The sequence below is a fragment of the Caulobacter sp. FWC2 genome (assembly GCF_002742625.1).
GTDB lineage: Bacteria > Pseudomonadota > Alphaproteobacteria > Caulobacterales > Caulobacteraceae > Caulobacter.
On record NZ_PEBF01000001.1, the window covers coordinates 1,173,725 to 1,617,968 of the forward strand.

Genomic DNA, 444,244 nt, shown 5'->3' on the forward strand with positions numbered 1-444,244 from the left:
GCTTGTCTCGTTGCCAAGGGGCATGCCGGTCGAGAGCACCGCCCGTTCACGGATTTTCGGCGCGTAGGTCTGGATATGCTCAGGTGTGTCGAAGGTCGCGCCCAACGGGGGCGCCGAAAAGCCCGCGTGCGTCGGCGAGGCGCTGTGGCACATGACGCAGTGCTTCTGGACGATCGCCTGGGCGGTGGCGAACGGGACCGGGGTGGTGATCTCGACCTTGTCCTTCGGCTTCATGCTGGCAACGACCGTGGCGGCGAACACCAGCATCGCGCCGTAGAAGAGGAAGTCGTGGCGAATCTTGCCGTGGTGCTTGAGCAGGAAGAACTGCCGGATCGAGATCCCGCCGGCGCTGATCATGGCCAGCAGCAGCCAACTCAACGGATGGCCGGTGACCATCGGATAGTGGTTGCTGATCATGATGAAGATGACCGGCAGGGTCATGTAGGTGTTGTGCACCGATCGCTGCTTGCCCATCGCGCCCAAGCGCGGATCGACCGGACGACCGGCCAGCATGTCGGCGACGATCTTGCGCTGGTTGGGGATGATGACCAGGAAGACGTTGGCGACCATGGCCGTGCCGATGATCGCGCCGACGTGGATGAAGGCGCCGCGGTCGCTGAACAGCTTGGACAGGGCATAGGCGGCCGCCGTCAGGGCGCCGAACCAGACGATCCCGAACCACAGGCCCCGCTGGCCCAGCGGCGAGCGGCAAAGGGCCTCATAGGCGGCCAGCCCGCCGAAGATGAAGGCCAGGCCCGCGCCGATCGCCGCCGGCTGGCTGAAGGCGTGCTTGGCGGTGTCGATCAGATAGACCGGCGCCTGCCAGTAGTAGAGCACGATCAGCAGGGCGAAGCCCGAAAGCCAGGTGGTGTAGGCCTCCCATTTGAACCAGTGCAGGTGGTCGGGCATGTGCGCCGGAGCCACCATGTACTTCTGCGAGTGGTAGAAGCCGCCGCCGTGCACGGCCCACAGCTCGCCCTTGACGCCGTCCTTCTCAGGGACGGGCGCGCGCAGATTGTTGTCCAGCCAGACGAAGTAGAACGAGGCCCCGATCCAGGCGACGCCGGCGATCACGTGAAGCCAGCGCAGGCAAAGGTTCAGCCAGCCGGGAAGGTCGTAGTCCATCTTATTGCGTCACCGCGTCGAGCAGTCGGAGTTTGGAGATCAGGCCGATCTGCAGAATCGCCTCGGCGATCTCCTCGGCCTCGTCATTGGCGAGGCGCGCCTGTATGGCGGCCAGGATCGCGGTCTTGTCGTTCAGCCGCACGGCGATGATGAAGGGGAAGCCGAAGCGCTGGCCGTAGGCGGCATTGAGCGCGTGGAAGCGCGCGAACTCGTCCGGCGTCAACTTGTCGAGACCGGCGCTGGCCTGTTCGGCGTTGCTCTCGGCGGTCAGCTGCTTGGCGATCGCGGCCTTGCCGGCCAGTTCCGGGTGGGCGCGGATCAAGGCGAGCTTGTCGGCGGTGGTCGCTGCGTCGAGGACGGCCATCATCGCGCCGTGCAGGGCCTCGACGCTGGCGAAGGGCCGCTCATTGAAGGCGCGCTCGACGACCCAGGGGGACAGCTCGAAGGCGAAGCCCAGGGCGGTGGTGAAGCCGGTCTGGTTCATGCTGTTCAGCCGAGCCAGGGTCAGGGGCGGTGCGCCGCTCATGCCGTTTCTCCGGCGTAAGGGTGGGTCGCGATCCAGTGGCGAGCGATGTCGATGCGCTTGGCCACCCAGACGCGGTCGTGACGGGTGATGTGCTCCAGGAACCGCCGCAGGGCGCCGATGCGGCCCGGCTTGCCGACCACGCGGCAGTGCAGGCCGACGCTCATCATCTTCGGCGCGGTCTCGCCTTCTAGATAGAGGGCGTCGAAGGCGTCGCGGAGGTAGGTGAAGAACTGCTCGCCGGTGTTGAAGCCTTGCGCGGCCGTGAAGCGCATGTCGTTGGCTTCCAGGGTGTAGGGCACGATCAGCTGGGCGCGGCCGTGCTGGTCGTCCCAATAGGGCAGGTCGTCGGCATAGCTATCGGCGTCGTAGACGAAGCCGCCTTCCTCGGCGACCAATCGCGCGGTGTTGGGGCTGGTGCGGCCCTGGTACCAGCCCAGCGGGCGCTCCCCGGTCAGGCGCTTCTGGATCTCGATGGCCCGCTGGATATGTTCCAGTTCCTGCTCGGGCGTGAAGTGCTGGTAGTCGATCCAGCGATAGCCGTGGCTGGCGATCTCCCAGCCGGACGTCATCATCGCCTCGACGGCGTCGGGGTGGCGCTCCATGGCCTGGGCGACGCCGAACACGGTCAGCGGCAGGCCGAAGTCCTCGAACAATCGCCGGATACGCCAGAAGCCGGCGCGCGAGCCGTATTCGTAAAGGCTCTCCATCGACATGTTGCGCATGCCCTGGATGGGCTGGGCGCCGACCATTTCCGACAGGAAGAACTCGCTGACCGGATCGCCGTGCAGGATCGACCGCTCGGCGCCCTCTTCGTAGTTCAGCACGAACTGCACAGCCACGCGGGCGCCGTCCGGCCAGTGGGCCTGGGGCGGGTGTTCACCATAGCCGATGAGGTCTCTCGGATAGCTCATGCGAAGATCTTCGCCGCCGCATCGACGCCCGCGCCAGCCGGGGCCTTGAAGCCCTCCCAGCGCAAGACCGCTTCCAGCGCCGCCAGGGTCTGCAGCACCGCGTGCTTGCGGGCGTTCACGCCCATGGTCCCGATACGCCAGATCTTGCCGGTCAGCGGCCCGAAGGCCGAGCCGATCTCGATCTCGAAATCGGTCCGCATCCGCGCCTTGACCCGGTCGTAGTCGACGCCGGCCGGGACCCAGATGCCGGTCACATTGCTCATCTTGTGGGCCTGATCGCCATAGAGGGAGAGGCCCATGGCCGCGAGGCCGGAGGCCATGGCGGCGCCGGCCTGGGCGTGGCGGGCGACGCGCGCCTCCAGCCCTTCTTCCAGCACCAGACGGGCGCATTCGCGGGCCGCGAACAGCATCGGCGCGCATTCTGTGTGGTGGTTCAGGCGCTTGTCGGACCAGTAATCCATGATCATCGCCAGGTCGAAATAGTTGGAGGCGATGCGGCGGCCGTTGCCGGTCACGGCGCTTGCCCCGGCCAAGCCTTTCTCGACGTGCCGGCGCGAGAAGATGTGTTCGGCGGCCTGGTCGCTGATGGTGATCGGGGCCGAGCCCGAGGGACCCGCCAGGCACTTCTGCAGGCCGGCCGTGACAATGTCCGCGCCCCAGGCGTCTACGGGGACATCCATGCCCGACAGGGTGGCGGTGGCGTCGACATACATCAACGCCCCGTGGGCGCGGCAGATCGCGCCGATCTCGGCGAGCGGCTGGGCCATGGTGGTCGAGGTGTCGCCGTGCACGCAGGCCACCAGGCGAGGCTTCACGCGCTTGAGCGCATCCTCGACCGCCTGCGGATCGACCACGGTTCCCCACGGGGCCTCGACGAAGGTGACCTTGGCGTCGCAGCGCTCGGCGATCTCGGCCAGCAGGAGGCCAAAGCGCCCGGCGTTGACGACCACGACGTCGTCGCCCGGCGAAAGCGTCGAGACCAAAGCCGCCTCGATGCCGGCGCGCGAGGTGCCGTCGATCAGGAAGGTCCACTGGTTCTTGGTCTGGAAGACGCCGCGATACAGCGCCATGACCTCGTTCATGTAGCCGGTGAATTCGGGGTCGAACTGGCCCAGCAGCTGCACCGACATGGCCCGCAACACGCGCGGGTGCACGTTGATCGGGCCAGGCCCCATCAGCAGGCGGGCGGGGTGGTCGAGTTCTTTGAAAGTGCCGGTGGCGTCTTGGGTCATGCGCGTTCGCGTCGTTCTAGCTTGTCGATGAAAAGGAGCATGGCCTGGGCCGCCAAGGCGCAGTCGGCCTCGGTGACGGCTTCGGCCGGGTTGTGGCTGATCCCGCCCTCGCAGCGGATGAACAGCATGGCGACCGGACAGAGCTCGGCCATCACCATGGCGTCGTGACCCGCGCCCGAGGGCAGCCGGCGGGCGGGCAGGGAGAGGTCGGCGAGGGCTTCGTCCAGCAGTCCCATCAGCGACGGATCGCACGGGCTCTCGGCCAGGGCCTGCATCAGGGTTACGGTCGCCGAAAGGCCGCGCCTGGCGGCGATGGCGTGGATCTCGGCGCTGATGGTGATCACCGCCTCGTCGCGCGTCGCGGAGGTCTCGGCGCGGATGTCCATCGAGAACTCGATCGCGCCGGGGATAACGTTGAACGCGCCGGGCAGGGCGGTCATGCGGCCGACCGTGCCGACCAGGCCATCGGTCCCGGCGCGGCAGATCCGCTCCAGGGCCAGGATCGCCTCGGCGGCGGCTGGACCGGGATCCTTGCGCAGGTTCATCGGCGTGGTGCCGGCGTGGCCGGCGGTCCCCTCGATGCGGACCATAAGCCGCTTCTGCGCGGCGATGGCGGTGACGACGCCCAAGGCTAGGCCCTCGGCTTCCAGCACGGGGCCCTGCTCGATGTGGACTTCGAGGAAGGCCAGCACCTGCTCTGGCTTGCGCGCCGCGCTAGCGATACCCGCCGGATCGCCGCCGAACGCGGTCAAGGCCTCGGCCACCGACACGCCGTCGGCGTCCTTCATCTCCAGAGCGCTGGCGTCCAGCGTCCCGGCGATCGCCCGGCTGCAGCTCATCGAGGCGGGAAAGCGCGAGCCTTCCTCGTCGCCGAAGGCTGTGACCTCGATCGCGAACGGCAGGCGGCGCCCGGCGCGGGCCAGCGCCTCGACCACGTCGATGCCCAGCATGATCCCCAGCGGTCCGTCATAGCGGCCGCCGTTGCGGACGCTGTCGATGTGCGAGCCGATGATCAGGGCCTTCGCGCCGGTGCGCTCGCCCTCGTAGCGGCCGATCAGATTGGCGGCGGCGTCGCGGCGCATGCTCATGCCGGCGTCCAGCATCCAGCCGCTGACGGCGCTCAGGGCGGCCTCGTGCGCCGGGGTCAGGAACCGTCGCGTCAGCTGGCCCTCGACCTCGCTGTAGGGCGGCGCGCCCAGCAGGTCGCAACGCGCCTTGGCTCTCGCGCCAATGTCGATTGCTTCCGCCACGCCCGATTCGACCCCGCTCTGCTCGCCGTCGAGACGCCAGCGATAGCAGGAGAGACCCTCGAAGCCTCGTTCCGCAACCGTCCCCGCGTGCTCATCACGCGCGGGCGCCTCGACACGCGCCATCCGTCGAGGGGCGGCGCCTGTTGCTAAGTCATAAATGACTTACTTAGCGACGGCGAGAGTGGCTATTCCGTCTGGGCCACGAACTTACCCGCCGCGCGGACCTGGCCGGTGGCGACACCGGTGGGCGCGCCGCCCGGCGGTTCGTCGGTGATGGCCAACAGGGCGGTGTAGGTCCCCGCGCCGGTCAGACCGGCGGGCAACGGGATGGCCTTGGGCGCGTCGCTGGGGAGGACGCCGAGGGAGACGGCCTTCTGGCCTTCGGGGATGATCCACAGCTCGGGTTCGCGGCCGGCCGGCATCTTCATCGCGACGGGCGTCAGGATCAGCTTGCCGGCGGCGTGGTCGAGGGTCGCGACCAGGGCGGGCTGCTTGGTGGTCGGATCGGCGATCAGCGCCACCTCGGCGGCGGGCGGCGGCTTGGCTGGAGCGACGACGGGCGGCTGGGCCGGGCGCGGCGTCACGACCAGGGCGACGACGCTGGCCGCAGCAAGCGCCAGGGCGCCAGCGGACGCGCCACGCCACAGGCGGACATTGTTCCAGGCCGAGGGCTTCTGCGTCGCGGCGGCGCCAACCAGGTTGGCGATACGCGGCCACACCGTAGCCGGCGGCTCGACGGGCGGAATGTGTTCGGCCAGATGCGCCAGGCGGCCTTCCCACCATTCGACGGCGCGGGCGAAGGCCGGTTCGGCGGCGATGCGGCGTTGGGCGTCGGCGCGCTCGTCGGCGTCGAGAACGCCCAGGGCGTACTCGCCGGCCAGAGGACGGTCTTCACCTTCGGGAGGCAGGGCGTCGGTCATGCTTCGAGGCACGCGCGCAGGCTGATCAGGCTGCGCCGGATCCAGCTCTTCATGGTGCCCAAGGGCATGCCCAGCATCTTGGCCAGCGCCTCGTAGGTGACGCCCTCGAAGAAGGCCGTGCGCACTGCGCTGGCGTGCTTGGGATCCAGCTGGTTCAGGCAGCCTTCGAGGCGGCGGCGGTCGTCTTCGTCCTCGACGAGGGTCGAGGCCAGCGGCGCGCGGTCGGGCAGGGCCTCGGCTTCCTCGACGCCGGCGGTTACGCGGCCGCCTCTGGCGCGAATACGGTCGATCGAGCGGTTGCGGGCCAGGCTGACCAGCCAGGTGATCGGGCTGGCGCGCTCCGGATCGAACCGGTCGGCCTTGTTCCAGACGGTGAGGTACACATCCTGAAGCACGTCTTCCGCCTCCTCGCGGTCGTTCAAGATACGGAGGCAGACGCCAAACAGTTTCGCGGAGGTATGGCGATAGACGTATTTCAGCGCGTCGGAATCGCGGTTGGCCACCCGCGCCATGGCGCGCGACAGCAAGGCCCGGCTGGTGTCGGCGTCCATCAAGCGTCCCCGCGAGACCCCAAGGGGCGGGGCGCTCGTATGGTCAATTCCGGCTGACAACGGGACTATTTCCCCATCCAGCGCATCACCGCGTAACCGGCCGAGGCGGCGGCGGTGGTGACCAGGGTTCCCCAGACCATGTCGACGACGGTGATGGTCGTCGACCAGGTCTTCAGCGTCGCCTGATTGGTCAGGTCGTAGGTCGCGTAGGCGACGAGGCCGAAGACGACCGCATGGATCAGCAGGCGTCGCCAGCCGCCCTCACGCAGGGCCGGCTGGACGGCCAGCACGACAATGGCGGTGACGTACAGAAAGTAGAAGACGACGGCCGGCGCCAGCGACGGCTTGTCGGCCAGCAGCTCGCCGATGCGTGGCTTGTAGAGGCGGGGCGTGGCCAGGGTCAGCCAGAAACCGTCGAGGACCAGCATGGTCAGGGCGGCGGACGCGTAGCCGGCGGCGAGGCGGATCATCGGACGGTCTCCTGGACAGGACGCATGCGGTAGTGGCTGACGCCCCATTCCTCGCCGCCCCGATGGCCAAACAGGCCTGCCGTGGCCAGGAAGAACAGTCGCCAGCGGCGCCGCCAGACGGCGGCGTCCTTGCCGTAGACCTCGGCCAGCACCGGATCGAGCTTGGCGCGGTTGGCGTCCATATTGGCCAGCCACTGGCGGGCGGTGCGGGCGTAGTGATCGCCACTCCAGCGCCAGTCGGCCTCGACGGTGAACAGGTCGGGGAACTGCCGCGCCAGGTCGTGACTGGGCATAACGCCGCCAGCGAAGAAGTATTGGGCGATCCAGTCGGCGGAGTCGTTGGTATCGAACCGGTAGGGCGTCGTGCGGTGGGTGAAGACGTGCAGGAACAGCAGGCCGTCGGGCTTGAGCCAGCCGCGCACCCGTCCCAGCAGGGCGCGCCAGTTGGACATGTGCTCGAACATCTCGACCGAGACCACGCGGTCGAAGCGGCGGTCGGTGCTGAAGTCGTTCATGTCGGCGGTGACGACGGTCAGGTTGGCGAGGCCGCGTTCGGCCGCCCGGCCCTCGATGAAGGCGCGCTGGGAGGCCGAGTTGGAGACGCTGACGATCCGCGAGTTCGGATAGCGCTGGGCCATCCACAGCGACAGCGAGCCCCAGCCGCAGCCCAGCTCCAGCACGTCCTGGCCGTCGTGAAGGTCGGCGTGGGCGGCGGTCTCGCGGAGGGCCTCGGCCTCGGCGTGCTCCAGCTTGGTCGCGCCCGGCGGATAGAGGCCGCTGGAATACTTCAGGTTCGGGCCCAGCACGGTTTCGAAGAAGGCGGCCGGCAGTTCGTAGTGCTGGGCATTGGCGTCTTCGGTGTGGGTGGCGATCGGATGGTGGTCCATGTCGCGGGCGAAGAGAGCGGTGGCGTCGGCCGGGGCGTAGGCCAGACGGCGGCGTACGTCGCCCACCAGCATGTCGATCGCCGTGCGCGACACCAGGTCAGGCACCGGCGCGTCCTCGAAAGCGTGGATCGCCGCCTTCATCAAGCTCATGGGCCGTCCTCTTGCCTGTTCCCGGGGATAGTTACGCGCAGAGGGGCGGATCGGATGCGTCCGTTTGTCTCGATGACCCGTAGCTGTTCCCGAGGCGTCGCTCCGGCGCTGTTGGGAGACCGCCTTGGCCACCGTCGCACCTCGCCTGTCTGTCGCCGTGATCGGCGCCGGGATTTCGGGACTTTCCGCCGCCTGGCTTCTGTCGCGCGGCCACGACGTGACGCTGTATGAAGCCGACAACCGGCTCGGCGGTCACGCCCACACGGTGCGCGTGGACGGGACGGCGATCGACACCGGCTTCATCGTCTATAACGAGCCGAACTATCCGAACCTGACGGCGCTGTTTCAGCACCTGGGCGTCGAGACGGCGGCGACCGACATGTCCTTCGGCGTGTCGCTGGACAACGGCGCGCTGGAATATTCCAGCACCAACATCCTGGCCCAGAAGCGCAACGCCCTGAACCCGCGTTTCCTGAAGATGCTGCTGGACGTCATGCGGTTCTATCGCGAGGGCCGCCGGATCCCGCCGGATCTGGAGAGCGGCGGTCTGTGCCGGCTCGACGAATATCTGCGCCAGCAGGGTTTCGGGCGAGCGTTCCAGGAAGATCATCTGCTGCCCCAGGCGGCGGCGATCTGGTCGACCTCGATGAGCGATATCCGCGAGTTTCCGGCCGCCGCCCTGCTGCGGTTCTTCGACAATCACGGGCTGATGCTGCCGGTCGACAAGCGGCCGATCTGGCGCACCGTGGCCGGCGGCAGCGCCCGCTATGTCGAGAAGCTGGCCGCCGGGATCTCGGGCGACATCCTCCCGGGCCGGCCGGTGAAGGCGATCCATCGTCAGCCGGACAGGGTCTCGATCGAGGATGCGGCCGGCCAGACCCGGACCTACGACCAGGTGGTCATCGCCTCCCACGCCGACCAGGCGCTGCGGATGCTGGCGTCCCCCACGGCCGAGGAGCGCGAGCTGCTGGGCGCCTTCCGCTACAGCCGCAACCGCGCGGTGCTTCACACCGACGTCGCCCAGATGCCGCGCCGCCGTTCCGCCTGGGCAAGCTGGAACCACGTCGGCCGGCGCGGCGAGGATGGCGGGGTGACCTACTGGATGAACCGCCTGCAGCCGATCGGCGAGGCGCCGATCTTCCTGTCGCTGAATCCTGAAGAGACGCCGGGCGGGCTGCTGCACGATCAGGTCTACGAACATCCGCTGTTCGACAGTCCCGCCATGCTGGCCCAGCGTCGGCTGTGGTCGCTGCAAGGTCGCCGTCGGACGTGGTTCTGCGGCGCCTATTTCGGCTCGGGCTTCCATGAGGACGGCCTGCAGGCGGGCCTCGCCGTCGCCGAGCAGCTGGGCGGCGTGGATCGTCCCTGGCAGACGCCGGATCCGTCGGGCCGCATCTTCCTGAAGTCGCCGGCGATCGAGGCGGAGCGGGAGCTGGTTGCATGACCGTCCGCTCGGCGCTTTACAGCGGCCATGTCCTGCATGAGCGCATGCGGCCCAAGCGCCATCGGCTGCAATATCGGGTGTTCATGCTGCTGCTGGATCTCGACGAGATCGACGCGCTGGACCGGTCGCTGAAGCGGTTCTCGCGCGGGCGCTGGAACCTGATCGGCTTCCACGATCGCGACCACCTCGACGAGTCCGAGACGTCGCTGAAGGACACCGTGCTGGCCAAGCTGGCGGCGCGGGGCCTGGCGCCGGAGGGCGCGCGGATCAGCGTGCTGGCCATGCCGCGCATCCTGGGCAAGGGCTTCAATCCGCTGACCGTTTTCTTTTGCCACGATGCGGAGGGCAAGCCGGTCGCCACGGTCCACGCCGTGCGCAACACCTTCGGCCAGCGCCACGACTATGTGCTGCCGGCCCGCCGGACGGTGGGTGGCTGGATCGAGCAGGACGCCCGCAAGGCGTTCTATGTCTCGCCCTTCCTGCCGATGGACCTGCGCTACGGTTTCGAGATCGCGCCGCCCGGCAAGACCGTCCACGTCGGCGTCGACGTGCTGGACGAGGAAGGCCTGGTGCTGGCCGCGACCTTCTCGGGCGAGCGACGCGACCTGACCGACGACGCGATCCTGAAGGCGCTCGCCAGCCATCCCTGGCAGGTCGCCGGGATCCTGGCGGCGATCCATTGGGAAGCGGTGAAGCTGGTTCTGAAGGGCTTCAGGATCTTCCCGCGGGATCGCGCTACGCGCGGCCTCAGGCGACCGGCTTCGACGCCTCCGACCACGCGTCCAGATCCTTCAGCGCCCGCAGGCTCATCAGCCGCTTCTTGGCCCGGCCGCGCTCCTTGAGCGGGATCTTCTTGCCGTCCTCATCGACCTTCGGAGCTTCGAGCGGCGGCAGCAGGCCGTAGTTGATGTTCATCGGCTGGAAGCTGCCGGGGCCATTGCCGGCCTCCAGGTGGCCGCCGGTGATGTGCTCGACCAGAGCGCCCAAAGCCGTCGTCGGCGGCGGGGCGTCGATCGGCGCGCCCTTGCGGTCGGCGGCGGCGAAGCGGCCGGTCAGCAGGCCCATGGCGGCGCTCTCGACATAACCCTCCACGCCCGTGACCTGGCCGGCGAAGCGCAGGCGCGGCTGGACCTTCAGGCGCAGCGACTTGTCCAGCAGCTTGGGCGAATTGATGAAGGTGTTGCGGTGCAGGCCGCCCAGGCGGGCGAACTGGGCGTTCTCCAGGCCCGGGATCATCCGGAAGGTCTCGGCCTGAACGCCGTGCTTCAGCTTGGTCTGGAAGCCCACCATGTTCCACAGCGTGCCCAGGGCGTTGTCCTGGCGCAGCTGGACGATGGCGTAGGACTTGACCGTCGGGTCGCGAGGATTGGTCAGGCCGACGGGTTTCATCGGGCCGTGGCGCAAGGTCTCGCGGCCCCGTTCGGCCATCACCTCGATCGGCAGGCAGCCGTCGAAATAGGGGACGTTCTCCCACTCCTTGAACTCGGACTTCGGACCGGCCAGCAGGGCGTCGATGAAGGCCTCGTACTGCTCCTTGTTCATGGGCAGGTTGATGTAGGCGGTCGCGTCGCCGCCCGGGCCTTCCTTGTCGTAACGGGACTGGCGCCAGGCGACGTCCATGTTGATGGACTCGAAGTGGATGATCGGCGCGATGGCGTCGAAGAAGCTCAGCTGGCCTTCGCCCGACAGCTCCAGGATAGCCTCGGCCAGCGCCTGCGAGGTCAGCGGGCCGGTGGCGATGATGACATTGTCCCACTCTTCGGGCGGCAGGCCGGCGATCTCTTCACGGACGATGGTGACGAGCGGGTGGGCCTCCAGGCGGCGGGTGACCTCGGCCGAGAAATTGTCGCGGTCGACGGCCAGGGCGCCGCCGGCCGGCACCTGGTGCTGATCGGCGCAGGACATGATCAGGCTGTCCAGCTTGCGCATCTCGGCGTGCAGCAGGCCCACGGCGTTGAACTGCCAGTCGTCCGAGCGGAACGAGTTGGAGCAGACCATCTCGGCCAGGCCGTCGGTGTTGTGGGCGTCGGTGATGACTTTGCCTGTGGCGTCATCCTTGCGCATCTCATGCAGGACAACGGGAACGCCGCTCTGGGCGATCTGCCAGGCGGCTTCGGAGCCGGCGAGGCCGCCGCCGATGACGTGGACGGGCTGATGAGGAGAATTCGTGGTCATGGGGCGGGCCTATACCCCCGGCTGTCGCTCGGCGAAACCTGCTGTTAGAGCCTGTCCGTTTCTGATGGAAACATCAGAAGCGGATAAGCAGGCTCTATCTCAAGCATTTAGGGCGTGGCAGGCGCCGAAACCGCTCACACTTTTGGCTGCCACGCTCTAGGGTCGCGTGACTGGGCGGGGCCCTTCGCGCCTGGCGAGCATGGGTGGGAACATGGCGAGCTTTTCCGTGGGCGAGGCCGCGACGGCCGGCTTCGGCGTGATCGGGCGCAAGCCCTTGGCGGTGCTGGCCTGGGGGCTGGCCATGGCCGTGGCGCTGGCCGCGCCGGTCTACCTGCTAACCTGGGTGATGGCGCCTGACCTGGCCAGCATGATGGCGATGGGCGAACGGGGCGGCGAGCCCAGCGATCCCCAGTTCTTCGCTCAGGTCATGCGGATCCAGTCCAGCATGATGCTGTTCCAGCTACTGATCTGGCTGTGGTCGACAGCGTTGCGGGCGGTGTTCTGCTCGGCGGTATTCCGAGTGGTGCTGGAGCCTAAGGAGTCGCGCTGGGCCTATCTGCGCCTTGGTCCGCAAGAGGGCTGGCTGACTCTGCTGTTCCTGGTCGAATACGTGCTGGCCTACATCGCGTGTTTCGTCATCGTGCTGCTGGGGGTCATTGTGGTGGCGATCGTTTCGGTCGGCGCCGGCGGACAGGCGACGCCGACCACGGTCGGGACCGCCATCGTCGTCGGCTTGGCGGCGCTGGTTCTGATCCTGTGGGTGGCGATCAAGCTTTCGATGGCCGCGCCCATGACCTTCGCCCATCGACAGTTCCGACTGTTCGAGTCGTGGAACTTCACGCGGGGCCATGTCGGCAAGCTGGTGGGTGTGGGCCTGCTGCTGGTGATCTTCCTGATCGGCATCGAGGTGTTGTTCGGCGCCTTGGCGCTCGGCGGAGTGTTCGCGCTGGGCGGCTCGATGAGCTGGCTGTTCCAGCCGGGCGCTCTCCAAGACCTGGTGCGCGAACCGCCGATGGAGATCGTCCGCAAACTGGGACCGGCCATCACCGTCGTGGGCACGCTGATGATCGTCTTCTCGACGATCGTCACCACGGTGTTCTGCGCGCCATGGGCCGTGGCGTACAAGGGCCTGCGCGGGGAGGCCGAGGCGCTGGCGTAGCGGCGACGCTACGGCTCCCAGAAATCCGCTCAAGGCCGCGCGGCGCCATCGCCAGAACCGTGACGAGGCCATAGATTGCGCGGATCACGGCGACTCGCCGCGCGAGAGGGACTTGATCGGATGACGGACGGATCGGCGGCGATCGGCGCGACCTTGCGCGCGGGGCTTTCCGATGTGACCAGCGCCGTGCGCGACTGCTGGGCGGCCCTGGCCGTCGCTGCGGTGGTCAGTATCGCAGCCGATTTCCTGCCGCCGGGCCTGAAGATCATCGGCGCCCTGTTGCCCATCGTCATCGCCCAGGGCGCGCTGTTCCGGCGCGCGTTCGGCCGCGAGGCGGGCCTGAAAGGCCTGCGCTGGGGTCGCGACGAGTGGCGGTTGCTGGCCGCTCAGCTGATGATCCTGGCCCTGCTGTGCCTGATCGGCGCGATCCTGATGATCATCGTCGGCAGCGTCGCCATGGGCGTGGCCCGCACCGCGGCGCCGAACTTCGATCCCGGCACGATCGCGGGCTGGCAAGGCGCCTTCGCCACCGCCGGCCCGGCCGGCTTCATCCTCATCTTGGCCCCGCTGGGTAGCCTTGCGATTCTGATCTGGCTGAGCCTGCGCTTGTCGCTCTCTGCGCCGGCCACGGTTCAGCAGTCGGGCGTGCGGGTGTTGAGCGCGTTTCCGCTGACCAAGGGTCGCGTGCCGCTGCTGTTCGTCGTCGGCCTGGCGATCGCCATCCCGCTGTTCGTACTCGCCGCGCTGCTCAAGCTCGCGCCTGGCCAGGGCCTGATCGTGGCTGTGATCTCTGCAGCGGCTTCCTATTTCTACGCCATGCCGGCCTGGGTCGGTTCGCTGGCCCATTTCTACCGCGCGAGCGCGGTCACGCAGGACGCCTAGATGTCTGTTCGCCCCGTCGACGCCGCGCTTGAAGGCCTCCAGACCATGCGGCGCAAGCCGCTGGCGGTGCTGGCCTGGGCGACCTTCTCCCTGGTCATGCTGCCGATCCTGGGGCTGTTCGCCAAGATCGTGCTGGGCGAGGAAGGCCGCGCGGCCCTGGCCGGGCGCGCCGGCTCCGCCGACCCGCGCGAGATCCTGGACCTGGTCACCCACCTGGGCGGCGTGATGGTGATCCTGATCGCCGTGGCCCTGTTCCTGGCCTCGGTGCTGCAGGCGGCGATCATCCGCTCGGTGGTCGACCCCAGGAACGATCGCTTCGCCTATCTGCGCCTGGGCAAGGAAGAGCTGCAGTTGCTCGTCGTCTCGCTGATCACCTGGGCCGCGGCGCTGGGTGTGACGGTGATCCCGTCGGGCGCGGTGGTGCTGGGGGCTTCGCTGCTGTCGGGCGCGGCGGCGGGCTGGTTCGCTACCCTGGGCGCCCTGGCGGTGATCGGCCTGTCGCTATGGGTGGCCGTGCGCCTGTCGCTGCTGGGGCCGCACGCCTTCTCGCATCACCACATCGACATCCGCGAAGCCTGGGTCCAGACCCACGGTCAGTTCCTCCGCCTGCTGGGCATGTACGTTCTGGCCATCCTCCTGTCGGCCTTGGTCTCGATCATCGGGGCGACGATCTCCAGCATCATTGGCAATGTCGTCGGCGGCGGCGTGGATCCCTTGAGCGGCGGCGACGTGGTGGCCAGCCATCCGCGCCTGATCCTGGTGCTGCTGGCCAACCTGCTGCTGGCGCCGGTCTTCCTGACCCTGCAGACCGTGATCCTGGTCGCTGCGCCGGCCCGCGCCTTCGCCCAGCTGAACCAGGACGAGATCGACGCGGGCCTGCACGACTAAGCGCCCGCGCTGGGCCTCGCCGCCATCCGCTCGCGCCAGGCGATCACGTGCTTGGCCTCGGCCGGGGTGTGCAGCCCGGTGAAGTCCGCGAAGTCCAGCGTCGTCTGCCCCGCGATGTCGGCGATCGTATAGGTGTCCCCGGCCAGGTATGGACGACCGTCGGCCAGCTCGCGGTCCACCCACAGCTGGGCCTTTTCAACGACCTCGCGGTTCGACTCGCCGAACTCGACGTTCTGCTTCAGCAGCCGCGCCGTCAGCGGATGGGCGTGGCGCCAGAACAGGCCGACGGGCACCATGACGCGAAACTCGATCCGCCGCGTCCACATCTCGACCATCGCCTGTTCCAGGGCCGAGGCCCCGAACAGCGGCGGCTCTGGATGCAGCACCTCGAAATAGCGGCAGATGGCGACGGTCTCGCTGATCGTGGTCCCGTCGTCGAGCTCCAGCACCGGCACCTGGCCCAGGCTGTTGCGCGCCAGATGTTCCGGCGATCGGTGGCCGCCCTGGCGCATGCCGATCTGGATTTCCGGAACCTCGACGCCCTTCTCGGCCAGGAAGATCCGCACGCGGCGCGGATTGGGCGCGGGCATGGCTTCGCCATAGAGCTTCATGATGTTCTCCCCCTATTCAAACGAATGTTTGACGCGTCCGGCGTCGCGCCGCAAGGGCGCGCGAATTAAAGCCGGTCTCGGCCCTGTCGAAGCGGCGCGAACCTGTTTAGCCTTAGGGCGTCCATTCTTCGAAGAGCACGACATGTCCAAGTTCTCCGCCTCCGACGCGGCCTTCTCCGGTTTTCGGCTCGTGCGGGAGAACCTGAAGACCGTCGCCATCTGGACGCTGGGCATGACGGTGCTGTCTCTGATCTCCAACGTGCTGGCGATCCGCTTCTTCGGCGTGCAGATGCAGGCCTTCGCGGATTACCTGGCCGACACCAGCACGCCGGACCCGGAAACCTTCGCCCGCCACTTGGCGAGCTTGGCGCCGCTGACGCTTTGGTCGCTGCCTTACAGCCTGATCCTGAACGGGGTGGTCTTCGCGGCCTTGAACCGTCTGGTGCTGCGTCACAACGACAGCGGGACGGCCTATGTTCGCCTGGGCGCACAGGAACTGCGGCAGGGCGCGGTGTGGCTGCTGCTGAGCCTGGTTATTATGGGCGTGATGTTCTTCGGCTCGCTGCTCGCCGGCTTCCTCGGCGCGATGGGCGGCCCCACGGGCGCGTTCCTGGGCCTGCTGACCTTCGTCGGTGCTTTCTGCGCCATGGTCTATCTCGCGGTGCGCCTGTCGTTTGCCTCATCGGTCACCTTCGACACCGGCAAGATCACCCTGTTCCAGTCGCTGCCGGAGACCAAGGGTCTCTTCTGGCAGCTGCTGGGCGCCTATCTGCTGGCGGCGGTGATGAGCGTGATCGTGGTGCTGCTGATCTGGACCATCGTCTCGGCTGTCGGCCTGATCGCCTCGGGTGACCTGGCCGCCACCGGCAAGATGCTGCGCGCCGACACGACCTCGCTGAAGGCCTACTTCACCCCAGCAGGGATCGTCCAGACGCTGTTCGCAGGTCTGATCACCGTCCTGACGACCCTGATCGTGTTCGGTCCCGCGCCGAGCGTCTATCGCGAACTCAAGGATCGCCGGAACGGCGCAGACGCCAACGGCGGCTGGTAAGATAAAGGCCCCGGAGATCGCTCTCCGGGGCCTTCGTCTTTCTTGGGCATCGGCTCTATCCGAAAACCGGTCCCACTTTTCGGGCCGCTGCGCCGTCTAGAGCATTTTCCGATCCAATTGGATCGATGAAATGCTCTAGGTTCTTGTTTTGACGCATTTTCTGACGACGAACCGGTATCCACTTCGTCGGAAAATGCTTTACGCCCGCTTGGCCTTCTTCAGCTCCGCCACCCGCGCCTTGCGGCGGTCCTCGTGGCGATCCAGCAGCTCCTTCAGGTAGCGGCCGGTCCAGCTGGCTTCCACCTTGGCCACGTCCTGAGGCGAGCCCACGGCGACGATCTCGCCGCCGCCATCGCCGCCCTCGGGGCCGAAGTCCAGCAGCCAGTCGGCGGTCTTCACCACGTCCAGATTATGCTCGATGACGACCACCGTGTTGCCCTGGTCGACCAGCTCGTGCAGCACCTCGAGCAGCTTCTTGGTGTCCTCGAAGTGCAGGCCGGTGGTCGGCTCGTCGAGGATGTACAGCGTCCGGCCGGTGGCCCGGCGCGACAGCTCCTTGGACAGCTTCACGCGTTGCGCCTCGCCGCCCGACAGGGTCGTGGCCTGCTGGCCGACCTTGATGTAGCTGAGGCCGACGCGCTTGAGCGTCTCCATCTTGTCGCGGATCGGCGGCACGGCCTTGAAGAAGTCGGCAGCCTCCTCGACGGTCATGTCCAGGACGTCGGCGATCGTCTTGCCCTTGAACAGCACGTCCAGGGTTTCGCGGTTGTAGCGCTTACCCTTGCAGATATCGCAGGTGACGTAGACGTCGGGCAGGAAGTGCATCTCGATCTTGATGACGCCGTCGCCCTGGCAGGCCTCGCAGCGGCCGCCCTTGACGTTGAAGCTGAAGCGACCCGGGCCGTAGCCGCGCGCCTTGCTCTCCGGCAGTTGGGCGAACCAGTCGCGGATCGGGCCGAAGGCGCCGGTATAGGTGGCCGGGTTCGAGCGCGGGGTGCGGCCGATCGGGCTCTGATCGATGTCGATGACCTTGTCGAACTGCTCCAGGCCCTCGATCCGCTCGTGCGGGGCGGGGGCGTCGCTGGCGTTGTTCAGGCGGCGCGCGGCGGCCTTGTACAGGGTCTCGATCGTGAAGGTCGACTTGCCGCCGCCCGACACGCCGGTGATGCAGGTGAAGGTCCCGACCGGGATCTCGCCCGTGACGTTCTTGAGGTTGTTGCCGGTCGCGCCAATGACCTTCAGCACCTTCTTCTTGTTGATCGGTCGGCGCTGTTCGGGGACCTCGATCTCGCGCACGCCGGTCAGGTACTGGCCGGTGATGCTGGCGGGATTGGCCATGATGTCGGCCGGCTTGCCCTCGGCGATGATCTGGCCGCCGTGGACGCCGGCGGCCGGACCCATGTCGATCACGTAGTCGGCGGTGAGGATGGCCTCCTCGTCGTGCTCGACCACCAGCACCGAATTGCCCAGGTCCCGGAGGCCCTGCAGCGAGGTCAGCAGGCGCGTGTTGTCGCGCTGATGCAGGCCGATCGACGGCTCGTCCAGCACGTAGAGAACCCCCGTCAGGCCCGAGCCGATCTGGCTGGCCAGGCGGATGCGCTGGCTCTCGCCGCCCGACAGGGTGCCCGAGCCGCGCGACAGGTTCAGGTAGTCGAGGCCGACATCGACCAGGAACCGCAGGCGGTCGTTGATCTCCTTCAGGATCCGCCGGGCGATCTCCATTTTCTTGTCGGAAAGCTTGGCTTCCAGGCTCGCGAACCAGTCACGCGCCGGACGGATGGCCAGCATCGAGACGTCGGCGATGTCCATGGCGTCGATCTTGACGGCCAGGGCTTCGGGCTTCAGGCGCTTGCCGTGACAGGTCTCGCACGGGGTGTCGGACTGGTAGCGGCCCAGTTCCTCGCGGACCCAGCTCGAGTCCGTCTCGCGCCAGCGGCGCTCGAGGTTGGGCAGCACGCCTTCGAAGGGCTTCTCGACCTCGTACTTGCGGGCGTTGTCGTCGTAGATGAACTTGATCTTGGTCCCCTTGGACCCGTTCAGCACCACCTCGCGCGCGTCGGGCGACAGCTTGTACCAGGCCTCGTCCATCGAGAAGCCGTAGTGCCGCGCCAGGGCCTGCAGGGTCTGGGTGTAGAGCGGCGAGGGACCCTTGGCCCACGGGGCGACCGCGCCCTTGTGCAGGCTCTTGTCCTTGTCGGGGATCACCAGGTCGGCGTCGAAGGCCAGTTTCGCGCCCAGGCCGTCGCAGACCGGGCAGGCGCCGGCCGGATTGTTGAACGAGAACAGGCGCGGCTCGATCTCGGCGATCGTGAAGCCGCTGACCGGACAGGCGAAGCGTTCCGAGAACAGGATCCGGCGCGGCTCCTTCTCGCCTTCCTCGATGGTGGCGAACTCGGCGACCGCCAGACCGTCGGCCAGGCGCAGGGCCTGCTCGATGGAGTCGGCCAGACGCTGCTCCATGTCGGGCTTGGTCACCACGCGGTCCACAACCACGTCGATGTCGTGCTTGAACTTCTTGTCGAGCGCCGGGGCGTCCTCGATCGGATAATATTCGCCGTCGATCTTCAGCCGCTGGAAGCCGGCCTTCTGCCACTCGGCGATCTCTTTCTTGTACTCGCCCTTGCGGTCGCGAACGACCGGGGCCAGCAGATAGAGACGCGTGCCTTCGGGCAGGGCGGTGATCTTGTCGACCATCTGGCTGATGGTCTGGCTCTCGATGGGCAGGCCCGTGGCCGGCGAGTAGGGCACCCCGACCCGCGCCCACAGCAGGCGCATGTAGTCGTGGATCTCGGTCACCGTACCGACGGTCGAGCGCGGATTGCGCGACGTGGTCTTCTGCTCGATCGAGATCGCCGGCGACAGGCCCTCGATCAAGTCGACGTCGGGCTTGCTCATCAGCTCCAAGAACTGACGCGCATAGGCCGACAGGCTCTCCACGTAGCGGCGCTGACCCTCGGCATAGATCGTGTCGAAGGCCAGGGACGACTTGCCCGAGCCCGACAAGCCGGTCAGCACGACCAGCTCGCCGCGCGGGATGTCGACGCTGACGTTCTTCAGATTGTGCTCACGCGCGCCGCGAACGCGGATGAAGTTCAGTTGCTCAGCCATGTTTCCCGGAACGTTGGGCCGCGACATTGGTCGCAGCGCAGCGGCTATATGTAGGGCTCGACGCGCGAATTAACACAAGAACAACATGCGAACAAATGTCGCGCACGCGAGGCGGCGCTCCTGCTGACAGAGGATGTCAGCAGTGAGCGGCGGGAGAGGCGCTGAAGCCGCAACCTCTCCTCAACCCTGTTTGGAAGCGGGTTCTTCAGTTCACGCATGATCTAAAGCCCAGGTTCGGGCTGAAGCTCGACCTTACGAAGGAACGAGCCATGGCCAAGAAAGAGGCCGGGAACGCCAAACAGGACGCCAAGCAGGAGGCGTTCGACGCGCTGAAGGCGCCCAAGCCCCGCTCGATCATCATCGACATGATGGTCTTCTGCGGCGGGATCGGCTCGCTCATCTGGGTTCTGCGCGAGATGGCGCCAACCTAGACACCCCGCTCACGCTTGCCGCCCTGGGCGCGCACGCGTAGTAACTCGGCTCCCAATCGATGGAGGCTCCCATGATCAGCAAGACGGAAGACCGCTTCGTCCTTCCCGTTTCCCTGACCGTGGGTTCGCATGTCCTTCGTCACTCTGGATGCCGTCTCCGCCGCCACGCCTGACGGCCGGCGCCTCTTCGAAAATCTGAATCTCGCGATCGGGGCCGAGCGTATCGGCCTCGTGGGACGCAACGGCGTGGGCAAGAGCACCTTGCTTGCGTTGATCGGCGGATCCCGTTCGCCGTTGGCTGGAACGGTCACGCGGGCGGGAACCGTCGCGACTCTGGATCAGACGCCGGACGTTTTGGAAGGCGCCCGGCTGGCCGACCTCTTGGGTGTCGGCGCGGCCTGGGACCGCCTGGCGCGCATCGAGCGCGGGGAAGGCGACGCGCTCGACCTGTCCGAAGCCGACTGGGACCTGCCGGCGCGGCTGGATCAGGCGCTGGCTGATGTCGGCCTGACTGGCTTCGATCCAGAGCGGCCGGCGGCGGCGCTGTCGGGCGGTCAGGCGACGCGCGCCGGCCTCGCGCGGCTGTTGATCGCCCGGCCCGACGTCCTGCTGCTGGACGAGCCGACCAACAATCTCGACGCCGAGGCCAGGGGGATCGTCGGCAAGGTGCTGGCCCGCTGGCGCGGCGGGGCGGTGGTGGTCAGCCACGACCGGAGCCTCTTGCGCGGCATGGACCGTATCGTCGAGCTGTCGTCGCTGGGCGCGCGATCCTACGGCGGTGGTTGGGACCTCTATGTCGAGCGCAAGGCCGGCGAGGTCGACGCCGCCCAGCGCGACCTCGACCACGCCGAGAAGGAGGTCCGCCGCGTCGCCCGCGAGGCCCAGGTCGCCCGCGAGCGCAAGGAGCGCCGCGACGCCGCCGGCCGCAGGTTCGCCGACCGGGGCGGGACACCGAAAATCGTCCTGGGCATGATGGCCGAGCGGGCCGAGGTGAGCGGCGCGCGCGAGGGTAAGCTCGCCGACAAGCTGGCGGCCGAGGCGGCCCAGGCCAAGGTCTCGGCCGTGGCCCGCGTCGAGCGCGCCCGGACTCTGGGCTCCGACCTGCCGTCGTCGGGCCTGCCGGAAGGACGTGGCGTGCTGGCCTTCGAGGACGTGACCTTCGCCTGGCCGGACGGCCCGCCGGTGATCGAGGGCCTGTCGTTCCGCATCGCCGGGCCCGAGCGGGTGGCGATCTCCGGACCGAACGGGACCGGCAAGACGACTCTGATCCGCCTGGCCACCGGCGCCTTGGCGCCGACAGTGGGTGAGGTGAAGCTGTCCGTCCCCTTCGCCCTGCTCGATCAGCGGGCGGCGCTGCTGGCCGACGACGAGACTATCCTGGAGAACTTCCGCCGCCTGAACTCGGCCGCCAGCCAGAACGACGCCCACGCGGCGCTGGCGCGGTTCCTGTTCCGCAACACCGCCGCCCACCAGGTCGCGGGGACCTTGAGCGGCGGCGAGCGCCTGCGGGCGGCCCTGGCCTGCGTTTTGAGCGCGGCCGCGCCGCCACAACTGCTGATCCTGGACGAGCCGACCAACCACCTCGACCTGGCCTCGATCGAAGCCGTCGAGGCGGCGCTGTCGGGCTATGACGGGGCGCTGCTGGTGGTCAGCCACGACGCCGATTTCCTGGATGCGATCGGCGTCGAGAGAACGATAAGCTTGGGCGGCAAGCCATGACTACCGATCTCGAAGTCTTCATCCTGGACCGTCTGCCGCTGGAAGCCGTCCCCGGCGTCCCGGAAATCCGCCTGCATCGCGCCGGACCCCGCAGCGGCCTTATGCGCCTGGCCGAGGCCGATCCGGACTTCGGCTCGCCCTACTGGGCGCGGCCGTGGGGCGGCGGCCTGGCCCTGGCCCGGCACGTCCTAGACCATCCGGAGATCGTCGTCGGCAAGCGCGTGCTGGACCTCGGCGCGGGCTCGGGCCTGGTGGCTATCGCCGCCGCCCTGGCGGGCGCGGGCGCGGTGAGGGCGGTCGACATCGATCCCTACGCCGCGACCGCCACGCGCCTGAACGCCGTCGCCAACGGCGTGGTGGTCGAGGTCATGCAGTCCGACCTCACCGGTGGCGATCCGCCGGAGGTCGACCTGATGCTGGTGGGAGACCTGTTCTACGACCCTGACCTGGCCGAGCGGGTCGAGGGCTTCCTGCGGCGCTGCCTGGCGGCGGGGATCGTGGTGCTGATCGGCGACCCGTTCCGGGCCTTCCTGCCGACCGAGCGCTTGCGCGTCGTGGCCGAGTATCCGGTCGCCGACTATGGCGACCCGGATGGCGCCGCCCGGGCCGCGGCGGTGTTCGAGTTCTCTTAGGCCTTGCGGTTCAACGTGATCGCCGCGCCGTGCTGCGGGCGATCGGTGACCATGCCGCCGGCGCCGTAGGTGGCGGGGGCGGCGGCGCGCTGGCTGGCGATTTCCTGGGCCACGGCGTGAACCAGGCCCTCGGTGACGGTCTTGGCGGCGTTCACGGCGCGCGCCTGGCGGGCCAGGACGGCGTCGAAGGCTTCGGTGGCGCGGATCAGGCGCTGGCGCAGCTCTGGGCGGGCGCTTTCGAGCAGGGCGGGGTTGTGGCGCACCCGCATCGATTCGTGCCGGTAGACATTGGCCAGCTTGGCCGTCTCTTCGACGTACTGCGCCGCCTCGTGCGGGCGGTGGCTTTCGAATGCCGAGGCCTCCCGTGCGATTAAGTCGGTCAGGCGTTCGGTCAGCAGGGTCAGCTGATGGACGCGATCGTCGGCGTCGACGGCGGCGATGGCCATGGGGTTACTCCTTCAGACCTTGCATCTTCAGCATTTCGCGCTGGATCGTGGACGCCAGGCCGATGCCGCCGGCCTTGGTCACTTCCTTGGACATCGCGTCGGTCAGGACCGACTTGAACATCGCCTCGCCGTTGCCGCCGCCAAACGGTTCGGAGGTTTTCACGCCCTCGAACATCTGCTGCATCATCACGGACATGAACGAGGACTCGAAGGTCTTGGCCGTGTCGGCGATCCTGGCGCGCTGCTTGGCTTCCTTGGCCGCGCTGGCGGTGTCCTCGACGGCGCCCTGAACGGTGGTCGCGGCGGACTTCACCGCCTGGGCGGCCGTCTTGATCGTGGCGGCGGTCGCGCCGAACGACGGGACATAGGTCGAGATGGTCGAGAGGGCGCTCATCACATCACCTCGATGTCGGCTTGCAGGGCGCCTGCGGCCTTCACGGCCTGCAGGATCGAGATCATGTCGCGGGGCGTGACGCCCAGGGCGTTGAGGCCGCCGACCAGGCTCTTGAGCGACGGCGAGCCGCCCAGGGTCAGCAGTTGCTTGCCCTTCTCCTCATCGACGCTGACGGTCGACTGCGGCACGACCTTGGTCTGGCCCTGGCTGAAGGGCGCCGGTTGGCTGACGGCGGGGTTTTCCTGGACGGAGATGGTCAGGTTGCCCTGGGCGATGGCCACCTTGCTGATGCGGACGTCGTCGCCCATCACGATGACGCCGGCGACTTCGTCGATCACCACCTTGGCAGGGCCGTCGGGCTCGACCATCAGGTTTTCGATGTTGGTCATGAAGCTGATCATGTCCATGCCGGCCGGGGCGCGGGTGGCGATCACCGTGGGGTTCTGGGCCTGGGCGCAGCCGGGGAACTTGGCGTTGATGGCGTCCGCGACGCGGCGAGCGGTGGTGAAGTCCGGATTGCGCAGCGTCAGGCGCATGATGTCCATATTGACCATCTGGAAGCCGGTCTCACGCTCGATGATGCCGCCGCTGGCGATGCGGCCGGCGGTCGGAACGCCCTTGGTGACCGAACTGCCCGAGGCGCCGCCGGCCGAGACCGAGCCGGTCTGCACGGTGCCCTGCGCCACGGCATAGGTCTGGCCGTCCGCGCCTTGCAGGCTGGTGACCAGCAGGGTGCCGCCCAGCAGGCTCTTGGCGTCGCCCAGGGTCGAGACGGTGACGTCGACCTTCGAGCCGGCGGCCGAGAAGGGGGGCAGGGCGGCCGTGACCATGACGGCGGCGGTGTTCTTGGTGTTGAGATTGCCGTCGCGAACGTTGACGCCCTGGCGCTCCAGCATCGCCTCGAGGCTCTGCTTGGTCATCGGCGCGTTACGCAGGCTGTCGCCGGTGCCGTTCAGGCCGACGACGATGCCGTAGCCGATCAGCTGGTTCTCGCGAACGCCTTCGAAGGCGACGATGTCCTTGATCCGCGACTTGGCGAACGCCGGCGCGGAGACCAGCGCCGAAGCGGCGACCACGGCGGTCAGCAGGATGCGAAAGAATGAACGCGGCATGGCAATCTCGTCGTGGGGAACCGTCCCCGCGCCGCTCCATGCCAGAAGCGGGCCAGTTTTCTGATGGTGCTCAAGGCCTTGTGGCTCAAGGGATTCTGGATTTGGCGGCCGTCCGCCAGGCGCCTCGCGGCAGAATCTGCCCGGCATTAACCATACTTCAAGCGCGCCGATGGATATTGAAGACGCTGCGGGATAAGTGACTCGCGCGCACAGGCTTTTGGAGCTGTCGGATGAAGGTTTCCAGCACGGGGGGCGTGGGGTCGACTGGCGCGTCGCGGGCCAGGCCGTCCGGCGGGTCGACGGGCTTTTCGCTGCCGTCCGTGAACGCCGCCAGCGGCGCGGCGAGCACCGCGTCGGTCGGCGGTCTGTCCGGCGTAGGCTCGGTCGACGCCCTGCTGGCTCTGCAGGCGATGGGCGAAGTCGGCAATCCGCTGGAGCGCAAACGTCGCGCCGTGCGTCGCGGCGAGCAGATCCTGGACTTGCTGGGCGATGTCCGAATCGGGCTGATCGACGGGGACATCTCGTCCGACACCCTGGACCGCCTGACCCGGGCCATCCGCGAGCAGCGGGAAAATACCGACGATCCCAACCTCGAGGGGATCCTCAACGAGATCGAGACGCGCGCCGCCGTCGAGCTGGCCAAGCTTCAGGCGCCTAGCTGACATGGCCAGGGCGGGGATCGAAAACTCGGCTTTTCCCTGCCACGCTTGTCTTTCTCGCGCGTTTTGTATCTGTCGTCGCCGTGTTCACGGCCCTTTTGCGGGAGGCGCGCGACCTGAACGCGCCGCTCACGCGAGGTTCATTGAACCCGGCTCACCTTTTGCTATAAGCACGCAGCCCTTAAGGGCTGAGTTCATTGGGGCGTGAGGCGTTGATGCAAACGGCCACTGTTCTTGTAGAGAAGTCTGGCTATCGTCCTTCCGACGACGAGCCTTTCATGAATGAACGGCAGCTTGAGTATTTCAAGGACAAGCTGCTGGCCTGGAAAGAGGAGATCCTTCGCGAATCTCGCGAAACGGTCGCCCATCTCCAGAAAGAAACCGAGAATCACGCCGATCTGGCTGATCGCGCGTCCTCGGAAACCGACCGGGCTCTCGAGCTCCGTACCCGCGATCGTCAACGGAAGCTGATCTCCAAGATCGACCAGGCCCTGCGCCGCGTCGAGGATGGCTCCTACGGCTATTGCGAGGAGACGGGCGAGCCCATCGGCCTGGCTCGACTGGATGCTCGCCCCACGGCGACCATGAGCGTCGAGGCCCAGGAACGCCACGAGCGCCGCGAACGCGTCCACCGCGACGACTAAGCGCTGCTCGCCAAGGAAACTTGGGGCGACTGATGTGTTTCAAGCGGCCTTGGGTGGGGAGCCCAGGGCCGCTTTTGTTTGGGCCGCTTTCGTTTTGGGACCGGGCGCGTAAGGTCGTGCGCCGCCCCGGAGACACCGCGCTTGAGCTTTTTCGAGAGCCTGCTCGTCCTGCTGGCCGCCGCCGTCCTGCTGCTGCAGGTCTCGCGCCGGTTGAAGGCGCCGTATCCGGCCCTGCTGGCCGCTGCCGGCGTGTGCTTCGCCCTCGTCCCGGGTCTGCCGAAGATATCCATGGAGCCGCACACGGCCCTGGCCCTGTTCCTCGCCCCGGTGCTGGTCGACGCGGCCTTCGACTTCCCGGTCGCCGATGTGCGCAAGATGTGGCGGCCGTTGTTCGCCCTGGCCATCGTGGCGGTGATCCTGAGCGCCGCCGCCGTGGCTTGGCTGGGCGTGGCCATGGTCGGCCTTCCCATCGCCGCCGCCTTGGCCCTGGGCGCGATCGTCGCCCCGCCCGACGCCGCCGCAGCCACCGCCATCCTCACCAGCGTGCGTTTGCCGCGCGGTTCGGTCGCCGTGCTGAAGGGCGAGAGCCTGCTGAACGACGCCTCGGCACTGCTGCTGTTTTCGGCGGCCCTGGCTTTTCAGGCTCGCGGCGGCATCGACGCCGCCCTGGCCGTTAAGCTGACCCTGGCCGCCCCCGGCGGGGTGATCCTGGGGATCGTCCTGGCCCGGGTGCTGCGCTTCGTGAACCCGTTCGTGACTGGCACGCTGGGCGGCAACATGGCCGAGTTCGTCGCGTGCTTCGGGGCCTGGATCATCGCCGAGCGCCTCGGCCTGTCGGCGGTGCTGTGCCTGGTGGCGTTCGCCATGACGATCGCCCGCACGGCCGGTCTGCGCACGCCGCCCCGGATGCGCATCCACAGTTTCGCCGTCTGGACCTCGTCGGTGTTCCTGCTGAACGTCCTGGCCTTCCTGCTGATGGGTTTGCAGGCGCGGACGATCGTGGCGGACATGCCGCGCGACCGGCTGATGGAGGCGGCGGTCTTCGCCGCGGCGGTGGTTGGCTGCCTGGTCGTGGTGCGGATGGTCTGGGTGCTGACCTATATCCGGCTGTCCCAGATCTTCCCGCGCTTGCGGGGCGACGCCTATCCGACGCCTAGCCTGCGCCACGGCGTGCTGGTCGGCTGGTGCGGCATGCGCGGCCTCGTCACCTTGGCGACCGCCTTCGCCCTGCCGGCCGACTTCCCGCAGCGCGACCTGATCGTGCTGACCGCCTTCGCCGTCGTTCTGGCCACGCTGGTGCTGCAGGGCCTGACCCTGTCACCACTGGTCCATCTGCTGGGCCTGGACGGCGAGAACGGCCTCGACGAGGAACTGGCCCGCACACGCGCCGACATGGCCGGCGCCGCCCTCAAGGCGCTGGAGGGCAAGACGGGCGCGGCCGCCGACCACTGGCGCTACCGCTTCGCTGCCGTCCCGACCACGATCCCGACGAGGGCCGGCGAACTGGAAGCGCGGCGAACCCTGGGCCTGAAGGCCCTCCGCCGCCAGCGTGAGCGGCTGGAAGAACTGCGCGACAGCCAGGCCGTCGGCGCCGACGCCTTTCTGGTCCTGCAGGAGGAGCTGGATTTCGAGGAGGTCTCGATAAGCCGCGAGGACGAACGGCAGATCGAGGAAAACTGAGCGTCACCACATCGTCTTCGCGGCGCGATCCGGCCATTCACGGTCGTAGGTCTCGCCCCCGACCTCGCCGGCCGTGACCGCCGCCAGCATGGCGCCGGGCGTGGGCAGGGACCTCGGGTCGACCTGGCTTTCCGGCTTCCAGAGGCCCGAGCGGACGATGGCGCGGGCGCACTGGAAATAGGCTTCCACGACCGTGACCACCATGACCGTGCGCGGCGCCTTGCCGTCGACGGCGAAGCTTTCCAGCAGATCGGGATCGACGCTCAGCACCGCCCGGCCATTGACGCGGAAGGTCGTGCCCGAGCCCGGGATCAGGAACAGCAGCGCCACGCGCGGATCGCGCACGACGTTGCGCAAGGAATCGATGCGGTTGTTGCCGCGCCGGTCGGGCAGCATCAGCGTCCTGGGATCGGCGATGCGGACGAAGCCGGGCAGGTCGCCGCGCGGGCTGCAGTCCAGGCCTTCGGGCCCGACGGTGGCCAGGGCCACGAATGGCGAGGCCTGGATCAAGGCCGCGTAGTGCGGGGTGATGTGGTCGGTGACCTTGACGGTCGAGGCGGGCGCGGGCTGTGGCTGATACAGCGTCTCAAGCGCCTCAACGGTAGTGATCTCGTACATCGCGTCCTCCCGTCACCAGAGCCTAGGGCCTTGGCGGACGGCGGACAATCTCAGGATAGGGCGGCGCGGGCGCAGGCCTCGCGCAGGCGGCGGGCCGAGATCGGCTTGTCGACGATGGGGGTGAGGCGACCCTGCAACTGGTCGGCGTTGCCGGTGACATAGACGACGGGGATCCGGCCCAGCTGGCGTTGGATCGCCTCGACGGCCTCCTCGCCGGTGCCGCCGACGATACGATAGTCGGCCGTTATCAGATCTGGCGGATTGGCCATGGCCAAGGCCAAGGCGTCCGACAGGCTGTCGGCAATATCGAAACTCGTGAAGCCCTGCTCCGCCAGGAGGGCTTCGACCTCGAACGCGACGAGGATTTCATCCTCGATAATCAACACGTGTCGGGCCTTCCCACGCTCGGTCATTCGCCGCAGCCTTCGTGATCGTCCCTGTCTCCAGTCAATGTCGCCACGCGTCGCCACGCCAGTCGCGTTTTCGTGATCTCCCTGAACGCAAAGGTTGTATTGGCCTGTTCGGCTGCGCTGCGTGGGAAAGCAGGCTATGGAAGGAAAAAATCAGAATTCGCAGGAGCGCCACCCTTGTCCCTGATCCTTACCGAGAAGCGCGGCCACGTCGCCATCCTCACCCTGAACCGCCCTGAGGCGATGAACGCCCTGGGCGCGCCGGGCGACGGCGACCAGGTGGCCGCCGCGTGCGAGGCGATCAATGACGACCAGGACATCCGCTGCGTGATCCTGACGGGCGCGGGCAAGGCCTTCTCGGCCGGCGGCGACGTCAAGGCGATGAAGGCGCGCGAGGGCGCGTTCGGCGGCAACGGCGTGGCCGTGCGCGACGGCTATCGCAAGAACATCCACCGCGTCGTGCGGGCCATCTATGGCCTGGAGGTTCCGTCTATCGCGGCGGTGAACGGCGCGGCGATCGGCCTGGGCTGCGACGTGGCCTGCATGACCGACATCCGCATCGCCGCCGACACCGCCAAGTTCGGCGTGACCTTCCTCAAGCTTGGCTTGATCCCCGGCGACGGCGGCGCCTGGCTGATGCCGCGCACCATCGGCATGAGCCGCGCGGCGGAACTGCTGTTCACCGGCGACGTCATCGACGCGGCCAAGGCCGCCGACTGGGGCCTGATCAGCAAGGCCGTGCCGGCCGACCAACTGATGGACGAGGCCCTGACGCTGGCCAATCGCATCGCCCAGCAGCCGCCGCACGCCCTGCGCATGGCCAAGAGCCTGCTCAAGCACGGCCAGACGGCCAGCTACGACACCCTGATGGAGATGAGCGCGGCCGCCCAAGCCATCGCCCACCACACCGAGGACCACATGGAAGGCGTCGACGCGATCCTCGAAAAGCGCGCGCCCGTGTTCAAGGGCGCTTGAGGTCATGGGTAAGGAAGCGAGCGGCGTCTGGGGTCAGCTGTCGGACGGCGACAGCGAGGGCAAGCTGCTGTGGGAGCCGCCGAAGCTGATCTTCCGCGGGGCCTATCGCGGGATCTATCAGGGCCACGCCCTGAAGAACCTGCGAACGGAAGGCGATGACCTGGTGCTCAGCGACGGCACGCGCTTCACGCTGGCGCCCGGCCAGGCCGACAAGTGGCTGCACGCCATCCAGAACCCGCCCTCGCGCCTGGACAAGCTGGGCGTCAAACCGGGCATGACCGTGGTGGTCGACGGCGTCGAGGACGAGGACTTCCTGGCCGAGCTGTCCACCCGCGTCGAGCCCGTCGACGCCGACGAGGCCGATGGCGTCGACATCCTGTTCCTGGCGGCCGACGACCTGGCCGATCTCGATCGGCTGGAGGACCTGATGTGGACCCTGGGCGAGAAGGGCGCGATCTGGATCGTCTCCCAGAAGGGCAAGGGCGCGCCGCTCAAGGATACCGACGTGCTGACTGCCGCGCGCGGCTTTGGCCTGTCCGACACCAAGGTCTGCGCCTTCTCCAAAAGCCACACGGCGCTGCGCTTCGTCAGGCGCAAGAGCGCCTAGAGCGGAGCGGGGCGATGTTCGAGGTCCGCAGCCTTCGTCCATCGCCCCGTCTTTCGGCCTATGTCCGGGCATTCGAAGCCAGGACTCAACGCCTGGACGCCCAGGTCGTCCTGCGGCCCCTGCCGGCGCGGCCCGAACAGTTTCTCGAATTCTATCTGGCCGACCGCTATCGCGTCCGTGACGCAGCCACGGGCGCGGTCGATACGACTCCGGCGGCGGTGCTGGTCGGACCGCAGACCTTCCGGCGGGTCGACGTGCTGCTGGCCGGCGACCTTGATCTGTTCACGATCCAATTCACCCCGACGGGTTTCCACGCCCTGTTCGGCCATCCCGCGACCCTGCTCACCGATCAGGCCCACGCCGCCGACGCCGTGCTGGGGCGAGAGATCGCCGAGATTGGAGAGCGTCTGCAGGAAGCGGGAAGTCTCTCGCGCCGCGCCCTGATCGCCGAGGCCTGGCTCAACCGACGTCTCGACACGTGCGCGCCGGACCCGATCGCCTGGGCGGCCCGGCGGATGGAGGCCTTTCATGGCGGGGTTCGGGTCGCGGATCTGGCAGCCGCCGCGGACTTGGGCGAGCGGCAGTTCGAGCGGCGGTTCACCACCGCCGTCGGTGTCTCGCCCAAGCGCTATGCGCGCATCCTGCGGTTCCGCTCGGCCTTGCGGCTCAAGGGCGAGGAGGCCGAGAGCGGGTGGGCCGCCATCGCCCAGGCCGCCGGCTATGTCGACCAGGCTCACATGATCCACGAGTTCCGGGCCCTGTCCGGCGAGACGCCACAGCAGCTCATGCGCGCACTGGCCCCGGCGCGGGAGCGTCATTCGCCGGAGGTCGGAAATCTACAATCGACCGGTTCACCCGTCGCCTAGCGTCAATCGGCGGCGCGGGAGGCGGGCATGATGGACAGGCGGACGATCCTGGCGATGGGAGGCTTGACGATGGCGGCGGAGATCTTGGGGATGACGACGAGCGCGGCTGCGGGGACGCCGGAGATCGAGGGCCTGATCAAGGCCTATTTCGACGCCTGGAACGCCAACGCGCCCGAGCGGTTCGCGGACATCTTCTGGCCCGATGGTTCGTGGGTCAATGTCGTGGGCATGCACTGGCGGGGGCGCGACCAGGTCGTGTTCGCGCACGTCGCCTTCCTCAAGACCATCTTCAAGGACTGCAAGCAGACCCTGGTTTCGACCGAGTCGCGCCTGGTGGCGCCGGGCGTGGCCCTGGCGGTGGTCACCCTGATCCAGGACGCCTATGTCACGCCCGATGGCCATTCGATGCCGCGCGCCCACGACCGCCTGACGCTGATGGCGGTGGAGCGCGAAGGGGCCTGGCGGTTCATCCATGGCCACAACACGATCGTCAACGATCAGGCCGCCAACAACGACCCCGTCTTGCGGATGAAGGTGGGCTAGCGGATCAGGCCGGTTCCATCGCCTTCACAGGCTTGGCTTTCGCCTCGGCCTTACGGCCGAACTGCATGACCCCGTCCTCGACCTTGCCCAGGCGCAGCGCGGCCAAGTCCAGGGCGTAGTTCTGGTGGACCTTCCACGGCTTGCGCAGCCCCTGCTTGGGGAACTGGCCGATGGAGCGGGTGACGTAGCCTGACGAGAAGTCGAGCCACGGCGCAACCTCCATCTCGCCGTCGACGCGGGGCACGCAGAAGTCGGTGCGCGTGCGGGTCATGTGGTTCAGCAGGCGGCAGACATATTCGCTGGTCAGGTCGGCCTTCAGCGTCCAGCTGGCGTTTGTGTAGCCGAACGCCGAGGCCAGGTTCGGCACGTCGCTGAACATCATGCCCTTGTAGCTCATCGACTGGGACAGATCGGCGACCTTGCCGTCGACCACGACCTCCATGCCGCTCAGTAGCTGCATCTGCAGGCCCGTGGCCGTGACGATGACGTCGGCGTCGAGGGTCTTGCCGGACCTCAGCTGGATCCCGGTTTCAGTGAAGGTCTCGATGTGGTCGGTGACGACAGAGCTGGCGCCCGACTTGATCGAGTCGAACAGGTCGGCGTCCGGCACCAGGCACAGGCGCTGGTCCCATGGATTATAGCGCGGCGTGAAGTGCGTGCCGATGTCGTAGTCGGGCCCCAGGTGGTCGCGGACCATGCCCAGCAGCCGTTCCTTGACCTTTTCCGGCTTCTTGCGGGCCATGTTGAAGAACAGCATCTGGAAGAGGACGTTCTTCCAGCGGGTGAGGCCGTAGGCGGTCATGGCCGGCAGCTTGGAGCGCAGCCAGTTGGCGACGCCGTCCTCGGCCGGACGCGAGACCACATAGGTCGGCGAGCGCTGCAGCATAACGACGTGGCTGGCCGTCTTGGCCATCTCGGGCACCAGGGTCACGGCGGTGGCGCCGCTGCCGATCACCACGACCTTCTTGCCGGCGTAGTCCAGGCCTTCCGGCCAGAGCTGCGGGTGGACGATCTTTCCCTGGAAGCGATCCACGCCCGGGAAGTCGGGCGTATAGCCGGACGAATAGCGGTAGTAGCCAGAGCACATGTAGAGGAAGCCGCACGTGAACTGGACGATCTGACCGTCGTGCTCGGCCTCTACGGTCCAGGTCGCGGTCTGCGTCGACCAGCTGGCCCGCTTGACCATGTGCTTGAAGTGGATATGGCGGTCGACGTCGTGCTCGCGGGCGGTTTCGCGCACGTAGCCCAGAATTGACGGCCCGTCGGCGATGGCCTTGGCGGCCTTCCACGGCTTGAAGCTGTAGCCCAGGGTGTACATGTCGCTGTCGGAGCGGATGCCGGGATAGCGGAACAGGTCCCAGGTGCCGCCGATCGCCTCGCGTCCTTCCAGGATCGCATAGGTCTTGCCGGGGCAGTGCTTCTTCAGGTGATAGGCCGCGCCGATCCCTGAAAGCCCCGCGCCCACGATCAGGACGTCGACATGTTCGATGGTCATCCGCTTCCGCCCATTTGCTCCGCCCGCCGGTTGACCCGGCGTGGTCGTATGTGAACAGTGTTCACCAACAAACGACCGTTTTGACCGAACGTCAACCGCGGCCTATCGGATAGTTCATGTCTCTTCGCGACTTCGGCCTGCTGGTCCTGATCTGCCTGGTCTGGGCCAGCAACAACATCATCTCCAAGATCGTGGTCGCCCACTGGGGCGTGCCGCCGCTGTTCTATGCGGCCGTGCGCTTCTCCCTGGTGGCGCTGGCGACCTTGCCCTGGCTGCTGCCCGCGCCGAAGCCGACCTGGCGGATCGTGGTGGTGGCGCTGCTGATGGGGGCGGGGAACTTCGCCCTGCTGTTCATGGGCTTCAAGACCGCCTCGCCCTCGGCCGCCTCGGTGGTGATCCAGCTGGGCGTGCCGTTCACAACCCTGCTGTCGATGCTGATGCTGGGCGAGACCATCCGCTGGCGGCGCGGTCTCGGCATCGCCCTGACCCTGGCCGGCGCGGTGACGGTGATGTGGAGCCCGCACGGCTTCGTGCTGTCGCCCGGTCTCTGGCTGATCGTCGCGGCGGCCTTCGCCGGTTCGCTGGGCGCGGTGATGATGAAGCAGGTCGAGGGCGTGCGACCCCTGCAGTTCCAGGCCTGGGTTGGCTTCTCGTCGATCTGGCCGCTGGCGGCGATGAGCGCGGCGATCGAGCCCGGGCAGGTCGCGGCGGGGATCGCGGCCGGCTGGCCGTTCGTGGCGGCGGTGGTGTTCTCGGCCCTGGTTGTTTCGGTCGTGGCCCATACGGCCTATTACGGGCTGATCCAGCGCTACGAGGCCAATCTCATCGCTCCGCTCACCCTGCTGACGCCGCTCTTCACCATCCTGCTGGGCGTGCTGGTCACCCACGATCACTTCGACCTGCGGATGGGCGTGGGAGCGGGCCTGGCCCTGACCGGCGTCTTGATCATCGCGCTTCGGCGGAATCAGGTCATGCCGTTGCTGATGTCGATCCGGAACCGCGCCCAATGAGTCTGAGCCTTATCGAGGCCCCGTCGCCGAACTTCGACGCCCGCAAGGCGGCGCCCGATACGATCGTCCTGCACTATACGGGCATGGAGACCGGCGAGGCGGCGGTCGAGCGCTTGCGCGACCCCGAGGCCAAGGTCTCGGCCCACTATTGCGTCGAGGAAGACGGCCGCATCTACCGTTTGGTGCCGGAGGAGCGCCGCGCCTGGCACGCCGGGGCCGCCTTTTGGAAGGGCGTCAAGGACATCAACTCGGCCTCGATCGGCATCGAGATCGTCAATCCCGGCCACGAGTTCGGCTATCGCCCGTTCCCCGAGGCCCAGATCGCTTCGGTGATCAACCTGCTGGCCGACGTGCGCTCGCGCTGGATGATTTCCGACAGCCGGATCCTCGGCCACTCCGACATCGCCCCGGCCCGCAAGATCGATCCCGGCGAACTCTTCCCGTGGAAGCGCCTGGCCGAGAGCGGCCACGGTCTCTGGATCGAACCACCCCCATCGCCCGGCGCGCCGCTGGGGCCGGGCGAGGAGGGGACCGGCGTGTTCGCGCTGCAGGCGGGCCTGACCCGCCTGGGCTTCGACTGCGCTCCGACCGGCAAGTACGACGATTGGACCATGACGGTGATCTCGGCCTTCCAGCGTCACTGGCTGCAGAGTCGCTTCGACGGTATCGCCGACGGCGAGACCCGGGCGCGTCTGGTGGGGCTGCTGCGCGCGGCGGCCGACTGATGCACCCGGACGGCCGCTTTCGCGTCGAGGATCGCGCGGTCCTGCTCGACTTCATCGCCGCGCATCCGTTCGTGACGATCGCCGCCGCGGTCGGCGGTCGGCCGTTCGTGGCCCAGTCGCCAGTGGTGATCCGGGACCTGGACGGTGAGATCGCCCTCGACTTCCACCTGTCGCGCGGCAACGTCCTGACGCCGCACTTGACCCAGGGTTTCCGGGCGGTGGTGCTGGCCACGGGGCTGGACGCCTATATCAGCCCCGACTGGTATGAGAGCGCCGACCAGGTTCCGACCTGGAACTACCAGTCCGTCGAGGCCGAGGGCTCGGTTGCGCCGCTGAATGAGGCCGAGCTGATCGCGCTGCTCGACGACCTTTCGGCCCAGGAAGAGGCGCGGCTGCTGCCCAAGAAACCTTGGACCCGCGACAAGATGAAGCCCGGCAAGTTCGAGTCCCTGCTGCGCGGCATCCAAGGCGGACGCCTGTTCGTCGAGCGGCTGGACGGGACGTTCAAGCTCTCGCAGAACAAGGGCGACACTGATCGGCTAGGCGCGGCCAAGGGGCTGGGCGAGCATCCGATCGCTGAGCTGATGCGAGACGTCTGACGCTCAAGCGTTGACGTTTGGGCTCCGCACCGTCAAACACCGTCCCGGACCAGATGATCGGGCGGTCGCGTCGTCTTCGGACGCCGAGGAAAGTCCGGGCTCCACGGTGACAAGGCGGTGGGTAACGCCCACCGGGAGCGATCCCAGGGATAGCGCCACAGAAAGCAAACCTCCTCCCTACGGGGCGGGAAGGGTGAAAGGGTGGGGTAAGAGCCCACCGCGGACCTGGCGACAGGGACGGCATGGCAAGCCCCGCCTGGAGCAAGACCGAATAGGGACCCCGCGCCGACCTCGCGTCGGATAGGCCGTCACTGGCTGAGAGGGTCCGGGTAGGTCGCGAGAGCCGTCCAGCAATGGCCGGCCTAGAGGAATGATCGTCGCCGTCGCTTTCGAGCGGCGGAACAGAACCCGGCTTACAGATCATCTGGTCCGCAACCTCCCCGTTTTGGCGGGGAGGCGACAGAGAGCGTTCCTCCGAAGCGCTCCGGAGTCTTCCGCCAGCTTGGGGAAGGCGACAGAACTCGAAATTCACATCCGATGGGACGAACTGGGGCGGGCCAAGGCGTTGCTCTATCTAGTTCTGTGTATGTTCTGTGGATTAACTTCCGCGCCCAGTGAAGAAGGGGTGCGACACCTTTGAATTGTCGATGAAATGGCAGTCGGTGTCATTGTTTCCCAGTTCATCCCATGTTAACCCAATTTGCGTCGGGGCGAGGTGTTGCAGCTCGCCGACCGGCTTGGGCTTGGGCGGGGTTGGCTTCAGTGTTTCTCTCGACGTTCGAGAAACAGCTCGACAGCAAGCGGCGCATCGTTGTGCCGCAGGAATTCCGCGCGGCCGTCTCCGGCATGTTCGACGGCATCTTCTGCTTCCCCTCGATCGAGGCCGATTGCCTGGAAGCTGGCGGAAAAGCCTTGTTCGATCGTTACTTGGCGGTGATCGAGGAGATGCCGTTCGGCGATCCGACCCGGACGGCGCTGGAAACCAGCGTCCTGGGCGGCATGGCCAAGCTTTCCTTTGATACAGCTGGTCGCATTACGCTCCCCGATCACCTGTGCGACATGTGCGGCCTCACGGATTGGGTCGCTGTCGTCGGTATGGGTGAGCGTTTTCAGATCTGGTCTCGCGAGGCCTTCCAGGCTCATCGCGCGGCGCAGCGTGACTTGGCGCGCGAAGGCCTGGCGGCCCTGCGCGCCCAGCAGCGCGTGGCCAAGTTCGGGGCCGCGTCGTGAGCGAAGCTCCGCACATCTCCGTCCTGTTGAACGAGGTGGTCGAGGCCCTGGGCGCCCAGCCCGGCGAGACCGTAATCGACGGCACCTTCGGGGCGGGCGGCTATACCCGCGCGATCCTGGCCACCGGCGCGACCGTCGTCGGTTTCGACCGCGACCCGACCGTCCAGAAGTTCACCGAAGGCCTGCCGGCGGACCGCTTCCGCCTGATCCAGGACCGCTTCTCGCAGATGGCCGAGCATTTCGAGCCGCAGTCGGTCGACGGCGTGGTGCTGGATATCGGCGTGTCGTCCATGCAGCTGGACGAGGCCGAGCGCGGCTTTTCGTTCATGCGCGACGGTCCGCTGGACATGCGGATGAGCGACACGGGGCCGACCGCCGCCGACCTCGTCAATGAGCTGGACCACACCGAGCTGGCCCGCATCCTCTATGTCTATGGCGAGGAGCACGCCTCGCGCCGCATCGCCAGCTTCATCGTCAAGCGCCGTGAGGAGCGTCCGTTCGAGCGAACCCTGGATCTGGCGCACGTGATCGAGCGCGCCCTGGGTGGCCGCAAGGGCGCCAAGGTGCACCCGGCCACGCGCTCGTTCCAAGGCCTGCGCATCGCGGTGAACGAAGAGCTGGCCGAGCTTGAAGCCGGCCTTGTCGCCGCCGAGCGGATCCTGAAGCCGGGCGGTCGGCTGGCGGTGGTGACGTTCCACTCGCTGGAAGACCGTATCGTCAAGAATTACCTGGCCGAGCGGGCCGGGCGCACGCCGGGCGGCTCGCGCCACCTGCCGCAGGCGCCGACTGGCGCGCCGGCCAGCTTCCAGCTGATCGCCAACAAGGCCATCGCGCCGGGCGAGGCCGAGCTCGCCGTCAATCCGCGCGCGCGCTCGTCCAAGCTGCGCGCCGCCGTGCGCACGACGGCGCCCGTGTGGGAGGCCGGCGCATGACCAGCGTCGGCCTGTTCGATCGTCGCATCCGGGGCTTCCGCATCGTCGAGGTCGCGGGGATGGGCGTGCTGCTGACCCTGGTGACCAGCGTCTATCTGGCCAAGACCTTCGCGGGTCGCGAGCGCCAGGAGATCAGCCGCATCGAACAGGAGATCGGCGACGAGGGCGTCCGCAAGCGCCTGCTGGAAGCCGAGGTCGCCCACCTGGAGCAGCCGCGTCGCATCGAGCAGCTGGCGCAGATGATGCAGCTGAAGCCGATCGCGCCGGACCACGAAATCTCCGAGGACGCCTTGATCGACGTCGCGCGCCGTCGCGAGCTGCCGCGCGCGCCGATCTCGGCGGCGCCGGTCGCGCCCGAGGCCCTGGCCGCCGATGCGCCGGAAGCCGTGCCCGACGACCTCCCGCCGCCGCCGCAAGCCGAAGGGGCTCAGCGATGAGCCTCTCGAATCTTGGTCCCGGCGGCTTCCAGTCGCCGCTGTGGCGGTGGCTGATCGAGCGGGTCTGGCGGCTGGAGCACGCCTTCGAGCGGTCGCGCGCTGCAGCCAAGCCCGAAGACGACACGCGTATCCGCATCTTCCTGGTCATGGGCTTCTTCAGCCTGTGCTTCGTCGGTGTCGGCCTGGGCGCTGGCTGGGCGGCGCTGTTCTCGGACGCCGGGCGTGGCAACGGCTACGCCCAGGGTGCGGAAGGCGCGCGCGGCGATGTGGTCGACCGCAATGGCAAGCTGCTTGCCGTCGACCTGGCCCACTACGCGCTCTATGTCGACCCGCGCGAGGTCTGGGACGCCCGGGAAGTGCGCCGCGCCCTGGGCAAGGCCCTGCCGCAGGTTCCGGCCAAGCGCCTGGACAAGGCCGTGTTCGGCGATCACCGCGCCTTCGTCCTGGGCGGCCTGACGCCCGACGAAAAGGACGCCATCTTCAATCTGGGCCTGCCCGGCATCTCGTTCGAGGAGCAGGAGCGTCGGATGTACCCCATGGGCCCGACGGCCGCGCACCTCGTCGGCTTCGTCGACAGCGGCGGCAGGGGGCTGGCCGGCGCCGAGCGCGCCCTGGACGATCCGATCCGCAAGGCCGCGAGCGGCGAGGGCGGCCCGACTCAGCTGTCGATCGACGTGCGCGTGCAGGCGGCCCTGGAGGACGAACTGCGCAAGAGCGTCGCCGAGTTCACGCCGAAGGGCGCGGTGGGCCTAGTCACCAATGTCCACACCGGCGAGATCCTGGGTCTGGCCAGCTGGCCCGACTACGACGCCAACAAGGCCGGCGACGCCACCGACGAGCAGAAGCTGAACCGCGCCGCCGCCTCGGTCTACGAGATGGGCTCGACCTTCAAGGCCTTCACGGTGGCGATCGGTCTGGACACCGGGGTGGCAACCCCGTCCTCGACGTTCGACGCGCGCGAGCCCTTCAAGCTGGGCTATCGCACGATCCACGACTATCACGCCGCAAAGGCCATCCTGACCCTGGTCGAGGTGTTCAAGCACTCGTCGAACATCGGCACCGCCATGCTGGCGGAGCGGATCGGCGGCGAACGGCTGAGCCAGTACTTCTCCAATCTGGGCCTGACCAAGCCGGCCAAGGTCGAACTGCCGGAATCGGCGCGTCCCCTGACCCCGCGCAAATGGGACATGGATGCGGTGGCCTCCACCTCGTTCGGCCACGGCATGAACGTCAGCCCCCTGGCCCTGGCCCAGGCGATGAACACCCTGGTGAACGGCGGGGTCTTCCGGCCCCTGACCATCCGCAAGCTGCCTGACGGCGTGCGCCCCGAAGGCCGCCGCGTGATCTCGGAAAGCACCTCGGCCGAAATGCTGAAGATCATGCGGGCCAACGTCATCCCGGGCGAGGGCGGCAGCGGCGGCAAGGCCGACGTGCCGGGCCTGTCCGTCGGCGGCAAGACCGGCACCGGCGAGAAGTACGACCCCTCGATCCGCGGCTACAACCACCAGCGCCAGGTCTCGTCGTTCGCGGCGGTGTTCCCGACCGATGGCCCGCTGGAAGCGGACCGCTACTTCGTGCTGATCCTGATGGACGAGCCGCACGGCACCGCCAAGTCGTTCGGCTTTTCGACCGGCGGCTGGGTCGGGGCGCCGCCCGCTGGCAAGGTGATCGAGCGCATCGCGCCGTTCCTGGGCGTGAAACGCAAGACCGAGCTGGTAACTATCGCCAGTCAACCCAAGAGCGCCGTACCGGGGGCAGGGCTATGACAAGACATCTGTCGGAACTGTTCAACCGCCCCTTCGCCAACGATCCGGTGATCGCCGGCGTCACCGCCGACAGCCGCAAGGTCACGGCCGGCTGGCTGTTCGCCGCCCTGCCAGGAACCAAGGTCGACGGCCGCGACTTCGCGCCGGGCGCGGTGTCCAAGGGCGCCGCGGCGATCCTGGCGCCCGAGGGCGGGCTGGAGGGCCTGGGCGTTCCGGTGGTCCGCTCCGAGGACGCGCGCCGCGCCTACGCCCTGGCCTCGTCCGCCTTCTGGGCCAAGCAACCGGCCATGTGCGTGGCCGTCACCGGCACCAACGGCAAGACCTCGGTCGCCGGCTTCTGCCGCCAGATCTTCGCCAAGCTGGGCCACAAGGCCGCCAGCATGGGCACCCTGGGCGTGGTGGTGAGCGAAGCTGGCCAACCGGATCAGCAACTGACCCCGCCGGGCCTGACCACGCCGGACGCCGGCGACGTCGCCGAAATGGTCGCGCGCCTGGCCGAGATGGGCGTCACCCACCTGGCCCTGGAGGCCAGCTCGCACGGCGTCGACCAGCGCCGCGTCGACGGCGTCAAGCTGCGCGCCGCCGGCTTCACCAACTTTACCCAGGACCACCTCGACTATCACGGCTCGATGGAGGCCTATCGCGCCGCCAAGCTGCGCCTGTTCGACACGCTGACCCCCGGCGGGGCCATGGCGGTGCTGAACGCCGACAGCGAGGCCTTCCCGAACTTCGCCGCCGCCGCCATCACCTCGGGCCAGAGCGTGTTCTCGGTGGGCGAGGACGGCCAGGGCCTGCGCCTGATCTCGCGCACCCCGACCCCGGCCGGTCAGGACCTGGTCATCGAGGCCGACGACGTCGTCCACCACATCAAGCTGCCGCTGGCCGGCGCCTTCCAGGCTTCGAACGTGCTGGTCGCGGCCGGCCTGTGCGTCGCCGCGGGCGAGGACGTCGCCAAGGTGCTGAAGGCGCTGGAGAGCCTGGAAGGCGCCGCCGGGCGCCTGCAGCGCGTCGGTCGCGGCCCCAAGGGTGGCGAGGCCTATGTCGACTACGCCCACACGCCGGACGGTCTGCAGACCGTGCTCGAAGCTCTCCGTCCGCACACGCGCGGCAAGCTGATCGCCGTGTTCGGGGCCGGCGGCGATCGCGATCGCGGCAAGCGTCCGCTGATGGGCGCGATCGGCGCCACGCTGGCCGACATCGCCATCGTCACCGACGACAATCCGCGCTCGGAAGACCCGGCCTCGATCCGCGCCGCCATCCTGGAAGCCGCACCGGGCGCCCGCGAGATCGGCGACCGCCGCGCCGCAATCCGCGCCGCCGTCGACCTGATGGGCGATGGCGACGTGCTGGTCATCGCCGGCAAGGGCCACGAGCAGGGCCAGATCGTCGCCGGCGTCGTCCACCCGTTCGACGACGTGGCCGAAGCCCTGGAAGCGCTGGAGGGCGTGGATGCCTGAAGCACTTTGGACCGCTGACGAGATCGCCAAAGCCGTCGGCGGCAAGGTCGTCGGCGACTTCGCCGTGACCGGCGTTTCGATCGACACCCGAACCGTTGAGGCTGGCGACCTGTTCGTGCCGCTGGTCGGCGTGCGCGACGGTCATGACTTCGTCCCGCAAGCGGTCGCCAATGGCGCGACCGGCGTCTTGGCCGCCAAGGCGGTCGACGCTCCGGCGGTGATGGTCGAGGACACCTTCAAGGCGCTGGAACGCTTGGGCGTCGCCGCTCGTGAGCGCGCGCCGCAATGCAAGCGCGGGGCGGTGACCGGATCGGTCGGCAAGACCAGCGTCACCCGCGCCGTCGAGGCCGGCCTGCGCCTGGCGGGCAAGGCCCACGCCTCGGTGAAGAGCTACAACAATCACATCGGCGTGCCGCTGACCCTGGCCCGGATGCCGCGCGACACCGAGCGCGCCGTGTTCGAGATCGGCATGAACCACGCCGACGAGATCACGCCGCTGTCGGGCTTCGTCCAGCCGCACGCGGTGGCGATCACCACTGTGGGTCCGGTCCACCTGGAGAACTTCCCCGACGGCGAGCAGGGCGTGGCCCGCGCCAAGGCCGAGATCTTCGCCGGCCTGCGGCCTGGCGGCATCGCCGTGCTGAACGCCGACAACCGCTGGTTCGAGTTCCTCAAGGCCGAGGCCGAGAAGGCCGGCGCCACCGTCTGGAGCTTCGGCGAGGCCCCGGGCGCGACCGCGCGTCTGACCGGTTTCTCGGTCGAAGGTGAGGGCGCCACGGTCTCGATCGATCTGCGTGGCGAGGCCTTGAGCTTTCCGATCCGTCAGACCGGCGTCCACTGGGGTCCCAACAGCCTGTGCGTCCTGCTGATGCTGGAGGCTCTGGACGTGCCGCGCGAGACGGCGCTGGCCGCCCTTGCCGCTTTCGCTCCGATCGAAGGGCGCGGCGCCGAGAAGACCGTCCGTATCGACGGCGGGGCCTTCACGCTGGTGGACGAGAGCTACAACGCCAATCCGGTCTCGATGCAGGCCGCCCTGAAGACCCTGGGCGCGCGCAAGGTCGCCGGTCGCCGGGTCGTGGCCCTGACCGACATGCTCGAACTGGGCGAGGACAGCGACCGGTTTCACGCCGAGCTTGCAGGCCCGATCGACCATGCAAACGTTGACGTCGTTTTTGTCGCAGGCGTCCACATGAAATCGCTGTGGGAGGCGCTTCCGCCGACTCGGCGAGGCGGCTACGCGGAAGTTACTGAAAAGTTAACGGCGCAGCTGGCGGGGGCTATCCGGCCTGGCGACGTGGTGATGGTGAAGGGGTCGAACGGCTCCAAGGCCGGGGTTCTCGCCCGGGCCCTGGCGGCGCTCGACCTTGGGGAACAGGGCTGATGCTGTACTTCCTGTACGAATGGCTGGCGCGCTCGCAAGAGCATGTTCCGGCGCTGAACCTGTTGAAATACCTGACCTTCCGGTCCGGCATGGCGATGCTGACCGCCTATATCGTCGCCGTGGCCATGGGCTCGCGCTTCATTCGTTGGATGAAGGCCAAGCAGGGCAAAGGCCAGCCGATCCGCACCGACGGCATCGCCCGTCACGTCACCGAGAAGGCCGGCACGCCCACGATGGGCGGCTTCATGATCCTGGCCGGCCTGTTCGTCGGATCGCTGCTCTGGGCCGATCTGCGCAACATCCACGTCTGGGTCGTGCTGCTGATCACCGGCAGCTACGGCCTGCTGGGCTTCATGGATGACTACGCCAAGGTCACCAAGCAGACCACGGCCGGCCTTTCCAGCGTCCAGAAGCTGGTCGCCCAGTTCGCCGTGGCCATCGTCGCCGCCGTGATCCTGATCCTTTGGGCGCCCAAGTCGCCGATGACGCCGGGCATGGAGACCAGCGTGGTCTTCCCGATCTTCAAGGCGCTGGTGATCAATCTGGGCTGGTTCTACGTGGTGTTCGCCGCCGTGACGATCGCCGGCTTCTCCAACGCCGTGAACCTGACCGACGGCCTGGACGGCCTGGCCATCGTGCCGGTGATGTTCGCCGCCTCGACCTTCGGCCTGATCGCCTACCTGGTCGGCAACTACAAGTTCGCGGACTATCTGAACCTGCACTTCGCGCCGGGCGTCGGCGAGCTGGCGGTGCTGTGCGGCGCGATCATCGGCGGCGGCATGGGCTTCCTCTGGTACAACGCCCCGCCGGCCAAGATCTTCATGGGCGACACCGGTTCGCTGGCCCTGGGCGGCGCGCTGGGCGCGATCGCCGTCTGCGCCAAGCACGAGCTGGTCCTGGGCATCGTCGGCGGCCTGTTCGTGGCCGAGGCGCTGAGCGTCATGATCCAGGTCGCCTACTTCAAGAAGACCGGCAAGCGGGTCTTCCTGATGGCGCCGATCCACCACCATTTCGAGAAGCTGGGCTGGGCTGAATCTACCGTCGTGATCCGGTTCTGGATCGTGGCGATGATGCTGTCCTTCGTCGGCCTCGCCACGCTGAAGCTGCGTTAGGGAGCCCGAGTATGATCCCCGTCCGCGGATTCGAGGACAAGACCGTCGCAGTGTTCGGCCTGGGCCGAACCGGGCTGACGGCCGCGCGCGCCTTGATCGCGGGTGGGGCGAAGGTCGCCCTCTGGGACGAGAAACCCGAGAGCCGCGAGGCCGCGGCTGCCGAGGGGTTCCCGGTCGTCGACCTTCAGGCCGCCGACTGGAGCCAGTTCGCCGCCCTGATGCTGTCGCCGGGCGTGCCGCTGACCCACCCCAAGCCGCACTGGACCGTCGGCAAGGCCAAGGCCGCCGGCGTCGAGATCCTGGGCGACGTCGAGCTGTTCGCCCGCACGGTCAACGCCGCGCCGGCGCACAAGCGCCCGAAGATCATCGCCATCACCGGCACCAACGGCAAGTCGACCACCACCGCCCTGATCGGCCACCTCTGCGCCTCGGCTGGCCGCGACACGCGGGTCGGCGGCAATATCGGCCTGGGCGTCCTTGGCCTGGAAGACATGCACGGCGGCGCGGTCTACGTGCTGGAGCTGTCGTCCTACCAGCTGGACCTGACCTCGAGCCTGAAGCCCGACGCGGTCGTGCTGCTGAACATCTCGCCCGACCACCTGGATCGGCACGGCGGCATGGACGGCTATATCGCCGCCAAGCGCCGGATCTTCCTGAACCAGGGCAAGGGCGACACCGCGATCATCGGCGTCGACGATCCCTGGTGCCAGCAGATCTGCACCGAGATCACGGCCGCCAACCGTCGCACCATCTGGCCGATCAGCGCGGGCAAGGCGATGGGCAGGGGCGTCTATGCCCTGCAGGGCGTGCTCTATGACGCCACGGGCGAGCGGGTGGTCGAGATGGCCGACCTGCTGCGCGCCCGCAGCTTGCCTGGCCGCCACAACTGGCAGAACGCCGCGGCCGCCTACGCCGCCGCCCGCGCCATCGGCATCCCCGCCCACGACGCGATCGAGGGTCTGATGACCTTCCCGGGCCTGGCGCACCGGATGGAAACCGTCGGCAAGATCGGCAGGGTCCGCTTCGTCAACGACAGCAAGGCCACCAACGCCGACGCCGCCCGCCAGGCGATGTCCAGCTATCCCAAGTTCTACTGGATCGCCGGCGGCGTCGCCAAGGCCGGCGGCATCGACGACCTGAAGGACCTCTTTCCGCGCATAGCCAAGGCCTATCTGATCGGTGAGGCGGCCAACGTCTTCGCCGTGACCCTGGCCGGCAAGGCCGACGCGAAGATGAGCGGCACGCTGGAAAAGGCCGTTCAGCAGGCCTATGCCGACGCCGCCGCCAGCGGCGAGGACGCCGTCGTCCTGCTCTCGCCCGCCTGCGCCTCGTTCGACCAGTTCAGCGACTTCGAGGCCCGGGGCGAAGCCTTCCGCGCCGCGGTCAACGGACTGACGGTCAGCGGCGGCAAGTCGGCCGTGGCCTGAAGGCCGTATCACCCAAAGACTCCGCCGCCGTCCGCGTATCGGGCGCGGCGCGCTGAACTTAGCCTTGGCTTCGGCGTTCAACCGTCATGCGCCGCTGAGGGGGCTGGCGCGTCGTCCACGGAGCGAACATGTCTGAAGCCAGGGTCGAGACGGAAGGCGCCCGCGTCAGCACAGGGGTGCCAGGGCTTGACGACATCCTGGGCGGCGGCTTGACGCGCGACCGCATCTACCTGGTCGAGGGTACGCCCGGTTCGGGCAAGACCACCCTGGCGCTGCAGTTCCTGCTGAAGGGGCGCGAGCTGGGGGAGAGCGGGCTCTACATCACGCTTTCCGAAACCGAGCATGAACTCAAGGCGGCCGCCGCCAGCCACGGCTGGTCGCTGGACGGTATCGACCTGTTCGAGCTGGTCAGCGAAGAGGGTCTGGACCCCGACAGCGAGCAGTCAGTGCTGCACCCGTCAGATGTCGAGCTGGGCGAGACCACGCGCGGCGTGATGAGACAGGTCGAGCAGACTAGGCCGCTCCGCGTGGTCTTCGACAGCCTCTCGGAGATGCGGCTGCTGGCCCAGAACCCGCTGCGCCACCGCCGCCAGATCCTCGCGTTGAAGCACTTCTTCGCCACCCGCCGGTGCACGGTACTGCTGCTGGACGACCAGACCGCCGAGGATGGCGACCTGCAGCTGCACAGTATCGCCCACGGGGTGATCAGCCTCCGACGGATGACCCAGGAATATGGCGCGCAGCGCCGCCAGCTGGAGGTCGTCAAGATGCGGGGGATCAAGTTCCGCGGCGGCTTCCACGACTTCTCGCTCGACACCGGCGGCATTCAGGTCTTCGAGCGTCTGGTGGCGGCCGACCATCCGGCCACCTTCGTTCAGGAGAGGGTGTCCACGGGCTCGCCGGGCCTTGACTCGCTCATGGGCGGCGGGCTGACGCGCGGCACCAACACCTTGATCAGCGGCCCTTCGGGTGTTGGCAAGACCACCACGTCGGTGCGCTGCGCCCTGACCGCCCTCGAGCGCGGCGAGACGGTGGCCTACTACCTGTTCGACGAGGGCCTGACGACCTTGCTGGCGCGCTCCAAGGCGCTGAGCATGGACCTGAAACCCTATATCGACAGCGGCCAACTGGCGGTCCGCGCCATCGACCCGGCCGAGCTGTCGCCGGGCGAGTTCGCCTTCCTCGTCCGCGACGCGGTGGAGAGGCTGGGCGCGCGGACGGTCGTCATCGACAGTCTCAACGCCTACCTCCAGGCCATGCCGGGGCAGAAGTTCCTGCTGCTGCAGATGCACGAGCTGCTGACCTATCTCAACCAGCAGGGCGTGGTGACCCTTCTGATCCTGGGCCAGCACGGGTTCATCGGCGAGGTCCGCAGCGATATCGACCTCAGCTATCTCAGCGACGGCATCCTGCTGTTCCGGTTCTTCGAAGCCGCCGGTTCGGTGCTGACGGCGGTTTCGGCGGTCAAGAGCCGCACGGCCGAGCACGAAAAGACCATCCGCGAAATCCGCCTGACGGAAAACGGCATCCAAGTTGGCGAGGCGCTGACCGACTTCCAGGGCGTGATGTCCGGCCTGCCGTCGTACCAGGGCAATATCGTCATGCTGGGCGGGGAGAAAAGTCGGCCGGCGGATGCCTAAGCCCATCCTCATCCTGGCGCCGCGAGGGCGCGATGCGGCGGTCATCGCCGAGACCCTGGCCCATGTCGGTCACGCCTGTCAGATCTGCGCCGACCTTGAGACGCTCACTCGGGCGCTGGGCGACGAGGCTGGCGCGGCGATCCTGACGGAGGAGGCGCTGGCCCAGGGCGCGACCAACGCCCTGACGGACTGGCTGGACCATCAGCCCAGTTGGTCGGACTTTCCGTTCATCGTGCTGGTCACCAAACAGGCCGGCAAGCGGGCCCAGGCTGACGCCGAACGTCTCAAAGGCATCGGCAACATCGTGCTGCTGGAGCGGCCGATCAACGCCGAGACCCTGGTCAGCGCGGCCCATTCGGCGATCCGCGCCCGTCATCGCCAGTACCTCGCCCGTGACCATCTGCACGCCCAGACCAAGGCCGAGGAGCAACTGCGCTTCGCTCTGGAAGCCGGCAAGCTCGGCGCCTGGGACCTGGATCTCGACAGCGGGGCCCTGACCACCTCGGCGGCGACGCGCGCGCACTTCGGCCACGCGGCCGAGCAACCGCTGACGCTGGCCGCCATCGAGGCGGCCGTTCATCCGGAGGACGAGGCGTTGCGCGCCACCGCGCTGGCCGCCTCGATCACACGGGCCGAGGACTACGACGTCGAGTACCGGATTTTCTGGCCGGACGGTTCTCTGCACTGGGTGCAGGTGCGGGGACGCCTCAACCTGACCCTGCCTGGCGAGCCGCGGCGGATGTCGGGAATCAGCCTCGACATCACCGCCCGCAAGACGGCCGAGGCGGAGCTGCGGCTGCTCAACGAGACGCTCGAACAGCGCATCGCCGACAGCATCGGCGAACTGCGGCGCGCCAACGAACGCCTGCTGGCCGAGATCAGCGAGCGCGAGCAGGCCCAGGCCGCCCTGGTTCAGGCCCAGAAGATGGACGCCATCGGCCAGCTGACCGGCGGTATCGCCCACGACTTCAACAACCTGCTGACCGCCATCGTCGGCAATATCGACATGATCGAGCGGCGCAGCGACGACGAGCGCGTCAAGCGCATGGCCGCCAACGCCCGCGAAGGCGTCGAGCGCGCCACCAAGCTGACCGCGCAGCTCCTGGCCTTCTCGCGCAGCCAGCAACTGGACCTGCAACCCGTGGAGGTCGACGCGCTGATCGCCGGCATGGACGACCTGCTGACCCGGACCCTGGGGCACACGGTCGAGGTCCGCATGGCGCTGGCGGCCGGACCGGCGCGGGCCAATGCGGACGCCAACCAACTGGAGCTGGCGGTACTGAACCTGGCCATCAACGCCCGCGACGCCATGGGCGAGGGCGGAACGGTGACCATCTCCAGCCGGATCTCCGACGAGTGGCACGAGGGCCTGCAGCCTGTCGGCCACGTCGTGATCGCGGTCGGCGACACCGGCCACGGCATCCCCGAGGCGCTGCTGCAAAAGGTGTTCGATCCCTTCTTCACGACCAAGAGCGTGGGCAAGGGGACCGGGCTTGGCCTCAGCCAGGTCTATGGCATCGCCACCCAGTCGGGCGGCACGGTGCGGATCGACAGCACCGTCGGGGTCGGCACGACGATCGAGATCTGGCTGCCGGTCACCGAGGCCGGTGATCGCGTCCGGCCCAGCGACATTCCGCCGAACGAGACCCCGCTCAGCGAGGGCGAGCGCGTCCTGGTGATCGACGACGACCCCAGCGTCCGCCGGTTTCTGGTCCAGTGCCTGCGCTCCCTGGGCTACCGCGTCACCGAGGCTGCGGGCGGGCAGGAAGGGCTGGCGCGGCTGGTGGAGGACCGGCCGGACCTGATGGTCGTCGACTTCGCCATGCCGGGCATGGACGGCGCCCAGGTGGCCAAGCGCGCGCGGCAGGTCATTCCCAAGCTCGGGATGCTGCTGATCACCGGCTACGCGGACGCCGGCGCCATCCGGGAGCTGGTCAATTCCGAAGCGGTCCTGCGCAAGCCGTTCAAGGTCAGCGATCTGGCTGTCGCTGTCCGCAAGGCGTTGGGCGAGCGCGCCGCGGTGGTCAGCTAGGTCGCGAAAGCCGTCAGCCCAGCGGCATGAACGCGTCGACCTTATCCAGCGCTGCCAGCGGCGAGCGGATCGAGCACCTCAAGCCCTCCGAGCGGTAGTCCACCGCCACCGCGCCGCCCAACTCGTTAGGAAGGGCGGTCTGGACGATGCGCGTGCCAAACCCACGCCGCTCGGGCGGGCGCACGGTTGGCCCGCCCCGTTCAGCCCATTCAATGACCAACTGGTCGTCGGGATCGATCGACCAGTGGACGTCCACATGGCCGTCGGGGGCTGAGAGGGCGCCATACTTCAGGGCGTTGATCGCCAGTTCGTGGAAGGCCAGGGCCATGACCACGGCGGGCTTGGGCGAGACCTGCAGGTCCTTGCCGGTGATGGTCAGCTGGCGGGGGTGGGTGCTGTAGGGCGCGACCGAACCGTCGACGATCTGGCGCAGGCTGGCCGCAGACCAGTTCTGGTCGGTCAGCACGTTGTGGGTGGCGGCGATGGCCATCAGCCGGCCTTCCAGGGCGTCGCGCACCGACGGTTCCACCCCGGCGTTGCGCAGCGATTGGTTGGCGATCGACTGGATGGTCGCCAAGGTGTTCTTGACCCGGTGATTGAGCTCGTTGACCAGCAGCTGCCGGTGCGCCTCGGCTGTGCGCTCGCCGGAGACGTCGCGCGAGGTGGCCAGCACCCGGATCACACGGCCGTTCTCCAGAATCGGCGAGACGGTGGTCTCCCACCAGCGCGGCGCGCCACGCGCCGTGGGGCAGAAGGCGCGGAACGCGACGGCGTTGCCGCTGAGCGCGGCGCGCAGAGCCTGCTCGACGGTTTCGCGGCTCTCGGACGGCCACATATCGGGCCAGTAGCGCAGGCGGTTACGGCCGTCGAAGTCGTCGATCTCGAGCAGCGACTGGCCCTGGGCGTTGATGTACTCGACGTGGCCGGCGGCGCTGATCACGCGGATGCAGTCCTGGCTGGCCTCGACGATGCTGAGGAAATAAGCCCCCGCACCCTCCAGAACGGCCTTGTCTGATCCTTCGTCGGCCACACCGCGCCCCTGCCACACAGCCCATGATCACCGGCTGGCGCGGGAATTCAAGCAAAGCCTGTGCGACATGGGGCGCCTTCGCGCGTCTTGCGCTGGTCCGGGCGTCAAACCATCTGAATTCGCTTGGCGCCTTGGTGGAACGGCGCGCTTTCGCGGCTGTTTCGCAAGTCAGGGCTTGAAGGAGTTTCGATGTCCCAGGTCGTCTGTGTCGCCTGCGGGGCGGGCAATCGCCTGCCGGAGGATCGCGATCCGCTGTCGGCCAAGTGCGGCCGTTGCAAGTCGCTGCTGTTCACCGGCGGACCGACGGCCGTGACCGGCGCGGACCTTGACCGTCACCGTCGCCTGACAAAGGGAACGGCGCTGCTGCTGGATGTCTGGGCGCCGTGGTGCGGGCCCTGCGTGAGTATGGCGCCGGCCTTCGCGGCGGCCGCCCGTCAGCTGGAGCCGACGATGCGCTTGTTGAAGCTTGATTCTGAGGCCGAGCCGGCCGCGGCGGGCGCGCTGAACGTCAGCAGCATCCCGACCTTGGTGCTCTATCGCGATGGCCAGATCGTCGCGCGCCAGACCGGGGCCATGACCGCGCCGCAGATCGTCGACTGGGCGCGGCGCGCTCTCGTTTAGCCGTCGTTCGACGGAGACGGGTCATCCGAAGCGGGACGCTTGGCGGCGGCTTTCTCGGCGGCCTTGGCCGCCTTCTGGCGCTCGCGTTCCTTGCGCTCGAAATCGTAGTTAGGTTTGCGAGCCACCGGTCTAGTTCCGGGCCTTGCGGGCGGCGTATTTGGCGTCGCGCTTGGCTTTGGCTTCAGAGGCTGAGAGCGCCTTGCGTTCCTTACGCTCACCGCGCTTGGCGGACAGGGCGTCGGCGTCCAGAGCGGCTTGCGCCTCGATCTGTGCGGCTTCGGCGTCGGCGGCGGCCTGCTTGATGGCGGCCTTGGCGTCGGCGCGGACCTTGCGGACCTCGACCAGCTCCTGGGCGCGCAGCGAGGCGCGCTCGGCGAAGAGCGGATCGATGCTGGCGACGCGCGGCTTGAACTTGGCCAGCAGGGCGGCCTTGGCGTCAGCGGCGGTCTTCAGGCGGTCCGAATGGCGGATGTCTAGTGGGTTCATGGTCGCTTTCGTATCCGGACGCGAGATCGCGGACCGGCGGGAAGGTAAACGAACGCCCGGCCCGGATGATCCATCCGGGCCGGGCTAATTCCTAGGCGGCGGTCAGCTGACCGGCCGACATCTTGCCGCTGCGCTGGTCGCGTTCGAGTTCGAAGTTGATCTTCTGGCCTTCATCGAGCGAGCCGAGGCCCGAACGTTCAACGGCCGTGATGTGCACGAACACGTCGGCGCCGCCGTCGTTGGGTTGAATGAAGCCAAAGCCCTTGGTGGAGTTGAACCACTTCACGGTGCCGGTAGCCATGGATGTATTCCTTGCATGACATGAAACGCGCGGCCCGAATACGAGCCGCGTGATCAAATTTTCGGAGAGGATTTGGAGAGGCTCGGGGCTCGATCCGAAGAGCAAGCGTGGAGAGCGGCCGAACCAGTTCGATATTCGATGAAATATACCATGCGCCGGAAGATGGAAATCCGCAAGCAATTTCTGAAGATTATTCTACATGCGGCGATTTGGTTCTGTAATAATGCGGCATGCTTTTCAATTTCGTGTCTCGTATTCGATGCCAGTAGCCAAGGTTCAGAAGCTTCCCCGCACCGGAGACGGCGTGCTGACGGTCGCCCGCCAGGATAGCGCCGTGGCCTTCTCCCTGCTCCTCGCCAGCGGCCCCGCAGGGCGCAAGAGCGGCAAGGGCAGCGTCACGGGCGACCCTGACATCCTGCGGCAGGCCTTCCGGGCCGGCGAGTGCCGGCTGACGCTGGATGACAGCGAGGCGATCAACATCGCCGTGGTCGCCCATACCGAGGGCGGAGAGGTGGCCTATTTCGAATTGCGCTGATCGCGGCGGCTTGCCCGCGCTTTTTGACGCATGTCCACTGACGTAGAACGGCGCGGCAAGATTTGATTAACCCTGCGGTCCGACTCTCCGGCCATGGCCTCTAACGCGACACACGCCTTCGCCCGCACCGACCGCACCGCGCTCGGCATCTGGTGGTGGACGACCGACAGATGGCTGCTGGGCGCGACGGCCCTGCTGGCCACGCTGGGCATGTTGCTGTCGTTCGCGTCCAGCCCGGCCGCGGCGCAGCGGATCGGCATTGACGACCAGTTCCATTTCGCGATCCGCATGTGCTTCTTCGCCAGCGCCTCGTCGGTGCTGATGCTGATCGTGTCGATGCTGTCGCCCAAGGGGATCCGCCGCACGGCCTTCTTCATCTATATCGGGGCGATCGCGATCATGATCGCCTTGCCGTTCATCGGCCACAACGCCAAGGGCGCGACCCGCTGGCTGCAGTTCGGCGGCTTCACCCTGCAACCCTCCGAGTTCATGAAGCCGGCCCTGATCGTGCTGGTCTCGTGGATGTTCGCCGAGGGCCAGAAGGGCGAGGGGGTGCCGGGCGTCTCGATCGCCTTCCTGCTCTATTTTATCGCCGTCGCCCTGCTGCTGATCCAGCCGGACGTGGGCCAGACCGTGCTGATCACCATCGCCTTCGGGGCGGCCTTCTGGATGGCCGGGGTGCCGATCTCTTGGATCATGGGCCTGGGCGCGGTGGCGCTGGCGGGCCTGGCCTCGACCTACTTCCTGTTCGACCACGTGCACGCCCGGGTGCAGAAGTTCCTCAGCCCCGACCAGGCCGACACCCACCAGATCACCCGCGCCGCCGAGGCCATTCGCGCCGGCGGCTTCTTCGGTCGCGGTCCGGGCGAGGGCGTCATGAAGCGCCACGTGCCCGACCTGCACACCGATTTCATCTATTCGGTGGCGGCCGAGGAATACGGCCTGATCTTCTCGTGGGCCCTGATCGCCATCTTCGCCTTCCTGGTGGTGCGCGGGCTGTACAAGGCCATGAAGCTGAACGACCCGTTCGAGCAGGTCGCGGCCGCCGGTTTGTTCGTGCTGGTGGGGCAACAGGCCATCATCAATATCGCCGTGAACTTGAACATGATCCCGACCAAGGGCATGACGCTTCCGTTCATCAGTTACGGGGGCTCCTCGATGCTCGCGATGGGTTTGACTTTGGGCATGGCCCTGGCCTTGGTGCGCAAGCGCCCCGGCGCCTATGGGGCGAGCGGCGAGTTCGGCCACGACGGCGCTTTCGCCTGAGATGAGCAAGCTGGCTGTCGTCGCCGCCGGAGGAACCGGCGGCCACATGTTCCCCGCCCAGGCGCTCTCTGAAGCCCTGTCGGCGCGCGGCTGGCGTATCGTGCTGGCCACGGACGATCGCGGCGCGCTGTACGCCGACAAGTTCCCCGCCGAAGAGCGGCTGGCGCTGTCGGCCGCCACGGCCAAGTCCAACGATCCGCTGGGTATGATCCGGGCCGGCTTCACGGTCATGCAGGGCGTGCTGGAGGCCCGCGCGGCCTTCAAGCGCCTGGACCCGGCCGTCGTCGTCGGCTTCGGGGGCTATCCCGCCCTGCCGGCCTTGCTGGGCGCGCTGAGCCAGAAGCGCCCGACGGTGATCCACGAGCAGAACGCGGTCCTGGGTCGCGTGAACCGCTTCCTGGCCCCGCGTGTCGACGAGGTCGCCTGCGCCTTTCCGACGCTGCAGATGGCCAAGCCGGCCGTTAACGCACGCGCCCACGTCGTCGGCAATCCTGTGCGCCCGCCGGTGCGCGCGCTCTACGATGTGCCCTATATCGCGCCGGAAGTGCAGCTGCGGATCCTCGTCACCGGCGGCAGCCAGGGGGCGCGCCTGCTGTCCGAACTGATCCCCGAGGCGGTGGCCAAGCTGCCCGAGGATATCCGTGGCCGCCTCAAGGTCTTCCAGCAGGCCCGCGCCGAGAGCATGGAAAGCGCCCGCAAGATCTATCGCAACGCCATGGTCGACTGCGAGGTCGCGCCGTTCTTCCGCGATATGGCGGGCTATCTGCGCCAGGCGCACCTGGTCGTCGGCCGCTCGGGCGCCTCGACCTGCACCGAGCTGGCCGTCGCCGGCCGGCCGTCGATCCTGGTGCCGCTGAAGATCGCCGCCGACGACCACCAGCGCTTCAACGCGCTGCTCTTGGAAGAGGCCGGAGGCGCTGCCGTCTGTCTCGAGGACGAGCTGACCGTCGACGCCATGGCCGGGGCCCTGAACGCCCTGCTCAAGAACCCCGAACGCCTGGCCAAGATGGCGGCCGGCGCCCGCTCGGTGGCCACGCCGAACGCGGCGGAGGAACTGGCGGATCTGGTGGAGCGGACAGCGCGCTAAGCGCGGGCGCCGCAAGCACGCCCGCGCCGCGCTAGAGTGCTACTGGCGCGAGAAGGCCAGCATGTCCTCGGGCTTGATGGCCGTCGGGGCCTTCTTGCCGCTCAGGCCTTCCCACCAGGGGCAGCCGAGGGTCGAGTAGTAGTCGAAGCACTCGCCCCATTCCGGCGTGTTGCGCGGGAACTCCGGGTCACAGTTGTGCCAGGCCCATTCCACGCAGATCGGCGGCCGGGCGGCGGCCGGCGTGACCAGGATCACGCCGTTGGCCAGGGCGGCCGAGGCGACCGCGGCGCAGATGGATTTCCAACGAAGGCTAGACTTCATCTGATGTCCTCCTTCCTCACCATGAGGATGGCGGGAGCATCCGCCCGCGTCGCGTGGCGATTCAATCTCAAGATGTGAAATGGATATTTCTATCCAAGGTTAAGCTTAACATCGCTTCGGCGTTAAGGTGAATCCTGAAATTGTAATGCGTAAAATGCCCTCAAAGATTGATTTGAGCGGCGATGTGGCGGACGGTCGGACCGCGCGCTTTTCGCGCGCTCAAGATGGGAGAGTTTCGATGACCATCCGCATTCGAGCTGTTCTGGCCGGCGCCGCCGCCTTCATCGCCCTGGGCGCTCCGGTCGCCATGGCCGAGGATCCGCTGACCGCCTACACCTACACCTACTACGCCGACGCGGAGAAAACGGTGTACCTGGGAGAGGTCAGCGACCGGGGCTGCGGCCAATCGGGCAGCTACATCTATGTCCTCCGCGCCCAGGTGCCGTCGCCGTATTACGACGCGACGCCGATCTATGTCTGCACGGGCGGTGGCCCTTACCTTCCGCCGGAGTGGTAGGTTCAAAAGGGTCCGGCGCGGAACTCAGGGCTCCGCGCCGGTCTCGATCAGCGGGCGCGCGAGCTTGACGGCCTCCTCGACGCTGCTCGCCACGGGAACCTTCGCGAAGGGCTTCCAGCCGTCGCAGACGACCTTCAGCACGGCCTCGTCGGTTCCCCCGCTGGCGGGGACCCCAGCCGGGCGGCGGTCGCCCATCACCGGACCCTCGCGGCCGGTGGCGCGCAGGCTGGAAAAGCCGGCGTGAGCCAGGGTGCGGGCCGGGCAGTCGATGACCTCGTTACGCCAGCCGCCCCAATAGGCCTCGCCGGCCACTTGGAAGTCGGCCTCGGCCACCTGCAGCACACGGACGTGTACGGCCGAGCCTTCAGGCTGGCGGCTGGTCATGTCCACGAAGCTGGCGAAACGGCCAACATCGGCCAGGCGCAGCTCAAGCGGGGCGGGAGAGGGCGCCTGGGCCAGAACGGGCGCTGTCCACACCATGAGGGCCAGGAGGGCGTTTCCCACCGCGCGGAATTGGTCTAATCGGCTTTTCATGATCCAGCGTCGACGCCCCGTCCCCTTCGAACTCGGCCCCGTGCACTTCATCGGCATCGGCGGCATTGGCATGTCCGGCATCGCCGAGATCATGCTGCGTATCGGCTACACCGTTCAGGGCAGCGACGCCAAGGCCAGCGCCAACACGGAGCGGCTGGAAAAGCTGGGCGCGCGCATTTTCGTCGGCCATGACGCGGCCCACGTCGAGGGCGCCTCGGCCATCGTCTATTCCACGGCGGTCAAGGCGGATAATCCCGAGATGGTCGCCGGCCGCGACAAGCGCCTGCCGCTGGTCCGTCGCGCCGAGATGCTGGCCGAGCTGATGCGCCTGCAGTTCTCGGTCGCCGTCGGCGGCACGCACGGCAAGACGACGACGACCTCGATGGTCGCGGCGCTGCTGGACGCCGGCGGCCTTGATCCCACCGTGGTCAACGGCGGCATCATCAACGCCTACGGCACCAACGCCAAGGTCGGCGAGGGCGACTGGATCGTCGTCGAGGCCGACGAGAGCGACGGCTCGTTCCTGCGCCTGAAGTCGACGGTGGCCATCGTCACCAATATCGACGCCGAGCACCTGGACCACTGGGGCGACTTCGACGCAGTCAAGAAGGGCTTCCAGGACTTCATCCAGAACATCCCGTTCTACGGCTTCGCGGCGGTCTGCATCGACCACCCGGAAGTCCAGGCCCTGACCTCGCGGATCGAGAACCGCCGCCTTGTCACCTACGGGACCAATCCGCAGGCCGAGGTGCGGGTCTCCAACATCGAGATGGGTCCGGAAGGCAGCAAGTTCGACATCCTGATCTCGCCTCTGTCGGGTGACCTGGTCCTCTACGAGGGCCTGAAAATGCCGATGGCCGGCCACCACAACGTGCTGAACGCCACCGCAGCCGTAGCTGTGGCCCGCGAACTCAGCGTGGACGCGGAGTCGATCCGCAAGGGTCTGGCGGGCTTCGGCGGGGTCAAGCGCCGCTTCACCACCACGGGCGTGGCCAACGGCATCCGCGTTGTGGACGACTACGGCCACCACCCGGTCGAGATCGCCGCCGTGCTGAAGGCCGCCCGCGCGGTCTCGACGGGCAAGGTCATCGCCGTGGTCCAACCGCACCGCTACACCCGCCTGCGTGACCTGATGACCGAGTTCAGCAGCTGCTTCAACGACGCCGATACGGTGATCGTCGCCGATGTCTACACGGCCGGCGAGCAGCCGATCGAGGGCGTCGACCGCGACCATCTGGTCGAGGGCCTCAAGAAGTTCGGCCACCGGCGCGCCCTGCCGCTGGAGAGCCCGGCGGCCCTGCCGGCCTTGATCGCGGCCGAGGCGACCAGCGGCGATCTCGTCGTCCTGCTCGGTGCGGGCGACATCACTTCGTGGTCCTACGCCCTGCCGGGGCAGCTGGAAGCGCTGGCCAAGTGAGGATCAACCGCTGGATCGCGACCAAGGCCGCGATTGTCGTCGCGGTGATCGCTTACCTGGCCGGAAGCTGGTGGTTCACCAAGCTGCTGACGACGGAGCGCCCCAAGGCGCCCGACGGTCCGTTCGTCGTGGCGCTGAAGCAGCCCGGCGGCGTCACCTATGTCACGCCCTTCGAGCACGGGGCGCACGTCGGCCTGATCGTCGTCGGCATCCTGCTGGTCTTGGCCTGGTGGATGGTCGAGCACTTTGAGAAACGGTCCAGGACGCGCTAGAGGCTCTCGCATGAGCTGGAAAACCAATCTCCCGACCGTCCGCGGCAAGCTGCTGATCAATGAGCCCCTGGCGCCGTTCACCTGGTTCCGCGTGGGCGGCCCGGCTGACGTGGTGTTCCTGCCGGCCGACGAGCAGGATCTGTCGGACTTCCTGAAGGCCCTGGACCCGGCCGTACCGGTCTTGGCCATCGGCGTGGGCTCGAACCTGTTGGTCCGCGACGGCGGTGTCGAGGGTGTGATCATCCGGCTGGGCAAGGGCTTCAACGGCGTCGAGCCGTTGGGCGACAATCGCATCAAGGCCGGCTCGGCCGTGCCGGACGCCATCCTGGCCCGCAAGGCGGCCGAGGCGGGCATAGCGGGGCTGGAGTTCTACGCCGGAATCCCCGGCACGATTGGCGGCGCGGTGATCATGAACGCCGGCTGCTACGGCTCCGAGACCGTCAATGTCATCAAGTCCGCGCGGGTGATAAACCGCCAGGGCGAGGTCAGCGAAATCTCAGGTGAGGGCTTCGGCTATACCTATCGCCACAGCGACCTGATGGGGGCGGACCTGATCGTGCTGGACGCGATCTACGAAGGGACCGCCGACGAGCCAGAGGCGATCAAGGCCCGCATGGCCGAGATCACCAGCCGCCGCGAGACCACCCAGCCGATCCGCGAGAAGACCGGCGGCTCGACCTTCAAGAACCCGCCGGGCCACTCGTCCTGGAAGCTGGTCGACGAGGCCGGTTGGCGCGGTAAGCCCTTTGGTGGCGCGATGTTCTCGCCGCTGCACAGCAACTTCCTGATCAACACCGGCGAGGCGACCGCCGCCGACCTGGAAGGCCTGGGCGAGGCCGTTCGCGCCGACGTCAAGGAGAAGACCGGCGTGCAGCTGGACTGGGAGATCAAGCGGATCGGGCGCCCGTCCTAGAACCCTTTAGCTTTAGATGGAAACATCTAAAGCGTTCAGAAGGGCTCTAAATGTTTGAATCTAGAGCCTGTTTATCCGGTTTAGATGGTCCCATCTAAACCGGACAGGCTCTAGCGGCGCCCCTCGCCTGTATGACAGTTCGGCGCAATGCTGACTCCCCCTGGCGTGGAGCGGTGCTATGACTCCCGCGCCATTGGGGAGAATCCTTGCTCATGTACCGTCGCTTACTGGCCGCCACCGCAGCGCTCGCCCTGCTTTCGGGCGCCGCCCACGCTGAATCTTCCAAGTCGGCCAAGGCTGCGACCGTCGCGCCGAAGCCCGTCGATCCCGTCGCCACGGCCGAGGCCCTGCGCGACAAGGCCCTGCTGGACCGCACCGCCTGGGACGTCACCGAAGACCTGACCACCACTATCGGTCCGCGCCTCGTCGGCTCGCCAGCCATGGAGCGCGCCAAGGACTGGGGCGTGGCCAAGCTGAAGGCCCTGGGCTTCACCGACGTGAAGGTCGAGCAGTTCGCCAAGTCGTCGTGGACGCGCGGTGAAGAAAGCGCCGAGCTGGTCGGCCCGTATCCGATGAAGCTGTCGATCGTCGGCCTGGGCCGCACGGTCCCGACCCCGCCCGAGGGCATCGAGGCCGACGTCGCCCTGTTCCGCACCTTCGCCGAGCTGATGGCCGCGCCGGAAAGCGCCGTGAAGGGCAAGATCGTCGTCATCACTCAGCCGATGGTCCGCACGCAGGACGCCTCGGGTTACGGCGTGGCCGGCATTTCGCGCCGCGCCGGCCCGACCGAAGCCGCCAAGCGCGGCGCCGTGGCCGTGCTGATCCGCTCGATCTCGACCTCGGACTCGACCGTGCCGCACACCGGCGTCACCGCGTTCGGCGACGGCGTCTCTACCGTGCCGTCCGCCGCCCTGGGCGTGCCGGAGGCCGAGCAGCTGGAGCGCCTGGCCAAGAAAGGCCCGCTGCGCATCAAGCTTAAGCTGGCCTCGACCGTCGATCCTAACGACGTCGCCTGGAACATCTCGGGCGAGATCAAGGGCTCGGAGAAGCCGGACGAAGTCATCGTCATCGGCGGCCACCTGGACAGCTGGGACGTCGGCACGGGCGCTCTGGACGACGCCACGGGCATCGGCATCACCACGGCCGTCGGCAAGCTGATCGGCGACCTGCCCAAGCATCCCAAGCGCACCATCCGCGTCGTGATGTGGGGCTCGGAAGAGAGCGGCGGTTCGTCGGAAGCCTATCTGGCCGCGCATAAGGACGAGGTCGCCAAGATCGTCCTGGCCGGCGAGAGCGACGAGGGCGCGGACAATATCTTCTCGCTGAAGCTGCCGGCCGGCGCTCAGGGCACGCCGTTCGCGACCACGGTCGCCAACGTGCTGATGCCGCTGAAGATCATTGTGGCGCGCGAAGCGGCCCGTGGCGGCGGCGCCGACATCTCGGGCCTGGAGGCCGCCGGCGTGCCGTCGGTCGAGATGCGCCAGGACGCCAACCGCTACTTCGACTACCACCACACCATGGACGACACCCTCAACAAGGTGCGTCCGAACGAGCTGGCGCAGAACGTCGCCGCCTGGGTCAGCCTGATCTACCTGGTGGCCGAGACGGACGTGGACTTCCGCGCCCTGAAGGCCGCTGCGCCTGCCGCGCCGGCGGGGCGGTAAGCGACTGACTCCGCTCTTCCTTCCCCCTTGATGGGGGAAGGGTAGGGATGGGGGTGTTGGCAGGGCCTTTCCGCCTCTCTAGGAAGGGCTTCCAAGGCGTCCGACGCGGCGCCGCACCCCCACCCAACCCTCCCCCATCGAGGGGGAGGGCTCATCGAGCGCCTCCATGACCCAGCCGACTTCCAACGCCCCTTTGGCCGGCCGCCATATCGCCGTCCTGCTCGGCGGCCCTTCTTCGGAACGGCAGGTCAGCCTGGTGTCGGGCCGCGAATGCGCCGATGCGCTGGAGCGGCTGGGCGCCAAGGTCTCGCGGATCGACCCGGGCGCCGACGTCGCCCAGGTGCTGACCGCCACAAAGCCCGACATGGTCTTCAACGCCCTGCATGGCGAATGGGGCGAGGACGGCTGCGTCCAGGGCGTGCTGGAAACCCTGAAGCTGCCCTACACCCACTCGGGCGTGCTGGCCTCCGCTCTGGCGATGGACAAGGCCAAGGCCAAGGCTGTGCTGGCGGCCGCCGGGGTGATCGTTCCGGGTGGCGGCCTCTACAACCGACACGATGTCGCGCGCGACCATGTGTTGCAGCCCCCCTATGTCGTGAAGCCCAATGCCGAGGGTTCGTCGGTCGGCGTCTTCCTGGTGTTCGAGGGCGCGAACCGTCCGCCGGTAGAACTTTCCGCGCCGACCTGGAGTTTCGGCGAGGAAGTGATGGTCGAACCGTACATCCGGGGATTGGAATTGGCCGTCGCGGTGTTGGGCGAGTCAAAAGGTCCCAGGGCGCTGGCGGTAACAGATATCCGTGCATCCACAGGTTTCTACGACTACGAAGCCAAGTACTCCGAGGGCGGTTCAATCCACGTTCTACCGGCCCCAATCCCTGATGGCGTAAGGGATCGCGCCATGCGGATGGCCGAGCTGGCCCATACCGCTCTTGGTTGCCAAGGGGTGACTCGGTCGGACTTCCGTTATGACGACATTAACGACCTTCTGGTCCTTCTAGAGGTCAACACGCAGCCCGGCATGACGCCGACCTCGCTCGCTCCCGAGCAGGCCGCCCACGTCGGGATCCCGTTTGACCAGTTAGTTCTATGGATCGTGGAGGACGCTTATGCCCGCTGTAGTGCGGGGGGGACCGCCTAAGCCTAGGCGACCCCGGGCCGAAGCGCCCGCAAGTCCGAGCAAAGGCAAGCCGGCGCCCCGGGGGGCGCAGCCGGCCGCGAAGTTGCATGCCGCAAAGGGCGTGGGTTTGTCGCCCACGGTGGCCCTGAGCGTGGCGGGCGCGGCCTTGGGTCTCGGTCTTGTAATCATGCTGGCGACCGGCCATCGGGCCGAGCGCATCGGCGTGTCCATGGTTCATGGCGTCGACAACAGCTTCGCCTCGGCGGGCTTCAAGCTGAAGACGGTTCACATCCGCGGCGCCTCGGCGACCGCGCAAGGCGATATTCTGGCGGCCTCTGGCCTCTACCTGAACCAGCCGACGCTGGGCATGGACCTGAACGATGTCCGCGCGCGGGTGCAGGGCGTCGGTTGGGTCAAGGACGCCAAGGTCGTGCGCATGCTGCCCGACACCGTGCTGATCGCGGTGGAAGAGCGGCCGGCGCTCGCCGTCTGGCAGAACCAGGGCCGGATGAAGGTGATCGACGGCGAAGGCCGGGTAATCAGCGAGGCTGATCCGGCCCGCTTCCCCGGCTTGCCGCTGGTGGTGGGGCAGGGCGCTGACCAGGCGGCCGGCCTGATCCTGCCGGCCGTGGCCTCGCGGCCGCGCCTGCGGGATCGTCTCGAAGCGCTCGTGCGCGTCGACGATCGCCGCTGGGACTTGAGACTGAAGGACGGTTCGCTAATCCAGCTGCCGGCCATTGACGAAGAATCCGCGCTGATTCAATTGGATCAGCTCGACCAACGACAGCGAATCCTCGACATGGGTTTTGCGCGGATCGATCTGCGCGACCCCGAAATGGTGGCTGTGAGACCTCGCGACGCGGCGCTGCCTGGGCAGCCCGTGGCCGGCGGGGCATAACGAGTTTTGACTGAGGTGACGATAGCGATGTCGCGATTGGAGGAACGGAAGCAAGCTCGCGAGGGCCTGAAGGCCACGCTCGTGCGCCAGCCCGCCATCGCGGCCGTCGACCTGGGCGCGTCCAAGGTCACGTGCTTCATCATGAAGGCCGACGGCGTTCACCGCGACAACCGCACCCTGACGACCGCCGGTGTCGGCTACGTCCAGTCGCGCGGCGTGCGCGGCGGTGCGATCGTCAATCTGGACGAGGCCGCCCAGGCCATCGCCCAGGCCGTCGAGCGTGCGGAGACGGTGGCCGGCGTCAACGTCCAGGGCGTGTCGGTCTGCACAGCCGGCGGCCAGCTGGCGTCCAACCGCGTCCACACCCAGGTTTCGCTGGGCGCCCGTCCGATCGGCGACGGCGACCTGTCGCGCGCCATTTCCGCGGCCCTGGCCCAGGTCCGAATTCCGGGTCGCAAGCCGATCCACCTGCTGCCGATCGCCTGGTCGGTCGACGGTCAACGCGGCATCCGCGATCCGCGCGCCATGTTCGGCCGCTCGCTGGGCCTGGAGCTGCTAGTGGTCTCGGTCAACGAGAACATCTTCCACACCCTGGCCCACTGCGTCGAACGCGCTCACCTGTCCTTCGAAGGCGTGGTCGCCGCGCCGTTCGCCTCGGCCCTGGCGGCCCTGGAAGAGGACGAGATGGATCTGGGCGCGGTCTGCATCGACATGGGCGGCGGCTCGACCTCGGTCGCCGTGTTCAACAATGGCGCGCTCTGCCACGTCGACAGCCTGGCTGTCGGCGGCGCGCACGTCACCCAGGACATCGCGCGCGGCCTGCAGACCTCGGTGGTCGGCGCCGAGCGCATCAAGACCCTGCACGGATCGGCGATCGCCTCGGCCAACGAAGACCGCGAGATGATCGAGGCCCCGCCGCGCGGCGACGATCCGGGCGCCGGTCCGGTGATCGCGCCGCGTTCGCTGCTCAAGGGCATCATCCAGCCGCGCGTCGAAGAGACGCTGGAACTGCTGCGCGAGCGCTTGAAGGCCTCGGGCGCGCCGGTCGAGCCGGGCGCGGGCATCGTCCTGACGGGCGGCGCCAGCCAACTGGCCGGCGTCCGCGAAGTCGCCGTGCGCGTGTTCGATCGTCCGGTTCGCCTGGGCCGCCCGCGCCGGGTGCCGCACCTGGCCGACGCCGCCTCGGGCCCCGCCTTCTGCGCCGCCGCCGGCACCTTGCACCGCACCGCCTTCGGCCCGCGCGAAGCGGTTTCTAGCAAGGCCTTGGCCGGCAACGTGTCGCGCAAGCGTCCTCTGGATCCGAACGCCAGCCCGATGGCCAAGGCCGCCGCCTGGCTGAGGGACAACCTCTAAAACGCCGCCCGTTCGGCGCTCGAAGTTAAAGCGTGAGTAACTCTACAGTTTAACACCTTGGGCCCGGTCGATTGTCTCGACCGGGCCTTTTGCTGCCCGAGTCAGCCTATAGTCACCGGAATTGGCGTTCAGCGGCGTTCGGTCGCACGCGCCTGTGGATCCCCAGCGGAACCCTTGGTTCGCCAGGAGATTCTGTTGATAGACCACAATTTATCCCACGGTCGCGCTCGACCAGATCACGACTCAGATTATGCAGTTAACTGCCGATTAACGATGGTGGTTGTTCTGTTAACACGATCGTCGAGGCAATCCTGGGCGATCGGGTGTCGCCGAGGTCTAGTTCGACGATTTCGGCGTTAAGGACGCGAGGGTCCCATGGCTATTTCTCTTTCCGCGCCGCGTACGACTGAGCTGAAGCCACGTATCGTGGTGTTCGGCGTCGGCGGCGCTGGCGGCAACGCTGTGAACAACATGATCGAGGCTGGCCTCGAAGGTGTTGAATTCGTGGTGGCCAACACCGACGCGCAGCAGCTGCAGTTCGCCAAAACGGACCGCCGCATCCAGCTGGGCGTGCAGATCACGCAGGGCCTTGGCGCTGGCGCACATCCTGAAGTCGGCATGAGCGCCGCTGAAGAGAGCTTCCCGGAAATCGGCGAGCACCTCGACGGCGCCCACATGGTCTTCATCACTGCCGGCATGGGCGGCGGCACCGGCACCGGCGCGGCCCCGATCATCGCCAAGTGCGCCCGTGAGCGCGGCATCCTGACCGTTGGCGTCGTGACCAAGCCCTTCCACTTCGAAGGTCGTCACCGCATGCGCCTGGCCGACAGCGGCATCCAGGAGCTGCAGCGCTACGTCGATACCCTGATCGTCATTCCGAACCAGAACCTGTTCCGCGTCGCCAACGAGCGCACGACCTTCGCCGAAGCCTTCGGCATGGCCGACCAGGTTCTGCACTCCGGCGTCCGCTCGATCACCGACCTGATGGTGCTGCCGGGCCTGATCAACCTCGACTTCGCCGACGTCCGCACGGTCATGACCGAGATGGGCAAGGCGATGATGGGCACCGGCGAGGGCGCCGGCGAAGACCGCGCCCTGATGGCCGCTCAGAACGCCATCGCCAACCCGCTGCTGGACGAAGTCTCGCTGAAGGGCGCCAAGGCCGTGCTGGTCAACGTGACCGGCGGCATGGACATGACTCTGCTGGAAGTCGATGAGGCCGCCAACGCGATCTCGGACCAGGTCGATCCGGAAGCCAACATCATCTTCGGCGCGGCCTTCGATCCGTCGCTGGAAGGCGTGATCCGCGTGTCGGTGGTCGCCACCGGCATGGACGGCGCCTCGATCGCCCAGATTGAGCCCAAGCCCGTCACCCGCAACACCACGACCCAGCCGCTGATCGCCGACACTGCGCGCGCCCCGGCGCCGCAACCGGAACCGGCCCGTCCGACCGCCCGCTACGAAGCTGCTCGCCCGGTCGAGCGCCCATCGTCTGCCTTCGCGCCCGAGCCCGCCCAGGAGCCCGAGGTCGTCATGTCCGCGCCTCAGGAAGCGGAAGCCGAGCTCTATTACGACGAACCCCGTGTAGCTGAAGAACCGCGTATTTCCGCGCCTGCGGCCCGGGTGACCCGCATCGTTGACCCGATGGTCGATGAGGTCGCCGAAGAGCCGCTGTTCCCGGAGAGCAACTACTACGAAGAACGTCGCCCCCAGAAGCAGGGCGGCGGGTTCTTCTCGATGTTCGGCGGTGGCCGTCAGCGCTACGAGCAGCAGGCTTCGTCGGCTCCGCAGCCGCAGGCCCGCTCGGCCCAGAGCGCCCGTCCGCAGCTGCAGCCGATCGAGGCCCCGCAGACCGACGACGGCGAGGATCTGGAAATTCCGTCGTTCCTGCGTCGCCTGGCCAACTGAAAGGAAGACCCCAAGCGGGATCCTTCCAAACGGCCCAAGTGACCTGAAACGCACTCGAAACGCCCTGGGAGAAATCCCGGGGCGTTTTGCTTTGCGGGCTTGCTTGCGACTCCAGGTCCGCTTGGCCAGAGTGCCGCCTTCGATCGCGACGTTCGCGACGGGGGAGAGCGCATGCGGAAGTTCCTTTACGGCCTGTCGGGCCTGGCGTTGTTGGCGGCCTCGGCTTCGGCCGCTCCGGCGGCGGACAAGGATCCGGGCGCCAATGCGCCGGTGCAGTACGAGGTCTCGTTCGAGAACGCCCGCCACCACGAGGCCCAGGTCGTCGCCACCTTCCGCAACGTGCCCAAAGGCCCGCTGAAAGTGCGCATGTCGCGCTCGTCGCCGGGCCGCTACGCTATCCACGAGTTCGCCAAGAACGTCTACCAGGTCAGCGCCGTCGACGGCGCGGGCAAGCCGCTGAAGCTTGAACGCAGCGAGCCCTACGGCTGGACCGTGGCCGGTCACGACGGCACGGTTAAGGTGACCTATACGCTCTATGCTGACCGCGGCGACGGCACCTATTCACAGGTCGACACGACCCATGCGCACCTGAACATGCCCGCCACCTTCCTGTGGGCCCAGGGCTATGACGACAAGGCGATCCGCGTGCGTTTCAAGCGCGCCGATCCTAACTGGAAGATCGCCACCCAGCTGCCCGCCGTCGCCGGTGAAGCTGATGCGTTCTGGGCCCCGAGCCTGCAGTACTTCATGGACAGCCCGACCGAGATCAGCGCCCTGACGGTGCGCGAGTGGCAGGTGACCGACAGCGGCCGCACCTACACCTTCCGCCTGGCGCTGCATAATCCGGGCACGGACGAGGACGCCGACAAGTTCGTCGAGAAGCTGAGGGCCATCGTGCCCCAGCACATCAAGGTGTTCGGCGAACTGCCGAAATTCGACCACGGCGAGTACACCTTCATCGCCGACTACATGCCGCAGATCACTGGCGACGGCATGGAGCACCGCAACTCGACCTTCATCAGCCAGCCGCGCTCGCTGTTCCGGGGCAATTTCAGCCAACTGGGCACGGCCAGCCACGAGTTCTTCCACGCCTGGAATGTTGAGCGCATCCGCCCGGCCGAGCTGGAGCCGTTCGACTTCACCAGGGCCAACCCGACCCCGTCGCTGTGGCTGGCCGAGGGCTTCACCCAGTACTACGGCCCGCTGCTGATCCGCCGCGCCGGCCAGTCGACGGTGGACGAGTTCCTCACCGGCCTGTCGGGCACGTTGAATGGCGTGGTTACGGGTCCGGGACGCCTCTACGGTTCGCCGCAGGAGATGAGCCTGCGCGCGCCGTTCGTCGACGCCGCCGCCGCGCTGGACCCGACCAACCCGAACATCTTCACCTCGTACTATCCGTACGGGGCGGTGATCGGCCTGGCGCTTGATCTGCAACTGCGCGGGCGCGAAAAGCCACTCAGCCTGGACGACTTCATGAAGCAGATGTGGCGCACGCACGGCGTCACCGAGAAGGCCTACAAGCCCGCCGACGCCCGCGCGGCCCTGGCCAGGACGACCGGCGACGAGGCCTTCGCCGACGGGTTCTTCAAGGCCAGCATCGAGGGCTCGGCCCTGCCGGATTTCGCCCCATTGCTGGATCAAGCCGGCCTGAAACTTCGCCCGAAATCGCCGAAGAAGGCCTGGCTGGGCGCGTCGCGCGTCAAGGTCAGCGGGAGCGACGTGATCCTCGACGCCCCGCCGGCGCCGAACAGCCCGCTCTACGCCGCCGGCGTCGAGGTCGGCGATCGGATCGTCAGCATTGGCCGCTTCGAGTTCGCCAATGAAGGCGACTGGACCGACGCCCTGGACCGCCTGAAGCCCGACGAGGCTGCCACGGTGAAGTTCATTCAGCGCGGCCAGACCCGTGAGGCCTCGCTCAAGGTCGCCGCTGACCCGACCCTGGAAGTCGTCCGCTACGAAAAGGCCGACCTGAAGCCGACAGAGGCGCAGCTGGCCTTCCGCAAGGCGTGGCTGGGCGAGGATACGCCCAGCGCCAAATAGGAACCAAAGCCTAAGCTCACACGCTCGCCTCCAGGAACAATCCTGGAGGCGGCCATGAGCTTTGTGATGCGTGCGACAACGGTCCTGATGCTGACTGTCGCGGTCAGCGGCTGCGCGATGGGCGGCCGGATGGCCAGCGGCGGACCCAGCAGCGACGAGCGGATGTTCGCCACCACCTTCGCCTCGTGCCGCGATCAGGTGCGGGCCGGCAAGACCGACAACTTCAAGATCTCGTCGGCTTCGCCCGCCGCCCAGGCCACGCCCGGCGGCGACACTGGCCTTCGCTTGAAGGCGCCCTATGACCGCGCCAAGGGCAAATATCGCCACGGCCGAAACGCCGCGATCGAGGCGGCGACCGACCGCTGCCTGGCGGCGAATGGCTACAAAATCTAGTCGATCTTCACGAACGGCGTCGAGCCGCCGGTGACCTTCGGCAGCTCGCCGTTCCACTTCTCGATGGCCAGCTGCTGCAGGACCTGCGGGTTGGCGCGCAGGGCTTCGCCCTTGATACGGATCGACTCGGCCTCGCCGCGCGCGCGGGCGATGGCGGCGTTGGCCAGGGCGGTTTCCTTGGCTTCCAGCGCCTTGGCGGCCAAGGCTTCCTGCTCCAGCTGGGTCTTGGCCTGCATCTGCTGGATGATGGCGGCCGGGTAGCGGATGGAGCCGATCCAGTCGAGCTGCGAGACCGTCACGCCATGCCGCGCCCACTTGGTGGCCACGCGGGCATAGGCGCGCTGGATCACCTGTTGGCGACCGCCGCTGTACAGCGTCTCGACCCCGACCTTCTCGGCCTCGGCGGCGACGGCCGAGCGGACATCATTGCGGATCGGCCCATCCAGCAACTGGTCGAACGACAGGCGGTAGGTCTGATAGAGGTTCGGGGCCGAGGCAGGATTGACCTGCAAGGTCACCGAGATGTCGGCCGTCATCGGCAGGCCGGTATTGTCCGAGAAGGTGATCTCCTCGTTCTCGTTGCCGCGCTCGTCCTTCTCGCGGGTGTAGCTGTAGGTGCGCTGGATCACCGGGTACTGGATGATCCGCTCGCCGATCCCGCGGAAATACCAGCGGGCGGGCAGGGGCTCGGGCGCGACGCCAGCCGACGAGCCCAGGGTGCGGATCTTCACCCCGACATTGCCCGGCTCGACCGTCGTGCTGTGCGACAGCACGCTGCACGAGCCCAGCAGCAGGATCAGCACCGCGACGACGCCAAGCAGGATCATCTGACCCTGCTTTTGGAACGGCGCCTTCAGCTTGCGCGAGGGCGAGGCGAACGGACTGTCGGTCATTCGGGATCCTTGGGCGATGTCGTCATGGTCTTGGAAAGGTCGCGGAGCAGAAGCCGGGCCAGCCAGCCCAGCGCCAGGACGCCCATGGCGAAGGCGGCTGGCGCGGCGATCAGACCAAGGTCCGTGCCGGAGCCCCACAGCGGTCCGACGACCACCCGCATCAGCACGATGGCCAGGAACATCCAGCCGACCAGATAGGCGGCGGCCTTGGCGTAGATCACGGCGGCCCTCCCTCGGCGATCTTCGTCTCGCCCCATGGTAGAGCCTCAACCGGCGCCGCTGGCAAGGCTCGTCTCCTCTCGGACCGGAAAGCGCGCTAGACTGTCACGATCTGCCAACGCCTAGCCTGAACCGGTCACGATGAAGCTCACCCGCGCCGATCGGAAGATTCTCCAGATCCTGCAGGAGGACGGCAAGATCTCGAACGTCGACCTGGCCGAGCGAGTGGGGCTGTCGCCCAGCCCGTGCCTGCGCCGGGTCAAGCAACTGGAGGCGTCGGGCCTGATCAGCGGCTATGTCGCCCTGTTGGACCGGCGCAAGGCCAAGCTGGACGTCCTGGCCTATGTCGAGGTGCAGGTGAACCACGTCGAGGGCGCGGCCGAGGCGTTCCAGCAGGCCGTGCTGCGCCAGCCAGAGGTGGTCAGTTGCCACGTGATGACCGGCAGCTTCGACTACCTGCTCAAGGTGGCCGTGCCCAACCTCGACGCCTATGCCGACTTCACCATGAAGCGCCTGCTGAAGATGCCCTCGGTCAAGGACATCCGCTCGTCGTTCGTGCTGGATACGATCAAGGATTCCACCGCCCTGCCGCTGGACTATCTTGAGTGATCATAATCGGCCGCGTTTGATCCAGATTATTGGCATGATGTGACCATAGCGGTACTTATGATGGTCATCATTGCCACGTTCTGACTTCAGGTTCGCGATAAACTGCCTTCCGACATCCATCCGGAATGCGCCATGACCTCCTCCGTGTTCACCGGCCTGACGCCCCAGGCGCCGGACTCCCTGCTGTCGCTGATCGGCCTTTATCGCCGCGATCCGCGCCCTGGGAAGATCGACCTCGGCGTGGGCGTGTTCCGCGATGACCACGGCGCAACGCCGGTGCTGGAGGCCGTCAAGGCCGCTGAGCAGATCCTGCTGAACACGCAGACCACCAAGTCGTATCTCGGTCCGGAGGGCGACATCGGCTTCCTGGATCTACTGAAGCCGATCATCTTCGGCGACGCGGTTTCCCACGAGATGTTCGGCGTCCAGACGCCCGGCGGCACCGGCGCGGTCCGCCTGGCCTGCGAGCTGCTGAAGGCCGCCAAGCCGGACATCCGGATGTTCATCGGCGCGGCGACCTGGCCCAACCACACCCAGATCCTGGACCAGCTGGGCATCGAGACCGTCACCTTCCGCCACTACGACCAGCGCGCCCAGCGCATCGGCTTCGACGACATGATGGCGGCGCTGGAGACGGCGCGGGCCGGCGACGCGGTGCTGCTGCACGCCTGCTGCCACAACCCGTCGGGCGCCGACTACAGCCTGGAGCAATGGGCGGCGATCGCCGACGTGGTAGCGCGCAAGGGGATCGTTCCGCTGATCGACCTGGCCTATCAGGGCCTGGGCCTGGGGCTTGAGGAAGACGCGGCGGGCATGCGCCTGGTGCTGGCGGCGGCCGAGGACGGCCTGCTGGCCTATTCCTGCGACAAGAATTTCGGCCTCTACCGCGAGCGGGTCGGGGCGCTCTACACCCTTACCCGCGATGCGGCGACGCTCGATCTGGCCGCCAGCAATATCCGGGCCCTGGCGCGCACCAACTGGTCCATGCCGCCGGATCACGGCGCGGCCGTGGTGCGTATCATCCTGGAATCCGAAGCGCTCACGACGCTCTGGAAGTCCGAACTGGATGCCATGCGCTTGCGCGTGGCCGACCTGCGTCAGCGCCTGGCGACGGCGGTTCCGCTGCTGGCGCCGCTGGCCGGACAGCACGGCCTGTTCGCGCTGCTGCCGCTTTCGCCGACCCAGGTCACGACACTGCGCGACGACCACGCAATCTACATGGCAGGCTCCGGCCGCATCAATCTGGCCGGCCTGACCGTTGACACCATCGACACATTCGCGCGGGCGCTGAACGCCTGCCTGCAGGGAGAGCCGGCATGACCCAAGTCACTCAAGAGAACCCCCTGGGCCTCGACGGCTTCGTCTTCGTCGAGTTCACCAGCCCCGAACCCGCCGCCATGAAGGCTCTGTTCGAGCAGATGGGCTTCGTCGCCGCTTCGACCCATCCGACCAAGGCCGTGACCCGCTACAAGCAAGGTAGAATAAGCCTGCTGGTCAATGACGAGGCGACCGGCCAGGTGGCCGAGTTCCGCGCCGCCCACGGCCCCTCGGCCAACGGCATGGCGTTTGGCGTCGCCGACGTCGAGCAGGCCTATGCCGAGGCCCTGAAGCGCGGCGCCGTGGCGGCCGACGCCTCGGCCACCGTGCTGGGCGAGGGGGCGCGGGTGCTGGAAGGCATCGGCGGCTCGATGCTGTATCTGGTGGAGGGCGCGGACGCGGTGTTCGCCAGCTGGACCCCGGTGGCCGGCGCGGCCGAGGCCGAGGCGGCCAACAATGTCGGCCTCGACCTGCTCGACCACCTGACCCACAACGTCAAGCGCGGCCAGATGCGCACCTGGTCGACCTTCTATCGCGACGTCTTCGGCTTCGAGGAGCAGAAGTATTTCGACATCAAGGGCCAGGCCACGGGCCTGTTCAGCCAGGCGATGATCGCGCCCGACAAGGCCATTCGCATCCCGCTGAACGAGAGCCAGGACGACAAGAGCCAGATCGAGGAATTCATCCGCCAGTACAACGGCGAAGGCATCCAGCACCTGGCCCTGACCACGGTCAATATCTACGACACCGTCGAGCGCCTGCGCGCCCGGGGCGTGAAGCTGCAGGACACCATCGAGACCTACTACGAGCTGGTCGACAAGCGCGTCCCGGGTCACGGCGAGGACCTGGAGCGCTTGAAGAAGAACCGCATCTTGCTGGACGGCAATGTTGGCGAGGAAGGCCTGCTGCTGCAGATCTTTACCGAGAACCTGTTCGGCCCGATCTTCTTCGAGATCATCCAGCGCAAGGGCAACCAGGGCTTCGGCAACGGCAACTTCCAGGCCCTGTTCGAGAGCATCGAGCTGGACCAGATCCGCCGGGGGGTGATCACGGTCGAGGCTTGAGGGGCCACACCTCGTCCTTCGACAAGCTCAGGATGAGGTGTTTACTGCCAACGTTGAAGTCACCCTCACCCTGAGCTTGTCGAAGGGCGAGGGCGGTCCCTCTCACGTCGAACGATCCAGGATCCAACCATGGACCTCCGTTACCAAACCGGCTTTGGCGCCCACTTCGCCACCGAGGCCGTGGCCGGCGCACTGCCGGTGGGCCAGAATTCTCCGCAGCGCGTGCCATTCGGCCTCTATGCCGAGCAACTGTCCGGCACGGCCTTCACCGCGCCGCGCCACGAGAACAGGCGCAGCTGGCTCTACCGCCTGCGCCCCAGCGCCGGGCACGGCCCGTACCAGCCCTACACCCAAGACAAGCTGGTCTCGGCGTTCCACGGCCCGGTGACGCCCAACCGCCTGCGCTGGAACCCGCTGGAGATCCCGGCCACGCCGAGCGACTTCGTCGACGGCCTCGTCAGCCTGGCGGGCAACGCCGACGCGGCGACGCTCAATGGGATCGGGGTGCACCTCTATCTCGCCAATACGTCGATGAAGAACCGCGTGTTCTACGACGCCGACGCTGAACTGCTGCTCGTGCCGCAGCAGGGCGTGCTGACCCTGGTCACCGAGCTGGGCGTGCTGACGGTGGGACCGGGCCATATCGCGGTGATCCCGCGCGGCGTGCGGTTCCGGGTCGAGGTCGACGGCCCCTCGCGCGGCTATGTCTGCGAGAACTACGGCGCGGCCTTCAAGCTGCCGGACCTGGGGCCGATCGGCTCCAACGGCCTGGCCAATCCGCGCGACTTCGAGACGCCCGTGGCGGCCTTCGAGGACGTGGACGAGCCCACCCTGGTGATCCAGAAGTTCCAGGGATCGCTGTGGGCCGCCGAGTGGGACCACAGTCCGCTGGACGTCGTGGCCTGGCACGGCAATCTCGCGCCCTACCGCTACGACCTGTCGCGCTTCAACACGATCAACACGGTCAGCTTCGACCATCCCGATCCGTCGATCTTCACGGTCCTGACCTCGCCCAGCGATACGCCGGGGACGGCCAATTGCGACTTCGTGATCTTCCCGCCGCGCTGGATGGTGGCCGAGCACACCTTCCGCCCGCCGTGGTTCCACCGCAACGTGATGAGCGAGTTCATGGGCCTGGTCCACGGCGCCTATGACGCCAAGGAGGGGGGCTTCTCGCCTGGCGGTTCGTCCTTGCACAACTGCATGAGCGATCACGGTCCCGACGTCGCCAGCCACCGCAAGGCGACAGAGGCCGAGCTGGGTCCCCACAAGATCGACGGGACCATGGCCTTCATGTTCGAAAGCCGCTGGGTGATCCGGCCGACGAAGTTCGCTCTGGAGACTTCCGCGCTTCAGGGTGACTATGACGCGTGCTGGACGGGCTTTCCCAAAGCTCGCCTGCCTTAACAAGAACGAGAATAGAGGAAGCGCCCATGAAGCTCGCGTCTCTCAAGGGCGGCCGTGACGGCCGGCTTGTGGTGGTCTCCAACGACCTGGCCTGGTTCACGGACGCCGGGACCATCGCGCCGACCCTGCAGGCCGCGCTGGACGACTGGGAGCGCTGCGGGCCGATGTTGCAGGGGCTGGCCGACAGCCTCGAGCACGGTTCGGTGCCGAAGGAACGATTCCACGAGCACGACGCGCTGAGCCCGCTGCCGCGCGCGTTCCAGTGGGTCGACGGCTCGGCCTATGTGAACCACGTGCAACTGGTGCGGCAGGCCCGCGGCGCGGAGATGCCCGAGACCTTCTGGACCGACCCCCTGATGTATCAGGGCGCGTCGGACGGTTTCCTGGCCCCGCGCGACACGATCCCGCTGGCCGACGCCTCCTGGGGCTGCGACCTGGAGGGCGAGATCGCGGTGATCGTCGATGACGTGCCGCTGGGCGCGACCCGCGAGGAGGCCCTGGCGGCCATTCGCCTTGTCATGCTCTGCAACGATGTCTCTCTGCGCAACCTGATCCCGGGCGAGCTGGCCAAGGGCTTCGGCTTCGTGCAGTCCAAGCCCGCCAGCGCCTTTTCGCCGGTGGCGGTGACGCCGGCCCTGCTGGGCGACGCGTGGAAGGATGGCAAGCTGCACGGCGCCCTGCTGGTGTCGCTGAACGGTGAAGACTTCGGAGCGGCCGACGTCGGCGTCGACATGACCTTCGACTTCGGGACCTTGGTCGCCCACGCGGCCAAGACCCGGTCCTTGAGCGCCGGCACCATCGTCGGCTCGGGCACGGTCTCCAACCGTGGCGAGGACGGCGGCCCCGGCAAGCCGATCAGCGAAGGTGGCGTCGGCTATTCCTGCCTGGCCGAACTGCGCACGGTCGAGACCATCCTGACCGGCGCGGCCAAGACGCCGTTCCTGCTGGGCGACGACACCATCCGCATCGAGATGAAGGACGCCAAGGGTCACTCGATCTTCGGCGCCATCGAGCAGACGGTGGAGCGGGTTTGAGTCCAGAACTACCCGAAGAAGACGTCGCCACTTTAGGCCGGATCTGGGAAACGCGGGCCGGGATCAATCTCGGCCCGCTGGACCTGATCGCCGATGGCAAGGCGCGAAACTACGTTCTCCAGATCGGCGCGGCGCGCTTCCACGGCTTCGTGGTGCGCCGGGGCGAGGCGGTGTTCGGCTATGTCGACCGCTGCCCGCACGCCGGCCTGCCGCTGGCCCAGGAACTGGACCGCTACCTGACCCCGGACGGCGACCTGATCCTGTGCTCCTGGCACGGGGCGATGTTTACGGTCGAAGAGGGGGCCTGCGTCGGCGGACCCTGCGTCGGGGCGAAGCTTACGCCCTGGCCAGTCGAGGCGAGGGATGGCCGGATCATCACGGCCTGAGGGTTAACTCTGTTTGGTCAGGTCCGCTTAGCACTTGCCGACCAGATTGCCGTCGATCCACAGAGGAACGCGCCGTGCAGATTTCCGCCGCCAACGCCGCCCCGTACACGCCACGTCCGGCCGCTTCGAACCAGGCCGCCGCGCCGATCGTCGACCTGACGCAGCTGGCGGTGGCGCAGACCAACGCCAAGGCGACGGCCTCGGCGGGCGCTGCTCTCAGCCAGGCCACGGGCGAGCTGACGGGCGTGTTGGTCAACATCTCGGCCTGAGCCGAGCCCCAGACAAAAGAACGGCCGCCCTCCAGGAGAAGAAGGCGGCCGAGTCATTGGGAGGAAACGCCCGAAAGGGCTGATTTCCATATAGCTGTTTGAATCGCGCTTGACAACGTTGTCACGAAATTAATTTCGCGTAACGGTGAAATTGAAGCGCCGGGGCTGGCCCTACTTCTTCTTGGCCGCCTGGACCTCGATCTCGACCAGCATGCCGTCCTGCACCAGCGAGGTGATCTGGCTGGTGATACGCGAGGGCTTGTTGGGCTGGGTCGCGGTGCCGAAGTAGGTCTTGTAGCCTTCCATCATGCCCATGAAGTCCATCTTGCCCTCCTTAGCCGGGTCGCCGACCAGCAGGACGCGCATCATCACGACGTCGGCCATGGTCGCGCCCTGCGTCTTCAGAGCGGCCTCGATGCGGCCCAGCACGCCCAGGGTCTGGGTCTTGGTGTCGCCGAACTTGGCCACGCCGGTGGCCTTCTCGTCGATGACCGGCGGGGTCATGCCGCTGACATAGATGGTGTCGTAGCCGGCCGGGACGGTGACGACGCTGGCGATGGCCGACTTGGGATCTCCGCCACGGACGATTTCCTGGGCGTGGGCGGCCCCGGCGAGGGCGGCGAGGCCGACGGCGACGGCGATGAGGCGTTTCATGAGGTCTTCTCCCTGTGGAATTCAAACATTGGCGCGTGACGGGCGCCGAAACCGGTATCCACTTTCGGCTGCCACGCTTCGGTTAGTGGGCCTGCAGGCCGCGCGCCTTGGCGGCGGCCTTGGCGGCGTTGCGAGCGGCCACGACGTCGGCAGGCTTGATGGCCGAGGCCTTGTTGCCCCACGAACCGCGGACATAGGTCAGGATGGCCGCCAAGTCAGCGTCCGTCAGGTCATCCTTGAACGCCGGCATGCCCGCGCGGCCATTCAGCACCGTGGTGATGACGATCTTCGGATCGCCCTGCACCAGCGGCGAGCCGGCCAGGGCCGGGAAGGCGCCCTTGACGCCCTTGCCGGTCGCCTGGTGGCAGGCCGAGCAGTTGTCCAGGAACTGAGATTGCGGCGTGGCCGCCGAGGCAAGCGCGGGAACGGCGAGCGCCGCAAGGAGGGCGGCGAGGTGGATAGCTTTGCTCATCATCTTTTCTGGTCTCAGGCTTGCGACACGCGGGCGTGGATCTTACCGATCTGCTGCCAGGCGGACTCGATGGCCCCGGCCTGCCAGCCACCCAGATAGCTGAGGTGCTCGCCGGCCAGGTAAAGGCGCCCGTCCGGTTCGCAGAGCGTCGGATAGCTGTTCTTGCGGCCGCCTTCGCCCCATTCGGCCCAGCCGCCGAGATTGTACTCGGCCAGGTGCCAGCTGAAGGAGAAGGCGTTGTCGAAGTTCTCGGCGTATTCCGGGAAGATCTTCTGGCCCGCCGCCACGGCGAAGGCGGCGCGCTCGGCGGGAGTCTTGGCGCTGATCCGCGCGGCCTCGCCCCCGAAGGCGTAGTAGCCCAGGAGCACGCCCTTCTGTCCCTGCCAGCCGTAGGAGGGCAGGGTGATCGTGTTGATCCCCGGGATGTCGTTGTAGATGTGGCCGCCGTAGATGTGGTGGTTGTCCTCCCAGAAGCGGCTCTTCATCTGCAGGCCGATCTTGTTGACCGGGGCGTAGGCCACGCCCTCCATCGCCGCCTTGAAGGGGGCCGAGGCGTCCAGGTCGATCTGCTTCAACACGCTGAGCGGGATGGTGCACAGGCAGTAGTCGGCGGTGACCTCGGCCTTCTTGCCGTCGGCGCCCTTGTACGAGACCGTGACGCCGGTGGGCGACTGCTTGATCTTCTCGACAACCGCTCCGTAGCGGATCATCGACCCGACCTGCTTCTCGAAGGCCTTGGCGATCTGGTCCATGCCGCCGATCGGCTGCAGCATGGTGCGCTGCTGCTCGTAGCCGGTGACCGAGCTCAGCACCCGCCAGGCGTTGCTGTCGAGCACGTCCTTGAAGGCGAAGGGCGGCAATTCCTTGCCGGGGCCGGGATTGACGCCCGCTCCGGGATGGACGGAGAAGCCGCGCCCTTCGGTGCCCTTGTAGGCAAGGTCCTTGGACAGCCGGCCTTCGGTGACGAGGTAGGAGACGAACTTCTCACGATCGACGCCCGTCAGCGGCGCGTCTAGCTGGCCCTGGCTGGCGGCCTTGGCGACCAGTTCGGCGGTGTAGCCTCGGATGTCGGCGGCGATCTCACCCTTGCGCACCGGCTTACCGGCCAGAGGCCCCGACGCCTTCTCGAAATAGACATAGGACGCGTCGTTGTCGTTGACGAAGCTCTCCAGCGGCACGCCGAACTTCTTGGTGTAGTGCAGGGTTGAACGGTGGTGATACGGGATCCGCCACGGGCCGTGGTTGATATACTGGCCCTCGTCGAACTCGCAGGTCTGCTCATGGCCGATCAGGTCGGTGTGCTTGAAGCCCTTGCGCGCGGTCTGGCAGCGGCCACCGGCGAAGGAGCGCGCCTCAAGCACCTGCACCTGATAGCCGGCCTTGCTCAATTCATAGGCGGCGGTCATGCCGGCCAGGCCCGCGCCCAGGATGACGACCTTGGTGTTCTTGGCGCCGCCCGTCATCTCGGGCGGCAGCTCGGTGGCCGAGGCCATGCCGTAGCCGAGGGCTTCCATGCCCGATAGCACCAGCGACATGCCGCCGACCGCGGCCAGGCTTTCGAAGAACCGACGGCGTGTGAGAACTCCACCCGCTAAAGACGCGTCCAATCCACTCATTACCATCCCCGCCCGTCTGTTATCGCCGGCGCCTGAAGGCGTCGGGCTCTAGGCCGGCGGACCCTGCCGCGCCGGAACGCCGCCATCTCGAAATCATGGCCCCGCTGAAGCAATCCGTTTTCAGTCGAGACGCGGACTGACATGTTAGACGCCTTGCCATTGGGCGCCTGAGGCGGTCAGTGAACGATCGGTGAGCGGGGGCGGAACATTGTCCGACGTCACGCCGAATCCCTGTTTTCTCTAGCCCCGTCACGCCGCGATGGAGTCGCTATGAATTCGTCCGAACACGACGCCAAGAGCGACCTGACCCTACGTTTCGCGGTCCAGGAGGACATGCCCGCCCTGTCGGCCCTCATGGACCGCGCGATCGGTGAACTGCTTGGCGCGTTCCTGCCGCCGGAGGGCGTGAAGGCCTCGTTCGAGATCATGGGTCTGGACACCCAGCTGATCGCCGACGGCACCTATTTCGTGGTCGAGGATTCCGGGGAGATCGCCGGATGCGGCGGCTGGAGCCGGCGGGCCACTCTGTTCGGCGGCGATCACTCGGCTGGGCGCGATGCGGCGCTGCTGGATCCGCAGGTCGACGCGGCGCGGGTGCGGGCGATGTACACCCACCCGGACCATACCCGCAAAGGCGTCGGCCGGCTCGTCCTGGACGCCTGCGAGGCCGCCGCCCGCGCCGAAGGCTTCAGCCGAGTGGAGATGGCCGCCACCATGGGCGGCGTCCCGTTGTATCGCGCCTGCGGCTACCACGACATCGAGCCGTTCGAAGCGGTGACCTCGACCGGCTATCGCGTACCGCTGATCCGGATGGGCAAGGCGCTCTAGGGGCTAAAGTAGGCCGCGTTGCCTACTGAGCTTCACCCAGGCGATCACCAGGCGCTCATAGTCGGGATACTGAATCCGCCCTGGATCTAATCTCGCATCACGAGCCAGTTCTGGCAGGGCCGCAACGAAATGGTCGTAGCAGTCGAGAACGGCCTGTGTGCCGGGTATTGAAGCCCGTCTTGATGCGGTCATGAGCCAATTCCGGGCGCATTCCACCATCCTGCGGGGATCAGATTCATGCGCAACGGGGTCTATTCCGCCCAGATCGGAAATGAACTTCTGAAACCTGTACGCTTCACGGTCCATGACCAATGCGGACTTCTTCTTCTGCAGCGGCCCGCCGAAACGTTTTGCGCCGAGGAAGATTCCTAATTCCAGGGGCATGTTGAACCGAGGAAGGCGGTTTACGTCGTCCAACTCGGTCCGGGAGATATCGTGGATGCCGTATCGGCACTGCTCGACAATTCGATAGATCTTATCGATTCGGTTCTCGGCTGCATCCGCGGCTTCGCGTGCGCACCTAGCTCTGAATCCGCATGCGATGACGGAGAAGACAAGGGCCTGAAACCCTTGAGCGAACTCCGGGTCGAACGGGCAATTAATGAAGACGTCGCGAGTGGAGCTTTCAGTCACTTGCGAGGCGGGGTCGGCCTAGTGGGTGGCGCTGGATGCGTCGAGCCTTTGGGGTCGCGGCTTCCAAAGTAGGAGCCCACAACCTTTGTCGCCTCAGTCAGGGTGATCTGTCCGCCCTTCGAGACAGGGCTGCCCCATGCCCCTGTCGGAGAATGCGATGGACTGGAGCTAGCGCGCTTGGTCATGGCTAATCTTATCAAGCCGTGCGGTGAACAACCATGATTTTCGTTCCCACGAAAAGGGGCGGACCTCGCGGCCCGCCCCTTCGTGTTTCAGTCTGAGTCCAAGCCTTAGAAGGCGTAGGTCAGTCGGCCGTAGTAGTAGCCGCCGTTGATGCCGTACGGCGAGAAGCCGGGGTACTGGGTCACGCAGCCGCCGCCCGAAGCGATACAAGCGGTCTGGAACGCGGCCGTGAACTTGTCCGGATACTTGTTGAACAGGTTGTTGGCCCCGATCGCGGCGGTGACGCCGACCGGGAACTTGTACGAGATCTCGGCGTCGGTGATCGCCGCGCTGCTGGCCACGGTGTCCAGCAGCGGACCGGTGCCCGGGTCGGACAGGGCCGAGGCCTTGCCGTAGAAGGTCTCGGTCAGCGACAGCGACAGCTTGCCGAAGGTGTAGAGGCCGTTGACGCCGATCTTGTACTTCGGCGCGGCCTTCTCGAGCAGCGAGGCGGCGTTGCCGGCGAACAGGACCTGGCCCGACGGGAAGGCCGTGCTGGTGGTCGCCAGGGCGGTCGGCGCGGTCTTGACCTTGGTGATCTTGGTCTTGTTGAAGTTGCCCGACAGCGTCCAGTCGATGCGGCCCATGTCGCCCAGGTCGGTCGGATAGGCGACCACGAAGTCCAGGCCGCGGGTGCGGGTGTCCAGGCCGTTCGAGAAGATGTTGATGCCGGTGCTGGCCACCGTGCTGTCCAGCACGTTGCCGTTGGCGGCGATCGCGGCGTTGACGTTGCTGTTGACGACGACGCCGTTACGCAGGCCGTAGACCGAGCTGGAACCGAAGATGCGGTTCTTCAGGTTGATCTGGTAGGCGTCGATCGTCGCCGTCATCTTCGGGATCGGATGGGCCACGACGCCGAGGCTGTAGTTCTTCGACTTCTCGGGTTTCAGCGCGTCGATGCCCAGCAGGCGGGCTGCGGCGGAGTTCGGGGCCAGCTGCACGAAGGCGCTGGTCGGCGAGACGTTGGTGGCCGAGTAGTAGGACTCCGCCAGGGTCGGGGCGCGGAAGCCGGTCGAGGCCGTGCCGCGGAGGGCGAACATCTCGTTGAAGTCGTAGCGGCTGGTCAGCTTGACGACGGTGGTGTCGCCGAAGTCGCTGAACTTCTCGTAGCGGACGGCCGCGTCGATCTTCCACTCCGGAACCGGGGTGGCGGCGACGTCGCCATACAGCGCCCAGCTGGTGCGGGCGTGGCCGCCGGCGTCGGTGCTCTGGAAGCCCGGATAGGACTGCGAGCCTTCCTTGTAGGTCGAGGCGGCGTCGCCTTGGCCGATGCGGTAGGTGTCGCGACGCTGTTCGTAGCCGAGGGCGACGTCTACCGGCGCCGACAGGCCGACGTCGAAACCGCGACGCAGGTCGATATTGTTGGTCCACTGGGTGGTGCGCCAGCTGCCGGCATGGAACGAGGTCGGGGTGAAGCCCTTGGTCGTCAGGGTCGAGGTGTCGGCATAGAGGCTGGCGTTGGCCGAATCCTCGACGCGAACCTCGATGTCGTCCTTGCCGTAGGTCGACGAGACGTCCAGATCCCAGCCGACCAGCTTGCCCGAGACGCCCAAGGTCAGGGCGTAGTCGTCCTCGATGATCCGTTCACGCGGGCTAAAGCCCAGCGGGAAGGGCCTGTCGGCCGCGCCCTGCTTGCCCTGGATGCGGTTGTAGCGGCGGTAGTTTTCGTAGGCCGAGGCGTCCTTGTGGCCCAGGGTGCCGAACGAATAGACCTCGAAGTCGGCCGGCAGTTCGACGCCGGCGTTGAAAGCCAGGTTGTTCAGGCGATACTCGGCGTCGCCGGAGATCAGGTTCAGGTTCGGATAGCCTGGAATCTTGCTTTCGACGGCGTTGTTGGCGGCAGAATAGCTGGGGCTGGCCGGGTTGGCGACGCGCTGGTCGGCCAGGCCGCGGTTCGAGAAGCCGTGGTATTTGCTCTCGACCGTCAGGTTCAGATAGCTGTTCTCGGTCGGCGCCATGCCGATGTTGATCGAGCCGCCGGCCGTCTTGCCGCCGCCGTCGAAATATTCGCCGCCCGTGGCCGAGATCGAACCGCCCGATGGGTTCTTCTTCAGGATGATGTTGACGACGCCGGCGATGGCGTCGGTACCGTACTGGGCGGCGGCGCCGTCCGTCAGCACTTCGATGCGGCCTATGCCGGCCATCGGGATGAAGCCCAGGTCGGCCGCCGCGGCGCCCTGATAGACGCCCGAGAGGACGGCGAGGTTGCCGGTGGTGTGGCGGCGCTTGCCGTTGACCAGCACCAGGGCCTGGTTGGGCGAGAGGCCGCGCAGGCGGGCCGAAAGGGTCAGGTTGGCGGTGTCACCGCCGAACGCCTGGGCGTTGAACGACGGGACCAGGTTGGCCAGGCCAAGGCGCAGGTCGACCGCGCCCGTGCGTTCCAGCGTGCTGGTGTCGACGACCTGGACCGGGGCGGGGCTGTCGATCACGCGCAGACCCGTCTGGCGCGTGCCGGTGACGATGATGGTGTCGACTTCAGTCTGATCCGGCGCCTTGTCAGGCGCGCCAGCAGCATAGGCGGCCGCTGAGTATCCCAAAGTAACCGATAGCGCAGAAATACCCGCCAACAAGGCAGGTTTGAAACGCTGAGTCATTATTAGCCCCCTCTTTGTATTTATGGACGCGCGATGATTCCCTTCTCCATGACGTTTTTCTCCCCGTTTTTTTATTTTTGACGCGGGTACTAAAAATATATCGGGTACTGACCGATCTATTCATGGGGATCGAAGTTGCGATTTTGGGCAATGGGGCATTGAAATAAATCCGCAACACAAAGTTCGGCGCCCAGCGGGCGCCGCTTTGCGCGGCGGCTGATCTCGTATTTTGAGCAGATGGGCGCGTTTTTCCGCACGCGGAGGCGGTAGGGGCGTACTCGGCGCGGTCAGGTTCAGGCGACGAGGCGCATCGGCTCGGCCAGCTCGTCGGTCTCTTCGGTCTCGAACAGGTCGAAAGCGTCTTCCCAGGCGGCCATCCGGGAATCACGCAGTTCGGCGTCGTCGGTGATGCGGACGATCTGGTCTTCGCGATCGTTCCAGACCAGGCCGATGTCGGTGACCCGCCCGGCGTCGCGTCCCAGCAGCAGGAAGATGTCGGCCCGCGCCGCCCGCTCGTGGCTGATGCGGCGCAAGGTGCGGCCGCCGCCCAGGTCGCGATGGATGTCGGCGAAGTCCAGCACGGCCGAGATCATGGCCGAGTTCACGGGCGCGGTGGCCCAGGGGCTGCAGGCAAAGCGCGACATACAAGGCTCCTCTGGGGCTTCTCCAGTCTCGACATCCGCAGAATGTGCGGGCATTGCGACAGAAACGGTCGTAAGCTGCGGGTCTGTTTGGGGAACGCATGAGACACGAGAAAGCAACCCGCCTGCTGGACCTGGCCCGGATGTTGGCCGGCTCCGCCGAGGGCCTGACCCTGGACGAGATGGCCCAGGCGCTGGACGTCGGCCGTCGCACCGCCGAGCGGATGCGCGACGCCGTGTGGGCCGCCTTTCCGCAGATGGAGGCGATCGACGACCCGCCGACCAAGCGCTTCCGCATCCCGTCGGGCCTGGACAGCCTGTTCCAGACCCCGACCGCCGAGGAGCTGGCGGCTCTGCGCACGGCGGCGGACTCGCTACGCGCGTCGGGCGCAGAGAGCCGGGCGGCCTCGCTCCATGCCCTCGAGGCCAAGCTGCTGTCGGCCCTGCGCGGTTCGGCCCGCCGACGGGTGGCCCCGGACGTCGAGGCCCTGGTCCAGGCCGAGATGATCGCCGTCCACGCCGGCCCGCGTCCCTTCGAGGAAGAGTCGGTGCTGGCCACCATCCGCACGGCGATCAAAGGCCTGTCGGCCCTCTCGTTCCGCTACGAGGGCGGCAGCACGCCAGGGCGGACCCGCGAAGTCACGCCTCTGGGCGTCCTGTTCGGCCGCAGCAACTACCTGGTGGCGCTGGAGGGCAAGGGCGGCAAGCCTCGCTCATGGCGCCTGGACCGGATGACCGACCTGAAGGCGCTCGATAAACCGGCGCCTCCACCGGAGGGATTCTCGCTGCAGGCCTTCGCCGATGAGAGCTTCGGCATCTATCACGACGAGATCCAAGACGTAGTCCTGCGCATCAAGCCCAAGGGGGCCGAGGACGCCCTGCGTTGGCGCTTCCACCCGACGCAGAAGGTGACGCAGGAAGCGGACGGCTCGGTGACGGTGACCTTCCGCGCCGGCGGCATGCGTGAGCTGGCCTGGCACCTCTTCACCTGGGGCGACTCCGTCGAGATCGTCGCGCCGCAGGTGCTGAAGGATAAGATGGTCGAGGAGCTGCGCGAGGCTGGCCGGGCGCACGGGGCGTGGTAGGAGCGGTCGCATGAATTACCGCCACGCCTTCCACGCCGGCAACTTCGCCGACCTGCACAAGCACGCGATCCTGCTGGCCATGCTGTCGGCCTTGCAGGACCAGAGCGAGTCGCTGTCGGTGATCGACACCCATGCGGGGGCGGGCGGCTATGACCTGTCCGGCGAGATGGCCCGCCGCTCGGGCGAAGCCCAGGCGGGGATCTTCCGGCTGACGGCGGCGCGCGATGCGCCGACGGTGTTTGGTCCGCTGCTGAAGGCCGTGGCCGACATGAATGGCGGCAGGGAAGGCGACCTCTATCCCGGCTCGCCGCTGCTGATGGCGCGCGCGCTGCGCAAGGGCGACCGCTATGCTGGCTGCGAACTGCGGCCCGACGATGTGGCGCTGCTGCGCAAGAGCCTGGCGCCGTACGCCAGCGCCCAGGCCCTGGAGGCCGACGGCTACGTCGCCGCCGTCAACCAGGCCGGCAAGGGCGGCCGCCCCTTCATCGTCATCGATCCGCCGTTCGAGCGGCCGGACGACTACCAGCGGATCGTGACGACGACACGCGACGTCCAGGCCCGCGCTCGCGACGCGGCCCTGGCCATCTGGCTGCCGATCAAGGACCTGGAGACCTTCGACGCCTTCCTGCGCGGGATGGAAACCGTCACGGATAGGCTGCTAGTCGCTGAGCTTCGTCTCCGCCCCCTGACGGATCCCATGAAGATGAACGGCTGCGCGATGGTTATGATCGGCGCGCCGGCCTCGGTCGACGAGGCGTCGGCGCAAGCGGGCGACTGGATCGCCGCGCGCCTGGGCGAGACCGGCGGCCGTTCGCGCGTCTGGCGGACGTGACTCGCGGCCCGCCCAGCTTCGCAGAGGCCGTCCGCGTCTGGCTGAAGGTCGGGCTGCTGGGCTTCGGCGGTCCCGCCGGCCAGATCGCGCTCCTGCATAGAGAAGTCGTCGAGACCCGCGACTGGCTAGACGGCGACGAGTTCGCGCGGGCCCTGAGCTTCTGCATGCTGCTGCCGGGCCCCGAAGCCCAGCAGTTGGCCACCTGGCTGGGTTGGCGGCTCCACGGCATCCGGGGCGGCGTCGCGGCGGGCCTGCTGTTCGTGCTGCCGGGCCTGGCGGTCATGCTGGGCCTCTCGGCGCTCTACGTCGTCCATGGCCGATCGGACTGGGCAGGACCGGTTCTGCTGGGCCTGAAGGCGGCGGTGGTCGCCCTTGTCCTGCAGGCGTTGCTGAAGATTGGCCAGCGCACGATCAAGGACCGCGCGGCCGCCGCCGTCGCCGGCGCGGCCTTCGCGATGATGGCTTTCACGACCCTGCCGTTTCCGCTGGTGATCATCTGCGCCGGCGCCGTGGGCTGGCTGACGGCCAAGGGCGGGCAGGGCGAGGCTGTTCCACCCGCGCCGCCGCTGAAGGGGCAGGCGAGAACCGCGTTCATTTGTCTTGCGCTGTGGCTGGCGCCGATCGCCCTGGCCTGGCTGGTCGCGCCCAACTCCGTCCTGGCCTGGATGGGCCTGACCTTCGGCAGTCTCGCGGCCATCAGCTTTGGCGGCGCCTATGCGGCCCTGGCCTATGTCGGACAGTCGGCCTCGGCGCTGGGCTGGCTGTCCGCGCCGCAGATGCTGGATGGCCTGGGTCTGGCCGAAACCACGCCCGGCCCGTTGATCCTCGTCTTCGTGTTCGTCGGCTTCGTCGGCGCCTTCCAGACCGCGCCGGTCGAGTGGGCCTGGGGCTTGGCCGTGCTGGGCGGGTTGATGGCGGCCTGGACGACCTTCGCGCCGTCCTTTCTGTGGATCTTCGCCGGCGGGCCGCTGTTCGAGCGCTGGGGGCGTCGGCCCAAGCCCGCCCGCGCGCTCGCCATGATCTCGGCCGCCGCTGTCGGCGTGATCGGTCAGTTGGCCCTGTGGTTCGCCATCCACCTGCTGTTCCGCAGTGGGCAGACGATGGAGGTGGCGGGTCTGCTCAGCGTGATGCTGCCTGATCTCGGAAGCTTGAACGTGGCGGCCCTAGGCCTGACCTTACTGGCCCTGGCGCTGACCTTCGCCACGCGTCTGCCGATGCTGGCGATGATCGGTGTGATGGTCGCGGCGGGCGTGCTGTTGAAGGTCGTTGGAGCAAGTTGACCTAAGGTCAAATTTTTGCGCTTGCGAACGAATTTTCCGTGTTATGCTGCATTGCAATAGATCGCGATTGCCAGCCCAACGGAGCGCGCCATGGTTTCGATCTTCTCCTTCCTTCCCACCTACAAGACCGACAAGGTCGAGCCCGAGACCGCGCCTCACGTGGTGATCGGCGCCGCCTCGCCGCTGTGGTTCATGTTCGGCGGCGCGGCCGCGGCCGGCGCCACCTACTGGTGGTGGGCCAATCGTTGGCGCGAGGCGGTCAATCTCGAGTCGCTGATGGCCCTGGCGCCCGAGCCCGTCGCCCCGCCGGTCGAGTCCTTGGCTGTGCTGGACGCGCAGCCGGAGCCTGTGCTTGAGGCCGTGACCGAACCGGTCGTCGAAGCCGTCACCCTGGTCGCCGAGACCACCGAGACGGTCCTCGATGCGACCCAGGAGACCGTCGAGGCCGCCGCCGACTCGATTGTCGAGACCGTGGTCGCCGCCAACGAGGACGTGGCCGAGGCGGTGGTCGAGCCTGTCGTCGCGGCTGAACCGGTCGTGGCTGAAGCCGCCGACACCGTCGCCGAGGCCGTCGAGGCGGCGCCCGCCGCTGTCGAAGCCGCGCTCGACGACCTAACCAAGCTGGTCGGCGTCGGCCCCAAGCTGGCCGCCTCCCTGGCCGAGCTGGGCGTGACCAAGTTCAGCCAGATCGCGGCCTGGACACCGGACGAGCTGGATTCATATGACCAGCTTCTGAACCTGAAGGGCCGCGCCGTGCGCGAGGCCTGGATCGCTCAAGCCCAGCGGTTCGCGGCGCCCGCCGAGGGTTAAAGAACGACGGCCGTCCCGGACACCGAGACCATCATCATCTGGGCGTTCGGGCCGACGGTGTTATAGTCGAGGTCGACGGCCAGGATGGCGTTGGCGCCGAGCTTCTCGGCTTCCTTGACCAACGCCTTCATGGCGTCCTCGCGAGCGCGGGCCAGCACCCGCTCGTAGGACTTGGAGTGGCCGCCGATGAAATCGCGGATGGCCGCCATCAGGTCGAGCACGACATTCGCGCCCAGGATCGACTGGGCGTAGATCGCGCCCTTGTACTCCTGGACCGGGTGTCCCTCGATGAACGGCGTGGTGGTGATCAGCATCCGGGATTCCTGGCGCGTCCTATGGTTAACTTAGGCGCAAACGTCGGCGTCCGCGAGGGGCTCCCCCGAAAAGCGAGCCTTTCGATCACGACGTTCGCTCAAAAGGGGAATCTGGCGGTGAGCCCTTCCTGCGCGGCCGTGCTTGGGGCAGATTGCCCGCGTTTACCGCGTCCGGAGCCGCCTGGTGATCTTCGCGAAATCGCACGTCGAACTGCACAACATCCGCAACAACGTGGAGCGGGTGAAGAAGCTGTCCGACAATGTCGTGGGCGTCGGACCCCTGGGCATCGGCCTGGACGGCCTGTTGACCTGGATCCCGGGGGCGGGCGAGCTCTACAGCCTGGGTGCGGGCGGCCTTATCGTGTTCGACGCCGTGCGGGCTCGCGCCGCGCCGATGATCGTTATCCAGATCTGCGCCATCATCCTGATCGATACGGTCGCCGGCTCTGTCCCTGTGGCCGGCAAGGCGCTGGACGTGCTGTTCACGGGTCACAAGTGGTCGGCCGACATGCTGACCAAGCACATGGATGACACGATCTATTTCGAGGGCTCGCGCAAGGACGTGCAGGGGACCCAGGAGTATCGCGACCTGCTGGCCCGTATCCAGGCGGGCAAGGAAAAGCGCCGCGTGGTTTTCCTGGGTTAGGCAACTTCACAACCAACTTGCGGGCGGAGCGTTCAGGGAAACATGACCGACGACATCTCCGCCTCATCCGCCTATGCGGACAGCCACGCGGGCCGTCGCGCCAAGGCCCATCGCGCCTGGCGATCGGCTGAGACGATCAAGCGCATCTCCGACCGACTGATCGGCATTGGCCCCATTGGCCTGGGCCTTGACGGCGTGCTGGCCTGGGTGCCGGGCGCGGGCCTGGTCTACGGCTTGGGCGCGGGCGGCCTGTTGATGTTCCACGCCGTCCAGGGCGGCGCGTCGGCGGGGACCTTGCTGCGCATGGGCGCCTATCTGGCGATCGACAACGTCTCGGACACCGTGCCCGGCCTGGGCTGGGCGATCGACACCCTGTTCCCCGGCCACCTGATGGCCGCCAAGGCGCTGCAGAAGGACATCGAAGCCCGCCACGGCCTGCCCGAGGAGATCGCCTTCGAGCGCTCCCAGAAGAAGCGCGGCCTGTTCGGTCGCAAGAAGGCGGGCTAGCACGCTTCCGAGTCAGCGGATCGGCGGAAGGTTCGCCAGGCAGAGTTCGATGTTGGGCAGGAGCAGCGCGGTGACGGTGTCTTGCGCCGAATACCGTACAATATCGCGATAGACGCCATCGACCGGGTCGCGGTGGACGATCAACGTGTCGGTGTTGACGTCCACGACCCAATAGTCCCGAACGCCGTGTTGCGCGTAGAGTTCGACCTTGAAGGCCAGATCGTACCTGACGGTCGAGTGGGAGACCTCGATGACGAGGCCGACATTGGTTCCGTTGACGGAAGCCAGCGGGAGGTCGGCGTCGTAAACGTAGAGATCGGGATCCGGTGCGTTAGTCGGCGAAAGCCGCAACGTCGAGTCGACCACGACGATCGCGCTACCCATGCCCTTGGCGATGAAAGCGTAGGCGATCTGCATCTTTACGCGCGTGTGCGGTGCGCCTTCGGGGGCCATTTCTAGCAGCGCTCCGTCGATCAACTCGATGCGGGCGCCCTCCTGGAGGATCCCGGCTTCCTGCATCCGCAGCACGTCATCCAGCGTGAAGCGGTGCTGTTGCGACGTTTCCAGCGCTCGGACGAGGGCGTTCATGGCTTCAGGATAACACGAGCCCGCTGGATCGCTACGCCGCCGTTTCCTGGCTGTAGCCGAGTTGGATGTTCAGCTTCTCCAGTACCTCAATGGCGGCTTCGGCGATGACCGTGCCGGGGGGGAAGATGCTGGCGGCGCCGGCGTCGAGCAGGGCCTGGAAGTCCTGCGGTGGGATGACGCCGCCCACCACGACGACGATGTCGGAGCGGTCGCGCTTGGCCAGCTCGGCCTTCAGTTCCGGCACCAAGGTCAGGTGACCCGCGGCCAGCGACGAGGCGCCGACCACGTGGACGCCGGCCTTGATCGCCTCGTCGGCGGCCTCGGCGGGGGTCTGGAAAAGCGGGCCGATCTCGACCTGGAAGCCGAGGTCGCTGAAGGCGCTGGAGATCACCTTCTGGCCCCGGTCGTGGCCGTCCTGGCCCATCTTGGCGACCATGATGCGCGGCGGGCCGCCGTGGGCCTCGCGAAAGGCGGCGACCATGGCGCGGGCGCGGGCGGCCTTGGGGTCGGCGCCGGCCTCCTTGCCGTAGACGCCCTCGATGGCCTGGATCACGGCGCGGTGGCGACCGAAGACCTTCTCCAGCGCGTAGCTGATCTCGCCGACCGTGGCGTGGGCGCGTGCCGCGTCGACGGCCAGGGCCAGCAGGTTGCCGGTTCCTCGGGCGCCGTCCTCCAGCGCCTTCAGCGCCGCCTCGGTAGAGGCCGGATCGCGCTCGGCCTTGAGCCGGGCGAGCTTTTCCAGTTGCTGGGCGCGGACCGAGCCGTTGTCGACCTTGAGCATCGGGATCACGTCCTCGACCTCGGGCTTGTAGCGGTTGACGCCGACCACGCTCTGGCGATTGGCGTCGATGCGGGCCTGGGTCTTGGCGGCGGCTTCCTCGATGCGCAGCTTGGGGATGCCGCGCTCGATGGCCTTGGCCATGCCGCCGGCCGCCTCGACCTCTTCGATGTGCGCTAGCGCCTTTTGAGCCAGATCGTGGGTCAGGCGCTCGACATAGTAGCTGCCGCCCCAGGGGTCGGCGACGCGGGTCGTGCCGCTCTCCATCTGCAGGAACAGCTGGGTGTTGCGGGCGATGCGAGCCGAAAAATCGGTCGGCAGGGCCAGGGCCTCGTCCAGGGCGTTGGTGTGCAGGCTCTGGGTCTGGCCGTTTACGGCCGCCATGGCCTCGACGCAGGTGCGCGAGACGTTGTTGAACACGTCCTGCGCCGCCAGCGACCAACCGCTGGTCTGGCTGTGCGTGCGCAGAGACAGCGATCGGTCGTCCTTGGGCTCGAACTCGCGCTTCATCAGCCGCGCCCACAGCAGGCGGGCCGCGCGCATCTTCGCGACCTCCATGAAGTAGTTCATGCCGATCGCCCAGAAGAAGCTCAGGCGCGGGGCGAAGACGTCGATGCTCATGCCGGCCGCGACGCCGGCCCGAGCGTATTCGATGCCGTCGGCCAGGGTATAGGCCAGCTCCAGGTCGGCCGTCGCGCCGGCCTCCTGCATGTGATAGCCGCTGATCGAGATCGAGTTGAACTTGGGCATGTTCGCCGAGGTGAAGGCGAAGATGTCCGAGATGATCCGCATCGAGGGCGCGGGCGGATAGATGTAGGTGTTCCGCACCATGAACTCTTTGAGGATGTCGTTCTGGATCGTCCCCGACAGCTTGTCGGGCGATACGCCCTGTTCCTCGGCCGCGACGATGTAGAGCGCCAGGATCGGCAGCACCGCGCCATTCATGGTCATCGACACGCTCATCTTGTCGAGCGGGATGCCGCTGAAGAGTGTGCGCATGTCGAGGATCGAGTCGATGGCCACACCGGCCATGCCGACATCGCCCTTCACCCGTTCGTGGTCGCTGTCATAGCCCCGGTGGGTGGCCAGATCGAAGGCGACCGACAGGCCCATTTGGCCGGCCGCGAGATTGCGGCGATAGAAGGCGTTTGAGTCCTCGGCCGTCGAGAAGCCCGCGTACTGCCGCACCGTCCAGGGGTTGGTCACGTACATGGTCGGGTAGGGGCCGCGCACATAGGGCGCGACGCCGGGATAGCCGCCGGTGAAGTCCAGGCCTGCCACATCCTCGGCGTCGAAGGCCGGGGCGACGGCGACGCCCTCGGGCGTGTTCCAGGCCTCGCCTTCCGGCGCGGGCGCTGACGCCACTTCGGCGAAGTCGACGATGGTGAAGTCTGGGAACTTGCTCATGGCTTACGCACCCTCGAACGCGGCGGCGAAGCGCACCGGCGTCAGGGCCGGGCAGTGACTGTCGGGACCGGGCAGGCGGACGTCGGGACCGGCGACCGCGAAAGCCGCCGCGTCGGGCGTCTCGACCTCCGGCGTCTTGTCGTCGGCGTTGAGGAAGACCGTGACGCCCAGGATCTTGCGGCTCTTGTCGGCGAAGTCGGCTTGCTGCGCATCGCAGGTCTTGGCCACGGCGTCGGCGATCAGGCCGCTCTCCAGCGCCTTGACGATGCCGCCTGCGCCTTCGATGGCCTGGAAGCCGTCCCAGGCGGCGCGGGCCATCTGGTCGGTCAGGCTGTCCAAGTACCAGGCCCCGCCGGCTGGATCGGCGACACGGCCCAGGTTGCTCTCTTCCATCAGGACGAGCTGCGTATTGCGGGCCTGGCGCCGCGCGAAGGCGGTGGGCAGGCCGATGGCGTCGGTGAAGGCGTCCAGCAGGATGACGTCCGCCCCGCCGACTGCGCCGGCGAACCCGGCCGAGGTCAGGCGCAACAGGTTCGTCCAGGCGTCGGCCTTGGCCAGCATACGCCGTGAGGAGCGGGCTTCGATGGTCGGGGGAACGGTGACGCCACAGGCTTGCGCCAGCCGCGCCCAGATCGCCTTGGCCGCGCGGACCTTGGCGACGCCGGTGAAATATTCGCCGTCAAGGCTGACGCCCAGCACGATGCGACCGAAGGCGTCTTCCATCGAGAGGCCTTGGCGCACCAGAGCCTTGGCGTAGGCGAGGGCGGACGCGGCCATCATCGCCAGTTCCTCGGTGTTCGAGCCGCCAGCTTCGTAGGCGGCGCGGCCGGTGGCCAGGAACAGGCTGGCCCTGACGTAGGTCTGGGCCAGGCGCGAGCCGACGGTGGCGGCGCTGAAGACGTGGCTCTCGATCGGGCCGGGGCTGGCGCCCGACTGAGCGAAGGCGGTCAGGGGATCCAGGTGAAACGCCAGCGGCGCATTCGGCGCGGCCTTGGCAAGAGCGCCCAGCCAGTCGGCGGCCTTCGGGCCCAAATAGCCCGCGTCCAGGGCGACGGGGGCCAGGTCCAGCATCACGCCCGACAGGGCATTGGAAAGATCGTCCGCCGAGCCGACGGCGACACCGTTCACGCCGGCCGGATCGATCTGCAGCAACACCGAGGCGGCGCCGTTCTCGAGATCGGTCAGGACGTCCTTGGCCGTGTGCAGCGGATCCGGATGGGCGGCGCGTGTGCGCAGGTCCCAGGGGCGGTCGGGATCGCGGGCGCGCAGGTCACGGGCCACGGCGACGCCGTCTTCAGCAGTGTAGAGCGGCTGGATCGTCAGGCCGTCGGGCGTCTTGACCGTCAGGGCGTCGTCGAAGCTCTGGCCCTTCAAGGTCTTCTCGACCAGGGCCATCCAGCGGGCGCGGGTCGCCGCGTCGCCTTGGGCGCCGAAGTCCTCGGCCAGGGGCGTCGTCGCCACGGTCAAAGCGTCTCTCTCCTGCGGTGCAGCATTTTTATCTTTTGAACGGTGATGCGCTCCTGCCCTTACGGCCGTCAAGCCTCGCAACCGGTCTTCTCTCGTCTTGCATCCGAGCCAAACGAGCGTTTAATCTGATCGGTGATCACATATTCGGCGCCTCAAGCCGATCTCCAAAGGGGAACTTGTCCATGGCTCTGCCGCCGATCCTGCGCGACCGCCTGCGCCTTCCGGTCATCGCCTCGCCGCTATTCATCATCAGCAATCCGGACCTGGTCATCGCCCAGTGCAAGGCCGGCATCGTCGGGTCGTTCCCGTCGCTGAACGCCCGTCCGATCTCGCAGCTGGACGAATGGCTGCACCGCATCACCGAGGAACTGGCCGCCCACGACAAGGCTCATCCCGAGGCGCCCAGCGCGCCGTTCGCGGTCAACCAGATCGTCCACAAGACCAACAACCGGCTCGAAGAAGACATCGAGCTGTGCGTCAAGCATAAGGTTCCGGTGGTCATCACCTCGCTGGGCGCTCGCGAGGATCTGAACCAGGCGATCCACTCGTACGGCGGCATCACCCTGCACGATGTCATCACCGACCGCTTCGCCCGCAAGGCCATCGAGAAGGGCGCTGACGGCCTGATCCCGGTCGCGGCCGGCGCGGGCGGCCACGCCGGCACCCTGTCGCCGTTCGCCCTGATCCAGGAGATCCGCCAGTGGTTCGACGGGCCGGTGGCGCTATCGGGCTCGATCGCCTCGGGCCGCTCGATCCTGGCCGCCCAGGCCATGGGCGCGGACCTGGCCTATATCGGCTCGGCCTTCATCGCGACCCAGGAGGCCAATGCGGTGCAGGGTTACAAGGACATGATCGTCGACAGCAAGGCCGACGACATCCTGTATTCGAACCTCTTCACCGGTGTGCACGGCAATTATCTGCGGCCGTCGGTGATCAAGGCCGGGCTCGACCCTGAGAACCTGCCCGTCAGCGACCCGTCGAAAATGAACTTCGGCTCGGGCGGTAATCAGGACGCCAAGGCTTGGCGCGACATCTGGGGCTGCGGCCAAGGCATCGGCGCGATCGAAAACGTGCTGACGGCGGGCGAACTCGTCGCCAAGTTCGCGGCGGAGTACGAGCAGGCCAAGGCCGAACTGGCGGCCAAGACGGCGCTGACCTCCGGAAATCACTTGGCTTTCGCCGCCGAATAGGCGGGTGAAGCACGGGGACGGAGCAGGCTTCGTCCCCGGCCTTCGCGGCGACGTGATGCTGGGAGCGACCTTAACCGCTCCCGGAGCCGCACATGCCCGATCCTGTTTTCAGCGACATCACGCCCCGCCTCGGCCTGCCCTATGTGGTGGCCGCACAGGCGCAGAAACACATTCCGATCAACGAGAGCCTCGCCCGGCTGGATGGCCTGGTGCAACTGGCCGTCGAGAGCTGTTCGGTCTCAGCGCAGCCGGCCGGTCCGCAGAATGGCGGCGTCTGGATTCTGCCGTCTGGCGCGACAGGGGCGGCCTGGGCCAGCCAGCCTGCCGGCGTTCTGATGCGCTTCGAAGCCGGCGCCTGGGAGGCGCTGGCTCCGGCGGAGGGCGTGCTGGCCTGGGTCAAGGACGAGAACCAGATGGTCGCTTTCGACGGCGCGGTTTGGACGCCGCTGTCGGCCACCTTCCGAAGCCTCACCGCCGCTGCCTCGCCGGGCTTGGCCAACACTCGGCTGGAAATCCTGGAGCAGGAGGTGACGCTGTCGGGCGCCTCGACGGCGACCAGCATCGCCATACCAAACCGCGCCATCGTGCTGGCGGTCTCGACCCGGACCACGGCCGCGATCACCGGCGCGGCCTCGTACAACTGCGGCGTCTCGGGCGAGGCGAGCAAGTTCGGTGGCGCGCTGGGCGTGGCCAAGAATTCCAGCAACATCGGGGTGGTCGGGCCGACGGCGTACTACGCCGATACGCCGGTGCTTCTGACTGCCGTTGGCGGCAGTTTCGTTACCGGCAAGGTGCGGGTGGCGATCCACCTTCTGAGGTTCGACACGCCGGCCGCGGTGGCTTGACGCGTTGACGGCGGGGGACTGAGCGGCTACACGCGCCTCACCTTTGGGGAGTAGCCGCCCGCACCTATCAGCGGGCCCCGCCGTCAACACACTTGCTTCCTCGGAAGCATGGCGCGGGGAATGGAAGCGAATTTGAGCTTCCTTGGCGAGACCAATGGCGCCGATTTTCATCCGGGCCGGGTGGACGTCGACGCTATTGGCATGCGCCCGGCCCGGAGGATTATTTCAGTGGAAGCCCTGCTCGTCTCGACCCTGGTCGTGGCCATCGCCGAAATCGGCGACAAGACCCAATTGCTGGCCATCATCCTGGCCACGCGGTTCAAGAAGCCCGTCCCGATCATTCTGGGCATCCTGGTCGCCACCCTGGCCAACCACGCCCTGGCCGCCACCGCCGGTTACTGGGTGTCGGACTTCCTGAGCGGCGCCTGGTTCAAATGGGCCATCGCCATCTCGTTCATCGCCATGGCCGCCTGGGCGCTGATCCCCGACAAGGCGGATGATGAAGAGGGCCAGAGCGCGGGCCGCTACGGCGTCTTCGTGACCACGGCCATCGCCTTCTTCCTGGTCGAGATGGGCGACAAGACCCAGATCGCCACCGTCGCCCTGGGCGCCAAGTTCCACTCGATCTTCTGGGTCGCCGCCGGCACGACGCTAGGCATGATGCTGGCCAATGTGCCCGCCGTGTACCTGGGCGAGGCCGCGACCAAGATCGTGCCGCTGAAGTACGTCCGAATGGGCGCGGCGCTGATCTTCCTGTTGCTGGGGATCTGGCAGGTGGCCGAGCTTACGGGGCTGTTGAAGTAGGCTTCTCAGCCGCTATGAGGGGACGGAGCCAAGGAGTTCCGTCCCCTCATGACCGCCAACCCTGATGTTCCGCGCGGCTGGGAATTCTGGATCGACCGGGGCGGCACGTTCACGGACATCGTCGCGCGGCGGCCGGACGGGTCGCTGGTCACCCACAAGCTGCTGTCGGAAAATCCCGAGCACTATGCCGACGCCGCCGTGGCGGGCGTCCGGGCGCTGCTGCCGGATGGCGCGACCATCGACGCGGTGAAGATGGGCACCACGGTCGCCACCAACGCCCTGCTTGAGCGCAAAGGTGAACCGACCGTGCTGGCGATCACGGCGGGTCACGCCGACGCGCTGCGCATCGGCTACCAGGCGCGGCCCAAGCTGTTCGAGCGCCATATCGTCAAGCCGGAGGCCCTCTACGACCGCGTCGTCGAGATCGACGAGCGGATGAGCGTCGAGGGTCAGGTGCTGCGTCCGCTGGACGAGGGCGCTGCGCGGACCGGTCTGCAGGCGGCGTTTGATGAAGGCTTTCGGGCCATCGCCATCGTGCTGCTGCACGGCTTCCGCTTCACCGACCATGAGGCGCGGGTCGCCGCGATCGCGCGCGACATCGGCTTCAGCCAGGTCTCGGTCAGTCACGAGGTTAGCCCGCTGATGAAGCTGGTCGGGCGCGGCGACACCACCGTGGTCGACGCCTACCTCTCTCCGATCCTGCGTCGTTACGTGGATCAGGTCGCCGGGGCGCTGGGCCACGACACCCGGCTCCTCTTCATGCAGTCCAATGGCGGCCTGACCGATGCGCGGGCCTTCCGGGGCAAGGACGCCATCCTGTCCGGCCCGGCCGGCGGCGTGGTCGGCATGGCGCGGACGGCGGGAGAGGCCGGGTTCGAGCGGGTCATCGGCTTCGACATGGGTGGCACCTCGACCGACGTCTGCCACTATGCCGGCCAGTACGAGCGGGCCTTCGAGACGGTGGTGGCCGGCGTGCGGATGCGCGCGCCGATGATGAACATCCATACGGTGGCGGCCGGCGGCGGCTCGATCTGTTCGTTCGACGGGGCGCGGCTGCGCGTGGGTCCGGCCTCGGCCGGCGCGGTCCCAGGACCGGCGGCCTACCGCCGGGGCGGGCCGCTGACGGTCACCGACTGCAACGTCATGCTGGGCAAGCTGCGGCCGGAGTTCTTCCCCAAGGTGTTCGGCCCCAACGCCGACCAGCCGCTGGACGCCGAGGCCGTCACGCGCGGCTTCGAGGCCGTGAGCGCCGAGATCGAAGCGGAGACCGGCAGGGCCATGACACCTCGGGAGGTGGCCGAGGGCTTCGTCACCATCGCGGTCGAGAACATGGCCAAGGCCGTGCGGCAGATCTCGATCCAGCGCGGCTACGACGTCACCCGCTACGTCCTGGCCTGCTTTGGCGGCGCGGGCGGTCAGCACGCCTGCCTGGTGGCCGACGCCCTGGGCATGACCAAGGTGATGATCCATCCCTTCGCGGGGGTCCTGAGCGCCTACGGCATGGGCCTGGCGGACCTGCGCCTGATCCGCGAGGAGACGGTCGAGCGGCCGCTTGACCAGGCGGGCGACCTGGCCGACCGAGCGAAGGTGCTAGCTGCCGAGGCGGAGGCGGCTCTGCTGGCCCAAGACGTGCCGATGGCCTCGGTCGAGACCGTCGCCAGCCTGCGGGTGAAGTACGCCGGCACGGACACGCCGCTGGTTGTGCCGTTCGGGGATACTGTGCGTGAGGACTTCGAGGCGCTGCACCAACGCCGCTTCGGCTTCACCTCGCCGTCGACGCCCCTGGTGGTCGAGACCCTATCGGTCGAGGCGATCGGACATTCGGACGCCGGTGCGGAACCGGAGTTCGCGTCCGGCGCGTCAACGGGCGAGCCCGCGCCCCTGGCCACCGTCCAAACGCGGATGGCCGGCGCCAGCCATACGACGCCGGTTTTCGACCGCGAGGCCCTGGCCATCGGCGCCGAGATCCTCGGCCCGGCCATCATCCGCGAAACCACCGGCACGACGGTCGTCGAGCCCGGCTGGCGCGCGACCGTTGACGCTCATCTGAACCTGATCCTCGACCGCGTCGTCGCCCTGCCGACCCGCAAGGCCATCGGGACCGAGGCCGATCCCGTCATGCTGGAGGTGTTCAACAACCTGTTCATGGCTGTGGCCGAGGAGATGGGTTTCGCCCTCCAAAACACCGCCTATTCGGTCAATATCAAGGAGCGGCTGGACTTCTCCTGCGCGCTGTTCAGCCGTGACGGCGACCTGATCGCCAACGCCCCGCACATGCCGGTGCACCTGGGCTCGATGGGCGACAGCGTGCGGGCCATCCGCGATGCGCGCGAGCATGACGGGCGCGGGATGAAGTCCGGCGACGTCTACATGCTCAATGCCCCCTATAACGGCGGCACCCACCTGCCGGACGTGACGGTGGTCATGCCGGTGTTCGACGCGGCGGGAACCCTGCTGTTCTACGTCGCCGCGCGGGGGCACCAGGGCGATATCGGCGGGATCACGCCGGGCTCGATGCCGCCGACCAGCAAGACGGTCGAGGAGGAGGGCGTCCTGATCGAGAACTTCCTGCTGGTCGAAGCAGGGCGGTTTCTGGAGGCCGAGACGCGGGCTCTGCTGGCCTCGGGCAAGTGGCCGGCGCGCAATCCCGACCAGAACATCGGCGACCTCAAGGCCCAGATCGCGGCCTGCGCGCGCGGCGCCGAGGCCCTGACCGGCATGGTCGCCGAGTTCGGCCAGGACGTCGTTGAGGCCTACATGGCCCACGTCCAGGACAATGCCGAAGAGGCCGTCCGCCGCGTGTTGGCTACGATGCAAGGCGGATCTTTCGCCTATGAGTTGGATGACGGGGCGGTGGTCCGCGTGGCCATCACGGTCGACCGCCAGGCGCGCACCGCGCGCGTGGACTTCACCGGCACCAGCGATCAGGTCCCGACTAACTTCAACGCCCCAGCCTCGATCTGCCGGGCGGCGGCGCTGTACGTCTTCCGCACCCTGGTCGATGACGAGATTCCCATGAACGACGGCTGCCTGCGGCCGGTCGAGCTGGTCATTCCTGAGGGCTCAATGCTGCGGCCGCGCTATCCGGCCGCCGTGGTGGCCGGCAATGTCGAGACCAGCCAGGTCGTCGTAGACGCCCTCTATGGCGCACTCTCCGTCATGGCCGGCGCGCAGGGGACGATGAACAACTTCACCTTCGGCGACGAGCGGCGCCAGTACTACGAGACCATCTGCGGCGGTTCCGGCGCGGGGCCGGACTTCGACGGGACCGACGCGGTCCAGACCCACATGACCAACAGTCGCCTGACTGATCCCGAGGTGCTGGAGACCCGCTATCCAGTGCTGGTCGAGGCGTTCTCGATCCGGCGCGGGTCGGGCGGGCAGGGCGTCTATCGCGGCGGCGACGGCGTGGTGCGCAGGATCGGCTTCCGCGAGCCGATGACCGCGACCTTGCTGTCCAACCGCCGCCGCGTGCCGCCGTTCGGTCTTCGCGGCGGCGGGCCGGGCGCGGTCGGAACAGCGCGGATCGAACGCGCCGACGGTCGCGTTCAGGCCATGGCCGCCACTGACCTCGTCGAGGTCGCGGTCGGTGACGCCATTGTCATCGAGACGCCAGGCGGCGGCGGTTGGGGAGAAGCGTGATGGCCAAGGCGTCCGTACTGTTCGTCTGCATGGGCAATATCTGTCGCTCGCCCCTGGCCGAGGGGGCGTTCCGGGCGGAAGCCGAGCGGCTGGGCCTGGAGGTCACGGTCGACAGCGCTGGCACCGGCGGCTGGCACAAGGGCGACCCGCCAGATCCGCGCGCCATCGCCGTGGCGCGGCGTAACGGCGTCGACATCAGCGGCCTGAAGGCGCGCCAGGTGAAGCCCGACGACTTCCGGATCTTCACCCACATCTACGCCCTCGACCATGACAACCTGCGGGGCCTGCTGCAGGTCGCCCCCTCTGACGCGACCGCCGAGGTCGGCCTGTTGCTGGATCTGGTCGAGGGGCATCGGGGCCGGGCCGTGGCCGATCCGTACTATGGGGACGACGCAGGGTTCGACGTGACCTGGAGCGATGTGGTCCTGGCGGCGCAAGCCCTGGCGCGGCGACTGGCAGATGAGGGCTGGGCCAGGGTCTGACCCTTATCCGTTCATTGCCGCGCCGCAGGGAAGGGCGGCTTGGGATTTAAGGCCTAGGTGGCCGGGTGGCTCTTCGCCCAGCCCTCATAGGCCTTGATCGCCTTGGCCGGCGCCGTGCCGAACCAGGAATAGCCGTTGCGGCGCTCCAGCGAGAGCTCGTTGGCGTTGTCGCGCAGGGTCTTGTCGCGTTCGCCAAAGACCGGCTGGCCAGCGGTGTCGTAGTAGCGCGACCAAAGCGGACCCGCGCCCGGCTGGTCGACCAGCCGGCGGCCTTCGGGGTCGCCTTTCCCGCCGGTCCAGGCCTTGCCCATGATCGCAGCGCCCTTCAGCCAGGCTACGCCCGCATGGACGGCGGCCACTTCCGCTGGGGTCGGGTCGGGCAGGCTCATCAGATAGACCAGCAGGTCGGCGCTCTCGCCCGTCGAGAGGGCCGGCGGCTCGAAGTTGCGACCGGCGACCGGGGCCAGGGTGAAGGGGTCGGCCTGCTGGCCCCAGATCGTCAGCTTGCCGCCGACGCGGATCTGCGAGGCGACGATGACCTCGCGACCCTTCCGGGCGGCGACGCCGGCCTTGGCGCGCAGGTCGGCGGGCACGAAGGCGAAGTCGGCCTTGGCTTCGAAGACCTCGGTCAGCAGATCGGCGGCTTCCGAAACGGCGTTGTCATTGAAGGTGACCGCATCATGGTAGCCCCCTTCCAGCGGCCAGACCTGCGGCCAGCCGCCGTTCGGAAACTGCGCGGCCAGCAGGTAGCGCACACCCTTCAGGAAGCTCGTCCGATAGGCCTCGCCCTCCTTGCCCGGGAGCTGGCCTGCGACTTTGGCGAGAAAGCGCATCTCGGTGATGGTCGCGTTGTTGTCCAGCGTGCCGACATAACCCCAGGCGGGGTCGCGGGCGGCGTCGAAATCGGCCTCGCTGAGGTGCTTGGAATTGTTGTCGGCGTGCCAGGGTTGGCCCGGCAGGCGCAGGGCTCCGGTGCGGTCCTCGTTCTTGCTCCAGCCGCCGGACGGCGTCTGGAAGCTGACGATAACGTCGGCGATGTGGCGCGCCTCGGGCGAGGCGTACCAGGCCGCATCCCTGTCCAAGGCCATGCCGTTGTCGCCATGACCGGTCGGCGGCGACGGCGGCGCGGCCTGGTCTGGCTCCAGCTCGGCGGCCAGGGCGGCGCGGTCGGCCTTTTCCTGGGCGGTCGATCGCTCGAGATAGGCCTTCCACGCCGGCTGCTGGGCGGCCGGCAGCTGGGCGATCCGCTCGGCGGTGATCGGCTGGGCCGGGACGTTGGTCCCGATCACGCTGGCGGACCCCGGCGCGGCCAGCAGGCTGGCGGACAACAGAAGGCCGATCATGGCGGTGCGGTGGGTCATCTGGACGTCTCTCCCCGGCAGGCGTCGTTGTCGTTGACCGCCTCGTCTCACGGGAATGATACCGGTTTCCTACCGCTATGAAACGGGTTGAAATCAGCCCTCGATGATGTGCGGGATGAACCGCGAGCGGTCCCGAGTCACTTGGCCGCGATCCTCGCGCACGCCGATGCCGGCGGCTTGGTCGCCGATCACCCAGGAGCCGACCACCGGATAGTTCACGCCGAACTTGGGCGGCGGCTTCAGTTCCTGCCGGATCCAGCCTTCCTGGCCATAGCCCAGGTCGAGCACCCGGCCCCGGCGGCCGTCCTTCCAGAGCTCGACATTGGCGCCCTCGCGGCTGAACAGCGGCTTGCGGGCGTAGCTGTTGCCCAACCGCTCGACCTTGGGATCGTCGTCAAAATAGGTCTCGAGCAGGTTCGGATGGCCCGGGTGGCGCTCCCACAGCAGCGGCAGCAGCGCCTTGTTCGACAGCACCGCCTTCCACGGCGGCTCGAGGAACAGGGTCTTGGAGCCGGCGATATTGGCCGCGTACGGCTCGCGCAGCATGTCCTCCCAGGGGTACAGCTTGAACATCGCCCCGACGATGTAGTTGTCCTGGTCAACGAAACGGCCGTCGGCGTCGAGGCCGATCGCCGTCATCGGCACGAACTTCGGCTCCAGCCCCGCCAGCCGCGCCATGTCCTCCAGGAACCGCACGGTCTGGCGGTCCTCGACGAAGTCCGGATCGCTGGCGAAGTGGACGAAGCCGCCGTTCGGGAAGATCGCCTTGAAGCGATCGGACAACTGGTCGTGCAGGCTGTTGAACTGGTCCGTGCTGTCCGGCAGCAGGTCTTGCTGGATCAGGTCCTCCAGCCACAGCCACTGGAAGACGCCAGCCTCATAGATGCTGGTCGGCGTGTCGGCGTTGTACTCATAGAGCTTGGGCGGGCCCGCCCCGTCGTAGAAGAAGTCGAAGCGGCCGTAGAGCGAGGGATCGCGCGCCGCCCACGAGGCGGCGACCAGATCGCGGGAGGCCTCGGGAATTCGCAGACGCGCCATCACGGCGTCGCTCTTCACCGCGTCGTCGACGAGGTCGAGACACAGCTGGTGCAGCGTCTCGGTCGCGGGCTCCAGATGGCCCTCGACCTCCTCCAGCGTGAAGGCGTAAGCGGCCCGTTCGTCCCAATAGCGACGGCCGTCAGCGTGGTGCCAGGTGAAGCCGACCGCCTCGGCCTTGGACTTCCAGTCGGGCCGAGGCGTCAGGGTGAGACGGCGCATCAGGCGTCCGAGCCGTCCTTGTGGACCTTCTGCTTGTCCTCGATGGCCAGCATCGGGGCGGGCAGAGCCTCGTCCTTCGGGGCCATCAGGCGGGCCAACACGTCCTCGGCGCCGCCACCGCCCGGCAGGATGCCGGCGGCCGCCAGCTTGGCGTCGAGATCCGCGCCGGTCTTGCGGTCTTCCGACTCGCTGTGCAGGCGGAACTGCTCCTCGCGGACCGACTGGCGCTCCTTGATGCGCTTGAGGCTGTCGGCGGCCGAGCCGACGACGCCGCTGGCCGAGCCCGAACGCGAGATGACCGCAGCCTGGGCCTTCTGGACGCTCTCGTTGACCTTCACGATCTCGATTTCGCGGCGCAGGGCTTCGACCTTGGTGTCGGTCTGGGCGATGATCGTGCGCAGCTTGTCCTCGGCCGTGCGCAGTTCGGTCATCTGCGTGGCCTTCTGGCCCGCGTCCTTCTCGAGGTCGGCGATGCGCTGGGCCACTTCCAGGGCCAGGGCCTGGTCGCCCTTGTTCATCGCCGCGCGGGCCGAGGACTCGTACTTGCGCGACTGGTCGGTGAGCTGGGCGACCTCGGTCTCCAGGCTGCGGCGGCGGGCGACCAGCTTGGCCAGCTCGTCCCGGGCCTTGCCCTGGGCGTTGTCGGCGTCGCGGATTTCCTGGTCCAGGATCCTCAGGGCGTTGGCGTCCACGATGGTTTGCGCGCCGTCATGCGCGGTCCCACGGAACAGGGCCGAGAGCTTGCTCCAGATCGACATCAGTAAGTCTCCAGGTCCGGTTCTTTAAGCGGCCGACGCGCGGCTTTTTTCGAAGGTGTCGCGCAGGTCGCTGGCGGCGGCGATGGCGTTGTCGGCCAGGGTGCGCAGCTCGATGATCAGCGTCTGCAAGGTGGTCTTGGACGAGATCTCGCCCATCAGCTCGTAATAGTCACGGCCGTCGACGCTGGTGATGCCGAAATTCGACAGCGGCACGATCTTCTGGGCCTTGAGCAGGAATTCGTTGAAGGCCGCGCGGTCGTTCTGCTCGTCGCAGGGCCACAGCAGGGTCGAGACGACCAACTGCAGCGCGCCGCCGCTGACATAGATCGGCAGGTCGCCGAATTCATTCATCACGACCTGCAGCACGGGCTCGACGCCCTCGACGACGGTGACGGTCATCTCGTCCGGGCGCACGAGGGCGCTTTCCACCAGCGCGTCGCGCAGGCTGTGGATCGTCCAGGCGGTGTCGATAACGGAGTCCATGTGTCTGACGCCCTTGGGGGGATGGGGGTTGGTTGCCAGGGTCGGCCCGCGGACCGACTCGACGACGATCGCTTGAACGGCCGAAAGGATGTCGGGCTTGCATGCCGCCGGCGCCCAGACTTCGATCTTGACGAAGCCGGCGTTCCGGCGGGCTTCACGCCACGCTCGGGTTCTTTCAGCGGCCTGGGCGCTTCGGGTCGATTTGGCAGGCATGCGTTACATGTACGCATAACATGTACGCTTGACAAGGCGTGGTTCGGCGTCATCCTGCGACCGACTTCACCCGAGGGCAAGTAGCGTTCGGGCGCTTTTGGCGTCGCACCACAAATAGGCGATGCGACCAGGATTTTGAGGGCTCGCGCACCGCGATGTTCGGAAAGCTTTTCGGCAACAAAGGCGGCGAGACCAGGTCCGCTCTGCCCGTGATCCGCAATGTCACGCTCGGTCGGACCGTGGTGCTGGATCCGCTGGCCTGGCGTCGGTTCGGGGCGGAAACCAAGTTCGCCCTCGACCGCGACACGCTGGAGATCACCGCCCAGGGGCTGATCCAGCTGAACGACGGCGCGTTCGTGCACCGCTTCTATACGGACGACGAAATCCTGTTCCAGGTCGTCTCGGACGACCGCGAGGGCCAGAAGGCGAACGACTTCACCGTCTTCATGCCTTGGGCCAGCGAGTATCCGGCCGACCGCGCCGATCGCGACCTGTGGGCCCAGCGCCTACGCGCTCGCACCTTTCAGCCCGAGGGCCTGCCCGCCTATACCCGCCTATGGTTCGGCGAGGAGGCCGGCGAGCAGGATCCCGTGACCCTATGGGAAGACGTCTACTACAACCGCGACGCCGAGCGGCCCGACCGCCGCCTCTTTCAGACCACCATGCTGTTCAACCGCGACCTCGCCGGCGGCGACGGGCGCGAGCTGCTCCTGGCCCTGACCTTGGAGCCCGAGGACAGCAAGGATGTCAGCCACGAAATGATGATCGGCCTGCCGCTTTCGGTGGGCGAATTCCGAGCCTAGGTAGGGGGCAAGCCAGATGTTCGACTTCACCGGATTCCAGGAAGGCGCGACCGCGTTCCTGCTGGCCTTCGTCGTGGCCGGCCTGTTCACGATCGCCTTCAAGTACATCTACCAGTGGGTCACGCCCTACAACGAGAAAGCCCTGATCCGCGCGGGCAACAACACCGCGGCCCTTGCCCTGGCTGGCGCGCTGATCGGCTACGCCCTGCCTCTGGCCTCGGCTCTGAGCCATACCGTCAGCCTGCCGGAGCTCGCCGCCTGGGCGACCCTGGCGGGGATCATCCAGATCGCCGCCTTCACAGGCGTGCGCCTGGTCGCCTTGCCCGACGTCAAGGCGCGGGTCGAGGCCAACGAGGTCTCGATCGGCATCTATCTGGCCGGCATCTCGATCGCGGTCGGCCTGCTGAACGCCGCCTGCATGACCGTCTGAGGATCAGAGCGATGACCATGCGCAAGCGCTCGAACTCCCTGAAGCTGACCACCATGCTGGCCGGCGCCACGGCCCTGACCCTGTCCGGTTGCGACGACCCCGGCGGCCAGGCCAGTTGGGATCCCAACAAGGGCGAGCAGGTCGAGGCCTTCAGCTACAAGACCCTGGAGGAGTGCAAGGCGGCCAACGAGGTCTCCGACGCCCAGTGCGACACCTCCTACGCCGCCGCCCAGAAGGACGACGCCAAGGACGCCCCGAAGTACGAGGCCCGCGCCTCGTGCGAGGACGTCTATGGCGTCGGCAACTGCGTGCCGCGCAGCCAGGCAAACGGCGGCGGCAGCTTCTTCACGCCGCTGCTGGCCGGCTTCGTGATCGGCCAGATGCTGGACGGCGGCTATCGCGGCACCGGCCTGTATCGCCGCGACGACCGCTATGGCGGCGGCTACTACTCGACCTGGGGCGGACACCTGGGCCGCGACTACAGCACCGGCCGCACGGTCATCAGCCGCGAGAGCATCGACCCGCCGGACGCGATCCGCAACGCTCCGCCCAAGGTCCAGACCCGCACCTCCGTCGTCTCGCGCGGCGGCTTCGGCGGCGGCCGCAGCTATGCCCATAGCGGCAGCTACAAGGGCGGTTTCGGCGGCTAGATCGGATCGATGCGTTTTTGCAATTGACTCGCAACTAGACATCCCATCTAGTTGCGATGTGTTCGCAAGAACGCGTCGGGCCGCTCACCGAGATCGGTTCGCCACGGCGGGTGTCGGCCCCCTGCTTGGCGAGGAGATTTCCGGCGTGCGGCCCGACCCTTTCTCAGAGAACCACCTGAACCATTGCGGCCCGGTCGGCCTGGCCGACGGCGAGCGGATCCTGCTCTGGATGCTCCGCCAATGGGTCACCGCCCGCGTGCTGGGCGAAGAACCCGGCCAACGGCTGTCGAAGAAGGCCGGCGCCCTCGTCTCGGCCCGCGTTGCCACCGCCTTCATCCTGATGATGAGCGCCATAGAGGGCCAGGTGCGCCGTCCGCTCTGCGTCTCCGCGCCCTGCTGCAAGGGCTATGCGGACGACGAGCAGCGCCTGATCACCGCTTGCGGCGTCTGCCCCGCCTCGCCCGAGATCGCCGGCCGCTTGATCGAGGGCCTGGTGATCACGCCCGAGAGCGTGACGGTGATGGCGCGGTTTCTCAATGCGGCCCTGGCCAATGACGGGATGGCGCTGCCGATGCGGTTCGATGAGCCGGAGGTTTCAGCATCTCAGACACGCCCGCCGACCCTGCAATGAACACCGGCTAGAGCGCTCTGAGAATCCGCGCCGCTTCAGCCACCGCCGCCTCATCCGTATCCCGCAGCTCCGGCGGCACGAAGCCCATCTCGTTCAGCTTCGACCCGGGCTCGGCGCCCGGGATCGGCCTGCCAAACGAGCCGTGCACCTCGCGCACGCCGGTCCGCTTCACCAGTTCGGCCACGTTCGAGGGCCGCACGCCGGCGCCGGCCAGGATCGCGATCCGGCCGTCGGCCTGCTGGACCAGCTCGGCGAGCTGTTCCGCGCCCGCCTGAGCCGTTAGGGCGCCGCCCGAGGTCAGGACCCGCTCAAAGCCCAGGGCGATCGCCGCCTCCAGCGCCACCGCCATGTCGGGAACCAGATCGAACGCGCGGTGCAGGGTCATGCCCAGCCCTCGGCTGTGCTCGACCAGCACCTCCAGCGCGGCGAGATCCAACTGTCCGTCGGGCAGGTTCGCCCCGATCGTCACGCCCGCGAGCCCGTATCGCCGCACGGCGTCGATGTCGCGCCGGATGTGGTCCAGGTCGCCGGCGTCGTAGCAGAAGTCGCCATTGCGAGGCCGGATCATCGGATAGATCGGGATCGGCGCCTCCGCCGCCAGGGCCATCAGCCCGGGGGCGGGGGTCAGGCCCTGCAGCGCCAAGGCCGAGCACAATTCGATGCGATCCGCGCCACCGGCGATCGCCGCCGCCAATCCAGCAGGCGTGTCGACACAGACTTCCAGAAGAATACGGTCGACGCTCATGGTCTGGCTCCAGGTCGTGCTAGGGATTCGGCGCGGTCTTCTTGGAGCATATGGATGTTGAATCGTAGAGGCCTGATCGGCGCTTCCCTGGTCGGATCGGCGATGCTGGGCGCCAAGGCGTCCGCCGCGGAGACCGTTACCAAGCTGGACGGCCCGTGCGTCATTTCCACCTGGGACTTCGGCGTCGCCGCCAACCAGGCGGCTTGGGCCGTGTTGTCCAAGGGCGGCCGGGCGCTGGACGCGGTCGAGGCCGGGGCGCGGGTGCCCGAGCAGGACCTCAAGAACCACAGCGTCGGCCGCGCCGGCTATCCGGATCGCGACGGCCACGTCTCGTTGGACGCCTGCATCATGGACGAGCTGGGCAACTGCGGCGCGGTCGCGGCCTTGGAGCACATCGCCCACCCGATCTCGGTCGCTCGCAAGGTCATGGAGAAGACCCCGCACGTGATGCTGGTCGGGGCTGGCGCCCTGCAGTTCGCGCTGGAGCAGGGTTTCCCTCGCGAGGAGCTGCTGACGCCTGAGTCCAAGATCGCCTGGGAGGCCTGGAAAAAGGACGCCAAGTACCAGCCCACGGCCAACAGCGAGAACGCCGACTACGGCAAGACCTCCGGTCAGCTGGGCACGCCGGGCGGGGCCAACAATCACGACACCATCGGCATGCTGGCCATCGACGCCAAGGGCGACATTTCCGGCGCCTGCACCACCAGCGGCATGGCCTGGAAGATGCGCGGCCGGGTGGGCGACAGCCCGATCATCGGCGCGGGCCTCTATGTCGACAACGAGGTCGGCGGCGCCACCTCGACCGGCGTCGGCGAGGAGGTGATCCGCAATGTCGGCAGCTTCCTGGTCGTGGAGCTGATGCGCCAGGGCCGCTCGCCCGAGGCCGCCTGCCGCGAAGCCGTCGAGCGCATCCTGAAGAAGAAGCCGAGCGCCAAGGCATTCCAGGTCGGCTTCCTGGCGGTCAACAAGAAGGGCGAGGTCGGAGCCTGGGCCATCCAGAGTGGCTTCAGCTACGCCCTGTGCGATGGCAAGAAGCAGGACCTGCTGCTGCCCGGAAAGGCGACCTATCAGCTGACCTCGTAAAGAGGACTGCTTGGAAAGAGGGTAGGCGGCCGGCGAGCGTGGTTATAGCGTGCCGGCCCAACCACTCGGAGGAGACCGCCATGTGCGATGACGACATCCACCCAGGCCTCGTGCACGATCCCCGCCTTTCGCGTCGCGCCTTCGGCCTGCTGACGGTCGCGGCCACCGGCGTCGCCACGGTCGCCCGCGCCGACGACACGGTCGAGGAGAAGGACGTCGAGGTGAAGACGCCGGATGGCGTGGCCGACGCGGCGCTGTTCTATCCGAAGGCCAAGGGCAAATGCCCGGCGGTGCTGCTGTGGCCCGACGTCATGAGCCTGCGCCCGGTGTTCCGCGACATGGGCCGCCGCCTGGCCTCGGCCGGCTATGTCGTGCTGGTCCCGAACCTCTATTACCGGATGAAGAAGGCGCCGGTGATCGAGGGGACGTTCAACTTCGCCAACCCCGACGACCGCGCCAAGCTGACGCCGCTGCGCGCCTCGGTGACGACGGAAGGCACGTTCAAGGACGCGGCGGCTTACATCGCCTTCCTGGACGCGCAAGCCAAGACCAACAAGGCCAAGAAGGCCGGCGTGCAGGGCTACTGCATGGGCGGTCCGCTGTCGTTCCGCACGGCCGCCGCGGTCCCGGCCAGGATCGGCGCGGTCGCCAGCTTCCACGGCGGCGGTCTGGTCACCGACAAGGAGGACAGCCCGCACCTGCTGATCCCCAAGACCCAGGCCGCGTACCTGATCGAGATCGCCGACAACGACGACAAGCAGGACCCCACCGCCAAGGACAAGCTGAAGGCCGCCTTCGAGGCCGCCAAGCGGCCGGCCCAGACCGAGGTCTTCGCCGGCGCCGCCCACGGTTGGACGGTGAAAGGCAGCCAGGTCTACAACGAGGCCGCCGCCGAGACGGCCTGGAGCAACCTGCTGGCGCTGTACAAGAAGGCGCTGGGCTAGGAACGTCGCGGCGCGCCTCTCTCGCCGGACGGGGGAGGCGCGCCGAACAGCCTCGAAATCGCGCAGAGAACAGGCAGGACCTGTCCTGGCGACTGGAACGCCGCCGCCACGTCGTCGTGGACGTTGACGCCTCCGGACGATGCACCGATAGCGTCGAGCCATGACTGACACCGCTGCCCGACAGGACATCCAGATCGCCGGAGCCAAGGCGTGAGGCTGCTGGCCGCCGTTCTCGCCGCGCTCGTCCTCACGGGCGGCGCCAAGGCGCAGGTTCCCGCCCCCGCCACTGCCCCGATCAAGGTCAAGGTCTTCGTCGCCGCCATGTTCGAGATCGGCGAGAACACCGGCGATCGCGCCGGCGAGTTCCAGCCCTGGTACGAGCGCTATTGGCGCCAGAGCCCGCCCAAGATCGTCAAGGGCGCTCTGAAGCCCGTCTACTGCAATCCCGAGGGGGTCTGCGGCTCGACCCTGGGCATGGGCAAGGTCAATGCATCGGCCTCGATGCAGGCCATTCTGCTGGATCCGGCCTACGACTTTTCACAGACCTATTTCGTCCTCAGCGGCGTCGGCGGGACGCCGCCTTCGCGCGGGACGATCGGCGACGTCTCCTGGGCGACCTGGCTGGTCGACTATGACCTCGGCCATCGCTGGGCCCCCGAAGAGAACACGCCCGGCGCGTCGACCTTCATGCCGCGCGCCGGCTACGAAGAGTACCGCCGCTTCAAGCTCGACCCGACCCTGGTCGGCTGGGCCGTGCGATGGTCCAAGGGCGCTCCCATGCAGGACAGCGACGACGCCCGCCGCTATCGCATGCGTTATGCCGACGCCCGGGCGCGCGCGGCGCCCTCCGTCATGGTCGGTACGCACATGACCGGCGACACCTTCTTCCACGGCCCCGGCCTGTCGAAGGAGGCGCAATCCATCGCCAAGCTTTACGGCGCCGACGACTATGTGATCACCGAGATGGAGGCCGCCGCCCTAGCCCTGGTGATCAAGCGCCAGTGGGGAACCGGGCGCATCCTGAGCCTGCGCGGGGCGGTCAACTTCGACCAGGGCGCGCCGGGTGAAACAACCCTGCAGCACCTCGACCCGGCGCCGGGCCAGACGGCCGGCGGCTTCGCCGAGACCGTCGCCAATATCGGCGTGGTTGGATCGCGCGTCGTGGACCACATCGTCGCCGAATGGCCGCGCTGGCGGGACGGCCCGCCGCCTCCCCATGAGGGGTGCAAGACTTGAGCGGCGTGCCCTTGCGACGAGATAGGTAGGATGCTATCTAATTTAGATAGGAAGCTACCTATTTAATCGATCGTTGTTCCATGACCTCTATTCGCACCCTCGACGAACGCGCCTTCGCCCAAGGCCTGCTGCGCCTGGCGCGGATCTATCGGCGCGAGGTGAACCGCGCCCTGGCCGCACATGGCATCTCGGACGCCAAGGCCATGCCGGTGCTGCACATCGCCCGCGCGGGTGGCGGCATGCGGCAGGGTATGCTGGCCGAGGAGATCGGGGTGGAGGGGCCATCGCTGGTCCGGATCCTCGATCAACTGAGCCAGGCGGGCCTGGTCGAGCGGCGCGATGATCCTTCGGACAAGCGCGCCAAGACCCTGCACCTGACGACCGACGGCCAGGCGCTGGCTGCGGTGGTCGAGGACGCCGTCCAGGTGGTGCGGGCTCAGCTGCTGGCCGACGTTGGCGACGCCGATCTCGCCGCCGCCGTTCGCACGTTCGCGGCCTTCGAGGCCGCCCTGGACGCCGCGGCCGGGCAGGGAGCCTAGAGCGCTTCCACCATGCTTCCCAAGTTCGATCGGCACACGCTGCTGTTCTCGGCGAACAGCTTCGCGGCGGCGATGCTCGCCCTCTATATCGGCTTCGCCCTGGGTCTGCCTCGCCCGTACTGGGCGATGACCACCGCCTACATCGTCAGCCAGCCGCTGGCCGGGGCCGTGCGGTCCAAGGCCGTCTATCGCGTGCTCGGCACCCTGCTGGGCGCGGCGGCCGCCGTCGCCTTCGTGCCCGCCCTGGTCAATGCGCCGGTGTTGCTGAGCCTGGTCCTGGCCCTGTGGGTCGGCGGCTGTCTGACCGTCTCGCTGCTGGACCGCACGCCGCGCAGCTATCTGCTGATGCTGGCCGGCTATACCGCCGCGATCATCGGCTTTCCCAGCGTCAACCAGCCTGGGGCGATCTTCGACATCGCCGTCTGGCGGGTGGTCGAGATCGGCCTGGGCATCGTCTGCGCGACCCTGACCCACAGCCTGATTTTCCCGCGTCCGGTCGGCGCCGTTCTCAAGGCGCGCCTGACGACCTGGCTGGGCGAGGCTGATCATTGGGCCTTGGATGTTCTGAAGGGCCAGGACGCCAAGGCCATCGCCCGCGATCGTCGCCACCTGGCCGCCGCCGCCAGCGAGATCCGGATGCTGGCTGTCCACCTGCCGTTCGACACCTCGCGTCTGCGCGAGACGACCGGCGTCGTCCGCGCCCTGCACGAGCGCATGCTACTGCTGATCCCGCTGCTGTCGGGCCTCGCCGACCGCATGGAGGCCCTGCGCGAGGTGCGCGACGCGCGCGTCCGCGCGGCCTTGAACACGGTGGTCGCCTGGATCGAGGCGGGCTCGCCCCGAGAACAAGGCCTGGATCTGATCGAGCGCCTGAATGACCTCGCCGCCCATCGGCGCGGCGCGAGCTGGTCGAACCTGCTGATCGAGAGCCTGCTGGTGCGTCTGTCGGAAACCGTTCGCGCCCTGGCCGAGGGCCACGCCTTGATGGCGCGTCTCGACAATCCCGACGCGCCGCTGTCGCCGGGGCTGGATGCTTCCACGCGCGCCAAGGGGATGCGCCCGATGCACGCCGACCTGCCCCTGGCCTTGCTGTCGGGTGGGGCGGCGGTGATCGCCATCCTGCTGTCCAGCGCCACCTGGATACTGTCCGGCTGGGGCGACGGCGCCTCGGCCCCGGTCATGGCGGCGGTGTTCTGCTGCTTCTTCGCGGCGATGGACGATCCGGTGCCGGCCATCAAGAGCTTTGGCCTGTTCACCCTGGCCTCGCTGCCGCTGTCGGCGCTCTACATGTTCGCCATCCTGCCGGCGATCGACGGCTTCCCGATGCTGCTGATGGTGATGGCCCCGCCGCTGCTGTTCCTCGGCCTCTATATTCCTGACCCGAAGCGCATGGGCGCGGCCCTGGCCATGCTGATCGGCTTCTGCAACGCCCTGACCCTGCAGGAGACCTTCAGCGCCGACTTCGCCAGCTTCCTGAACGGCAATCTGGCCCAGTTCGTCGGCCTGCTGTTCGCGATCATCGTCACCGCCGGCCTGCGCTCGATGGGCGTGGACGCCAGCGCGAGGCGGCTGCTGGTCCGCACCTGGCGCGGCCTGTCCCGCCTGGCGCGCGCTCGCCAGGCCCCGGAGCCAGCCGCGTTCGCCGCCATCCTGGTCGATCGGCTCGGCATGCTGACGCCCAAGCTGGCGGAGGCGGGCGCTCACCAGGACTTCGTCGGCGTCGACGCGCTGCGCGACCTGCGAGTGGGCATGAACCTGGTCGCCGTCCAGACCGCTCGCCCGGATCTGCCGCCCCAAAGCCGGGACCAGCTGGACGCCGCCCTCGACGGTGTCGGCGACCACTTCGCCGCCCTGGCCGCCGGCGAGGCCCGCAAGCCCAGCGCGGACCTTTTGACGCGCATCGACGCCGCTCTGCTCGGCCTGTCGATCGCCCCCGGCGCCTCGGCCGTCCAGGGCCTGTCGGGCCTCGTCGGCCTGCGCCGCAACCTGTTCCCGGAGGCCCCGGCCTTCCTTCCGGAGATCGCCCGATGATCGGCGAATTCGCCATCGACGGGGTCTTCCTGTCGTCCGTCCTGGTCTCGGCGGTGATCGCCCTGGCCGCCTCGTTCGTCCTGCGGCGCGCGCTGTCCAGGGTCGGAGCCTACCGCTTCGTCTGGCACCCGGCGCTGTTCGACACCGCCCTGTTCGTCATCCTCTGGGCCGTCGTCGTGACGGTCCCATCCCCGCTGAAACCGTGATCATGCCCCCGCTGAAGACCCTTCCGCCGACTATCGCCCGCGTCGCCGTCACCGGCGCCGTCGTCATCGCCGCCCTGGTCGGCGGCAAGGCGCTGTGGACCCACTACCAGGTCGATCCCTGGACCCGCGACGGCCGCGTCCGCGCCGATGTGGTGCAGGTGACGCCCGACGTCTCGGGCCTGGTCACCCGCGTCGACGCCGTCAACGACCAGGCGGTCAAGGCCGGTCAGGCGCTGTTCTATGTCGACCGCGATCGCTACGCCCTGGCTTTGCGTCAGGCCGATGCTGCAGTGGAAGTCCAGCGCGTGACCTTGGCCCAAGCCCGCCGCGAGCTGGCGCGCAACCGCGCGCTCGGCGAGCTGGTCGCCGGCGAGGTCACCGAGCAGAGCCTGTCCAAGGTCGAGCAGTCGCAAGCCGCCTTGTCCCAGGCCGTGGCGACGCGCGACGTAGCGGCGCTGAACCTGCAACGAACAGTCGTGACCGCCCCGACGGACGGTTTCCTGTCGGACCTGACCTTGCGCACCGGCGACTACGTCACCGCCGGCAAGCCGGTGCTGGCCCTGATCGACAGCCGCTCGTTCCGGGTCGAGGGCTATTTCGAGGAGACCAAGCTGTCGTCCTTGCGCATTGGTCAGCCGGTCACCGTCAAGGTGATGGGCGACGGCCGACCGCTGAAGGGCCACATCCAGTCGATCGCCGTCGGCATCGAGGACCGCGACCGCGCCGCCAGCGGCAATCTTCTGCCCAACGTCAACCCGACCTTCAGCTGGGTGCGCCTGGCCCAGCGGGTCCCGGTGCGGGTCGCCTTGGACCAGACGCCGCGTGACCTGCGCCTGATCGCCGGCCGCACCGCCACCGTTGCTGTGGTGGGAGCCGGTCGATGAGCCCGCTCAAGGCCTTGGCGGTCGCCAGTTCGCTGCTGGCCTTGACCGCCTGCACGACGGTCGGACCAAATTACAAGCTGCCGGAAGACGCCAAGATCAAAGCCCCGACCGCGCAAGGCGCGTTCATGGGCGCGGCGTCGAAGGCCGTCAGCCAGGACCCGGTCCCGGCCGGCTGGTGGAAGCTCTATGACGACCCGGTCCTGAACGGCCTGGTCGAGGAGGCGCTGAAGGCCAATACCGACCTGCGCGTCGCGGCCGCCAACCTTGCGCGGGCTCGCGCCATCGCCGGCGAGGCCGACCATGCGGGCGGCTTCAAGGTCGGCGCCTCGGCGGCCGCCATGCACAGCCGAGAGTCCGGCGAGCAGTTCCTGAAGGCCGAGCAACTGCCGGTCGAGAACCTGGCCGATGTCGGGGTGAAGGTCTCGTATCAGGTCGATCTGGTGGGCCGCATCAAGCGCGTCGCCGAGGCCGCCCATGCCGACGCCGAGGCTTCGCAAGCGGCTCTGGATCTGGCCCGCGTCAGCGTCGCCGCCGATGTCGCCCGCGCCTATGTCGAGGCCTGCGCCAATGGCCACGAGCGGGCCGTCGCCCAGAGGACCTTGGATCTTCAGAGCCGTAGTCTGGCGGTCACGCAGAAGTTGGTGAAGGCCGGTCGCGGCACTGCGGTCGATGTCACCCGCGCCCAGGCCCAATTGGACCTGTCGCGCGCCAGCCTGCCGGCCTTCCAGAGCCGCCGCCGTGCGGCGCTCTATCGCCTGGCGACCCTGACCGGCAAGCCGCCGGCCGAGTTCCCCAAGGCGGTCGAGGCCTGCGTGGCGCCGCCGATCTTGGCCAAGCCGATCCCAGTCGGCGATGGCGCCGCCCTGCTGAAGCGTCGCCCCGACGTGCGCCAGGCCGAGCGGGCCCTGGCCGGCGCCACCGCTCGGATAGGCGTCGCCACCGCCGCCCTCTATCCGAACATCACCCTGGGCCTGGGCGCCGGCTCGACGGGCCTGCTGGCCGACATCGGCCAGGCGCCCGCCAACCGCTGGGGCCTAAGCTCACTGATCAGCTGGACACTGCCGGGCGAGGGCGAGCGAGCCCTCATCCGCCAGGCCGAAGCCGGGGCCGACGGCGCTCTGGCCCGGTTCGACGGTGTGGTGCTAACGGCCCTGCGCGAGACCGAGACCAGCCTTGACGCCTACGCTCATGACCTGCAGCGCCAGGCTGCCTTGAGGGCGGCCCGGGATCAGGCCGCCTTGGCCGAGACCCAGGCCCAGACCCTGTACCGCGCCGGTCGCAGCCCGTACCTGATCGGCCTCGACGCCCAGCGCACTTTGGTTCAGTCCGAGGCGGCCCTGGCGGCGACCGACAGCCAGGTGGCGATCGACCAGGTGAACCTGTTCCTCGCCCTGGGCGGTGGCTGGGAACGATAGCGGCGCGGTGCGGCTTTGGGCTAAGCATAGCCCTTCGCCACAGTAGAGTTCGCCCGTGCCGCTTGACGCCCCGCCGCCCTCTGTTTCCACGGTCGTCGTCGAGGCGCCGCGGCTGCTGCCGCTGGCCGGGCAGGAAGCCTTCTCCACCGCCTACTATGACGCCGCAGAGCTGGGCGCCCGGGCGCGGCTGGACGACGTGCTGAAGACCACGCCCGGCGTCTCGCTGTTCCGCCGCACAGGCAGCGACGGCGCCAACCCGACCATCCAGGGGCTTTCGCTGCGCTCCGTCGCGCCCTCGGGAGCGGGCCGGGCGCTGGTCACCCTGGACGGCGCGCCGCAGAACGATCCGTTCGGCGGCTGGGTGATCTGGACCGCGCTGCCGGGCGAGGGTCTTTCCGGCGCGACGATCGTGCGCGGCGCGGGGGCGGGCCCCTATGGCGCCGGCGCCCTGACCGGCGTCGTGGCCCTGCGCGAGCGGGCGGCCGGCGGCGGCCTGACCAGCTTCACGGCCGAGGCCCGCGAGCGCGACGGCTGGCGCGCGGCGGGGACGTTCGGTACCGAGCATCTGCTGCTGACCGCCAGCGGTTCGCGCACCGACGGCTATCGGCCTGTGCGGGGGGCGGCGGCTGGGGCGGCCGATACGCCTACAACCTTGGAGGACGGTTCGATCGCGGCCAGGGTCCAGGGCGACCTCGGCGAGGTGCGATGGGCGCTCCGCGCCGGGGCCTACCAGGAAAAGCGCGACGCCGGCCTGGTCGGCGCTCAATCGAACGCCACCGGCGCTTCGCTGGCCGCGACCGTGGCGACCGACACCTGGCGGGTGCAGGCCTGGGTTCGCCGCAGCGATCTCGAAAACACCTCCGCCGCCGTCGCCGCCGGCCGGGCCGGCACGACCCCGGCCAACGACCAGTACTCGACCCCGGCCAGCGGCTACGGCCTCAACGCCGCCTGGCAGGGCGCGCTGGGGGAGTGGACGTGGGAACTGGGCGGCGACGCCCGCATGACCGAGGGCAGAACCCACGAGCTCTTCCGCTATATGGCCGGCAGCTTCACCCGCCAGCGTACGGCTGGCGGCCGGACCCTGGTGGGCGGGGTCTACGCCGAGACCGCCTGGAACCGACCGGACTTCTCCCTGGTCGCCGGGGCGCGGCTGGACGGTTGGCGCTCCTATAGCGGCGTCCGGCGCGAGCGGGACACGACCACCGGCGCCCTGACTCTGGACTCTCCGCCGGCCAACGCCGCGGGCGCGACGCCTACGGGGCGCATCGGCGTGCGTCAGCGGCTGTCGGGCGAGACCTGGGCGCGGGCGGCGGCCTATGCCGGCTTCCGACCGCCGACGCTCAACGAGCTGCACCGCCCGTTTCGCGTGGGCAACGATGTCACCGAGGCCAACGCCGCCCTGAAGCCCGAGACCCTCTACGGGATCGAGACCGGTCTTTCGGGTAATGGCGTCGCCCGGTGGAACCTCGGGGTCTTCTACAATCAGGTCCGGGATCCGATCACCAACGTCACGATCGGCACAGGCCCGGGGACCTTCCCGGTCGCGGGCTTCATCCCGGCTGGCGGCGTGCTGCGCCAGCGCCAGAACGCCGGACAGATCAACGCCTATGGCCTGGAAGGCGACATCGCCGCCGACCTCTCGCCGGCCTGGACGGTGCGCGCGGCCTTCTCCGCGACCCATGCCCGCGTCGATGGCGGTGCGGCGGCCGCCCAGCTGACCGACAAGCGTCCGGCCCAGGCGCCGGCCCTGACGGTCACCGCCGGCGCGCGCTGGCGGCCGCTGGAGCGCCTCAGCCTCGATGCGGACCTGCGCTACGAGAGCAAGCGGTTCGAGGACGACCTGAACCAGCGCGCGCTGAAGGCCGGGACCAGCGTCGACTTGCGCGCGGGCTGGAAGCTCTCGCCCGCGGCCGAGGTCTACCTCGCCGCCGATAATGCGCTCGACGCCAACCTGGCGGTTGGTCAGACGGCGGACGGTGTCACCAGCTATTCTGCCCCGCGCACGGTCTATGTGGGCTTCGCGCTCAGGCGATAGCCCGAGGCGCTAGAGCTCGCCGCCGATCCGCTCGATCTCTGCGGCAAGGGCCGGCAGGTCGAGGACATGCAGGGTGCGGCCGGTCTGTCTGACGATCTCCAGGCTGGCCAGGCGATTGAGCTCGCGCGTCACCGGCTCGCGCTGGCTGCCCAGCAGGGCGGCGAGTTCGGCGTGGGTGGGGCAGGGGTGGATGACGCCGGTCTGGCCGTCGTCGCTGCTGGCCGTGGCCAGGCGCAGGATCTCGATATCGACCCGGCAGGCCACCGAGACGGCGGTGAGTTCGAACAATCGGTCCGTCAGAGCGCGGGTCAGCCCGGCCATGTCCTCCAGCAGCGCCCGCATGAAGCGCGGCGAGTTCTCGAATAGGCGGCGGACCAGGCTCTGGGGCAGGCGGGCGAGCCGGGAGTCCTCGACGGCCACGATATTGGCCGAGCGCGGCAGGCCATCGATGGCCGAGATCTCGCCGAAGTAGCCGCCGGGGGTGATCCGGCGATAGCCGACCTCCCGCCCTGATTTGGCGTACTGATTGGCCAGCAGCACGCCGTCGAGCAGCAGATAGATGCCGCCGTCCTGGTCTCGACGCTGCAGGATCATCTCGCCCTTGCCGTAGGACCGATGCTCGATCGACGGCGCCAGGGCCTCGATCTCCTCGCGCGACATGTGCCGGAAGATCTTGTTGGCGCGATAGTCTTTGGACGGTTGCTCGAACATCGTATGGCTGACGGTGCGTGGGGGCGATGATGGAATCACGGTCATCGGGTACGCTCCTACCGTCGACGGGGCGACGCATGAACAGCCGACAGCGGTACAAGGCCTTTATCAGCTATAGTCATCGCGACCGCAAAGTGGCCGAGTGGCTACATCGGGCGCTGGAGACCTATCGCGCGCCGCGCGCTCTGGCGAGCGCCGGTGGCGGTCTGCGGCCGATATTCCGTGATCGGGACGAACTGAGCGCTTCGGCCGACCTCAACCAGGTCATTCGCGACGCGCTGGACCTGTCCGACGCGTTGATCGTGCTGTGTTCGTCCGCCTCGAGCGCCTCGCGCTGGGTGGACCAGGAGGTGGCGCATTTCCTGACGGGGCGAGGACTCGAACGTATCGTCTGCGTGATCACGCCGGACACACCATCGACGACAGCATTGGCCGACATCCTGCCGCCCGCGTTGCGCGCGGCGTTGCCGGAGGGCGTGGAGCCCCTGGCCGTGGACCTGCGCCCCGACGCGGACGGCAGGCGCCTGGCCCGGCTGAAGATCGCCGCCCGTCTCCTGGGCGTCAGCCTGGACCGGCTTGTCCAGCGTGACGCCCGCCGGCGGCTGCAGGTGATGGCCGCCTTCACCAGCCTGGCCATGGTGGTAACCCTGGGGATGGGGGCGATGACCGTCGTGACCCTGAAGTCCCGCCAGATCGCCCGGGAGCAGCGCGACGAGACCGAAGCCCTGGTCGCCTACATGCTGGGCGACCTGCGTGAGCAGCTGGAGCCCGTCGGGCGCCTGGACGTGCTGGATGGAGTCAGCGCCAGGGTTCTGGCCTATTACGGCAAGGCGCGCAGCGACCGGCTAGACGACAAGGCCCTGGCCCAGCGCGCCAAGGCCCAGACCCTGCTGGGCACGATCCGCGAGCAACGCGCCGACCTGGCCGGCGCCCAGGACGCCTTCGGCCAGGCGGCGGCCACCACCCACGCCCTGGTGGCGCGTGACCCCAGGAACGGTGAGCGTATCTTCGACGAGGCCCAGAACGTCTTTTGGCTGGCCTACATGAAATGGCGGCGCGGCGACTTCGTCGGGGCCGAGCAAGGGCTGAAGCGCTACGACGCACTGGCCCAGCAATTGGTGAAACTGGACCCGAACCGCGCCGAGTGGCGGGTCGAGGTCGCCTATGCCCGCAGCAATCTCGGCACGCTGCAGTTCGAGCAGGGGCGGCCGGCGGATGCTTTGGCGGCCTTCCGCGGCGCCTCCAGCGTGTTCGAAGCAGAGCTGGCCCGCACGCCCAAGGACAAGACCCGGATCAAGGACGCGGCCAACAATCACGCCTGGATCGCCGACTCTCTGCTGCGGCTGGGCCGGACGCGCGAAGCCTTCGTCGAGCGCGAGCGGGCTTCGAACCTGCTGGCCCGCGCCGCGGCGGACGATCCCAGCGACAAGCGCCTGGCGGCCAAGGACGTGGCGACCCAGCTCGCTCTCGCGCGGCTTGAAGTCGACTTGGGCCACATGGCCCAGGCTCGTGCTCGCTCGGAGGCCAACCTGCGCCGCCTGCATACGCTGGCGGCCCTGGATCCGACCAACGCCCGGTGGCGGGAATATCTGGTGGTCGGGCAGCTGGACGCGGTCGAGATCGCTTGCTGGTCGGACCGCCTTGCCGAGGCTCGGACGGCGCACGCCGACGCGGCGGCGGGTCTCGCCCGGCTGAACGCCGGCGAGAAGGACAAGGTCTGGCGGGCGGACCTGGAGGGGCGCTTGGCGAAACAGGGAGTCATCCTGGCTCAGCGGAACGGCGATGAGGGCGGAGCGCGCAAGCTGGCCTTGGCGCTCCTGCAAGCGCTGAAGGCCAGCAAGCCGGACGAGACCGCGGAGCTGGAAGGCTTCGCGCGACTGGCGGCGGGACAGCCGTCCGAGGCTGTGGCGGTGCTGACGCCGAAGCTCGGCTCGATGTCACCCGGCAGCCGGGATGTGCTGGCGCGCGCCTACCTGGCGACGGGGCGTCGCAACCAGGCCGAGAACATCGTGCTGGAACTCAAAAAGGAAGGCTACGCGCATCCCGCCATGCTTGCCTTTTGGCGAGATTCACCTGCAGGTCGAAATTCAACGTCGGAGGGAAACTGATGTCTGATATTACGCCTAAAACGATCATCGAGTTCGTCATCGGGTTGGACGCCAACTTCAATTTCGTTAACGTCGTGGACCCCGCAAACCCGGTTCCGCTGCGTACGCGGCTGACCGAGCGCAGCTTGCTGGTGTTCACGCTGAGCGACCAACTGATCAAGGCGGGCTGGGCGTTCCAGAGCCGTCCGATCGAGGTCGATCGCGATTTCGGGGTCAATTTCTCAAGCTTCGTCTGGGTGCAGCACACCTATGACGACAAGCTCGCCGTGCACTCCAGCTTCAAGCTGGTCTACGAGTGCGCTCGCATGGGCGAATATACCTACAGCCTGTTCATGCAGGACGCGCACGAGCAGAAGATCACGCTTGATCCGGTCTTCGACAACGGCACGGGTCACGTTCCCTGATCGCGAAGGCGGTGTTCGACCGGGAGCAAGTCGCCGCGCTGATCCGGCGCGGCGAGATCCTGGCCGCCTACGACATCGCCCACGCCGCCCTTGAGGCGGGGGAGGGGGCGCATGAGATCGCCTATACGGCCGTGCTCTGTCTGGCCCGCGCCGGGGCTGTCGATTTCGCGCGCGCCGAATATGTCCGTCTCGGCCTGGCCGAGGCTGAGGATCAAGCGGACGCCGTCGCCCTGGGCGCGCGCCTTCTCAAGGACGTGGCCCTGGCGGCGCGCGGACCGCGCCGCGTCGCTTTCGCAAGGGCCTCGCTGCGCCGATACGAGGCGCTCTCTCGCCGCTTCGGGGGACTCTACGGCGCCATCAACGCGGCGACCCTGACCCTGATGGCCGGCGATCGCGCCGGAGCCGCCGCCCGGGCCGCCGCCGTGCTGGCGACGCCGCCGACGCCGGGCCTGGAAGGCGAGGGCGCCTACTACGAAACCGCCAGCCGCGCCGAAGCCTGGTTCCTGACCGGCGACCAGGGCGCCGCGTGCGAGACCCTGGCGACCGCCATGGCGTCCGCGCCCCGCGCCTACGCCGCCCATGCCTCAACTCTGCGACAGCTGGAGATGCTGTGCCGCGAGACCGGCGCAGAGTCCGGCTGGCTGGCGCCCTTCCGGCCGCCGGTCTGCGCGCACTTCACGGGCCACATCACCAACGTGCCCGAAGAGGCCTTGCGCCAGCGGATCGACCAGGTGCTGCGCGAGCAGCGCGTCGGCTTCGCCTACGGCGGCCTGGCGGCGGGCGCGGACATTATCTTCGCCGAGGCGCTGCTGGACGCCGGGGGCGAGCTGCACGTCGTCCTGCCTGTGAACCGGGCCGCGTTCGTCGAGGTGTCGGTGGCCCCGTTCGGCGAGGACTGGGTCCCGCGCTTCGAGCGCTGCCTCGCGCTCGCCACCTCGATCCGCTACGCCTCGCAGGACCCCTATCTCGGCGATGAGCAGGTCTTCGCCTATTCCAGCCAGTTCGCCATGGGTTGCGCGGTGCTGCGCGCCGAGACCCTGTCGACCGAGGCGATACAGCTGGCCGCCTGGGACGGTTACGACGCGCCTGGACCCGCTGGCGTCTCCGCCGACATGGCCTATTGGGCGGGCAGCGAGCGGCGGCTCGCGGTCATCGAAGTCCAGCGTCCGCCGCCCTGTCCGTCGCGCTGGACGTCGCCGTCGGCGGGGGCGGAGCGGCGAGCCATGAAGGCGATGCTGTTCGCCGACGTCAAAGGCTTCGGCGCCCTGCGCGACGATCAGATCCCGGCCTTCATCGAAGGCGTGATGGGCCGCATGGCCGAGACGGTCGAGAGCCTGGCCGAGCGGCCTTGTCATATTGAGACGTGGGGCGACGGCGTGTTCCTGGTCTTCGAGCAGCCGATCGACGCGGCGTTGGCGGCGCTGGCGCTGTTGGAAGCCCATCGGGCGCTGGACCTCAAGGCCCTGGGCCTGCCGCGTGGCCTTGGCCTGCGCATCGGCGGGCACTATGGCCCTGTCCATCTGAGGACCAATCCGCTGACCAAGGCTCCCGCGGTGATCGGGGCCCACGTTGTGGTGGCCGCGCGCATCGAACCGGACGTCGCACCGGGCTCGGCCTATGTCAGCGAGGCGCTGGCTGGAGCGCTGGCCACCTTCCACGGTGATCGCGTCCGCTGCGGCTATGTCGGCCGCACCCAAGGGCGCAAGGGCTTCCCCGCCACGCCGATCTTCAGCCTCGCGCGCGCGCTTTAGAGGCCGCCAGGTCGCGCCTGGAGCGCGCTGGATCCGATCGTAAACTTTCCCGAGAGAAACGGTAATTTTTTCCGATGTGCATATCCGCACATCCAGATCGCCCCCTCACCGAACATGGTTCGGCTGTCGACCGCGATAGGCTGCAACCCATTCTCTGGATCAAGCCTTTCGCCGGCCGCGTGAACCGACTGGGGACCCGGCCACCCGCCGGTCGGGTCCTCTTTTTCGAAGCCTTACCCTGGTCGGAGACCCGACCTCAGAACAGGAGCCGCGCCGTGCACTTCGACGACATCTTCTCCGACGCTTCGTCCTCCCCGGAAACTGGCAAGACCTTCCTCCGCCACGCCCTACGCGTCTGGGCTCGCGAGAACGGCGTGGCCGACGACCAACTGCCCGGCGTGGTCCACAACATCCTGGACTTCGCGGTTGGCTCGTTGCGCGGCCAGCCCCAGCAAGGCCTCAACGCCTGACCTTCCGCCTGTTTGGCGGCGCGACCTTGTCGTCCCGGTGTGGGGCATTGGGGACGGCAGGCAGACGGAAGCCCGTCGTGCGGACCACAGGGCTTCTGTCGCGAAGGACCTGAGCGGTTGAACCGCTCGGGTCCTTCTCAACGTTCGATACTGAAACGCACCGGAGCCAAGACATGATGGCCTTGCTGAGCCTCTTCGACAGCCCGATCTTTCGTCTGCTGGCGGAGATTCTCGCGGTGGCGCTGCTGCCGACGGTGGCGTTCCTGGTGGTGCGCCTGCTGGACGCCGAGGTCCGTCTGGCGCGGTCCCGGCAGGTCGCCGGCGACCTCTCCGCCGAGCGCGATCGAATCCTGGCCGAGCTGGCTCTTACCCGCGAGCGCCTGGCCGAGGCTCGCCAGGCGGCGGGGCGAGCCCAGGCCGAAGCCGCCGAGCGCGAAGTGCGGCTAAAGGCGCTGGCCAACGGCCAACGCGAGCTGAGCGAGCGCCCGATGATCGTCGCCAGCTTCCGCGACCACGGCGTCTGACGGGACGCCAACCCAACGTTAACGCCGCCGGGCGTTATCTATCCCTGCGTGGAGTGGACCGCGCGGGGGCGGCGCTTGAACTGTCTTTGGAGCCTGGAACGGGACGGCCGCATTCAGCATATGAATGACGGCGCGGAAATTTGCTCCGGCGCCGCCCTGGTCGAGTCGCGCGGCAAGCCCTGGCGAGACTATTGGCCCGAGCAGAATCGTTTCTCAGTCGACCGCGCCGTGGCCTCCGCCGCCGGTGGACGGGTCGCCCGCTTCCGCACCTTCGATGCTCGCAGCGGCGCGGCGCGCACCTATCAGGACACCACGGTCACCCCGGTCTGCGACGCAGACGGGACGGTGACCGCGCTGGTGGCCGTCTCGCACGATGTAACGGCCGAGGTCGAGGCCGAGGCGCTGATGCGCTCGGTCGTCCAGTCGCTGCCGTCGCCGCTGACGGTGACCTCGGCGCGGAGCCGCCGCTACGTCCTGTGGAACCGCGCGGCCGAAACCCTTTTCCGGGTCGACGCCGACGACGCCCTGGGGCGCACGCCCGAAGAGCTGTTCGATCCCGACTTGGCCAAGGCGATCGTGGTCGATGATCCCGAGGCCCTGCGGACGGGCGAGACCCACATCGCTGCGGGCGTCGCCATGCCGCCGGCTTTGGGCGGCGGTGTGTTCGACATCAAGTCGCTGGCCACCTTCGACGACCATGGACCGCGCCACGTCATCTGCCTGGGCGAGGAGATCACGGAGCGGCTGGAGCAGGCCAAGGCCTTGCGCGCGGCGCTCGACGCCGCCGAGCGAGCCAGTCAGGCCAAGAGCGCCTTCCTGGCCAATATGAGCCACGAGGTCCGCACGCCGTTGCACGGGATCGTGGCCGGAGCCGACATACTGGCGCGCGCGGCCCTCGACCCGAAGGCGCGCGAGCTGGTCGATATGATTCGCGGCTCTGGCCGGACGCTGGAGCGCCTGCTCGACGACCTGCTGGACGTCGTGCAGATCGAGGGCGATCGCGTCCGCATCGTCGATGGACCCTTCCATCTGGGCGAGCTGCTGCGGTCGATCGGAGCCATGGCGCGGTTGAGCCTGGGGGAGGGCGACGTCAGCTTCTCGGCCGTGCTGCCGCCGGAGCTGGACGGCGAGCTGATCGGCGACGGCGTGCGTCTGGGCCAGGTGATCGGAAACCTGGTGCGCAACGCGGTCAAGTTCACTGAGCGTGGCGCGATCACGCTGACGGCGACTCCTGGGACGGGCGATCGCGTCCGCTTCGAGGTCGCTGACACCGGTATTGGCTTCGACGCGGCCGACAAGGCGCGGCTCTTCGAGCGTTTCCAGCAGGCCGACGCCTCGATCACCCGCCAATTCGGCGGCATGGGTCTGGGTTTGTCGATCTCTAGCGACCTGGTTTCGCTGATGGGCGGGGTTCTGGACTGCGAGAGCACGCCAGGCCAGGGCGCGCGGTTCTGGTTCGAGCTTTCGCTGCCGTCCGCCGTGGCCAGCGGCGTGTGCGGATCTGCGCCGGCGGTCCCGGAGCGGGCGCTGAGGGTGCTGGTCGCCGATGACCATCCGGCCAATCGCCGTATCGTCGAGCTGATGCTGGCCGAGGCCGCAGAGGTCACTTGTGTCGAGAACGGCCTCGAGGCCGTGCGCGCCTACCTCACCGAGCGGCCCGACGTGGTGCTGATGGACATGCAGATGCCGGTCATGGATGGCCTCTCGGCGGTCACTGAGATTCGCCGCCTGGAAGCGGTCGGCGGCCAGGAACGTCGGCCGATCTTCATGCTGACAGCCAATGCCGGCGACGAGCACGTCCGGGCCAGCCTGGCGGCCGGAGCGGATCGCCACCTGCAGAAGCCGATCACCGCCGCCAGCCTGTTCGGCGCCCTGCAGGCCGTACTGTAGGCGAGCATCGTCACGCGCGCGGGAAACCTCTCGTTGTGGACACAATGTCGCAGCGCTTCGGGTTGCCTAGTTTACCCTAATTTAAGTCTGGCCGTCGCACTCTAGATTGTAGGTATAGATCCGTTCTGCCAACGGACTATATTTGCGCGTAGGGGTGAATATGTCAGGCGAACTCGAGAGTTCAGTTATCCAATTTTCGGATAACGTGACTATTTCAAATATTTCGGACGCGCGCGATATTTTGCTCGACGCTTTCGAGAGCAACAATTCAATCACGATTGAAATCGCCGGCCTCGAAGAGGCGGATCTGACCTTCATTCAACTGATCGAGTCCGCTCGGCGCTCCGCCGCGGAAAGCAACCGTTCGATCCAGTTGCGAGAACCCGCTCAAGGCGCGGTTCTGCAGGTCCTGCAGCGAGGCGGTTTCCTGGATCCCGACGACCGGGATCGGATGAACTTCTGGCTTCAAGGGGCGACTGAACAATGACCGCGATCCTCACTGTCGATGACTCGGCCTCCATTCGCGCGGCGATCAAGATCGCCCTGACTGGCGAAGGCTACGGCGTCACCGAGGCGGCGCACGGCGCCGAGGGGCTGGACAAGGCCTCGGCCGGCGGTTTCGACCTGATCGTCACCGACCTGAACATGCCGGTCATGGACGGCCTAACGATGATCCGCGAGCTGCGCCAGCGCCCCGCGGGCGCGGGCGTGCCGATCCTGTTCCTGACCACGGAATCCGACGCCGACGTCAAGGCCCAGGCCAAGGCGGCCGGCGCCACCGGTTGGCTGACCAAGCCCTTCGATCCAGAGCAGTTGGTCCGCGTCGTCAAGAAGGTCCTCGCCAAATGAGCGGCCTGGATCCCATCGAGACGTTCCGCCAAGAGGCCCAGGAACTGCTGGAGCAGATCGAGCAGGGTCTGCTCGATCTGGCGCGTCGTCCGGGGGATCGCGCGCTCATCGACACTATCTTCCGGGGTCTGCACACCCTGAAGGGCTCGGGCGCCATGTTCGGCTTTGACGCCCTGGCCGCCTTCACCCACCACTGCGAAACCGCCTTCGACCGCGTCCGCAAGGGCGAGGTCCCGGCCTCGCCCAGCCTGGTCTCGGCGGTCCTGGCTGCCCAGGACCACATGCGGGCGCTCGCCGAAGGATCCCCGGTCGTCGAGGGCGCTGGCGAGGCCTTGCTGGCCGACCTGCAGGCCGCCATCGACGGCGGCGAGGCCGCCCCGGTCGCCGCACCGGCCGAACCCGGCATGAACACCTTCCGAATCCGCTTCAGCCTGCCCGCCGACGCCCTGATCAATGGCGCGCGCCCGTTGCCGCTGCTGGACGAACTGCGCGACCTGGGCGATGCCCGCGTGCGGGTTATCACCGACGACGTCCCGCCGCTGGCCCAGCTGATCCCCGCCGAGTGCCGCCTGGCCTGGGAAGTCCTGCTGACCACCAAGCACGAACGGGACGCCATCGATGACGTCTTCATCTTCGTGATCGACGAGATGACGCTTGAGGTCGAGGATCTCACGGCGGTCGCCGTCGAACCGGAAGTCGACGCGCCGGCCGCCGCGGCCGCCGCCGTTCACGAAGACGTCCCGGTCGCCGCCAACGCTCCGGCCGAGGCCGGCCGCGCTGCTTCAAAATCCGGGGACACGGTCCGCGTTCCCGCTGAGCGCCTTGACGAGATGATGGACCGCGTCGGCGAACTGGTCATCGCCCAGTCGCGCCTGAAGCAACTGGCCGCCTCGTCGTCTGACGTCGCCCTGCGCGCCGTGGCCGAGGAAATCGAGCGCCTGGCCGGCGAGATGCGCGACACCATGATGGTCGTGCGCATGGTGCCGATCGCCCAGCTGTTCGGCCGCTTCCGTCGCCTGATCCACGATCTGGAGCGCGACACCGGCAAGCAGATCGAGCTGTCGACCGAAGGCGAGACCACCGAGCTGGACAAGACGGTGATCGAGCGCCTGGCCGACCCGCTGATCCACCTGATCCGCAACTCGGCCGACCACGGTCTGGAAGGCGCCGAGCAGCGCGCCGCCGCCGGCAAGCCGACCGTCGGCAAGATCATGCTGGCCGCCCGCCAGTCGGGCGCCGAGGTGGTGATCACCATCACCGACGACGGCCGGGGCGTCGACCGCGACCGCGTCCGCGCCAAGGCCGAGGAGAACGGCCTGATCCAGCCGGGTCAGGTGCTGAACGACAACGAGCTGCTGCAGCTGATCTTCGCGCCCGGCTTCTCGACCGCGGCGGCGATCACCAACCTGTCGGGCCGCGGGGTCGGCATGGACGTGGTCAAGAAGACCATCGAAGGCCTGCGCGGTTCGATCGAGATCAGCAGCACGCCCGGCGAAGGCTCGGTGGTGTCGCTGCGCATTCCGCTGACCCTGGCCATCATCGACGGCCTGCTGATCCGCGTCGGCTCGGGCCGCTACGTGATCCCGCTGTCCACCGTCGAGGAATGCGTCGAGCTGACCCCGGTGCAGGACCTGCGCTCCACGGGGCGCAGCCTGATCACGCTTCGCGACGAGCTGGTGCCGTTCATCCGCCTGCGCGAGCAGTTCATGACCGGTACCCAGCCCGACCCGCACCAGAAGATCGTCGTGGTCGCGACCGGCCAGGACCGCGTGGGTCTGGTCGTCGACCAGATCCTCGGCGACCACCAGACCGTCATCAAGCCGATGTCGGCCTTCCATCAGGACGTCGGCGCCTTCTCGGGCGCGACGATCATGGGCGATGGCGGCGTGGCCTTGATCCTGGACATCGCCGCCCTGGTCAGCCTGGGCCAACGCCACGACGCGCAAATACGCGCGGCCGGGTGAGGGGAAAGACGATGACTCACGAAACCATCGAGGCCCTGACCTTCGACCTGCAGGGCGAGACCTTCGCCCTCGAGGCCGGCTATGTGCGCGAGGTCCTGGACCTGCTGCCCGAGACGCCGGTCCCCGGCGCCCCGCCGTTCGTCGGCGCCGTGATCAACTTTCGCGGCCGGGTGATCCCGCTCGTCGATCTTCGCATGGCCTTCGGCATGACCGTCGGCGAGACCACGATCGACAACCGCATCGTCGTCATCGAGCACCCGTTGGACGGGGAACCGACCTTGATCGGACTGCGTGCGGACAAGGTTCACGAGGTGACCTCGATCACCGCCGACACCACCGAGGAGGTTCCGCGCGTCGGGATGCGCTGGCGGGCTGACTTCATCCGCCGCCTGGTCCGCCGCAACAGCGACGTGATCGTGCTGCCGGACCTGGACCAGATTTTCGCCACCCGGGGCCAATCGGCGCCCGTCACCGCCCTCCACACTGCTCAACGTTGATCGCCCGGAGCTCACCATGCGACTGACCATCAAACTTCAGCTCGGCCTGGCCTTCGGGTTCGTGATCGCCCTGCTGCTCATCGGCAACGTCTTTGGCGTCACCAATCTGTCCAAGACGAACGCGGCTCTCAACGACATGGTCGACGGACCGGCCCAGCGCCTGGAGATCGCCCAGCAGCTGAACATCCACCTGCTGAACGCGGTGCGCGCCGAGAAGAACATGATCCTCGTCGGCTCGCCCGAGGAGGTGAACAAGCTGGAGGCCTCTATCGAAAAGGAGCGCCAGGCGTTCGACACCCTGCTGACCAAGGCCGAAGGTCTGGCCACGGCCGAGGGCAAGCCGAAGTGGCAGGCCCTGGGCGGCGCCTTCGATCAGATGATGGACATCCACGGCCGCGTGCTGTCGCTGGCCCTGGCCGATAACGACGCCGCCGCCACCGTCCTGTCGATGGGCGACGGTCGCAAGGCCGTCGTCGAGGCCGGCGCCCGCGTGGAGGAACTGGTCGAGCTGTCGAAGGCCCAACTGGAAACCGCGACCGCCAAGGCCGACGCCGATTTCGCCACCACTCGCAACATGCTGATCGGTCTGTCGGTCATCTCGCTGCTCGGCGCGGTCGGCGCGGCGCTCTACATCTCAATGGCGGTCAGCAAGGGCCTGAACCGCGCCTCGGAGGCCGTGAGGATGGTGGCCGATGGCGACCTGACCAACTCGGTCGAGATCACCACCCGCGACGAGATCGGCGACTTGCTGGGCCACGTGAACATCATGATCGAGCGCCTGCGCGGCGTGGTGTCGGACGCGATCTCGGCCTCGGAGAACGTGTCGGCCGGCAGCCAGGAGCTTTCGGCGACCTCGGAGCAGATGAGCCAGGGCGCCACCGAGCAGGCTTCCGCCGCCGAACAGGCCTCGGCCTCGATGGAAGAGATGGCCGCCAACATCAAGCAGAACGCCGACAACGCCACCCAGACCGAGAAGATCGCTCGCCAGTCGGCGATCGACGCGGAGACCTCGGGCGCCGCCGTCAGCAAGGCCGTCGACGCCATGCAGACGATCGCCGAGAAGATTACCATCGTGCAGGAGATCGCCCGCCAGACCGACCTGCTGGCCCTGAACGCGGCGGTGGAAGCGGCTCGCGCCGGCGAACATGGTCGCGGCTTCGCGGTCGTCGCCTCGGAAGTGCGCAAGCTGGCCGAGCGGTCGCAAACCGCCGCCTCTGAGATCAGCGCGGTGTCGTCCGACACCGTCAAGGCCGCCCAATCGGCCGGCGAGATGCTGACCAGCCTGGTGCCGAACATCCGCAAGACCGCCGAACTGGTCGCTGAGATCAGCGCCGCCTGCCGCGAGCAGGACATCGGCTCCTCGCAGATCAACGAAGCCATCCAGCAACTGGACAAGGTCACGCAACAGAACGCCAGCGCCTCGGAAGAGATGTCGGCCACCTCTGAGGAACTCGCCGCCCAGGCCGAGGAGCTACAGGCCTCGATCTCCTACTTCCGCACGGACGCGCACGGCGGCCATCGCGCGCCGGTCCGCAAGGCCGCTCCGGTCAAGCGTCCGGCCTCGACGGGCGCGGTCCGCAAGGCCCCGGCCAAGCCCGCCACCCGTCCGGTCGCCGCCCAGCAGGCCCGCGCGGCCGGCTTTGCGCTGGACCTGACCAATGGTGGTCCGGACGCCGACGACGCCGACTTCAAGCAATACGCCTGATCCGTTCCTGAACTCACGGACCGGCGGCTTACTGAGCCGGTCCCGCCTTTCCACCCAGACCCAGTACCCAGCGTAGGCAATCTCCACCAAACCTAGCGGACCGCGGCCAGTCCTCGGGACCGTCATATCGATCTCATCTTTCAATCCTGAGCCGAAGCGGGGGCTTCTCCATGCGTGCAACTATCAAGGTTAAACTGGCTGGCGCCTTCGCCACCGTCTTGTTGATCTTGGCGCTCATGGGCGTCGTCGGCATCATGAAGATGAGCTCGATAAACGAGCAGTCGACGGTTATTTCCGAAAACTGGATGCCGAGTATAGATGCGATCCACAGCATCAATACCGCGACTTCCGACCTGCGAGTCCTGCAATATGTCCACGTCGCAACGACTGATCCGGCGGCAATGGTCAATGTCGACAAGGAGATCAGCGCAACGCTTGAAATGATCAAGAAAGACCGCGCGCGCTACGAAAAGCTGATTTCTTCCGACAAAGAGCGGGAAATTTATGATCGCTTTTCCGGAAAGTACGCAAAGTATATTTTAGACTCGGATCGCATGCTCGTTCTGTCGCGAGGCAATCAGAATGTCGCTGCTGTTCAAGCCTTGGGTGACACTAAGGCGCTGTATGACGACCTGTCAGCGGACCTTCTCACTCTGGTCAAACTGAACATCGATGGTGGCGCGGCCGCCAGCGCTGAGGGCGACAAGGTTTTCGCCGATGCACGGGCCTTGTTCATCGGACTGGTTGTCCTGGCGCTGGCCATCGGTTCGATCGCGGCCCTGTGGATTTCCAGGACCGTCACGATGGGCCTGCGCAAGGTCAGCGTGGCCATAGACGCGGTGGCGATCGGCGACCTGGAAAAGGACGTCGTGGTGACGACCAACGATGAGATCAAGGATCTGGTCGATACGGTCAACCGGATGACCGCGAACCTGCGCGAGACCGCGTCTCTGGCGGACAAGGTCGCCGACGGCGACCTGACCGTTCGCCCCAAGCCCTTGTCGGACAAGGACACCCTGGGCCTGGCGCTGGAGCGCATGGTGGAGCGCCTGCGCGGCGTCGTCGCCGACGCAGTCGCGGCTTCCGAGAACGTCTCGTCCGGCAGCCAGGAGCTTTCGGCGACCTCGGAGCAGATGAGCCAGGGCGCCACCGAACAGGCGACGGCCGCCGAACAGGCCTCGGCCTCGATGGAAGAGATGTCGGCCAACATCAAGCAGAACGCCGACAATGCCGCCCAGACCGAAAAGATCGCCCGCCAGTCGGCCGTCGACGCCGAGACCTCGGGCATGGCCGTGAGCAAGGCCGTCGACGCCATGCAGACGATCGCCGAGAAGATCACCATCGTGCAGGAGATTGCTCGCCAGACCGACCTGTTGGCCCTGAACGCCGCCGTCGAAGCCGCCCGCGCGGGGGAACATGGCCGTGGCTTCGCGGTCGTGGCCTCGGAAGTGCGCAAGCTGGCCGAGCGCTCGCAAACCGCCGCCTCCGAGATCAGCGCGGTGTCGTCCGACACCGTCAAGGCCGCCCAATCGGCCGGCGAGATGCTGACCAGCCTGGTGCCGAACATCCGCAAGACTGCCGAACTGGTCGCTGAGATCAGCGCCGCCTGCCGCGAGCAGGACATCGGCTCCTCGCAGATCAACGAAGCCATCCAGCAACTGGACAAGGTGACCCAGCAGAACGCCAGCGCCTCGGAAGAGATGTCGGCCACCTCTGAGGAACTCGCGGCCCAGGCCGAGGAGCTGCAGGCCTCGATCTCCTACTTCCGCACGGAAACCGCCGACCGTTCGGGCCAACGTCGACCCGTCCCGCGCCCCGTCGCCGCCAAGCGTTCGGCAGCGCCTGCCGCGCGCAAGCCGACGCGGAATGCGGTGGCCGGCCAACAGGCCCGCGTCGCCGGCTTCGCCCTCGACCTCACCAACGGCGGTCCCGACGACGCCGACGCCGATTTCAAGGAATATGCCTGATGAGCGGCTCGACCGAACAGTTCGTCACCCTGGGCCTGGGGGCCGAGGTCTTCGCGGTTCCCGTGGCCTATGTCCGCGAGATCCTCGACTACGCCAAGCCGTTCGGGATCCCCGACGGCCCGGCCTATCTGCTGGGCCTGACCGACGTGCGCGGTCGCGGCGCGCCGACCCTGGACCTGCGCCTGAAGCTGGGCCTGCCCGCCGTGCCGCCCGACGGCGCGACGCGGATCCTAGTGGTTGATGTGCCTGTCGGGGATCGCACCCTGTCGCTGGGCCTAGTCGCCGACCGGGTGATCGAGGTGATCTCGTTCGCCGAAAGCCAGATCGAGGCCTCGCCGGACATCGGCGTGCCGTGGCGCTCGGACTACATCCGCGGCGTCGTGCGCCGCGACGCCGCCGCGGGGAAGGGGGGCTTCGTGGTCATCTTCGATCTCGCCCGTCTGCTGACCAGCCAGGACGCTGCCTACATCGCTCAAGCCGCCTGATCGGATCCCTTAGTGTCGCAAGCTGCGCTCGCCCTCCAACCCGTCACGACCAGCGAACCGCTCAGCGCCCGTAACTTCACGCGGCTGGCCGAGTTCATCCACGGCTACAGCGGCATCAAGATGCCGTCGAACAAGAAGACCATGCTGGAAGGGCGTCTGCGCCGCCGGATGCGAGTCAATCGCTTCGACAACGTCAACGACTATTGCCGCTTCCTGTTCGAGGACGACGGCCTGGAAACCGAGACGATCCACCTGATCGACGCGGTGACGACCAACAAGACCGAGTTCTTCCGCGAGCCGGTGCACTTCGATTTCATGGAAAAGACGGTCCTGCCGCAGTTGGCCAAGACCCGTCAGCACTTCCGTGTCTGGAGCGCGGCGGCCTCGACCGGGGCGGAGCCCTACACCCTGGCCATGGTGCTGGACGAGTTCTGTTCCGCGCGGCGCGGCCTGGACTATTCCATCCTGGGCACGGACATCTGCACCGAGGTGCTGCAGCAGGCGATCGCCGGCCGCTTCGTGGAGTCGATGATCCAGCCCGTCTCGATGTCCCGTCGCCAGCGCTACGTAATGCGGGCCAAGGACGCCTCGCGCGGCGAGGTGCGGATCGTTCCCGAACTGCGCAGCAAGGTTGCGTACGGCCGTCTGAACCTGATGGACGAGCACTATCCCGTCGAACAGCAGATGGACATCATCTTCTGCCGTAACATCCTGATCTATTTCGATAAGCCGACCCAGGCCAAGGTGCTGGGGCGGCTCTGCCGCCACCTGGCGCCCGACGGTTACCTCTTCCTGGGGCACTCCGAATCCATCGTGGGGCTGGACCTGCCGCTGCGGCAGATCGCCAACACCGTCTTCCAGAGGGGCTAGGCCTTGGCCCGCAAGATCCGCGTTCTGATCATCGACGATTCCGCCACCGTCCGGCAGACCCTGTCGGCCGTGCTGGAGTCCGACCCGCAGATCGAGGTGATCGGCGTCGCCTCCGACCCATTCGTGGCCGCCAAGCGGATCCGCGACGATATCCCCGACGTCATCACCCTGGACGTCGAGATGCCGCGCATGGACGGCATCACCTTCCTGCGCAAGCTGATGAGCCAGCATCCGATCCCGGTGGTCATGTGCTCGTCGCTGATCGAGGCCGGCTCGGAGACCCTGCTGCAGGCCTTGGAGGCCGGCGCGGTCGACATCGTGTTGAAGCCGAAGATCGGCGTGGCCGATGCCCTGATGGAGTCGCGGATCCGCATCTGCGACGCGGTTAAGGCGGCCGCCAGCGCCCGCGTCGCCGGCGCGCGACGCCCTCCAGTCTCCGTGCCGCGTCCGATCCACGAGCCCGAGAAGAAGCTGACCGCCGACGCCATGCTGCCCCCGCCCTCGGGGAGAGCCATGGCCAAGACGACCGAGGCCATCGTCTGCATCGGGGCCTCGACCGGCGGCACCGAAGCCCTGCGCGCGGTGCTGGAAAGCCTGCCGCCGGATTCGCCCGGCATCGTCATCGTTCAGCACATGCCCGAAAAGTTCACCGCCTCCTTCGCCAAGCGGCTGGACAGCTTGTGCGCGGTCTCCGTCAAGGAGGCCGAGGACGGCGACACGGTGCTGCGCGGCCGGGTGCTGATCGCGCCGGGCAACAAGCACACGATCCTCGAGCGCAGCGGCGCCCGCTACTATGTGACGGTCAAGGACGGTCCGTTGGTCACTCGCCACAGGCCGTCCGTGGACGTGCTGTTCCGCTCGGCGGCGCGCTCGGCCGGCTCCAACGCCGTGGGCGTGATCATGACCGGCATGGGCGACGACGGCGCGCGCGGCATGAACGAGATGAAGCAGGCCGGCGCCTACACGATCGCCCAGGACGAGGCCACCTCGGTGGTCTTCGGCATGCCCAAGGAAGCCATCGCGCTGGGCTGCGTCGACCGCGTCGCGCCGCTGCAGGCGCTGGCCAAGGAAATCCTGAAGGCTTCGAACCGGTAGGGGCGCCTACGATCTGATCGTCCAGAACTGTGTCATCCCGGCCGCTGCGAAGCGAAGAGCCGGGATCCAGGGCAAACTTCCGCGCCAGCTCCTGGGTCCCGGACAGCGCTAACGCTTCCGGCATGACAAGTGTTGGTGGCCTTCGCGAAGTGTAAGCTGGCGCCCTAGAACAGCAGGTCGTCGTCCTCGACGGCTTCAGCTTCGGCCGGCTCCTCGATCCCCGCCATGTCCAGGCCTTCCGTCAGCGCGGCGTGAACCTCGCGTTCCTGGGCCATGGTGTAGCTGCGCGCCAAGTCGGTCAGCAGGGGCGACAACGCGCTCATCAGGTCGTCGACGGGAACGTCGTCGGACAGGCTTTCCAGTTCGGCGACGGCCTGGTCGAGGTGGACGCCGACCTGACGCTGGAAGTCGAAACGGGCGGCGGCGCGGCGGAGCATCTCCACGACGTCGGCGCCCTGGCGGGCCGCGTCGACAAGGTCGCCTTCGACGGCGTCGCCTGTCTTGCGGATGCGACCGACGGCTTCACGCAGGGACTTTGCCGCGCCGGCCGCGCCATCCTGGCCGTCGGCGCAGGGCTGTGCGTCGGCCGACTCCGAGAGGGATTTCAGCGCCGTCAGGGTGCGGGCGGCCGAGGTTTCCAGATGGCCGGCATGGGCGCGCAGCTCGACCGCGATGACGCCCAGCGGCTTGCCGGTCTCGCCGATGCGCGAGCACTTCAGCGTGGTGTTCAGCGCCATCATCTGCACGTCAGCGCGCATGTTCTGGATGGCTTCGATCTGGGCGGCGAGGTCGCGGGCCGAGCTGGCGGCCGAGCGGCTGACCGTCTCGGCCTGCCGGGCGCCGGCGTCGATGTCGTCGACCAGGGCAAAGGCTTCGCCGACGCTGGATTCCAGGCCGCGCAGGAAGCTGCCGTCCTTCTCGGAGCCCCCTTGGGCGTGTTCACGCAGGCGCAGGATCTCGCTGGCGTCGCCGGCGATGGCGGCGACGCTCTGGCTGATACGCGAGACGTCACGGTGGAAGTCGTCGATCGTGGCTTTCAGCTGGGCGGCCAGCAGACGGTGCACGAAGGCGTCCAGCCGCTCGCGCGCCTCGACGGAGAAGGCGCGGGCCGGGGCCGAGGTCCGCAGCAGCATCAGGCCGTGCTGGACGTGCTCGATGCGCTGGCGGGTGATGTCGCCGATCTGCAGGGCGGCGAGGGCCGAGCCGATCTTCTTGCGGACGTCGCGGACCAGCTCGCCGACGCGGGTGGTGATCTGAGCGATCTTGGCCTGATGGTCGGCGATGGCGGCGGTCTGGCCGACCAGGGCGTCGGGCACCGCCGGCAGCAGGCCGTCGCAGCGGCGGCGCAGCTCGTCCTCGTGGCCGAGGGCCGCGCGCAGGGCGCCGTCCATGCTGGAGAGGTCGCTGCGAAAGGTGTCCAGCTGAGTGCGGCCCAGCTCGATGCAGTCGCAGATCTCCTGGGCGAAGATCGCGAACTCCGGACCGGCGGCGGCGATGCCGCCCGAGGTGATCTTGATGTTGACGCCGAAGACCCGGAGGTAGGCCAGGTGCTGGCGCATGTCCTCGATGCAGGTGGTCAGGGCGTCGCCGGCGCTGACCAACGCGCCCAGGCGGTCGCGGCGCGCGTGCAGGGTCGTGGGCAATTCCCGCAGCTGGTTGGAGGCTTCGCCCAACTGGCGGGTTGCGGCGGCGACTTCCTGGCCTTCCAGGCCCTCGCGCATCCGGTCCAGGGCGGTGATCAGGGCGCTGGTTCCGTCCACGACCTGCGAAAGGACGTCGCCGACCTCGACGAAGCGGCCTTCGATCGCGCCACGCGCGGTTTCGAGGCGTGCGTGAGCCCCGCCGTCACCCGCATGGGAAGCCGAAAACGCCAGGGATGAGAGGGCCATGAGCTCGCCGTGTGAACCGTGACCCACAGCATCGGCCATAATGTGCGAATTTGGCGTAAAGGCCCGCCATGGTGGCAATTTCCCGTCCCCAAAAGAAGGACGGCGGACGGCCAGAAGCCGCCCGCCGCGAGAGGTGGGAACAGGGAAGCGCCTTACCTAGAAGGCCTTCTTGACGCCCAGTTCGATGGTCCGGCCCAACGGGTTGCCGGTCCATGGGTCGTAGCCGAACTCTTCCTGGGCCGGCGGCGGATCGCGGTCGAAAATGTTGGCGACCGTCGCGGTCAGGGCCATGTCGTCGCCTAGTTGCAGGCGATAGGTGAAGTCGGTCGTCACCCAGGCCTTGCCGTTTTCGCCATACTGGACGCCGGCCCGCTCATCGACGACCGCCGAGACGTAGTTGACGCCCAGGCGGAAGTTCTGGCGGCCGAGGCCATAGTTGACGCCGAGGTTGGCGCGCAGCTTGGGAGCGGCCTGGGCGAAGGTGGCGAAGTTCAGCGTCCCCAGGCGGTCGTCCCCGGTCGAGATGGTCACGCCGTCCAGGGGCGTCGGGCCGGTCTTCAGCTCTGTGACGCGGGTGGCGGTGAGGTTGACGTCGAGATCGCCCGGGCCGATTGGCAGACCGTAGTTGGCCTGGATATCGAAGCCCTTGGTCGTCTGGCCCGGGCCGTTGCCGTAGCGGGTCGAGACGGCCGAGAAGGTCCCGACGCCGCTCATGCCGACCGCGCAGCCGGTGTTGAAGGTGATACGGGCCAGCAGGGGCTGCTTGGCGACATCGCAGGTGGTGATCGTGCCGCCGGCGCCGTTGAAGACCAGGCTGGCGATCTGGTTGGGGTCGGCGACCTGGCCGATCTGATCCTTCGTCCTGATATCGAAGTGGTCGACGATCAGGCGGAACTTGTGATCGTCGCGGAAGCCTCGGCTTGCCCAGATCGCGCCGATATTGGCGGTCTTGGCGGTCTCGGGCTTGAGGTTGGCGTCGGTGACGAACTGGGCCGCCAGCCAGTTGCTGGCCGCTACGGTGTAGGTGCGCGCGGCCACCGTGATGGCGCCGGGCGTCACGCCCAAGGGCGGGGTCTGGTAGTTGGTGCCGTAAGAGCCGCGCAGGGTCAGCGGACCCAAGACCTTCCACTTGCCCGACACCTTGTAGACGGTGGCGCCGAGGTCGTTGGAGAACTTCTCCTTGCGGGCGGCCAGCTGGATGTCGACGGTCGAGAACAGCGGGATCTGCAGCTCGCCGAACAGCGAGTACTGGCTCTGGTCGGCCTGGGCCGGCAGGGTCGGCGCGAACAGGACGAACGGGCCTGGCGCGTCCGGCGTGCAACCGCGGAAGTTCGGGTCGTTGGTCGGCAGCGGATTGGCCGGAAGGTTCGGCGAGCCCGGGCCATTGGCGCTGGTCGTGCCGGCCGGCCACTCGCACTGGACTGTCCCATTGTTGAACGGGCTGGAGACGATCTGGCGGCTCTCGAACGAGCGGTACTGGGCGCCCAAGGCCCAACCCACTTCGCCGCCGGGCAGCTTCAGGCCCGACAGGCCGTTGAACACCAGGTCGGCGGTGAAGTTGTTTGACTTGGTCTCGACGGCGCGCGGATCGAACATCCAGAGGGACAGGTCCTCGGGGTTCTCGTGGCCGGCGATGTAGTTGGGGTTGGCCAGGCCGCGCACCGGCTGGCCCTTGAACGAACTGGAGAAGGGGTTCCAGTACTGGCAGCCGTTCTTGCCGGCGGCGGCGGCGTTCTGGGTGCCGAAGCGGGTCGGGTCCAGGTCGACGGCGTGGCAGTTCGAGCCGCCGAAGCCGTTGAGGGCTTCCTGCAGGCGATAGCCGATGGTGTCGGCGTGGGTGTTGTAGTTGTAGGCGTCGTTATAGGTCAGGGCGAAGTCGTAGCCCACCGCCTTGGCGAACGGCGCGAGGTCTCCGAGGTCGCCGGTGATCCCGGCCGAGACGCGCCAGACCTTGTTGTCGATCTTGTCGGCCACGCCGAAGCCGTCGCCGCCGGAGTAGTAGGGGTTTCCGCCGTGGCCGAAGAGCCGGTAGGTGATCGGGGTGAAGCCCGAGGCGCCGACGATGCCGTTCTTGGCGGCGAACTCGGCCGCGAACGGGTTGCTGATCGGCACGTAGAACTGGTTGACGGCGCCGGTCGTCAACGCCGGGCCTCGCGACACCGGCTGGGCCGGCGAACCCATCACCTGCGGCAAGGTCACGCGCCCGTACGAGGCGTCCATGTGGAACTTCATGCTGTCGGTGATCTGCGCCTTCAGCTGGGCGTAGAGCCGATAGGTGTCCTGGTTTTCCACCAGCCGGTAGTACGGGATGTAGTTGTAGGCGCAGGTATAGGCGTTATCCATGCGGCCGCCGACGGCGGCGCAGCTGGCGGGCGTGAAGTCGGAGACGATGCCGCCCAGGTTCGCGCCCCACTCGCCGGTGTCCGTGGCGGTGGGAACGGCGGGCAGGGGGCCGCGCGGCTGCCAGCCCGTCAGGTTGGTCAGGGTCGACCAGGGCGCGGGGTTGTAGCCGGCGCCCGGCGTCAGCGAGGCCTTGGTGAAGTCGCGTTCCAGCGTGTTCAGACGCGAGCGGTGCTCGTACTCGGCCGAAACCAGCAGGTTGACGCGGTCCTCGCCGATCCCGCCCATCACGCCGACCGAATGGTCGCCTTTCGAGCCCCGGATCTGCTTGTACTGGGCCTGGGCCTCCATGCCGACGAACTTGTCGCGGGTGATGAAGTTGACGACGCCTCCGGTGGCGTCGGCGCCGTAGATCACCGCCGCGCCGTCCTTCAGGATCTCAGTGCGAGCCAGGGCGATAGAGGGGACATTGGCGGTGTTCTGGTTCATTCGCCGGCCGTTCAGCAGGACCAGCGTCTTGTCGGCCCCCAGGCCCCGCAGATTGTAGTTCACCGAGCCAACCAGGGCCGGGCCGCCGAAATAGTAGGACTCGCCCGTCGTCGGGCCCGAGATGGTCAGGCTCTTGGCGAATTCGAGCGCCGTCGGCGAGCCCTGCTTTTCCAACTGCTCCTGGGAATAGACCTCCACGGGGAGGGCGGCGTCCAGCGCCGAGCCCCGGATGTTGGAGCCGGTGACGATGACTTCCTCGACCTGGGTGGAGGGATCGTTGGTCGTCTTTTGCTGACCCGCCAATCCCTGACTTTGGGCTGGGGCGCCGAGGCCCGCGATCCCGATTAGCAGCGCGACGCCCGACGCGCTTGTAAGCCCAATTCTCATGTGGCGATCCCTCCCGTGGAACGAGTCTCTAATGCTCATTCTCACAAGAGTGAGTATTGTGGCGCCGCTTCGATCTCGTCAATGATCATTGTTCGCTGACTTCGAGGCGCAGGCTCAGACACGACGATTGCCGTTATGGGAACGATTGACAGGGGCGCGCTGCGCCGACTACGCGGCGAACGGTAGGACCAGGAGGACGGTTTGGCAGGAGCCACCGCGGAAGAGGCCAGGGAGCGCCCGCGCACCAAGGCCGAGCAGCGCGCCCAGATGCTGGAGCAGATTCTGGACGCGGCCGAGTACCTGTTCTCGCAGAACGGACTCTATGGCGTGACCCTGCGCGACGTCGCCGTGCGGGTGGGCATACACACGACGCTGCTGAACTACTACTACAAGGACAAGGCCCACCTGTTCGAAGCGGTGTTCGCGCGGCGGGCCGGCGTCACATCCGGACGGCGAATGATCGCCCTGGACCAGTATGAGCAGGCGGTCGGCGACAAGCCCACGGTCGAGGGCGCGCTGCACGCCTTCCTCGATACCGATCTCGATCTCTACTACCAGGGCGGCGAGCACTGGATGAACTACGGGGCCTTCTGCGCCCGGGTCAGCAACACGCCCGAGGGCGCGGCGCTGATGGACGAGCACTTCGACCCCGTCGTCCTGAGGCTGGTCGGCATCCTCAAGCGCGCCCTGCCGGACTATGCCGACGAGGAGATCTTCTGGGGCTACCACTTCGTGTCGGGCGCGCTGATGAACACCCTGGCGCGGACGGGGCGGATCGATCGGCTGTCGAGCGGCCTCTGCCACTCCGACGACTTTCCGGCGATCAAGAAGCGGATCGCGAGGTTCATGGCGGCGGGCTTCATCGCCCTCAAGGAATGAAGCCCGCGCGCGGTTGTTAAGCCTGCTCGGCCCTTCGGAAGATCCGGGCCAGCCACAGGAACAGCCCGATCGCGATCACGTAGAAAGGGACCAAGGTGTAGAGCGCCATCTGCAGCGAGTTGTGCGGGTGGCTGGCTTTGAAGAAATCGCTGGCCGCGCCGACATAGGTGGGCCCCAGGCCCAGCCCGATGAAGTTCATGACCAGCAGCAGCAAGGCGCCGGACATCACCCGCTGGTCGGGCCTGACCTCTTCCTGGACCAGCGCCACCGAGGACGACAGGTAGAAGTAGTTGAGGAAGGTCGGGCCGATCAGCAGGGCCAGGGCCAGCGGCCAGGTCGGGGCCCAGACGAAGCCAATATAGAACGGGATCGCCAGGCTCAGGGAAACGACCGGGGCCATGGCGTAGACGACCTTGGACTTCTTGCGGAAGCGATCGATCACCCGGCCCGAGACGAAGATGCCGGCGCTCATGCCGATGCCGACGACGAGGGCGTACCAGACTGCCACTTCGCCGAGCGCCATGCCCTTCTCGCGCATCAGGAACAGGGTGGTGAAGTTGCCCAGGCCATAGGTGACGAACTGGGTCGCGCCGCTGCCCAGCGCGGCCAGCACCAGGGTCGGGCGCGAGAAGAACATCCTCAGCGTCGACCAGAAGCCAGCCCTGGCGACCTTGATCTCGGTCCCGTCCAGGCCGCCGCGCGGAGGCTCTTTGACCAGCAGCGGCAGCACCACGGCGGCGACCAGGCCGACGACGCCCAGGATCACGAAGGCGTAGCGCCAGTTGAACGCCGCCGCGATCGCCGCGCCGAACGCGATGCCCAGCGCCGCGCCGACGGGCGGGCCGAGGTTGTAGATCCCCAGCGCCGTGCCGCGTCGGCTGGCCGGGAAGTAGTCGGAGATGATCGCGTAGGAGGGCGGCACCCCGCCGGCCTCGCCGAAGCCGACCGTCATCCGCGCGACGGCGAACTCACCATAGCCGCGTGACAGGCCGCAGGCGACGGTCGCCGCGCTCCAGACGCCGCAGGCCAGGGACAGCACCGCCACGCGGTTGGTGCGGTCGGCCAGCCAACCGACCGGAATGGCGATAAAGCAGTAGAACATCGCGAAATAGAGGCCGCCGATCAGGCCCAGCTGGCTGTCGCTGACATGCAGTGTGTCCTGGATCGGCTTGGCCAGGATCGACATCAACTGGCGGTCAAGGAAGTTCAGTACATAGACGAACCACAACATGCCCAGCACCAGCCAGGCGCGGCCGCCGACGGGGGCGTGGGTCGCGTTCGACGAGAGAGCGGGGGCGTTCATCGAGCGGCCGTCCGGGCGTGCGGACAGGGCCGCGGCGTCATCGCGCGCGTGGTCTTCAAGGCATCCTCCCAGCGGCCGTTCTTGAGCTTGGCCTGTTTCGGAGCATGCGCCCAACTTCGAAGCCTCGTCAATGTTCACGCTCGAGAGAGTGAATATTGACAGCGGCCCGGATCTCGCTCACCGTGCGCCCATAAACGTCGACGCAAAAACGATCGACGCTCGTTCGGGGAGGAACGACATGAAGGCTTGTCTGCTGGCGTCGGCATGCGCCGTCGCGCTCGTATCATTCGCCACACAGGCCGCAGCCCAGGCGGCCGCTGACAATCAGGGGAGGGGCGACGCCGCATTGGTCGGAGAAGTCATCGTCACCTCGACCCGCCGTCCCGAAAAGCTACAGGACGTGCCGCTCAGCGTCACCGCCTTCGACCAGAAGGAGCTGACCGCCAAGGGCATTGTCGGCTTCGAAGGCCTGGCTCGCCAGACGCCGGGCGTGGTGCTGAACCGCGCCACTGCCAACTTCAACAACTTCACCGCCCGGGGCATCGCCACCAACGGCTACGGCGCCAACCTGCAGAGCACGGTCGCCGTCTATGTGGATGAGCTGCCGATCTCGACGATCGGCAACACCACGGTGCTGGATCCCAACCTGTTCGACGTCGAGCGGGTCGAGTTCCTGCGCGGTCCCCAGGGCACGCTGTTCGGCTCGGGTTCGCTGTCGGGCGCGCTGCGCATCCTGACCAAGGCGCCGAACCTGTCGAGCCGCGAGGGCGCGGCCCTGGTTGATTTCGGCCTGACCGGCTCTGACTCGCTGCGCCAGCGCTACAACGGCATGCTCAACATGCCGATCATCCAGGACAAGCTGGCCCTGCGCGTGGTCGGCTTCTACCGGCACGAGGAAGGCTATCTCGATAACCTCGGCACCGGCGTCCACAACTCCAATACCCTGGTCGACTGGGGCGGTCGCGCGACGCTGCTGTGGAAGCCCAACGACCGCCTGTCGGTGAAGGCGCTGTTCTCCTACGAGGACAGCAACCCCAAGGACTCGTCGATGGTCAATCCGGCCCTGGGTCGGAACAAGCGGATCTCGGACCGGCCGGACCAGTTCGTCGGCGAGATGCGCAGCCACAATGTCACGATCGACTACCAGTTCGACGGCGCGCACTTCACCAGTTCGTCGACCTATTCGAAGTTCGACCAGAAATTCTATGTCGACCTGGCCGGCACGTTCAAACAGGCGATCGCCTTCGCCCTGGACGCCGGGGGCTTCCAGAAGACCTTCGTCGAGGAGGCGCGGCTGGCGTCGGATCCGGGCGGCAAGCTCGACTGGGTAATCGGCGGCTTCTATCTCGATCGCCGCCTGGACGTGGACTACTTCTACCGCTCCAGCCCGGCCTTTCTGGCCTCGCACGGCATTACCGGCCTGCCGGACGAGTACTACCAGCGCCAGTACACCCACATAAATTCGCAGGAAAAGGCCGCCTTCGGCCAGCTGACCTACCACTTCAACGACAAGGTCTGGCTGACCGGCGGGATGCGTTACGGTCGGGTCGAGGCCCAGGGCTTCACCGAGGCCGGCGGCTACAGCAGCGCCTATCTGACCAACGCCCTGTTCGGCATCCGCGGGCCGTTGACCCTGACCCCGTTCGCGGCGGCCAGCGGCGTCAAGGCGACCGGCAGCAAGCCCTCGTTCAAGGTTAGCCTGTCGTACAAGCCGTCGCCCACCCTGACGACCTACGCCACGGTGTCGACCGGTTTCCGCACCCCGGTGGTCAACGCCTTCGCCGGGCGGCCCAGCCTGGTCAATTCCAGCGACCTGATCATCCCGAACGGCGCTTCGTCGGACGACCTGACCAACTACGAGGTCGGGGCCAAGGGCCGGTTCCTGAACGGTCTGGTCTCGGCCAATCTCGCCGTCTACCTGATCGACTGGAGCAACATCCAGGTCCAGGCCAATCGCGTCTCCGACAGCGTCCAGTTCGCCACCAACATCGGCGCGGCGCGCAGCAAGGGGATCGAGCTGGAGCTGCTGGCCTTCCCGGCCAAGGGCCTGACCATCGGCCTGAACGGCTCGTTGAACGACGCCAAGGTCACCGAGCTGACCCCGGCCGAGGCGGCGATCTCCGGCGCGGTGGTCGGCGCGCGCCTGGCCTCGCCCAAGGTGCAGGGCTCGCTGTTCGTCAACTATGGCTGGGACGTGACTCCGAAGGCCAAGGCCAACCTGTCGGTCGTGCTGCAGCACGTCGGCTCGTATCCGGGCTCGTTCCAGCACGTGCCGGGCCAGCCCAGCGTGACCAGCGCGACCTACGGCTTCACGGAAGCGTATCAGAACGTCAACGCCACCTTCGCCGTGGCCATGGGCGACACCACGATTGGGGCCTATGTCGAGAACCTCTTCGACGACCACTCGATCACCTACGTCCACCCCGAGGCCTTCATCGCCAGCCGGTTCGCCACCATGCGGCCGCGCACGGCCGGCGTGCGGCTGGGCTATGCGTTCTAGGGGATGGCGATGAGCAGCTTGCGCAAGCGTCTTCTCATGTCGGCCCTTGCGGCCCTGGCGATGGCTCCGGCCGTCGCCAGGGCCGAGGCTCCTGTCGTCAAGGCGCCCATAGTCAAGGTTGGGGCCGGCGCCGTTCGAGGCGCCGCCCAGGATGGCCTTGCGGTGTTCAAGGGCATCCCCTACGCCGCGCCGCCGGTCGGCGCGCTGCGCTGGAAGCCGCCCGTCGCGCCGGCGACCTGGAGCGGCGTCCGCGACGCTCTCGACTTCGGCCCGTCCTGCCTTCAGCCCAAGCCGCGCCCGGGCAGCATCTACGCCTCGCCCTTGAAGAGCTTCAGCGAGGACTGCCTGTCGCTGAACGTCTGGACGCCCACGAAGGCGAAGAAGGCGCCGGTGCTGGTCTGGATCCACGGCGGCTCGCTGATCGGCGGCTCCAGCGCCGAGGGCATGTATGACGGCGCGGCCCTGGCCAGGCGCGGGATCGTGGTCGTCTCGATCAACTACCGCCTCGGCGTGCTGGGCTACTTGGCCCATCCCGAGCTCAGCGCGGAATCGCCCGACCATGTGTCCGGCAACTACGGCCTGTTGGACCAGATCGCGGCGCTCAAGTGGGTGCGGACCAACATCGCCGCCTTCGGGGGCGATCCGGCCAATGTCACCATCGCGGGCGAGTCCGCGGGAGGCTTGAGCGTCATGTACCTGATGGCCTCGCCGCCGGCCCGGGGGCTGTTCAACAAGGCCATCGCCCAGAGCGCCTACATGGTCTCGACGCCGGACCTGCGCGAGCCCAAGTACGGCCACATCCCGGCCGAGACCATGGGCGCGGCCACCGCCGCCAAGCTGGGCGCCAAGTCCCTCGCCGACCTGCGGGCCATGGACGCCGAGACCCTGACCACCGGCGCCCTGATGGCCGGCTTCCAGACCTTCGGGGCGGTGGACGGCAAGCTGCTGCCCAGGCAACTGGTCGACACCTTCGACGCGGGCGAGCAGGCCCATGTGCCGATCCTGGCCGGCTTCAACAGCGGAGAGATCCGCTCGCTGCGCATCCTGGCCCCGCCGCCTCCGGCCGATGCGGCGGCCTATGAGACGGAAATCCGGGCGCGCTACGGCGACCTGGCGGACGATTTCCTCAAGCTCTATCCGTCCAGCGATGTCCCGGAGAGCGTGCTGCTGACCACCCGCGACGCGCTCTATGGCTGGACCGCCGAGCGTCTCGTGGCCAAGCAGACCGCCGCCGGGCAAGCGGGCTATTTCTACCTGTTCGACCACGGCTATCCGGCCGCGGAGACGGCGGGTCTGCACGGCTTCCACGCCAGCGAGCTGCCCTATGTCTTCGACACCGCCAAGGGCACGCCGCCGGCCTGGCCGAAGAACCCGGAAACCCCCGAGGAAGCCAGGTTGACGGCTGCCATGGGCGACTACTGGGCCTCGTTCGCCAAGGACGGCGGGCCCAAGGCCGCCGGCCAGCCAGATTGGAAGGCGTACGGGGCCGAGCGCGCCTACATGGCCTTCGTCGCGGGACCCCAGCCGGGCGTGCATCTGCGCCCCGGCATGTACGAACTGAACGAGGCGGTGATGTGCCGCCGACGCGCCCGGGGCGACACGCCCTGGAACTGGAATGTCGGCGTCGTCGCGCCGCCGCTTCCGCCTGGAGTGCCTCAGTGTCGATAGTTGACGGCGAGATGCAGGCGTTCGCCCTGACGCTCGACAAGTTCCTGGACCACGCCGCCAAATGGTGTCCCGACGGCCAGGTGGTGACCGCGCGCGAGGGCGGACGGATCGACCGGGTTGGCTATGCGGATCTGCGCGACCGCAGCCTGCGGGTGTCGTCGGTGCTGGCGGGGCTCGGCTTGGGCAAGGGCGACCGCGTCGCCACCCTGGCCTGGAATACACAGGACCATGTCGAGGTCTGGTATGCGATCATGGGCATGGGCGCGGTCTGCCACACTCTGAACCCGCGCCTGACCGCCGAGCAACTGGGGTCGATGATCGTCCAGTCCGAAGCCCGCGTGCTGATCGCCTCGTCCGACCTCGCGCCCTTGGCCCGCGAGATCATGGACGCCGCGCCGGGCGTCGAGCGCCTGCTGATCATCGACGGCGAGGCCGCCGAGGGTGAAGCCTTGGCGCCACTGGTCGCCGCCGCCAAGCCGGACGTGGTCTGGGGCCAGTTCGAGGAGACCGCGCCCAGCGGCCTGTGCTTCACCTCCGGCACGACGGGCGCGCCCAAGGGCGTGACCTACACCCACCGCTCCAGCTATCTGCACACCCTGCGGGCCCTGCAGGTGGACGTGATGGCGATCTCGGGCGCTGACGCGGTGTTGGCGGTGGTGCCGATGTTCCACGCCAACGCCTGGGGCCTGCCGTTCGCGGCCCCGGCGGCCGGGGCCAAGCTGGTCCTGCCGGGCCGCAACGCCGACGGCGCCAGTCTCGCCCGCCTCATCGCCGCCGAGGAGGTCTCGGTCGGGGTCGGTGTGCCAACCGTCTGGCTGGGTCTGGTCGAGCACCTGGAAGCCACCGGCGAGCGCCTGCCGTCGCTGAAGCGCATCATGGTCGGCGGCGCGCCGATGCCGCCGGCGCTGATGGAGCGGATCGAGCAGGGCCTGTGCGTCACGGTCCAGACCAGCTGGGGCATGACCGAGCTGTCGCCCTCTGGCACCGTCGCCCCGCTGCACGCGCCGCCGCGCGCGGCGCTTTCCGGTCGACCGGCTGTCGGTGTGGACCTGCTGCTGACCGACGCGGACGGCGTGGCCTTGCCAGAGCAGCGCGGCGCCGAGGGCCATCTGCGGGTGCGCGGCGCTGCCGTGGTCGAGCGCTATTTCGGCCATGAGACCTCGGCCACCGACGCCGACGGCTGGTTCCCGACCGGCGATCTGGCGCGCATCGACGCGGCGGGCAATCTGATGATCACCGGCCGCGCCAAGGACCTGATCAAGTCCGGCGGCGAATGGATCAATCCCGCCGAGATCGAGGCGGTGGTCGCCTCGCTGCCCGAGGTGTCGCTGGCCGCCGTCATCGGTCGCTCCGATCCCAAGTGGGGCGAGCGACCGATCCTGCTGGTCGAGACCCAGGGCGAGGTCACGGACGAGGCCTTGCTGGATTCGCTGAGAGGGCGGGTGGCGACTTGGTGGATCCCCGATGCCGTCTACCGCCTGCCGCGCATGCCCCTGGCGTCGACCGGCAAGATCGACAAGATAAGGCTGCGAACGGAATACGGCGGCGGTTGACGCCTCATTCGTCCACGCCTCTCGCCCCAACGCCAGAAAGTCCCGCTCAGTGTCCGAAGCCGCCCCGACCCGTCGACGCACCACCAAGGCCGAACAGCGCGCCGAGAAGATGGAGCAGATCCTCGACGCGGCCGAGGCGCTGTTTTCGAAACACGGGCTTTATGGCGTCACCCTGAAGGACGTGGCCAAGCAGGTCGGCGTGCACCACACGCTGATGAACTACTATTTCGACGACAAGAAAGCCCTGTTCGACGCGGTCTTCGCGCGCCGGGCTGTGGTGACCAGCGAGCGCCGGATGCGGGCGCTGGAGGCCTATGAAGCGGCCTCGGCCGGCAAGCCGACGGTGGAGGGCGCTCTCCGTGCGTTCCTGGACACCGACCTTGATCTTTACATCGAGGGTGGGGAGGGCTGGAAGAACTACGCCGCCCTCGGCGCCCAGGTCGCCAACACGCCCGCATGGGGCGCGGACCTGATGGACGAGCATTTCGACCCTGTGGTGCTGCGCCTGATCGACCTGCTGAAGAAGGCCCTGCCGGACTGTCCGGAGGCCGACATCTTCTGGGGCTACCATTTCGTGACGGGGGCCCTGATGCTGACCCTGGCCCGCACGGGCCGGATCGACAAGCTTTCGGGCGGGGTCTGCAAGTCCGACGACTTCCACGCCGTGAAGGAACGGATGGCCGCGTTCATGGCCGCTGGCTTCATCGCGGCCTGCGAACGGCGCAAACCGCAGACCTAGTGGCCGCCGTCATCCGGGATCAATCCGTCAAAGAAATTCACTAATAGTCTAGTGAGCAAGGGGGTTCTATGATGCTGCAAGGACGCGTCGCGATCGTCACGGGCGCTGGCGGGGGCCTGGGCCGCACCCACGCGCTGTATCTGGCCGGGCACGGCGCCAAGGTGGTCGTCAACGACCTGGGCCAGGAGGCCGCCGACCGCGTGGCCGCCGAGATCGTCGCCCAGGGCGGCGAGGCCTTCGGCGTCGCCGCCTCGGTCACCGATGAGGCCGCCGTCAACGCCATGGTCGAGCTGGTTGTGGCCCGCTGGGGGCGGATCGACATCCTGATCAGCAACGCCGGCATCCTGCGCGACAAGACCTTCGCCAAGATGAGCCTCGACGACTTCCGCCTGGTGGTCGACGTCCACCTGATGGGCGCGGCGGTCTGCGCAAAGGCCGTGTGGGGCCTCATGCGCGAGCAGGGCCATGGCCGTATCGTCATGACCACCTCGTCGTCGGGTCTCTACGGCAATTTCGGCCAAGCCAACTACGGCGCGGCCAAGATGGCGCTGGTCGGGCTGATGCAGACCCTGGCCATCGAGGGCGAGAAGTACAATGTCCGGGTCAACTGCCTGGCCCCGACGGCGGCCACGGGCATGACCGAGGGCGTGCTGTCGGCCGAGAGCCTAGCCTTGCTCGATCCCGCCTTCGTCAGCCCGGGCCTGCTGGCCCTGGTCCAGGACGACGCCCCGACCCGCACGATCCTGTGCGCCGGCGCCGGCCACTTCGCCACCGCCAACATCACCCTGACCAACGGCCGCTACATAGGCGGCGGCGCGGACGCCAGCGAGCAGGTGATCCGCCAGTGGGACGGCGTCAGCGACCGCGCGGGCGAGATCGTCCCGGCCTACGGCTTCACCCAGGCCGAACGCGAGGTCGCCAGCGCGGGCCTGATGGCCAAGGTCGCTGGAGGTCGCGCGTGACGCGCCAGGCCGTCCTCGCCCTTCGACACGCTCAGGGTGAGGACTATTGCCAGCGTCTGAGTAAAAACCTCATCCTGAGCTTGTCGAAGGACGAGGTTTCGCCCCCTCAGTCCTTGGTCCCGAACGCCGCCAGGAACGTCGCGACCGCCGCGCCGACCTCGGCGTCCACTTCGGCGGCGCTGGGTTCCCCGACATAGTTGACCAGCCGGGCCTTCAGCAGGCGGTTCTGACAGAGGCCGATGAACTGGTGGGCCGCGGCCAGCGGGTCCTCGGCGTGGATGCGGCCGTCGGCCTTGGCCCGCGCCAGAAAGTCGCCCAGGATCTGCGCGCCGCGCATCGGCCCGGCCTCATAGAAGGCGCGGCCCAGGTCCGGCGTGCGCTCAGCGGCGGCGGTGATCAGCCGGAAGTGGCGCATGTTGCGGTCGGACAGCACGTTGGTCAGGTAGCGCCGGCCGACCTGAGTGAGCGTGGTTTTCAGGTCGCCGCCGTCGTCCAGCAAACTGAACATCGCCCCGCTCTGCCAGGTGCAATAGCGCTCGATATGAGCCTGGAAGATCTCTTCCTTGCTCTTGAAGTAGTTGTAGAGCGTGCTCTTGGAGCCGCCGACCTTCGACGCGATGGTCGACATCGAGGCGGAGTCGTAACCCTCGGCCAGAAACACCTCGGCGGCGATGTCGAGGATCGCCTCGCGGCGGGCGTCACGGTCCAGGCGGGGCTTGGTCTCGGGCAGCATATCTTTTTCCGACCGTACCGTACGGTCGCCTTGACTATAGCGCAGCTGACGCCTAATTGCACGGCACCATATGACTATACCGTACGGTCACATCAAGGCGCCTGTCCATGACGACCCTCTCTCCCTGCCGTAGCGTCCCTTTCTTCGCCGCCGCCAGCGCCTTGGTGCTGACCGCCTGTGCAAGCCTGCCGCCGGCGCAGCCCGCTCGGATCGCAAAGGCTCCGCAAGCCTACGAGACCGCCCAGACCCTGGCGGCCCCGACTGCCGACTGGCCGGCCGACGCTTGGTGGACCGCCTACGGCGACACCCAGCTGAACGCCCTTGAAGACGAGGCCCTGAAGGGTTCGCCGACCCTGGCCGCCGCTGAAGCCCGCCTCCGCCGCGCCCAGTCGCTGGTCGCCCAGGTCAAGTCCGTCGACCTTCCGCAGGTTTCGCTGGGCGCGTCGGCCGCCGAGAGCAAGCAGAGCTACAACGCCGGCATCCCGCCGGACTTCGTGCCCCATGGCTATAACGACATCGGCCGCCTGGCCCTCGACTTCAGCTGGGAGCTGGACTTCTGGGGCAAGAACCGCGCGGCCGTCGCCGCCGCGACCTCGGAAGCCAAGGCGGCACAGGCCGATGCCGCCCAGGCCCGCCTGACCCTGTCGACCGCGATCGCCTCGACCTATGCCGAGCTGTCGCGCCTCTACGCCCAGCGCGACGTCGCCGCCCAGGCCGTCAGCCTACGCCAGCAGACTTCAGATCTGGTGTCGAAGCGCGTCGCCAACGGCCTCGACACCAAGGCCGAGAGCGAGCAGGCGGCGGCCGGGCCGCCGGCCTCGAAGGCTGAACTGTCGGCCATCGATGAGCAGATCGCCTTGACCCGCAACGCCTTGGCCGCCCTGGTCGGCGCCGGTCCTGATCGCGGCCTGGCCATCGCCCGTCCAGCCAACGTGTCGATCAAGCCGTTCGGCTTGCCCACGAACCTGCCCGCCAATCTGATCGGCCGTCGTCCCGACGTGGTCGCCGCCAAGTGGCGGGCCGAGGCCGCGACCTCGCGGACCAAGCAGGCCAAGGCCGCCTTCTATCCGGACATCAACCTGACCGGCTTCATCGGCGCCCAGTCGCTGTATCTCGACAAGCTGTTCTCCAGCGGCTCGGACATCGGCCAGGTTGGCCCGGCCCTGCGCCTGCCGATCTTCGAGGGCGGCCGCCTACGGGCTGGCCTGCGCGGCGCCGAGGCCGATCGCGACGCCGCCGTGGCCAGCTATGACGGCGCCCTGACCCAGGCCCTGCGCGAAGTGGCCGATGTCACCGCCAGCGAGAAGGCGCTCACCAGCCGTCTGGCGGACGCCCGCGCGGCCCTGAACGCCAACGAGAACGCCTATCGCATCGCCCGCCTGCGTTACGAAGGGCAGCTGTCGACTTATCAGACCGTGCTGCTGGCCGAGCAGTCGGTCCTGGCCCAGCGCCGGGTCGTCGCCGACCTGGAAAGCCGCGCCTTCGCCCTCGACATCGCCCTGATCCGCGCCCTCGGCGGCGGTTTCATCGGCGCCTGAACCCCAATTCTCAAAGCATCCGCTCGCTAGGACTTGCACCTATGTCCGATCAACAACCCGCTGCCTCCCAAGCCGCCGCCAACGCCAAGCGCCGCCGCAAACTGACCCTGCTGGGCGGCGCCGTCGCCATCGGCGTCATCGCCTATGGCGCCTGGTGGCTGGCCTTCGACAGCCACTTTGTCGAGACCGACGACGCCTATGTCGGGGCCGAGACCGCTCAGGTCACCGCCCTGTCGCCCGGCCCGGTCGCTAAGATCTTCGTGGTCGAGACCCAGGCCGTGAAGGCCGGCGACCCGCTGGTCATCATCGATGACGCCGACGCCCGCATCGCGGTCGCACAAGCCGAAGCCGCCCTTGGCCAGGCCGAGCGCAAGGTGAAGGGCTATTTCGCCAGCGACACGGCCCTGGCCGGCCAGTTCGACGCCCGCCAGGCCGACGTGCAGCGCGCCGATGCGCAGATCACGGCCGCCAAGGCCGACGTCGACCGGGCGCGTCTCGACCTCTCGCGCCGCCAGGCCCTGGTGGGGCAGGGCGCTGTCTCGGGCGATGAGCTGACCAGCGCCCAGAACCGCTTCGCCAACGCTCAGGCCGCCCTGACCGCCGCCCAGGCCGTCCGCGCCCAGGCCCTGGCCAGCCGCGCAGCCGCTATCGGCACGCGCGAGGTCAACACGGTGCTGATCTCCGGCGTCTCGGTCACCGAGAACCCGGAAGTGAAGGCCGCCCAAGCCCGGCTCGACGCCGCCCGCCTGGCCCTGGCCCGCACCGTGGTCCGCGCCCCGACCGACGGCATCGTCGCCCGCAAGTCGGTGCAGGTCGGCCAGCAGGTCGCCATGGGCACGCCGATGATGGCCGTGGTCCCGACGGCCCAGGCCTATGTCGACGCCAACTTCAAGGAAGTGCAACTGGACAAGGTGGTCCCCGGCCAGCCGGTGGTCCTGACCTCCGACCTCTACGGCGGCGGTGTGAAGTTCCACGGCAAGGTCCGCGGCCTGGCTGGCGGCACCGGTTCGGCTTTCTCGTTGATCCCGGCCCAGAACGCTTCGGGCAACTGGATCAAGGTCGTCCAGCGCGTGCCGGTGCGCATCACGCTCGATCCCGCCGAACTGGCCAAGCACCCGCTGCGCGTGGGCCTTTCGATGAAGGTCAAGATCGACGTCGCCAAGGGCGCGAAGTAGTCCGTTACTAGGAGCCGCCCCATGGCGTCCGAACAAGCACAAGCGGCAGGCCCGCCGCCGATGACCGGGATGCTCCTGGCCGTCACCGCGATCGCCCTGGCGCTGGGCACCTTCATGCAGGTGCTGGACGGCACCATCGCCAACGTCTCGATCCCGACCATCGCCGGCAATCTCGGCGTCAGCTCCAGCCAGGGCACGTGGGTGATCACCGCCTTCGCCGTCGCCAACGGCGTCTCGGTGCCGCTGACCGGCTGGCTGATGGGCCGCTACGGCGTGGTGAAGACCTTCGTCGCCTCGGTGATCCTGTTCACGATCGCCTCGCTGCTGTGCGGCCTGTCCTGGAACCTCGAGTCGCTGATCCTGTTCCGGATCCTGCAAGGTGCGGTCTCCGGGCCGATGATCCCGGGCTCGCAAGCTCTGCTGATCATGATCTTCCCGGCTAACAAGCGGGGCACGGCCCTGGCCATCTGGTCGATGACCACCCTGGTGGCCCCGATCTGCGGGCCGATCCTGGGCGGCTATATCTCCGACAACTTCTCCTGGCCGTGGATATTCCTGATCAACATCCCCGTGGGCATCGTGTGCGGCGTCATCTGCTGGCGCAACATGGCCAGCCGCGAGACGCCGACCCGCAAGCTGCCGATCGATCGCACCGGCTTTATGCTGCTGCTGGTCTGGGTCGGCGCGCTGCAGGTGATGCTGGACACGGGCAAGGAGGCCGACTGGTTCGCCTCGCCCGCCATCGTGGTCGAACTGTGCATCGCCATCGTCGGCTTCATCGCCTGGGTGATCTGGGAGCTGAACGAGAAGCACCCGATCGTCGACCTGTCGCTGTTCAAGTCCAGCAACTTCGTCATCGGCACGATCGTCTTCTGCCTGGCCTATGCGGTGTTCTTCGGCAACAACCTGCTGCTGCCGCTGTGGCTTCAGACCCGGATGGGCTACATCGCCACGTGGGCTGGCCTGGTGGCCGCGCCGAGCGGCGTGGTGGCTGTATTCCTGACCCCGTTCATGGCCCGGTTGATGAACAAGGTCGACGCCCGCTGGATGGCGACCCTGTCGCTGGCCGCCTTCGGCCTGTCGTTCTGGATGCGCTCGGGCTACACGCCCGACGCCAACTTCTGGGCGCTGGTCATGCCGATGCTGGTGCAGGGCGTGGCGATGAGCACCTTCTTCATCTCGATGGTGACGATCTCGCTGAACGGCATCCCGCCGAACCAGACGCCGCAGGCCTCGGGCCTGTCCAACTTCTCGCGGATCACCGCGGGCAGCTTCGCCGCCTCGCTGGCCACGACGATCTGGGACCGCGGCGAGGCCGTACACCAGACCCGGCTGTCCGAAGTCATGAGCTCGGGGAGTCCGGCCTGGATCGACGCGGTGAACAAGCTTCAGGCCACGGGCATGAGCCACCTGCAGGCGGTCGGGGCGGTCACCCAGCTGGTGATCAACCAGGCCTATACGCAGGCGGCGCTGGATTTCTTCCGGGTCTCGGCCTGGCTGTGCGTGATCCTGATCCCGCTGATCTGGCTGACCAAGAAGGCCAAGGCCAGCGGCGCGGCCCACGCGGCGGCCGACTAAAAAGGAGGGGCGCTAGCCGAGCCGGCTAGCGCCCCTTTTTCGGTTCAGGCCTGAGCCTCTTTCGTCAGTTCAGGTCGAGGCGGTCGGCGTTCATAACCTTGGTCCAGGCCGCCACGAAGTCCTTCACGAACTTTTCCTGCGAGTCCGAGCAGGCATAGACCTCCGCGAAGGCCCGCAGCTCGGCGTGGGAGCCGAAGATCAGGTCGACGCGGCTTGCGGTCCAGCGGGCTTCGCTGCTCTTGCGGTCATGGCCGGCGAAGGCGTTGACCGCCGTCGGGGACCAGGTCGTGCCCATGCTCAAGAGGTTGACGAAGAAGTCGTTGGTCAGCGCGCCGACGCGGTGGGTGAACACCCCGTCCTTGCTGCCGCCGGCATTGGCGCCCAGCACCCGCAGGCCGCCGACCAGCACCGTCATTTCCGGCGCCGAGAGGCCCAGCAGGTGGGCGCGGTCGACCAAAGCCTCTTCCGGCGCCATGAACTGCGTGCCGCTCTTGCGATAGTTGCGGAAGCCGTCCGACATCGGCTCCAGCGGCTCGAATGACTCCGCGTCGGTCTGCTCAGCCGAGGCGTCCATGCGGCCCGGGGCGAACGGGACCTCGATGGCCGTGCCGGCGTCGGCGGCGGCCTTCTCGACGGCGGCGTTGCCCGCCAGAACGATCAGGTCGGCCAGCGAGACCTTCTTTCCAAAGCCCTGCTGGATGCCTTCCAGGGTGGCCAGCACCTTGGCCAGGACCGGCGGATCATTGACCTCCCAGTCCTTCTGCGGGGCCAGGCGCACGCGGGCGCCGTTGGCGCCGCCGCGCTTGTCCGACTTGCGGTAGGTCGAGGCGGAGGCCCAGGCGGTCGAGACCAGTTCGGCGACCGACAGACCCGAGGCCAGGATCCTGTCCTTCAGCGCCTTGGCGTCGGCGGCGTCGATCAGCGGATGGTCGACGGCCGGGATCGGGTCCTGCCAGATCAAGGTTTCCTTCGGCACGAGCGGGCCGAGGTAGCGGCTGATCGGCCCCATGTCGCGGTGTGTCAGCTTGAACCAGGCGCGGGCGAAGGCGTCGGCGAACTGGTCGGGGTTCTCGTAGAACCGGCGCGAGATCTTCTCGTAGGCTGGGTCCACGCGCAGGGCCAGGTCGGAGGTCAGCATCCTCGGGCGCTGGGTCTTGGACGCATCGAAGGCGTGCGGGATATCGGCCGGCGCATCTTTGGCTTCCCACTGGTGGGCGCCGCCAGGGCTCTTGGTCAGCTCCCACTCGAACTTGAAGAGGTTGTCGAAGTAGTGGTTGCTCCAGCGCGTCGGTGTCTGGGTCCAGGTGACTTCCAGGCCCGAGGTGATCGCGTCGGCGCCGAGGCCCGTGCCGTGCTTGCTGCGCCAGCCCAGGCCGCCGTCCTCGATCTGGCCGCCTTCCGGCTCGGGACCGACGAACGAGGGATCGCCCGCGCCGTGGGTCTTGCCGAAGGTGTGGCCGCCTGCGATCAGGGCGACGGTCTCCTCGTCGTTCATCGCCATGCGGGCGAAGGTGGCGCGGATGTCGTGGGCCGAGGCGAGGGGATCGGGATTGGCGTTCGGGCCTTCCGGATTGACGTAGATCAGGCCCATCTGCACCGCGCCCAGGGCCGGATGCAGCTCGCGCTCGCCGCTGTAGCGCTCGTCGCCCAGCCAGGAGCCTTCCGGACCCCAGTAGAGCTCCTCGGGCTCCCACTGGTCGGCGCGGCCGCCAGCGAAGCCGAACGTCTTGAAGCCCATAGACTCCAGGGCAACGTTGCCGACCAGCACATAGAGGTCGGCCCAGGAGATCTTGCGGCCGTACTTCTGCTTGATCGGCCAGAGCAGGCGGCGCGCCTTGTCCAGGTTGGCGTTGTCCGGCCAGCTGTTCAGAGGGGCGAACCGTTGCTGCCCGCCGCCCGCGCCGCCGCGACCGTCCGACGTGCGATAGGTGCCGGCGCTGTGCCAGGCCAGACGGATGAACAGACCGCCATAGTGGCCAAAGTCGGCCGGCCACCAGTCCTGAGAGTCTGTCATCAACGCGTGCAGGTCGCTGATGACCGCATTGAGGTCGAGGGTCTTGAACTCCTCGGCGTAATTGAACGCCTCGCCCATCGGATTGGAGCGGGGCGAATGTTGGTTGAGGCTCTCAAGGCGGAGATTCTCCGGCCACCAGTCGCGGTTGCCTCTGCCTCCGCGCCCCTTGCCCATCGGGCACTGACCTTGCACGCTGTCGTCGACCTTGGCGTCCATTGTGGTTTCCTCCGCGCTGCATGCGCCTGGCTGTCGTTTCCCCCGACCGCGCCTTAGGAGCCGCCGTTTCTCGCCATTGGTAAAATTGATTGTTCCTATCGTTGCGATAGGTTGAATCTTTGCCGTGCCGTATCCGGAGGAATGACGGGCTTCGAGCCGCGCCCCGCGATCGCATCCGGCGATGTATTTCATTGAGGACGATCCTGGGACGCGCGTCGTAAGAAAAAGCGCTGTCTCGATGGACGGCCCGCATAGCAGCCGAAGAGCCGCGAAGGGGAGGTCGGTATGTTTCGGCGCGTCGTCCGCGCTCGTCGTTCAAGTCGTCTGGGCGTCTTGCTGGGGCTCGCCATGCTGGCTCCCGCGACGGCGATGGCTGGTAGCGCTCCCTCCCGCTTCGACCAGGACGCCTCCAGCCTCAGCCTGGCCCTGCAGCGCTTCGGCCAGGCCACGGGCGCCCAGCTGCTCTACGCGCCGGAGCTGACGGCCGACCAGCGCGCCCCTGCCCTGCGCGGCCGCATGAGCCCCGACCGCGCGCTCAGCACGCTGCTGGCCCGCACGGATCTGGCGTTCCGCAAGACTGCCTCGGGCGTCATCGTCCTCTATCGCGTCAAGCCGGCCGCGCGTTCGGAGCGCGAGCTTTCGCCGGTGACCCGCCACGTGGAGGAGATCGAACCGGTGGTGGGGCTGGAGGCTGTGGTCGTCACCTCGGGCAAGCGGATCGAGACCCTTGGGCTGTCCGACGCCTCGGTGCAGGCCCTGTCCAGCCAGATGATGGACCGCGCCGGCGTGCGAGACTTCGACGACCTGACCCGGCTGACCCCGACCGTGACGATCTCGAAGACGACCCAGCCCGGCAACAACAGCATCAATGTGCGGGGCGTTGGCACCTATTCCTATTCGATCGGCACCGAGCCCAGCGTTGTGGTGGTCATCGACGACGTGCCACAGGCCTTCCAGGCCATGGCCTTCACGGCCCTGGCCGACGTCCGTCAGGTCGAGATCCTGCGCGGGCCTCAAAGCACCCTGTTCGGCAAGTCGGCCTCGGCGGGTGTCATCTACATCACCACCAATCCGGCCAGCGACGTCTTCGCCGCACGAGCCGAGACCCTGCTGACCGACGATCACGAACGGCGGCTGCAGGCCAGCGTCACCGGACCGGTGAGCCAGGACCTGAACTTCCGGGTTTCCGCCGCCTACAGTCGGTATCGCGGCAATGTCTTCAACCTGGCGACCCGGCAGTGGCTGAACGGCCAGTCGGACGTCAACCTGCGGGGCAAGCTGGTCTGGACGCCAGGCGACAACTGGACAGTCGCGCTCAGCCCTTACTACACCCGCTCGCTGTCCTCGTGCTGCGTCGGCGCCGACACCTACATATCGCCTCAGGCGACGTTGAGCCGGGCTGAGCTGCCGCGCGAGACAGTGCTGCGCGGCATCGCGCCCGGGCCCGACAACCACTTCGCCCGTTACGACATCAACGCCCGCGGTAACGCCAGCGACAAGGGCGTCAACCTGCGCGTGGCCGGGGCCGTTGGCTCCTGGCGGCTGACCGCGATTTCGTCTGTGGATCGCTACTACCTCTACGACCGGCAGGACACCGACGCCACCGACCTCGATTACAGTCTGTTCGCTCCCCAGGCCCCGCGCGGCGGCTCCGCCAATGGCGGCTATTTCCGCATCCGCGCCGAGAGCCAGGAGGTGCGGCTGAACAGTCCCACGGGCGGACGCTGGGACTATGTCGCCGGCGTCTATGTCGGGCGGACGCGGTCGGAGCGCTACTTCGTGCGCGGCTCCAATACCTTGAGCGACTACAACGGCCTGGCGTCCCTGCCGACCACCAACAGCACGGCCTATTCGCGCTACAGGGCGCGGACCTTCAGCCGGACGATCGCCGCGTTCGGGCAGGGCGCCTACGCCGTCAACAGCCGGGTCTCGATCCTGTCCGGACTGCGGCTCAGCCACGAGAACATCGGCTACCGCTTCGACGACCTGGGCAACGGCGTCACCTACGGCGCGCCGCGCTGTTCGCGGTCCAGCCCGACCCTGCCGGTCGACACCTGCCATAGCGACACGGCGCTGAGCGGGCGCGTCGGTCTGCAGGGCAAGGTCACGCGGGACGTCACAGCCTATGCCAGCTATTCGACCGGCTACAAGGGACGCGCCTACGACCTGACCAGCAGCCTGACCACGCGCACCCGCCTGACTTCCGGACCCTATGCCGGCCTGCCCATCGCCGACGCCATCGCCGCCCAGCAGCCGGTCGACTCCGAGACGGTCGGCAGCTACGAGGTCGGCCTGCGGGCCGTCTCGCCAGACCGTCATCTCAGCCTGAACCTGACGGCCTATCAGGAGCGGTTCTCGGGCTTTCAGGCCCAGAGCCGCGACGACGCCACGGGGCTCAACGTTCTCAACAGCATCGGCAGCATGCAAGCCGAGGGGATCGAAAGCGAGTTCAGCGCCCGCCTCGACAATCGCCTGACCCTCGGCGGCGCGGTCGCCTATAGCCACGCGATCATGACCGACTTCGACAGCGCCGCTTGCTATTTCGGCCAGACTGCGGCGCAAGGCTGCGTTGGCGGACGCCAGGACCTCTCCGGCAAGACCCTGTTCAACGCGCCGCGCTGGTCGCTGACCCTAAGCACCCTCTATCGCAAGCCGCTGGCCGGCGACCGTCTGCTGGAGCTCAACGTCGGCTACCGCTGGCGGTCGAGCGTGTTCTACAGCCTGCTGCAGGATCCGGCCTCGATCGAGCCGGCCTATGGCGTACTCGACGTGTCGGCGGGCCTGAGCGGAGAGGGCTGGCGCGTGACCGGCTTCGTCGACAACCTGCTGGACCAGCGCTTTGGCGTGACGCGGGGCCGGGACACGCAGTGGAACCTCGTGGGGGCCGACGGTCAGCCGGCCATGGCCACCCACTGGAAGCCGGCGCGCGACAGCGGCCGCCACCTGGGCCTGCGCCTGGCCGTCGACTACTGAGAATGAGCATGCGCGCCTTGAGGAGTTCGTCGGCTGGCGCGTCGGAACCCAACGGGCGCGGCGAAGATCCGTGCTCCCAAAAAATGCGGATCAGGGAGGACTTGTCGTAGGGATGGCCGCGCAGCCGAAACTCGATCCGCGCGAACAGGCCTTCCTCCGGCGCCTGTCGGAGGCCTATCGCGGGCCTCTGACCGCCTATTTCGAGCGGCGTGTGCGGTCGCGCGACGAAGCCGAGGACCTGGTGCAGGAGGTATTTCTGCGCCTGGTTCGACGTCCTGACGGCGCGGACATCGACAACCCGGAGGCCTTCGTCTTCCGGACGGCGGTCAATCTGCTGCGCGACCGGTCGCGACGTCAGAAGACGTTTCGCAGCCACCTCGACGAGACCGAACTTCGTCAGGACCGTTTTGAGGGTATTTCGCCCGAGCGCGTCTTAGGAGACAGGCAGGCCTTGCGGGCGGCGATGCGGCGGTTGTCCGAACTGGACGAGCGCACGCGCGACGCCTTCCTCCTGCACCGGCTGGAAGGCTGGAAACATGCCGAGATCGCCAAGGCGTTCGGCGTTTCCGTCAGTTCGGTCGAGAAGTACATCATCAAGGCCCTGGCGCACCTGATGCGCGGGGCCGATCCGTTCCAGAGCTGAGTCCCGTGTCCAACGCGCCGCGACAGACCCTGATCGACGAGACCGCCGCGGCCTGGGCCGCGCGTCGGCTGGGCGGCGCTGTGTCCGACGAGGTCGGCTTCGCGCGATGGCTGGCGGAGGACGCCGCGAATGAGGAAGCCTATGCCAGGGCCGAGGGGGTCTGGCGTTTGATGGGCGAGGCCGCCGGGACCGACGGCCTGCTGGGCCTGCGCCGCGAAGCCCTGCAACGCGCCCGGGCGAGGCGTCCGCGCCCGACGGGATGGGACCGCCGGGCGGTTGCCGCCGGGATCGTCGCCGCCATCGCCGCGCCGGTCTGCGGCCTCTGGTGGATGCGTCATCGCGCGGAGCAGGGGGACATGTTCCAGACCGCTCTCGGCGAGCAGCGCACCCTGACCCTGTCCGACGGCAGTCGCGTCACGATGGATGCCCTGACCGTCATGCGGGTTCGCTACACGGCCGGCGTGCGGTCGATCGATCTCGCACAGGGCCGCGCCTATTTCGAGGTCGCGCACGACGCCAACCGGCCGCTGCGTGTCCACGCCGGCCCGCGCACGGTGACGGCGGTCGGCACGGCCTTCTCGGTCCGCCGTGAACCGCGCGAGACCACCGTCGTGCTGGCCGAGGGCAAGGTCGCGGTCAGCGATCACGAGAGCCCTGTGACCTTGGCGGTCATGCGTCCGGGGCAGTCCATGCTGCTGGTCGATGGGGTGCGTGCGGGTGGACCCATGGACGCCGACCTCGGCCGCGCCCTGGCCTGGCGCCAGGGGCAGGTGTTCTTCGACAACGTCGCCCTGGCCGACGCGGCGGCCGAGATGAACCGCTACTCGACCCTGCAGGTCGTCGTCGCCGACCCAAGTCTTCGCAAGCTGCGGATCAGCGGCGCGTTCAATGCGGGCCAGAGCCGGGCCTTCGTCGAGGCGATCCAGTCCTACTTCCCCGTGCGGGCCACGAGCACCGCCACGACGGTCGAGCTGCGCGCGGCTCAATAAGAGCCCAGGCGAAGTGTGAGCGGTTCGCCGCCCGACGCGCTCGCAAGCAAAAAGTCTCAGAAACTTTCGATTTCGATTGAGGACGTCGCGGGCGAGCGCGTCGGAACGGTCAAGAGCAAGGTCGAAACGACCACTCGGGGAGGACCGTGGACTTGTATCTGACACCGGTTACCAACGTCGCGCGCGGCGTTTCGATCGCGACCTTGATCCTGCTGGGCTCGGGCCTAGCCGCCCGAGCGGCCGAAGCGCCCGGCGCCGCCATTCCGGCTTACGACGTCACGGTCCGCGATCGCATTCAGCCCCAGACCGAGCAACTGCTGCTGAAACTGGTCAAGGACGGCCGCAAGCTGGAGCTGGACGGCACGCCGGTCTTCAACGGCAGCGACAAGTTCCTGCCGGGCAAGATCGCGATGGGCCTGGTCGACTTCCTGATCACCCTGCCGGACAACGATCCGCGCCTGCCGGCCTACCTCGCCGACTTCCGCAAGATCGCCAAGCTGACGGTCGACGACGCCAACGACAGCTGGGGCGCCTACTACTACCTGTCGTCGCTGAACAAGCTGCGCGAGGCGGGCCGCCTGAAGGACGCGGTCGACCCGCTGACCCTGGCCAAGCTGCGCGTGCGGCTGGACTGGCGGATGTTCGTCGACGTCGACACCTACGCGCTGATCGATCACCCCAACAACTACTACTGCGTAGCCTTCGCCATCGCCCGCCTGCGCGCGCGCATGGGCTGGGAAGACGGCGCGCCGGCCGAGAAGCTCTACGCCAAGATCGCCGAGCACTACGATCTCTACTCCGGCCAGTACGGCTTCGCCGACGAGACCGATGGGGAAGGGCGCTTCGACCGTTACAGCGTGCTGCTGGCCGGCGAGATCGCCCAGCGCTTCATCGAGACCGGGGGCAAGCCGCCGCAGCAGGTCCTGACCTGGCTGCGCAAGTCCGCCGACGTGATGCTGATGCGCCTGGACGCCGGAGGGCAGGGCTTCGAATACGGCCGCAGCATCGGTCCTTATGGCGAGACGGCGATCATCGAGGTGCTGACCGCCGCCGCCGTACTGGATCTGCTGACCCCGCGGGAAAAGGACCTCGCCTACGCCTATTCCGCCCGCGCGGCCCAGCGCTACGCGGAGTTCTGGCAGGATCCCAAGACCGGCTCGGTGAACCTGTGGGACGGCGGCCGCCGCACCGACGACTATCGCGGCAAGTTCCGGATCCTGGGCGAGAACCTCTCCCTGGCCCACCAGTACGCCTACACCAGCGCCCACTGGTCGCGGATGGGCTATGGCGGCAAGGCACCCGCCGCCGACTGGGCCAAGGGTCTGGCCAGCCTGCCTCGGCGACAGGTCACCTGGTTCCAGCGCGGCGACTATGACCGCCTGCTGGTCTCGGTCCGTGACGGCGCGCGGCTGATCAGCCTGCCGGTGATCAACGGCGGCGAAAGCCAGCACATGCACAATCCGTATTTCCCGATCCCGTTCTCGCCTGGAATGCTGGCGGGCTCGCCGGACGGCGTCGCGCCGTTCCTGACGCCCCGGCTGACCCTGGACGACGGCTCTGCCCTGATGCCGCTGGCCTATTTCAAGGACGCCAAGGTCGAGGCCAAGGGCGCCGAGACTACCGTCTCCTGGCGCCAAGACGAGCTGGACCGCATGGGCGAGCGCGCCCCGGTCGCCGACAAGCGCGTCTCGGTCAGGACGACCTACGTCCTCGAGCCCGGCCGCATCACCCGCACCGACGTCTTCACCCCGGCCGCCGGCGTGAAGGTCAAGGATATCGAGCTGCAGCTGGGCTCGTTCTCGGGCGGCGCCAAGCAGGTCGGTGGGACCACCACCTTCGCGGACGGCGTCGTGCGCCGGTTCGCCGTCGAGGGCCTGAGCGCCTGCCAGACCGGTCCGGTGGGCCAGGACAAGGAATACCGAACCGCGACCGGCGCCATGACGACCAAGGTCGTCTGCCATGGCGCGCCGACCGACGCAGCGGCGCCTTTCAAGATCACCTGGCGTCTCGACTACCGCTGAGGGGAGGACCTCGGCGCGACAAACAAGAAAATGGAAGGGGAAACCTATGAAATCAACGTTCTATCGTAGCCTGCTGCTGAGCGCGGCGATCATCCTGCCGGCCCAGGCCCTGGCTCAGACCGCCCCGGCGAATCCGCCGGCTGACGACACCATCGACGCGATCGTCGTCACCTCGGCCCGCGCCACCCAGCGCAGCTCGATCGAGACCAAGCGCACCGCCAGCGTCATCGTCGACGGCATCGTCAATGACGAGATCGGCGCCCTGCCGGACAACTCGGTGGGCGACACGCTGGAGCGCATCACCGGCGTCACCGCCGACCGCTTCAAGGGCAACGCCAACGAACTCAGCGTCCGGGGCCTGGGTCCGGCGCTCAGCTTCTCGACCTTCAACGGCCGCGAGGTCTCGACCGCCGGTCCCGACCGTTCGGTGGCCTTCCAGCAGTTCCCGTCAGAGCTGGTCAATGGCGTGCTGGTCTACAAGAGCCAGCAGGCCGACTTCCTGGACGGCGGCATCGCCGGGGTGATCGAGCTGAAGTCGATCCGCCCGATCGACTACGGCAAGCGCCGCATCCAGATGGAAGTGCGCGGCGCCTACCTGCCCAAGGATGACGATATCCGCGGCCACAACGGCCTGGGTTATCGTGGCAACGTCTCCTACACCGACAGCTTCGACACCAAGTTCGGCGCGATGGGCGTCAGCCTGGGCTATCAGCGCCTGGATCAGGCCACGCCCGAGGATTACTACATCACCAACTCGGCCTTCGTGCCGTGCACTACCTATGCTGCGGCGCCGGGGACTTCGACAGCCAACTGCTCGAACGCCACGACCGCGCCGACCGGCTCGACGGTCGGTCCGCGCTACTTCGCCACCAGTTCGCGCACCTTCCAGTCCAAGGTCACGGACGAGAAGCGCGAAGCGCTGATGGGCACCTTCCAGTGGAAGCCGACCTCCAACCTCGACATCAGCCTGGACGGCCAGTACTCGACCCGCAAGAGCGGCGAGTACCGCAACCAGCTGTCCATTACCGAAGGCCTGCGCGGCATCCAGCCGCTGATCGTCGGCGGCCAGTCCAATGACTTCAGCGACGGCGCGCTGATGAAGTACAGCGGCAACTCCAACCTGGAGATCCAGGTCGAGGATCGCCAGCGCAACGAAAAGTATATCGGCGGCGGCGGCAATGTGACCTGGACGCCGACCGATCGCCTGACCATCAGCGGCGACCTGTCATACTCGCAGTCGCACCGCACCGAACTGCAGAAGGCCACCAACATGCGCTCCAAGGCGCGCGTGGCCTATACGCTGGACGCTACGACCGACGAGGTCCCCTCGGTCGCCTTCACGGGCTTCGACATCGCCGATCCGAGCAACTTCCTGTTCGGAACGCCCGTCAGCAACAGCAACTACGCTCGCTATCGCCAGGTCACCGACCGCTTCGACAAGATCGGCGCGGTGCGCGGCGACGTGACCTATGAGCTGGAAGGGAGCTTCTTCCAGAGCATCAAGTTCGGCGGCCGCCTGTCGGATCACCGCCGCACCCAGGACGCCAACAACAACAGCGACCTGGCCATCCCGGTCGCCTATGACGGCCGCACCCCGACCCAGTTGGTCGCCGACGCCAACGCCAACTGCCGCGTTCCGTTCTCGACGTCCAATTTCATGGACGGCAAGACCAATGTGAAATCGTGGGCGCTGTTCGACAACGACTGCCTGTTCAAGACCTACACGGGCAAGGACAGCTTCGCCCTGCCAACCAACGCGCCGGGGCCGGAGGACTCCAACATCCGTGAGCGGATCAGCACCGCCTATGTGATGACGAACTTCCGCACCCAGCTGGGCGACACGCCCGTCTCGGGCAACGCCGGCGTCCGCTACGTGCGCACCCGGGTGCTGTCGAAGGGCTTCCGCGGCGAGGTCACCGTGACGCCGTCGATCGGCGGCGCGGCCGCGACCGTGGTCCGCACGCCGGGCACGCCGCTGCAGGAGATCGAGGGCACGGGCGGGTACGAATACTTCCTGCCCAGCGCCAACGTCGCCTTCGACCTGACCGACGTCGTCAAGCTGCGCCTGGCCGCCTACAAGGCCCTGTCGCGCTCGGGCATCGAGGACTTCAACGTCGGCATCACCCCGGTCGCCGACACCACCGCCACGACGGTGCAGGGCGTGCTGGCCAACAGCACCACGGGCAACCCGAACCTCAAGCCGATCCGCGGCTGGAATCTGGACGCCTCGCTGGAGTTCTACGTCAACCGCGACACCTCGTTCGCGATCGCCACCTACTACAAGTGGCTGAAAGGCGCGTCGTTCGACGCCCAGGAGCCGCGCGAGACCAGCATCGTGGCCAATGGCGGCCTGGTGACCTTCAACGCCGTCGCGCCGGCCAATGACCCGGAAACCCGCGAGCTGTACGGCGTCGAGTTCTCGGGCAACCACGCCTTCACCTACCTGCCGGGCTTCCTCAGCGGGTTCGGCGTGCAGGGCAGCTTCGCGATCACCGAGGCCAATTTCGAGATCCCGGACCCATCGACCGTCAGCCCCTACACGGACGCGGCCAACCTGAACGGGCTGTCGAAATATACCGGCAGCGGTTCGGTCTACTGGGAGAACGACAAGCTCTCGCTGCGCGCCTCGTACCGCTACCGTTCGAGCTACTTCAAGCCCAACAGCAGCACCAATCGCAACGCCAAGGGCTCGGGTTATCTGAACCTGTCGGCGTCCTATGACCTGACCAAGCAGGTGCAGTTGAAGCTCCAGGCCTTGAACGTCACCAGCACGCGCGACGTGATGTACAAGACTGGCGAGGACTCGATCACCGAGGTCTCGGACAACGGTCCGCAGATCTACTTCGGCGTCCGCCTGCGCTTCTGATCCTCATCGGTCCGGCGGGTCCTTCACCAAATCCCCCGCCGGATCGACCACTGTCCCGCCGCCTCGTCGCGGTCCGTTGGTCGCCAGGATTCCCCCTTCGCCTCCCAAGCGCGGAGCTCCTGACCGACAGATGATCCCCCGGCAAGGCGCCGCGGGGACGCGGGACCCTTTTATCCGTCGCGCACGCCCTCGTTCGGAGCCCATCCATGAACCGACGCGACTTCTTCCTCGGGACAGCCCTGGCGCTGACGGCGTTCGGGCGCGCGCGGGCGGCTCCGCTCGACATCGCGGTCATCGACCGGGCCCGGATCGTCAAGGCCGCCGAACGCTATCTGGGCGAAGCGCCGCTGACGATCACCGCCTTCGCCGCCCCGCGCAGCCCCGGCGGTCGGCACGACTACTATTCCGAGGCCGACTACTGGTGGCCCGACCCGGCCCATCCGAACGGGCCGTACATCCGCAAGGACGGCTACTCCAATCCCGACAAGTTCACCGCCCACCGCGACGCGGTGATCCGGCTGGGCGTCCAGCTGCCGGCCTTGGCGGCGGCCTATAAGGTGACCAAGGACCCCCGCTACGCCGCGCATGCCGAGAAGCATCTGCGGGCATGGTTTGTCACGCCCGAAACCCGGATGAACCCGAACCTGGAACACGCCCAGGCGATCATCGGCGTGAATACGGGCAGGGGCATCGGCGTCATCGACACGCTGCATCTCGTCGAGGTCGCGCGGGCGGTCTCGGTGCTTATGGCCGCGCGGCCCAAAGTGAGCGTCTACGCCCCGACCGTCGCCTGGTTCGACGCCTACCTCAGTTGGATGGCTAGTTCGGCCAATGGCGTCGACGAGCGCAACCAGAAGAACAATCACGGCACCTGCTGGGCGCTGCAGGCGGCCGTGTTCGCGCAACTGACAGGCCGTGAGGCCGAACTGGACGTGGCGCGGGGCCGGATCAAGGCGTTGGTCCCTGGCCAGATCGCCGCCGACGGCGCCCAGCCGCTGGAGCTCGCCCGCACCAAGCCCTACGGTTACTGCCTGTTCAACCTGGATGTCCTGGCCGCCTGCGCCTGGGTGATGTCGACGCCGGGCGACAACTTCTGGACCTTCAAGGGTGAGACCGGCGGCTCGATCGCCGATGCTCTGGCCTACATGGCCCCATTCATCGCCGACAAGACGACTTGGCCAAAGCCACCGGATGTCGAGGCCTGGGACGGCTGGCCGGTCCGCCAGCCCAGCCTGCTGTTCGGCGGCCTCGCCTTGAAGCGTCAGGACTACCTCGACCTCTGGAAACGGCTTGATCCGGATCCGACGGAAGCCGAGATCATCCGCAACTATCCGCTTCGTCAGCCGGTGCTCTGGGTCGATGCCTGATCTCGCTAAGCGTATAGGCCGCACGGGCGCGGCGACGGCGCTGATCGCGATGCTCGTGATCGCCGGCGCGGCCCACGCCGCCGAGGTCCGTCGCATGCCTTTCGGCAAGACCCGGGACGGCGTCGCCATCGTCAAGACGGTGCTGCGCAACGACCTGGGCATGAGCGTCGCGGCGATCGACTTTGGCGCCACCTTGACCGCGATCGAGACGCCCGACCGGGAGGGCAAGTTCGTCAATGTCGTGCTGAACCGTACCGACATCGGCGCCTACGAGACCAATCAGCGCCGCTACGGCGCGGTGATCGGCCGTTATGCCGGGCGTATCACCGACGCGCGCTTCACGCTGGACGGCGAGACCCACGCCCTTGAGGCGGGCCGCAACAACATGACCCTGCACGGCGGCTCGCATGGCTATGACAAGCGGGCGTTGTCCAGCGCGCCGATCTCGGATCGACAGTCCGTCGGTGTCCGCTACCTCCTGCTGAGCCCCGCCGGCGACCAGGGCTTTCCTGGCGCGTTGCGGCTGACGGTGACCTATCGCCTGATGCGCAAGTCCAACGAACTGCGTATCGAATACCTCGCCGAGACCACCGCGCCGACGGTCATCAACCTCACAATCACGCCTTCTTCAACCTGGCCGGAGCCGGGGCGGGAACTATCGCGGATCATCGCGTCCAGATCGACGCCGACCGCTACGCCGAGGTCGACGCGCGCAAGGCGCCGACTGGCAAGCTGCCGTCAGTGGCGGGCACGGTGCTGGACTTTCGCACACCCAAGCGGCTGGGCGACGTCCTGCGGCTGGACGATCCCTTGCTGGCCTCGTCGAACGGTCTAGATCACAGCCTCGTCGTGCGCGACGCCGTGACCGCCAAGCCGACCCCCGTCGGCTGGATCGATGATCCCGCCAGCGGTCGGCGCATGATGGTGCTGACCACCGAGCCGTCGGTGCAGCTCAACAGCGGCAACGGTTTCGACGGCAGCGAAACGGGTTCGGAAGGCGTGGCCTATCCTCGCTATGCGGGCCTGGCCTTCGAGACCCAGCACCTGCCCGACAGTCCCAACCAGACGGCCTTCCCGTCAACGGTCCTGCGGCCTGGGACCCCGTTCCGATCGGCGACCATCCTGCGCTTCTCGCGCCAGGGTTGGGCGGGGGCGCTGCATTAAAGATCGGACAGGATCGCGCAATATCCCGGGAGTCCCCTGGCATCGCGCGATAATGCTTGTCAGAAATGTGTCTGACTCGGCTGGGCGAGCAGTAACATTACAATTATTTCATGATAGCGGCGAGCAAGACGCGGTGGGTGCAAGTGCTCATCGGCGAGAACCACTGGAAGGATGCTGTTATCTCACAACTTGAGACCGGCGACGTCTTCCGTTTGGCCGAGCCTAATGGAACGCTCGCTCATGGCGGAAAGATCTACGTGGTTAGACAAGCGCCCCAAGTCATCGCCCAGGAATGGCCGGCGGAAGGCGATGCGGCCGTGGTCGCGTTCGGCGCGAACGCCGAACCGCGAAAGGCGGAATAGGCGCGGAGCGACCTTGGCCGTCCGGCGTTTTAAGGCCGTACAGTCAGGGGACCGTGATGAACGCCCGAAGCCCAAGCTCAGTCGTTTCCGGCCCGGTCGCGCCCGGTCGACGTGTCTATCTCATTGATGGCGCGCGGACGCCGTTCCTGAAGGCCCGGGGCGCGCCGGGGCCGTTCACGCCCGTCGACCTCGCCGTCCAGTGCGGACGGCCACTGCTGCTGCGCCAACCGTTCGCGCCGGACGCCTTCGACCAGGTGATCCTCGGCTGCGTCAACGTCATCGCCGACGAGCAGAACCCTGCGCGGGTGGCCGCCCTGCGCCTGGGCTGCGGACCCGAAATGACCGCCTTCACCGTGGCCATCAACTGCGGCTCTGGCATGCAGTCGATCGACACCGCCTATCGCTACATCCGCGAGGGCTCGTCCGACCTGATCCTGGCCGGCGGCGCCGAAGCGCTCAGCCACGCGCCGCTGGTCTTGAAACAATCGGCGGTCGAGTGGTTGTCGAGCCTGCAGGGCGCCAAGGCTCCGATCGATAAGGTCAAGGCCATGGCCGGCTTCCGACCCGACATGTTGCAGCCCGTCGTTGGACTGGAGCGCGGCCTGACCGACCCGATCACCGACCTCGACATGGGCCAGACCGCCGAGGTGCTGGCGCACTATTTCGACCTCAGCCGCGAGGCCGCCGACGCCTATGCCGTCGAGAGCCACCAGCGCTTGGCCAAGGCCCAGAGCGCCGGCTGGCTGTCGGGCGAGGTCGAACCCGCCTTCGCCCGCGACGGGACAATCTACGACCACGACGACGGCGTACGCCCTGATAGCAGCGTCGAGACGCTCGCGACTCTGAAGCCGGCCTTTGAGCGCCCCTTCGGCAAGGTGACGCCTGGCAACAGCTCGCAGATCACCGACGGCGCGTCCTGGGTGATCCTGGCGTCCGAAGAGGCGGTGCGGAAGCATGGTCTGAAGCCGCGCGCCGTGATCCTCGACAGCGAATGGGCAGCGTTGGATCCCTCGATCATGGGCCTGGGGCCGGTGCTGGCTTCGACGCCGCTCCTTCAGCGCGCGGGGCTCCAATTGCAGGACATCGAGCTCTGGGAGCTGAACGAGGCCTTCGCCGTGCAGGTGCTGGCCTGCCTGGCTGCGTGGGAGGACGAGGGCTTCTGCCGGGAGGTGCTGGGCCTGCCAGGCGCGGCCGGGGCGATCGACCGCGACCGCCTGAACGTCGATGGCGGCGCCGTCAGTCTGGGTCACCCGGTCGGGGCCAGCGGCAACCGCATCGTGCTGCACCTGATCAACACCCTGGAGCGCCTGGACCTGAAGCGCGGCATCGCCACCGAGTGCATCGGCGGCGGCCAGGGCGGCGCCATGCTGATCGAGCGGGTCTAGAGGAAATCGTCATGCAAGACCGCGCCCTGACCCTCTTGAAGCCCCGCGACCTCGACCTGGGGCCGGCGGCGATGAACGACTATGGCCTGACGCACTGGCGAATGGCGCGAGACTCGGACGGCGTCGCCTGGGCGGTGCTAGACAAGGCCGAGGTCAGCGCCAACACGCTGGACGACGCGGTGTTAGGCGAGTTGGATCAGATCCTGGACCTGATGCAGGCCGACCGCCCCGTCGCCCTGGTGATCCGTTCGGCCAAGCCGTCGGGCTTCATCGCGGGCGCCGACGTTAGCCAGTTCCGCGGCGCCAATGACGTCGGCGAGGTCGAGCAGCGCATGGCCCGCGCCCACGCCATCGTGGATCGCCTTGATGGCCAGCCCTACCAGACCATCGCGGTGGTCCACGGCTACGCCCTGGGCGGCGGTCTGGAGGTGGCGCTGGCCTGCAAGGTCCGCATTGCCGTCGACGGCGCCAGGTTCGGCTTTCCGGAGATCCAGCTGGGCTTGCATCCAGGCCTGGGCGGCACGGCGCGGTTCACGCGGCTGATCGATCCGCTGCAGGCCATGAGCTTCATGCTGACCGGCAAGACCATCGCGGCCAAGAAGGCCAAGGCCCTGGGCCTGGTGGACGCCGTCGTGCCCGAGCGCCACGTCCGCGCGGCGGTTAACGCGGCCATTCGCGGCGATCTGCGCGGTGACGGCCAGAGCCTGATCGCCCGGCTCAAGGACAGCGCCCCGGCCCGTCGCCTGGCCGCTGGCCGCATGCGCGACGAAGCCAGGAAGCAGGCGCGGCCCGAGCACTATCCGGCCCCCAGCGCCCTGATCGACCTCTGGGAGCGCCACGGCGGCGACTTCGAGACCATGAAGGCCGCCGAGATCGGCTCGTTCGCTCGGCTGATAGTCTCGGAGACGGCCCAGAACCTGATCCGCGTCTTCTTCCTGCGCGAGACTCTGAAAGGCTTGGCGGGGGAGGGCGGGCAGATCTCCCGCGTCCACGTGATCGGGGCGGGGGCCATGGGCGGCGACATCGCCGCCTGGTGCGCCTGGAGCGGTCTGACCGTCACCCTGACCGACGTGAAGCCGGAGCCGATCGGCGGGGCGATCAAGCGCGCCGCCGAGCTGTACGGCAAGGTCGGGCATGATGATCACCTGAAGGTCCGCGACGCGCTGGACCGCCTGATCCCCGATCTGAAGGGCGAGGGCGCGCGCTCGGCCGATGTGGTCATCGAGGCCGCGCCGGAGAAGGTCGACCTCAAGAAGAGCCTGTACGCCAAGATCGAGCCGCTGATGAAGCCGGGCGCGATCCTGGCCACCAACACCTCGTCCATCCCGCTGGAGACCCTGCGCGAGGGCCTGCAACGCCCCGAGCGGCTGGTCGGCCTGCACTTCTTCAACCCGGTCTCGCGCATGCAACTGGTCGAGGTGGTGCGCCACGATGGTCTCGACGCTGAGGTGGAGAAGGCGGCCCGGGCCTTCGCCGGGTCGATCGATCGCCTGCCGGCCCCCGCCAGGAGCGCGCCGGGCTTCATCGTCAACCGCGCCCTGACGCCCTACCTGGTCGAGGCCATGGCCATGCTGGACGAAGGCGTGGCCAAGGAGACGATCGACAAGGCCGCCGAGCGGTTCGGCATGCCGATGGGGCCGATCGAGCTGGCTGATCAGGTCGGTCTCGATATCTGCCTGGCCGTGGCCGACATGCTGAAGCGCGAGCTGAAGTGGGACATGCCCGACGCCCCGCAATGGCTGCGTGACAAGGTCGAGCACAAGCAGCTCGGCAAGAAGACGGGCGAGGGGCTCTATGTCTGGTCGGGCGGCCATCCGGTCAAGGCGCCCAACGCCGCCGAGCACGATCCGGACATGGCCGACCGCTTGATCCTGCCCCTGCTCAACACCTGCGCGGCCTTGCTGGGCGACGGCGTCTCGGAGGATCCGGACGTGATCGACGCGGCGATGATCTTCGGGGCCGGCTTCGCGCCGTTCCGAGGCGGTCCGCTGCGCTATGCGCGCCAGCGCGGCGTCGCCGAGGTCAAGGCGAGGCTGGAGGATCTCGCCCGTAAGTACGGCGAACGCTTCCGGCCGGCGGAAGGCTGGTCCAAGCTGGAGGCATGACGGACCGCTTCACCGACCCGGAAGTCCTGGCCGACGCCATCATCGCCAAGGTGGGCCGACGCATCGTGCTGGGCCTGCCGCTGGGCCTGGGCAAGGCCAACCACGTGGTCAACGTCCTGTTCGCCCGGGCTATGGCCGATCGGTCGCTGCACCTGCACATCTTCACCGCCCTGACCCTGGAACCGCCGCGCCCCAAGTCGGAACTCGAGGCGGCCTTCCTTGGACCGGTGATCGCGCGGACCCTGGGCGGCTATCCGGCCCTGGCCTATGCCGAGGTCCAGCGCCGCGACGCCCTGCCGGACAATATCCAGGTCGACGAGTTCTTCTTCCAGGCGGGCACACGGCTGGGCGTCGAGAGCGCCCAGCGCAGCTACATCTCGGCCAACTATACCCACGCGGCGCGCTATCTTCTGGATCGGGGGGTCAATGTCGTGGCCCAACTGGTGGCCAAGGACGGCGATCGTTTCAGCCTGTCCTGCAACACCGACATCACCTTGGACCTGCTGGCCGCGCGCCAGGCGGGCAAGGCCGACTTCCTGCTGGTCGGCCAGGTCAATGACGCGCTGCCATTCATGCCGGGCGACGGCGACCTGCCGGCCTCGGCGTTCAGCCACCTGCTGGACGGGCCGGCCGTGCAGTTCCCGCTGTTCGCCCCGCCCAAGGAGCCGATCACCGACGCCCACTACGCGATCGGTTTCCACGCGGCGGGCCTGATCCCGGACGGCGGCACGATCCAGATGGGCATCGGCTCGATCAGCGATGCCGTGGTGCAAGGGCTGATCGTTCGTCATCGCGACCCTGACGGCTTTCGCGACACCCTCAAGCGCCTGTCACCCGCCGCCGCGCCACCGCAGCACGGCGAACCGTTCGAGCGGGGGCTGTACGCCGCCACGGAGATGTTCGTCGACTGCCTTCTCGACCTCTGGAAGGCTGGCGTGCTGAAGCGCGAGGTCGACGGGGCGGTGCTGCACGGCGGCTTCTTCCTGGGTCCGCGCGCCTTCTACGAGGCCCTGCGCGTGATGCCGGCGGCGGATCGCGCCAAGTTCCAGATGCAGGCGATCTCCGGAATCAACGAACTCTATGGCGACGAGGCCGCCAAGCGCATCGCCCGCGTCGACGCCCGCTTCATCAACACCGCCATGATGGTCACCCTGCTGGGCGCGGTGGTCTCGGACGGCCTGGAGGACGGCCGCGTCGTCAGCGGGGTGGGCGGACAGTACAACTTCGTGGCCCAGGCCTTCGCGCTGGAGGACGCGCGCTCGGTCATCACCCTGGACGCCGTACGCGGCGCAGGGAAGGCGGCTCGCTCGAATGTCCTGTGGTCATACGGCCACGGCACCATCCCGCGCCACCTGCGCGACATCGTCATCACCGAATACGGCGTCGCCGACCTGCGCGGGCTGACCGACCGCGACGTGATCGTCGCCCTGTTGAAGGTGGCCGACAGCCGCTTCCAGTCCGCGTTGCTTGAAAAGGCCAAGGCCGCCGGCAAGCTGGAACGCGGTTACGTCCTGCCAGCCGAGGTCCGCGACAACTCGCCCGAGCGCATCGCCGAGGCGCTGGCGCCGGCCAAGGCGGCGGGCCTTGCGCCGCTGCTCCCGTTCGGCTCCGATTTCAATCCGCTCGAGGAGAGCCTGCTTCCGACGCTAGGCCGGCTAAAGGCGGCGCAGACCGAGCCGAACGCCCTGCTCGGCCTGGTTCTGGAAGGCCTGCGGGCCAAGGGCGACGATGGGGCGGCCTTGAAGCGCCTTGGCCTGGACAGGCCCAGAGGTCTCCGCCAGCGCCTGACCGCACTCGCCTTGCGCGGCGCGCTGCGTCGCTAGGGCGTGTCGAGCAACGAGCTTCGTCCAGCCGTCATACGTTTCACGCGTCGGCTTCGAACGGTTTGAAATTTCAGGGAATGGTGGGGATCCAAGCTATGCTTGGATCCCCATGGTGCCACGACAGGGACTCGAACCCTGGACCTCAGCCTTACCAATGTTGAGCGCCAATCTCGCGAAACCTTATAGCATAAGGCGTTGCGTGTGGTCTAAAAATCGACCTCCCTCAGACCTCCCAAATCTCCTCAACGCCGGCCATTGCGCGGAGTGATCTCCCAGCCCGCCCGCTTGACCGCCTGCGCCAGGTCCGGGCTCGCGGTGTGGGCGTAACGCATGACCATGGCCACAGACTTCCACCCACCCTGCGACATAAGCAGGGTCAGGTCGCGGGTCACGGCATAGGCCCAGGTTGCCCAGGTGTGGCGGAAGAGGTGGCAATGCACCGGACGGAAGGTCGGCCCGTCGTAGTTGGCGCGCTCCTTGAACGGGATGAACTCGCCGTTCGGCTTTCGCCTGGAGCAGTGCTTCTTGAGGGTCGTGTTGACGGAGTCGTAGGCCGACCACGGCTCGCCGTCGCTGTTGAGCCAGACAAAGCCCTCGCCGCTCTCCGGCCGCTTCGGCAGTGCGGCGCGCGCCCGGCGTTGGAGGTCGACGCCGCGCGCGTAACCACCCTTCGTCTCCCAGAACACGACGCGCTGGCCGTCCGGCGACACGTCCCGCCATTCGAGGTTCAGGGCTTCCGTCGCTCGGCAACCGGTCGCGATGTAGAAGGTCACTAGATCCCGAAGGTGCGGCGGCAGGAAGCCGAGCATGATCTCGACCTCAGCCGGAGACATCTGGTCGACGCGAGCGCCGGCCCCCTTCGGCTTGGCGAACTTCACCGGGTCACAGAGCTTGGGCGCCACGAAGTTCATGACGGCTGAAATCGGCGTATAGATCTGCCGAATAAGGGTGGCCGGTGCCGCGCCTGGCTTCATCCGCTTGGCTAGGCGATCGACGAAGTTCTGGTCGATGTCGGAGAGCTTCGTCAGGCCGATCTCGGAAATCAGGGCAGCGAGGTGATCTGTGGGACGCCCGGCCTCCATGTAGACCGTCGCCGCCTCAGCGAAGGTCGCTACCGACTTGTCGCCATAGACCGCGCGCTTGAAGAGGTCCGCCTCGAGCTGCGCCCTGATAGCTTCGGCTTCGGAGCGGATGCGAGTGCGAGCGCTCTCGTCAACACGTCTCCCCTGGACGGTGCCCCGGATGTGGTAGATGCCGTTCGGCCTTTCGTAGAGCTTGAGCGGCATATCGGGGTAAGAACCTCTTGAAGTGCTTGGAACTGGGTCGGCGTTAGGCGCCGGCGGCGGCCGGCCCGCAGGCACAGTCCGTTTTTGTCGATGGCGGCGCGGATCGTCCGCAGCGGGAAGCCCAGACGCTCGGCGGCCTCGTGGTCGCTGATCGTCGAGAGCGTGAAGGTCTCAGCCCCCATGTCCGCTCTCCTTGGTCTGAAGGGCGCGGAGAAGGACAGCGCAGGCCGCCGACAGGGTGGCGTGGCTTTCGATGCGCGCCGTCTCCTTGGCGCCCAGCTTCTCGCCCTTGACGATCCGGTGGCCGACTTCCCAGCGAGCGCCAGTCAGGCCCCGCGCCCCCACTTCCACCACCTCATCGCTTAGAAGCGCGTCTCGGAGGGTGGCGATGATGGCGTCGGCGTCTTTGAGGTAGTGCTTCCAAAGCGGAACGCGAATGCCTCCCGCCATGACGATGATGCGTTCAAGGTTATGGTGGCCCTTAAGCACCGCCAGCTGTCGCGCCACCTTCTCTCTCAGCTCAGCGTGCATCGGGCGTCTCCTGGGTAAGAGCGGCGCGGCCGGCGGGCAGGCCCCGGGCTTCAAAGGTTCCGAACTCGGACCTTTCTCCGGTGATTTTGATCAGCCCGCGCGCCTCAAGCGACTTGGCAGTCCGCCATTCATGGCGGTGGCACTCGACAAACGGATAATCGGCATCCTCGAACAAGTCGGCGAGAAAGCCCTTCTGGATTTTTGTCAGGCTCACGGCTTCACCCTGCATCAGCATCCCCGCATCGCTGCGGTTTTGGTAGTTGTCGGTCATGCCGCAACTCCTTTGGTTGACGCTTCAGCGGGCCGCCTACGCGCACCCTCCACGTCCAGACACGCCGTGCTTCGGCGCAGGATCTCCTTCGCCGCCCCCACATCCGCGTGTTCACCGTGGCCGCATGCGACGCACCTGAAGACCGCTTGGCTTTCGCGGCTCCTGGCGTCTACGACCCCGCACGCGGAGCAGGTTTGGGAGGTGTAAGCGGGGTTCACGTAGACCAGCAGGCCGCCGCGTTCCTCGACCTTGTATTCGAGCTGACGGGCGAAGATGCCCCAGGCTTGCTCAAGGATCGCCCGGTTCAATCCGCGCTTCTGCGCTACGTTACGGCCTGGCTGTTCGACCGTGCCCTTAGCGCTCGCCGTCATGGCTGTCACGCGCAGGGCCTCCAGGGCAACGTGGTTGAAGCTGGTCGAGATCTTGCGGGTCTGGCGGTGCAGCCAGTCATTGCGGACTGCCGCGATGCGGCCGGCAAGCGCGCGGACGCGCTCGCGCTGGCGGGCATAGCGCTTCGATCTCCGCACCTTGCGGGAGAGTGCCTTCTGCGCACGCTTCCTGCGCTCGACTAGGCGCGGAATCTCTCCCGGTAATTGGGCAAGTTCGCCGGTAGACAGCGCCAGAGTATTGGCGACGCCCCTATCGATGCCGATCGCGGCCTTAGGCGCGGACGGCTTGCTCGCCGTCTCACAGGCGATGCACAGGCGCCATTGGTCACCACTTCTTGAGACAGTGACACTCTTGGCGACTTCGATCATCCTGGTGCAGCGAAATTTCACCCATCCAATTTTGGGCAGACGGATCTCAGACCACTTTGCATTCAGCGCCCTGATCGGCGTCTCGCGCCCTCGCACGCGGAATGAGACGGTCTTCTCTTTGCTTCGAAACGCCGGGTAACCTTTCTTCCCCGACATAAAGGCGGCAAACGCAAGATGAAGATCACGAAGGGCTGCTGAGGTGACGTCCGTTGGTACTGCCGCGACCCAGTCTATCTCAGCGCGCAGTTGGGTGACTTCCTTGTCCTGCGTAACGTAGCTGATATGCGTGCCGGTGCTTCTGAGGTATTGGCGCCAGAAATTAGTCCTCTGCTCTAAGGCAAGATTGTAGACCAACCGCGCGACGCCAGCGAACTGTTCGAACTTTTCGGCCTGTCCATCGGTGGGGTGCAGAGAAAATGACCGGCTTCTAACAAGCCCGCTGGGCAGCGATCGCTTGGGCATCACAGAGCTCCAGTCTCGGAGAACAGCGCCAAGATGTCGTCGGCGCGCTCCAGCGCGACCTCGCGGACGAGATCCGGGTAGATGAAAGAACCGTCCGGTGCTCTGGCGAATGCCTCGGGCTCTACCTTCTTCGCCACAGCTTCCAGCCCCGGCCGCTCGGCTGAGACAGCGGGGGCGCGGCGGTTCCAGGCGATAGCCGCCTCGTCTTGGTCGCCGAGGCTACGAACGAACGGTCCATTCGTCCCACAGTCGACGCACGTGACGTTTTGACCGACGCGCGCCGTTTCGGAAATCTTCAGATTCGTGCCGCCACAGAACGGGCAAGGCTTCAGTTGGTCTTCGGCCATTGGTCAGCCCTCCTCGTGTTCATAGATGAGCCGGCAGCGGTCGCGGATGACGCTGGCCTCGTCGGTCTCGCCGTAATCGCTATCGCCGCACTTCTCGCAGACGTGGACCGGGACCGAACACGAGCACGTGTCGTTGCAGCCCGCGTTCTTGCCGCCCACGAACTTCCAGGCGTGGCCCGCCTCGATGCACGGGCCTTGCGTGATCTGGAGCTTGAGGCGCTCGACGGTGGCTTCGGCATCGTCGAGTTGGCGCTGAAGGGTGGTCGCCATTGGTCAGCCTCCGGTCTTGGGGTTGGTGAGGGCAGATGGAGGCTTGGCGCTGCGGATCTCGTAGAGCCGATCCTTGGTCACGTACTCGGTGAAGACGCCTGGACAGGCGTTGCAGTGCCAGTTGATGAAGTCGAACCCTGCGCTATGGCCCGCGCCCCAGTCGAAGAGCGTTCCACCACAAGCGCATGGCTGATTGGCCCGATGGCCATGGACATCAGCATTATTGCGCTCGACGCTGTAGTTGATGGGGCGGCCGCCGGGCGTGGGATCGTGCCGGATCAGCTTGCCCATTTCGGGGTCTGGCATCTTGCCGGCCAGGGCGTCGGCGATGATCGGCAAGCATCTGTGGGGATATTTAGACCACCAATCCCAGACGTCGTGAGCTGCGCGTTGGGTCAGGCCGTTCCGGACCATCACCGCCACGGCCCACTCTTTGGCGTAGTGCCATGCGTAGCGGACGCCAGTCGAATTGCCGCCCCGTCCGACCTTGAACACCTCGCCGCAGACCGCGAGTTGTCGACGCGGACCGAATGTCGGAACAAAACGGCCGTTCTCGTGGGCAGCGCATATCCGCGCTCCAGCCTCGACGATGGCCTTTGAAATCCTGCTCCAGGTGGGTCCTCGGAAGGGGTTTGCGAAGGGAGCCTGGATCGCCGCCTCCAGTTCGGCGGCTGTCATTGCCGACGCCATCCCGGCCAAGTAGTCGGTGAGTTTCATCGAAGCCGCCATCTACCCCTCCCTATCGGTCTGTTCGGCCACAGCAGGGGGAGGGGCGGAAACCGGATAGGCCGAAGATGCGAGATCTGCCTGACGGTTGCCTTCAGGGAACGTCACTTTGGCCATGCCGCGCGCCTCCAACTGGAAGACCTTCAGCGCGTGCCGGAAGATCGTTCGCGGCGTCATGTCCTTGGCGCTGGCGATCTCTTCCAGCGCCGCCATCTCCTCGTCCGTCAGGGTGAGGGTCATGGTCTTCTTGGCCGACGTGGAGCACTTGGCATGAACTCGGCCTTCGTCGCAGTTCGCCAAACACTCGGCCGACCCGCAGGCCACCACGTCGGCCGGCAGGGAGGGCGCAGCCGGTTGACCGGAGAGCAGGCGTTGGGCGCAGTAGAGCGCCGCCGCCACGTCCGACGAGCTGTCCATGCTGTACCGACGGTCGAAGTCGGCCATGTGCTCTGTATGGCGCCGTCGCTCCCCCTCCAGTTCCTTGATCCGCTCTGCCTGGGTGGCGATAACTGCTGAAGCGGTCTCGTCGTGCGAGAGGTTGGCGGCAAAGGCGAGGGCCGTCTTCTCATAGGCTGATTGGCTCGCAGGCGTGAGCGCGCCCCAGGACATACGGTAGGGCCGCGATGCTTCGCACAGCTTCTCGCCGAGGGATTTCTGCTCTACGGCGGCCTGGGTGGTGTCAGAAACGGCGCTTTTGATCGCAGTAGACAGCGCCTTGGTGACGGGGCTGTCGGGGCCGTGGACAATGAACGTCATGGCTCTAGGCCTCCTTCTTGGCGTTGAGATCCGACAGGGCGCGTTTGGCGATCACGCGAGCGCGGTCCAGGGCCGACCAGATGTTGTCGACGGACTTGTTCACGCGTACGGCGTCGATGGCCTTCAGCGCCTCTTCCGCCATCCTGGCGCGGGCCTCAGCGGCTTGGGCGCGCTCCAGCAGGGAGAGGACGAAGGCGGGGTTGAAGGTGGCGATGAAGTCGTCATGCCAAACCGTGCATGGCTCGGATTTCTTCGCCGCCTTCGCGATAGCCAGCAGTTCTTCAAGGGTGGGTTCAGTAGTCATGGGAGGGTCCGATTTGTTTGCAGCCCGGAGAGGCGATTGATCGACGGCTTCGCCGCGACCCGCCGACCTGGTAGCGTCATGGAGGGGGCTCATGCGGCGGCCCTCATGGTTTCGAGCATGGCTTCAACGGCAGCGATGCGCTGGCCGATCCAGGTCATGACAGGAACGGCCATGCTATTGCCGAGCGCTTTGCCGCGCGCGCCATCGCTGGCCTTCCGGCCGTTCCAAATGATGTTGGTGTACTGGTCCGGAAATCCTTGAAGACGCTCCTTTTCCAAGGGTGTCAGGCGCCGGATCGCCCACCAGAGCTTGGTGAAAAAGGCCAGATAACTGCTGCTGCTTCCGCCAGTCGCCGCTCGAATGTTGGCGCTGTCGTGCGGACCTTCCAGTTGCGCTCCACCTTCCCGGCCGCGCCGGTCGAAGGCCTGCACGATGAAAGTTTCGCTGTCGAAATCCAGCCGTCCGTGTGGTCCGCCGTGGGCGGTCACGGCGGTCGCGACGTCGATAGGCCCGGCCGTGTTGTTACCGCCAAAGGCAACGGGGATCAGGTTGAAGTCGTCTTCCTGGCGTCGGCCGGCATATCCGCCTTTCCCACTGCTCTCAGCACCTCGCGTAAGAGTGTGGGCAACCCGCGATCCCTCGTCTCGCGACGGCGCAAAACACCGCGACAGGCTTTCGCGCTCAAAAAGTACTGCGGCGGCAGGTCGCCAGTCTCCAAGATGTCCGACAACGAAGATGCGACGGCGGCGCTGTGGAACTCCGGCAAACTGAGCGTCAAGCACTCGCCACGCCACCCCGTAGGCGCCATCGACAGGCCCGGAAGCGAGAACTCCAGAGTTCTTGAAGCTGCCTTCTGGGACTTGGACGGACCATCGGACGAGGGTCGAGAGAAAAGCTGCAAAGTCTTCGCCGGGGATGGCGTCGTCATCTTCGTCGTCCCGGGTTGTGAATGCACCGGGCACGTTCTCCCACGCCAGCCAGCGGGGCCGCAGGCGGTCAGCCAGGAGAGAATATTCGAGGGCCAGGACAGAGCGGTCATCTCGAAGGCCCCCGCGTCGTCCAGCGACGGACAGGCCTTGGCAAGGTGTTCCTCCGACCAGAAGGTCGATTGGGTCGTAGTCGCCGTCTTGGATCGTCGTGAAGTCGCCATGGAGGGGAACGTCCGGATAGTGGTGGGCGAGGACCGCGCGCGGAAAGGCGTCGATCTCGGAGAAGAAGGCGGGTTTCCAGCCGAGCGGATGCCAGGCGACCGTTGCCGCCTCGATGCCGCTGCACACGCTGCCGTAGGTGAAGGTCTTCTCCCCCATGGCTCTACCCAACCTCCGCCGGGCCGCTTGGGGTCTCCGCCCCTCCTGCCGTCTCAGGGGTAGGGGTGGGACCTTTGAGGACGGGCCGATCGTCATGGTATCGGCCGTCGAGGTCGCGCGTGGCGCCGCCCTTGTTCTGCTTGTGCTGATAGGGGACGCGCGCCGCCGCGCACTGGTCGCGGACAGCCTGGAAGGCTCCGACCGGCGTGTCGCGGGCCTTGTGCTTGCCCTGGTCGGTCTCGCCGCCCGTGATCGCCCAGAAGCGATCGCCCAGCGCCAGCAGCCCGGCCGCTACCATGATGCTCTCAAGCAGCGGCTCGCCGGACCAGAAAAGGAAGGCCGGGCGAAGCGCAGCGAAGGCGGCCAGCGCATGGCGGCTGTCCCGGTCCATTTCCGCCTGGGTCACGGCGGTGAAGCCGATCGCGGCGTTGCGGGGCCACATGTCAGGCAAGTACCACTCGCCCTCTTCGTCGTCAGGACCATAAGCAGGCGGCAACGTCGCCGTGAACAGCTTGACGATCATGCTGGGACGCTTGGTCAGCAGCAGGAACGTCAGGCTCTCGCATTCGCGGATGAGAGCGAAGAGGTCGCGCCGCCACTCGGTCGGCACGGCGTTGTCAAACACGTCGGCCAGCGAAGCGCAGAACACGAAGCGGGCGGGCGTGGCCGGATCGGAAGCCAGGGCGGCTCGCTGCTCACGGTTCCACTTCCTGACCTTGGCCCAGGTGCTCGGCGCCGTGCGGTCGCGCGTGCCTTCGCCCTGGCCCGGCGCACCCCACTGGACGCGAGCCGGACCGAAGCGCCCGGGCATCCCCATGAGCGCTTCGGCATAGCAGCCGTCGCAGGCCGGGGAGACCTTCGTGCAGCCGATCCACGGATTGAACGTGTCGTCCGTCCAACTGATCTTCGAGTTCTCAGCCATCTAAGCCACCCCTCTAGAAGAGGGAGTAGGGGCAGCGACACGGGCCTTGGGCCGGCGGTGTTCTTCGACGAGCCGGGCGGCCTCCTCGGGCGTCTTGCCTCGGAAGATGTACCAAGCCTCCAGGTCACCGAACGCGATGGAGGCCGAGAACTCGGCTTCGCCTTCCTCAAGGCACCAGCAGCCGCCGTACTTCCCGCCCGGAAAGTCGAATTGGATGCGGACCTGCTTGGCTGCATAGAGGCCGCCGACGCGCTGAACGTAGGCGTGCAGGCAGAAACTATCGGGGCGAGTGCGGATCGTGACCTCGGGATAGCGGGCCATCAGGTCGGCGGCGGCGATGGCCGTGCACCACTGCTCGGCAACACGGCGCTCCATACGGTCCTTCACGTCGGCGTCGTGGCAGTCCTGCGAGCACCAGATGCCCTGGCCAATTTCCACGGGCGCCGTCTCGTGCTCATCCCGGTCGCCATGGTCGTCGTGGACGTAACCGCCCTCGATCCGGCGCTCGCAGCCGTGGCAAGTCATCCACCAGCCATTGTCGAGCAATGCCAGCTTCGGCACGGGGCCGGGCGCGTAGCTGTCGAACTCCTTGGCGCGGCAGCAGGAAACCTCGCCCCACTCGCAGTCGATCTCGTTCGCGCCTTCGCGACGGGCGATGCGATTCTGGGTGGCGAACACGACCGTCGCCTTCTCGTCCTCATCGGTGACGTAGAACGCCTTCAGGGCCTCACCCATGGGAGTTGTCCTCCTGCTGGAGGGCGGCGACCTTAGCCACGATGTCAGACAGGACGACGAATTCCTGGCACTCGTCGCCTTCCAGGCCGGTCTTTTCCGTCATCTCGTCAAGACGCTCGTCGACTAGGGCTCCGATAGCCAAGATGCGCTCGTGCTCCGGGTCGGGCCTCTTGAACCTCATCCCCAGCGCATTGCGGCGGCCTTTGTGCACCTTGTTGGCGTGCGTCTGGGGTTGGAACTGAAAGTCCACCGGCAGGCCAGTAAGTTTCGACAGCCGTTCGGAAATCGCCACGGTAAGCAGGATCCACTTAGGATCGAACTCCCATGTGCCGTTCTTCATCGTATGAGGAAATTCGGCGTCGAACTCTTCGTCGTCCATAATCAGGCGCACGTCGACGTCGCGCCAATCGGGGCGCTCCAGAGCCGATCCGACAAGGTAGCAACCGAAGCCGCCGAAAGCCCGGTTGATGTCCTGGCAAGCCGACTCCAGCGCAAAGCAGGCGGGCGCGCCGATGTAGGTCGCCTTGGCTCGCTTCGGGGTGAGCGCCGCCGTCGCTTCCACGCTGGCGAAATCCCGCGAACCGCTGCCCACGGGTCCACCGTTCCGGGAGGCCACACCCTCTTCTCGGATCTCTTCCATTTAGCGTTCACTCCTGGGGATGGGGGATTGAGCCTGGAAGCCTCGGCTCTGGATCTTGCGGGGCGTGGCGGGCTTCTCGAACCCGCTCGACTGGATCGGCCGCGAGCCTGACTGCATCTTCCGCTTGGGGATCTTCGCCTTGGGCCGGGTCTCGATGACCGGCGGCGGCGTGGGAACGGGGCTGACGATGAAGTGGCCGCTCTCGACGAGGTACCGCATGGTGGCGCGGTGACCGGCCTCCCAGAAGGCGACCGCCTCGTCCTGGTCCTTGCGCCCAGCGTCAACGGCGTGATGGCAGGCTGCGCAGAAATAGGCGATGGCCGCGTCCGAAGCCTTTATGCTCGCGCCCTTGCCATCACGGCCCTGGTTGGAGTGGGCAGCAACGACGTCGCCCTCGTTGGATTTTCCGCAGCCGAAGCAGTGCGGAGCCTTGGCGGCGAGGCGGAGGAGGAGAGGGTGGCGGAAGGTCATGCCGCCACCTGCACGCGCGCCAGCACCGCCGGCGCCACGTCGAGCAGCTTGGCGACCCACTCGATGATCGCCGTCTTACTGGCCTGGAAGTCGCCCTTGTCCATGGCGCGGCGCGATTGGCTCTTGGCCTTGAAGACCCGCACGACGGTGCGTTCGATTTGAACGATCGCGTACTCGTCCACCTCCTTGCGAAGGAACGCCGCCCAGCGCATGGCCTCGGCACGCGAGCCGCACGGATAGTCCGTCACGGTGCACCAGCCTGTGGCGATCAGGGCTCTCTTTCGGAGGTGCTCCGGCGACGGATAGTCGCTCGCGATGCTCTCCGGCAGGGACAGCCACGCTTCCTTCAGCCAGCCGAATTCGTGGTTGTGGCTGACCTCCGAGCGCTCCTCCTGCTCAACGAGCCGGTAGGATTGGCCGATGACGAAGTGCTTGGCGGCCTCGGCATGGTGGCGCCGATGCAGCAGCATCGAGAGGCCGTCCCAGCGGAAAAGCATCGGAGCGGCCATGGCTACGCCGCCTTCCGGTCGTTGATGATCACCACGCCGGGGAGCGTGCGCTTGCCCTGCAAGACATCCTGGCGAGCTAGTTCAAGCGCGGCGGCGACGAGGGCGGGCTTGTTGACCGTCCAGTAGTGGCGGAGGAGCGCGGTTTCGCCCTCGACCACCCCGCCGGTTTCCTGGCCGTTGGCATCCATGACCGGGACGGGCACGAAGCCGGTGATCACCCAGTTGTCGCGCAGGCTCATCGCCCGGCCATAGCCGCGCGCCTGAGGTCGGGCGTTCTCGACACGAGTAGCATTGCGGTCGAGCGCCTTGGCCTCAACAATCGCAACTTCGGCCTGCTCACGGGTGGCGAGGTCGCCGGTATCACGCGCCTCATTAATAAGGGCCTGGGCGTCGGCGATGGCCTTTGCGGCTATGTCGCGTTGGCGTTGAGCCTCAGCCTCGCGCTCCGCGTCGAGTTTCTTCAGCCAGTCTGTTCCGACCTTGCGCAGCGCCTCTATGGCCAGGACGGCGACGCCCTTGCGCGACTTATTGTCGGCGATCAGCGGGGCGTACTTGTCCTGGACGGCCTTCGCGGCTTCATCGTGTGGGCGCTTTTCCTCGTCGCGCGACTTGTCGGCGGCGTTGTACGCCTCCTGCGTTTTCCGCAGCAGCTCCTGTACCTTGTCGGCCTGCTCTTGGCTCTCGATCGGCGTTCCATCGACCCAGTTCTTGGCCTCAAGGAACAGGTCTTCGATGTTGGCCTTGTGGGCGTCGAAGGGCGTGATGACCGGAGTTTCTTCCGGCGGGTTGTTGGCGCCGATGGCGTGGCGCTCGTCGAGGGCGGTGTCGGTCACGCGAACACCTCCTCGGCCGGGGTGTCTTGACGGGCGACGGTAGAGCCCTTGGCAGCTTTCGCGGCCTTGGCGATCTTCGCCCAGTGGACCTCGTAGTGGTCCTTGACCTGCCCAAACAGGTCGTCGGGCAGCATGTCAATGTCGCGCTGATTGTCGGGCCACCACGCGCGGATGCCTTCTTCATCCGAGACGTCGCTGATCGAGCCCATCAGGCGCATAGCCTCAGCCTGGAAGCGCTCGCGAGCCGATTGCCCGTCGTGCTGCTGCTGGCCGTCCCGTTGCGGCGTGACGTTGCGCGGCTCGCTATGGAAATCGTCGCTGAAGCCGCCGTAGGGCACTTCTTCTGCCGGCGTGGTTGAAAGGTTGCTGTCGATCAGCACCACGACATGGGCGAAGGCCGATCGGCAGGCGCGGCTAATCGCGCGGGTTTGGGCCATGGCGCGGATAGCGTAGTCGGCGCGCTTGGGGAGAACGGTCTGAATGACCTTGCCGGTCTTGCGGCGGTTGCCCTTAGGGCCGGTCCACTCGTCCTTCTCGACGATGCCGCCGTACCACGTCGGCTCGTCTTCTCCAACGAAGCCCTCGGCCTGGGCGATCAGGGCGCCGTCAGACATACGGCGGATTTCACCGATGGCGCGGACGCCGCCGGGAACCTGCTCCACGTCGCGCGCCGAGCCAGTGCAGCCGTGGGCGATGGCGATAGCCTGCCAGCCCTCGACCTTGACGTACTTGCGGTTCTGGATCTCCATTGCGGTCTGCATCACGATCTCGCGGCAAAGGCTCGCGGCGTCGGTGCTGGCGCGGTAGAGATCAGCGTTCGTGAGCGGCTGGGCGACCAAGGCGTTCATTGGAACACCTCGGCGCTCTCGGCGGCCTTGGCAGCTCCCGCCTCGGCAAAGGCCTCGTTGTTGGCGGCGATCTGGCGCGCCATGGCCTGGCGCTCGGGTTCGCGCTCCGGGTCGGCTTCGCGGACGAGTTTGTCGTAGGCGTTCGACAGATAGCTGTGCGGCATGGAGGCGATCTCCATGTCACCGCGCGAGCCGCGATAGTGGGTCGGCAAATCAGTCACTTCGATCTCCCTTCAGTTGGAGGAGCCGCCGCGCAAAGACAGCGCGAGCAGCGGCGTAGGTTGGCGGGTCGAGACCCTGGAAAGCGGAGGCGTTGACCGCTCCGAAGGCCTGGAGGTCGGCTTCAGTCCGAGCGAGGTCGCAGGCCATTTCGATGAGAGCGACGGCGCGGGCATCAGGAAGGGCGGGCTCATCGGCCATGCCCCTGCCATGGGTCTCGACCTTGGAAGGCGAGCCAGATCATCGCGGCCAGCAGCAGCCCAAGGGCGGCGAGGTAGGCGGTGACGGCCAGGGCGACGGCGAGACCGGCGCTCACGACAGCACACCGGCCAGTTGCAGGCCGTAGACGGCGAGCGTTGAGAGGAAGCCCAGCAGAACAAAGCCGCCGACCACGAGGAAGCCTTCGCCGATCGAGAACGGCTTGAGGTCCCGGCCGAGGGGCTGGCGCGACGCAGCCTCCTCAGCAGTTGCCGTAGTCGTCGCGCGGCGGGGGTTGGTGGGGGCCATGGCTAGGCGGCCTCAGGCATGGGCAGGGCGTCCAGCTCAAGCGGCGGCGCGTCAGGGTCGATACCCATCGAAGCGCACCAGTCCAAGGTCCACTCCAGCGCCATGCGCGCCGCGTAGCCGCCTCCCGTCTCCTTGCCGTCTTCGCCGGTCAGGCCAGCCTTGTCACCGACCTTGATCATCATGAACCAGCGCTCGGCGGGGCGGGTGCTGTCGTGGTCCAGGGCGTTGCCACTGACGCCACGCGCCCCGCCGATCGTTCCGACCAGGCAGGCGCAACGGTTTCCGCCGTGGTCGCCGTAGGTCGAACCATTGACCTCGCCAGCGCGCAACTTTTGCACCAGGTGGACCGCTTCAAGCGGACCGGCGCGAAGTTCTGAAAGCGTGAGGAAGAGGTCTGCCTTGAAAGGGCGAAGGGCGCTTTCCGACAGGTTGGCCTCCGACAGGTAGGCCCCCGACAGGTTGGCCCGCGACAGGTTGGCCTCCGACAGGTTGGCCCCCGACAGGTTGGCCCCCGACAGGTCGGCCCCCGACAGGTAGGCCCCCGACAGGTTGGCCCCCGACAGGTCGGCCCCCGACAGGTAGGCCCCCGACAGGTTGGCCCCCGACAGGTCGGCCCCCGACAGGTAGGCCCCCGACAGGTTGGCCCCCGACAGGTTGGCCCCCGACAGGTCGGCCCCCGACAGGTAGGCCCCCGACAGGTTGGCCCGCGACAGGTTGGCCCCCGACAGGTTGGCCCCCGACAGGTCGGCCCCCGACAGGTAGGCCCCCGACAGGTTGGCCCGCGACAGGTTGGCCCCCGATTTCACCGCCCAGCGGATCGCCAAGCCCAGCTTGAAGCTGAAGGTGGCGTCGGGGCTGCAAGTGATTTCAGCCGTGACCTGAACCGCGTCGGTGTAGCGGTTTCGGATTTCGAACTTCTCGATGGATTTGGACATGTCTCTCGCCCCTCAGGAAGCCGCGCGTTAAGGCGTCGGCGTGGTTGTTTCCGCTCTAGGCGGCGTGGTTGCGGGATTGGTCGACCGGCTTGGCCAGGACGGCCTCAAGCTCTTCGGTCGGGGTGTTGCGGATGGCCTCGTCGAGGTCGCGAAGGCGGTCGAACTCGTCGAAGTCCTTGCGATCCCAGGCGGCGTTGGCTTGGCGAGCGAGGGTCATTGGTCCGCACCTGCCGCTCGCGACAGGACAACGCGAGCGACCCTGAACGGCCCGGGCAGATTGTGTCGGTCGATCCCTGTGGCGTCGGCCATGCAGACGAACACGTCTTCAGCCTCGGTCAGCAGCGCCTCAAGCGCGTCGCGCATCTCAGGCGCTAACGCGATCAGCCGAGCGTTCGCCTCGTGTACATCGCCGGGCAAGCGATGGCGCTTTGCAACGATGGCAAAGTCATCATGAGTGCGGACCAAGGCGTTGACGCCGGAGCCTTCCACGAACCACGGTCCAGGCGTGCCTTTGAAATCGGTCATCAGATCCCCCACAAGAAGGCGCTGAACGACCCGATGAAGGTCACGGCCAGGGTGAATTGGAGAAGGCGGAGGGCGCGCATCAGGCGGAAGCCTTGGCGAGCGTGTCGGCCAGCATCTGCTTAGCCTTGCTGCCCCAGAACCACGCCTGCATGGTCGGCTTTCCGATGCCGAACTCGCCGACCGTATCGTAGTAGGCGCCGCCGACGAAGGCGATGCGCGGGCCATCCATGCCGGTCGTGATTTCCAAAACCAGCGGGCGCATCTGCGCTTCGTGGTTGGGGGTGATGGTGGCCATTGGCTTAGGCCTCCGCGGCGACGTTGACGGCGACGGCGGTGAAGTGCCTGTCGCTCCGTCCGCGCTCGACCGTCATCGGGTCGAAGCCGAGCCGGCCACCGAGTTCGGCCCAAGCGTCGTTCGCGACTTCCTGAAGCGACCGAACGGGGCCGCACTGAAGCATGATCAGCGGCGCGGAGCGGGCCGCATTGATCTTAGCCATGATGCCGTCGAGGTCGGCTTGGCTCATCTCGAATTCTTGACGGGCCATGGTCCTACTCCGCCGCAATAGCGAAGGAGGGGGCCGAAGCCGGGGCGCTGCGCTCGCGGTCGACGCGGACGGCGACCTGGGCCACCGTGGCGACCTTCTCGACCTTGCGGACGACAACCGGAGCGACCGGCGCGACGCCAGCGGTGAACACCTTCACGCCACGGGTGAAGTGGCCCTTGCTGTTGCGGCCCTGGACGGTCTGGCCAGCACGGGCGCGGGCGTCGAGGTCAGCACGGGCAGCGGCGTACTCTGCTTGCGTCGTATGCAGCTTGCGAGCGACCGGCGCGTGCGAGGCAGTCGCTTCGGCCATCGCGGCTTCTAGGGCGGAGGTGGTGGCCATGTCGGCGCTTCCTTCAGCGAGACGCTTGCGCGCGCTGGCGCTTGTGATGTTCACGGTGATGAGTGGTGCATAGCCACCGGACACTCAGCGGCCTGGAGTAGTCGTCATGGTGAGCCTCGACGTCGGAGGCGCCACAGACCTCGCAGGCTTGACGAACGAGGTGGCCAGACCGGATCGCGCGGCGCGTCTGCGCCCTGACAGCTAGCTTTCGCTGGAAATCATCGTCCCGCACACGCCGGGCTGCGCGGTAGACGGCTCGCTTGGCCTTCGACTCAGGAGTCGCGTCGTAGGCGGCTTGGTAAGCAGCCTGCCGCTCGGGATTCCTTGAGACGCGGCGATCAGGCTTACGCGAGTAGCGAAGCTTGGCTGCCGCGTCGCGGGCGTTGGTGCAGATGCGGCAGGTGTGATCGCTCTTGGCGATCTGCCACGGCCTGGGCGAGAACACCTGTCCGCATTTCCGGCATTTACGTTCGGCGGTTTCCATTGACCTGCTCAAGAAGCTGTCGATGGAGAATATGTCACACAGACATAACCGATGGTCAAATGGAAAATGCCACTGGGACATATTTTAGGGGCGCGCTATATTCCACGCACGAAAAAGCCCGCCGATGTGGCGGGCTGAATGTCCGATTATGGCGTAGCTGGCGGGGAGCGTGTGGCCATGACCCTCGCCATCACTCTCACAGCCCTATCCTGGATCCGTCCGCCCTGGCTGAAGAGGATATGAAAAAGCCCCACCGGTTAGGGTGGGGTCGCTAGGGTCAGACACGTCGAACGACAATCAGCTCCGATCGCGTTTGTACGTACGTGCTTTAAAGTGCCGCATGTACGGTGCCTGTAACGCTTGTTCATTTGTGAGTAGGGAACGAGTGTGTATATACGATGTTTATCCAGGTGGCCCGAAAGGGTGCCGGGGTGGGCATAAGGGAGACAGTATGCGCACGACCGTAGCCAAGTGGGGCAACAGCCTTGGCATCAGGTTGCCTCGACAAATGATCGAAACCGTGAGGATGGCCGAAGGCCAAACCGTAGACCTTGAAATCCAAGACGATGCTATCGTGATCCGCAACGCGCGTAAGCGCTTCAAACTGGCCGACCTGCTGGCCGAGATGAAACCTGAACAACGCCACGAGGAGCAAGACTTTGGCGCTCCGGTTGGCAAAGAGGAATGGTGATTGAATGAGGGGGGCGGTCTATCAGCCGGAACGCGGCGACTTTATCCAGATTAACTGCACCCCTCATGCAGGAACCGAACAGGGCGGGCATCGGCCCGCCCTGGTGCTATCGCCCCGCGACTTCAACATCGCCACTGGACTGATCTTCGCCTGCCCCGTCACCAATCAGGTCAAGGGAAGTCCGTTCGAGGTCAAGATCCCCGCTGGGGCAAAGGTGACCGGGGTGATCCTGGCCAGCCACGCGCGCACCTTCGATTGGATCGAGCGCGGCGCCACCTTCCACAGCAAGTGCGATGAAGACACCATGTGTGAGGTGCTTGGTCGCATCGAGGCGATCCTCTCTATCGAGTGCTGATCTGGAAGTTGCTTCCGACCTTCAGCCTCCAGGTAAAAGTATGGGCGGCTAGGCCTCGGTGTCAGGCGATGTCCCGGTAGCAGCGCCGGCACACCTTCGCCGCAGCCGGGATCATCGAGGCGCAGTACGGGCAGTTCTTGCGGGCGAGGGCCTTCAGCGGCTTCAGAGAGTCCCGCATCAGCCGTCCGGCGATGAAACCGACGTCGGCCACCAGCGGCTCGGCCCGTTCGCTCGTGGTGGCTAGCGGCTTTTGCTCTAGCGGCACCAATGATGTTCGAGGGGCGAGGGGGTCGTCTTCAGGCATTGAGCATCCAGGTAAAGTAAGGGGCGGCTCACCCCTCCTAGGGGTAAGGGGAGGGGCTAGAGATAGCGTTTCTTGCCGCCGGCGCTGACGCAGTAGTGGCCGCCTCGCGGACCGACACAGTAGTTGTGGCCGGCGCAGCCGCAGCTGTTCGGCGTCTCGACCCGATGCGAGCGCGGCGTGAACCCACGGAGGCGCTTCTTCCGGGCGCCGGCGTTGGCAGGTGCGGTCATTGCTACCGCCAAGACCAGGCCGAGAATCAGGGCTCGCTTCATTCGCCCCTCCTAGGGGGATAAGGGGAGTGGCGGCCTCCAAGAGCGTCAGGGAGGCTAGTCTTTAGACCTGAGCGCGATCAGCGCCTTGATGACGCGGTCAGCCTGCCCCTCAACAGACCAAATAATCCAGAACGCCAGGGTCAGGGCGGTGAAAAACCAATGCCATGGAGAATGCGGACCAGTGGCGAAAACCGCAGTTGCGACGATGGGGAATGCCATCGAGGCCGCGAAGTCGTTGCGTGACATTCCACCCGCCTTCCAGCCGCTATGCGGCGCTAGCTGACCTTGAGTAGGGCCTTGGCGATCTCGACGACCTGAGCCTTCTGTGTGCTGCTCATCTTGTCGTAGAAGTCCCAGATCTCTTCCGAGGCCTGGGCTTTCGGATCGACCTTCAGAAGGTCAGCCGGTTCGCAACCGAGCGCGTCGGCGGCGCGCTCCAGGAATTCTTGATCGTACTTCCGGGTGCCCTTCTCGATCCTAGACAGGTTGCCCTGGTTGATCTGGACACGCTCGGCGAGCTGGACCTGCGACAGGCCGCGGTGCTTCCGCCATTCGCGAATGAAGTGAGATTGTCCCATGGGCATATTGTGCCCGTGGCGACGTTCTGCCCCGATATCTCGGCTGACATATTCCGCTTGCATCAAAATATGTCCATGTGACATATTCCGAGTATGACGCTCGACCAGCATATGACCGACCACAAGCTCACCGATGCGAAGCTGGCCGAAATGGTCGGCGTGACCCAGCCGCACATCTGGCGCATCCGAAAGCGTAAGGCCAGGCCGTCGCCCGACGTAGCCAAGCGCATCGAGGGCGTCACGGGAATTCCTGCGTCCGAACTCGTGTTCGTCGACGTGGCGCGGTGAAGGCAAGCTAGATGCCCCTGCACCCCCCACAAGCCTCGCAGGCCCGTTCCAACTCCTTGATCGCCATGATCGGTGAGGGCGCTCCCTCGCGGGGTCGTAGCGCCTTCAAGCTGGCGACGGCCCGCCGCATGTTCACGCCGCAACGCGCGGTGTCGAGCTGCGTTGGCCGGTTGGTGGCCAGGATCGACGCCAGCGCCAGCCGCACGGCGGGCGCTTCGGATCGGTCGGAGGGGAACTTTAGAACGGTCGCGGCGGGTTCTGACATGTCCCAGACTCGCGGCTCTGGTTGCGCCAATTCCGGACGTGACGGCGTTAACGAATTCACTCGTTTTGGGTTCGCTGGGGCCTTGGTCCTGACAGGCACGATGTCGAATACGCTGACGCGCGGCATTGCTTCCCCCAACCCGAAGGCGAGCGAGCAACAGACCAGTCGCAACCAATACGGTCAAGCCTTCGCGGTTTCGGCCAGCTTCGTGAAGAAGGCCTGGAGCACGTCCTTCACTTCGGAATGGGTTTCGGAGGCGGTGTTGGCCTTCTCGCGGGCCTCGATGTCGAGGACGTGGCCTTTGACGTTCATCGCCGCGACGGCCTGCCGCGATTTCGGCAGTGCGCGGATGATGGAGTCGGCCAGCGCCGTCACGACGCCTAGCGCGATCTCGTCTCTCTCGGGTTCTTCGGTCATGGCGCCGCTTATTGGCGCGAGCATTGCCGAAAACAACGCACCTGACGTGGCCGTTCATAGTGAACGACAACCCACCGTCGAAAATGGCCGTTTCGCCGCACCTTCGCGTCCCGAGATCGGGGCCTGACGATGGGCAGGGGGCAATCACACAACCAGATCGACCGGAAAGCCGCTCCCCCGGCTGGCTGCGTCGCGGCGCGCGGGGGCTTGGCCTTACCCGCTGGGAATGGACCCCGCGCGTCTTCACCCTCCAACACCTTTGCCGGCGTCGCCTTCCCTCTGACGACGGCAATTGCGCGCGGCCCGATTGGTCCCTCCCGCCGCGTCCGGGTCGCGCGCACCCACTTCAAAGGCGGCTCCCATCAGCCGGCTAGCCATGACGCGGCCCGCATGGGCGCGAGCGGCCAGCTCGTCGGAGCGTCGCTGATCCTCGGCCGCCTGGGTCGCGTATCCGATGACCCTCAGCCAGTCCCCACCACTCATCACCATCCCGCCCACACCGCGCGGCCCGCCTGCCGCGACGGGGGGACAATCCCCCTTTTGAGTTTCCGCGTCGCGTTCGAACAAAAACCCAAAATGAACAGGCTCGCCTAGATGACGAAAATCCGCGAACCGCTGTCGGTCGCCGATGCGATCACCGAGATTGCTAAGACGGTCGGCTGGGAAGAATCCGCCGCCATCGTCGGCCTCACCGTCCGTACGATCGCCTACTGGTCGGACCCGGAAGATCCGCGTGAGCCGAAGCTTTCGCAGGCCCTGGCGCTAGACGCTGCCTATCGCGCCAAGACCAAGAGCGACTATGCGCCCGTCCAGGCCGCGTACGCCTATCAGCTCGACGTGCTGCAGGCGCCAGTCGGCAATCGTGAGCAGCTTCGCCAGATCGTCGGCGAGTTGGTCAAGGAGGCTGGGGAGGCCGTGTGCGCGGTGCTCCACGCCAGCGACAACCCCGATCCGAAGGCTGAGCGCGAGGCCATTCGCGAACTCGATGAAGCCGCCGAAGTCATCGGCCGCGCCCGCGCCGCCATCGTGCCGTTCCCGAAGGCCGCTGCGTCATGACCCCGGTAGCCGTCACCGTCACCCGCCACGCCAAGAAGCGCGTGCATCAGCGGTTGGGCCTGCCGAGCCGCGCCGTGGTTCGCGCCGCCGCCCGCGCCCTCCGCGCCGGCCTCTCCAGCCGTGAAGTCGGCAAGGAGCTTCGGATCACCTCGACGCCAAGGCTGGCCAGAACGCTGAGATTTTCCGGGTCTACAGGGGCGCTGTCTTCGCGTTTGCCGTCGTCGGCGACACCGCATCGCTCATCACCGCTTGGCCCCTGAGCAAGGAGCTTCAGCCGTGAGCCGCATCCGCTGGTCCCGCATAGCCGCGATCGCCGCCGCCATCGGCCTCTGGATCCTCATCGTCATCGCCGTCCGACACTTCGTCTAGCGGCCAGGCCCAAGCGCTCGGGGGCCTTCAAGACCGACGCACAAGGAGAGGGGCTTTCTCTCATGTCTGACGACACTACCCCGCACGCCGACGTTCTCGGCCAAACCGCCCAGGCGCAAATCAAGTCCATCATCGACCGCGTCGAGCGTCTGGCCGCCGAAGAGGCCGAAATCCGCGAACAGAAGAAGGAGGTCTACGCGGAGGCCAAGGGTAACGGATTCAACGTCCAGATCCTGAAGGCCGTGGTCCGCCTTCGCAAGGTCGATCCGGCCAAGCGTCAAGAGGCTGACGCCATCCTCGACCTTTATCTCAGCGCCATCGGGGAGATCTAGGTCATGACCACGATCGCATACCGCGACGGCGTCCTGGCGGCGGACACTCAATCCACCTGCGGCAACCATCGTCAGCCTGGAGAGGCAATAAAGGTGGCCGTCGGGCCGATGGGCCTCGGCACCGCCTGCGGTAGCGCCGCCTTCTGTGAGACTTGGCTGGCCTGGGTTCGTGGCGATGAGCCTGAGCGCCCGGTTCCGGAACGCGCCGATGAGCACGGCGGTGACTGCGGCATCCTAATCCATCGGGACGGACGACTTCAGCTGTTCGAGCACAACGGCGCGCATTTTCCGGCGGGTGCCTACTTCGCCGAAGGCACGGGCATGGGGCCTGCCCTCGGCGCGCTCTACCATGGGGCCACCGCAGAGCAGGCGATCGAGGCGGCTATCGCGCTGGACGTCTTCTCCGGCGGTCGGGTCATGGCTGTTCGCCTAGCCGATATTCCGGCCACCCAGGCGGAGGCCGCATAGATGTCCGCCGCCGTCCACACCACTCCCAAGGCCGCCGTCGGCGTGGACGGCGCACAGCAGCGTTCATGGCTTTCGGCGGTCGGGGAGGAGCTTCGCCTTCTCTTTGGTCGCCGGACTCCGACGCCGCACGAGGCGGCTCAAGTTCTGGGCCGAGCCGCCGCTGCAAAGCGCCAGCGCGACAACCTCACGCTTGAGGAGCGTAAGGCCGACAAGATCGCCCAGCTTCGCGCCGAATGCGACGCGGGCTTGGTCTGTGGACGGCCGCGCCAATGATCACCTTCAGCCTGCCGTTTCCGCCCGGCGTCAACAACCTCTATCCACAGGTCAAGACCAAGACCGGCTTTCGGCGGATCACGTCCAAGGAATACGCGGTCTGGCAGAAGGCGGCCGGCTTGATGGTTCCTCGCCAAGCGAAGGGCGCAGCGCCGCAGTGGTTCCGCGTCGCGCTGTCCTTCGACCGGCCCGACAAGGGCAACCGCGTAGACCTGGACGGCAGGATCAAGGTTGTCCTCGACCTTCTGAAGAAGACCGGCGTCATCGCCGACGACCGCTGGAACGACGGAATGACCGTCGCGTGGTCCTCGCCCTGCACGGCGCCCGTCTATCCCACCCAACCCATGGTCCAGGTGACCATTGAGCCCCTGGAGGCCGCATGAGCCCCGAACTTCGCAGCTTCATGTACCAGAAGCGCGGCGCGGGTGTGCCGTGGCATCACATCGCCGTCATGGCCGGAAAGCCGCTTTCGCTCTTCGCACCGTACATCGCCCTAGAGCGCGGCTACGCGGCCACGAAGGCAAAGCGCGATGCTGAGACCGAGGAGGCCAAGGCTAAGAAGCGGACTAAGGCTCCGGTCCCCGGCGAGATCTTCGTTCCGCCGCCCATCATGCCTGCACTCGCTGAGGAAATCGCGGGCCTCTACGGCGTCACCGTGAGCGACATCATGGGGATTAAGCGCGTGCGAGGCATATCCCTCGCCCGCCAACACCTCATGTGGGTCCTGACCCAAGACGCGAAGTTCTCGACGTCCAAGGTTGGGCAATTCCTCGCCGGCCGCGACCATTCCACCGTCCTGTATGGCGCCAAGAAGCACGCCGAACGCTTGGCTGGCCTTGGCAAGGGGAGGGCTGCGGCTTGAAGTCCGTCACCATCCACCACGGCGACAGCCGCGACGTCCTGAAGGGCCTCGCCGACAACTCGATCGACAGCGTCGTGACGGATCCGCCGTACGCCCTGGTTTCGATCGTGAAGCGCTTCGGCGGCAAGAACGCTTCGGCCGCCAAGAGCGAGGGGGCCAGTGGCGTCTACAAGCGCGCGTCTGCTGGCTTCATGGGCCAGACCTGGGACACGGGCGAGACCGCCTTTGATCCCGAGTTCTGGGTCGAGGTGATGCGCGTGCTCAAGCCGGGCGGCCACCTGATCGCGGCCAGTGCGACGCGCACCTATCACCGCCTGGCCGTGGCGATCGAGGACGCCGGGTTCGAGATCCGCGATATGATCAGCTGGCTGTACGGCTCGGGCTTTCCCAAGTCCCACGACGTCAGCAAGGGCATCGACAAGGCGAATGGTGACGCCCGCCCGGTGACCGGCTCAAGGCTATCGGAGGGCGGTCGCGGCGGCTCTACAGCATCGGTCGGCCAGTCGCTTATTGACGCCGGCCGCGTGATTGAGATCACGGCGGCGGCCTCGGCGGCCTCGGCGGCCTCGGCGGCTTGGGAAGGCTGGGGCACCGCCCTCAAGCCCGCCTGCGAGCCTTGGGTTCTAGCCCGCAAGCCGCTGGGCGGTACGGTCGCGGCCAACGTGCTCGAGCACGGAACCGGCGCGCTCAACATCGACGCGTGCAGGGTCGAAGCGCCGCAAGGCCTGACGGGCGGTGGAAGTCGTCACGGATCTCCGCTCCACATGGACCGCGCGGCTGGCATCAATCGGGTTAACGAGCGCTCTGAAGCGCACGTCGCCGGGCGCTGGCCTGCCAACGTAATCCACGACGGCAGCGACGAGGTGGTTGACGCCTTCCCGGACGCTCCTGGTCAACAAGGCGATCTAAACCCCACCGGCCGCGCGCGGCCAACGAAGACCTGCCTTGGCGATATGGCGCCCCCGCTGGCGTCCGCCGCGCGCGGCGACAGCGGGTCTGCAGCCCGCTTCTTCTACAGCGCCAAGGCCGATGCAGACGACCGCCTGGGCTCCAAGCACCCGACAGTCAAGCCGATCGACCTGATGCGCTACCTCTGCCGGCTGGTGACGCCGCCCGGCGGTGTCGTGCTGGATCCGTTTGCGGGTTCGGGCTCAACCGGCGTCGCCGCAATGCTGGAGGGCTTCGAGTCCATCCTGATCGAACGCGAGGCGGCGTACGTCGCCGACATCGAGCGCAAGGTCGCCTTCTACCGGGGCGAGGGCCGGCTGGCCGCCCAGGAGAAGGGAAGGGTTGGATCCGAGTCCGCCGATGCGCTCCCTCTCTTCGCTAATGGGACAGGAGAAGCGGCATGATCGTCTACCTGTCGCTCTGGCGCGGGAAGGTGTCCCTAAAGCGCTCCATGCGAGACATCGCTCACCAAGTGTCCGCTGCCTACGGCTTCACGCTCGATGAGCTGCGGGCCGACACCCAGCGGCGAGAAATCGTCCACGCACGTCAGGAGGCCATGGCTTCCATGGCCCAGCAGCCGGGGGCCAACAAGTCGGCGATCGGCCGTTTCTTCGGACGCACTAGTTGGACGGTGCTGCATGCCATCCGCGCTCACAAGGCCCGCATGGGCGAGCTGGAGGCTGCGTGAGCGCTCCGCCCTACATGAAGCTCTATGTCGCCGACTACCTGGGCGACACACACCACCTCGGCGCCCTGGAGCACGGGGCTTACCTGCTGCTGCTCATGGGCATGTGGCGGGCTGGCGGCTCACTCCCAGCGGCCGACGCCAACCTGTCGCGCCTGGCCCGCTGCACCCCTGCCGAATGGGATGCGATCAAGGGCGTGATCCTGCCGTTCTTCACCCGGTCACGCGGCAAGCTGACCCATGGGCGGCTGGCGGCGGAAATCGCCAAGTACGAAAGCACTTCCGGTAAGCGCTCGGAGGCGGGAAAACAGGGTGCATCCAAAAAGTCCAATAAGAACAACGCGCAGTCCCAAGCAATTGCTTCCGAAGATGAAGGCAATTGCCGACATAACCAGAACCAGAACCAGAACCAAAACCAGATAGAAGTTGTTGCTGTAGTAGAGGCGCGGGCGCCGCTCGACGTTTCGGTCGACGATTGGCCGAAGGGCGACGCCAGTGCGCTGGCCGGCGACCTGAAGGCGCTTGACCGCAACATCGACCCCGATCGGAAGCAAGGCCTGATCCTCACGGTCGGCGAGATCTCCCGCTGGAGGTCGCTCGGCTATTCCTGGTTCCTCGACGTGATCCCCGCTGTCCAGGCCCATGGGGCAAGGGCGGGTCCAGACCCCGTGAGCACGTGGAAATTCTTCACGCCTGCCATCGAGCGAAACCACGCCAACCGAACCCGCCCCATCGACCCCGTTCAGCAGAGCCGACCCCATGAACGCCATGACGCCAGTTCAGCAAAGTTCGCCGCCAAACAGCGAAATCTCGCTGTCGCCGCAACTGTCGAGCCTGCTCGACGGGAGCGGTTCATCGGATGAGGCTGTCGCGGCGATCGCGGCAAACCCGGTGCTGCTGACGGAGGCGGCAAGGGCGCTTCCGGCGCTGAAGGCCAGGGCGACCGATCCGGCAGGCTACCATGGCGTCAAGCGTGTCATCGGACGGCGGTTCGCGCTGTTCCCGCAGCCGGAGCGCTCGGACGGCGAGTGGGCGGAGTTCTGGGCGGACTATACCGACGTGCTGGGCGACCTGACCGAGGGTGCAGTTGAGGCGGCGATGGCGGCATGGGTTCGTCGGCCGGATGCTGAATTTCTGCCCAAGCCAGGCAAACTGCTGGAACTGGCCAGGACCACGCCAAACCGCGCCGTTCGGTCGTACGAGCGCGCCAAGGCGGCGATGGACTACAAGCCGCCGCGCCGGCCGCACCCTGCGGACTCGGATCCGAACTACATCGACCCGTCCATACGCCCGCTGCTTCAGACCTCAACCGGCCGCGTAGAGCCCACGGCGGAGGATAAGGCCCGCGTCCGCGCCCAGCTCGCGCATTATCTCGCCAAGGACGACGAGCGCCGAACCCGGTCCAAGTCGGTCCAGGCTCCTCGCCCTGACGTGTCTGGACGTGTCGACGAGAGCGGCATCACTCCGCAGCTTCGCTCCCTTCTCGAACGCCAAGCCCAAGCCTGACCTCAAGACACCCGGGGAATCCACTATGACCAACATCACGAAGACTGAGGTCGATGACCTGACCCACAAGTTGAGCGACGATGGCCTGATGGCCCGCCCCGCGCTCGGCATGGGCTGGTACGCGATCAAGGCCAAGCCGACCCGCGAGGCCAGCTTTCTCGCCGGGCTGAAACGCCTGAAGCTGGACACCTATCGTCCCGTCTCGACCCATTTCGTCCGCAAGCGGTCGGGCAAGGTGACGATCAAGCGGCCGATCTTCCCCGGATACGTGTTCGTCTGCTGCTCGATCGCCGACCACTATGAGCCGATCCGCGATCTAGACGGCTTTGGGCGCTTCGTTCATCGCGCTGGCACGGTCAATCCGTTCCGCTTCCCTGACATGAAGATCGGTGACCTCATGATGCGCCAGCGCTTCGGCGAGTTCGACGACCCGACTCCGAAGGAGGGGAAGTATCGTCCCCAGAAGGGCGACCGCGTCCTAGTCGTGGCGGGCAAATGGTACGGCTATTTTGCCGAGGTGCTGGGCTTGGTCACCAAGAAGAACCGGGCCAAGCTGCAGTTCGACCTGGGCGGCGCGCCGCAAGAGGTCGAGTTCACCCAGATGACGCCCGAGGCCGTCTGATGCGCGCGCTGATCATCGCTGCCGGCCTGGCGCTCACCGCTGGCGCCGCCCATGCCGACCCGTGCGAGGCCCCGGTGAGCGGCTATCGCGCCGGCCAGGTCATCGCTGGGCCGGTGATCTACGCTGGCGATGGGGATTCGCTTTGCGTCGCCTTGGGCCGCGACCGGGCGCAATGGGTCGAGATCCGCGAGGCCCGTTGGTTCGCCCCGGAGCTGCACGAACCCGGCGGTCGGGAGGCGAAGCGCGTCATGGATCGCCTCGTCGGCCGGCGTGCCGTCTGCATCGTCGAGCGCGGCCAGAACGGCCGGACATCCAGCTACGACCGAGTCATTGCCGCCTGCAGTGTTGACGGCAGGCCTATCGCCGAGCACATGAGACGCGACGGTATCGCCGAGGGCGGGCGAGGGCGCTGAACACCACCCCTTGCGCCAAGCCGCGAACCAGGGCACAACATAGGCAATGGCCTTCGCTTCGGCGTGGTCCTGGACGAGGGCTGAGGGCCTAGGCCCGATAAGACGGTAGCTCGCTAGACGGGCAGGCCCCCCAGACGGAAAGCCGGTTAGGCCTGATGGCCGTCCGCGCTTTTCATATCTCAGAAAATGCGCCCCGGCGCCCGTATTTCCCGCCCTTCCTCATCCCCTCATCTTGTGAAGCCCCCACGACGAGCCGGGGAGGGGCGGGAATTCACCTTCGCGCCGCCGCAACAACGCCACCCCATGCCCGGTAGACCGAGGCCTCAGCAAAGAGGCGGCAGGCGCGAAACCCATAGGAGGCCGGCATGAGCTTGATCGCCATCTTAGGCCTGCTCGCCGCCGGTCTCGTCATCGGCGCCTTCCTGGTACTCTTCCTGGTTTGCGCCACGGCCAAGCACGTCATGGGAAAAGCCCTTGGCTGGTAAGTCCGACGCCGACCATATCGTATGGATCGAGCGTGGATGGCAGCCAGTCAGCATCGGCTTCTGCCCTAGCAAGAAGGCCTGGCGCCGCGAAATGCGCCGCATTGGCCAGAGCGAGCCGTACCCGAACACCGCCGGCCGGGCGAGCTTCTATCGCCACAAGGGCAGCGCAGGCGCCATCGTCACCCTCGGAGACCATCTTGAGGAGGCTCACAGTCGCATCGAGATCGCTGGTGTCTTGGCTCACGAGGCCACGCACGTCTGGCAACATGTCCGCGAGGAGATCGGCGAAGAGAAGCCGTCGCCTGAGTTCGAAGCCTACGCCGTGCAAGCGATTTTCCAGCAGCTCTATCAGGCATGGCTCGACACCCGCGCGCCCGACGAGATGAAGGCCGCCTGCGCCAAGCGTATGAAGGCCAAGAAGTAAATCCCGACCGCCAAAAATCCCGCATGTGTCTGGAGCTACGGCCAGGGCCAGCGTTGGGATGGCGGAAAGGCCTAGGAGATCCGAGACATGTCCGACTACGTGACCCAGGCCCTTCAGCTTCGCCTCGCCGACCTTGAAGGTAAGCTCAAGGCCAGAAAGGGCCAAGCCGGCTTTGCCGAGAACGTCGAGGAGCTGAAGGCCGCTATCGCCGCGCTGAAGGCCGAAATCGCGAGCCGCGAGGGCTAAGACGTGGGGCGGCCATCAGACTACACGCCGGAGATAGCAGAGGAACTCTGTAACCGCCTTGCCAAGGGTGAAAGCCTTCGCGCCATCTGCCAGGGCGACCGCCAGACCGATGTCGGGTTCCTTCCGTCTGAGACGACGGTTCGACGATGGCTCGCCGGTAATGAGGAATGGAACGAGGACTTCCGGCGGCAATACGCGCAGGCGCGCGAGGCCCAGGCGGACTTTCAGTTTGATCGAGCCATGACCATCGCGGATGGGGCGACAGTCGATAGCGTTCCTGTCGCTCGGCTTCAAATCGACACCATCAAGTGGCAGACCGCTAAGTTGGCTCCCAAGAAGTACGGCGAGCGCGTCGTCGCCGAGATTGGCGGAATCGACGGGCGGCCCATAGAGACAAACGACAGCTTGGTCGCCGCGAAACTTGCGGCAATCCTTGCTGTTGCTGAGGCCAGAAAGCGCAAAGCGGAAGATGGGGCTGATGCGGGCGACTGATATCGCCGATCTACTTCCCTACATGACCGACGATGAGCGTGCCGAGGTCGGCAAGCTCCTTTCGACAGACAAGGCGCTCTGGCGCCCTCAGCCGGGACCGCAAACCGACGCCTACTTCTCAGAGGCGGACATTACTGGCTACGGCGGCGCAGCGGGCGGCGGCAAAACCGATTTGATGTGCGGAACGATGCTGACGCAGCACGAGCGCGGCATCATCTTCCGTCGGGAAGCCACTCAGCTTGTCGGGATCATCGACAGGCTCGCCGAGCTGCTCGGCTCGCGCCATGGCTACAACGGCCAGGACAAGATCTGGCGCATCCCGGGAAAGCAGGTCGAGTTCGGCTCGTTCCCGCATGCCGGCGATGAGGCGAAATACCAAGGCAGGCCGCACGATTTTATCGGGTTCGATGAGGCGACGAACCTCTTGGAGAGCCAAGTCAGGTTCCTGCTGGGGTGGTTGCGGACCACGACTCCTGGCCAGCGATGCAGGGCTCTACTGACGTTCAATCCGCCCACGACTTCGGACGGCCGCTGGGTCATCGACTTCTTCGGCCCTTGGTTGAACGCCCAGCATCCCAACCCGGCCAAGCCAGGAGAGTTGCGCTGGTTTGCCACCATCGCCGGAGCAGATGTCGAGGTCGAGGACGGCCGCGAGTTCGTGATCGCCGATGGTGAGCCCCGATACGAATTTGATCGAAAGCGGTATCGGCGCGAGGAGATCATCAAGCCCTTGTCGCGGACCTTCATTCCGTCGCGAGTGACAGACAATCCGTTCCTGACCGGTACTGGCTACATCGCTCAGCTTCAGGGCCTGCCTGAGCCGCTTCGCTCACAGATGCTCCGCGGCGACTTCATGGCCGGCGTCGAGGATGACCGATGGCAGGTCATCCCGACGGCTTGGGTCGAGGCAGCGCAAGCGCGCTGGACCCCGAAGGATGCCAAGGGGCCGATGGATAGCCTTGGTGTGGACGTGTCGCGTGGTGGGCGAGATGAGACGATCATAAGCCCGCGCCACGGCGCTTGGTATGACGAACTCACCGTCATGCCTGGTACGGCGTCGCCTGACGGCCCAACTGTCGGCGGCCAGGTTCTGATGAAGCGTCGCGACAAGGCGCCTGTCCACATCGACATCGTAGGTTGGGGCTCAAGCCCTTACGACTGGCTGGTCGGGCAGGAAATCCAAACCATCGGCGTCAACGGCGCTGAGGGTACCGACGAGCGGACAAAGGATGACACGCTCGGCTTCTACAATGTCCGCGCCCGAGATTGGTGGCGCCTTCGCGAAGATCTGGACCCGGAAAACCCCGACCCGATCGCACTTCCGCCCGACCCAAAACTGAAGGCCGATCTCTGCGCGCCTCGTTGGAGGCCCACGCCGCGCGGGATCCTGATCGAAAGCAAAGAGGAAATCCTAAAGCGCCTGCGCCGCAGCCCTGACCGGGGCGACGCGGTCGTGCTCGCGCGTCGGATGACTGCCAAGCGCGCCCTGGAGCGCCGCGTAAGACCGCAGCGCAGCGGATCAACCTGGATGGGAGCATAGACATGGCTGAAGACGCCAACGCCTATACCATCCCGGATGGCTTCGAGGACGAAGACGCTTTCTGCCAGTGGGTGCGTGAGGAATTTCAGGCTGACCTTGACGCCGATCGCCTGAACCGCGACGCGACACTTGAAGACATGGAATTTCACGTCGGCAAACACTGGACCGACGCCGACCTGGCCGCTCGCAAGGGCAAGCCCTGCCTGACGATCAACGACCTCCCGCAGAAGGTGGCGCAGGTCACGGGCGACATCCGTATCAACCGCCCGGCTATCAAGATCTCGCCGGCCGAAGAGAACGACAAGGCAGAGGCCGATATCCGCGAGGGCCTGGTCCGCCAGATCGAGCGCGAGTGCGATGCTCAAGGCATTTACGTCGGCGCAGGCGAAACCCAGGCCATCGGCGGCGTCGGAGCGTTTGAGGTCGACATCGATTTCGCCGACCCACGCAGCTTTAACCGCGTCATCCGCCTCAAGAGCATCCCGAACCCGCTCAGCGTGGTCTGGGATCGCATGAGCGTGGAGAAGACCGGCCGCGACGCTGGGCATGTCTGGGTCAGCGACGTCATGACCCGCAAGGCCTTCGACAAGGCCTATCCGGACAAGGTTCCGTCCGACCTGACCTCCGACATGGCGCAGGCCGATTGGTGCACGACGGACACCGTCCGCGTCACCCGCCTGTGCATGATGAAGGAGACCAAGGTCGAGATCGCCCTTCTGGAGGACGGCTCGGTCGTTGACGCGGACAAAGTACCGGAGGGCGCAACGGTTCTTCGCAAGCGCGAGACGGTGCGAAAGTCCTGCTGCATCTACCTGACCAACGGTCACAGCATCCTGGCCGAACCGGTCGAGTGGCCCATCGACCGCGTTCCGGTGATCAAGGTGACGGCCAACGAATTGTGGGTCGGTGATCGCCGTGTACGCTGGGGTCTCGTGCGCTTCGCCAAGGACCCGGCGCGCCTCAAGAACTACTGGCGTTCGGTCTCGGCAGAATCCCTCGCCCTGGCCCCGAAGGCGCAGTGGCTTATGCCGCAGACCGCCGCCTCGCCCAACGACGACTTCCGCGACGCAGCGGAGAACGGCGACACCGTCCTTCCGTACGACGCCAACAATAGGCCCGAGCGCGTCAACCCGCCGCCGATCTCCGCCGCCGTCCTGAACGAAGCCGCCATGGCTTCACAGGACATGAAGGACGTCACGGGCATACATGACGCCAGTCTGGGCATCCGCTCGAACGAGACTAGCGGCAAGGCGATCCTGGCCCGCCAACGCGAAGGCGACGTTGCGACCTACGTCTATGGCGATAACCTCCGTGCTTCCATCAGGGCAGGTGGCGACGTCATCAACCAGCTTCTGCCGATCACCTATGACACCAAGCGGATCATTACGATCCTGGGTAAGGATGAGGTGGCCAAGGCCGTCAACCTGAACGACCCGAACGATCCGCAGTCGATCAAGTTTGGTGACAGCAAATACGACGTGGTGATTGACACCGGTCCTTCGTACACCACTCAGCGCGTCGAAGCCGCTGAGACCCTGACCAGCCTGGCGCAGTCCATGCCGATCCTTGGCCAGGTCGCGCCGGACCTCATCATCAAGTCGCACGACATTCCGCTGGGCAACGAGATCGCTGAGCGCCTTCACAAGAGCCTGCCGCCTCAGCTCACTGCGGATCCAAACCAGCCGCAACAGCCGCCTCCGCCGAACCCCGCCCAAGAGCAGGCGCAGAACATGGCGCTCCAGAAGGCGCAGCTTGACCTGCGCGAACAGAACGCCAAGGCGCGCAAAGCGGAGGCTGACGCCGACAAGGCCGAGGCCGATGCTGCTGTCGCCATCGCCCAGGCTTCGATGACCGGCGTCAACCCGCACGAGCACGCTCCGCTCTCGGCTCCGCTGGAAATGCCCGGTGCGCCGCCGCAGGACCAATTCGCTCCGGCGCCGCCGATGAGCGCGCCCATGTCATCGCTGGCGACCCAGCCTGCGCCGACTTTCGAGCAGGGACCGGCCAGCCCTGAACAACTCGCCCCCGGCCAAGGCTTCCAGGCGGCCTAAGCCCTGAACCCGCCGTAAGGCGCAAACCCCACCATGACCGACACGACCAACGGAGCGGACCTGTCCGCCTCTGACGACTTCGCCGCGTTCGAAGCCTCGATCGACAACCCTGCGACCGAAGTTCCGGCCGAGGAGCCCAAAGCCGCCGATGCCGAACCGGAGCCCGCTCCGTCGGCAGAGGGAGACGGGGACAAGCCTTCGGATCCTGCTGAAGGCGATGAACCCCAACCCGAACCGGAAGCCGCCGCCAAGCCGAAGAAGACGGCGCAGCAGCGCATCGACGAGCTCACCTGGAAGGCCGCTGAGGCCGAACGCCGCGAGCAAGCCATCCAGAAGCGGCTGGAAGAGGCTCTTGCCGGCAAGGCCCCTCCGACCGATCAGCGCCAGGCCCAGACCGACGGCGCGCCCGACCCGAACGACTACGAATTCGGTGACGAAGACGCCGCCTACATCCGCGACCACGCCCGCTTCGAAGTCCGGCAGGAGATGCGCCGCGAATTCGACGCGGAGCGCCAGCGCGAACAAGCCGACCAAGCCCTCGCCAAGTCCCGCGAGGCCTTCTCTCAACGCAAGGCCGAGGCGTTCCCCGACGGCGATCCTGACGGCTTCACCGCCTTCTGCGCCCTACCGGAAGTGCCCACCGGCCTGAACGACATCATCATGGTGTCCGAAGTCGGACCGCAGCTCGCGGACTACTACGGCGCCAACAAGAACGAACTCGAACGCCTGTCAGCCTTGCCGCTGCACCTTCAGGTCTACGAGATCGCCAAGGTCGAGGGCCGTCTGGCCGCCACGACCGCCGCACCGGCTCAAGCCGAGACCACGCCCCCACCGAAACCCAAGATCGCGACCGATGCGCCTTCTCCGGCGCCGCAAGTCCGTGGATCCGGCGGCCAGTTCAAGGTCTCGCCCGACACCGACGACTTTTCGGCGTTCGAAAAGGCCTACTAGCGGCTTCGCGGTCCTTCCCTGACAGCGCCGGTGCGCCGGCAAGCAAGGACCATCTCACATGGCCAATGGCTTTCTCTCCCCCAAGGTCTTCGCCAACGCGGGCCTTAAGTTCCTCAAGAACAACCTCGTTCTCGCCAAGCTGGTCGACAACGAGGGCGTCGACAAGACGTTCGATCCGGGCTCCGGAACGGGCCTGACGGTCTACGTCAAGCGTCCGCCGGAGTTCATCGTCCGCGATGGTCGCACCGCTTCGCCGCAAGACGTGATCGAAGGCGAAATCGCCGTGAACCTCGACAAGCAGAAGGGCGTGGACGTGCAGTTCACCTCGGTCGAGGAGACGCTGAACGTCAACAAGCTGCTGAAGTCGCGGGTCCTGAACTCGGCGATGGGCCAGCTCGCCACTCAGATCGACCTCGACCTGATGGACCAGACGCTGGAGTTCCCCAACTGGGTCGGCACGCCGGGCAACACCCTGTCGAGCCCGACGCAGTTCTTCGCCGCTCCGCAGCGCCTGGACGAGCTGGCCATCCCGGCCACCGATCGCTATGCGGTCATGACCCCGGGTGACGGCTATGGCGTCGCCGGCTCGCTGCTGGCCAACGCGGCCATGTCCGACAACGACATCGCCACGAGCGCCCTCAAGAAGGCCAAGATCCCGATCATCGGGAACACCGAGCCTTACATGAGCCAGACGGTCCGCACACTGACCACCGGCACGCGCAACGCCACCGGCACGGTCAACGGCGCCTCGCAGAACGTCACGTTCCTGTCGGTGCGCTCGGGCTACCAGCAAACCCTGATCGTCGCGGGCCTGGGTAACGCCGGCACGGTCAAGCGCGGCGAAATCTTCACCATCGCTGGCGTCTTCGCCTGCAACCCGCGCACCAAGGACACGCTGCCCTACCTGGCGCAGTTCGTGAACCTGGCCGACGTCACCGCCGACGGTTCGGGCAACGCCACCCTGACGATCGCCAATCCGATCATCACGAGCGGCGCCTACCAAAACGTCTCGGCCGCCCCCGCCAACGGTGCGACCATCACCTGGCGCGGCACGGCGAGCACGTCGTACGCCCAGAACACGGCGTTCCACGCGACTGCCCTGAAGCTGGTCAGCGCCAAGATGATCATGCCCTACACCGGCGAGGCGTCTTACGCGACCGACCCGGATACCGGCCTGACCATCCGCTACTGGCGCTATTCGGACGGCGCCAGCGACACCCACAATCACCGTTTCGACGTGATCTACGGCGTCAAGAACATCGATCGCCGCCTGGGCACCCGCTTCAGCGGCGCGTGATCGACCTGGGCGGCCTTCGGGTCGCCCACCCCCATCCCCCAAGCACGAAAGGACTCCCCATGGAGTTCATCGAATACCCGAAGATGCTCGTGCGTGAAGGCGTGGAGCGCATCGTCGAAACTGCTGAGCAAGATGCCGCCGCCGTCGCCGAAGGTTTCAAGTTCGTCGGGGCAGGCAAGCTTCCCGAGGGGACGCCCGCCAGTTCCGCAGATGCCGTCTCGCCGCCCAAGGCCTTCGAAGAGTACCCGAAAATGCTCTTCAAGGGCGAACAGCACATCATCGTCGCTGGCGAAGACGAGGAGCTGACCGCCCTGGAGGCTGGCTACGCCGGCCACGATCAAGACCCGCTCGACCACGATGGCGACGGCAAGAAGGGCGGCTCTCGTGGCCGCAAACCGAAGACCGAAACGACCGAGGCCTGATCCCCACCTCGGCCCAGCGTCCGGCCCTTGATCAGATCTCACGGCGCCGGACGCGCCCCTTTCTCCGGGAGGTGACCGCATGTCGACTTGTCGCGACATCCTGACCGACGCCTACCGCGAGATTGGCTCCTATGCCAACGAAGCGATGAGCGCTGCTGACGAGCGCAACGGCATGCGCCGGTTCAACGCCCTGATGGACGACTTGGCGGGCCTTGGGGTCGGCGAGAAGCTGCGAGACGTCGATCTTGCGCTCTACCCCGAGATCGACGCGGCCTGCATGCCCAACAACCTGCGCCTCCTGGCTTCGACGGGCGGCATAAACCTCTCGTTTCCGGTGGCGCCAGAGAACGGCAGCCGCTTTTCGGTCGTGGATGTCAACGGCATGTTCGCGGCCTCGCCGGTCACGATCAGCCGCAACGGTCGTAAGGTTGAGGGGGCGGTGGCGGACCTTACCGCTAACACCGCCGGATTCAATCGCACTTGGATGTACCGTGCTGACCTGGCCGACTGGCGCCGCGTCACCGAGCTGTCCAGCAACGACGAATTCCCGCTCGCTCGGGACTGCGAAGACGCCTTCACTGTCATGCTGGCGATGCGCCTTGCGCCGACGGATGGCGCATCGGTCCAGGGTGAGACGACCGTCGCCTTTCAGCGCGCTCAAGGCGCTCTGCGAGCCCGTCACCGTCAGGTCCGCAACGTCTACGTCGATCCGGTGCTTACGCGCCGTGGCTATCAGGCCTTTCCGCAGGGGCTCAATCCTTGGCCGCGATAGCGCTTGCCAAGGGGCGATATGTCAGGTCGGAGAACATTCCGGCCCGGCCGCTGAACATGATCTTCGAGGCTGACCCGACGAACGTTGACGATCAGGTGTCAATGATCAGCCGGCCAGGCCTTAGCTACCTGGGCAATGCGGGCGGTGGCTTCATCGCCGGTCTCATCCGCCGCGAGAATGCCAACGACGACGTTTTCGGTGTCTCGGGTGAGTTCTATTTCGCGGTCTCGTCAAGCGGCGCGGTCTCGGTCGGCAGTGGCGGGATTTCTGGATCAAGCCGCGTCCGCATGGCCACCGACGGCGCAAACACGATGATCGTCCGCAGCGGTACGCTCTACTGCAAGCCTGGAAGCGGCCCCCTGGACGTTGTGGCACTACCTGACACCTCGCAAGCGTCGGATGTCGTGTACCTTGCCGGCCGGTTCTGGGTTTCGATCAAGAGCACCGGCCGGGTATACTTTACCAATCCTGGCGAAACGACGATTGACCCGCTGAACTATTTCACGGCCGAGTCCTCTCCGGACGCCATCCAGGGCCTTGGCGTCGATGACGACCAACTGATGATCCTCGGTCGCTCCTCAATTGAGTGGTGGACGCCGACCGGTGACCCCGACCTTCCGGCGCAGCGCGTGGTGGGGCGCCATTCTCCGGCTGGCCTCGCTAGCGTCTTCAGCCTGGCCACGACAGACGCGGGTTTGGCCTGGGTAGGAGATGACGGGATCATCTATCGGTCGGGCGGCATTCCGACGCCGATCAGCCAGCCGGACATAGCCGAAGCGATAGCGCGCGGCCGATTGATTGCTAACGACAACGACCCAGCCACCACGCTCAATGGCTGGTCCTTTACCCTGGAGCAGCACGTCTATTATGTGCTCGATGTGCCGGGTGAGGGGACGCTGGCATACGATTTCACGACGGGTCAGTGGTCGGACTTCGGCACGAACGGCAAGAGCCTGTTCATGGCCGGCTGCGGGGCCAAACTGGCCAAGGGCAAGTGGATCACCGGCGGATCCTTCGACAGCAAAATCCGCCAGATCACGCCCACGGCCCTGACAGATGACGGCACGCCGCTGGTGCGCGAGTTCTTCGGGCTGACCCGATCGCGCACCACCCTACGGTTTTCAAACGTCTTCACCGAGTGCTCGGTTGGCGGCGCAGGCTTGGCCTATCCCAGCGACGATCCAAAGCTGGCGATGCGATACAGCGACAACGAGGGCAAGACCTGGTCGGAATGGCAGTACGCCTCGCTTGGTCGCCAAGGTCAGTACAACCGCAAGCCCACCTTCAAAAACCCGACGAAGATGCGCTTTGGCACTCGCATCTGGTGTTGGCGAATGTCTGACCCTGTACCGTTCACGGTGCACACCGCCGGCTACAACGAGAAGCTCACCTGATGGCGGCAACCTTCAAATTCCCCGCCTTGGAGCTATCGCGCGCCATCGTCCAGCGTGACGGCACGCCGACGCCTGGCTTCCAAATCTTCTGGCAGAACCTGGGCAAGGCCATCGAGACCCAGGAGGGTGCTCAGGATGACCTGCTAACCATGCTGCAGGCGGCCATTGCCGACATTGCGGCGCTACAGACCAGCCAGAGCGATCAGATCGACTACCTGAACGCGTTCGCTGAGTGGATGACGGACTTCGTCAACGCCACCACCTCGCGCACCGCCTACCTGCAAATCTGCGTCGCGGTTCTCGCTACAGCGACCAGCACGACCCTCCCGCCGCCCGATCCGCCACTTCCGGACTATCCAGGGCCGGCGCCAACGCCGCCAACGCCATGATCGAACGCACGAGCAGCGCAGACTTTCTCAATGACGTCGCCAATCACCCCGATGTTCGCTCCGCGCTCGGTGGCCATGGGATCATAGACCTCTCGGAACTTCTGCGAGACGAGAGCAACATTGCCCTTGTCGCTCCGGAAGGGGGGTTCGTCTACGTGCACCTTGGCGGGCACGTCTACGAGGTGCACAGCATGTTCTTGCCTGGCGCGAAAACTGCTGTCGCTGCCGCAAGGGCAAGTCTGGCCTACATGTTCACCCAGACCGAGTGCCTGGAGGTCGTGACCCGCGTTCCCGCCCCGAACCTGTCGGCTCTTGGCCTCGTCAGAGCGTGCGGTTTTGACAAACTATTCACGCGGCGCGGCGGCTGGACGGACGGGACTGACTTCACGGTCTACGGCCTGACGCTCGATCGCTGGGTTCAGCGCTCGGACGTTTGTCGGCGCGAGGGCGAGGCTTTCCATGAGCTGATCGAAGCAGCGCTTGGGCATGAGAACCATCCCGAGGACGAGGCGCACGACCGGGCGGCGGGTGCGACGGCTTTGATGTTCAAGGCCGGCAAGGCGCTGAAGGCGGCCTGGACTTACAATAAGTGGGCGTTGATCGCGGGCTACGGCCTGATCACCCCCATAGGCGCGGACCAGATGGACATCGGGAACGCTGTGATTGGCTTGCGCGGAGACGTGCTGGAGGTTGTGAAATGCCAGTAGGCGGTGCAATTCTGGGTTCAGCCGTTGTTGGCGCGGGCGCGAGCGCGTACGCGTCAAGCAAGGCGGCCAAAGCCTCACAGAGCGCGACCGACGCGACGCTTCAAGCCAATCGCGAGGCCCTGGCGACGCAACAGGCCAATACCGCCGTAGCGCGTGCTCAGGGTGATGCTGCCCTCGGCCAACTCGGTGACCGCCTCGGTGTCAATGCTCCCGCCGGCCCCAAGGCGGGCGACCAGAACTGGACTGCCTATCTCGCCGCGCATCCAGACGTCGCGGCGGCGGTAAAAGATCCGAACGGCGGCTTCAATGGCGCGACCGAAGCCGAGCGCGCCGCCGACCACTTCAGCCGCTATGGCCAAGCCGCCGGCTACAGCGTGCCGGCCTATACCGCCGAAGAGGCCGCATCGGCGGCGCCCAAGACCGACGTTCAGCTTTCGGACGCGGCGAAGGTCGGAACCTACACGCGTCCGGCCGATCAAGCCGCTCCAGCCGCCTACACGCCGGACACCTACACCGGCCAGGAGTACAAGGCCCCGACCTATGCCGCGACTTCATACGCGGCTGGCGACTACACCCGCCCGGACTACAATCCCAAGCTTGACGTGTCGCTGGAGGCCTTCAAGAGCTCGCCCGAATACCAGGCGGCCCTCTACGACATCAACAGGCAGTCCGGAGCCGCTGCTTCGGCGCTGGCGGCGACTGGCGGCCTGCAATCCGGAGCGGCTTTGAAGCGCCTCCAGGAGATCGGCCAGGACAACACCGTCAAGTACTACGGCGACTATCGTGACTTCACGACCGGCCAGTACAATACGGACCGCAATCGGTCGGACTCGAACTTCAACTACGACACCGGTCTGAAGTCGTCGAACGCGCTGAACTACGACCAACTGAACGCTCAACAGCGTCAAGCCTACGACCAGTTGAACAGCGGCAACGCGCTGAACTATGCGCAGCTCAACAGCGGCAACAAGCTCAACTACGACCAGTTGAACTCCGGCAACAAGCAGAACGCCGCGACCATGGCAAGGTCCGATTACCAGTACGGCCAGGGCCGCGCCGATCAGAATTTCAACACCGACCGCGCCTACGGCACCGATCTGGCGCTGAACAATCGCACCTATGAGACCGGTCGATACGACGTTGGCACCAACAACCTCTTCAACCTCGCCAACATCGGCCAGGGCGCGGCGGCGCAAACCAACACCGCCGTCCAGAACGGGGTGAACACGACTTCGAACGCGCTGTTCTCGAACGCCGCCAACCAAGGCAACGCCGCGCTGTCCAGCGCCAGCAACCTCAACGGCCTGCTGAGCACCGGCGTCAATGCCTTGAGCTACTACAACGGCCTGAAGGCCCCCGCCGCCGCCCGCACGGGCGCCTACGGCCCCAGCGTCTAGGAGATCGACATGGCTGGACAGATCGACTTCGGGATGTTGACGACGCCGAATTTCCTCGGTGATGCCGTTCGCTATCAGAAGGCGGGCCAGGAGCGCCGCGACGAGGAGGCCCTGCGCCTCGCCCGCGCGAACGGCGACATGGCCACGCTGCGACGCCTTGCACCGGATGAGGCCTCGGTCCTGGAGCGCACCCAGCGCGACGCCACCGACCGCGCCGCCAAGGTCTCCGGCGCCCAGGCCTTCGCCAAGGGCGACTATCAGGCCGCCAAGTCCGCGTATGCCGACATCGGCGACGTCGCAGCGGTCGGCACAGTTGACGAAGCCCACGACGCGCAGACGAAGAAGATCGCGACCGAGGCGGCCTATCTCCAAGGTATCCTGAAGGACCAAGGGCCTGACGCAGCGATCGCCGCTTACGACCAGCGCGCGGCGACCTATGGCAGCAACCCGGAGCAGATTGCGCAAATCCGAACCGCCCTGGTCGCCGATCCCGCCAACACTCTTAGCCGCCTGGCCGGCGCGACCACCTACAAGTACCAGCGCGACCCCAACACCGGCGCCATCATTGGCATCAACGAGGCCACTGGCGAGGCGAAGGAAATCTATAAGGGCACGCCCCGCGCCGCGAGCGGCTACGCCTACGACGAAGACGGCAACATGACCTATGTCCGGGGCGGCCCCCGAGATCCCGAAGTGATCGCGCGAGAGGCCGGCATTCGTCGGGATGCTGTCGTGTCACGGCCTGCGAAGAAAAGCGCAGGCAGGGCCATTTCATCGATCCCCGCGCCGCCGCAAGGCTGGTCGAAGGCTGGAGGCTGATCATGGCGCAGCAAGGCTACGAAGTCCGCGGCCCGAACGGTGAGCGCGGATGGTGGGACGGAAAGAAAATCACCGTCCTGGGAAGCAACGGCGCGCCGCAGAAAGCCCTTCGCCAAGGCGATCAGACGGCTGAGACGGGCGATATCGAAGCCATGCAGAGCGCCAATGCGCTGAGCGAGCAGCTGGCCGGCTATCACGAGAAGATCGATGGCGGAAAGCTGAGGCTCAGCCCTGTCGCGAACGCGGTGAATACCGTGCGCAACGCCGTCGGAGCCAGCACTGACGAAAGCCGGAACTATGGGTCGTTCAAAGCCGGCCTTGAGAAGATGCGCAACGACAGCCTGCGCCTGAATAAGGGCGTCCAGACGGAAGGCGACGCTCAGCGCGCCTGGAACGAACTGATCGCCAACACCGGCGACCAAGAGTTCGTGAAGCAGCGCCTCGCTGAGATCCAGGCGATCGATGACCAGGCCGTTCGGCTTCGCGGACAGACCATCAACGCGCGCCGCTCGGCCCAAGGTGTCGACCCCCTCGACACGCGCCAGTTCACCCAAGGGTCCATCCGAAAGCCGTTTGACCTGAGTGGCGGTCAGCCTCGCTCGACGATCCCTTTCGGCGCCCACTACATCGACCCGCAAGGAAACCTCCGCCGTAACGACAATGGCGACGCGGGCAATCCGGTTGTGCGCCCGGCCAAGAACCTTGGAGAGCCGGTCAAGCGCACCGGTGGCCAGGCCAAGACGTCCTCCAACCGCCCTTCGCTCGACAGCATTTTCGGGAACTGATCAATGGCCGACAAAGTCGCGCCGTACGGCGTTTCAGGCATGATCGCGCAGGGCGTCGTTGCTGCCCCCAAGGCCGCGTCGTCGGACGTCGGCGCTAAGATCGCCAAGGCCAAACAGGCCGGATACAGTGACCAGGAGATTGCGGATTTCCTTGGACGAGACGCCGCTATCGGCCCCAAGGTCGCCGCTGCTCGTTCCGCCGGCTATGGTGCAGCCGAGATCGTCCTTCACCTTGCTGGCCAACCGTCCAGCGGCAAGGCAAAGGCCCTCGCTGAACAGCGTGAGAACTACCGCCGCATCCGCGACATTCCCGTGCTCGGTGGGTTCGCGGAGGGCCAGCTTGCGCAGGGCAGGGGAGCGCTGTTCGGCTGGGGTGACGAGATCCAGGGCGGTGTCGCCGCCGCTGCGACCATGGCTCGGAACGCGCTCGCCCCGATCACCGGCAAGCCAGCCGGCTACACCGCTAAGGATGCCTACGACGCCGCTCGTCAGGCCTCCCTAGAGCAGGAGAAGGACTTTGCCGCGCGGAAGCCGGTGACGAACGCCGTTCAGCAACTGGCGGGCGGGGCATGGGTACCCGGCGGCAAGTATGTGGAAGGTGCTAAAACTCTAGGTGGCGCGGCATTGCGGGCTGCTCAGGTGGGAGCTGCAGCCGGCGCGATAACTGGATCCGGATCGGCAGACGAGGGCAAGCGCGTTCCCGGAGCCGCGCAGGGCGCTCTTGTGGGTGGCGTAGTAGGTGGCGCTGCGCCGGTCCTCGCCAAGGGTGGGATGGCAGTCGCCAAGCGCGCATGGTCTGCGGCGCGCGAGGCTGGTGACCGCGTTGTGACCGGCCTTGGTCGCGACCTGCCTGAACCGACTGCCAAGCAAGTCGCCAAGGGCGCCGAGAAGGGCCAGGAGTACGTCGGTAACATCGTCAGCCGATCAAAGCGGGCGCTCTCGGGCAATGAGGTTGAATCGGTGGGCAAGCCGATCACCGCTGCCGAGGCCCTTGGTCGTACTGGCATATCGCAGCTCGCCGCGACGGCGCGACGTTCTGGCGCTACCGGCGACAATCTTGAAGCCCTTCTGACCGCGCGCAAGGAGGCGGCGGGTGAGCGCCTGCTGAACGATCTATCCGAGGTGACGGGCCTCTCTCCCGATGCGGCTTTGGGTGACATCGAACATATTGTGAAGGTGGGTCAACAAGAAGCCGCTCCGCTGTTCCGCGCCGCTTTTGATGCGGCGCCAGGCCCGCTCCAGACTGAAGGGCTAGCCCAGCTATCGCGCCGTCCGGTGATCAAAAAGGCGCTATCGACCGTGGCCGCCGATATGCTCAACACTGGACAAGATCCACAGGCGGCGGGTTTTGTGGTAAAGGGAATGACCGAGGGCGGTTTGCCGGATGTTGTGGAGGTCCGAGGCGCGACGGCGGAGACGTGGGACGCGGTGCGCAAGGCGATTGGTCGCCAGGTCGAGCGGCATCCCATTTCCAATAAGCCGCTGCCCGATGCTCAGTCCCAGGGGAACTATGGTATCGGCGTGGCAACGCGAGACCTCACCACTGAGCTGAAGCAGGCCATTCCTGGCTATTCGGAAGCCCTAGATAGGTCTTCGGACTATCTCAAAGCCGACACGGCCTTCAAGAATGCCAAGAAGCTCATGAACCCGTCTGTTCCTGTTCCCATGTTCCGCGAGCGCTACGCTAGCCTCTCGGATGCGGAAAAGCAGGCTCACTTGGCCGGCTTCGTGAACGATACGCTGGAGAAGGCCGCCAATGGTCGCCTGAACCTGAAGGCCCTGCGGACGCCGGCAACGATGCAGAAGTTGGCCACGATGGTTGGCCCCGCCAAGGCCCGCCTCCTCGCAAATCGGTTCGCCCAAGAGGCAGAGATAGCTAAGACCGGCTCGCGCATGATGCCTGGCGCCGGTTCCGCGACGATGGAGCTCTCGGCGGCAGATGCGGAGCAGAAGGCGGCGATGGGCAGCCTCAAGGGGGCCGCTCGCACTCTGGCCGAAGGGCGTCCAATTCGTGCGGCTATCCAAGCCATGACGTCGCCGTTGGTTGGCGCATATCGCGGCGCCCAAGTACCGATCGACCAAGCTACCCGCGATGAAGTCGGGCGTCTTCTGCAACTCTCGCCGAGCGAGCTGGACGCGGTTCTGAAGGCGGCTGCTGCTCGGCCGAGGTCGCCCGCTGTTGGTCGCTCTACGGCGACGACTGCGAATGCGCTAGCGCGAGGAGCGGCGGGCCTCGCAGCGCAGAACTAACCGTGGCGGGTGCCGAAAGCTGTAGTCTTTGCCCAGAACGCTAGCGCTAGGAGGGCTGACATCCACGCGGCGGTGAAAATCGCCCACACTAACTGTGCATACCAAGGCGACTCGAAAATCTCTTCATCAGCACCCGCAGCCCTGGCGAGTAACCACCAGTAGTGAAACAGTCGCGCCTTCAGGCTCGGATACGGCGGGATCGGCTTCCCAGGCTCAACCTGCCAGGCCTCAAGCTTGCCCGTCGAGCGATCGGGGCCGTGAAGAACCTCGAACTCGGCATCGACGATGCGAGGTGCATCATTCATCGCCTGCTCCGTCGCAAGGCCACTTCTCCGACATAGCTACAACGTAGGCCGCAACTCCAAGCTCCATCTGCCTAGGCGTAAGGGCACCGGCGTTCCGCTCGAAGTATGATATGTAAGCGTTTGCCATTGCCATGGCCGTGCTGGCCCTGAGTTCGGATGAAAGGGGCAAGCAAAACCGGAATTGATCTCCATTCTTCTTTACGGTATTGGCGTCGACGGCGACTATACTCATTGCTTCACAGGTTTCAGGGTAAATCGAATTGTTATTCTTGCCGTCATTGCGGACGAAAAGATAACAACTGACGTACATGTCGCTAGCACTGGGGGGCTTGCGCGCAAGCTCGGCATCTTGGGGGATGGTCGACAAGAGCAGAGCTGCGGTAAGTGCGGAAAGCATCTAGTTGCAGATCCGCCCGTAGCCCGAGCCTGTGCAGACCTGTCCGGTCCCGTAGTTCATGTAGGTCTTGGTCTGGGGGTTATAGCGCCACTGGTTGCCGTCAGCGTCGGTCCCGCGTTGTTGACCGTCGGGCTGGATCGTAGTCCGCCATTGAGTGCCGTTCTGATAGTTGTTGCCCCGAACGGTGGCTGTTCCATCGGGCGCCGTCGTCGTCGTGTAGTTGTTACCGCTGCGCCAGTCATAGGTGCTCGTCGTGGACGGCTGCTGGGGCTGATAGGGCTTGAAGGTCTGATACTGCGCCAGAGCGACCGAAGCGGTCATGGCGATCGAAATTCCAAGGATCAACGCACGCATAGGGTTCCCCTCCTGGGCGGTGCAAGCTGCGGACTATCCCACAACTCCTTCGACAGGCCTAGCCGTCACCACAGCCCGCCATGCGCGGGCCTTTCCGCGAGGTCCCTATGGCCGCTGGCCTTCTCATTTTCCCAGGCTCGACCCCGGCTTTGGGCCAGAACGGCGAGCGGATTGCCGCTAAGCTCTGGTACTTCGTGAACAACGCGCCGGGCACGCCGAAGACCGTCTATGCAGACGCCGGCCTGACGACGCCTCTGGCGCAGCCGATCGAGAGCGACGCGCTGGGAAACTTCCCGGAGATTTGGGCGAACACTGCCGACACCTATACCGGCCTGTTCGTTACGGCTGATGGGTTCAGCGACACCCTGGACGACATGAGCGCGTCTACGGCGGCGAACCAGGGCATCTACGACGCTACGGTTGGGATCTACGACGACACTGTCGTGATCAAGGGCGAGACCCAGGACATCTACGACGATGCGGTGGCGCTGTACGGTAGCCTGACGGCGATCAACACGGCTGTCACCGCTGCTCAGACGTCGGCGACCAATGCCGCCAACTCGGCCACGGCGTCGGCGAACTCGGCAACCAGCGCGGCCAATCAGGTCACGCTTGCGGCGGCGCAAGTTACCCTGGCTACGACCCAGGCCGGTAACGCGGCGACCTCAGCGACGAACTCTGCCAACAGCGCCACGGCGGCGGCGGGCTCGGCGACCGCTGCGGCGACCTCAGTGAATCAGGCCAAGGCCGCGACCGCCGCTGTCCTGATGACGTTCTCGACCACCACGACCGACGCCGATCCCGGCGCGGGCAACATGCGCCTGAACAACGCCACTCCGGCGTCGGTCACCTTCATCTACGTCGATGACCTCGACCAAGATGGCAACAGCCAAGGCGTGTTCTGGGACAGCCTCGACGACAGCACCAGCGCAATCAAGGGCCGCGTCACCCTTCGCGAAGGCGTGACGGGCAAGCTGGCGATCTACAACGTCAATGGCGCCGTCGTGAACGGAACCGGCTATCGCAAGATCCCCGTCGCCTATGTCTCCGGTACCGGCACGGCCTTCACCAACGCCGCCACAATCGGTTTCAACTTCTCTGCGACCGGAGACACCGCCAGCACGGCGAGCGTGGGGTACCTAGCCAAGACCGGCGCCTACACGGTCATCGCAGGCGACTGGGGAAAGGTGATTGAGGCTACGTCGGGCACCTGGGCTCTGACCTTGCCGACTGCTGCGTCCGTGGGCGCGGGCTTCAATTTCACATCGAAGAACTCTGGCGCCGGCCTGATCACCTACACCCGTAGCGGCTCGGACCTTCTCGACGGCCTGACCAGCTACGTCGGCTATCCTGGCGAGGAGCGACGGTGGGTCTCGGACGGCTCGACCTGGCACTCGTTCGTCGTCAACCCCTTCAGCTACACCTATACGGCCTCGGGAAGCTTCATCTGGCCGCCGGGCTACAAGGTGATCGGCGGCGAAGCCATCGGCACGGGCGGCGGCGGCGGCGGCGGCCAGAACAACGGCACGGGCGAGCATGGTGGCGGCGGCGCTTCTGGCATCTCGCAGCCGTTTAATATCGCCTCGACCCAATACACGGCTGGCGCCACGGCGACGGTGACAATCGGCGCGGGCGGAACGGGCGGCGCTGGATCACCGAGCGCCGTGACTGTCGGCAGCGATGGTGGAAGCACCTCTCTGGCCTCTCTGGTCGTCATTCCCGGCGGCAAGGGCGCATCGACCAGTACCAGTTCTGGCGCCACGAACGGCACGCAGAACGCGGTGATCAGCGCGAACGGAGCTGCGGCGCGGACAAGCGCGACGACGGCGGTCTCCGGAAGCCCCTCGACGCTTGGGCCTGGCGGTGGTGCATCCGGCGGCGGCACCCCGGCCTCTGGCGGAACCTCGGCGCGCTTCGGCGCGGGCGGCGCCAGCAATTCCAACGGCGCGGATCCTGGCGGCGGCGGCGGCGGCGGAACCGGTACCAGTACCCCCAACGCGATCAATACAGGCGGAACCGGCGGTCGCGGGGAAATTCGGCTTTGGGGCGTGGCCTGATGAGCGAGATCGAACCCACCTACGCCCGCATCGAAGCAGGGAAGGTCGTCAACCTGGAAGTCTGGGCGGAGCCGCCGACGATCTCCGGCGTCACCTTCGTGAAGTCGGCCGCCGCGCGCATCGGCGACCACTACAGCGCCGGGGCCTTCTCGCCCGAAGAGGTTGCTCCGACCGCGCCTGCTGAAGTCGCCATGCACCGGATCAAGAAGGCCGCTTTCCTGACCCCCTGGAGTGACGGAAACCTGAAGGACGCGATTGAGGCGGCTCTGGCTTCGCTCCCGGCCCCGAAGGACGAACTCGGCCTGATCGAGTGGAACACCGCGCCGAACCTCCAGCGCGACGGCCTCACCACCCAGGCCGTCATGACCATCCTCGGTATGACCGAGCAGCAGCGCGACGATCTCCTGATCTTCGCCTCAAGCCTCCCGTAGAAGGAACACATCCATGGGCGCAGAAGTCTCGGCGGGCAAGCCGTCGTTCATCGACATCATCATCCCGGCCGGCGCGTCGATCAGCGATGGCCACCGCATCAATGGTAAGATGGTCGGCCTCGCCATGCCGGCCGCCTGGACCACGGCGGCGATCACCTTCCAGGGCGGCCACGAAACGGCAAGCGCTCTCGACATCTATGACGATGGAGTCGAAAGGACCATCCCGAGCGCCCAAGCCGTGGTCAATCGCGCCCTCTCACTGGACCTGAATGACTGGTTGCCTTTCAGCGTCATCAGGATCCGCTCCGGCACATCGGCCGCGCCGGTGAACCAAGTCGCCGAAGCAAAAATCCGCGTTTTTCTGGCAGGCTGACGGATGTCCCTAACCATCGCAACCCGTCGGGCTCTCCTCTCCCCTGGAAAGGGTGGGGGGGCTTGGTGCAATGATCCGCGCTACCTCGCCGACGGCCAACGTCCCGCAGCGATCGCGAACTTCCGAGATTGGCGGTTCGCCATCACCACTGTAGCAGCAGGATCTATACCTTCAGCTACGGCCATGGATCTTGGCGTCATGCGCGAAGCGACCTTTGCCGAGTGGTTTTCTCTGACGGCCGGCGGATACAACTATATCGCCCAGGACGGGTCTGAGCAGACGGCGGCTCCGAATATCCCTCGCCAGGATTGGACCAACGGCGTCCGTCAGTTCAAGCTTAATGGTTCAACGACCAACCTGCTTCTGAACTCCGCGACGCTAGCAACACAGTCTGTCTCGACGTCCGGCAACATCATGACGCTGTCGTTCTACGGCACGGGGACCGTGACCTTGAGCGGGGCTGTCACAGCTGCCGTAACCGGGACTAGCGCGACCTCTAGAACCACTTACTCAATGGCCACGCCTGGTGGCAGCTCCATTACATTCACGCCTTCAGGAACAGTGACTAGGGCCCAATTCGAGGCTCAGGCCTTCGCGTCACCGTATGTCGGGACGGGCGGGGGTGTCGTAGCGCGACCAGCGGAAGTCGCGCAAATGGCGACTGTCCCGACAGCTCTACTTAACCGCACGACTGTGACAGCCGTGGCGAGGATGCGCCCGCAATTCACGGTCCCCGAATTTCCCTACCGCGCCCTCATTGGGACGGCCGGCACCTACCAGAGGATCGGCACGTCCGGCGCAAACAACTCCCTAGCCCAAGCGTATGACGGCAAGGCTGACTTGACCGCGACCCTAGGCTCGGGAGGAGCCTGGATGGCTGGCGTCGGTGTGGCTTGTGCCTGGGACGCCGCTGGCAAGTCGCTTTGCGGAAACGGAGGAACGGTCACCAGCGACACGGCGATCCCTCATGCCTGGGCAACTAGTTGGTATCTGGGAACTGGCACCGCCGCGAATACCGCCGACGGTTGGTACGATGAGGTAGTGATTTACCCCTTCAGGGCCTCCGACGCCGCCCTTGCTCAGATCGCGAGTAAATACCCATGACTCCGACTTATCTTCGCTTCGGCAGCCGAGCCGATGCACTGGAGGCTTTCCGGCAGCTCCTTGGTCTTGCGGTAGTGCCCGACGCCATCCCGCCGATCGTCCTGAGCGGCGCGGACCAAGTGCAGGTCGATGTGCTCTTCGGATCGGGTGTTGTGTACAAGGATGGCGCTCCGGTTCCCGGCTTTCACGTCAACCTTCTCACGACCGGCGGCATCGCGCTCCCGAGCGTGCTCGAGGCCGCTAGAATTACACCCAAAAGCCCAACTTGCGGCTGGGCATTCTAGATCCGTCCTCGCCACGCCCCCGCATCATCTGAGGCCGGCCTAGCCGCCTAACCACCATCCCAACATCGGAGGTCCGCATGGAGCCTGTCCGCCTCAAGAAGGTCGGCCGGACGGGCGGCCTCTTCGGTGAGGTCTTCACCCGGCCGCTTTACCGGACGCTAGACCCCTTCGAGGTTGACGGGGTCATGGTAGAGCCTGGGTATCTGACCGACCTGGTGAGCGCGCCGTGGTGGGTCCGGCCATTCATGCCTCTCCGCCACCTTCGAGAGCCAGCCCTGAAGCATGATTGGCGCCGCAGAAGCCGCGCCGATCTGTCGCTCGTAGCGATTGACGACCTCTTCGCCGCCGACATGCGCGCCGCCGGCGTCGCCCAGCCCTGGCGCTTCCTCTGCCGATGGGCCGTCGGGACGAACACTAACCGCTAAGAGCGGCCTCTTCAGATTTCAGTTTCAGGAGCCTGCCAATGGCGGATGGGGTGACGGTCGCCTGGGTGGCCGGTGGATGCACGCTCGCGGGCGGGGTTCTGGTCAAGATCCTCGACATGATCGCGACGGGACGAACCGCGAGCGCAAAGGCTCCGGCCGACATGACGCACGCCCTGGCTGATTTTCAAACGGCCCTGGGAACCCAGACCGACCTCTTCATCAAGGCCCTGCAGTCCGAGCGCCAGATGCTCCAAGGGGAGATCGCAGACCTTCGCCACCGGGTTAGCGAGCTTGAGGCCGAAAACCAGCAGTGCCGCGGCGATACCGCCCAGATGCGCCAGCACATCGAGAGCCTCGAAGAACACCTCCGCCGAAAGGGGATCGACATCCCAAAGGGCGCCCGTCCGCGCGGCCTAACCGTGCTCTCCGAGGGTCTGACAACCGTCTTCACACTGGACGATCCCGCGAAGACGCCGCGCCCGCGCCGCAGGAAGGCCGCCACATGACCCGAGACTACCGCACCCTCGATGCCATCGTCGTCATAGGCGTGAACTGCCGTGTCGAGGGCTGAACCCATGCTTAGCATCAGCAGCAGCGCGGGCGGCGATCGCCTCCTCAAGTGTATCGAAGCGGCCAAGAGCGATGCTCCGCCCTTCGGATTTGATCCGAACCTGCCACTTCTTTCGCGCCTTCTCGTAGTGGATGCCGTTCACGCCGCTCGTGTTGCGCGGGGAAATGATCTTGTTGCGATGGTTCTCGAACCCAGAGACGTCGCGGAGATTAACCCAGCGGTTGTCGTCGCGGGCGCCATTGATGTGATCAATGTCGTTTGCCGGCCACTCACCGGTCTGGATAAGCCAGATGATGCGGTGGGCGCGATAGTCGCGCCCGTTGATCACTCCCTTCCTGTAGCCCCAGCAGCTACTAGTAAAGGTCTCCCTGCCAGCATATTGCGTGTTCCAGCGCTTCCATTCTCGATCCGACGAGCACAGTTCGCGCGGCCGCAAAAGCCAGAACAATCGACCTGTCTCAGGCTCGTATCTAAGCAGCGACCTGACGTAGTCGGCAGTCAGGTCGGTTTTAGGCCAAGGTCTAGCCACTTCTGTACTTCCAAGATCGTTTCAGGTCAGGCAGATCGCGGTAGCAACAACGCGCAAGCCGTTCGCATTTGTAGCAAAAATGCTGGGCACTCTCAAACGAGACCGGCATGATTGGCCGCATCTGGAAGGCCATGCTCGCCGCCGGATCCATCCGCCAGTGGTCGATGATCCTCGGCGCCATCCCCATGACAGTCATCGTCGGGGTTGTCATCCGCGTGGTGTCGGACAAGTCGTGGGGTCAGCCGGTCCTACAGCTGAACATCCTGGCGAACCTCGGCTACGGGCCGCTGATCATCATCGCCATCATCTTCGTCGCACTGACCGGTACGTCGATCGCCGCGAGCGTCGGCAAGGGCGGCGCGAACATCTCCCTCCATTCCGACGACGAGCTAGAGGCCTTCACCGCGAAGGTCGAGGGCGACGTCGTCATCACTCCGGAGACCAAGCCATGAAACCCAGCCCGCGCTGCATCGCCTTCATCAAAGGCTACGAGAAGTGCCGCCTGACCTCCTACATGCCGACCGCGAAGGATCGTCCGACGATCGGTTGGGGCTCGACCGGTCCCGACATCAAGATGGGCATGACTTGGACCCAGGCGCAGGCCGACGCCCGCTTCGACCGTGACCTCGCCATGTTCGCCGCCGGCGTCGAGCACCTGCTGGCAGGCGCGCCGACGACCCAGGCGCAGTTCGATGCGATGGTCTCGTTCGCCTACAATGTCGGCCTGGACGATGACGCCGACGCGATCGCCGAGGGCTTCGGCGACTCCACCTTGCTGAAGAAGCACAAAGCGGGCGACTTCGCCGGCGCGGCCGAGCAGTTCAAGTTCTGGAACAAGCAGAAAGGGACCGTCTTGGCGGGCCTGACGCGCCGTCGCGGCGAGGAGGCGGCGATGTACCGGAGCGCGTCATGATCGCAGCCGCCGGCATCGCCCTGAAGGAATGGGGCCTTGCCCTGTGGTCCTTCGCCAAGTCGCCGCTCGGCCGCCGGGTCGCCGTCGCCCTGGCCGTTGCCCTGGCGCTCTGGGGCATTCACCACGCTGGCTACTCGGCTGGCGTGAAGCACGAGCAAGCCCAATACGCCAAGGCCCTCGCCAAGGCCGAAAAGAAGGCCGCTGAGACCAAGAAGAAGTCCGACGCGATCACCGCGAAGGTCTCGACCGATCTGGCCACAGCGAACGCCCGCATCGCCACCCTCTCAACCCAGCTGAAATCGGAGATCCCCCGATATGTCACGCCTCAGGCTGATCGCCGCTGTATCGTCAGCACTGGCTATGTCGAGCTGCGCAACGCAGCGGGTGTCGGTCGTCCCGCCGTTCCCGAAGGCGCCGGTCGATCTCTCGACGCCGATTCCGGTCTGGTCCTCTCTGACCTTGCCGAAAACGACATCACGAACGCCACCGCCTTCAACTCCGCCGTTGCGGAAATAAAGGCCTGGCGCGACTGGTACACGCGTCAGGCCGATCTCTGGAAACAGAACTACGGGGCTTCCACGCCCTGACGGCTCGCCTCACGGCTTGAGCCTACATCAAGGCCCGGTTCGCTTCGGCGGCCGGGCCTTAAACTGTTCTGAGGAGCAGCGCAGCACGCCCCTCGTTCGTAACTACGTATTTCGTTGAGCGATGGTCGATCGACACCAACTTCAGCCAGCCCCGGCTATAGGCCTCCATAACTGCACCGGCATACGTTCCGGGTATGCAGTTCATGTACGAGCTGGTGGTCGCGCCGCCCTCTCGCAAGACATCAAGCACGTTCTCCGCATGAAGACGCGCGATCTCTTTGCGCCACGTCTCTGCACTTGGCTCCTCGCGCAAGGGTGCCAGCGGGTCGGACTTGCCGGTAAACAAAGCGCCGAGCGCGGCGAGCCACTTCATCCCCTCTCTCCTACTCCTGCCCTTCAGGGCTTCACGGCTGGCGCGCCGGGCCTTTCGCGTTCTAGCGCCAATGCGTCGGCGTGTAGTAGACGTACATGTCGCCAGCCCACCAGAGATTGCCGCGACGCTTGAGGCGCTGAACATTGCGCTCGCCATCGGCGTCGTCAATCTTGGTATCGACCTCGCGGCCCTCGGGCGGAAGGTGATCAGTCGTTCTAGTCCAGGGTCTCATGGTCTCTCGCTCTCCTTCAGGGGCTCACCCGCCAAGATCCGCCGTACCTCCGCCGTTGCCTCTGCATCTGTAGGCTCTCGACCCAGGCGCGCGGCGAGGCGATTCCAGATCGTGTCCGGGTTGTCGTTGCGCCATGTGGTGGTGATGTGGATCACGCGTTGCCCTTCACCGCCGACCAGATCTTGTCCTCGGCATGGTCCTGCGCCCAGAGCTTGGCGCCCAGCTTCTGGAGCGCGGCGACGGCGTGGCCCCGGCGCTCCCACGTCAGGCTCTCCACGACCTGACTGAGCATCCACCCAACCTCGCGAGCGCACTCCGCAAGGTCTCCGTCCGTTTCGACCGGAGCCGCAAAGGCCGCGCCGCGCATGAAGCACGCGCCAACGCGGTAGGAGAGGGCGGCATTCTCCATGCCGATCAGGCCTAGGGCCGTCTCGACCTCATCGGGCGTCGCAACGCCGTAGTCGACCACGGACCAGTTCTCGCGCACGTCTTCAGCCATTATCGTTATCTCCCTGTTGGGCTAGGCGAAACGATCGGCGGCTTCGCGGAATTCGGCGCGCAGGGCGCGAAGCTCTTCGAAGTCGTCACCGACCATGACCCCTTGAATTTCATCCACGGCAAGCTCAACAAGGCGATCGACCTTGTCTAAGATCGCTAGGAGGTCGGTCGCGCCTGACGCCTTCAGGACGCCTTCAACGATCGCGACGGAGGCAGTCTCATCGGGCTTTATGCGGGCGCGGACGTCGGTTCCACCAATAGTGAACGAGTCGTCCCACCAAATTTCCTTGGCGGCTTCAGCAACTTCAAAACGGGCCATCTTCGGTCTCCCTGTTGAGCTAGGTGGTCGCCTGCGGATACAGCGGGCGCACGATCAGGGCGTTGGTTTCCGCCCGCGATTTGGCGCCGCCCCAGAAGTATTCGCCGCTGTCAGCGCAGTAGGCGTCCGGGTTGTTTCCGACAGTCCAGCGCACTTCGGGGCCAGAAATGTTCGTCGGCCCGACCGTTTCCATGGCGCCGTACTCGGACTTGAAGCCGACGTTGCCGTTGAAGAGGAAAAGCCCAGGCTCGCATTCGGCCAGGGTAACGGGCTCGCCGATGTCGTAGCTTAGGGTCAGGGTCTCGCTCATCTGTTCCTCGTCTAGTACGGCTAGAGGTGGGGGTGGTGGAGGTTAGGCGGCGGCTCGTGCGATGGCGTCGGCCAGCGCCGCACCCTCCGCGTTGGACAAATTCGATGCGGCCTGCAAACGGCCGAGTAACCCTTGCAGCACTTCCGCTTGCTCGCGCCGCTCCTGGGCGGCGATCTCGGCTTGTCGCTGAGCACGAGCGGAGGCGTCGGCTTTTGCTGAGGCCTCGCGCGCCCACCGAGCCTTCTTCTCCGCCTCTTCCTTGTCCTCCCGGGCCTGCCAAGCGATGACAGCGTCGGCCTGCTGAGACTTGGTCATGACCTTGCCGGACGCGGCCCACTCAGGGATGCTCTCGGCAATGGCGGTGAAGCTCTCGACGGTGAGCGGCGAGAGTGATCGGACCTGCGTCGGCGACGGCCACGACCGGTTGACGTTCATGCGCGTCCAGCCGATCCCGTTCGTCATGAGGTAGTGCCCGGCACGAACCCCGCGCTCGTATTCAATCCAGGCCACCTCGGCCCCATTCAAGAACACTCGATAGATGGGGTACTTGCTCCCACGCCAACCGCCGCGCTCGTAGACAAACGGCGCGAAAACAACCACGTCGTCACCAACCTTGATCTCTCGGCGACGCTTGGTTGGGACGCTCATCTGGTCGTTCTCCATATCGGCAGATGCCGCGATAGGGGTGGGGTTAGGGGCGCCAAGCTTCGCAGACTTGGCTAGGAAGGGTGACGCCGGCCGATCCATTCGACAGGTCGCCGTCGAGGCGGTCGCCCGACCAGCACTCGCCACCCTTCCAATCGGCGCAGGTGCCGCAGCGCTCGGGGACGATCTTGCAAAGCGTCTTGTCGATGGTGACGGGGCCAAGGGCGCCAGCGAGGCGCAGGCTCTTGGTGTTGACCTTCTCGACGCGCCGGACGCCATAGATGCAGTCGACGTACATGCCAGGCTCGATGATGCTGTCCAGGGCGGCGCGATAGGCCGTCTTGCGTGCCTCGGCGTCGCCAGCGTTGGTCGAGGCCATGCGACGCAGCTCGGCGGCCTTCTCGCGGTGAGCCTTGGCCTTCGCCTGCAGTTCCCAGGCGCGGACCTCGCGGTCGTTCAGGCGGGCGCGAGCCTTAGCAACGCCCCGGCTGCTCCGAGCGGGCTGCGTCTGGAAGGCCGGGTCGCGGGCATAGGCGGGCTGGCTGGCGAAGATGGCGCTTGCGGCGGCGTCAGCCTTGGCGGCCCAAGCTTCCAGGCGCTCAGCTTTCGCGGCCCATGCCTCTTTCGCACCCATTGTCATCTCCCAGCGGCCCGATGCCGCCCTTATGTGTCTCACTATAATTCCGTGAGAAACCTACGCAAGCACTTTCTCGCTTTCACTCACGATATTTTCGTGAGAAACAGGCTCATGGTGTATGAGAAGTCCGATAGCCGCTGGCGCGCATGGTTGACCGAGGAGGAGGCCGCTCGCGTGGCCGAGATCGACGCGGCTGAGGAGGCGTTGAAGCCGCTACGGATCGAGCGCCAGATGATCGCCAACCGCGCGGTCCAGCGCGCGCGGTATCACGAGAAGAAGGGCGCGAAATGATCGCCAGCGTCCTGCTGCCAGGGGAAAAGCGCCTCGCCTTCATCCGCGAGGCCATCGACCGAGAGATCAAGCGCCGCGAGCGCTCCAAGCCCAAGGCTGGCCAATGAGCGAGTGGATCGCCTACGACGGCAGTGGCCCGCCGGTCGGCCCCCAGGTCAAGGTGAAGGCCGAATACAACTGCGGCGTCGTCACCAAGTGGCTGGCCGCCAAGTTCATCCCGTGGAACTGGCGCACCGACGCGCCGGGCTACAACGTGCGGCGCTACCTGATCCATCAGCGCCAGAAGCCCAAGCCCTAACGCCAGGGATTCCCTTCCCCTATGGCTGTGGTAGATTAGCGGGGCTGTAGAGCGTATGAGGGTCCGACCACGGAACCACGCGCATCGGGGACGCCCGGCCCGCAGCATCAGTAAGCGTACAGCCCCCAGGAAACTCATCGCGCGGCGTGCCAAGCGATCAAGGGGCGACAAAGTGGTCTGACCCGGCTTGAAATGCCGACGTAGGACTGCACCGGGCGGCCGATGGGATTCACTCGTCGGCCACTCCCTTCCACCGCCAAATCGCCTCGCTCACCATATGCGCTGAGACCGAGATAAACCCGGCCGGCGCTCCGCAGCGAGAGCACTTGAACGCCCCGGCCTCGGCTAGATCCTGAAGCGTCCGCTCGCGCCACGGTCCAGGCCGTGAGCAATCCAGATCACGCCCATGACACCGACCTACGCACCAGATGGTCACGCTATGGCCTAGGCGGGCGCACGCGGCGGGGGTGAGGGCGTCAGGCCCGGACAAACGGCAGCACGTTGGCGTTCGGCGGCATGGTGGCGAATTGCTCCCACGCCTCCATGAGGGCGCGGCGCTTGACCAGGGCTATGCTGCCGAGGCCAGCATGGAGGCCTGGGCTCCCTTGCACCAAGCCATCAAATCCGGTTGTCGGATCAATCGTGGCGCGCCACGTCCACGACGACCCGTTCGCGTGACGAATGGTAGGCTTCCATCCTTCAGGGCGGCCCAAAAACGAGGCGATGGCACGCTGTACTCCGCCACGACCAGAAGGGCTTCGGTGGTGGTGTAGATGAGGTGGCTGAGATCGGGTTCGGGCTGAAGGACAATCGTCTGGTGAATTACCTTCTCAGCCTTCGTCTTTCCCGATCGGTTTTGCGCCGGCTGCATGGCCTCAATGAGAGACTGCTCAACCCAGCCCATGTCATGCTCTGGGCACGGCATCACTGTCGCGTAGTCAAAGACGCGACCCTTCGTACGGTGCTCGTCGATGCGGGCGTAGACGCTTCGGCTTTTCCCTACGTAGACGAGCTTGTGGTCTTTGAAGAGGCAATAGACGCCAGAAACGACGGGGTGAAGCATCCCACAAATCTCCCAGAACGAACGCGTTCGAGCGTGAACGAAACGCGAAAGAATGACAATTCGGAGATTGGAGCTTTTGGATGGACGGGGCTCCAAATCCCTTACGGAATAAGGAGCCCCGATGGTGCCACGACAGGGACTCGAACCCTGGACCTCAGCCTTACCAAGGATGCGCTCTACCACTGAGCTACCGCGGCGAAGAGGAGGGGCGTATAGCGAGGTGAATCGCGAACGCCAAGCCCAAAATCGTCTTGACCGCCGATCTTTGTCGCCGCACCCCCGACGCATGGCGATCAGCGACGACAAATCCACCCGCGAGGCCAAGCTGGCCGAAGCCCTCCGGACCAACCTCCGCAAGCGCAAAGCCGCCGCCCGTGGGCGTTCTGACGATTTCGATCCCGCGATCGCGACGGCCGAGGCCGCGCCGCGGCCCTATAACGTCGTTCGAAAACTGCTGGGGATAACTCATCGCGACGGCGAGAGGGTCGCGCTTGCGATCGAGATGTCCGCGCCGTTTCCGAATCCTGACGGGCAGGGCTGGGCGGTCGCCGTGCGGCTGACGGGCGACGGCGGCCAGTTCGACACCGAGGTGGGAAAGGCCGCTCTGGGGCGCGACGGACTGGCGGCGACCCGCAAGGCGATCGAGCTGGCCCAGGTGGCTCTTGACCTCGCCAGCACGACCCACGACCTGCGCTGGCCGGACGATGAGCGTCCCTACGATCTTTCGGCTTCAATTTAGAGGCGCGGCCCTTGCAAGCCCCCTTGCAACGGATAGAACCCGCCCCTCACATGTTGAACCGCGCGGCGACCCCCACCCCCGCGCGTTCGAGGGACTTGAATGGATCGCATCGCCATCACCGGCGGCGCGCGGCTGAACGGATCGATCCCGGTCAGCGGCGCCAAGAACTCTGCCATCAAGCTGATGGCGGCCAGCCTGCTCACGGATGAGCCGCTGCGCCTGACGAACATGCCGCGCCTGGCGGATACGCGCTTCCTGGGCAAGCTGCTGTCGCGCCTGGGCGTCGAGGTCACCGAGAGCGATGGTCCCGACGGCCAGCAGACCCTGCTGCACGCCGCCGAGATCACCAGCGGCTTCGCGCCCTACGATCTGGTCCGCCAGATGCGCGCCTCGTTCAACGTGCTGGGGCCGCTGGTCGCCCGTTCGGGCCAGGCCAAGGTCTCGCTGCCCGGCGGCTGCACCATCGGCGCGCGTCCGGTCGACCTGCACCTGCAGGCCCTCGAGGCTCTGGGCGCCAAGATCGATCTGCACGAAGGCTATGTCTACGCCCAGGCCCCGCGCGGCCTGAAGGGCGCGGAGATCGTCTTCCCGATGGTCTCGGTCGGCGCCACCGAGCACGCCATGCTGGCGGCCGTCCTGGCCGACGGCGTCAGCGTGATCCAGAACGCCGCATGCGAGCCGGAACTGGTCGACCTGCAAGAGTGCCTGAACGCCATGGGCGCGAAGGTCGAAGGCGCGGGCACTTCCACCATCACGATCACCGGCGTTGCTCGCCTGAACGGCGCGACCCATGCGGTGATCCCTGATCGTATCGAGATGGGCACCTACGCCGTCGCCGCCGCCATGGCCGGTGGTGAAGTCCGCCTGACCAACGCGCGTCCCGGCCTGATCGACAACCTGCTGCTCAAGCTGGAAGAGGCCGGCGCCGGCGTCGAGCACACCAACGACGGCTGCATCATCCGCCGCAACGGCGCGCGCCTGAACGCCGTCGACATCGAGACCGCGCCGTTCCCCGGCTTCGCCACCGACCTGCAGGCGCAGTTCATGGCCCTGATGACCACCGCCAACGGCGAGAGCCGCATCCGCGAGACCATCTTCGAGAACCGCTTCATGCACGCCCCCGAGCTGATGCGCCTGGGCGCGGACATCTCGGTCTCCGGCGGCGAGGCCCGGGTGCGCGGCGTCGAGCAGTTGGAGGGCGCCGAGGTCATGGCCACTGACCTGCGGGCCTCGGTCAGCCTGGTGATCGCCGGCCTGGTGGCGCGCGGCGAGACCACGGTCAGCCGCATCTATCACCTTGATCGTGGCTTCGAGCGCTTGGAAGAGAAGCTGGGCGCCTGCGGGGCCCAGGTCCGTCGCATCAAGGGCGACGGCGAGCCGGAGCTCTGAAGATGGCCGAAACCGCCAAGCCGCTCCGCCTGTTGGCCCACGACGCCGACGACCTCGGCGTGCTGTCGGCCGCCTTGCAGGACGCCGTGGCCAAGATCGGCGACATCCGCTGGGACGCTCAAGGCCGTACCCTGACGATCGCCTGCAACCGCTTCCGCTGGGAGGCGGCTAAAGGCAAGCAAGGCGAGCGCGTGCGTTCGGCCCTGCAGTTCGGGGACGTCACCGGCGTGCAGGGGCGCAACCTGCGTCGCGACGCCAAGGGCGCTGTGGTCGAGTTGCTGTCCATCGGCTTCACGCCGGCCGAGGAAGCCCCGGCCGGCGTCGTCACCCTGACCTTCGCCGGTGGCGGCGACCTGCGGGTCTCGGTGGACTGTCTGGACGTGGCCCTGGCCGACGTTTCCGATCCCTGGACCACGCCGCGGACACCCGGGCACGCCGACTGAAGCGCTACCGATCAAAGCGACAGAATTAGGCGTCTGCTCAATTCCTGAGCGGCGCCTTTTTTCTGATCTGATGGCGGGCAGGCAGTCAGCCCGGGAATCGTCCCACGCGGTAGTGATCGGCCGGCCAATTCTCCTGAGGCGCGAGCGGGAGTAGGTTACTCCCATGCGTCCGACAGAGGCGCGCTCGTCAGGGAGGCCCGAAGATGGCCCGGAAGTCGTCCTATGCGGCTGGGGAAGCCCAGCCGGTTTTCTTCCGCTCATGTGACATCACCAAGCCCGAGCCGCCGGTGCTGCGTCACGGCGGGCCGTGCTTCGACTGGGGCCGAGCGACCCTGGTGGCGCTGTGTGTTGTGTTCTTCGCGGGGCTGGCGACCCTGGCCTACGCGGCGATGGGCTGAGCCGCCGAACGCTGTTCCGCTGATTGCCTCGGGCTGACAAGCGCGCCTAAGCTTTGGCGCATGAGCACGCCCGACCGCGACCTGTGGAACGAGGACCTGGCCCCGACCAGCCAGGCCCAGCGCACCTGGCGATGGTGGCACTTTGCGGGCCTGTGGCTGGGCATGGTCATCTGCGTGCCCGCCTACATGCTGGCCTCGGGCCTGATCGAGCAGGGGATGTCGGCGGGGCAGGCGGTGCTGACCGTGCTGCTGGGTAACCTGGTCGTGCTGGTCCCGATGCTGCTGATCGGCCACGCTGGCGCGCGCTGGGGCGTGCCCTATGCGGTGCTGGCGCGGGCCTCGTTCGGCTGGAAGGGCGCGCGGGTCCCGGCCGTTGCAAGAGCGATTGTCGCCTGCGGCTGGTACGGCATCCAGACCTGGATCGGCGGCGGGGCGCTGCTGACCCTGCTGGGCGTCATCGTCGGGCGGAAGCTGGAGGGCGCGCCGCTGCCCGTGCTGGGAATCGGCCTGGGCCAGCTGCTGGCCTTCTTCGCCTTCTGGGCCATCCAGCTGTTGTTCGTCACCAAGGGCCTGACGGCAGTGCGCAAGCTGGAGACCTGGACCGCGCCGATCAAGGTTGCGATCTGCGGCCTGATGGTCTGGTGGGCGGTCAGCAAGGCCGGCGGCCTGGGACCAATCTTTCACCAGCCTTCGGCCTTCGTCGAAGGCGGCCCCAAGGCCGGCCAGTTCTGGAGCGTTTTCGCGCCGGCCCTGACGGCCATGGTCGGCTTCTGGGCGACCTTGGCGCTGAACATCCCCGACTTCACCCGGTTCGCCCGCACGCAAGGCGACCAGATCCTCGGCCAAGCCGTGGGCCTGCCCGCGCCGATGGGCCTGTTGGCCCTGGTCAGCGTGGTGACCACCTCGGCCACGGTCCTGGTCTTCGGCAAGGCGGTCTGGGACCCGGTGCAGCTGGCCGGCGACGTCGGCGGGATCGCGGTGGTCGTGGGCCTGCTGATCATCAGCCTCGACACCGTCTGCTGCAACATCGCCGCCAATCTCGTCGGGCCGGCCTATGACTTCTCGGCCCTATGGCCCAGCAAGATCAGCTATCGCACGGGCGGCTGGATCACGGCCGGCATCGGCGTCGTCATCATGCCCTGGAAGCTGCTGGAGACGACCCAGGGCTACATCTTCACCTGGCTGGTCGGCTACGGTGCGTTGCTGGGGCCGATCGCCGGCATCCTGATCGTCGACTACTGGATCGTTCGGAAGGCGGCCCTGGCCATCGACGATCTCTATGTCCGCGATGGGGCCTATGCCTACAGAGGCGGCTGGAACCCGGCGGCGATCATCGCCCTGGTCCTGGGCGTGCTGCCGAACCTGCCGGGCTTCCTGGCGGCCGCCGCGCCGCACCTGTTCAGCGACGTTGGCGCGTTCTGGACCGGGCTCTACACCTACGCCTGGTTCGTGGGCCTGGGGATCGCGGCGATCGTCTATGGGCTGATGATGCGCGGCAGGACGGTTTAGGCTCCGTCGTCGCCCTCCTCATCGCGAGGGGCTACGGGGCTGAAAGCCCTTGCCTACCGGCGCAAAAGCCGCATTTAGACCCCATGCGCCGTTTCTCCTTTACCGACCCCAGTTTCCCGGCCGCCTTCAAGGCCTTTCTCGATGAGCGCCGCGGCTCGCCGGCCGATGTCGACGCCGCCGTCGCTGAAGTGCTGGAGGCCGTGCGCACCAAGGGGCTCGAGGCGCTGCTCGACTACGCCCGTAAGTTCGACAAGGTCGAGCTGACCGCCGAGACGATCCGCGTCACGGCCGAGGAGATCGAGCAGGGCGCGGCCGACACCCCCGCCGACGTGCGCGAGGCCATCGCCTTCGCCGCCGCCCGCATCCGCGCCTATCACAGCCGCCAGCGCCCCGCCGACCAGGCCTGGACCGACGAGGCCGGCGTGGAACTGGGCTGGCGCTGGACGCCGTTGGAGGCCGTGGGCGTCTATGTCCCCGGCGGCCGCGCGGCCTATCCCTCGACCGTGCTGATGAACGCCGTGCCCGCCCAGGTGGCCGGCGTCGACCGCATCGCCATGGTCACGCCGCCCGGCAAGCTGCAACCGGCCGTGCTCGCCGCCGCCAAGGAAGCGGGCGTCACCGAGATCTGGCGCGTGGGCGGGGCTCAGGCCGTCGCCGCGCTGGCCTATGGCGCGGGTCCCATCCAGCCGGTCGACAAGATCGTCGGCCCCGGCAACGCCTATGTCACCGCCGCCAAGCGCCGGCTGTACGGGGTTGTTGGGATCGACGCCCTCGCAGGCCCGTCCGAGATCGTCGTGGTGGCGGACAACCAGAACAATCCGGACTGGATCGCCGCCGACCTGCTCAGCCAGGCCGAACACGACCCGGCCGCCCAATCTATCCTGATCACCGACGACGAGGTCTTCGCCGCCAGGGTGGAGGAAGCGGTCGCCGTCCGTCTGACGACCCTGGCCACCGGCGAGGACGCCGCCGCCTCGTGGCGCGACCACGGCGCGGTGATCATCGCGCCGCTGGACGAGAGCCCGGCTCTGGTGGACGCCATCGCCCCAGAGCACGTCGAGTTCGCGCTGGACAATCCCGAGCGGCTGTCCGACCGCGTCCGACACGCCGGCGCGATCTTCCTGGGCCGCGTCACGCCAGAAGCCATCGGCGACTACGTGGCCGGCTCCAACCACGTGCTGCCGACCAGCCGCGCGGCGCGCTTCCAGTCGGGCCTGTCGATCTACGACTTCATCAAACGCACCTCGATCGTGAAGTGCGACGCCGCGTCGTTCGGCATACTGGGTCCGCACACCGTGGCTCTCGCCAAGGCCGAGGGTCTGCCGGCCCACGCCTTGTCGGCGTCCATAAGGTTGCCTTCGGGCGACTGACGCGCGAACGTCCGCGACAGATGAGCACCGCCGACTCCGCCCGCCACAAGATCAAGTCGATCGAGATCGACGAGGACAGCCTCGCGGCCGCCTCGCGCGACCAAGAGCAAGAACGCCAGGTCGCGATCTTCGACCTCCTGGACGACAACTATTTCGAGCCCGCCGAGGCGTCGGGCGGGCCATACGACATCAAGCTGTCGCTGATCGAGAACCGCCTGGCCTTCGACATCGTCGGCCAAGGGCCTGAAGGGACGCGCTACGCCAAGCGCCATCTGTTGTCGCTGTCGCCCTTCCGGGGGGTGATCAAGGACTATTTCATGATCTGCGACAGCTACTATTCGGCGATCCGCAGCTCGACGCCGCAGCAGATCGAGGCCTTGGACATGGGGCGGCGCGGCTTGCACAACGAGGGTTCGAACCTTCTGCGCGAGCGCCTGGAGGGCAAGGTCAAGACCGACCTCGACACCGCCCGACGCCTGTTCACGCTAATCTGCGCGCTGCACTGGCGAGGTTAGGGGGCGCGTTCCGTGAAAGTGGCCCCGGTTTCGCGATGAGAACGCGCCCCAGCTTTAAGTTGGTAAAGCCTCCTTATCCCGATCGGACGAAGTCCGCTCGGGGGAGGCTTTAGCGTGGGTGGCCTCCCGGACGCGGTGTTGTTCACCTGCAACTACAACCGCGTGCGCTCGCCGATGGCCGAGGGCCTGTTCAAGCGATTCTACGGCACGCGCGCGTTCGTCGATTCCTGCGGACTGAAGCCGGACCCGGCCGGGGAGGGGATCGATCCCTTCGTCGTGGCGGTGATGGATGAGCTGGGCCTGGACGTCTCTGGCCACAAGCCCAAGACCTTCGCCCAGCTGGAAGACGACAGCTTCGACGTCGTCGTCTCGCTGACGCCGGAAGCCCAGCATCGCGCGGTCGAGCTGTCACGCGATCGCGCGGTCGAGATCGAATACTGGCCCACCCACGATCCCACTCTGTCGGATGGCTCGCGCGAAGCCCGGCTGGAGGCCTATCGCCTGGTCCGCGACGCCCTGGCCGAGCAAATTAAACGACGTTTCGGGGCGCCATCGACGTTTGGGGGGTGAATGCGTTATAGAGGCGCCTCGCCGCGAAGGGCCTCGTGCTGACTCACTGGTCAGCGCGCCCTCGTGGCTATTCGATTCGCTCTATTTGAGAGGCCTGATGGCTAAGGAAGAACTGCTCGAGTTTCCCGGTACGGTCAGCGAACTGCTGCCGAACGCCACCTTCCGGGTGACGCTTGAGAACGCACACGAGATCATCGCCCACACCGCCGGCAAGATGCGCAAGAACCGCATCCGCGTGCTGGCCGGCGACAAGGTTCTGGTCGAGATGACCCCCTACGACCTGACCAAGGGCCGTATCACCTACCGCTTCAAGTAGGACGCCCGTGGCTCCTGAGATGGCCGTCCAGCCGTCGCTGGTCCTGGCCAGCGCGAGCCCGCGGCGCCTCGACCTGCTGGCCCAGGTCGGCGTTACGCCCGACCGGGTCGACCCCGCCGACATCGACGAAAGTCCGCTGCGCGACGAGACTCCGCGCCGCCACGCCTTGCGCCTGGCGCAGGAGAAGGCGCGCGCCGTCGCCGCGCGCGCGCCTGGCGACTTCGTCCTGGCCGCCGACACGGTGGTGGCCGTCGGCCGGCGCATCCTGCCCAAGGCCGAAACCGAGGCCGATGTCCTCTATTGCCTCAAGCTGCTGTCCGGTCGGAACCATAAGGTGCTGACCGGCGTGGCCCTGATCGCACCCGACGGCCGCATGGGCTCGCGCCTTGTCGAGACCAGGGTCGGATTCAAGCGCCTGTCCGACGCCGAGCGCGACGCCTACGTCGCCAGCGGTGAATGGAAGGGCAAGGCGGGCGGCTACGGCGTCCAGGGCCTGGCGGGCGGCTTTATCACCGAGCTGCAGGGGTCTTACCCCAGCGTCGTCGGCCTGCCGCTGTACGAGACCCTCAACCTGCTCAGCGGCCTGGGCTATCGCGCATGACCGGCAAGCCCCACGCCAAGCCCGCCGGCGCCAAACCCCCCAGTGAGCGGCGCGCCTATCTCTACAAGGGCGTCGGCGAGACCGTGGGGGTCGTGACCCTCGACGGCCGCCCCGAGCGCCTGTTCGTCGCTTGGCCCTCCGACGACCCGCTGGACGCCGAGGGCGTGCGGGGCGTGGCGCGCATCAAGACGATCGAGAAGACCTTCAACGCGGCCTTCGTGGCCCTGCCGGGCGGCCAGGACGTGATTCTGCCGCTGCGGCCCGACATGCCCAAGCTGGTCGAGGGCGGGCTCGTCGAGATCGAGATCAAGACCGCCTCGCGCGCCGACAAGGCCGCCGTCGCCCGCTTTGTCGCCGAAGGGCAGGGCGAGCCGCGCGTGCTGGAGGCCGCGCCGACCGTCGAGGAGCGCCTGCGCCAGGCCGTGAAGGCCGGATCGCCCACGACGGGTGACAAGGCCCTCCTGGCCGTCGAGGAGGCCGAGGCCGACGCCCTGACCACCGTCTTCGCCCTGCCGGGCGGCGGCGACATCGCCGTGGAGCCCACGCGAGCCCTGACGGCGGTCGACGTCGACCTGGGCGGTCGCGAATCCGGCGATTCGAAGCGCGCCGCCCGTCAGGCCAACATGGCCGCCCTCAGCGTCGGGGCGCGTGTGCTGAGGCTGAAGGGGCTGGGCGGCATCGTCGTCTTTGACCTGGTCGGGCGCGGCCATGATGGCCAGGCTCTGACCACCGCCGCTCGCAACGCCTTCGCGTCGGACAATCCGGGCGTGGGAATCGGGGCGATCAGCAAGTTCGGCACGCTGGAGATGATCGTCCCGCGCCGCGCGCCGCCGATTCTCGACCGCCTGCTGACCCGGAATGGGGCTGCGAATCCCCGCTACGTCGCCCGTCGCCTTGCGCGGGCCCTCGAGCGCGAGGGCAGGGCCGATCCTGGCGGCCGCCTGACCGCTCGCTGCGCGGCCGCCGTGGCCGAAGCGTTCGCGGCCGAGCTGGACGCCGGCGTCGCCGAGCGTCTGGGGCGTCGCTTCGTCATCGAATCCCGATCGGACTGGCCGGTCGACCGCCTTGAGGTGTCCGCAACATGAACACGGGGTGCCCCATCTGCGGCAAGCCGGTCGAAACCGCCTTCCGCCCGTTCTGCTCCAAGCGCTGCTCGGACGTCGACCTGCAGCGCTGGCTGAGCGACCGTTACGTCGTCGCCGGCGGCGAGTACGACGACGAAAACCCGCCTGGAAACCTTCCGTCAGAAGACATCCACAACGAATGAAAAAGGGCTATGGACTTCCCGTTCGGCCTCACTTATAGACCCGGCTCCTCGCTGCACAGCGAGGTCGCCGAAGCGGTTTCGACCGCCGAACGCAAGATGCCTGAGTAGCTCAGTTGGTAGAGCAGCGGATTGAAAATCCGCGTGTCACTGGTTCGAATCCGGTCTCAGGCACCACTTCCCCCTCGGAAGCCAGAGCATATCCGGGCCGCCTGAAACATGGCCGGCCGCGTTGTCGTTTTCCCGTCATGATGGCGGTTGCGCCGCCGCTCCGCCGCTCCATCTGCCGCGAGGGCAGGCGCCTTCCTTCATCGACCGGCGTTTTATTGTTATGCTGCAGTGCAGCATGGTTTTTCTCGTTGCCAGGGAAAAACCGCCCCTTTTTCCGGAAAACCCTTTTGTGCGCTGCGGTGAGCCTGGGGGGCAGGGGGTGTCGGCGATGAATTTGTGCCCAAATGATCCCCTTGACGGTGCGAAAAGGGGTTGCCAAAGGACCACAGCCGCAATTCTAACATTGCGGTAAGACCGGAGCCCCAAAAGGGCGTCGGTTGCCCGCGCTTCGAAACGATCCTTCTGGAGGGCTTGGTCCTCGTGAGGGGCGTAACGGGTCGAGCGCAGCGAAGCGGGTCCGCCAGGTTGGAAGAGAAATCGACCTCCAGGTGGGCTATTCAGAGTTAGGGTGGAGACGCTCTCGCGCGACGACCCTCGGTCCAAACGTGCTAGACCAATCAGGAACTGGCGACAGATGCTCGACATTAAACGGAAGACCCCCCTCATCGCTCTCGTCGGCGCCATGGCGCTGATGGCGAGCGCCCCGGCTTTTGCCCAGGACGCTGCCGCTCCGGCCGCCGCCTCCTCCACGCAAGCCGCTCCCGCCGACGCCGCCGCCGCTCCGGCCGCGACCCCGGCTCCTGAAGCTCCGCCGGCTGACGCCGCCGAAGCCGAAGGCGAAAAGAAGGGCGGCCACTCGCTGACGCCCGTCGGCATGTTCCTCGCCGCTGGCGCCGTCGTTAAGGTCGTCATGATCGGCCTGCTGCTGGCCTCGGTCTTCTCGTGGGTGCTGCTGCTCACCAAGATTTTCGAGTTCGCTGGCCTGAACAAGCAATCGGACAAGTTCCTGGAAGCCTTCCGCGGCGCTCGCTCGATCGCCGACATCGCGCGCATCAGCTCGTCGGAAGAATTCGAAGGCAACCCGATGGCCGACATGGCCGCCGCCGCCTCGCAGGAAGTTGAGCTGTCGCGTCAAGCTGGCCTGGCCGTCGGTGGCGAACACCGCGACTCGACCATCGCTCGCGCCACCTACGCCATCAACGCGGTGCAAGCCTCGCTGGTTAAGCGTCTGTCGGGCGGCATGGTGTTCCTGGCCTCGGTCGGTTCGGCCGGTCCGTTCATCGGTCTGTTCGGTACGGTGTACGGCATCATGACGTCGTTCATCGGCATCGCGAACACCAACACGACCAACCTCGCCGTCGTCGCGCCGGGTATCGCTGAAGCCCTGCTCGCCACCGGTATCGGTCTGTTCGCCGCTATCCCGGCCGTTATCTTCTACAACTACTTCCAGACCCGCATCTCGGGTTACGGCACCCGCTCGGAAGGTTTCGTTGCTGAACTGATGAACGCCATCTCGCGTCAGCTCGACAAGGGGGCGTAACACCCATGGCCGCCAAACTCTCAGGCGGTGGGGGCGACAGGTTCAACGTCGAACAGAACAGCGAGATCAACGTTACGCCCTTCGTGGACGTCATGCTGGTTCTCCTGATCATCTTCATGGTGGCGGCTCCGCTGGCCTCCGTGTCGATCGAAGTGAACCTGCCCGCGGCGGTGGCGAAAGCAACTCCCAACCCGCCGAAGCCGGTCTATATCTCGATCAAGTCGACGGGGCAGCTCTACATCGGTGACAACCAGACCTCCATCGACGAGATGGGTCAGGATATCGTCAAAGGTATGGGCCGACGTGACCCGTCTAAGGAGCGCATCTTCATCCGGGCCGACGAAAAGGTTCGCTACGGGGCTTTCATGGAGGTTATGAACACCCTCCAGGATAACGGCTTCTACAGCGTCGCTCTCGTTGGCCGGGATGATAGCTAAGGTAGGGGTGCTGCATGGCTGAACAACAAACGCCCGAGCATCGCCACTACGATCCGCTCACCTCGGAAGGTCCGCGTCGCAAGAAGGGTATGGGGCCGTTTGGCGTCGCTCTTGTCGTCGTCTGCGGTCTGCACGGACTGCTCTTCGCTTACCTGGCGAAGCAGAAGTTCGAAGCGGTGATGCAGCAGTACTCGGACGAGGCCGTGGATGTGGAGCTGCCTCCGCCGCCGCCGCCGCCGCCTCCGCCGCCGCCGCCGCCGCCGCCGACCAACGAACCGCCGCCGCCTCCGGCAGTGGTGCAACCGCGTCCCCCGGTGGCTCCGCCCCCGGACGTCGCGCCGCCGCCGCCGCTGCCGATCCCGCCCGTTGAAAAGCGGGTCGAGACCACGGCTCCGCCGGTGATCTCCGCGGTTCCTCCGGTGCCGACGGCTCCGCCGGCTCGCGCTTCGGTCGTGACCCGTCCTGACTGGGCCCGCAAGCCCAGCGCGGACGACATGGCCCGCTACTTCCCCGACCGCGCTCAGCGGATGGAAGTTAGCGGCAAGGCCACGATCTCGTGCACCGTCACGGCGAAAGGCACTCTCGAGAGCTGCTCGATCGTTTCGGAAACGCCTGCGGACATGGGCTTCGGCGATGCGGCTATCCGCTTGTCGCGCCTGTTCCGAATGAAGCCGAAAACCCTCGACGGCGCGCCCGTCGATGGTGGACAGGTGACCGTCCCGCTGGTGTTCCAAGTCCCGCAATAGGGCCTGGATCCAAGCGACACCAAAAGAAGCGCCCCGGAGTTTCGGCTCCGGGGCGTTTTCTTTGAAAAACGCCAAAAACGAGGGTGAGCGGGTTTTCCTTGGAAAAACGCGTCGCCAATGAACGTGCGCTTTCTTGTGAAAAGAGCGTGTTTCGGCGCTTGATCCGGGGAGCCTGTCCGACTAAAGACACTCCCTCGCGATGCGCCGCCTTAGCTCAGTTGGTTAGAGCGCTGGTTTGTGGAACCAGAGGTCCTCAGTTCAAGCCTGAGAGGCGGTACCATCGCAGACATGAAAGCCCGGGCTTCGCCCCGGGCTTTTTGCTTATCTACCCCCTGCGCTGAAAGGCCTCACGGGCCTGCCTCCAAAATGTCATGGGGATGGGATCGAAACGGTCGTGCTTCGCGTTCAAACCGCCGAGGGGGACTGGCGTATGGTCTTGGGCTTCCCGCCGTGCGCCCCGGGGCTGACCCCTGGATGGCGCTATTTGCCGTTGCGCCTGATCGCGACGGTAGGCGTACTGTGCGCCATGGCTGGCGTGGCCGGGGCGGCCGAGCCTCTCCCGGCTCCCCAGGTCGAGAGGGCTCGTTCGACGCCGAAGGCGGAAGGCCGCCAGGCGCCGCCGATAACCGAAGGCCGTAACGCCAACTATGCCCTGAAGGCCGGCTATCTCTACAAGTTCACGCCCTTCGTCGACTGGCCCGCGACCGCGTTCGAGGCTCCCTCCAGCCCCTTCCGCCTATGCATCGCCGGTCATGATCCGTTTGGCGGCGTGGTCGATCACGCCGCGCGCGGCGCGCGGGTCGGCGAGCATCCGGTCATCGTGGTCCGCCTGCCGGCTGTCGCCAGGAGCCCGGACTGTCACATGTTGTTCCTCGCCGCCTCCCGGGGGCAGACCCCGCAGCAGGTGATGGCCATGGTCGCCGGCCAGCCGGTATTGACGGTGGCCGACGAGGGGTTGGAGGCGCCCGGCGCCGTGATCCAGTTCGTCATGATCGACAGCCGTCTCCGCTTCGAAATCCGGGCGGACGCCGCCCAGGCCGCCGGGCTGACCGTAAGTTCCAAGCTGCTGGCCCTGGCCGCGCAGCCCAAGGAGAGCGGCAGATGAAGACCGCGAGCGGCCGTGTGACTTGGCGCCCGGTCCTGACCGTTTCGATGGCGGTCGGGCTGGCGATCGCCATCGTCGCGGCCGCCTTCGCCCTGGCCGTCTACAACGAGCGCCTGGGCCAGCAGGAGCGTTTCCGGCAGGCGGAGGTGCAACTGCGAATCCTGGCGGGCAGCATGGCCGCGCCGCTGGCCTTCGACGACCGCTCAGCGGCGCGCGAATATGTCGGCGCCCAGAGTTCCAATCCCGATGTCGAGGCGGTGGCCGCCTACGACATGCAGGGCCAGCTGGCGGCCAGTTACGTACGGACCGGGGCCCCGCCGCCGCCGACCCGCAACGTCCTGGGACAGCCCCGCAACGATGGCGCGCGCCTGGTCCTCACCTCGCGGGTCAAGGAGGGCGAGACGGTGCTGGGCTCGGTCTATCTCCGCACAGTGCTGGAATCGCCTGGCCGCCGGGCCATGCGCTATGCCGGTTTCGCGCTGCTGATCGTCATGGCGGCGCTGCTCGTCGCCGTGTTGGGCGCGGCCAGCGCGCGTGAGGCCGAGGCCTATCGCCGCCTGAGCCGCGAGACCCGCGAGCGCCAGAAGGCCGAGGAGGCCCTGCGCCAGTCGCAGAAGATGGAGGCCATGGGCCAGCTGACCGGCGGCGTGGCGCACGACTTCAACAACCTGCTGATGGTCGCCTCCAGCGGCATGGACCTGCTGGAGCGGACCACCGATCCCACCCGCCGCGAGCGCCTGCGCCAGGGCATCCGCCAGGCCATCGATCGCGGCGCCAGCCTGACCCAGCAACTCCTGGCCTTCTCGCGCCGCGCGCCGTTGAAGCCCGAGGTGGTCGACATCGGAAAATGCCTGAACGGCATGCACACCTTGCTGGATCGCTCCCTGCGCGAGGACATCAAGGTCGAGATCCGGCTGGCCCACGACCTGTGGCGGGTGGAGGTTGACGCCTCGCAGCTGGAGGTGGCGGTGCTGAACATCGCCATCAACGCCCGCGACGCCATGCCGGACGGCGGCGCGATCACCATCGAGGGCCGCAATGAGCCGTCCGGCCAGCCCGACGGGGTGGGCGACATGGTACGGCTATCGATCCGCGATACTGGCGTCGGCGTGGCGCCCGAGGTGCTGAGCCGCCTGTTCGAGCCGTTTTTCACCACCAAGCCTGTCGGCAAGGGCACGGGGCTGGGCCTGTCTCAGGTCTACGGCTTCGCGCGCTCGTCCGGCGGCGAGGCGGGGATCGAGAGCGTCCTGGGCGAGGGGACGACGATCTGGATGCGGATACCGCGCTCGACCAAGGCCATGGCGCAAGACGCGGCGCCCGTCGCCTTGCGTAAGGTCGGTCCGGAGGCGCGGCGCATCCTGATGGTCGAGGACGATGACAGCGTCGCCCAACTGGTCGAGGAGATGTTGCGCGAGCTAGGCTACGACGTGGTCCGGGCCAGCGACGCCCTGTCGGCCCTGGAGATCCTGCGCCAGGATATCGCCTTCGATCTGGTGTTCAGCGACATGGTCATGCCGGGCGACATGGGCGGGCTGGACCTGGCGCGCGACATTTCGCGGCTTTGGCCCGACCTGCCGGTCGTCCTGACCACCGGCTACAGCGCCGCAGCGGCCGCCGCGACCAACGAGGGCCGGCGGGTGCTGATTAAGCCCTACCGGATCGAGCTGCTGAGCACGGAGCTCGACGCGGTGTTCTCCAGCGTGAAGCGAGCGAGCTAAGTCAAATTAGTCCGGCCAGTCGCCCCGCCAGCCGCAGATCGTCCACGAAGTCCGCATAGGCCCGCGTCATGGCGTCTTCGTCCGGCACGCGCAGCAGGAACGACGGGTGATAGGTGACGACGCCCTTGGCCTGGTCCGGCAACGGCAACGCCTTGCCCCGATTGGCCGCGATCGGCGTCGGCTTTCCGACCACGCCCAGCGCCGCCGTGGCGCCCAGCATGACGACGACCCGCGGCTTCACCAGCCGCCGCTCGGCGTCCAGCCACCATCGACAGGCTGTGACCTCGCCGCGATCGGGAGTCTTATGAATGCGCCGCTTGCCGCGAAGCTCGTGCTTGAAGTGCTTCACGGCGTTGGTGACATAGGTCCGGTCACGCGCCACGCCGGCTTCCGCCAGGGCCTGGTCGAACACCTGGCCCGCCGGTCCGACGAACGGGCGGCCGGCCAGATCCTCCTGGTCGCCCGGCTGTTCGCCGACGAACATCAACAGCGCATGCGCCGCGCCTTCGCCCGGTACGCCTTGCGTGGCGTCGCGCCAGAGATCGCAGCGGCGGCACACCTCGATCCCGGCGGCGATGTCGTCCAAGGCGGTGGGCATAGACTCGTCGTACGACGCGTCCCGAGCGTGGCGCAGGGCGGCCTTCAGCTTCCGCTCTGGCGGTTTGGATGTCGGGGCGGCGACCATGGTGGCGGCGCGTTCCTGGGCTGTTTCGATCAGTTCCGGAATGAGCGCCGCTTCGGGCAAGTTCCGCCAGTAGCGCTTGGGCATCTCCTGACGCATCTGCCTGGGGTTCAGGCGGGCCGGATTGAAGATCGAGGCGTAGTAGGTGCGCCAGAGTTCCTCCTGAGCGTCCTCGGACGGCGCGTCGGCTGGATCGGCGCCTTCGGACACCATCAGCCGCTCGCGATCCCAGGCCACGCAGGCGTCGGGCGTCAGGATGGTCCAGTCCATGTTGGTGAAGCGGCGGACGAAGAACGGGGCGGTGGCTTCGGTCACCCGATGGGCGGGCTCGAACCAGGCGGCATAGGTCTCGGTGGCCGCGCCCTCGATCAGGCGAAAGCGGACGAAGGCCTTCATCTTGTGCGCCGCGCGGCTGACGGCCTTGGCCATGTCGCGCGCGCGGGCCATGTCGGGATCGGCCGGGTTGTCGATCAGCCTAGGCTCTCGCTCCAGCCGCCAGAGGATGCGGTAGAGCAGGGCGAAACGGTCGGCGCTGCGGTTCTGGATCACCTGTTCGGCCAGTTCGACGAAGGTGGCGGGAACGGTGAAGTTGGCTGGCTTGTCGGCCGGTGCTGGCGCGGCGTCGAGGCCAAACAGCTCCCGCTCCACGGTCCAAACCACCGCCTGCGGCTCGACACCCTCGGCCCTCAGTGTCCGTGCGGCCGTGCGCCAGCCGGCGAAGTCGATCTCGGACGCCAGCCGCACGACCCGCATCAGAACAGGCTCAACTGCTGGGGCTTCACCAGGGCGGCCTTCAGGTTCTCACCATCGGTCAAGGCCCCGGGTGTCCAGTCGGCAGTGACCACGAAGGCCCTGGCGCGCTTCAGGACAGCGCCGATCCGCTTGAGGTCATCCAGGGTCAGGCGCGTCACCCTGCGGGCCGTCAGGATGCGTCCCACGGCCTTGGCTCCCAGGCCAGGGACGCGCAGCAGCGTCTCCCTGTCGGCGGTTTGGACGTGGACCGGGAAAGAGGCCCGGTTGCGCAGCGCCCAACTGGTCTTGGGATCGACGGTGAGGTCCAGGTCCTCGCCCTCGGCGACGATCTCTGGCCGCTCGAAGCCGTAGAACCGCATCAGCCAGTCGGCCTGGTACAGGCGATGCTCGCGCAGCAGCGGCGGCCGGGCCAGGGGCAGGCGGTGGCTGGCGTCGGGGATCGGACTGAAGGCGGAGTAGTAGACCCGGCTCAGGCGGTAGGCGCCGTAAAGGTTGGCGCTGCGGGCCAGGATGTCCCCGTCCTTGGCCGCGTCGGCTCCGACGATCAGCTGGGTCGACTGGCTACGCGCGAAAGTGCGTCGGCCGGCCTTCTTCGCGGGTTCGGCGTGGTCGTCGATTGCCAGGCGCATGCGGCCCATGGCGCGCTTGATGCCGGTGGGGCTCTTTTCGGGCGCGAGCTTGGCCAAATCGTCGTCGCGCGGCAGCTCGATATTGATCGACACCCGGTCGGCATAGAGCCCGGCCTCGGCCGCCAGCTCCGGCGAGGCTTCGGGGATCAGCTTCAGGTGGATATAGCCGCGGAAGTCGTGATCCAGCCGCAGCGACTTGGCCACCCGGACCATCTCCTCCATCGTGTAGTCGCCCGTGCGGATGACCCCCGACGACAGGAAAAGCCCCTCGATATAATTGCGCTTGTAGAAGTTCAGGGTGAGGTCGACGACCTCCTTCACCGTGAACCGCGCCCGGGGCGTGTTCGACGACACGCGGTTGATGCAGTAGGCGCAGTCGTAGATGCAGAAGTTGGTCAGCAGGATCTTCAGCAGGCTGATGCAGCGACCGTCGGGGGCGTAGGCGTGGCAGATGCCCATGCCCTCGGTCGAGCCGATCCCTTGGCCGCCTACGGAGTTCCGTTTCGCGGCCCCGGACGAGGCGCAGGACGCGTCGTACTTGGCGGCGTCGGAGAGGATAGCGAGCTTACGTCTGAGATCGAGAACGGCCATGCGAAGCACGTTATCGTTCTTATTTTGTTCTAGATAGTCTTCACGCGCGACAAGGGCATGAGGCTCAACGTCGCGCGTGAATAGAAGCGTCGGGGAGCAGACTTTGCGGCCCGCTCCCCGCTGAAAGCTTAGCCGTTGACGGCGTCCTTCAGTTGCTTGGCCGGCGTGAAGGCGACCTTCTTGCTGGCGGCGATTTCGATGGTCGCGCCCGTGGCCGGGTTGCGGCCGGTGCGGGCCGGCTTGGCCTGGACCTTGAACTTGCCGAAGCCCGGGATCGAGACTTCTTCGCCCTTCACGGCGGCGTCGGAGATCGACTTGAAGACGCCGTCGATGATGGCCTTGGCTTGGGTCTTGGTCAGCTTGTCGTCAGCGGCGACAGCGGCGTCGACCAGATCGGAAACGTTCGTCATCTCTAAGCTCATTCCTGTGAATCAGGGAAATGCGAGCCTGACGAGACCGATCGCGTTTGTCACCCGTTAGGGAAGGTTAAAACGCCGATTCATGGGGGCAAAACGCCCGTGCGACGGGGATTTTTTCGGAATCGTCGCCTCCGGAACGGTCAAGTTTGGGGCAAAAGGCTTAATGGTGGTCTCGGAAGTGGACCATGTGGCGACTCGCGTAGTCGGTGATTCTGCACGGGAATCGGGGCGATCTGCGCCCTGAGGCATGAGCGCTCATCCTTCTCCCCGTTCGGGAAAAGGGGATCTGTTGCGCGTCCGGAACGCCGCCCGTCTCCAACCATTTCTCCTTCAGGCACAGGAGAGACCGCCATGACCGACATCGACAACGGCTACGACGAACAGGACGGCGCGGAGGCCATGGACGATGATGTCATCGGCAAGGACGGCGAGTTCCGCACCTTCGAGGAGCTGCCCGACGTGCTGGACGTCACCCAGGCCGAGGGCGACGAGGATGACGACGACGCCTTGATCGGCGAAGATCTCGACGACGACGAGATCATCGACCTCGAGGAAGAAGCCGACGCTGGCGATGGCGTCGACGAGGATGACGTGCGCCCGCAAGTCTTCGACGGCGAATAACCGCCATGCCCGCGCCCAAGCTGGCCGCCTATCAGGCCAAACGCGACTTCCAGCTCACGGCCGAGCCCTCGGGTGAAGCCGAGGTCGCGGCTTCGGCGCGGGCGCGGTTCGTCATCCAGAAGCACGACGCCACCCGGCTGCACTACGACCTGCGGCTGGAGCACGAGGGCGTCTTTCTCTCATGGGCGGTGACTCGCGGACCGTCGCGCGATCCGCACGACAAGCGCCTAGCCGTCCATGTTGAGGACCACCCGCTGGCCTATGGTGACTTTGAGGGCACGATCCCGGCGGGCCAGTATGGCGGCGGCACGGTGATGCTGTGGGACCGAGGCTGGTGGGCGCCGGAGCCGGGCTTCGACCTGGAGAAGGGGTTGAAGAAGGGCGAGATCAAGCTGGTCTTCGCCGGCGAGCGGATGAAGGGCGGCTGGGTCCTGGTCAGGATCAACAACGACAAGTTCGCCAAGGGGAAGTCGGGGGGCGGCAAGCGCGAGAACTGGCTGCTGATCAAGCACCGCGACGCCTTCGCCATCGAAGGCGACCTCGACTTCCTCGAAGACACGTCCTTCTCAATCGCCTCGGGGCGCAAGATGGAAGACATCGCGGCCGGCAAGGGGAAGGCCCCGACCCCGTTCATGACCAAGGCTGGTCCGACACCGGACGCGGTCTGGAGCAGCACGAATTCGCCTGAAGCCAGCGCCGAGAAGGCGGCTGAAGAGACTGGCGCGCTGAAGGCCAAGCCTGCCAAGGCCAAGTCGAGCGCGAAGCCGACGAAGTTAGCGGCGCCCAAGGCGGCCATACCGGACTTTGTCCCGCCGCAGCTGTGCAAGCTGGTTGATCGGCCGCCCAGTGGCGATGGCTGGGTGCACGAGATCAAGTTCGACGGCTACCGGATGCAGCTGCGCGTCGAGGGCGGCAAGGCGACCCTGCGCACCCGGACGGGCCTCGACTGGAGCCAGCGCTTCCCGCGACTGATCAAGGACGCCAAGGCCCTGCCCGACGCTCTGATCGACGGTGAGGTCGTCGCCCTGGATGAGGCCGGTTCGCCCAGCTTCGCGGGTCTGCAGGCGGCGTTGTCGGAGGAGAAGACCGACGACCTGATCTTCTTCGCCTTCGACCTGCTGCACGCCGACGGCCAGGACCTGACGGGCCTGCCGCTGTCGGACCGCAAGACCCGGCTGAAGACGCTGCTTCCAGTGGATGGCGAGCGCATCCGCTATGTCGAGCACTTCACCAACGGCGGACAGGCTGTGCTGCAATCGGCCTGCCGCATGTCGTTGGAAGGCGTGGTTTCCAAGGCGCTCGACGGGCCGTACCGCTCGGGCAAGGGCGCGACCTGGACCAAGGCCAAGTGCCGCGCTGGCCACGAGGTGGTGATCGGCGGCTGGACCACGACGGGCGACGCCTTTCGCTCGTTGATCGTCGGCATCTACAACGACGAGGGTCAGCTGGCCCATGTCGGCCGGGTCGGCACAGGCTATGGCCGCGACAAGGTCGCCAAGCTGATGCCGGCCTTGAAAAAGCTGGCGCGCAAGACCTCGCCGTTCGGCGGCAAGGGCGCCCCGCGCGGCGGCGCTGGCATCCACTGGGTGGCACCAGAGCTTGTCGCCGAGATAGAGTTCGCCGGCTTCACGGGAGACGGCTCGGTGCGCCAGGCGTCGTTCAAGGGACTACGCGAGGACAAGCCCGCCAAGGCCGTCGCGGCCGAGGCGCCGGCGCCGGTAGAGAGCGTGGAACTGGCCCAGCCGCAGAACGCCTCCAAGACGGCGGCCGCGCCGAAGCGCGTCGGCGGCAAGGCCTCGGTGTCGGGCGTGGCGATCTCCAATCCCGACAAGCCGCTGTGGCCCGACGCCGGCGACGGGACGCCGGGGACCAAGCTGGATCTGGCCGAGTATTTCGAGGCCGTCGGACCCCGGATGCTTGAGCACGTCAAGGGCCGGCCCTGCTCGGTGATCCGCATGCCGGACGGCATCGGCCACGAGACCTTCTTCCAGCGCCATTCGGGCAAGGGCGTGTCGGCCCTGATCGACGAGGTCACGGTCAGTGGCGACCGCAAGCCGTATCTGGTGTTCAACACCGTCGAGAGCCTGGTCGCCGCCGCCCAGTGGGGCGCGACCGAGCTGCATCCCTGGAACTGTCGGGAGGGCGCGCCGGAGGTCCCAGGACGTCTGGTCTTCGACCTCGACCCGGCCCCGGACGTCCCGTTCGACGTCGTGGTCGAAGGGGCGCGCGAGATCCGCGACCGGCTGGAGGCGCTGGGCCTCGTGCCGTTCTGCAAGACCACCGGCGGCAAGGGCCTGCACGTGGTCACGCCGCTGAAGGGGACAAAGGTGGACTGGCCCACCGCCAAAGCCTTCGCCCGCGAGGTCTGCGCTCGCATGGTCGCCGACAGCCCAGACCAGTACCTGATCTCGATGGCCAAGAAGGACCGGGGCGGGAAGATCTTCCTAGACTACCTGCGCAATGACCGGATGAGCACGGCGGTGGCGCCGCTGTCGCCGCGCGGTCGGCCGGGCGCGCCGGTGTCGTGGCCGGTGGCGTGGACTCAGGTGAGGAAGGGGCTAGATCCAGCGCGGTTCAATATCCGGACAGTTCCGGGGATGGTGAAGGACTTGGACGCCTGGGACGCCTATGGCGAGAGCGAGCGGGACCTGGCGGCGGCGATCAAGAAGCTAGGTTCAGCCAAAGCCAAATGAAACTCGACCACGTCATCCCGCACTTTATGCGCGGGACCCATGGTTCAGCTTTTACATCAGTATTCCATTCCGCTCCGCCCTTGCGGCGGACAAATGGGTCCCGCGCATAAAGCGCGGGATGACGTGGAAGAAATGAAGCTAACCCGCCTTCTTCCTCGGCGCGGCCTTTTGCGCCGCCGGCTTCTTGGCCGACGCCCCAGCCTCCGCCGGGGCCTTGCCCAGGCTGCTCCGCAGGGCCTCCATCAGGTCCACCACATTGGTGTCCTCCGGCTCCGTCGGCGCGGAGACCTTGCGGCCCTTGCCCTTCTGCTTTTCCTTGATCAGCGCCCGCAGGGCGTCCTCGTAGCGGTCGTTGAACTGCTCGGGATCGAAGGGGCCTTCCTTCTGCTCGATGATCTTTTGGGCGATCTGGATCATCGCCGCGTCGGGCTTCTTGTCGGGGATGGCGTCGAAATAACTCGCCGCTTCTCGAACCTCCCGACGGTTGCGCAAGCTCCAGGCGACCATGCCGTTGTCGCGGGGCTCGATGGCCAGCAGGCGTTCGCGCTGGTGCATAACCACGCGGCCCAGGGCGACCTGGCCCTCCTTCGTCATGGCCTCCCGGATCACGCCATAGGCCTCGGCGGCCAGCTTGCCGTCGGGGACCAGGAAGTAGGGATTGTCCCAGTAGAGCCGGTCGATGTCGGCCGCCGGAACGAAGGTTTCGATGTCGATGGTGCGGGTGCTTTCCAGCCGCACGCTGTCGATCTCGTCCTGGGTGATGACGACGTATTCGCCCTTCTCGTACTCGTAGCCCTTGACGATGTCTGCGCGCTCGATCGGCCCCAGGTCCGGGTCGGTCGGGATCATCCGAATCCGGTTGTGGGTCTTCTTGTGAAGCATGTTGAAGTGCACGTCGCTGCGCGCATCGGTGGCGGTGTACATCGCGACGGGGCAGGTCACGAGCGACAGGCGCAGGTGGCCCTGCCAGGTGGGACGGCCGGCGGCCATGGGCGTTTCTCCGTTCGAGCCGACTCAACGACGCTCGGCGCGGGGGCGTTCCGCTAAGCTTCGGCGCACGAGGCCTGGGCGGCTTCCAGAAAGCGGATGGTGGCCAGTTCGAAGGCGCGTTCCGACCGGCCGGGCTTCAGCGGCAGGACGCCTTGCTGATAGGATTCCAGCACCAGCGGGTGGATGTACGATCCCCGGCAGACCGCGGCGGTGTTGCCCAGCAGGCCGGCCACCGCCTTCACGCAGGTGTTGACGTTGCGCTTGGCCTCGGTGGCGCTGGCCGCCTTGGGGGTCAGGCACAGGGCGCGCGCCGCAGCCAGGGTGCCTGCCCAGGTGCGGAAGTCCTTGGCCGAGAAGTCCTCCCCCATCGCCGCGCGGATATAGGCGTTGACGTCGGCGCTCTCGACCGAGCGCCGCTGGCCGTCGTCGTCGAGATATTGAAAGAGCCGCTGACCCGGAACGTCCTGGCAGGCCTTGACGATGCGGGCCAGGCGCCGATCGCGAAAGCCGGTCGTGTGGACCACGCCGCTCTTGCCCTTGAACTGGAATGTGCCGCCGACGCTGGACAGCTTGGCGTGCCGGTCGCGCAGGGTCGTCAGGCCGAAGGTCTTGTTCTCCTGTGCGTAGGCTTCATTGCCGATCCTGATCAGGGTCAGCTCCATCAGCCGCACCACCGCGGCGATCACCTTGTTGCGGGGCAGGCCCCGCAGGACGAGGTCCTTCTCGACCTTGGCGCGCAGCTTGGGCAGGGCGCGGCCGAAAGCGATCATGCGGCCGAACTTCAGTCCGTCACGGTCGCGCCGCCAGCCGTCGTGATAGCGATACTGCTTGCGGCCCCGCTGGTCGCGGCCGGTGGCCTGGATGTGGCCGCGCGGCGAGGGACAGATCCAGACCTCGGTCCAGGCCGGCGGGATGGCCAGGGCGCGGATGCGATCGAGGGTTCCTGCGTCGTCGACCCGGGCGCCGTCTGGATCGCGATAATCGAAGCCCGCGCCGCTCTTGATCCGCCGCAAGCCGGGATCGTCGTCGTTGACATAGAGAAGGCCGGGTGAGACCGGCTGAAGCTCGACCGTGTCGCGTGGCATGTCCTTGGCCCCTTCACCGCTCCGTCGCCGGATCAACGGCGGGCGAGAGGGGGCGGTTCCAGACGCGAAAAGGCCCGCGATTCACACGTCGCGGGCCTTTCGAAAGCGGTACTGAGCGGCGGCGGTCTAGGGCGCGTCGTCGTCCACCATGGCGCGGACCAGATCGACGACCCGGCGGCGCAGGCGGCGGTCCGACAGGCGAGGGAAGAGGCTGGCCAACTCAAGGCCCTCGGGCGTGGAGACGAACTCGGTCATGCGCTGGGCGAAACCGTCGTCGATGCCGCCGTCGGTGTCCTCGAGGCCCTCGAAGAAGTAGGAGACAGGCGCTTGCAGCAACTTGGCGGCATCATAGAGCTTGCTGGCGCTGATTCGGTTGGCGCCACGCTCGTACTTCTGGATCTGCTGAAAGGTGATGCCCAGAGCGTCTGCGACTTGGGTCTGGGAAAGTCCCATCATCTTGCGGCGAATTCTCAGCCGGGCGCCCACATAGAGATCAACGGGGTGGGCTGGTTCGACTGCGGGTCGATCGTTCATCCGCCTCTATTCCATCTGCGCCGCTCGGCGGCCTTCATGCCAATGTTAACGGGTATAGACACAGCTTGGCTGCATCGTCACGTCCGGACGTGCACGGAACGGGTCTTCGCGCCAAAGTGTCGCGCTCGATTTACTATCGTTAATGATGAATAGATCGAGTAACCAACATGGTCGTTCCGGACTTGACGTTCACGCGTCTGGAAGGTGTTTGCGCGCCATGAAACTTCATTCTGGCGCGCGTGTCGCCGTGGCCGGGGCCGGCGCCTTGGGAACCGCCGTGGCGCTGCGCCTGGCGCGGGCCTGCTTCAAGGTCACAGTCTTCGATCCGGCCGCGCCGGGCGACAATGCTTCGGGCGTGGCCGCCGGCATGCTGGCGCCGGTCAGCGAGGCGCTGTTCGACCCCGCCTCGCGCGGACACCTGGCGATCATGCGCCGGGCGCGCGATCTTTGGGCGACGTTTGCTCTGGAGCTGAACATCCCCCTGGCTCGCGCCGGCGTGCGCTTCGAGGGATCAGAGGCCTGGCGCGGCGAGGTCGGCGCGCGACTCGCAGCGCTCGGTCTGCCCGATACCGACGTGACGACCGAGGACTGGCGCCTCGAGGCGCAACCCGCCCTGGCGGCGATGCGCGTGGCGGCGGAGGCGGCGGGTGCGCGGTTCGAGACGGGAGTCGTCGAGGCCTTCGCGCCGGGCGCCCTGACGCTGGCCGACGGCCGCACCGAGGCGTTCGACGTCCTGGTTCTGGCGACCGGCCCCGGCCTGCGCGACGGCCACCTGGCGCCTGAGACCAAGGTCCTGGCGCCGATCAAGGGCCAGATTTTGAGAGTCTCCGGCGAAGTCGGTAACGTGGTGGTCCGGGGCGAGGGCGTTTATCTGGCGCCGGGCGAGGATCTGGCCATCGGCGCCACCATGGAGGTTGGCCGCGACGACCTCGCGCCCGACGCCTCCGCGACTCGAGGGTTGCGCGCGGCGGCCTGGGGGTTGCGCCCGGACCTGGATCTCGACGCCGCCAAGGTCGAGGTCGGCGTCCGCGTCACCACGCCTGACGGCCTGCCGCTGGTGGGCTGGAGCCGGACCCCCGGCGTCATGCTGGCCGTCGGCGCGCGGCGCAACGGCTGGCTGTTCGCGCCGCTTGTGGCCGACATGGTCGCGGCGTATCTGAATGGTGATAACCTGGATCCGGACGCCATCGCGATGGACGCGCGTCGTTTCGAGAAGTCCGAGGCCTAGAACAACAAAACACGCAGGGGAGGAGCACCGGATGTCCGGATTCTGGTTGACCGAAGAGCAGGAAGCCATCCGCGAGGGCGTCGCCAAGGTGTGCGCCGCGTTCGACGACGAATACTGGCGCCGCACGGACGAGACCGGCGTCTTCCCCGAGGACTTTGTCGCCGCCATTGCTCAAGGGGGATGGCTGGGCGTGGCCATGCCGGAAAGCGTCGGCGGCGCGGGCCTGGGCCTGACCGAGGCCGCCGTGATGATGCAGACCGTGGCCCAGTCGGGCGCGGGCTTTTCGGGCGCCTCGGCCATCCACCTGAACATCTTCGGCCCGATGCCTCTGGTGAAGTTCGGCACCGACGAACAGCGCGAGCGCCTGCTGCCGCGGATCATCTCGGGCGAGGACAAGATGTGCTTCGCGGTGACCGAGCCGAACTCGGGCCTCGATACGTCCAGCCTGGAGACCCGCGCCGAGAAGGTCGACGGCGGCTATCGGCTGAACGGCCGCAAGATCTGGACCACCGGCGCCCAGCGCGCCAACAAGATCCTGATCATCGCCCGCACCACGCCCAAGGATCAGTGCGCCAAGCCGCACCAGGGTCTGTCCCTGTTCTACACCGACGCCGACAAGATCGAGGCCAAGCCGATCCCGAAGATGGGCCGCAAGGCCGTCGAATGTAACATGCTCTTCATCGAGGACCTGTTCGTCCCGGCCGAGGATCTGGTCGGTGAGGAGGGCAAGGGCTTCGCCTATCTGCTGCACGGCCTCAACCCCGAGCGGGTGCTGTTCGCTGTCGAGGCCATCGGCCTTGGGCGCGCGGCTCTGGCCAAGGCCACCACCTACGCCAATGAGCGGATCGTGTTCGGCCGACCGATCGGCAAGAACCAGGGCGTGGCCCATCCGCTGGCCAAGTCGTGGGCCGAGCTGGAGGCGGCCAACCTCTTGGCCTTCAAGGCCGCCGCCCTCTACGACCAGGGCAAGGACTGCGGGGCCGAGGCCAACGCCGCCAAGTACCTGGGCGCCGAGGCCGGCTTCCACGCCTGCGAGAACGCCGTCCTCGCTCATGGCGGCATGGGCTACGCCAAGGAATACGACGTCGAGCGCTACTTCCGCGAGGCGATGATCGCCCGGATCGCGCCCGTCAGCCGCGAGATGATCCTGAACTTCATCGCCGAGCGCGTGCTGGGACTGCCGAAGAGCTACTAGGCAAGCAGAGAAAAGGCCGGGTCGCGGAAGGCTGGCGACCCGGCCGCCGGTTCAGCGCCGGGGGGGGGCTTCAAGCGCCCGCGCTGAACCGGATCGGGATGCGGACGGTGGCGCCGTCCACGGCCTGGCCGTCCTCCATCTGCGGCTTCATCCTGAAGAAGCGGGAAACCTTGATGGCTGCATTGCCAAAGCCCTCGTCGGCCGGGGTTTCCGACAGGACCGAGCAGTCGCGGACCGCGCCGTTGATCGCCACTACGCAGTTCAGGGTGGCCGAACCCGACAGGCCGCGCCGCTGAGCGCTTTCTGGATAGTAGCGGGCCATGTCGTCGGCCGAAGGCAATTTTAGCCAGTTGGGACGGCTGATCATCTTTGCCTGCGGAGCGGGTGGAGCCGAAGGCGCGGGCGGAGTCGGCGCCAGGGTGGTGATCGGGCCGGTGGCCGGCGGTGCTTCGACGGTCGGATCGGCCTGTAGAGGCGGGGGCGTTTCGAACGGTGTCTGCAGCGGGATGTGCAGCCTTGGAGCGCTGGCCTGCGGCGGCGGCTGGTCCGTCGGCGGGGGAGGGGGCGGCGGCTTCGGCGGCGTATAGGGCAGCTCCAGCCTGAAGCCGGGGTCCTCCTGCGCCATCGGCAGCGGCGTGACGTACTTGGTGTAGGCCAGGTAGCCGATCAGGGCGAGGTGCGCGGCGGCCGAGACCGCGATGCCGATGACCAGCACCTTCGAGGGCTTGCGCGGGGTGTCGTCCAGGCCGGGAATGCCGGAGCCGTTGGGATGGAGAGCCAGGTTCATGTCGATCTCCTACGCTGAATTACAGTTGTAGGATCAGGTCAGCACGAACCTGTGGGGCTGTAAATTGACAATCGTAATCCGAAGGGCGATTTATCTTACGCTTGTAAGAATGGGTGCGGCATGTCGTCATCCGGGGACGGCTGGGTAACGTGGTTAATCGCGAATTAACCATAGTCGCCGACTCCTGAGGCCCATGCCCGCCGTCAGTTCCATCCGCAGCGTCGTCGAGTCGGCGATCCAGCGCGCGTCCAGCGCGACGGGGGTCGACTTCACGTTCCTGATGGGCACGGCCAAGCGCGAAAGCGGCTTCAACCCGGCGGCCAGGGCCCGAACCTCTTCGGCGTCGGGCCTCTTCCAGTTCGTCGACCAGACCTGGTTGTCTACGCTGAAGAAGCACGGCTCCAAATATGGCTACGCCCGCTATGCCGATCTGATCTCGCAGGGACCCGACGGCCGCTATCGGGTCGACGGCGACGAGGCCCGCAAGGCCGTGCTGGGCCTCAAGGCCGATCCGCACGCCGCCTCGCTGATGGCCGGTGAACTGACCTCGGACCACGCTTCGTATCTGCGGGGACGGGTGGGGCGCGACCCGACCGCCGGAGAGCTCTACGCCGCCCACTTCCTGGGCCCGGCGGGTTCGGCCCGGCTGATCCAGGCCGCCACCGCTTCGCCTGGCGCCAGCGCCGCCGCCATGTTCCCGGACGCGGCCCAGGCCAACAAGTCGATCTTCTACAAGGACGGCCGCGCCGCCACGGTGGGCGAGGTCTACGCCAACCTGACCAGGACCGGCGGCGCGACCCGCGTCACCGAGCAGCCGGGCACAGTGCGTCTGCCCGAGGGGGACCAAGGCTTCACGCAATATGCCGGTGGTCGCCGTCTGGAGCGGATCCGCCAGCAGGAGGCGATGGTCGACCTGATCCTGCGCGGTTCACAGGACGTCGGCAATCCGTTCGGCGGCTCGGACAATTCGAGTATGGGCGGCGGTCAGCGCCTGGCCAGCTCGATGTTCTCAGCCGAGATGTTGCGTGTGCTGGCCGAGGCCAACGACAAAATCAAGCAGCGCTGATTTTGGTCAGCTCGGTGATCCGATCGTCTGACCACCCTAATTCCCTGAATACAGCCTCGGTGTCCGCGCCCAGCTTCGGCGCGGGTCCGCGCGGGCCGTCTTGCGCGCCTGGGAAGCGAGCCGGCGCGGCGGGCGCCTTGAACGTGCCGCCCGCGCCGTCGGGTGTGTCGACGAAGCAGCCGGCGGCTTCGGCCTGCGCATCCACGGCCAGCTCGCGCGGCGTCTGGTAGGGCGCCCAGGTGATGTCGCCGGCGTCCAGGGCCTCGGCGGCGTCGCCATAGGCCATGGCGCCGAAGGCCTCGTCCAGGATATCGACCAGCGCCTGGCCGTTCTCGCGGCGGGCCTTGGCGTTGGCGAAGCGCGGATCCTCGACCAGCTCGGGTCGTCCGGCGGCGGCGGCGATGCGCGGCCAGTCGACCGAGCCCTGGCGAGGAAGCAGGCAGATCCAGCGGCCGTCGGCGGTCTTGTAGAAATTGGCCAGCGGCTGCAGCGCCTCGCGTCGTCCGCGCGTGGAGGCCAGCTTCCCGAACCGCAGCTGGATCGCCATGTCCGAGCCGATGGCATAGACACCGGTGCGCAGCAGCGAGGTCTCGACTAGCCGGCCGACGCCGGTGTTCGTGCGCTCGTGCACGGCCGCCAGGATCGCCGACACCGTGGCCAGCGAGGTGACGTGGTCGCCCATGCCCGTGCGGATCGGGAACGGCTCTGTCCCCTTCGGCGCGGTGATCGATCCGACCCCGGCGCGCGACCAGAAGGCCGCCACGTCCATGCCGGGCTTGTCGCGGTCCGGACCCGTCAGGCCGTAGCCCGTCAGGCTGCAATAGATCAGGCGCGGATTGATCGCCTTCAGCGTCTCGTAGTCGACGCCGGCGCGCGCCAGGGCGGCGGGGCGGACATTGGTCAGGAAGATGTCGGCGGTGGCCGCCAGGGCCTTTAGGGCGTCGCGGCCCAGGTCGGAGCGGATGTCCAGCACCACGGCCTTCTTGCCGCGGTTATCGAGTTCGAAGATCGGGTTGGCGTCCTGGTCCGAGCCGATGGTGTCGAAGAACCGCCGCATCGGGTCGCCTTCAGGCGACTCGACCTTGATCACCTCGGCGCCCCAGTCGGCCATGATCCCGGCCGCGCCGGGGGCGGCGATATAGGTCGCCAGCTCGACGACCCGCAGTCCCTCCAGCATCGCTCTCTCCCTTTTTCTCGTTGGGAGGAGCATGGGCGAGGGCGGGGGCTGGGGGAAGGCTTACCTTGGGGTAGACGGCCGTCAGGCGGCGGCGCGATCGGCGCGGCGGTCCAGCGCCGAGGCGTCGGCCAGGGCGCGGGCGACGCCGGCCACGGTGACCGGCTTACGCAGCATGATGTCGGCTCCGGCCTCCAGGAAACCGGTGGTCTCCTCGCCATCGCCGTCGATGATGGCGACGATCGGGGCGTGGCGGTTGGGGCCTTCGCCCTCGCGCAGGCTGGCGGTGGCGGCGGGGCCGTCCATGACCGGCATGCGGTGGTCGAACATCAGCAGGTCGAATTCGGCGATCTTGGCCAGATCGGCGGCGCGGCGGCCGTTCTGAGCGTGAACCACCTGGTGGCCCAGCTGCTCGAGGATAGCGCGCAGCATGGCCGCGTTCAGGGCGTCGTCCTCGGCGATCAGGATGCGCAGGGCGCGCGGCGCGCCGGAGGTGTCGGCGACGGCGGCCTCCATCTCCCCGGCGTCGAGCGCGCACTGGGCGTCTGGGTCGAACGGAAGGGTCAAGGTGAAGCAACTGCCGACGCCCACGGCGCTGCGCGCCTCAAGCGCGCCGCCCATCAGACGGGCCAGCTGACGCGACAGCGACAGGCCCAGTCCGGCGCCGTTGACGCCGGCGCCGGTGCGCTCGATGCGGCGGAAGGGCTCGAAGGCTTGCTCCATCTCCTCGGCAGACAGGCCAGGGCCGGTGTCGGCGATCTCGATGGCGATCTGGCCTTCGCGCAGCTCCAGGCGAACCTCGATGCGGCCACGCACGGTATATTTGACCGCGTTGCCCAGCAGGTTGGTGATGATCTGGCGGGTGCGCAGGGCGTCGGCGACGATCGCGCCCTTGTCGCGCAGGCGCAGCAGGGGATCGATGTGGACGGCCAGTTCCAGGCCCTTGATCGCGGCGTTGGGCTTGTCCAGCAGGGCCAGGTCCTGGACCAGGCGCACCGGATCGAAAGGCTGGGCCTCCACGCTGAGGCGGCCGGATTCGGCGGTCTCGGAATCAAGCGTGGCGTTCAGCACGGCGATCAGGTCCTGGGCCGCGTCGAGGGCGGCGTTCAGTTGCTCGCGTGACGGTGCGGCGCGGCCGCCCTTGCCGGCGGCGGCGGCCAGAACGTGGGTGACGCCGGTCAGGCCATTGCGGATCTCGTGGCTCAAGGTGGCGACGATATCGGACTTGGAGCGGGCGGTGCGCTCTGCGGCCTCCAGCACCCGCAGGCGCTCGTCGACCAGGTGCTCGTGCTGGACGGCCAGGTCGTGCTGACGGCGGAACATGCGGTTCAGGATCAGGGCCAGGGTCAGCGCCAGGGCTGTCGCGCCCCAGGTCAGCTCGCCCAGCTGGCGGTCGCCGGAGAAGGACGCGACCAGCGGACCGGCCGCCGCGATCGGCGCAACGATCAGCAGGCCCACCAGATAGGGCGCGGCGAAGAAGGCGCACAGCACCGCGCCGGCCGTGGCCAACAGCAGCAGGGGCTCGCGCGCCGGTCCCGCGCCCAGGGCGAACATGGAGACCTGCACCGAGGCCAGAGCCCAGAGCACGCCGCCCATCACCTGGACTCGGGCCCTACGGTTAAGATCTTGCGACGCTTGGTCGCGCAACCAGTTCACCACCGCGTAGAAGGCGCCCCAGTTGATCGCGAACACCGCGAAGCTGGCGGTCATCCACACGCGGTTGGCGGCGAACGATCCGATCCACACGAAAAGCGGCAGGCTGACCGCGAAAACCCCAAGTGCGTAAGGCAATAGCGCGGCCTGGGCGTCCAGCGCCTTGGCGAGGTGCGCGCCGTCCGTCGAGATATCTTTAGGGCGGCGCTCGGCGAGCAAGATCGCACTCCTCGTAATTGAGGGCGCACCTTAGGGCGGCGTGGTTTGTACCCGGTTACGGGGTATCGTTAATCCACAGGTACGATATTCAAACAATCATTAAGCCTAACCGTCGAGGATAGGGCTCCAAGCACCAGGTCCCGGCAAGCGAACATGGCCACCACACGCGCCGCACTCACCGATTCCGACATCCGCATGCTCGTGAAGGGCGCGACGCCTGACGAGCGCGCGCTGGCGGCGCACAAGCTCTGCCGCAGCATCGACCGTGGCGCGCTGAGCGACGAGGACCGCCAGGTCGCGCACGAAATCCTGCGGGTGATGGCCGCCGACGCCGCCGAGCTGGTCCGCCGGGCCATGGCGGTGACCCTGAAGAACTCCACGGCCCTCCCGCCGGACGTCGCCAACCGCCTGGCCCGCGACGTCGAGAGCGTCAGCCTGCCGATCATCAGCTTCTCGCCGGTGTTCACCGACACCGACCTGGCCGAGATCGTCCGCGTGGGCGGTTCGGTGCGTCAGAAGGCGGTGGCCAAGCGCCCCAAGCTCTCCAGCCGCATCACCACCCTGCTGGTCGAGCAGGGCGACGAGGACGTGGTCGCTACGGCCTGCGCGAACGACAACGCCCGTTTTTCGGAAGTCGCGCTGCAGAAGGTCCTGGACCGCTTCGCCAAGTCCGAAAGCGTGCTGCAGGCTGTCGCCTATCGCACGGCCCTGCCGCTCTCTGTCAGCGAACGCCTGATCGACATGGTCGGCGAGCAGCTGCGCGATCATATCCTTGCCAGCCACGCCCTGTCGGCCGAGCGCACGATGGAGCTCATCCTGGGCGCCAAGGAGCGCGCCACGATCGACCTGGTCGACCAGGCCGGCCGCGCCGCTGATCCCAAGGCCTTCGTAGCGCACCTCAGCAAGGTCGGCCGCCTGTCGCCGTCGCTGCTGCTGCGGGCCCTTGCCCACGGGCACATGACCTTCTTCGAGTGGGCCGTGGCCGAGTTGGCCGGAATTCCGCACCACCGGACCTGGCTGATGATCCATGACGCTGGTCCGCTGGGGCTTAAGGCGATCTGCGAGCGGGCCGGCCTGCCGCCGCGCCTCTATTCGGCCTTCCGCGCGGGCGTCGACGCCTTTCACGGCCTGGAGTTCGACGGCGGCGCCCATGATCGCGAGCGCTTCCAGGAGAATATGATCCAGCGCTTCCTGACCTCGTCGCACACGGTCTCGCGCGAGGACAGCGAGTACCTGATGGAGCGCATGGATCGCAGCAGCGGCCGCCGCCGCTCCGATCGCGCCAGGGACCAGGGCGCGGCCTAGCCGAACGATTGTTCGAAAGGGGTCTGGGCAAGGGCGCGAGCCTGCGCCAGACTTCGCGCCATGTCTGACTCTCCGCCGGGCGAGACCCGTCTCGCCGCCACCGTACTGCTGCTTCGAGACGCGCCTTCATTCGAGGTGCTGATGGTCAAGCGGCATCATCAGATCGACTTCGCCGCCGGGGCCTTGGTGTTCCCGGGCGGCAAGAGCCACCAGGGCGACAGCGACCCGCGCTGGCGCGAACTGGCCATCGGCTTCGACGAGGTTGGCCAGGATGGCGTGGCCCTGCGCATCGCCGCGATCCGCGAGGCCTATGAAGAGGCCGGCATATTGCTGGCCCGCGACGGGGATGGGGCCTTCTACGCCGGAGAGGCGGCCAAGGACGTCCGGGCGGCGGTGGCCGAGGACAAGGTGGCCTTTCTGGACGTGGTCCAGGACCTGGGCCTGAAGCTGGATCTCTCGGCCCTGACGGTGTTCGCCCGCTGGATCACGCCCAAGCTGATGCCCAAGCGCTTCGACACCTGGTTCTACGTCGCCCACGCGCCGTTGGCCCAGCAGGCGATCTGCGACGGCCACGAGGCGGTCGACGCCGAGTGGATCGCCCCAGGCCTGGCGTTGGACCTGGCGGCCTCAGGGCAGCGCAAGGTGATCTTCCCCACGCGCATGAACCTGCAGATGCTGGCCGAGAGCGCCAGCCCAGCCGACGCCGTGGCGCGAGCTGTCGGGCGCGAGCTGGTCACCGTCGAGCCCTGGGTCGACGGCAGGGTGCTGCGGATCCAGGAGAACGCCGGCTATGGGCCGGTGACGGAACCCCTGGACGCGCTTTGAGCAGGCCCTCTAGTTCTTGGGTCCCGGCCCAGCCGCGTTAACCCAGGCCACCACGTCGCTCAGCACCTTGGCGTTGGCCTGGTCGAACGCCGGCACGATGGCCGAGACGCGGTTGTCGGCGGCCTTGACCTTGGCCTCGAAAGTCTGATCGCCGACCAGGGTGCGATCGCTATTGCGATTCAGGACGCCGCGGACGCGGACCACCACCTCGGGCGCGGACTTGGGACCGTTGACATAGTCGGCCTCGAAGGTCCGCACCTCAAGGCGCAGCACGAGGTCGGCCTTCGCCACCTCGCCCCTACCGATCAGGCGAGCGCGGCCCGGATCGTTCTCGAACGCGCGGGCGACGGCTTCCTCGAACAGGATGAAGGCCGGGGACACCCAGCGCGCGTCGGCGATATAGGCGACCTCGCCATTGGTCACGGTCAGGATGCGGTCGCCCGCCGCGGCGCGGGTGAAGGCCGACGGGGCCTTCTGCACGCCGAACATCGCGCCTGTCGGGGCCTTGGTGACGCTGACGTCGGCGTCGCCGAAGCGATACATCGTCGCCGGCTTGGTCTTCGGAAAGACGCTGATGCAGCCGGAAAGGGCCACGGCCAGGGTCGCGACGGTCAGGCCTCGGGCAAGGTTGCGCATCATCGGGCTCACGGCTTGACCTCCACTTCCTTGGCAGGGGCCTTGCTGACCACGCCACGGGGGTTCTGTTCGACGTCGCCGACCAGGCGATCCAGGGACTCGGCGGCCGACTGCAGGGTGACGATGGCCGCTGACAGCTGCGGCAGGCCGGTGCTGGCGAAGTCGCTGGTCGGACCTTCCAGCTTCGAGATCATCGAGCGCGCGTCCTTGGCGGCGGCCTTCAGTTCGGCGGCGGCGTCGCCGGCCTCCTTCAGGGTGCGCTTGGCGTCGCCCTCGACCAGCCCATTGGCGTTGTTGGTCAGATTGGTGATCGACTGGGCGGTCGCATCGATGCTCTGCAGCGCCTTCTGGGCGTCGGCGATGATCTCCTTGCGCTCGCGCAGTTCGGCGGTGACCGCCTGGACGTCGCTGAGCGAGGCGCTGAAGGTCTTGATGTTCTGGTCGGACAGGACACGGTTGACGCGGTCCAGCGCCTCAATGGTGCGGGTCAGCACGGTGCCGCCGCCTTCCAGCAGGTCGGAAAGGGCGCTGCGCTGGCTGCGCAGGACGGGGACCTTGCCGTTCTTGACGGTGTCCTTCAGCAGCTCCTTGTTCGGCGAACCGGCGGTGATCTGCACGTAGTTGACGCCCGTGATGCCCTGCGGCTCCAGCGTCGCGTAGCTGTCGACCTTGACCGGCACGTCCGAGGTCATGCGGACGCGGGCGATGACGCGGTTCGGGTCGCTCTTGTCCAGCTCGATACGGGCGACCTCGCCGACCTTGATGCCGTTGAAGTGGACTTCGCCCCCCGTCGACAGACCGCGCACGGGGCCGATGAACAGGATATCGTAGAGGTCGTAGTCCTTGTTGAAGCTGACCTTGGCCAGCCAGACGACGAAGATCACCAGCCCCATGAACAGGGCGAGGGATATGGCCCCGACCAGGGCGTAGTTGGCGTTTCTTTCCATCAGAAGTCCGTCCTTGCCTCGGCCGGATCCTCGGCGGTCGCGGCGGCGCGACCCCGGGGGCCCAGGAAGTATTGCTTGATCCAGGGATGATCCGAACGCTCGAGTTCGCGAACGGGCGCCACCGCGACGACCTTTTTGTCGGCCAGGACGGCGACACGGTCGGTGATGGCGTACAGGCTGTCCAGGTCGTGTGTGATCATGAACACCGTCAGGTCCAGGCTGTCCGACAGGTCCTTGATCAGGGCGTCGAAGGCCTCGGCCGCGATCGGGTCGAGACCGGCGGTGGGCTCGTCCAGGAACAGCAGTTCGGGGTCCATGGCCAGGGCCCGGGCGAGGCCGGCGCGCTTGCGCATCCCGCCCGACAGCTCGGCCGGCTTCAAGAGCGCGGCGCGGGCGGGCAGGCCGACCATGGCGATCTTCAGATCGGCGATCTCGTCGATCTCGCGGCGCGGCAGCCTGGTGTGTTCGTGCAGCGGCGCGGCGACGTTCTCGCGCACCGTCAGGTTCGAAAACAGGGCGCCTTGCTGGAAGAGAACGCCCCAGCGGCGCTCGACCGACGACCAGCGCCGGCGCGAGGCCACGCGCATGTCGCCGCCAAACAGCCGCACCTGGCCGCCGTCGGGCGTCTTCAGGCCGATGATGGTGTTCAGCAGCACCGACTTGCCGGTGCCCGAACCGCCGACCACGCCCAGGACCTCGCCGCGCTCGACCTTCAGGTCCAGGCCGTCATGGATGATGTTGTCGCCGAAACTGGAGACCAGGCCCCGGACATCGATCGGATGCTTCTCGGCCTCGGCGTTGTCCTCGGCCGGCAAGGGCGCGACCTCAAGCTCATGTTGCTTCTTGGTCGTCGGAGCGCGGGTCAAATGTCCAGCTCCATGTAGACCAGGGCGAAGACCGCATCGATCAGGATGATGGCGAAGATGGCGTGGACCACCGACGCCGTCACGCGACGGCCCAGGGACTCGACGTCGTTGCCGACCTCCATGCCCTGGCGACAGCCGATCGCGGCGATGACCGCGGCCATGACGGGCGCCTTGGACATGCCGATCCAGAAGTGGGTGGCGCCGACGAAGTCGATGATCCGCTGCAGGAAGAAGGTCGGCGACAGGTCCAGCACGACCCAGACCACCAGCATGCCGCCCGCCAGGCCCGCGATCGTCGCCACGAAGACCAGCAGCGGGATGGTGAACAGCAGGGCGGCGAAGCGGGGCAGAACCAGCGCCTCGTAGGGATCCACGCCCATGACCTGCATGGCGTCGATCTCCTGGTTCATCTTCATCGAGCCGATCTCGGCCGCGAAGCTGGAGGCCGAACGGCCGGCCAGCAGAATAGCCGTGATCAGGATGTTGAACTCGCGCATCACCGAGATGCCGATCAACTCGACCGAATAGACCTGGGCGCCGAACTCCGTAAGCATGTTGGCGCCCAGCAGGGCCACCACCGCCCCGATGAAGAAGGTCGTGGTCGCCACGATCGGCAGGGCGTCCAGGCCGGCGCGCTCGCACAGGGCCACGACCGGCGCCCAGCGGATGCGGCGCGGATCGGCGACGCATCGGGCCACGGCGACCAGCAGGTGGCCCAGAAAGACCAGGGTGCCGTAGGCGTCCTGGAACAGGCCAAAGACGCCTCGGCCGATCCGCTCCAGCAGGGCGTGGAAGCCGCCGGGACGAATCTCCGGCTCAGGCTCGACCTGGATGGCGGCGCGCACCAGTTCCAGCAAGCGCAGCACTTCGCGGCGCGCCTGGACGTTCCCCGGCTCGAGGTTCTCGCCGCCCGCCCGCAGAATCGCATAGGCGCCGGCGGTGTCGCAGCGATTGATCCCGGTCAGGTCCATATCGAGCGCGCGTTTGCCGGAGAGGTCAGCGTCCAGGCGCAGGCCCGCGTCGAACAGCCCCCGCGCGGTCCAGTCCCCCGTCAGCACGGCCGTCGTGCGGCCGTCCTGATCGTTTAAGGTGAAGTCCGCCGGTAAAGCCATGAAGTCCTGGGGGCTCGTTTCCTGGTTATATCCAAGCCCCGCCATGGGCCTGACAAGCCCAAAACGCGCCAAGGCGCAGCTTGTTGCCGAATAACGTTCCGCGCCTTGAAAACCCGCGCAACGAGGCGCCTCGACATTGTAGTGCGGCGGGTGCGCGCAGGCGTCCAAATTTCAGTCTTGGTTAACGGATTCCCGTCACGAACATGGTCAACGAAATCTTATCGTCATGACCGGAGCCCCAACGCATGAGCGCGCACGCCAAGCTTGATCAGCGGATGGCCTTCATGCGTTTCGACGAGCGCTCGCGCACGGCGCTGCGCGCCCTCAAACCCTTGATCGACTCTGAGATCAAGGGCGCGCTGAACAAGTTCTACAGCCAGGTCCGCACGTTCCCCGAGACGCGCGTCAAGTTTGGCGACGACGCCCACATGGCTGGCGCCGAGCGCGCTCAGGCGGCCCACTGGAGCCGGATCGTCCAGGCCGACTACAGCGACACCTATGTCCGCGACGTCGAGCGGATCGGTCGCGCCCACGTCCACGCCGATATCCAGCCGCAGTGGTACATCGGCGGCTACGCCCTAGTGGCCGAGGAGTTGATCCGCGCCGTCGTCGCCAAGCGCGCCAAGGGCCTGTTCAACAACGCCGCCAAGTCGGACGCCGATCTGGCCGACGGCCTCTCCGCCCTGACCAAGGCCGTGTTCCTAGACATGGATCTGGCCATCTCAAGCTATCTCTCGGTAATGCAGGAAGAGCGCGAAGCGGTTGAAGCCGAACGCCGGGTCGCCGAGCAGCGCCAGGCCCAGGCCGTGAAGGCCGTCGGCGAGGCTCTGTCCCGGCTGGCCGCCGGCGATCTGTCGACCCGCGTCGAGGGCGATCTGGCGCCCGAATTCCACAGCCTGAAGGTCGACTTCGAGCAAGCCGTAAGCGCCCTGGCCGAAGCCATGCGTTCGGTCGAGCACTCTGCCGGCGGCATCCGCTCGGGCGTCGACGAGATCGCCCGCAGCGCCGAGGACCTGTCGCAGCGCACCGAACAGCAGGCCGCCACGCTGGAGCAGACGGCCGCCGCCGTCGAGCAACTGACCAGTGCAGTCGGCAAGACCGCAAAGAGCGCCCGCGAGGTCTCCTCGCGTGTCAGCGAAGCCTCGACCGAGGCCGAACGCTCGGGCGACATCGTCACCCGCGCCGCCGAGGCCATGACCAAGATCGAGGCGCAATCCTCGCAGGTGAACCAGATCCTGGGCATGATCGACGAGATCGCCTTCCAGACCAACCTGCTGGCCTTGAACGCAGGCGTCGAAGCCGCCCGCGCAGGCGATAGCGGCAAGGGCTTCGCCGTCGTGGCGCAGGAAGTGCGGGCCCTCGCCCAGCGCTCGTCTAGCGCGGCCAGCGAGATCAAGTCGCTAATCACGGAATCGAGCCGCCAGGTCAGCGAAGGCGTCGACCTCGTCGGCCAGACGGGCGAGGCGTTGCGCGGCATCCACGAGAAGGTCGGCGGCATCGACGAGCTGGTGAACGCCATCGCCGCCTCGGCCAGCGAGCAGGCGACGGCCCTGGGCCAGGTCAATTCGGCCGTGACCCAGCTCGATCAGGTGACTCAGCGCAACGCCGCCATGGTCTCGCGGTCGACCGAAGCCACCCACGCCCTGCGCGTCGAGGCCGCCGATCTCTCGAACCGCGTCGGCGCGTTCCGCCTGGGCGGGCGTGCGCAAGGCTTCCAGCCGACCGAGCGCGAGCAGCCGGCCGAGAACCTCGTCCACGCCGCCCGCGCCCGTGTCGCCGCCTTCGCCCGTCCGGGCCGGTAAGGCTTATCTCGGCGGCGGGGCCGTCGAGGCGCGGTGGATCAGGGCGAACGGTAGAAGCTCATCCACCGGTCGTTCGGGCGGATCGTTGCTCTTGGCCTGGGCGATCAGCAACTTGGCCGCCACCGAGGACATCTCCGCGACCGGCTGGCGCACGGTCGTGAGCTGCGGGCGACTGAAGCGTGAGCTGGGGCTGTCGTCGAAGCCCGCCACCGACACGTCGCCGGGCGTCATCAGTCCGGCCTCGGCGATCGCCGCGATGCAGCCCAGGGCCATGTCGTCATTGCTGGCGAAGATCGCCGTCGGGCGATCGGGCAGGGCCAATAGCGCCTTGGCCTGCTCCAGGCCGGACTGGAAGGTGAAGTCGCCCTGGCGCACCCAGTCGCCGACGACGGACAGGCCGCGCGCCTTCATGGCCTCCAGATAGCCCTGACGCCGCGCCTGGCTGGCGCCGTAGCGCGGCTCGCCGACGATGAAGCCAATGCGCTTGTGACCAAGCTCGGCCAGGTGTTCGGTCATCTCGCGCGCGGCGGCGACATCATCCATGTGCACGCGAGAGCCCGGGCCGTCCGCCCGCTCGGGTCCGACGGGGACATAGGGCGTGGCGGTCTTGTCCAGAATCTCCAGCACACCGGGATTGTCGGAGGAGGGGGGCGTCAAGATCACGCCGTCCGGCTTCAGCGCGGCGATGAAGGCGGCCACGTCCTGGCGCACATTCGGGCCGTCATTGTCGATCAGCTCGATCAGCAGGTGATAGCCGGCCTCGCGGCACACCAGGGTCGCGCCCAACTGAATGCGGCTGAGATAGTCGGCGCCGCGCTCGCTCTGCCAGTGGTCGATGGTCAGGGCCGCGTCGACGAAGACGGCGATCACGAACGAGCGTGAGCCGGCCAGGCTACGCGCCGACAGGTTCGGACTGTAGCCCAGGTCGCCGGCCGCCTCGAGCACGCGATCGCGCATGGCGGGCCGAACGTTCGGCTCCTTGTTCATCACCCGCGAAACGGTCTTGATCGAGACGCCGGCCCGCGCGGCGACATCGTAGATCGTCACCGAGGCCATCAGATCGTCCCGACGCTGTTCTGACTCATGTTCATCGAGCCAACCTAGAGCGTCCGCGAGGGATAGGGAAACTCCCCCTTGTCTCGCAAGGAAGGCGCGGCCACTGTCGCCCTTCGACGCGGCGTAAGATCGCGGCGAGTCCGTTTCGTGAAACGGGCTCAATCTAAAAGTCTTAGAGCGGGGCGCTGGCCATGCTCTTGGGGGAGGTGAGTAGAGTGCGGCCTGACGACGGAGCGCGGCCCAAGGAGCCGGTGCGCGCGAACTTCATCGCCGCCTATACCCTGGCCCAGGTCGGGGCCTTCGTCTCGTTCCAACCGCTTTTGCAAGTCCTGCTGCCGTTGAAGGCCGAGTCGATCGACGCGGCCTCCAAGGCGGTGGTGCTGAGCCAGGTCGCCTTCTATGGCGCCATCGCGGCCAGCATCGCCAACCTGCTGGCCGGGGCGATCAGCGACCGCACCACCTCGCGCTTCGGCCGCCGGCGACCCTGGATGGTGGTCGGCGCGCTGGGGGCGTCGCTGGCCTATCTCGCCATCATGCACGCCAAGACCCCGCTGGCCCTGATCGGCGGGGTGATCCTGTTCCAGCTGACCTTCAACCTGTGCTTCTCGGCCCTGGTCGCGGTGATGCCCGACCGGGTGCCGGACAATCAGAAGGGGTCGGTGGCGGCCTTCCTCAGCCTTGGCAATCCCATCGGCACGGCGGTCGGGGCGGTGGTGATCGGCGGGCTGCTGGTCGTTGAATGGCAACGCTACGCCGTGATCTCGGCGGCGCTGCTGCTGGGCCTGGCGCCGTTCGTCATCCGGCTGCGCGATCCGCCACTGCCCAGGTCGGACGTACCGCCGTTCCATCTCATCGAGTTCATTCGAGGCTTGTGGGTCAGTCCGCGCAAGCACCCGGACTTCGCCTTCGCCTGGGTCGGGCGCTTCATGGTGCTGGTCGCCTTGAGCTTGGTGCAGAGCTACATGCTCTATTTCCTGCAGGACGTGGTCGACTATCCCAGCCTGTTCCCCGGCCATCGCTCCGAGGAGGGACTGGCGATCCTGGCGACCATCTCGACGGTGTTCAACGTCGCTTGCGCCATGCTGGGCGGAGTGCTTTCGGACCGGCTGAAGCGGCGCAAGCTGTTCGCCTTCGGCGCCGCCCTGACCATCGCCTCGTCGATGCTCGTCTTCTCGCTGTCGCCAGCCTGGCCGGTGCTGGTCGGGGCCTATATTGTCTACGGCTGCGGCGCGGGCTGCTTCTCCGCCGTCGATATCGCCCTAGTCACCCAGGTGCTGCCCTCGCAGCGAGACGCGGGCAAGGACCTGGGCGTCATCAACCTGGCCAACACCTTGCCCCAGGCTCTGGCTCCGGCGCTCGCGGTGTGGAGCCTTGGCTCGACCCAGGAAAACTTCCAGGTCTTCTTCTGGGTGGCCGCGGCGCTCGCGCTGGCTGGCGGTCTGGCGATCCTGCCGATACGAGGGGTGCGCTAGCCGCCGCCTCAGAGGTCTCCTTGCCGCAGTTCCATGTCGTCACCGATCCCGACGATCCCGCCGTCGCCCCGTTCCGGGCGATCAAGGAACGCGACCTGGTCGGGCGGGAAGGGCTGTTCATCGCCGAGGGGGAAACGGTGCTGCGCGCCTTCGTTCGCGATGCGCCGGAGCGCGTGGTCTCGCTGATGATCGATCCGAAACGCAAGGACAAGCTGGCCGACGTCTTCGCTGGCCTGCCGGAGGACGTCCCCATCCACCTCGCTGACCAGGCGGTGGTCGACGCCATCGCCGGCTTCCACCTGCATCGCGGCGTACTGGCGGTGGGGAGGAAACCCGACCCGATCCCAGCGCGTGCGTTGCTGGCCGGCTTGCCGGCGCGAGCGATCGTGCTGGTGCTGTGCGGCATCGCCAATCATGACAACATGGGCGGGATCTATCGCAACGCCGCCGCCTTCGGGGTCGACGCGGTAATCCTCGACGCCGACTGCTGCGATCCGCTCTATCGCAAGGCCATCCGCGTCTCGGTCGGAGCGGCCCTGTCGATCCCGACGGCGAAGCTGGAGCGCGGTGAGGACATCGCCGGCTTGCTGGCGGCGACCGGCTTCGAGGGGCTGGCGCTCAGCCCCTCGGCGACGGAAATCCTGGCGCGGCTGAAGCCCGCGCCTCGGACGGCGGTGCTGCTGGGCGCGGAAGGTCCCGGCCTGACGCCCGAGGTGATGGCCAGCGCGCGGACCATCGGCATACCGATGGCGGGCGGCTTCGACTCGCTCAACGTCGCCACCACCAGCGGGATCGTGCTGCATCACCTTCGGTTCGCCGAGGGCTAGGAAACCGGTTTCTATGCCTCTAGGGTCCCGCCACAACATCCCGTCAGAAGGCTAGATCCATGCTGAACCGTCGCGGCGCCCTGGCGACCTTTGTCACCGGCTTCCTGGCTTCGCTGGCGGCCAAGAGCGTCGAGGCCGCGCCGATGGAGCCCCTAGCCGATCCCACCGAGTCCATCGTCCTCTGGCCCGCCGGCCCGCCCGGCGGCGAGACGGTCACGGTCGAGGAAGTGATCATCGAGCGAGGGGACCCCAAGGGCGTGCGCGACCGGGCCATGGCCCACACCCGCAAGCCGGTGCTGCAGGTGTTCCGCCCCAAGACTCCGAACGGCGCGGCGGTGATGCTCATCCCCGGTGGCGGCTATGTGCGCGCGGTGCTGGACAAGGAGGGCTACGAGATGGCCCGCTGGCTGAACCAGCACGGCTACACCTGCTTCGTGCTGTTCTACCGCATGCCCGGTGACGGCTGGGCGGCGGGCGCCGACACGCCGCTGCAGGACGCCCAGCGCGGCATCCGTCTGATCCGGGCCCGCGCGGCCGAGATGGGCTTCAGTCCCGACCGCGTGGCGATCATGGGCTTCTCGGCCGGCGGCCACCTGGCGGCCAGCCTGACGACCCGCTTCGCCGACAAGACCTACGATCGGATCGACGCCGCCGACGACCTGCCGGCCAAGCCCAGTCTGTCGGGCCTGATCTATCCGGTGATCAGCATGGACCCGGCCATCGCCCACGGCGGTTCGCGCAAGGAGTTGCTGACCGCCGACGCCTCGCCCGAGCGGGCCGCGGCGATCTCGCCAGAGCGCCTGGTGACGGCCGGCCTGTCGCCTGTGTTCCAGTTGCACGCCGCCGACGACAAGACCGTGCCGGTCGAGAACAGCCTGGTGATGTTCGCGGCGCTGAAGGCCAAGGCCGTGCCGACCGAGCTGCATATCTTCGAGGAGGGCGGCCACGGCTTTGGCCTGCGCGGTACGCCGGGCAAGCCCGTGGCGGCCTGGCCCAGCCTGTTCGAGACCTTCGCAAAGCGGCACGGGATCTAATCCAGGTCTAGCAATCGGCGCGTTCCTTCAGCTTCCAGGCGGCGATCTCGGCGTCGCGGAACCTGATCCACTCGCCGCGCAGCACCGCCGGCCGCTTGCCGTGGCGTTCTTCCAGGAACTCCGCGCCGACCACGCGATCGGTGCGGAAGGTGCGGAACGCCTCGCGCAGTTCGCACCAGGCGATGATCATCCGGATCGTCTCACGATAGCCGACGGTCACCGGCCAGATCACCCGCGCGCTCACAGTTCCGGCGCCGTCGCTGTAGTCGAGGCGGATCTTGCGGCCGGCGTGGATCCAGGCGCGGACCTGGGCGACGTCGATGCGGTCGGTCTCGGGCTTCCAGGCCGGTGAGGCGCCGATCGCCGGCTCCAGCACATAGGGCCGCAGGCGGTCGGGCACGGCGGCGGCGATCTTGCTGATCAGGTCGTTGGCGGCCTTGGCCAGGACCGGGTCACCGCGTCCGGCCACCCACTGCGCGCCCAGCACCGCCGCCTCGATCTCGTCGGGGGTCAGCATCAGGGGCGGCATGTCGAAGCCGGCCTCCAGCACATAGCCGATCCCGGCCTCGCCCCGGATCGGCGCGCGCTGGCCGACCAGGGCGGCGATGTCGCGATAGACGCTGCGCTTGGAGGTCTCCAACTCGACGGCGATGGCGTCGGCGGTCACCGGCGCTCGGCTGCGGCGCAGGATCTGGATGATCTGGAAAAGGCGTTCGGCGCGTCTCATGGCCTCGAATATCGCTGATCGCTACTGACAGCATGCTGTCAGTAGCCTGGCGGTAGCAAGTCGTCACCACGACATTCGTGATGGAGAGGGACGATGATCACGCTATTCGCCGCCGGAGCCGGGTTCGGGCTGCCCGAGATCAGCCCCTATGTGACCAAGACCGAGGTCCAGTTGATGATGGCTGGCCTCGACTACAAGAAGACCCAGGGCAGTCGGGAGACCGCGCCCAAGGGGCAATTGCCGTGGATCGAGGACGCCGCCGTTGCGATCGGGGACTCGACCTTCATCCGCGCGCACATCGAACAGAAGTACGGCATCGATCTCGACATCGGCCTGTCGGGCAAGGAACGCGCCCAGGCCTGGGCGATCGAGCGCATGATCGAGAACCAGCTGGGCTGGGTGTCGGCCTATTTCCGCCACCTCGATGCGGCCAACTTCGCCAAGGGCGCCGCGCGGTGGTTCGATCAGGCGCCGGAGCCTATGCGTGAAGACCTCAGGCGGGGTCTGCAGGAAGCGATCGCGGCTAATGTTCGCGCGGTCGGCGTCGGCCGGCACCTGCGCGAGGAGGTCGCCTGGCTCGGCGGGCTGTCGCTGCGCTCGCTGGACGAACTGCTGGAGGACAAGGCCTATCTGATGCGCGACAGCCATCCGGTCGGCGTCGACGCCACGGCCTTGGCCATGCTGGCGGGGATCATGACGCCGCACTTCGACTCGCCGCTGCGTCGTGAGGCCGAAGGCTATCCGCGGCTTGTCGATTATGTCGGCCGGATGATGGCCCAGTTCTATCCGGCTCATCCTTGGGGATTGAAGCAGGCGGCTTGAAGCAAGATAACGCTGTCAAATTGGTCGTATGAGTTCAGCCGGTCGCTAGATGATTGGTAAGGCCATTTTCAATTGCATGGCTGGCCAATTTCGTTAGGTTGGGGGCGCGCGACGGACGGGGCTTTACCCTTGTTCGATCGCTTGCTCGTCGACCAAGGCGCTGCGTACCTTGCGCCAACCTCCTCCCGGGGCGGACGACGATGGCGGCCGGAGTCCTCCCTCCGGTCGCTTCGCCGGGACTTGATGGTAAGGCCACTCCGAGGGGCGTCGGCCCGCGAGTGCTTGTGAGCCGGCGGGACGCAGGCTAGTTCTGTGACGCGCCGATCGTGGCGCCTGTCCGTGGCCGCTCTTGATGTCGACCCCTTCGCCGGATTCCAGGCTCTACCAGCAGGTGGCGGCAACGATCAGCGGCGCGATCGCCGACGGCGTCTATCAACCGGGCCATCGCCTGCCATCCGAACGCGACCTGGCCGACGAGTTCGGCGTTTCACGCCCCACCGTCCGCCGCGCCGTCATCGCGCTGGAGATGCGCGGGCTGCTGGAGGCCCGCCAGGGGTCAGGCGTCTATGTGCGTCTCGACCAGCCGCCGCCGCCGGTGAAGGACCTCGACATCGGGGCCTTCGAGCAGGCCGAGGCCCGTCGCCTGTTCGAGGGCGAGGCCGCCGCCCTGGCCGCCACCCTTATCACCGACGAGGAGCTGGCCTATCTTGAGACCCTGGTCGCCGAGATGAACAGCGACGCCTCGACCAAGGAGCAGTCCGAGCTGGCCGATCGCCAGTTCCACATCTCCATCGCCCAGGCCACCCGCAACAACGCCGTGGTGCGCATCATCGAGAGCGCCTGGGACCTGCGCTACCGCTCGCGCCTGTGCATGCAGATGCTGGAAAAGGCCCGCCATGTGCGCAAGCGGCCGTTGAACGACGAGCACCAGGAAATCATCGAGGCCCTGCGGACGCGCGATCCCAAGGCCGCGCGCGCGGCGATGCAGACCCACCTGGGCGGCCTGATCGAGAACCTGCTGCTGACCGCCGAACTGGAGGCCATCGAGCGCACCCGCGAGAGCCTGGCGGCCAAGCGCGAAGAGATCGCCCTCAGGGCCGCTAGCGCCGCGAAATAAATCCTCCGCCTTCCAAAAAAGGAGGCCGGATCCGCAGGTGGGATCCGGCCGCAGGAGGGGGGCCTTGGAGGCGGGGCTGGACCCGGCCTCTAGAAGTTCACGTCCAGGCGAGCGCCCACGTAGCGGAAGGCGTCGCGACCGGGGAACCACGTCTTGCCGAGCGCGGTCGGGATGGCCGGATTGCTGTAGCCTGACGTGCCGTTGCCCAGGCCCTGGGCGTAGCGCTTGTCGAACAGGTTGTTGGCGAAGACCGAGATCTTGTAGCGATCGCTCAGGGCGTTGACGCCCAGCTTCAGGTCGACAATGCCGTAGGCCTTCTGGATCGTGCGCGGGTCCTGGCTCAGCGAGAAGTTCACGTCGTCCTGCCAGCGATAGGTCGCGCCGACGAAGCCCTTGAAGGGCATGCCGGGCAGATCGATGTCGTACTGGCCGCCGATGTTGAACTTGAACTTCGGGGTGTTGTTCAGGCGCTTGCCATGCAGGTTCTGCACCCGGCCGTTGGTGGTCGGGGTGCGGTAGCACTCGCCCGGCTTGCCGACATAGCCCGCGGGCTGCAGCGGCAGGTCGGCCGTGGCCGGTTGGGCGTTGTTGCAGGGGCCGTTGGCGAAGTCGACGACGGTCGCGTCTGTGTAGGCGAAGGCGCCGTTGATCCTGAAATTTGAGCTCAGGCGCGCCACCCCGTCCAGTTCCAGGCCCTGGGTGCGCAACTGACCGACGCTGTTCAGGAAGGTCAGGAACGTGCCGTCCGGCAGGAACGACGTCACCGAGGTCTGGAAGCCCTTGTAGTCGGCCCTGAACAGGGTGGCGTTGAAATAGGCGCGGCGGTCGAACAGGCTGCTCTTGAAGCCCAGCTCGTAGTTCTTGGCCGTTTCGGGCGGCACCGGCATCTGGGCGGCGATCCGGGCGTCGAAGGTGCTGACCAGGTCGTAGGCCTGACCCTTGTAGCCGGTCGAGAAGGTCGCGAACGTCATGATGTCCGGCGTCACCTTGTATTGCGCGCCGATCTTGCCGGTGAAGGCGTCGTCCTGGTCGGCCTTGCCGAACAGCTGGTGTGTCGTCGCCGCGCCGATGGCGGTGCTGGCGAAGATGGTCTTGTCGAACTTGTAGCTGATCTTCTGGCGATTGATCCGACCGCCGCCGGTAAGGCTGAGCCGATCGGTGAGGTCCCAGGTGGCGTTGGCGTAGGCCGAGTAGTTCTCGTTGGTGCTTTCGGCCAGGTAACGGGCCAACTGCAGCACGGGGCCGCGATTCAGGAAGCGGTCCAGGTCGTTCTTGGCGTACCAGAGGCCGGCCACGTAGCGCAGCCGTGTGTCCCCCGGCGAGGTCAGGCGGAACTCCTGGGTCCAGCTGTCGGCGTGGAAGTAGCCATTGATGACCGCGCCGCTGTTGACGCCCGAGGGGTTGGCGACGGGGAAGCCCAGCAGGAACGGTACGTCGGTGCCGTCGATGTCCTGGAAGTCGGTCATCTTCCAGCGATCGTGCGACGTGATCGACGACAGGGTGTGGCCCTTCAGCGCCGAGCCGTCGCCGAAGGCGTAGTCGAGGCGGGCGGTCGTGCCGAACACATCCGAGTTGCCGCCGCCGATACGGTCGTCGGCGCGCAGGAAGTGGTTGTTCTTGTCGATCGTGATGCCGCGCAGCGTCGTGCTGGCGGGGAAGCCCGGCTCGCCCTGATAGAACAGGCCCGGCGTCAGCTCGCTGATCACGCTGGCGCAGCAGCTGCTGACATTGTGGTTGTAGCGTGGGGCCAGGCTGAGGGTCAGGTTCTCGGTCGGCGTCCAGACCAGCTTGGCGGTGGCGGTGAAGCCCGAGCTGCCGTTGACGTTCTTGCCGGTGGTGAGGTTCTTGACGTTGCCGTCATAGTCGCTCTTGGCGGCCGTCAGGCGAAACAGCAGGTTGTCGCGGATCGGACCCGAGACGGTGAAGGCCAGGCGACGCTCGGCGTCGTCGGTGGCCAGCGCCATGGCCTTGCCGGAGAATTCCTTGGTCGGAGCGGCGGTGACGATGTTCAGTACGCCGGCGATGGCGCTCTTGCCGAACAGGGTGCTTTGCGGGCCGCGCAGCACTTCCACGCGCTCGACGTCGATCAGGTCCTTGAAGGCGGCGGCCTGGAAGCCGACCGGCACGTCGTCGATGACCACCGCGACATCCGACTCGACGGCGATGCCGTTCGAGAAGGTGCCGATGCCGCGCATGTTGATGCTGAAATTGCCCGGCTGGCTGCCGTAGTTGATCACCAGGCCCGGCGACAGTTTCACCAGGTCGCCCAGCTCGCGGACGTTGTTGCGGTCCAGCACGTCGGCGGTGACGGCGGTCACCGAGACAGGCACGTCCTGCAGGCGCTCGGCGCGCTTGGTCGAGGTGACGATGATCTCTTCGAGCTGTGCGGAGTCGGTGTTGGTCTGCTGAGCCAGAGCCGCGGCGGGGGCGGCGAGCAAGGCCGTCGCCGTGGAGGCGAGCAGCAGCAATCGGATGCTGGTCATGGTCCTGGTGTTCCTGCGCCTGCCGCTGGCTCACTGTCCCGCGGCTAATTGGTATGCCCAACTGATGACTTATGGTCAGACCAGTTGTCAAGTAGCGTCGTTCGGCGAGCGGATATGGTCTGGGTGGTTGTTTTCACTGTCAATTCGGCGAACAGCTTGGCGAACAAGGGCTAATGACAACGTTGGACATGCAATCGGCGCGCGTTCGGCCTTTACGGCGTCACCATCGGATTGGTAATGTCGGTTTCGCAACCAGCGAAAAACGGGGGATGGATGCGCGCCACGGAGCGACCGCCGGTGAATGCCGCGGCTGGCCAGCGCCCTCCCCGAAGTGGAGGCCAACTCGGCCGATGAGCGTTCAGATGGACTATCGTGAGAGCACCGATCGCGCGGGCATGAGCCGCATGACGGGGCGCGAACTGCGCGACACCTTCGTCATCGACAAGCTGTTCCGGCCCGGCGAGCTGTCGCTGAGCTATCTGGAGATCGAGCGGGCGGTGGTCGGCTCGGCCGCGCCGACCGATACGCCCCTGACCCTGCCGACCCACAAGGAGCTGGCCTCGCGGTTCTTCTGTGAGCGGCGTGAGGTGGGCGTGATCAACATCGGCGGTCCTGGCGTGGTGACCCTGGATGGCGAGGGTCTCGACCTAGCGCGCCACGACAGCCTCTATGTCGGCCGTGGGACGCAGGCCGTCAGCTTCGCGAGCGACGATCCTGCCAACCCGGCCAAGTTCTACTTCGTCAGCTATCCGGCTCACGCCAGCCACCCCAGCAAGCGGGTGCGGCGCGACGAGGCCAGGACGATCCAGGCGGGGGAGGCGACGACCGCCAATCGTCGGGTGATCCGTCAAGCCATCCGCCCCGGCATCGTCGAGACCTGCCAGCTGGTGATGGGCTTCACCGAACTGGCCGACGGCAATGTCTGGAACACCATGCCGCCGCACACCCATCGCCGGCGCAGCGAAATCTACATGTACTTCGACACCGACCCTGGCCGGGTCATGCACCTGATGGGGGAGCCGTCCGAGCCCCGCGCGGTGTTCATGGACGAGGGCGAGGCGGTGTTCTCGCCCAGCTGGTCGATCCACAGCGGCGTCGGCACCTCGAACTACACCTTTGTCTGGTCGATGGGCGGGGAGAACCTGGAATTCGACGACATGGACGTCCTGGCGGTCTCACAGCTCGGCCCCAATACCTAGGCCTAGCGCCTGGACCAAACCCATAAGAACAAGACGGGAGAAAACGGACCCATGACCTTCAAGACGCTCCTGACGGCGGCCTTGGCCGCCGCGATCCTGGCCGGCGGCGCGGCGCCGACCATCGCCGCCCCCCGAATGTCTGCGAAGGCCGCCGTCGTCAGCGTCACGGCCTCTTCGGTCGACGCGGCCGGCCGCAAGGTCGCGGCCTGGCAGCTGGCCCACATGGACAACTTCGACTACGTGCCGGTCGCCGCGTTCCGAAAGGACACCGAGGCGCCCCGCGACTGGATCCAGGCGGCCTTCTATATTGGCCTGTACACCTTCGCCGACGCGACCCAGGACCCGTACCTCACCACCGCGATCCTCAAGCACGGCGAGGCGCAAGCCTGGGGCTTCGACCATCGTCCGCGCCACGCCGACGCAGACGCCACCGGCGCGGTGTGGGTCTGGGCCGCCGGTCGCACCAAGGACCAGAGCAAGCTCGCGCCGATCCGCGCGCGCTTCGACGCGGTGCTGGCCGATCCGTCCACCGTGTCGCTGGACTTCGCGCCGAAGCCGGCCAAGGGCGACCCCTACTGCCAGGCGCGCTGGTGCTGGAGCGACGCCATCTTCATGGCCCCGCCCGCCTGGGTCAGCCTCGCCAAGGTCACTGGCGACAGGCGCTACCTGGACCACGCCGACAGCGAGTTCTGGGCGACGACCGACTATCTCTACGACAAGACCGACCATCTCTATTTCCGCGACAGCCGCTTCATCACGCGCCGCAGCGACGCGGGCGCGAAGATCTTCTGGGGACGCGGCAATGGCTGGGCCTATGCGGGCATCGCGCGGATCCTGCAGGACCTGCCGGCCAATCATCCCAGCCGTCCGAAGTACGAGGCGATCTTCAAGCAGATGTCGGCCAAGATCGTCACCCTGCAGGGCGCCGACGGCTACTGGCCGGTCTCGCTGCTGGAGCCGCAGAAGACGCCGGAGACCAGCGGCACGGGCTTCTTTGTCTACGGCCTGGCCTGGGGCGTGAACCACGGCCTGCTGCCCCGCGCCAAGTACGGCCCGGCGATCGACAAGGGCTGGAAGGCGCTGGACGCGGCCATAGAGCCGGACGGTCGTCTGGGCTGGGTGCAGCGCGTCGGAGTCGCGCCTGACCAGGTGGGTCGCGATGATACTCAGCTCTATGGCGTCGGCGCGTTCCTGCTGTCGGCCAGCGAAGTTCGCAAGCTCGCGCAAGGCTCTGCTTCCAAAGGCCTGACCTCGCGCTAAGATAGATTCTCTCCATCCAAGCGAGGTTTGATGCGCACGGCGCAGGATCCCCAGAAGCTGTACCAGCAGGTGGCCCGTTCGATCGCGGCCTCGATCGCCGAGGGGCGCTATGTCCCTGGCGACCGCCTGCCGTCCGAGCGGGGACTGGCCGACTCGTTCGGGGTCAGCCGGCCCACGATTCGTGACGCGATGATCGCCCTGGAATTCCAGGGGCTGGTCGAGGCCCGCCAGGGCTCCGGCGTCTATGTCACCACCCGGGGCAAGCCCGAGGAAGACGTCACCGAGGCCGAGGTCAGCGCTCTGGAGCTGACCGAGGCTCGCCGCCTGTTCGAGGGCGAGGCCTGCGCCCTGGCCGCCGCGGTCAGCGACGAGCATATCGCGGGGCTGGAGCGCATCGCCCGCGACCTGACCAACCTGGCCGCCACCGAGGACGGCGAGCGGCTGGAGCACGATTTCCACCTCGCCGTGGCCCACGCTACCCGCAACGCCGCCATCGTCGCGGCGGTCGAGGAGATCTGGACGCTGCGTCGGCAGTTTCCCGACTGCTCCAGCCAGTTGCGCCGCGTGCGCCTGGCCGATCCGAAGAACTTCGCCGAGGATCACCACCGCATCGTGGCCGCCTTGCGCGACCGTGATCCCAAGGAAGCGCGCCGCGCGATCCATGATCACCTGAACCGCACGGTCGAGACTCTGTTGTCGATGGCCGAGCGCGATGCGCTGGAGCGGACCCGCCGCGAGATGGCTGAACGCCGCGACGAACTGTTGCGCCGCACTACCATCTGATGTTGTCCCTGGCTGGCTCCGACCCAGCCGCGATAATTCGTCGCACAAATCATGGGGTTGCCGTCACAGGCCTGCGCGTGCTGACCTCCCCTTAGGGAATCAGGGGGTTACTGATGTCGGATAAACTCGCGCCTGCGAGCGTTGAAACGGTGCTGAAGGCGATCTCGACCGAGATGTCGATCGCGGCGGTGGCGTGCGGGCATCTCGACGTCGCCCTCGGCAAGATCCTGGAAGTGGTTCCGGACGAGCATCGCCTGTCGGTGATGCAGGAGCTGCACACCGTTGACCTGTTGGCTCAGCACATCACCGCGCTGACCGACTTCACCGGCAATCTGTCGCAGCAGCACGGGCAGGGTGTGCTCGAGGTCAACGACTCCCTCGGCGCCATCACCCTGGGCGATGTCGCCGGCCGCCTGCGCGCCTCGATCTCGGGCGAGTAGAAGACCGGCGGACCAAGTTGCCGGATCAGGGCTGGGCGGGGATGGTGTTGATCATCCACGGGATACCGAACTTGTCAGTGAGGCTGCCGTAGCCCGGCGACCAGAACGTCGCGGCAAAGTCCATGCCGACCTTGCCGCCTTCCGAGAGCGCGTCGAACACGCGCCGCGCCTCGACCGGGTCATCGGCGTGATAGGTGACATCGAAGCCGTTCTTGGGCTTGTCGATGTTCGGAGCGAACTCGGGCGGCATGTCCGCCCCCATGATCGCCTGGTCGCCGACCTCCAGCCACGCATGCATCAGCCAGTCCTTGTACTTCGCATCGACCGGCATGTCGGGCGGGCCGTCGCCGAACGGGTAGGCGGCGGTGACCTTGCCGCCCAGGACCTGGGCGTAGAAATCGAACGCCTGGCGGCACTCGCCCTTGAAGCTGAGGCTGGTGACGATCTTCACGGTAGTCTCCTCGCTGTGTCCTGGGCGCTAGGACGGCCCTTTGCGGCCGACCCTAGCGCATGACCATGACGGGAGACAGACAGGCTACGCGGCCCCGATCTTGTTGCCGTAGCCGATGACGATGGTCGCCACGATCAGCAGGGCGATGCCGCCCCAGACCGTGGCTTTCACGCCCGGACGGGCGTCCTTCCACTCCCGCAGGGCAAAGCCCCAGACGGTGCCGAAGATGATGATGCTGGCCATGTGCAGCGTCCAGCTGGAGAAGCCGAACTTGCCCATCTGGCTCTCGCCCATCGTGTAGAAGAAGAACTGGAAGTACCAGGCCGTGCCGGCCAGGGCGCACAGCAGGTAGTTGGCCAGCAACGGCGGCTTGGCTTCGCCAGCGTCTTTGGAAGCCGCGTCCTCGGCAGGCGCGGCGCCGCCCAGCCACTGGCCGGCGCTCTTGTTGCGCACGATCAGGAAGCCGCACCAGACGCCGTTGGTCAGCAGGCCGCCGAACATGACCAGGCACAGCACCGGCAGGCCGGTCCACAGCGGGCCGGTGCCAGCCGCCGCCGACAGCGCCTTGATCGGCTCGCCCGCCGCCAGACCGAAAGCGAAGCAGGCCGACATGATCCCGGAAAAGATCGCCACGGCGACGCCCTTCTTGAAGTCGAACTCGGCGATGACCGCTTTCTTGGCGTCCTCGGAGAGTGCGGCGTCCTTGCGCGCCCCGGCCAGGGCTACGACGACGATGCCAGCCAAGGTGATGACAAGGCCTAGCAGGATGATCCGGCCCGAGGCGTTGTTCAGCAGCTTCTCGGCGAAGTCGCCCTGGACGATCGGCGGGATCAGCGTCCCGAACACCGTGCAGAGGCCTAGCACCACCGCCATGCCAAGCGACAGGCCCAGATAGCGCATGGTCAGCCCGTAGGTCAGGCCGCCGAAGCCCCAGAGCACGCCGAACAGGATGCAGAGGCCGGCGATATTGCCCGGCACCTGGCTCATCACGCCCATCAAGTCGCGGGTCTGGATCGCGGCGAAAAACCACGGCGCCAGCAGCCAGGAGAAGATCCCCCCGGTCAGCCAGAAGATCTCCCACGACCAGCGGCGCACCCCGCGATAGGGCACGTAGAAGCTGGCCGAGGCCAGGCCGCCCAGCCAGTGGAACAGCACGCCGAGCAACGGGTTGGGCGTCATGGTCTTCTCCCTTTTCTTCTTGTCTTGGATGCTGTCAGGCGAGGTGGAACAGGGTGTCCAGCGCGACGCTGACCGGCGATTTGTCCGGATTGACTTCCATCAGCGGCGCCATGGATCCCCACCAGCGCCGCATCACCGGATGGGCGGGCAGGTCGTCGAGCCGCTCGGGCGTGGCGCACCACATCACGGCGAACAGGGCGTTGGTCTCTGGGTCATGGTGGATGGAATAGTCGGAGATCCCGCAGCTCTTCAGCAGCGCCTCGAGTTCCGGCCACAGGGCGTCGTGCCGGCGGCGGTACTCGTCCAGCCGGCCGGGCTTGAGCCGCATGCGGGTGGCGATCTTGCGCATCAGAGGTCCAGGCCCAGGCGATAGAGGCGGTTGGCGTTACGGCCGAACAGGTCGCGGCGCTCGTCCTCGCTGAAGCCGGCGGTGATGGCGGCATAGGCGGTCAGGTGTCTGTCAAGGCTGCCGAACAGCTTGTCGGTCGGCACGTCGCTGGCGAACATGCAGCGGTCGGCGCCGAAGATGTCGATGGCCTCCAGGATGTAGGGGCGGATCTGATCCTGCGTCCACCGGCGATGGACGAAGCCGAAGCCCGAGAGCTTGGTCGAGACCTGGGGCAGGGCGGCCAGGGCCTTCATGCCCTCGCGCCACTGGGTCTTGCCGGCCTCGTCGGTCTCCACCGGCATGCCGGCGTGGTTGATCATCACCGGCGTGTCGGGATGGGCGGCGAACAGGTCCACCAGGCCCAGCATCTGTCCGGGATAGCACTGCAGGTCGAACGACAGGCCGTGCTTTGCCAGCAGGCCAAAGCCCGCGCGCCAGGCCGGGTCGCCGGTCACGTCGCGCTGGGTGTAGGTGCGCTGCGGATCGGCGTGCCAGTTGACGATGTGGCGAATGCCCCGGACGCTGCGATGGGCCGCATGGGCCTCCAGCAGCGCCTCGACGTCCGGCGCGTCCAGGGCGGCGAAGGCGACGAGGCCGCTGGGCAGGCCGCGCGCGTCCGACAGCGCCTGCAGCCAGCGGGTCTCTTCCAGCGCTGACGCGCCTTCCGCCCCCGCATCCGCATGCACCGCCCCGACGACGTTCCAGGCCTTGGCGTCGGCCAGATAGTCGTCCAGCAGATAGGTGTGCGCGATCGCCTCGACGCTGCCGTTCGGACCGGTGTCGTCGAACGGCGGCGTCAGCCAGGGATAGCGGATGCGCGTGAGGTCCCACAGGTGGATGTGCGCATCGACGAAGGGCAGGGCGCCCATGGGTGTCCTCTCCTAAGATGCGCCCGGCATTCCGGGTCGCGCCGCGATCAGAAGGTGGTCCGGCCGCCGGAAGTGTCGAAGGTGGCGGCGGTGGTGAAGCTGCATTCCTCGCTGGCCATGAAGCAGACCATCGCGGCGCTCTCGCGCACCTCGCCCAGGCGACCCATGGGGATCTTACCGCGCATGTAGTCGACCTGGCTCTTCGGCAGTTGCTCCAGGATCGGGCTCTCGAAGGTGGCGGGAGTGAGGGCGTTGGCGATCACGCCCTTGGTGGCCAGCTCCTTGCCCAGCGACTTGGTGAGGCCGATGACCCCGGCCTTCGACGCCGAATAGGCGCTGGCGTTGGGGTTGCCTTCCTTGCCGGCCACCGAGGCCACGTTGACGATCCGGCCGTAGCCGCCCGCCAGCATGTACGGCACCGTTTCGCGGCAGCAGTAGAAGATGCCGTTCAGGTTGATGTCGATCACGCGCTTCCAGCTGTCGACCGGGAACTCGTGCACCGGCACGGTGGCGCCGGTGATGCCGGCCGAGGCGACCAGGATGTCGATCTTGCCCAGGGCTTCGTTCGAGGTCTTGGCGGCCTCGGCGACGGCCGCCTGGTCGGAGACGTCGAGCGCCACGGTGTGGCTGGCGCCGATCTCAAGGCCAACCGCTTCCAGGGTCGTCGCGTCCAGGTCCCACAGGGCGACCTTGCCGCCCTCGGCGACGATGCGCGCGGCGACCGCCTTGCCGAGGCCGGAGGCCCCGCCCGTCACGACCGCGCAGCGGCCGGCGAAGCGGCCGAAATAGGGAGAGGCGTGGGTAGTGCTCACTGCACGCCTTCCTGGGTCCAGGCCACGACGATCTGGCGTTGCTCGCCCAGCTTCTCGATGCCCAGGCGGATCTCGTCGCCGGCCTTAAGATAGACGGGCTCGGGCTTCTGGCCCATGCCGACGCCGGGCGGGGTGCCGGTGGTGATAAGATCACCAGGCTCGAGAGTCATGAACTCGCTGATGTACGAGACCAGCTTGCTGATCGGGAAGATCATGGTCTTGGACGAGCCGTCCTGCTTGCGCTGGCCGTTGACGTCCAGCCACATGCCGAGGTTCTGCGGGTCGCCGACCTCGTCCGAGGTGACCATCCAAGGACCGACCGGACCGAAGGTGTCGCAACCCTTACCCTTGTCCCAGGTGCCGCCGCGCTCGATCTGGAAGGCGCGCTCGGAGACGTCGTTGATCAGGACATAGCCGGCCACGTAGTCCAGGGCCTCGGCTTCGCTGACGTAGCGGGCGCGCGTGCCGATCACGACGCCGAGTTCGACCTCCCAGTCGGTCTTCAGCGAGCCCTTGGGGATCATCACCGGGTCGTTCGGACCGGTCAGGCAGCTGACGGCCTTGGTGAACAGCACCGGCTCCTCGGGGATCGGCAGGTTCGACTCGGCGGCGTGGTCGGCGAAGTTCAGGCCCACGGCGATGAACTTGCTGACGCCGTTGACTGGCACGCCGTAGCGGGGCGAGCCTTCGACGAGCGGCAGCGAGGCCGGGTCGATGGCCGCCAGGGCCTTGAGGCTGGCCGGCGACAGCTGGGCGCCGGTGATGTCGGCGACGTGGCCCGACAGGTCGCGGATCTGGCCTTCAGCGTCGAGCAGGCCGGGCTTTTCGGCGCCCTTGGGACCGTAGCGGAGCAGTTTCATGGGTCTAGTCTTTCGAGAGGATCAGCGGGCGTAAGGCCGGTGCAAGCCGACCTCGCGATTGAGTTCGACGCCGAAGCCAGGCGCGTCGGAGAGCTTGAGCTTGCCGTTGACCGGCACCGGTTCGCCGATCAGCTGCGGGTGGAACATCGGCACCACCTCGTCGGCCTTCGGGGCCATCATCAGGAACTCGGCGAACGGGCTGTTATGGCGCGTGATGACGAAGTGGTAGCTGTAGACCGACGAACCGTGCGGGATGCAGAGCACGCCCCGGCTGTCGGCCAGGTTCGAGATCTTGATGATCTCGGTCATGCCGCCGCACCAGCCCACGTCGGGTTGGATGATGTCGCAGCATTCCATCTCCAGCAGCATGCGGAAGCCCCAGCGGGTGGCTTCGTGCTCGCCGGTGGTGACCAGCATGCCCTTGGGCGCGTTCTTCTTCAGGTCGCGATAGCCCCAGTAGTCGTCGGGGCTGAGGGCCTCCTCGATCCACTTGAGGCCATACTCATGGGCCTTGTGGGCCAGCTTGGTGGCGTAGTTCAGGTCCAGCGCCATCCAGCAGTCGAACATCAGCCAGAAGTCCTCGCCGCAGCGCTCGCGCATGGTCGCCAGCTCTTCGAGGTTCTTGCGCAGGCCTTCCTCGCCCTCGGCCGGGCTGTGGTGCAGGGGCATCTTGCCGCCGATGAAGCCCATCTGCTTGGCCAGGTCCGGACGCGCGCCCGTGGCGTAGAAGGTCAGCTCGTCGCGAACCTTGCCGCCCAGCAGATGATAGACCGGCTCCTGGCGCAGCTTGCCCAGCAGATCCCACAGCGCCAGGTCGACGCCGGAGAGGGCGTTCACGACCAGGCCCTTGCGGCCGTAATACTGGGTGGAGAAGTACATCTGGTCCCAGATCTTCTCGACCTCGGCCGGGTCGCGGCCTTCCAGGAAGCGGGCCAGGTGCTTTTCGACGATGTAGGCGGCCGGCTCGCCGCCGGTGGTCACCGCGAAGCCGATCGTGCCGTCGGTGGCCTCGATCTCGACGACCAGCGTGCCCAGCACGTTGATGCCGAAGCTTTGGCGGCTCTGGCGATATTCCGGGTAGCGCGACATCGGCGTGGCGATGTGATCGTCGATCCAGTGGCCGTCACCCTGGTCGTGATAGTCGGCCCCGCCGCCCCGGACGACATAGGCCCGCACGGCGCGGATCTTCGGAAAACTCATCGGCGTCGACTCCCCGAGGCAGGCTCTGTTTTGGCCCAAATGCACGCTAGTCCCATATTTCGGGAACGCTCTGGCTATTCGTGGCCGTGATCTGCAAACTGACGTCCAAAATGAAGGTCCTAAGTAGTGGACTTTCACAATGTGAGAGGTATGTCTAGAGAATGGAACAAGAGGCGTCAATCAAGCGCGGCGATGCGGATGCGGACGGAAAACCGTCGGGCAGCCAGACCCTGCTGCGCGGCTTGGACGTGATCGAGGCCGTCGCCAGCGGTCCGATCGCCCTGACCGAACTGGCCGAGACGCTGGGCCTGACCCGCAGCACCACGCACCGCCTGGCCGCCGCCCTGGTCGACCGGCGGATGCTGACCTTCCGTCCGCGCGAGGGCTATGCGCTGGGGCCGAAGCTGCTGGAGCTGGGTTACGCCGCTCGCGAGCAGATGCACCTGCCGCAGGTCGCCCGTCCGCACCTGGAGCTGCTGTCCCATGCGACCAGCGACACCGTCCACCTTGGCATCTTGGAGGGCGATCTGGCCCTCTATCTGGACAAGGTGCCGGGCCGTCGGCGGGTCGAGATCGGCTCGCGGATCGGCGAGCGCCAGCCGCTGTCGTCGACGGGCCTGGGCAAGGCGCTGATCCTCGACCTGGGCGAAGAACGCTGGAAGCAGCTCTTCACGGCCGAGACCGGGCCGCGCGCCCTGGGCCTGCCGGTCTGGCTGGAGCGGATGCGCGGCTACGCCGCCGCCGGCCGCGCCTTCGACCTTGAAGAGAACGAAGACCAGATCCGCTGCGTCGCCGCGCCCATCCGGGGCGTCGACGGCCAGACGGTCGGCGCCATCAGCCTCTCCAGCGCCGCGCAGTACATGGACGACGCCCGCATGGAGGCGCTGTCGGACGATGTCCGCAACACCGCCAACGCCATCAGCCGCGAACTGGGCTGGAGCGAGCGGGCCACACGCAAGAAGTAACGCGTAACGGGCCAGCCCCGGGAAGGAAGCCTATGTTGTTGAAGGATAAGGTGGTGCTGGTCACCGGCGCCTCTGGGGGCATCGGCAAGGCCGCGGCCATCGGCTGCGCCCAGCACGGCGCCGACGTCGCGATCAACTACCACTCGGACGAGGCGGGCGCGGCGGACGCGGTGCGCGAGATCCAGGCGCTGGGGCGTCGCGCGATCGCCGTGAAGGGCGATGTGGCCGAGGCCGCTTCCGCCCCGGCCTTCGTCCAGGCGGCGGTCGAGGCGTTCGGCAAGGTCGACGTGTTCGTCAACAATGCCGGCATCTGCCCGTTCCACAGCTTCCTGGACATGCCGGCCGAGGTCATGGAGCGCACCATGCGGGTCAACCTGCACGGCGCCTATTACATGGTGCAGGCGGCGGCCAACCAGATGGTCCGCCAAGGTCACGGCGGCGCGATCATCGCCGTCAGCTCGATCAGCGCCCTGGTCGGCGGCGGCATGCAGACGCACTACACCCCGACCAAGGCCGGCGTGAACTCGCTGATGCAGTCGACCGCCATCGCGCTCGGCCCCTACGGCATCCGCTGCAACGCGGTGCTGCCGGGGACGATCGAGACGGCGATCAACAAGGAAGACCTCGCCGACCAGAAGAAGCGCGACTACATGGCCGGCCGCATCCCGCTGGGCCGTCTGGGCCAGCCCGACGACCTGGCCGGCCCGATCGTTTTCCTGGCCTCGGACCTGGCCAAGTACGTCACCGGCGCGGCCCTGCTGGTCGACGGCGGCGCCTTCGTGAACCTGCAATAGCGATGACCATCGTCTCCTCGACCACGGACTTTCGGGAGGCGGCGCGTCGTCGCCTGCCGAGGTTCCTGTTCGACTATATCGACGGCGGCGCCTATGCCGAGCGAACCCTGGCGCGCAACGTCGCCGACCTGGCGGATCTTTCGCTGCGTCAGCGGGTCCTCAAGGACGTCTCGCAGGTCTCGACCAAGGCGACCCTGTTCGGGGTCGAGCAGGCCATGCCGATCGCCCTGGCGCCGGTGGGCCTGACAGGCATGTACGCCCGGCGCGGGGAGTGCCAGGCCGCCCGCGCGGCGGCCAAGAAGGGCGTACCGTTCTGCCTGTCCACCGTCGGCGTCTGCGATGTCGACGAGGTGGCCAGGGCGTCCAGCGCGCCGATCTGGTTCCAGCTCTATGTGTTGCGCGACCGGGCCTTCATGCGCGACCTGCTGGCCCGCGCGGCGGGCGCAGGGGCGACGACCCTGGTGTTCACGGTCGACATGCCCGTGCCCGGCGCCCGCTATCGCGACGCCCACTCCGGCATGAGCGGCCCCAACGCCGCCGCCCGCCGTGTGATGCAGGCGATGTTCAAGCCCAGCTGGGCCTGGGACGTCGGCGTCATGGGCCGTCCCCACACCCTGGGCAATGTCGCCCCGGTGCTGGGCGACAACTCCGGGCTGGAAGACTTCATGGGCTGGCTGGGGGCGAACTTCGACCCGTCCATCCAGTGGAAGGACCTGGAGTGGATCCGCGAGGTCTGGAAGGGCCCGCTGGTTATCAAGGGTGTGCTGGATCCCGAGGACGCCAAGGCCGCCGCCGATATCGGCGCGGACGGCATCGTGGTCTCCAACCACGGCGGACGGCAGTTGGACGGCGTGCTGTCCTCGGCTCGCGCCCTGCCGGCCATCGCCGAGGCAGTAGGCGACCGGCTGACGGTGCTGGCCGACAGCGGCGTACGCTCGGGCCTCGATGTCGTGCGGATGCTGGCCCTGGGCGCGCATGGCGTGCTGCTGGGCCGGGCCTGGGTCTACGCCCTGGCCGCGCGCGGCGAGGCGGGCGTGACCCAACTGCTGGACCTGTTCGAGAAAGAAATGCGCGTGGCCATGGCCCTGACCGGGGTCAACAGCGTGGCCGAGATCGACCGTTCGATCCTGGCCTGAGCGCCCGCGACAACAAGACGACTGGGAGTAGACGATGAAGCGCGTTCTGATGGCCGGCCTCGCGGCCGCTTGCCTTGCCACATCTGCATTCGGCCAGCCGATCGACCGCCACGCCCTGGTCAGCCGGCATGACGTCAGGCTGACCGCCGTCGATCCCAGCTCGCCGTTGATGGTCGGGAACGGCCAGATCGGTTTCACCGCCGACATCACCGGCCTGCAGACCTTCCCCGAGGCCTACAGCAAGATCGCGCCGCTGCTGACCGAGGCCCAGTGGGCCTGGCACGCCTTCCCCAATCCGAACCATTACACCTATGCCGACGGCACGGTTCCGATCGACGTGAGAGGCAGCAAGCAGCCCTACGCCTACATGGCCGACTGGAACGAGGGCGAGAAGCGTCCGGCCCTGCTGTGGCTGCGCGAGAACCCGCACCGCTTCTCGCTGGGCCGGGTGGCGCTGGACCTGCGCGACAAGGCCGGCAAGCCCGCCAGGTTCGAGGACCTGAAACAGACCGAGCAGACGCTGGACCTGTGGACCGGCATCCTGACCAGCCGCTTCACCTATGACGGCGAGACCGTGACGGTGCGCACGCGGGTGCATCCGACGCTGGACATGATCGTGGTCGACGTAGACTCCGCGCTGGTCGAGCAGGGCCGTCTGAAGCTGTCGGTGAAGTTCCCAGGCGTCTCCAAGACCCTCAACCCAGACCCGTCGGACTGGGATCATCCGGAACTGCACACCACCAAGGTGACCGGCGAGGGCGCGACCCGCCTCGACGTCTCGCGCCAACTGGACGAGACCCGCTACGTCGCCGCCTTGCAGGCCGACCGCGCGGTCGACTTCACGGCCGCCGGCCCGCACGCCTTCGTCGTCGCGCCCAAGGCCAAGGGGCGGGCCCTGGGGCTGGAAGTCGCCTTCTCGCGTGCGCCGCTGCCGAAGCAACTGCCGACCGTCACCCTCGCCGACCAGGCCACGCGGGCGCATTGGAAGCGCTACTGGACGCAGGGCGCGGCCGTCGACTTCTCGGGCAGCACCGACCCGCGCGCGGCCGAGCTGGAGCGCCGCGTGGTGCTGTCGCAGTACCTGATGGCCTTGAACGGCGCGGGCGAGGTTCCGCCGCAGGAGGAGGGGCTGTTCTCCAATAGCTGGAACGGCAAGTTCCACCTCGAGATGCACGCCTGGCACGCGGGCCATTTCGCCCTGTGGAACAAGCCTGAGTACCTTGAGCGCAGCCTGCCCTGGTATGTGAGCCACCTGAAGGACGCCAAGGCTCGCGCCGCCAGTCACGGGGTGAAGGGCGCCTGGTGGCCGAAGATGGTTGGACCCGACGGTGTCGACAGCCCCAGCAAGGTCTCGCCCTTCATCATGTGGCAGCAGCCGCATCCGATCTGGATGTCCGAGCTGATCTGGCGCGACAAGCCGACCAAGGCGACCCTGGCCAAGTACGGCCAACTGGTTTCCGAGACCGCCGACCTGCTGGCCAGCTTCCCGCACAAGGACGACAGGGGCCGCTTCATCCTGGGGCCGCCGATCATCCCGGTGCAGGAGAACTACGATCCGCTGACCACCTTCAACCCGGCCTTCGAGCTGGAATACTATCGCTGGGGCCTGGAGAAGGCCCAGCAGTGGCGCACGCGCGCCGGCCTCAAGCGCAAGCCCGAGTGGGACGCGGTGATCAAGGGCCTGGCCCCGCTGGCGACCAAGGACGGCCTCTACCTTCCGGCCGAGTCCGGGCCGGACTTCTGGAAGGTGGCCAAGAGCGCCGCCTGCTCCAAGCACGCCGTCGATCCCAAGTGCATGAACCGCGACCACCCCTCGTTCCTGATGGCCTACGGCCTGATCCCGGGGAAGGCCGACCCGGAGACCATGCGGCGCACGCTGCGGGCCGTGGAAACCGACTGGGACCTGCGCCAGACCTGGGGCTGGGACTATCCGATGGTCGCCATGACCGCCGCGCGTCTGGGCGAGCCGGACAAGGCCGTCGACTGGCTGTTCTACGAGGCCAAGAACAACAAGTTCGGCGTCTCGGGCATGACGCCCCGCGTGCACCAGGACGAACACGCCCAAGCCTTCGTGCCCTCTACCGTGGTGTCGGGTGGCCAGATCGTGCCGGCGGGCGAGGCGGTGGGGCCTGACGGCCCGGGCTATCGCCGCGCGGCCGAGACCTATTTCCCGTCGAACGGCTCGCTGCTGGCGGCCGTGGCGATGATGGCGGGGGGCTGGGACGGCTCCAAGGGGCCGACGCCGGGCTTCCCGAAGGACGGCAAGTGGACGGTGAAGGCCGAGGGCTTCAAGCCGTTGCCGTAGCCTCCACCACCGATCTCCCCGGCGAATGCCGGGGCCCAGATCGTAGGGCTGTGAAGCTCACGCAAAACGCCCGCGTTCCTGACTGGGACGCGGGCTCTCTTGCATCTGGATCCCGGCATTCGCCGGGAAGAACGGGTGGTTAGCGGACCAGACCGTTCACGTACTCTTCGATGTTCGTATAGCCGTTGCCATCGCGATCCTTGGCGGCATCCGAGGCGTCCTTCGGGTTTAGCTTGTGCGCCGTCTCCCAGGCGTCGGGCATGCCGTCGCCGTCGCTGTCCTTGAGCGCGGCGGTCGAGGCGGCTTCGAACCAGCCGCCGACCTCTTTCTGGCTGTTGATGATCTTGCCGGTGCGGTCGACCACGCTCTTGACCACGCGGGCGTCGATCGGGTCGCGCTTGCGCGAGGCGCCGGCCTTGGCCAGCACCGCCTTGTAGGCGTCGGGCGCGCTTTGGGTGACGACGGCGCCGAACGCGAAGGGCGTGTCGACCACGTGTTCGCCGGGAGCGTTGGACGAGGCCAGGACCAGGGTCTTCTGATCGGCGACCAGCTTGTCGTCCATGTAGTTGCCGGCGAAGTGGGTCAGGCCGCTCTTGTTGCGAATGTAGAGCGCAAGGGGGCCGCCGGTGTTGGCGCCCTGGATGTAGTAGTTGCTCACGAAGTTGGAGTGGGTGGTCGAGTTGGTGTTGAGGTCCTCTCCTGCCGCGAACTTCGAGGCATTGTCGGGACGGCCGTAGAACGGGTCCATCGAATAGCCGCGGCTGACGCCCGGCTCCCAGTTGTAGAAGTCCGTCGTGGCGCCCTGGCCCCAGTTGTAGAAGACGTTGTTGCGGAAATCCAAGGTGATGCCCTCGGCGTCGTCCTTCGCGCCGGCGTAGTTGCCGATGCGGGGCATCCGCGCCTCGTGGTGGGCCCACAGATTGTGGTGGAAGCTGTATTTGGCGCCGAACGAGCCCTGGATCAGGCTGCCATAGCCGTGCTCGCCCTTCTCGTGGATCGAGTGGTTCAGGCTCTCGGCGATCAGCGACCACTGGATCGTGACATTGGTCAGGTGCTTGACCTCGGGCGTGACCTTCTGGGTGACCGACAGGCTCTCGTCGATCGACCAGCCCGACGAGATGTGGTCGAGGATGATGTCCGAGCCGCCGCCCAGCGATATGGAATCGTACTCCTTGCCGGCCACGTCGCCGACGCGGACGCGCAGGTAGCGGACGATCACGTGGTTGGCGTGGATCAGGAACTGGGCGTCACGAAGGGTGATCCCATAGCCAGGCGACGTCTGGCCGGCGATGGTGATGTGGTCGTTGGCGATCTTCAGGTCGCTCTTCAGGCGGATCACGCCGCCGACGTCGAACACCACGATGCGCGGACCGTCGGCCTCGACGGCGGCGCGCAGCGAGCCGGGGCCTGAATCATTCAGGTTGGTGACCTTGATCACCTTGCCGCCACGGCCGCCCTCGGCGAAACGGCCGAAGCCTTCCGCGCCCGGAAACGCCAGCGGCTTGCCCGTCTCAGCCGCCATCGCTGAATTGGTAACTCCAGCGAGAAGGCCAGCAAAAACAAACGCCTTTTGCCAGTTCATGGTCATTTCCTCGTTTCACCTAGTTAGCCGGATGCGCTGAAAACGCATCGGATTGGTAATACCAGAGTTGCAGCTTTTCGCGTTCTGTTGCAAGGTGTGGGTAACAGTTCCACATTCTGATATTTTGTGGAGCATCAAACGACACCGGTATCAAACCGGTTGAGGGGAGAAACCATGACCTCGGCCAAATTTCGCAAAAGCCTGATGGCCAGCGGCGCCTTCGCCGTGTCGCTGCTCGCCGCCGCCGGTGCGCACGCCCAGACCGCGCCCGCGCCCGCCGCCGAAGGGGCCTCTGAAGTCGAGCAGATCGTCGTCACGGGCTACCGCTCCAGCCTTAGCAAGGCCCTGGGCGTCAAGCGCACCAGCATCGGCGCCGTCGACGCGATCCTGGCCGAGGATATCGCGGCCTTCCCGGACCAGAACCTGGCCGAGGCCATCCAGCGCCTGCCGGGCGTCACCATCGACCGCGTCGGCGGCGAAGGTCACCAGATCACCGTCCGCGGCCTGAACGCCGACTTCACCCGCGTCCGCATCAACGGTGTGGAAGCCATCGCCACGGGCGGCGGCAACCGCAGCCGCGGCTTCGACTTCAACGTCTTCGCCTCGGAGCTGTTCAACAGCATCACGGTGCGCAAGACCCAGTCGGCCGACATCTCGGAAGGCTCGCTGGGCGCCACGGTCGACCTGCAGAGCGGTCGCCCGTTCGACTACAAGGGCTTCAAAGCCGCAGCCTCGGCCGAGGGCAGCCTCAACAGCATCACCGATCGCGTCCTGCCGCGCGTCGCCGGCCTGCTGAGCTGGTCCAACCCCGACCAGACCTTCGGCGTCCTGGCCTCGGTAGCCTATTCCAAGCGCCAGCCGGTGGCCGAGGGCTTCAACACCACGCGCTGGCAAGGCGCCGATACGACCGACAATTTCGCCAGCTGCAGCAAGTGCGCGACGCCGGACGAACTGGCCAAGGTGCAGAATGCCTTCTACCCGCGTATCCCGCGCTACACCGCCTCGAAGATCGACTCCGAGCGTCTGGGCGTCACCTTCTCGACCCAATGGCGTCCGAACGCGAAGTCGGAGCTGTCGCTGGACGTCCTGTATTCGGACCTCAACCAGTTCACCGAGAGCCCGAACCTCGAGGCCATCTCGTTCAGCCGCTCGAACGCTGCCGGCGTCGGCGCGACGATCGTCCGCGACTACGCGCTCAACGACCGCAATACCTTCACCTACGGCGTGTTCGACAAGGTCGACGTCCGTTCGGAGAACGGCACCCAGCGCGACCACACGACCTTCACCCAGGTGACCCTGGCCGGGAAGTACGAGTTCACCGATCGCCTGCGCGGCCAGGTTCGCGTCGGCGTGGCCAATTCCGACTACCGCATGCCCGAGCAGATCTCGTTCCAGCTCGATCGCAACGACGTCAACGGCTACGTCTATGACGCCCGCGCCAACGACCGCACGCCGATCATCACCTACGGCTTCGACGTCGCCAATCCGGCCAATTTCACCCTGACCGAGATGCGCTCGCGCGAGAGCACGGCGCTGAACATCGTGCGCACCGTCAACGGCGCGCTGGAGTTCGACGTCGACGAGCACCTGAAGCTGCGGGGCGGCGTCGACGCCCAGCAGTACGTGGTCAAGTATCGCGACGCGAGCCGTAACCAGACCCTCACCGGCGCCAACCAGATCGTCGGCGTCGGCGCGTTCTCGAAGGTCGTCTCGTTCGGCCGCGACTTCCCGTTCCCCGGCGGTGACCGCAGCTACGTGGTGGCCGACATCGACAAGGCCGTCGCCTACACCAAGCTGCTCAGCTATCCGCTGATCGTGCAGACGGGCGACACCCGCGACGTGTCCGAAGACGACCTGAGCGGCTTCGGCCAGGCGGTGGTCGACGCGACCATCTTCGGCGGCATGCCGCTGCGCTCGGACTTCGGCTTCCGCGTGGCCCACACCAGGGTCACGGCCGGCGGCTTCGTGAACAACAACACCAACTACGTCACGATGAAGAACGACTACACGGACGTTCTGCCATCGATGAACATCACGCTGGAGCCGCGTGACAACTTCATCCTGCGCGGCGGCATCGCCAAGGTCATGGCCCGCCCGACCCTGGGCAGCCTGACGCCGGGTGGTTCGGTCAGCGCCACGACCCGCACGGTCAACTTCGGCAATCCGGACCTGGAGCCGTTCCGGGCGACCAACTTCGACCTGGCGGCCGAGTGGTACTTCGCGTCGGAGTCGCTGCTGTCGGTGGCGGTCTTCTACAAGAAGATCGACAGCTTCATCGCCAGCCAGACCAGCCGCGCCGTCTACAACACGCTGGGCCTGCCGGAGAGCATCATCACCAGCGCCGGGGCGGTGGGCTCGGACATCTTCGACGTGACCCGGCCCTACAACGGCGACGGCGGCTGGCTGAAGGGCGTCGAGTTCCAGTACCAGCAACCGTTCAACTTCCTGCCCGACTATCTGCGCGGCTTCGGCTTCATCGGCAACTTCACCTATGTCGACTCGAACGTGAACTACGGCACCAAGGACAAGCCGAACTACAACACGCTGACGGGGCAATCGAAAACCACGGCCAACGCCACCCTCTATTTCGAACGCGGCAAGTTCAGCGCCCGCACCTCGCTGGCCAGGCGCTCGAAGTTCCTGACGGCCTTCCCAGGCTCAAACGGCAACAACATGGGCGGCACCCACGGCAGCACGTACTACGACTTCTCGTCGAGCTATAAGCTGCGGGACAACTTCGTCATCACCCTGGAAGGCATCAACCTGGGCGACAAGTTCACCGACGCCTATGTCGACACCGCCGACCGGGTCAGCGACTACCGTCACACCGGCCGCGAGATCCTGCTGGGCGTCCGCTGGACCTACTGACCGCTTTCTTCTTTCTAGGCCTCCTCCTAGGGCCTGGGGCGGTCCTTTCCCCGCCCCAGGCCCATCTTTTTGGAGCATTCGACGTGATCGATCGCAGAAGCATCCTGGGCCTGGCGGCGGCCGCTTTGGCCACGCCGGCTCTGGCCGGGCAAACGGCTGACGCGCCGACGCCGCCCGCGCCGATGACCAATCCTCCCAAGGACTGGATCGACCCGAAGACCGGCCACCGCATCGTGCGGCTCTCGGAGGAGGGGGGCAGCAAGAACCTCTATTTCCACCAGAACGGCTACACGCCGCAGGGCGACAAGCTGGCGATCACCACGCCGGCCGGCATCGCCCTGGTGGACCTGAAGACCTTCACGCTGACGCCGCTGGCCAACAGCAAGGACGCCGACCTGCTGTTCTTCGCCCGCAAGTCGCGGCGGCTCTATTATTCGGTCACCGCGCCCGGCGAAGGCCAGCCGGTGGACCGCGCCAAGACGATCTACGGGCTCGACATCGACAGCGGCAAGGCCAAGGTCGTGGGCAAGCTGGCCCAGGGCCAGATCGTTTCGGTCAATGCCGACGAGACCTTGCTGCTGGGCATCGTCACCTATGGCGGCAAGCCGCTGCAGCCCAAGACCGCGGACGATCTCAAGCGCTTCGGCCAGGCCGAGTACGCGGCCAACGGCCCGGACGGCAAGCCGCTGTCCTTCGCCAAGGCCAAGGGCGTGCGGATGACCGAGCGCTTCGAGACGCCGACGCCGATGGAGATCTTCACGCTCGACCTGAAGACCGGCGAGCGCAAGGTCGTCCATGCCTCGGACAAGTGGCTGGGCCACGCCCAGTTCTCGCCGACCGACCCAACCCTGGTGATGTTCTGCCACGAGGGGCCCTGGCACCGCGTGGACCGTATCTGGACGATCCGCACCGACGGCTCGGCCCTGACCAAGATCCATACTCGGACCATGAACTTCGAGATCGCCGGTCACGAGTTCTTCGGCGCCGACGGCAAGTGGATCTGGTACGATCTTCAGACCCCACGCGGTCAGGTGTTCTGGATCGGCGGCTACGAGATCGCGACCGGCAAGCGCCTGTGGCGCCGGGTCGAGCAGAACGAGTGGTCGGTGCACTACAACGTCTCGGCCGACGGGACGCTGTTCGCCGGCGACGGCGGCGACGCCGATATGGTCGCCCACGCGCCGGACGGCAAGTGGATCTATGTCTTCAAGCCCGAGACCCCGCGCGACGCGGCGACCCAGTACTATACCGACGACCTGATCACGCCCGAGAAGATGGCGTCCGAGCGTCTCGTCGACATGTCGGCTCACGACTACCGGCTGGAGCCGAACCTGACGTTCACGCCCGATCAGAAGTGGATCGTCTTCACCTCGAACATGCACGGCGCGAACCACGTGTATGCCGTCGAGGTCGCCAAACACTAGAGGCTGTCATCCCGGCCAAGCGCGTAGCGCGCCGAGCCGGGACCGTCTGAAGCTCTGAGTCTCTTGCGGTCCCGGGTCTTCGCCCGGGATGACAAGAATAGCTACAGCCCGACCACGCCCGAGCTCTCCACCACCTCGGGCTTCTTGCCATCCAGGGTGTCGATCCGGCAGCGGGTGAAGCGCCAGTCCTTGGCGTCGGCGATCTTGCCAGCGGCCTGGACGTCGAGATCCAGATCCTCGAACGCGAAGCGCTCCAGCGGCGCCTCGGCGAAGGCGGCGACCTCGAAGGCGGTCTTGGCGCCGACCGACCTGATCTTGCTGACCCGCACGTCGCTCAGGCGGCACAGGCCCAGCGCGCGCGGCACGGGCTGGGTCATGACCCTCCAGTAGGGCGGCGCGTCGGTCATGCCCGCCGGGATCTCGGCGTAGCTGTAGGACGGGTTCCAGTTCAGGTTCACGCGAAACACCGTGGGCACGTCCTGCAACTGCATGTCGCTGATGTCGATGTTCGAGATCGCCCCGCCGCGCGTGTGGGCCGACTTGAACAGGATGCCGACGGGCGTGGGATGATGCACCTTCAGGCCCGAGACCTTGATGTCGTGGAAGCCGCCCGAGGTCTCGCTGCCGAAGGTGATGCCGGCCGAGGCGTCGCGGATCACGCAGTCGCGGATGATGATGTCGCGGGTGGGCCGCGCCACGCGCAGGCCGTCGGCGTCGCGGCCGGCCTTGATGCACAGGGCGTCGTCGTTGCAGGCCACGTCGACCCGCTCGACCAGCACGTCGTGCGAGGAGTCGATGTCGACCCCGTCGGTCGACGGCCCGCGCCCGCCCTCGTTGTTGCGGATCTCCAGGTCGGCGATGTGGATGTCGTGCGAGTAGCAGACATGCACCGTCCAGAAGCCGGCGCGGCGCAGGCGGAGCCCGGCCAGTTCGATCTCCTGGCTGTCGAAGATCTGGATCAGGCGCGGGCGCTTGCAGTCGTAGTCGGCGGCCCAACGCAGGCCCTTGGGATCATACTTCCGGCGCAGGGCCCAGTAGCTGTCCCAGAACACCTTGCCGTCGCCGTCGACCGTCCCGTCGCCGACGATGCGGACATTCTTCTGCCTGTAGACATTGATCAGCGCCGCCGGCCATGTCAGCTCGACGCCAGCCACGCGGGTCGGCAGCTCGGGATAGTCGGCCAGGTTCGTCGAGCCCAGCAGGGTGACGCCCTTGTCCAGCCGCAGCGTGACGCCGGACTTCAGGAAGATCGAGCCGGTGCGGTAGACGCCGGGCTTGAAGGCGATGGTCGCGCCGGTCTTGGCGGCTTCGTCAATGGCGGCCTGGATGGCCTTGGTGTTCAGCGTCTTGCCGTCGCCGACCGCGCCGTGGGCGTTGGCCAGGATCGCCTTGCCGGCGGCCAGGGCGAGGGTGGGCGCGGAGGCGGCCACGAGACCGAGCTGGAGGAGGGCGCGTCTCTGCATGGAAAGCCTCAGGCGCTGAAGGTGAAGGTATGTGAGCCCGAACCGATCTCGACGACGCGAGAGGGCAGCTCGACGCGAGCGGTGGTGTTGGGCGGGATGGTGACGTCCAGTCGGATCCCGCCGGTCGTGCGCTTCCAGGCGCTGGAGATCCGGCCGACCACGGACTCGTAGTCGCCGGCGGCGCCCGGCAGGCGCGGGTCGATCAGCGGTCGGATGGCGATCTTGCGGAAGCCTGGCTCAAGCGCGTCGATGCCGATGATCCGTCGCCAGATGAAGCCGCAGACGGCCCCGAAGGCGTAGTGGTTCAGCGAGCCGGTGACGACGCCGTCCTTCAGCCCGTCCCAGCGCTCGAACACCGTCGTCGCGCCCTGTCCGACCTGATAGCCCCACGAGGGCAGGTCGGTCTGTAGCAAGAGGCCATAGGCGAGGTCGGCGTGGCCATGGTCGGCCAGGGCGTCGAGAATGTAGGGCGTGCCGATGAAGCCGGTCGACAGCTTGGTTTCACGCCGGCGGATGTCTGCGGCGAGGCGGTTGGCCGAGGCTTGGCGCAGGGCCGGCGGGACCAGGGTAAAGCGCAGGGCCAGGATGTGGCTAGTCTGGCTGTCGTTGCCGACCCCGCCATCGGAGCGCACAAATTCGCGGGCGAAGGCCTGGCCGATCTTGCTGCGCAGGGCGGTCAGGCGACCGGCGTCCACCGCCCGGCCGGTCGCCTTGGCCATCTGGGCCATCAAGTCGGTCGAGTGAGCCCAATAGGCGGTCGAGACCAGTTCCTTGGGCGTGGTGATGTCAGAGCGGCTCTTGGCGTCGACCGACAGCCAGTCGCCGTAGTCCATGCCTCGCGCTTTGCGCCAGACGTGATCGGGATTGAGGTCGAGCAGCCGCCGGCTCCAGCGGTCCATGGCGTCCCAGTTCTCGCTGATGATGCTGGTGTCGCCGTAACGCCGCCAGACCGTCCAGGGCAGGATCACCGCCGCGTCGGCCCAGCCGGGGGTGTTCTGGCCTAGGGCCCAAAAGGGCGCGGTGTCGGGCATCTCGCCGGTCGGCGCCTGGCCGGCCCGCACGTCGCCCATGAACCGGCGGGTGAAGGCGTCGAGGTCCATGTTGAAGGCCGCCGCGTCCCAGAAGATCTGGGCGTCGCCGGTCCAGCCCATCCGCTCGTCGCGCTGCGGGCAGTCGGTGGGAATACCCAGGAAGTTGCCGCGCTGGCTCCACAGGGTGTTGTTCACGATGGCCTGAACCATCGGGTTGTCCAGCCGCGCCGCGCCGGTCAGGGCCGCGTCGCTATGCGCGACGACGCCCTCGATATCGGTCAGCGGGCCGGTCACCTCGACATAGCGGAAGCCATGGAAGGTGAAGCGCGGCTCCCAGATTTCGCCGGCTGGATCGCCACGCAGGACATAGGTGTCGGTCTGCAACGCCCGGCGGTTAGAGGTCGTGTTCAGGGTCCCGTCCAGCTTCAGCGCCTCGGCGTGACGGAGCGTGACTTGTTCCCCCGCCGCGCCTCTTACGCGGATGCGGCACCAACCCGAGAAATTCTGCCCGAAGTCGACGATGCGAATGCCGGCTCTTGGTGTGGTGGTCTGTGTCGGCTTCAGGATCTGGATGGCGCGTATGCCGGGGCCGGGCTGGGCGGGGACATGCACCGGCGGCGCATCGCCTTTGCGCGCCGGGGTCCAGACACGATCGTCGAAGCCCGGCCCGTCCCAGCCGGTCTCGTCCAGGCGCGCATCATGGGTTTCGCCGTCATAGATCTCGGCCTTCAGCACGGCCGAGGGCGCCAGCTTCCAGCCGTCGCCTTCGGTGGCGATGCGTGTAATCGCGCCGTCGGGATGGCTTACCTCCAGCAAGCCCGAGAACCGGCGCGGCGGCGGGCCGAAGGCGTAGCGCAGATCAAGGAACCCGAACGGGCTGCCGAACCAGCCGTCGGCGACGAGCGCGCCCAGCACGTTGTCGCCGGCTTTCACCATGTCGGTGACGTCGTAGGCCTGGCTGAGGGCGCGACTGCGGAAGTCGGTCGACTCCGGCGTCAGAAGGCGATCGCCGACCTTCTGGCCATTCAGACGCGCCTCATAGGCGCCAAGGGCCGTCGCGTAGAGCCGGGCGCTGGCGACGGGCTTGTCCAGCCGGAAGGCGCGGCGCAGGCGCACGGCCGGGCCGGTGACCCACGGGTGGCAAGGCGGGATGGTTCTCGCGGCGACGGCCGCCGGCCAGGCCGCGTCATCGAAATTCGCTTCGCGCCACCCGTCGGGCGCATCGAGCGCCGTGCGCCAGCCGTCCGTGGCGTGGATTCGGACGACCGAGCCGTCGGCCCTGGTGATGATCAGTCGCGCGGCCAGGGCGCCGCCCAGCACGGGACGCGGCTCGTCCAGGCGCAGGCCGGCCTCGACCGCCAGCACGTGCGGCCCGGGCGCGAGGCGGGGCAGGGTGAAGCTGGGGCCCTGGCCCCAGGCGGTGCGGTCGCCCGGCTTGATCAGGTTCGCGCCGTCGACCCACAGGCCGTTCAAGCTGTCCTTGGCGCAGACGCTGACGACGGCCGAGACCGCGTCCGCCGGCATGTCGAAGCGCCAGCGGAATTTGCGGGGCTTTGTGTCGTCGGTCGCGCCCCAGATCCATTGCATCCCCTCCAGACGCTCTTGGCGCATGGCCGGGGTCTCGGCCTCCAGCCAGCCGGCGGACCAGGGCTCCAGCAGGCCCATCTCGAACCACGCGGGCGTCGAAGCGCGGATCGACTTGCCCGCGCCGTCCCACGCCTCGACCCGCCACCAGAGGCGCTGACGCGAGGCCAGGGCCGGGCCGGCATAGGCGATATCGAAGGTGGCGTCGGACGACACCTTGCCGCTGTCCCACAGGAACGGACCGCCCGTCAGCGACGGGCGGCTGACGGCGACGCGGATCCGATAGGCGCTCTGCTTCACACCCTTCGCGCCGAACGCCTCGATCGTCCACGAGAAGCGCGGCGTCGGGTTGTCCAGTCCCAGGGGGCTATGGATCTGGTCGACGCGCGGCGTGGCGACGCGGGCCGTCCCCCGAGCGGCGGCCTTGGCCGCGCCGGCGGTCAGGCTGGCGCCGGCGCCCGCGACGGCCAGAAACTGGCGGCGGTCCATCGCCTAGTGACCCGGGTTGAAATCGGGCTTCTGCGCGAAGACATAGGTCTCCCAATCGGCGCGCGAATGGAAGTCGAGGCCTTTGTCCCAGGCCGCGCCCATATAGTAGACGAACGGCTTGCCCGGCTCGACCTTGACCAGGATCAGCCAGTCACTCTCGGTCTCGGTGACGCCGACGATCTGCCTGGGATCGACCAACAGCGCCACGCCCATCGCGCCCTTGTCGGTCTCGGTGACATCCCAGAACGAGAACACGCCCTTGGCCTTGTCGGCGCGCAGGTCGCCGGCCTGCTTGGCGGTCGGCTTCTTGGTGATGCCCAGGGCGACGGTGATCGGTCCCTTGGCGTTCGAGCCGAAGGTCGAGACCATGCGCGTGAAGTTCGTGCCCATCGGCAGGGTGAAGGTCCGGCTTTCCCAGACCTCGCGCTTTTCGCCCACTTTCCACGGTGCGTAGCTGACCTTGAACGAGGCCGCGTCGGGGCCATCCTTCAGGATTTTGTAGTCCTTCCAGTTGCGCGACACCCACAGCTTGCCGCCGTCCCAGACGCCCAGGCCGCCCGCGCCGCGGAAGGTCCCGACGTTGTAATAGTCGATGCCCTCGCCGTGATAGGCGTGCTGGTCGCCGGTGCGCAGCTGCCGGGTCATGAACGGGTAGCGGACGCTCTTGCCCCAGGCGTCGATGCCCGAGGTCGAGGGCGGTTCGAACTGCTCCAGCGCCGGGCCGTAGATGCGGTGGGCCGTGCGGTCGTTCTCCCACAGGATGTCGTCATACCGCTCGGGCGCGTAGCGGACGCTGGCGCGGGGCTTGTCCTGGCCGGTCGGCGGTGGGGCCATGCGGTAGATCATCTTCGGCGGCGTTGGCTGGCCCGGCGCGGCGGGCGGAACCTGGGCGGGCGCCAGGCCCGGACCCTCGATGGCCGGATCGTAGGCGAGGGCGGCGACGGCCTTCATCTCGGTGGCGTGGCGGGCTTCCTCCTCGGGACCGCGCACGGTGCGCGGCACGGGCGGGACGGGCGTCGAGGCGGCCACGAAGTCGGCGGCGTCCCGCGACGGCTCGGCCAGGGGCAGGGCGGTGGTCGGCTTGCCGAGGTTCATCACCTCCAACCCGGCCAGCAGGAAGGCGCCCGTCCCGTAGGGGCCGATGTCGTCGGCGGCTGTCGGCACCGGCTGATCGCCGGTCTTCTGCACCGAGCCGATCATGCCGCTGGGCAGCACCTGCTTTTGCAAACCGTGCCAGCCCTTGACGACCACCGGCTGATAGGTCGCGCGGTCCAGGATCCCGTGGTTGATCCCCCAGGCCAGGGCGTAGACGAAGAACGACGAACCCGAGGTCTCGGCCTCCGGGAACGTCTCCGGCTGCATCAGGCTAGACGCCCACAAGCCGTCGGCGCGCTGCAGGCCCGCGACCCGCTTGGCCATGGCCTGGAAGACGGCGACGTAGCGGGGCCGCGAGATGTAGTCCGCCGGCATCGACTCCAGCACACGGGCGGTCCCGGCCATCACCCAGCCGTTGCCGCGCGACCAGAAGAGCTTGCGGCCCTGCGCGTCGCGGCGCTCGATGAAGCGCTCGTCGCGGAAATAGAGGCTGTCGTCGGGGCTGTAGAGGCGCGCGAAGGTGCGCCACCACTGCTTGTCCATGGCGTCGAGATATTTCTTGTCGCCGGTCTGGGCGCTCATCCGCGCCAGCACCGGCGGGGCCATGAACAGGGCGTCGCTCCACCACCAGACCAGATGCTCGGGGATCGGTTGGCGGGCCAGGTGTGGCAGGGCCCAGTCCAGGCGCTGGCGCAGGGGCATGATCACGCCCTCCTGACCGCGACGGGCGTAGAGCTCCTCGTAGAGATCGCCGATCGCCATCTCGTCGGCGTTCAGCATGGCCTTGCCGTTCTTCGCGCCGCGCAGGGCGTAGTTGTAGTGCTCGGCCGCGTCGGTCAGGAACTTCAGGGTCTCGGCGTCGCCGGTGGCCCGCGCCAGGCGCGCCGCGCCGACATAGTAGGTCGCCGACACCCAGTTGGAGGACATCTCACGCACCGCGCCCCCGGTGGTGACCGGGATCGGCTCGGCCCGCATGGCGTCGATCTGGGCCTTGTTGGCGCGGTTGAGCACCGCCAGCACGTCCGCCGGAGCGGGGAGCACGGCCACCGCCGCCGGGCGCTTCGGCGCGGCCATCACCGGCGCTCCGACGGCGCACAGGGCCGTGGCGCACAGCAAGGCGGCGAGGCCGGCCTGACGGATGGGCTTTGAACGCGGGGTCACGGGCACTGGCGATTTCCTCGACGCGCCGACGCTCATGGGGTCAGCGATATTCATTATTTGGAATAGAATGTCAGATTTTGAAAAGTTGTCCACCAGCCGCGCCACTGGGTTTTGGCGGTGTCACAGCATAGGCGCACCCGCCCATTATTCCGCCTGTGGGCTTGCAAAAAATGGAAACCGATCGCAGCATGTGAAGACAATGATACCGGTGTCATCAAGAACACCAACCTGGGAGGGTACGAGATAATGGCTTCATCCAAGAGTTTTGCCCTGCGTGATCGCCTGCTGACGGGCGCCGCGGGCCTAGTTTTCGCCCTGGCGGCCGGCGCGGCGCAAGCGCAACAGGCCACACCGGCCCCGGCGGGCGATGACACCGTCGAGGCGGTGGTCGTCACGGGTTTCCGCAACAGTCTCCAGCAGGCCCTGAACGTCAAGCGCTCCTCGGCGGCGGCGATCGACGCCATCTACGCCGAGGACATGGCCAAGTTCCCGGACCTGAACCTGTCCGAATCCATCCAGCGCATCCCGGGTGTCGCGATCTCGCGTGACGCCGGCGAAGGCCGCCAGATCTCGGTCCGCGGCCTGGGCGCCCAGTTCACTCGCGTGCGCATCAACGGGATGGAAGCGCTCACCACCTCGGGCGGCACCGACGCCTCGGGCGGCACCAATCGCAGCCGCTCGTTCGACTTCAACGTCTTCGCTTCGGACCTCTTCAACCGCATCACGGTGCAGAAGACCGCCTCGGCCGAGACGGAGGAGGGCTCGCTGGGCGCGACCGTCGACCTGAACACCGCCCACCCGTTCGACAAGCGCGGCTTCAACTTCGCGGTGTCGGGCAAGTACGGCTACAACGATCAGGCCAAGAAGGCCTCGCCGCGCATGGCGGCCCTGATCTCGAACACCTGGCGCGACGACACCATCGGGGCTCTGTTCTCGATCGCCTATTCCAAGCGCGACCTGCTGGACGAAGGTACGAGCACGGTGCGCTGGCAGACGGGCACGGCGACGGCGCCGGGCTTCCGCAGCGTGAAGGGCGTGACCTGCGCCACCAACGCCGCCGCCTGCGCCGAGGCCAATGGCGCGGTCCACCCGCGTATCCCGCGCTTCGACTGGTACAAGAACAAGCAGGACCGCCTGGGCATGACCGGGTCGCTGCAATGGGCGCCGGACGACAAGACCACGGTCTCATTCGACGTGCTGTACGCCGACTTCAAGGGCGAGCGTAACGAGGACTTCCTCGAGACCTTCACGCCCCAGACCGCCGGCGCCTGTACGGCGACCTCGGCGCCCTCTTGCGGCATCAACCAGGTCGACGTGGTCGACTACACGGTGGCCAGCCCCCGTTCTGGCCTCTCGGTCATGACCAAGGGGACTTGGAACAATGTCGACCTGAAGACCGAGCAGCGCCACGACGAACTGGAGACCGAGTTCCGCCAGTTCACCCTGGCCGGCGAGCGCCAGTTCACCGACAAGTTCAAGGCCAAGGGCGTGCTCGGCTTCTCGAAGTCGACCTTCTCCAACCCGGTTCAGAACACGGTCCAGTGGGACCAGTACAACGTCCAGGGCTACAGCTTCGACTACAGCGCCGGCGACGCCTATCCGGTGATCAAGTACGGCACTGGCGACACCGTGAACGCCGACGCCTGGACCCTAGCCGAGATCCGCATGGTTCAGGGCTATGTCGACAACAGCTACAAGACCGGCCAGTTCGACCTGGCCTATGACTTCAGCGACGCCTTCAAGCTGAAGGGCGGCCTGTCCTATAAGGCCTATGGCGTCGAGAGCACGGCCTTCGCCCGGTCGAACGGTACGACGGCGAACATCAACCCGGTCAATTCAACCGACCTGAAGAACGTGCCGCGGTCCAGCTATGCCGAGACGATCGACTTCTCCAGCCTGAAGATCCCGGGCGGCAACGTGACCTCGTGGATCACGCCGGACCTGAACAAGGCCATCGCGGCCCTGCACATGGACGACGCCAGCTACGGCAAGACCGTCACCACCACGCCGGGCACCGTCTGGGTCAGCCCGTTCGGCAATACGTGCTTCACCCAGGGCTGCGGCATCTACAACCTGGGTCGCGAGCCCAGCCTGGGCAGCAACTACTCGATCGATGAGTGGGACACGACCGGCTACGTCCAGGGCGACTTCAAGTTCGAGGTCGGCGGCGTGCCGGTGCGCGGCGACGTGGGCGTCCGCTACGTGAAGACCCGCCAGAAGGCGCTCGGCTATGGCGTGGTGCCCTCTACCGTCAACGGCGTGAACTACCAGACGATCTCGGCCACGACCGCCACGCGCGCCTATACCGACGTGCTGCCGGCCATGAACGTGGTCGTCGAGCCGCGCGAAGACCTGCTGCTGCGCTTCGGCGCCGCCAAGGTCATGTCGCGTCCAAACCTCGGTTCGCTGACGCCGGGCGTGAACATCGGCACCGGTTCGACCAAGTCGGTGACCTCGGGCAACCCGTTCCTGGATCCGTACCGCGCCAAGACCGCCGACGCCGCCGTCGAGTGGTACTTCCAGCCGGGCGGCCTGCTGTCCTTCGCCTACTTCTATAAGGACATCTCGACGTTCGTGCAGAGCTACACATCGGCGCTGTCGACCTTCGACCAGAACCCGTTCGGCCTGCCGGACAGCGCGGCGGTCGCGGCCTGCGGCACCACGCCGGGCTGCTCGCCCAGCCTGCCGGTCTGGCAGTTCAGCACCTCGGTCAACACGCCCGGCGGTCCGCTGAAGGGCTTCGAGATCAACTACCAGCAGCCCTTCACCTTCCTGCCGGCGCCCTTCGACAAGTTCGGCTTCCTGGGTAACTACACCCACGTGACGTCGAACGTGACGTACCTGTCCTCGACCGGCGCGGTGGCGGCCATCGGCCCGCTGACCAACCTGTCCAAGGACAGCTACAACGCCACGCTCTACTTCGAGAACAAGAAGATCAGCAGCCGCGTCTCGGCCGCTTATCGTTCCAAGTACCTGACCCAGATCCCGGGCCGTAACGGTTCGGACGTCGAAGGCACCAAGGCGACGCTGAATTTCGACGCCTCGCTGACCTACACCTTGAACAAGAACTTCGCTTTCACGCTCGAGGGGGTCAATCTGACCAACGAGAAGCAGGACCAGTATTACGACAGCAGCCAGCTGGTGTCGTTCTACCACGAGACCGGCCGCGAGTTCTTCGCCGGCTTCCGCTACACCTTCTAAGTGCTCGTGCGCGGCGCGGTTCTTCGGAGCCGCGCCGTTTCGCTTTTGGAGGGGGCGGACCTATACGGTTCCGAAGTTGATATCGGGCTGGCGTCCGGTTTGAGGAGTAGAGTGATGGGCGGTTTGCGGCGACGCGAAGTCCTGGTCGGCGGCGGCGCCCTCGCGGGCGGTCTGTTGGCGAGCGGCGCGGAGGCGATGACCCGGCTCCCGGGGCCGACCCGCTGGGTCTTCGACCGTCTATCCAACATCGGCGGCGTCGGCACCACGGTCGAAGGCGAGCCGACGCTGGTCGACAGTCCCTATGGCAAGGCCGTTCAGTTTGACGGCGTCGACGATCGCCTGGTCATCGGAAAACATCCGCTGGCCGGCATGAGCCAGTTCACCTTCGAGGCCCTGTTCCGCCCCGACGGCGGGGTCTTCGCCCAGCGCTGGTTCCACCTCAACGAGGAAGACGTAACGCCCGGCGCGCCGCCCTCGGTGACGCGCATCCTGTTCGAGATCCGGGTTAAGGACGGCGCCTGGAGCCTGGACGCCTTCGCAACGGGGCAGGGCTACAAGCAGACCCTGCTGTTCCTGGACAAGACCTATCCGATCGGCCCCTGGTACTGGGTGGCCCAGAGCTATGACGGCAAGACCTATCGGTCGTTCGTCAACGGCGAGCTGCAGGGCGAGGCCGACATCGCCTACGCGCCGCAAGGTCAGGGCCGCAGCTCGGTCGGCGCCCGCATGAACAAGGTCGACTACTTCAAGGGCGCGATCCGCGAAGCCCGCTTCACGCCCCGGGCGCTGGCGCCAGCGGCGCTGCAGAAGACCCGCTGAGGGGCGCTTGATCGTCACACCGGCCTGAGTCCTGGTATCGCGTCGCGCTGTCCCGTGTGCCCGTCAGCGACTTGGCGCTGCACATGTCACTGCCAAACATATCCGTGGATTCCGGGAAGTAACCTCCGGCCGACCCGGCTCGACTCGCGTATCGCCAACCCATGAAGCGCGAAGACATCGACCATCTGCTCGACATCATGGCCAAGGAGGCGGCCGACAAGGGCGATGCCGCCTACCTGCCGGCCGCGATCACCTTCAATTCCGACACCTGGGTGAAGATGTCGAAGAAGGACCTGCCTACGACATGCGTCAGCACGGGCGTGGGCATCCGCTATCGCGGCGTCCAGGTGCTGATCAGCGCGGCCCGTGATGACAAGGTTCTGAACCGGGCGGAGGACGGCGGCGAGGGCAAGCCGCACTTCGACCTGGAGCCGCGCGGCTAGGCCTGCGCCGGTTCTGAAGGATCGGCCGGCGGCTCGACCCGCCGGACCGCACGCCACTAAGGCAAGGCGCCAGCAAACCCAGGCCGAATTTAAGGCGGGGCCTTCTTCGTTATCTGGCCGAATTTGTGGGAAGAGGAGAGTGGTGGATGCTGCAGGGATTGAACCTGCGACCCCCTCGGTGTGAACGAGGTGCTCTCCCGCTGAGCTAAGCATCCGCCTTGTCGGTTCGGGCCGCGAGGGACCGATCCGCGAGAGGAGGGGGCCTATAGCCCGGTGTTCGGCGCGGGGCAAGAGGCCAAAAGCGTCTTACAGGCCTCGGGGACGTCCAAAAAGCTGTGGATGACCAGATCGGCGCCCAGGGTCTCGACCGGATCCTCGGTGTAGCCGAAGGACACCAGCACGCTGGGAACGCCGGCGTTGCGGGCTCCAAGGGCGTCGTTGATGCTGTCGCCAATCATGACGGCGCGAGCCGGATCGCCGCCGACGGCGGCGATGGCCGCGGCCACGTGGCGGCCGTCGGGCTTGGCGGCGGGGGCCATGTCCGCGCCGATCACCGCGTCGAAGAACGACGTCAGCGCCACGGCGTCCAGCAGGGCGACCGACAGGTTGGTCAGTTTGTTGGTGCACACGACCAGCTTGGCGCCGGCGGCCTTCAGCTCGCTGAGCACCTCGACCACGCCGGGGAAGGGCGCGCTTTCGTCGGCGATGCGCTCCAGGTAGACGGTGATGAACCGCTGGACCAGCGACGGGGCGTGCTCGGCGTCCATGGGCGCGCCGGCGGCGGCGAAGCCGCGCTCCAGCAAGGCGCGCGCGCCGCGACCGACCATCAGCCGCACCTCGTCGAAGGGGAGGGGCGGCAGGGTTTCCTGGGCCAGGATGGTGTTCAGCGCGCCGACCAGGTCTGGCGCGGTGTCGACCAGGGTTCCGTCGAGGTCGAAGGCGATTGTCGCCCCGTTCAGGTCATGAAGCTCGCTCATGGGTCTGGCCTTTCCGCCAATTGGGCGGCTAATGCAACGCTGGAAGCGTCCCAGGGAGTCGCCAGTCCATGACTGATTCCGTTTCGAGCCTACCCCGTCCGCGCGCCGCCGTGATCCTGGCCGCCGGCCAGGGGACGCGGATGAAGTCGCCGACGCCCAAGGTGTTGCACAAGGTCGCCGGCCGCACCCTGCTGGACCTGGCCATCGACGCCGCCGAGGGCCTGAACTGCGAGCGGATCGTCGTCGTGGTCGGCGCGCACAGCCCGCAGGTCGGCGAGAGCGCCCGCAAGCGCCTCGGCCCGAACGCGACCGTGATCCAGGATCCGCCGCTGGGCACCGGCCACGCCGTGCTGGCGGCGCGCGACGCCCTGGCCGATTTCGACGGCGACGTGGTCGTCACCTATGCCGACTGCCCGTTGACCACCGCCGGAGTGATCGCGCCGCTGTTCGACCTGATGGCCGCCGGGACCGACGTCGCGGTGCTGGGCTTCGAAGCCGCCAACCCGACCGGCTACGGCCGCCTGATCATGGCCCCCGGCCACGTGCTGCTGCGCATCGTCGAGGAGAAGGACGCCGACCTCGCCACCAAGCAGGTCAAGCACTGCAATTCCGGCGTGCTGGCCGCTGACCGCGCTACGCTGTTCAGCCTGCTGGCCGACGTTCGCAACGACAACAGCAAGGGCGAATACTACCTGACCGACGTCGTCGGCCTGGCGCACGACCGCAAGCTCTCGACCCGCGCGGCCTTCGCGCCCGAGCCAGCGGTGCAGGGCGTCAATTCCCAGGCCGAGCTGGCCGCCGCCGAGGCGGTCTGGCAGCGGGGCCGCCGCAACGTCCTGCTGACCGAGGGCGTGACCATGTCCGCGCCCGAGACCGTGCACCTGTCGTGGGACACCAAGATCGCCGGCGGCGCCATCGTCGAACAGTTCGTGGTCTTCGGCCCGGGCGTCAGCGTCGAGACCGGCGCGGTGATCAAGGCCTTCAGTCACCTGGAGGGCGCGACCGTGGGCGAGGGGGCGCTGATCGGCCCCTATGCCCGCCTGCGTCCGGGCGCCGAGATCGGGCCCGAGGCCCATATCGGCAACTTCGTCGAGGTGAAGAAGGTCAAGGTCGGAGCGGGCGCCAAGGCCAACCACCTCAGCTATCTGGGCGACGGCTCGATCGGCGAGAAGGCCAACATCGGGGCCGGCACGATCTTCTGCAATTACGACGGCTTCGAGAAGTTCGAGACCCATGTCGGCAAGGGCGCCTTCATCGGTTCCAACAGCGCCCTGGTCGCGCCCGTGCGGGTAGGCGACGGGGCGATGACCGGCTCGGGCTCGGTGATCGTCAAGAACGTGCCGGCCGAGGCCCTGGCCCTGGGGCGGGCCGAGCAGGTGATCAAGGCCGGCTGGGCCGCGAAGTTCCGCGCCGCCAAGCAGGCGGCCAAGGACAAGAAGAGCAAGAAGGACAAGACATGAGCGCCGACGACCAGAAGCGCATCTCCGGCGAAGCCGCCGCCCAACTCGTCGAGAACGGCATGGTGGTGGGCCTGGGCACCGGCTCGACCGCCGCCTGGTTCGTCAAGGCGCTGGCGGCCCGTGGTCTTAGCGATATCCGTGGCGTGCCGACCTCGGACGCCACCGGCGCCTTGGCTCGCGAGCTGGGCATTCCGCTGGTGGCGTTGGACGACGTCAAGACCATCGACCTGACCGTGGACGGCGCCGACGAGGTCGGCCCCGGCCTGTCCCTGATCAAGGGCGGCGGCGCGGCCCTGCTGCGCGAGAAGCTGGTCTGGGAAGCCTCCAGCCGCTGCGTGGTCATCGCCGACGCCGCCAAGAAGGTCGACGCCCTGGGCAAGTTCCCGCTGCCGATAGAGGTGGTCCGCTTCGGCCACGTCCACACAAGCTGGCGCCTTGCCGACATTGCCGCCGAGTTCGACCTGCCGCCGCCGCGCCTGCGCATGGCCGACCGGGGCGTGGTGGTCACCGACGGGGGCAACCTGATATACGACATGGCCTCCGGCGTGATTGCCGAACCCACGGCTCTTGCCGCGGCGCTGAAGAGCGTCACCGGCGTGGTCGATCACGGCCTGTTCCTCGATCTGGCCGACGAGGCCCTGTTCGGCACGGACGAGGGTGTGGTGCGCCTGGTCCCCTGACGTCCTACATAAGCCCACCCGTTAAGCTTGCCGGAGGCCACCGTGGCTGACTACGACTTCGATCTCTTCGTCATCGGCGCCGGTTCCGGTGGCGTGCGAGCGGCCCGTTTGGCGGCCATGAGCGGCGCGAAGGTGGCCGTGGCCGAGGAATATCGGGTGGGCGGCACCTGCGTGATCCGCGGCTGCGTGCCCAAGAAGTTCATGGTCTATGCCAGCGAGGTCACCGGCCAGCTGAAGACCGCCAAGGGATATGGCTGGACGATCGAAGACGCCAAGTTCGACTGGAAGGGCTTCCTGCACGACAAGGACGTCGAGATCGCCCGCCTGTCGGGCATCTACGTCACCAACCTGCAGAAAGCCGGCGCACACCTGCTGCACGGCCGCGCCCAGATCGTCGACGCCCACACCGTCGAGGTGCTGCCCAAGGAAGGTAGTCAGGACGCCGGGACCTATACCGCCAGGAAGATCCTGGTCGCCACCGGCGGCCGCCCGGTGAAGCCCGACTTCCCGGGCGCGGAGTTCGGGATCACCTCGGATGAAGCCTTCCACATTCCGAAGCTGCCCAAGAGCATCCTGGTCGTCGGCGGCGGCTACATCGCCGTGGAGTTCGCGGGCATCTTCAATGGCCTGGGCGTCGAGACCACGCTGCTCTATCGCGGCGCCAACATCCTGCGCGGTTTCGACGACGACGTCCGCTCGCACCTGGCCGAGGAGCTGGAGAAGCGCGGCATCAAGGTGGTGCTGGGCTGCTCGCATACCAGTATCGAGAAGCAGCAGGACGGCACGCTGCTAAGCACCCTGACCAGCGACCTCACGTTCGAGACCGAGGCGGTGATGTTCGCTACCGGCCGCGAACCCTATGTCCACGGCCTGGGGCTGGAGAAGGCCGGCGTGAAGCTGAACGACAAGGGCGCGATCGCGGTCGACGCGCATTCCAAGACTAGCGCCGCTACCATCTGGGCCGTCGGCGACGTCACCGATCGCATCAACCTGACGCCGGTCGCCATTCGCGAAGGCGCGGCCTTCGCCCAGACCGAGTTCTACAACAACCCCACCAGCTTCGATCACGAACTGGTCGCCTCGGCGGTGTTCTCGCAGCCGCCGGTCGGCGCGGTCGGCATGACAGAGGCCGAGGCCCGCCACGCGTTCGGCACGGTCGACGTCTACCGCTCGGTGTTCCGGCCGATGAAGATCACCTTCTACGGCGGTCAGGAGCGTTGCCTGATGAAGCTGGTAGTCAAGTCCGATGACCAGAAGGTGGTCGGCGTCCACGTGGTGGGCCCGGACTCGCCCGAGATCATCCAGATGGCCGCCATCGCCGTGAAGATGGGCGTGACCAAGCCCCAGTGGGACTCGACCTGCGCGGTGCACCCGACCCTGGCCGAGGAACTGGTCACGATGCGCGAGAAGTACGTGCCGGTCGAAGTCGGCGGGGTTGGATGACGCTGGCGGTGGCCTCTGCCGAGAGTCCCGAGCGCCGCACGCGGTGGCTGGGGGCGCTCGCCGTCTTCCTGATGGTGATGACGCCACTGGTCGGCTACCTGGCGCCGCTAGGCTTCGCGCCGCTGCTGGCCGTGGTCGGCCTGCTGGCGACGCCCAGCCTGGCGCGCTCGCGTCCGCCGCTGCTGCCGCTGTTCGCCCTGATGCTGCTGGTGCTGTGGGCGCTGGTCAGCCTGAGTTGGAGCCCGGCCGCGCCGGCCTTGTCCGAGCTCAAGCGCGACAAGGACATCGGCGCCTTCACCGCCCTTAAGCTGGTTCTGGAGCTGGGGCTCTACGGGACCGCGGCCGCCACGCTCGGAACCCTGTCGCACCGCTCGGCGCGGCTGGCGGGGCGGGTGATGCTGTTCGGCATGATCGCCCTGGCGGCGCTGACCTTCCTCGACGCCGCGATGCAGGCCAGGATCTACCAGGCGATCCGGGCCGCGACCCACGACCCCATTCGGCCCGACCTGGCGGTGGTGAAGGTGTCGATGCCGATCTATCCGCTGGTGCTGCTGTTCTGGCCCTGCGTGCGGCTGCTGGACGCCTGGGGCTTCCGCGGTCGCAATGTGCTGATCGCGACCCTGGCGCTGATGATCCTGGCGGCCTCGCACTTCACCAGCGCCGACGCCTCGGGCGCCGCCCTGCTGCTGGGCGGTGTGGCCTGGCTGGGGGCGCGGATCATCGGCAAGCCGTTCGTGCGCGGCATGATCCCCGCCGTCTCGACCCTGTTCATCTTCGCGCCGATGGTGGTGCTGTGGGGCGTGCGCTCGGGCCTGTTCGCGTGGCTGCACGCCATAGCCCCGCCGTCGTGGGACGCGCGGCTGAACATCTGGGCGTTCGCCGCCAACAAGATCGTCGAGCACGCCCTGCGCGGCTGGGGCATCGACGCCAGCCGGGTCTTCGGCGCGGCCATCCCGCTGCACACGCACAACGCCGCCCTGCAGCTGTGGCTGGAGCTGGGCGCCCTGGGCGCGGCCCTGGCGGCGGCCTTCTTCGCCTGGGTGCTGTATCGGATCGTGGCGTGGACCGGCGAGAACCGCCGAGACGGCGCGATGGCGGCGGCGACACTGACGGCCTATGTGATGATCGGCGGGCTCAGCTTCGGCGTCTGGCAGGAGTGGTGGCTGGCCCTGGGCGTCATCGCGGCCGTCGGTTGTTCGATCGCGCAAAAATCGAGCGCCGCACGGCGTTAGCGCGACCACGACTTTCTCACCTTGGCGGATCTACGGTGTTCAGCCGCACGATTTTGCCTTTTAGTTCCTTTCGCGGTATCTACGCCGCCCTCTCAGTTATCGAGCTCCGTCATGACCGCCCGCTGGACACCCGCCGCCTGGAGAGCCAAGCCCGCCAAGCACATGCCCACGGATTATCCGGACAAGGCCGCGGTCGAGCGGGTCGAGCAGACCCTGCGCCAGATGCCGCCGCTGGTCTTCGCCGGAGAAGCGCGCCGCCTGAAGAGCCTGCTGGGCGATGTGGCCGAGGGTCGGGCGTTCCTGCTGCAGGGCGGCGATTGCGCCGAGAGCTTCAAGGAATTCCACGCGGACAACATCCGCGACACCTTCCGCCTGATCCTGCAGATGGCGGTGGTGCTGACCTTCGCTGGCGGCAAGCCGGTGGTGAAGGTGGGCCGTATCGCCGGCCAGTTCGCCAAGCCGCGCTCGGAGCCTATCGAGACGATCGGCGAGACGACCCTGCCGTCCTATCGTGGCGACATCATCAACGGCATGGACTTCACGTCCGAAGAGCGCGTGCCCGATCCGGACCGCCTGATGAAGGCCTACGGTCAGTCGGCCGCGACCCTGAACCTGCTGCGCGCCTTCGCCAACGGCGGCTACGCCGACCTGCACAACATCCACCGCTGGACCCTGGGCTTCGTCGGCGACAGCCCGCAGGGCGCTCGATATCGCGAGCTGTCCGACAAGATCACCGAGAGCCTGGCCTTTATGGCCGCCATCGGCGTCACCCCCCAGAGCCATCCGGGCATGCATCAGGTGGAGTTCTTCACTAGCCACGAGGCCCTGCTGCTGGGCTTCGAGGAAGCCATGACCCGCGTCGATAGCACCTCGGGCGACTGGTACGACACCAGCGCCCACCTGCTGTGGATCGGTGAGCGCACCCGTCAGCTGGACGGGGCGCACATCGAGTTCATGCGCGGCGTGAAAAATCCGATCGGCCTGAAATGCGGCCCGACCATGGAGGGCGACGATCTCCTGCGGCTGATCGACGTGCTGAACCCCAACAACGAGCCGGGCCGCCTGACCCTCTACGGGCGCTTCGGTTCGGACAAGATCGCCGACCGCCTGCCGCGCCTGATGAAGGCCACCAAGTCGGCCGGCCGCTCGGTGGTCTGGGCCACCGATCCGATGCACGGCAACACGCTGAAGGCCTCGACCGGCTACAAGACCCGTCCGTTCGACCGCATTCTCGCCGAAGTGAAGAGCTTCGTGGAGATCGCCCAAGCCGAAGGCGTCCATCCGGGCGGCGTGCACCTGGAGATGACCGGCCAGAACGTCACCGAATGCCTGGGCGGCGCCCGGGCGGTTTCGGAGACGGATCTAGCCGATCGCTACCACACGCACTGCGACCCGCGTCTGAACGGCGAGCAGGCGCTGGAGCTCGCCTTCCTGGTGGCCGAGAAGCTGAAATCCGATCGCGACGACCAGCGCCGGCAAGCGGCGGGTTAAGCCTGCGGCTGGCGATCGTCGCTGGTGCGGCGATCCTGAGTGATCGCTGTTCAGCTTGAGCGAACATTGAAAGGTTTGCGATGCGGCGCGACGCGTCTTGACCCGTCGCGCGGCGCTCTCCAATGGTTGCTTAAGGGAGAGATGAATGCGTTTGCGTCAGAAGATTAAGCGGGAAATCCGCTTCCTGAAGGGCCTGTCCCGGACGCTGAAGCGCGTGAAGTCCATCGCTCCCGACAGTCCCAACCTGATCTGTGACGATCTGGAAGCGGCCGTCGACAAGTGGCGTGATCGCCAGGCCATCACCTTCGAAGGCAAGTCGGTCACCTACGCCGAGCTGGACGCCATCGCCAATCGCTACGCCCACTGGGCCAAGGGGCAGGGCCTGACCAAGGGCCAGACCGTGGCGCTGTTCATGCCCAATCGTCTTGAGTACCTGGCGATCTGGTACGGCCTGACCAAGGTTGGCGTGGCGACCGCGCTGATCAACAACCAGCTGACGGGCGCGGCCCTGGCGCACTGCCTGAACATCTCCCAGGCTCTGCACTGCATCGTCGATCCCGAGACCTCGCCGTGCTTCGAGGACGTGAAGGGGCAGCTGGAGCGCCACGTGCAGCAGTGGGTGCTAGGCCCTGCGCATGGCGAGCAGCGCGACCTGGTCAAGGCGCTGAAGAGCTGCAGCCAGCTGCGTCCCGACCGTGAGACGGCCCGCGATGGCATCACCGCCAGGGACACCGCGCTCTACATCTTCACCAGCGGAACCACCGGCCTGCCCAAGGCCGCACGCATCAACCACATGCGCGCCCAGCTGTACATGCGAGGCTTCGCCGGCTCGACGGGCTCCAACCAGAACGACCGCATCTACGTGACCCTGCCGCTGTACCACGCCACCGGCGGCCTCTGCGCCATGGGCGCGGGCCTGCTGAACGGCGGCTCGATCATGCTGCGCAAGAAGTTCTCGGCCACCCACTTCTGGCCCGAGATCGTCGCCGAGAAGTGCACGATGTTCGTCTACATCGGCGAGCTGTGCCGCTATCTCGCCAACCAGCCCGAGCACGAGCTGGAGCGCGCCCACAAGATCCGCATGATCTTCGGCAACGGCCTGCGTCCGGACGTCTGGAACGACATGCTCGATCGCTTCAAGGTCGGCGATGTGCTCGAGTTCTACGGCGCGACCGAAGGCAATGTCTCGCTGTTCAACTTCGACGGTCGCCGCGGCGCGATCGGCCGGATCCCCGGCTATCTAAAAAAGAAATTCAACATCCGCATCGTCAAGTTCGACGTCGAGGCCGAGATGCCTGTGCGCGGCCCCAACGGTTGCTGCATCGAGGTCGCGCCCGGCGAGGTCGGCGAGTGCATCGGCCATATCGGCAGCGACGCCCGCTCTAACTACAGCGGCTATGCCGACAAGGCCGCCACCGAGAAGAAGGTGCTGCACGACGTCTTCCAGAAGGGCGACGCCTGGTTCCGCACCGGCGACCTGATGAAGGTCGATGGCGACGGCTACATCTACTTCATGGACCGGATCGGCGACACCTTCCGCTGGAAGGGCGAGAACGTCGCCACCAGCGAGGTCTCGGAACGCATCGCGGGCTTCGACGGCGTGCAGGAAGTCAATGTCTACGGCGTCAAGGTCGGCGACCTGGACGGCAAGGCCGGCATGGCCGCGCTGGTCGTGGAAGACGGCTTCGACATCGAGGCCTTCGGCAAGTATGTCGACGATCAGCTGCCCAGCTACGCCCGCCCGCTGTTCGTGCGCCTGCAGCAGCAGATCGAGACGACCGGCACCTTCAAGTACCGCAAGATCGACCTGGTCAATGACGGCTTCGACCCGGCCCACACCAAAGATCCGCTGTACTTCCGAGATCCTGCCAAGGGCTATGTGAAGATCACCAAGGCCCTGCACGCCAAGATCGAGAGCGGTGCTTTCAAGCTGTAGGGCAGGCGAAGACCGGCGCTGCGCGTTGGCCGCGGGCCGCGCGTGAGCGTCCGAAAGCTTCGCGCGTTCGTAGCTTTAGCGGTGAACAGCAGCGGAGGCGCGGCGTGGCGGGAATGCGGGTGACGAGACGTGTGGGACTGGCCGCCCTGACGGCCGCGATGACCTCGGCGTGCTCGCCGCTGTCGCTGTTCGCGACCTTTACGCCCAAGGATGCGGCCAGGGTCGAGGACAAGGGCGCGCGCTACTCGACCGGATCGCGCGGCGGCATCGACGTCTACGCTCCGCCAGTGGCTCAAGGCCCGGCGCCGGTGGCGATCTTCTTCTATGGCGGCTCGTGGGACAGTGGTCGCCGCCAGGACTACGGCTGGGCCGCGCGGGCCATCGCCGCCCAGGGCTTCCTGACCCTGGTCCCGGACTACCGGCTGTATCCGGAAGTGCGCTATCCCAGCTTCATCGACGACGGCGCCCAGGCCGTGCGCTGGGCCGTCGAGCATGCCGCGGCCCTGGGCGGCGATCCCGGTCGCATTGTCCTGATCGGCCATTCCGCTGGGGCCTATAACGCGGCCATGCTGGCCCTGGACATGCACTACCTCACGGCCGCGGGGGTGAAGCCGGGAGTCATCAAGGCCTTCGCCGGCTTGTCGGGTCCGTACGCCTTTTTGCCGCTGGATGGTCCGATCACGCGCCAGACCTTCGGCGAGGCGCCGGATCTCGAAGCGACGCAGCCCACCCGCTACGCCCGCGCCGATGCGCCGCCCGTCTTCCTGGCCACCGGCGACAAGGACACCACCGTTCGCCCGCGCAACACCCGCAAGCTGGCCGCCGCCCTGCGCGACAAGGGCGCCAGGGTCGAGGAGCGCCACTATGCGGACCTCGACCACGCCGGAACCGTGCTGGCCCTGTCGCGGCCCTTCCGCCGCAAGTCGACCCTGTTCGCCGACATGACCGCCTTCCTGAAGGCAGCCGTAAGCTAGCTCCCGCAGGCCTGTCCGTTCAGCTTGCGCTGGTAGGCTTCGGCCAGGCTCAGATAGGGCGGCACGAAGGTCAGCAGGGCGATTGGCTTGCCGTCGGTTGTCGCGCCCGTCACGCCCGCCCGCAGCTCGAAATGCAGGTGGATGGTCGTCGGCGTGCCACCGAAGTCATTCGACACCTTGCCCAGCTTCTGGCCCCTGACGACCTGATCGCCTTCCTTCACCGCCAGGGTCGACATCTGCATGTGCAGGTAGCGGTAGGTGTAGTGCGGCTGGGCCTTGGCCACGAGGGTGACACTGTAGGAGCCGATGTCGGTGATCGTGCCGGCCTCGGCGGCGACGGCGAAGTGTTCGTTCTTCTTGCAGGTGGCCGGGCGGATGTCCTGGCCCTGGTGGCCCGTGCCGGACCCGGCGCACAGCGGGTTCGTCCGCGAGCGGGCTTCGCAGAAGGTGTCATGCCAGGGCAGGCTGTAGTTCAGCGTGTCGCACTGGCTGGGCTTTCCAGCAGGACCCATGCCGCCGCCGGGACCGTAGACCTGCGAATTGGGGAAGCCCGCCTCGGCCAGCGGCCAGCACATGTTGGGCGACCAGACCGTGCGGTCCAGATAGCCCGGACCTTGGCCGGCCGGGATCGCGCCGGCCGGCGCGTGGTCGAAGGTGGCCTGTGTGGGAGCAGGCGGATCGGCCGGCTGCGGCGCGGGATTGGGGCTGGGTGGCACGGGCTCGCTGGAGGGCTGCTCGGCCCCGCCGTCGGCTGGCGTGTCATCGGGCTGGGGCGGGCCGGGCTCGGGCGACGGCGGCTTGGGCGTCTCGCCGGGCGCCGGAGGCTTGGTGGTGTCGTCGCAAGCGGCCAGCGGCGCCAGGGCCAGGGCGGCGATCAGTAGGAGCCGGGTGAGGCGCATGGTCAGCCTCCCAGCCCGGCGGCTTCGCGGGCGGCCTTGCCCATCACCACCGCCGTGGTCTTGCCGACCAGGCCCAGCACGTAGTTGTCGTCGGCGCAGCGCGGGTCGCTGGCGGCGTCGCAGCGGATCTCCACCGAGTAGAGCACGCCGTAGCGCACGAAGCTGGCCAGCTGGCCGTCGACCGTGCGCTGCACGGTCAGCATCTCCGGCCCGGTCTCGATCTTCAGCGGCTTGGACGCCGGCATCGGCACCGTGGCGGTCGTGCCGCTCAGCGAGACGCGGCCTCCGGTGGTGTTGCTGGTGATCGTGTAATAGTCGCCGAAGCTGTAGATGCGCGCCCCGGCGGTCAGCTTGGCGTCCTGGGGCAGCAGGATCGGCACGGCGGTCTGGTCGACCTGCTCGCGGTTCAGGTTGGTCGCCAGGCTCTCGCCGACATTGGCCGACTGGCGCAGGCCGCCGACGGCGCCTTGCCAGTCCACCCGGCCGCGCGGACGGGCCACCAGCGCCGCGATCCCGGGACGGATAGCCGCCGCACCGGGAGTCGGCGCGCCGGTCGCATCCCGCGTCTGCGCCTTTCCGGTTGTGATCCAGGCCGCGCCCGCGAGCACGCTCACGGCGACGGTCCCCGCCATCGCCCACCCTCTTGAATGACGCATGGTATCCCCCACAGAACCGCGTTCTTTCAAACCCTAGCGCGAAAAGCGCGTGGTGTTAACCATTGGTCTCGCGCCCAGGTGCGATTGAACGGTTGTGGGTTCGTGTCTATATGGCGTGACCTGTTTCGGGCCTTGTGTGTGGCGGCCCTGAAAGTTCAATTCAGTTCAAAGGGATAAAGTCCCCCGCCATGCTGCTCACCATGCTGAAGGCCAAGCTTCACCGCGCCACGGTGACCCAGGCCGACCTCGACTATGAAGGCTCGATCGCCATCGACCGCGACCTGCTGGACGCCTCGGGCATCCTGCCCAACGAGCAGGTCGACGTTCTGAACATCACCAACGGCGCCCGCTTCACCACCTACGCCATCGAGGCCCCGCGCGGCTCGAAGGTGATCGGCGTCAACGGCGCCGCCGCCCGCCTGGTGCAGAAGAACGACCTGGTGATCGTCGTCACCTACTGCCAGATGGCCGCGGAAGAGGCGCGCAACTACGCGCCGACCGTCGTGCTGCTGGACGAAGGCAACCTGATCAAGAAGGCCGCCTGATGCGTCGTATCGCGCTCGTTGTTCTGGCCGCCGCGGGCCTCTCGGCCTGTTCGCCGAAGCTGCCGACGGGTGTGGACGAGGCGGTCCTGACCCAGTCGGTCGGCAAGTCGATCGGCTCGCCCTCGACCTGCGTCGTCATCGCCGACGCTGGCGGTAAGCTGGTGTGGCGCGGCGGAGGCTATGTCACCTGCTCGCGCAACCTGCCGTCCTGCGACGGCGCGCAGACCACGGCCGAGACCCTGCTGAAGGCGAATGTGGGCAAGCCGGCCCGCTTCCTCAGCTGCGCCAGCGGCGGCCCCGCCGGCGCCACGGTGGGCTGGTCCATCGGCCCGGTGCCGACCGGCGAGGGCAAGCCGCCGCGCGACCTGACCTATGTCGCGGTCATGGAAGGCGACAAGGCGCTGCCAGGGCTGGAGATCAAGGAACGCGTCGAGCAGGCCTTCAAGAAGGCGGGCTTCTAAAAACATCAAAGCCGCCGCCGGGATCCCGGCGGCGGCCTTTTCTTAGGCGCGGGTCGGAGCCCTACTTGGCGGCTTCGTACGTCGCGCTGATATCGATGCGGACCTTCAGTTCGCCGGCCGCGATGCTGGTCGAGTCGGACATCTCGCGCTTGGCCATGGCGAACACCGGCATCGGCGCGGCCGGGGGCGAGTAGCCGCCGCCCTCGCTCAGATTGACCAGGCGCACGGCCTTGTAGCCGGTGGCGCGGCCATAGAGCTCGGCCTTGGCCTGCAGGGCCTTCACGGCCTCCAGGCGCGCGGCGTCCTCGGCGGCCTGCGGGTTGATGAGGCCGAAGCTGATGCCGTTGACGGTGTTGGCGCCGGCATTGACCGTGGCGTCCACCGTGGCGCCCAGTTTGGCCAGGTCACGGACGGTGATCGTCACCTGGTTCGACGCCTGGTAGCCGGTCAGCTTCGGCGGCTGGTTCTGCTCATAGGCGTATTGGGCGTTGAGGTTCAGGTTCGAGGTCTGGACGTCGCGCTCGGCGATCCCGGCCTTCTTCAGGGCGGCCATCACCTGGTTCATGCGCGCGCCGTTGGCCTTGAGGGCCTCGCCGGCGGTCAGGGCTTCGGTCTGCACGCCCAGGGTGATGGTGGCCATGTCCGGCGCCACGCGGGTCTCGCCATAGGCCGACAGGCTGAAGGTCGTGGCCTTGAACGCCGAGTCGGCGCCGGTCTGGGCCAGCGCCGGAGCGGCGGCGCCCATCAGCAGCACGCCACCGATCAGGGCAGCCAGGACTGGGGATTGGGCGATCGAAGTCAGGCGGCGAGCGGTGTTGGTCATCGTTCTTTTCTCCAGGGCCGTCGGGACAGGGAAGCGTCGCCGGACAGCTATGCGTTCTCTGATGACAGCTTCAACCTGAACCGGAGCTTTAAGCCGCGTTCGGCTCATGCTAATCCGCCGCTCTCGCGTACGTTCACCCGTATCCGCGCGGGCCTGTAGCTCAATGGTTAGAGCCGACCGCTCATAACGGTCTGGTTGGGGGTTCGAGTCCCTCCGGGCCTACCAAAACCTTCAATCGGTCCTTCTGACACCACCGGATACGCGTCCGCGATCTTCACGGCCGTCTTGTAGTGAACCCCCGGCTGGGCGACGAAGCTGACGTTGGACTTGGCTTCGAACAGCACGATGATGTCCGAACCGCCGAACTGGAAGTAGGCCAGTTCTTCGCCCTTGCGGACGGTGACGCCGACCTCGGCGGTGACGATCTCCGACGAGACCTGGCACACGCCGATCGGCAGCACCGCGACCAGGCCGATCGGGGTGTCCAGCACGATCAGGCCGCGGGCTTGGGCGAACTGGTAGCCGGCCGCGTCGGGGGCGTCGCGGGCGCGCAGGGGCTTCAGCGTGTGGACGCCGTTCTCGTCGCCGGCCACCGGCTCGGCCACGACCTCCAGTTAGACTTGGCCCAGGATGACGCGCGACTCAGCACCGCGCCGCCGGCGGGCGCGTGCTGACGGTGATAGTCGTTGGGACCCAGGAAGGCGTGCATGAACAGGTCTTGAAGCTCTGTCGCGGCGCGCCGATTTGCTGCCCATGCAAATACGCGGAAGAGGCGACAATTTGCCTTCAGTGCAAAAATTAACCTGCGTCAAACGCGGACGCATGTGCGGTCGCGACCGGTCGACTCATCCGAAGGAGGCGTGCAGAGTAGGGGTGTTGAAGGCGGAGGTTGTCGTGTTCTCGGTGACGCGTTTCTGCGTACAGGCCTTCGGGCGGCGGGGTGGACTGCTCCGGCCGACCGAGGTTCGGGAGTGCTATTTCGAAGAGGAGGCGCGGCGTGAGATGCAGGTTCTGGCGCGGCGATCTTCGGGCGTGGCGCTCTATCGGGTGCGCGGCGAGCCGCTATCGGGCCTTTGGGGAAAGCCCAGGCTGATTGAGCGCCAGGGCGAGATTCTGGCGCTGGACTGAGCGGGAATTACCCAGCTTTCTTGAGGGTTTGGCCGATCTCGACAAGTTGGCTCCGCTGCACGGGCTGCAACTGGTCCCAGATCGACCAGATCGCTTCCCCGGCCGCGGGATCGCGCATGATCAGGTCGGCGGGCTCGCAGCGATAGATGGTCGCCAACGCCTCCAGCACATCCTGGGAATAGCCGGTTTCGCCGCGCTCGACGCGCGAGAGCTGGGCGACCGAATAGGGATATCCGACCTCAAGCTCCAGCCGTTCGATGGCTTGCTCCAGGTTCATGCCGCGATGCTTGCGCCAGGCGCGGATGAAGGTCTTCGCGCGCTGCTTCGCCTTGGCCTGCCGGTCGGGGGTCATGCAAATCCGGGAGTGAGTGCGAAAGGGAATGTCCACGCATTAAACACAAAATTTGCTTGCCATGCAAATTTGCATTTGGTACAAATTGGATATTCCGAGAACTCCGCCCTGGCGACGCGAGCCGGGCGGCTTTCCACGAAATTCCCTTCATCGGCCTAGCCGCAGGAAGTCCCAGATGATTTCGCTCCACGCGACCGGTCACGCCGGTCATGCGCCTGTCCACGCCCCTGTGCCGGGCTATGTCGCGCGCCGCACCGAGGCCGACCGCCGTCCGCCGCGCGCCGTCCTGACCGCTCTGCTGATGGGCGATCCGCGCCCCTGTCGCTACGCCGTGTCCGAAGCGATCCGCACCCGCCTGTTCGGGACCGCGCCCGCCGAACCCGTCCCTCCCGCCAAGGTCCTGGCGGTGCTGGAGGCGCTGGTCGACGGGCCCCTGACCCTGGCCGACCTGGCCGACGAGATGGCTGTCAGCCTGTCGGCCGGCAGCGACCGCGCCCAGGCCGCCCGTCTGCTTGGCCTTGTCGAGCGCCTGGGCGGCCGGCCTTGCCGGATCGGCCTTACGCCGGCCGGCCGGACCGCGCTGGAAGCCTAGACCCATGGGCGGGCTCCAGGACGAGATCGCCGAGGGCGCCATCGACAAGGCCGTCCGCGCCTGCGGGCCGCGCAAGCCGATGCTGTGCGCGATCATTCGCGCCGCCAGCCGGATGCTGGCCGAAAGCGAAGGCCACGATTTCGTCGCCCAGGTCTGCGCCGGCGAGGCCCGCCGCCACGCCCTGGCCGACAGCCGACGCGGCGTCCGTTTCGGGCGCTGACCATCTAGAAAGGGGAACCATCATTTCCGTCCAGTTCATCCGGCCCGAGGGGCTGACCTCGGCCGAGCTTCGAGACCTGGCCCGCGCCGACCGCGCGGCGGGCCTGGCGATCAGTCCCGCCGCCCGTCAGGCGGCGCGCGAGGCCGTGCTGCGCATCGCCGGCGTCCAGCGGGCGAGAACCGAAGAGTCCGAGATCGCCGCGGGCCTGGTCGAGACCGCAGCCCTGGCGCGGGCGCGGGGCGAGGCGGTCGAGGTCGACGGCGGTTCGTTGCGGATCTCCAGCCGCGACGGCCTGCGTAGCTTGCGCCAGAGCGGCCACATCAACGACGCCCACTACGCCGTCGCCTTGCTGTACCGCGCCGGCTTCGAAGCCCGGGGCCGTGACCTGCGCGTCGCCGGCCTGGAGCCAGGGAGCGGCGGCGGTCACGACAACGACCGCTTCGTCGCCGCGCGGCTGCGGCGCGCCCGCATGCTGGACTTCGTGGCCCGCGCCGACAGGGCCGTGGCGATGAGCCTGGCCGACACGCCGATGGCCCTGCGCCTGCTGCGCTCGGTGGCGGGCGAGGGGAACAGCCTGTCCGTATGGGGCGCCGGCCGCGCTTTAGCTCGTAATCGCGAAGTCCTGATCAAGGCTTTGGATCTCGTCGTGGCCATGGCCAAGCAGATCGCGCGCGATCGTCAAATCAAGAACATTTCATGAACAAATAGATTTACGGCCGGGAAGGTAAAGGGTTTAATCAAAACAGTCTCGGAGATGCGCCTTCAGCGGCGATCAAGACCTCCGGAGACTGAACTCCAGACCTTCCTGTTCTTCCGAAACGGCGCGCTCGATGAAGCGTGAGCCGGTCGGCCCCGTGAACCCGCTCTTCCTCCCCGGAGGGCGGGTTCTTTGTCTCGTCCGCTGATCCAGGGACCTCCGACATGATCCTCGTCCTCGCCGCCGGGAGCCCCATGGCTCCCGTATCGCCTCCGCGCGCCGCGATCCCGCCAGTCTTGATGGGGGAGCGCCGCCGATGAGCGTGCTGAAGATCCGCGCGGCGCTGGAAACGGCGTTGGCCGCCATGAGCCCCGCCCTGGCCACGGCCTGGGAGAACACCACTTACACGCCGGTTTCGGGAACGCCCTACCAGCGCGTCTCCATGACCTTCACCGAGCCGGTCAACACCGAGTACGGCCGAAGCTTCCAGCAGGGCGGCCTGTTCGTGGTGACCCTCTGCTACCCGCAGGGCGCGGGTCCGGCCGACGCCGCCGCGCGCATCGAGCTGCTGCGCTCGACCTTCTATCGCGGCGCCGCCTTCACGTCCGACGGCCTGACCACTGCGGTCGCCCGCACGCCCATCATCCTGGCCGCGATCCTGGAGGGCGACCGCTACCTCGTCCCTGTCCAGGTCCCGTTCCTGGCCACGATCACCAGCTGACGGCGGTCTCCGCCCGAAGGGACAGGCCCCAGGTCGCCTTCTTTGGGAGCCTCGTCTGATCCACCCATCCCGATAACGTCTCAGGAGAAGACCCCATGGCAGTCGCCCAGGGCATCAATAAAAAGACCGTCTACAAGAAGCAGACCGGCCTCGGCGCGCCCGCCGCCGGCTCGGGCGGCCAGGTCGTCCGCCGCACCAGCTCGGTGTTCCAGGCCCCGCCGGACACCTTCGAAAGCAACGAAATCGTCAGCCACCAGCAGTCGACGGGCGTCGGCCTGGGCGTGGTCAAGCCGGCCGGCAAGATCGACGGCCTGCTGTCGCCGGGCACCTACGGCGCCCTCATGGGCTCGCTGCTGCGCAAGGACATGACGGCCGGCGTCTCGGCCACCGGCGCCACGATCAGCGTCGCCGCCTCGGGTCAGAACTGGACCCTGACCCGTTCGGCCGGCTCGTACCTGACCGACGGCTTCAAGATCGGTGACGTCATCCGCCTGACCGCCGGCGCTTTCAACGCGCTGAACACCCAGAAGAACCTGCTGATCATCACGCTCACGGCCACGATCGCCACGGTGCGTGTGGTCAACGGCTCGGCCATGTTCGCCGAGGCCAACATCGCCAGCGCCACGGTCGCGGTCACCGGCAAGAAGTCGCTGGTCCCGCTGTCGGGCCACACCAACGACTACTACACCTTCGAGGAGTGGTATCCGGACCTGGGCCGCTCGGAAGCCTATTCCGACCAGCAGGTCGGCCAGGCGGCCCTGAACCTTCCGGCCACCGGCAACGCCACCATCAGCCTCGACACTGTCGGCCGCATCCGCACGCTGGGCGCGGCCCAGGTGCTGACCACGCCGACGGCCGAGACGGTCACCGACATCCTGACAGCCGTGAACGGCGTGGTCCTGGTCAACGGTGTTCCCGTCACCAACGTGACCGGCGCCCAGGTGACCATCAACGGCAACGCCGCCCACAGCGACGCCGTGGTGGGCTCGAACGTGGTCGACGACATCCAGCGCGGCCGCCTGGCCGTGTCGGGTTCGTTCACCGCCAAGTTCGACAACGTGACCCTGCAGACCATCTTCGAAGGCCGCTCGACCACCTCGCTGGTGCTGGCGGTGACCGAGGACGCCACGCCCAACGCCGACTTCGTGGTCATCAACCTGCCGATGATCAAGCTGACCGGCGATACCCCGGACGACGGCGAAAAGGCGGTGATCCGGACCTATCCGTTCACGGCCCAGATCAACGGCGCCGGCGGCGCGGCCCTGGCCACCGACCAGACCATCATCGCCATCCAGGACAGCGCCGCCTAACCGGCGCGGCTCTTCTTCTCTCCCTCCCGAAGTCCCCCCTCGACTTAGCGGCCGGGTCGCGCCCGGCCGTCCTTTTCCAAGGACAGACCCATGACCAAGTTCTCGACCGAAACCCTGTTCGACCTGAATGACCTCGACGCCGTCTCCGCCGGCGACACCCCGTTCGAGGTCGAATATATCCGCGCCGACGGCTCGGGCTCCGGCGTCTTCCTGCAGGTGCTGGGCGGCCAGTCCGAGAAGGTGCAGTCCGAGGTCAACCGCCTCGTCAACGACCGCCGCAAGAAGCAGGCCGTGGCCGCCGCCATGACGGGACGCAGCAATCCCGAGAAGGCGGAGTTCACCCCGATCGAGGACGACATCGCCTTCGGTCACCGCCTGACCGCGGTCCGCCTGGTCGGCTGGCGCGGCATCAAGCAGGAGTGGTCGGCCGAGAACGCCTTCCGCCTGGTCAGCCGCAATTCCGAGATCGCCGAACAGATCACCACGGCGTCGAACACCCTCGGAAATTTTATGCCGGGCAAGTCCGCGGCCTGATCGCCCACGCCCGCGAGCAGTTCGAGCTCGCCGCGCGCCAGGACGACGGCGAGCCGCTCCGGACCCACCTCGAGAGCCTAGCTCGCCAAGGCGATCCCGAGGCCAGCTGGCGGCTCGCCAACCCGCCGCCGCTGTCGCCGCACGTGGCCCACCTTTGGGCCTGGTACGCCGACCTCTGCCAGACCCGCCAGTCAGGCGGGTTCGGTCCCTCCCGCCTTTCGCGCCTGGAGATCCAGGCCTGGGAGCGCGACGAGGGCGTCCGCCTCGAGCCCTGGGAACGGCGCGCGGTCATGACCCTCGACGCCGAACACCTTCTGACCATGACGGCCCCCAGCAAGGGCTGACCACTTTCCGGGCTGCTCCTTCGCGAGGAGGCGCGGCCCGAACTTTTTGGGGAGAGCTGCCTTGTGTGACCTGAAGGAACTGATCCTCGAATGTAAGAAGGCTGCGGCGGCGGCCAACGAGCTTGCGGGCGCGCAGAAGAGGCTGGACGCGCAGACGGCGTCGGGCGCTCAGGCAGCCCGTGTCTCCACCGAGCAGATGGGTAAGCTTAAGGACGCGACCAAGGGGTTCATCTCGGCGGTCTCGTCGGGAGAAAGCCCGCTCAAGGCTCTGGCGGCGCAGGGGCCCGCTCTCACGGAGGTCTTCGCCAAGGCGGTCTCCAGTGGCGCGCCCTTGAAGCAGCTGTTGGGCGGCATCGCCGAGGCGGCGAGCCCGATCGCCGGCGTCAGCGCACCGGTCGCCGGTGTGGCTGTCGCTCTGAGCGCTGTGGCCTCGGCCGCGGCCGACGCCCAGAAGCAGGCGGCGGCGTTCAACCAGCTCGCGCAGGGGGTTGGTCGCGACGTCGGTATGACCGGCGGGCAGCTCCAGGCGCTTGCCGCCACAGCGGCCAACGCCGCCCATGCCTCGATCGCCGACGCCGAGAGCTGGACCCAGGCCTATGTGCGGATGGGCGTCAGCAATTCGGCCGTCCTGAGTCAAGCGGTCACGGACACCAAGGGTCTGGCCCAGGCGATGGGCGTCGACGGCGCGCAAGCTTCTCAGCTGCTCGGCGCAGCCCTGACCAATCCGATCGCCAACCTGGATGCGCTCGCGAGGGCGACCGGAGGCTTCGACTATGCGACGAGGGACAGCATCCAGAGCATGGCGCGGCGCGGCGAGATGGCCCAGGCCGACGCGCTCATTCTGAAGGAGGTCGAGAGCCGCACGGCCGCGACGACGGGCAAGGTCACGACGCTCAGCGGCGCCTACGATCGCGCCACGACGTCGATCGGCAGCTACCTGCAGAAGATGGCCAAGGTGCTTTTCACCGAGCCGGATGCGGCGGCGGTCGAGGAGACCTATGCCGGCATGGGCTACAACCCCGCCGCCGAGAAGCGCAAGGCAGGGCGGAAGAAGGCCGAAGACGCCGTCGCCGATGGCGCGGTCGGAGCCGCAGCGCGCGCCGCGCACGAGATCGCTGATCCAAAAGATCGCCAAATCAAGGAACTGACGGACCTGAGCGCATCGCTGTCGAGTGCGATCAGAAGAGGCGCTGGCGCGCTGAAGGAGGCGGGCCTAACCAAGTCGCAAGCTCAGCAGGACATCCAGACGCTGAATGGGAAGATCGCGGAACTGCAAAAGGGAGGCGGTTCAAGCGCCGCCGCCCGTACGGTCTCCACGCACGCCGCTTCCGCGCCCCCTCCGGAATATCGAGGCGGTGACGCCATGCAGGCGGCGAAATCGGCGGAGCTGTCGGCTCAGCTGGGTGTGACCAAGAACGTCGAGAAGATTGCTTGGCTTAAGCGCGAACAGGTCGCCGTCGAGTTCAAGACGCAGCAGGACCGCCTGAAGGCTCAGATGAAGAGCGGGGAGATCAACCAAGCCGACGGCGCGTTCATCCAGGAGAAATATAAGTCCATCGCCGGCGCCAAGGAGGAGGCGATCGAGCAGGAGCGGAGCGCTCAACTGCTCCAGGCCGAGATCGCGCGCCGGCAGGGTCACAACGCGTACCTCGATCAGATGGACAAGTTCACCGCCGACACGGTGGGCGCCGCGGAGGAGCGCAATCGCATCGAGCTGGAGGCGCTTAAGCGTCGCCAGGAGCTCGAAACGTTCACTCTGCAAAGCAGCAACACGCAGAAGATCAAGTCGGGCGAGATCAATTGGCTACAGGGCCTGGTGCTGGCGATCGAGCAGCACGGGGTGCAGCAAGCTGAGATCCAAGCAACGATCCGCAAACAGACGATCGACTCCGAGAAGCATGCTCTGGATGTGCGCGTTGCCGGGCTTCAGAGCACGATCGACATCGCAGATGGCCAGAAGGTCTTGGCCCGCTCGGTCGGCGCCACGCGGGCGATCGATGCGCGCATCCTGGACCTGAAGCATCAGCAGGAGATCGCGGCCCAGCAGGCGATCGTCAACGGGACAGGGTCCAATCCCGAGCAGAGGCGCGACGCCGAGAAGCGGATCGCGGTCCTCAATCAGAACTACGCCAATCAGATCGAAGCGGCCCAGCGGCTGGACGTCTCGTACGGCGACATGTCCTCCGCGCTCAAGACCGCGGCCAGCGCCTTGGACCAGAAGGATTGGCTGGGCGCGACGAAGAGCCTGTTCGACGCCTTCGAGACCTTCGCACTGAAGATGCGCGACAGCGGCGCCAGCCTTGAGTCCAAGATCGGCGCGATCGCCGGCCTGGCGAATGGCCTGGGCTCGATGATCGGCGGGAAGACTGGCGCGGCGCTTTCGGGCGCCGGCTCGGGCGCGGCCGCAGGCTTCCAGATGGGCGGGCCATGGGGCGCGGCTGTCGGCGCGGTGCTGGGTAGCGTGTCAGGGCTGCTGGGCGCCTCGAATGCCAAGGCTCAGGCTAAGATCGACGCGCTGATGAAGGCGCAGCAGGATCTGCAGGCCAAGCAGAAGGAAAGTTCAGGCGCCATCGAGAAGTCGCTGGGGCTGGCGAGCCAGTACCAGAACACCGACCTCGACTATTCCAACGCCATGTTGGCGTCGTTGCGGTCGATCGACGCCCAGATCGGCGCGGTCGCGGCGGGCGTCGCGCGGAGCATCGCGAGCGGCGGACTGATGAGCACGTCCGGCCTGGGTCTGGGGACCACCACGTCGAAGGCCGGCCTGGGCGGCGCTCTTGTCGGCGGCGCTCTTGGTGGCATTGCCGGCTTCGGCGTGGCCAACGGCATCACGGCGCTAGCCGCCGGCGGCATGATGTCGGCCGGTGGAATCAGCCTGGGTCTGTTCACTCAAGCGCTCAGTCTCGCCGGGCCTATCGGCATCGCAATCGGCGCCGTCGGCGCCATCGTCGGGGCTCTTACCAAGACCAAGAAGACGGTCGAGGTCCTGGACCAGGGTCTGACCTTCACGGCCCAGACCTTCGGCGAGATCACCACCAGCGGCCTGGCCGGCAGTCAGTACGCCGATCTGTTGACCACCAAGAAGACCTCGTTCGCGGGGATCGGCCTGTCGACCAAGGTCAGCACCTCGACGGTCACCAGCGGCCTCGATCCGGCCTTGTTGGCCCAGATCGGCGACACGATCGAATTGCTGGGCGAGGGGGTCATCACGGCGGCCAAGACCTTCGGCGAGGATGCGGGCGCGGCGGCCAAGGCCGCGCTCCAAAGCGTTTCGATCGATCTGGGCAAGCTGTCGCTGAAAGACCTCAAGCCCGACGAGATCGAAGCGGCGATCAATGCTCTGTTCAACAACGTGGCCGACGACCTCGCCGCAGCGGGTCTGCCCGGCCTTCAAGCCCTGGCCAAGGTCGGGGAGGGCGCATTCGAAGCGCTGACGCGCCTGGCGACCGAGTACAAGACGATCGACGCGGTGTTGGCCTCGGTCGGCATGGACTTCAAGTCCAGCGGCGCTGGATCGCTGGAGGTGCGCAAGGGGCTACTGGACAAGTTCGGCGGCCTGGATGCGTTCGCATCGCAGACGGCGTTTTTCGGCGAGCACTTCCTGACCGACGAAGACCGGCTGAAGCCGCTGAAGGCCTCGGTGGCCAACGGGCTGGCGGCGATAGGGCAACCCACCGACCTGTCGCGCCAAGGCTTCGCTAGCCTCGTCCAGAGCCAGAACCTGTCAACGCCGGAAGGGGCGGAACTCTACAAGACCCTGATGGCCCTTGCCCCGGCCTTCGACAAGGTCGCAGCAGCGGCCGAGAACGCCCAGAAAGCGGTCGCTGACAAGAAGACCTCGATTCTCGACCAGATCGACGAACTGGTCCTGACGCCGGCTGAGTTGCTGACCAAGTCGCGCGCCGCCGAGATGAAGGCGGTCAAGGATCTGGACGCGACGCTGGTCCCCTTCCTGGAGAAACTCTGGAAACTTCAGGACACCGCCGAGGCTGCCAAGTTGGCCACCGACCGGTCGAACATGCTGGCCGGCCTGATGGAGGCCCAAGGGCGGACCGAGGAAGCCAAGCAACTGCGTCGCAGCTTGGCATTGGCGCAGATCAAGGATCCGGTCCAGCAGCTGTACCAGCAGCAGACCTGGGCCGCCGAGGACGCCGCCGCCAAGGTTTCGGCCGCGCGGGATGTGCTGACCCAGGCCTATCAGCGCGAGCAGGACGCCATCCGGGCCACCAAGGACAAGTTCAAGGAACTTTCCGGGTCACTGCGGGCCTTCAGCGCCAGCCTGACCGACACGATCGTCGGGACCGATCCCGGCGCGCGGTATCGTCGGACGCGGGAGGCGTTCCTGTCGACGGCGGCCATGGCCCGCCTTGGCGACCCCGACGCCATGGGGCGGCTGCAAAGCGAGGGCGAAGCCTTCACGGCGGCCTCGCGCGACTATGTCTCGACCAGCCTGGACTACCTGCGCGACGTCGGTCTGGTCCGGTCGGCCGTCGACGAGGCGGCCGATACGGCCGACCGCCAGGTGTCGATCGCTCAGCGACAGCTCGATGCGCTGGACGCCTCGGTCCAGGGGCTGATCGAGATCAAGGCCAGCGTCGTCTCGGTCGAGCAGGCGATCCTCAGCCTGCGGGGCGCGCTTGGGGAGGCGAGAGCCGCGGGCGTGGTCTCCGTGGGCGGCTCCAGCCTGGGCCTGGCCGATCCGGCTCCAAGCCCGGCTGGCTCGGGCAGCGGGACCCCGCTGCTGACCCAAGCTCAGAAGGACTACAACAACGCCGCGTGGAACTGGATGCTTGTCAACAGCGAGGCGGGCAAGGCGGGCGCCGACCTCAAGGACCCTGTCATCCAATCCATCTACGCCAGCGCCGCCCACTACACCCCAGGCTACATGGACATCGTCAGCACCCAGGGGATCGAAGCCGCCAACGCTTTGATCGCGGCGGGCAATCTGTCCTACACGCAGGGCGGTTCGCTGAAGCTCGCTACGGGCGGCAGCTTCGAGGTCGGCGGCTCCGGTCCGCCCGACTCCAAACTGTTCAACCTGGCGCTCAGCCCCGGCGAGGCGGTCAACGTCCGTCGTCGCGAAAGCCCGGCCGATCAGCCTCTCATCACCGAACTGCGGCGCCTGCGCGAGGAACTCGCCGACCTGCGCGCGACCAGCGTCCGCATCGCCACAAGCAACGACAAGATGGAGCGCACCTTGACCAATGTCACCGAGGGCGGCCGCGCCATGCAGACCCAGGCGGCTGCCTGATGCGCGCGCTTCCGCCTATCACGATCACGCCGGCCATCCTGACCAGCACCACCTGCGCCGAACCGTCGGCGGGGGAGGCGGCCTGGAGCGCCGCCACGGCCTACAAGAACGGCGACCGCGTGTTCAGCGCGATCACCCATCGCCTGTACGAGGCCATCGCCCGGAAGAGCGCCACGGTGACGATCGCCAATTCCGGCAGCGCCCTGATCACCTGGGCCAGCCATGGCTTGGCGGCGGACACGCCGGTGGTCTTTTCGACGACCGGCGCGCTGCCTTCGGCGATCGCCTCGGGGACGACCTACTACGTCCTCGCCGACACGGCGAACACGTTTCGGATCGCCACGAGCGCCGGCGGCTCGCCCGTGGCCGGCACGGGCACGCAGAGCGGCGTCCACACCGTGGCGACCACGGCCAACCTGGGCCAGAACCCCGCCACGGCCGGCGACAGCTGGTGGGTCGATGTCGGACCCACCAACCGCTGGGCCATGTTCGACCTGCTGCGCAACACCGGCACGACGACGGCCTCGCCGCTGACGGTGTCGCTCACGCCCGGACAGCGCGTGGACTCGATCGGCGTAGTCGGCATCGTCGCCGACACCGTGACCGTGGCGGTGACCGTGTCAGGCGCGACCGTCTGCGCCGCTTCGGCCAACCTGCTGAACCGGCCGACCAGCGGCTGGTACGACTACTTCTACGGCGCCTTCCGATACCGGCAGGAGTTCGCGCGCTTCGACCTGCCGCCGTACACCGATGCAGTCATCACCATCACCCTGACCAAGGCCAACGGCAACGTGACCTGCGGCGGGGTGGTGCTGGGCTCGTCGGTCTATCTGGGCGCCACGCAGCACCAAGCCGAGAGCGACGCGCTGAACTTCTCGAAGATCGACCGCGACGACTTCGGGACGGCCACCCTCGTGCCGCGCCGCTCGGTGCCGCGCACCGTCCAGACCCTGCGCTGCCGCAAGACCGACGTCGATCGGATCCTGCAACTGCGCGACGACCTCAACGCCATGCCGGCGCTGTGGTCCGGGTTGGACGACCAGGAGAGCGGCTACTTCTCGGCCCTGCTCATCGTCGGTGTCTACAAGCGGTTCACGATCTCGATGGACCAGCCGGAAGACGCCCTGATTTCCCTCGAACTCGAAGAGGTCTGACCCCGTGCCTGCACAGATCACGGCGCTTCCGACGCCGCCCTCCACCAGCGACCCCACCAACTTCAACACCCGCGCCGACGCCTTCCTGGGGCAGATGCCGACGTTCGTGACCGAAGCGAACGCGCTGGCGGGCGAGGTTTACGGGCTGGCTGTCCAGGTCACCCAGGACAAGGCGACCGCCGTGGGCGCTGCCAGCACAGCTACAGCCAAGGCCGCGCTCGCTGCAGATCAGGTGACGCTGGCCGCCGGCCAGGTGACCTTGGCCGGCGTCCAGGCCGGCGTCGCGACCACCAAGGCTTCCGACGCGGCCGCGATCCTGACGCAGGTCCAGAACGTGGCCGCGGGGATCTCGTTCTCGACCAAGTCCGTGTCGTCGAACACGATCGGTACGGGTCCGAAGACCTGGACCGTCGACGCCGGCGAAAGCTTCGTCGAGGGCATGCCGATCTATGTGGTCGCGCACGGCGATCCGACCCGGTTCATGGTCGGCGTCTGCACCGGGTATGCCGGCACGATCCTGTCGGTCGCCGTCACCCAGATCTCGTCGGCGGGCGGGACCCTCAGCAACTGGGACATCAGCATCGGCGGCGTTCCGGGCGTCCCGGGGGCGGGTTTCCCCTCCGGCGGCGTCGCGGGCCAGTTCCTGCGCAAGAGGTCGGGAGTCGATTTCGACACCGAATGGGCCGTGGACCCCGCCAGCTACCTCTTCCTTTGGCAACAACAAGGAGCCTGAACCATGGCCATCGCGCCCAACTACGCTTCCAATCCCCTGGCGCCCGACATCGTCCAGCTGACCGCCGCCAACACCAATCGCGACGGCACGGGGACGATGGTCAAGGTCGCCACCGGCACCGCCGCTGGCATCGTCACCGAGCAGCTTCGCGTCACGGCGACCGGCAACACGACCGCCGGCATGATCCGCTTCTTCCTGTCGCTGAACAGCGGCTCGACCAAATCCTTCCTGACCGAGGTCCCGGTGGTGGGGATGACCCCGGCCGGCACGGCGCAGGCTTTCACCACCGTGGTCGACGCGCTGACCGGCCTGACGCTGCAGGGCACGACCACCGAGCTCTACGCGGCGACGAACAACGCCGAAACCTTCAACGTCTTCCATCACAAGGCGGGCCTCTAACATGCCGATTCCAAGCAGTTCAAACCGCGGCGTCCTGGGCCGCATTGGCTCGACCCAGGCCGCCGGCGCCGCTTCGGCGTCGACCATTCAGTCCGCCGCCGCCTCGCCATTCATCATGTCCACGACGGTTCCGCCGCTGGGTTGGCTGGGTGTGTTCAATACCGGGCGATACGTGACCTTCCTCGACAACGGGACGTTCACCGCGCCGGTCTCCGGCTACTACCGTGTCCGGGTGCTCGGTGGCGGCGGCAGCGGCGCCTGGATTGTCGATGGCGGTAATGCTGGGCGTGCGACCGGCGGCGGCGGTGGCGGCTATGCGCTGGGGCTCGTCTGGCTGACACAAGGGCAAACCGTTTCGGTCGCCGTCGGTAAAGGTGGCGTCGCCGGCGCCAACGGCCAGCCCGGCAGTGCGGGTGGGACGTCGTCGTTCGGGGCCTATCTGTCCGCGACCGGTGGCGCTGGTGGTTCTTGCGCGTCTGCCGCCGCGCTCGTCGGCGCTTCAGGTGGGGTCGGTACGGGCGGGAGCTTGATCAACGCCAATGGCGGCCGGTCGGGTTCGATCGACGCCAATGGGCCGTCCTCGGCGACTGGTGGTGGCGGGGGCGGCTCCCAGCTCGGCAATGGCGGCGATTCGGGATCGATCACCGGCGTGGGCGGCTCCTATGCCGCGACCGGCGGCGGCGGCGTCGGCGGAGCTTACTCGACCAGCATCGCGCGCGGCACGAATACAGCGACCGGTGGCGCGGGCGTGGCTAGCGCCTCAACGGCGTTTTCTGGTGGCTTCGATCTTTTGTCCGGCGCGGCGCTCACGCCCAACAACGGGACAGTTAATTCCAGCAGCGCTGTGTTTCGCTTTCCCGGTGACGGGTTCGCGGGCGGAGGCGGTGGCCCGAACTACTCGAGCGCCGCCAACGCCGGCTCCGGCGGAACCGGCGCGGGCGGCGGCGGGTCGCTCTCGTCGAACGGCGGCTACGGTCCCGGTTCGGGCGGCGCCTTCGGCGGCACGGGGGGCGGCGCCAATGGCGCGGCCAATTTCAATGCTCTCAAGTCGGGATTCGGCGGCGGCGGCGGCGGTCTGGCGTGTGGCGGCGCCACCCAATCAGCAGGCGGCGACGGTCTCGTGGTCGTCGAGTGGTAGGCCCGGTCCCCGTGGCCGAAGATAGGAGCTTACACTGGACATCCCCACCGCCATCGCCAAGTCGTGGCCCTACGCCGTGGTGGCCGCGCCGGGGGTCTATGCGGTGATCAAGGACCTCCTCGGCCGGCGGGCGATGGCCCGCAAGGCCGAGGCGGATCTGATGCAGATGGCGCAGGACGCCGCCTCGGGGGTGATCCACACCCTGCGCGAGGAGGCCGAACGCCTGGCCCAGCGTCTCGAACAGGTCGAGGCCGAGCTGGGCGACCTGCGCCGCGAGCACAGCCGCATGATCTCCGACAAGGACGCCCGCATCGCAGCGCTCGAGGGCGAGAAACGCCAGCTCGAGGCCAGGGTCGCGGCCTACCGCCGGATCCTGGCGGCCCACGGTCTGGCCGACGAGCCCGCGCCCGCGGTCGCCTGACCGCCTGACCCCCAACACAAGGAGAACCACCATGTCCACGCCCCTGGCGCGGGACGTACCCGCTTGCGCGCTCGCGCTGATCCAGCGGTTCGAGAGGCTGCATGACGGGGATCGCAAGACCGCCGTCCTGGAGCCCCAGGCCGATCCCGTCGGCATCTACACCGTCGGCTGGGGCCACGCCCTGTTCGTCGGCGGCAAGCCGGTCAAGGACCGCGAGACCGCCTGCCGCCTGTGGCGGGCGCGGTGGCCGGCCGGGATGGTCCGGGGCGACGCCGATGCGCTGCTGAAGGCCGACGCGCAGGCCGTCTGCGACAAGGTCGTCGCCCTGTTCCCAAGGACGCCGCTGAGCGACGCCCAACTCGGGGCGATGACCAGCCTGGCCTACAATATCGGCGTCGGCGAGATCGGCGGCGCCGCGGACTTCGCCGACAGCAGCGTGTGCCGGCGGCTGATCGCCGGCGACGTCCAGGGGGCGGCGGACGCCTTCCGGATGTGGCGCTTCGCCGGCGGCCGCGAATTGCCGGGCCTGGTCGCCCGGCGCGAGACCGAGCGGGCCGTGTTCCTGAAACCCTAGAAGGAGCTTTCCATGAAGCGCGTCGTCGGCCCGATAGCGGGCCTTCTGCTGACCGTCTGTTTGTCCGCTTGCGCGGGCATGGCTGTCGATCCGGTCACCCTGGCCCAGGCGGTGAAGATCCTGAACGAAGGCTGCGAGCGGACGGTCGATCTGAATCTCGACAAGAGTCAGCCCGGCGGGGGTTCGTTGAAAGTCGTCCGGACCTGCGCGCCGGCCGAGGCTCAGCCGCCAAAGCCTTAGCCGAAACTAGAACTGGCTCGGAAAGGCCTTGGCCGTCTTGGCGTCGTTGTAGCGCGCGCCGGGGCAGTCGACGGCGTAGGCGCCGGCGGTCTCGGCCAGATAGGGGCCGCGGTCGCTGTCGCCGTTCAGGGCGCGGCACGAGACGGCCGTCTTGTAGACCACCGAGCCGTTGTGGCTGAGCTCGTTCATGAAGAGGTCGAAGGCCAGGTCCATCAGGCCGCGCGTGGCGGCGAGGCGCCGGTCGCGGCCATTGAAGGCGGTGGTGACCTCGCCCAGTTGCGACATCTCGCGACCTGCCGGGACGGGACCCGCCGCGGCGCCGGCCGCGCTGATCACGCCGCCGGCCAGCATGGCCTCCAGGTCCTGGAAGCGGCCCGAGGCCGTGCCGACGGCCAGGGCTGTGCTGAAGGCAGCGTCGAAGCCGGGTCCCAGGCGGCCCGGACCGCCGATGGCGGCGGCCTGGGCCGCGCCGACGAGACCGGCATAAGGGGCGTCGTAGATCGAGACGATCAGGTTCTGATTGACGTAGTAGCCCAGCGCGATGCCGCCGATCGCGCCGCCGGGCAGGGCCAGCACGCGGTCGCGCGAGACGCCCAGCGGGCCGGCGATGGCGGCGCGGGCGATGTCGGGCGTGATGCCGGTCCAGCGCGCCTCATAGGAGGCTTCCAGGGTCTTCTCGCGGACCACCTCGCCCGTGCGCCAGCGCACCAGGCGGAAGGTCACGCGGGCCGAGGCCAGCTTGTCTGTTCCCCACCAGACATCGGGGCCGCGCAGGTCTTCGAACGTCGTGTAGAGCATGTACTCGGCGTCGAGGCGCGTGGGCGCCCGCATCTCGGCGCGGCGCAGGTGGTTGTTCAGGCTCTCGACGACCTGCACGCGGGTGGGGCGGGTGGTGACGACGGCGCCGCCATCGAACCAGCGGAACTCCGGCGCGCCTTCGACGGCCTGGACGGCGACGTTGCGATAGAAGGCGCGGGCGGGCGAGGCCTTGGCCACGGCGACCGGCGGCAGGGCCGGCTGGCGCAGGGCCGCGACCTCCTCGCGGGTGGCGCAGGCGCTCAAGCCGGCGGCGGCGCTCGCCAGCAGGACGGCCAGACGGATGGACTTGGTCAGCATGGTCGCGCGCTCCCCCAGATGGGTCGCACTATCGGGCGCAATCCTAAAGAGAGCTTGAAAGGTGAAGCTACAGGCCAAAAAAGAGCCCCTGTCGGGCAGGGCCGACAGGGGCGCTATAGGCTCCTTGGGGAAGGATGGGCCGGCTTAGAACCTGTAGTTCAGGCCGACGAGGTAGGTGCGACCGTAGTTCTGGTAGTCGATGACCTGACGCGGGTCGTTGTTCTGGTAGGTGGTGAAGGGCTCGTTGGTCAGGTTGTTGACCTGAGCCAGGACCGACAGGCCTTCCATCGGGCCGTCGCTGAAGGTGTAGCCGATCTGGCTGTCGACGACGGACTCGCCCTTGACCATCCGATAGTTGCGGCCGTTGCCGAAGCCGGTGACCTCGCCCAGGAACTTCGAGCGGTAGCGGTCGCTGACGCGGAACGAGAAGCCGTTCTTCTCGTAATAGACAGTCAGGTTGGCGACAGTCTTCGACAGGCCAGGGATCGGCTGGGTCGCGTCGCTGGGGTTCGGCTGGATCGAGCTCTCGGTGTACGAGGCGCTGAACGTGGCGCCGAAGCCGTCCAGCAGGTCGGTAAACAGCGCGCCGGGGATCGAGGCGGCGAATTCGACGCCCTTCAAGTTGCCGCCCTTGCCGTTCTGCGGCGTGGTGACAAGGCCCAGGCGCGTGGCCGGGGTCGGACCGCCATTGGTCGGGAAGCCGGTGAAGTCGAACACGACGCTCTGGTCGTAAACGTAGGTCTTCAGGTCCTTGTAGAAGGCGGCCAGCGAGACATAGGCCTGACGGCCGAAGTACTTTTCGTACGACACGTCATAGGCGTCGGCGCGCCAGGGCTCGAGCTCCGGATTGCCGCCCGAACCGCTCCACGGCGAGAAGTTGATATTGCTGTTGCCGGCCTTGGACGGGTCGTAGCTGAAGGTCTTCGAAGCGCGCATCTGGTCCATCCGCGGGCGGGCCAGGGTGCGGGCGACGGCGAAGCGCAGGGTCTGCTCGGCCGGCAGGTGGAACTGCAGGTTCATGCTGGGCAGGAAGTCGGTATAGGTCTTGCCGCCCGACAGGTTGGTGCGGGTGACGCCCGTTCCCGTGCCGCTGGCGCCCAGGGCGGTCGAGCTCTGGTCGGTGTTGACGATCTGGAAGCCGAAGTTGCCGGTGACCGGCACGCTGCCGACGGCGGCGTCGATATTGGCCTTCACATAACCGATCGTGACCTTTTCCTCGACGTCCCAGCTCTTGACCAGCACGTCGGCGTTCGGGTTGCGGACCAGGTCGTACGTGCCGTTCTTGATCAGGGCGAACGGGTCGTAGCTGACCATGCCGGCGATGCCGATGAAGGCCAGCGAGGTCGTGCCGACGATGGCCGACGACGGGATCGCGACACTGGCCGGCGAGCCCTTCACGCGCAGGAACCACTCGTCATTGACGAGGCTCTTGGAGCGTTCGCTGTAGTTGAAGCCGACCTCGAAGCTCGACAGGCCGTCGCCGAGCGCCTTGGTCGCCGAGAAGCGGGCCGCCTTCAGCTCGTCCTCGATGTGCGGCTGGTTCAGATAGCCGTCCTGGCCGCCGGTGATGATGTCGCCGCCCCAGCCTTGCGGGCTGGTCAGCTTGATCACGTTCGGATCGGCGTAGTTCAGGGTCGACTTGAAGATCGCCACGCCGTCGTCGTTCATCGCGAACGTCATGTTGTCGGTGGCGCCCACGCCCGAGCGGCCGGTGCCCGAATAGCTCTCGACCACCTGGTCGGTGCGGTCGACCTTGGACCACGACAGGTCGCTGACCAGGGTCCAGTCGTCGCCGACATTGAACTTGTTGTTCCAGCCGACCGACTTGATGGTCGCGTCACGGTCGTTGCCGTCGTTGCGGACCACGCCCTTGACGCCGTTGAAGGCGCCGCTGTTGACGAAGCCGCCCGAGGCCTGAGCCCCGGTCAGCGGCACGCCGCCCCAGACCAGCGGCAGTTCGATGCCGCGCTGGATCTGGTGGTTCTTGAACTTCGAATAGAAGACGTCCAGCGACGAGCTGAAGGTGTCGGTGGGCTTGAACTCCAGGACGCCGATGACGCCGTCGCGCTTCAGCATGCTGGACTGCACGTACGGCTTGGCGCCGCCGATCACCAGGTTGCCCGAGGCGTCGTTGGGATAGCCCCATGCATTCCAGCGCTCGGCCTGATAGGGCGACTCCATGTGAGCGTAGCCCAGGGCCAGGCCCAGCTTACCGTCCATGAACTGGTCGATGTACGAGATCGAGAAGCGGTTGCCGTGGGCCTTGGTGCCGGCGTTCAAGGCGCCGATGTCGTTCCACTCGTAGCGAGCGCCGACGGCCAGGGCGCGCTTGCCGAAGGCCAGAGGACGGACGGTGCGCATGTCGGCGGTGCCGGCCAGGCCCTGGCCGATCAGGCCGGCGTCAGGGGTCTTGTAGACCACGACCGCGCTCAGCAGTTCCGACGGATACTGGTCGAACTCGACGCCGCGGTTGTCGCCGGTCGAGACCTGTTCGCGGCCGTTGAGCAGGGCGGTGGTGAAGTCGGGGGCGAGGCCGCGGATCGAGATGACCTGCCCGCGACCATCCAGGCGCTGTGCGGTCAACCCAGGAAGACGCGCGATCGACTCGGCGATCGACATGTCCGGCAGCTTGCCGATGTCCTCGGCCGAGACGGCTTCGACGATCGAGGTCGAGCTCTTCTTCAGCGAGATGGCGCCTTCGATGCCGCGGCGGATGCCGGTGACGACGATCTCTTCGACCTTGCTGTCGTCCTGGGTCGCGGCTGCGGTGGTCTGGGCCTGGGCCGAGCCGGCCACGGCGAACGCCAGGGCCAGGCCGGTGGCGCTGCCCGCCATCAACCACGCACGACGACGCGAAAATTGGGTGTTCATAGAAGCTCCCTCCCTGTCCGGCTCTGCGCTCTTGCAAACTTGCGATCGGGCCGTTGCTGCAAACTACCGCAAATTAACGGGCTGTAATCAACCCAAAAAATTGCAAATCCGGCATTGGGTACGCTGAGAAGTCACCGGAATGGGGCTTGGTGTGGCCTCAATGCTCCACCTTTGGCGGTTAGATTGGCTGGGCTGGGCTGCAAATCGGGTCAGTCGAACGGATTGACAGGTTGGCGATGGTTCTGCAAATTCTTGCAAAGAATTGCATTAGCGGTTGCGAACCGGCAGCAGGGGGAGGGAGCGATGTCGGCGTGGACGCCTTGGCGACGAACGCTGCTGGCCGTGACGGCCTTGGGCGCGCTGGTCTCGGCCGCGCATGCTGCTCCGGAATCGTACCGCCTGCGAAAGCCCCAGGACGAAGTGATCTATTTCGTCCTGCCTGATCGCTTCGAGAATGGCGACGCGACCAATGACCACGGCGGACGCAATACAGGGCCGTTGGTCGACGGCTTCGACCCGACGCGGACCGGCTTCTACCATGGTGGCGACCTGAAGGGCGTGACCCGGCGGCTGGACTACATCCAGGGCCTGGGCGCGACGGCCGTCTGGCTGGCGCCGGTCTTCAAGAACCGCGCGGTGCAGGGCTCGCCAGGCCACGAGTCGGCGGCGCATCACGGCTACTGGATCACCGACTTCACCGATGTCGATCCGCACCTCGGGACCAGGGCCGACTTCAGGGCGCTCGTCGACGCGGCTCATGCCCGGGGCCTGAAGGTCTATATGGACATCGTCGTGAACCACACGGCCGACGTCATCCAGTACAAGGAATGCCCTGACGGCGACTGCGCCTATCGCGGCGTCGCCGACTATCCCTATGTCCGCCAGGGCGGCCTAGGCGGCGCGCCGATCAATGCCGGTTTCGACGGCAAGAACTTCACCAGGCTCAAGACGCCGAGCTGGGCCTACAGCCCTTTCGTCCCGGCCGGGCAGGAGCATGCCAAGAAGCCGGACTGGCTGAACGACCCGATCTACTACCACAACCGGGGTGACAGCACGTTCGCGGGCGAGAGCTCGCTGCTGGGCGATTTCGCGACCCTGGACGACGTCTTCACCGAGAACCCGCGCGTCGTTGCAGGCTTCATCGAGATTTACGGCCAGTGGATCGACGACTTCGGGATCGACGGCTTCCGCATCGACACCGCCCGTCACGTGAACCCGGCGTTCTGGCAGGCCTTCGTCCCGGCCATGCTGGCCCGCGCCAAGGCCAAGGGCATCCCGAACTTCCACATTTTCGGAGAGGTGTTCGACGCCGACCCGGCGATCCTGGCCAGCCACACCCGGGTCGACAGACTGCCGGCGGTGCTGGACTTCGCGTTCCAGTCGGCCGCGACCGACGTCGCCCTGGGCCGGACCGGAACCGACCGCCTGGCCCGCGTCTTCGCCGCCGATCCCGTCTACCAGGGCGGCGAGGCGACCGCGCGCCAGCTGCCGACGTTCCTGGGCAATCACGACATGGGCCGCATCGGCTGGTTCGCGCTGAAGGCCAAGCCGGGGATCGGCGACGACGAACTGCTGGCCCGCGTCACCCTGGCCAATGCCCTGATGCTGACCGCGCGCGGCGTTCCGACGATCTACTACGGCGACGAGCAGGGCTTTACCGGCGACGGCGACTATGCCGACAGCCGCGAGGACATGTTCGAAAGCCAGGTCGCCAGCTACAACGACAACCGCCTGGTGGGCTCGAACGCCAAGGGGCCGAGGTCGGCCTTCGGGACCGATGGCGTGCTCTTTGGCCGGATCACCGAACTCTCGAAGCTGCGCGTCGCCACGCCCGCTCTGCGCGAGGGCAGCCAGGTGACCCGCGTCGCCAGCGACAAGCCGGGCCTGCTGGCGTTCTCGCGCATTCTGGACAAGACCGAGGTATTGGCTGTCTTCAACACCGGCGACCAACCGCTGAAGGCCAATATCCCGGTCGAGGCCGGTTCCGTCGCCTGGCGGGCGCTGCACGGCGCCTGCGCCGGGACCGCCGCCGCGCCGGGCAGCTATTCGATCGAGCTGAAGCCGCTCGACTACATGATTTGCGTTTCCGAGGGACGATAGTGACAGTGCAGGTTCTGGTTCGCCCCGGTGCGGAGACGTCGATGAGCGGTGAGTGGTGGCGCGGCGCGGTGATTTATCAGGTCTATCCGCGCAGCTTCGCCGACTCGAACGGCGACGGCGTCGGGGACCTGCCGGGGATCACCGCGCATCTCGATCACATCGCCTCGTTGGGCGTCGACGGGGTGTGGCTGTCGCCGTTCTTCACCTCGCCGATGAAGGACTTCGGCTACGACGTCTCGGACTATCGCGATGTCGATCCGATCTTCGGGACCCTGGCCGATTTCGACGCCCTGATCGCCAAGGCCCACGATCTGGACCTGAAGATCATCATCGACCTGGTGTTTTCCCACACCTCGGAAGAGCATCCCTGGTTCGCCGAGAGCCGCCAGGACCGGACCAACGCCAAGGCCGACTGGTTCGTCTGGGCCGACGCCAAGCCCGATGGCAGCCCGCCCAGCAACTGGCAGTCGGTGTTCGGCGGTCCGGCCTGGACCTGGGACGCGCGTCGCGGCCAGTACTACATGCACAACTTCCTCAGCAGCCAGCCGCAGCTGAACCTGCACAATCCGGCGGTGCAGGAAGCCCTGCTGGCCGTCACCCAGTTCTGGATCGACAAAGGTGTGGACGGCTTCCGCTTCGACGCCATCAACTTCTCGATGCACGACCCGAAGTTCACGGATAACCCACCGCTGCCCCCAGGCGGCAAGCGCACGCGGCCGTTCGACTTCCAGGACAAGATCCACAACCAGAGCCATGCCGACATCCCGAAGTTCCTCAGCCGCCTGCGGGCGCTGACGGACGCGGCGGGCGGCCGGTTCTCGGTGGCGGAAGTGGGCGGCGACCATGCCGACCGCGAGATGAAGCTTTTCACCGCCGGGAACGATCGCCTGAACAGCGCCTACGGCTTCCTCTACCTCTACGCCGACAAGCTGACAGCCGACATGATCCCAAAGGGCGCGGCCATGTGGCCGGGCGCGGACGGGGAGGGCTGGCCGTCCTGGACCTTCTCAAACCACGACGCCCCTCGCGCGGTGTCGCGCTGGGCCGAGGGCCGCGACCGCAAGGCCTTCGCCGAGATGTGCCTGCTGCTGCTGACGGGCCTGCGCGGCAATGTCTTTGTCTATCAGGGCGAGGAACTAGGCCTGCCGCAGGCCAATGTGCCGTTCGAGCGCCTGCAGGACCCCGAAGCCATCGCCAATTGGCCCCAGACCCTGGGTCGCGACGGCGCCCGCACGCCGATGCCGTGGGTGGCTGGCGCGATCAATGCCGGCTTCTCCGGCGTCGAGCCCTGGCTGCCGGTCGATCCAGAGCACCTGCCGCTGGCGGTGGACGCGCAGGAAGCGGATCCGACCTCGACCCTGCATGTGGCGCGCCGACTGATCGGCCTGCGCAAGACCTATGCCGCCCTGCGCACCGGCGCGATCAGCTTTGTCGACACCAACAGTTCGCTGCTGATCTTCCAGCGCGGGGAGGGGGCGGGCGCGGTGCTGCTGGCCTTCAACCTGGGCTTCGAGCCGGTGACCTGGTCGCTGCCGGAAGGCTGGGCGATGGTCGACAGCGTCAACCTGGGCGGCGAGGGCGAAATGCCGCCGTGCGCTGGGTTGATCGCGCGGCGGGCCTAGGTCGCCGGCGCTGCCGCGTGCCGTCCGCTCCGCTGTGGCAGGGCGATGATCAGCAGCAGGATCGCCGCAGACAGCACCGCCGAGGCGATCGGTCGGCTGAACGCCAGGCCGCCATGGTCATGGGGTTTGTCCAGAAAGTCGCCGACGGCCGCGCCCAGCGGCCGGGTCAGGATGAAGGCTGTCCAGAACAGGACGATCCGGCTGACTCGGGTCCTGAAAAACAGCGCCGCGACAACGACAAGCATGCCGCCGAAGATCAGGGCGGCGCCGACATAGCCCAGGCCCGCCGTGTCCGCCGTCCAGTCGCCGAGAGCTGTCCCCAGAGTCTGCGAGAAGGTGATGGTGATCCAGTAGAAGGTCTCGGCCTTGCGCGACTGGATGTCATCGGCGTCGATCGCGCCCAGGCTCACTCTCCAGGCCGCCAGCGTCGCGACCACGCAGGCCAGCAGCAGCAATGAACCGCCGGCATAGCCGATGCCCAGCGAGCGCGTCGCGAAATCAGCCATGGTCGTGCCGGCCGTGGTCGAGGCGATGATCGTCGCCCAATAGAGGAACGGGTGAAAGCGCCGCGCGGTGATCTGGCCTGCGGCCAGAGCCAGCAACAGTGCTAGGAAGATGGCGGAGCTGACGAGATAGCCGAGCTCGAAAGTCATGCTCAGCGTATCGCCGCCGGTCTCGCCCAGTGTCGTGGCCAGGACCTTGATAAGCCAGAAGGCCAGCGTGACGGCGGGGACCTTACCGGCGGCAGCTTCGAGATCGGTCTTTGGCGTCATTCTGGGTCTCCAGGTCGGCAGCGCGCCGACACCGTAAAGACGGCAGGGGCGGCCGTGTCCCTCAGTGGTCGCTAGCCGCCGCAGCTTTCCCGAATGATCAGGTCCGTCGGCACCCGCTCCGACCGGCTCGCGCGTTCGCCGCTGTCGAGCAGCTTCGACACCATCAGGCGCCCCGCCTTGTTGGTGTCCTGGGCGATGGTGCTCAGCGCCGGGCTGGCGTAGCGGCTGAAGGGGACGTTGTCGAAACCCATCACCGAGACATCGCCGGGAACCGACCGGCCGGCGTGCTTCAGGGCGCGCATGGCGCCTAGCGCGATCAGGTCGGAGGCGGCGACGACGCCGTCGAACGCCACGCCGTGGTGGATCAGGCTGTCGACGGCGGCCTCGGCCGACTCGACCTCGAAGTGGGCCGGGACGATCAGGTCGGGATCGACGCCCAGCTTGGCGTGATCAAGGGCGTCCAGATAGCCGCGATGGCGTTGCATGGCCTCCGGCGCCTCGGTGTCGCCGAGGAAGACGATGCGCTTGCGGCCCAGCCGCTGCAGGTGGAGCGTGGCGCGGCGGCCGCCCATGACGTTGTCCGAACCGACCGAGCAGTAGTTCTGGTCCGGCAACTGGGCGCCCCAGACCACGAAGCGATTTTCGGTCTCGGCCAGGCGGTTGAAGGCCGCGTGCAGCGAGCTCTGGCCGAGGAAGATCACACCCTCGGCCCGGCTGGTGGTCATGGCCGAGGACAGGTCCTCGAAATTGGTCGGGGCGATGTGGCTGAGGATCACGTCGCAGCCGCGCTCGCGGGCCGCTTCGCCGACGCCGGCCAGCAGCTCTAGGAAGAAGGGGTCCGACATGCTGCTGGCGCGGCCCTGCGGACGGGGCGTGACGATGGCGATCGTCGCCTCGGCCCCGATCGGGCCGGCGGGCATGTAGCGGCGGAAGGGATAGTCCATTTCGCGCGCCAGCTTCCAGATCAGCTGCTTGGTGCGCTTGTTGACGGCCGGGCTGTCATTGAGGGCCCGTGACGCGGTCGAGATCGAGACCCCCGCCAGCTTGGCCAGGTCCTCCAGTCGCGTCGCCCCCTTGCTCACCTTACGCTCGTCCCCGTCCGACTGTTGTTGCTGCAAAGATTTCTGCAAACTTTTTCAGAAGACCCATAAGCCGCTGTTTGAGCGGCTTTGCAAGTCGGTCAAGGTGAAAAACGAGCATGAAAACTGTTGCAAATTGTGGCGCTATCCTCGCTGATTTTTCTGCGGGTAGGATGAGGTAGGTTGGGAATTCGCCTGCGTCGAAGCCAATAAATCCTGGATTTATCGTTGCGTCTCGTGCCGGCGCATGCGCAAATGCTCGCCACCACGTTTTATGAAAAAACTTGCGAACCAGTCGGGCTAACCGGCGGTCGGATCAGGGCGGAGGACCGATGGGCAGGCAGAGGCTCAGTTTCCTGCAGATCTGGAACATGTGCTTTGGCTTCTTCGGAATCCAGATCGGTTTCGGCCTGCAGAACGCCAACACCAGCCGCATCTTCCAGACTCTGGGCGTGGATGTGAACCACCTGGCGATCCTGTGGATCGCCGCGCCGGCCACAGGCCTTCTAGTCCAGCCGATCATCGGTCATCTGTCCGACAAGACCTGGGGCCGCCTGGGCCGCCGCCGGCCTTACTTCTTCTGGGGCGCGATCCTCACCACCCTGGCCCTGTTCGTCATGCCCAACGCCCCGGCGCTGTGGGTGGCGGCCGGCGCCCTGTGGCTGATGGACGCCTCGATCAACATCACCATGGAGCCGTTCCGGGCCTTCGTCGGCGACAACCTGCCCGACGAGCAGCGGGCGACCGGCTACGCCATGCAAAGCTTCTTCATCGGCCTGGGCGCCGTGCTGGCCTCGGCCCTGCCGTGGATGCTGACCAACTGGCTTCACGTGTCCAATACGGCCCCGGCGGGGCAGATCCCCGACGCTGTGCGGATCGCCTTCTATGCCGGCGGCGCGGTCCTGCTTCTCGCCGTGATGTGGACGGTGTTCACCACCAAGGAATACTCGCCCGAGCAGCTTGAATCGTTCGAGGCGGCCGAGTTCGACAACGGCGTCCACGAAAACCCCGAGCCCTCGGTCAACGCCTACATCGGCCTGGCTCTGGGCGGCTTGCTAGGCGGGCTGGCCCTGGCCCTGATCGTCTGGGCCGCGAAGCTGGAGAAGGAGCTCTATGTCCTGGCCGGCCTGCTGGCCGTGTTCGGCGTGGCGGGGATCGTCGGCGTCCGCCTCAAGCGGCGCGGCATGACGCAGAACGGCTTTTCCGAAGTGCTGGACGACTTCTTCCGCATGCCCAAGACCATGCGACAGCTGGCGGTGGTGCAGTTCTTCTCGTGGTTTGGCCTGTTCGCCATGTGGATCTACACGACGCCCGCCGTGGCGGCGGTCCACTTCCACGCCGTCGACGCCACGTCCAAGGCCTACAATACGGGCGCGGACTGGGTCGGCGTGCTGTTCGCCGTCTACAACGGCGTCGCGGCCCTGGCGGCCCTGGTCATCCCGCTGATGGTCAAGGCGACCAGCCGCAAGGTCAGCCACGCCGTCTGCCTTTTGCTCGGCGCCCTGGGCCTGCTGTCGTTCCTGCTGATCCGCCAGCCGGGGATGCTGTGGATCGGCATGATCGGCGTCGGCTTCGCCTGGAGCTCGATCCTGTCGGCGCCGTACTCGATCCTGGCCGGCGCTCTGCCCGCCCGGAAGATGGGCGTCTATATGGGCATCTTCAATTTCTTCATCGTCATCCCGCAGCTGCTGGCCGCGACGGTGCTGGGCCTGCTGCTGAGGAGCTTCTTCGGCGGCCAGGCGATCAACGCCCTGGTGCTGGGCGCCGCATCCTTCGCCATCGCCGCCGCCACGACTTTCCTCGTCCGCGACCGTGTCGGCGGCGAGCCCGCCTGATCCTTCCCTTTCCCTTCCAGCCTGACGAGGTCCTCGCCATGCGCCGCCTGAAACTTCTCGCCCTGGCCTCGGCCGCCGCCTTCACCGCCAGCGCGGCGCAGTCCGCGCCGGCCACGACCTGGGCCTATTCCGCCAAGACCGGGGTTGGCGCGTCGTACGAGGCCTATGTTGACGGCGCCTACAAGGCCGGCGGCAAGACCGGGGCGGTGTCCAAGGTCTGGTTCTCGATCGCCGACGGCGTGCTGACAGAGACCATGTACGGCCTGATCCACGAAGCCCAGATCAAGCAGATGCGCATCGCCGTTGAGACCACGACGGGCCTGGCGGTCGAGGGCGCGGACACCACGTCGAAGACCGAATATCTGCACCTCGACGGCATGGGTCGTCCGCTGTCGCCGGCCTACAAGATCACCACCACCGACAAGCAGGGTCGCTTCGTCATCGAGAAGCGGATCTTCACCGATCCCGACCGCAACAGCCTGTTCGTGCGGGTGACCGTCAAGGCGCTGAAGGGCGCCGTGACGCCGACCCTGGTGCTGGAGCCGCACATGGCCAACACCGGCGGCGGCGATACGGGCGCGGCCTCGGCGGCGGCGCTGACCGCCTTCGAGGGCAAGGCGTTCCTCAGCCTGAAGGGTACCAAGCCCTTCGCCAAGGCCTCCGCCAGCGTGCTGAAGGACAATGACGCGCTGTTGAGCTTGAAGGCCGCGACGGCTTCGGCCAAGGGCGCCATCGTGCTGACCGGCCAACTGCCAACCGTGGCCAAGGAAGCGACCTTCGACTTCGCCATCGGCTTCGGCCCCGACGCCAAGGCCGCAGACGCGACGGTCGCCGCCACGTTGAAGACCGGTTATGCCGAGGTGCTGGCCCGCTACAATGGCGAGGGCGCGCGGGTGGGCTGGGAAGATTATCTGGCCTCGCTGACCGAGCTGCCGCGCCTGCGCGAAGCGTCCGAAGACGGCGGCAAGCTGGTCCAGGCCTCGGCCTTGATGCTGAAGGTTCAGGAGGACCGCACCCACGCCGGCGCCCTGATCGCCTCGCTGTCCAACCCGTGGGGCGACACGGTCGACGCGACCCAGTCCTCGACCGGCTACAAGGCCGTTTGGCCGCGCGACTTCTATCAGTGCGCCATGGCCCTGGCGGCCCTGGGCGACAAGGAGACGCCGCTGGCGGCCTTCCAATACCTGCCCACGGTGCAGGTCGGGGCCAAGACGCCGGGCAATACGGGCGACGGCGGCTGGTTCCTGCAGAAGTCGCATGTCGACGGCGCGCCCGAATGGGTCGGCGTCCAGCTCGATCAGACCGCCATGCCGATCATGCTCGGCTGGAAGCTCTGGAAGCTGGGCTGGCTGTCCGACGCGGACCTAAAGACCTTCTATGGCAAGATGCTGAAGCCCGCCGCCGACTTCCTGGCCAAGGGCGGCAAGGTCGACCTGGGCTGGAACCACAGCACGATCACCCCGCCGTTCACCCAGCAGGAGCGCTGGGAAGAGCAGGGCGGCTATTCGCCCTCGACGACCGCCGCCGTGATCGCGGGTCTGGTCGTGGCCGGCGACATCGCCGAGGCCGCTGGCGACACGGCGTCCGCGCAGACCTATCGCAAGACCGCCGACGACTATTCCAGCAAGGTCGAGGCGCGCATGGTCACGACCAAGGGCGCGTTCGGCGACGGCCACTATTATCTGCGTCTCAACAGCGACCAGGACCCGGACAACAAGAGCCCGGTCGAGGAACGCAACGGCCAGGCAGCGGTCCCCGAGGACCAGATGCTGGACGCCGGCTTCTTGGAGCTGGTCCGCTACGGCGTGCGCCGCGCCGACGATCCGGCCGTCGTCGCGACCCTGCCCAAGCTGGACGACGAGTCGATGCAGGATCTCCATCGCGTCCGCTACAGCTTCACGTTCCCGGGTGTCGAGGGCAGCTTCCCCGGCTGGCGGCGCTACGGCGTCGACGGCTATGGCGAGGACATCAAGAGCGGCGCCAACTACGGCGCGGGCGGCAAGATGGCGCCGGGTCAGCGCGGTCGCGTGTGGCCCATCTTCACCGGCGAGCGCGGCCACTACGAACTGGCTCTCGCCGGTGTTTCGGGCAAGCCTGACGCGACGTCCATCAAGAGGATCCGCGACACCTATGTCCGCGCCATGGAGCTGTTCGCGAACGAAGGCCTGCTGATCCCCGAACAGGTCTGGGATGGCGTCGGCGCCGACAGCCCGCACGGCTACACGCGAGGCGAGGGCACCGATAGCGCCACGCCGCTGGCCTGGAGCCACGCCGAATACGTCAAGCTGCTGCGCTCGGTCAGCGACGGCCAGGTCTGGGACAGCTACGCCCCCGTGAAGGCGCGCTTCTCACGCTAAAGGGCAGGCATCCAGGGTGCGCGGATTGTCGCACCCAAGGGTGTTCCCTGCATGGTTAACGCGCCCTTTAGGATTCGGCCGCGAGAGATGGCCAATCGCCCTTCTCGCGGCCGGAGACCTCTCAAATGACCGCCTTCCGTCGTTTGACCATCGCCTGGAAATTGATCCTGGTGGCGGGTCTGGCGATCGGCTTCCTGCTCATCGCCGCGGCGGTGGCGGTGTCGTCGCACACCAGCGCGATCGTCTCGGGCCTGACCAACCAGTATGCCGACGCGGTCGGCGGGGAAGCGATCGACCAGGTCAGGACGGATATCGCCTCGGCGGCGGCCGCGTCGCGGGCCATGCGGGGTTCTATCGCCGCCGCGCACGAGGCGGGCCTGATCGAGCGCGACAAGTTCATGGCCATCGTCAAGCCGAACGCCCTGGCGACCACCAGCGTCATGGGCGCCTGGTTCATGGCCGAGCCCAACGCGCTTGACGGCAAGGACGCCGAGCACATCGCCGACGCGGCCACAGCGTCCAACAAGGATGGTCGTTTCTCGGTCTACTGGGTGAACAACGGCGGCCGGCCGTCCCTGGAGCTGCAATCCGACGGCACCGACTTCGCCGAGGACTATTATACCCTGACCGCCAAGAGCGGACAGCCCAGCCTGACCGAACCCTATTTTGACAGCATCGGCGGCGCCAACGTGGCCATGACCTCGGTGGCCTATCCGGTGCTGTCGGGCGGCAAGCTGATCGGCGTTGCCGGTCTGGACATGTCACTGGACAATCTTTCCAACGCCCTGGGCAAGCTGCGCCCACTAGGTGGCGGCCGGGTCATGCTGCTGTCGTCCAACGGCCAGTGGGTGGCCCACCCTGACGCCCAGCAGCGCATGAAGCCCTATGCCGACGCCGACGCCCAAGCGGTTCGCGCGGTGCTGGCCGGCGGTCCGGCCATAGAGGTCAAGGGCGTGAAGGACGGAGACGTGGCGATGATCCGCATCGTCCGTCCGATCGCCATCCCGGACCTGAACACCACCTGGGCCCTGGTCATGGACGTGCCGACGGCCGCCATCACCGGTCCGGCCGACCGCCTGGCCAAGATCCTGTTCATCGGCGGCCTGATGATCACCGCCGCCGTGCTGGCCGCGCTGTTCTTCGCCAGCGCCGCCCTGGTCAAGAAGCCGCTGACGGGCCTCACCCGCAGCGTCGATAAGCTGAGCGCCGGCCGCTACGACGAGGCCGTTCCCGGCATCGACGGCGGTGACGAGATCGGCGCCATCGCCCGGGCCCTGGATGGTTTCCGTCACGACCTGGCCGACGGCCAGCGCCGGCGGTCCGAGCAGGAGGCCGAGCGCGCCGCCGCCGAGATCGAGCGAAAGCGCCACGAGCAGGAAGCCCAGGCCTTCGCGGCCGCCCAGGCCAAGGCGGTCTCCAGCCTTGGCGAAGGCATGGAGCGCCTGGTCGACGGCGACCTGATCTGGCGCATGCGCGAAGACGAATTCCAGGGCGAAGCGGTGAAGATGCCGCGCGACTTCAACGCCGCCGTCGAGAGCCTGCAGGCGACCATGGCCGGCATCCTGACCGCCGCCCGCAGCATCCGTGGCGGCTGCGCCGAGATCAGCAGCGCCGCCGACGATCTCTCGCAGCGGACGGAACGGCAGGCAGCCGGCCTGGAGCAGACCGCCGCCGCCCTCGATCAGATCACCGCCACGGTGAAGCGCAGCTCGGAGGGCGCCGAGCGCGCCCGCCAGGTGACGATCAGCGCCAAGGCCGCAGCCGAACGCAGCGGCGCGGTGGTCAAGGAAGCCGTCCAGGCCATGGGCGGCATCGAGAAGTCCTCGCAGTCGATCACCCAGATCATCGGCGTCATCGACGAGATCGCCTTCCAGACCAACCTCCTGGCGCTGAACGCCGGCGTCGAGGCCGCGCGCGCCGGTGACGCCGGTCGTGGCTTCGCGGTCGTCGCTCAGGAAGTGCGGGCCCTGGCCCAGCGCTCGGCCGACGCGGCCAAGGAGATCAAGGGCCTGATCCGCGCCTCCAGCGACGAGGTCGGCAAGGGCGTCAAGCTGGTCGGCGAGACCGGCGAGACCCTGGCGCAGATCCTCACCCAGGTGGCCGAGATCAACGAGCTGGTCGGCGAGATCGCCTCGTCCTCCAAGGAGCAGGCCGTGGGCCTGGCCGAGGTGAACCAGGCCGTGAACCAGATGGACCAGGTCACCCAGCAGAACGCCGCGATGGTCGAGCAGTCGACGGCCGCCAGCCACGCGCTCTCGACCGAAGCGGCCGAACTGGAACGCCTGATCGGCCGCTTTCAGGTCGGCGCCGTGGTCCACGAACTGCCCGCCCGCGCCGAGCGCCGCCCAGCGGCTCCCGCCGCGCGTCCGGCGGCGGCTCCGACCCGCGAGAGCTTCCGTCAGCGCTACGTGCAGGGGGCGAACGCTTTGAAGGTCCAGCCGAACTCGCGTCCGGGCGAGTGGGAAGAGTTCTGACCTGCAAGCGGCGCATGAGGTCCTGGCGTCGAGGTCGTTAGACCGGGTACTCCTTGGACCCAAGGTCTATCCCCGGAGCGCCGATGTCGACGAAGTCCTGGCTCGTTTCCCTGCCGATCCTGGCGCTGGCCGCGTCGAGCGCGCTGGCCCAGACAGCGCCGACCGTGAAGTCGGTGGGCGACGGCTATCAGTTGAGCCAGGGTCTTGAGGACTTCTACGACACCGCGTTCGTGATGAAGGACGCCAAGACCGGCAAGCCCCGCGTGGTCAGCTTCGCCGAGGCCGCTGAACTGCTTTCGGGCTACGACGTCGTGTTCTTCGGCGAGAGCCACCGCCATCCCGGCGTGCATCTGCAGCAACAGAAGCTGTTCCGGGCGCTGGTCGCCAAGAACCCACGCTACATCCTGTCGCTGGAGCAGTTCGAGCGCGACATCCAGCCGGTGGTCGACGCCTATCTGGCTGGCAAGGTCGGTGAGAACGCCCTGAAGGAAAAGGGCCGGGCCTGGGACAATTATCCGACCTCTTACCGGCCGCTGGTCGAGTTCGCTCGCACGCATGGCCTGCCCGTGGTGGCCGCCGAGGCGCCGACCTGGGCGATCTCGTGCATTGGCCAATGGGGGCCCGAGATCCTCAGCCAGTTCACGCCCGAAGAGCGGGGCTGGGTCGCCCGCGATCTCAATCCGGGGACCGGCGCCTATCGGGCCAAGTACATGCGCTTCCAGTCGGGCGCCTCTGCCCATGGCGGCGGCGCCAGCCAGTCGCCCGAGGCGCTGCTCAAGGCCGAGCGCAGCCTGGCCGGCCAGACCGCCCGCGACGACACCATGGCCGAGGCCATCTCTTTGGCGCTGAGAGCCCATCCGGGCTCAAAGGTCCTGCACCTCAACGGCAATTTCCACAGCGCCGCCTTCCTGGGAACCGTCGAGCGGCTGAAGCTGCGCGATCCCGCCCTCAAGATCGCGGTCATCGATCCCCTCGAGGTGGACGACGCCAAGACGCCGGCCTTCAAGGCCTCGGACCTGGAAAACGGCACGCTGATCCAGCTGATCTATCCGAGCCCGCCGGCTTTCGTGGACGGCGAGGACACCAGCGAATGGGTTCGAGGCCTGATGGCCAAGCGCAAGGCCAGCACCTGCAAATACGCGCCGCCGGGGACCGTGGAGCCCGCCAAGCCTTAAACCGCGCCGCCCCCTCTGACATCCGCCGCCGGCCGCGCTATATCCCCGCCATGGCCGAAGCGTTCAACGACATCACCCTCTCCGCCGACAAGGCGACCCGCTATGCCGAGGTCGCCGACGAGATCGCGTCCGTGCTGGACGGCGAGCCCAACGTCACCGCCCGCATGGCGACGGTGGCCTCGATGCTGGCCAACAGCTTCGACCACTATTTCTGGACCGGCTTCTATGTCGTGGATCCCACCAAGGAACGCGAACTGGTGGTCGGGCCTTACCAGGGCACGCTGGGCTGCCTGCGCATCGCCTACGGGCGCGGCGTCTGTGGCGCGGCGGCGGCGACCGGCCAGACCCAGCTTGTGCCGGATGTCCACGCCTTCCCGGGTCACATCGCCTGCGACAGCCGCTCGGAGAGCGAGATCGTCGTGCCGGTCTTCGGTCCGGACGGCCAGTTGATCGCGGTGTTCGACGTCGACTCCGACAAGCCGGCCTCGTTCGACGCCACCGACCAGCTGTGGCTGGAGAAAATCCTCAAGACCACGTTTGCATAGGCTGGGCGCCACCCTGTCGGGAACCCTTCCCATGGCCCGCTGATTGCAGGCCCCGGTCCATCTTTCCCTAACCCGAGCCGGAGTAGGACAGGTGGACATGTTGGACGTCGAGACCCTGCACCCGAGCCTGCTGAGCGCCGAAGACGTGGCGCTGTGGCGGAGTCTGGCCGCCGCTCAGGCGGGCTTCGGCAATCCGTTGCTGGGTCCTGACTTCGCGCAAGCCATTGGAAGTGTTCGCGAAGATGCCCGCGTCGCGGTGGTTCGCCGCGCCGGCCAGACCCTGGGCTTCCTGGCCTATCACCGTCGCCCCGGCGGCCTGGCGCGACCGATCGGCTCGCCGCTGTCGGACTATCACGGCCTGGTGGCGCGTCCCGATGCGGGACTTGATCTGGGACAGGTGCTGCGCGCCGCCGACATCTCGGTGTTCCGCTATACCGGCCTCATCGATCCGAACGGCCTGTTCCCGGCCTCGCCGGAGACCGATCGCACGGCCTATCTGATCGACCTCTCCGGCACGACCGCCGAGGCCTATCTCGAGGCCATCCGCGCCGCGAGCCCCAAGAAGATCAAGAACTACAGGCGCCTGGACAACAAGCTGGACCGCGAAGTCGGACCCGTGCGCCTGGTCGCCGGCGACGTCTCGCGCGAGGCTTTCAACCAGCTGATCGACTGGAAGCGCGAGCAGCTGGAGCGCACCGGCGCCCACGACTTCCTGCGCGCCGACTGGACCCGCGAGCTGATCGCCGACCTGTTCGCGCGCCGCTCGGGCGACTTCCGCGGGCTGATGATCAACCTCTATGCCGGCGACACGCTGATCGGCGGTCACTTCGGCGTCCGCCTGGGCGATGTCTATCACCCGTGGATCGCCTCGACCTCCCCCGAGCACGCCGCCTGGTCGCCGGGCCAGATCTTCTTCCTGCGCGCCATCGCGGCGATGCCGCAACTAGGTCTCAGCCGCTACGACCTTGGTCCCGGCCATGACCACTACAAGCGCGCCTACGGCCTCAACACCGTGACGATCGGCGAGGGCGCGGCGACGGCGGCCACGATCGGCGGGCGCATGGCGCTGTCGATCGAGAACGCCTGGGCGATGGCAGGCGCCCATGGCGCGGGTCCGGTCGGGCGCCTGCGCCGTCGGATGGACGCCATCGCCACCACCGAACTGACCATGTCCGGCCGCGTGCGCGACTTCGTCGGGGCCGTGGCCTCGCGAGCGCATCGTCGCCAGGGGGACCATCCGGAGGCCTGATGCCGCGCGTCACGATCATGATCCCGACACAGCGGCGCCCCGACGGCCTGTCCGTCGCGGCGCGTTCGGTGCTCGGCCAGACCGGCGTCGACTTCGCCGCGCTGGAACTCGTGATCGTCGACAATGACCAGGTCCCGTCCGCCAAGCCCGTCGCCGACGACCTCGCCAAGACCTCGCCGTTCCCGGTGATTTACGTCCATGAAAAGCGCCCCGGCGTCGCCTTCGCCCGCAACGCCGGCATGGCCCGCGCCTCGGGCGACTTCATCGCCTTCCTGGACGATGACGAGGAGGCCCCGGCTGGCTGGCTGGCGGCCCTGTTGGCGGCCCAGGTTCGCTACGACGCGGACGTGGTGTTCGGACCGGTGAAGACCTGCGCGCCGGACCACATCGTCGCGCACCGCGACTATCTGGAGCGCTTCTTCTCGCGCGAAGGCCCGGCCGAGCCTGGAATCCTGGATCACTATTATGGCTGCGGCGACAGCCTGATCCGCCGCGCCGCCCTGCCGGATCCGGTCGCGCCGTTCGCGGTCGAGCGCAACCATATCGGCGGCGAGGACGACATGCTGTTCGGCCATATGAAGGCCGCCGGCGCGCGCTTTGCCTGGGAGCCCGCGGCCTGGGTCTGGGAAGAGCCTGTGCCCAGCCGCATGAACCTTCGCTACACGATCGCCCGCGCCTTCGCTTATGGCCAGGGCCCGACCTCGCACTGCGCGGCGGCGACGCCGCGCGACACTCTGGGCGTCGCCCGCTGGATGGTCATTGGCCTGGGCCAGGCCGCCGCCTTTGGCCTGCTGGCGGGCTTCAAGTGGCTGACCCGCGCCAAGGATCGCGCCGAATGGCTGGACCGCGCCGCGCGGGGCCTGGGCAAGACCCTCTGGTGGGGCCCCTTCAAGATCCATTTCTACGGGAGGACCGCATGAGCGTGATCACCGACTGGACGGCGGACAAGGCCAAGGCCTTCGGCCGCGAGAACCTGATGTTCAAGCACGCCCTGCACGAGCGTCCGATGTTCGACGACGAGGGTCTGGCGCGCCTGCTGGACCAGTATCCGCGCGACAAGCTGGGCGTCTTCACCATGGGCGAGGACCCCAAGGCCTGGACCACCTGGCGCAAGGGCTCGGCCGGCAATCTGACGGGCGACCAACTGCTGGAAGGGGCCAAGACCGGCCGCATCTGGCTGAACCTGCGCCAGACCAACGACCTCGTGCCGGAATACGCCGCCCTGGCCGACGAAATCTTCGCCGACAAGGAAGCCCACGTCCCAGGCCTGAAGACCTTCAAGCGCGACGTCGGCATGCTGATCTCCAGCGCCAACGCCCAGGTCTTCTACCATCTGGACGTGCCGCTGGTGTCGCTGTGGCAGATCCGCGGCGAGAAGAAGGTCTGGGTCTATCCGGTGGCCGACCCCTATGTCGGCGACCTGGCCCTGGAGAAGATCGTCCTGCGCGAGACCGCCGAGCAGTTCGCCTTCGAGCCTGAGTGGGACAAGGGCGCGCACGAGGTGAGCCTGACGCCGGGCAACATGGTCACCTGGAAGCAGAACGCTCCGCACCGGATCGAGAACGGGCCGATGCTGAACGTCTCGATCTCGATCGAATTTATGACCCCGCCGGCGCTGATGCGGGCCAATGTCATCTACGCCAACGGCGTGCTGCGCCGTCGCATGGGCATGAGCCCGCGCGTGCAGAGCGGTTTTGGACCCAAGGCGCTGGGCAAGCTGGCCGTGGCGCGCGGGGCCAAGGCCTTGGGTCTGCAGACGCCGCACGTGCGCCACCTGCCGATCACCTTCGGCCTGGATGCGGCGCGGCCGGGCGTTTTGGTCGAGCGCTGAGGATCCTGCCCCAGCAGGGGGGATCTAAGTCTTGCCGACCGTCGATCTTTGCCGCACTGCTTAGCCAATGAGTAAAGCGGTTACGATCGAATTGGGCGAGGGCGCCGAGCACGACGCCCGGGCCCTGCGCGACGCCTTTGGATGCTTCACGACCGGGGTGACCGTGATCACCACCATCTGCGACGACGGGCGCAGGGTCGGGCTGACGGCCAATTCCTTCACCTCCGTGTCGCTGGACCCGCCGCTGGCGCTGGTCTGCGTGGATCTGAAGTCGTCCAGCCTGTCGTCTCTGGACGCGGCCGGCCGCTGGGCGGTCAATGTGCTGCACGCCGAGCACCAGACCCTGGCCCGCCAGTTTGTCCAGAAGGACACCGACCGCTTCGCGGGGATCGAGACCGAGACCTGGCGCACGGGGGTGCCGATCCTGCCGGGCTGCATGGCCAATTTCGAGTGCGAGACGCACCACGTCTTCGACGCCGGCGACCACCGTGTCTATGTCGGACGGGTGGTCAAGTTGCGCTACGACCCCGACCACGAGCCGCTGGTCTATCTGCAAGGCCGGTTCCGTCGCGTCCACGTGGACGCCGAGTAGGATTTCGCGCGATACGGCGCGAACCTTGGATGCTATTGACGCGCAAAACAGCGTTAGGGAGCGCATCATGCGAGATATCGCCCATTTCGTGAACGGTCAGACCCTGACCGGGGCCTCCGGCCGCTTCGGCGACGTCTTCAACCCCAACACCGGCGAGGTCCAGGCGCGCGTCCAGTTCGCGACCGACGCCGAACTCGACGCCGCCGTGCAGCTCGCCGCCAAGGCGCAGATCGGTTGGGCCGCCACCAACCCGCAGCGCCGCGCCCGGGTGATGTTCGAGTTCAAGCGCCTGATCGAGCGCGACATGAACACCCTGGCCGAGATCCTGTCGTCCGAGCACGGCAAGGTCATCGCCGACAGCAAGGGCGATATCCAGCGCGGCCTGGAAGTCATCGAGTTCGCCTGCGGCATCCCCCACATCCTGAAGGGCGAATACACCGAAGGCGCGGGGCCCGGCATCGACGTCTATTCGATGCGCCAGCCGCTGGGCGTCTGCGCGGGCATAACGCCGTTCAACTTTCCCGCCATGATCCCGATGTGGATGTTCGGCATCAGCATCGCGGTGGGCAACACCTTCATCCTCAAGCCTTCGGAGAAGGATCCGACGGTGCCGGTCAAGCTGGCCGAGCTGATGATGGAAGCCGGGGCGCCCGCCGGTGTGCTGAACGTCGTGCATGGCGATAAGAGCGCCGTTGACGCCATCCTGACCCATCCGCTGATCCGCGCGGTCAGCTTCGTCGGCAGCTCCGACATCGCCCACTACGTCTACCAGACCGGCACGGCCCATGGGAAACGCGTGCAGGCCATGGGCGGCGCCAAGAACCATGGCATCGTCCTGCCCGACGCCGACCTGGACCAGGTGGTCAAGGACCTGTCGGGCGCGGCCTTCGGCTCGGCCGGCGAGCGCTGCATGGCCCTGCCGGTGGTGGTGCCGGTGGGCAAGGCCACCGCCGACGAGCTACGCGAGCGCATGGTCGCCGAGATCGCGACCCTGAAGGTCGGCGTCTCCACCGACCTCGACGCCCACTACGGCCCGGTGGTCACCGCCGCGCATCGCGACAAGATCGCCGACTACATCCGCATCGGCCAGGAAGAGGGCGCCGAACTCGTGGTCGACGGCCGCGACTTCCAGCTGCAGGGCTTCGAGAAGGGCTTCTTCATCGGCCCGTCGCTGTTCGATGGCGTCAAGAAGGGCATGAAGACCTACCAGGAGGAGATCTTCGGCCCGGTGCTGCAGATCGTCCGCGCCGACAGCTTCGAGGAGGCCGTGGCCCTGCCGTCGGAACACCAGTACGGCAACGGCGTCGCCATCTTCACCCGCAACGGCCGCGCCGCCCGCGAGTTCGCCGCCAGCGTCAATGTCGGCATGGTCGGCATCAACGTGCCAATCCCGGTGCCGGTCGCCTATCACACCTTCGGCGGCTGGAAGCGCTCGGCCTTTGGCGACACCAATCAGCACGGCGTCGAGGGCGTGAAGTTCTACACCAAGGTCAAGACGGTGACTGCCCGCTGGCCCGAAGGCGAGGTGGGGGACTCCAGCTTCGTCATTCCAACGATGAAGTAGGTCTCTAGGGGGGCGGTGATGCGCGGTCTGGTTCGACGATCCTTCCTGTCCATCGCCGCCGTCGGGCTCCTGGCGCCGGTCGCTCTGGCGCAGACGCCCCTTTTGGCGAAAGCCGAGTGGGCCGCTATCGGCCAGTACGGCGACAAGGCCGCGCCCTTCACCGTCTTCGAGAAGGACAAGGCGCTGTACATCGACGGCGAGGGCTTCAAGTCCGCACGGCTGACGGCGTCGGGCGGGGGTCGCTACGCGATCGTCGGTGGAGGGGAACTAGCGCTTGAGAGCGGTGCGGTGCGCCTGAACGGCAAGATCCTGGCCTTCCACGACTTCGGGGCCGAGACGCGCGAGCGCATCCACAAGGCGGTGCGCGCCGATCCGGTCAGCCTTCGCCAACGGGCCCTGGCCGCTGCGCCGCCGGCCGAGCCGGGCGAGTTTCTGCCGTCCGACCTGGTCGACGTGACGACCATCGATCCGGGCATAAGGCTCGACATCCGCTATGCGGGTCCGGACAACTTCATGGGCATCCCGCTCTACGAGACGCCAGCGGCCTATATGCAGCGGCCGGCCGCCGAAGCCCTCGGGCGGATCCACAAGGCGCTGGCGGCCAAGGGCTATGGCCTGCTGATCCACGACGCCTACCGGCCCTGGTACGTGACCTGGATGTTCTGGGAGGCCACCCCGCCCGAGGACCACGTGTTCGTCGCCGATCCAGCCCAGGGCTCGCGGCACAATCGCGGCTGCGCGGTCGACCTGACCCTGTACGACCTCAAGACCGGCCAGGCCGTCGAAATGCCCGGCGGCTACGATGAGTTCTCGACCCGCTCCTACGCCGACTTCGTGGGCGGCACGACGGCGCAGCGGGCCCGGCGGGCCATCCTGCGCCAGGCGATGGAGGCCGAGGGCTTCACCGTCTATCCCGAGGAGTGGTGGCACTTCGACTACCGCGACTATCGCCGCTACCCGATCGGCACGAAGACCTTCACGGAGCTGGGGGCGGGGCGCTAGGTCCGCTTGTGACGAGTTTCAGTCCCTCGGACGCCAAGCCAATACATCGGCGCTGTGGCCGACCCCGGTCTTGGCGCACATCGACTTGATCGGGCACGCGCCGCATTTCGGACCCTCATGCGGGCACAGCATCTGGCCCAGGCCGCGCTTCAACAGCCAGTGCAGTTCGAACAGGTCGTCGGCGGTCCAGGTGTCCGGCGCAAGGGCCATCAGCGTGTGGTAGGCCTGGGTCGTGTCGCCCGCGCCGACCAGGCCGACGCGCTTGGCGACGCGGTGGACGTGGGTGTCGACCACCAGGCTGCGCATCGCCAGGTCGCTGAAGTTCAGCACGCAGGCGGCGACCTTGACGCCCACGCCGGGCAGGGCCTGCAACTCCCAGCGGGCCTGGTCGACCTCCAGGGTCTTGAGGTGGTTCAGCGACAGCCAGCCGACCTTGGCCTGGATCATCTTCAGGGCGGTGGTCAGGTGGCGGGCCTTGTCGGCGGGGAACGCGACGTCGTCGATGATCCGCGCCACCGCCGCGACCGGCGCCTGGGCCAGATCCTCCCAGCACTTGAACTCGGACCGCAGGCGCAGGAAGGCCGCCCACGAGACAGCGTCCTGGGTCCGGCCGCTGATCGACGACTTCACCAGTTGCGAGATCGGGTCCATGCGCGCCACCGGCCGCTGCGGGCCGAATTCGCAGAGCAGGGCGTCGCGCACGCTTTCCAGCGGCGACCGGGCCAGGCCTAGGGACAGTTGCATGGGACCTCGCCGCGCAAGAACATAATGGGAACATTATGCGCAGCGAACGGCGTTGTCCACAGGCGACGTGTTAGGGGCGGTAGCGACCCCACAGCGCCGTCACGCGGCGGCGCAGACGCTGGAAGGCCACGCGCGCGGGCGTCGGCGCCGGGTCGGTCGCCGGGCGCTCTTCCTCAGGCAGGGCGATGCCGACGAAGTTCGCGATCAGGTCGCGAAGTTCGGGTTCCTGCACGGCGAGGGCGGCCTCGACCGGGGTCATCCAGTCCAGCGTGCGCTGGCCCTTCTCCGGCCAGGCCTCGAGTTCGCCGGTGACCTCCATCGGATAGACGTCGACCTTGACCAGCCGCGCCGCGCCGCTCTTCAGCTTCTTGAGGTACTCGTACTCGCCGATCGGCTGATCGTCGATCACGCCCACGAGGCCGGCTTCTTCATAGGCTTCCTGGGCGGCGGCGGCGTGGTCGGCCTTGTCCTTCATCGGCCAGCCCTTGGGGATCACCCAGCGGCGGGTCTCGCGCGACGAGACCAGCAGGACGCGCAGGGCGTCGCCCTCGCCCCGCCAGGGCAAGGCCGCGACCTGGCGGCGCTTGCCGCCGCCGCCCGGCTTGCCTGATCCCGTATTGCCACTCGCCCTTGCCACGTCACCCAATCCCAAGCCCGCGAACCGCGTAGTCCGCCTGTTCCGCGAATTCCAGCCACGCAGGATAGTGGCCCCTGTCGCCCGAGTCGTCGCGTTGAACGTTGGTGCGACAACTCGAGCGCGCTCCGCGTGCGGAGTCGCGTCGATGGATATCGTCTGTGAACGGATCGACTCCCCAGGGTCGAGGTGAAGACCACGCGCGGGCGCGGGTGTCAAATTCGTTTGCCAGTTTCGCCGAACAGGGGTCGCGCGCCAAGTCTCGCTGAGGCAGGATCGCGCCCGTTCACTAGGGATCGGAGCCGCGTCATGGCCTTCACGCTGACCGTCAACGGAGAGACCCGCACGGCCGATGTCGATGGCGACACCCCCTTGCTGTGGGTGCTGCGCGACACGCTGGGCCTGGTCGGGGCCAGGTTCGGCTGCGGGGCGGCCCTGTGCGGGGCCTGCACGGTGCATCTGAACGGCGCGCCGGTCCGGGCCTGCGTTACGCCGGTCAGCCGGGTGGGCGAGCGGGCGGTGACCACGATCGAGGGCGTCGGCAAAAGCCCGGTCGGGGCCAAGGTCCAGGAGGCCTGGAAGGCGATCGACGTGCCCCAGTGCGGCTACTGTCAGGCTGGCCAGATCATGTCGGCCACGGCGCTGCTGACGGCCAAGCCCAAGCCGACCGACGCCGAGATCGAGGCGGCCATGAACGGCAACCTCTGCCGCTGCGCGACCTATCTGCGGGTCAAGAAGGCGATCAAGGCCGCGTCCGGCCAGGTGGAGGTCTGATCATGGACGGCGAACTCGTACGCGATCCCACCCGTCGCTTCGTCCTGAAAAGCGGCGCGGCCGTCGGCGGCGGCCTGTTGCTCAGCTTCACCATGGCTACTGAAGGCCGCGCGGCCGGCGGTCAGGTCAACGCCTATGTCCGCATCGCGCCGGACGGCAAGGTGATCATCGCGTCCAAGGTTCCGGAGGTGGGGCAGGGCATCAAGACGGCCCTGCCGATGTTGATCGCCGAGGAGCTGGACGTCGCGTGGTCGTCGGTGACGGTCGAGCAGGCCCTGGCCAACGCCAAGGTCTATGGCCGCCAGGTGGCCGGCGGTAGCATGGCCACGACCCTGGAATATGACGGCCTGCGCCGGGTCGGCGCGACCGTGCGGGCGCTGCTGATCCAGGCCGCCGCCACGCGCTGGAACGTGCCGGTCGAGAGCTGCTCGACCGAGCCGGGCTTCGTGATTTCGGGCAAGAACCGCGCGGGCTATGGCGAGTTGGTCGAAGCCGCCGCCGCCCTGACGCCGCCCGATCCCAAGACCCTTGTCCTGAAAGACCCGAAGGCCTTCCGGATCATCGGCCAGAGCCACAAGAGCCAGAACCTCGACGCCATCACCACGGGTCAGTCGCTGTACGGGATCGACGTCGTCGTGCCGGGCATGCTGTTCGCGACCTTCGTCAAGGCGCCGGTCTACGGGGCCAAGGTGGCCAGCGTCGACCTCGCCCCGGCCAAGGCGGTGAAGGGCGTGCGCGACGCCTTCGTCATCGAGGGCGGGACCAACCTGAACGGCCTGCTGCCCGGCGTGGCGGTGGTGGCCGACAGCTGGTGGGCGGCGCGCAAGGGCCGCAACGCTCTGGAGATCCAGTGGGCCGAGCACCCGACCGCCGCCCAATCCAGCACCGGCTTCGCCGCCAAGGCCGCCGAGCTGGCCAAGGCTCCGCCGCAACGCACCGACCGTTCGGACGGCGATGTCGACGCGGCCCTGAAGGGCGCGACCAAGGTGGTGTCGGCGACCTATAGCTATCCCTTCATCGCCCACGCGCCGCTGGAGCCGCAGAACTGCACCGCCAGCGTCAAGGATGGGAAAGTGGAGATCTGGGCTCCGACCCAGAACCCGGAGCCCGGCCGCAAGCTGGTCGCCGCCGCGCTGAACGTCCCGGAAGAGGCGATCATCATCCATCTGGTCCGAGGCGGCGGCGGTTTCGGCCGGCGGCTGAACAACGACTACATGGTCGAGGCGGCGGCGATCGCGGCCAAGGCCGGCGCCCCGGTCAAGCTGATCTGGACGCGCGAAGACGACACGCGCCACGACTTCTACCGGCCAGGCGCCTGGCACAACCTGACCGCCGGCCTCGACGCCTCCGGCAAGGTCACAGCCTGGAAGGACCACTTCGTCAGCTTCGGCGAGGGCGACAAGTTCGCGCCCAGCTGCGGTTTCAACGCCACCCAGTTCCCGTGCCGGGCGGTGGACAATTACCGCGTCGACGTCTCGGTCATGCCGCTGGGGATGCCGACCGGACCGCTGCGGGCGCCGGGCAACAACGCCTTCGGCTTCGTGCTGCAGAGCTTCACCGACGAGCTCGCCGTCGCCGCCGGCAAGGACCCGATCGCCTTCCGTCGCGAGTTGCTGGGCGAGCCGCGCCTGCTCGGCGAGGCGGGCAAGGGCGACAGTTTCCATACCGGCCGCATGCGCGGGGTGCTTGACCTGGTGGCCGAGAAGTCCGGCTGGGGCCGCAAGCTGCCCAAAGGCTCCGGCATGGGCGTCTCCTGCCACTACAGCCACCTGGGCTATGTGGCGGTGGTCATGCAGGTCACGGTCAAGGACGGCGCGCTGAAGATCGACAAGGTCTGGGCCGCCGCAGATGTCGGCCGCCAGATCGTCAATCCGAACGGAGCCGAGCAGCAGATGCAGGGCTCGATCCTGGACGCCATCGGCTCGACCCTGCGCCAGGAGATCACCTTCGAGAACGGAGCGGCCAAGCAGGGCAACTTCAACACCTTCCCGCTGTTGCGCATGGCCGATGCGCCCGAGGTCGAGGTGCATTTCAAGCTCTCGGACAACAATCCGACGGGCCTGGGCGAGCCAGCCTATCCGCCGACCCCGGCGGCGCTGTGCAACGCCATCTTCGCCGCCACCGGCAAGCGCATCCGCAGCTTGCCGATCGGCGACCAACTGGCCTAGGAGCGGAGGGTATTTCTCAAGCGAGCGCCCTCATGTCCCAGGTCACCGTCGTCAGCCACCCGCTCGTCCAGCACAAGCTGACCAAGATGCGGGACAAGCAGACCTCGACCAAGACCTTCCGGGCGCTGATGCGCGAGGTTGCGACCCTGATCTGCTACGAGATCACCCGCGACCTGCCGATGGATGCGGTCCAGATCGAGACCCCCGTCGCCCCGACCACAGCCTATGAGATCGCCGGCAAGAAGCTGGTCTTCGCCCCGATCCTGCGCGCGGGCCTGGGCATGTGCGAGGGGATGCTGGACCTGGTCCCATCGGCGCGCGTCGCCCACATCGGCCTCTATCGCGACCACGAGACGCTGGAGGCGGTCGAGTACTACTTCAAGGCGCCGGAAGACATCGCTGGGCGCCTGGTCATCGTGGTCGACCCGATGCTGGCCACCGGCCACTCGGCCATCGCGGCGATCACGCGCCTGAAGCAGGCGGGCGTGACCAGCCTGCGCTTCGTCTGCCTCCTGGCGGCGCAGCCGGGCGTCGAGGCGCTGCAAGCCGCGCACCCCGACGTGCCGATCTGGACCGCAGCGGTCGACGCGACGCTGAACGAGCACGGCTACATCGTGCCGGGCCTGGGCGACGCCGGCGACCGGACGTTCGGGACGCGTTAGCGGCGAGATCTACTTCTTCGCGTCCTTGACGGCGTCCTTCAGCTCGCCCTGCTTCAGGTTGCCGGCGACCTTGTCCTTCTTGCCTTCGTTCTTCAGGTCCTTGTCGCCGACGACCGTGCCGACGCCGGACTCGACCTTGCCGATCGTCTCCTTCTTGCGGCCGGCCTCCTTGTCGCAGGCGCTCAAGGTCGTCAGCGCCATCATCGAGACCAGGGCGAAGGCGAGGGGACGTTGCAGGGTCATGGGTAAAGCTCCGTGTTGTCCGCAAGGAACGCAAACGGAGCCTTAGCGATCCAGGCCTAGTTCGGCAGCGCCCTGACGAAGGCCTTCACCACGGTCGCGGAATTGTCCGAGGCCAGGGCCATGAAGGTGTGCATCTCGTTGGCGCCCGCGCCACCGCCGGCCAGGTCCGAGAGGCTGCGGAAGGCGATGAACGGGGTCGCGTTGACGAGGGCCACGTGGGCGACGGCGGCGCTCTCCATGTCCACCACGCGAGCCTCGAACGTCGCGCGCAGATATTTGCGGTAGCCGGCGTTATCGAGGAACACCGGGGCCGAGACGCCTTTGCCGCCGACCACGACCTTGGGCGGATGCACCAGGCACTTATCGGCGCTGCAGCGTTGCAGGGCGACCTCAGCGGCGACCTTGCGGGCGGTGGCCAGTAGGGCCGGATCGGCGGGGAACCACACGCGGGCCGGCGACGACAGATCGGTACCGGGCAGAATGATAGCGCGCGGATAGATCATGCCGTAGTTGGCGAGCGTGCTGTTGCGGATGCTGGGCGAGACCTCGAAACCCTTGTCCGTCTCGCGGGCGAAGGCGCTTTCCAGGTTCTGGGCCCACTGGTCTGCGACCACGACGTCGCCGATGTCCAGGCCCTCGTCGACGCCGCCGGCGATGCCGGAGAAGACGATGCGGGTGATGTTGAAGCGGTCCAGGGCCATCTGGGTGGTCATGGCCGCATTGACCATCGAGACGCCACTGAGGAACACCACGACCGGCTTGCCCTCAAGCTTGCCGGTCACGAACCGGACGCCATGAACGTCGAAGGTCTTCTGCTCGCTGGTCGCGGCGTTCAGCGCCCCGATCTCTGGCGGGAAGGCCGAGATCACCGCCACGCGGGGGGTCTCGTCCAGGCGCTGCGCGAGGGCGGGCGAGACGACGAGGAACAGGCAGGCCAGGATAAGGGCAGCCAAGGAAGGAAAGGAAGGGCGCATGGCGACTCCGAGGCGGGACAGCCTCTGCTTAGCCGTCCGGCCGCGCGGCCCCTAGCGCGCAGGCTCGTTCCAGCTGGAAAGTCTTTCGAACGCCTCCAAAACCGCGTAGGCGGTTGGCGCGATGTCCAGACGCGTGCCCCTGATCTATGTCGCCGATGACGACGAGGCGACGCTCGAGCTGGTCGAGGCCTATCTGGCCCGCGACGGGCTGGAGGTGGTGGGCTTCCCAACCGCCGATCGGTTGATCGCGGCGATCCCTGTGCGCCGGCCCGACGCGATACTGCTGGACGTGCGGATCCCCGGCCAGAGCGGTCTCGACGCCCTCAGGGCGCTCAAGGACTCCGAGGCCGCCGACATCCCGGTGCTGATGCTGACCGGCGAGGGACGGCTGGACCGCATCGTCCAGGCCATGCAGCTGGGCGCCAAGGGCTATGTGATGAAGCCGTTCGACGGTCCCAAACTGGTCGCCGAAGTTCTGGCGATGCTGGAGTCCGCCTAGGGTCAGCCGATCAGGCTTTTCAGCCAGGCCACGACCTCGCCGCACCAGGCCAGGAAGTTCTCGAACAGGCTGACCGGCTTGGGCGGGGGAGGCGGCTTGATCTCGACCGGCGTGAACCAGCTGGGCGCGGCCGGCGGGGCGCAGTTCATCCGCATGCCGACGCCCTTCAGATAGCCGCGCCGCACGCCGCCGGACTGGATCGCCTTGGCGATGGCCTTGTCGTGCTTGGCCGCGCCGGTCAGGCGGCGGATCCAGCCGCGGAAGGGCAGCAGGTCGTGGGTCGTGTCGCGCACCCCGGCCACGCCCTCGCGATAGGCCGCATCGGCGACCTTCTTGCCGCGCGAGCGATTGTCGGGCGGCGGGGCTTCGTCGAGGTCCGGACCCAGGGCGGCGTCCAGCCGGCCGACCTCGGCGGCGATCGGTTCGCAGCGGGTCAGGCCCGTCAGGTCGTAGGGATCGGTGACCGCCCGGGCCAGGACCGGCGGGATCGCCTTCCGCTTGAGGTTCAGGTCCTCCAGCGGCGCCGTGGCGGCGTCGCGGAAGGTGTCGTGCTGCTGCAGCGTGCCCGGGTCGGTCTCGGCGAACGCTGGGCCGGCAAGGGTCAGCAACAGCAGGGCGGGGACCAGACGCATCACGGCCGCCGCACGACCTGGCCGCCCTTCATGACGAAGACGACGTCCCTGGTCGCCTCGATCGTCTGGGTCGGGTCGCCCTTCACGGCCACGATGTCGGCCAGGTAGCCGGGCTTCAACTGACCCAGGTCATTGGCCCGGCCCAGCACCTTGGCGTCGACGGCCGTGGCGGCCAGCAGGGCTTGGGCGGGGCTCATGCCTTCCTTGACCAGCCAGACGAGCTCGCGGGCGTTGTCCCCGTGCTTGAAGACGCCCACGTCGCTGCCCATGCCGATGGTGACGCCGTTCTTGACGGCCAGCTTGAAGGCGCGATCGGCATTGTTCATCGCGGCGGTCGGCGGCGTCTTGCCGGCCACATAGCCGCCGAAATAGCTTGAGGTGCTCTCGACCGCCGTCAGGGTCGGGAAGAACACCACGCCCTTCTCGGCCATCAGCTTGAAGGTCGCATCGCTGCCGCCGTAGCCGTGCTCGATGGTGTCGACTCCCGCCACGACCGCCCGGCGCATGCCCTCGTCGCTGGAGGCGTGGGCCGAGACGGGGCGGCCGCTGGAATGGGCCGCGTCGACCAGGGCCTTCAGCTCCTCGATCGAGAAGGTCGGCTGGGTGGAGCCGTCGGGTCCCACGCGGTAGTCGGCATAGACCTTGATCCAGTCGGCGCCGGCCCCGGCCTGCTCGCGCACGGCCTTGACGACTTCGGCGACGCCGCTGGCTTCCTGAGCGCCCTGGGGCAGCTCGGCCTCGGGATTGTAGTTCTTGCGGGCCGGGCCGTATGCGCCGGTGGCCACGATCGCCTTGGTCGCCACGAACAGGCGCGGACCCGGGATCAAGCCGTCGTTGATCGCCTTTTTCAGCGGAACGTCGGCCGCGCCGACCCCCTCGGTGCCCAGGTCGCGCAGGGTGGTGAAGCCGGCCTCCAGCGTCGCCTTGGCCTGCACCGCCGCCCGCAGCGAGCGGTAGGTCGGGGTCTCCTTCAGCACCTGATCGTCCCACAGGCTCTCGTTGTAGGGATGCAGGAAGAGATGGCTGTGCAGGTCCATCAGGCCCGGAATGATCGTAGCTCCAGGCAGGTCGACGACCTCGGCGCCTGTCGCGTCGATCTGGCCCGCAGGACCCACGGCGGCGATCTTGCCGTCCTTGACCAGCACGGCCCAGCCCTCGCGCGGCGGGCCGGCGGTCTCGGCGGTCCACACCCGGGCGGGCTTCAGCAAGATCGGCTGAGCGGCGAGCGCCAGGCCGGGCGCCCAAGGTGAGACCAGGATCAGGGCGAGAGCGGTGAGCAGACGGCGCATGGGACGACTCGCGATGGGACGCCGTGCAGCTAAGCCGAAAACTGGCTCAGACGCCAAAGCGCAGATGGATCAGCGGGTAGGGGCGGCCCTGGCCGTCGGTCGCCGACCAGCCGGTACGCTCAAAGCCCATGTGTTCGTAGAAGCCGACGGCCTGGCCGTTCTGCTCGTTGACGTCGGTGGTCAGGACCGGATGAACCGCCAGCGCGTAATCAATCAACATGGCGCCGACGCCCGCCCCGCGATGTTCGGGATCGATGAACAGGGCTTCCATGTGGCTGCCGACGATCAGCATGAAGCCGAGAGGCCGATCGCGGTCGTCGACAGCCAGCATCAGCGGCGCGGCGGGGAGGAACGCCTCGACCTCGCGACCGAGCGCGGCGCGGTCCTCGGGGGTGAGGAAGTCATGCGTGGCGTCGACGGCCGCTGCCCAGATCGCGACGACGCGATCACCGTCCTCGGGCCGGGAAGGGCGGAGCTTGATCATGGGCGGTGACTAACCCGCCGCCGTATCGCGCGCCAGCCGATTGGCTGGCTCAGGCTTATTTCGCCGCGCCCCTGATAAACTGGGCCTTGGCCCCCCATCTAAGGATTCAGTCGCCGTCGGGAGCGAACCGCATCGCGGTCAACGCTCGGGCTTGGCGACACTTGAGATTTCCCAAATGGACTGGCTCTTCCAGCTGTCGGCGGCCTGCGTGGTCGGCGCGGCGCTCATGCTTCCTGTTTTCCGCTTCTTCGTCGCGACCCCGAGCCGCGCCCGCGCGCCCTACCGCCCGTCCAAGTCGACGCCGCGATGAAAACCTATTCAGGCACGCTGCCATCGCCCCTGCGCGGACTCAACGATCCCCGCTCGACAGGCGGCCCGCCGCCGCTGAGGCGCGTGGACACGCTCGCGCACCGGGGCACCAAGACGTCTTAGTCAGGACGTCTGATCCCCGGCGGTTAAACGTCCAAAGACAAAGGGCCGGCGCTGATGCGCCGGCCCTTTCTCGTTCAGCCGTTCGAACCGGATCAGATTTCCTGATTGTACTTGCCGACGCGGTCGCCCAGTCGCGGCTTGACCTCTTCGCGGAAGAGGGCGCGCATGTCGTCCTCGGACTGGGTGCTCTCGACCACCACCACGACCTCGGGCTTGTTCGACGAGGCGCGGACCAGGACCCACGAGCCGTCTTCCAGGTGGACGCGGACGCCGTTGACGGTGATCACCTCGGTGATCTTGCGGCCCAGGATCGAGCCGCCGGCGGCGAACAGGTCCTGATATTCCTTCACGATGTCGTCGACGACGCCGTACTTCACCTCGTCGCCGCACTTGGGGCTCATGGTCAGCGAGGTGAAGGCCACCGGCAGGGCCTTGCGCATATCCGACAGCTTCAGGCCAGGATTGCGGTCCAGCATGGCCAGGATGGCGGCTGCGGCGGTCAGGCCGCAGTCATAGCCGTAGCCCAGCTCGCCGTTCATGAAGAAGTGGCCGCTCTTCTCGAAGCCGGCCAGGGCGCCCAGCTCGGCGCTCTTGCGCTTGATGTAGCTGTGGCCGGTCTTCCAGTAGATCACCTTGCAGCCGTGGGCGGCCAGGATCGGGTCGGTGGCGTAGAGGCCCGTCGACTTGACGTCGACCACGAAGGTCGCGCCCGGATGCAGCGGCGCCAGGTCGCGGGCCAGCATCAGCCCGATCTTGTCGGCGAAGATCTCCTCGCCCTCGTCGTCGACCACGCCGCAGCGGTCGCCGTCGCCGTCGAAGCCGAAGGCCAGATCCGCCTTGGTCTCACGGACGGTGTGGGCCATCGCGTGCAGCATCTCGGCGTCTTCGGGGTTGGGATTGTACTTCGGGAAGTTGAAGTCGAGGTCGGTGTCCATCGGCACGACTTCGGCCACGCCCATCTTCTGCAAGGCCTCGACGACGAAGGCGCCGGCCGTGCCATTGCCGCAGGCGGCCACGACCTTGAGGGGGCGGGTGATGCTGGCGCGCTTGGCGACGTCGTCGATATAGCGCTGGGCCTCGCCCTGCACGCGGATCAGCTTGCCGCCGTCGCGCTCGACAAATTCGGCGCCGAGAACGATCGCCTTCAGGCGGCTCATCTCGTCCGGGCCGAAGGTCAGGGGCTTCTGGGCGCCCATCTTCACGCCGGTCCAGCCGTTCTCGTTATGGCTGGCCGTGACCATGGCCACACACGGGATGTCGAGGTCGAACTGGGCGAAATAGGCGGTCGGCGACAAGGCCAGACCGATGTCGTGCACCTCGCAGCCGGCGCTGATCAGGCCCAGCATCAGGGCGTTCTTGATCGAGGTCGAATAGGAACGGAAGTCGTGGCCGACCACGATCTTCGACTGGCCCAGCTCGTGGATATAGGTCCCCAGGCCCAGGCCCAGCGCCTGGACGCCCAGCAGGTTGATCTCGGGCCCGAACAGCCAGCGCGCGTCGTACTCGCGAAAGCCGGTCGCCTTGACCAGCGGTTCGTTCTCATAGGCGGCGGTATTCGGGACGAGGTCGGCGCGGGGCGCGGAGAACATCGAAAGCTCGCTTCAGTTTAGGTGTGGTGGCTGTAGCCGCCCGGAGGCCGGGCGACTAGCGCGTTCACATGACAAAGTTCGATAAAGTCGAATGTGACCTAGATTACGCCAGCGCGGAGCAGGTCGTGAACATGCAGCACGCCGACCGGGCGTCCCGCATCGACGACGAACAGCACGGTGATGCGGCGCTCATTCATGACCTTCAGCGCCTCGGCGGCCAGGGCGCCGGGGGCGATGGTCAGCGGATGCTGGGTCATGACCTGACCAGCCGTGTGCTGAAGAAGGCCGTCCATGTGGCGGCGCAGGTCGCCGTCAGTGATCAGGCCGGTCAGCAGGCCCGCGCCGTCGACGACGCCGACCGCGCCGAAACGCTTCTCGCTCATCACCAGGAGGGCGTCGGGCATGGGCGCGTCGGCGCCGATCAGCGGCAGTTCGTCCTGCCCGTGCATCAGGTCGGCGACTGTGCGCAGCATGGCCCCAAGCTTGCCGCCCGGGTGGAAGACGCGGAAGTCGCTGGCGGTGAAGCCCCGTCGTTCCAGCAGGGCCACCGCCAGGGCGTCGCCCAGGGCGATCTGCAGGGTCGTGGACGTGGTCGGCGCATTGACCTCGGCCGTCGCCTCCGGCGCGTCGGGCAACAGCAGGACGATGTCGCCTCCGCGCCCAAGCTGGCTGCCTTCGAAGGCGGTCATGGCGATCAGCGGGATCGAGAACCGCTTGGCGTAGGCGATAAGATCGGACAGCTCCCGCGCTTCGCCGGACTTGGACAGCGCCAGGACAACGTCGTCGGACCCGATCATGCCCAGGTCGCCGTGCGAGGCCTCGGCGGGATGGACGAACATGGCCGAGGTCCCGGTCGAGGCCAGGGTGGCGGCGATCTTGCGGGCCACGTGGCCGGACTTGCCCATGCCGGTGCAGACGACCCGCCCCTTGGCGTTGAACACGGTCTCGACAGCCCGGACGAAAGTTTCGCCCAGCGACCCGGCCAGGGTGTTGAGCGCCTCGGCCTCGGCGTTCAGCACGCGGCGGCCGACCACGATGGCGTCGAAAGCGCTCATTGCGGGGGCGAGGTCTGTGGCGAGGTCTGGGGCGTCGCGGGGGGCGGAGCCTGAGTCGGCATCTGACCCACGGCCTCGACGGCCTTCTTGGCGGCTTGGTCGCGACGGATCGCGGCGTCCTTCTCCTTTTGGATCCGGGCCTTCATCTCAGGCGTCTGCTGCACCGGCGTGTGGCCGAAGGGGCCCCAGGAGCGGTCGCCCTGGCCTTGCGGCCAGGCGAGGGACAGGGCGATCAGCGCGGCGGCGACCAGTCCCATCAGCGGCATGAAAAAGCGATCAGGCATGGCCCGCCTATAGCATGCGGCGCGGCTTGGGGGAGGGGGAAGAGGGGCCGTGCGGTCGGATCGCGCTATGCTCGGTGCTTGACCCCGCGGGCTTGGGGCCTTAGCCCGCGCCCCATACCTCCCGATCCGCGAAGGAAGCCGCCCGATGCCGACCCTCGTCCTGCTCCGCCATGGCCAGAGCCAGTGGAATCTGGAAAACCGCTTCACGGGCTGGGTCGACGTCGACCTGACCGCCGAGGGCGAGGCCCAGGCCAGGAAGGGCGGCGAACTGATCAAGGCCGCCGGCATCCAGATCGACCACGCCTTCACCTCGGTTCAGACCCGCGCCATCCGCACGGGCAACCTCGCCTTGGACGCCGCCCAGCAGAGCTTCGTGCCGGTAACCAAGGACTGGCGCCTGAACGAGCGCCACTACGGCGGTCTCACGGGCCTGAACAAGGCCGAGACGGCCGAGAAGCACGGCGTTGAGCAGGTCACCATCTGGCGCCGCTCCTACGACATCCCGCCGCCGGAACTGGCCCCAGGCGGCGAGTACGACTTCAGCAAGGACCGCCGCTACAAGGGCGCCGACCTGCCCTCGACCGAAAGCCTGGCGACCACCCTGGTTCGCGTTCTGCCCTACTGGGAAAGCGACATCGCCCCGCACCTGAAGGCGGGCGAGACCATCCTGATCGCCGCCCACGGCAACTCGCTGCGCGCCATCGTCAAGCACCTGTTCAACGTGCCGGACGACAAGATCGTCGGCGTCGAGATCCCCACCGGCAACCCGTTGGTCATCGAGCTGGACGCGCAGTTGACGCCGACCAGCGCGCGCTACCTGGACGAAGGCCGCGCCGAGGCTCTGCCCAGCGTCGGCTAAGCGACTCCAAACTTCATCGGAAGCTGTTGGAAACACGACGTTAATTTTGGTCTGCGCATGGTTACTCCCATACTCGGGATTCCATGCCAGACATGAGCGCCGCCGCAGCAGCACAGGAATACAAGCGCCTGACGCAGCATGACGTAGACGTCATCTGCGCCAAGCACGATCGCCTGTGGTCGGCCCGCCTTGGCGGGGCGCGCGCCGTGTTCGCCTTCTGCGACCTGTCGGGCCTGTCGGTGACCGGCCGCAATCTGTGCGACGCCGACTTCACCGGCGCCATGATGGTCGGCTGCGACCTGCGCAAGACCAAGCTGGACAACGCCAATCTCTACGGCGCGGACATGCAGGGGGCGGACCTGACGGACGCCTCGATGCGTCGCGCCGACCTGCGCGGCTCCAGCCTGCGCGGCGCCAACCTGACCGGCGCCGACATGTTCGAGGCCGATCTGCGCGAAGGCACGATCGCCGCCGCCGACCGCAAGGAAGGCTACCGCGTCATCGAACTGACCCAGCGCGAGGCCTACGCCACCGGTGCGAATCTCTCGGGCGCCAACCTCGAACGCTCACGCCTGTCGGGCATCGTCGCCACCAAGGCCGACTTCAGCGACGCGATCCTCAAGGACGCCAAGCTGGTCCGCGCCAACCTCAAGCAGGCCAATTTCAACGGGGCCAATCTGGCCGGCGCCGACCTTTCGGGCGCCAACCTGACCGGGGCCGACCTGCGCAACACCGTCCTGGTCGGCGCCAAGACCATGTCGTGGAACATCAGCGACACCAACCTGGAAGGCGCTTTGACCGACAAGCCGTCGGGCACCAGCGTCTCGGACCTGCCGTACGAGCAGATGATCGCCGACCATGCGCGCTGGATCGATACCGGCGGCGCCGAGGGCAAGCCGTCCGTGTTCGACAGGGCGGACCTGCGGAACCTGCGCTCGATCCGCGGCTACAACCTGACGGCCCTGTCAGCCAAGGGCGCGGTTCTCTACGGCCTCGACATGGAGGGCGTGCAGATGCAGGGCGCGCAGCTGGACGGCGCCGATCTGCGAGCCTGCAACCTGCGCCGCGCCGACCTGCGCGGCGCACGGCTGAAAGGCGCCAAGTTGACGGGTTCGGACCTGCGCGACGCCCAGTTGGGCCCGCTGCTGATCGCCGCCGACCGCGTGCTGCCGGTGGACCTGACGGGCGCGATCCTTGCCAATGCCGACCTGGCGCGCGCCGACCTTCGCCAGGCCAGAATGGCCGGCGCGGACGTGTCGCGCGCCAACTTCACCGGGGCCCAGCTCAAGGACGTGGACCTGACCGGCGCGATCCGCCAGGCGGCGCGCGGCCTGGACGATGTTATTTGAGAAAATATCGCGACAAACGGACGCAGGGTTAACCGTTCGCTCGTCCCTCGTCGCTAGAGTGCGCGTAGCTCAGAAAAGAACCTAACGGGGAAACAACGTTATGAACGCCGCGCAAAGCGTGGCCGGGCGTCGCCGCCTGAGCCAAGCCGAGCTCGACATGATCGTAACGGCGCACGAGAAATTCGTTACCGGCAAGCAGGGTGGCAAACGCGCCTCCCTACGCTTCATGCAGCTGTCGGGCCTAGATCTGTCGTTCCGAAATCTGATTGACGCGGACCTGACCGCTTCGGTCCTCGAGAATTGCCGCATGGTCCGCACCAAGCTGGATCGCGCGAGCCTGTTCGGCTGCGACCTGCGGAAAAGCGACATGCGACAGGCCTCGCTGGTCCGCGCGGATCTGCGCGGCGCCTGCCTGCGCGGCGCGAACCTCGCCCAGGCCGACCTGACCCAGGCCGACTTTCGCGAAGGCCAGATCGCCATTCCGCACCCCCGCAAGGGCCTCGAAACCATGCGCCACGAAACCCGTCAGGGCGAAGTGGACGAGGTAAACTTCTCGGGCGCCACCCTGGACGGCTCGCAGTTCGAGGGCGTCTCGGCGTTCAAGGCCGATTTCAGCGATTGCTCGCTGAGGGGCGCCAAGCTGGCGGGCGCGAACCTGAAGGAAGCCAATCTGGTCGGGGCCATGCTGGACGGGGCCGACGTCAAGGGCTGCAACCTGGAAGGCGCGAACCTGTCGGGCGCGGTGATGGCGGGGGTCGACACCTCCACGGCCCGCATCAGCGGCGCCAGCATGGCCGGCGCCGTGGTTACGGTGACCCGCGAGGCGATCGACAAGGCCCAGGAGCTCTATCGGCGTTGCCTGGATAATCAACGGTGGTGCCAGACCGGCGGCAAGGAGGGCGCTGCCGCCCGCCTCGACGGCGAGGACCTGCGACCGCTGGGCGACAGGCTGAAGGGCCTGCGCCTGACGGCCATGAGCGCCAAGGGCGCCTGCATGGTCGGCTTGGATCTCTCCGGCGCCCAGTTGCAGGGCGCCAACCTGCAGAACGCCGACCTGCGCGCGGCCAACCTGCGCGGCGCGGACCTGCGCGGCGCCAAGCTGACCGGCGCCAACCTGACCAAGGCCGACCTGCGGCAGGTCTTCCTGTCGCCGCTGCCGCTGGGACCCGACCGCCAGACCCCGTCCAATCTGCAGGGCGCGCGCATGCGCTACGCCATGGTCCAGACCGCCGATCTCAGCGAAGCCGTCTTCGACGGCGCCGACCTGCGCGGCTCGGACTTCACGGGCGCGCGGGTGGCCAAGGCCAGTTTCCGCGATGTGGACTTGAACCAGGTCCAGGGCCTGGATTTTTCACTGCCCTAACCGGGCCCAGATCTGAAAAAGGCGGCGCATCGCTGCGCCGCCCAAGTTCAGAGGGGATCAGGGGAGACTAAGGAGAGGCGCGCGGGTTAAGCGGCCTTTTCGCCTTCGATCAGGGTCGAAGCGGCGCTCGACTTGATCTCCACCGTGCGGGGCTTCAGCGCTTCGGGCAGCTCACGCTTCAGCGCGATCGACAGCAGGCCGTTCGACAGGTCGGCGTCGCCCACGATCAGGTAGTCGGTCAGCTGGAACTTGCGCTCGAAATTGCGCTCCGCCAGGCCGCGATGGAGGTACTGCTTGGCGTCGCCATCGTTGGCGGCCTTGCGACCGGTGACGGTCAGCAGGTTTTCCTTCACCTCGACGGTCAGCTCATCCGGCTTGAAGCCGGCCACCGCGATCTCGATGCGGTAGTCGTTTTCGCCGGTGCGTTCGATATTGTAGGGGGGATAGCCCGAGGCCGCTTCGGTGCGGGCGGCGGCGTCCAACTGGTCGGCGAGGCGGTCAAAGCCGACGAGCGAGCGGTACAGGGGCGAAAGGTCGATCGTACGCATAGGGTCAGATCCTTCTTATCAAGCAAGGTCTTTGATGTTCGTCCCGTCGGCGACCCGAAATCGGCGTCGCCAGGTGGTCCGGAAGGCCCGGGTGTCCAGCGCCTTCGTGAAAGTAGTTGGTGAGCGGATTTTCCGGTTCAAGGGGCGCCAAACTCATCGAACGTGAATCGTTTGACGCGCCGTCAGCCCCCGCTAAGGTCGCGCTCCAATTCCGCCCATCCGCCGAAGGACACGTCCCCCATGCCGCTTCGTCGCCACGCTCTCCTGCTCGCCGCCGCCTTCGCCCTGGTCGCGCCCGCCGCCCTGGCCGCGCCCGACGCGGCGCTGAAAGCCGCCGTCGCCTCGCCGAACCGTCCCGCCGGCGATGTCGCCCGCGACGGCGCGCGCCATCCGTATGACAGCCTGACCTTCTGGGGCGTGAAGCCCAAGCAGACGATCATCGAGATCTCGCCCGGCGGCGGCTACTGGACCGAGATCCTGGCCCCCTACGCCAAGGCTACGGGCGGGACCTATGTCGCTGGTGTCGCCGATCTGTCGAACCCCAAGATCTCGGAAGGGGCCAAGAAGGGCCGCGCCGACTTCGAGGCTCGGTTCGCCGACGCGGCCAAATACGGCAAGCCGCAGTTCGTCAACTTCGGCGCTGCTTCGGGTCCGCTTGGCGCGCCCGGCTCGGCCGACATCGTGCTGACGGCCCGCAACGTCCACAACTGGACCCAGGCGCCGGGCATGGCCGACAAGGTGTTCGCCGACTTCTTCGCCGTTCTGAAGCCCGGCGGCGTGCTGGCGGTCGAGGATCACCGCGCCGACCCGCGCTCGGAAAAGGACGCCGGCGCCGACGGTTACCTGAACACCGCCACCGTGGTCGCCCTGGCCGAGAAAGCCGGCTTCAAGCTGGACGCCAAGTCCGAGATCAACGCCAACCCCAAGGACACCAAGGACCACCCCTTCGGCGTCTGGACCCTGCCGCCCGTCAAGCGCACCGCGCCGGGCGGCCAGCCGGCCAATCCGAACTTCGATCGCACGAAGTACGACGCGATCGGCGAAAGCGACCGCATGACCTTGCGCTTCCGTAAGCCAGCCTAGGTTTGCCCTGCCTGACTTTGGTCAAGGTCGGCCCGCAGGTTGGCTGCATTACGGGGGAATGATGCTTCCAGCTCAGTATTGGTCGCGGCGAGGAGTCCTGGCGAGCGTCGGCGCGCTAGGGCTCTCGGCCTGCGGCAAGAAAAACGACCCCGCCAAGACCGAGGCCATAGCAGCCCCGGCCGGGCCGGCGACCATCGAGACGGTCGTGGCCGGCGACTGGCGTCCGCCCGCCGACCGCGCCCGCGACTTCTGGCGCCATCCGGTCGAGACCTTGAAGTTCTGGGACCTGAAGCCCGGTCAGACGGTTGTCGAGTTCTGGCCCGGCGCCGGCTGGTACACCGACATCCTGGGTCCGTTCCTGGCCGACACCCACGGCAAGCTCTACGAAGCCGAGCTGCAGACCGACGACCCGTCGGAGCCGGCCGCGGCGGAGATCGTCGAGGCCTACCGTCGCAAGCTGTCTGAAAAGAAGAAGATCTACGGCGAGGTGATCTTCACCGCCTTCGGCCCGACCAGCGGCCCGGTGGCGCCGGCGGGAACGGCCGACCTCGTGCTGTTCCTGCGCAATCTGCACAACTGGATGGCCGGCGGCATCGCCGAGAAGGCCTTCAAGGACGCCTTGGCGGCCCTGAAGCCGGGCGGGATCCTGGGCGTCGAGGAGCACCGGGGCCAGCCGGGCAGGGTGCAGGACGTGCTGGCCGCCGATGGCTATGTGCAGCAGGACTACGTGATCCAGCTGGCCAAGGAGGCCGGCTTTGTCCTGGCCGGAACCAGCGAGATCAACGCCAATCCCAAGGACAGCAAGGACCACCCGTTCGGCGTCTGGACCCTGCCGCCGACGCGGCTGTCGGCCCCGCGCGGCGAGCCGTCCGAGTCGGGCTTTGACCATTCCAAATATGACGCGATCGGTGAAAGCGACCGCATGACCCTCAAGTTCGTGAAGCCCAAATGAAACGCGCTCTGATCCTCGCCGCCGCCCTCGCGGCCGCCGCTACGCCCGCCTTGGCCGAAAAGACCGCCCCGGCCGACAAGGTCTTTCCGTTCCTGGACAAGTTCCTGAAGGTGCCGCCGACGGAGCGCTCCCGGGTGAAGCTCTCTTACGCTATCCGCCAAGACGGCCAGATGATGCCAAACCTGAAGGCGACTCTTGTCGAGAAGAGCGGCGCGCGCACGCCGCTTCCGATCAATGCGGAAGGCTATTTCGACCGTCTGCCGACCTTGGCCCAGCTCCAGGGCGATGCGACCCTCATTCTGGACGTGCCGGCCGACATGAAGCTGGGTACGGCGATGAATTTCGGCACACAGCTGAAGCCTGCGGCGGAATACGACGCGCGCGAACTGACCGCGACCGTCAACGAAGCCAACACCGTCATCGGCAAGGCCGCCGGCCCTATGTCGTTCATGGCCCCGAAGATGACCGGGATCGTTTTTCCGAAAGCGGAGGGCGGAACAATCGTCTTCGCTGACGGCCACACCGCGCCGCTTCCGGAAGCCAAGGATGTCCCGTTTTTCCGTCCGGCCGATCATCAGGGCGCCGTACGGGTAAAGTTGACAAAAACCCCAACTAAGGTCGGGTTCTACGACGGGAAGAAATAAGGCCCAGGGTCGTCTGAACGGTGTTTACTTAACCAGACGGCCCGGTCTAGCTATCCGCCACACTTTTTTCGCGCAGAGGGAGATCGCGCTCATGGCCACGCTTCAGGAAATCACCGATCGCATCAAGGGCGCCGTCGGCGACGACAGCGGTCTCGGCAAGAGCCTCAAGTTCGACCTGAAAGACACCGGCGTCATCCATATCGATGGTGGCGCGGTGACCAACGAAGACAAGCCGGCCGACCTGACCATGACGCTCAGCCTGGACGACCTGCTGGCCATCGGCGCCGGCTCGCTGGACCCGACCATGGCGGTCATGACCGGCAAGCTGAAGCTGTCGGACATGGGCACGGCCATGGCCCTGCAGCCCAAGATGGGCGCTCTGTTCGCCAAGATGCGCTAACGCATTTTCTCGCGAGAAAATGCGTCAAGCTGACAAACTGAAGGCTGTTTCGGTCCATTCGGACCGAGACAGCCTTCGGGCCGCGATGACGGAAGAACTGGCGCGTCTGGTCTCGATTTCCGAGGCGCCGGTTCCCGACAGCGGTAAAGCCGAATGGTTTCGCGGCGCGGATGGGGCGACCCTCCGCGCCGCGACGTTTTTCCCGCAAGGACCCGCGCGGGGTTCGGTGGTGCTCAGCCCCGGACGCAGCGAGCCGATCGAGAAATATTTCGAGGTCGTCGAAGACCTCCTGGGCCGCGGCTTCGCCGTGCTGCTGCATGACTGGCGAGGGCAGGGGCTGTCGGCCCGGGGCCTCCCGGACCGCCTCAAGGGCCATGCCCAGGGCTTCAAGACCTTCATTTCCGACTACAAGACGCTGCTCGACACCTTCGAGGCGCGCATGCCCAAGCCGTGGATCGCGGTGTCGCACTCGATGGGCGGCTGCCTGACCATGCTGGCCCTGGCCCATGGCGAGACGCGCTTCGCCGCCGCCGTGCTGTCCGCGCCGATGCTGGGCCTGAACACGGCCGGCGTGCCGCCCTGGCTGGCCAAGCCTCTGGCCTGGACGATGTCGCGGGTCGGCCTGGCTGGCGACTATGTGTCGGCCGCCTACGATCCCCTGACCCAGACCTTCCAGGGCGACGGCCTGACCCATGACGAGACGCGCTACGACCGCTACCAAGCCCAGCTGAGGGCCGATCCGCAGATCGCCCTGGGCGGCATGACCTGGGGCTGGGCCGACTTCGCCATCTCGGCCTGCGCCTGGCTGCGGCGCAGCAAGGGCGTCGAGAAGATCCAGATGCCCGTGACCATCGTCGGGGCCGAACTGGACAACCGCGTGCTGAATTCGGACGCGGAATCGATCGCCGCCCGCATCCCCAAGGGCCGCTATGTCGAGGTCCCGGGCGCGTTCCACGAGATCCTGGTCGAAACCGACGGCCGCCGGGCGGTGTTCTGGAAGGCCTTCGACGAGACGGTGGATCCGGTCGCTCCGCGCGAGCCGCTTACTTCGCCGAACGCTTCAGACTGACCAAGGCCTCGTCCAGCGGGCGGCGGTCGCCGGAGATCACCATCTGGCCGCCGTTCGGGCCGACGGGCTCGCCGCGCCAGTTGGTGACGATGCCGCCGGCGCCTTCGATCACGGGGATGGCGGCCTCGATGTCCCAGGACTTCAGGCCCGCCTCGATGACCATGTCCATCTTGCCCATGGCGACCATGGCGTAGGCATAGGCGTCGCAGCCCAGGCGGGCCAGCTTGGAAGCCGCACGCACTTGCAGCCAGGCGCCGCGCTCGGCCCCGTCGAAGCAGGCGTCGGGATCGGTGGTGGCGATGACGGCGTCAGTCAGGTCGGCGCATTCGCGGACCCGGATCGGCGTCTCCTGGCCGCGCGCCAGCAGGCGTGAGCCGCCCGCGTGGCCAATGAAGATTTCGCCGACATAGGGTTGGCCGATCGAGCCCAGCAAGGGGCTGCCCTGATGGCGCAGGCCGATCAGGGTGGTCCACAGCGGCAGGCCGGAGATGAAGGCGCGGGTGCCGTCGATCGGGTCCAGCACCCAGACGAACTCGGCGTCCGGGCGGTCCTCGCCATATTCCTCGCCGATCACGCCGTGCTCGGGGAAATGTTCGCCGATCAGCTTGCGAATCGCCGCTTCCGCGCCGCGGTCGGCCTCGGTCACGGGGTCGAACGCCGCGTGGGAGTCGCGCGGAAGGTTCTTGCCGGCCCCCTTGTCCTCGAGGCCATGATCGGCCCGGAACAACGGCAAGATCGCGTCCGCGGACGCGCGGTTCAGATCGATGGTGAAGGCGTCGAGCGCCGCGAGCCGTTCAGCGGAAAGCGTCATGGGCGGGGTTTAACGCCCCCGCCGCAGGTACGCTACCAATGACTTACGCGTCGGCGTGCTCGTGAGCGCCGCCGTTCAGCGACTTGGCCAGGTCCAGCAGGCGACGGCGCGGACGCTCGCCCAGCAGGTAGTAGGCGCGGATCAGGTCCAGCGTCTCCTTGCGGGCGAACATCTCGCCGCCTTCCGCCGCCTCGCCAGCGCTCTCGCGGCGAACGTCCGACAGGCCGTCGTAGAAGTAGCCGACCGGCACTTCCAGGGCCTCGGACAGTTGCCACAGACGCGCGGCGGAGATGCGGTTGGCGCCGCACTCATATTTCTGAATCTGCTGGAAACGCACGCCGACGGCGCCGGCCAGTTGTTGCTGGGTCAGGCCCAGCAGACGGCGGCGGCGACGCAGGCGCTTGCCCAGGTGCGTATCAATGTCGTTTCCCATGGAAGCAGTCCCCACTAGCTCTTCCCAACCCGTCCCGAAACGGAACGGTCTGGGTTGACGGTCGCAAGTCGCGTGCCGGGCGAGGCGACGTTGCATGAGGCGTGTCCGCGAGCCTAAGAAGAACCCATGTCGGATAAGCGTCAGCCCTGGGTGCAGGACCTTCTATGGCGGTTGGAAGCCCTGGGCTTCGACCTCTTTATCGGCGTCGTGCGCCTGATGGGCGTGGATCGCGCTTCGGATTTCGGCGGCTGGCTGGGTCGCACGTTCGGACCCATGAGCGGGGCCCACAAGGTCGCGACCCGGAACCTGAAGCTCGCCTTCCCGGACAAGGACGCCGCCTGGCACGCGCGGATCCTGGACGAGCAGTGGGAGGGCCTGGGCCGCTCGTTCGCTGAGTTTCCCTTGATGGACAAGATCCTGCCGTCTACCGGGCGGGTCGAGGTGGTCAATGCCGAGCGCCTGGCGCAGATCGCCGAGCAGAAGGTCCCGGTGGTGTTCGTCTCGGGGCACCTGTCGAACTGGGAGGTGATGCCCGCGGCCATCGTCGACAGCGGCGTGATCTGCGAGATGACCTATCGCGCGGCCAACAACCCCTATGTCGACAAACGCATCCGCGACAGTCGCTTCCGCTATGGCGTTCGCCTGTTCGCGCCCAAGGGCGGCGATGGATCGCGTGAGCTGCTGAAGGGCATGATGGAGGGCCGATCGGTCGCCCTGATGAACGATCAGAAGTTCAACAGCGGCGTGGCGGCCCCGTTCTTCGGCCACGACGCCCGCACCGCGCCGGCGCCGACGCGGATGGCGATCCGTTTTGGCACGGTGCTGCAGCCGATGTCTGTTCAGCGCCTGAAGGGCGCGCGGTTCCGGGCGGTGGTGCACGACCCGATCGTCCCGCCCAGCACCGGCAATCGCACGGCCGACATCGAGGCGGGGGTGCGGATGATCAACGCCTTCATGGAAGAGCGCATTCGCGAGCGGCCGGCGGAGTGGTTCTGGGTCCACCGTCGCTGGCCGAACGAGGTCTATGCGGCGCTGGCCGAGCGCGAGCGCGCGGCTGCCCAGGCTTAGAGTCGGGCGCCTAGATTTCCAGCGTGTCCGCGGTCGCGTCCTTCTCGCCGGAGCGGCGGAAGGGGCCGTGGTGATGCGGGTCGACGCGGCGACGGCGGCAGGGGCCAAAATAGTCCGATGATCGAATGAATGGCCGCGGGTGGAAGATCACCGTGTTGATCCGATCCAGCAACGACCGGGCCGTCACCGGTTTGACCACGACCTCGGTCACGCCGGCGTCGCGCGCTTCGAACACGCGGTGACGCTCGGCGAAACCGGTCAGCATGATGATCGGCAGGAACGGGTCGACGCTGTCGGGCGAGTTGCGGACCAACTGGGTGAACTGCACGCCGTCCAGCGGGCTCATCTTGAAGTCGACGATCGCGATGTCCGTCTGCCAGTCGCGCAGGATCTGCAGGCCCTCGGCCCCGTCCATGGCTTCACGAATGTGGCGAACGCCCACGCCTTTCAGGATCGCCGAGACGATCGACCGGATGTGCTGGTTGTCGTCCACCAGCAAAAAGCGCAGCTTTTCCAACGCCGCCGACATGCGGGAGCCGCCTCCTTAAAAATCTCGCGGAAACACCAGAACGCGGGCTGCTCCCACAAGCGACCGCCCGTCCCAATAGCGGCGGCATAGCTAGCGAATGAATGAAAATCGCGCCAGAGGCGAATTGTAAGATTTTAAGCACGGAAGGGACCCGCGCCGACCAGCAGGGACGGGTCCAGATTGCGCCCGCGCCATTTCATGCGCCAGCATAGATGCGGTCCGGTCGCGCGGCCTTCCTTGCCCGTCTCGGCGATCAGCTGGCCCTGAGTGACGTAAGCGCCCGTCGGGACAAGGATTTTCGACAGATGAAGATAGGCGGTGACCAGGCCCTGGCCGTGATCGACCAGGACGAGACCGCCCTCATAGTGCAATCCGGTCTCGGCGAAGCACACCAGACCGCCGGCCGGCGCGCGCACCGGCGTGCCGACGGGTGTCGCCAGATCAACCCCATAATGGGGACGCTTGGGCTCGCCATTGAGTATCCGCTGGCCGCCGAAGCGGGCCGAGCGCCTCGCCCCGACGACCGGAAGGATGAAGCCGTCGCGGAATCCCTCCAGGTCGGCCTGGCTGGCGAAGCCGGCGACCTTGCGGAGGTTCTCGGCGGTGATCCGCTCCAGCAGCACCGGGTCAGTCGGCGTGACCTGCTCGGGCGGCAGGCCGTCGATGCGCTGGATGTCGAAATCGCCGACCGCGATGGCGCGCTCGTCCGTAGCCGAACCGTCGGGCGTGGTGACTGTCAGTTTGCTGATCGGCGGCGCGTCGCGGTCGAAGCCGATCACGAACCAACCATTGGCCGAGGCGGTGGTCTGCGCCAGGCCGTCGATATCGATCAGCGCGCGCGGCGTTGTGCGCCCCACGGCGTAGCCGCCTTGGATGAACTTGCCCGTCATCGACAGGCCCGGCGCGGCGGCGCGGGCCGTCGTCGTCAGAGCGGCGGAAAGCGGCAGCGCGGCCAGGACCGCGCGGCGGCTCAGGCCGCCTGCCAACGCTTCAGAGCTTCGGCGGGACCGGCATAGGCTTCCTGGTGCTCGGGGCTCCAGTAGCGCAGAGCCTCCAGCGGGATCTGCTTGTTGGTGATGGCGCACAGCACGAAGCGGCCGGGGCTGAGCACGGCGAACTCGCCGTCGCCATAGTGCAGGACGGCGAGGCCGTCGGACTTACCGAGATCACGATCGAAAGCGTTCATGGCTTTTACTCTACGCCAAACCGGGGCTTCAGAACAGATCGCCTTGATCGATCGGCGGCGCTGCCGGCTTGGGGCGAGGCTTCGTCGCGGGCGCGGCTGCGGGCGTGGGCGGCGGGACAAATCCGCCTTCGCCGTCGATCACTGCGTCGCGGTCGCCGCTCTTGAACTTCAGGTTCACGCGTTCGCCGGAGACAAGGTCGGCCGCCGAGCGGGCCAGCGTTCCGTCGCCCTTGCGGACCAGGGCGAAGCCCAGCTCCAGCGGGCGTTCGGGGTTCAGCGACTGGCGCAGCTTTTCCAGGCCGGACAAGCGGTCGACATCGCGCTGCAGGCGACGTTCCCCCGCCGCGTTCAGGCGATGCCAGAGGGCGGGGAGGCGGGCGTGCTGAGCGACGCGGTCGGGCGCGCGGCGGGCGGCAAGGTCCAGGCGGCGGCCAAGGTCGGTCACGCGCTCGGCCTTGGTCGCATGCTGGCGGCGCAGGGCGTCCGGCGTCAGGCGCGCGGTGACCTTCAGCAGTTCCTGGGCGTGGACGGTGGTGTTGCGGTGCAGAGCCGCGTCCAGGCGTCCCGACGCGATGTCGAACCGCTGCTGGGCCAGGGCCAGGATGTCGTCCGGACGGGGCAGGCCACGCGCGGCGCTGACCAGGCGCGTGCGACGGTCCTCGATCAGGCGCGCGCCCGATCGGTTCAGGCGGCGGTCCAGATCCGAGATCAGCGCGCGCAGCTCGGCCAGCACCGGCGTCGCCATCTCGGCGGCGGCGGTCGGCGTGGGCGCGCGGCGGTCGGAGACGAAGTCGATCAGGGTGGTGTCGGTCTCGTGGCCGACGGCCGAGATCAGGGGGATGGTCCCCTCGGCGACCGTGCGGGCCAGGCCTTCGTCGTTGAACGCCCAGAGGTCCTCCACCGAACCGCCGCCACGGGCGACGATCAGGATGTCGGGGCGCGGCACGGGACCGCCGGGCGCGATGGCGTTGAAGCCGCGAATGGCCGCGCTGACCTGGCCGGCGGCGGCGTCGCCCTGGACGACGCACGGCCAGACCAGCACCTGGCACGGCCAGCGGTCGCGGATGCGGTGCAGGATATCGCGGATCACCGCGCCGGTCGGGCTGGTGATGACGCCGACGACGGTCGGCATCGAGGGCAGGGGCTTCTTGCGCTCCGGCGCGAACAGACTCTCGGCGGCCAGCTTGGCCTTCAGCCGCTCGAGTTGCGCGAGAAGCGCGCCGACGCCGGCGGCCTCCATGCTGTCGATGACGATCTGGTAGCGCGAGCCGGCCGGATAGGTGGTGATCTTGCCGGTGACGATGACCTCGAGGCCATGCTCGGGCCGCACGCCCAGGCCCCGGACATTGCCCTTCCAGACCACGCCGTCGATCGCGGACTTGTCGTCCTTGATGGTCAGGTAGACGTGGCCATTGCCGTGGTGGGTGACCTTCGACAACTCACCCCGCAGCCGCACGAAGCCGTACCGGTCCTCCAGCGTCCGCTTCAGGGCGAAGGCCAGCTCGGAGACCGAATAGGGCGGGGCGTTGGAATCGTTCGGCGCGAGGTCCGTCATCCGCTCTATCTAGAACGTCCCCCAGAAATGGAAAATCCCGGACGGTCTTTTCGACCGTCCGGGATCCGCCGCCTGAGAGACTATTATTCTTCTTAGATGTAGCGGCGAAGCGAACGGGCGAGCTCGGTGGCGCCGCCCTTCTTCTTGGTCTGCTGCGGCTGGTAGGCCACACGGGCGTGCTCGACGCAGTAGGGGCCTTCCGACGAGCGGCGGCCGCAGAAGGTGAAGCCGTCCGTCGAAGGATCGCCGATCGGCCACTTGCACATGTGCGCGCCCAGGGTCAGCACGGTGGCCGAGCCCGGCTCTTCATGGCGGAAGGCCGGCAGCGACGGAGGCGTCGAGTTCGAGGCCGAGACTGCCGGAACCGACGACGGCGCTTCGACCGGCGTCACGCGACGCGGGGCCGATGGCATGGCCTGGGCGGCCGGACGCGCCGGACGCGGAGCCTTGAAGGCCGGACGCGCCGGTTGCGAGGGAGCCGCGCGGCCCGAAAGGCCCAGGCGGTGCACCTTGCCGATGACGGCGTTGCGCGTTACGCCGCCCAATTGCTTGGCGATCTGACTGGCCGAAAGGCCGTCCAGCCAGAGCTTCTTCAAGGTCGAAACCCGTTCGTCGGTCCAGCTCATAACCCGTCTCCGCCGTTTCGATGGAGGTGAAGCGCGTCCCCACGCTCCTCACCCCATATCTGGTGATCAAACCGCCCCGCCGGCGGTCGTCCTACTAGATATCGTAAAGAATGTGTTAAGGCGCACAATAGGCGGTAACGACTCTGTCCACAGAAACAAGATGTTGATTCAGGCAAGCCCAAGCTTGCGGAAAGGCGCCCCAGGGCGCACATGGCCAAACAACACAACGGGTTGAGCGTATGAGAGACATGGCCAACAGCGTCATTCCGCCGCAGCCGCGCGACTATCACGGCTGGAATTGGTCCGGGTTCGTCACGCTGTATCAGCGCGAAATCCGCCGGTTCTGGAAGGTCGGCACCCAGACGGTGGCCGCGCCGGTGGTGACGACGCTGCTCTACATGCTGGTCTTCGTGGTCGCCGTGGGCGCCAGCCGGCCGGCCGTGGGCGGGGTGACCTTCGGCCATTTCGTGGCCCCGGGCCTGATCATGATGGCGATCCTGAACAACGCCTTCGCCAATTCCTCTTCGTCGCTGATCCAGGCGAAGATGATGGGCCTGACGCCGGACTTCCTGACGCCGCCGTTGTCGGCGCTGGAGCAGGTGCTGGGCTTCGCTTTGGGCGCGGCGACGCGCGGTGTCGTGGTCGGGGCGGTCACCGCCCTGGTCATCGGGGTGCTGCCGGGCGCTGGGCTGCAGCTGGCTCACCCCTGGGCCATTACCTATTTCGCCGTGACGGCGTCGCTGATCCTGGGCCTGGCCGGCATATTGGCTGGCCTGTGGGCTGAGAAGTTCGACCAGCTGGCGGCGGTGACCAACTTCGTGATCATGCCGATGACCTTCCTGTCGGGCACCTTCTACCTGGTCGACAAGCTGCCCGAGCCGTTCCGTTCGGCCAGCCATTTCAACCCGTTCTTCTACCTGATCGACGGCTTCCGCTACGGCTTCATCGGCCATGCCGACGGTTCGCTCCTGATCGGCGTGATCAGCATGGGCGTGCTGACCATGGGCATGTTCCTGTGGTGCTGGCGCCTGTTCGTCACCGGCTATCGCCTGAAGAGCTGAGGCCCCGCCGCCGACGATCCGGAAATTCGTCGGTTTTTCAGCGGCCTTCACAGTCCCTTGATTGACAGGACGGCGTTCCACGGCGACAACCTGCGGCCTTCCGGTCCCCGTGCTCACGCGCGGGGGCTTCTTTCCTTTTTGGGAGGCCGGTCTTGAGCACCGCGACGTCGTCCAACCCCTCGCAGCACCACATCATGGGCGTCTATAACCGCGCCCCGCTGGCGTTCGAGCGAGGCCGAGGCGCGCGCCTGTTCTCGACGGACGGCGGCGAATATCTGGACTGCGTGGCCGGCATCGCCACCGACGGCCTGGGCCACGCCCACCCCGTCCTGGTCGAGGCGCTGAAGACCCAGGGCGAGAAGCTCTGGCACGTCTCCAACATCTATCGCATCCCCGAGCAGGAAGAGCTGGCCGACAAGCTGTGCGCCCATAGCTTCGCCGACGTGGTGTTCTTCACCAACTCGGGCACCGAGGCGATCGAGTGCGCGCTGAAGACGGCCCGCAAGTATCATACCGCCAACGGCCAGCCCGAGCGGACCGAGATCTACGGCTTCGACGGCTCGTTCCACGGCCGCTCGTACGCGGCGGTCAACGCCTCGGGCAATCCCAACTATGTGGAGGGCTTCGGCCCCCGCCTGCCGGGCTACAGCCAGCTGACCTTCGGCGACCATGACGCCCTGAAGGCGGCGATCGCCAACCCGACTACGGCGGCGATCATCGTCGAGCCCGTGCAGGGCGAGGGCGGCGCGCGCTCCATCCCCGAGCACTGCCTGGTCAGCCTGCGCCAGCTCTGCGACGAGCATGGCGTCCTGCTGATCTATGACGAAGTGCAGTGCGGCATGGGCCGGACCGGCAAGCTGTTCGCCTACGAATGGGCCCCGGGCGGCGAGCCGCACATCATGGCCATCGCCAAGGCCCTGGGCGGCGGCTTCCCCATCGGCGCCTGCCTGGCCACGAATGAAGCGGCCAAGGGCATGGTCGTGGGCGTCCACGGCTCGACCTTCGGCGGCAACCCGCTGGCCATGGCCGTGGGCAAGGCGGCCTTCGACACGATCAATACGCCCGAGATCCTCGACAACGTGAAGGCCGTCGCCGGCTACTTCACCCAGCAGCTGAACGGCCTGAAGGATCGCTTCCCGGACGTCATCGTCGACATCCGCGGCAAGGGCCTGCTGATCGGCGTCAAGCTGGTGCCGAACAACCGCGAGTTCATGGTCCTGGCGCGCGATCAGAACCTGCTGATCGCGGGGGGCGGCGACAACTGCGTGCGCCTGCTGCCGCCGCTGAACCTGACCATCGAGGAAGCCAGCGAGGCGATCTCCAAGCTGGAAAAGGCTTGTGAAGTCGCGCGCGCCAAACTGGCGTCGGCTTAAACCCTCACTTCTTTCCGCTCTTCCCGGCGAAGGCCGGGATCCAGATCAAGCCCGCTGAATTCCCGGATGTATCTGGGCCCCGGCTTTCGCCGGGGAGAGCGGGCAGGGGGACGGCAATGACCCAACCTAGGCACTTCATCGACCTGTGGAAGCTGGACGGCGCGACCCTGCGCCTGATGCTGGACGACGCCCACGCCCGCAAGGCCGCCCGCAAGGGCTGGCCGCAGGGCAAGGTCGACGCCGACGCGCCGGCCAAGGACCGGGTGCTGTCGATGATCTTCCAGAAGAACTCGACCCGCACGCGCTTCTCGTTCGACGCGGCCATGCGTCAGCTGGGCGGCAGCGCCATCATCTCGACCTCGTCTGACATGCAGCTGGGCCGGGGCGAGACCATCGAGGACACCGCGAAGGTGCTGTCACGCATGGTCGACGCGGTGATGATCCGCGCCAACAGCCACGCCGACGTCGAGCGCTTCGCCCAGGTCGCCACCGTGCCGGTGATCAACGGCCTGACCGACAAGAGCCACCCGTGCCAGATCATGGCTGACATCCTCACCATCGAGGAGCATCGCGGCCCGATCGCCGGCAAGACCATCGCCTGGGTCGGCGACGGCAACAATGTCTGCTCCAGCTTCATCCACGCCGCGCCGCTGCTGGGCTTCGAGCTGAAGATCGCCTGTCCGGCGGTCTATCACGCCGACCTGCACGACCTTGCCCGCGCCGAGGGCCTGCAGGGCAAGGTCAGCATGACCACCGACGTCAAGGCGGCCGTCGCCGGCGCCGACGTGGTGGTGGCCGACACCTGGGTCTCGATGGGCGACACCGACCACGACGAGCGTCTAGCCGCGCTGGAGCCCTATCAGGTCGACGACGCCCTGATGGATCTGGCGGCGGGCGACGGCGTCTTCCTGCACTGCCTGCCGGCTCACCGCGGCGAGGAAGTCACCGACGCCGTGCTGGATGGACCGCGCTCGCTGGTCTGGGACGAGGCGGAGAACCGCATCCACGCCCAGAAGTCCGTGCTGGCCTGGGTGTTCGGGGCGATCGGGTAGGGCGGTGCTCTCGCAATTCTTGGCGTGTGACCCTATCTAGCCTCCCCATGACCGACATCGCCCCCACTCCAGGCGTCCTCGACGACGTCGTTTCCGCATTCCAGATCGAAGGCCTCCCCGTGCGCGGCCGCGTGGTCCGCCTGGGCGACGCCGTCGACCAGGTGCTGACCCGCCACGCCTATCCGGAACCCGTCGCCAACCTGCTGGGCGAGGCCTGCGCGCTGGCGGCCCTGGTCGGCTCCAGCCTGAAGTTCGAAGGCCGGCTGATCATCCAGGCCCAGGGCGACGGTCCCGTGCGCTATGTCGTGGTCGACTATGACACCAGCGGCGGCCTGCGCGGCTACTGCCGGTTCGATCCGGAAGAGGTCGCGGCCCTCTCGGAAGGCTTCACGCGTCCGGGCGCCAAGACCCTGCTGGGGGGCGGCGTGTTCATCATGACCCTGGACCAGGGCGCGGACATGGATCGCTATCAGGGCGTCACGCCGATCGAGGGCGAGACCCTGGCCCTGTGCGCCGAACAGTACTTCGCCCAGTCGGAACAGACCCCGACCCGCGTGCGCCTGGCCGTCGGCCAGGTCGACACCGGCGAAGGGCCCAAGTGGCGCGCCGGCGGCATCCTGATCCAGATGATCGCGGGCGATCAGTCCCGCGGCGACACCCAGGACGCCTGGACCCACGTCCAGGCCCTGTTCGAGACCACGGGCGAGGACGAGCTGGTCGACCCGACCCTCACGACCCCGACCCTGCTGTGGCGGCTGTTCAACGAGGACGGCGTGCGTCTCCTCGAGGAGAAGCCGATGCGGGCCTTCTGCCGCTGCTCGGACGAGCGCATCGCCGTGGTGATGGACTCGTTCTCGGCCGAGGAAGTCGCCGACATGGTCGAGCCCGACGGCAAGATCCACGTGACCTGCGAGTACTGCTCGCGCGTCTACAAGCTGGACGCGCCGGCGGCGGCTTAGCCGCCGGGCCTGACGTCGTCACTCATAGACGACGGTGTAGGCGCCGTTCGCTTCCTGGATCACGGTGGCGGTCGTCTCCGGGCGGCCGGTGAAGTCGATCGCTGCGTAAGCTGGCGGCGCCGCATCCACATCGCAGACAGGGCTAGACGCATCGGCGCTGTCGGCGACGTAGAATTTCACGATGGGCGTGATGGTGTATTGCTCGTCTGGCAGGCCCGCGGAGGCCTTTATGGGCGAGGGGATGCTGCTGCCGTTCTCGCTGGCCGAGCCGAAGACAAAGTTGCTCGCCGGCGTGAAGTTGGTGTTTGACCCGATCGAGAAAGATCCGTTCTGCGGTTGACCGGGACTGCTCATGCCGACGAAGGCTGGCTCGCCGGCGCCAGCGAAGGCTAGCGTGTCGTTGCTGCTGGAATCCCCAGCGGTCACGTCGCGGGGCTCCGGTATCGCGCCTTGGTCCAGAGGTTCGGTTTGCTGGATCTGATAGGCATAGGCGCCTTCGGTATAGGTCACCGTGTCAAAGGAGCCATGTGTGAGTCTATCGACGCTCGCCCAGGCGTTCTCATAGACTTGCTGTAATACGCCCCGGTCCTCGATGTCGGGCGGCTGCAGGAACGCCACGTACGACTTCATGGCTCCTGACTGATTGAGAATCTTAATGGTGTAGGTGGCCACGTCGTACCTCCCTCAAGGTGTGCGCTTCTTCATAACTCATGTCGCTGCGGATGGTGATCGCGGGCGGGCTCTTGTCGGGCCGCTGCTTCATGCGGGTGTCAGCTGTAGCTCACCGCGAAGCTTCCGTCGGCGTGCTGAAGCACGGTCGCGGTGCTGTAGGGCGTGCCGGTGAAGTCGACGGCGGCGCTATTCGAAACCTGAGCCACGTCGATCACCTCGCCGGCGGCGTAGGCCCCGTCGGTGACGTAGAACTTGATGACGGGCGTGACGTTGTAGGTCTCGTTCGGAAGGGCCGAGAAGGTGGCGACGGGCGCGGGGATCGGCGAGCCGTCCGGTTGAGCCAAACCGAAGACGAAGCCGTTCAGCGGCGTGAAATCGGTCCCGGCGACGATCGAGAACGAACCGTTGCTCGCCTGGCCAGGGCTCGTAAGGGACTTGAACCCCGTCATGCCCGTATTGGTGAACGTCACCGTATCGCAGGTCGCCGTGTTCACGGCCATGACGCCGCCGGAATCCACCACGGCGCCCAGGCTCAGCCTGTCCACCGAAGACCAGTAAGCGTAGGAATTCTCGGTGTAGACGACTGAGTCCCAGCTGCCTGGCGTAAGGTTGGCGAAGGTGACCCAGGCGTTGGCGAAGACTGGTGTCGCCCCGCCCGTGGACGCCACCGCTGGCGGCGCCATGAAGATCACATAGCTCTGAGCAGCCGCAGACTGGTTGTAGATCCTGATCGTGTAGGTCGCCATGGCGGACTCCCGAGGGTTCGGGCGAGGCTGCGCACGCCGCGCAATAGCGTCGCCGCCCTCCCAAGCGGCGCCATTAGGAATCGAAAATCCAGCACATTGCAATCTATGATGTTAAGTCAGTTTGTTTCTCGTTCGACGCGTGAACGCGAAAGGCCGGCGCCCTTCGGGCGCCGGCCTTCGAGGACCGCGATAGGGCTTCGGCGATGGAAGCCTAGTTCAGCTTCGCCGCCGCGCCGGGCAGGTGCAGGGAGAACTCGGGGATCTCGACCTCGAACATTTCGCCCTGGTCGGTGACCATCTGGTAGCTGCCCTTCATCGCGCCGGACGGCGTGGGCAGGGGGCAGTTGGAGACGTAGCGGAAGGCCTCGCGCGGCTTCAGCTCCGGCTGCTCGCCGACCACGCCCGAGCCCTCGACGTCGTTGACGCGGTTGAAGGCGTCGGTGATCGACCAGCGGCGGGCGACCAGGGTGACGATCTCGGCCCCATGGTTCTCGATCTCGACCGTGTAGGACCACAGATAGAGGCCCTGATCCGGCGAGGACTCTTCGGCCGCATAGACCGGGAAGACGCGCACGAGGATGTCGCGCGTGCGGGCCTCGTAGGCTCCGGCGTCCTGGCCGCGACGGCGGCGCATCCGCTGCATCGGCGGGGAGGTTTCACGCCTGATCGAGCGCACGGATCACATCTCTCTGAAGGTCGGCCAAGCTTTCCAGGCCCACGGACAGGCGGACGCCGCCCTCGGTCACGCCCAGGGACGGACGCTGCTCCTCGGGCACCGAACGGTGGGTGGTGGTCGGCGGGTGGGTCGCCATCGACTTGGCGTCGCCCAGGTTGTTGGAGATGTCGACGATCTCCAGCGCGTTCAGGAACTTGAAGGCCGCCTCGCGCGAGCCGAGATCCATGGCGATCACGGTGCCGCCGCCGCTCATCTGCGCCTTGGCGACGTTGTGGCCCGGGTGGTCGGTGCGGAACGGGTAGAGCACCCGCTGCACCTTCTTGTGCTCGGCGATGGTGTTGGACAGGGCCAGGGCGCTGTCGGCCTGACGGCGGACGCGCAGGTCCAGGGTCTCCAGACCCTTCAGCATCACCCAGGCGTTGAACGGCGACAGCGACGGACCGGTGTGGCGCAGGCTGTCGCGGTAGAATTCCTCGTTGATCGCCTCGCTGGTCAGGATGGCCCCGCCCAGCACGCGGCCCTGGCCGTCGATGTGTTTGGTGGCCGAGTAGACGACGACATCGGCGCCCAGTTCCAGCGGCTGCTGGAAGATCGGGGTGGCGAAGACGTTGTCGACGATGACCTTGGCGCCGACCGCGTGGGCCATTTCCGAGACGGCGCGGATGTCGGTGATTTCCAGGACCGGGTTCGAGGGCGTCTCGATCAGCACGGCCTTGGTGTTCGGGCGGATCGCCGCTTCCCATTCCTTGAGGTCGGTGGCGTCGACGAAGGTGGTTTCGACGCCGAAGCGCGGCAGCCACTCGCTGATGATCCAGCGGCACGAGCCGAACAGGGCGCGGCCAGCCACCACGTGGTCGCCCGCGCGGACCAGGCCCATCAGAGCGCTGTGGATCGAGGCCATGCCGGTGGCCTGGGCGCGGCACACCTCGGCGCCTTCCAGCAGGGCCAGGCGATCTTCGAACATCTTCACGGTCGGGTTGTTGAACCGCGAATAGACGAAGCCCGGATCCTCGCCGGAGAAGCGGCGATCGGCGGCCTCGGCGCTGTCGTAGGTGAAGCCTTGCGTCAGATAGAGCGCCTCGGCGGTCTCCATGAACTGCGACCGCGCGATGCCCCCACGAATGAGCTTCGTCGCGACGTCCCAGTCTTTTGGATCCTCGGCCACGGGCCTGCCTCTCTACGCTTGAAACCGCCGGCATAAGGAGCGGCGAGGGGGCCTTGGTCAAGCCTGAACGCCCCGTCCGCGAGCGGAGAATTGTCACGGGCGAAAATCACATTGTCACGGGCGAACGGGCGTCTCTCCCGCCTTGCCTTTGTGGCGCGGTTTCGCGAGTGTCGCGCCGATGACCGACGCCCACGCCGCAGGGATTCTGCCCTGCCAGACCATCGAGGACCTGATCGCCGAAGAGGCGATCACCTCGGCCACGCCTTTCGACACCGATCAGGTGCAGCCCGCCAGCCTTGACCTGCGGCTGGGCGCGCGCGCTTGGCGTGTCCGCGCCTCGTTCCTGCCGGGCTTGGGCCGCCGTGTGGTGGAGCGTCTGAAGGACGTGGCCATGCACGAGCTGGACCTGACCAAGGGCGCGGTGCTGGAGAAGGGTTGCGTCTACATCGCCGAGCTGCAGGAAAGCCTGGCCTTGCCGGGCAATGTCTCGGCGCGGGGCAATCCCAAGAGCTCGACCGGCCGGGTGGACGTCTTCGTGCGCCTGCTGACCGACCACAGCCGCGCCTTCGACGATGTGGACGCCGGCTATGACGGCCCGCTCTATATAGAGATCGCTCCGCAGACCTTCTCGGTGCTGGTGCGCTCGGGCACGCGGCTGAACCAGCTGCGTCTCAAGCGCGGCGAACCGGCCAAGCTGTCGATCAAGAGCGTGGGCGTGGACCTGACGCCGGGCCTGAACGGCCTGGTCGGCTTCCGCGGTCGCCGTCACGCCGGCGTCGTCGACCTGGATCACGAGGACGGCCACGACCCGCGCGACTACTGGGAGCCGCTGGAGGCCCGTCACGGCGAGCTGCTGCTGGATCCCGGCGAGTTCTACATCCTGGCCTCGAAGGAAAACATCGAGATCCCGGTGCTGGAAGCGGCCGAGATGACCCCGATCGACCCGTCGGTCGGCGAGTTCCGCGTCCACTATGCCGGCTTCTTCGATCCGGGCTTCGGCACGGAAGAGGCCCTGGCGACGGGCTCCAAGGGCGTGCTGGAAGTGCGCAGCCACGAGACGCCGTTCCTTCTGGAGGACGGGCAGACCGTGGCCCGGCTGGTCTATGAACCACTGACCGCGCGACCGGTCCGCCTCTATGGCGAGGGCGGCTCGCACTACCAGCGCCAGGGTTTGAAATTATCCAAGCATTTCAAGGCTTGGAGCTGACCTCCAGCGCCTTGAGGCGTTAGGTCGCGGACCCCGTTCACTCGCGCCTTACCAAGCTAGCGCTTACCTGAAGGTCCGATTTGATAGGGCCTTGGAGTACGCGCGTCATGTCTGGAAGCGCCTGTCGGTCGAGGGCTGTCTGCCCCTGTGAAGGCGCGCGACCATGTCGTCCGCAGGCTGCCGCGAGGGTGTCGCAGCCGCGCCGCGCGGCAACGCGCCGCACCACATCTAGTGGACAGTCGGTGCCGTTACACAAATTCTAGTCCTCGTCCTCGCTGGCAGCGACTCACTGAGTCGCCGGGCGGCGAGACCGGTAAACTCTCCACGGAGGCCACCTTGGCCCGCATCGCACATGATCGGTTCCTGATCCTGCAAGGCCGCGTCGAGGCCTGGGAGCGGTGCGCGCGCATCCCCGGCTGCGACAAGGCTGTCTGGCGCCAGGACGCCGAAGGCCGGGTGATCCGCTGGGCCGACTTCGGCGATCGCTTCTCGCGCTACGGCTGGGAAGTGGTCAGCCGTCCGCGTCCGGGCGTACTGGGCCGGGCCCTGGCGGTCAAGCGCCTGGAGGCCATCCACTGGCGCGGCCTGACCCGCGACGGACTGTCGGCTGACCCGTTCCTTGACCGCAAGGCGGCCTGAGAACCTTCCGGAACATCAAGTGTCTCCGTCATTTAGTCGTGTTCGCGCGACAAAATGACAACCTTGCTTGACATGATTGCGCTCCGGTGTGACAAGTTCGCTTGTCAAATTGCGAGGGGTGCTTGTCATGGATGACGACGCAAAGCCGAAATGGACCAAGTGGGCCCTGTTCGCTGTCGGCGCGGTGGCGCTGTCGGCGATTCCGTTGTGGCTGGGCTTGGCCCGCCCGCTCTCGGGCACGCCGATGCTGGTGGCCATGTTGGTCTGGGTCTTGGTCTACATGGCCTATGTCTATGTCGGCTCGTCGCGACTAAAGGCCGGCAAGATCGGGCCGGTCATGAAGCGCTATCGGCGCCGCCTGGCTGTGGCGATGCTGGCCTACACCGTGATCCTCGTTGGCTCGCTGTCGCTGTTGCGCGGCGACCATCTCACCGGACCGCTGCTGTGGATCGTGGCCGCCGCGCCGGCGATCCCGATCCTGGGCGTGCTGGTCGTGATGGGTCTCTACCTGAAGGAAGAGCCCGACGAGTTCGAGCGGAGGATCCACGTCGAGGCCATGCTGTGGGGTCTGGGCGCGGTCCTGGGCGTCAGCACTGTCTGGGGTTTCCTGAGCAATGCCGGCGTCATTCCCTCGCCGCCGCTGTTCCTGGTCTTCCCGCTGTTCTGCCTGGCCTGGGGCTTCAGCCAGCCCCTGATCCGGAGGCGGTACCAATGAAGAACCGCCTGAAGGTGCTGCGCGCCGAACGCGACTGGAGCCAGGCCGACCTCGCCGAAAAGCTCCAGGTCTCCCGCCAGACCATCAACGCCCTGGAGACGGGCAAGTACGATCCCAGCCTGCCGCTGGCCTTCAAGATCGCCCGGTTGTTCGAACAGCCGATCGAAGCGATCTTCCAGGACGACCTCTAAGCCGCGCCCTTTAGGCCGGCTCCCCCACCGACTTTCCTTTCACACCGCGTCCGGCGCTGAGCGCCGAGCCTTTCGCACGTCCCTATTCAAGGAGAACACACCATGTGCACGCCCATGCCGCGCTTTCGTTTCTTCGTCATGCTGATGGCCATCATGGCCGCCTGCGGTGTCTTCGGCGGCAATCATGCCCACGCCGCGGATCGCATGACCGTCACCGTCACGGGCAAGGGGCCCGACGTCATTCTGATCCCGGGCCTGGCCTCGTCCGCAGCAGTCTGGGACGAGACCGTCAAGCAACTGGCCCCGACCCACCGGGTCCACGTCGTCCAGGTCGCGGGCTTTGCCGGCGCGCCGGTGGCCGGCAACGCCGAGGGGCCGGTCGTCGAGCCGTTGGTCGAGGCGGTCGACGCCTACATCAAGACCAATCACCTGAAGTCGCCGGCCGTCATCGGCCACTCGATGGGCGGCTTCACCGGCCTGATGCTGGTCAGCCGTCACCCGGAGGACGTCAGCCGCCTGCTGATCGTCGACAGCCTGCCCTTCTTCGCGTCGCTGTTCTCGCCGACCGCCACGGCCGAGAGCATGAAGCCCCAGGCCGCCGCCATGCGCGACGCCACGACCTCTATGAGCGCCGATGCTTTCGCCAGCCAGCAAGCGATGACCGCGCCACGCTACGTCAAGTCGCCGGAAGGCCAGAAGCTGATGGTGCAATGGTCCGTGGCCTCGTCGCAGTCGGTCGTCGGCCGCGCCATGTACGACCTGCTGACTACCGACGCCCGCGGCGCGCTGCCGGCCATCAAGACGCCGACGACGCTGCTCTATCCCTACGATCCGGCCTTGGGCGCGCCGACGGCGATGATCGACAAGACCTATGCCGACGCCTATGCGGGCCTGCCGGGCGTGACCCTGAAGCGCATCGACGACAGCCGCCACTTCATCATGATCGACCAGCCGAAGGCCTTCGCCGACGCGGTCCAGACCTTCTTGAAATAGGCCGCCTTGAAGTAGATCGCGGCGCGGTCCAAGCATGGGGCCAACGGTCAACGGGGGTCCCATGCCGCGCAATCTTTACCGGTCGGCCCGTCGCGTCGCGGCGGGTCTGATCTCTGTCCTGGCGCTGGGTTTCGCCGGGACCGCCCTGGCCGAGCCGGCGCTGTGGAAGATCCACGACGCGGACTCGACCATCTATCTGTTCGGCACGATCCATGTGCTCAAGCCCAGCACGGTCTGGCGCTCGCCCAGGATCGACAAGGCCCTGAAGGACAGCGGCGACCTCACCCTGGAGATCTTCGGCGCCGACGACCCAGCGGTGATGCAGCCGCTGGTGCTGAAATACGGCCTGGACCCGAACAACCCTCTGTCGGGCAAGATCGACGCCGCCGCCTTCCAGAAGGCCTCGGGCCTGGCCCAGGCCGGCGGGGTGCCGCCGCAGTTGCTGAACGCCATGCGGCCCTGGCTGGCGGCGGTGCAGCTGTCGCTAATCCCGGTGATCAAGGCCGGCTACGATCCCAAGAGCGGCGTCGAGCCGATCCTGGCCGCCGAGGTCAAGGCCGCCGGCAAGCCGGAAGGCGCCTTCGAGACGCCGGAGCAGCAGATCCGCTTCTTCGCCGACCTGCCGGTCAAGACCGAGGTGGAGTTCCTCAGCTCGACCCTCGACGAGGCCGATGAGGGCGTGGACAAGATCGACAAGATGGTCGCCGCCTGGGCCGCCGGCGACACCGCCGCGCTGGAGACCGAGTTCGTCACCGAGATGAAGGGCCAGTACCCCGAACTCTACGACCTCTTGATCACCAAGCGGAACCAGAACTGGGCCGGCCAGCTGAAGACCAAGCTTGCGGGCAAGGGCGTCAGCTTCGTCGCCGTCGGCTCGGGACACTTGGTCGGTCCGGACAGCGTCCAGGTCCAGCTGGCCAAGCTGGGGATCAAGACCGAGCGGGTGGAGTAGGGGGAAAAACCTTGGAGCGGGCGGGGGGAATCGAACCCCCGACATCAAGCTTGGGAAGCTTGCGTTCTACCTCTGAACTACGCCCGCCAAAGGGACGCTCCGTTTAGCCTGGGATGTCCGCCTACTCAAGCCGCCTTGATGCGGTCGAGCTTCGGATCGCGCGGTCAAGCTGACCCAATTGCGCCGCACAGTTCGTCTTCCTGTCCGGCGTGAGACGGACAGGGAGTTGATCGCCGCGTGGAAGTCCCTACGGAAATCGCTCGGAAAGCAGAACCGAGCCGAAGCCCGCCGCGCCTGGCGTTCGGCGAGGTGACGGTCGATATCGAAAGCCGCCACGTGCGAACCGCCACGGACTCAAGCAGACTGGAACCGGGGGCCTGTGATCTGTTGCGGACCCTGGTGGCGCGGCCGGGACTGACGGTCTCGCGCGAGCATCTGATCGAGACGGTGTGGGGCCAGGACGAAGGCTCCGCCGGGATCCTCAGCCACGCCGTCTCCACGCTGCGCCAGGCCCTGGGCGACGACGACCGCGCGCCACGTTTCATCGAGACGGTGCCTGGGCTCGGCTATCGCTGGATCTTCGAGGAGCCGCCCGAGCGCTTGCGCCCGCTGTCCTCGCGCTGGGTGGGACGGGTCTGGGCGGCCGGTGGCGCGGCGCTCGCGGCCGTCGTGGGCGGACGTGATGGGACAGGCGCCCGCGCCGTCGTCGCCGGGCCGCGAACCGGCCATCACCGGTGAGATCGTCGAAGCCTCAGTGCTTGGCCCCGCAGCGGGTCAGCATGTGGGCCAGGGCCGAAGCCTCGATAGGCTTGGGCAGGACGTCGTCCATGCCCGCGTCGCGGTAGCTATCGGTTTCCTCTTCCAGCAAACTGGCGGTCACCGCCACGATCGGCACCCTTGAACGGCCGGCGCGGGTTTCTTCCTCGCGGATCGTCCGGGTCGCTTCGATGCCGTCCATCACCGGCATGTGGACGTCCATGAAGATCGCCGTCCACGGCTCGCGACGCCACGCCTCGACGGCTTCCTGGCCATCGGCGGCGAACGCGCAGGCGACGCCGAACGACCCCAGAAGGGCCTCCATGATCCGACGGTTGGTGGCGTTGTCGTCGACGACAAGAAGTCGCGGCGCGCGCCCTGCGACGCCCTCATCATGTTCCGTTTCCGCAAGCGTGTCCCCCTCCTCCGCGATGATCGGGCAGGGGACTACGAGGCGGAAAACGGAGCCCTTTCCTGGAGTCGAGGAAACGGTCATTTCGCCGCTCATCCGGCTGACGAGGCTCTGGCAAAGCGCCAGGCCGACACCCACGCCGCCAATCTCCCGCGTGGACGAATCGTCGCCCTGGCTGAAGCGCTCGAAGATCGCCGCCAGTTTTTCGGGAGGCACGCCGTCGCCCGTGTCGCTGACTTCGATGAGGAGACGGTCGCCCTGTCCCGCGATGCGACAATCGACGCCGCCCTCGCGGGTGAATTTCAAGGCATTGGTCAGCAGGAGGCCGATCGCCTGGCGGAGGCGGTTGATGTCCCCGCTTCGCGTCTCGCGCTCCGCCGCTTCCAGCAGCATGGTCAGTCTCAGATGCTGGGCTTCCGCCGAGGGGCGGTGCAGGTCGTCGAGGGACTGAACCAGGGTCGCCAGGGGGAATGGCGCGGTCTTCAGCTCCAGTACGCCGTCGTCCAGCCGCGACAGGTCCAGCACGTCGTCGATCATCTGGCGCAGGCGACGCGCGGAGTTCTTCATCTCCAGCACCTGAGCCCGCTGCGTTTCGATCAGTTTCGACCGGGTGAGGATCTGGCCCACGCCGAGGATCGCGTTGAGGGGGGTGCGCATCTCATGGCTCACGGTCGCCAGGAAGCGGGACTTCGCCCGGTTGGCGGCTTGGGCCTGATGGGTCGCCAGCTCCAGTTGCCGCGTGCGGAGCGCCACGCGTTCCTCCAGCGCCCGGTTTAGGACGTTCAGGTCCGAGCTTCGGCGCGCCAGGGCCTCCATCAGCTCATGGTTTTCGTCGCGAAGTTGAATGGCGTCGACCAGCAGGCGGTGGTTGTTGCGATGCCCCGCCAGCATCACCAGGCAGAACATCGCCCCCAGCAACCCCAGCGGCGTCTCCGAGCGTGAGGCGAAGAGCATGGTCAGGGAGGCGGGTAGAAGGATCAGGCAAATATAGAGCCGCCCCGTGATCTTCATGGGCGATAGAACCCCCGTCGCGCCGCCGGCCAGGGCCGACAGCACCACGATCGTCACGTACCGGGTGCGCTCGCTGTCGACCGGGAAGCGCGCGCACGCCAGGAGCGCCCATAACCCGGCGCTGACCAGAAGGCCCGCCGAGAACATCGCCGAGATCACATCCAGTCGTTCGGCCAGGACGCCGCCCCGCAAGGCGGAGATCAGAAGCAGATCGACGACGAGCCTCAGCGCCAGGACGGCCAAGGCGACGCCCAGCCATATCCGGTAGAAGCCCGCTTCCGTCGGCGCGGCCGCCAGGGTGACGCCGATCGCCGCCGCGGCCTGCACGGCCATGGTCGCCTTGCTGTTGCGGGAGGCATGGCCAAGCAGCGCCAAGCCCATTGGGTTGTCACGGATGGGGACAGTAGCTTGCGCGAGGGGCATCGACCGCCTCCGTAGAACAACGTTTTCTCCGCCCTCCTATGGTCAAGTTCCCCGGATGAGTCACGGCGCGGGGCGAGCGACATAGCGACGCGCTAGACGGCAAACGGCCCGGAAACCATGTTCCGGGCCGTCGCTGGCAGGACAGGCGTTGGCGCTCAGGCTCAGGCCTTGATGAAGGCCAGCAAGTCCGGATTGATGATTTCCGGATGGGTGGTGGCCATGCCGTGCGGCAGCCCGGGATAGGTCTTCAGCGTGCCCTTCTTCAGCAGCTTGATGCCCAGCCGGGCGCTGTCGTCGATCGGCACGATCTGGTCGTCCTCGCCGTGCATCAGGAACACCGGCACGTCGGCCTTCTTCATGTCCTCGGTGAAGTCGGTCTCCGAGAAGGCCTTGATGCAGTCGTAGTGGGCCTTGGTTCCGCCCATCATGCCCTGGCGCCACCAGTTCTCGACCGTGGCTTGCGACACCTTCGCGCCCGGGCGGTTGAAGCCATAGAACGGGCCCGCCGCCACATCGTGGAAGAACTGCGAGCGGTTGGCGATCTGGGCGGCGCGGAAGCCGTCGAACACCTCGATCGGCAGGCCGCCCGGGTTCTTGTCGGACTTGACCATGATCGGCGGCACGGCGCCGATCAGCACGGCCTTGGCGACGCGGCCCGGCTTGGCGCGGGCGACGTAGTGGATCACCTCGCCGCCGCCGGTCGAGTGGCCGACGTGGACGGCGTTCTTCAGGTCCAGATGGTCGGTCAGGGCCGCGACGTCGGCTGCATAGGTGTCCATCTCGTTGCCGGTGTCGGTCTGGGTCGAGCGACCATGGCCGCGGCGGTCATGGGCGATGACCCGGAAGCCCTGGCCCAGGAAGAACATCATCTGGTTGTCCCAGTCGTCCGCGCTGAGCGGCCAGCCGTGGTGGAACACGATGGGCTGGGCGGTCTTGGGACCCCAGTCCTTGTAGAAGATCTGCGTGCCGTCCTTGGTGGTGATGAAGCCGCTGCTCATGTTCGAAGCTCCTGGAGGAATGGCGGCCGCCGCGACGGCCGGATTGGCGAGGGTAGGGAGAGCGGCCATGGCGCTGAGCGCCAGCCCGCCGGCGAGCACGCCGCGACGCGAGGTTTCGATCGGTTCTTTGGCGTCCATGGTCTTGCCCCTGGTGTGTGACCGCCGCGCGAAGCGGCGCGCCGTCGTTCTGCGAGACGGACATTGGCCCAGGAGGGCGAGCCGGGATTGGACAGCCTGGACGTGGTTTGAATGTTCATGAGGCTAGTCGGTCGAAGCGTGCGTCGACCGGGAACGCAAAACGCCGCCCGGCGAACCGGGCGGCGTTCGAAAGCGTCTCGGATGGGAGCGCCTAGTTGCCTTGCGGCGGGCCTTCCGGCGGCGGGCCGGGAGGCGGGCCGCCGTCTTGCGAACGGCGGGCGCGCATCTTTTCGAAGGCGGCCTTCAGCTCTTCCAGGGTGACCTTGCCGTCGTTGTTGGCGTCGATCATGGCGAAGCGGTCGGCCGGACGGCCCGTGGCGTCCCACTCGGCCTTGTCGACCGCGCCGTCGCCATTGGTGTCCCAGCGCTTGAAGATGTCTTCCGGCGCCGGCATGCGGCCGGGCGGCGGGCCTTCCTGAGCCAGGGCGGCGCCGCCGGCCAGGGTGGTGAGCGAAGCGAGCGCGACGAGAAGCGTGCGGCGCATGGTGGGTTTCCTTCCCCGATAGATGTCCCTGCCAGCGTGGATGAGCCGCGATTGTTGCGGCCTTATTTCGGGATTGGGGCGGGAAAGGGCGGGGCTTAACGCGAAACGCCGCCCGGTCTCGCGACCGGACGGCGTACGCTATCCCTTCACGCACACGACTTGGCGCAGCGTGTGCACGATATCGACCAGATCGGCCTGGGCGGCCATCACCGCGTCGATGTCCTTGTAGGCCATCGGCGTTTCGTCGATCACGTCGGCGTCCTTCCGGCACTCGACGCCGGCGGTGGCCGCCACGTGGTCGGCGAGGGTGAAGCGCCGCTTGGCTTCGTTACGGCTCATCGCCCGTCCGGCGCCGTGCGAGCACGTGCAGAACGAGTCCGGGTTGCCCTTGCCGCGCACCATGAACGACTTGGCGCCCATCGAACCCGGGATGATGCCCAGCTCTCCGGCCTTGGCCGACACCGCGCCCTTCCGGGTCAGGTAGACGTCCTTGCCGAAGTGCTTTTCCCGCGACACGTAGTTGTGGTGACAGTTCACCGCATGCTCGGTCACGGTCAGGTCCGGGAACGTCTTCTTCAATACGCCCAGCACCTGCTCCATCATCACTTCACGGTTGGCCAGCGCGTACTTCTGCGCCCAGGCCACGGCCCGCACGTAGTCGTTGAAGCCGTCGCTGCCTTCCGCGAAGTAGGCCAGGTCTTCGTCGGGCAGGTTGATGAACCACCGGCGCATCTCGTGCTTCGCCCGTTCGATGAAGAACGTCCCGAACCGATTGCCCACGCCCCGGGACCCCGAGTGCAGCATCACCCAGACATCGCCCGCCTCGTCCAGGCACAGCTCCACGAAGTGGTTGCCGGTGCCCAGCGTGCCCAGGTGGCCATAGCCGCGGTGGTGAGCCGCCTTCGGATTGCGCGCGACGATGTCGTCGTACCCGTCCTTCAGGCCCGCCCACTTCTCGGCCGCGATGGCCGGCGGCTCGACTTGCCAGGCGCCTTTGTCGTTGCGCCCGCCGTTGTCGGTCCGGCCGTGCGGTACGGCGGCTTCGATATCCGACCTAACGCCGAACAGGTTGTCCGGCAGGTGCTCGGCCCGGATCGAGGTGCGCACCGCCATCATGCCGCAGCCGATGTCGACGCCCACCGCGGCCGGGATGATCGCCTTGTAGGTCGGGATCACCGAGCCCACGGTCGCGCCCATGCCCCAGTGCACGTCCGGCATGACCGCCACGTGCTTGTGGATGAACGGCAGGCTGGCCACGTTGCGCAGCTGCTTCAGGGCGGAGTCCTCGATCGGCACGCCTTGGGTCCACGCCTTGATCGGCGCGCCGTCACTTTCGATATGCGTGAAGCCACTCATGGGCTTCTCTCCTCTTGCTCCCCCTCCTGGCGGCGGGCCGGCAAGTGTTTCCGCACAAACGAAAAACCCCTCCGGCTCAGGCCAGGAGGGGCTTTTTCGGACTTCCCGAGTTCAGTCGAACCCTAGACCGTGATCCCCTCCAACGCGCACGCTTCCACGTACTCGACCTGGCGGTCGAGCATGGTGAACAGCTGCGAATTGGTTGGGGCTTTGTGCGCCACGGTTCTCTTCCTTCGGGAGGCGGCCGATTACAGCGTTCGGTGATCGCGGGCTAGTGGGCCGACGCGGAAGTTGAGCTGGTGTGGCTGGACGGGCACAGGGGGCTAGTCTCCCGCGTGGGGGAGGATATCCGCCTCAGTGCTTGCCGCGATCGCGGCCGAAGTTCGGTTCAGCGCTTTCCTGGCCGGCCGCGACGATGCCCCGGCGGATGGCCCGCGTTCGGGTGAAGTGGGCGTGCAGGGTGTCGGCGTCGCCCCAGCGGATGGCGCGACTCATGGCCTGCAGGTCCTCGGTGAAGCGGCCCAGCATCTCCAGCACCGCGTCCTTGTTGGCCACGAAGATGTCACGCCACATGGTCGGGTCGCTGGCGGCGATGCGGGTGAAGTCGCGGAAGCCCGAGGCCGAGTACTTGATGACCTCGTTCTCGGTGACGTTCTCCAGGTCCGCCGCGCTGCCGACGATCGTGTAGGCGATCAGGTGGGGCAGGTGGCTGACGACGGCCAGCACCAGGTCGTGATGCTTTTCCTCCATCAGCTCGACCTGGGCCCCGAAGGCGCGCCAGAAGGCCGACAGCTTGGCGACGGCGGCGGCGTAGTGCTCGTCGTCGCTGTCGAAGGGGGTCAGGATCGTCCAGCGGTTCTCGAACAGCTCGGCGAAGCCGGAGTCGGGACCCGATTGCTCGGTCCCGGCGATCGGGTGGCCGGGGATGGCGTAGATCTTCGACAGGTCCTGGGCGCGGAAGGCCTCGCCGACATTGGCCTTGGTCGAGCCGACATCGGTCAGGGTGGCGCCGGCCTTCATGGCGGGGATGACGACGGCGGCCAGTTCAGGGATCGAAAGCACCGGGGTGGCGATGACCACCAGGTCGGCGTCCTTCACCGCCTCGGCGATGTCGCCGGTGACGTGCTCGGCGATGCCCAGTTCGACCACGCGGGCGCGGTTGGCCTCGCTGGCGTCGACCACGGTGACCTCGCCGACGACGCCGTGCTCACGCGCCGCGCGGATCACCGAACCGCCGATCAGGCCGCAGCCGATGACGGTGAGCTTGGGGTAGAGGAGACCGGGGTTAGACATGGACAAGGCTCACTTCAAACCGTTCCTCGGTCGGTTCTTCCCGGCGAAGGCCGGGACCCAGATTCATCCGGAGCGGCTGGGGATGACGCGCCATAGAATAGCGCCCATCAAAGGGGCGTTCGCGGCTTCGATCTGGGCCCCGGCTTTCGCCGGGGAGAGCGGAAAAAGAAGGAGTCACCGCCCCATGAACTCGGCCAGCAGATCCACAACCGCCCGGTTCTGCTCTTCCAGGCCGATGGTCACGCGGATCGCGTCGGGCAGGCCGTAGTTGGCCACGGCGCGAACCAGATAGCCCTTCGACGCCAGGAAGGCCTCGGCTTCGCCGGCGGTCTTGCCCGGCGTGGTCGGGAAGGTGGCCAGGACGAAATTGGCCGCCGACGGCGTCACTTCCAGCCCCAGGCCGCCCAGTTGCTGGGTCAGCCACGGACGCCACTGCTCGACCAGGGCCAGCGAGCGGGCCTGGAAGTCGTCGTCGAACAGGGCCGCGACGGCGGCTTCCTGGCCGGGGATCGAGGTGTTGAACGGCGGGCGAATGCGCTCGATCGGCGCGATGATGTGCTCGGGCGCATAGCCCCAGCCCACGCGCAGGGCGGCCAGGCCGTGCAGCTTCGAGAAGGTGCGCGTGACGATCACGTTCTCGGCGGTGCGGGCCAGGTCCAGCCCGTCCTCGAAGCGGGGATCGCTGCAGAATTCCGAATAGGCGCCGTCCAGCACCAGGATCACCGAGGGCGGCAGGGCCGCGTGCAGAGTGCGGATCTCCTCGCCCGTCAGCCAGGTGCCGGTCGGGTTGGCGGGGTTGGCGATGAACACGAGGCGCGTGCGCTCGTCGACGCATTTCACCGTCTCGTCGATGTCGATGCGGTGGTTGATCTCCTTGGCCATCCGCACCTCGCCCTGGCAGGCGCGGGCGCCGATGGCGTAGGCGGCGAAGCCGTGCTCGCCCTGGACGATGTTGTCGCCGGGCTCGAGATAGACCTGGCACAGCAGGGCGAAGATCTCGTCGCTGCCGTCGCCGAAGGTCAGGCGCTCGGGCTCCAGCTTATAGCGCTCGGCCACGGCGGCGCGCAGGATGTTGGCCTTGCCGTCCGGATAGATGTGCATCCGGTCGACGGCGTCGCGATAGGCCTGCTTGGCCTTGTCGCTGCTGCCCAGGATGTTCTCGTTGCTCGACAGCTTGATGGGGTGCTCGACGCCCTCGATCTTCGACTTGCCGCCGACATAGGCGTGGATGTCCATGATCCCCGGCTTGGGAACGGGACGGGGCGCGGCGAAGCGATCGGTGGGAGCGGCGGTCATCGGACTACTCAGCTGACGGACGTCTGGTTTGCAGACGGCCGCTTCTTACACGTCGAACTGCTCGGGTGCAGCCCCGATGACGCCCGTAAGTTGGCCCGGCGCGCGGGCCAGGCGCTCGTCGTGGGGCTGGAAGAAGCCCGACAGCGAGAACAGCTTCAGCCCGCCGGCCTCGGCGACCTGCTCGGCGGCGACGCCGTCCTGGCTGAGGGCTTCGACGATGGCGGCCGTGCTCTTGGCCGAGTCGGTGACCCAGAAGGTCTGGTCGTGGCCGGTGGGCTCGACCTCGACCTCGGCCACGGCCAGGGCGGCTTGCGGTCCCCAGGTGGCGAGGCACGGCAGGGCGGCGAACACCTTCAGCTTCGGCTCGGCCAGCAGCCGGCCCCACCAGGGCGTCTCGGCGGCCAGCGGCAAGACGGCGACGCCCCAGGGGGCGCGGGCCAAGGCCAGGGCGTCCTGGGCGGTCGGGACGATCGACAGGCGCGGGGCGGTCCCGAAGCGCAGGCGGGTCAGCTCGACCGCGCGGGCCGGCTCGCGACCGCCGAACACGGCCAACTGATAGGGACCCTGGCGCGCCAGGTTGTCGGCCATGATCTCGCGCCAGATGCGGATGACCAGGGCGTTGGAGGCGCCGGTGCGCGGCGCGTCGAGAAGCTTGCGGACGATCTGGGCCTCGCGGCCGGGGCGCAGGCCAAAGCCCGTATCGCCCGAGGCGCGCTTGGCGGCCGCGACGGCGCTGGCCAGGCCGGCGCGCTCGTCGAGCAGCTTCAAAAGTTCACCGTCGATGGCGTCCAGTCGCCATCGGACCTCTTCGAGAGACGGTGTGGCGTCCGTCGCGTCGCTGCCCATGTTCTTCCCCGAAATTGGAGGGCGGACCATAGTCCTTGCCGCCGAACACGCAATAGCCCGCCCTGTTGGGGAAGAAAATTGCGCGCTCGGCGATCAGCGATCGATCACTCGGGCTCAATACACCTTCGGCGCGGGGCCCGTATCGATCACGCCCAGGAAGGTGCGGCCGTTCTGGAATTTCAGGTCGGCCTCGATCACCGGCTCCTGGCCGGCGGCCTGGGCGACGGCGGCCAGGGCCTGTTCCGGCGTCCGGATCGGCTGGCCGGGGACTGCGCGTTCCTTGAGCGCCACGCTCAGCGAGCCGGTCACCGCGCCATCGGCGTCGACCGACAGCACGCCAGACTTGGCCTTGCCCTCGGCGTCGCCGGCCAGCAATTGGCTCTGTTGCACGCTGATCTGGCCGCCCGCCTCGCTCCAGCGCTTGACGGCCGCCTCCCAGTTGCGGCCGCGCAGGTACGAGACGTGCGACAGGCGGGTCTCCAGGATCATCGAGGCGGTCTTGTCCTGGGCCAGGCGGCCCAGCAGGCCGGTAAAGGCGGTCTTGGCGCCGTCGGCCTTGAAGAAGATCGCGCCCTGGTCGTCGGGACCGCCGCGCGTGTGCAGCTGCATGTTGTCGGCCGAGACCAGCTGGAACGGCTTCGTCCCGGGGGCGGGGGTGAAGGTCAGCTTGGCCCCCTCGACCGAGATGCGCGGCGGGTATTCGGTCACGTGCGAGATGCTGGCGCGCAGGGCCTGGCCGGTGATCGTCACGTCGCCGGCCTCGGGACGGGTCAGCACCACGCCCTGCGGCGCGACCAGCACCCAGTGGGTCAGGTTAAAGATCTCGGCCTCGCCCTTCAGGACCGGCGCGCGGACGGCCCAGCCGGTGGGTTCGGCCATGCGGGCGTTGGTCAGGTCGACGTTCATCCGGAACGGGAAGCCGTGGAAGGTGCGGGCGCTCCACGACAGGTCATAGCCGCGCGACTTCAGGTCGGCCGACTGGGCGTCCATCCGCTGCTCGGCCTGACCACGAAGCCAGAACCAGCCATAGCTCCAACCGCCTGCAATGACGGCGGCGAGGATGAAAGGCGTGAACAGTCTGCTGCGGCGGGCTTTGCGGGACGGGCGGGCGTCGGTATGGGTCATGGATAGGGCGCGTCCAGTCGGGATCGGTAATGGGTTTGTCAGGCGACAGTGAAGATCGCTGGGTGTTCGGATACGGATCGCTCATGTGGCGGCCCGGGTTCCCGTTCATAGACCGAAGAACGGCCGTGCTCCACGGTCGCCGGCGGGCCTTCTGCATCTATTCCGTCCACCATCGCGGCACCTATGAGCGACCGGGCCTGGTGCTGGGCCTGGCCCCTGGCGGCGCGGTGCGCGGCATGGCCTATCGCGTGGCGGCGGCAGAGTGGGAAGAGGTCTACGCCTACCTGCGCGAACGCGAGCAGCCGACCGAGACCTATTTCGAGACCTGGCGCGACGTGAAGATCGATGGGGGAGACAAGGCCCCCGCGCTCGTCTTCCTGTCGGACATGAAGCACAGCCAGTGGGCCGGGGCGTTGAGCCTTGAGCAGCAGGCCCAACTGATCGCCGGCGCAAAGGGCCTTTCGGGCCGCAATATCGACTACCTCTCCGACCTCGTTCTGCACCTGCGCGAGGACGGGGTGCGCGACGTGGCGATGGAGAAGCTGCTGAAGATGGTCGAGGCGATCGAGGGCGCGTTCTAGGTGATTGGACTGAAACCCTCGTCCTTCGACAAGCTCAGGATGAGGATTTCTACTGAACCGCCATCGGCAATAGCCCTCATCCTGAGCTAGTCGAAGGACGAGGGCGACCGCACGGCGACTACACCCCCGAATCCTCGATCGCCTTGGTGGCCGTATCGATGCGGGTCTGCAGCTCGCGCATGAACTCGCCGCGCTTCAGGCCGGCGGGGATGGGCTCGAGATAGTCGAAGACGATCGTGCCCGGCTTGACCAGGAAGCCCTTGTTCCAGTGACTGCCGCAGTTCAGGGCCAGCGGCGTGACCGGCATGTTCAGTTCCCGATACAGCGCGGCGATGCCGGGCTTGTAGTCGCCGGGCTGACCGACCGCCCCGCGCGTGCCTTCCGGGAAGATCACGATCTGGCGCGTCTCCTTCATGCGTTCGACGGCGTCGCGGACCAGCTTCTTCAGCGCGGTCGAGTGGCCGCCGCGATCGACGACCAGCATCCCGGCCTTCAGGCCGTGCCAGCCGAACAGCGGCACCATCAGCAGTTCCTTCTTCATCACGAAGCAGGCGTCGGGCAGCAGGGCGAACTGGCTGAAGACGTCGAACATCGACTGGTGCTTGGGCGCGACCAGGGCGTTTCCGGTCGGGCGCTGACCGCGCACCTCGACCTTGACGTCGGCCAGCCAGCGCAGGCCCCAGATCAGGCCCGTGGCCCAGGTGCTCAGGCACCAGGTGTTGGCGACGCGGGGCAGCGGATAGGTCACGATCATGCCCACGGCCCAGACGATGGACCACAGCCAGAAGAACAGCTGGAACAGGAACGAACGCAGATAGATCAAGACGCTTCCTTCGCCGCCGGGGCGGCCTTTTCTTTCGGACCTAGCCCAAGGAACGCTTCACGTCCCAGGATCGCCAGGTACTTGCAGTATTCCACGATCATCCGCCGAGCGCTGAGGCCGGTCTTCCACCAGCGGTGGGCGTTCAGGTCGGTCTTGACCGGGTAGGGGTACAGTTCGACGTTCGGCATGGCCGCCCGCAGTTCCAGCATCGAACGCGGCATGTGGTAGTCGGCCGTTACCACGATCAGGCTCTCATAGCCCTTGGACTTGGCCCACTCGGCGGTCTCGCGGGCGTTGCCGACGGTGTTGGCGGCGGCGAAGCCCAGGTCCACGCAGCAGTCATAGATCGGCTTGACCGCCTTGGTGACGGTCTGGACGTCGGCGCGGGTGGCCTCGCGGTTGACGCCGGAGATCAGCAGGCGCTGGCCCTTGCCTTCTTCCAGCAGCTTGGTGGCCGCCTCCAGGCGCAGGGTCGAGGCGCCGGTCAGGGCCACGACGCCGTCGGCGATCGGCGGCTCCTTGGCGGGGGTCGACTGGTCCACCCGGCCGGTGAAGGCCAGCAGGCCCAGGCCCCAGATCATCAGCGCGATCAGCAGCGCGGCTAAGGTCTTCACGGCATCTCCCCCACGATGCGCGACGCGGCCAGGCGGGCCGAGAGCCCGGCGATCAGCGCCGCGACCACCGGAGCGGGCAGGGCGGCGACCAGATCCATCCAGGCCAAGGGCAGAACCGGCGCAACCCCCGCGCCGCCGCCGAAGTAGCGCGCAACGGCGCCGATGATGGCCGCGCCCGTCCCGCCCAGCAAGCCCGCCAGCGCGCCCATGGTCGCGAAACGGTTCTGGAACAGGCTGACGATGAAGCCCTGCTCGGCCCCGGAGAAGTGCAAGACCTCGATCACGTCGCGACGGGCGGCCAGGCCCGCCCGGGTGGCGAAGGCGATGACGGCAGCGGTGGCGGCGGCGATCAGGGCGAAGACGCCCAGGGCCGCCAGACGCGCCAGGTCGGCGGCGCGTTCGATATCGGCGATCCAGCGGCTGTGGTCGTCAACCGTGGCGTCGATGCCGGCCGAGCGCAGGGCCTTGTCCAGCACCTGGGCGGTCGGCGGGGTCTTGGGATCCAGCTCCAGCGTGACGAGGCGCGGGGTGGGCAGGTCGTCGACCAGGGCCTCCTTGCCGATCCAGGGCGCCAGCAAGGCCTCGGCCTTCTCGCGCGGCAGGGCCTGGGCCTCAGCCACGCCCCTGACGCCGGCCAGGGTCTCGGCGGCGCGGGCCGCGGCGCTGTCGGGCGTCTCATTAGCGCGCGCGCGGACCACCACGGTGGCCGAGTTGACCAGCTGGGACGTCCAGCCATCGGCGGCGCGGTTGGAGGCCAGCGCCGCGAAGGCGGTCAGGCAGGCCAGGAAGCACAGCACGGCCACCACGAACACCAGCGCCCCGTCGCGGGCGTCACGCGGCGGCAGCAGCGGACCCGGCTTCCAGCGGGCGACCTGAAAGAACTCGCTCATCGCGGGCCTCCCCCTGGTCCCGTTACAACGTCGACCAGTCGGCCATGGTCGAGGTGCAGGGTTGGGCGGGCGGCGCGGGCGACCAGATCCTCGTCGTGGGTGGCGATCAGCACCGTGGTGCCCAGGCGGTTGAGCTCCACGAACAGCCGCAGCAGGCGCAGCGACATGGCCGGGTCGACATTGCCGGTCGGCTCGTCGGCCAACAGCACGTCGGGACGGTCGACCACGGCGCGGGCGATGGCCAGGCGCTGCTTCTCGCCGCCGGACAGGGTGGCGGGAAGCGCATGCATGCGTTCACCAAGTCCGACCCAGCTCAGCAGTTCGGCGACGTCCTCGCGGTAGGTGGCGGGCTTGCGCTTGAGAATCCGCAGCGGCAGGGCGGCGTTGTCGAACACCGACAGGTGCTCCAACAGCCGGAATTCCTGGAACACCACCCCGATCCGGCGGCGCAGGAACGGCAGGTCCGAGGTGTGGGTCAGGCTGACATCGCGCCCGAACAGCTCGACGCGACCCCGTGACGCACGGTGCGCCAGATAGATCAGCTTGAGCAGGGAGCTCTTGCCCGCGCCCGACGCGCCGGTCAGGAAATGGAACGAGCCAGGAGCCAGGGAAAAGCTGATATCCCTCAGGGTTTCGGGCGCGCGGCCGTAACGCATCGAGACGCCATCGAACCGGACCACCGGAAGGGCGTCATCGCCCTGTTCTGTGTCGATCCGCAAGGCGCGTCACTTGGGTTTCTGGACATCAGGGTTAAAATCAGCGACCCCCTTAAGGTGTGTGGGGAGCGTTCGATTCGCGGCCATGATACTGACCTGTCCGGAGTGCGCCAGCCGCTATTTCGTCGACGACTCCAAGGTCGGTGCGGCTGGCCGCGTCGTGCGCTGCGCTTCGTGCGGCCACCGCTGGAACGCGCGCAACGAAACCGCTGACGACCTCTTCGACGAGCCCGAGGCGCCGACTCTGGCCAACCAGGCCGAGGGCGCCGAGCAGACTTCCGAAACCGTGGCCGAGGGCGCGGGGCCCGACGGCGAGGAACCGCCGGTCAGCGCCCTTCCGGGCGAAGAGCTTCCCAAGGTCTTCCGGGCTCGCGCCGACGCCGAGCGTCGCCTCCGCGAAGCCACCGCCACGGGCGTCATCTGGGCCGGCATGGCGGCCGCCATGGCGGTGGTCGTGGTCGCCGCCCTGATCTTCCGCATCGACGTGGTCAAGATCCTGCCCGGTTCGGCCGGCGCCTATGCGGCCGTCGGCCTGCCGGTGAACACCATCGGCCTGGTGATCGACCGCGGCAGCATCAAGGCCCAGCCCGTCATGCTGGATGGCCACGCGGCCGTGACCGTCACCGGCTCGATCCGCAACATCACCGAACACGAAGTGCTGGCCCCGCCGCTGCGGGTCGAGTTGCTGAACAAGCAGGACAAGCGCGTGGCCGGCCAGCTGGCCGCGGCCGCTGACGCCAAGATCCCGCCGGGCGAGGTGCGCCACTTCTCGATCACCTTCCTGAACCCGCCGCGCACGGCCAAGGATCTGCAGATCGGTTTCGCCACCGAAGCCGGCGCGGCCAGGGCGGTGAAGACAGCCCTGAAGAAGCCCGAAGGCCACGGCGGCGAGCCCCAATTGGACCTTCGCGGCGCCCAGGAAGCCCCTGTCGAACACGAAGCGGCTGGACAGGAACCCCCGGGACATGAGAGCGGGGACCAAACGCCTCCCCCTTCGGACTCTCATGAACCCGCCCACCATGAATGACACCCAACGCCCCGAAGTCCTGATCTCGGAAGCCGAGATCGCCGAACGGGTTCAGAAGCTGGCCGAGGCCATCGCGCCGCGCATCGACAACGACACCGTCGTGATCTGCCTGTTGACCGGCGGTCTGTGGTTCGCCGCCGACCTGACCCGCGCCCTCTATAGGGCCGGCCGCGACGTGCGCTTCGACGCCCTGTGGCTGGCCTCTTATCACGACGAGCGCAAGAGCACCGGCCGTTGCGAGGTCCGCGCCGACCTGCAGCGTCCGCTGGTCGGCCGCCGCGCCCTGGTCGTCGACGACGTGTTCGACACCGGCCTGTCGCTGTCGGAAGCCGCCCGCCTGGTCAAGGACGCCGGGGCCAGCGAAGTGCTGACCGCCGTCTTCGCCCGCAAGCCCTGGCCGAAGGATCGCGGCATGGAGCCCGACTTCGTCGCCTGGGAAGCGCCCGCGCGCTACCTGGTCGGCTATGGCCTCGACGACGAGGGCAAGAGCCGCGGCCTGCCGTACATCGGCGCCCTGGACTAAAATGGACTGACGATCGCCCCGGGACAGCGTCCCGGGAGCGACCCATTTTGGGCTTAGCGGCGATTTATCCCTGCCGAGCCCCATGACGTGCTAGTGTGCACGTAAGGCGCTACGAAGCGCCATTGGCGGTCCGCCTTATCCTGCGGAACAGCTCGCCAAGCCCTCCGAATGAAGGGGGGCGCATATTCCCTAGACACGCCCGCTGGCGCTCCAGCCCCAAGACATCCTGATCGCGACCTCTCATGCCGGGCTTTTGCCCGCGCGATGACGCGCGTCGGATGATCTCTCCGCAAAGGAAAGTCCGTTGTCCAAAGGCAATCGCGAGACCCGTAAGCCCAAGACCGTCAAGCCGAAGGTGATCGCCGCCGCCGCGCCGACCCTTCCGGTCGCGTTCGCCCGCAAGAAATAGCCGATCCGTCGGCCGCCGAAGGCGCCGCCGCGCCGGCCAAGGCCGGTCCCTCTTCATCGCCATTCGACGAGGTCGCCGCCGCGAGCGGCGGCTCGTCAGGGAGTGCTCGCTTGATCGCCTATCTTCTCCTGGTCCATCGCTTTCCCCAGCAATTCAAGCGGCTCTTCCGGGCCATCCATGATCCGGACAACCACTATGTCGTCCATGTCGACGCCAATGCCACGCCGGCTGTCGAGGCTGAGATCCGCGACTTCCTGAAGTCCTATCCCAATGCCGCGATGCTGGAGAGCCAAAGGGCGCTGTGGGGCGGCTACAGCCTGGTCGACGCCGAGCTGCGGGGCATGGAGAAGCTGCTCGAGATGAACGCCGACTGGGAGGTGTTCATCAATCTCAGCGGCCAGGACTTCCCGCTGATGACCCAGAAGAGCATCAAGGCCTTCCTGGCCCGCCATCGCGGCCAGGAGTTCATCAAGGTGCTGGACCAGGCCGTGGCGCGGCCCGACACCCTGGATCGGGTGCGCAAGTATGTCGTCGAGCTGGGCGGGCGCATCGTCAACACGCCCCTGACCCGCCGCTTTCCGGAGGGCGCCAAGCCCTATATCGGCAATCAGTGGATGATGGTCAGCCGCGCCTTCTGCGCGTTCGTCTGCCGAGATCCCGCCGCCGAACGGTTCAAGGCCTTCTATCGCAACACCTTCATCGCCGACGAAGGCTTCTTCCAGACGGTGATGATGAACGGCGCGCCGCACGGCCCGATCGTCAGCGATGACAAGCGGATGATCGACTGGATCCCCGACGGCGACATCAAGCTGCGGCCGCGGACCTATACGGCGGAGGACGCCGCCGCCCTGATCGCTAGCGGAAACCTCTTCGCCCGCAAGTTCGACGCCGAGGTCGACAGCAAGATCCTCGACATCCTCGAAGCGCACCTGCTGACGCAGGACGCGGCGAACACCGATGAGGCCAGGCCCGCCAAGCCGCGCGAAGCGGCCTTGATCGTGGCCTAAACCCAGTCCGGGATGAGATCCCGGGCCAGGATCTCGTCGTAGGTCGGCCGCTTGCGGATCACCGCATAGCGGTCGCCGTCGACCAGGACCTCGGGAACCAGGGGGCGGGTGTTGTACTCGCTGGCCATGGCGGCGCCGTAGGCGCCGGCCGACATGAAGGCCACCAGGTCGCCGGCCGCGAACGGCGGCAAGGCGCGATCTCGCGTGAACGTGTCGCCCGTCTCGCAGACAGGACCCACCACGTCATAGACCGTCTCGCCGGCCCGTTTCACCACCGGGCGGATGTCGTGGAAGGCGTCGTACATGGCCGGGCGGACCAGGTCGTTCATGGCCGCGTCGATGACCAGGAACTTGCGGCCTTCCGGGCGCTCGTGGATGTGCATCACTTCGGCGACCATGACGCCGGCATTGGCGGCGATGACTCGGCCCGGCTCGAAGGCCAGCCTGACCGGCAGGCCCTTGGTGACCTCGCCGACCATGGCGCCGAACTCGGCGGGCGAGGGCGGTTCGGGATTGTTGAAATAGGGCACGCCCAGGCCGCCGCCCAGGTCCAGGCGCTCGACCGACAGGCCTTCGCCCAGCAACTGCTCGACCAGGCCCCGCATCTTGGTGAAGGCCGCGCGCATGGGCGCAAGATCGGTGATCTGGCTGCCGATGTGGCAGGCCACGCCGACGGGGTCGAGATTGGCGTTGTTGCTGGCGTTGGCGTAGAGGCGCGCGGCCTCGGCGAACGAGACGCCGAACTTGTTCTCGGACTTGCCGGTGGCGATCTTGGCGTGACCGCCGGCCGCGACATCCGGATTGACCCGGAAGGCGACTTTCGCACGAACGCCCAGTTCGCCGGCCACCTGAGCGATCAGGTTCATCTCCGGCTCGGACTCGACATTGATCTCGGCGACGCCGGTCTTGAGGGCGAATTCGATTTCGCGACGGGCCTTGCCGACGCCGGAGAAGACGATGCGCTCGGCCGGGATGCCGGCCGCCAGGGCGCGACGGACTTCACCCTCCGAGACCGTGTCGGCCCCGGCGCCCAGATCGCCCAGCACCTTCAGCACCGCGACGTTGGAATTGGCCTTCACGGCGTAGGCGACCAGCGGGTCGACGACGCCGCCGGCGACCAGGGCGTCGCGGAACACGGTGAAGTGCCGCTCCAGCGTGGCGCGGCTGTAGACGTAGACGGGCGTGCCGACCTCGGCCGCGATCCTGGCCAGGGGCACGCCTTCGCAGGCCAGGCCCTCGGGGCCGTACTCGAAGTGATTCAACGGAGTCTCTTATTTAGGCGTGGCGCCGGGGAAGCCGGCTTGCGACGGACCGCCGAACGGATCGTTGGTGCCGGGCAGGGGCGCTTCACGGATGGTGCGGTTGCTGGAGGCCGGGTCGCGGATCTCCTGGGCGCCTCCGGCGCGGGCCGGCTGGTTGGCCTGGGCCGAGGCGGCGCGGCGTTCAGCGTCCCAGGCGGCCTTCTTGACCGGATCCCAAAGCGGCGCGGGACGCTCCAGATTGCCTTGCTTGCCACAGGCGGCGGCCGTGAGCGCCAAGGCGGCCAGGGCGAGCAGGGTGACGGGGCGCGAGGCGATCTTACGGCGGGTCATGCGAGGGCTTCCTTCCAACGCGCGATCTGGGCGCGGACCTGGGCGGGGGCGGTCCCACCGTAGCTCATGCGGCTGGCCGCCGAGGCGGCCGGAGTCAGAACGGCGTAGACGCCTTCCGTGATCCGAGGCTCGATCGCCTGGAACTGTTCCAAGGTAAGATCGGCCAGATCGACGCCAAGGCCCTCGGCCGTCTTCACCGCGGAGCCTGTCACGTGGTGGGCGTCGCGGAAAGGCATGTTCAGCGTCCGCACCAGCCAATCGGCCAGGTCGGTGGCGGTCGAGAAGCCGGCGCCGGCGGCGGCGGCCATCTTGTCGGTGTTGGGGGTCAGGTCGGCGACCATGCCGGCCATGGCCAGCAAGGAAAGTTCCAGGGCGTCGAAGGCCTCGAAGGTCGGGACCTTGTCTTCCTGCATGTCCTTCGAATAGGCCAGCGGCAGGCCCTTCATGACCACGGTCAGGGTGGTCAGCGAGCCCAGGATGCGGCCGACCTTGGCGCGGATCAGCTCGGCTGCGTCGGGGTTCTTCTTCTGCGGCATGATCGAGCTGCCGGTCGTGAAGGCGTCGGTCAGCTTGATGAAGCCGAACATCGGCGTCGTCCACAGCACGATCTCCTCGGCCAGGCGCGACAGGTGCGTGGCGGTGATCGAGGCGGCCGACAGGGCCTCCAGGGCGAAGTCGCGGGCCGAGACGCTGTCCAGCGAGTTGGCGGTCGGGCGGTCGAAGCCCAGGGCCGCGGCCGTCTGGTGACGGTCGATCGGGAAGGGCGAGCCGGCCAGGGCCGCCGCGCCCAGCGGGCACTCGTTCATGCGGGCGCGGGCGTCGCGGAAGCGGCTGGCGTCGCGGCCGAACATCTCGACATAGGCCATCAGGTGGTGGCCGAAGGTCACCGGCTGGGCCGGCTGCAGGTGGGTGAAGCCCGGCATCAGGGCGTCGGCATAGGCCTCGGCCTGGGCCACCAGGGCCTTCTGGAGGGCTTCCAGCTGGGCGGCTGAGCGGTCGGCGGCGTCGCGGACCCACAGGCGGAAGTCGACGGCCACCTGGTCGTTGCGCGAGCGGGCGGTGTGCAGCCGGCCGGCGGTCGCGCCGATCAGCTCGCGCAGCCGCGCCTCGATATTCATGTGGATGTCTTCGTATTCGTCGCGGAACGGGAAGGCCCCGGCCGTGATCTCGCCCTCGATGGCGTCGAGGCCTTTGAGGATTTCCTCGCCGTCGGCGCTTGCAATCACACCTTGGCTGATCAACATCCGGGCGTGGGCGCGGGAGCCTGCCAGGTCTTGCGCCCAGAGGCGCTTGTCGAAGCCGATGGAGACGTTGATCGCCTGCATCAGTTCCGCCGGCTTGGCCGAGAACCGACCGCCCCACATGGCTTGGCCCTGGCCGTTTTCGGCCTTGGGCGTATCGGAGGCGTTGTCGGTCATATGAGCGAAGTCCAATCGGAGGCGGCGGCCAAGAAGCGCAACCCTGTGAGGCTGGCGCTGGGTGGCGTCGTCCTCGTCGGCGTGGCGGCGGTTCTATACGTCATCGCCAGTGCTTCGTTCAAACCCCATGGGCCCGCTGACCTCACAGAATTCAAGAAAGGCACGCTGGTAAAGCTCGACGTGCCCGCCACGCCGCGTCCCGCGCCCGACACGGTGTTCACCAGCCTGGACGGCAAGCCCGCGACCCTGGCCGACTTCAAGGGTCGTGTGGTGGTCATGAACCTTTGGGCGACCTGGTGCGCGCCGTGCAAGGCCGAGATGCCGACCCTGGCCAAGCTGCAGTCCGTCTACGCGACCCAGCCGGTCACCGTGCTGCCGATCAGCGTCGACCGCGACGGCGACCTTAACCTGGTCAACGAAGAGATGGCCGCCAACCCGCCGCTGAAGACCTATCGCGACCCGGGCTACAAGCTGTCCTTCGCCTTGGAGCCCAAGGCGGCCGGCTATCCGACCACGATCATCTACGACCGCCAGGGCCGCGAGCGCGCCCGCATGGCCGGTCCGGCCGACTGGTCCAGCCCGGAAGCGCGCGGCATCGTCGAGAAGCTGCTGGCCGAGAAGTGATCGACCCGGCGATACTCGAGCCCCATATCCTCGAGCCCCATATCCTAGAGCCATTGGCCGACGACGCCTGGCCGGCCCGCGAGCGGGCGCGGCTGGGGGGCTGGCGGCTGAACGCCTCGTCCGGCCAGTCGATGCGGATCAACGCCTGCTGGCCCTTGGCGGCGCCGGATCGCGATCCGGAAGCGGCGCTGGATGCGGTCGAAGCCTGGTTCGCCGAGCGGAACCTGCCGCCGCGCTTCAAGCTGACCGACGGCGTCGTCGCGCCGGTCGATCTTGCCCAGCGCCTGGCTGCGCGCGGCTATGCCGCCTGCAAGACGACCCTGGTCATGCTGGGCCAATTAAGGGATGTGGCGGGCGGGGAGGGCGACGCCGCCATCCGCCTGTCGGACACGCCCGACGCCACTTTCGAGGCGGTGTTCACCGCCACGGCCGGCAACCCGGAGGACGGCCGCGAGCGGTTGGAGGCTCTCGGCCGCATTCCCGCGCCGGCCCGGTTCGCGCGGCTGGACATCGACGGCGTCCCGGCGGCGATCGGGGCCAGCGCCATCGGCGGCGGCTATGCCGGGATCTTCGGCATGCGCACCGTGCCCGACCATCGCCGTAAGGGCCTAGCCCGCCGGGTGTTGCGCGCGCTGCTGGCCGAGGCCAAGACCCTCGGCGCCGAGCGCGCCTGGCTGCAGGTCGAGGCCGACAACGCGCCGGCCATCGCCCTCTATGCCGATGAGGGCTTCGAGCCCGGGTATCGCTACAGCTACTGGGTTCGCTGAGGCGCGACGCAATCGCCCTAACGGTGCGAGGCGTAACGTTGATAGACTAGTTTACAAAACAAACTTGTTGATCCATCTTGCGGCGACCTCAAGGGGGAGACCCAAGTCATGCACGCGCCCCTCAGCGCTTCCGAGCGATCGACGCTCGCCCAGATCGGCGGCCGCAACGCCCCGATCGGCGCCTTGCGCGCCTTCGTCACCCTGCTGGTGGTCGCCCACCACGCGGTGCTGACCTATCACCCGTACGCGCCGGCCCCGAAGGCGTTCGACGCCCAGCCGATCCTGTGGACGGCGTTCCCCATCGTCGATCCGCAGAAGTTCGGCGGCTGGGGCCTGCTGACCCTGGTCAACGACCTCTTCTTCATGTCGCTGATGTTCTTCATCTCGGGCCTGTTCGTCGCCGACGGCCTGCGGGCCAAGGGCGCGGGCGGGTTCCTGAAGAGCCGCGCCCTGCGCCTGGGCGTTCCGTTCGTCCTCGCCGCCGGCCTGCTGGCGCCGCTCGCCTATTTCCCGGCCTGGTTGCAGTCGGGCGGCGCGCCTTCGTTCACGGCCTTCGCCGAGGCCTGGACGCACCTGCCGTTCTGGCCCAGCGGACCGGCCTGGTTCCTTTGGGTCTTGCTGGCCTTCGGCGCGCTGTTCACGGCGGTGTACGCCATGTGGCCCGGCGTCACCGACGCCCTCGGCGGCCTGGCCAGAGGCGCGGACGCCAGGCCAGGCCGGTTCTTCTCCGGCCTGGCGGCGGTGAGCCTGATGGCCTATCTGCCGCTGGCCATGACCACGCCGTTCGGCCACTGGACGATGGTGGGGCCTTTCGTGGTCCAGACCGCGCGCATCGGTCACTACTTCGTCTATTTCCTGGCCGGGATCGCGGTCGGCGCGGCCGGTGTCGGCCAGGGCCTGATCGATCCGGACGGCAAGCTGGCCCAGCGCTGGTGGCTCTGGCATCTGGCCCCGATCCTGCCGATCGTCGGCGCGGTGGCGACCATGATCATCGCCTTCTCGCCGAACCCGCCGCCGAGGACGTTGCTGGACGCCTTTGGCGGGCTGATGTTCTGCCTGTCCTGCGCCACCTTGTCGTTCGCGGCCCTGGCGACCTTCCTGCGCTTCGTCCGCAAGACGGGGCCGATCGGCGCAAGCCTGCAGGCCAACGCCTACGGCATGTACCTGACCCACTACGTCTTCACCGCCTGGCTGGGCTGGCTGCTGCTGCCCCAGAGCTGGGGCGGGCTGGCCAAGGGCTGCATCGCGTTCGGCGGGGCGGTGGCGCTCAGCTGGCTGACGACCATGGTCCTGCGCCGCATGCCGCTGTTGGGGCGAATCCTGTGAGCCGTCATGATGCAGCGCTGAAAGGGATCGGCATGCCAGAAGACCAACCTAGCAAGCTCAAGAGCGCCCAGGACGACCTGGCCTTCCTGCGCGGCCTCGCCGAGGGCAGCAACGAGCGCGGCGGGCTGGGCGTAGCCGGGGGCGCGCTCTACGGATCGGCGGGCGTACTCTACGGCGTCCAGACCCTGAGCTATTTCGTCCAGGAGAAAGGCCTGCTGAGCCTGGGATCGACCGGGAACATCGTCATGGCGTGGGCGCCGACGGTGATCTTCCTGATCCTGATGACCATCGTCATCATCATCGATCGCAAGAACCCCCAGCGCGGCGTCACCAATCGCGCCGTCAACGCCGCCTTCGCGGGCACGGGCATCGCCAATCTGGCGCTGGTCGTGGTCTTCGCCTCGGCCGCCGCGCGCAACCACGACTTCCGCTATTGGCTGTTCCATCCGGCGGTGGTGTTCATCCTCCAGGGGGCGGTCTGGTACGTGAGCTTCGTGCTGCGCAAGCGGATATGGATGGCGCTGGTGGCGATCGGCTGGCTGGTGTCAGGCGTGGCCATGGGGATGCTGATCCATCGCGCCGACCTCTATCTGGCGATCGCGACCTTCGGCCTCTTCGCGTTCATGGGGGCCCCGGGGTTCTTCATGATGCGCCAGGCCCTGCGGCCGGCCGCCTGAGACGATCGTGGCGCCCAGGTTCGACATCAGCGGGCTGGACGACGTCATCCATGGCCGCGTGCGGCTGGGGATCGTCGCCTACCTGGCCAGCGCCGAGGTGGCCGACTTCACCGAGCTGAAGGACGTGCTGGAGGTCACCCAAGGCAACCTGTCGATCCACCTGCGCAAGCTGGAGGAGGCGGGCTATGTCTCGATCGACAAGAGCTTCGTCGGCCGCAAGCCGTTGACCCGCGTGCGCCTGACCGAGACGGGGCGGGCGGCGTTTGGGACCTATCTGAAGGCCATGGGGCAACTGGTCGAGCAGGCCGGGGGCTCTTCATAGTCCGATCTCCCCGGCGTACGCCGGGAAGATCGGAATTCAGGAGAATCCAAGTTCTTTCCTGAGGTCGGCCGCGCTCATGCCCGCGGCCCTGAGTTCACGCAGGGTCTGGGCCTTGTCGCGCTTGGCGTAGCGCTTGCCGTCCGGGCCGACCAGCAGGCCATGATGGCGGTAGGTCGGCGTCGGATAGCCCAGCAGCGCCTGCAGCAGGCGCTGGATGTGGGCGGCCTCGAACAGGTCGACGCCTCGGATCACGTGGGTGACGCCTTGCAGCGCATCGTCGTGGACCACGGCCAGGTGATAGGCCACGCCGACGTCCTTGCGGGCCAGGACGATGTCGCCCGCGGTCTCGGGTCGCGCCTGGATGACGCCGGTCTCGCCGTCGGGGCCCGCGCCCTCCTCGACGAAGGTCAGGCCGTCGAAGCCGCCGAGCGCGTCACGCGCCGCCGCCAGTGACAGCCGCCAGGCGAAGGCCTCGCCGCGTTCAAGGCGCTCGGCTTCCTCGTCCGCCGAGAGGGGGGCGCCGATATAGGCAACCGCCGGCCCATGCGGCGCGCGGCCGATGTCGATCTCCTTGCGGGTCTTGAAGCAGCGATAGACCAGGCCGCGTTCGCGTAGAGCCTCGATGGCCGCGTGGTAGTCGGCGAGATATTCGGATTGCCGGCGGACGGGCGTTTCCCAGGAAAGGCCCAGCCAGGCCAAGTCCTCGAAGATCGCCGCATCGTATTCGGGCCGGCAGCGGGTGGCGTCGATGTCCTCGATGCGCAGTAGAAAGCGCCCGCCGGCCTCTTGCGCGGCGCGAAAAGCCGTCAGCGCCGAGAAGGCATGGCCGCGATGCAGATAACCCGTCGGCGACGGGGCGAACCGGGTGACGAAGGTCACGCTGGACCTCAGTCCTGAGGGGCGGTCAGCTTCGCGAACATGCCCAGGTGCTCGAACACGGCGCGGAGGAAGGCTTCCTCGCCGCCCAGCTGGGCCTTCAGCGTGGTGAACTGCTTGAAGCCGATCATCTCGGCCAGGCCGTGGCCGGCGCACCAGGCGGCGATCGTCGCCAGCTCCAGGTCGATACCGCTCACGTCGCCGCCACTGTTCTCGTTGATGGTGTCGCGGACCTGGCAGTAGGCGCCGTCGTCCTTCAGCTGGTCGGGCAGGGCGTCCTTGTCGCGCGAACGGTCGTACATCACGCGATAGAGCGCCGGGTTGTCGCGGGCGAAGCAGACATAGGCCACGCCGATATTGGTCATCCGCGAGCGGGCGTCCTGGGTCTCCGTGCGCGCCTGGGTCAGCGCGTCATTGAGCTCGTGCCAGCCCTCGTGGGCGACGGCTTCCAGCAGCTCGGCCTTGTCCTTGAAGTGGTGATAGGGCGCGGCGGGGCTGACCCCGGCCTCGCGCGCCACGGCCCGCAGCGACAGGGCCGCGGGACCCTCGGTCTCAAGGATCTTGCGGGCGGCGTCGATCAGGGCGCGGCTCAGGTCGCCATGATGATACGGGCGGGATTCGGCGGTCGCGATGGTCATTGATCCTCACTGTAACAGCACCTTTCCAAATTTTCATCCAAACACTGTAAAGATCATCTTGACGTCGTTCAGATAGGTGCTATCTAAGCATCGTCCAGATTGGTTCGGCGCAAGCCCGGCCAGGGCCCATCGGGGCAGGACAACAAACCGAGGGACTTCCCATGCAACGTACGCTCGCCGCTCTTGAAAACGCCTTCGACCGTCTGGCCGCCGGCTATTTCCTCGTCATCGCCCTTGGCGTCGCCGCCGCTGTCGCCGGCGTGGTTCTCTGATCAAGACTGACGGTTCGCTGTCGGCGGGGTCGCCTCAGAGCGCCCGCCGCCGCGTTCGGCTTGAAGCTTTGCTTTAGCGGAGCTAACCAGAACCGGACGCGTTAGCCTTCTCGACGCTTTAATCCGTACGCGTCGCAGGCTTTCTCCATGATCCAAGACATCGTCCGATGAGCGTCGCCTTCACGAAGGAAGGCGACAGCGAGGCCTTCGCGGCTGATCTGCCCGATCGCCCGATCTCCACCCATCCCAATCTCGTCACGTCGGAAGGCCTGGCCCAGATCGAGGCCGAGCTGGCGTCGGCGCGCGCCGCGTATAGCGCGGCCCAGACCGCCGGCGGGGCGGCCGATGGCGATCGCACGGCCATGGCCCGCGCCACCCGCGACCTGCGCTACTGGTCGGCCCGCCGCGCCACCGCCCAGCTGATGGAGCGTGACCCAGCCAAGACCGTCGTGCAGTTCGGCGACCGCGTGACCTTCGAGCGCGAGGACGGCCGCGTGCAGACCTTCCGCATCGTCGGCGAGGACGAGGCCGACCCGGCTCAGGGCTCGGTGTCGTATGTCGCGCCGATCGCCCGCGCCCTGCTGGGCAAGGTCGTCGGCGATACCTCGCCCGCCCCCGGCGGCGAGGTCGAGATCACGTCCATCGGATAGTTCAGCAAGTTCCGGATTGTCAGCGGCCGCGGGGCGGGTTCCCTTGCGGCCGATGTTCGTTCCGCTCACCGCCCAAGCCCTTCTTGAAGCCCGCAGGCATCTTGCGTCCGTCGACCCGGCGCTGGCCGCGATCGAGGCCGTCACGCCGTCCTTCGAGTGGCGCGTCAGCACGGGCGGCTTTGCCGGTCTGCTCAAGATGGTCGTACAGCAGCAGGTGTCCTTGGCCTCGGCCGCCGCCATCTGGGCGCGGGTGGAGGCCGGCCTTCCTGACATGACTCCCGACGCGGTGATGGGTCATGAGGACGCCTACCTGCTGTCGCTGGGTCTCTCGCGGCCCAAGGCGCGCTATGCCCGCGCCCTGGCGCAAGCGCATCTCACCGGCGCCTGCGACTTCGACGCCCTGCCGGGGCTGTCCGACGACGAGGCCATCGCGGCCCTGACCGCCATCACGGGCATCGGCCGCTGGACCGCTGAGATCTATCTGATGTTCACCCAAGGGCGGCTGGACATGTTCCCCGGCGGCGATATCGCCCTGCAGGAAGCCATGCGGTGGACCGATCGCGCCGAGGTTCGTCCGACCGAGAAACAGGCCTATGCGCGAGCCGAACTCTGGCGGCCCTATCGCGGTGTCGCCGCCCATCTGCTGTGGGCCTGCTACGGCGCCGTCAAACGACGCGAGATCGCGCCTTTCTAAATCCCGTCGGCGAGATGTCTTGGTTCTGTCGCTGACATGGCCCATCCTTTCCATGCGTTCGGGAATGAATGGCGATTCCCTGAATAGCGTAGGAAGGAGGCCCGTCTTCAGTCCTGTCGCGTACCACATCAGCCGAGGTGCTGAACGCTCAGCCGTTCGCCTCGAAGGGGGGATCTGATGCAGGTCCTCACACGCCCGCCCTCGGGCATGCCGGCCCTCGTGCTCAACGCCGATTTCAGGCCGCTCAGCTATTATCCGCTGTCCCTCTGGCCGTGGCAGGAGGTGATCAAGGCGGTGTTCCTGGATCGCGTCGACGTCGTGGCCAGCTACGACCAGGTCGTCCATTCGCCGTCGTTCGAGATGCGACTGCCCAGCGTCGTGGCGCTGAAGCAGTACGTGCCTCAGGAGCGGCCGCCGGCCTTCACGCGCTTCAACCTGTTCCTGCGCGACAGCTTCAGCTGCCAGTACTGCGGTTCGCCGGAGGATCTGACCTTCGACCATGTGATCCCCCGCTCGCGTGGCGGCCGGACCACCTGGGAGAACATCGTCACCGCCTGCGCGCCCTGTAATCTCAGCAAGGGCGGCCGCACGCCGCGCGAGGCGGGCATGCAGCCCTTCCACAACGCCCGCCGTCCGTCGATGCATGAGCTGCAGGAGCGGGGGCGCCGCTTCCCGCCGGGCCGGCTGCACGTCAGCTGGCTGGACTATCTGTACTGGGACATCGAGCTGGAGGCTTAAGAGCCTCTGGCTTCAGACAGCAAAACGGCCCGGGTTGGGCGCGAGGGGATAGCTGCCTCGCGCCGTTGCCATGCAACCCGAACCTGGAGCGGCGGGTTTTTACTCCGAGGCCAAAAAGCCACGGGAGACTAAGCCATGAGCCGACAACCCAATACCGACGGCGACCAACGCCACTTCACGCACGGCACCGCCGCGTCCACGGCCGACATGGCCTCGGAGAGCAAGGCGCGTCCGGAAGACCGCCATATCGACGCGCCGCACGCGCGCGAGGCCAAGCGTCCGTTGGCCGACAACGAAAAGCACGACCAACTGGCCAGCAAGGTCGCCAACTCCGAAAGCCGTCAGGAAGCCCTGCTGGACGAAGGTCTGGAAGAAAGCTTCCCGGGCAGCGACCCGGTCAGCGTCAAGCGCATTACCTGACGGGAAACCGACGGGCGGCGCGCTCGGCGAAGCTGGGCGCGTCCGTCTGCGTCGGTGAGAAGGCCGTCGCGCGCTGGCGGCGGCCGCGACGCCGATCAAGCGCGGCGATCTGGGCGAAGGTCAGGTCGCCCTGTTCGCGGGCCAGCTTGCGAACGGTCTCGATCATGCTGGCGCCATAGATCGTCAGGATGCCGGCCGCGTCGGCCAGCCAGTCGGCGATATTGCCGTCGCGGTGGGCGATGATCTGGGCGACCTCGACCGCCGCGCCCAGCACCAGGGCCGCGATGGCCAGGTCATTGCGGCGCATGCGGGGGAAAGCCAGGAACGACACGGCAAGCAGGCCGCCGAAGGCGATGGCGTGCGCTTCCTTGTCGGTGAGGCCGAAGTGGCCCTCCGCCCCCTGGAACGGACCTAGAGTCAGCACCACCACGGCCAGGGATCCAGCCACCAGCGTGAAACGCGCGGCGGCGACGAAGTGGACGGGCTTGAACATGGGACGCGACCTCCGGAAGGACATGCGGGTCCTAACCTGGAAGGTCGCGCCATCCGGTGAACGGACAGGGTTAGCGGAAGGTGACCGCTATTTCTTCGCGCCTTCCGCCGCTTTCTTGGCTTCGGCCTCGGCCTTGGCGGCGTCGTCCTGGGCCTTCTTCCAGGCCTGATAAGCTTCCAGATAAGGCTGCCGGCGCAGGACCTTGGAGGCCGGGTCGACGATGATCGGCACGGTGTCGCCGATGCTCACCCGGCCTGTTCCGTCGGCCATCGGCAGGGTGACGATCCTGTCGCCGACCTTGACGTCCACCGGCATCGGGAAGGGTTTGTTCTTGGGCGTCTTCCAGGTCAGCACCAGGTCGCCGCCCTCGCGGCTCTCGACCAGTTCCGGCGGCGCGGCCTCATAGAGATAGACGTCGAAGAACCAGCAATAGTCCTTGCCGGTCACCCGGTTTACGATCTTGATATAGTCCTGGGTGCCCAGGTAGCGGGTCGTGAAGTTGCCCGGCTTGGGATCGTCGCGGCCGTAGACAGCGATGCGGGTGATCTTGAAGAAGGCCTCGTCGCCGACCAGGGTCCGCAGCGTGTGCAGGACGTTGGCGGCCTTGTAGTAGATGTCGTTCCCCGGCCCGCGCTCGCCGTTATAGACCTCGTCTTCCTTCAGCTGTTTGCCGGAGACGATCGGGAACCTGTTCTTGGTGTCGACCCGCATCTGGTTCAGGCGCGCCATGTACTCCATGTCGCCGTGCAGCCACTGGGACATCAGCGGCTGCATGTAGGTCCCATAGCCCTCGTGCAGCCACATGTCGTCATTGTCGCTGTTGGTCAGTTGGTTGCCGAACCACTCGTGCGCGAACTCGTGCTGCAGCAGCCAGTCGAAGCCGTAGACCTCCTTCTTGTACTTGTTGCCGTAGGCGTTGATCGTCTGGTGCTCCATGCCCAGGTGGGGGGTCTCGACCACGCCCATCTTCTCGTCGCGGAACGGGTAGGGGCCGATCATCTGCTCGTAGAAATCCAGCATCGGCGCGAACTCGGCGAACAGGCCCTTGGCCTTGTCGGCGCTGCCTTTCAGATACCAGAACGACATCGGGAAGCTGTCGCCGAAGCGGCTCTTATAGGTGGCCGTCATCTCCTCGTAGGGGCCGACATCCAGGGCGATGGCGTAGGTGTTCGGGTTCTTGGCCCGCCAGTTGTAGGTTCGCCAGCCGTCCTTCTCGGTCATGCCCATGAAGACGCCGTTGGCCGGGGCGACCAGAGGGGCGGGGACGGTGATGTGCAGGTCGACCAGCTTCGGCTCGCCCGTCGGATAGTCGATGCAGGGCCAGAAGATGTCGCAGCCGTCGCCTTGTACGGCGGTCGCGATCCAGGGCTCGCCGGTCGGCGCCTTGCTCCAGACGAAGCCGCCGTCCCACGGGGCGCGCTTGGCCTCCAGCGGGACGCCGTCATAGTTGACGACGACCGTCACCGACCTGCCCTTGGCCACCCTCTTCGGCAGGGTGATGGTCATCCGGCCTTCGGGATTTGTCCAGGCCGTGGGTTTCAGCGCCTTGCCGTCGATGGTCAGCTTGCGGATCATGAAGACGCGGTCGAAGTCGAGGACCAGCTTGTCCAGCCGCGCCTTGGCCGTGAAGGTCAGGGTCGCTTCGCCCTCGATCGCCTTCTTGTCGGGCAGGATCTTGAACTTGAGGTCGGCGTGCTCGAAGTCCAGCGCCCGCTGCTCGGCGGGCATCGGGCCGCCGGTCTGCAGGCTGAGTTCGCTGGTCTTCAGAGGCTCGCTAGCGTGAGCCGTCGACAGGGCCAGCAGCGACGCCGCGCAGGCGGCGAAGATACGGAACGACAAGAAGGCGACTCCCAACGCAAGGTCTTGTGGGGAGCATCGGTAGGCCCGCGCGCGGCGGGCGCCAACCCGAGGGCCTAGATCTTCTCGCTGATCTTGATGGCGGCGCGGCAGCCGGCCTGGATCACGGCGGTCAGCAACGGGTAGGCGACGGCTTCATGCGCGCCTTCCTCGACGGCGATGTCGCGGTGTCCAAGCTCGTCGTCGCGGAACTGGGTCAGTTCGGCGGCCAGGGCCGGGTCGCGGTCCTTCAGCTCTTCGATTTGGCCGGCATAGTGCTTCTCGATGACGTTCTCGACGGCCTCTGTGCAGGCATGGGCGGCCTTGTCGCCCAGCAAGGCGGTGCCGGCGCCAAGCGCAAAGGCGGCGGCGCGCCAGACCGGCGACATCAGGGTCGGGCGGACCTTGCGCTCGGCAAGCAGTTCGTTGAAGCGGCTCAGGTGGACCTGCTCGTGGCCCTCCATCTCCTGCAGTTGGCTGGCGATGCGCTCGCGGCCCGGCGCGGCGCGCATGACCGCCGCCTGGCCACGATAGATGTGCACGGCCGCCAGTTCGCCGGCCTGGTCGACGCGCAGGATCTCGGCGAGGCGCGAGCTCAGCGCGCCCTGGCCAGGGCGAGAGGGGATCGGACGGGTCATCACAGCGTCTCCGTCTTGCGCAGGCCCGCCAGCACCGACCAGACGGTCAGCTTCAGCGAGACCAGGGCGTTCCAGCCCGCCATCGACAGCCCCAGGAACACCCAGGCGGCCTTGTCGCACATCGGCGGCTTGATCTTCAGCGAGCCGTCCAGCATGGCCGAGAGGTTGACCGCGCTGGCCGCGCCCGTGCCGGTGCAGGTGGTCGGACCCGGCCACCACTTCCACTCGACGCCCGCGTGGAAGGCGGCCAGACCCGTCCCGTACAGGAAGGTCGCGCCCAGCAGCAGGTTCACCGGTAGACGTAGGCGAGCCCACAGCGGCGCGCGCTGCAGGACGGCGCCGATCAGGCCGACGGTCCCGGCCACCCAATAGACCTCGCGGGCCTTCAGGCAGAGGTGGCAAGGGGCGAGATGGCCGAAGGTCTCGAACGCATGGGCGATGGCCAGCATCAGCGCGCTGGACAGGAAGGCGACCAACGGCCAGTGGCGCGTCACCAGGTCGTAGACGACGCCGATGAAGGTCGGGGCTTCGGCCGCCGCGGGCGCGGGACCGCGCACTGGCGTGGCGGCGGGCGTCGCGCCGCCGGCCGGGATTTCAGTCTTCGGATCGTCGTTCGTCACGCGGCGCAAGCTCCAGCATGTCCGCCCCCGCCGATGAAGTGGCTGGCCGTCAGGCCGATGACAAGGAGGGCGATCAAAATTCCGGCGAACAGGGCCAGGCGGCGCTCGACGATCGGCAGCAGGGTGGGGCCGAACTTCTTGACGATGAAGGCGACCATGAAGAAGCGCGCGCCGCGCGTCACGGCCGAGGCGGCGACGAAGATCGGGAAGCTGAAGGCCGCGACACCAGAAGCGATGGTCACCAGCTTGTAAGGGATCGGGGTCAGGCCCTTGGCCAGGATCACCCAGACGCCGTACTTGCCGTACCAGCACTGGAACTGCTCGAGGCCGCCGGCGTGGCCGGTGGCCGACATCATCCAGAGGCCGAAATCGCGCAGGAAATAGCCGATGGCCCAGCCCAGCATGCCGCCCAGCACCGAACCGAGCGTGCAGATCAGGGCGTAGCGCCAGGCCTTCTCCGGCTTGGCCAGCACCATCGGGGCCAGCATCACGTCCGGAGGAATCGGGAAGAACGAGCTCTCGGCGAACGAGACGGCGAAAAGGCTCTTGGGAGCGTGGCGGGAAGCGGCCAGGCCCATGACCCAGTCGTACATACGGCGCAGCATGCGAACTCCGAAGAAACCTGTTGCGCGTTGCTAGCAGGGCCAAGCGAGCTTGTCCGCAAGGATGTCGGCGCGCGCGGCTTCCCGGCCCACGCGCGCCGCTCCTAAGCTAGCCCTAGCTCTAGAACTTCAGCGCGAGGGAAACGCTGTAGTTTCGGCCGGGCTGGCTGTAGCCGTCCTTGACGGTCGAGCTGTCGGCCAGGCCGCGCGCGTCGCTCCACCACCAGTACGTCTCGTCGGTCAGGTTGAAGACGCCGGCGCGCACGGTCACCGCGTCGGTGACGGCCACCCAGGCGGTGGCGTCGACGACGGTGAACGCGGGCGGCGTGAAGCAGCCGCCGGTGCAGGTGACGCCCGCGCGGCTAGCCGACTTGCGGTCGGAGTGAACGACGCTGAGATCGCCGCCGAACCGCCCCGTCGGCGCGCGATAGGCGATGCCGCCGGTCAGCTTGACCGGGTCGATCGAGACCAGCGGCGTGCGGACGCCATTGGTCTTGGACGAGCCCTTGGAATACGAGGCCGCGGCGCGGGCCGTGAAGCCCTTGCCCAGGTCGAACGAGGCCTTGGCCTCGGCGCCGCTGATCTTGGCGTCCGACAGGTTGATGTACTGGTAGACGGCCGGATTGGCGGCGGTGAAGTTCCCGCCGACCTGCACCTGCTCGATGAAGTCGTCATATTTGCCGGTGAAGCCGGTGACGGCCACCCGCCAGCCGTCTCGGTGCAGGCGAACGCCGCCTTCCAGGGTCTTGCTGGTCTCGGGCTTCAGGTCCGGGTTCGAGATCGACTTGTAGTTCGAGACCAGGTTAGCGAAGCCGGTGTTGATCTGGATGGGGGCGGGGGCCTTGAAGCCGGCGGCGGCGTTGGCGAACACGGTGACGAGGTCGCTGGCCTCCCAAACCAGGCCGAGCTTGGGCGAGACGTGCGAGTCGTGCTGGCCTGACGCGCTGGTCGTGAACAGCGGGTCGGCCTTCGGGTCCAGCTTGTAGTAGTCGAAGCGAACAGCCGGATAGATCGTCACCGGACCCGCCGTGATCTCGTCCTGCACATAGAGGCCGGCCAGGGTGAAGTCGGTGGTCGGGAAGGCCTTGCCGGGGAAGGTCTCGCCGGCCGGCGGAACCGTGCCGTCGCGCGTGCCTTGCTGGCGGGTGAGCGAGGCGTCGCCGCCCCAGACGATCTCGTGCTTCAGCGCGCCGGTGTCGAAGACGCTGTGCAACTCGACGCTGGCGCCCAGGACGCGGTTGTTGAACGTGGCGTCGCGGGTACGGTCGGCGGCCGTGTTGCGGTCCTCGGCCGAGAACTGCCGGGTCGTGCTCTTCTGCCAGTAGACGGTCGAGCGGGCGGCGTTGATCAGGCCTTCGCCGCCGTCGAAGCGGTGGTCGGCGCTGACCCGGTTGCGCTTGATCTTGTCGAAGGCGGTCAGACCGACGACGCTGGTCGCGGCCAGCGGCGGCTTGGCGATGGCCGACAGCACGGTCCAGTCGACGTCGCGATCCATGTGGTCGACCGTCAGGCGGAAGCGATTCCTGTCATTGGGGCTGTAGATCAGCTTGCCCAGGAACGAATTGGACTGGTTGTCCTCGGGATTGGCGGTGGTGCGGTCGGTGTTGGCCGAGTCGTTGGTCCCGGCCGTCTTCTGGCCCTTGCCGTCGCGGCGGGTGTAGGCGGCCAGGGCTTCCCATCGGTCCGACTTGCCGGCCAGCAGCAGGCTTTCGGTCCAGCTCTTGTCGGCCGAGGCGTAGCCGACGCGGGCGCGGCCGGCGAAGGTCTTGCCGTCCTTCAGGATGTCCGACGGATCCTTGGTGATGAAGCTTACAGAACCCGCCAGGCCATCGGCGCCGTACAGGGCCGAGGCGGGGCCGCGCACGATCTCGACCGACTTGAGGATATCGAGGTCGACATAGTCGCCGCGCCCGGTCGACTGGGCCCCGAAGGCGAAGCCGTCCGGCACGCGCACGCCGTCCACGACGATCAGCACGCGGTTGCCTTCCAGCCCGCGGATGTTGAAGCCGGCATTGCCGTCGCGGCCGGTCGAGGAACCGGCGGCGGTGAAGCGGGCAGGGGCGCTGCGGACCGACACGCCCGGCTCGTCGCGGACCAGATCCTTGATGTCCTTGACCAGGCCGTCCTCGATCTCGTCCGACGAGATGACGGTCACGGTGGCCGGGACCTTGGCGACCGACTTTTCCGAGCGCGTGGCGGTGACGGTGACCTTGTCGACCTCGACCGCGTCGGCGGTGTTGTCGGCGGCCCAGGCTTGGGAGGAAGGCGCGGCGGCGGCCAGGAGCGCGGCGGTGGAGGCCGCTGCGAGGGTGGCCAGCTTCAGGCGAGACATCGATATCCCCTTCGATGGTTGTTGCGACTTATTCGCAATTGGATGGCGGTGGCCTAAATCGACCCGTTGGACCGGTCAAGCTATTTGCAATTGATTCTCAGAACTAATCGCAATATCTCAAGCCTCGCCGCGACTGGAGCGGCGACCGGGATGTTGCCGATGATCCGTTCTCTCCGCGCTGGCCTGCTGGGCGGCGCGCTCCTGCTCAGCCTGGCCGGCTCAGCCGCCCAGGCCCACTCGCCCTATCTGCTGCCGACCGTGTTCGACGCCTCGGACCGCAAGCTCGTGACGGTGCAGGGGGCCTTCACCGAGAGCTTCTTCACGCCCGAGGTGGCGATGAGGTCCGACGCCTATGCCGTGATCGGTCCCGACGGCGTGCGCGTCGCGCTGACTCCGGTCTACACCCGCGAACTGGCGCTGGTCGAAGCGGTCACCGAGAAACCGGGGACCTATCGCATCACCACCGGCCTGCGCGGCGGTCGCACCGCCAAGGCCGCCCTGGTCAAGGGCGAGTGGCAGTTCTTCGAGGGCGACAAGGCGCCGGCCGACGCCATCGACATGCAGAGCCTGACCCTGGCCGACGTCTATGTGACGCGCGGCGCGCCCAGCGACGCGGCCCTGGCCCCGATCGGCAATGGCCTGGAGTTCCACGCCATCACCCACCCCAGCAAGATCGTCACCGGCCAGGACGCCGTGTTCGAGGTGCTGTTCGACGGCAAGCCGCTGGCGGGTCAGGACATCACCTTTCAGGGCGCCGACGACCGCTACGCCGACACCAAAGCCGCGCCCAGGACTGTGAAGAGCGACGCCAAGGGCCGCTTCGCCCTGAAGGTCGACAGGTCGGGAATCTACCAGGCCCAGACCCGCTACCGCGTCGCCCCGGCGGCCGCTGGCCAGCCCGGCCAGAGCTTCACCTACGCCCTGACCTTCGAATCTCTCCGCTAGGACATCCCATGAAGACCCGCACGATCCTCGCCGCCGTCGCCGTCCTTTCGTTGAGCGCCGGAACCGCCTTCGCCGCCTCGCACGCCCGCGACACCTTCATCAAGGAGCAGGACCAGAACGGCGACGGCGTCGTCACCAAGGACGAGTACGCCGCCACCCGCGCCGTGCAGTTCGCCGCCACCGACGCTGACAGGAACGGCGCGCTGTCACGGTCCGAATATGTCGGCGAGTTCAAGGCGCGCCTGGAGAAGAAGCTGGCCACGGACGCGCGTACGCCTGAGAAGAAGGAAGAAGAGCGCGAGCGCCAGATGCGCCAAGCCGATGTCCGCTTCGACGTGCTCGACAGCGACAAGAGCAGCGCCATCACCCGCGCCGAGTTCGACTATTCCGGCTGGCGGATGTTCGTGACGCACGACACCAACAACGACGGCGCGGTGTCGGCCGCCGACCCCGTGAAGGAAGACCCGCAGGCCTAAAAGGACGGGCGGCGCGTCGCCGGATTTGGATTTTCAGCGTTTCGTGGCTATCACCGCCGGCCAAGACATGGGCCGCGCTGCCCCGACCGAAAGCTGAAGACCATGAGCGACACGCCTCCCGACCGCCTCTCCGTCAATCCGGCCAGCCCGTACTACGACGCTGACCTGCTGGAGCGCGGCATCGGCATCCGCTTCAAGGGCGTCGAGAAGACCAATGTCGAGGAATACTGCATCAGCGAGAAGTGGGTGCGGGTCGCGGCCGGCAAGACCGTCGACCGCAAGGGCAACGCCATGACCCTGAAGCTGCAGGGCGAGGTCGAAGCCTATTTCCGCGACACCGCCGAAGGCTGAGGCTTTCGGTGAGCAGTCCTGTGGGCGATCCCGACCTGGAGGCCATGGCGCGCGACGAGCTTTCGCGCGCCGTGACCCTGCGCTGGCAGGAGCTGCGCGGGATCGTGCCTTGGGGCGACACCTTCGAGGGCATTTCCCCCGCCGGCCGCTATGTCGAGGTCGAGCGCAGCTACATCTGGGCCTCGGCCGAGGGCGGCGACATCCTCTGCGAGGTGAGCGTCTTTGGCGGTCCGTCGCGCTATGAGGCGGGCGCGCGGGTCTCCAGCATCATTTCCGCCCCGCGATAAGAACCTTGGCCGTGCATAGATAACGCTGTTGCGTTAACCATAGGCCGCGCTATTCGACGCGTGGCGTATGGGGCCAAGGGGGATCGCCGTGTACCAGTCTGAATTTCCGGTCGAGCAGCCGGTGCCGGTCTTCGACCCGACCCTGGTCTTCCTGCTGATTCTGGCCGGCGTCGCCATCGCCGCCCTGGCCTTCTTCGCCGGCCGCCTGACGGGGCGCGACGAGAAGGGCGAAAAGACCAGCGACGTGCCCAAGAAGATCCACGAGGCCATCAAGGCCAAGTGCGTGGCCGCCTCCAGCGCCCATTCCGGCGAACTGGAAAAGAAGGCCCACGAACTGCTCGACGAGGTCAGGCGGCTGATCGGCCCGCTGCTGATGTTCGGCGGCCCCTGCGCCAAGGCGTTCAAGCACCTGTCCGACGCCATCGACGGCAAGCCGCCCGAGGAGAAGCCGAAGGACGGCCACAAGGACGGCGCCGCGCACGGCAAGGACGACAAGCATGACAAGCACGGCGAAGACGCCGTCTGCGCCGTCCACGGGCCCGAAAAGCACAAGTGCGACGACAAGTGCCGGGGCGGCGGGGTCGAGGTGCTGAGTCGCAACGTGACGATCGTCGGCTCCCAGACCGTGCTGCTGGCGTCCTACAAGCCGGACGCCAAGCACGACGACCACCACGAGGAGCCCAAGGGGCCTGACTCGAAGGAATTCAAGCAACTGCTGCGCCTGGCCGTGGCCGAGTTCGCCGACTTCTGGAACCGTCCCAACTGCCTGCGCGAGCTGGAGGACTGCCAGAAGTCGCTGACGACCCTGCCGCCCATGCCCAAGGAAAAGCTGCACGGCGCCGACCATCACTGACATCCCGAGGCATAAGAACGCCGTTCAGGTGGGCGAGACGGCTATTCTCTGCCCAAGGGGCGTGCGAAAGTGGCTCTTCGTTCGAGTGAACTCGCCCCGCCGTTGAGGCGCGGGCCGGGGACGCTCACACCAAGACGACGCGTGGGCCAACGCCATGGTCCGACCAACGCGCAATGGATTGGCGAAGGCCGCTCCTTCCAAAGGCGGCTGCGCCTGGGAGGACGAAAGGAAGGGTATGACCGCGACGGTCTCTCCGATCACGTCTGGCGCGCCCGAAGCGCCCGAGGCTGGTGTCAGCCTCATCGACTACGTGCCCTATCGCCTGGCCACGGCGTCGGCGGCGGTCAGCCGCCTGATCGCCCGCGCCTACGAGGACCGCTTCGGCCTGACCATCCCGCAGTGGCGGCTGATGTCGGTGCTGGCCGAGGGCTCTCTGACCCAGCACACCGCCGTCACCCGCACGGCGATGGACAAGGTCCGGGTCAGCCGCGCCGCGCAGGAACTGGTCGTCCGCCGCCTGGTGGCGCGTACGACGGTCCGCTCGGACCGCCGCTCGCACACCCTGGAACTCACCGCTGCTGGACGTCGCCTGTTCGCCGAGATCGCCCCGCTGGCCCTGGCCTATGAGGCGACCCTGCTGGCCGGCCTGGCCCCCAGCGAAGTGGCGATGTTCAAGCGCCTGCTGGACCACCTCGAAACCGCCGCCGTGCAACTGACCGGCGGCGAGACGATCAGCCCGCCGTAGCCGTTTCACGGGCCGTCGCTAAACCGCGTTCTGAAGACTGGAAATCGCCGGCGACGCCTGTTAGGAAGACCACCCTTCGCGGAGACGCGAAGCCTGCGGGCGTGGTGAAACTGGTAGACGCGCCGGACTCAAAATCCGGTTCCGAAAGGAGTGTCGGTTCGACCCCGACCGCCCGCACCAATTCTTTCTTTTCGATTATTTGAATTCAAGAACATCCTCGGTCAGGCCAAGCTCATTGCTGCAAGCTAGAGCGGTGGAGGGGGAATGCTCGGGATCATCGATACATTTTGGGATGTGGTCCGGCTGTTAGGCGGGATTGCCATCGTGGGGAGCTTTGTTGTTAGTGCCTCGGTCTGGCTAACTAAGAAGTTGATCGAAAAGGGCTTCGCCAAGGAACTGGAGACCCATAAAGCTGATCTACAGCGTGTGAACGCGGCGGAAGTGGAGCGCTTGAAGGTAGAGCTATCGACGGACCTGGGCCGTAGAACCCGACTACTGGAGCGCGAGTTCGTAGCTCTACCGGAGATTTGGGACCGGGTTCACAACGCAGTTTCTGCTACCCAAGCAGTTGCTTCCCGCTTTCGTCCGGGCGCGAACGTCTACGGTATAAATGCAGCCGCGCTTGAAGAAGTTCTCGCGTTTCTCGACGTCCCTGAGCATGCGAAGGATGAGGTGCGCCGGGAGCAGAACATGAACCGGAGACAGGATCTTTTCACCAAACTCGAGAACGTCTCCAAGCTGAACCACGCCTACAAGACGGTTCACGATGCGCGCAATTATCTGATCGGGCACAGCATTTTTCTGGATCAGGAAACCGGTGCGTCGATTCGAAATCTGTTGGATTTGGCTCGAAGAGCCGTCGATCAGGCAGTCCACAATCACCAGTATCCGCCTGAACCAGGACAGCGAATGGATCTCACAGATACAGACGCATTTATGGCGGACGCCGGGGGGTTACTCCTTGCTGCGGAAGTCAAAGTAAGAGAACGGTTGGGTGCCCACCAACCGGGGACGCAAAATTTGGTCGCCGTCGCTGCTGTGTCCTAAAGCCGCTCAGCGGCCGCCACCCGCTGCACCAGCCCCCGCAGCAGACCGCGCCCCTTCACCCACGCCCCGTGCCCCGACTCCACATTGATGTGCCCAGCGCGGCCGAGGTCCACAAACTCCGACCCCCAGCTCCGTGCGAACGCCTCGGCCCGCTCGATCTCGACATAGGGGTCGTCGCGGCTGGCCACGACCAGGCTCGGAAACGGCAACCGCTGGCGGGGTATGGGGGAGAAGCCGACCAGCAGGCGGCCGGCCGGACCCTCGCGATTGACGTCGGCCGGGGCGACCAGCATGGCGCCGCCGACGCCGCGTCCGCCGGTCACCTGGGCCAGGTGGCAGATCAGGGCGCAGCCCAGGCTATGGGCGACCAGGATCGCGCCGGGGTTCTGGCGGATGGCCTCGGCCAGGCTGATGGTCCAGTCGCCCAGCAACGGGCGCTCCCAGTCCTGCTGCTCGACGCGCTGGGCGTTGGGCAGCTCGCGTTCCCAATGGCTCTGCCAGTGGTCGGGGCCGGAGTTGTAGAGACCCGGCACGATCAGGATCGGCGGGTCATCGCGGTCGCGGCGAGGCGCTTCGAAGAGGGAGGGCGTTGGGGTCATCAACTCAACTCTGGCTACCCGACGCAGATGCCCCATTCCGCCGTCGCGCCACAATTCATATCAATTCGATAGGAATTGAGAAAAGCTGGGGCGAGACGATGGTTTCGCCCGTGCGCATTGGGGATGCACCTATTCGTAAGCGATCCCAAAGCTTGTCATCCCGGCCGCAGCGAAGCGGAGAGCCGGGACCCAGGGGCGACCGCGTTGCGCCGACCCCTGGGTCCCGGACAGCCTCTGCGAGGCTTCCGGGATGACAAGGGAAGGGGGCGACCTCTACGCCGCGATCTTGTCGCCGCGATGCAGCGGATCGGGGAGGGGGGCGCCCGACTTCACGAATTGCAGCGACACCGAGTTGATGCAGTAGCGCAGGCGCGTCGGGGCCGGGCCGTCCGGGAAGACGTGGCCCTGGTGGCTGTCGCAGCGGGCGCAGCGGGTCTCGATGCGGACCATGCCGTACGAGTCGTCGCGGATGCCCAGCACGTGGTCCTCGGCGAACGGGGCGTAGAAGCTGGGCCAGCCCGTGCCGCTCTCGAACTTGGTCTCGTGCTTGAACAGCGGCAGGCCGCACAGGCGGCAGGCGTAGACGCCGGGGCTCTTCTCGCCCAGCAGGCCGCCGCAGAACGGGGCCTCGGTGCCGTGATGCAGAAGCACGCGCGCCTCTTCGGCCGTCAGGTCGGCTTCCAGACGTTCGCGTTCGGCTTCCGTCGGCGCGGTGAGGTCGAAGCCGGCGGTTGAAAGGGTGGCTGTGTCTGTCATGACAGCCAATGTAAGGGCTTACGCGTTGAAGCGGTAGGACCCCGAGGAGCTCTCTATGACCGTAGCCGTCGCCTTTTTGCAGCCGGGCTGGGCCGATTGGGAAGCCGGGAGCGTGCTGGCCCTGCTGCGCCGCGAGCTGAAGGTCCAGATCGAGATCGCCACGCCGGACGGCGCGCCCGAGACCTCGATCGGCGGCGTGCTGGCCGCGTCCGACTACCGCTTCGACGATCCGGTGCTGAACGACGCCGACGTCTTCATCCTGATCGGCAGCGACGCGTGGGCCGAGGGCGAGAACAAGGCGGTCAGCGGCCTGCTGCGCCAGGCCTTCGCCGACGGCAAGGTGGTGGCCGGCATCTGTGCCGGAACCACGGCCCTGGCCCATGCCGGCCTGTTCGAGGGGCGCAAGCACACCTCGAACGGACAGGACTGGCTGGCCAAGACCGTCACCGACTATCCGGGCGCCGAGCACTATGTCGACACGCCCAGGGCGGTCAGCGACGGCAAGGTGGTCAGCGCCTCGGGCCTGGCCCCGGTGACCTTCGCCGCCGCCGTCGCACGCCTGATCGCCCCGGAAGCCGAGGAGGCGATCGCGGGCTACGAGGCGATGTTCGGGCGGGAGTTTTCGGCGGAATAGGCCGCGGAGCCGAAAACCTCGCCCTTCGACAAGCTCAGGGTGAGGTTTTCTACTGAGCGACCGTTGTCCTCACCCTGAGCTTGTCGAAGGGCGAGGACAGGTGCGCGGGCGTTCGCCGCTACTTGATCGCCGCCACCCCCACGCGCGCCACCTGACCGTCCTGGACGGCCGTGCCGCCCGAGACGCCGATGGCGCCGACGATCTTGCCGTCGACCAGCAAGAGCTCGCCGCCCTCCAGCGCCATGGCGCCGGTGAAGATCGCGTTCAGCGTGCCGGCCTTCACCGCGTCCTGGAAATAGGACGAGGGGCGGCGGAAGTTGGCGGCGGTGGCGGCCTTCTTGTGGGCGACTTCGCCCGAGCCGTATTGGGCGCCGTCCATCTTCTCGGTCAGAACCGGCTGGCCGTTCGACTCCAGCACGGTGAAGACCATCGTCCAGCCGTTCTTGCGGGCCTCGGCCTCGGCGGCGGCGACCACGGTCTTGGCCTCGGCCAGGGTGATCACGCGGCTGGAATAGGCCGGGGTCGGCGCGGGGGCCGGAGCGGCCGACGCCGTCTGGGCCAAGGCGGGCGCGCCGGCCAGCAGCAGGCCCCCTTGTAAGGTAAGGCTGGCGGCGATCAGGGCGATGGTCTTCATGGCAGCACGACCTCGTCGTTCAGAGCGGTGTTCTGGGGTTGAGCGGTGACGATGCGGACCCGCAGGCCCTGGACCTTCACCCCGGCCGGGATCTTCAGCTTCACCGAAGCGGTCTTGGGCAGCAGGTCCAGCGGCGCCTTCAGGGCCGGCGTCGCGGCGCTGGCCAGCACCTTGCCGGCCGCATCGACCAGCTCCAGCCTGGCCGGCGCGGCGTCCTGGGCGCCCAGGCTGTGGACCTTGGCGGTGATGGACGCGCCCTTCACGGTCACGTCGCCGCGACCGACGCCAAGGTCGGCGCGCTTGGCCGGATCGTCGCCGGCCTTGATCAGCTTCATGTCGATGACAGTGGTCTGGCGCGGCGATAGGGCGATCTTGGTCCCCAGGCTGCGTTCGAATTCGATCGAGGCCGTTTCGGGCGTGCCGTCGATCTGGTCGTCGCCGTTGGCGTCGAAGCCCTGGCTCACGCGCCAGAGGCCCGGCGCGACGTTCCAGCCGGTCATGGTCGCCGTCACCGGCTTGTCGGTGGTGTTGTAGGCGATGACCTTGAAGCCGGTCTTGGTCGCGTCCTTGACCAGCACCGCCACGTCCGTGCCGTCGACGCCGTCGAAGCGCCACGAGACGGTGTGGCCTGGGGTCATCTGGGTGCGCTTGTTGGCGATGCCGCCCAGGCGCGAGCGCTGCAGGATGTCGGACGGCAGCTCCACACGGTCCGACCACCAGTGGCCTTCCGTGTGCATGTACATGTGCTGGGCGTTCCACTGGATCTCGTCGGCATAGAGGCCTTCGAGGTAGGTCTTGTCGCCGGTCAGGTTCCAGGCGTTGTAGCGCTCCAGCGCGCCGCCCTTCTTCGTGGCGGCGATGATCTGGTCCTTGTTGGCGTCGGCCAGACCCATCTCGGTCACGGCGTTCTCGTTGATGCTGGAGAGCGA

At 67.2% G+C, this 444,244-nt stretch carries 456 protein-coding genes, 7 tRNA genes, 1 other RNA gene and 8 pseudogenes (2 of these 472 cut by a window edge); 290 read left to right on the plus strand and 182 right to left on the minus strand.

Annotation, left to right across the window (positions count from 1 at the left end; genetic code table 11):
• From CSW62_RS05640 to CSW62_RS05680, 9 genes are all read right to left on the minus strand, one after another.
• On the minus strand, window positions 1-1,125 hold the 5' portion of the coding sequence (locus tag CSW62_RS05640) for a urate hydroxylase PuuD (RefSeq protein WP_099576184.1). 63 nt of this gene lie to the left of the window's left edge; only the first 1,125 of its 1,188 coding nucleotides appear in the window; it begins with the start codon at window positions 1,123-1,125; the stop codon falls past the left edge of the window.
• A gap of 1 nt (window position 1,126) precedes the next feature.
• On the minus strand, window positions 1,127-1,651 hold the full coding sequence (gene uraD / locus CSW62_RS05645; protein WP_099576185.1) for a 2-oxo-4-hydroxy-4-carboxy-5-ureidoimidazoline decarboxylase: 525 nt from the start codon (window positions 1,649-1,651) through the stop codon (window positions 1,127-1,129).
• Window positions 1,648-2,562 carry an allantoinase PuuE gene (gene puuE / locus CSW62_RS05650; protein ID WP_099576186.1) on the minus strand — a complete coding sequence of 305 codons (915 nt, stop codon included), beginning with the start codon at window positions 2,560-2,562 and terminating at the stop codon, window positions 1,648-1,650. The genes uraD and puuE overlap by 4 nt, the downstream gene beginning before the upstream one ends.
• Window positions 2,559-3,794: an alanine--glyoxylate aminotransferase family protein gene (locus tag CSW62_RS05655; RefSeq protein ID WP_199170523.1), complete on the minus strand. Its 1,236-nt coding sequence runs from the start codon at window positions 3,792-3,794 to the stop codon at window positions 2,559-2,561. The genes puuE and CSW62_RS05655 overlap by 4 nt, the downstream gene beginning before the upstream one ends.
• Window positions 3,791-5,044 carry an allantoate amidohydrolase gene (locus tag CSW62_RS05660; protein ID WP_099582185.1) on the minus strand — a complete coding sequence of 418 codons (1,254 nt, stop codon included), beginning with the start codon at window positions 5,042-5,044 and terminating at the stop codon, window positions 3,791-3,793. The genes CSW62_RS05655 and CSW62_RS05660 overlap by 4 nt, the downstream gene beginning before the upstream one ends.
• Window positions 5,045-5,229: 185 nt before the next feature.
• The gene (locus tag CSW62_RS05665) at window positions 5,230-5,964 is read right to left on the minus strand and encodes an anti-sigma factor domain-containing protein (RefSeq protein ID WP_099576187.1); all 735 of its coding nucleotides are present in this window, start codon (window positions 5,962-5,964) and stop codon (window positions 5,230-5,232) included.
• Window positions 5,961-6,515, minus strand: a complete 555-nt coding sequence (locus CSW62_RS05670; RefSeq protein WP_099576188.1) for a sigma-70 family RNA polymerase sigma factor — start codon at window positions 6,513-6,515, stop codon at window positions 5,961-5,963. Before CSW62_RS05670 ends, CSW62_RS05665 begins: the two co-directional genes overlap by 4 nt.
• A gap of 65 nt (window positions 6,516-6,580) precedes the next feature.
• A complete protein-coding gene (locus CSW62_RS05675) occupies window positions 6,581-6,985 on the minus strand; it encodes a DUF2177 family protein (RefSeq protein WP_099576189.1) in 405 nt (134 codons plus the stop codon).
• Complete coding sequence (locus tag CSW62_RS05680) at window positions 6,982-8,022, minus strand: cyclopropane-fatty-acyl-phospholipid synthase family protein (RefSeq protein WP_099576190.1); 1,041 nt, start codon at window positions 8,020-8,022, stop codon at window positions 6,982-6,984. The genes CSW62_RS05675 and CSW62_RS05680 overlap by 4 nt, the downstream gene beginning before the upstream one ends.
• Window positions 8,023-8,146: 124 nt before the next feature.
• Between CSW62_RS05680 and CSW62_RS05685 the strand changes: the two genes are divergently transcribed.
• Both CSW62_RS05685 and CSW62_RS05690 read left to right on the plus strand, forming a co-directional pair.
• Complete coding sequence (locus CSW62_RS05685) at window positions 8,147-9,466, plus strand: NAD(P)/FAD-dependent oxidoreductase (RefSeq protein WP_099576191.1); 1,320 nt, start codon at window positions 8,147-8,149, stop codon at window positions 9,464-9,466.
• Complete coding sequence (locus tag CSW62_RS05690) at window positions 9,463-10,308, plus strand: DUF1365 domain-containing protein (protein ID WP_099576192.1); 846 nt, start codon at window positions 9,463-9,465, stop codon at window positions 10,306-10,308. The genes CSW62_RS05685 and CSW62_RS05690 overlap by 4 nt, the downstream gene beginning before the upstream one ends.
• Here the strand turns inward: CSW62_RS05690 and trmFO are convergent.
• Entirely contained in the window at window positions 10,214-11,641 is a 1,428-nt protein-coding gene (gene trmFO, locus CSW62_RS05695; protein WP_099576193.1) for a methylenetetrahydrofolate--tRNA-(uracil(54)-C(5))-methyltransferase (FADH(2)-oxidizing) TrmFO, read from the minus strand. The genes CSW62_RS05690 and trmFO overlap by 95 nt on opposite strands.
• 211 nt (window positions 11,642-11,852) lie before the next feature.
• On the opposite strand from trmFO, the gene CSW62_RS05700 reads away from it, so the two are divergent.
• The 3 genes from CSW62_RS05700 (at window position 11,853) to CSW62_RS05710 (ending at window position 14,570) form a co-directional block, all read left to right on the plus strand.
• Complete coding sequence (locus CSW62_RS05700) at window positions 11,853-12,800, plus strand: hypothetical protein (protein WP_099576194.1); 948 nt, start codon at window positions 11,853-11,855, stop codon at window positions 12,798-12,800.
• A gap of 120 nt (window positions 12,801-12,920) precedes the next feature.
• Entirely contained in the window at window positions 12,921-13,682 is a 762-nt protein-coding gene (locus CSW62_RS05705; protein ID WP_099576195.1) for a hypothetical protein, read from the plus strand.
• The gene (locus CSW62_RS05710; RefSeq protein ID WP_099576196.1) at window positions 13,683-14,570 is read left to right on the plus strand and encodes a hypothetical protein; all 888 of its coding nucleotides are present in this window, start codon (window positions 13,683-13,685) and stop codon (window positions 14,568-14,570) included.
• Here the strand turns inward: CSW62_RS05710 and CSW62_RS05715 are convergent.
• A complete protein-coding gene (locus CSW62_RS05715; RefSeq protein ID WP_099576197.1) occupies window positions 14,567-15,181 on the minus strand; it encodes a glutathione S-transferase family protein in 615 nt (204 codons plus the stop codon). The two genes, CSW62_RS05710 and CSW62_RS05715, sit on opposite strands and share 4 nt — an antisense overlap.
• Window positions 15,182-15,323: 142 nt before the next feature.
• On the opposite strand from CSW62_RS05715, the gene CSW62_RS05720 reads away from it, so the two are divergent.
• Window positions 15,324-16,232 (plus strand): hypothetical protein, encoded by a 909-nt coding sequence (locus CSW62_RS05720; RefSeq protein WP_099576198.1) that lies wholly within the window; start codon window positions 15,324-15,326, stop codon window positions 16,230-16,232.
• Window positions 16,233-16,430: 198 nt separating this feature from the next.
• On the opposite strand, the gene uvrA is transcribed toward CSW62_RS05720, so the two are convergent.
• The gene (gene uvrA / locus CSW62_RS05725) at window positions 16,431-19,340 is read right to left on the minus strand and encodes an excinuclease ABC subunit UvrA (RefSeq protein WP_099582186.1); all 2,910 of its coding nucleotides are present in this window, start codon (window positions 19,338-19,340) and stop codon (window positions 16,431-16,433) included.
• 269 nt (window positions 19,341-19,609) lie between these two features.
• Here uvrA and CSW62_RS26535 point away from each other — a divergent pair, with 269 nt between their 5' ends.
• The 4 genes from CSW62_RS26535 to CSW62_RS05740 are packed head-to-tail and all read left to right on the plus strand — an operon-like array spanning window position 19,610 to window position 22,122.
• Window positions 19,610-19,771, plus strand: a complete 162-nt coding sequence (locus CSW62_RS26535; RefSeq protein ID WP_099576199.1) for a hypothetical protein — start codon at window positions 19,610-19,612, stop codon at window positions 19,769-19,771.
• Between the two features lie 59 nt (window positions 19,772-19,830).
• On the plus strand, window positions 19,831-19,944 hold the full coding sequence (locus CSW62_RS26065; protein ID WP_143324338.1) for a hypothetical protein: 114 nt from the start codon (window positions 19,831-19,833) through the stop codon (window positions 19,942-19,944).
• Window positions 19,901-21,490 carry an ABC-F family ATP-binding cassette domain-containing protein gene (locus CSW62_RS05735; protein WP_099576200.1) on the plus strand — a complete coding sequence of 530 codons (1,590 nt, stop codon included), beginning with the start codon at window positions 19,901-19,903 and terminating at the stop codon, window positions 21,488-21,490. Before CSW62_RS26065 ends, CSW62_RS05735 begins: the two co-directional genes overlap by 44 nt.
• Window positions 21,487-22,122, plus strand: coding sequence for a methyltransferase (locus tag CSW62_RS05740; protein WP_099576201.1), 636 nt, complete (start codon window positions 21,487-21,489; stop codon window positions 22,120-22,122). The genes CSW62_RS05735 and CSW62_RS05740 overlap by 4 nt, the downstream gene beginning before the upstream one ends.
• Here CSW62_RS05740 and CSW62_RS05745 read toward each other — a convergent pair.
• From CSW62_RS05745 to CSW62_RS05755, 3 genes are read right to left on the minus strand one after another with little or no spacing between them, the layout of a single operon-like run.
• A complete protein-coding gene (locus tag CSW62_RS05745; RefSeq protein ID WP_099576202.1) occupies window positions 22,119-22,568 on the minus strand; it encodes a flagellar basal body protein in 450 nt (149 codons plus the stop codon). The two genes, CSW62_RS05740 and CSW62_RS05745, sit on opposite strands and share 4 nt — an antisense overlap.
• A 4-nt stretch (window positions 22,569-22,572) precedes the next feature.
• Window positions 22,573-22,962, minus strand: coding sequence for a rod-binding protein (locus CSW62_RS05750; RefSeq protein ID WP_099576203.1), 390 nt, complete (start codon window positions 22,960-22,962; stop codon window positions 22,573-22,575).
• Window positions 22,962-24,074, minus strand: a complete 1,113-nt coding sequence (locus CSW62_RS05755) for a flagellar basal body P-ring protein FlgI (RefSeq protein WP_099576204.1) — start codon at window positions 24,072-24,074, stop codon at window positions 22,962-22,964. Before CSW62_RS05755 ends, CSW62_RS05750 begins: the two co-directional genes overlap by 1 nt.
• Before the next feature lie 230 nt (window positions 24,075-24,304).
• Here CSW62_RS05755 and CSW62_RS05760 point away from each other — a divergent pair, with 230 nt between their 5' ends.
• From CSW62_RS05760 to CSW62_RS05770, 3 genes are all read left to right on the plus strand, one after another.
• The gene (locus CSW62_RS05760; RefSeq protein WP_099576205.1) at window positions 24,305-24,736 is read left to right on the plus strand and encodes a flagellar assembly protein FliX; all 432 of its coding nucleotides are present in this window, start codon (window positions 24,305-24,307) and stop codon (window positions 24,734-24,736) included.
• A gap of 212 nt (window positions 24,737-24,948) precedes the next feature.
• Complete coding sequence (gene dksA / locus CSW62_RS05765) at window positions 24,949-25,377, plus strand: RNA polymerase-binding protein DksA (protein ID WP_099576206.1); 429 nt, start codon at window positions 24,949-24,951, stop codon at window positions 25,375-25,377.
• A gap of 141 nt (window positions 25,378-25,518) precedes the next feature.
• On the plus strand, window positions 25,519-27,057 hold the full coding sequence (locus CSW62_RS05770) for a sodium:proton antiporter (RefSeq protein ID WP_099576207.1): 1,539 nt from the start codon (window positions 25,519-25,521) through the stop codon (window positions 27,055-27,057).
• Window positions 27,058-27,060: 3 nt separating this feature from the next.
• Here CSW62_RS05770 and CSW62_RS05775 read toward each other — a convergent pair whose 3' ends face one another.
• Window positions 27,061-27,675 (minus strand): pyridoxamine 5'-phosphate oxidase family protein, encoded by a 615-nt coding sequence (locus tag CSW62_RS05775; RefSeq protein WP_099576208.1) that lies wholly within the window; start codon window positions 27,673-27,675, stop codon window positions 27,061-27,063.
• Between the two features lie 50 nt (window positions 27,676-27,725).
• On the minus strand, window positions 27,726-28,088 hold the full coding sequence (locus CSW62_RS05780; protein ID WP_099576209.1) for a response regulator: 363 nt from the start codon (window positions 28,086-28,088) through the stop codon (window positions 27,726-27,728).
• Between the two features lie 174 nt (window positions 28,089-28,262).
• Between CSW62_RS05780 and CSW62_RS05785 the strand changes: the two genes are divergently transcribed.
• Genes CSW62_RS05785 through CSW62_RS05800 form a run of 4 tightly spaced genes read left to right on the plus strand, consistent with a single transcriptional unit; the run spans window position 28,263 to window position 31,076 of the window.
• Window positions 28,263-29,060: a crotonase/enoyl-CoA hydratase family protein gene (locus CSW62_RS05785; protein ID WP_099576210.1), complete on the plus strand. Its 798-nt coding sequence runs from the start codon at window positions 28,263-28,265 to the stop codon at window positions 29,058-29,060.
• Between the two features lie 4 nt (window positions 29,061-29,064).
• Window positions 29,065-29,667 (plus strand): DUF3052 family protein, encoded by a 603-nt coding sequence (locus tag CSW62_RS05790; RefSeq protein WP_099576211.1) that lies wholly within the window; start codon window positions 29,065-29,067, stop codon window positions 29,665-29,667.
• Between the two features lie 14 nt (window positions 29,668-29,681).
• Window positions 29,682-30,533: a helix-turn-helix domain-containing protein gene (locus CSW62_RS05795; protein WP_099576212.1), complete on the plus strand. Its 852-nt coding sequence runs from the start codon at window positions 29,682-29,684 to the stop codon at window positions 30,531-30,533.
• Window positions 30,534-30,560: 27 nt separating this feature from the next.
• The gene (locus CSW62_RS05800; RefSeq protein ID WP_099576213.1) at window positions 30,561-31,076 is read left to right on the plus strand and encodes an SgcJ/EcaC family oxidoreductase; all 516 of its coding nucleotides are present in this window, start codon (window positions 30,561-30,563) and stop codon (window positions 31,074-31,076) included.
• 4 nt (window positions 31,077-31,080) lie between these two features.
• On the opposite strand, the gene CSW62_RS05805 is transcribed toward CSW62_RS05800, so the two are convergent.
• Window positions 31,081-32,571, minus strand: a complete 1,491-nt coding sequence (locus tag CSW62_RS05805) for an NAD(P)/FAD-dependent oxidoreductase (RefSeq protein WP_099576214.1) — start codon at window positions 32,569-32,571, stop codon at window positions 31,081-31,083.
• 116 nt (window positions 32,572-32,687) lie between these two features.
• Here CSW62_RS05805 and CSW62_RS05810 point away from each other — a divergent pair, with 116 nt between their 5' ends.
• The 14 genes from CSW62_RS05810 (at window position 32,688) to CSW62_RS05875 (ending at window position 48,319) form a co-directional block, all read left to right on the plus strand.
• Window positions 32,688-33,581, plus strand: a complete 894-nt coding sequence (locus CSW62_RS05810) for a DMT family transporter (RefSeq protein WP_099576215.1) — start codon at window positions 32,688-32,690, stop codon at window positions 33,579-33,581.
• Entirely contained in the window at window positions 33,578-34,306 is a 729-nt protein-coding gene (locus tag CSW62_RS05815) for an N-acetylmuramoyl-L-alanine amidase (protein ID WP_099576216.1), read from the plus strand. Before CSW62_RS05810 ends, CSW62_RS05815 begins: the two co-directional genes overlap by 4 nt.
• Window positions 34,306-34,905, plus strand: coding sequence for an FMN-binding negative transcriptional regulator (locus CSW62_RS05820; RefSeq protein WP_099576217.1), 600 nt, complete (start codon window positions 34,306-34,308; stop codon window positions 34,903-34,905). The genes CSW62_RS05815 and CSW62_RS05820 overlap by 1 nt, the downstream gene beginning before the upstream one ends.
• Before the next feature lie 49 nt (window positions 34,906-34,954).
• Window positions 34,955-35,337: RNase P RNA component class A (gene rnpB, locus CSW62_RS05825), an RNA gene on the plus strand.
• A gap of 330 nt (window positions 35,338-35,667) precedes the next feature.
• Window positions 35,668-36,135 carry a division/cell wall cluster transcriptional repressor MraZ gene (locus tag CSW62_RS05830; protein ID WP_099576218.1) on the plus strand — a complete coding sequence of 156 codons (468 nt, stop codon included), beginning with the start codon at window positions 35,668-35,670 and terminating at the stop codon, window positions 36,133-36,135.
• Entirely contained in the window at window positions 36,132-37,067 is a 936-nt protein-coding gene (gene rsmH / locus CSW62_RS05835; RefSeq protein WP_099576219.1) for a 16S rRNA (cytosine(1402)-N(4))-methyltransferase RsmH, read from the plus strand. The genes CSW62_RS05830 and rsmH overlap by 4 nt, the downstream gene beginning before the upstream one ends.
• Window positions 37,064-37,504: a cell division protein gene (locus CSW62_RS05840; protein WP_099576220.1), complete on the plus strand. Its 441-nt coding sequence runs from the start codon at window positions 37,064-37,066 to the stop codon at window positions 37,502-37,504. The genes rsmH and CSW62_RS05840 overlap by 4 nt, the downstream gene beginning before the upstream one ends.
• Window positions 37,501-39,270 carry a penicillin-binding protein 2 gene (locus tag CSW62_RS05845; protein WP_099576221.1) on the plus strand — a complete coding sequence of 590 codons (1,770 nt, stop codon included), beginning with the start codon at window positions 37,501-37,503 and terminating at the stop codon, window positions 39,268-39,270. Before CSW62_RS05840 ends, CSW62_RS05845 begins: the two co-directional genes overlap by 4 nt.
• A complete protein-coding gene (locus tag CSW62_RS05850) occupies window positions 39,267-40,727 on the plus strand; it encodes a UDP-N-acetylmuramoyl-L-alanyl-D-glutamate--2,6-diaminopimelate ligase (protein WP_099576222.1) in 1,461 nt (486 codons plus the stop codon). The genes CSW62_RS05845 and CSW62_RS05850 overlap by 4 nt, the downstream gene beginning before the upstream one ends.
• Window positions 40,720-42,108: a UDP-N-acetylmuramoyl-tripeptide--D-alanyl-D-alanine ligase gene (murF, locus tag CSW62_RS05855; RefSeq protein ID WP_099576223.1), complete on the plus strand. Its 1,389-nt coding sequence runs from the start codon at window positions 40,720-40,722 to the stop codon at window positions 42,106-42,108. The genes CSW62_RS05850 and murF overlap by 8 nt, the downstream gene beginning before the upstream one ends.
• Window positions 42,108-43,220, plus strand: a complete 1,113-nt coding sequence (gene mraY, locus CSW62_RS05860) for a phospho-N-acetylmuramoyl-pentapeptide-transferase (protein ID WP_099576224.1) — start codon at window positions 42,108-42,110, stop codon at window positions 43,218-43,220. The genes murF and mraY overlap by 1 nt, the downstream gene beginning before the upstream one ends.
• An 11-nt stretch (window positions 43,221-43,231) precedes the next feature.
• Window positions 43,232-44,647 (plus strand): UDP-N-acetylmuramoyl-L-alanine--D-glutamate ligase, encoded by a 1,416-nt coding sequence (murD, locus tag CSW62_RS05865; RefSeq protein ID WP_099576225.1) that lies wholly within the window; start codon window positions 43,232-43,234, stop codon window positions 44,645-44,647.
• 128 nt (window positions 44,648-44,775) lie between these two features.
• Window positions 44,776-46,287: an ATPase domain-containing protein gene (locus CSW62_RS05870; RefSeq protein WP_099576226.1), complete on the plus strand. Its 1,512-nt coding sequence runs from the start codon at window positions 44,776-44,778 to the stop codon at window positions 46,285-46,287.
• A complete protein-coding gene (locus CSW62_RS05875; protein WP_099576227.1) occupies window positions 46,280-48,319 on the plus strand; it encodes an ATP-binding protein in 2,040 nt (679 codons plus the stop codon). Before CSW62_RS05870 ends, CSW62_RS05875 begins: the two co-directional genes overlap by 8 nt.
• 13 nt (window positions 48,320-48,332) lie before the next feature.
• Here CSW62_RS05875 and CSW62_RS05880 read toward each other — a convergent pair whose 3' ends face one another.
• Complete coding sequence (locus tag CSW62_RS05880; protein ID WP_099576228.1) at window positions 48,333-49,349, minus strand: sensor histidine kinase; 1,017 nt, start codon at window positions 49,347-49,349, stop codon at window positions 48,333-48,335.
• A 189-nt stretch (window positions 49,350-49,538) separates the two neighbouring features.
• On the opposite strand from CSW62_RS05880, the gene CSW62_RS05885 reads away from it, so the two are divergent.
• A complete protein-coding gene (locus CSW62_RS05885; protein ID WP_099576229.1) occupies window positions 49,539-49,970 on the plus strand; it encodes a thioredoxin domain-containing protein in 432 nt (143 codons plus the stop codon).
• On the opposite strand, the gene CSW62_RS27220 is transcribed toward CSW62_RS05885, so the two are convergent.
• From CSW62_RS27220 to CSW62_RS05895, 3 genes are all read right to left on the minus strand, one after another.
• Window positions 49,967-50,095: a hypothetical protein gene (locus CSW62_RS27220; RefSeq protein ID WP_255408335.1), complete on the minus strand. Its 129-nt coding sequence runs from the start codon at window positions 50,093-50,095 to the stop codon at window positions 49,967-49,969. The genes CSW62_RS05885 and CSW62_RS27220 overlap by 4 nt on opposite strands.
• Window positions 50,096-50,099: 4 nt before the next feature.
• Window positions 50,100-50,456: a DUF6481 family protein gene (locus CSW62_RS05890; protein ID WP_099576230.1), complete on the minus strand. Its 357-nt coding sequence runs from the start codon at window positions 50,454-50,456 to the stop codon at window positions 50,100-50,102.
• Window positions 50,457-50,547: 91 nt separating this feature from the next.
• Window positions 50,548-50,757 (minus strand): cold-shock protein, encoded by a 210-nt coding sequence (locus CSW62_RS05895; RefSeq protein WP_099576231.1) that lies wholly within the window; start codon window positions 50,755-50,757, stop codon window positions 50,548-50,550.
• A 259-nt stretch (window positions 50,758-51,016) separates the two neighbouring features.
• On the opposite strand from CSW62_RS05895, the gene CSW62_RS05900 reads away from it, so the two are divergent.
• The 3 genes from CSW62_RS05900 (at window position 51,017) to murG (ending at window position 53,645) form a co-directional block, all read left to right on the plus strand.
• Window positions 51,017-51,292, plus strand: coding sequence for a hypothetical protein (locus tag CSW62_RS05900; protein ID WP_099582187.1), 276 nt, complete (start codon window positions 51,017-51,019; stop codon window positions 51,290-51,292).
• 93 nt (window positions 51,293-51,385) lie between these two features.
• A complete protein-coding gene (gene ftsW / locus CSW62_RS05905; RefSeq protein ID WP_099576232.1) occupies window positions 51,386-52,558 on the plus strand; it encodes a putative lipid II flippase FtsW in 1,173 nt (390 codons plus the stop codon).
• A gap of 1 nt (window position 52,559) precedes the next feature.
• Entirely contained in the window at window positions 52,560-53,645 is a 1,086-nt protein-coding gene (murG, locus tag CSW62_RS05910; RefSeq protein WP_099576233.1) for an undecaprenyldiphospho-muramoylpentapeptide beta-N-acetylglucosaminyltransferase, read from the plus strand.
• A 39-nt stretch (window positions 53,646-53,684) separates the two neighbouring features.
• Here the strand turns inward: murG and CSW62_RS05915 are convergent, their stop codons facing one another.
• The gene (locus tag CSW62_RS05915) at window positions 53,685-53,966 is read right to left on the minus strand and encodes a hypothetical protein (protein ID WP_099576234.1); all 282 of its coding nucleotides are present in this window, start codon (window positions 53,964-53,966) and stop codon (window positions 53,685-53,687) included.
• 238 nt (window positions 53,967-54,204) lie between these two features.
• Here CSW62_RS05915 and CSW62_RS05920 point away from each other — a divergent pair, with 238 nt between their 5' ends.
• Window positions 54,205-54,483, plus strand: coding sequence for a hypothetical protein (locus CSW62_RS05920; protein WP_099576235.1), 279 nt, complete (start codon window positions 54,205-54,207; stop codon window positions 54,481-54,483).
• A gap of 24 nt (window positions 54,484-54,507) precedes the next feature.
• Here CSW62_RS05920 and CSW62_RS05925 read toward each other — a convergent pair whose 3' ends face one another.
• Complete coding sequence (locus tag CSW62_RS05925) at window positions 54,508-55,017, minus strand: hypothetical protein (protein WP_099576236.1); 510 nt, start codon at window positions 55,015-55,017, stop codon at window positions 54,508-54,510.
• Here CSW62_RS05925 and murC point away from each other — a divergent pair.
• From murC to CSW62_RS05975, 11 genes and pseudogenes are all read left to right on the plus strand, one after another.
• Entirely contained in the window at window positions 55,016-56,434 is a 1,419-nt protein-coding gene (gene murC / locus CSW62_RS05930; RefSeq protein ID WP_099576237.1) for a UDP-N-acetylmuramate--L-alanine ligase, read from the plus strand. The two genes, CSW62_RS05925 and murC, sit on opposite strands and share 2 nt — an antisense overlap.
• The gene (locus CSW62_RS05935; RefSeq protein WP_099576238.1) at window positions 56,431-56,706 is read left to right on the plus strand and encodes a hypothetical protein; all 276 of its coding nucleotides are present in this window, start codon (window positions 56,431-56,433) and stop codon (window positions 56,704-56,706) included. The genes murC and CSW62_RS05935 overlap by 4 nt, the downstream gene beginning before the upstream one ends.
• A gap of 10 nt (window positions 56,707-56,716) precedes the next feature.
• A complete protein-coding gene (gene murB, locus CSW62_RS05940; RefSeq protein ID WP_099576239.1) occupies window positions 56,717-57,619 on the plus strand; it encodes a UDP-N-acetylmuramate dehydrogenase in 903 nt (300 codons plus the stop codon).
• Window positions 57,620-57,825: 206 nt separating this feature from the next.
• Complete coding sequence (locus CSW62_RS05945) at window positions 57,826-59,283, plus strand: M28 family peptidase (RefSeq protein WP_099576240.1); 1,458 nt, start codon at window positions 57,826-57,828, stop codon at window positions 59,281-59,283.
• A 166-nt stretch (window positions 59,284-59,449) separates the two neighbouring features.
• Window positions 59,450-60,421: a D-alanine--D-alanine ligase gene (locus CSW62_RS05950; protein ID WP_099576241.1), complete on the plus strand. Its 972-nt coding sequence runs from the start codon at window positions 59,450-59,452 to the stop codon at window positions 60,419-60,421.
• Window positions 60,390-61,298: a cell division protein FtsQ gene (gene ftsQ / locus CSW62_RS05955; RefSeq protein ID WP_099576242.1), complete on the plus strand. Its 909-nt coding sequence runs from the start codon at window positions 60,390-60,392 to the stop codon at window positions 61,296-61,298. The genes CSW62_RS05950 and ftsQ overlap by 32 nt, the downstream gene beginning before the upstream one ends.
• Before the next feature lie 27 nt (window positions 61,299-61,325).
• Complete coding sequence (gene ftsA / locus CSW62_RS05960) at window positions 61,326-62,651, plus strand: cell division protein FtsA (RefSeq protein ID WP_099576243.1); 1,326 nt, start codon at window positions 61,326-61,328, stop codon at window positions 62,649-62,651.
• Window positions 62,652-62,924: 273 nt separating this feature from the next.
• A pseudogene (locus CSW62_RS26540) lies at window positions 62,925-62,991 on the plus strand (hypothetical protein).
• Window positions 62,992-63,026: 35 nt separating this feature from the next.
• Complete coding sequence (ftsZ, locus tag CSW62_RS05965; RefSeq protein ID WP_099576244.1) at window positions 63,027-64,559, plus strand: cell division protein FtsZ; 1,533 nt, start codon at window positions 63,027-63,029, stop codon at window positions 64,557-64,559.
• Window positions 64,560-64,730: 171 nt separating this feature from the next.
• Window positions 64,731-66,599 (plus strand): M61 family metallopeptidase, encoded by a 1,869-nt coding sequence (locus tag CSW62_RS05970; protein WP_099576245.1) that lies wholly within the window; start codon window positions 64,731-64,733, stop codon window positions 66,597-66,599.
• Window positions 66,600-66,653: 54 nt separating this feature from the next.
• Window positions 66,654-66,992, plus strand: coding sequence for a hypothetical protein (locus tag CSW62_RS05975; RefSeq protein WP_099576246.1), 339 nt, complete (start codon window positions 66,654-66,656; stop codon window positions 66,990-66,992).
• Here the strand turns inward: CSW62_RS05975 and CSW62_RS05980 are convergent.
• Window positions 66,989-67,885: an SPFH domain-containing protein gene (locus CSW62_RS05980; protein ID WP_099576247.1), complete on the minus strand. Its 897-nt coding sequence runs from the start codon at window positions 67,883-67,885 to the stop codon at window positions 66,989-66,991. The two genes, CSW62_RS05975 and CSW62_RS05980, sit on opposite strands and share 4 nt — an antisense overlap.
• The gene (locus tag CSW62_RS05985; RefSeq protein WP_099576248.1) at window positions 67,882-68,106 is read right to left on the minus strand and encodes a hypothetical protein; all 225 of its coding nucleotides are present in this window, start codon (window positions 68,104-68,106) and stop codon (window positions 67,882-67,884) included. The genes CSW62_RS05980 and CSW62_RS05985 overlap by 4 nt, the downstream gene beginning before the upstream one ends.
• Before the next feature lie 139 nt (window positions 68,107-68,245).
• Between CSW62_RS05985 and CSW62_RS05990 the strand changes: the two genes are divergently transcribed.
• The 3 genes from CSW62_RS05990 (at window position 68,246) to hppD (ending at window position 71,094) form a co-directional block, all read left to right on the plus strand.
• Window positions 68,246-68,713, plus strand: coding sequence for an Lrp/AsnC family transcriptional regulator (locus tag CSW62_RS05990; RefSeq protein WP_099576249.1), 468 nt, complete (start codon window positions 68,246-68,248; stop codon window positions 68,711-68,713).
• 132 nt (window positions 68,714-68,845) lie between these two features.
• The gene (locus tag CSW62_RS05995) at window positions 68,846-70,033 is read left to right on the plus strand and encodes an amino acid aminotransferase (protein WP_099576250.1); all 1,188 of its coding nucleotides are present in this window, start codon (window positions 68,846-68,848) and stop codon (window positions 70,031-70,033) included.
• Entirely contained in the window at window positions 70,030-71,094 is a 1,065-nt protein-coding gene (hppD, locus tag CSW62_RS06000; RefSeq protein WP_099576251.1) for a 4-hydroxyphenylpyruvate dioxygenase, read from the plus strand. Before CSW62_RS05995 ends, hppD begins: the two co-directional genes overlap by 4 nt.
• Here the strand turns inward: hppD and CSW62_RS27400 are convergent.
• A pseudogene (locus tag CSW62_RS27400) lies at window positions 71,078-71,190 on the minus strand (hypothetical protein); the annotation flags it as partial. The gene hppD and the pseudogene CSW62_RS27400 overlap by 17 nt on opposite strands.
• A 33-nt stretch (window positions 71,191-71,223) precedes the next feature.
• On the opposite strand from CSW62_RS27400, the gene hmgA reads away from it, so the two are divergent.
• From hmgA to CSW62_RS06020, 4 genes are all read left to right on the plus strand, one after another.
• Window positions 71,224-72,501: a homogentisate 1,2-dioxygenase gene (hmgA, locus tag CSW62_RS06005; RefSeq protein WP_099576252.1), complete on the plus strand. Its 1,278-nt coding sequence runs from the start codon at window positions 71,224-71,226 to the stop codon at window positions 72,499-72,501.
• A 26-nt stretch (window positions 72,502-72,527) separates the two neighbouring features.
• Window positions 72,528-73,535: a fumarylacetoacetate hydrolase family protein gene (locus CSW62_RS06010; protein ID WP_099576253.1), complete on the plus strand. Its 1,008-nt coding sequence runs from the start codon at window positions 72,528-72,530 to the stop codon at window positions 73,533-73,535.
• Window positions 73,532-73,921 (plus strand): Rieske (2Fe-2S) protein, encoded by a 390-nt coding sequence (locus CSW62_RS06015; RefSeq protein WP_099576254.1) that lies wholly within the window; start codon window positions 73,532-73,534, stop codon window positions 73,919-73,921. Before CSW62_RS06010 ends, CSW62_RS06015 begins: the two co-directional genes overlap by 4 nt.
• 74 nt (window positions 73,922-73,995) lie before the next feature.
• Entirely contained in the window at window positions 73,996-74,190 is a 195-nt protein-coding gene (locus CSW62_RS06020; RefSeq protein ID WP_099576255.1) for a hypothetical protein, read from the plus strand.
• Window positions 74,191-74,361: 171 nt separating this feature from the next.
• Here the strand turns inward: CSW62_RS06020 and CSW62_RS06025 are convergent, their stop codons facing one another.
• The 3 genes from CSW62_RS06025 to CSW62_RS06035 all read right to left on the minus strand — a co-directional run bounded on the left by CSW62_RS06025 (window position 74,362) and on the right by CSW62_RS06035 (window position 76,932).
• Window positions 74,362-74,844: a RidA family protein gene (locus tag CSW62_RS06025; protein ID WP_099576256.1), complete on the minus strand. Its 483-nt coding sequence runs from the start codon at window positions 74,842-74,844 to the stop codon at window positions 74,362-74,364.
• Between the two features lie 82 nt (window positions 74,845-74,926).
• Window positions 74,927-75,316, minus strand: a complete 390-nt coding sequence (locus CSW62_RS06030; protein WP_099576257.1) for a cytochrome c — start codon at window positions 75,314-75,316, stop codon at window positions 74,927-74,929.
• A 14-nt stretch (window positions 75,317-75,330) separates the two neighbouring features.
• Window positions 75,331-76,932, minus strand: coding sequence for a flavin monoamine oxidase family protein (locus CSW62_RS06035; protein WP_099576258.1), 1,602 nt, complete (start codon window positions 76,930-76,932; stop codon window positions 75,331-75,333).
• Between the two features lie 270 nt (window positions 76,933-77,202).
• Between CSW62_RS06035 and CSW62_RS06040 the strand changes: the two genes are divergently transcribed.
• Window positions 77,203-77,760 (plus strand): GNAT family N-acetyltransferase, encoded by a 558-nt coding sequence (locus CSW62_RS06040; RefSeq protein WP_099576259.1) that lies wholly within the window; start codon window positions 77,203-77,205, stop codon window positions 77,758-77,760.
• 3 nt (window positions 77,761-77,763) lie between these two features.
• On the opposite strand, the gene CSW62_RS06045 is transcribed toward CSW62_RS06040, so the two are convergent.
• From CSW62_RS06045 to CSW62_RS06055, 3 genes are all read right to left on the minus strand, one after another.
• Window positions 77,764-78,393, minus strand: coding sequence for a hypothetical protein (locus CSW62_RS06045; protein ID WP_099576260.1), 630 nt, complete (start codon window positions 78,391-78,393; stop codon window positions 77,764-77,766).
• A gap of 290 nt (window positions 78,394-78,683) precedes the next feature.
• Window positions 78,684-81,152 (minus strand): TonB-dependent siderophore receptor, encoded by a 2,469-nt coding sequence (locus CSW62_RS06050; protein WP_233206622.1) that lies wholly within the window; start codon window positions 81,150-81,152, stop codon window positions 78,684-78,686.
• A 350-nt stretch (window positions 81,153-81,502) separates the two neighbouring features.
• Window positions 81,503-81,853, minus strand: coding sequence for a hypothetical protein (locus CSW62_RS06055; protein ID WP_099576262.1), 351 nt, complete (start codon window positions 81,851-81,853; stop codon window positions 81,503-81,505).
• A gap of 98 nt (window positions 81,854-81,951) precedes the next feature.
• Between CSW62_RS06055 and CSW62_RS06060 the strand changes: the two genes are divergently transcribed.
• The 4 genes from CSW62_RS06060 (at window position 81,952) to phaH (ending at window position 85,857) form a co-directional block, all read left to right on the plus strand.
• Window positions 81,952-82,935 (plus strand): YafY family protein, encoded by a 984-nt coding sequence (locus CSW62_RS06060; RefSeq protein WP_099576263.1) that lies wholly within the window; start codon window positions 81,952-81,954, stop codon window positions 82,933-82,935.
• Between the two features lie 10 nt (window positions 82,936-82,945).
• Window positions 82,946-83,767 carry a 23S rRNA (adenine(2030)-N(6))-methyltransferase RlmJ gene (gene rlmJ / locus CSW62_RS06065; protein WP_099576264.1) on the plus strand — a complete coding sequence of 274 codons (822 nt, stop codon included), beginning with the start codon at window positions 82,946-82,948 and terminating at the stop codon, window positions 83,765-83,767.
• Window positions 83,764-85,047 (plus strand): chromate efflux transporter, encoded by a 1,284-nt coding sequence (gene chrA / locus CSW62_RS06070; protein WP_099576265.1) that lies wholly within the window; start codon window positions 83,764-83,766, stop codon window positions 85,045-85,047. Before rlmJ ends, chrA begins: the two co-directional genes overlap by 4 nt.
• A gap of 90 nt (window positions 85,048-85,137) precedes the next feature.
• Entirely contained in the window at window positions 85,138-85,857 is a 720-nt protein-coding gene (gene phaH, locus CSW62_RS06075; protein ID WP_099576266.1) for a phasin PhaH, read from the plus strand.
• Here the strand turns inward: phaH and CSW62_RS06080 are convergent.
• Entirely contained in the window at window positions 85,854-86,171 is a 318-nt protein-coding gene (locus CSW62_RS06080) for a YbjQ family protein (protein WP_099576267.1), read from the minus strand. The two genes, phaH and CSW62_RS06080, sit on opposite strands and share 4 nt — an antisense overlap.
• 181 nt (window positions 86,172-86,352) lie before the next feature.
• Between CSW62_RS06080 and CSW62_RS06085 the strand changes: the two genes are divergently transcribed.
• Window positions 86,353-86,817, plus strand: a complete 465-nt coding sequence (locus CSW62_RS06085; RefSeq protein WP_099582188.1) for a DUF4112 domain-containing protein — start codon at window positions 86,353-86,355, stop codon at window positions 86,815-86,817.
• A 42-nt stretch (window positions 86,818-86,859) separates the two neighbouring features.
• Window positions 86,860-87,324, plus strand: coding sequence for a DUF4112 domain-containing protein (locus tag CSW62_RS06090; RefSeq protein ID WP_099576268.1), 465 nt, complete (start codon window positions 86,860-86,862; stop codon window positions 87,322-87,324).
• 12 nt (window positions 87,325-87,336) lie between these two features.
• Here CSW62_RS06090 and CSW62_RS06095 read toward each other — a convergent pair whose 3' ends face one another.
• Genes CSW62_RS06095 through CSW62_RS06105 form a run of 3 tightly spaced genes read right to left on the minus strand, consistent with a single transcriptional unit; the run spans window position 87,337 to window position 91,492 of the window.
• Window positions 87,337-87,912: a Uma2 family endonuclease gene (locus CSW62_RS06095; protein ID WP_099576269.1), complete on the minus strand. Its 576-nt coding sequence runs from the start codon at window positions 87,910-87,912 to the stop codon at window positions 87,337-87,339.
• A gap of 31 nt (window positions 87,913-87,943) precedes the next feature.
• Window positions 87,944-90,097, minus strand: coding sequence for a methylmalonyl-CoA mutase (scpA, locus tag CSW62_RS06100; RefSeq protein WP_099576270.1), 2,154 nt, complete (start codon window positions 90,095-90,097; stop codon window positions 87,944-87,946).
• Window positions 90,098-90,100: 3 nt separating this feature from the next.
• Complete coding sequence (locus CSW62_RS06105; RefSeq protein ID WP_099582189.1) at window positions 90,101-91,492, minus strand: methylmalonyl-CoA mutase family protein; 1,392 nt, start codon at window positions 91,490-91,492, stop codon at window positions 90,101-90,103.
• Window positions 91,493-91,746: 254 nt separating this feature from the next.
• On the opposite strand from CSW62_RS06105, the gene CSW62_RS06110 reads away from it, so the two are divergent.
• The 5 genes from CSW62_RS06110 (at window position 91,747) to CSW62_RS06130 (ending at window position 98,527) form a co-directional block, all read left to right on the plus strand.
• On the plus strand, window positions 91,747-92,754 hold the full coding sequence (locus CSW62_RS06110; protein WP_099576271.1) for a nitronate monooxygenase family protein: 1,008 nt from the start codon (window positions 91,747-91,749) through the stop codon (window positions 92,752-92,754).
• Window positions 92,755-92,846: 92 nt separating this feature from the next.
• On the plus strand, window positions 92,847-93,599 hold the full coding sequence (locus CSW62_RS06115) for a DUF2793 domain-containing protein (RefSeq protein WP_099576272.1): 753 nt from the start codon (window positions 92,847-92,849) through the stop codon (window positions 93,597-93,599).
• Between the two features lie 228 nt (window positions 93,600-93,827).
• Window positions 93,828-94,403 (plus strand): TMEM165/GDT1 family protein, encoded by a 576-nt coding sequence (locus CSW62_RS06120; protein WP_099582190.1) that lies wholly within the window; start codon window positions 93,828-93,830, stop codon window positions 94,401-94,403.
• Window positions 94,404-94,451: 48 nt separating this feature from the next.
• Window positions 94,452-98,045 carry a hydantoinase B/oxoprolinase family protein gene (locus CSW62_RS06125; protein ID WP_099576273.1) on the plus strand — a complete coding sequence of 1,198 codons (3,594 nt, stop codon included), beginning with the start codon at window positions 94,452-94,454 and terminating at the stop codon, window positions 98,043-98,045.
• A complete protein-coding gene (locus tag CSW62_RS06130; protein WP_099576274.1) occupies window positions 98,030-98,527 on the plus strand; it encodes a low molecular weight protein-tyrosine-phosphatase in 498 nt (165 codons plus the stop codon). The genes CSW62_RS06125 and CSW62_RS06130 overlap by 16 nt, the downstream gene beginning before the upstream one ends.
• 53 nt (window positions 98,528-98,580) lie before the next feature.
• Here the strand turns inward: CSW62_RS06130 and pelA are convergent, their stop codons facing one another.
• From pelA to CSW62_RS06150, 4 genes are all read right to left on the minus strand, one after another.
• Window positions 98,581-99,888 (minus strand): pectate lyase, encoded by a 1,308-nt coding sequence (gene pelA, locus CSW62_RS06135; protein WP_099576275.1) that lies wholly within the window; start codon window positions 99,886-99,888, stop codon window positions 98,581-98,583.
• A gap of 93 nt (window positions 99,889-99,981) precedes the next feature.
• Complete coding sequence (locus CSW62_RS06140) at window positions 99,982-101,145, minus strand: glutathionylspermidine synthase family protein (RefSeq protein WP_099576276.1); 1,164 nt, start codon at window positions 101,143-101,145, stop codon at window positions 99,982-99,984.
• Window positions 101,145-101,903: a PspA/IM30 family protein gene (locus CSW62_RS06145; RefSeq protein ID WP_099576277.1), complete on the minus strand. Its 759-nt coding sequence runs from the start codon at window positions 101,901-101,903 to the stop codon at window positions 101,145-101,147. Before CSW62_RS06145 ends, CSW62_RS06140 begins: the two co-directional genes overlap by 1 nt.
• A 24-nt stretch (window positions 101,904-101,927) precedes the next feature.
• On the minus strand, window positions 101,928-102,599 hold the full coding sequence (locus CSW62_RS06150) for a YjfI family protein (RefSeq protein WP_099576278.1): 672 nt from the start codon (window positions 102,597-102,599) through the stop codon (window positions 101,928-101,930).
• 155 nt (window positions 102,600-102,754) lie between these two features.
• Here CSW62_RS06150 and CSW62_RS06155 point away from each other — a divergent pair, with 155 nt between their 5' ends.
• From CSW62_RS06155 to CSW62_RS06170, 4 genes are all read left to right on the plus strand, one after another.
• Complete coding sequence (locus tag CSW62_RS06155) at window positions 102,755-103,402, plus strand: YjfK family protein (protein WP_099576279.1); 648 nt, start codon at window positions 102,755-102,757, stop codon at window positions 103,400-103,402.
• A 16-nt stretch (window positions 103,403-103,418) separates the two neighbouring features.
• Window positions 103,419-103,832, plus strand: a complete 414-nt coding sequence (locus CSW62_RS06160) for a DUF350 domain-containing protein (protein ID WP_099576280.1) — start codon at window positions 103,419-103,421, stop codon at window positions 103,830-103,832.
• 11 nt (window positions 103,833-103,843) lie between these two features.
• Complete coding sequence (locus CSW62_RS06165) at window positions 103,844-104,482, plus strand: DUF1190 domain-containing protein (protein ID WP_099576281.1); 639 nt, start codon at window positions 103,844-103,846, stop codon at window positions 104,480-104,482.
• Window positions 104,483-104,627: 145 nt separating this feature from the next.
• Window positions 104,628-105,113 carry a hypothetical protein gene (locus CSW62_RS06170; protein ID WP_099576282.1) on the plus strand — a complete coding sequence of 162 codons (486 nt, stop codon included), beginning with the start codon at window positions 104,628-104,630 and terminating at the stop codon, window positions 105,111-105,113.
• A 7-nt stretch (window positions 105,114-105,120) separates the two neighbouring features.
• Here the strand turns inward: CSW62_RS06170 and CSW62_RS06175 are convergent, their stop codons facing one another.
• On the minus strand, window positions 105,121-105,858 hold the full coding sequence (locus tag CSW62_RS06175) for a copper homeostasis protein CutC (protein WP_099576283.1): 738 nt from the start codon (window positions 105,856-105,858) through the stop codon (window positions 105,121-105,123).
• A 54-nt stretch (window positions 105,859-105,912) separates the two neighbouring features.
• Between CSW62_RS06175 and CSW62_RS06180 the strand changes: the two genes are divergently transcribed.
• The 9 genes from CSW62_RS06180 (at window position 105,913) to CSW62_RS06220 (ending at window position 116,231) form a co-directional block, all read left to right on the plus strand.
• Window positions 105,913-106,941 carry a N(4)-(beta-N-acetylglucosaminyl)-L-asparaginase gene (locus CSW62_RS06180; RefSeq protein ID WP_099576284.1) on the plus strand — a complete coding sequence of 343 codons (1,029 nt, stop codon included), beginning with the start codon at window positions 105,913-105,915 and terminating at the stop codon, window positions 106,939-106,941.
• A gap of 80 nt (window positions 106,942-107,021) precedes the next feature.
• Window positions 107,022-107,885 carry a dienelactone hydrolase family protein gene (locus CSW62_RS06185; RefSeq protein ID WP_099576285.1) on the plus strand — a complete coding sequence of 288 codons (864 nt, stop codon included), beginning with the start codon at window positions 107,022-107,024 and terminating at the stop codon, window positions 107,883-107,885.
• Window positions 107,886-108,095: 210 nt separating this feature from the next.
• On the plus strand, window positions 108,096-109,121 hold the full coding sequence (locus tag CSW62_RS06190) for a purine nucleoside permease (RefSeq protein WP_099576286.1): 1,026 nt from the start codon (window positions 108,096-108,098) through the stop codon (window positions 109,119-109,121).
• A 185-nt stretch (window positions 109,122-109,306) separates the two neighbouring features.
• Entirely contained in the window at window positions 109,307-109,660 is a 354-nt protein-coding gene (locus CSW62_RS06195; protein WP_369827542.1) for a MarR family winged helix-turn-helix transcriptional regulator, read from the plus strand.
• Window positions 109,661-109,672: 12 nt separating this feature from the next.
• A complete protein-coding gene (locus tag CSW62_RS06200) occupies window positions 109,673-111,691 on the plus strand; it encodes an FUSC family protein (RefSeq protein WP_099576288.1) in 2,019 nt (672 codons plus the stop codon).
• Window positions 111,688-111,897, plus strand: a complete 210-nt coding sequence (locus CSW62_RS06205) for a DUF1656 domain-containing protein (RefSeq protein ID WP_099576289.1) — start codon at window positions 111,688-111,690, stop codon at window positions 111,895-111,897. Before CSW62_RS06200 ends, CSW62_RS06205 begins: the two co-directional genes overlap by 4 nt.
• 2 nt (window positions 111,898-111,899) lie before the next feature.
• Window positions 111,900-112,781 carry an efflux RND transporter periplasmic adaptor subunit gene (locus tag CSW62_RS06210; RefSeq protein ID WP_099576290.1) on the plus strand — a complete coding sequence of 294 codons (882 nt, stop codon included), beginning with the start codon at window positions 111,900-111,902 and terminating at the stop codon, window positions 112,779-112,781.
• The gene (locus tag CSW62_RS06215) at window positions 112,778-114,196 is read left to right on the plus strand and encodes an efflux transporter outer membrane subunit (RefSeq protein ID WP_099576291.1); all 1,419 of its coding nucleotides are present in this window, start codon (window positions 112,778-112,780) and stop codon (window positions 114,194-114,196) included. The genes CSW62_RS06210 and CSW62_RS06215 overlap by 4 nt, the downstream gene beginning before the upstream one ends.
• A 55-nt stretch (window positions 114,197-114,251) precedes the next feature.
• Entirely contained in the window at window positions 114,252-116,231 is a 1,980-nt protein-coding gene (locus CSW62_RS06220) for a TonB-dependent receptor (RefSeq protein ID WP_099576292.1), read from the plus strand.
• A 9-nt stretch (window positions 116,232-116,240) separates the two neighbouring features.
• Here CSW62_RS06220 and CSW62_RS06225 read toward each other — a convergent pair whose 3' ends face one another.
• A complete protein-coding gene (locus CSW62_RS06225) occupies window positions 116,241-116,987 on the minus strand; it encodes a Crp/Fnr family transcriptional regulator (RefSeq protein WP_099576293.1) in 747 nt (248 codons plus the stop codon).
• Window positions 116,988-117,019: 32 nt separating this feature from the next.
• On the opposite strand from CSW62_RS06225, the gene CSW62_RS06230 reads away from it, so the two are divergent.
• From CSW62_RS06230 to CSW62_RS06300, 15 genes are all read left to right on the plus strand, one after another.
• On the plus strand, window positions 117,020-119,050 hold the full coding sequence (locus tag CSW62_RS06230) for a toll/interleukin-1 receptor domain-containing protein (protein WP_099576294.1): 2,031 nt from the start codon (window positions 117,020-117,022) through the stop codon (window positions 119,048-119,050).
• Entirely contained in the window at window positions 119,050-119,454 is a 405-nt protein-coding gene (locus CSW62_RS06235) for a hypothetical protein (RefSeq protein ID WP_099576295.1), read from the plus strand. The genes CSW62_RS06230 and CSW62_RS06235 overlap by 1 nt, the downstream gene beginning before the upstream one ends.
• An 11-nt stretch (window positions 119,455-119,465) precedes the next feature.
• Complete coding sequence (locus tag CSW62_RS06240) at window positions 119,466-121,205, plus strand: adenylate/guanylate cyclase domain-containing protein (RefSeq protein ID WP_099576296.1); 1,740 nt, start codon at window positions 119,466-119,468, stop codon at window positions 121,203-121,205.
• A gap of 275 nt (window positions 121,206-121,480) precedes the next feature.
• Window positions 121,481-121,675, plus strand: a complete 195-nt coding sequence (locus tag CSW62_RS06245; protein ID WP_099576297.1) for a hypothetical protein — start codon at window positions 121,481-121,483, stop codon at window positions 121,673-121,675.
• Window positions 121,676-121,848: 173 nt separating this feature from the next.
• Window positions 121,849-122,199 (plus strand): hypothetical protein, encoded by a 351-nt coding sequence (locus CSW62_RS06250; RefSeq protein WP_099576298.1) that lies wholly within the window; start codon window positions 121,849-121,851, stop codon window positions 122,197-122,199.
• A 75-nt stretch (window positions 122,200-122,274) separates the two neighbouring features.
• The gene (locus CSW62_RS06255) at window positions 122,275-124,089 is read left to right on the plus strand and encodes a PAS domain-containing sensor histidine kinase (RefSeq protein WP_143324339.1); all 1,815 of its coding nucleotides are present in this window, start codon (window positions 122,275-122,277) and stop codon (window positions 124,087-124,089) included.
• Window positions 124,090-124,249: 160 nt separating this feature from the next.
• Window positions 124,250-124,576, plus strand: a complete 327-nt coding sequence (locus tag CSW62_RS06260; RefSeq protein ID WP_099576300.1) for an STAS domain-containing protein — start codon at window positions 124,250-124,252, stop codon at window positions 124,574-124,576.
• Window positions 124,573-124,938 (plus strand): response regulator, encoded by a 366-nt coding sequence (locus tag CSW62_RS06265; protein WP_099576301.1) that lies wholly within the window; start codon window positions 124,573-124,575, stop codon window positions 124,936-124,938. The genes CSW62_RS06260 and CSW62_RS06265 overlap by 4 nt, the downstream gene beginning before the upstream one ends.
• Complete coding sequence (locus CSW62_RS06270) at window positions 124,935-126,902, plus strand: chemotaxis protein CheA (protein ID WP_099576302.1); 1,968 nt, start codon at window positions 124,935-124,937, stop codon at window positions 126,900-126,902. Before CSW62_RS06265 ends, CSW62_RS06270 begins: the two co-directional genes overlap by 4 nt.
• An 11-nt stretch (window positions 126,903-126,913) precedes the next feature.
• A complete protein-coding gene (locus tag CSW62_RS06275; protein WP_099576303.1) occupies window positions 126,914-127,399 on the plus strand; it encodes a chemotaxis protein CheW in 486 nt (161 codons plus the stop codon).
• Between the two features lie 16 nt (window positions 127,400-127,415).
• A complete protein-coding gene (locus CSW62_RS06280) occupies window positions 127,416-129,104 on the plus strand; it encodes a methyl-accepting chemotaxis protein (protein WP_099576304.1) in 1,689 nt (562 codons plus the stop codon).
• Between the two features lie 170 nt (window positions 129,105-129,274).
• Window positions 129,275-131,071: a methyl-accepting chemotaxis protein gene (locus tag CSW62_RS06285; protein WP_099576305.1), complete on the plus strand. Its 1,797-nt coding sequence runs from the start codon at window positions 129,275-129,277 to the stop codon at window positions 131,069-131,071.
• Window positions 131,071-131,556 (plus strand): chemotaxis protein CheW, encoded by a 486-nt coding sequence (locus CSW62_RS06290; protein WP_199170524.1) that lies wholly within the window; start codon window positions 131,071-131,073, stop codon window positions 131,554-131,556. The genes CSW62_RS06285 and CSW62_RS06290 overlap by 1 nt, the downstream gene beginning before the upstream one ends.
• 12 nt (window positions 131,557-131,568) lie before the next feature.
• Window positions 131,569-132,426 carry a protein-glutamate O-methyltransferase CheR gene (locus CSW62_RS06295; protein ID WP_099576307.1) on the plus strand — a complete coding sequence of 286 codons (858 nt, stop codon included), beginning with the start codon at window positions 131,569-131,571 and terminating at the stop codon, window positions 132,424-132,426.
• A 3-nt stretch (window positions 132,427-132,429) separates the two neighbouring features.
• The gene (locus CSW62_RS06300; RefSeq protein ID WP_099576308.1) at window positions 132,430-133,521 is read left to right on the plus strand and encodes a chemotaxis response regulator protein-glutamate methylesterase; all 1,092 of its coding nucleotides are present in this window, start codon (window positions 132,430-132,432) and stop codon (window positions 133,519-133,521) included.
• 164 nt (window positions 133,522-133,685) lie between these two features.
• Here CSW62_RS06300 and CSW62_RS06305 read toward each other — a convergent pair whose 3' ends face one another.
• On the minus strand, window positions 133,686-135,410 hold the full coding sequence (locus CSW62_RS06305) for a hypothetical protein (RefSeq protein ID WP_099576309.1): 1,725 nt from the start codon (window positions 135,408-135,410) through the stop codon (window positions 133,686-133,688).
• A 156-nt stretch (window positions 135,411-135,566) separates the two neighbouring features.
• Entirely contained in the window at window positions 135,567-138,542 is a 2,976-nt protein-coding gene (locus tag CSW62_RS06310) for a TonB-dependent receptor domain-containing protein (protein ID WP_233206623.1), read from the minus strand.
• Window positions 138,543-138,893: 351 nt separating this feature from the next.
• On the opposite strand from CSW62_RS06310, the gene CSW62_RS06315 reads away from it, so the two are divergent.
• Window positions 138,894-139,505 carry a TetR/AcrR family transcriptional regulator gene (locus tag CSW62_RS06315; RefSeq protein ID WP_369827543.1) on the plus strand — a complete coding sequence of 204 codons (612 nt, stop codon included), beginning with the start codon at window positions 138,894-138,896 and terminating at the stop codon, window positions 139,503-139,505.
• 16 nt (window positions 139,506-139,521) lie between these two features.
• On the opposite strand, the gene CSW62_RS06320 is transcribed toward CSW62_RS06315, so the two are convergent.
• Window positions 139,522-140,808 carry an MFS transporter gene (locus CSW62_RS06320; protein WP_099576312.1) on the minus strand — a complete coding sequence of 429 codons (1,287 nt, stop codon included), beginning with the start codon at window positions 140,806-140,808 and terminating at the stop codon, window positions 139,522-139,524.
• Window positions 140,809-141,046: 238 nt separating this feature from the next.
• Here CSW62_RS06320 and CSW62_RS06325 point away from each other — a divergent pair, with 238 nt between their 5' ends.
• The 5 genes from CSW62_RS06325 to CSW62_RS06345 all read left to right on the plus strand — a co-directional run bounded on the left by CSW62_RS06325 (window position 141,047) and on the right by CSW62_RS06345 (window position 148,230).
• Window positions 141,047-143,308, plus strand: a complete 2,262-nt coding sequence (locus tag CSW62_RS06325) for a TonB-dependent receptor (protein ID WP_099576313.1) — start codon at window positions 141,047-141,049, stop codon at window positions 143,306-143,308.
• Window positions 143,309-143,317: 9 nt separating this feature from the next.
• Complete coding sequence (locus CSW62_RS06330; protein WP_099576314.1) at window positions 143,318-144,976, plus strand: carboxylesterase/lipase family protein; 1,659 nt, start codon at window positions 143,318-143,320, stop codon at window positions 144,974-144,976.
• A gap of 11 nt (window positions 144,977-144,987) precedes the next feature.
• On the plus strand, window positions 144,988-146,529 hold the full coding sequence (locus tag CSW62_RS06335; RefSeq protein ID WP_099576315.1) for an AMP-binding protein: 1,542 nt from the start codon (window positions 144,988-144,990) through the stop codon (window positions 146,527-146,529).
• A 109-nt stretch (window positions 146,530-146,638) separates the two neighbouring features.
• The gene (locus CSW62_RS06340; RefSeq protein ID WP_099582191.1) at window positions 146,639-147,268 is read left to right on the plus strand and encodes a TetR/AcrR family transcriptional regulator; all 630 of its coding nucleotides are present in this window, start codon (window positions 146,639-146,641) and stop codon (window positions 147,266-147,268) included.
• 68 nt (window positions 147,269-147,336) lie between these two features.
• Entirely contained in the window at window positions 147,337-148,230 is an 894-nt protein-coding gene (locus CSW62_RS06345; protein ID WP_099576316.1) for an SDR family NAD(P)-dependent oxidoreductase, read from the plus strand.
• Window positions 148,231-148,239: 9 nt separating this feature from the next.
• Here CSW62_RS06345 and CSW62_RS27405 read toward each other — a convergent pair.
• Together CSW62_RS27405 and CSW62_RS06350 are read right to left on the minus strand one after the other, a co-directional pair.
• A pseudogene (locus CSW62_RS27405) lies at window positions 148,240-148,340 on the minus strand (hypothetical protein); the annotation flags it as partial.
• On the minus strand, window positions 148,337-148,963 hold the full coding sequence (locus CSW62_RS06350; protein WP_099576317.1) for a TetR/AcrR family transcriptional regulator: 627 nt from the start codon (window positions 148,961-148,963) through the stop codon (window positions 148,337-148,339). The gene CSW62_RS06350 and the pseudogene CSW62_RS27405, both read right to left, overlap by 4 nt.
• Window positions 148,964-149,070: 107 nt before the next feature.
• Between CSW62_RS06350 and CSW62_RS06355 the strand changes: the two genes are divergently transcribed.
• From CSW62_RS06355 to CSW62_RS06365, 3 genes are read left to right on the plus strand one after another with little or no spacing between them, the layout of a single operon-like run.
• On the plus strand, window positions 149,071-150,501 hold the full coding sequence (locus CSW62_RS06355) for an efflux transporter outer membrane subunit (protein WP_099576318.1): 1,431 nt from the start codon (window positions 149,071-149,073) through the stop codon (window positions 150,499-150,501).
• A 41-nt stretch (window positions 150,502-150,542) separates the two neighbouring features.
• Window positions 150,543-151,676 (plus strand): HlyD family efflux transporter periplasmic adaptor subunit, encoded by a 1,134-nt coding sequence (locus tag CSW62_RS06360; RefSeq protein WP_099576319.1) that lies wholly within the window; start codon window positions 150,543-150,545, stop codon window positions 151,674-151,676.
• A gap of 21 nt (window positions 151,677-151,697) precedes the next feature.
• Window positions 151,698-153,254: a DHA2 family efflux MFS transporter permease subunit gene (locus tag CSW62_RS06365; RefSeq protein ID WP_099576320.1), complete on the plus strand. Its 1,557-nt coding sequence runs from the start codon at window positions 151,698-151,700 to the stop codon at window positions 153,252-153,254.
• 64 nt (window positions 153,255-153,318) lie between these two features.
• On the opposite strand, the gene katG is transcribed toward CSW62_RS06365, so the two are convergent.
• The gene (gene katG / locus CSW62_RS06370) at window positions 153,319-155,484 is read right to left on the minus strand and encodes a catalase/peroxidase HPI (protein WP_099576321.1); all 2,166 of its coding nucleotides are present in this window, start codon (window positions 155,482-155,484) and stop codon (window positions 153,319-153,321) included.
• A 348-nt stretch (window positions 155,485-155,832) separates the two neighbouring features.
• Between katG and CSW62_RS06375 the strand changes: the two genes are divergently transcribed.
• The 11 genes and pseudogenes from CSW62_RS06375 (at window position 155,833) to CSW62_RS06430 (ending at window position 173,182) form a co-directional block, all read left to right on the plus strand.
• Entirely contained in the window at window positions 155,833-158,457 is a 2,625-nt protein-coding gene (locus tag CSW62_RS06375; protein WP_158235391.1) for a TonB-dependent receptor, read from the plus strand.
• 112 nt (window positions 158,458-158,569) lie between these two features.
• Window positions 158,570-159,100, plus strand: a complete 531-nt coding sequence (locus tag CSW62_RS06380; RefSeq protein WP_099576323.1) for an RNA polymerase sigma factor — start codon at window positions 158,570-158,572, stop codon at window positions 159,098-159,100.
• 5 nt (window positions 159,101-159,105) lie between these two features.
• Complete coding sequence (locus CSW62_RS06385) at window positions 159,106-160,089, plus strand: FecR family protein (protein ID WP_099576324.1); 984 nt, start codon at window positions 159,106-159,108, stop codon at window positions 160,087-160,089.
• A 146-nt stretch (window positions 160,090-160,235) separates the two neighbouring features.
• Window positions 160,236-162,110 (plus strand): hypothetical protein, encoded by a 1,875-nt coding sequence (locus CSW62_RS06390; RefSeq protein ID WP_143324340.1) that lies wholly within the window; start codon window positions 160,236-160,238, stop codon window positions 162,108-162,110.
• Window positions 162,111-162,156: 46 nt separating this feature from the next.
• Window positions 162,157-164,976 carry a TonB-dependent receptor gene (locus CSW62_RS06395; RefSeq protein ID WP_158235392.1) on the plus strand — a complete coding sequence of 940 codons (2,820 nt, stop codon included), beginning with the start codon at window positions 162,157-162,159 and terminating at the stop codon, window positions 164,974-164,976.
• 206 nt (window positions 164,977-165,182) lie between these two features.
• Window positions 165,183-166,343, plus strand: a complete 1,161-nt coding sequence (locus CSW62_RS06400; protein ID WP_099576327.1) for an alginate lyase family protein — start codon at window positions 165,183-165,185, stop codon at window positions 166,341-166,343.
• Window positions 166,344-166,503: 160 nt separating this feature from the next.
• Window positions 166,504-167,507, plus strand: a pseudogene (locus tag CSW62_RS26825) (aldose epimerase family protein).
• Between the two features lie 137 nt (window positions 167,508-167,644).
• Complete coding sequence (locus CSW62_RS06415) at window positions 167,645-167,869, plus strand: hypothetical protein (protein ID WP_143324342.1); 225 nt, start codon at window positions 167,645-167,647, stop codon at window positions 167,867-167,869.
• A gap of 56 nt (window positions 167,870-167,925) precedes the next feature.
• Window positions 167,926-169,254 (plus strand): acetyl-CoA C-acetyltransferase, encoded by a 1,329-nt coding sequence (locus CSW62_RS06420; RefSeq protein WP_099576331.1) that lies wholly within the window; start codon window positions 167,926-167,928, stop codon window positions 169,252-169,254.
• Between the two features lie 11 nt (window positions 169,255-169,265).
• Window positions 169,266-171,359 (plus strand): 3-hydroxyacyl-CoA dehydrogenase NAD-binding domain-containing protein, encoded by a 2,094-nt coding sequence (locus CSW62_RS06425; protein ID WP_099576332.1) that lies wholly within the window; start codon window positions 169,266-169,268, stop codon window positions 171,357-171,359.
• Window positions 171,356-173,182 (plus strand): acetyl-CoA hydrolase/transferase C-terminal domain-containing protein, encoded by a 1,827-nt coding sequence (locus CSW62_RS06430; protein ID WP_099576333.1) that lies wholly within the window; start codon window positions 171,356-171,358, stop codon window positions 173,180-173,182. Before CSW62_RS06425 ends, CSW62_RS06430 begins: the two co-directional genes overlap by 4 nt.
• 242 nt (window positions 173,183-173,424) lie before the next feature.
• Here CSW62_RS06430 and CSW62_RS06435 read toward each other — a convergent pair whose 3' ends face one another.
• The 27 genes from CSW62_RS06435 to CSW62_RS26070 form a co-directional block, all read right to left on the minus strand.
• Window positions 173,425-174,468, minus strand: a complete 1,044-nt coding sequence (locus CSW62_RS06435; RefSeq protein WP_099576334.1) for a site-specific integrase — start codon at window positions 174,466-174,468, stop codon at window positions 173,425-173,427.
• A gap of 171 nt (window positions 174,469-174,639) precedes the next feature.
• The gene (locus CSW62_RS06440; RefSeq protein ID WP_099576335.1) at window positions 174,640-174,999 is read right to left on the minus strand and encodes a hypothetical protein; all 360 of its coding nucleotides are present in this window, start codon (window positions 174,997-174,999) and stop codon (window positions 174,640-174,642) included.
• Complete coding sequence (locus CSW62_RS06445; RefSeq protein WP_099576336.1) at window positions 174,989-175,270, minus strand: hypothetical protein; 282 nt, start codon at window positions 175,268-175,270, stop codon at window positions 174,989-174,991. Before CSW62_RS06445 ends, CSW62_RS06440 begins: the two co-directional genes overlap by 11 nt.
• Complete coding sequence (locus CSW62_RS06450) at window positions 175,267-176,490, minus strand: RNA-guided endonuclease TnpB family protein (protein WP_099576337.1); 1,224 nt, start codon at window positions 176,488-176,490, stop codon at window positions 175,267-175,269. Before CSW62_RS06450 ends, CSW62_RS06445 begins: the two co-directional genes overlap by 4 nt.
• The gene (locus tag CSW62_RS06455) at window positions 176,490-176,837 is read right to left on the minus strand and encodes a Lar family restriction alleviation protein (RefSeq protein WP_099576338.1); all 348 of its coding nucleotides are present in this window, start codon (window positions 176,835-176,837) and stop codon (window positions 176,490-176,492) included. The genes CSW62_RS06450 and CSW62_RS06455 overlap by 1 nt, the downstream gene beginning before the upstream one ends.
• A 3-nt stretch (window positions 176,838-176,840) precedes the next feature.
• Complete coding sequence (locus CSW62_RS06460) at window positions 176,841-177,107, minus strand: hypothetical protein (RefSeq protein WP_099576339.1); 267 nt, start codon at window positions 177,105-177,107, stop codon at window positions 176,841-176,843.
• Window positions 177,108-177,110: 3 nt separating this feature from the next.
• Window positions 177,111-177,836, minus strand: a complete 726-nt coding sequence (locus tag CSW62_RS06465; protein ID WP_099576340.1) for a hypothetical protein — start codon at window positions 177,834-177,836, stop codon at window positions 177,111-177,113.
• Entirely contained in the window at window positions 177,837-178,589 is a 753-nt protein-coding gene (locus tag CSW62_RS06470; RefSeq protein WP_099576341.1) for a hypothetical protein, read from the minus strand.
• A 4-nt stretch (window positions 178,590-178,593) separates the two neighbouring features.
• Window positions 178,594-178,893, minus strand: coding sequence for a hypothetical protein (locus CSW62_RS06475; RefSeq protein ID WP_099576342.1), 300 nt, complete (start codon window positions 178,891-178,893; stop codon window positions 178,594-178,596).
• Between the two features lie 89 nt (window positions 178,894-178,982).
• On the minus strand, window positions 178,983-180,200 hold the full coding sequence (locus tag CSW62_RS06480) for a DNA cytosine methyltransferase (protein ID WP_099576343.1): 1,218 nt from the start codon (window positions 180,198-180,200) through the stop codon (window positions 178,983-178,985).
• 4 nt (window positions 180,201-180,204) lie between these two features.
• Window positions 180,205-181,122, minus strand: a complete 918-nt coding sequence (locus tag CSW62_RS06485; protein ID WP_099576344.1) for a DUF5131 family protein — start codon at window positions 181,120-181,122, stop codon at window positions 180,205-180,207.
• Window positions 181,123-181,857: a hypothetical protein gene (locus tag CSW62_RS06490; protein WP_099576345.1), complete on the minus strand. Its 735-nt coding sequence runs from the start codon at window positions 181,855-181,857 to the stop codon at window positions 181,123-181,125. It abuts the gene before it with no gap.
• On the minus strand, window positions 181,850-182,497 hold the full coding sequence (locus tag CSW62_RS26545; RefSeq protein ID WP_199170525.1) for a hypothetical protein: 648 nt from the start codon (window positions 182,495-182,497) through the stop codon (window positions 181,850-181,852). The genes CSW62_RS06490 and CSW62_RS26545 overlap by 8 nt, the downstream gene beginning before the upstream one ends.
• Window positions 182,498-182,968, minus strand: a complete 471-nt coding sequence (locus CSW62_RS06500; RefSeq protein WP_099576346.1) for a DUF1364 family protein — start codon at window positions 182,966-182,968, stop codon at window positions 182,498-182,500.
• Window positions 182,965-183,477, minus strand: coding sequence for a hypothetical protein (locus CSW62_RS06505; protein ID WP_099576347.1), 513 nt, complete (start codon window positions 183,475-183,477; stop codon window positions 182,965-182,967). Before CSW62_RS06505 ends, CSW62_RS06500 begins: the two co-directional genes overlap by 4 nt.
• A 2-nt stretch (window positions 183,478-183,479) precedes the next feature.
• Window positions 183,480-184,310, minus strand: coding sequence for a hypothetical protein (locus CSW62_RS06510; protein WP_099576348.1), 831 nt, complete (start codon window positions 184,308-184,310; stop codon window positions 183,480-183,482).
• Complete coding sequence (locus tag CSW62_RS26550) at window positions 184,307-185,158, minus strand: hypothetical protein (RefSeq protein ID WP_199170526.1); 852 nt, start codon at window positions 185,156-185,158, stop codon at window positions 184,307-184,309. The genes CSW62_RS06510 and CSW62_RS26550 overlap by 4 nt, the downstream gene beginning before the upstream one ends.
• Entirely contained in the window at window positions 185,155-185,379 is a 225-nt protein-coding gene (locus tag CSW62_RS06520; RefSeq protein ID WP_143324343.1) for a hypothetical protein, read from the minus strand. Before CSW62_RS06520 ends, CSW62_RS26550 begins: the two co-directional genes overlap by 4 nt.
• 188 nt (window positions 185,380-185,567) lie before the next feature.
• Window positions 185,568-185,693 (minus strand): hypothetical protein, encoded by a 126-nt coding sequence (locus tag CSW62_RS27225; RefSeq protein ID WP_255408338.1) that lies wholly within the window; start codon window positions 185,691-185,693, stop codon window positions 185,568-185,570.
• The gene (locus tag CSW62_RS06530; protein ID WP_099576351.1) at window positions 185,690-185,884 is read right to left on the minus strand and encodes a hypothetical protein; all 195 of its coding nucleotides are present in this window, start codon (window positions 185,882-185,884) and stop codon (window positions 185,690-185,692) included. Before CSW62_RS06530 ends, CSW62_RS27225 begins: the two co-directional genes overlap by 4 nt.
• Window positions 185,885-185,886: 2 nt before the next feature.
• Complete coding sequence (locus CSW62_RS26555) at window positions 185,887-186,819, minus strand: pentapeptide repeat-containing protein (protein WP_199170527.1); 933 nt, start codon at window positions 186,817-186,819, stop codon at window positions 185,887-185,889.
• A 55-nt stretch (window positions 186,820-186,874) separates the two neighbouring features.
• Window positions 186,875-187,036 carry a hypothetical protein gene (locus tag CSW62_RS26340; protein WP_158235393.1) on the minus strand — a complete coding sequence of 54 codons (162 nt, stop codon included), beginning with the start codon at window positions 187,034-187,036 and terminating at the stop codon, window positions 186,875-186,877.
• Window positions 187,033-187,344 (minus strand): hypothetical protein, encoded by a 312-nt coding sequence (locus tag CSW62_RS06540; protein ID WP_099576352.1) that lies wholly within the window; start codon window positions 187,342-187,344, stop codon window positions 187,033-187,035. The genes CSW62_RS26340 and CSW62_RS06540 overlap by 4 nt, the downstream gene beginning before the upstream one ends.
• Window positions 187,345-187,423: 79 nt before the next feature.
• Window positions 187,424-187,639, minus strand: coding sequence for a hypothetical protein (locus CSW62_RS06545; protein WP_099576353.1), 216 nt, complete (start codon window positions 187,637-187,639; stop codon window positions 187,424-187,426).
• A gap of 4 nt (window positions 187,640-187,643) precedes the next feature.
• Entirely contained in the window at window positions 187,644-187,868 is a 225-nt protein-coding gene (locus tag CSW62_RS06550) for a hypothetical protein (protein ID WP_099576354.1), read from the minus strand.
• 25 nt (window positions 187,869-187,893) lie between these two features.
• Window positions 187,894-188,229: a hypothetical protein gene (locus CSW62_RS06555; RefSeq protein ID WP_099576355.1), complete on the minus strand. Its 336-nt coding sequence runs from the start codon at window positions 188,227-188,229 to the stop codon at window positions 187,894-187,896.
• Between the two features lie 13 nt (window positions 188,230-188,242).
• Complete coding sequence (locus CSW62_RS26070; protein ID WP_143324344.1) at window positions 188,243-188,713, minus strand: hypothetical protein; 471 nt, start codon at window positions 188,711-188,713, stop codon at window positions 188,243-188,245.
• Between the two features lie 451 nt (window positions 188,714-189,164).
• Here CSW62_RS26070 and CSW62_RS06560 point away from each other — a divergent pair, with 451 nt between their 5' ends.
• Both CSW62_RS06560 and CSW62_RS06565 read left to right on the plus strand, forming a co-directional pair.
• The gene (locus CSW62_RS06560; protein ID WP_099576356.1) at window positions 189,165-189,404 is read left to right on the plus strand and encodes an AbrB/MazE/SpoVT family DNA-binding domain-containing protein; all 240 of its coding nucleotides are present in this window, start codon (window positions 189,165-189,167) and stop codon (window positions 189,402-189,404) included.
• Window positions 189,405-189,408: 4 nt separating this feature from the next.
• A complete protein-coding gene (locus tag CSW62_RS06565; protein ID WP_099576357.1) occupies window positions 189,409-189,759 on the plus strand; it encodes a type II toxin-antitoxin system PemK/MazF family toxin in 351 nt (116 codons plus the stop codon).
• A 61-nt stretch (window positions 189,760-189,820) separates the two neighbouring features.
• Here CSW62_RS06565 and CSW62_RS06570 read toward each other — a convergent pair whose 3' ends face one another.
• From CSW62_RS06570 to CSW62_RS06585, 4 genes are all read right to left on the minus strand, one after another.
• Complete coding sequence (locus CSW62_RS06570; RefSeq protein WP_143324345.1) at window positions 189,821-190,024, minus strand: hypothetical protein; 204 nt, start codon at window positions 190,022-190,024, stop codon at window positions 189,821-189,823.
• 95 nt (window positions 190,025-190,119) lie between these two features.
• Window positions 190,120-190,335 carry a hypothetical protein gene (locus tag CSW62_RS06575; protein ID WP_099576359.1) on the minus strand — a complete coding sequence of 72 codons (216 nt, stop codon included), beginning with the start codon at window positions 190,333-190,335 and terminating at the stop codon, window positions 190,120-190,122.
• A 54-nt stretch (window positions 190,336-190,389) separates the two neighbouring features.
• A complete protein-coding gene (locus CSW62_RS06580; RefSeq protein ID WP_099576360.1) occupies window positions 190,390-190,581 on the minus strand; it encodes a hypothetical protein in 192 nt (63 codons plus the stop codon).
• 29 nt (window positions 190,582-190,610) lie between these two features.
• Window positions 190,611-190,913, minus strand: a complete 303-nt coding sequence (locus CSW62_RS06585; RefSeq protein WP_158235394.1) for a helix-turn-helix domain-containing protein — start codon at window positions 190,911-190,913, stop codon at window positions 190,611-190,613.
• A 111-nt stretch (window positions 190,914-191,024) separates the two neighbouring features.
• Between CSW62_RS06585 and CSW62_RS06590 the strand changes: the two genes are divergently transcribed.
• Window positions 191,025-191,201: a helix-turn-helix transcriptional regulator gene (locus CSW62_RS06590; RefSeq protein ID WP_158235395.1), complete on the plus strand. Its 177-nt coding sequence runs from the start codon at window positions 191,025-191,027 to the stop codon at window positions 191,199-191,201.
• A gap of 445 nt (window positions 191,202-191,646) precedes the next feature.
• Here the strand turns inward: CSW62_RS06590 and CSW62_RS06600 are convergent, their stop codons facing one another.
• A complete protein-coding gene (locus CSW62_RS06600; RefSeq protein ID WP_099576363.1) occupies window positions 191,647-191,883 on the minus strand; it encodes a hypothetical protein in 237 nt (78 codons plus the stop codon).
• Between the two features lie 594 nt (window positions 191,884-192,477).
• Between CSW62_RS06600 and CSW62_RS06605 the strand changes: the two genes are divergently transcribed.
• The 29 genes from CSW62_RS06605 to CSW62_RS06735 all read left to right on the plus strand — a co-directional run bounded on the left by CSW62_RS06605 (window position 192,478) and on the right by CSW62_RS06735 (window position 215,838).
• Complete coding sequence (locus tag CSW62_RS06605) at window positions 192,478-192,939, plus strand: hypothetical protein (protein ID WP_099576364.1); 462 nt, start codon at window positions 192,478-192,480, stop codon at window positions 192,937-192,939.
• Window positions 192,936-193,199 carry a hypothetical protein gene (locus CSW62_RS26075; RefSeq protein WP_143324347.1) on the plus strand — a complete coding sequence of 88 codons (264 nt, stop codon included), beginning with the start codon at window positions 192,936-192,938 and terminating at the stop codon, window positions 193,197-193,199. The genes CSW62_RS06605 and CSW62_RS26075 overlap by 4 nt, the downstream gene beginning before the upstream one ends.
• A 171-nt stretch (window positions 193,200-193,370) precedes the next feature.
• Window positions 193,371-193,640: a DUF2312 domain-containing protein gene (locus tag CSW62_RS06610; protein WP_099576365.1), complete on the plus strand. Its 270-nt coding sequence runs from the start codon at window positions 193,371-193,373 to the stop codon at window positions 193,638-193,640.
• Between the two features lie 3 nt (window positions 193,641-193,643).
• Complete coding sequence (locus tag CSW62_RS06615; RefSeq protein ID WP_099576366.1) at window positions 193,644-194,108, plus strand: hypothetical protein; 465 nt, start codon at window positions 193,644-193,646, stop codon at window positions 194,106-194,108.
• Complete coding sequence (locus tag CSW62_RS06620; RefSeq protein ID WP_099576367.1) at window positions 194,109-194,381, plus strand: hypothetical protein; 273 nt, start codon at window positions 194,109-194,111, stop codon at window positions 194,379-194,381.
• Complete coding sequence (locus tag CSW62_RS06625; protein ID WP_099576368.1) at window positions 194,378-194,764, plus strand: RusA family crossover junction endodeoxyribonuclease; 387 nt, start codon at window positions 194,378-194,380, stop codon at window positions 194,762-194,764. Before CSW62_RS06620 ends, CSW62_RS06625 begins: the two co-directional genes overlap by 4 nt.
• Complete coding sequence (locus tag CSW62_RS06630; protein ID WP_099576369.1) at window positions 194,761-195,243, plus strand: helix-turn-helix domain-containing protein; 483 nt, start codon at window positions 194,761-194,763, stop codon at window positions 195,241-195,243. Before CSW62_RS06625 ends, CSW62_RS06630 begins: the two co-directional genes overlap by 4 nt.
• A complete protein-coding gene (locus CSW62_RS06635) occupies window positions 195,240-196,595 on the plus strand; it encodes a DNA methyltransferase (RefSeq protein ID WP_099576370.1) in 1,356 nt (451 codons plus the stop codon). The genes CSW62_RS06630 and CSW62_RS06635 overlap by 4 nt, the downstream gene beginning before the upstream one ends.
• Entirely contained in the window at window positions 196,592-196,879 is a 288-nt protein-coding gene (locus tag CSW62_RS06640) for a helix-turn-helix domain-containing protein (protein ID WP_099576371.1), read from the plus strand. Before CSW62_RS06635 ends, CSW62_RS06640 begins: the two co-directional genes overlap by 4 nt.
• On the plus strand, window positions 196,876-197,739 hold the full coding sequence (locus CSW62_RS06645) for a DUF1376 domain-containing protein (RefSeq protein WP_143324348.1): 864 nt from the start codon (window positions 196,876-196,878) through the stop codon (window positions 197,737-197,739). Before CSW62_RS06640 ends, CSW62_RS06645 begins: the two co-directional genes overlap by 4 nt.
• The gene (locus CSW62_RS06650) at window positions 197,636-198,382 is read left to right on the plus strand and encodes a hypothetical protein (RefSeq protein ID WP_143324349.1); all 747 of its coding nucleotides are present in this window, start codon (window positions 197,636-197,638) and stop codon (window positions 198,380-198,382) included. The genes CSW62_RS06645 and CSW62_RS06650 overlap by 104 nt, the downstream gene beginning before the upstream one ends.
• Before the next feature lie 25 nt (window positions 198,383-198,407).
• Entirely contained in the window at window positions 198,408-199,004 is a 597-nt protein-coding gene (locus CSW62_RS06655) for a transcription termination/antitermination protein NusG (protein WP_099576374.1), read from the plus strand.
• A complete protein-coding gene (locus CSW62_RS06660; RefSeq protein ID WP_099576375.1) occupies window positions 199,004-199,417 on the plus strand; it encodes a nuclease in 414 nt (137 codons plus the stop codon). Before CSW62_RS06655 ends, CSW62_RS06660 begins: the two co-directional genes overlap by 1 nt.
• Before the next feature lie 474 nt (window positions 199,418-199,891).
• Window positions 199,892-200,326 (plus strand): SprT-like domain-containing protein, encoded by a 435-nt coding sequence (locus tag CSW62_RS06665; RefSeq protein ID WP_099576376.1) that lies wholly within the window; start codon window positions 199,892-199,894, stop codon window positions 200,324-200,326.
• 87 nt (window positions 200,327-200,413) lie between these two features.
• Entirely contained in the window at window positions 200,414-200,572 is a 159-nt protein-coding gene (locus CSW62_RS26345; RefSeq protein ID WP_158235396.1) for a hypothetical protein, read from the plus strand.
• A 3-nt stretch (window positions 200,573-200,575) separates the two neighbouring features.
• On the plus strand, window positions 200,576-201,064 hold the full coding sequence (locus CSW62_RS06670; protein ID WP_199170528.1) for a hypothetical protein: 489 nt from the start codon (window positions 200,576-200,578) through the stop codon (window positions 201,062-201,064).
• Complete coding sequence (locus CSW62_RS06675) at window positions 201,051-202,604, plus strand: terminase family protein (protein ID WP_158235397.1); 1,554 nt, start codon at window positions 201,051-201,053, stop codon at window positions 202,602-202,604. Before CSW62_RS06670 ends, CSW62_RS06675 begins: the two co-directional genes overlap by 14 nt.
• A gap of 2 nt (window positions 202,605-202,606) precedes the next feature.
• On the plus strand, window positions 202,607-204,655 hold the full coding sequence (locus tag CSW62_RS06680; protein WP_099576378.1) for a portal protein: 2,049 nt from the start codon (window positions 202,607-202,609) through the stop codon (window positions 204,653-204,655).
• A gap of 33 nt (window positions 204,656-204,688) precedes the next feature.
• Window positions 204,689-205,606 carry a hypothetical protein gene (locus CSW62_RS06685; protein ID WP_099576379.1) on the plus strand — a complete coding sequence of 306 codons (918 nt, stop codon included), beginning with the start codon at window positions 204,689-204,691 and terminating at the stop codon, window positions 205,604-205,606.
• 58 nt (window positions 205,607-205,664) lie between these two features.
• On the plus strand, window positions 205,665-206,903 hold the full coding sequence (locus CSW62_RS06690; protein WP_099576380.1) for a P22 phage major capsid protein family protein: 1,239 nt from the start codon (window positions 205,665-205,667) through the stop codon (window positions 206,901-206,903).
• A gap of 59 nt (window positions 206,904-206,962) precedes the next feature.
• Window positions 206,963-207,325 (plus strand): hypothetical protein, encoded by a 363-nt coding sequence (locus CSW62_RS06695; protein ID WP_099576381.1) that lies wholly within the window; start codon window positions 206,963-206,965, stop codon window positions 207,323-207,325.
• A gap of 79 nt (window positions 207,326-207,404) precedes the next feature.
• Window positions 207,405-208,097, plus strand: a complete 693-nt coding sequence (locus CSW62_RS06700; RefSeq protein WP_099576382.1) for a hypothetical protein — start codon at window positions 207,405-207,407, stop codon at window positions 208,095-208,097.
• A complete protein-coding gene (locus tag CSW62_RS06705) occupies window positions 208,085-209,491 on the plus strand; it encodes a packaged DNA stabilization protein (protein ID WP_143324350.1) in 1,407 nt (468 codons plus the stop codon). Before CSW62_RS06700 ends, CSW62_RS06705 begins: the two co-directional genes overlap by 13 nt.
• A complete protein-coding gene (locus CSW62_RS06710; protein ID WP_099576384.1) occupies window positions 209,491-209,880 on the plus strand; it encodes a hypothetical protein in 390 nt (129 codons plus the stop codon). The genes CSW62_RS06705 and CSW62_RS06710 overlap by 1 nt, the downstream gene beginning before the upstream one ends.
• Complete coding sequence (locus CSW62_RS06715; RefSeq protein ID WP_099576385.1) at window positions 209,877-210,587, plus strand: hypothetical protein; 711 nt, start codon at window positions 209,877-209,879, stop codon at window positions 210,585-210,587. The genes CSW62_RS06710 and CSW62_RS06715 overlap by 4 nt, the downstream gene beginning before the upstream one ends.
• Entirely contained in the window at window positions 210,578-211,984 is a 1,407-nt protein-coding gene (locus CSW62_RS06720; protein ID WP_099576386.1) for a hypothetical protein, read from the plus strand. The genes CSW62_RS06715 and CSW62_RS06720 overlap by 10 nt, the downstream gene beginning before the upstream one ends.
• Before the next feature lie 9 nt (window positions 211,985-211,993).
• Complete coding sequence (locus CSW62_RS06725) at window positions 211,994-212,803, plus strand: hypothetical protein (RefSeq protein WP_099576387.1); 810 nt, start codon at window positions 211,994-211,996, stop codon at window positions 212,801-212,803.
• Window positions 212,804-212,805: 2 nt separating this feature from the next.
• Window positions 212,806-213,588 (plus strand): hypothetical protein, encoded by a 783-nt coding sequence (locus CSW62_RS06730; protein WP_099576388.1) that lies wholly within the window; start codon window positions 212,806-212,808, stop codon window positions 213,586-213,588.
• Between the two features lie 3 nt (window positions 213,589-213,591).
• The gene (locus tag CSW62_RS06735) at window positions 213,592-215,838 is read left to right on the plus strand and encodes a hypothetical protein (protein ID WP_099576389.1); all 2,247 of its coding nucleotides are present in this window, start codon (window positions 213,592-213,594) and stop codon (window positions 215,836-215,838) included.
• On the opposite strand, the gene CSW62_RS06740 is transcribed toward CSW62_RS06735, so the two are convergent.
• Together CSW62_RS06740 and CSW62_RS06745 are read right to left on the minus strand one after the other, a co-directional pair.
• On the minus strand, window positions 215,835-216,143 hold the full coding sequence (locus CSW62_RS06740; RefSeq protein WP_099576390.1) for a hypothetical protein: 309 nt from the start codon (window positions 216,141-216,143) through the stop codon (window positions 215,835-215,837). The two genes, CSW62_RS06735 and CSW62_RS06740, sit on opposite strands and share 4 nt — an antisense overlap.
• Window positions 216,144-216,540: 397 nt before the next feature.
• A complete protein-coding gene (locus CSW62_RS06745) occupies window positions 216,541-216,894 on the minus strand; it encodes a hypothetical protein (RefSeq protein ID WP_099576391.1) in 354 nt (117 codons plus the stop codon).
• 107 nt (window positions 216,895-217,001) lie between these two features.
• Between CSW62_RS06745 and CSW62_RS06750 the strand changes: the two genes are divergently transcribed.
• The 7 genes from CSW62_RS06750 (at window position 217,002) to CSW62_RS06780 (ending at window position 222,074) form a co-directional block, all read left to right on the plus strand.
• Window positions 217,002-218,951: a hypothetical protein gene (locus CSW62_RS06750; RefSeq protein ID WP_099576392.1), complete on the plus strand. Its 1,950-nt coding sequence runs from the start codon at window positions 217,002-217,004 to the stop codon at window positions 218,949-218,951.
• Entirely contained in the window at window positions 218,951-219,382 is a 432-nt protein-coding gene (locus CSW62_RS06755; RefSeq protein ID WP_099576393.1) for a hypothetical protein, read from the plus strand. Before CSW62_RS06750 ends, CSW62_RS06755 begins: the two co-directional genes overlap by 1 nt.
• Before the next feature lie 13 nt (window positions 219,383-219,395).
• On the plus strand, window positions 219,396-219,755 hold the full coding sequence (locus tag CSW62_RS06760) for a hypothetical protein (protein WP_099576394.1): 360 nt from the start codon (window positions 219,396-219,398) through the stop codon (window positions 219,753-219,755).
• A gap of 198 nt (window positions 219,756-219,953) precedes the next feature.
• Window positions 219,954-220,859, plus strand: a complete 906-nt coding sequence (locus CSW62_RS06765; protein WP_143324352.1) for a hypothetical protein — start codon at window positions 219,954-219,956, stop codon at window positions 220,857-220,859.
• Window positions 220,856-221,143 carry a hypothetical protein gene (locus CSW62_RS06770; protein ID WP_099576396.1) on the plus strand — a complete coding sequence of 96 codons (288 nt, stop codon included), beginning with the start codon at window positions 220,856-220,858 and terminating at the stop codon, window positions 221,141-221,143. Before CSW62_RS06765 ends, CSW62_RS06770 begins: the two co-directional genes overlap by 4 nt.
• A 77-nt stretch (window positions 221,144-221,220) precedes the next feature.
• On the plus strand, window positions 221,221-221,568 hold the full coding sequence (locus CSW62_RS06775) for a DUF1353 domain-containing protein (protein ID WP_099576397.1): 348 nt from the start codon (window positions 221,221-221,223) through the stop codon (window positions 221,566-221,568).
• Window positions 221,569-221,606: 38 nt separating this feature from the next.
• Window positions 221,607-222,074: a hypothetical protein gene (locus tag CSW62_RS06780; RefSeq protein ID WP_099576398.1), complete on the plus strand. Its 468-nt coding sequence runs from the start codon at window positions 221,607-221,609 to the stop codon at window positions 222,072-222,074.
• Between the two features lie 33 nt (window positions 222,075-222,107).
• Here CSW62_RS06780 and CSW62_RS26350 read toward each other — a convergent pair whose 3' ends face one another.
• Window positions 222,108-222,467 (minus strand): HNH endonuclease, encoded by a 360-nt coding sequence (locus CSW62_RS26350; protein ID WP_158235398.1) that lies wholly within the window; start codon window positions 222,465-222,467, stop codon window positions 222,108-222,110.
• A gap of 308 nt (window positions 222,468-222,775) precedes the next feature.
• Here CSW62_RS26350 and CSW62_RS06790 point away from each other — a divergent pair, with 308 nt between their 5' ends.
• From CSW62_RS06790 to CSW62_RS06800, 3 genes are read left to right on the plus strand one after another with little or no spacing between them, the layout of a single operon-like run.
• Window positions 222,776-223,120, plus strand: a complete 345-nt coding sequence (locus CSW62_RS06790) for a hypothetical protein (RefSeq protein ID WP_099576400.1) — start codon at window positions 222,776-222,778, stop codon at window positions 223,118-223,120.
• On the plus strand, window positions 223,117-223,581 hold the full coding sequence (locus CSW62_RS06795) for a lysozyme (protein ID WP_099576401.1): 465 nt from the start codon (window positions 223,117-223,119) through the stop codon (window positions 223,579-223,581). Before CSW62_RS06790 ends, CSW62_RS06795 begins: the two co-directional genes overlap by 4 nt.
• The gene (locus CSW62_RS06800) at window positions 223,578-224,168 is read left to right on the plus strand and encodes a hypothetical protein (RefSeq protein WP_099576402.1); all 591 of its coding nucleotides are present in this window, start codon (window positions 223,578-223,580) and stop codon (window positions 224,166-224,168) included. Before CSW62_RS06795 ends, CSW62_RS06800 begins: the two co-directional genes overlap by 4 nt.
• 58 nt (window positions 224,169-224,226) lie before the next feature.
• Here CSW62_RS06800 and CSW62_RS06805 read toward each other — a convergent pair whose 3' ends face one another.
• From CSW62_RS06805 to CSW62_RS06830, 7 genes are all read right to left on the minus strand, one after another.
• Window positions 224,227-224,541, minus strand: coding sequence for a hypothetical protein (locus tag CSW62_RS06805; RefSeq protein WP_099576403.1), 315 nt, complete (start codon window positions 224,539-224,541; stop codon window positions 224,227-224,229).
• Between the two features lie 61 nt (window positions 224,542-224,602).
• Window positions 224,603-224,773 (minus strand): hypothetical protein, encoded by a 171-nt coding sequence (locus CSW62_RS26355; protein WP_158235399.1) that lies wholly within the window; start codon window positions 224,771-224,773, stop codon window positions 224,603-224,605.
• Window positions 224,774-224,924: 151 nt separating this feature from the next.
• Window positions 224,925-225,272, minus strand: a complete 348-nt coding sequence (locus CSW62_RS06810; protein ID WP_099576404.1) for a hypothetical protein — start codon at window positions 225,270-225,272, stop codon at window positions 224,925-224,927.
• A 21-nt stretch (window positions 225,273-225,293) separates the two neighbouring features.
• Window positions 225,294-225,590 carry a hypothetical protein gene (locus CSW62_RS06815; protein ID WP_099576405.1) on the minus strand — a complete coding sequence of 99 codons (297 nt, stop codon included), beginning with the start codon at window positions 225,588-225,590 and terminating at the stop codon, window positions 225,294-225,296.
• Between the two features lie 19 nt (window positions 225,591-225,609).
• Window positions 225,610-225,900 carry a hypothetical protein gene (locus CSW62_RS06820; protein ID WP_099576406.1) on the minus strand — a complete coding sequence of 97 codons (291 nt, stop codon included), beginning with the start codon at window positions 225,898-225,900 and terminating at the stop codon, window positions 225,610-225,612.
• A 42-nt stretch (window positions 225,901-225,942) separates the two neighbouring features.
• On the minus strand, window positions 225,943-226,548 hold the full coding sequence (locus tag CSW62_RS06825; RefSeq protein ID WP_099576407.1) for a hypothetical protein: 606 nt from the start codon (window positions 226,546-226,548) through the stop codon (window positions 225,943-225,945).
• A gap of 43 nt (window positions 226,549-226,591) precedes the next feature.
• The gene (locus CSW62_RS06830; protein WP_099576408.1) at window positions 226,592-227,179 is read right to left on the minus strand and encodes a hypothetical protein; all 588 of its coding nucleotides are present in this window, start codon (window positions 227,177-227,179) and stop codon (window positions 226,592-226,594) included.
• A 397-nt stretch (window positions 227,180-227,576) separates the two neighbouring features.
• Between CSW62_RS06830 and CSW62_RS06840 the strand changes: the two genes are divergently transcribed.
• Entirely contained in the window at window positions 227,577-227,771 is a 195-nt protein-coding gene (locus CSW62_RS06840) for a hypothetical protein (protein ID WP_099576410.1), read from the plus strand.
• 568 nt (window positions 227,772-228,339) lie between these two features.
• On the opposite strand, the gene CSW62_RS06845 is transcribed toward CSW62_RS06840, so the two are convergent.
• Both CSW62_RS06845 and CSW62_RS06850 read right to left on the minus strand, forming a co-directional pair.
• Complete coding sequence (locus CSW62_RS06845) at window positions 228,340-228,834, minus strand: GIY-YIG nuclease family protein (protein WP_099576411.1); 495 nt, start codon at window positions 228,832-228,834, stop codon at window positions 228,340-228,342.
• A 122-nt stretch (window positions 228,835-228,956) separates the two neighbouring features.
• A tRNA-Thr gene (locus CSW62_RS06850) sits at window positions 228,957-229,031 on the minus strand.
• A gap of 89 nt (window positions 229,032-229,120) precedes the next feature.
• Between CSW62_RS06850 and CSW62_RS06855 the strand changes: the two genes are divergently transcribed.
• The 19 genes from CSW62_RS06855 (at window position 229,121) to CSW62_RS06945 (ending at window position 243,605) form a co-directional block, all read left to right on the plus strand.
• Window positions 229,121-229,573, plus strand: a complete 453-nt coding sequence (locus CSW62_RS06855) for a hypothetical protein (protein WP_099576412.1) — start codon at window positions 229,121-229,123, stop codon at window positions 229,571-229,573.
• 99 nt (window positions 229,574-229,672) lie between these two features.
• Window positions 229,673-230,962 carry a UDP-N-acetylglucosamine 1-carboxyvinyltransferase gene (gene murA / locus CSW62_RS06860; protein WP_099576413.1) on the plus strand — a complete coding sequence of 430 codons (1,290 nt, stop codon included), beginning with the start codon at window positions 229,673-229,675 and terminating at the stop codon, window positions 230,960-230,962.
• Between the two features lie 2 nt (window positions 230,963-230,964).
• Window positions 230,965-231,405 (plus strand): DUF2948 family protein, encoded by a 441-nt coding sequence (locus tag CSW62_RS06865; protein ID WP_099576414.1) that lies wholly within the window; start codon window positions 230,965-230,967, stop codon window positions 231,403-231,405.
• A gap of 203 nt (window positions 231,406-231,608) precedes the next feature.
• On the plus strand, window positions 231,609-231,803 hold the full coding sequence (locus tag CSW62_RS06870) for a hypothetical protein (protein ID WP_099576415.1): 195 nt from the start codon (window positions 231,609-231,611) through the stop codon (window positions 231,801-231,803).
• Between the two features lie 60 nt (window positions 231,804-231,863).
• On the plus strand, window positions 231,864-233,312 hold the full coding sequence (locus CSW62_RS06875; RefSeq protein WP_099576416.1) for an NCS1 family nucleobase:cation symporter-1: 1,449 nt from the start codon (window positions 231,864-231,866) through the stop codon (window positions 233,310-233,312).
• Window positions 233,313-233,395: 83 nt separating this feature from the next.
• Entirely contained in the window at window positions 233,396-234,682 is a 1,287-nt protein-coding gene (hisD, locus tag CSW62_RS06880) for a histidinol dehydrogenase (RefSeq protein WP_099576417.1), read from the plus strand.
• Between the two features lie 20 nt (window positions 234,683-234,702).
• Window positions 234,703-235,197: a UPF0262 family protein gene (locus CSW62_RS06885; protein WP_099576418.1), complete on the plus strand. Its 495-nt coding sequence runs from the start codon at window positions 234,703-234,705 to the stop codon at window positions 235,195-235,197.
• A 114-nt stretch (window positions 235,198-235,311) separates the two neighbouring features.
• A complete protein-coding gene (locus CSW62_RS06890) occupies window positions 235,312-235,767 on the plus strand; it encodes an arsenate reductase ArsC (protein ID WP_099576419.1) in 456 nt (151 codons plus the stop codon).
• Between the two features lie 97 nt (window positions 235,768-235,864).
• Window positions 235,865-236,083 (plus strand): translation initiation factor IF-1, encoded by a 219-nt coding sequence (infA, locus tag CSW62_RS06895; protein WP_035044427.1) that lies wholly within the window; start codon window positions 235,865-235,867, stop codon window positions 236,081-236,083.
• Window positions 236,084-236,102: 19 nt separating this feature from the next.
• The gene (locus CSW62_RS06900; protein ID WP_099576420.1) at window positions 236,103-236,684 is read left to right on the plus strand and encodes a Maf family nucleotide pyrophosphatase; all 582 of its coding nucleotides are present in this window, start codon (window positions 236,103-236,105) and stop codon (window positions 236,682-236,684) included.
• The gene (locus CSW62_RS06905) at window positions 236,681-237,769 is read left to right on the plus strand and encodes a ribonuclease E/G (RefSeq protein WP_099576421.1); all 1,089 of its coding nucleotides are present in this window, start codon (window positions 236,681-236,683) and stop codon (window positions 237,767-237,769) included. The genes CSW62_RS06900 and CSW62_RS06905 overlap by 4 nt, the downstream gene beginning before the upstream one ends.
• A complete protein-coding gene (locus CSW62_RS06910; RefSeq protein WP_099576422.1) occupies window positions 237,766-237,951 on the plus strand; it encodes a DNA gyrase inhibitor YacG in 186 nt (61 codons plus the stop codon). Before CSW62_RS06905 ends, CSW62_RS06910 begins: the two co-directional genes overlap by 4 nt.
• 98 nt (window positions 237,952-238,049) lie before the next feature.
• Window positions 238,050-238,125: transfer RNA gene (locus CSW62_RS06915), tRNA-Phe, on the plus strand.
• 568 nt (window positions 238,126-238,693) lie between these two features.
• A complete protein-coding gene (locus CSW62_RS06920) occupies window positions 238,694-239,599 on the plus strand; it encodes a MotA/TolQ/ExbB proton channel family protein (RefSeq protein WP_099576423.1) in 906 nt (301 codons plus the stop codon).
• Window positions 239,600-239,604: 5 nt separating this feature from the next.
• Entirely contained in the window at window positions 239,605-240,036 is a 432-nt protein-coding gene (locus tag CSW62_RS06925; RefSeq protein ID WP_099576424.1) for a biopolymer transporter ExbD, read from the plus strand.
• Between the two features lie 14 nt (window positions 240,037-240,050).
• On the plus strand, window positions 240,051-240,782 hold the full coding sequence (locus CSW62_RS06930) for an energy transducer TonB (protein WP_099576425.1): 732 nt from the start codon (window positions 240,051-240,053) through the stop codon (window positions 240,780-240,782).
• 203 nt (window positions 240,783-240,985) lie between these two features.
• A tRNA-His gene (locus CSW62_RS06935) sits at window positions 240,986-241,062 on the plus strand.
• A 114-nt stretch (window positions 241,063-241,176) separates the two neighbouring features.
• Window positions 241,177-241,887: a YfiR family protein gene (locus tag CSW62_RS06940; RefSeq protein ID WP_233206624.1), complete on the plus strand. Its 711-nt coding sequence runs from the start codon at window positions 241,177-241,179 to the stop codon at window positions 241,885-241,887.
• On the plus strand, window positions 241,884-243,605 hold the full coding sequence (locus CSW62_RS06945; RefSeq protein WP_099576427.1) for an ATP-binding protein: 1,722 nt from the start codon (window positions 241,884-241,886) through the stop codon (window positions 243,603-243,605). Before CSW62_RS06940 ends, CSW62_RS06945 begins: the two co-directional genes overlap by 4 nt.
• Before the next feature lies 1 nt (window position 243,606).
• Here CSW62_RS06945 and CSW62_RS06950 read toward each other — a convergent pair whose 3' ends face one another.
• From CSW62_RS06950 to CSW62_RS06960, 3 genes are all read right to left on the minus strand, one after another.
• Window positions 243,607-245,040 (minus strand): UdgX family uracil-DNA binding protein, encoded by a 1,434-nt coding sequence (locus CSW62_RS06950; RefSeq protein ID WP_099576428.1) that lies wholly within the window; start codon window positions 245,038-245,040, stop codon window positions 243,607-243,609.
• Window positions 245,040-246,269, minus strand: coding sequence for a putative DNA modification/repair radical SAM protein (locus CSW62_RS06955; RefSeq protein WP_099576429.1), 1,230 nt, complete (start codon window positions 246,267-246,269; stop codon window positions 245,040-245,042). The genes CSW62_RS06950 and CSW62_RS06955 overlap by 1 nt, the downstream gene beginning before the upstream one ends.
• Window positions 246,270-246,388: 119 nt before the next feature.
• Window positions 246,389-246,670 carry an HU family DNA-binding protein gene (locus tag CSW62_RS06960; RefSeq protein WP_066682603.1) on the minus strand — a complete coding sequence of 94 codons (282 nt, stop codon included), beginning with the start codon at window positions 246,668-246,670 and terminating at the stop codon, window positions 246,389-246,391.
• Between the two features lie 360 nt (window positions 246,671-247,030).
• Here CSW62_RS06960 and CSW62_RS06965 point away from each other — a divergent pair, with 360 nt between their 5' ends.
• Both CSW62_RS06965 and ligD read left to right on the plus strand, forming a co-directional pair.
• Window positions 247,031-247,300, plus strand: a complete 270-nt coding sequence (locus tag CSW62_RS06965) for a hypothetical protein (RefSeq protein WP_099576430.1) — start codon at window positions 247,031-247,033, stop codon at window positions 247,298-247,300.
• A 5-nt stretch (window positions 247,301-247,305) separates the two neighbouring features.
• Window positions 247,306-249,993 (plus strand): DNA ligase D, encoded by a 2,688-nt coding sequence (ligD, locus tag CSW62_RS06970; RefSeq protein ID WP_099576431.1) that lies wholly within the window; start codon window positions 247,306-247,308, stop codon window positions 249,991-249,993.
• Window positions 249,994-250,131: 138 nt separating this feature from the next.
• Here the strand turns inward: ligD and CSW62_RS06975 are convergent, their stop codons facing one another.
• The 3 genes from CSW62_RS06975 to CSW62_RS06985 all read right to left on the minus strand — a co-directional run bounded on the left by CSW62_RS06975 (window position 250,132) and on the right by CSW62_RS06985 (window position 252,602).
• Window positions 250,132-250,983, minus strand: coding sequence for a Ku protein (locus CSW62_RS06975; RefSeq protein ID WP_099576432.1), 852 nt, complete (start codon window positions 250,981-250,983; stop codon window positions 250,132-250,134).
• Between the two features lie 53 nt (window positions 250,984-251,036).
• A complete protein-coding gene (locus CSW62_RS06980) occupies window positions 251,037-252,068 on the minus strand; it encodes a DNA topoisomerase IB (RefSeq protein ID WP_099576433.1) in 1,032 nt (343 codons plus the stop codon).
• 126 nt (window positions 252,069-252,194) lie between these two features.
• The gene (locus CSW62_RS06985; protein ID WP_099576434.1) at window positions 252,195-252,602 is read right to left on the minus strand and encodes a helix-turn-helix domain-containing protein; all 408 of its coding nucleotides are present in this window, start codon (window positions 252,600-252,602) and stop codon (window positions 252,195-252,197) included.
• Between the two features lie 217 nt (window positions 252,603-252,819).
• On the opposite strand from CSW62_RS06985, the gene CSW62_RS06990 reads away from it, so the two are divergent.
• Together CSW62_RS06990 and CSW62_RS06995 are read left to right on the plus strand one after the other, a co-directional pair.
• Window positions 252,820-253,830 (plus strand): FAD-binding oxidoreductase, encoded by a 1,011-nt coding sequence (locus CSW62_RS06990; RefSeq protein WP_099576435.1) that lies wholly within the window; start codon window positions 252,820-252,822, stop codon window positions 253,828-253,830.
• 31 nt (window positions 253,831-253,861) lie between these two features.
• The gene (locus CSW62_RS06995; RefSeq protein ID WP_099576436.1) at window positions 253,862-255,025 is read left to right on the plus strand and encodes an acyl-CoA dehydrogenase family protein; all 1,164 of its coding nucleotides are present in this window, start codon (window positions 253,862-253,864) and stop codon (window positions 255,023-255,025) included.
• A 70-nt stretch (window positions 255,026-255,095) separates the two neighbouring features.
• Here the strand turns inward: CSW62_RS06995 and CSW62_RS07000 are convergent, their stop codons facing one another.
• Window positions 255,096-255,812, minus strand: a complete 717-nt coding sequence (locus tag CSW62_RS07000) for an energy transducer TonB (protein WP_099576437.1) — start codon at window positions 255,810-255,812, stop codon at window positions 255,096-255,098.
• Between the two features lie 193 nt (window positions 255,813-256,005).
• Between CSW62_RS07000 and CSW62_RS07005 the strand changes: the two genes are divergently transcribed.
• Complete coding sequence (locus CSW62_RS07005; RefSeq protein WP_099576438.1) at window positions 256,006-256,878, plus strand: transglycosylase SLT domain-containing protein; 873 nt, start codon at window positions 256,006-256,008, stop codon at window positions 256,876-256,878.
• Here the strand turns inward: CSW62_RS07005 and CSW62_RS07010 are convergent.
• Together CSW62_RS07010 and CSW62_RS07015 are read right to left on the minus strand one after the other, a co-directional pair.
• A complete protein-coding gene (locus CSW62_RS07010) occupies window positions 256,865-258,055 on the minus strand; it encodes a CaiB/BaiF CoA-transferase family protein (RefSeq protein ID WP_099576439.1) in 1,191 nt (396 codons plus the stop codon). The two genes, CSW62_RS07005 and CSW62_RS07010, sit on opposite strands and share 14 nt — an antisense overlap.
• An 81-nt stretch (window positions 258,056-258,136) precedes the next feature.
• Entirely contained in the window at window positions 258,137-259,924 is a 1,788-nt protein-coding gene (locus CSW62_RS07015; RefSeq protein ID WP_099576440.1) for a hybrid sensor histidine kinase/response regulator, read from the minus strand.
• A gap of 153 nt (window positions 259,925-260,077) precedes the next feature.
• Between CSW62_RS07015 and spbR the strand changes: the two genes are divergently transcribed.
• Complete coding sequence (gene spbR / locus CSW62_RS07020; RefSeq protein WP_099576441.1) at window positions 260,078-261,229, plus strand: pole-localized protein SpbR; 1,152 nt, start codon at window positions 260,078-260,080, stop codon at window positions 261,227-261,229.
• Window positions 261,230-261,289: 60 nt separating this feature from the next.
• Window positions 261,290-262,054: an NUDIX hydrolase gene (locus tag CSW62_RS07025; RefSeq protein WP_099576442.1), complete on the plus strand. Its 765-nt coding sequence runs from the start codon at window positions 261,290-261,292 to the stop codon at window positions 262,052-262,054.
• 9 nt (window positions 262,055-262,063) lie between these two features.
• Here the strand turns inward: CSW62_RS07025 and CSW62_RS07030 are convergent, their stop codons facing one another.
• Genes CSW62_RS07030 through CSW62_RS07045 form a run of 4 tightly spaced genes read right to left on the minus strand, consistent with a single transcriptional unit; the run spans window position 262,064 to window position 265,615 of the window.
• Window positions 262,064-262,693 (minus strand): ABC-type transport auxiliary lipoprotein family protein, encoded by a 630-nt coding sequence (locus CSW62_RS07030; RefSeq protein ID WP_099576443.1) that lies wholly within the window; start codon window positions 262,691-262,693, stop codon window positions 262,064-262,066.
• A gap of 5 nt (window positions 262,694-262,698) precedes the next feature.
• The gene (locus tag CSW62_RS07035; protein WP_099576444.1) at window positions 262,699-263,637 is read right to left on the minus strand and encodes an MlaD family protein; all 939 of its coding nucleotides are present in this window, start codon (window positions 263,635-263,637) and stop codon (window positions 262,699-262,701) included.
• Window positions 263,637-264,452, minus strand: a complete 816-nt coding sequence (locus tag CSW62_RS07040; RefSeq protein WP_099582193.1) for an ABC transporter ATP-binding protein — start codon at window positions 264,450-264,452, stop codon at window positions 263,637-263,639. Before CSW62_RS07040 ends, CSW62_RS07035 begins: the two co-directional genes overlap by 1 nt.
• Window positions 264,453-264,499: 47 nt before the next feature.
• Window positions 264,500-265,615: an ABC transporter permease gene (locus tag CSW62_RS07045; protein ID WP_099576445.1), complete on the minus strand. Its 1,116-nt coding sequence runs from the start codon at window positions 265,613-265,615 to the stop codon at window positions 264,500-264,502.
• Window positions 265,616-265,860: 245 nt separating this feature from the next.
• Here CSW62_RS07045 and CSW62_RS07050 point away from each other — a divergent pair, with 245 nt between their 5' ends.
• On the plus strand, window positions 265,861-267,417 hold the full coding sequence (locus CSW62_RS07050) for a methyl-accepting chemotaxis protein (protein WP_099576446.1): 1,557 nt from the start codon (window positions 265,861-265,863) through the stop codon (window positions 267,415-267,417).
• A 3-nt stretch (window positions 267,418-267,420) separates the two neighbouring features.
• Here CSW62_RS07050 and CSW62_RS07055 read toward each other — a convergent pair whose 3' ends face one another.
• Entirely contained in the window at window positions 267,421-268,473 is a 1,053-nt protein-coding gene (locus CSW62_RS07055) for a LacI family DNA-binding transcriptional regulator (RefSeq protein WP_099576447.1), read from the minus strand.
• 215 nt (window positions 268,474-268,688) lie between these two features.
• On the opposite strand from CSW62_RS07055, the gene CSW62_RS07060 reads away from it, so the two are divergent.
• From CSW62_RS07060 to CSW62_RS07070, 3 genes are read left to right on the plus strand one after another with little or no spacing between them, the layout of a single operon-like run.
• Window positions 268,689-269,945 carry an MFS transporter gene (locus tag CSW62_RS07060; protein WP_099576448.1) on the plus strand — a complete coding sequence of 419 codons (1,257 nt, stop codon included), beginning with the start codon at window positions 268,689-268,691 and terminating at the stop codon, window positions 269,943-269,945.
• Between the two features lie 20 nt (window positions 269,946-269,965).
• The gene (locus CSW62_RS07065; protein ID WP_099576449.1) at window positions 269,966-270,772 is read left to right on the plus strand and encodes an RNA methyltransferase; all 807 of its coding nucleotides are present in this window, start codon (window positions 269,966-269,968) and stop codon (window positions 270,770-270,772) included.
• Window positions 270,773-270,831: 59 nt separating this feature from the next.
• A complete protein-coding gene (locus CSW62_RS07070; RefSeq protein WP_099576450.1) occupies window positions 270,832-271,806 on the plus strand; it encodes an alpha/beta hydrolase in 975 nt (324 codons plus the stop codon).
• A 7-nt stretch (window positions 271,807-271,813) separates the two neighbouring features.
• Here CSW62_RS07070 and CSW62_RS07075 read toward each other — a convergent pair whose 3' ends face one another.
• Complete coding sequence (locus CSW62_RS07075) at window positions 271,814-272,533, minus strand: YafY family protein (RefSeq protein ID WP_099576451.1); 720 nt, start codon at window positions 272,531-272,533, stop codon at window positions 271,814-271,816.
• Window positions 272,534-272,626: 93 nt separating this feature from the next.
• On the opposite strand from CSW62_RS07075, the gene CSW62_RS07080 reads away from it, so the two are divergent.
• Window positions 272,627-273,355 carry a glutathione S-transferase family protein gene (locus tag CSW62_RS07080; RefSeq protein ID WP_099576452.1) on the plus strand — a complete coding sequence of 243 codons (729 nt, stop codon included), beginning with the start codon at window positions 272,627-272,629 and terminating at the stop codon, window positions 273,353-273,355.
• Window positions 273,356-273,707: 352 nt separating this feature from the next.
• A complete protein-coding gene (locus CSW62_RS07085) occupies window positions 273,708-274,472 on the plus strand; it encodes a FadR/GntR family transcriptional regulator (RefSeq protein ID WP_099576453.1) in 765 nt (254 codons plus the stop codon).
• A gap of 89 nt (window positions 274,473-274,561) precedes the next feature.
• Here the strand turns inward: CSW62_RS07085 and CSW62_RS07090 are convergent, their stop codons facing one another.
• Window positions 274,562-276,955: a TonB-dependent receptor gene (locus CSW62_RS07090; RefSeq protein WP_099576454.1), complete on the minus strand. Its 2,394-nt coding sequence runs from the start codon at window positions 276,953-276,955 to the stop codon at window positions 274,562-274,564.
• 350 nt (window positions 276,956-277,305) lie between these two features.
• Between CSW62_RS07090 and kduI the strand changes: the two genes are divergently transcribed.
• From kduI to CSW62_RS07110, 4 genes are all read left to right on the plus strand, one after another.
• Window positions 277,306-278,154 carry a 5-dehydro-4-deoxy-D-glucuronate isomerase gene (kduI, locus tag CSW62_RS07095; RefSeq protein ID WP_233206625.1) on the plus strand — a complete coding sequence of 283 codons (849 nt, stop codon included), beginning with the start codon at window positions 277,306-277,308 and terminating at the stop codon, window positions 278,152-278,154.
• 51 nt (window positions 278,155-278,205) lie between these two features.
• Window positions 278,206-279,414 carry a glycoside hydrolase family 105 protein gene (locus CSW62_RS07100; RefSeq protein WP_099576455.1) on the plus strand — a complete coding sequence of 403 codons (1,209 nt, stop codon included), beginning with the start codon at window positions 278,206-278,208 and terminating at the stop codon, window positions 279,412-279,414.
• Between the two features lie 30 nt (window positions 279,415-279,444).
• Window positions 279,445-280,197, plus strand: coding sequence for a FadR/GntR family transcriptional regulator (locus tag CSW62_RS07105; protein WP_099576456.1), 753 nt, complete (start codon window positions 279,445-279,447; stop codon window positions 280,195-280,197).
• 113 nt (window positions 280,198-280,310) lie between these two features.
• On the plus strand, window positions 280,311-280,637 hold the full coding sequence (locus CSW62_RS07110; protein ID WP_099576457.1) for a hypothetical protein: 327 nt from the start codon (window positions 280,311-280,313) through the stop codon (window positions 280,635-280,637).
• A gap of 25 nt (window positions 280,638-280,662) precedes the next feature.
• Here CSW62_RS07110 and CSW62_RS07115 read toward each other — a convergent pair whose 3' ends face one another.
• From CSW62_RS07115 to rhmD, 7 genes are all read right to left on the minus strand, one after another.
• Window positions 280,663-281,088 (minus strand): VOC family protein, encoded by a 426-nt coding sequence (locus CSW62_RS07115; RefSeq protein ID WP_099576458.1) that lies wholly within the window; start codon window positions 281,086-281,088, stop codon window positions 280,663-280,665.
• An 84-nt stretch (window positions 281,089-281,172) separates the two neighbouring features.
• Window positions 281,173-282,267 (minus strand): L-rhamnose/proton symporter RhaT, encoded by a 1,095-nt coding sequence (gene rhaT / locus CSW62_RS07120; RefSeq protein WP_099576459.1) that lies wholly within the window; start codon window positions 282,265-282,267, stop codon window positions 281,173-281,175.
• Between the two features lie 34 nt (window positions 282,268-282,301).
• A complete protein-coding gene (locus tag CSW62_RS07125; protein ID WP_099576460.1) occupies window positions 282,302-282,616 on the minus strand; it encodes an L-rhamnose mutarotase in 315 nt (104 codons plus the stop codon).
• Window positions 282,616-283,524 carry an amidohydrolase gene (locus CSW62_RS07130; RefSeq protein ID WP_099576461.1) on the minus strand — a complete coding sequence of 303 codons (909 nt, stop codon included), beginning with the start codon at window positions 283,522-283,524 and terminating at the stop codon, window positions 282,616-282,618. The genes CSW62_RS07125 and CSW62_RS07130 overlap by 1 nt, the downstream gene beginning before the upstream one ends.
• Before the next feature lie 47 nt (window positions 283,525-283,571).
• Complete coding sequence (locus tag CSW62_RS07135; protein WP_099576462.1) at window positions 283,572-284,336, minus strand: SDR family NAD(P)-dependent oxidoreductase; 765 nt, start codon at window positions 284,334-284,336, stop codon at window positions 283,572-283,574.
• Entirely contained in the window at window positions 284,333-285,196 is an 864-nt protein-coding gene (locus tag CSW62_RS07140) for a fumarylacetoacetate hydrolase family protein (protein ID WP_099576463.1), read from the minus strand. Before CSW62_RS07140 ends, CSW62_RS07135 begins: the two co-directional genes overlap by 4 nt.
• A 21-nt stretch (window positions 285,197-285,217) precedes the next feature.
• Window positions 285,218-286,396 carry an L-rhamnonate dehydratase gene (rhmD, locus tag CSW62_RS07145; protein ID WP_099576464.1) on the minus strand — a complete coding sequence of 393 codons (1,179 nt, stop codon included), beginning with the start codon at window positions 286,394-286,396 and terminating at the stop codon, window positions 285,218-285,220.
• Window positions 286,397-286,557: 161 nt separating this feature from the next.
• Between rhmD and CSW62_RS07150 the strand changes: the two genes are divergently transcribed.
• Genes CSW62_RS07150 through CSW62_RS07165 form a run of 4 tightly spaced genes read left to right on the plus strand, consistent with a single transcriptional unit; the run spans window position 286,558 to window position 291,596 of the window.
• Window positions 286,558-287,361: an IclR family transcriptional regulator gene (locus CSW62_RS07150; protein WP_099576465.1), complete on the plus strand. Its 804-nt coding sequence runs from the start codon at window positions 286,558-286,560 to the stop codon at window positions 287,359-287,361.
• A 32-nt stretch (window positions 287,362-287,393) separates the two neighbouring features.
• A complete protein-coding gene (locus CSW62_RS07155; RefSeq protein WP_099576466.1) occupies window positions 287,394-288,155 on the plus strand; it encodes an SDR family NAD(P)-dependent oxidoreductase in 762 nt (253 codons plus the stop codon).
• A gap of 2 nt (window positions 288,156-288,157) precedes the next feature.
• Window positions 288,158-289,291, plus strand: a complete 1,134-nt coding sequence (gene lldD / locus CSW62_RS07160) for an FMN-dependent L-lactate dehydrogenase LldD (RefSeq protein WP_099576467.1) — start codon at window positions 288,158-288,160, stop codon at window positions 289,289-289,291.
• 34 nt (window positions 289,292-289,325) lie between these two features.
• Window positions 289,326-291,596, plus strand: coding sequence for a hypothetical protein (locus CSW62_RS07165; protein WP_099576468.1), 2,271 nt, complete (start codon window positions 289,326-289,328; stop codon window positions 291,594-291,596).
• Between the two features lie 139 nt (window positions 291,597-291,735).
• Here the strand turns inward: CSW62_RS07165 and CSW62_RS07170 are convergent, their stop codons facing one another.
• The gene (locus CSW62_RS07170; RefSeq protein ID WP_233206626.1) at window positions 291,736-293,118 is read right to left on the minus strand and encodes a polysaccharide lyase family 1 protein; all 1,383 of its coding nucleotides are present in this window, start codon (window positions 293,116-293,118) and stop codon (window positions 291,736-291,738) included.
• Window positions 293,119-293,352: 234 nt separating this feature from the next.
• Between CSW62_RS07170 and CSW62_RS07175 the strand changes: the two genes are divergently transcribed.
• Together CSW62_RS07175 and CSW62_RS07180 are read left to right on the plus strand one after the other, a co-directional pair.
• The gene (locus CSW62_RS07175; protein WP_099576469.1) at window positions 293,353-296,046 is read left to right on the plus strand and encodes a TonB-dependent receptor; all 2,694 of its coding nucleotides are present in this window, start codon (window positions 293,353-293,355) and stop codon (window positions 296,044-296,046) included.
• Window positions 296,047-296,129: 83 nt separating this feature from the next.
• Complete coding sequence (locus CSW62_RS07180; protein ID WP_199170530.1) at window positions 296,130-297,470, plus strand: oligogalacturonate lyase family protein; 1,341 nt, start codon at window positions 296,130-296,132, stop codon at window positions 297,468-297,470.
• A 101-nt stretch (window positions 297,471-297,571) separates the two neighbouring features.
• Here CSW62_RS07180 and CSW62_RS07185 read toward each other — a convergent pair whose 3' ends face one another.
• Genes CSW62_RS07185 through CSW62_RS07195 form a run of 3 tightly spaced genes read right to left on the minus strand, consistent with a single transcriptional unit; the run spans window position 297,572 to window position 304,293 of the window.
• Entirely contained in the window at window positions 297,572-298,933 is a 1,362-nt protein-coding gene (locus CSW62_RS07185; RefSeq protein ID WP_099576470.1) for a glycoside hydrolase family 28 protein, read from the minus strand.
• 8 nt (window positions 298,934-298,941) lie between these two features.
• The gene (locus CSW62_RS07190; RefSeq protein WP_099576471.1) at window positions 298,942-302,037 is read right to left on the minus strand and encodes an alpha-L-rhamnosidase; all 3,096 of its coding nucleotides are present in this window, start codon (window positions 302,035-302,037) and stop codon (window positions 298,942-298,944) included.
• A gap of 3 nt (window positions 302,038-302,040) precedes the next feature.
• Entirely contained in the window at window positions 302,041-304,293 is a 2,253-nt protein-coding gene (locus CSW62_RS07195; RefSeq protein ID WP_233206627.1) for a glycoside hydrolase family 88 protein, read from the minus strand.
• Window positions 304,294-304,539: 246 nt separating this feature from the next.
• Between CSW62_RS07195 and CSW62_RS07200 the strand changes: the two genes are divergently transcribed.
• The 3 genes from CSW62_RS07200 (at window position 304,540) to CSW62_RS07210 (ending at window position 308,756) form a co-directional block, all read left to right on the plus strand.
• Window positions 304,540-307,494 carry a TonB-dependent receptor gene (locus CSW62_RS07200; RefSeq protein WP_099576472.1) on the plus strand — a complete coding sequence of 985 codons (2,955 nt, stop codon included), beginning with the start codon at window positions 304,540-304,542 and terminating at the stop codon, window positions 307,492-307,494.
• Between the two features lie 114 nt (window positions 307,495-307,608).
• Entirely contained in the window at window positions 307,609-308,313 is a 705-nt protein-coding gene (locus tag CSW62_RS07205) for a LamG-like jellyroll fold domain-containing protein (RefSeq protein WP_099576473.1), read from the plus strand.
• 161 nt (window positions 308,314-308,474) lie between these two features.
• Window positions 308,475-308,756 carry a hypothetical protein gene (locus CSW62_RS07210; RefSeq protein WP_099576474.1) on the plus strand — a complete coding sequence of 94 codons (282 nt, stop codon included), beginning with the start codon at window positions 308,475-308,477 and terminating at the stop codon, window positions 308,754-308,756.
• Between the two features lie 140 nt (window positions 308,757-308,896).
• On the opposite strand, the gene CSW62_RS07215 is transcribed toward CSW62_RS07210, so the two are convergent.
• A tRNA-Val gene (locus CSW62_RS07215) sits at window positions 308,897-308,971 on the minus strand.
• A 48-nt stretch (window positions 308,972-309,019) separates the two neighbouring features.
• Complete coding sequence (locus CSW62_RS07220; protein ID WP_099576475.1) at window positions 309,020-309,733, minus strand: phosphoglycolate phosphatase; 714 nt, start codon at window positions 309,731-309,733, stop codon at window positions 309,020-309,022.
• A gap of 68 nt (window positions 309,734-309,801) precedes the next feature.
• Between CSW62_RS07220 and glmU the strand changes: the two genes are divergently transcribed.
• The 7 genes from glmU to CSW62_RS07255 all read left to right on the plus strand — a co-directional run bounded on the left by glmU (window position 309,802) and on the right by CSW62_RS07255 (window position 318,949).
• Complete coding sequence (gene glmU, locus CSW62_RS07225; protein ID WP_099576476.1) at window positions 309,802-311,193, plus strand: bifunctional UDP-N-acetylglucosamine diphosphorylase/glucosamine-1-phosphate N-acetyltransferase GlmU; 1,392 nt, start codon at window positions 309,802-309,804, stop codon at window positions 311,191-311,193.
• A complete protein-coding gene (gene rpiA, locus CSW62_RS07230; protein WP_099576477.1) occupies window positions 311,190-311,873 on the plus strand; it encodes a ribose-5-phosphate isomerase RpiA in 684 nt (227 codons plus the stop codon). Before glmU ends, rpiA begins: the two co-directional genes overlap by 4 nt.
• A gap of 42 nt (window positions 311,874-311,915) precedes the next feature.
• The gene (gene gor / locus CSW62_RS07235; protein ID WP_099582198.1) at window positions 311,916-313,316 is read left to right on the plus strand and encodes a glutathione-disulfide reductase; all 1,401 of its coding nucleotides are present in this window, start codon (window positions 311,916-311,918) and stop codon (window positions 313,314-313,316) included.
• The gene (locus CSW62_RS07240; RefSeq protein ID WP_099576478.1) at window positions 313,313-314,548 is read left to right on the plus strand and encodes an O-antigen ligase family protein; all 1,236 of its coding nucleotides are present in this window, start codon (window positions 313,313-313,315) and stop codon (window positions 314,546-314,548) included. The genes gor and CSW62_RS07240 overlap by 4 nt, the downstream gene beginning before the upstream one ends.
• A gap of 111 nt (window positions 314,549-314,659) precedes the next feature.
• Window positions 314,660-316,039: a class II 3-deoxy-7-phosphoheptulonate synthase gene (locus CSW62_RS07245; protein ID WP_099576479.1), complete on the plus strand. Its 1,380-nt coding sequence runs from the start codon at window positions 314,660-314,662 to the stop codon at window positions 316,037-316,039.
• Window positions 316,040-316,184: 145 nt separating this feature from the next.
• On the plus strand, window positions 316,185-317,975 hold the full coding sequence (locus CSW62_RS07250; RefSeq protein WP_099576480.1) for a long-chain-acyl-CoA synthetase: 1,791 nt from the start codon (window positions 316,185-316,187) through the stop codon (window positions 317,973-317,975).
• Between the two features lie 113 nt (window positions 317,976-318,088).
• Window positions 318,089-318,949, plus strand: a complete 861-nt coding sequence (locus CSW62_RS07255; protein WP_369827433.1) for an alpha/beta hydrolase — start codon at window positions 318,089-318,091, stop codon at window positions 318,947-318,949.
• Here the strand turns inward: CSW62_RS07255 and CSW62_RS07260 are convergent.
• Together CSW62_RS07260 and CSW62_RS07265 are read right to left on the minus strand one after the other, a co-directional pair.
• Complete coding sequence (locus CSW62_RS07260; protein WP_099576482.1) at window positions 318,946-319,848, minus strand: M23 family metallopeptidase; 903 nt, start codon at window positions 319,846-319,848, stop codon at window positions 318,946-318,948. The genes CSW62_RS07255 and CSW62_RS07260 overlap by 4 nt on opposite strands.
• A 2-nt stretch (window positions 319,849-319,850) precedes the next feature.
• Window positions 319,851-320,516: a hypothetical protein gene (locus CSW62_RS07265; protein ID WP_199170532.1), complete on the minus strand. Its 666-nt coding sequence runs from the start codon at window positions 320,514-320,516 to the stop codon at window positions 319,851-319,853.
• Window positions 320,517-320,692: 176 nt separating this feature from the next.
• On the opposite strand from CSW62_RS07265, the gene panD reads away from it, so the two are divergent.
• Window positions 320,693-321,049: an aspartate 1-decarboxylase gene (gene panD / locus CSW62_RS07270; protein ID WP_099576484.1), complete on the plus strand. Its 357-nt coding sequence runs from the start codon at window positions 320,693-320,695 to the stop codon at window positions 321,047-321,049.
• A complete protein-coding gene (locus CSW62_RS07275) occupies window positions 321,049-321,510 on the plus strand; it encodes a hypothetical protein (protein ID WP_099576485.1) in 462 nt (153 codons plus the stop codon). The genes panD and CSW62_RS07275 overlap by 1 nt, the downstream gene beginning before the upstream one ends.
• 61 nt (window positions 321,511-321,571) lie before the next feature.
• Here the strand turns inward: CSW62_RS07275 and CSW62_RS07280 are convergent, their stop codons facing one another.
• Window positions 321,572-322,333, minus strand: coding sequence for an SIMPL domain-containing protein (locus CSW62_RS07280; RefSeq protein WP_099576486.1), 762 nt, complete (start codon window positions 322,331-322,333; stop codon window positions 321,572-321,574).
• Window positions 322,334-322,482: 149 nt separating this feature from the next.
• Here CSW62_RS07280 and CSW62_RS07285 point away from each other — a divergent pair.
• Window positions 322,483-322,558: transfer RNA gene (locus tag CSW62_RS07285), tRNA-Ile, on the plus strand.
• 104 nt (window positions 322,559-322,662) lie between these two features.
• On the opposite strand, the pseudogene CSW62_RS27410 reads toward CSW62_RS07285, so the two are convergent.
• Both CSW62_RS27410 and CSW62_RS27415 read right to left on the minus strand, forming a co-directional pair.
• Window positions 322,663-322,938: pseudogene (locus CSW62_RS27410) on the minus strand (phosphatidylserine decarboxylase); the annotation flags it as partial.
• Complete coding sequence (locus CSW62_RS27415) at window positions 322,893-323,042, minus strand: phosphatidylserine decarboxylase (RefSeq protein WP_199170533.1); 150 nt, start codon at window positions 323,040-323,042, stop codon at window positions 322,893-322,895. The pseudogene CSW62_RS27410 and the gene CSW62_RS27415, both read right to left, overlap by 46 nt.
• 185 nt (window positions 323,043-323,227) lie before the next feature.
• Here CSW62_RS27415 and CSW62_RS07295 point away from each other — a divergent pair, with 185 nt between their 5' ends.
• Window positions 323,228-323,461 carry a hypothetical protein gene (locus CSW62_RS07295; protein ID WP_143324353.1) on the plus strand — a complete coding sequence of 78 codons (234 nt, stop codon included), beginning with the start codon at window positions 323,228-323,230 and terminating at the stop codon, window positions 323,459-323,461.
• A gap of 7 nt (window positions 323,462-323,468) precedes the next feature.
• Here the strand turns inward: CSW62_RS07295 and CSW62_RS07300 are convergent, their stop codons facing one another.
• Window positions 323,469-323,813, minus strand: a complete 345-nt coding sequence (locus tag CSW62_RS07300) for a helix-turn-helix domain-containing protein (protein WP_099576488.1) — start codon at window positions 323,811-323,813, stop codon at window positions 323,469-323,471.
• A 175-nt stretch (window positions 323,814-323,988) separates the two neighbouring features.
• Between CSW62_RS07300 and CSW62_RS07305 the strand changes: the two genes are divergently transcribed.
• The 15 genes from CSW62_RS07305 (at window position 323,989) to CSW62_RS07375 (ending at window position 338,141) form a co-directional block, all read left to right on the plus strand.
• The gene (locus tag CSW62_RS07305) at window positions 323,989-324,405 is read left to right on the plus strand and encodes a hypothetical protein (RefSeq protein ID WP_099576489.1); all 417 of its coding nucleotides are present in this window, start codon (window positions 323,989-323,991) and stop codon (window positions 324,403-324,405) included.
• A 4-nt stretch (window positions 324,406-324,409) separates the two neighbouring features.
• Window positions 324,410-324,625 (plus strand): hypothetical protein, encoded by a 216-nt coding sequence (locus CSW62_RS07310; protein WP_099576490.1) that lies wholly within the window; start codon window positions 324,410-324,412, stop codon window positions 324,623-324,625.
• Between the two features lie 145 nt (window positions 324,626-324,770).
• The gene (locus CSW62_RS07315; RefSeq protein WP_099576491.1) at window positions 324,771-325,325 is read left to right on the plus strand and encodes a hypothetical protein; all 555 of its coding nucleotides are present in this window, start codon (window positions 324,771-324,773) and stop codon (window positions 325,323-325,325) included.
• 313 nt (window positions 325,326-325,638) lie between these two features.
• Window positions 325,639-326,043, plus strand: coding sequence for a phage tail terminator-like protein (locus CSW62_RS07320; protein ID WP_099576492.1), 405 nt, complete (start codon window positions 325,639-325,641; stop codon window positions 326,041-326,043).
• A gap of 95 nt (window positions 326,044-326,138) precedes the next feature.
• Window positions 326,139-327,353, plus strand: a complete 1,215-nt coding sequence (locus CSW62_RS07325) for a phage tail tube protein (RefSeq protein WP_099576493.1) — start codon at window positions 326,139-326,141, stop codon at window positions 327,351-327,353.
• A gap of 90 nt (window positions 327,354-327,443) precedes the next feature.
• Window positions 327,444-327,887 (plus strand): hypothetical protein, encoded by a 444-nt coding sequence (locus tag CSW62_RS07330; protein WP_099576494.1) that lies wholly within the window; start codon window positions 327,444-327,446, stop codon window positions 327,885-327,887.
• 143 nt (window positions 327,888-328,030) lie between these two features.
• A complete protein-coding gene (locus CSW62_RS07335; RefSeq protein WP_099576495.1) occupies window positions 328,031-328,231 on the plus strand; it encodes a hypothetical protein in 201 nt (66 codons plus the stop codon).
• Between the two features lie 61 nt (window positions 328,232-328,292).
• Window positions 328,293-333,482: a phage tail length tape measure family protein gene (locus tag CSW62_RS07340; protein WP_099576496.1), complete on the plus strand. Its 5,190-nt coding sequence runs from the start codon at window positions 328,293-328,295 to the stop codon at window positions 333,480-333,482.
• Window positions 333,482-334,636, plus strand: coding sequence for a hypothetical protein (locus CSW62_RS07345; protein ID WP_099576497.1), 1,155 nt, complete (start codon window positions 333,482-333,484; stop codon window positions 334,634-334,636). Before CSW62_RS07340 ends, CSW62_RS07345 begins: the two co-directional genes overlap by 1 nt.
• 4 nt (window positions 334,637-334,640) lie before the next feature.
• The gene (locus CSW62_RS07350) at window positions 334,641-335,369 is read left to right on the plus strand and encodes a hypothetical protein (protein WP_099576498.1); all 729 of its coding nucleotides are present in this window, start codon (window positions 334,641-334,643) and stop codon (window positions 335,367-335,369) included.
• Window positions 335,370-335,372: 3 nt separating this feature from the next.
• Window positions 335,373-335,768: a hypothetical protein gene (locus CSW62_RS07355; RefSeq protein WP_099576499.1), complete on the plus strand. Its 396-nt coding sequence runs from the start codon at window positions 335,373-335,375 to the stop codon at window positions 335,766-335,768.
• Window position 335,769: 1 nt separating this feature from the next.
• Window positions 335,770-336,906 carry a hypothetical protein gene (locus CSW62_RS26360; RefSeq protein ID WP_158235400.1) on the plus strand — a complete coding sequence of 379 codons (1,137 nt, stop codon included), beginning with the start codon at window positions 335,770-335,772 and terminating at the stop codon, window positions 336,904-336,906.
• Window positions 336,907-336,982: 76 nt separating this feature from the next.
• A complete protein-coding gene (locus CSW62_RS07365; protein WP_099576500.1) occupies window positions 336,983-337,327 on the plus strand; it encodes a hypothetical protein in 345 nt (114 codons plus the stop codon).
• A gap of 31 nt (window positions 337,328-337,358) precedes the next feature.
• Window positions 337,359-337,901, plus strand: a complete 543-nt coding sequence (locus CSW62_RS07370; RefSeq protein ID WP_099576501.1) for a lysozyme — start codon at window positions 337,359-337,361, stop codon at window positions 337,899-337,901.
• A 12-nt stretch (window positions 337,902-337,913) separates the two neighbouring features.
• Window positions 337,914-338,141 (plus strand): hypothetical protein, encoded by a 228-nt coding sequence (locus CSW62_RS07375; protein WP_099576502.1) that lies wholly within the window; start codon window positions 337,914-337,916, stop codon window positions 338,139-338,141.
• 6 nt (window positions 338,142-338,147) lie between these two features.
• Here the strand turns inward: CSW62_RS07375 and CSW62_RS07380 are convergent, their stop codons facing one another.
• Window positions 338,148-339,257, minus strand: coding sequence for a hypothetical protein (locus tag CSW62_RS07380; protein WP_099576503.1), 1,110 nt, complete (start codon window positions 339,255-339,257; stop codon window positions 338,148-338,150).
• A gap of 144 nt (window positions 339,258-339,401) precedes the next feature.
• On the minus strand, window positions 339,402-342,128 hold the full coding sequence (locus CSW62_RS07385; protein ID WP_099576504.1) for a TonB-dependent receptor: 2,727 nt from the start codon (window positions 342,126-342,128) through the stop codon (window positions 339,402-339,404).
• Between the two features lie 303 nt (window positions 342,129-342,431).
• Here CSW62_RS07385 and CSW62_RS07390 point away from each other — a divergent pair, with 303 nt between their 5' ends.
• Window positions 342,432-344,228, plus strand: coding sequence for an alpha-amylase family glycosyl hydrolase (locus tag CSW62_RS07390; RefSeq protein WP_099576505.1), 1,797 nt, complete (start codon window positions 342,432-342,434; stop codon window positions 344,226-344,228).
• Complete coding sequence (locus CSW62_RS07395) at window positions 344,207-345,850, plus strand: alpha-glucosidase (RefSeq protein ID WP_199170534.1); 1,644 nt, start codon at window positions 344,207-344,209, stop codon at window positions 345,848-345,850. Before CSW62_RS07390 ends, CSW62_RS07395 begins: the two co-directional genes overlap by 22 nt.
• On the opposite strand, the gene CSW62_RS07400 is transcribed toward CSW62_RS07395, so the two are convergent.
• Window positions 345,847-346,623: a hypothetical protein gene (locus CSW62_RS07400; RefSeq protein WP_099576507.1), complete on the minus strand. Its 777-nt coding sequence runs from the start codon at window positions 346,621-346,623 to the stop codon at window positions 345,847-345,849. The two genes, CSW62_RS07395 and CSW62_RS07400, sit on opposite strands and share 4 nt — an antisense overlap.
• A gap of 71 nt (window positions 346,624-346,694) precedes the next feature.
• Window positions 346,695-347,798: pseudogene (locus CSW62_RS07405) on the minus strand (LacI family DNA-binding transcriptional regulator).
• Window positions 347,799-348,034: 236 nt separating this feature from the next.
• On the opposite strand from CSW62_RS07405, the gene CSW62_RS07410 reads away from it, so the two are divergent.
• The 11 genes from CSW62_RS07410 (at window position 348,035) to CSW62_RS07460 (ending at window position 362,326) form a co-directional block, all read left to right on the plus strand.
• Window positions 348,035-349,537 (plus strand): MFS transporter, encoded by a 1,503-nt coding sequence (locus tag CSW62_RS07410; protein WP_099576508.1) that lies wholly within the window; start codon window positions 348,035-348,037, stop codon window positions 349,535-349,537.
• 38 nt (window positions 349,538-349,575) lie between these two features.
• A complete protein-coding gene (locus CSW62_RS07415) occupies window positions 349,576-351,894 on the plus strand; it encodes a glucan 1,4-alpha-glucosidase (RefSeq protein WP_099576509.1) in 2,319 nt (772 codons plus the stop codon).
• 125 nt (window positions 351,895-352,019) lie between these two features.
• On the plus strand, window positions 352,020-354,368 hold the full coding sequence (locus CSW62_RS07420) for a methyl-accepting chemotaxis protein (protein WP_099576510.1): 2,349 nt from the start codon (window positions 352,020-352,022) through the stop codon (window positions 354,366-354,368).
• 83 nt (window positions 354,369-354,451) lie between these two features.
• Window positions 354,452-355,543 (plus strand): ChaN family lipoprotein, encoded by a 1,092-nt coding sequence (locus CSW62_RS07425; RefSeq protein WP_099576511.1) that lies wholly within the window; start codon window positions 354,452-354,454, stop codon window positions 355,541-355,543.
• A gap of 50 nt (window positions 355,544-355,593) precedes the next feature.
• Window positions 355,594-356,088 (plus strand): GAF domain-containing protein, encoded by a 495-nt coding sequence (locus tag CSW62_RS07430; RefSeq protein ID WP_099576512.1) that lies wholly within the window; start codon window positions 355,594-355,596, stop codon window positions 356,086-356,088.
• Window positions 356,089-356,185: 97 nt separating this feature from the next.
• The gene (locus CSW62_RS07435; RefSeq protein WP_099576513.1) at window positions 356,186-357,337 is read left to right on the plus strand and encodes a GNAT family N-acetyltransferase; all 1,152 of its coding nucleotides are present in this window, start codon (window positions 356,186-356,188) and stop codon (window positions 357,335-357,337) included.
• Entirely contained in the window at window positions 357,337-358,257 is a 921-nt protein-coding gene (locus CSW62_RS07440) for a glycosyltransferase family 2 protein (protein WP_099576514.1), read from the plus strand. The genes CSW62_RS07435 and CSW62_RS07440 overlap by 1 nt, the downstream gene beginning before the upstream one ends.
• Window positions 358,143-359,168, plus strand: coding sequence for a hypothetical protein (locus CSW62_RS07445; RefSeq protein WP_199170535.1), 1,026 nt, complete (start codon window positions 358,143-358,145; stop codon window positions 359,166-359,168). The genes CSW62_RS07440 and CSW62_RS07445 overlap by 115 nt, the downstream gene beginning before the upstream one ends.
• A gap of 67 nt (window positions 359,169-359,235) precedes the next feature.
• Window positions 359,236-359,760: a flavin reductase family protein gene (locus tag CSW62_RS07450; protein ID WP_099576516.1), complete on the plus strand. Its 525-nt coding sequence runs from the start codon at window positions 359,236-359,238 to the stop codon at window positions 359,758-359,760.
• A 67-nt stretch (window positions 359,761-359,827) separates the two neighbouring features.
• Complete coding sequence (locus CSW62_RS07455; protein ID WP_099576517.1) at window positions 359,828-361,324, plus strand: CoA-acylating methylmalonate-semialdehyde dehydrogenase; 1,497 nt, start codon at window positions 359,828-359,830, stop codon at window positions 361,322-361,324.
• Between the two features lie 18 nt (window positions 361,325-361,342).
• Window positions 361,343-362,326: a M15 family metallopeptidase gene (locus CSW62_RS07460; protein ID WP_099576518.1), complete on the plus strand. Its 984-nt coding sequence runs from the start codon at window positions 361,343-361,345 to the stop codon at window positions 362,324-362,326.
• A gap of 18 nt (window positions 362,327-362,344) precedes the next feature.
• Here the strand turns inward: CSW62_RS07460 and nth are convergent, their stop codons facing one another.
• Both nth and CSW62_RS07470 read right to left on the minus strand, forming a co-directional pair.
• On the minus strand, window positions 362,345-363,070 hold the full coding sequence (gene nth, locus CSW62_RS07465) for an endonuclease III (protein WP_099576519.1): 726 nt from the start codon (window positions 363,068-363,070) through the stop codon (window positions 362,345-362,347).
• Between the two features lie 70 nt (window positions 363,071-363,140).
• Entirely contained in the window at window positions 363,141-363,707 is a 567-nt protein-coding gene (locus CSW62_RS07470; protein WP_099582200.1) for an NUDIX hydrolase, read from the minus strand.
• A 306-nt stretch (window positions 363,708-364,013) separates the two neighbouring features.
• Here CSW62_RS07470 and CSW62_RS07475 point away from each other — a divergent pair, with 306 nt between their 5' ends.
• The 3 genes from CSW62_RS07475 to upp are packed head-to-tail and all read left to right on the plus strand — an operon-like array spanning window position 364,014 to window position 367,308.
• Window positions 364,014-364,478: a (2Fe-2S)-binding protein gene (locus tag CSW62_RS07475; protein WP_099576520.1), complete on the plus strand. Its 465-nt coding sequence runs from the start codon at window positions 364,014-364,016 to the stop codon at window positions 364,476-364,478.
• A 2-nt stretch (window positions 364,479-364,480) separates the two neighbouring features.
• Window positions 364,481-366,646, plus strand: coding sequence for a xanthine dehydrogenase family protein molybdopterin-binding subunit (locus CSW62_RS07480; RefSeq protein WP_099576521.1), 2,166 nt, complete (start codon window positions 364,481-364,483; stop codon window positions 366,644-366,646).
• Window positions 366,647-366,678: 32 nt separating this feature from the next.
• Window positions 366,679-367,308, plus strand: coding sequence for a uracil phosphoribosyltransferase (upp, locus tag CSW62_RS07485; RefSeq protein WP_099576522.1), 630 nt, complete (start codon window positions 366,679-366,681; stop codon window positions 367,306-367,308).
• Between the two features lie 9 nt (window positions 367,309-367,317).
• Here the strand turns inward: upp and CSW62_RS07490 are convergent, their stop codons facing one another.
• Entirely contained in the window at window positions 367,318-367,551 is a 234-nt protein-coding gene (locus tag CSW62_RS07490) for a CsbD family protein (protein ID WP_199170536.1), read from the minus strand.
• 56 nt (window positions 367,552-367,607) lie between these two features.
• Window positions 367,608-368,525, minus strand: a complete 918-nt coding sequence (locus tag CSW62_RS07495) for a 5'-methylthioadenosine/S-adenosylhomocysteine nucleosidase (protein WP_099576523.1) — start codon at window positions 368,523-368,525, stop codon at window positions 367,608-367,610.
• A 121-nt stretch (window positions 368,526-368,646) separates the two neighbouring features.
• Here CSW62_RS07495 and CSW62_RS07500 point away from each other — a divergent pair, with 121 nt between their 5' ends.
• Complete coding sequence (locus CSW62_RS07500) at window positions 368,647-369,024, plus strand: response regulator (protein WP_099576524.1); 378 nt, start codon at window positions 368,647-368,649, stop codon at window positions 369,022-369,024.
• Between the two features lie 2 nt (window positions 369,025-369,026).
• Here the strand turns inward: CSW62_RS07500 and CSW62_RS07505 are convergent, their stop codons facing one another.
• Genes CSW62_RS07505 through CSW62_RS07515 form a run of 3 tightly spaced genes read right to left on the minus strand, consistent with a single transcriptional unit; the run spans window position 369,027 to window position 371,429 of the window.
• A complete protein-coding gene (locus tag CSW62_RS07505; RefSeq protein WP_233206629.1) occupies window positions 369,027-369,656 on the minus strand; it encodes a hypothetical protein in 630 nt (209 codons plus the stop codon).
• The gene (locus CSW62_RS07510) at window positions 369,656-370,945 is read right to left on the minus strand and encodes an amidohydrolase family protein (RefSeq protein WP_099576525.1); all 1,290 of its coding nucleotides are present in this window, start codon (window positions 370,943-370,945) and stop codon (window positions 369,656-369,658) included. The genes CSW62_RS07505 and CSW62_RS07510 overlap by 1 nt, the downstream gene beginning before the upstream one ends.
• 46 nt (window positions 370,946-370,991) lie before the next feature.
• Entirely contained in the window at window positions 370,992-371,429 is a 438-nt protein-coding gene (locus tag CSW62_RS07515) for an acetyltransferase (RefSeq protein ID WP_099576526.1), read from the minus strand.
• Window positions 371,430-371,604: 175 nt separating this feature from the next.
• On the opposite strand from CSW62_RS07515, the gene CSW62_RS27230 reads away from it, so the two are divergent.
• Complete coding sequence (locus tag CSW62_RS27230; RefSeq protein WP_255408339.1) at window positions 371,605-371,739, plus strand: hypothetical protein; 135 nt, start codon at window positions 371,605-371,607, stop codon at window positions 371,737-371,739.
• Window positions 371,740-371,953: 214 nt separating this feature from the next.
• Here the strand turns inward: CSW62_RS27230 and CSW62_RS07525 are convergent, their stop codons facing one another.
• From CSW62_RS07525 to CSW62_RS07535, 3 genes are all read right to left on the minus strand, one after another.
• Entirely contained in the window at window positions 371,954-373,450 is a 1,497-nt protein-coding gene (locus CSW62_RS07525; protein WP_099576528.1) for a phosphomannomutase/phosphoglucomutase, read from the minus strand.
• A gap of 98 nt (window positions 373,451-373,548) precedes the next feature.
• On the minus strand, window positions 373,549-374,505 hold the full coding sequence (locus CSW62_RS07530; RefSeq protein WP_099576529.1) for an SIS domain-containing protein: 957 nt from the start codon (window positions 374,503-374,505) through the stop codon (window positions 373,549-373,551).
• Window positions 374,502-374,771, minus strand: a complete 270-nt coding sequence (locus CSW62_RS07535) for a hypothetical protein (protein ID WP_233206783.1) — start codon at window positions 374,769-374,771, stop codon at window positions 374,502-374,504. Before CSW62_RS07535 ends, CSW62_RS07530 begins: the two co-directional genes overlap by 4 nt.
• Before the next feature lie 163 nt (window positions 374,772-374,934).
• On the opposite strand from CSW62_RS07535, the gene gpmA reads away from it, so the two are divergent.
• The 3 genes from gpmA to CSW62_RS07550 all read left to right on the plus strand — a co-directional run bounded on the left by gpmA (window position 374,935) and on the right by CSW62_RS07550 (window position 378,360).
• Complete coding sequence (gene gpmA, locus CSW62_RS07540) at window positions 374,935-375,648, plus strand: 2,3-diphosphoglycerate-dependent phosphoglycerate mutase (RefSeq protein ID WP_099576530.1); 714 nt, start codon at window positions 374,935-374,937, stop codon at window positions 375,646-375,648.
• 92 nt (window positions 375,649-375,740) lie between these two features.
• On the plus strand, window positions 375,741-376,997 hold the full coding sequence (locus tag CSW62_RS07545; protein WP_099576531.1) for a pentapeptide repeat-containing protein: 1,257 nt from the start codon (window positions 375,741-375,743) through the stop codon (window positions 376,995-376,997).
• 100 nt (window positions 376,998-377,097) lie between these two features.
• Window positions 377,098-378,360: a pentapeptide repeat-containing protein gene (locus CSW62_RS07550; protein WP_099576532.1), complete on the plus strand. Its 1,263-nt coding sequence runs from the start codon at window positions 377,098-377,100 to the stop codon at window positions 378,358-378,360.
• A gap of 86 nt (window positions 378,361-378,446) precedes the next feature.
• Here CSW62_RS07550 and CSW62_RS07555 read toward each other — a convergent pair whose 3' ends face one another.
• Window positions 378,447-378,908: an Hsp20 family protein gene (locus CSW62_RS07555; protein WP_099576533.1), complete on the minus strand. Its 462-nt coding sequence runs from the start codon at window positions 378,906-378,908 to the stop codon at window positions 378,447-378,449.
• Between the two features lie 240 nt (window positions 378,909-379,148).
• Between CSW62_RS07555 and CSW62_RS07560 the strand changes: the two genes are divergently transcribed.
• The 5 genes from CSW62_RS07560 to CSW62_RS07580 all read left to right on the plus strand — a co-directional run bounded on the left by CSW62_RS07560 (window position 379,149) and on the right by CSW62_RS07580 (window position 383,056).
• Window positions 379,149-379,991 carry a class I SAM-dependent methyltransferase gene (locus tag CSW62_RS07560; RefSeq protein WP_099576534.1) on the plus strand — a complete coding sequence of 281 codons (843 nt, stop codon included), beginning with the start codon at window positions 379,149-379,151 and terminating at the stop codon, window positions 379,989-379,991.
• 58 nt (window positions 379,992-380,049) lie between these two features.
• Window positions 380,050-380,943 (plus strand): class I SAM-dependent methyltransferase, encoded by an 894-nt coding sequence (locus tag CSW62_RS07565; RefSeq protein WP_099576535.1) that lies wholly within the window; start codon window positions 380,050-380,052, stop codon window positions 380,941-380,943.
• Between the two features lie 50 nt (window positions 380,944-380,993).
• Complete coding sequence (locus tag CSW62_RS07570; RefSeq protein WP_233206630.1) at window positions 380,994-381,587, plus strand: DUF2987 domain-containing protein; 594 nt, start codon at window positions 380,994-380,996, stop codon at window positions 381,585-381,587.
• A gap of 91 nt (window positions 381,588-381,678) precedes the next feature.
• A complete protein-coding gene (locus tag CSW62_RS07575; RefSeq protein WP_099576537.1) occupies window positions 381,679-381,987 on the plus strand; it encodes an SCP2 sterol-binding domain-containing protein in 309 nt (102 codons plus the stop codon).
• Between the two features lie 85 nt (window positions 381,988-382,072).
• Window positions 382,073-383,056: an alpha/beta fold hydrolase gene (locus tag CSW62_RS07580; RefSeq protein WP_099582202.1), complete on the plus strand. Its 984-nt coding sequence runs from the start codon at window positions 382,073-382,075 to the stop codon at window positions 383,054-383,056.
• On the opposite strand, the gene hisN is transcribed toward CSW62_RS07580, so the two are convergent.
• Complete coding sequence (gene hisN / locus CSW62_RS07585) at window positions 383,031-383,867, minus strand: histidinol-phosphatase (RefSeq protein ID WP_099576538.1); 837 nt, start codon at window positions 383,865-383,867, stop codon at window positions 383,031-383,033. The two genes, CSW62_RS07580 and hisN, sit on opposite strands and share 26 nt — an antisense overlap.
• 43 nt (window positions 383,868-383,910) lie before the next feature.
• Window positions 383,911-384,300: a helix-turn-helix domain-containing protein gene (locus tag CSW62_RS07590; protein ID WP_099576539.1), complete on the minus strand. Its 390-nt coding sequence runs from the start codon at window positions 384,298-384,300 to the stop codon at window positions 383,911-383,913.
• A gap of 126 nt (window positions 384,301-384,426) precedes the next feature.
• On the opposite strand from CSW62_RS07590, the gene CSW62_RS07595 reads away from it, so the two are divergent.
• Complete coding sequence (locus CSW62_RS07595; protein ID WP_099576540.1) at window positions 384,427-385,368, plus strand: lysophospholipid acyltransferase family protein; 942 nt, start codon at window positions 384,427-384,429, stop codon at window positions 385,366-385,368.
• Window positions 385,369-385,378: 10 nt separating this feature from the next.
• On the opposite strand, the gene CSW62_RS07600 is transcribed toward CSW62_RS07595, so the two are convergent.
• The 5 genes from CSW62_RS07600 to CSW62_RS07620 form a co-directional block, all read right to left on the minus strand.
• Window positions 385,379-385,897 (minus strand): response regulator, encoded by a 519-nt coding sequence (locus CSW62_RS07600; RefSeq protein WP_099576541.1) that lies wholly within the window; start codon window positions 385,895-385,897, stop codon window positions 385,379-385,381.
• Between the two features lie 134 nt (window positions 385,898-386,031).
• Window positions 386,032-386,883, minus strand: coding sequence for a M23 family metallopeptidase (locus CSW62_RS07605; protein ID WP_099576542.1), 852 nt, complete (start codon window positions 386,881-386,883; stop codon window positions 386,032-386,034).
• Window positions 386,868-387,083, minus strand: coding sequence for a DUF2093 domain-containing protein (locus tag CSW62_RS07610; protein WP_099576543.1), 216 nt, complete (start codon window positions 387,081-387,083; stop codon window positions 386,868-386,870). The genes CSW62_RS07605 and CSW62_RS07610 overlap by 16 nt, the downstream gene beginning before the upstream one ends.
• Window positions 387,084-387,111: 28 nt before the next feature.
• Window positions 387,112-388,638 carry an exodeoxyribonuclease VII large subunit gene (xseA, locus tag CSW62_RS07615; protein ID WP_099576544.1) on the minus strand — a complete coding sequence of 509 codons (1,527 nt, stop codon included), beginning with the start codon at window positions 388,636-388,638 and terminating at the stop codon, window positions 387,112-387,114.
• A 92-nt stretch (window positions 388,639-388,730) separates the two neighbouring features.
• The gene (locus CSW62_RS07620) at window positions 388,731-389,264 is read right to left on the minus strand and encodes a GcrA family cell cycle regulator (protein ID WP_099576545.1); all 534 of its coding nucleotides are present in this window, start codon (window positions 389,262-389,264) and stop codon (window positions 388,731-388,733) included.
• A gap of 239 nt (window positions 389,265-389,503) precedes the next feature.
• On the opposite strand from CSW62_RS07620, the gene CSW62_RS07625 reads away from it, so the two are divergent.
• The 4 genes from CSW62_RS07625 to CSW62_RS07640 all read left to right on the plus strand — a co-directional run bounded on the left by CSW62_RS07625 (window position 389,504) and on the right by CSW62_RS07640 (window position 393,709).
• Window positions 389,504-390,325 carry an ABC transporter permease gene (locus CSW62_RS07625; RefSeq protein ID WP_099576546.1) on the plus strand — a complete coding sequence of 274 codons (822 nt, stop codon included), beginning with the start codon at window positions 389,504-389,506 and terminating at the stop codon, window positions 390,323-390,325.
• Between the two features lie 152 nt (window positions 390,326-390,477).
• A complete protein-coding gene (locus tag CSW62_RS07630) occupies window positions 390,478-391,698 on the plus strand; it encodes an aspartate aminotransferase family protein (RefSeq protein WP_099576547.1) in 1,221 nt (406 codons plus the stop codon).
• 116 nt (window positions 391,699-391,814) lie between these two features.
• The gene (gene argF, locus CSW62_RS07635) at window positions 391,815-392,750 is read left to right on the plus strand and encodes an ornithine carbamoyltransferase (RefSeq protein ID WP_099576548.1); all 936 of its coding nucleotides are present in this window, start codon (window positions 391,815-391,817) and stop codon (window positions 392,748-392,750) included.
• A gap of 47 nt (window positions 392,751-392,797) precedes the next feature.
• Complete coding sequence (locus CSW62_RS07640; protein WP_099576549.1) at window positions 392,798-393,709, plus strand: Hsp33 family molecular chaperone; 912 nt, start codon at window positions 392,798-392,800, stop codon at window positions 393,707-393,709.
• Window positions 393,710-393,727: 18 nt separating this feature from the next.
• Here the strand turns inward: CSW62_RS07640 and CSW62_RS07645 are convergent, their stop codons facing one another.
• From CSW62_RS07645 to metZ, 4 genes are all read right to left on the minus strand, one after another.
• The gene (locus CSW62_RS07645; RefSeq protein WP_143324354.1) at window positions 393,728-394,381 is read right to left on the minus strand and encodes a hypothetical protein; all 654 of its coding nucleotides are present in this window, start codon (window positions 394,379-394,381) and stop codon (window positions 393,728-393,730) included.
• Between the two features lie 98 nt (window positions 394,382-394,479).
• The gene (locus tag CSW62_RS07650) at window positions 394,480-395,127 is read right to left on the minus strand and encodes a hypothetical protein (RefSeq protein WP_099576551.1); all 648 of its coding nucleotides are present in this window, start codon (window positions 395,125-395,127) and stop codon (window positions 394,480-394,482) included.
• 211 nt (window positions 395,128-395,338) lie between these two features.
• Window positions 395,339-395,803, minus strand: a complete 465-nt coding sequence (gene apaG, locus CSW62_RS07655) for a Co2+/Mg2+ efflux protein ApaG (RefSeq protein WP_099576552.1) — start codon at window positions 395,801-395,803, stop codon at window positions 395,339-395,341.
• Window positions 395,784-396,968, minus strand: coding sequence for an O-succinylhomoserine sulfhydrylase (gene metZ / locus CSW62_RS07660; RefSeq protein ID WP_099576554.1), 1,185 nt, complete (start codon window positions 396,966-396,968; stop codon window positions 395,784-395,786). Before metZ ends, apaG begins: the two co-directional genes overlap by 20 nt.
• Window positions 396,969-397,146: 178 nt before the next feature.
• On the opposite strand from metZ, the gene CSW62_RS07665 reads away from it, so the two are divergent.
• From CSW62_RS07665 to CSW62_RS07690, 6 genes are all read left to right on the plus strand, one after another.
• Entirely contained in the window at window positions 397,147-398,175 is a 1,029-nt protein-coding gene (locus CSW62_RS07665; RefSeq protein WP_099576556.1) for a 2'-deoxycytidine 5'-triphosphate deaminase, read from the plus strand.
• Between the two features lie 336 nt (window positions 398,176-398,511).
• Entirely contained in the window at window positions 398,512-398,814 is a 303-nt protein-coding gene (locus tag CSW62_RS07670) for a hypothetical protein (protein ID WP_099576557.1), read from the plus strand.
• 127 nt (window positions 398,815-398,941) lie between these two features.
• Window positions 398,942-399,529, plus strand: coding sequence for a hypothetical protein (locus CSW62_RS07675; protein WP_099576559.1), 588 nt, complete (start codon window positions 398,942-398,944; stop codon window positions 399,527-399,529).
• Complete coding sequence (locus CSW62_RS07680; RefSeq protein ID WP_099576561.1) at window positions 399,526-399,720, plus strand: helix-turn-helix transcriptional regulator; 195 nt, start codon at window positions 399,526-399,528, stop codon at window positions 399,718-399,720. The genes CSW62_RS07675 and CSW62_RS07680 overlap by 4 nt, the downstream gene beginning before the upstream one ends.
• A 102-nt stretch (window positions 399,721-399,822) precedes the next feature.
• Window positions 399,823-400,713 (plus strand): alpha/beta fold hydrolase, encoded by an 891-nt coding sequence (locus CSW62_RS07685; protein ID WP_099576562.1) that lies wholly within the window; start codon window positions 399,823-399,825, stop codon window positions 400,711-400,713.
• A gap of 61 nt (window positions 400,714-400,774) precedes the next feature.
• Window positions 400,775-401,665, plus strand: a complete 891-nt coding sequence (locus tag CSW62_RS07690) for a TraB/GumN family protein (RefSeq protein ID WP_099576564.1) — start codon at window positions 400,775-400,777, stop codon at window positions 401,663-401,665.
• Window positions 401,666-401,677: 12 nt separating this feature from the next.
• Here the strand turns inward: CSW62_RS07690 and CSW62_RS07695 are convergent.
• Window positions 401,678-401,752: transfer RNA gene (locus CSW62_RS07695), tRNA-Gly, on the minus strand.
• 249 nt (window positions 401,753-402,001) lie between these two features.
• On the opposite strand from CSW62_RS07695, the gene CSW62_RS07700 reads away from it, so the two are divergent.
• Window positions 402,002-402,403 carry a helix-turn-helix domain-containing protein gene (locus CSW62_RS07700; protein WP_255408388.1) on the plus strand — a complete coding sequence of 134 codons (402 nt, stop codon included), beginning with the start codon at window positions 402,002-402,004 and terminating at the stop codon, window positions 402,401-402,403.
• A 13-nt stretch (window positions 402,404-402,416) separates the two neighbouring features.
• Here the strand turns inward: CSW62_RS07700 and CSW62_RS07705 are convergent, their stop codons facing one another.
• The 8 genes from CSW62_RS07705 to CSW62_RS07740 form a co-directional block, all read right to left on the minus strand.
• Window positions 402,417-404,267 carry an ATP-binding protein gene (locus tag CSW62_RS07705; protein WP_099576568.1) on the minus strand — a complete coding sequence of 617 codons (1,851 nt, stop codon included), beginning with the start codon at window positions 404,265-404,267 and terminating at the stop codon, window positions 402,417-402,419.
• A gap of 161 nt (window positions 404,268-404,428) precedes the next feature.
• Window positions 404,429-405,265, minus strand: coding sequence for an alpha/beta fold hydrolase (locus CSW62_RS07710; RefSeq protein WP_199170710.1), 837 nt, complete (start codon window positions 405,263-405,265; stop codon window positions 404,429-404,431).
• Window positions 405,266-405,614: 349 nt separating this feature from the next.
• Window positions 405,615-405,947, minus strand: coding sequence for a calcium-binding protein (locus CSW62_RS07715; RefSeq protein WP_099576571.1), 333 nt, complete (start codon window positions 405,945-405,947; stop codon window positions 405,615-405,617).
• Window positions 405,948-406,085: 138 nt separating this feature from the next.
• Window positions 406,086-407,303 (minus strand): RtcB family protein, encoded by a 1,218-nt coding sequence (locus CSW62_RS07720; RefSeq protein WP_099576573.1) that lies wholly within the window; start codon window positions 407,301-407,303, stop codon window positions 406,086-406,088.
• A gap of 354 nt (window positions 407,304-407,657) precedes the next feature.
• Window positions 407,658-408,596, minus strand: coding sequence for a prephenate/arogenate dehydrogenase family protein (locus CSW62_RS07725; protein WP_099576574.1), 939 nt, complete (start codon window positions 408,594-408,596; stop codon window positions 407,658-407,660).
• Between the two features lie 174 nt (window positions 408,597-408,770).
• Window positions 408,771-409,892: a histidinol-phosphate transaminase gene (gene hisC, locus CSW62_RS07730; RefSeq protein WP_099576575.1), complete on the minus strand. Its 1,122-nt coding sequence runs from the start codon at window positions 409,890-409,892 to the stop codon at window positions 408,771-408,773.
• A gap of 45 nt (window positions 409,893-409,937) precedes the next feature.
• Window positions 409,938-410,738: a chorismate mutase gene (locus CSW62_RS07735; protein WP_099576577.1), complete on the minus strand. Its 801-nt coding sequence runs from the start codon at window positions 410,736-410,738 to the stop codon at window positions 409,938-409,940.
• 114 nt (window positions 410,739-410,852) lie between these two features.
• Entirely contained in the window at window positions 410,853-411,863 is a 1,011-nt protein-coding gene (locus CSW62_RS07740; protein ID WP_099576578.1) for a DUF2125 domain-containing protein, read from the minus strand.
• Between the two features lie 29 nt (window positions 411,864-411,892).
• On the opposite strand from CSW62_RS07740, the gene CSW62_RS07745 reads away from it, so the two are divergent.
• Window positions 411,893-412,444: a gamma-glutamylcyclotransferase gene (locus tag CSW62_RS07745; RefSeq protein ID WP_099576579.1), complete on the plus strand. Its 552-nt coding sequence runs from the start codon at window positions 411,893-411,895 to the stop codon at window positions 412,442-412,444.
• Window positions 412,445-412,562: 118 nt separating this feature from the next.
• Here CSW62_RS07745 and CSW62_RS07750 read toward each other — a convergent pair whose 3' ends face one another.
• From CSW62_RS07750 to ftsE, 4 genes are read right to left on the minus strand one after another with little or no spacing between them, the layout of a single operon-like run.
• Entirely contained in the window at window positions 412,563-413,267 is a 705-nt protein-coding gene (locus CSW62_RS07750) for a 1-acyl-sn-glycerol-3-phosphate acyltransferase (protein ID WP_099576581.1), read from the minus strand.
• A complete protein-coding gene (locus CSW62_RS07755; protein WP_099576582.1) occupies window positions 413,264-413,881 on the minus strand; it encodes a YdcF family protein in 618 nt (205 codons plus the stop codon). The genes CSW62_RS07750 and CSW62_RS07755 overlap by 4 nt, the downstream gene beginning before the upstream one ends.
• Window positions 413,878-414,771, minus strand: a complete 894-nt coding sequence (locus tag CSW62_RS07760) for an ABC transporter permease (RefSeq protein ID WP_099576584.1) — start codon at window positions 414,769-414,771, stop codon at window positions 413,878-413,880. Before CSW62_RS07760 ends, CSW62_RS07755 begins: the two co-directional genes overlap by 4 nt.
• Complete coding sequence (gene ftsE / locus CSW62_RS07765) at window positions 414,768-415,490, minus strand: cell division ATP-binding protein FtsE (protein ID WP_199170537.1); 723 nt, start codon at window positions 415,488-415,490, stop codon at window positions 414,768-414,770. Before ftsE ends, CSW62_RS07760 begins: the two co-directional genes overlap by 4 nt.
• A 58-nt stretch (window positions 415,491-415,548) precedes the next feature.
• On the opposite strand from ftsE, the gene CSW62_RS07770 reads away from it, so the two are divergent.
• The 3 genes from CSW62_RS07770 to CSW62_RS07780 all read left to right on the plus strand — a co-directional run bounded on the left by CSW62_RS07770 (window position 415,549) and on the right by CSW62_RS07780 (window position 418,453).
• Window positions 415,549-416,514 (plus strand): MJ0042-type zinc finger domain-containing protein, encoded by a 966-nt coding sequence (locus tag CSW62_RS07770; protein ID WP_199170538.1) that lies wholly within the window; start codon window positions 415,549-415,551, stop codon window positions 416,512-416,514.
• Window positions 416,453-417,037 (plus strand): phosphoribosyltransferase, encoded by a 585-nt coding sequence (locus tag CSW62_RS07775; protein WP_199170539.1) that lies wholly within the window; start codon window positions 416,453-416,455, stop codon window positions 417,035-417,037. The genes CSW62_RS07770 and CSW62_RS07775 overlap by 62 nt, the downstream gene beginning before the upstream one ends.
• Before the next feature lie 519 nt (window positions 417,038-417,556).
• A complete protein-coding gene (locus tag CSW62_RS07780; protein WP_099576586.1) occupies window positions 417,557-418,453 on the plus strand; it encodes a beta-1,6-N-acetylglucosaminyltransferase in 897 nt (298 codons plus the stop codon).
• Here the strand turns inward: CSW62_RS07780 and lysA are convergent.
• The 3 genes from lysA to argH are packed head-to-tail and all read right to left on the minus strand — an operon-like array spanning window position 418,450 to window position 421,463.
• Window positions 418,450-419,715: a diaminopimelate decarboxylase gene (lysA, locus tag CSW62_RS07785; protein WP_099576587.1), complete on the minus strand. Its 1,266-nt coding sequence runs from the start codon at window positions 419,713-419,715 to the stop codon at window positions 418,450-418,452. The genes CSW62_RS07780 and lysA overlap by 4 nt on opposite strands.
• A 9-nt stretch (window positions 419,716-419,724) precedes the next feature.
• Window positions 419,725-420,045: a hypothetical protein gene (locus CSW62_RS07790; protein WP_099576589.1), complete on the minus strand. Its 321-nt coding sequence runs from the start codon at window positions 420,043-420,045 to the stop codon at window positions 419,725-419,727.
• The gene (argH, locus tag CSW62_RS07795; protein WP_099576590.1) at window positions 420,042-421,463 is read right to left on the minus strand and encodes an argininosuccinate lyase; all 1,422 of its coding nucleotides are present in this window, start codon (window positions 421,461-421,463) and stop codon (window positions 420,042-420,044) included. The genes CSW62_RS07790 and argH overlap by 4 nt, the downstream gene beginning before the upstream one ends.
• Here argH and CSW62_RS07800 point away from each other — a divergent pair, their 5' ends adjacent.
• From CSW62_RS07800 to CSW62_RS07820, 5 genes are all read left to right on the plus strand, one after another.
• A complete protein-coding gene (locus CSW62_RS07800; RefSeq protein ID WP_099576592.1) occupies window positions 421,464-422,087 on the plus strand; it encodes a TlpA disulfide reductase family protein in 624 nt (207 codons plus the stop codon).
• 26 nt (window positions 422,088-422,113) lie between these two features.
• Window positions 422,114-422,854, plus strand: coding sequence for a GNAT family N-acetyltransferase (locus CSW62_RS07805; protein ID WP_099582205.1), 741 nt, complete (start codon window positions 422,114-422,116; stop codon window positions 422,852-422,854).
• A gap of 108 nt (window positions 422,855-422,962) precedes the next feature.
• On the plus strand, window positions 422,963-424,180 hold the full coding sequence (locus tag CSW62_RS07810; protein ID WP_099576593.1) for an acyltransferase: 1,218 nt from the start codon (window positions 422,963-422,965) through the stop codon (window positions 424,178-424,180).
• 32 nt (window positions 424,181-424,212) lie between these two features.
• Window positions 424,213-424,857, plus strand: coding sequence for a hypothetical protein (locus tag CSW62_RS07815; protein WP_199170540.1), 645 nt, complete (start codon window positions 424,213-424,215; stop codon window positions 424,855-424,857).
• 7 nt (window positions 424,858-424,864) lie between these two features.
• Window positions 424,865-425,179 (plus strand): transcriptional regulator, encoded by a 315-nt coding sequence (locus CSW62_RS07820; protein WP_099576596.1) that lies wholly within the window; start codon window positions 424,865-424,867, stop codon window positions 425,177-425,179.
• A gap of 36 nt (window positions 425,180-425,215) precedes the next feature.
• Here the strand turns inward: CSW62_RS07820 and gluQRS are convergent, their stop codons facing one another.
• Together gluQRS and CSW62_RS07830 are read right to left on the minus strand one after the other, a co-directional pair.
• Window positions 425,216-426,058 carry a tRNA glutamyl-Q(34) synthetase GluQRS gene (gene gluQRS / locus CSW62_RS07825; RefSeq protein ID WP_099576598.1) on the minus strand — a complete coding sequence of 281 codons (843 nt, stop codon included), beginning with the start codon at window positions 426,056-426,058 and terminating at the stop codon, window positions 425,216-425,218.
• An 8-nt stretch (window positions 426,059-426,066) separates the two neighbouring features.
• Window positions 426,067-426,693 carry a TetR/AcrR family transcriptional regulator gene (locus tag CSW62_RS07830; RefSeq protein ID WP_099576599.1) on the minus strand — a complete coding sequence of 209 codons (627 nt, stop codon included), beginning with the start codon at window positions 426,691-426,693 and terminating at the stop codon, window positions 426,067-426,069.
• A 161-nt stretch (window positions 426,694-426,854) separates the two neighbouring features.
• On the opposite strand from CSW62_RS07830, the gene CSW62_RS07835 reads away from it, so the two are divergent.
• The 5 genes from CSW62_RS07835 to CSW62_RS07855 all read left to right on the plus strand — a co-directional run bounded on the left by CSW62_RS07835 (window position 426,855) and on the right by CSW62_RS07855 (window position 429,467).
• On the plus strand, window positions 426,855-426,965 hold the full coding sequence (locus CSW62_RS07835; protein WP_099576600.1) for a hypothetical protein: 111 nt from the start codon (window positions 426,855-426,857) through the stop codon (window positions 426,963-426,965).
• Between the two features lie 167 nt (window positions 426,966-427,132).
• The gene (gene greA, locus CSW62_RS07840; protein WP_099576602.1) at window positions 427,133-427,615 is read left to right on the plus strand and encodes a transcription elongation factor GreA; all 483 of its coding nucleotides are present in this window, start codon (window positions 427,133-427,135) and stop codon (window positions 427,613-427,615) included.
• Window positions 427,616-427,667: 52 nt separating this feature from the next.
• On the plus strand, window positions 427,668-428,309 hold the full coding sequence (locus tag CSW62_RS07845) for a DNA-3-methyladenine glycosylase (RefSeq protein ID WP_099576603.1): 642 nt from the start codon (window positions 427,668-427,670) through the stop codon (window positions 428,307-428,309).
• Between the two features lie 174 nt (window positions 428,310-428,483).
• The gene (locus CSW62_RS07850; protein ID WP_099576605.1) at window positions 428,484-429,047 is read left to right on the plus strand and encodes an HNH endonuclease; all 564 of its coding nucleotides are present in this window, start codon (window positions 428,484-428,486) and stop codon (window positions 429,045-429,047) included.
• A 135-nt stretch (window positions 429,048-429,182) separates the two neighbouring features.
• On the plus strand, window positions 429,183-429,467 hold the full coding sequence (locus CSW62_RS07855) for a hypothetical protein (protein ID WP_099576607.1): 285 nt from the start codon (window positions 429,183-429,185) through the stop codon (window positions 429,465-429,467).
• On the opposite strand, the gene CSW62_RS07860 is transcribed toward CSW62_RS07855, so the two are convergent.
• The 6 genes from CSW62_RS07860 to CSW62_RS07885 all read right to left on the minus strand — a co-directional run bounded on the left by CSW62_RS07860 (window position 429,460) and on the right by CSW62_RS07885 (window position 435,988).
• A complete protein-coding gene (locus CSW62_RS07860) occupies window positions 429,460-429,960 on the minus strand; it encodes an antibiotic resistance protein VanZ (protein WP_099576609.1) in 501 nt (166 codons plus the stop codon). The two genes, CSW62_RS07855 and CSW62_RS07860, sit on opposite strands and share 8 nt — an antisense overlap.
• Window positions 429,961-430,047: 87 nt before the next feature.
• Window positions 430,048-431,814, minus strand: coding sequence for a M1 family metallopeptidase (locus tag CSW62_RS07865; protein WP_199170541.1), 1,767 nt, complete (start codon window positions 431,812-431,814; stop codon window positions 430,048-430,050).
• Window positions 431,815-431,873: 59 nt separating this feature from the next.
• A complete protein-coding gene (locus tag CSW62_RS07870; RefSeq protein WP_099576611.1) occupies window positions 431,874-432,434 on the minus strand; it encodes a demethoxyubiquinone hydroxylase family protein in 561 nt (186 codons plus the stop codon).
• Entirely contained in the window at window positions 432,434-433,054 is a 621-nt protein-coding gene (locus CSW62_RS07875; RefSeq protein ID WP_099582207.1) for a disulfide bond formation protein B, read from the minus strand. The genes CSW62_RS07870 and CSW62_RS07875 overlap by 1 nt, the downstream gene beginning before the upstream one ends.
• Window positions 433,051-433,659, minus strand: a complete 609-nt coding sequence (locus CSW62_RS07880) for a YqaA family protein (protein WP_099576613.1) — start codon at window positions 433,657-433,659, stop codon at window positions 433,051-433,053. The genes CSW62_RS07875 and CSW62_RS07880 overlap by 4 nt, the downstream gene beginning before the upstream one ends.
• A gap of 118 nt (window positions 433,660-433,777) precedes the next feature.
• Complete coding sequence (locus tag CSW62_RS07885; protein ID WP_099576615.1) at window positions 433,778-435,988, minus strand: TonB-dependent hemoglobin/transferrin/lactoferrin family receptor; 2,211 nt, start codon at window positions 435,986-435,988, stop codon at window positions 433,778-433,780.
• A gap of 159 nt (window positions 435,989-436,147) precedes the next feature.
• On the opposite strand from CSW62_RS07885, the gene CSW62_RS07890 reads away from it, so the two are divergent.
• From CSW62_RS07890 to CSW62_RS07925, 8 genes are all read left to right on the plus strand, one after another.
• Entirely contained in the window at window positions 436,148-436,933 is a 786-nt protein-coding gene (locus CSW62_RS07890) for a DUF4198 domain-containing protein (RefSeq protein ID WP_099582208.1), read from the plus strand.
• An 8-nt stretch (window positions 436,934-436,941) separates the two neighbouring features.
• Window positions 436,942-437,409, plus strand: a complete 468-nt coding sequence (locus tag CSW62_RS07895; RefSeq protein WP_099576616.1) for a hypothetical protein — start codon at window positions 436,942-436,944, stop codon at window positions 437,407-437,409.
• 102 nt (window positions 437,410-437,511) lie between these two features.
• Window positions 437,512-437,760 (plus strand): DUF3297 family protein, encoded by a 249-nt coding sequence (locus CSW62_RS07900; RefSeq protein WP_099576618.1) that lies wholly within the window; start codon window positions 437,512-437,514, stop codon window positions 437,758-437,760.
• A 44-nt stretch (window positions 437,761-437,804) separates the two neighbouring features.
• Window positions 437,805-438,047 (plus strand): hypothetical protein, encoded by a 243-nt coding sequence (locus CSW62_RS07905; RefSeq protein WP_099582209.1) that lies wholly within the window; start codon window positions 437,805-437,807, stop codon window positions 438,045-438,047.
• A gap of 88 nt (window positions 438,048-438,135) precedes the next feature.
• Window positions 438,136-438,900 (plus strand): hypothetical protein, encoded by a 765-nt coding sequence (locus CSW62_RS07910; protein ID WP_233206631.1) that lies wholly within the window; start codon window positions 438,136-438,138, stop codon window positions 438,898-438,900.
• A gap of 235 nt (window positions 438,901-439,135) precedes the next feature.
• The gene (locus CSW62_RS07915; RefSeq protein ID WP_099576622.1) at window positions 439,136-439,645 is read left to right on the plus strand and encodes a MarR family winged helix-turn-helix transcriptional regulator; all 510 of its coding nucleotides are present in this window, start codon (window positions 439,136-439,138) and stop codon (window positions 439,643-439,645) included.
• A 95-nt stretch (window positions 439,646-439,740) separates the two neighbouring features.
• Window positions 439,741-439,825, plus strand: a tRNA-Leu gene (locus CSW62_RS07920).
• Window positions 439,826-439,909: 84 nt separating this feature from the next.
• Window positions 439,910-440,692, plus strand: a complete 783-nt coding sequence (locus tag CSW62_RS07925; protein WP_099576624.1) for a hypothetical protein — start codon at window positions 439,910-439,912, stop codon at window positions 440,690-440,692.
• Here CSW62_RS07925 and CSW62_RS07930 read toward each other — a convergent pair.
• Window positions 440,689-441,291 (minus strand): alpha/beta hydrolase, encoded by a 603-nt coding sequence (locus CSW62_RS07930; RefSeq protein WP_099576626.1) that lies wholly within the window; start codon window positions 441,289-441,291, stop codon window positions 440,689-440,691. The genes CSW62_RS07925 and CSW62_RS07930 overlap by 4 nt on opposite strands.
• Before the next feature lie 123 nt (window positions 441,292-441,414).
• On the opposite strand from CSW62_RS07930, the pseudogene CSW62_RS26835 reads away from it, so the two are divergent.
• Window positions 441,415-441,546 (plus strand): annotated as a pseudogene (locus CSW62_RS26835) (hypothetical protein); the annotation flags it as partial.
• A gap of 18 nt (window positions 441,547-441,564) precedes the next feature.
• On the opposite strand, the gene msrB reads toward CSW62_RS26835, so the two are convergent.
• A complete protein-coding gene (msrB, locus tag CSW62_RS07935) occupies window positions 441,565-442,047 on the minus strand; it encodes a peptide-methionine (R)-S-oxide reductase MsrB (RefSeq protein ID WP_099576628.1) in 483 nt (160 codons plus the stop codon).
• 55 nt (window positions 442,048-442,102) lie between these two features.
• On the opposite strand from msrB, the gene CSW62_RS07940 reads away from it, so the two are divergent.
• On the plus strand, window positions 442,103-442,681 hold the full coding sequence (locus tag CSW62_RS07940; RefSeq protein WP_099576630.1) for a type 1 glutamine amidotransferase family protein: 579 nt from the start codon (window positions 442,103-442,105) through the stop codon (window positions 442,679-442,681).
• 118 nt (window positions 442,682-442,799) lie between these two features.
• Here CSW62_RS07940 and CSW62_RS07945 read toward each other — a convergent pair whose 3' ends face one another.
• Both CSW62_RS07945 and CSW62_RS07950 read right to left on the minus strand, forming a co-directional pair.
• Entirely contained in the window at window positions 442,800-443,315 is a 516-nt protein-coding gene (locus CSW62_RS07945) for a heme-binding protein (protein ID WP_099576632.1), read from the minus strand.
• Window positions 443,312-444,244, minus strand: a pseudogene (locus CSW62_RS07950) (LamG-like jellyroll fold domain-containing protein) (it continues 2,993 nt past the right edge of the window). Before CSW62_RS07950 ends, CSW62_RS07945 begins: the two are co-directional and overlap by 4 nt.

Bases quoted from the DNA above. Each gene is read 5' to 3' on its own strand.
- CSW62_RS07090 (WP_099576454.1), bottom strand. From the start codon at position 276,955: ATGACCAGCATCCGATTGCTGCTGCTCGCCTCCACGGCGACGGCCTTG.
- CSW62_RS07380 (WP_099576503.1), bottom strand. From the start codon at position 339,257: ATGCTGACCAAGTCCATCCGTCTGGCCGTCCTGCTGGCGAGCGCCGCC.
- CSW62_RS07210 (WP_099576474.1), top strand. From the start codon at position 308,475: ATGAAGCGCGAAGACATCGACCATCTGCTCGACATCATGGCCAAGGAG.
- CSW62_RS07030 (WP_099576443.1), bottom strand. From the start codon at position 262,693: ATGATGCGCAACCTTGCCCGAGGCCTGACCGTCGCGACCCTGGCCGTG.
- CSW62_RS05780 (WP_099576209.1), bottom strand. From the start codon at position 28,088: ATGACCGAGCGTGGGAAGGCCCGACACGTGTTGATTATCGAGGATGAA.
- CSW62_RS07310 (WP_099576490.1), top strand. From the start codon at position 324,410: ATGGGCGGGCTCCAGGACGAGATCGCCGAGGGCGCCATCGACAAGGCC.
- CSW62_RS06110 (WP_099576271.1), top strand. From the start codon at position 91,747: ATGGCTCTGCCGCCGATCCTGCGCGACCGCCTGCGCCTTCCGGTCATC.
- CSW62_RS06805 (WP_099576403.1), bottom strand. From the start codon at position 224,541: ATGAAGTGGCTCGCCGCGCTCGGCGCTTTGTTTACCGGCAAGTCCGAC.
- CSW62_RS06425 (WP_099576332.1), top strand. From the start codon at position 169,266: ATGCAAGACCGCGCCCTGACCCTCTTGAAGCCCCGCGACCTCGACCTG.
- CSW62_RS07725 (WP_099576574.1), bottom strand. From the start codon at position 408,596: ATGTCTAACCCCGGTCTCCTCTACCCCAAGCTCACCGTCATCGGCTGC.
- CSW62_RS07760 (WP_099576584.1), bottom strand. From the start codon at position 414,771: ATGAGCGAGTTCTTTCAGGTCGCCCGCTGGAAGCCGGGTCCGCTGCTG.
- CSW62_RS26340 (WP_158235393.1), bottom strand. From the start codon at position 187,036: ATGACCCTCGCTCGCCAAGCCAACGCCGCCTGGGATCGCAAGGACTTC.
- CSW62_RS07830 (WP_099576599.1), bottom strand. From the start codon at position 426,693: ATGACCATCGCGACCGCCGAATCCCGCCCGTATCATCATGGCGACCTG.
- CSW62_RS06675 (WP_158235397.1), top strand. From the start codon at position 201,051: ATGCGGGCGACTGATATCGCCGATCTACTTCCCTACATGACCGACGAT.
- CSW62_RS05970 (WP_099576245.1), top strand. From the start codon at position 64,731: ATGCGGAAGTTCCTTTACGGCCTGTCGGGCCTGGCGTTGTTGGCGGCC.
- CSW62_RS07745 (WP_099576579.1), top strand. From the start codon at position 411,893: ATGGGTTTGTCAGGCGACAGTGAAGATCGCTGGGTGTTCGGATACGGA.
- CSW62_RS06030 (WP_099576257.1), bottom strand. From the start codon at position 75,316: ATGAGCAAAGCTATCCACCTCGCCGCCCTCCTTGCGGCGCTCGCCGTT.
- CSW62_RS07790 (WP_099576589.1), bottom strand. From the start codon at position 420,045: ATGACCCGCCGTAAGATCGCCTCGCGCCCCGTCACCCTGCTCGCCCTG.
- CSW62_RS06680 (WP_099576378.1), top strand. From the start codon at position 202,607: ATGGCTGAAGACGCCAACGCCTATACCATCCCGGATGGCTTCGAGGAC.
- CSW62_RS07320 (WP_099576492.1), top strand. From the start codon at position 325,639: ATGAGCGTGCTGAAGATCCGCGCGGCGCTGGAAACGGCGTTGGCCGCC.
- CSW62_RS06500 (WP_099576346.1), bottom strand. From the start codon at position 182,968: ATGACCTTCCGCCACCCTCTCCTCCTCCGCCTCGCCGCCAAGGCTCCG.
- CSW62_RS07085 (WP_099576453.1), top strand. From the start codon at position 273,708: ATGTCGACCCCTTCGCCGGATTCCAGGCTCTACCAGCAGGTGGCGGCA.
- CSW62_RS26550 (WP_199170526.1), bottom strand. From the start codon at position 185,158: ATGAACGCCTTGGTCGCCCAGCCGCTCACGAACGCTGATCTCTACCGC.
- CSW62_RS06215 (WP_099576291.1), top strand. From the start codon at position 112,778: ATGAGCCCGCTCAAGGCCTTGGCGGTCGCCAGTTCGCTGCTGGCCTTG.
- CSW62_RS06790 (WP_099576400.1), top strand. From the start codon at position 222,776: ATGATTGGCCGCATCTGGAAGGCCATGCTCGCCGCCGGATCCATCCGC.
- CSW62_RS06365 (WP_099576320.1), top strand. From the start codon at position 151,698: ATGGCGTCCGAACAAGCACAAGCGGCAGGCCCGCCGCCGATGACCGGG.
- CSW62_RS06985 (WP_099576434.1), bottom strand. From the start codon at position 252,602: ATGAACGATCGACCCGCAGTCGAACCAGCCCACCCCGTTGATCTCTAT.
- CSW62_RS07130 (WP_099576461.1), bottom strand. From the start codon at position 283,524: ATGGGCGCCCTGCCCTTCGTCGATGCGCACATCCACCTGTGGGACCTC.
- CSW62_RS06470 (WP_099576341.1), bottom strand. From the start codon at position 178,589: ATGACGTTCATTGTCCACGGCCCCGACAGCCCCGTCACCAAGGCGCTG.
- CSW62_RS06210 (WP_099576290.1), top strand. From the start codon at position 111,900: ATGCCCCCGCTGAAGACCCTTCCGCCGACTATCGCCCGCGTCGCCGTC.
- CSW62_RS06950 (WP_099576428.1), bottom strand. From the start codon at position 245,040: ATGCGGGTCGTGCGGCTGGCGTCCGAGATCGACTTCGCCGGCTGGCGC.
- CSW62_RS06765 (WP_143324352.1), top strand. From the start codon at position 219,954: ATGCGCGAAGCGACCTTTGCCGAGTGGTTTTCTCTGACGGCCGGCGGA.
- CSW62_RS06745 (WP_099576391.1), bottom strand. From the start codon at position 216,894: ATGCGTGCGTTGATCCTTGGAATTTCGATCGCCATGACCGCTTCGGTC.
- CSW62_RS07925 (WP_099576624.1), top strand. From the start codon at position 439,910: ATGCTCGGGATCATCGATACATTTTGGGATGTGGTCCGGCTGTTAGGC.
- CSW62_RS07100 (WP_099576455.1), top strand. From the start codon at position 278,206: ATGACCTTCAAGACGCTCCTGACGGCGGCCTTGGCCGCCGCGATCCTG.
- CSW62_RS06230 (WP_099576294.1), top strand. From the start codon at position 117,020: ATGAACAGCCGACAGCGGTACAAGGCCTTTATCAGCTATAGTCATCGC.
- ftsA (WP_099576243.1), top strand. From the start codon at position 61,326: ATGTCGCGATTGGAGGAACGGAAGCAAGCTCGCGAGGGCCTGAAGGCC.
- CSW62_RS06505 (WP_099576347.1), bottom strand. From the start codon at position 183,477: ATGGCCGCTCCGATGCTTTTCCGCTGGGACGGCCTCTCGATGCTGCTG.
- murD (WP_099576225.1), top strand. From the start codon at position 43,232: ATGATCCCCGTCCGCGGATTCGAGGACAAGACCGTCGCAGTGTTCGGC.
- CSW62_RS06270 (WP_099576302.1), top strand. From the start codon at position 124,935: ATGAGCGGCCTGGATCCCATCGAGACGTTCCGCCAAGAGGCCCAGGAA.
- CSW62_RS06870 (WP_099576415.1), top strand. From the start codon at position 231,609: ATGGCCCGGAAGTCGTCCTATGCGGCTGGGGAAGCCCAGCCGGTTTTC.
- CSW62_RS05915 (WP_099576234.1), bottom strand. From the start codon at position 53,966: ATGAAGTCTAGCCTTCGTTGGAAATCCATCTGCGCCGCGGTCGCCTCG.
- CSW62_RS06545 (WP_099576353.1), bottom strand. From the start codon at position 187,639: ATGGCCACCATCACCCCCAACCACGAAGCGCAGATGCGCCCGCTGGTT.
- CSW62_RS06185 (WP_099576285.1), top strand. From the start codon at position 107,022: ATGTGCGATGACGACATCCACCCAGGCCTCGTGCACGATCCCCGCCTT.
- puuE (WP_099576186.1), bottom strand. From the start codon at position 2,562: ATGAGCTATCCGAGAGACCTCATCGGCTATGGTGAACACCCGCCCCAG.
- CSW62_RS06865 (WP_099576414.1), top strand. From the start codon at position 230,965: ATGGCCGAAACCGCCAAGCCGCTCCGCCTGTTGGCCCACGACGCCGAC.
- CSW62_RS06755 (WP_099576393.1), top strand. From the start codon at position 218,951: ATGAGCGAGATCGAACCCACCTACGCCCGCATCGAAGCAGGGAAGGTC.
- CSW62_RS07580 (WP_099582202.1), top strand. From the start codon at position 382,073: ATGACGGAAGAACTGGCGCGTCTGGTCTCGATTTCCGAGGCGCCGGTT.
- CSW62_RS07025 (WP_099576442.1), top strand. From the start codon at position 261,290: ATGTCTGACTCTCCGCCGGGCGAGACCCGTCTCGCCGCCACCGTACTG.
- CSW62_RS06540 (WP_099576352.1), bottom strand. From the start codon at position 187,344: ATGACCGATTTCAAAGGCACGCCTGGACCGTGGTTCGTGGAAGGCTCC.
- CSW62_RS06910 (WP_099576422.1), top strand. From the start codon at position 237,766: ATGAACACGGGGTGCCCCATCTGCGGCAAGCCGGTCGAAACCGCCTTC.
- murF (WP_099576223.1), top strand. From the start codon at position 40,720: ATGCCTGAAGCACTTTGGACCGCTGACGAGATCGCCAAAGCCGTCGGC.
- CSW62_RS05670 (WP_099576188.1), bottom strand. From the start codon at position 6,515: ATGGACGCCGACACCAGCCGGGCCTTGCTGTCGCGCGCCATGGCGCGG.
- hppD (WP_099576251.1), top strand. From the start codon at position 70,030: ATGACCCAAGTCACTCAAGAGAACCCCCTGGGCCTCGACGGCTTCGTC.
- argF (WP_099576548.1), top strand. From the start codon at position 391,815: ATGACCCAACCTAGGCACTTCATCGACCTGTGGAAGCTGGACGGCGCG.
- CSW62_RS07845 (WP_099576603.1), top strand. From the start codon at position 427,668: ATGTTCGTTCCGCTCACCGCCCAAGCCCTTCTTGAAGCCCGCAGGCAT.
- CSW62_RS05745 (WP_099576202.1), bottom strand. From the start codon at position 22,568: ATGGCCATCGCCGCCGTCGACGCCGACGATCGCGTCCATCAGCTGACC.
- CSW62_RS05820 (WP_099576217.1), top strand. From the start codon at position 34,306: ATGCACCCGGACGGCCGCTTTCGCGTCGAGGATCGCGCGGTCCTGCTC.
- CSW62_RS06420 (WP_099576331.1), top strand. From the start codon at position 167,926: ATGAACGCCCGAAGCCCAAGCTCAGTCGTTTCCGGCCCGGTCGCGCCC.
- CSW62_RS05950 (WP_099576241.1), top strand. From the start codon at position 59,450: ATGACCCAGCCGACTTCCAACGCCCCTTTGGCCGGCCGCCATATCGCC.
- CSW62_RS05850 (WP_099576222.1), top strand. From the start codon at position 39,267: ATGACAAGACATCTGTCGGAACTGTTCAACCGCCCCTTCGCCAACGAT.
- CSW62_RS06810 (WP_099576404.1), bottom strand. From the start codon at position 225,272: ATGGCTGAAGACGTGCGCGAGAACTGGTCCGTGGTCGACTACGGCGTT.
- CSW62_RS07590 (WP_099576539.1), bottom strand. From the start codon at position 384,300: ATGGGAAACGACATTGATACGCACCTGGGCAAGCGCCTGCGTCGCCGC.
- CSW62_RS05690 (WP_099576192.1), top strand. From the start codon at position 9,463: ATGACCGTCCGCTCGGCGCTTTACAGCGGCCATGTCCTGCATGAGCGC.
- CSW62_RS06660 (WP_099576375.1), top strand. From the start codon at position 199,004: ATGCGCGCGCTGATCATCGCTGCCGGCCTGGCGCTCACCGCTGGCGCC.
- rhaT (WP_099576459.1), bottom strand. From the start codon at position 282,267: ATGACGCCCAACCCGTTGCTCGGCGTGCTGTTCCACTGGCTGGGCGGC.
- uraD (WP_099576185.1), bottom strand. From the start codon at position 1,651: ATGAGCGGCGCACCGCCCCTGACCCTGGCTCGGCTGAACAGCATGAAC.
- CSW62_RS05810 (WP_099576215.1), top strand. From the start codon at position 32,688: ATGTCTCTTCGCGACTTCGGCCTGCTGGTCCTGATCTGCCTGGTCTGG.
- kduI (WP_233206625.1), top strand. From the start codon at position 277,306: ATGAGCGTTCAGATGGACTATCGTGAGAGCACCGATCGCGCGGGCATG.
- CSW62_RS07560 (WP_099576534.1), top strand. From the start codon at position 379,149: ATGCCGCTTCGTCGCCACGCTCTCCTGCTCGCCGCCGCCTTCGCCCTG.
- CSW62_RS06095 (WP_099576269.1), bottom strand. From the start codon at position 87,912: ATGAACGCCCTCGTCCGAGCGCTGGAAACGTCGCAACAGCACCGCTTC.
- CSW62_RS07330 (WP_099576494.1), top strand. From the start codon at position 327,444: ATGACCAAGTTCTCGACCGAAACCCTGTTCGACCTGAATGACCTCGAC.
- CSW62_RS26535 (WP_099576199.1), top strand. From the start codon at position 19,610: ATGGCCAAGAAAGAGGCCGGGAACGCCAAACAGGACGCCAAGCAGGAG.
- CSW62_RS05735 (WP_099576200.1), top strand. From the start codon at position 19,901: ATGTCCTTCGTCACTCTGGATGCCGTCTCCGCCGCCACGCCTGACGGC.
- murA (WP_099576413.1), top strand. From the start codon at position 229,673: ATGGATCGCATCGCCATCACCGGCGGCGCGCGGCTGAACGGATCGATC.
- CSW62_RS06775 (WP_099576397.1), top strand. From the start codon at position 221,221: ATGGAGCCTGTCCGCCTCAAGAAGGTCGGCCGGACGGGCGGCCTCTTC.
- CSW62_RS06920 (WP_099576423.1), top strand. From the start codon at position 238,694: ATGCTCGACATTAAACGGAAGACCCCCCTCATCGCTCTCGTCGGCGCC.
- scpA (WP_099576270.1), bottom strand. From the start codon at position 90,097: ATGAGCAAGTTCCCAGACTTCACCATCGTCGACTTCGCCGAAGTGGCG.
- CSW62_RS06780 (WP_099576398.1), top strand. From the start codon at position 221,607: ATGGCGGATGGGGTGACGGTCGCCTGGGTGGCCGGTGGATGCACGCTC.
- CSW62_RS06275 (WP_099576303.1), top strand. From the start codon at position 126,914: ATGACTCACGAAACCATCGAGGCCCTGACCTTCGACCTGCAGGGCGAG.
- CSW62_RS06615 (WP_099576366.1), top strand. From the start codon at position 193,644: ATGACCACGATCGCATACCGCGACGGCGTCCTGGCGGCGGACACTCAA.
- rhmD (WP_099576464.1), bottom strand. From the start codon at position 286,396: ATGAGTTTTCCGAAGATCCGCGCCGTGCGGGCCTATGTCGTCCGGGGC.
- CSW62_RS05900 (WP_099582187.1), top strand. From the start codon at position 51,017: ATGCCAGTAGCCAAGGTTCAGAAGCTTCCCCGCACCGGAGACGGCGTG.
- CSW62_RS07815 (WP_199170540.1), top strand. From the start codon at position 424,213: ATGCCAGAAGACCAACCTAGCAAGCTCAAGAGCGCCCAGGACGACCTG.
- CSW62_RS05845 (WP_099576221.1), top strand. From the start codon at position 37,501: ATGAGCCTCTCGAATCTTGGTCCCGGCGGCTTCCAGTCGCCGCTGTGG.
- argH (WP_099576590.1), bottom strand. From the start codon at position 421,463: ATGACCGACAACGCCTCCGATACGCCCAAGGCCGAAAACGGCCAGGGC.
- lldD (WP_099576467.1), top strand. From the start codon at position 288,158: ATGACCATCGTCTCCTCGACCACGGACTTTCGGGAGGCGGCGCGTCGT.
- CSW62_RS06055 (WP_099576262.1), bottom strand. From the start codon at position 81,853: ATGTCGCGCTTTGCCTGCAGCCCCTGGGCCACCGCGCCCGTGAACTCG.
- CSW62_RS06200 (WP_099576288.1), top strand. From the start codon at position 109,673: ATGCTTCCCAAGTTCGATCGGCACACGCTGCTGTTCTCGGCGAACAGC.
- pelA (WP_099576275.1), bottom strand. From the start codon at position 99,888: ATGACCCACCGCACCGCCATGATCGGCCTTCTGTTGTCCGCCAGCCTG.
- phaH (WP_099576266.1), top strand. From the start codon at position 85,138: ATGGTTTCGATCTTCTCCTTCCTTCCCACCTACAAGACCGACAAGGTC.
- murC (WP_099576237.1), top strand. From the start codon at position 55,016: ATGATCCAGCGTCGACGCCCCGTCCCCTTCGAACTCGGCCCCGTGCAC.
- CSW62_RS07165 (WP_099576468.1), top strand. From the start codon at position 289,326: ATGAAGCGCGTTCTGATGGCCGGCCTCGCGGCCGCTTGCCTTGCCACA.
- CSW62_RS06205 (WP_099576289.1), top strand. From the start codon at position 111,688: ATGATCGGCGAATTCGCCATCGACGGGGTCTTCCTGTCGTCCGTCCTG.
- msrB (WP_099576628.1), bottom strand. From the start codon at position 442,047: ATGACAGACACAGCCACCCTTTCAACCGCCGGCTTCGACCTCACCGCG.
- CSW62_RS05990 (WP_099576249.1), top strand. From the start codon at position 68,246: ATGAAGCTCACCCGCGCCGATCGGAAGATTCTCCAGATCCTGCAGGAG.
- CSW62_RS07900 (WP_099576618.1), top strand. From the start codon at position 437,512: ATGAGCGACACGCCTCCCGACCGCCTCTCCGTCAATCCGGCCAGCCCG.
- hisD (WP_099576417.1), top strand. From the start codon at position 233,396: ATGCGCCGTTTCTCCTTTACCGACCCCAGTTTCCCGGCCGCCTTCAAG.
- CSW62_RS07325 (WP_099576493.1), top strand. From the start codon at position 326,139: ATGGCAGTCGCCCAGGGCATCAATAAAAAGACCGTCTACAAGAAGCAG.
- CSW62_RS07545 (WP_099576531.1), top strand. From the start codon at position 375,741: ATGAGCGCCGCCGCAGCAGCACAGGAATACAAGCGCCTGACGCAGCAT.
- CSW62_RS06550 (WP_099576354.1), bottom strand. From the start codon at position 187,868: ATGAGCCAAGCCGACCTCGACGGCATCATGGCTAAGATCAATGCGGCC.
- rlmJ (WP_099576264.1), top strand. From the start codon at position 82,946: ATGAATTACCGCCACGCCTTCCACGCCGGCAACTTCGCCGACCTGCAC.
- CSW62_RS05975 (WP_099576246.1), top strand. From the start codon at position 66,654: ATGAGCTTTGTGATGCGTGCGACAACGGTCCTGATGCTGACTGTCGCG.
- CSW62_RS07055 (WP_099576447.1), bottom strand. From the start codon at position 268,473: ATGGCCTCGGTGACGATCTACGATGTCGCCGCGCGGGCCGGCGTCTCG.
- CSW62_RS06980 (WP_099576433.1), bottom strand. From the start codon at position 252,068: ATGCCACGCGACACGGTCGAGCTTCAGCCGGTCTCACCCGGCCTTCTC.
- hmgA (WP_099576252.1), top strand. From the start codon at position 71,224: ATGGACCTCCGTTACCAAACCGGCTTTGGCGCCCACTTCGCCACCGAG.
- CSW62_RS06350 (WP_099576317.1), bottom strand. From the start codon at position 148,963: ATGCTGCCCGAGACCAAGCCCCGCCTGGACCGTGACGCCCGCCGCGAG.
- CSW62_RS26360 (WP_158235400.1), top strand. From the start codon at position 335,770: ATGCCGATTCCAAGCAGTTCAAACCGCGGCGTCCTGGGCCGCATTGGC.
- CSW62_RS07595 (WP_099576540.1), top strand. From the start codon at position 384,427: ATGTCGGATAAGCGTCAGCCCTGGGTGCAGGACCTTCTATGGCGGTTG.
- CSW62_RS07385 (WP_099576504.1), bottom strand. From the start codon at position 342,128: ATGAACACCCAATTTTCGCGTCGTCGTGCGTGGTTGATGGCGGGCAGC.
- CSW62_RS07200 (WP_099576472.1), top strand. From the start codon at position 304,540: ATGGCTTCATCCAAGAGTTTTGCCCTGCGTGATCGCCTGCTGACGGGC.
- CSW62_RS07610 (WP_099576543.1), bottom strand. From the start codon at position 387,083: ATGAACGCTTTCGATCGTGATCTCGGTAAGTCCGACGGCCTCGCCGTC.
- CSW62_RS06855 (WP_099576412.1), top strand. From the start codon at position 229,121: ATGGCGATCAGCGACGACAAATCCACCCGCGAGGCCAAGCTGGCCGAA.
- mraY (WP_099576224.1), top strand. From the start codon at position 42,108: ATGCTGTACTTCCTGTACGAATGGCTGGCGCGCTCGCAAGAGCATGTT.
- hisC (WP_099576575.1), bottom strand. From the start codon at position 409,892: ATGACCGCCGCTCCCACCGATCGCTTCGCCGCGCCCCGTCCCGTTCCC.
- panD (WP_099576484.1), top strand. From the start codon at position 320,693: ATGCTGCTCACCATGCTGAAGGCCAAGCTTCACCGCGCCACGGTGACC.
- CSW62_RS06440 (WP_099576335.1), bottom strand. From the start codon at position 174,999: ATGCACGCTGAGCTGAGAGAGAAGGTGGCGCGACAGCTGGCGGTGCTT.
- CSW62_RS06605 (WP_099576364.1), top strand. From the start codon at position 192,478: ATGACGAAAATCCGCGAACCGCTGTCGGTCGCCGATGCGATCACCGAG.
- CSW62_RS06965 (WP_099576430.1), top strand. From the start codon at position 247,031: ATGACCGACATCGACAACGGCTACGACGAACAGGACGGCGCGGAGGCC.
- CSW62_RS07110 (WP_099576457.1), top strand. From the start codon at position 280,311: ATGTCGGATAAACTCGCGCCTGCGAGCGTTGAAACGGTGCTGAAGGCG.
- CSW62_RS07260 (WP_099576482.1), bottom strand. From the start codon at position 319,848: ATGCGCCTCACCCGGCTCCTACTGATCGCCGCCCTGGCCCTGGCGCCG.
- CSW62_RS26070 (WP_143324344.1), bottom strand. From the start codon at position 188,713: ATGGAAACCGCCGAACGTAAATGCCGGAAATGCGGACAGGTGTTCTCG.
- CSW62_RS06455 (WP_099576338.1), bottom strand. From the start codon at position 176,837: ATGGCCGAAGACCAACTGAAGCCTTGCCCGTTCTGTGGCGGCACGAAT.
- CSW62_RS07050 (WP_099576446.1), top strand. From the start codon at position 265,861: ATGAGCGCGCACGCCAAGCTTGATCAGCGGATGGCCTTCATGCGTTTC.
- CSW62_RS07475 (WP_099576520.1), top strand. From the start codon at position 364,014: ATGGCCTTCACGCTGACCGTCAACGGAGAGACCCGCACGGCCGATGTC.
- CSW62_RS07125 (WP_099576460.1), bottom strand. From the start codon at position 282,616: ATGCGCAAGATCGCCACCCGCATGCGGCTCAAGCCCGGCCGGCTGGAC.
- CSW62_RS07370 (WP_099576501.1), top strand. From the start codon at position 337,359: ATGTCCACGCCCCTGGCGCGGGACGTACCCGCTTGCGCGCTCGCGCTG.
- greA (WP_099576602.1), top strand. From the start codon at position 427,133: ATGAGCGTCGCCTTCACGAAGGAAGGCGACAGCGAGGCCTTCGCGGCT.
- CSW62_RS06320 (WP_099576312.1), bottom strand. From the start codon at position 140,808: ATGAACGCCCCCGCTCTCTCGTCGAACGCGACCCACGCCCCCGTCGGC.
- CSW62_RS07495 (WP_099576523.1), bottom strand. From the start codon at position 368,525: ATGCGCCCTTCCTTTCCTTCCTTGGCTGCCCTTATCCTGGCCTGCCTG.
- CSW62_RS07245 (WP_099576479.1), top strand. From the start codon at position 314,660: ATGACCGCCCGCTGGACACCCGCCGCCTGGAGAGCCAAGCCCGCCAAG.
- CSW62_RS06725 (WP_099576387.1), top strand. From the start codon at position 211,994: ATGGCTGGACAGATCGACTTCGGGATGTTGACGACGCCGAATTTCCTC.
- CSW62_RS07080 (WP_099576452.1), top strand. From the start codon at position 272,627: ATGATCACGCTATTCGCCGCCGGAGCCGGGTTCGGGCTGCCCGAGATC.
- CSW62_RS07710 (WP_199170710.1), bottom strand. From the start codon at position 405,265: ATGAGCAGCGGCTTCATCACCACCAAGGACGGCACGCAGATCTTCTAC.
- CSW62_RS26355 (WP_158235399.1), bottom strand. From the start codon at position 224,773: ATGAGACCCTGGACTAGAACGACTGATCACCTTCCGCCCGAGGGCCGC.
- CSW62_RS06580 (WP_099576360.1), bottom strand. From the start codon at position 190,581: ATGTCACGCAACGACTTCGCGGCCTCGATGGCATTCCCCATCGTCGCA.
- CSW62_RS06730 (WP_099576388.1), top strand. From the start codon at position 212,806: ATGGCGCAGCAAGGCTACGAAGTCCGCGGCCCGAACGGTGAGCGCGGA.
- CSW62_RS06435 (WP_099576334.1), bottom strand. From the start codon at position 174,468: ATGCCGCTCAAGCTCTACGAAAGGCCGAACGGCATCTACCACATCCGG.
- CSW62_RS07480 (WP_099576521.1), top strand. From the start codon at position 364,481: ATGGACGGCGAACTCGTACGCGATCCCACCCGTCGCTTCGTCCTGAAA.
- CSW62_RS07185 (WP_099576470.1), bottom strand. From the start codon at position 298,933: ATGCAGAGACGCGCCCTCCTCCAGCTCGGTCTCGTGGCCGCCTCCGCG.
- CSW62_RS27230 (WP_255408339.1), top strand. From the start codon at position 371,605: ATGGACTGGCTCTTCCAGCTGTCGGCGGCCTGCGTGGTCGGCGCGGCG.
- CSW62_RS07075 (WP_099576451.1), bottom strand. From the start codon at position 272,533: ATGAGACGCGCCGAACGCCTTTTCCAGATCATCCAGATCCTGCGCCGC.
- CSW62_RS06975 (WP_099576432.1), bottom strand. From the start codon at position 250,983: ATGGCCGCCGGCCGTCCCACCTGGCAGGGCCACCTGCGCCTGTCGCTC.
- CSW62_RS07665 (WP_099576556.1), top strand. From the start codon at position 397,147: ATGACCGACGCCCACGCCGCAGGGATTCTGCCCTGCCAGACCATCGAG.
- CSW62_RS06090 (WP_099576268.1), top strand. From the start codon at position 86,860: ATGACCGACGACATCTCCGCCTCATCCGCCTATGCGGACAGCCACGCG.
- CSW62_RS07720 (WP_099576573.1), bottom strand. From the start codon at position 407,303: ATGAGTGGCTTCACGCATATCGAAAGTGACGGCGCGCCGATCAAGGCG.
- CSW62_RS06840 (WP_099576410.1), top strand. From the start codon at position 227,577: ATGAGCGAGTGGATCGCCTACGACGGCAGTGGCCCGCCGGTCGGCCCC.
- uvrA (WP_099582186.1), bottom strand. From the start codon at position 19,340: ATGGCTGAGCAACTGAACTTCATCCGCGTTCGCGGCGCGCGTGAGCAC.
- CSW62_RS07390 (WP_099576505.1), top strand. From the start codon at position 342,432: ATGTCGGCGTGGACGCCTTGGCGACGAACGCTGCTGGCCGTGACGGCC.
- ftsW (WP_099576232.1), top strand. From the start codon at position 51,386: ATGGCCTCTAACGCGACACACGCCTTCGCCCGCACCGACCGCACCGCG.
- CSW62_RS07640 (WP_099576549.1), top strand. From the start codon at position 392,798: ATGACCGACATCGCCCCCACTCCAGGCGTCCTCGACGACGTCGTTTCC.
- CSW62_RS06760 (WP_099576394.1), top strand. From the start codon at position 219,396: ATGGGCGCAGAAGTCTCGGCGGGCAAGCCGTCGTTCATCGACATCATC.
- CSW62_RS06290 (WP_199170524.1), top strand. From the start codon at position 131,071: ATGAGCGGCTCGACCGAACAGTTCGTCACCCTGGGCCTGGGGGCCGAG.
- CSW62_RS05665 (WP_099576187.1), bottom strand. From the start codon at position 5,964: ATGACCGACGCCCTGCCTCCCGAAGGTGAAGACCGTCCTCTGGCCGGC.
- CSW62_RS07220 (WP_099576475.1), bottom strand. From the start codon at position 309,733: ATGAGCGAGCTTCATGACCTGAACGGGGCGACAATCGCCTTCGACCTC.
- CSW62_RS06720 (WP_099576386.1), top strand. From the start codon at position 210,578: ATGCCAGTAGGCGGTGCAATTCTGGGTTCAGCCGTTGTTGGCGCGGGC.
- CSW62_RS07740 (WP_099576578.1), bottom strand. From the start codon at position 411,863: ATGACCCATACCGACGCCCGCCCGTCCCGCAAAGCCCGCCGCAGCAGA.
- CSW62_RS06630 (WP_099576369.1), top strand. From the start codon at position 194,761: ATGAGCCCCGAACTTCGCAGCTTCATGTACCAGAAGCGCGGCGCGGGT.
- CSW62_RS06565 (WP_099576357.1), top strand. From the start codon at position 189,409: ATGAGGGGGGCGGTCTATCAGCCGGAACGCGGCGACTTTATCCAGATT.
- CSW62_RS06035 (WP_099576258.1), bottom strand. From the start codon at position 76,932: ATGAGTGGATTGGACGCGTCTTTAGCGGGTGGAGTTCTCACACGCCGT.
- CSW62_RS07255 (WP_369827433.1), top strand. From the start codon at position 318,089: ATGCGGGTGACGAGACGTGTGGGACTGGCCGCCCTGACGGCCGCGATG.
- CSW62_RS06900 (WP_099576420.1), top strand. From the start codon at position 236,103: ATGGCCGTCCAGCCGTCGCTGGTCCTGGCCAGCGCGAGCCCGCGGCGC.
- CSW62_RS06060 (WP_099576263.1), top strand. From the start codon at position 81,952: ATGAGACACGAGAAAGCAACCCGCCTGCTGGACCTGGCCCGGATGTTG.
- CSW62_RS06610 (WP_099576365.1), top strand. From the start codon at position 193,371: ATGTCTGACGACACTACCCCGCACGCCGACGTTCTCGGCCAAACCGCC.
- CSW62_RS06960 (WP_066682603.1), bottom strand. From the start codon at position 246,670: ATGACGAACGTTTCCGATCTGGTCGACGCCGCTGTCGCCGCTGACGAC.
- gpmA (WP_099576530.1), top strand. From the start codon at position 374,935: ATGCCGACCCTCGTCCTGCTCCGCCATGGCCAGAGCCAGTGGAATCTG.
- CSW62_RS05795 (WP_099576212.1), top strand. From the start codon at position 29,682: ATGTTCGAGGTCCGCAGCCTTCGTCCATCGCCCCGTCTTTCGGCCTAT.
- CSW62_RS07715 (WP_099576571.1), bottom strand. From the start codon at position 405,947: ATGCGCCGCACGCTTCTCGTCGCGCTCGCTTCGCTCACCACCCTGGCC.
- CSW62_RS06700 (WP_099576382.1), top strand. From the start codon at position 207,405: ATGTCGACTTGTCGCGACATCCTGACCGACGCCTACCGCGAGATTGGC.
- CSW62_RS07940 (WP_099576630.1), top strand. From the start codon at position 442,103: ATGACCGTAGCCGTCGCCTTTTTGCAGCCGGGCTGGGCCGATTGGGAA.
- CSW62_RS06010 (WP_099576253.1), top strand. From the start codon at position 72,528: ATGAAGCTCGCGTCTCTCAAGGGCGGCCGTGACGGCCGGCTTGTGGTG.
- CSW62_RS06165 (WP_099576281.1), top strand. From the start codon at position 103,844: ATGACCATGCGCAAGCGCTCGAACTCCCTGAAGCTGACCACCATGCTG.
- trmFO (WP_099576193.1), bottom strand. From the start codon at position 11,641: ATGACCACGAATTCTCCTCATCAGCCCGTCCACGTCATCGGCGGCGGC.
- CSW62_RS07620 (WP_099576545.1), bottom strand. From the start codon at position 389,264: ATGAGCTGGACCGACGAACGGGTTTCGACCTTGAAGAAGCTCTGGCTG.
- CSW62_RS06445 (WP_099576336.1), bottom strand. From the start codon at position 175,270: ATGACCGACAACTACCAAAACCGCAGCGATGCGGGGATGCTGATGCAG.
- CSW62_RS05750 (WP_099576203.1), bottom strand. From the start codon at position 22,962: ATGAGCGCCCTCTCGACCATCTCGACCTATGTCCCGTCGTTCGGCGCG.
- CSW62_RS06490 (WP_099576345.1), bottom strand. From the start codon at position 181,857: ATGGGTGAGGCCCTGAAGGCGTTCTACGTCACCGATGAGGACGAGAAG.
- CSW62_RS05760 (WP_099576205.1), top strand. From the start codon at position 24,305: ATGAAGGTTTCCAGCACGGGGGGCGTGGGGTCGACTGGCGCGTCGCGG.
- CSW62_RS07240 (WP_099576478.1), top strand. From the start codon at position 313,313: ATGACGCTGGCGGTGGCCTCTGCCGAGAGTCCCGAGCGCCGCACGCGG.
- CSW62_RS26065 (WP_143324338.1), top strand. From the start codon at position 19,831: ATGGAGGCTCCCATGATCAGCAAGACGGAAGACCGCTTCGTCCTTCCC.
- CSW62_RS07280 (WP_099576486.1), bottom strand. From the start codon at position 322,333: ATGACCAACACCGCTCGCCGCCTGACTTCGATCGCCCAATCCCCAGTC.
- CSW62_RS07690 (WP_099576564.1), top strand. From the start codon at position 400,775: ATGCCGCGCAATCTTTACCGGTCGGCCCGTCGCGTCGCGGCGGGTCTG.
- CSW62_RS07685 (WP_099576562.1), top strand. From the start codon at position 399,823: ATGTGCACGCCCATGCCGCGCTTTCGTTTCTTCGTCATGCTGATGGCC.
- CSW62_RS06560 (WP_099576356.1), top strand. From the start codon at position 189,165: ATGCGCACGACCGTAGCCAAGTGGGGCAACAGCCTTGGCATCAGGTTG.
- katG (WP_099576321.1), bottom strand. From the start codon at position 155,484: ATGGACGCCAAGGTCGACGACAGCGTGCAAGGTCAGTGCCCGATGGGC.
- CSW62_RS07190 (WP_099576471.1), bottom strand. From the start codon at position 302,037: ATGGACCGCCGCCAGTTTCTGGCCGTCGCGGGCGCCGGCGCCAGCCTG.
- upp (WP_099576522.1), top strand. From the start codon at position 366,679: ATGTCCCAGGTCACCGTCGTCAGCCACCCGCTCGTCCAGCACAAGCTG.
- CSW62_RS07880 (WP_099576613.1), bottom strand. From the start codon at position 433,659: ATGCTGCGCCGTATGTACGACTGGGTCATGGGCCTGGCCGCTTCCCGC.
- CSW62_RS05885 (WP_099576229.1), top strand. From the start codon at position 49,539: ATGTCCCAGGTCGTCTGTGTCGCCTGCGGGGCGGGCAATCGCCTGCCG.
- CSW62_RS07915 (WP_099576622.1), top strand. From the start codon at position 439,136: ATGACCGCGACGGTCTCTCCGATCACGTCTGGCGCGCCCGAAGCGCCC.
- CSW62_RS06995 (WP_099576436.1), top strand. From the start codon at position 253,862: ATGTCCGGATTCTGGTTGACCGAAGAGCAGGAAGCCATCCGCGAGGGC.
- CSW62_RS05655 (WP_199170523.1), bottom strand. From the start codon at position 3,794: ATGACCCAAGACGCCACCGGCACTTTCAAAGAACTCGACCACCCCGCC.
- CSW62_RS06875 (WP_099576416.1), top strand. From the start codon at position 231,864: ATGAGCACGCCCGACCGCGACCTGTGGAACGAGGACCTGGCCCCGACC.
- CSW62_RS07600 (WP_099576541.1), bottom strand. From the start codon at position 385,897: ATGTCGGCGGCGTTGGAAAAGCTGCGCTTTTTGCTGGTGGACGACAAC.
- CSW62_RS06355 (WP_099576318.1), top strand. From the start codon at position 149,071: ATGACGACCCTCTCTCCCTGCCGTAGCGTCCCTTTCTTCGCCGCCGCC.
- CSW62_RS06640 (WP_099576371.1), top strand. From the start codon at position 196,592: ATGATCGTCTACCTGTCGCTCTGGCGCGGGAAGGTGTCCCTAAAGCGC.
- CSW62_RS07455 (WP_099576517.1), top strand. From the start codon at position 359,828: ATGCGAGATATCGCCCATTTCGTGAACGGTCAGACCCTGACCGGGGCC.
- CSW62_RS06155 (WP_099576279.1), top strand. From the start codon at position 102,755: ATGTTCGGAAAGCTTTTCGGCAACAAAGGCGGCGAGACCAGGTCCGCT.
- CSW62_RS06885 (WP_099576418.1), top strand. From the start codon at position 234,703: ATGAGCACCGCCGACTCCGCCCGCCACAAGATCAAGTCGATCGAGATC.
- CSW62_RS06250 (WP_099576298.1), top strand. From the start codon at position 121,849: ATGATGGCCTTGCTGAGCCTCTTCGACAGCCCGATCTTTCGTCTGCTG.
- CSW62_RS06990 (WP_099576435.1), top strand. From the start codon at position 252,820: ATGAAACTTCATTCTGGCGCGCGTGTCGCCGTGGCCGGGGCCGGCGCC.
- CSW62_RS05675 (WP_099576189.1), bottom strand. From the start codon at position 6,985: ATGATCCGCCTCGCCGCCGGCTACGCGTCCGCCGCCCTGACCATGCTG.
- dksA (WP_099576206.1), top strand. From the start codon at position 24,949: ATGCAAACGGCCACTGTTCTTGTAGAGAAGTCTGGCTATCGTCCTTCC.
- CSW62_RS06160 (WP_099576280.1), top strand. From the start codon at position 103,419: ATGTTCGACTTCACCGGATTCCAGGAAGGCGCGACCGCGTTCCTGCTG.
- CSW62_RS07810 (WP_099576593.1), top strand. From the start codon at position 422,963: ATGCACGCGCCCCTCAGCGCTTCCGAGCGATCGACGCTCGCCCAGATC.
- CSW62_RS06475 (WP_099576342.1), bottom strand. From the start codon at position 178,893: ATGACTACTGAACCCACCCTTGAAGAACTGCTGGCTATCGCGAAGGCG.
- nth (WP_099576519.1), bottom strand. From the start codon at position 363,070: ATGCAACTGTCCCTAGGCCTGGCCCGGTCGCCGCTGGAAAGCGTGCGC.
- CSW62_RS05840 (WP_099576220.1), top strand. From the start codon at position 37,064: ATGACCAGCGTCGGCCTGTTCGATCGTCGCATCCGGGGCTTCCGCATC.
- CSW62_RS07735 (WP_099576577.1), bottom strand. From the start codon at position 410,738: ATGGGCAGCGACGCGACGGACGCCACACCGTCTCTCGAAGAGGTCCGA.
- CSW62_RS07530 (WP_099576529.1), bottom strand. From the start codon at position 374,505: ATGAGCGCTTTCGACGCCATCGTGGTCGGCCGCCGCGTGCTGAACGCC.
- xseA (WP_099576544.1), bottom strand. From the start codon at position 388,638: ATGACGGACCTCGCGCCGAACGATTCCAACGCCCCGCCCTATTCGGTC.
- CSW62_RS06825 (WP_099576407.1), bottom strand. From the start codon at position 226,548: ATGAGCGTCCCAACCAAGCGTCGCCGAGAGATCAAGGTTGGTGACGAC.
- CSW62_RS07435 (WP_099576513.1), top strand. From the start codon at position 356,186: ATGTTGGACGTCGAGACCCTGCACCCGAGCCTGCTGAGCGCCGAAGAC.
- CSW62_RS27415 (WP_199170533.1), bottom strand. From the start codon at position 323,042: ATGCACGCCTTCCTGGGTCCCAACGACTATCACCGTCAGCACGCGCCC.
- CSW62_RS05775 (WP_099576208.1), bottom strand. From the start codon at position 27,675: ATGTACGAGATCACTACCGTTGAGGCGCTTGAGACGCTGTATCAGCCA.
- CSW62_RS07565 (WP_099576535.1), top strand. From the start codon at position 380,050: ATGATGCTTCCAGCTCAGTATTGGTCGCGGCGAGGAGTCCTGGCGAGC.
- CSW62_RS06375 (WP_158235391.1), top strand. From the start codon at position 155,833: ATGCTGGCTCCCGCGACGGCGATGGCTGGTAGCGCTCCCTCCCGCTTC.
- CSW62_RS07005 (WP_099576438.1), top strand. From the start codon at position 256,006: ATGCCCGCCGTCAGTTCCATCCGCAGCGTCGTCGAGTCGGCGATCCAG.
- CSW62_RS05980 (WP_099576247.1), bottom strand. From the start codon at position 67,885: ATGACCGACAGTCCGTTCGCCTCGCCCTCGCGCAAGCTGAAGGCGCCG.
- CSW62_RS07275 (WP_099576485.1), top strand. From the start codon at position 321,049: ATGCGTCGTATCGCGCTCGTTGTTCTGGCCGCCGCGGGCCTCTCGGCC.
- CSW62_RS06265 (WP_099576301.1), top strand. From the start codon at position 124,573: ATGACCGCGATCCTCACTGTCGATGACTCGGCCTCCATTCGCGCGGCG.
- CSW62_RS05925 (WP_099576236.1), bottom strand. From the start codon at position 55,017: ATGAAAAGCCGATTAGACCAATTCCGCGCGGTGGGAAACGCCCTCCTG.
- CSW62_RS07890 (WP_099582208.1), top strand. From the start codon at position 436,148: ATGATCCGTTCTCTCCGCGCTGGCCTGCTGGGCGGCGCGCTCCTGCTC.
- CSW62_RS06820 (WP_099576406.1), bottom strand. From the start codon at position 225,900: ATGAGCGAGACCCTGACCCTAAGCTACGACATCGGCGAGCCCGTTACC.
- CSW62_RS06830 (WP_099576408.1), bottom strand. From the start codon at position 227,179: ATGGGTGCGAAAGAGGCATGGGCCGCGAAAGCTGAGCGCCTGGAAGCT.
- CSW62_RS05790 (WP_099576211.1), top strand. From the start codon at position 29,065: ATGGGTAAGGAAGCGAGCGGCGTCTGGGGTCAGCTGTCGGACGGCGAC.
- CSW62_RS07525 (WP_099576528.1), bottom strand. From the start codon at position 373,450: ATGTTCTCCGCGCCCCGCGCCGACCTCGTCCCGAATACCGCCGCCTAT.
- CSW62_RS06305 (WP_099576309.1), bottom strand. From the start codon at position 135,410: ATGGCCCTCTCATCCCTGGCGTTTTCGGCTTCCCATGCGGGTGACGGC.
- CSW62_RS07515 (WP_099576526.1), bottom strand. From the start codon at position 371,429: ATGATCAAGCTCCGCCCTTCCCGGCCCGAGGACGGTGATCGCGTCGTC.
- CSW62_RS07425 (WP_099576511.1), top strand. From the start codon at position 354,452: ATGTCGACGAAGTCCTGGCTCGTTTCCCTGCCGATCCTGGCGCTGGCC.
- murG (WP_099576233.1), top strand. From the start codon at position 52,560: ATGAGCAAGCTGGCTGTCGTCGCCGCCGGAGGAACCGGCGGCCACATG.
- CSW62_RS06040 (WP_099576259.1), top strand. From the start codon at position 77,203: ATGAATTCGTCCGAACACGACGCCAAGAGCGACCTGACCCTACGTTTC.
- CSW62_RS07505 (WP_233206629.1), bottom strand. From the start codon at position 369,656: ATGCGTCTGGTCCCCGCCCTGCTGTTGCTGACCCTTGCCGGCCCAGCG.
- CSW62_RS06815 (WP_099576405.1), bottom strand. From the start codon at position 225,590: ATGGCCCGTTTTGAAGTTGCTGAAGCCGCCAAGGAAATTTGGTGGGAC.
- infA (WP_035044427.1), top strand. From the start codon at position 235,865: ATGGCTAAGGAAGAACTGCTCGAGTTTCCCGGTACGGTCAGCGAACTG.
- CSW62_RS05755 (WP_099576204.1), bottom strand. From the start codon at position 24,074: ATGCCGCGTTCATTCTTTCGCATCCTGCTGACCGCCGTGGTCGCCGCT.
- CSW62_RS07355 (WP_099576499.1), top strand. From the start codon at position 335,373: ATGGCCATCGCGCCCAACTACGCTTCCAATCCCCTGGCGCCCGACATC.
- CSW62_RS06530 (WP_099576351.1), bottom strand. From the start codon at position 185,884: ATGGCCCCCACCAACCCCCGCCGCGCGACGACTACGGCAACTGCTGAG.
- CSW62_RS07800 (WP_099576592.1), top strand. From the start codon at position 421,464: ATGAGCGAAGTCCAATCGGAGGCGGCGGCCAAGAAGCGCAACCCTGTG.
- CSW62_RS05805 (WP_099576214.1), bottom strand. From the start codon at position 32,571: ATGACCATCGAACATGTCGACGTCCTGATCGTGGGCGCGGGGCTTTCA.
- CSW62_RS07625 (WP_099576546.1), top strand. From the start codon at position 389,504: ATGAGAGACATGGCCAACAGCGTCATTCCGCCGCAGCCGCGCGACTAT.
- CSW62_RS06905 (WP_099576421.1), top strand. From the start codon at position 236,681: ATGACCGGCAAGCCCCACGCCAAGCCCGCCGGCGCCAAACCCCCCAGT.
- CSW62_RS07945 (WP_099576632.1), bottom strand. From the start codon at position 443,315: ATGAAGACCATCGCCCTGATCGCCGCCAGCCTTACCTTACAAGGGGGC.
- CSW62_RS05875 (WP_099576227.1), top strand. From the start codon at position 46,280: ATGCCTAAGCCCATCCTCATCCTGGCGCCGCGAGGGCGCGATGCGGCG.
- CSW62_RS07775 (WP_199170539.1), top strand. From the start codon at position 416,453: ATGAGAGCGGGGACCAAACGCCTCCCCCTTCGGACTCTCATGAACCCG.
- CSW62_RS06600 (WP_099576363.1), bottom strand. From the start codon at position 191,883: ATGACCGAAGAACCCGAGAGAGACGAGATCGCGCTAGGCGTCGTGACG.
- rpiA (WP_099576477.1), top strand. From the start codon at position 311,190: ATGAGCGCCGACGACCAGAAGCGCATCTCCGGCGAAGCCGCCGCCCAA.
- CSW62_RS06105 (WP_099582189.1), bottom strand. From the start codon at position 91,492: ATGGCCCTGGTCGAGAAGACCTTGAAGGGCCAGAGCTTCGACGACGCC.
- CSW62_RS07550 (WP_099576532.1), top strand. From the start codon at position 377,098: ATGAACGCCGCGCAAAGCGTGGCCGGGCGTCGCCGCCTGAGCCAAGCC.
- CSW62_RS07305 (WP_099576489.1), top strand. From the start codon at position 323,989: ATGATTTCGCTCCACGCGACCGGTCACGCCGGTCATGCGCCTGTCCAC.
- CSW62_RS07410 (WP_099576508.1), top strand. From the start codon at position 348,035: ATGGGCAGGCAGAGGCTCAGTTTCCTGCAGATCTGGAACATGTGCTTT.
- CSW62_RS26555 (WP_199170527.1), bottom strand. From the start codon at position 186,819: ATGTCCAAATCCATCGAGAAGTTCGAAATCCGAAACCGCTACACCGAC.
- CSW62_RS06235 (WP_099576295.1), top strand. From the start codon at position 119,050: ATGTCTGATATTACGCCTAAAACGATCATCGAGTTCGTCATCGGGTTG.
- CSW62_RS06740 (WP_099576390.1), bottom strand. From the start codon at position 216,143: ATGAATGATGCACCTCGCATCGTCGATGCCGAGTTCGAGGTTCTTCAC.
- CSW62_RS07175 (WP_099576469.1), top strand. From the start codon at position 293,353: ATGACCTCGGCCAAATTTCGCAAAAGCCTGATGGCCAGCGGCGCCTTC.
- CSW62_RS05705 (WP_099576195.1), top strand. From the start codon at position 12,921: ATGACGGACGGATCGGCGGCGATCGGCGCGACCTTGCGCGCGGGGCTT.
- CSW62_RS07870 (WP_099576611.1), bottom strand. From the start codon at position 432,434: ATGACCCGTCCGATCCCCTCTCGCCCTGGCCAGGGCGCGCTGAGCTCG.
- ftsZ (WP_099576244.1), top strand. From the start codon at position 63,027: ATGGCTATTTCTCTTTCCGCGCCGCGTACGACTGAGCTGAAGCCACGT.
- spbR (WP_099576441.1), top strand. From the start codon at position 260,078: ATGGCCACCACACGCGCCGCACTCACCGATTCCGACATCCGCATGCTC.
- CSW62_RS06690 (WP_099576380.1), top strand. From the start codon at position 205,665: ATGGCCAATGGCTTTCTCTCCCCCAAGGTCTTCGCCAACGCGGGCCTT.
- CSW62_RS06360 (WP_099576319.1), top strand. From the start codon at position 150,543: ATGTCCGATCAACAACCCGCTGCCTCCCAAGCCGCCGCCAACGCCAAG.
- CSW62_RS07345 (WP_099576497.1), top strand. From the start codon at position 333,482: ATGCGCGCGCTTCCGCCTATCACGATCACGCCGGCCATCCTGACCAGC.
- CSW62_RS06325 (WP_099576313.1), top strand. From the start codon at position 141,047: ATGAAGGCTTGTCTGCTGGCGTCGGCATGCGCCGTCGCGCTCGTATCA.
- CSW62_RS07070 (WP_099576450.1), top strand. From the start codon at position 270,832: ATGCTGAACCGTCGCGGCGCCCTGGCGACCTTTGTCACCGGCTTCCTG.
- CSW62_RS05740 (WP_099576201.1), top strand. From the start codon at position 21,487: ATGACTACCGATCTCGAAGTCTTCATCCTGGACCGTCTGCCGCTGGAA.
- CSW62_RS06225 (WP_099576293.1), bottom strand. From the start codon at position 116,987: ATGACCGTGATTCCATCATCGCCCCCACGCACCGTCAGCCATACGATG.
- CSW62_RS06845 (WP_099576411.1), bottom strand. From the start codon at position 228,834: ATGCTTCACCCCGTCGTTTCTGGCGTCTATTGCCTCTTCAAAGACCAC.
- CSW62_RS06555 (WP_099576355.1), bottom strand. From the start codon at position 188,229: ATGGCCACCACCTCCGCCCTAGAAGCCGCGATGGCCGAAGCGACTGCC.
- CSW62_RS06575 (WP_099576359.1), bottom strand. From the start codon at position 190,335: ATGAAGCGAGCCCTGATTCTCGGCCTGGTCTTGGCGGTAGCAATGACC.
- CSW62_RS05890 (WP_099576230.1), bottom strand. From the start codon at position 50,456: ATGAACCCACTAGACATCCGCCATTCGGACCGCCTGAAGACCGCCGCT.
- CSW62_RS06140 (WP_099576276.1), bottom strand. From the start codon at position 101,145: ATGCGCCGTCTCACCCTGACGCCTCGGCCCGACTGGAAGTCCAAGGCC.
- CSW62_RS06315 (WP_369827543.1), top strand. From the start codon at position 138,894: ATGCTGGAGCAGATTCTGGACGCGGCCGAGTACCTGTTCTCGCAGAAC.
- CSW62_RS06945 (WP_099576427.1), top strand. From the start codon at position 241,884: ATGAAGACCGCGAGCGGCCGTGTGACTTGGCGCCCGGTCCTGACCGTT.
- CSW62_RS06625 (WP_099576368.1), top strand. From the start codon at position 194,378: ATGATCACCTTCAGCCTGCCGTTTCCGCCCGGCGTCAACAACCTCTAT.
- hisN (WP_099576538.1), bottom strand. From the start codon at position 383,867: ATGACGCTTTCCGCTGAACGGCTCGCGGCGCTCGACGCCTTCACCATC.
- CSW62_RS05920 (WP_099576235.1), top strand. From the start codon at position 54,205: ATGACCATCCGCATTCGAGCTGTTCTGGCCGGCGCCGCCGCCTTCATC.
- CSW62_RS06770 (WP_099576396.1), top strand. From the start codon at position 220,856: ATGACTCCGACTTATCTTCGCTTCGGCAGCCGAGCCGATGCACTGGAG.
- CSW62_RS06345 (WP_099576316.1), top strand. From the start codon at position 147,337: ATGATGCTGCAAGGACGCGTCGCGATCGTCACGGGCGCTGGCGGGGGC.
- CSW62_RS05680 (WP_099576190.1), bottom strand. From the start codon at position 8,022: ATGAGCTTGATGAAGGCGGCGATCCACGCTTTCGAGGACGCGCCGGTG.
- CSW62_RS06260 (WP_099576300.1), top strand. From the start codon at position 124,250: ATGTCAGGCGAACTCGAGAGTTCAGTTATCCAATTTTCGGATAACGTG.
- CSW62_RS06710 (WP_099576384.1), top strand. From the start codon at position 209,491: ATGGCGGCAACCTTCAAATTCCCCGCCTTGGAGCTATCGCGCGCCATC.
- CSW62_RS07680 (WP_099576561.1), top strand. From the start codon at position 399,526: ATGAAGAACCGCCTGAAGGTGCTGCGCGCCGAACGCGACTGGAGCCAG.
- CSW62_RS07835 (WP_099576600.1), top strand. From the start codon at position 426,855: ATGCAACGTACGCTCGCCGCTCTTGAAAACGCCTTCGACCGTCTGGCC.
- CSW62_RS07930 (WP_099576626.1), bottom strand. From the start codon at position 441,291: ATGACCCCAACGCCCTCCCTCTTCGAAGCGCCTCGCCGCGACCGCGAT.
- CSW62_RS06280 (WP_099576304.1), top strand. From the start codon at position 127,416: ATGCGACTGACCATCAAACTTCAGCTCGGCCTGGCCTTCGGGTTCGTG.
- CSW62_RS05715 (WP_099576197.1), bottom strand. From the start codon at position 15,181: ATGAAGCTCTATGGCGAAGCCATGCCCGCGCCCAATCCGCGCCGCGTG.
- CSW62_RS06115 (WP_099576272.1), top strand. From the start codon at position 92,847: ATGCCCGATCCTGTTTTCAGCGACATCACGCCCCGCCTCGGCCTGCCC.
- CSW62_RS06450 (WP_099576337.1), bottom strand. From the start codon at position 176,490: ATGCCCAAGCGATCGCTGCCCAGCGGGCTTGTTAGAAGCCGGTCATTT.
- CSW62_RS07155 (WP_099576466.1), top strand. From the start codon at position 287,394: ATGTTGTTGAAGGATAAGGTGGTGCTGGTCACCGGCGCCTCTGGGGGC.
- CSW62_RS05800 (WP_099576213.1), top strand. From the start codon at position 30,561: ATGATGGACAGGCGGACGATCCTGGCGATGGGAGGCTTGACGATGGCG.
- CSW62_RS07205 (WP_099576473.1), top strand. From the start codon at position 307,609: ATGGGCGGTTTGCGGCGACGCGAAGTCCTGGTCGGCGGCGGCGCCCTC.
- CSW62_RS06620 (WP_099576367.1), top strand. From the start codon at position 194,109: ATGTCCGCCGCCGTCCACACCACTCCCAAGGCCGCCGTCGGCGTGGAC.
- CSW62_RS07535 (WP_233206783.1), bottom strand. From the start codon at position 374,771: ATGCCGCTGATGGGACTGGTCGCCGCCGCGCTGATCGCCCTGTCCCTC.
- CSW62_RS06655 (WP_099576374.1), top strand. From the start codon at position 198,408: ATGACCAACATCACGAAGACTGAGGTCGATGACCTGACCCACAAGTTG.
- CSW62_RS06465 (WP_099576340.1), bottom strand. From the start codon at position 177,836: ATGGCGGCTTCGATGAAACTCACCGACTACTTGGCCGGGATGGCGTCG.
- CSW62_RS06380 (WP_099576323.1), top strand. From the start codon at position 158,570: ATGGCCGCGCAGCCGAAACTCGATCCGCGCGAACAGGCCTTCCTCCGG.
- CSW62_RS06480 (WP_099576343.1), bottom strand. From the start codon at position 180,200: ATGGGGGAGAAGACCTTCACCTACGGCAGCGTGTGCAGCGGCATCGAG.
- CSW62_RS07855 (WP_099576607.1), top strand. From the start codon at position 429,183: ATGAGCCGACAACCCAATACCGACGGCGACCAACGCCACTTCACGCAC.
- CSW62_RS06150 (WP_099576278.1), bottom strand. From the start codon at position 102,599: ATGCCTGCCAAATCGACCCGAAGCGCCCAGGCCGCTGAAAGAACCCGA.
- CSW62_RS07010 (WP_099576439.1), bottom strand. From the start codon at position 258,055: ATGCTGGAGGGACTGCGGGTCGTCGAGCTGGCGACCTATATCGCCGCC.
- CSW62_RS06430 (WP_099576333.1), top strand. From the start codon at position 171,356: ATGACGGACCGCTTCACCGACCCGGAAGTCCTGGCCGACGCCATCATC.
- CSW62_RS06400 (WP_099576327.1), top strand. From the start codon at position 165,183: ATGAACCGACGCGACTTCTTCCTCGGGACAGCCCTGGCGCTGACGGCG.
- CSW62_RS06145 (WP_099576277.1), bottom strand. From the start codon at position 101,903: ATGTCGATCTGGAGCAAGCTCTCGGCCCTGTTCCGTGGGACCGCGCAT.
- CSW62_RS06590 (WP_158235395.1), top strand. From the start codon at position 191,025: ATGACCGACCACAAGCTCACCGATGCGAAGCTGGCCGAAATGGTCGGC.
- CSW62_RS05700 (WP_099576194.1), top strand. From the start codon at position 11,853: ATGGCGAGCTTTTCCGTGGGCGAGGCCGCGACGGCCGGCTTCGGCGTG.
- CSW62_RS05720 (WP_099576198.1), top strand. From the start codon at position 15,324: ATGTCCAAGTTCTCCGCCTCCGACGCGGCCTTCTCCGGTTTTCGGCTC.
- CSW62_RS06025 (WP_099576256.1), bottom strand. From the start codon at position 74,844: ATGAAACGCCTCATCGCCGTCGCCGTCGGCCTCGCCGCCCTCGCCGGG.
- CSW62_RS06735 (WP_099576389.1), top strand. From the start codon at position 213,592: ATGGCCGACAAAGTCGCGCCGTACGGCGTTTCAGGCATGATCGCGCAG.
- CSW62_RS05870 (WP_099576226.1), top strand. From the start codon at position 44,776: ATGTCTGAAGCCAGGGTCGAGACGGAAGGCGCCCGCGTCAGCACAGGG.
- CSW62_RS07035 (WP_099576444.1), bottom strand. From the start codon at position 263,637: ATGGAAAGAAACGCCAACTACGCCCTGGTCGGGGCCATATCCCTCGCC.
- CSW62_RS07105 (WP_099576456.1), top strand. From the start codon at position 279,445: ATGCGCACGGCGCAGGATCCCCAGAAGCTGTACCAGCAGGTGGCCCGT.
- CSW62_RS06285 (WP_099576305.1), top strand. From the start codon at position 129,275: ATGCGTGCAACTATCAAGGTTAAACTGGCTGGCGCCTTCGCCACCGTC.
- CSW62_RS05895 (WP_099576231.1), bottom strand. From the start codon at position 50,757: ATGGCTACCGGCACCGTGAAGTGGTTCAACTCCACCAAGGGCTTTGGC.
- CSW62_RS07705 (WP_099576568.1), bottom strand. From the start codon at position 404,267: ATGCCCCTCGCGCAAGCTACTGTCCCCATCCGTGACAACCCAATGGGC.
- CSW62_RS07440 (WP_099576514.1), top strand. From the start codon at position 357,337: ATGCCGCGCGTCACGATCATGATCCCGACACAGCGGCGCCCCGACGGC.
- glmU (WP_099576476.1), top strand. From the start codon at position 309,802: ATGACTGATTCCGTTTCGAGCCTACCCCGTCCGCGCGCCGCCGTGATC.
- CSW62_RS05710 (WP_099576196.1), top strand. From the start codon at position 13,683: ATGTCTGTTCGCCCCGTCGACGCCGCGCTTGAAGGCCTCCAGACCATG.
- ftsQ (WP_099576242.1), top strand. From the start codon at position 60,390: ATGCCCGCTGTAGTGCGGGGGGGACCGCCTAAGCCTAGGCGACCCCGG.
- CSW62_RS06650 (WP_143324349.1), top strand. From the start codon at position 197,636: ATGAACGCCATGACGCCAGTTCAGCAAAGTTCGCCGCCAAACAGCGAA.
- CSW62_RS07140 (WP_099576463.1), bottom strand. From the start codon at position 285,196: ATGAAACTGCTCCGCTACGGTCCCAAGGGCGCCGAAAAGCCCGGCCTG.
- CSW62_RS06395 (WP_158235392.1), top strand. From the start codon at position 162,157: ATGAAATCAACGTTCTATCGTAGCCTGCTGCTGAGCGCGGCGATCATC.
- CSW62_RS06330 (WP_099576314.1), top strand. From the start codon at position 143,318: ATGAGCAGCTTGCGCAAGCGTCTTCTCATGTCGGCCCTTGCGGCCCTG.
- CSW62_RS06715 (WP_099576385.1), top strand. From the start codon at position 209,877: ATGATCGAACGCACGAGCAGCGCAGACTTTCTCAATGACGTCGCCAAT.
- CSW62_RS07420 (WP_099576510.1), top strand. From the start codon at position 352,020: ATGACCGCCTTCCGTCGTTTGACCATCGCCTGGAAATTGATCCTGGTG.
- murB (WP_099576239.1), top strand. From the start codon at position 56,717: ATGAGCTGGAAAACCAATCTCCCGACCGTCCGCGGCAAGCTGCTGATC.
- CSW62_RS06795 (WP_099576401.1), top strand. From the start codon at position 223,117: ATGAAACCCAGCCCGCGCTGCATCGCCTTCATCAAAGGCTACGAGAAG.
- CSW62_RS07400 (WP_099576507.1), bottom strand. From the start codon at position 346,623: ATGACGCCAAAGACCGATCTCGAAGCTGCCGCCGGTAAGGTCCCCGCC.
- CSW62_RS06695 (WP_099576381.1), top strand. From the start codon at position 206,963: ATGGAGTTCATCGAATACCCGAAGATGCTCGTGCGTGAAGGCGTGGAG.
- CSW62_RS06485 (WP_099576344.1), bottom strand. From the start codon at position 181,122: ATGGCTGAGAACTCGAAGATCAGTTGGACGGACGACACGTTCAATCCG.
- CSW62_RS07650 (WP_099576551.1), bottom strand. From the start codon at position 395,127: ATGGCGACCTACACGATCAGGATCTACAACCAGTCTGCGGCTGCTCAG.
- CSW62_RS06930 (WP_099576425.1), top strand. From the start codon at position 240,051: ATGGCTGAACAACAAACGCCCGAGCATCGCCACTACGATCCGCTCACC.
- CSW62_RS07430 (WP_099576512.1), top strand. From the start codon at position 355,594: ATGGCCGAAGCGTTCAACGACATCACCCTCTCCGCCGACAAGGCGACC.
- CSW62_RS06335 (WP_099576315.1), top strand. From the start codon at position 144,988: ATGCAGGCGTTCGCCCTGACGCTCGACAAGTTCCTGGACCACGCCGCC.
- CSW62_RS07905 (WP_099582209.1), top strand. From the start codon at position 437,805: ATGGCGCGCGACGAGCTTTCGCGCGCCGTGACCCTGCGCTGGCAGGAG.
- CSW62_RS05815 (WP_099576216.1), top strand. From the start codon at position 33,578: ATGAGTCTGAGCCTTATCGAGGCCCCGTCGCCGAACTTCGACGCCCGC.
- CSW62_RS06340 (WP_099582191.1), top strand. From the start codon at position 146,639: ATGGAGCAGATCCTCGACGCGGCCGAGGCGCTGTTTTCGAAACACGGG.
- CSW62_RS06175 (WP_099576283.1), bottom strand. From the start codon at position 105,858: ATGAGCGTCGACCGTATTCTTCTGGAAGTCTGTGTCGACACGCCTGCT.
- CSW62_RS07450 (WP_099576516.1), top strand. From the start codon at position 359,236: ATGAGTAAAGCGGTTACGATCGAATTGGGCGAGGGCGCCGAGCACGAC.
- CSW62_RS07500 (WP_099576524.1), top strand. From the start codon at position 368,647: ATGTCCAGACGCGTGCCCCTGATCTATGTCGCCGATGACGACGAGGCG.
- CSW62_RS07170 (WP_233206626.1), bottom strand. From the start codon at position 293,118: ATGGCGGCTGAGACGGGCAAGCCGCTGGCGTTTCCGGGCGCGGAAGGC.
- CSW62_RS07375 (WP_099576502.1), top strand. From the start codon at position 337,914: ATGAAGCGCGTCGTCGGCCCGATAGCGGGCCTTCTGCTGACCGTCTGT.
- CSW62_RS07575 (WP_099576537.1), top strand. From the start codon at position 381,679: ATGGCCACGCTTCAGGAAATCACCGATCGCATCAAGGGCGCCGTCGGC.
- CSW62_RS07000 (WP_099576437.1), bottom strand. From the start codon at position 255,812: ATGAACCTGGCTCTCCATCCCAACGGCTCCGGCATTCCCGGCCTGGAC.
- CSW62_RS07490 (WP_199170536.1), bottom strand. From the start codon at position 367,551: ATGACCCTGCAACGTCCCCTCGCCTTCGCCCTGGTCTCGATGATGGCG.
- CSW62_RS07555 (WP_099576533.1), bottom strand. From the start codon at position 378,908: ATGCGTACGATCGACCTTTCGCCCCTGTACCGCTCGCTCGTCGGCTTT.
- CSW62_RS07300 (WP_099576488.1), bottom strand. From the start codon at position 323,813: ATGACCCCCGACCGGCAGGCCAAGGCGAAGCAGCGCGCGAAGACCTTC.
- CSW62_RS07510 (WP_099576525.1), bottom strand. From the start codon at position 370,945: ATGCGCCGTCTGCTCACCGCTCTCGCCCTGATCCTGGTCTCACCTTGG.
- CSW62_RS26075 (WP_143324347.1), top strand. From the start codon at position 192,936: ATGACCCCGGTAGCCGTCACCGTCACCCGCCACGCCAAGAAGCGCGTG.
- CSW62_RS06125 (WP_099576273.1), top strand. From the start codon at position 94,452: ATGACCGCCAACCCTGATGTTCCGCGCGGCTGGGAATTCTGGATCGAC.
- CSW62_RS07250 (WP_099576480.1), top strand. From the start codon at position 316,185: ATGCGTTTGCGTCAGAAGATTAAGCGGGAAATCCGCTTCCTGAAGGGC.
- CSW62_RS07460 (WP_099576518.1), top strand. From the start codon at position 361,343: ATGCGCGGTCTGGTTCGACGATCCTTCCTGTCCATCGCCGCCGTCGGG.
- CSW62_RS26345 (WP_158235396.1), top strand. From the start codon at position 200,414: ATGTCCGACTACGTGACCCAGGCCCTTCAGCTTCGCCTCGCCGACCTT.
- CSW62_RS07885 (WP_099576615.1), bottom strand. From the start codon at position 435,988: ATGTCTCGCCTGAAGCTGGCCACCCTCGCAGCGGCCTCCACCGCCGCG.
- CSW62_RS07895 (WP_099576616.1), top strand. From the start codon at position 436,942: ATGAAGACCCGCACGATCCTCGCCGCCGTCGCCGTCCTTTCGTTGAGC.
- CSW62_RS26545 (WP_199170525.1), bottom strand. From the start codon at position 182,497: ATGGAAGAGATCCGAGAAGAGGGTGTGGCCTCCCGGAACGGTGGACCC.
- CSW62_RS07675 (WP_099576559.1), top strand. From the start codon at position 398,942: ATGGATGACGACGCAAAGCCGAAATGGACCAAGTGGGCCCTGTTCGCT.
- CSW62_RS07045 (WP_099576445.1), bottom strand. From the start codon at position 265,615: ATGGCTTTACCGGCGGACTTCACCTTAAACGATCAGGACGGCCGCACG.
- CSW62_RS06180 (WP_099576284.1), top strand. From the start codon at position 105,913: ATGTTGAATCGTAGAGGCCTGATCGGCGCTTCCCTGGTCGGATCGGCG.
- CSW62_RS05995 (WP_099576250.1), top strand. From the start codon at position 68,846: ATGACCTCCTCCGTGTTCACCGGCCTGACGCCCCAGGCGCCGGACTCC.
- CSW62_RS06080 (WP_099576267.1), bottom strand. From the start codon at position 86,171: ATGCTGATCACCACCACGCCGTTCATCGAGGGACACCCGGTCCAGGAG.
- ligD (WP_099576431.1), top strand. From the start codon at position 247,306: ATGCCCGCGCCCAAGCTGGCCGCCTATCAGGCCAAACGCGACTTCCAG.
- CSW62_RS06460 (WP_099576339.1), bottom strand. From the start codon at position 177,107: ATGGCGACCACCCTTCAGCGCCAACTCGACGATGCCGAAGCCACCGTC.
- CSW62_RS06750 (WP_099576392.1), top strand. From the start codon at position 217,002: ATGGCCGCTGGCCTTCTCATTTTCCCAGGCTCGACCCCGGCTTTGGGC.
- CSW62_RS06685 (WP_099576379.1), top strand. From the start codon at position 204,689: ATGACCGACACGACCAACGGAGCGGACCTGTCCGCCTCTGACGACTTC.
- CSW62_RS07150 (WP_099576465.1), top strand. From the start codon at position 286,558: ATGGAACAAGAGGCGTCAATCAAGCGCGGCGATGCGGATGCGGACGGA.
- CSW62_RS07860 (WP_099576609.1), bottom strand. From the start codon at position 429,960: ATGTTCAAGCCCGTCCACTTCGTCGCCGCCGCGCGTTTCACGCTGGTG.
- CSW62_RS06585 (WP_158235394.1), bottom strand. From the start codon at position 190,913: ATGGGACAATCTCACTTCATTCGCGAATGGCGGAAGCACCGCGGCCTG.
- CSW62_RS07415 (WP_099576509.1), top strand. From the start codon at position 349,576: ATGCGCCGCCTGAAACTTCTCGCCCTGGCCTCGGCCGCCGCCTTCACC.
- CSW62_RS06800 (WP_099576402.1), top strand. From the start codon at position 223,578: ATGATCGCAGCCGCCGGCATCGCCCTGAAGGAATGGGGCCTTGCCCTG.
- CSW62_RS06925 (WP_099576424.1), top strand. From the start codon at position 239,605: ATGGCCGCCAAACTCTCAGGCGGTGGGGGCGACAGGTTCAACGTCGAA.